Source organism: Ureibacillus sp. FSL E2-3493, assembly GCF_038077515.1.
Lineage (GTDB): Bacteria > Bacillota > Bacilli > Bacillales_A > Planococcaceae > Ureibacillus > Ureibacillus halotolerans.
The window spans coordinates 1642843-2104215 of the sequence record NZ_JBBOPK010000001.1 but is presented as its reverse complement, the minus strand read 5'-3'; the positions used below and the strand labels follow the sequence as shown (position 1 = coordinate 2104215).

The following is a 461373-nucleotide window of genomic DNA, read 5'->3' as shown; positions in this document are numbered from 1 at the left end:
CGTATTTTCTCTTTATTTTACATTATTTTTTGTATAAATCATTACGACAAAAATATCGATTTAAAAAATGGATTATTTATGATGCTTTTTATTAGCAAAAATACCACAAATTTTAGGTAAATATCTAGGCTACATAATTGCCTAGAAAAATTCGCATTGCAATAATAAGAACAAATGTTCTATAATTGATTGAAACAAACGTTCTATAAAAGGAGTGGTATCAATGAAAAATCAGTTATTAAAAGCAATTCAACGTAATCAGTTGATTGATATGATGTACATCGCAAAAAGCGGAGAAATCACAAAGCGACGTATTAAAGTAACCAAAGTATTAGATGATAAGTTTAATGCTTATTGCTTTTTAAAACATGCTAATCGAGTGTTTTGTATTGATAATGTTCTTGCGTTGGTACCAGTTATCCGAAAAGAGCGTGAAGTGATTTGATTGATTTTAATGCTGCTGAATTAATACATAAACATATTATCCTTGATTTAACAAAACGAACTTTAGAACGTGATCTAAACCATTTAAATGATATTAAAATAAATCGTCCATTAGCTTTGTGGATGGAACAACAAATAATTGTAGTTCAAAATGAATTAAGAGAAGTAAAATCCCAATTAGGGAAGAATGGTATTAAAGTTCAAGCAGAGATTCGTATCGATAAAGATATTACTGAATACATAATCTTATTTAAGGGGACTGAACATAATCGGAGATATTTTAATGTTGCACTTAAAAATAAAGTTGATGATGAAATTAAGCGATTATTGAATGTGCAATAAAAAAGCCACTCGAATGAGTGACTAAAAATGTTCGACTATCTTCCTTAAGACTTCTCAATTTTCTCTTTTTAATTTGAAGAATTGTTTAGTCGATATCTCATTTTTGGAAAAGTGTTTGAGATGTAAATCAAGTGTTTACTAATTCATCATTGTTTATACATAACAAGTGATTAGTATTCAAAATAATGATATTGATCTGCAGTAGTTTCAAGGTTGTCAATATCAAAAAAATCAAAATCAAACTTATATAGAGTATTGTTCGAGACGTCTAAAGTAAATGGATTATATTCATCCTTTTCACCGTAATCATTTCTTCTTTCGGTCGCTATTCTTATTTCCACATCATATTTAGAATTATTTTTTTGTAAATATTCTAGAATTTTCACTGCAGATGTTTTGGCCAATTCTTCTGTTAGATCATAATAAAATAAATGAATGTTTAATTCATTTTCAAATATATATAACTCTTTAAAATTATCACCAAAATCATTTTTCAAATCTGTTGTATATAAATCAGTATATTTACGTCTATCCTCAAAATCCCTCATTTCTTGTTCTTCTTGTGCGGCTTCTTTCTCTATTTTTTCTTCTCTATACCCCTGATTTAAATACCCAAAAAGAAATAATACACCCACTGTTAAGAGGGTAAGTAATAATAATCGTTTCAAGAATATCCCCCTAAATAATTTATTTATGGATAATTATAGCAAAGTATATAAAAAGAAAACAGACAACCGAGAATAGTTGTCTGTCTGTTTTAACTGTTTCCACCAATATGCCACCGTTATTAAATATTTTGATTAAATATATTCAGATATAAAAAAGTATAATTTGATATAAAAGTTCTCGTAAAGATAGACTGTTGAAAGATTTGAAAGTTATAAAAAGATATAACAGAATAAACCTTAATACTCTCTCTCTACAAGAAGCGTTTATGGCTGTATTGAAAATGGATGACAATAATAAAAAATAATCATCTAACGTTTCAAAAGGTTGTGTTTTAACGTTATTGAAATATGAGCGGTGGGGATTACTACTGTTTATAATTACAACAGCATCTGCTTTTGCCATCAATGAATGAAAGGACATAGCGGTCTTCTATTATTGAAGATTTGCTATGTCTTTTATTTGATGTTACTTGTTAAAGTGTAAAGGATATTTGATTATTTACCCGTTTTATTATGAATGATCCATTCGGTTAGTTGATATGCGTGGATTAAAGAAAAGGCTATGATTTTAGAGTCCTCCCTCGAAAGTTCTAAACCATTCATAACATAATTATTACCATTGAAATAGACAGCAATCATCTTTTCTAATCTTTCAGCAACATCAATAACTTTCAATCTTTAATCTCTCCTTGTCGATAGTTTTCAGCTTCGGGTCAATTGAATTGAAAGATCTATTAATACGATGTATTGCTAAACATTATAATTTAAAGGATTTAGTAGATGAATACTCTCTCTTAATCTACTTTTTCTGAAAAAAATTAGTTCGGTATAATTTAAAGCATTTCGTAGGATGAAATGTCATTATTTAGACCAATTTACGCTATTAAATATATTATTTGGAAAAACAGTAATTGAACTAGTGCAATAGTCGATAATAAAATTGGAAGGTAAGAAAAAATATTGGATACAAAATAGATAGAATTGTATACAGAAAAGTCTTACTAATATAGGTTTTTAGCAGGTTAAGCTTTCTTTTTGGAAGTTGACCTGTTTTTTATTGCAACATATAAAGAATAACGTGAAATGGACTGAAAAAAATCGTTTCATTTTTGCTCTTTATGAAATAAATTCGCTATAGTACAATTTGTCTATAAAAACCAAGCTTAGAACTAAACTTTGCTAAAAGTTGATATTTACATGATTTGATTTTCTTCATTTGATAAAACAGCGAAGGAGATGTAGTAAAGATGAGTAATATGGGGCAAGTAGAAATTCCAGAATGGTTTGAATTAGATGGCTTAGAAGTGTTGAACACAATTATAAATGATCAGCAGCTAAATGGTATTTTATTAGCCGGTGATAATTTGGAGCAAGCCCGTCCGTACAATCCTGTCGTCAGAATATACTTAATTAACTTACAACAAGAAAAATATGAGATTGTAAGGGAAGTCGGTGCAGTTACTTTTAAGTCTAAAGAAGAGGTAACTGACTTCGCATCAAATATAACATCTTATTCATTAATCGATTTATTTTATAATCTACATAATAAACAAATTGAAGTTACAATATAATTTTCATGGACCTGTTTTTACGGGTCCTTTTTTTATTAAATTAAAATGTTTTTGAACTGTAAAATTGAAATTTTATATTGAAAGGGTACAATAGAGAGAAATGGATATTTTTCATTAGAAAGAAGGGATTTTAATGGCGCGAGGTGTCTACATACATATTCCTTTCTGTCATCAAATTTGTAATTACTGTGATTTCAACAAAGTATTTTTTAAAAATCAACCAGTTGATGAATATATAGAAGCTGTTGGAAAAGAAATTGAAATGGCTGTCCGCAAATCACCGGAACAATTTCAAGAAATTGAAACGGTCTACCTTGGCGGTGGAACGCCTACCGCATTATCAGCAAAACAAATTACTAGGCTATTACATCATATCAATTCTATACTCCCGACGAATCAACTAATCGAATTTAGTTCCGAAGCAAATCCTGATGAATTAACAGAGGATAAGCTGGAAGCATTAATAAACGGTGGAGTAAATCGATTAAGTATGGGCGTACAATCCTTTGATCAACAACTATTGAAAAAATTAGGACGTACCCATACGAATGAGCATGTATATGAAACGATTGAACTGGCAAAGAAGATTGGTTTCGATAATATGAGTATTGATTTAATGTATGGTTTACCAGGTCAGACGATGGAACAATGGGAAGATACTTTAATGAAGGCATTGGAATTGGATCTTCCTCACTATTCAGCCTATTCTTTAATTGTTGAACCAAAAACGATTTTTTATATCCAGTATGCAAAAGGGAAATTAAGCTTACCTACTGAAGATTCGGAAGCAGATATGTATGAATTATTAATGAAGAAGATGGCTGAAAAACAAAAGGAACAATATGAAATAAGCAATTTTGCTATGGATGGCCATATTTCAACACATAATAAAATTTATTGGGATAATGATGAGTATGCTGGTTTCGGAGCTGGAGCCCATGGTTATTTGCGAGGAATCCGTTATTCGAATTATGCCCCAATAAAGAAATATATTGAAACAATCCAAAATAATGAACAACCGCTCCTCCGGGAACATAAAGTATCTTTTGAAGAAAAATGTGAAGAGCAAATGTTTTTAGGATTACGAAAAAATGAGGGTGTTTCCTTTGAACAATTTGAGAAAAAATTCGGTGTATCGATGAAGAAACTTTATGGGAACACAATTGAACAACTAAAAATCGAAGACTTATTGCTCGAAGATGAAAAAGGTGTGAAGTTAAGCCATAAAGGTCGTTTTGTCGGCAATGAAGTTTTTCAACGTTTTTTATTGGAAGATTAAAGCGATTCCGTTGACATCATTTGAGAGATTTGATAATTTAAATATAGTATTAGCACTCTAAGTTAATGAGTGCTAACAGAGGTGATGACTATGTTAACAAATCGACAATTACAAATTTTGCAAGTAATCGTTGATGATTTTGTTAATTCAGCTCAACCAGTAGGGTCACGCCAAATTTCGAAGAAAGAATGGATCACTTATAGCCCTGCAACTATCCGAAATGAGATGGCTGATTTAGAGGAATTAGGGTTTTTAGAAAAAACACATACTTCTTCTGGACGTGTACCTTCTGAAAAAGGGTATCGATATTATGTGGACCATTTGTTACAGCCTATTTCAATGTCTGAAAGAGAAATTGGGTTAGTTCAATCTATTTTTAAAAATCAAATTGTAGAGATGGAACAAGTAATTCGTGAATCTGCCAATATATTGTCTGATTTAACATCCTATACAACGATTTTACTTGGACCAAATGTAAGCAAACATCGTGTGAAACGATTCCAAATTGTTCCTTTGACTGAGCAAACAGCTGTTGCGATTATTGTGACAGATAATGGACACGTGGAAAATCGCACCATTACTCTCCCTCAAGGATTTATTCCTGTAGATATAGAAAAAACAGTTAACATTTTAAACGAACGTTTAGTGGGTGTTTCATTGCTCGAACTGCAAAGTCGACTTGAATTAGAAACCTTTGAAGTACTAAGGCAGCATGTAAAAACAGCAGATTCTATTATCCAATCTTTAAAAAATGTTGCTTTCGCGCAAAATGAAGGGAAAATTTATTTTGGCGGAAAAACAAATATGTTAAATCAACCCGAGTTTCACGATTTAAATAAAGTTCGCGCCTTAATGGAGATGATGGAAAAAGAGAGTCAAGTGATCTCCCTATTCCATCCTGGTGACAGAGGAATCCATATTCGAATTGGTTCTGAAAATAATCATTTGGCGATGGATGATCTAAGTGTTATTACAGCCACATATTCCGTTGGCAAAGAGCAAGAAGGTTCCATTGCGATTATTGGACCAACACGTATGGATTATCAACGTGCTGTTTCTTTATTAGATGTGATGCGAAGTGGACTTTCTCGTGTGCTCTCAAATAAATCGACTAATGGGTTATAAGGAGGATTCATTGTGTCTGAAACGACAGAAAACAAACAACAAGAAGTAACAGAAGAAGTAACAGAACAAACAAATGAAGAAGTAACGAATAACACGGAAAATGAGCAAAACGAGGAACAAACGGAACTAACCGTTGAAGAGCAATTAAATTTAAAAATTGCGGAATTGGAAACGAAACTTCAAGAAGAAGAAAATCGTTTCTTACGTTTACGTGCGGATTTTGATAATATGCGTCGCCGTAATCAACTTGATAGAGAAGCTTCTGAAAAATATCGAGCTCAAAAATTACTGACTGACTTATTACCGGTTCTAGATAATCTTGAACGGGCGTTACAAGTGGAAGTGAGCTCCGATGATGCAGTTTCTTTATATAAAGGCATTGAAATGGTCTATAAAACATTTATCGAAGCTGCAAAACAGGAAGGATTAGAAGTCATCCCTGCTGAAGGGGAAGCTTTCGATCCAACTGTACATCAAGCAGTCATGCAAGAAAATGTTTCTGAAAAAGAATCTGGCATTGTTATACGCGAACTTCAAAAAGGATATAAATTAAAAGATCGTGTATTAAGACCATCAATGGTTTCAGTAAATGAATAATAAACGTATTTAATTTAGAAAGAGCACAAATGGTGTTTTAAATAATAGGAGGCAAAATTTAATATGAGCAAAATTATTGGTATTGACTTAGGGACAACAAACTCTTGTGTAGCAGTATTAGAAGGTGGGGAACCAAAGGTAATTCCAAATCCAGAAGGTAACCGTACAACTCCTTCTGCTGTTTCATTTAAAAATGGTGAACGTCAAGTTGGGGAAGTGGCAAAACGCCAATCAATTACAAACCCTAACACAATTTTGTCTATTAAATCAAAAATGGGTACTTCTGAAAAAGTAACAATTGAAGATAAAGAATATACTCCTCAAGAAGTATCAGCAATGATTTTACAATACTTAAAAGGATATGCTGAAGAATACTTAGGTGAAAAAGTAACGAAAGCTGTAATTACTGTTCCAGCTTACTTCAACGACGCTCAACGTCAAGCAACAAAAGATGCTGGTAAAATTGCTGGTCTTGAAGTAGAACGTATTATTAACGAACCAACAGCAGCAGCCCTAGCATACGGTTTAGATAAACAAGATCAAGATCAAAAAATTCTAGTATTTGACCTTGGTGGTGGTACATTCGACGTATCAATCCTTGAATTAGGGGATGGCGTATTCGAAGTACTTGCTACTGCTGGGGATAACAAACTTGGTGGAGATGACTTCGACCAAAAAGTAATTGATTACTTAGTTGACGAATTTAAAAAAGAAAATGGTATTGATTTATCGAAAGATAAAATGGCTATGCAACGTTTAAAAGATGCGGCTGAAAAAGCGAAAAAAGATTTATCTGGTGTTACATCTACTCAAATTTCATTACCATTCATTACAGCAGGAGCTGAAGGTCCACTTCACTTAGAAGTAAACTTAACTCGTGCAAAATTCGATGAAATTACGCGTGATTTAGTAGAACGTACAATTATCCCAACTCGTCAAGCTCTTAAAGATGCTGGCTTAAGCGCATCAGATTTAGATAAAGTAATTTTAGTTGGTGGTTCTACTCGTATTCCAGCAGTTCAAGAGGCAGTTAAACGTGAAACTGGTCAAGAGCCACATAAAGGTGTAAACCCAGACGAAGTTGTCGCAATGGGTGCTGCAGTTCAAGGTGGCGTATTAACGGGTGATGTAAAAGATATCGTTTTACTTGACGTAACTCCGCTTTCTCTTGGTATTGAAACAATGGGTGGCGTATTTACAAAATTAATCGAACGCAACACAACAATCCCAACTTCAAAATCACAAGTTTTCTCAACAGCTGCTGATAACCAACCAGCTGTAGATATCCATGTGTTACAAGGTGAACGTCCAATGGCTGCTGATAACAAAACTTTAGGACGTTTCCAATTAGCTGATATCCCACCAGCACCACGTGGTGTACCTCAAATCGAAGTAACATTTGATATTGATAAAAACGGTATCGTTTCAGTTAAAGCAAAAGATTTAGGTACTCAAAAAGAGCAAACAATTGTAATTCAATCCGATTCAGGTTTATCTGATGAAGAAATCGAACGTATGGTAAAAGATGCTGAAGCAAATGCTGAAGCTGATGCAAAACGTAAAGAAGAAGCAGAACTTCGCAATGAAGCAGACCAATTAGTGTTCCAAGTGGATAAAACTATTTCGGATCTTGGGGAACAAATTACAGAAGACGAGAAAAAATCAGTTGAAGATGCAAAAGAGGAATTGAAAAAAGCATTAGAAGCTGGTGAAATCGAAGGAATTAAATCGTCGAAAGAAAAATTAGAAGGCGTTTTACAACCTTTAGTAATGAAAGTCTATGAACAAGCAGCAGCAGCGGCTCAAGCGGCACAAGGTGAAGCAGGAGCAGATGCTGGTAAAAAAGACGACGGCGTTGTAGATGCTGACTTTGAAGAAGTAAAAGACGATAAATAATTTTCAGATGATAAGATAGATGGGAACAAGAAAAAGTCAAAGCCTGAAAATGGACTTTGACTTTTTCATTGCAAATAGATGTCAATTTTGAAAATTTGAGATAATAAAAACAAACTTCATATACAGTATATTTTGAACATGTTACAATATACGTTATGTAAAAGAGCGGAGTGTGACCGATGAGTAAACGCGATTATTATGAAGTGCTTGGTGTAAGTAAAAGCGCTAGTAAAGATGAAATCAAGAAAGCGTATCGCAAACTTTCTAAACAGTATCACCCTGATTTAAATAAAGAAGCAGGTGCTGATGAAAAATTTAAAGAAATAGCTGAAGCGTATGAAGTGTTAAGTGATGATTCGAAACGCGCCCAATATGACCAATTTGGTCATGACGGTCCAAGTCAAGGAGGATTTGGCGGATTCGGTGGTTCCGGATTCGGTGGCTTTGAAGATATTTTCAGTTCATTTTTCGGTGGAGGAAGCCGTCGGTCTGATCCGAATGCACCAAGAAAAGGGGATGATCTACAATACCGTATGAACATTTCCTTTGAAGATGCTGTATTCGGTAAGCAAACAGAAATTGAAATTCCAAAAGAAGAAACTTGTGATACATGTCATGGATCTGGGGCAAAACCAGGTACAAGTCCAAAAACATGTTCAACATGTAATGGTTCCGGTGAAGTAAATCAAGCAGTTGATACGCCATTTGGACGTATGGTTAACCGTCGTACATGTAGCACATGTCGTGGAACAGGTAAAATTATTACAGATAAATGTTCATCTTGTCATGGAGCTGGAACAGTTCAAAAACGTAAAAAAATCAAAGTTACAATCCCTGCCGGAGTTGATGATGGTCAACAATTACGCGTATCAGGTCAAGGAGAACCAGGTATAAATGGTGGACCAGCAGGGGATTTATATATTGTATTTAATGTGAAAAACCATCCATATTTTGAACGGGATGGCGATGATATTTACTACGAATTAAAATTAACTTTCCCTCAAGCGGCTTTAGGAGATGAAATCGAAGTTCCTACAATTCATGGGAAAGTAAAATTAAAAATTCCAGCTGGAACTCAATCGGGAGCTCAATTCCGAATTAAAGATAAAGGTGTTAAAAACGTCCATGGTTATGGAACTGGTCACCAATATGTCATCGTGAAAGTCATGACACCAACAAAATTAACGGAAAAACAAAAGCAATTGTTGCGTGATTTTGCTGAAATTAGTGGCGATATACCAGAAGAACAAGGTAGTTCTTTATTCGATAAAATAAAAAAAACATTTAAAGGCGAATAAAATCAATGCGTCCATTACGTTGGACGCTTGACTTTATTAAGAAAAGCCCAACTTACTAAAATTTATAGGAGGAGCTGATTGCAAGTGAAATGGACAGAATTGTCGGTTTTAACAACAAACGAAGCGGTTGAAGCGATTTCAAATATTTTTCATGAAGCAGGCGCGAGTGGTGTTGTCATAGAAGATTCAACAGAAGTGAAAAAAGAAAGGGTAGATCAATTTGGAGAAATTTATGATTTAAATCCAAAAGATTTTCCAGTAAGTGGAGTAGTAGTCAAAGCTTATTTACCAGCCTCTAGTTTTTTGGCGGAAACTGTTGAAGAAATAAAGCTTGCAATCTCGAATCTTATTAATTTTGATATTAACCTTGGGGAAAATATTTTCACGATTTCTGAAGTGAATGAAGAAGATTGGGCAACAGCTTGGAAACAATATTACCACCCAGTAAAAATTTCTGAGCGCTTTACTATTGTTCCTACATGGGAAGATTATACACCGGTTAGTACGGATGAACTCATCATAGAACTTGATCCAGGTATGGCCTTCGGTACAGGGACTCACCCTACTACTGTTATGTGTCTACAGGCTTTAGAAAAAGTGGTTAATAAAGGGGATACAGTCATTGATGTTGGAACAGGATCGGGTGTTCTTTCCATTGCTGCTGCATTGCTCGGTGCTAAAAACGTCCATGCCCTTGATTTAGACGAGATAGCGGTAAAATCAGCACGGGAAAATATCAAACTGAATAATGTACAACATGTTGCAAAGGTGTTTCATGGTAATTTGCTAGATACTGTAACAGAACAAGCGGATGTTGTGGTGGCAAATATCCTTGCTGAAATTATTATGACATTTACTGACGATGCTTTCTCTATTGTTAAACCAGGGGGATTATACGTTACATCGGGGATTATCAGTGCGAAAAAAGATAGCGTAAAATCAGCTCTAGAAAAATCAGGTTTTATCATCGAAGAAGTATTAATGATGGAAGACTGGGTTGCAATTATTGCAAGAAGACCATAATAAGGAGGAGTTGTCCCATAAAGGGTCAACTCCTTATCATTTTACAAGAAGTTTTCCATTTATCTAGGAGGTGTGATGAAATGCAACGTTATTTTTTAGATGAACCTTTTAACCAAGAAAAAGAGATAACGATTACTGGTGAAAATGCCCGTCATATTTCTAAAGTGATGCGTATGACTACTGGAGATCGAATTGTTGTTGTTTCGAATAACATAGCATATATTTGTGAAATTTTATCTGTTGGGCAAGAAATTGTTGTAAAACAAACCGGTGAAACAATCCCCTCTTCTGAAATGCCTATTCAAGTACATATCGCGTGTGGATTACCGAAAGGGGATAAGTTAGAGTTTATAGCTCAAAAGGGAACGGAATTAGGAATGTATGCTTTAATTCCCTTTAGTGCGGAACGTTCCATTGTAAAGTGGGATGAAAAGAAGGGTGAGAAGAAAACCGAAAGACTTCAAAAAATTGCTCAGGAAGCTGCGGAACAATCCCATCGAAATCATGTTCCGACTATATCCAACCCGATTTCCTTTAAACAATTAATTCGTACACTTTCGAACTATGATGTCGTATTTATAGCGGATGAAGAAGATGCTAAAAAGGAAGTGCGTACGAGATTTGCGGATAAGCTGAAAAAAGTGTATGATAATGAATTGAAGTCTATTTTATTAATTTTCGGTCCTGAAGGTGGCATTTCAAGAAATGAGGCACAAAGTTTATTAGATGCTGGAGCTGAGACAATGTCTCTTGGACCTAGAATATTGCGTGCAGAAACCGCACCATTATATGCGCTATCTGCCATTTCCTATGAATTTGAATGAAAGAGGTGTACTAGCCTTGTCAACGGTGGCTTTTCATACATTAGGCTGTAAAGTAAACCATTACGAAACAGAAGCAATCTGGCAGCTTTTTAAAGAACAAGGATATGAACGTACTGAATTTGAACATCAAGCAGACGTTTATGTCATCAATACATGTACAGTAACAAATACAGGAGATAAAAAATCTCGCCAAGTGATTCGTCGTGCTGTCCGTCAAAATCCTGATGCAGTAATTTGTGTAACGGGTTGCTATGCTCAAACATCACCTGCAGAAATTATGGCAATCCCAGGTGTAGATATTGTTGTCGGAACACAAGATCGTCAAAAGATGCTTGGTTATATCGAACAATACAAACAAGAACGTAAACCAATTAATGCGGTTGGAAATATAATGAAAAACCGTGTTTATGAGGAGTTAGACGTTCCTTATTTTACAGACCGTACCCGTGCTTCCCTTAAAATTCAAGAAGGATGTAACAATTTCTGTACGTTCTGTATTATTCCATGGGCTCGTGGTTTAATGCGTTCCCGGGATCCTCAAGAAGTAATTCGCCAAGCACAACAGCTAGTAGATGCTGGTTATCTTGAAATTGTTCTTACTGGTATTCATACTGGTGGATATGGACAAGACTTTAAAGATTATAACTTAGCACAATTACTTCGTGACCTTGAAGCAAATGTAAAAGGATTAAAACGTTTACGAATTTCTTCCATTGAAGCTTCTCAATTAACGGATGAAGTGATTGAAGTATTGAAAAATTCAAATATCGTTGTTCGACATTTGCACATTCCAATTCAATCGGGTTCAGATACCGTTTTAAAACGAATGCGTCGGAAATATACAATGGATTTCTTTGCAGAACGGCTTGAACGTTTAAATGATGCGTTACCGGATTTAGCGATCACTTCTGACGTTATCGTTGGTTTCCCAGGAGAAACTGAGGAAGAATTTATGGAGACGTATAACTTTATTGCTAAACATAAATTTGCCGAGCTTCACGTCTTCCCGTTCTCTAAACGTACAGGTACACCTGCTGCAAGAATGGAAGATCAAATCGATGAAGAAGTGAAAAATGAACGAGTACACCGTTTACTTACATTAAACGATCAATTAGCAAAAGAGTATGCTTCTCGCTTTGAAGGAGAAGTATTAGAAATTATCCCTGAAGAACAATATAAAGAATCAAACGAAGAAAACTTATTTGTAGGGTATACAGACAATTATTTACGTGTTGTCTTTGAAGGTAATGAATCGATGATCGGAAAACTTGTAAAAGTGAAGATTACGAAAGCTGGCTACCCAAATTGTGAAGGTCAATTTGTACGTGTATTAGAAGAACAAGTACAATAAAGGAAAACGGTAAAACTTGTAATGAGTTTTGCCGTTTTTTATGTAAAAAGAAATGTGTTGTTTTGGGGATACTAATTTGAAGTAAACATCTAAATTATTTTTGAAAATATCTGACATTTCACAAGTTATTGCCGTTAATGGTATGATGGGAGAGGTACGGACAACTTAAGGAAAAGGAGTAATTTTTATGACACAAAATTACGCTTCAATGATTGATCATACATTGTTAAAAGCTGAAACTACAAAAAATCAAATCGAAAAATTATGTGAAGAAGCAAAAAAATATGAATTTGCCTCTGTTTGCGTAAATCCGACGTGGGTTCATTACAGCGCACAACTTTTATCAGGTACAAATGTAAAAGTTTGTACTGTTATCGGTTTTCCATTAGGAGCAACAACTTCAGAAGTGAAAGCTTTTGAAACAAAAAATGCAATTGAAAATGGTGCCCAAGAAATTGATATGGTTATTAATATTGGCGCATTAAAAGACGGCAATTACAATTTAGTTCGAGACGACATTAAAGCTGTCGTAGACGCAGCAAATGGTACTTTAGTAAAAGTAATTATTGAATCATGTTTGTTAACTGATGAAGAGAAAATGAAAGCATGTGAACTTTCTGTAGAAGCAGGCGCAGATTTCGTAAAAACATCTACAGGTTTTTCAACGGGAGGAGCAACTGTTGAAGATGTAGCATTAATGAGAAAAACTGTTGGACCAGAAATCGGTGTAAAAGCTTCAGGTGGGGTAAGAAGTCTTGAAGATATGCAAAAAATGATTGAAGCTGGAGCAACAAGAATTGGTGCAAGTTCAGGTGTTGCGATAATGAATGGATTAATTTCCGATTCTAACTATTAATTCGAATACTTACTATTGACTGTCGCTAGACAATACGATATAATTTTTTAGTACACAAGTTGCTATAGTAGTTTGTGTATTGACGTGTGTTCGGAGGGAGGGAAAGAGAGATGTCAAAAACTGTCGTTAGAAAAAACGAATCGCTTGAAGATGCTCTTCGCCGCTTCAAACGTACTGTATCTAAAAGTGGTACTATTCAAGAAGTAAGAAAACGCGAATTTTATGAAAAACCGAGCGTAAAACGTAAAAAGAAATCAGAAGCTGCACGTAAACGTAAGTGGTAATTTCCTAGACAATCCCTACGTTCATAACACGCAATTTATGATTCACTAAGGAAAAAAATGATATACCCTAGTATTTGAACTTTCAAATACTAGGGTATTTTACATTTTCTTGCCCTTTTTAGTAAAACTAGATGTACATTTTTTTATAGAATAACAATAGAATAATTAAGAATTGGATAGTCGATTCGTGTACAATGAAAATAAATGAGAAAAACCATTCGATTTTTGAAACTTTTTGACGATATAACCGTAGAATTAACTATCAGGAACAGCCCATCTAAGTAAGGAGGGTAGATATGGGGAAAATAATAAAAGGCAGTTGTTTCATGGCATTATTGTTAATATCATTAACGTTTCTTTCCTTCAACTTGTCAGTTAGTGCCAATGGAGAAGAAATAGTTTCATTGAACAGTGGTGTTGTAACTAGCGATACAAAGGAAAGTGCTTTAATAACTGAAACAGCCAATGATTTTTCAGAATTTGTCCAAACCGAAAATGAAGGGGAAGTAGGACAGACAACGTTTTCTGACAAGCTTTTAAATTTTTTGACTAATCCTATTGTTGTGACCTTTTTATTATCGATTGGTGCCCTAGGGTTAGCGATGGAATTATTTTCTCCTGGATTTGGTGTGCCGGGGCTCATCGGCCTATCTTCTTTTGGATTATTTTACTTTGGACATATCGCCTCAGGGTTCGCAACCTATGAATCGATCATAATTTTTGTCATCGGCTTTGCTTTATTAGCAGCGGAATTGTTTATTCCAGGGGGAATAGTCGGACTTATTGGTGGCGCACTGATGATTATCAGTTTATTATTTGCAGGTGAAAGTGTGGTCCATATGGCGTATTCCATTTTAATCGCTATGTTTATCGCTATAATAGGAATGGTGGTATTAATGAAATTCTTTGGGAAAAATTTACACGTCTTTAATAAATTAATATTAAGAGACGCAACGACGACAGAGGAAGGCTATGTATCCAATATCAACCGTGTTGACCTGTTAGGAAGATCCGGATATACGTTGACACCTCTTCGACCTGCAGGAACAATAATAATTGATAACGAACGAATCGATGTCGTTTCAGAAGGAAATTATGTTGATTCAAAAAAGAAAGTGGAAGTTGTGCGTGTAGAAGGTTCACGAGTTGTCGTGAGAGAAATAGAAAAGGGAGTGGAAGAAAATGGTTATTGATGCAGCAGCTATTAGTTTAATTATTACCGCTGTAGTAGTTATTATTGTATTATCAGTCATATTAACTTTTGTTCCAGTAGCACTATGGATTAGTGCCATTGCAGCAGGAGTAAGAGTAAGTATCTTTACATTAATTGGGATGAGATTACGTCGAGTAATTCCAGCTCGTATTGTAAATCCATTAATTAAGGCTCATAAAGCAGGTTTAGACGTATCCATTAACCAATTGGAGTCCCACTATTTAGCTGGTGGTAATGTTGACCGTGTTGTAAATGCTTTAATCGCAGCTCAACGGGCAAATATAGAGTTATCCTTCGAACGTTGTGCCGCTATCGATCTAGCTGGACGTGACGTATTAGAAGCTGTACAAATGTCTGTAAATCCGAAAGTAATTGAAACACCATTTATTGCCGGTGTTGCAATTAACGGGATTGAAGTAAAAGCAAAAGCGAGAATAACAGTAAGAGCAAACTTGGACCGTTTAGTTGGTGGTGCAGGGGAAGATACAATTATTGCCCGTGTCGGTGAAGGGATCGTTTCGACAATCGGTAGTTCTGAAAGCCACTCAAAAGTATTAGAAAATCCTGATTTGATTTCTCAAACGGTACTTTCAAAAGGGTTAGATTCAGGAACAGCCTTTGAAATTTTATCCATTGATATTGCAGACGTAGATGTTGGTAAAAATATTGGGGCAGAACTTCAAATTGAACAGGCACAAGCGGATAAAAATATTGCCCAAGCAAAAGCGGAAGAACGTCGTGCTATGGCAGTAGCAAAAGAACAAGAAATGGTAGCGAAAGTTCAAGAAATGAAAGCAAAAGTAGTAGAAGCAGAAGCAGAAGTCCCAATGGCAATGGCAGAAGCTCTACGTTCTGGAAACTTTGGAATTATGGATTATATGAATTATAAAAATATCCAAGCAGATACTTCCATGAGAGATTCTATTGCGAAAGTAACAAATGATAAACAAGATTCTACGGAAGATTAAAGATATAACACACCTAAAAGAGAGGAGTGTTTAGTTAATGGAAGGCATTATTCTCATGGTGGTCATTTTTATTGTTAGTTCTTTATTTGGTGGTAAAGAAAAGAAAGAACAAAAACCAATGCCACCTTTTAATAATAAACAAACGACTCAAAAATCCCAAACTTCTAATAAAGTAGAACGTAGGGAAACGAGAAAATCGTTGGAAGATTTTGCGAGTGAAGTGTTTCAACAATTAAATGATAAAACTGCTACAAGAACACCCCAGCGTTCCATGGAGAAATCTGCTCAAGAAGTAGCCAGAAGAGCAACAAAAATAGAAAAGGATTTATCGAAACCTGTAACAAAAAATGCAAGACCATCCCTTGATGCAAATCGTTCCAATCGGTCATCAAGTATAACGAGGGTGAAAAATACTAAAGGGAAAATGAAACAAAGGGAAATTGGAAACTTTGTCCCTACGAATAGAGAAGCGTTAGTTCAGGCGATTATTACATCAGAAATTTTAGGACCGCCAAAGGCAAAGCAACATTCCTAATTGTTTGAAGTTTTGCAGTAATTTGTAAGAAACAAAAGGAATCTATACATGCCCCCCTTTTTCAAAGCATATACTTTTGCGAAAGGGGGGCATTTTTAATTGAAAAAATTATTCCAAAAAGATCCATTAATTGAAATCGTAAATAACAGCCAATTAAGGTTGATTGGAACATATAAATTTATTGAAGCGTCTGAACAGCATTGTTCCTTTTTATATGAAGATTTTTCAATTTTAATAAAAGCAAATCGCGTACATATAGATGTATTAAAAGAGGAAGAATTTATTATACATGTTGAAAATTTATTATCAATTGAAATGAAAAGACAGGTGAACGATTATGAAAAAGTTTGATAATCGTCCTGTTGAAATTCGTATAACACGTAACAATGCGGCCCATGCCTTCATTCAAAATTTACATTCGAAAGGTGTAAAAATAAAGAATGTAACCCATTTAGACAATGAAATTCGTTTTGAAATTACAAGGAAAGATATCAATATAGTACGTACGATTAGGAAAAAGTACCGTGTTAAAGTGAAAATCCAATATTTACAAATTTCTAGAATTTTTCAAAAAAATAGTTGGACAGCTATTGGTTTACTGCTACTAATTTGTATCCCAATTGTTGCCTCCCAGTTTGTTTGGAAGGTGGAGGTGCAATCCGATATACCTGAAGTCCGAGTTGCCGTAGAAAAAATCGTAAATGAAAAATTATCCCTCGCCAAGCCTACATTAAGGGGAAAAGTGGAATCGGATTTCGAAATTAGACAAACTATAATGGAAGAGTTAAGAGATTTATCTTGGGTGCATATATTAAAAACAGGTAGTAGTATGACGATTGTTCCACAACTTGCACCGATTACCGATAATAGAGACAATATAAATGAAGGGAAAAATCATTTAATTGCAGCAAAAAGTGGTGTAATTACTCATTTTGAAATTTCTAGTGGAGAACGTCGTGTATTACCGAATACAACTGTATATAAAGGGGATACACTTGTATCAGGGGTTATATCAGTTGGAGATAAATCGGTTGTAGTAGGAGCTTCTGGGGAAGTGTATGCAGACTACTGGTTAGAAACGGAATTTTCGATTCCAAAGGAATTACAACTCATCTCAGCTAGTAGTCGAGAGTGGACGATTGATTTCAAAATGAATAATGATAAAAAGGAGCAGGGAAAATCATTTCAAAAGATCGATTTACCGGAGTGGCTTTCAAAATTTATCGAAATCAAAAGGACTCAAAAGTACATCACTGTAACGGAAGAGATTACAGAAGAACGAATCGAATCGTTTATTTTGCCACTACTGCACGAAAAAATCTTAAAATCTTTACCTCCAAAAACAATTATCAAAAAGGAAAACATTTTGCACGTTACATTCGATGATGATAAAGTGAAAGGGAAAGTCCTATTTTTGGTAAATGAAAACATTGCGGAAAACTACCCAATTGACCAAGGAGATTGATTTATGTCAGAACAATTATCAGAATTGCAAGTAGAAAATCCAAATGAAGCAGTAATGTTACTAGGAATGTCCGATGCAAATATTAAGCTCATTGAAGAAACATTTCAAGTACGCATTATTACTCGTGGTGAAGTAATTCAAATTGCCGGGGAAGAACTTCCGAAACAGCAAGTAAAGGATTTATTAATTGCCCTATTAAGAGTAATTCGAAAAGGGGTTAATATTGATTTGCGGGATGTGGCTACTGCAATCGAAATGGTGAATAAAGGGACAATTGAATATTTTGCTGAATTATATGAAGAGGAAATAGCGAGAAACTTTAAAGGGAAACCTATCCGAGCAAAAACAATCGGTCAACGCGAGTACATAAAAGCGATTCGTCATCATGACCTCGTGTTTGGTATTGGTCCTGCTGGTACTGGGAAAACCTATTTAGCCGTTGTTATGGCAACGCAAAGCTTAAAAAACGGTCATGTTAAACGCATTATTTTAACAAGACCTGCAGTAGAAGCCGGAGAATCATTAGGGTTTTTACCAGGGGATTTAAAGGAAAAGGTTGATCCTTATCTTCGACCATTGTATGATGCACTACATGACATATATGGTCAAGAACAAACCCAACGTTTAATTGAACGGGGAACAATTGAAATTGCACCTTTAGCTTATATGCGTGGTCGTACTTTAGATGACGCCTTTGTTATATTAGATGAGGCGCAAAATACAACCCATATGCAAATGAAAATGTTTTTAACAAGACTTGGATTTGGTTCTAAAATGGTTATTACCGGAGATAAAACACAAATTGATTTACCAAAAAATACGGAGTCAGGTTTAATCATTGCAGAACGTTCATTAAAATTTTTAAAGGATATACAGTTTAAAACGTTAGAGGCTGGAGACGTAGTCCGTCATCCGCTTGTGGCGAAAATTATCCAAGCTTACACAGATCAGGAGTTATAATAAAGATAAGTTTAATACCGGATTATTGTATAGCTCTAAAAATGTGTACGATAAATCGTGCACATTTTTTATTTCTAGTAACTTTTCATGAAATTATATTCATAAATTGGTAAACTATACATAGAGAAAGACCTTTGGAGGTGCGCAGGTGGAAAAGCACTTTAATAAATTGCTGAATATAATAAGTTTTCGGACTTTATTAATCGTTGTTTTAATTGTCACTGGTATTCTACAATTCTTTTTAATGCTCGGTAATATTCGAGGTACTACATATGATATCCAAGCTTTTCAACTTGCACCAGAGACAATACGTGCAGTCAAAACGGTAGAAGATACAGTAAAAACGGAGCAGGAAAGAGATAATGCCGAAAACGCTGTAGAACCTGTTTACGTATTTAATGATGAAACGGCACATAATCGTTCTTCTTTAGTCACTTCTATTTTTGACATTCTTTTGGATGTACGAAAAGACATAAGTGCTAGTAAAGAAGAAGTGCCGATAGAAAATCAAGTTCAACAACTTCAAGATAAATTAAAGGATATTACAGATAGTCAATCCCAACTTAATTTTACCGACAGTCAATTACAATCGCTTTTAACAGCAAATGATGCGAGTATTGCAACTGCGAAAACATTTCTTGTTAATTTAGTTGAAACAACATTGAAAGAGCCGATTCGTACAGATGATGTAGCTCAAGTACGGAATGAAATTGAATCAAGAATTCGTCAAAATGATACATTGGATGAAAATTTATTCAGCGTACTTGCGGTAATTGGACGAGCGGCAATTGTCGAAACAGAAGTATTGGATGAGGAGCGAACAGAAGAGCTAATTTTACAAGCCCGTGAAGAAGTTGAGCCAACAAGAATTTTACAAGGACAAATCATTGTTCAAGAAGGGGAATTGATTGATCGGGAAGTTTATCGTCAATTGGAACTTTTAGGTTTATTGAATAGCCATACATCAACAAAACCGGTTCTAGGCCTTTTCATCTTTATTGTTTTGCAAATGGCTTTTATGTATATCCTTTTTGACCGTTCGAAAACGGATTTAGAAAAAAGAAGGAAAGCTTTATTTGTAACGGCTATTGTTTATTCGATTTCAATTATATTAATGAAGTTGCTTAGTTTGTTATCAGACCAATTTGATATGACGATTGCCTTTTTATATCCAACAGCCCTTGCTACAATGCTTGTAAGGTTGTTAGCAAATGAAAGGGCGGCGATATTAGTAACCGTATTAACAGCAGCTTCTGCCGGAATATTGTTCCACGAAGGGTACGCAGCAGTTTTACAAATGGATATAGCACTGTATATTATTTTTGGTGGATTATCAAGTGTATTCTTTATGAGGAGCATGGAGAAGAGATCCCATTTATTAAAAGCTTGCGGAATCGTTTTGGTTATTAACTTTTTATTTATTGCCTTTTATTTGTTAATGTCCCAATCAGATTATGAGCTGGTAGAATTATTATTTTATGCAATAGCAGGTATTACATCTGCGGTTTTATCTGGTGCGTTGACGATGGGATTATTGCCTTTCTTTGAATCAGCTTTAGGTTTATTGTCGACAATGAGATTAATCGAATTATCAAATCCAAATCATCCGTTGTTGAAAAAATTGTTAACAGAAACGCCAGGAACATACCATCATAGTGTAATGGTTGCCAATCTTGCAGAGGCTGCCTGTGAAGCAATCGGAGCCGACGGATTATTAGCTCGTGTTGCATGTTACTATCATGATATTGGGAAGACGAGAAGACCGGCATTTTTCATTGAAAATCAAATGTCTGGCATTAATCCCCATGATTCATTGCCACCCGAAAGAAGTGCGGAAATTATCATTTCCCATACGACGGATGGAGCCGCTTTATTGAAAAAGCATAAAATGCCGAAAGAAATTGTAGATATTGCTCTACAGCACCATGGGACAAGTACCTTGAAATTCTTCTTACATAAAGCGAAGGATGAAGGGAAAGAAGTGGATGAAGAAGCATTTAGTTATCCTGGTCCAAAACCGCAAACAAAAGAAGCAGCAGTTATTAATATTGCAGATAGCGTAGAGGCTGCGGTCCGTTCGATGAAACAGCCTAGCTTGGAAAAAGTACAGCAACTTGTCCATTCCATTATTCAAAGTCGTGTACAAGAACATCAATTTGATGAATGTGATGTCTCTCTTAAAGAATTAAAGAAAATTGAAGAAGTATTATGTGAAACGTTAAATGGGATATTCCATTCTCGGATTGAATACCCAAAAGAAGGATAATTTTAGGAGGATTCCATGCTTAATATTGATTTTTTAGATGAAACAAATGAAGTGCAGGAGGAGCATATTGAACTAGTTGAAAAATTACTTCAACATGCTGCAAATACTTTAAATATTGAAGATGGCAGTGAAGTTTCTGTTACCTTTGTTACAAATGAAGCGATTCATGAAATTAACCGGGAATACCGTGATAAAGATCAACCTACTGACGTTATTTCCTTTGCCCTCGAAGAGTTAGGTGAAGGCGAGGTAGCGATTCAAGGAGAAGGGATCCCTCGTATTTTAGGGGACATCATTATTTCGACAGATAGAACGAAAGAACAAGCTGAGGAATACGGTCACTCCTTTGAACGGGAACTTGGATTTTTAGCAGTTCATGGATTTTTACACCTTTTAGGCTACGATCATATGACAGAAGAGGATGAGAAAGTAATGTTTGGGAAACAAGATGACATTTTATCTTCTTTTGGCTTAGGCCGTGATTTTAATGGACGTTCTTAAGCTCATTAAATCCTTTGGATATGCTTTAGTTGGCATATGCACATCGTTAAAAGAACAAAATATGCGTATTCATTTATTTAGTGCAGTAATAGTCGTTATAGCTGGAGTGTTAACGGGGATATCGATAACAGAGTGGCTTGTTTTAATTATTACGATAGCACTGGTCATCGGTTCAGAAATGATAAATACAGCAATTGAGGCCGTCGTGAATTTAGCTTCTCCCGAATATCATCCTTTAGCAAAACAGGCGAAGGATGTAGCCGCAGGGGCAGTACTTGTTTTTGCGGTGGCAAGTGTTATAATCGGATTACTCATTTTTCTACCAAAATGGTTTTAAGAAAGAAATATTAAGGAGTTGGGGAATATGACAGTGAATATGAATCAATTAATAGAGCAATCAAAATTAGCAAGAGAGAAAGCGTATGTACCTTATTCAAAATTTCAAGTAGGTGCTGCCCTATTAGCGGAAGATGGAACAGTATATCAAGGCTGTAACATTGAAAATTCGAGTTATGGTTTAGCGAACTGTGCTGAACGTACAGCGATTTTCAAAGCGGTTTCTGAAGGTGTGAAAAATTTTAAAGCGCTTGCCGTTGTAGGCGATACAGAGGGACCATGTTCCCCATGTGGAGCGTGTAGACAAGTCATTTCTGAGTTTTGTGCACCAGATATGCCTGTTTATTTAACGAATTTAAAAGGGGATATACAACAAACGACAGTGGGCGAGCTTTTACCAGGCGCCTTTACACCGGAGGATTTAGAACATGCAGGAAAACAACAATAGTTACAAATCAGGATTTATTTCGATCATCGGTCGACCTAATGTAGGGAAATCCACTTTTTTAAATCGCGTAATTGGCCAAAAAATCGCCATTATGTCAGATAAGCCTCAAACAACTAGAAATAAAATTCAAGGTGTACTAACCCGAGACCAGTCTCAAATGATATTTATCGATACACCAGGTATCCATAAGCCGAAACATAAATTAGGGGAATTCATGATCAAGGTATCAAAAAATACTTTGCGTGAAGTAGATCTCATTATGTTTATGGTGAATGCTGAACAAGGTTTAGGAAAAGGCGATGAATTTATTCTTGAGTTACTAGAGGGAACAAAAACCCCTGTATTTTTAGTCGTTAATAAAATAGACCAAATTCATCCTGATGAATTGGTGAATATTATTGAAACGTATAAAGGGAAATTTCCATTCGCTGAAATCATACCAATCTCGGCATTACAAGGTAATAATGTAGATAATTTATTAGTAACGATTGAGAACTATTTACCGGATGGTCCTCAGTACTATCCTGCAGATCAAGTGACAGATCATCCAGAACGATTTATTATTTCCGAGCTCATACGGGAAAAAGTTCTTCATTTAACAAGGGAAGAAATTCCCCATTCTATCGCTGTTGTGATCGACAAAATTAAGCGGGATGAAGAAAACGAACATATGATTCGCGTTCAAGCGACGATTATGGTTGAACGGGATTCGCAAAAAGGAATTGTTATCGGTAAACGGGGCGCCTTATTAAAAGAGGTTGGAACCCTTGCCCGTAAAGATATTGAAATGCTTTTAGGCTCAAAAGTATATTTAGAGCTCTGGGTAAAAGTACAAAAGGATTGGCGAAATAAATCAACCCACTTACGTGATTTTGGTTATCGCGAAGATGAATATTAATTACCGAAAAGAATGCTTACAATTATGTAGGCGTTCTTTTTATGTATAATAGAAATAGAAAAACGTAGAAGGAAGTGCCGCAATGCTAAATAAATGGGAAGGCATTGTTTTAAAATCGAGATCCTATGGAGAATCCAATAAAATCGTAACAATTATGACGAGGGAAGTAGGTAAAGTGACGGTGATGGCTAGAGGAGCAAAAAAACCAACGAGTCGTTTAGCTGGGATTACTCAAACTTTTATGCATGGGGTATATGTTGTACAAAGAGGTTCGGGAATGGGAACGTTACAACAAGGGGAACATTTAGCCTCCATGCGCCATATCCAAACGGATATTGTTGCAACAGCCTATGCTAGCTATATTGTTGAGCTTCTCGATCGAATTGTCGAAGAGGGAAGTCCGGAACCTTTTGCCTTTGAAGTGTTACAACAAGCTCTTCATGCCATAGAGGAGGAGTATGATCCTGAGGCTATCGCTTTATTTGTTGATTGGAAGCTTCTACCTTATACAGGTGTTCAACCGATGTTACATGCCTGTGCATCGTGTGGAGCAATTGAAGGGGAATTTGCCTTTTCCTTTGCCCAAGGAGGCTATTTATGTCATCGTTGCTTCCATCTCGACCCTTACATCATTCGATTAACGCCAACCCAGTTAAAATTAATCCGAATGTTTTATTCGGTACCTATTGATCAAATTGGCAAACTAGATTTAAAAAAGGGGACAAAACAGTTTATTAAAAAAATTGTTTCAACTATATACGAGGAACAAACGGGAATTCGGTTAAAATCCAGGTCGTTTATTGAGCAATTAGAAAGAACCTCATTACTGAGTAGAAATAAACATAATGAGGAAACGACAGAATAATCGTTATAAAATATTTCGAACGACTTCTAATGTATCTTCCTTAATAGCTTTCCAAAATGATGGATTGGCTTCGCTCAAAAATGTTCCATCTCGTAGATGTAAATAATTTTCGTATAAATAGTTAATTTTATCGTAATAAAAGAGTAAACGATGATTCATATGGGTCATATCAATATGAAGTTCTGTATAACAGTCCACTAAACTTTGCAAATCACTGATTTGTTTTCGTATTTGATCATACATTTCCATATGATATTGTCCAACTTTATGTTCCAATTGACATCGGCTTCGATGTTGATTTAAGACATTCTTTAACGTATCTAGCTTTACGTTTGCTGTAAATAAAATATGGTGATGTGATTGATGCTCAGGCAATTCTTTATTTAATAATTCGTTAACAATGACTAATAGTTTTTCGCTGGCATTTTTTTCAATATTGATTGGTTTTTGTTTTTTAAATAAAGTTTGAAATAACATCAATCCCACCTCTTTTCCTATCATTATAATCGAAATATTCTTACAAATGAAAGATTGAAAAAATAAAATGAACAAAAGTAAAAACACATATCCATTATTGGGTGGAATATGTGTTTTTATACATTTATTGGGTTATATAGAAAAAATTATAGTATATAGAAAAAAAAGAGCTTATCTCGCTAAATTAGCGAAATAAGCTCATCGTTTTTAAAATTCTAAATGTTTTTCGATATATGCTTTAACTTCTGCTATTGGCATTCGGATTTGTTCCATGCTATCACGATGGCGAACCGTTACTTGGCCGTCTTCTTTTGAATCGAAGTCATAAGTAATACAGAATGGTGTTCCGATTTCATCTTGTCGGCGGTAACGTTTACCGATTGATTGGGATTCATCATAATCAACAGGGAATGCTTTACGTAACTCGGACCAAACTTCTCCAGCTTCGTCTGCTAATTTTTTTGATAAAGGTAATACTGCTGCTTTAAATGGTGCTAAAGCTGGGTGGAAGCGTAATACTGTACGAGAATCGCCACCTTCTAATTCTTCTTCATCATAAGCATCACATAAGAAGGCTAATGTTACACGGTCAGCACCTAAAGATGGTTCGATACAATATGGAACGTAACGTTCATTTGTAATTGGATCAATGTAAGTAAAGTCTTCACCGGAATGTTCCATATGCTGTTTTAAATCATAATCTGTACGGTCGGCAATACCCCATAGTTCACCCCAGCCGAATGGGAAGCGGAATTCGATATCCGTTGTTGCATTGGAATAGTGGGATAACTCATCTTCTTCATGGTCGCGAAGACGTATGCTTTCTTCCTTCATACTTAAATTTAATAACCAATTTTTACAGAACTCTTTCCAATATTGTTGCCACTCTAAATCCTCACCGGGCTTACAGAAGAATTCAAGTTCCATTTGTTCAAATTCACGTGTACGGAAAGTAAAGTTACCAGGTGTAATTTCATTACGGAAAGATTTACCGATTTGCGCAATACCGAACGGAGTACGTTTACGCATTGAACGTTGTACGTTTTTGAAGTTGACGAAAATCCCTTGTGCTGTTTCAGGGCGTAGGAAAATTTCATTCGTAGAACTTTCTGTAACACCTTGGAATGTTTTAAACATTAAATTGAATTGGCGAATTTCAGTAAAATCATTTGCACCACATTCAGGGCAAGTAACAGCAAGTTCATCCATTTTTGCTTTCATTTGATCAAAGCTCATACCGTCCACAATAATCTCTTTGCCAGTTTTTTCAAGAGACGCTTCTTCGATTAATTTGTCTGCGCGGTGGCGAGCTTTACATGATTTGCAATCAATCATTGGGTCATTGAAGTTGCCAACGTGGCCAGAAGCAACCCAAGTACGAGGATTCATTAAAATTGCAGCGTCAAGACCTACATTATATTCTGATTCCTGCACGAATTTTTGCCACCAAGCTTTTTTTACGTTGTTTTTCAATTCAACACCGAGTGGACCGTAATCCCAAGTGTTTGCAAGACCACCGTAAATTTCTGATCCTGGGAAAACGAAACCACGATGTTTTGCTAAGTTTACGATTGTTTCCATAGATTTTTGAGCCATGAGTAATTCCTCCTAATTGATGAAAATATAAAAGCACCCGTCTCCGGGCTTTTTGCCCGGGGACGAGTGCATATGTATAGTACACCCGCGGTTCCACCCCGCTTGATTGTCCGGTTGAAGTAAAGCGCTCGCATACGTCGTCATTCGTCACCAATGCAATCCTCATGAACCATTTTGTTCACTGCGGTTGATTGGCTCCTCATTCCTAGTCTGACAAACGCTTTCTTTTCAACCTCAATGGTTGGAGTAAAGCGCTCGCATACGTCGTCATTCGTCACCAATGCAATCCTCATGAACCATTTTGTTCACTGCGGTTGATTGGCTCCTCATTCCTAGTCTGACAAACGCTTTCTTTTCAACCTCAATGGTTGGAGTAAAGCGCTCGTAAACGTCGTCATTCGCTTTTACAAAATTGAACAATCCTCTTTTAACTAGTTTGGCTCAAGGGTGCCGTTTCTCTTTTCGCGCAGGCTTTCACCAAACTCCTACTCGCTTTTTTTGAAAAGATACTTATTGTCCTGTCATTGCCTAATATAAAGTTCTATATGATATTCTATGCTACGAACTAGAACTGTGTCAATATTGTAGCATCTTGTATTTTTCTTAACAAATATTCGTCATTATAGTATATAATATTTAAGTAAAAGTATAACACTATTTGAAGCGGGTGAGTCCAATCGAACTCAATAAACGTCAAGACACGATTCTGCAAATCGTTAAAGAGAATGGCCCAATCACAGGTGAGCAAATTGCAGAACGTTTAAATTTGACCCGGGCTACTCTACGACCAGATTTAGCGATTTTAACTATGGCTGGATTTTTAGATGCTAGACCACGTGTTGGTTATTTTTATTCAGGTAAGAAGACGATTACAACAGCATCAGAATCGATGATGAATTTAAAGGTAAAAGACTTTCAATCTTTACCCGTTGTTGTATCGGAAAACATGACTGTATATGATGCGATTGTTCAATTGTTTTTAGAGGATGTTGGTACACTTTTTGTTGTAGATGAACATTCATTTTTACAAGGTGTATTATCAAGAAAAGATTTGTTAAGAACTAGTCTTGGTACTCAAGAGTTAACAAAAATTCCAGTTCATATTATTATGACTAGGATGCCGAATATTGCTTATTGTAAAAAATCAGATTCATTAATCGTGGCTGCAAAAAAGTTAATTGAAAGACAAGTTGACTCACTTCCTGTTGTGAACGAAACGGATAAAGGTTTAGAAATTGTCGGAAGACTAACGAAGACAAATATTACAAAAGCCTTCATCTCTTTAGCAGAAACCCATGATTTATAAGGAGTGCTATTTTGAAACTATTAAAAGTATTCGTTGTTTCTGATTCCGTTGGTGAAACTGGGGAACAAGTTGTAAAGGCGGCCATTACTCAATTCCGTCCAAACTTTGACAATACTCTCATTCGAAAGTTTCCCCATATAGAAGATAACGATCATATTGAAAAAATTGTTGAAATTGCCAAAGAACAAAATGCAATTATTGTATTTACACTTGTAGAAGAAAAGATGAGACAGTTTATGATAAATCTTTGTCATCATGAACAAGTGGAATGTATTGATTTAATTGGTCCTATGATTCATTTATTTGAACAACAAATCGGGGAACAGCCCCTTGAGGAACCTGGATTAGTTCATAAATTAGATGATGATTACTTCAAAAAAATTGAAGCGGTTGAGTTTGCAGTTAAATACGATGATGGCCGCGATCCCCGAGGATTGTTGCTTGCAGATGTTGTTTTAGTCGGTGTTTCTAGAACATCAAAAACACCACTTTCTCAATATTTAGCCCATAAACGATATAAAGTGGCGAATGTTCCCCTTGTACCGGAAGTGAATCCACCTGAAGAATTATTTTTAGTGGATCCGAAAAAATGTTTCGGGTTAGTTATCTCTCCGGAAAAGTTAAATGTCATACGAAAAGAGCGTTTAATTGCTTTAGGACTGAATGATGATGCCATTTATGCAAAACAATCACGCATCGAGCAAGAAATTGAACATTTTTATAATGTTGTAGAACGTATTGGATGTTCAGTAATTGATGTAACGAATAAAGCTGTTGAAGAAACAGCAAATGATATTATCGACAGAATCGAACAAAATAAATAATTATACAAATTTTTAGCCACCTCTTCTATTTTGGAGGAGGTTTTTTTGCGCGATTGTAGTATACATATTAGTTAAAGTATTATCTTTCTGATTTGTCTGCAATCGAAGGATGAATATTTTCGTTTTTTTATAAAAAAAGTGGAAATTTTCATCTATTTGTTTTATAATGAAAAAATTGTGGTAAAAATATTTTTAAACCGAGATTTATTTTGAAAATAAACTATTTTTGTCGTAAAATAGAGGATTTTTTAAATTTATCTCGAATTGTGTTACTTAGCATCTGAAGTTGGTGATAAAATGACCGGGAAAATTCCTGAAGAGATGATCGAACAAATTCGTTCCCAGTCCGATATAGTTGACGTTATAAGTGAGTACATGCAGTTAACGAAAAGAGGACGTAACTGGTTCGGATTATGCCCATTTCATGGTGAAAATACACCTTCGTTTTCAGTGTCTCAAGATAAACAAATATTTCATTGTTTTGGATGTGGTGCTGGCGGTAATGCAATTACTTTTGTTATGGATATTGAAAATATTTCCTTCCCAGATGCCCTCGTTAAGTTAGGAAATCGACTTGGTATTCAATTAGATATCCAAAGCAATAGTATGTCAAAAGAAAGCCAATCTTATTCAAAAAAAGAAGAAAAAATGATTGAGGCCCATGAATTTGCTGCCGATTTTTATCATCATTTGTTGATGAATACGGAAGAAGGGGAGCAAGCGTTAAATTATCTTTTGAAAAGAGGATTTACAAAGGAGCTTATCGAAACGAATGGTATAGGTTGGTCTTTACCAACATGGGATACTCTTTCAGTTTTGTTAAAAAGAAAAGGCTTTTCTTTAGAAGAAATGGCCGAGTGTGGACTCATCATCCAGAAGGAAAGTGACCATACTTACTTTGACCGCTTTAGAGGACGAATCATGTTTCCAATACGTGATGAAAATGGAAAGGTAATCGCATTTTCAGGTCGTATTATCGATTCAGTGGATGAGGCGAAATATTTAAACAGTCCTGAATCACCAATTTTCCATAAAAGTCAAGTGCTTTTTAATTTGGACAAGGCAAGAACAACTATCCGAAAAAAACGTCAAGTTATTTTAATGGAAGGTTTTATGGATGTCCTTGCTGCCAATCAAGCTGGAGTATACAATGCAGTCGCTACAATGGGAACTTCCTTAACCACACAGCACATCACAAAGTTGAAACGCTTAAGTGAGCAAATAATAATTTGTTATGACGGTGATAATGCAGGTTGGGAAGCAGCCAAACGTGCTTCTGAAATGTTACATTCCGAACGATTGAAAGTAGAAATTGCAGTACTACCAGATAAATTAGATCCAGACGAATATATTCGAAAATATGGACCTGAAAATTTTGTACAGCAAATTTTAGATAAACCTCATGCATACATTGCTTTTATGATGATGCATGCGAGAAGAAATAAAAACTTTCAATTTGAAAATGATGTGTTGCAATACATCCAGGAAGTGCTTGAGCAACTCGTCGGGCGCTCTTCTCCTATTGAAAGAGACCTTTATATAAAACAGATTGCAAGTGAAACAAATATTTCTGAGGAAGCTATTTATGCTCAATTTAGAAAATTAGAAGCGAATAATGCAAAAACTTTTAAACGGGCAGAACAAGGAAATATTCAAACGAAACAAATCGAACTTCAACAAAAAAAATCTTTATCTGCAACAGAACGGGCAGAACGATTATTATTGTCGCATATGCTTATGAATATTGATGTGATAGATAAAGTTTTAAAAAGTGATGATCCTCAACCTTTTGCCCGGGATGAATACGCAGCGGTGTTCGTCCGTTTAATTGGTTTTTATGAGGAACATGGATCAGCTGATTATCAAAGATTTTTAGAAATTCTCGATGACTCTGAGTTGAGAAAAATTGTGATGGAAGCTGCACTTGTAGAACATGATCCAGAACAGTCGGAAGCAGAAATTAATGACTGTTTGAAGCAGTTAAAAAAACATCGAATTGAAGTTGAAATAAAAAAATTAATTCATGATTCTCTGGAAGCGGAAAAGATGCACGAACATAAACGTGCACTTGAACTAGCCCAGACAATCATACAATTGAAGAAATCATTATCGGCGATTTAACCCGATTCGGTTGTTAGAAGGAGGAAGGTTTATGGCGGACAAGTCAGAACAATCAAAAGAGGTAATTAATGAGCAATCTGTTGAAGAGGTAAAAGCATTACTTCAGCAAATAGCGAAAAAAGATAACGAAATTTCCATGAAAGAAATTTCGAATAAGCTTGCCCCATTTGATTTGGAAAACGAAGAAATTTTCCATTTTGCAGAAGATATCGAGAAAAGTCATGGTATTCAAGTTGAAGGTAAAGAAGAATTTGAAGATGAAGTTTTAGCGAAACAAGAAGAGAGCGAAGAAGCATTTGATTTAAATGACTTAAGTGTTCCTCCTGGTGTGAAAATTAACGATCCAGTTCGTATGTATTTGAAAGAAATCGGTCGAGTTGATTTACTGACAGCTGAAGAAGAAATAGAACTTGCAGAGCGTATTGAACAAGGAGATGAGGATGCTCGTAAACGTCTTGCTGAAGCAAACCTTCGTCTAGTTGTTTCCATTGCTAAACGTTATGTTGGTCGAGGAATGTTATTCCTTGATTTAATCCAAGAAGGAAATATGGGGCTAATCAAGGCAGTCGAAAAATTCGACTACCGTAAAGGGTTCAAATTTTCTACGTATGCAACTTGGTGGATTCGACAAGCAATTACTCGTGCAATTGCGGACCAAGCGCGAACAATTCGTATTCCAGTTCATATGGTTGAAACGATTAATAAATTAATCCGAGTTCAAAGACAATTATTACAAGACTTAGGTCGTGAACCATCACCGGAAGAAATTGGTGAAGAAATGGATTTAACCCCTGAGAAAGTTCGTGAAATTTTAAAAATTGCTCAAGAACCGGTTTCTTTAGAAACACCAATCGGGGAAGAAGACGATTCCCATTTAGGTGATTTCATCGAGGACCATGAAGCGCAATCACCATCTGATCACGCAGCTTACGAGTTGTTAAAAGAGCAACTAGAAGATGTTTTAGATACATTAACTGATCGTGAAGAAAATGTTTTACGTCTTCGTTTCGGTTTAGATGATGGACGTACACGTACCCTTGAAGAAGTAGGGAAAGTATTTGGTGTAACACGAGAAAGAATTCGTCAAATCGAAGCAAAGGCGTTAAGAAAATTACGCCATCCATCTAGAAGTAAACGATTAAAAGATTTCCTAGAATAGTTTTAATTAGGCATCCTTTCGAAATTGCCACGAATAGTTACATTTCGTATCTATTCGTTGGCATTTAAGAAAAGGGTGTCTTTTTTTGTTTATAGGAAAAGATATTTTTATTAATGCTAACGACTTGAAAATGAGATAAACTATAGTCATACATAAAAAGAAAAAAATGGAGAAAAAGCATATGCCAAATCCAAAAAAGAAAATTGTTTTAAATGAAATACTATATTGGAAACAAAATCGATTACTACCGGACCACTACTGTGATTTTTTAATGACCCTTTATTCGGAAGGGAATGGAGACGAACTTATTGAAGAAATCAGTCATAAAAAGTCTATCATAGCGACTGAAAACAAACGTAAATGGATTTTTTCTATAAGTATCATCCTAATTAGTTTAGCCTTATTTGTAGCGTTATTTACTGTTACTAAGTGGGTTGGGCTCGTTTCAATATTCGTTGCAATCATTGCGATTATCCTTTTAATAAGTGCTTTCCTATTCTCTAAAAAGGAAGTAACGTTCGCACCATTATTACCGATTGGGGCAGCTTTACTAATATTTGGCTTATCTGTCAAAGTATCAATTGAATATTTCCCCGATCGTTCATTTGTTTTATATGGTTTACTTATCGCCAATTGTCTTATTTGGTTATTTACTGGATTGAAATTAAAATTACTTTATTTTACTTTGTCTGGCGGAATTGGACTTGTGATTGTTTTAGGATATCAATTCTTTATTTAAAAAGATTTTGTGGCGGTATAACCGTAGAAGGGTTTAAATAGCTTAAAAAGATGGGTAATATGATGATGATATTAAGAATATCGGAAATATGATGTTCATTTCAAAAATAGTTTCAAACAACTCAATCTAAATTCATGTTTGGATATGGGTATATGAAAGACAATGAAGTGGAAAGATATTTAAAGGATACTTTTAGAAAGTAGGATTGCCCTTTTAAAATGCAAAATAAGTTATTACAAATTAATTTTTCCAACATTAACTTATTATTGTCGATTTTGTGTCAATCCTTGTAAAAGTTGGTGTTTAGGTCTTTTCGTTTTTCAAATAATGAAGTACAATAATTAATGTTGACTAGATTCTATATTAATAGATGTAGAAAAATGAATTAAAAAAGGAGGGTAACCTATGAAAAACAATCCAATTATTCCTTATATTCTTATTATGGCATTCGGTATCGGACTTATCTTCTTCATGTCATTAGAAGGTGCTGGAAATAAAGAAGAGATTGCTGAAGGTCACGAAGAAGAAGCTACTACTGAAGAAGGTGGAGCTGCTGAAGAGGGCGGAGCAACTGCAGAAGGAGCAAACGGTGAAGAACTAGTTTCTACATGTATCGGTTGTCACGGTGGTGACTTAACTGGTGGTATGGGACCTAAAATTGCTGGTTTAGATGCTGAACATATTAAAGATGTATTAGCTAACGGTATTGAAGGTACACCAATGACTCCAGGTTTAAAAACTGGTGCTGAAGCGGAAGCAATCGCTGAGTACATTTCTTCATTAGAATAATAATTAAACGACGAGAGGCTGTCTTATTAAGTATTTACTTATAAGACAGCCCTTTTAACTTCATAGGTTATTGATTTTCCTCGCATTACATAACTGAATTTCTATTCCAGCATCATTTTAGGACAAATATTTTATTTTTTTTATATAATATGACATAGAAATTAGAAAAAGGCGGTTACTATATGAACGCACAAAAATTATCAAAACGATTAGAGGCAGTTGCTTCCTTTGTACCAACGGGAGCGATTGTTGCAGACATAGGCAGTGATCATGCTTATTTACCATGTTATTTAATCCATAAAGGTATTGTGAATAAAGCCATTGCAGGAGAAGTGGTGAAAGGACCCTTTGAATCTGCCGTAAAACAGGTGAAATTGGAAGGACTTGAAGAGTCTATTACGGTTCGCCTTGCTGATGGGCTAGAAGCGATAAAAGAAACTGATGGGGTAAATACGGTTACAATCGCTGGTATGGGAGGGCCTCTTATCGTTTCCATTCTAGAAAAAAAACCAGAACTTTTACAAACTGTAACAAGACTTATTTTACAACCGAACATTCATGCAAAAGTAATTAGAGAGTGGGCTTTAGCAAATGGTTGGGCGATTTTAGATGAAGTTATATTAAAAGAAGACGAAAAAATTTATGAAATTCTTGTTCTTCAACGGGGCGATATGGAGTTATCAGAACAGGAAATATTGTTAGGAAAACATCTAATGGCCAATAAATCGGACGTGTTTGTAGAAAAATGGACGAAGGAAATTCAAAATTGGAGACGTGTTTTATCTTCTATTGAACAAGCAGAAGAGACGTCAGATATTGTTGCAAAACGTAAAGAACTTTTACATTTAATCGAACTAGTGAAGGGGGCTTTACCAAATGAAAATCGCTAATGGTCATGAAATTATCCAACTTTTTGAAAGCTGGTCGCCAAAAAAATTAGCCTGTATGGAAAACGACCCAATTGGACTTGCTATCGGAACTTTGAATAAAGAAGTGACAAAAGTATTAGTAACGTTAGATGTGAATGATGAAGTTGCAGATGAAGCGATTCAAAAAGGATGCCAATTAATCATTGCCCATCATCCTCCCATCTTCCGTAAGTTAGCCAATTTAAGAACAGATACTCCAGCTGGTAAACTGTATGAAAAACTGATTAAAAATGATATTGCTGTTTATGCAGCCCATACGAATTTAGATGTGGCAACGGGTGGAGTAAATGATTTATTAGCAGATGCATTACAACTAGAGAATAAACAAATTTTAGAAAAGACTTATCATGAGAATTTAATGAAGCTAGCTGTATTTGTTCCAGATGAGTACGCTGAAAAAGTACGTTTCGCTTTAGCTAAAGCTGGTGCAGGCCATATTGGGAACTATGACTCTTGTAGTTTCTCAACGAACGGTCAAGGCCGTTTTAGAGCGTTAGAAGGGGCAGATCCATTTATCGGAGAAATTGGTGAGATGGAAACGACTGATGAAGAAAAAATTGAAGTAGTTTTCCCCCAATCTATAAAAAACAAAGTTTTAAAAGCGTTACTTAACGCCCATCCCTATGAGGAACCTGCTTATGACGTATATACATTGGCGGTGGAAACGAAGGAAATGGGGATTGGCCGGGTTGGAACTTTAAAAGAACCGATGACTTTGAAACAGTTCGCTCAATTTGTTAAAACCCAATTAGATGTTCCAATGGTAAGACTAGTTGGTCAAACGGAGACATTGGTTTCAAAGGTAGCGGTTCTAGGTGGTGACGGTAATACGTATATTCATGCAGCTAAACGGTCCGGTGCCGATGTATTTGTAACTGGTGATGTGAAATTCCATATTGCCCAAGACGCTCAAAATCTAGGGTTAAACATTATTGACCCAGGACATCACGTTGAAAAGGTTATGATGAAAGGAGTGGCCGATAAAATGGTTCAATTATGTTCGAGCTCCAAATTATCGGTGGAATTTATCCAATCTGAAATCGATACCGAACCTTTTATTTTTATTTAAACAAGGAAGTGTAATGAGTGGTGGGGAATAACGGAAAAGTTTGGTTAATGATCGGAGGACTAATGGTTGTTATCGGAGTTGCTTTTTCCATCTTTTTTTCCTTCGTTTCAGAGAAACAAATAAATCAACTTGTGAAAAGCTGTGAAAACGATGGTGGAGAAGCGATTGTTACAAAACATGGGTTTCTCGTAACAACTTCCTATGAATTCGAATGTAAAAAATAAAGAACGTAACTTCTCAGTTGAGAAGTTACGTTCTTTTATTAAGCATGTACTTTTGATTGAGTGATTTGAGCATTTACTTTTTCATCAAACTCTTTTTCCGATTTTGACACAACAACTGTTGCGACACCGTTACCAATTAAGTTTGTTACGGCACGAGCTTCTGACATAAAGCGGTCTACACCGATTAATAGGGCAATCCCTTCGACCGGAATCATTGGGAATGCTGCTAATGTTGCTGCTAATGTAATGAATCCAGATCCAGTTACTCCTGCAGCTCCCTTAGATGTAATCATCAAAATACCAAGAAGAGTTAATACTTGAATCCATGTTAATTCAACATTATAAGCTTGGGCGATGAATAGGGCAGCCATTGATAAGTAGATCGCTGTACCATCTAGATTAAATGAATAACCAGTAGGAACTACTAAACCAACAACTTGTTTTGAACAACCAAAGTTTTCTAATTTACGCATCATAGAAGGTAAAGCGGATTCTGATGATGACGTACCAACAACTAAGAAAATTTCATCTTTAATATAAGCAATGAATTTAAAAATATTAAACCCATAAAATTTTGCAATGGAACCTAGAATGACGATTAGGAACAGCGCCATTGTAATATAAACAGCAGCCATCAATAAACCTAAGTTACCTAAAGATTCTAAACCGAAGTTCCCAATTGTGTATGCCATCGCACCGAAAGCACCAATAGGAGAGAACTTCATTACCATACCAACAATTTTAAAGAAGATTTCAGACACTTGCTCGAAAATTTGAATAACCGGTCTTGATTTTTCACCTAATGCCGCAGCAGCCATACCGAATAATACAGCGGCAAACAGTGTTGGTAATAATTCACCGTTCGCAAGGGCTCCTACAAAGTTTTCTGGAATAATACTAGAAATGAAGGCACCAATTCCATGTTCTGTTTCTTCAGCAGCAGTCGTATATTTTGAAATATCTGCACTATTTGCTTCAGACGTATCTAGTCCATCCCCAGCGTTTACTAATAATGCAACCCCAATACCAATTGCTAGGGCGATTGTTGAAACGATTTCGAAGTAAATTAATGCTTTACCTCCGATTTTACCAACCTTTTTCATATCTCCCATGCCACCGATACCGATGACAACTGTTAAGAAAATAATTGGAGCTATTAACATTTTAATTAATTTAATAAATAAATCCGCTAATATTTTTAAACCAGCACCAAACTCTGGCCAAATTGCTCCAACAATAATACCTAAAATAATCGCAACGATTACTTGAAACGTTAAGTTTTTAAGTAATTTCATTTCTTTTCTTTCCTCCTTGTAAACTTACTGTAAATAAAATGTTATCGCTTTCATTGAAACTATCATAACTGATAGTTTTCTGAAAAAGCGGTTTAGTTTTTAATGGTTATATCGTTCATTTCGTTCAATTTATTGTGAATTCTATCACAAAACCTCTATAAATCAACGAATTTACTGTTATAATACTGATTGAAGAGGCTTCTTTTTTGTTATAGTACAAAGGTGGAGTATATAAAAAAAAACTACCTTTTTGTAAAAGGTAGTGACATTTTGTTCATTTTGTTCAATGGAATGATGGTATGGAACGATTCATTTCATCTAATAAATCATCTAAGTAGTGATCATTAATTGTATTTTCATAATGTTTATATATCGGTTGGAGTTGTTCTTTCCATTGATTTTTGTTTGTTTCATCCAATTCGTATATGATAACGTTTGGATCAGATTGAAGATCTTGTAAATTTTGCTCATTAAATTTTTGTGCTTGTTCAAACTGCCAATCTTGCATTTCCTCGAGGGAGTCTAAAATAATTTGTTGATATTCCTCATCTAATCCATTCCAAAATTGTTCATTCATTAGGACGGCATAAGCTAAAATACCATGATTGGAAAGGGTAATATGATTCTCCATTGTATGAAATTGTTTTGAGTAAATATTGGAAATCGTATTTTCTTGAGCATCAACTACATGATTTTGCAAGTCACGATAAACATTGCCAAAAGAAGTAGCAACCGGTTCTGCTTCAAGAAGAGTAAATTGCTTTCTTAAAATGTTACTAGGCATCATACGAATCTTTTTTCCTTCAAACTGTCCTACTTCTACTATCGGTGTTGTCGAAGCGATTTGTTTAAAACCATTGCTCCAAAATGTTAATCCTTTAATATGAACTGTATCAAGCTCTTTTAGAAGGGATTGACTGACGTTACCGTTTAAAACCTCCTTTAATTGCTCATTATTCTCAATAAGGAAGGGTAAATCAAGAACTTGCCAGTTTGGTAACATATCCGTCATTTTCGAAATAGTTGGAGCAATCATTTGAACTTCATTATCCAGCAGGGCCTTTAGTTCATTATCATCACTGTACAACATGCTGTTCGGATAGACTTGTACAACGAGACGACCATCACTTTTTTCCTCAACAAGTTGGGCAAATTTTTCTGCTGCTATTCCCTTTGGCGTATTTTCCGCCACAACATGGCTAAAATGAATCGTTATTTGATCCTTTAAACCTTCTTGTTCATCATCATAAGGTAATGCTGTTGGAGAAAAAATATTTTGACGATACCCAAATAGTACGATTAATATAATGATGGTAATTAAAGATCCAGTTAGAAAGTATTTCATTATCTTCACCACGATTATTGTAGAATAAATATAAATCATTATAAACATAAAGAATGCCAATAGGACAGTGAAAATTAAAGGGGGGTATTTGATGAGAAAACGTAAATTATCAATGAATAAAAAAATTATGTTTTTAACGTTTTTCATTATAGCCTTTTCCTTTTTAATAGCAGGGACTTTCGTTATCGGAAGCTTATTTCAAGAAAAAGAAGAAGACATTGGTCAAGAAGCTATGCTTGTTAGTAGAACGGTAGCGAATTTACCAGAGATTAAAACATTATTACAAAGGGAAAATTTTCAAGATTCATCAAAAAAAATCAATGAAATTATCGGTGAAATACGTTATATCAACAAAGCAGATTACATCGTCGTTATGGATATGAATCGAGTAAAGTATTCCCATCCATCAAAAAATGAAATAGGACAAGTTAGTGAATCGACCGATATGGATGCAGCCTTTGCTGAGCATTACTATTTATCAAAGGCGAAGGGGGAGGAAGGTACGATGATTCGTGCCTTTGTCCCAATTATGAATGAACTAAATATTCAAATTGGAGTCGTATTAGTCGGTTACTTACTACCATCCTATCTTCAAATAGTTGCTGATTATCAGTCAGAATTTATTGTAACGTTATCATTATCAATCTTGTTTAGTGTATGGGGGGCCCATACTCTTGGTCGCCATATTAAGAAGCAAATGTTCGGATTAGAGCCCCATGAAATTTCTAAAATGTATGTGGAAAGAACGGAAACATTCAATGCCATGCACGAAGGAATTATCGCTGTGGATAAAGAGTTAAATATTACGATCTTTAATAAGAAGGCTTGTGAAATATTAGGGGTTGGTGGAGATCCATTCCAATATTTAGGACGCAATATATATGACGTTTTACCTGACACGAGATTGCCTGAAATCGTTTTTACAGGAAAACCGGTTTATGACCAGGAAATCTATGTGAATGAACATAGTATTATTAGTAATCGAATCCCTATTCTCGTTAATGAAGAAACGGTTGGAGCTGTCGCAGTGTTTAAAGATTTAACAGCTTTTAAACAGCTTGCGGAAGAACTAACAGGTGTTAAAGCCTTTGTACAAGCATTACGTGTCCAAACCCATGAGTATAAAAACAAATTACATACAATTGCTGGACTTCTACATCTAGGGCACTCTCAACAAGCGTTAGCTTATTTGTCCCAAGTGAAGGATGAACACGACAATGTTACGAAATTTTTAAACGAACGAATCTACAATGAAAATATTTCTGGTTTATTATTAAGTAAAATAAGTCGTGGTAGAGAACTTGGTATCACGGTTAATATTGATAAGGAAAGTAAGTTTACCCAATTTCCAGAGAAACTAGATCATCATGATTTTGTCGTATTATTTGGGAATTTAATTGAAAATGCCTTTGATTCATTAGTAGCTATTGATAAAAAAGAGAAAGAGATTCATATTTCTATTGATGACAATGATGGCATACTTGCGATCTTAGTAAGCGATAATGGTATTGGTATGACAGAAGAAGTAAAGGCTCGCATATTTGAAAGTGGATTTTCAACAAAGGATAGGGAAAATAGAGGAATTGGTTTATTTTTAGTGAAGGAAATTGTCGATAAAGGAAATGGTACAATTGATGTTACGAGTGAACCAAAAAAAGGAACAACTTTCGTTATTACATTTGAAATATAAATGTGAAGACGTAGCAGCTTAATCCTTAAGTTTCAATTCAAACTTGAAATGGGGAGCACCTAGTAGACGTAAAAAAAATGAAAATGGGCACTAATTTAGGAGGGACCATGTTTGAACTTGATAAAAGTTTTGCTCGTAGAAGATGACCCAATGGTAAGAGAAGTAAATCGACAATTTATTGAGCGAGTAGATGGTTTTAAAGTGGTTGCAATGGGCAACAATGGAATTGAAGGATATAAAAAAATAGAAGAATTAAGACCCGATTTAGTAATTATGGATATTTTTATGCCTGAACAAGATGGGCTTATCACTTTGCGCAAAATTCGGAGCGCTAACATACCTGTTGATGTAATAACAGTAACAGCAGCCAATGATATGCAAACGATTCAACAAATTTTACATTTAGGCGTCTATGATTATATTATGAAGCCTTTTACATTTGAACGAATGCAACAAACGCTACTAAATTACTTTAAATTTAAGGTGAAAGCGGAAGAAGTACACGATTTAACCCAAAAAGAACTGGATGAAATGATTCATCCTTATCGTGAAATCGAGGAGTCCGTTGAAAATGAAATTTCTATTTTAACTGAGCTTCCGAAGGGGTTTAACCGTTCTACCCTTGATAAAGTATTAAAATATGTGAAGGATTCCAAAGAAGGGGTATCAGCGGATGAGGTAGCTTCGGGCATTGGGGTAGCCCGTGTAACTGCTAGAAGATATTTAGATTTTCTGGAAAAACAAAACTTTATTAAAGTGGATGTTCATTACGGTGGAGTAGGAAGACCGATTAATCATTATTTTATTTAATATTATGTTTTGAAGTGTATTTTGCATTTATTGCGAATACACTTTTCTTTTTGATAAATCTATTGAAATTGTACATTTAAAAGCCTATTTGCATATGATACCTTTAGAACAACTTTCGTTAAAAGATGCCGGAAAGGAGATTACTATGCGTCCTCAAAGTTTCTATCAACAAGTGCCACAAGATCGTCCCTTTAATCATTTCCCTGGACCTATGCCTGGTCCTGGACGTGGGCCAATGCCAAACTTTGGTCAGCAAATGCCCCGTGGATTCCAACCGGGAATGATGCCACCACCTGGACCTATGCCTGGCCCCGGACTTGGCTCTGGAACTATTCCAGGTTTTGCACCAAAAACGTCAACACCGAAATTAGAGTCGTTTATGGATACAGCAAATAAATTCTTAGCTACTGCCCAATCTTTCCAACCATTAATCCAACAAGCTACACCGATGATTAGAAATTTACCTGCCCTATGGAAATTATATAAAGGTTTCCAAAGTATGCCTAGTTCAAATGAGACAGAGCCAAAGCAAGAAAGAAAAGGTAGTAAAAGAGATTCCTTTGATTCTATTTCAACGTCAAGCCGATCCAAAAAAGTAAGTCCAGAAAAACTTGCAACCCGTCCATCGAAACCTCTTATTTATCAACCGCCATATGATTTTTAATACTTAAAAATAGAAAAGATTAGTTGGAAGTTTTGTATTAAACGTGTTGCTCCGGTATAATAAAACTATGTACCAACAAAAGGAGTGACATAATGCAAGTCATTAAAATAAATCCAAGAGGTTACTGTTACGGGGTTGTAGATGCGATGGTTATTGCCCGTAATGCCTCATTAGATAAAACATTACCTAGACCAATTTATATATTAGGAATGATCGTACACAATAAACATGTGACAGATGCATTTAAAGAAGAAGGTATTATTACATTAGATGGGGAAAATCGAAAAGAAATTATCGAAAAAGTTGAAACGGGTACCGTCATCTTTACGGCCCATGGTGTTTCTCCAGAAATTCGTGAGATTGCTAGAAGAAAAGGATTAGTTTCCATTGATGCGACTTGTCCGGACGTAACAGTGACCCACGATTTAATTCGTGAAAAATCAGCAGAAGGTTATGATATTATTTACATTGGTAAAAAAGGGCATCCCGAACCAGAAGGGGCAATTGGAGTTGCTCCAGACCATGTACATTTAGTGCAAACGATGGAAGATATAGATAATTTACAATTAGATAACGATAAATTGCTTGTAACGAACCAAACGACAATGAGTCAATGGGACGTGAAAGCGGCTATGGATTATTTAAAACAAAAATATCCCCACATACAAGTACATGAAGAAATTTGTCTTGCTACACAAGTTCGTCAAGAAGCGGTAGCAGAGCAAGCAGGTGCTGCAGATTTATTAATCGTAGTAGGGGATCCGAAATCCAATAACTCGAACCGTTTAACGCAAGTTTCTGAAGAAATTGCCAATACACCTTCCTATCGAATTGCTGATTTATCAGAATTGAAGTTAGAGTGGTTAGAGGGGATTGAAACAGTGGCAGTTACTGCTGGTGCATCAACACCAACACCGATTGTAAAAGAAGTGATCACCTTCTTGGAGAAATATAATCCAGAAGATCCTTCAACCCATGAAATTAAAAGAACCGTTACGTTAAATAAAATTTTACCAAAAATCAAAGAACCAAAACCAGTTGATAAAATAATGCCTTATTAATAATGAACTTTAAAAAATCAGGATGAATATCCTGATTTTTTTATTTTCCTGCCCTATGAATATATTAAATATTCAAAAAGCCTTGATATTATTGGGATGAACAGTTGTTTTGTTGTGCTTTGCATTTCCAAAATGGTACAATATGAAACATGTTAGGAGGTACGAAAAATGTCGAAGTACTCAGATTATGATTTTAAGCCATTTTTAAGAGAAGCAATTGCAAAACTTGGCTTTGAAGAACCAACTCCTATTCAAAAAGAGATGATACCTCTTATTTTGAAAGGGAAAAGTGCAATTGGACAAGCCCATACGGGAACAGGTAAAACCCACAGTTTTCTATTACCGATTGTCCAACGCATTAATGAAGAAAAACAAGAGGTGCAAGCGGTTATCACTTCTCCAACGAGGGAGCTTGCCCAACAAATTTTTGATGCATTGAATCAGTTAATTGAAGAAACGGATATTCAAGCAAAACTAATTATTGGTGGTACAGATAAACAACGGACAATTGATAAGTTAAAAACACAGCCTCATATTGTTGTCGGTACACCAGGTCGAATTCGTGATTTAGTGAAGGAAGGTGCACTACTAGTTCATACTGCTCCAATATTAGTAGTGGATGAAGCTGACCTTGCCTTTGATATGGGATTCATTGAAGATATTGATGGATTTGCAACCCATATGCCGGAAGATCTAGAAATGTTTGTATTTTCTGCGACAATTCCCGCAAAATTACAACCTTTCTTGAAGAAATATATGGAGTCGCCAGTCCATATCCAAATGAATGATAAAAAACCGGCAGCAGAAGGAATTGATTTTATCCTCGTTCCCGTTCGCTCGAAATCGAAAAATCGCCGATTGATGGAAGTAATTGAAGCAATTAATCCGTTTTTAGCTGTGATTTTTTGTAATACGAGAAAAAATGCAGAATCTGTTGCTAGCTATTTAGCAGAACAAGGGATCCGTGCTGGTCAAATTCATGGAGATTTAAGTCCACGGGACCGTAAAAAAATGATGAAACAAATTCGTGATTTAGAATTTCAATATATAGTTGCGACTGATTTAGCAGCGCGGGGTATTGATATCCAAGGAATCTCCCATGTCATCAACTACGAAATTCCTGAAGATCTTGAATTCTTTATTCATCGAGTTGGTCGAACAGCGCGTGCAGGAAATAAAGGAACTGCTATTACGTTATTTGAACCAGAAGATGAAGATGCATTAGTACGAGTTGAAAAAATGGGTATCCCATTCGTTCAAAAAGATGTGAAAAATGGGGAATGGATCGAACTAAAAGAACGCCATGCTCGAAAAAATCGTGTGAAGCATGAAAATGAAATAGACGTTATAGCAAAAGCTCGTGTTCGTAAACCGAAAAAAGTAAAACCAGGATATAAACGAAATATGCGTTGGGAAATGGAAAAAATTAAAAAGAAAGAGCGTAAAAAGCGCAATCGTATGAAGTAATAGGAGGAATTTGAGAATGTTGATAGGTTCACACGTTTCAATGAGTGGAAAAGAGATGCTTCTTGCATCAAGTAAAGAAGCTGCCTCTTATGGTGCATCAACCTTTATGATTTATACTGGTGCACCTCAAAACACTCGCCGTAAACCGATTGAAGAATTAAATATAGAAGCAGGACTAGCACATATGAAGGAACATGGTCTTTCCAATATTGTTGTTCATGCACCATATATTATCAATATTGCGAATACGACAAAACCTGAAACTTTTGCATTAGGCGTAGAGTTTTTGCAAAAGGAAATTGAACGTACTGCTGCGATCGGTGCAACACAAATTGTGTTACATCCAGGTGCCCATGTCGGTGCAGGAGCGGAAGCTGGTATTGCGAAAATTATTGAAGGATTAAATGAAGTATTGGCAACGGATCATCCTGTACAAATCGCACTGGAAACGATGGCTGGAAAAGGTTCTGAAATTGGTAGAACCTTTGAAGAATTAGCTCAAATATTTGACGGAGTAAAAAATAATGATCGTCTATCCGTTTGTTTTGATACTTGTCATACCCATGATGCAGGCTATGATATTATTAATGACTTTGACGGTGTACTAGAGCAATTTGATCGATTAATTGGTATTGATCGTATTAAAGTTGTTCATATAAACGATAGTAAAAATGTATGTGGAGCGGCAAAAGATCGCCATGAAAATATCGGTTTTGGCCATATTGGATTTGAGGCCCTCCATCGCATTGTTCACCATGAAAAATTTAAAGATGTTCCAAAAATTTTAGAAACACCTTGGGTAGGAACGGATTCAAAAAATAAAAAAGCCCCTTATTTATTTGAAATTGAAATGTTAAGATCAGGTAATTATAAACCTGAAGAAATTGAAGCATTAAAAGGTTAGTTATAAAGTAGATGACTTTTCATATAAAGTTATCTACTTTTTTTATTCTTTAGCTTAGAAGTAGGTCCAATTGAATAAACTAGTAAAAGTAAAAATTCTATTGCAATTACCCATGGGAGGAATGGATGAAAAAGAAATTACTGATTTCAATTGTTGCGTTGTTCTTATTTTTAAATCATGTTCCTTTAGTAAAAGCCTCTAGTTTAGACAATACAGTTTTGAACCAATTAGGTAATGAAAATATAAGTGTTTCATTGAGGGCTTTAAACAATGGAGAATTGCTATATGACAACAATGGTGATGTAGCTATGAAACCTGCCTCCACATTAAAATTGTTAACAGCAGCTGCAGCCCTCGATATGCTCGGTTCTGATTATCGGTTTCGTACAGAGTTTTCGATTCATGGGAAGCAAAAAGGAAATGTGTTCAATGGAGATGTTTATATTAAAGGGGAAGGGGATCCTACACTTCAAAAGAAAGATTTTATAACCTTTGCTAGTATATTAAAGCATCACGGAATTGAACAAATTAATGGAAATCTTTATGGAGATGATTCGTTATTTGTTGGCGAACAGTTAACGCCGGGTATTTCGAAGGAAGATGAAAGCTACTATTTTGCTGCAAGAACTACAGCCCTTACACTATCACCGGATAATGATTACGATGCAGGAACGATGATTATTCATGTCACTCCAACTAAAGTCGGTGGGCCCCCTAACATTGTGGCTGATCCAAAGGTTAGTGGAATGGACATTCAAAATGAGGCTGTAACGGTTCAACAAAATCAAAGGAACACGATTGAAATTGAACGGCAATATGGAACAAATAAAATTATCATTACTGGCAATATTCCGGTTAATACTACTTTTAAAGATTGGGTAACCTTTTATGATCCGACCATCAATACATTACAAGTTTTAAAAACAACATTAGAGGAATTTGGTATCACCCTTTCAAACAATACAGAAATTAAGCGTAATAAAGTTCCAAAGGATGCTCAATCGATATTTGTTAAACATTCGTTATCATTAAAATCTTTAATGATTCCCTTTTTAAAATTAAGTAATAATAGTATTGCTGATATTTTAGTGAAAACAATAGGTAGGGAAGTGAATGGGAAGGGGCATCTTAAAGAGGGAATAAAAGCACTACAAGAATACGGTGCGCTACTAGGACTCGATATGGAACAATGGACGTTAGAAGACGGTTCGGGCATGTCCCATAATAATCGCGTATCAGCTAACGAATTAACCCATTTGTTAACGAATATTCAAATGGAGCCCCAGTTTAACATTTTATATAAAAGTTTACCAATTGGGGGACAATCCGATCGATTAATTGGGGGATCTTTAAAAAATCGATTTAACGAAGGGATATACGAAAATCGTGTCATTGCCAAAACGGGACACATTACAGGTGTCTATACGTTAGCTGGATATGTCAAAGCAAATAGTGGGAAAACATATGCCTTTGCAATTATGACCCAACATCAAACAGCCGTTATGCTTTCTGCTATTGATGAAGTCGTGAAACAAATCATTAAGGATTATTAAGAGAGGTTCCCATTTGGAAACCTCTCTTTTTCAATAGTTCTCTAAATATTTTAGAAGTTTTTTTAATTTTTTCTTTCCAATAATACTTTCGACTTCCTTTAAAAAAGAGTTGGGGATACCTGTAATAAGCCATGTAATAGAAGCTTTTTGGGAAAGCGGTCTTAAACGTTGCACTTCCTCCAAGGTTAAATCAATATCGTATTGTCTTGCGAATTTCACAATCTCTTTATCCGATTTTGTTAAAAACTGTTCAATAAATTCAACTTGTTTCAAAGATGACATTCCTTTCTAATAATGGATGTATTCGTTAAAGGGATCTTTGTATTTCTTTTTAAGATTGTTCCCTTTACATTTAGCAATGAATAGACTATACTAACAAATTGTAAATCGTAATGATTATGAATTAGAAAGAAGAGGAAAAATGAGTCAAACATTGATTGAAATGAAAAACGTGTCTTTTCAATATGAATATACACAAGTATTAAAAAACATATCGTTTAAAGTGGATGAAGGGGCATTTCTGGCGATACTTGGTCCGAATGGTTCAGGTAAATCCACTCTATTAAAATTATTGCTAGGATTATTGAAACCGATGACAGGAGAAATTCAATTGTTCGGGCAACCCATTGATGCCTTTCGTCAAAGGGAATGGATTGGCTATGTTTCTCAAAAATCCAATGCATTTAATTCAGGCTTCCCAGCAACAGTAGAAGAAGTCGTAAAAAGTGGATTAACAAAAAAAGTTGGGTTATTTAAACGAATGCCAAAAGATGTTGACTTAAAAGTAGAGGAAGCATTGAAATCCGTTGGAATGGAAGCGTTCCGCTCCCGTAATATCGGCCAACTTTCAGGTGGTCAACAACAACGGGTGTTTATTGCTAGAGCATTGATTTCTAACCCGAAAATTTTAATTTTAGATGAACCGACTGTCGGAATCGATCATGAAAATGTCCAATCATTTTATGATATGTTAGCAACTTTAAACGAGGAACAAAATAAAACAATTATTTTAGTTACCCATGATGTCGATACCGTTTCCAACCGTATTAGCCATGTAGCTTGTTTAAACCAAACGATCCATTTCCATGGATATAAAGAGGATTTTGATACGATTTCACAAAATCAATTGGATAATTGGTATGGCCATGCGGTTCGAAAGATTCATTAAAGAGGAGAAGGCAAATGATTGAAGCAATTTTAAACTATGAATTTTTACAAAATGCCTTTTTCTCAGGGCTAATTATTGGAGTGATTGCACCGGTATTAGGTGTATTTATTGTTGTAAGAAGAATGTCCCTTATTGCGGATGCATTGTCCCATGTGACATTAGCGGGAATTGCAGGAAGTTTATATTTAAGTCAAACTTTCACTGCCTTTGCATTATTAAATCCAATTTATTTAGGAATTATTGCATCGGTTAGTGGATCCATTTTAATTGAACGATTACGTAGACTTTATAAACATTATGAAGAGCTTGCCATACCGATTATTATGTCGGGGGGAATTGGTCTTAGCGCCATTTTTATTTCATTAGCTAGTGGCTTTAATACAGATTTAATGAGCTATTTATTTGGCTCTGTTTCGGCTGTTTCTAGACAAGATTTATGGGTTGTCATCGGTATTGCGATCGTTGTCTTTTTATTTTTATTTGCTTTTTTCAAAGAAATGTTCGTTTTATCCTTTGATGAGGAATATGCCAATGCGAGTGGCCTACCCGCAAAATGGATTCACTTTTTATTTATGATTGTTGTGGCGTTAGTCATCGCAGCAAGTATGCGAATTGTCGGTATACTATTAGTTTCTTCTTTAATTACTCTTCCAGTTGCGGCAAGTATGCGAATAGCACGGGGCTTTAAACAAACAATCATTTATTCCATTTTGTTTGGGGAAGCTGCTGTGATTATCGGATTGGTCAGTGCCTTTTATTTAAACCTAGCACCCGGTGGAACGATTGTTGTTACTTCTATACTTATCCTATTAATTGTTATAATAACAAAAAAGATCATTCTACATTTAAAGCAAGGAAGGGGAGCAGTTAAATGAATATTACGAGAGCATGGGAAATTTTAAAAGATAACGGTTATAAAAAAACAGATAAACGTGAGCTAATTTTGAATATGTTTGAAGATACGGATAAGTATTTAACTGCTCGAGATCTCCTTTCTGTATTGAAAAAGGATTTCCCGGGAATGAGTTTTGATACAATTTACCGAAATTTAGCTACTTTTGTTAATCTTGGCATATTAGAAGAAACCGAGCTAAATGGCGAAAGAAATTTCCGAATGCATTGTGAATCAGAACACCATCATCATCATTTTATATGTATGGAGTGTGGAAAAGTGAAGGAAATTTCTGTTTGTCCAATGGAAATGATACAAGAGAAATTGCCAGATTGTGCGATCGAATCCCATAAATTTGAGATTTACGGGAAATGCCAAAATTGTGTACATGAAACCGTTTAACTTCCTTTAAAAATTACTGTTCATTTATTTGGGAAAATATGATACATTGCAATTAAGTGAATACGTTTGCAGGAAAAAGATGCGATGATACGCTTAATAGGGAATTCGGTGAGATGCCGAAGCTGTGTCCGCAACTGTATGTGTTTGTTTCAAGAAAATGCCACTGTCTAAAGGGATGGGAAGGCTCTTGAAACGATAAACACGAGCCAGGAGACCTATCTTTTTCTGATCGTAACAAACCTCTTCGGAACTAAAGAGAATGTGCGGCATTATTTTATAATTTTTTTGTTCTATATTGTAATTTATGCCATCCGTTCTCGGTTGGCTTTTTTATTGCCATGCTTTCCTATCCGAAGGGATGTTATCACTAAGAAAGGGGTGTTCCTATTCGAAAAGATAGCCGTTACAGCTGTTATCCATTTATGAGGGAGAAAAGTTGTCTAGTTGACTTCGAGATTCGAACTGATTCTCTTACAACAAAAATAGGGGTAGTATTGCCTTTGTTGCAAGAAGAGGAGAATTGCCGAGTTGTTTTAGATGATTTGCACAAACTCCATCCGATGGCCTATCACGTAAATGGATCAGTTCGTGGGAAGTTATCGGTAACAGAAGAAGATTTAAGTTGGTTAAGCAGTCGATATGATTTTTATGTTGAACAAGTGGGGGAAGAGATAAAGCAATTTTTACTGCCTCAGGGGTGTCTAGCTGCAACATTTTTACATATTTGTCGTAGCGAAGCGAAAAAATCTTACCGGGCTCTTCATAAAGTAAGTGAGGAGAGGGAAGTACCGGAAATACTATTTAATTATTTAGGGCTACTAGCCAATGTATTTTTTGTCATGGCTGTTTATACAAATAAAATGCATGGTATTGAAGAAGTCCCATTTATAAGTAAATCCTATCCTAATAAAAAAAGAAAAAAAGAGGAAGTGTGACGATGAAATTTTTCAACAAGAAGTGGATGGCACCACTTGCCATCTCATTGCTATTAGTTGGTTGTTCTGATGGGGAACAAAAAGCAACGAATGATACAGATTCAAAAACAAACAGTACGGAAGAAAGTGGTCCCTATACAGTAGTAGATGACCGTGGACAAGAAGTAACTTTTGAAGAAGTCCCTGAAAAAATCGTTTCTCTACAACCAAGTAATACAGAAATTTTATTCGAGCTAGGTGTAGGGGATCAAATTATTGGAGCATCGGAATATGATACATATCCGGAGGAAGCTTTAAAAATCGAACGTGTAACAGATTCCATGACAGTAAATACGGAACGTATTATTGAATTAAATCCAGATGTCGTATTTGCTTATACAACTGGAGAAGAAGCTCAAATTGACCAATTGGAAAGCGCAGGACTTAAAGTATTCGTTATTCAATCAGCAACTTCTATTAACGATGTTTATGGTGATATCGAACAAATGGCTGAAGTAATGGGAGTGGAAGAAGAAGGAAAACAAGTTGTAGAAGATATTCAATCTCAAATTGCAGCTGTTCAAGAAAAAACAAAGTCGATTGAACAAAAGAAAAAAGTTTATTTTGAAATTTCACCAGCTCCAGACATTTGGTCTATCGGTTCTGGTACATTCCAACAAGAAATGATTGAGGCAGCAGGTGTGGAAAATATTTATGCTGATCAACAAGGATGGTTTGCAGTAACAGAAGAAGATCTAATTACAAGAAATCCTGAAGCGATTGTTTCGACGGTAAATTATATAGAAGATCCAAAGGGTGAAATATTAGCTAGAGAAGGATGGTCTACAATTTCAGCAGTTCAAAATAAAGAAGTGTATCTATTAAATGCGGATATTATGGATCGTCCAGGACCACGTATCGGTGAAGCAGTTGAAATGATTGCCCAAACGATTTACCCAGAATTATTTAATGAATAATTAAGTAAATAAATCTGCTTGATGACTACGATGCTTAGCCGTAGAAAGATAGCAGATTTTTTTTATTTTATTTGATATGGTTAATAAGGGAAAGAACGTATTTATTTTGTGAATTTTTTCGAGGAGCTATTTATGGGGAAAATCATTTTTATTACTGGCGGTGTTCGTAGTGGGAAAAGTGCCTTCGCAGAACGTTATGCGAAGCAACTTTTTCAAATCTATGACCGAAAGCGTCTACTTTATATTGCATCTGGGGTAGCAATTGATGAGGAGATGGCAGAACGAATTAAACGTCATCAACAAGATCGATTCAACTCTTCCGTTCAATGGGAAACAATTGAAATTGTAGATGACTTAGTATTTAATGACGAGTTGTTTGCAGAACATCCTATCGTTGTGTGGGATTGTCTTACTACTTGGTTAAATAATGTGCTCTATAAAACGGAGTTATTAAATGGAGAGGCAAGGACACATGAAATAAACCGATATATACAAGCGTTAAAGGAACAAGTACTAAAATGGAAAGAAGTAAATGATTGTATTTTATTGCTTGTATCAAATGAATTATTGGATGAAGCTCAATCTAAGTTTTCAGAAGTGAATCGATATTGCTCCCTATTAGGGAAAATGCATCAATGGATTGTTGAAAAGTGTGACGAAGCATACGAAATGGACTATAGTTTAAGGAAACGTTGGAAGTAGGGAGGAGAACTATGAAACATCATTTGATTGGACTTCTATTATCATTTCAATTTTTTTCTTCTTTCCCTATTCGTAAACAGTTGACTATGAATGAAAAAACTATATCTGCCATGTTTTACTTTTTGCCGTTATTAGGTGTTTTAATGGGAACTTCCCTTAGCATTATAATAATACTGAACGATGCATTTTTTCAGTTTTCCCCCTTGTTATTGGCTATTATTCTAGTAGTAGCAGGAATTATTATGACTGGCGGTCTCCATTTAGATGGTTGGATTGATATGAGCGATGCTTATTTTTCCTACCAAGATCAAAAAAGAAGACTTGCTATTTTGGACGATTCTCGTGTAGGAGCCTTTGGTGCCATCAGTTTATTTGTTTTAATCCTTTTAAAAGTCGGTTTTATATATGAAATTATTTATCAAGGAAATAGCATTTTTATGTTGTTTTTATTCGTCATTCCTTTTTTAAGTAGAATAGCTCTATTACTATTTTTCTTAACAAGCCCTAATGGGAAAGAAGAAGGATTGGCCGTTTATTTTAAATCCAAAGTGAATGTGAAAAAGATTTGGATTGCCCTTATCTTCTATACAGTCCTATTTTGCACATTGACTTTCTATCTTTTTAACAATGTAGCATTTCTAATATTTATCTCTATGGTACTGTTTGTTTTCATTTACCGAAAATGGACGATGAAAAATTTCGGAGGCATGACGGGGGATTTATTAGGTGCCTTATGCGAAGGGATGGAGGTATTCCTATGGGGAATGGTGTTATTGTTCATTTAATCCGTCATGAAAAAACAGACGGAAATGTAAAAAGAAAATATGTTGGTTGGACGGATGAATCGATTATCACAAAAAGACAACATTTTGATGTTCCGATTCAAACAAGTGAAGTGTTTGGAAGTGATTTAAAACGGTGTATGGAGACGGCTCAACTTTATTTTCCTAAAGCAAAATACCGTTCCGATAAAAATTTAAGGGAAATTTATTTTGGCGACTTTGAAATGAAAACATATGAGCAATTAAAAGAAAATTCGACCTACCGAACGTGGATAGAAGAGCCAACGGTCATTACGCCTCCAAATGGTGAAAACTTTTTGGCTTTTAAAAAAAGAGTTCTTAAAAGTTTTCAACAAATTGTTTGTCAAAATGGACAATTTACTTTCATTGTTCACGGTGGGGTTATTCGGACTATCTTATCCTTATTTTCTCCAAAGGTTGAAAGCTTTCAACAGCTTGTTGTTACCCATAGAACAATTTATACATTAAGTTGGGCTCAAATAGAAGATGTGAAGGAGGGGAGAAGATGCGAATCATTATTGGTGGTGCCTATAATGGAAAAAGAAAATTTGTCATCGACAAACTAAAAAATAGTCCCCTTCAAAACTATTATTTCTTTGAAGGAAATATTCCATCGGAGCGTAGCTATACGAAAGATGAAGCTATTGTCATTGGAAGTTTTGAAAAAATTATTTTTCAGCACATGGATTTAGACGAAGAACAAATTGCTGCTCGCATTTACGATGAACTATTGAAGTTAGATAAAGAAACAAATGTTATTTGTATTTGTACAGATATAGGAAGGGGCATTGTTCCACTTCAAAGAGAAGAGAGAAAATTGCGAGATACATGTGGAAGATTGTATCAGAAATTATTTGCAGAAGGTGAAAGTGTCATTCGAATTTGGTATGGCATCCCACAGTTGTTGAAAGGTGAAGATTGGACATGGAGAAAAAGCATCATTTAACCCTTGTTGTTCTAACGGCATTAATTGCTGCATTATGTGGGATTGGCAGTTTAATAAAAGTACCTGGTATCATTACGTCCGCTGCTTTAGATTCTGCACCAGCCTTTATTAGCGTTGTGTTTCTACCACCATTATATTCGGGTTTTGCTGGTGCTATTGGTCATCTCGCGACAGCAATCACTTCAGGATTCCCTTCTGGCCCTTTTCATGGGCTAATAGCAGTAGAAATGTTTGTGATTGTCTATTTATTTAATCTTTTACATAAAAATGGATTTAAAGTTTTGAAGTGGATGTTTTTAATTATTGCCAATGGCATTCTCTCTGCTTTTCCTTTCTATTTCCTTATCTCACCATCTTTCTTTATCGGTATTTTACCTAGCTTAATCATTGCAACTATAGTAAATGTAATCATTGCGATAGTTACAATGCCTATTTTAACTAAAGTTATAAAAGGAAGAAGGATACATAAATGAGAAATGCAAGTAAAGTAGACGAAAATACAGTAGTGACGATGGACAATTCAGGCTGTATTGGGGAAAAACAATTGGATGTAGTCTATGCGACAAATGAGGTGACGGCTTATTACACAACTCGTGTTGCATTAATAGAGCAATGGTGTGCAGGGGCTCATCCTTCCAATATATTCATGGCCAATTTCACAAGTGATGCAGCTTGGGATGATTACATAAAAGGGATTAAAAGGGCATTTGATGAAATAGAGGATACGATGCCGCCTATAAAAGGCTCTACAGAATCGAATTTTCAATCGTTGCAATCTGGGTTAAGTTTAATGATGATTGGAAAGATTCAATTTGATCTGGACACTAAAAATTGTGACTGGTATGTAATAGGAAAGCCTTTAGTTGGACCAGAAGTCATTGATGAAGAGAAACATGTTGCTAAACTAAAGGAATTGTATCAATTATTAAAAAGGGGAATTATAAAGCAAGTATGGCCAGTTGGATCGAAGGGAATCCAGGCAGAACTAGAGAGAATTTTTCCGGGAAAAGAGGTAACATGCTCCCTTCCATTACATAAAACAAGTGGTCCATCAACGTCCGTTATTGTTGCCGTGAAGAAAAATGAAGAGAACCATTTAAATGAACGATTAACGACACCATATGAAAAACTAATCATTACGTAATAACAATAAAAAAACGTCCCCTCAAGCAATGTTGAAGGGAAGTCTTCTACGATTCACCTAATTCTTTCATTTTCGGATTATTATAAACGTCCTTATTGATTTCACCTGTTATTCTTGAAGTTGTTATCCCAGCAACCATTGAACCACTGACATTTAAAGCAGTACGCCCCATATCAATTAATGGTTCAACGGAAATTAAAACACCGGCTAGAGCAACGGGTAAATCAAGGGCAGAAAGGACGATAATCGCGGCAAAGGTTGCTCCTCCACCGACACCGGCGACTCCGAAGGAACTTATCGCTACTACAACGATAACTGTAATAATAAATCGTATATCTAATGGGTCAATTCCGACAGTAGGGGCAATCATAATGGCAAGCATTGCAGGGTATACACCTGCACAACCGTTTTGTCCAATTGATAATCCAAAGGAGCTGGCGAAGTTTGCAATTCCTTCAGGTACCCCAAAACGTTCCACTTGGGTTTTCAAGTTCAATGGTAACGTACCTGCACTAGAGCGAGAAGTAAAGGCGAACAATAATGTTTCCATCGCTTTTTTAATGTAAATAATAGGACTTAAACCGGAAAGTAAAATAATGATTAAATGAATAATAAATACAGTGATTAAGGCAATGTAAGAGGCGATAACAAATTTACCTAAATTATAAATGGCACCGAAGTCGCTTGTTGCAACGGTTCTAGCCATGATAGCCATTATTCCGTATGGCGTTAATCGTAAAACAATTGTAACAACGCCCATTATTAATGAATAAATCCCATCAATTGCTTTTTTAATCGTTTTGGATGTTTCCCGTTCTTTGCGTACAATTCTTAAATAAGAAAATCCTAAAAATGCAGCAAAAATTACGACAGCGATAGTGGAAGTGGAGCGGGCGCCCGTTAAGTCTAGAAATGGATTTGCAGGTATTAACTCTACGATTTGTTCAGGTAAAGTTGAAACTTCTGTTACTTTTTCTTCTAAAGTCGCGCCTCGTTCCCTTTCTTCTTCACCGTGCACTAATTGGGATGCGTCTAAATCAAATAAAGTGGCTGAAATGATTCCAACTGTTGCAGCAATTGCAGTCGTTCCAATTAATAATAATAAAATCAGACCTGCGATTTTTCCGAGATTACTTCCTAATTTTAATTTAGAAAAGGCAGATAAAATGGAAATGAAAACAAGTGGCATTGCAACCATTTGAAGTAGCTTTACATAACCGGTACCAACAATATTAAACCACGCAACTGATCCAGCAATTATGTCCGATGTCGCACCAAATATAACTTGTAAAACAAGCCCAAAAAGAATGCCTAAACCTAATCCGGCAAATACCCGATTGGAAAATTTAACATGCTTTTTATTTAAAATATATAAGAATGCTAATAGCACGATAAAAATAGCAACATTAGTAAAGATGATAAATGTCAACTGTACCTCCTCCTAAATAACCAATTACATGTATGCTTATATTGGGGAACTTCGAGATTTTTATGCACGATGAATCATTCCGAACATTTGCTTTAAAATGAAACATTTTTATTCAATATTTGATACAATGTTGAATAGACGTTTGTTTGGAGAAAGGATTGAAAATATGAATTCACCATATACTTTTAAACATATACCACCTATGATGAATAACGGTGACAGCCGTCAACCTGCCATCTTTTTATTTCACGGATTAGGAAGCAATGAGGATGATTTAATACAATTAGTTGGTGAAATAAAAGACCACTGTCATATCTTTAGTTTAAGAGGGCCAATTACCCATTCACCTGGATATGCCTTTTATACATTTGAAGAAGAGGAGAAACCAACTCGAGAAGTTTTTGATAAAATGATGGGGTACACTCAAAATTTTATATTAGAGGCAATCGAACATTATGAGCTTAATGTGGACAAAATCTATTTAATTGGATTTAACCAAGGAGCTGTTGTAGTGGAAACCCTTACCCTTTTACTAGGTAAAATGATCCGAGGAACGGTCGCATTAAGCGGGTTTTTACCTGACTTTGTCATCACTGAATATAATAAAGCTCCGCTTGCTGGTACAAAAATCTTTATATCCCACGGGGAATATGATTACGTATACCCAATTCAGTGGGGAGAAAGCAGCAAAAATTATTTCCAAAGTCAAGGTGCGGAAGTTATCTATAAAACATATCCAGATGGTCACGGTGTAACAGAAGACAATCTACGTGATTTAGTGGAATTTATTGCTCAAGACTTAAACAATCCGGTAAATTAAAAAATTTATAGATGAAAAAATCTGCTCTTTTCTTCTGGTTTAGATGACGCTAATCCATAGAAATGTAGCAGATTTTTTATTACAAAAATTTTAATATAGCAGTTTTTCTGCCTCTTCAAGGGGCATTGGCTTGTGGAAATAAAAGCCTTGTCCTGTAGAACAACCCATTTTTTGTAAAATGGCATACTGTTCCGACGTTTCGATTCCTTCTGCTACAACATGCATTCTCAAATTGGAAGCAAGTTGAACGATTGTTTTTACAACTGCATGCATATCGGCATCGTTAATATCATTAATAAAACTTCGGTCGATTTTAATTTCAGAAAAAGGAAGCTGTTGTAAATAACTTAATGAAGAAAATCCTACACCAAAATCATCAATCGCGCTTTCGTAACCTAATTTTTTTAATTCTAACAGAATTTCCTTTGCCTTTTTATAATCAAATAGTTCGACACTTTCTGTTACTTCAACCTGAATTAGATCTGGGCTTATGTTATATTTATTCACTAATGAAATAAAATCATTTACAAATGTATCACTATAAAAATGAACGGGCGATATGTTTACGGCGATAGGTACAATTTTTTGTCCCTTTTGTAGTCGTTCATTTTGGAATTGTAATACTTTTTTCAAAATTATATTATCGACTTCATTAATCTTACCATTTTGCTCTGCAATCCGTATAAATTCCACGGGAGAAACTTGTCCTAATACTGGGGAATTCCATCTTGCCAAAGCTTCAAAACCTTCTAACTCAGAAGTAGCTAAATTAATTTTTGGTTGCAAATAGACTGTAAATTCTTCATTTTTTAATCCGTATCGTAGTTGATTTAAAATATCGAGTTCCCTTTGAATTTTTTCATCCGTCTCTGCTTCAAAATAGGACACGACGACATTATGATTTTTTGCATTTGTTAAGGCGATATCTGCGCGGCGAATACTTTCATCGACCGATAAAGATTTATCGAAATAAGAAACACCAATTCTTAGGGTTATAAAAATTTCTCTTCCTGCAATCGTAAAAGGAACAGATGTCACTTGTAGTAAATCTGATATTAATTCATTTAAATGTTGATTCGTTTGTTTTATGCCTAAAATGAAGGAGGAGCTAGAGAATCGTCCAAAAATAATTTCATTGTTAATACCGTCCATTGACTTTAGTCGGCTGGTTATTTGACGAATTAATTCATCCCCAAATTTTCTTCCATAGGAATCGACAATGCTAGAGTATTCATTAGGTTGAATTAACAAAATAGAGCCTACAATGGATTCCTGTTGCCAATTTACTAAATTAGTATAAAAATAATTAAAATTAGGAATGCCGGTACTAATATCAAAATAGGCAAGCCGTTTTAAATCTTGCTTTTGTTCTACATATTTCATAGAAAGGGCAATAATAGGTGTAAGTTTATTTAAAAAATCCATGTCTGTTTCTCTTAATATAGAATTGTTTTTTATGTATATTGAAAAATAGCCAAGTAACTTTTTTTCGTGATTAAAAATTGGTTTTGACCAACAAGTTGAAATATTGTATTGGCTTAATAAATTTTTTGTCTCTGCATCTTGAACGGTTAAACGATCTTTTATAATTGAATTTTGGTCAGAATGCAACCGTTCACTTATTTTTTTATGATGGATAGATTGAATAATTGATAATGGGAGAGTCCCGCTAGCAATAGCATCCAATTGATAATCTTGTTGAAGTACGTGAATCGCGCAATAGATATCTTGAATATAAAATCGTTCTACTTTTTCTGTAATGAGTTGAAGGATATCTTTAAGCTCACCATTTTCTTCTAATTCGATATAAACTTCATGTTCTAGTTTAGATAGCATTCTACTTAACATTTGTTCCGTTATATCTTTACAATGAATCATGGCATAAGTAATAGTGCCCTTCGAATCTTTAATGGGTTGATAAGAAAGGTTATTCCAGAATGCTGTGCCGTCTTTATGATAATGGATGATGTTTTGATCAAATGGAACTTTTTTTGAAAACTGATTATAAAGATTCTTTTCTAGTACAGAATTCGTTTTAATTCCATTAAGTGAGCGAATGTTTTTACCGATTAATTCTTCGTTATGATAACCAGTCAATGTTGAAAAAGCACTATTAACATAGACAAAGGGAAAATCATTCTTTTCTAAATCGATGATTGCTATACCTGTATGATACTGCTCACTAATACTGCAAAGAAAGGGTAATAATTCATCCTTTGAAAGAGGCATTATCGTATTGTACATGAGCTTTCCCCCGATGTGAAAAATGTATAAAAAAAGTATATCAAATTTATTAGAACTAGGGCAGAATTATTTTTTAATAGTTTGAAAAATTATATTTATTGAATTAAATACACTACTTTATTCGCATTTTTCCTATTATTTGTAAATATCTTTACAAAATTATGTAAATGATTGTAGTATCTTATAATAATTTCCAAATATTATAAATTTGTATATTTATAATTTTATCATATTCTTTCTGTATATCGAATAAAATGGATTCAAATCAATCGTTTTAGTATGAAATAGTCGCGCTAAATGGAATAGTAATTTGTTACTTGTAACATGAACATTGATCCAATTTTAAATTAAAATTATTCTTTACCAGTTTATATATTTTATTTTTTATATTTCAATCGTCCAAATTTCGTTCTAATTTTTATTTTAATGAAAGCTTTGTTTGTTTTGTAAGTGGTAGACAGGCTGTGTTATGAATATTTGCTAGAAGGGAAGGTAGAATGAAAATTGACGATGATATACTGGAGAGATTAGGCATTTATTTTGTTTATCATGATATTTATAATCGTTTTGGCATTTCGTTTGAAACCTTCGTTGACCGGTGGGAGAGGGGAATACTTGAAGTATAGATGACATGTAATCTTCTTCAAGAAAAGACTTATACAAAATAAATGTCCCAAAAGAGTCGTTATCGAAACTTTTGGGACAACTTATTTTAAAAGTGTTTTTGAATCCAATGATTGGCTTCTTTCCAATTAGAAATTCTAATCACATTTGTTGGAATAGGCTTTCGATTATAAGGTGTATCGAATAATAATACCGGTATATTGAGTTCCTCTGCAAGCATCACGGCATTATCATGCTTATCCTCAAAAAATACATCCACATTATGCTTTTTTGCTACCATAAGTTTGTCATGACTACCTATTAATTCAATATGATGAAAGGGTACTTTGTTGTCAATAAACCATTTATGGGTAACATCATATACGTCTGAATGGCGAGCTGAGATGTAATAAAGTTCATATTGTTTCTGCCAATTCGTTAAAATAGCTTGAGCATCCTTTGCGATAGCACTAACGGAATACATATATGCTTCATTTTCCTTAAACCATTTAGAAAATTCGTTACGGTCTACGGGGTAAGGAAATGCACTTAAAAAGTCATATTCAATCACGTCATCTAACACGATATTCGTTTTATATTGTTCATTAATATGAGGTATCAATGTGTCTGGCGTTGTAACAGTACCATCAATATCAATCCCGAAACGGGGTTTTTGCTTGAACGTCATAGAAACCTCCTAGCTTAATGATTCGGCTTCTTTTTTTGCTCGTTCTTCAGCCATTTCAGCTGCTAATTTATCAATTTCTTTTTTCAGTTCTTCTACCATTGTTTCTTCAGGTACTTTACGAACCGTTTTTCCTTTCATAAATAGCAAGCCTTCTCCACGGGCACCAGCAATTCCGATGTCAGCTTCACGGGCTTCACCAGGACCGTTTACAGCACAACCAAGTACGGCAACTTTTAAAGGGACATTTAGTTTAGAAATATATTCTTCTACTTCGTTGGCAATGGAAATAAGGTCGATTTCAATACGTCCGCAAGTTGGACAAGAAATTAACGTTGCCATATTCGAAGCAAGTCCGAATGATTTTAATAATTCGCGGGCAACTTTTACTTCCTCAACTGGATCAGCAGATAAAGAGATACGTAAAGTATTACCAATCCCTTTTGATAAAATAGCACCAAGTCCAGCGGCAGATTTAACGGTACCAGCGAATAGTGTTCCTGATTCTGTAATACCTAAATGTAATGGATAATCGAAAGCTTGAGCTGCTTTTTCGTAAGCTTCAATTGCTAAGTTTACATCGGAAGCTTTCATCGACACGATAATATCATGGAAATCTAAGTCTTCTAAAATTTTAATATGATGTAATGCAGATTCAACCATTCCATCCGCAGTAGGGTACCCATACTTTTCAAGAATATGGCGCTCTAGGGAACCAGCGTTAACACCAATTCGAATTGGAATTCCTTTTGCTTTTGCAGCATTTACTACGGCTTCTACTTTTTCACGGCGACCGATGTTACCTGGATTGATACGTACTTTATCAATCCCATTTTCAATGGCCATTAAAGCCAACTTATAATTAAAATGAATATCCGCTACTAACGGAATATGAATACGTTTTTTAATATCAGCAATCGCATTGGCAGCACGCTCATCAGGTACTGCGACACGAACGATCTGACAACCCGCTTCTTCTAAACGTAAAATTTCTGCTACAGTTGCTTCTACGTCATGTGTTTTTGTTGTACACATACTTTGGATGAATAGTTCATTACTACCACCAATCGTTAAATTACCTACACGTACTGGACGCGTTTTTGAACGGTGAATAATTTCACTCATGAAGATTCTCTCCTTTTAGAGGTACGTATCTTAATGCACTCGTACCACACATACATTATTTTAGCAGTGTAGTGAAGGTACGACAAGGAAGAAACGTTACTTTTTTATTTTCTACAGTCATTCTCTATTTTATCATAGATTGGTATTTTAATAAGTTCTCCAGGAACCATAGCTTGTTTTTGTAAATGGGGATTTAGTTCATAAAATTGTGCCATTTTCTCAGGAAGTGAGATTTCAACTTCCGAAGGGTATGATGCTAATAAACTTTGAACAGTATCTCCTTCGATTGTTACGACGGAAATACTTTTAATTTGAATTTGTTCATTACATGCCTGTTCTTTTTTTTTATCGAATGCTGCTAATGGGACAGTGCCTTCTGTTAAATCTATTTTAATAACAGTTACAACTAGAAAAAAGACAACCGTAAAGATTAGAAATCTCAAAAAAATCCCTCCTTTCTCTCACTATATGAAGAGAAGAGGGATTCATGCCTATTATTTTTTAGGTATTTTAGGATATTTTATTGATGATAAAGCTAATATAAAAATAGTAATGATTGCTTCTATTAAAGTAGATAGTGAATTGGATAATTGAATGATCGAAAATAGAATTGTCAATAGAGTCCCCCATGTGATGGCTAGTGCAGCAGTTCGCCACATATGACGATATTCTCCTCGACGACTCATAAGTTTTAGTAACACAACGCCAATAAAGGCATAAATGCTAATTTTTACAAATAATAGAATCGTTGTCATAATCGTCTGTAATATAAAGGCAAAAGGATATAGTAACCATTGAATATCTTCGACATATTCCGTTAATCCTTCTATATTATAGATACTTTCAGAAACGCCTGATAAAAATTGAGAAAACGAAAAGATTGAAATGACAGCTATTAATAGAAAAACATATTGAATAGTTTTACCAATTGTTAATAATCTATAAGCTGCTAATTTTTTTGGATGTATTAGACTATCAATGAATAATTGTGAGTGTTTAACCATAATTTCTCCTCCATATGAGAGTTTACCATGAATTGAAACATTCTTTAAAGTAACCGTTAAGAAATTTATTGAAAAGTTCTGTTCCTTATAACGTGAAACTTTTTCTTTTTTTCAACGTATATGTGGATAAGTAATTGGATAGGAGATGTTATTTTTGGATATTGTTGCATGGATATTAATTATTGCTAGTTTCATTATTGCTTTTGTCGGTTTAGTTTACCCGATTATTCCATCTGTCCTATTTATACTATTAGGATTTATAGTATATGGATTATTTTACTCCTTTGCCGATTTCGGTTGGTTATTTTGGACAATAGAAATTTTATTTGTTGTTCTATTATTTGCTGCCGATTCCATTTCGAATTTAATAGGCGTCAAAAAATTCGGTGGTACAAAAGCAGGGATGTGGGGAAGTACAATTGGATTACTAGTAGGTCCTTTCATTATTCCAGTTGTCGGAATTTTAGTTGGACCTTTTTTAGGGGCAGTGATTGGTGAGTTAGTTGTAACAAAAACGGATTTAAAACAAGCAATGAGAGCTGGAGTAGGGTCCCTTGTCGGATTTTTAACATCAGTGGTGACAAAAGGTATCATTCAAATTATTATGATTGTTATTTTTATCATCGCTATTTTATAGCAAAATAGAAGTTAAAAGAATCCATTATTTCCGTCTAAAGGCTGAAATGTGTAATTCTTCAGTGTTAAATGATTGAATGGTTTACACAATTTTGATAACCTAAGAAATGTAATCAACATTACTTATTTTGAGGGAGGAAATTCACAATGGCTTATGAATTACCAAAATTATCTTACGCATACGATGCATTAGAACCACATATCGATGCAAAAACGATGGAAATTCACCATACTAAACACCATAACACATACGTAACAAACTTAAACGCAGCAGTTGAAGGTACTGAATTTGCTGGTAAAGATCTTTTAGACCTTATCTCAAATATCGCTGCACTACCTGCTGACAAACAAACAGCCGTACGTAATAATGGTGGTGGACATGCAAACCACTCATTATTCTGGGAAATCCTAACTCCTGGTGGATCTTCAACACCAACTGGCGAATTAGCTTCTGCAATTGACGCTAAATTCGGTAGCTTAGATGCTTTCAAAGATGAATTCGCAAAAGCTGCAGCTGGCCGTTTTGGTTCAGGTTGGGCATGGTTAGTAGTTGATGGTGGAGAATTAGCAATCACTTCAACTCCAAACCAAGACTCTCCAGTTATGGAAGGTAAAACACCAATCCTAGGCTTAGACGTTTGGGAACATGCATACTACCTAAACTACCAAAACCGTCGTCCTGACTACATTTCAGCATTCTGGAATGTTGTAAACTGGGATGTAGTAGCTGAAAAATTCGCAGCTGCAAAATAAGATTAGACATTATAATATTTTAATGGATATGTAAGATGACCGCTAATTTCGTCTCGAAATTAGCGGTTTTTATATGTATTTTTCATTTTTAATAGGAATACATTAAGTTGAATTCATTTACATGCGACAGTTTATAGGAGTATGAATGGAGTGAATAGTTGATTGCCTTTGTTAGTTTGATAAGCATCGTTTTGTTTACTTTATTATTAGGCTCGCTATTTCGAGGACAACATAAAGAAAATCATTTAACAAGTTGTTTATCGATGTTTGTTGCAATGACAAAAAGTACATTAATCGGCATTCTCGTCGCCCTTTGGATACCGGATATCGTATTTTCAACAATTATTGCGATATTACTAAGCTTTTTATTCATTAGTATCATGACGTATCAACTGGCAACAAAAATAGTTTTAGAATGCCTAAGTGCCCTTTTTATGGGATCGATGATGGGTACAATGTTAAGTTTAATGACAACTGAAAATGAAATCATTAGTCTATTATTTTTTACTTCTTTATATTTGATAAGTTGCATTATATCAGCAGGGTTATGGAATAAAGATCATGTTCAAAATTTCTTTAAAGGCATACCTACTAAGGTGACAATTACTTCCTTATTGATTGTTATTCTACTTGCCTTTACAACAGTCGTTGATTTGCTATCTCTTACAACAAGTGAAGTAGAAAGAGAACATCATGAGCATCATGAATAATAAAAAAGTATGAAGTTTTATACCTCATGCTTTTTTGTCTCTAAAAGCATAATTAAGCCGTAACAAGTACAAATTATGCTTGATGGAGGTGAAGAAATTGTCCAAAAAGAAAAAGAATACGTTGGATCGTGAAGAGTACGGACATGGTTTTGATTTAAGTCCTGATGATTTTGATGTCATAGGAGAAAATGACCATGCAAAAAAACAACAACAAAAACAAAAGAATAATGAACGTGATAATAAACAAAACCCATCCAGATTAAATAAGTAACGGTGAAAAAGTATTTGGTTTTTAAAAGGTAGTGCCTTTTATACCAAATGCTTTTTTATATAGAAGGAAAAGCTATAGTAGGTTCTAAATCTCTCTTTTCATTCTTATAATGTATAAAGAATGAATAAAGGGGGAGAGTTATGCTTATTGATGGAGTATTCTCAGGTGGTGGGATTAAAGGATTTGCGTATGTCGGAGCATTACAAGTGTTAGAAGAACAAAATTATCGCTTCAAACGAGTTGCTGGAACGAGTGCTGGAGCGATTATGGCTTGTTTTATTGCTGCGGGATACCAAGCAAACGAAATTGAAGAAATATTAGACGATCTTGATTTAAAAGGTCTTCTCGATCCTCCCAAACTTTCTCGTACTCTTCCTTTTTTAAAATGGCTAAACCTTTACTTTCGAATGGGATTGTATAAAGGAAAAGCACTCGAAAAGTGGTTTTACAAAAAGTTGGTCGCAAAGGGCATTATTACTTTTAATGATCTGCCAAAGGGTTCATTAAAATTAGTAACATCTGATTTAACAAACGGTCGCATGATTGTGATACCCGATGACTTAGCTTCTTACGGCATTAACTGGAAAACGTTCCCTGTTTCAAAAGCGTTAAGAATGAGCTGTGGTATTCCTTTTTTCTTCGAACCAATCAAATTAAAGGACAACAAAGGAGAATGTATATTTGTCGACGGGGGTGTTTTAAGCAATTTCCCCCTATGGATTTTTGATAATGGCAATAAAGAAAGACCTTTAATCGGATTGAAGCTTAGTAATCCTAGTGAAAAGATGGAACCTCATGAAATCGAAAATGGTTTTCATTTGTTTGAAGCTCTTTTTATAACGATGAAAAATGCCCATGACGAACGTTATATTTCAAGAAAAGATGAAAAAAATATTATTTTTATTCCAGTGGAAAATTATAGTGCTACACAGTTTGATATTGATCAAGAAACGAAAGAAGCATTAATTGATATAGGCCGGAAAAGAACTTCTAAATTTTTAGAAACATGGCAAGTAGAAGAATTGAAAGAATCAAGGATATTGAAAGTGTAAGAAGCCATACTAAAAACAAGTATGGAAAAAGGAGATAACAATATGGCAAAGACTCCAGAAGAAATGGCAACTAAAATATTGGATGATAATATGGTTGGTACGATGGCTACGATTGAAGGAGATAAACCCCATTCCCGATATATGACGTTTTTTAATGATTCTTTTACTTTATATACGGTGACTAGTAAAGATACCCATAAAGTAGACGAATTATCGAAAAACCCTTTTACACATATTTTAATTGGATATGATGGGAAAGGGCTAGGGGATGAATATTTAGAAATTGAAGGAAAAGTAGAGATTTCAACGGATGAATCGATGCGAGAAAAGATTTGGAACCGGGTATTAAAGTCGTGGTTTAGCGGTCGGGATGATCCGAGGATGACCATTTTAAAAATCACACCAACTCAAATTAAATTAATGAATACGAAAGGGGAAGACCCTGTAATTGTATCAATTTAATTTGAGTATGAACTCATTTCTACGAATAAAGCGGTTGCTATCCTAATATAGGGTACAACCGCTTTAATTTAGTAGTCTAATTATTTTTCAACGAGCATTTCTTGAATAATTTGTCGATTTTTTTCTTGGAATTTTTCATTATGGGAAGAAACCATTTCAAATTTATTAGCTAACGGATCAATATAAACTTTTGCACTATTTACAGCATTTACAGCATCCTGGAACGTACCGACTAATAAATTTACTTTTCCTTCGTAGGATAAAATGTCACCAGCGGCAAAAATTCCTTCCTTCGATGTTTTGCCTGTAGCAGTGCCCTCATAATAATAATCATCTTTTAACTTTAAAGAAGTTTCATCGGAGAATTGTAAAGAAGCATCCCGGTTGTATCCATGACTTACAATAATGTGATCAATCGGTTGATATAATTCTTCTACCGTATCGTGCTTTTTCAAGACCACTTCACTTACTTTTGTTTTTTCTTTATTGGCAATTAACTTTTCAATCGTTGTATTTAGTAAAATTGTAACTTTTGGATTCGATTGTAATAGGGCAACTTGTGCTTCATGGGCAGTTAATTGATCCTTTCGATAAACAACGATGATTTCATCCGCAATATCTAACATTTCTACCGCCCAATCGATTGCACCATTCCCACCACCGGAAATTAATACCCGTTTATGTTGAAATAATTTGAAGGAAGGGACGGTGTAATGGAGATTAGTCATTTCAAATTTCTCCGCACCTTCGATGTCTAACTTTTGAGGATTGTAAATTCCACCACCGTTGGCCATAATAATTGATTTGGAATAATGTTTTTGGCCATCATTGGTTGAAATGATAAAAAGATTATTGTCGTTTTTATCAATAAAGTCAACCTTAGTATTTGTTAATATAGTTGGTTGAAAGGTTTTCGCTTGTTCAATCAATTGAATGACAAATTGTGCTCCCATTATCGGAGGTTGTCCTCCAACATCCCATATCATTTTTTCTGGATATAGTAACACTTTACCACCTAATTGGGCTTGAGATTCGATTAATTTTGTTTTCATATTTCTCAATCCGCTATAAAAAGTTGAATATAATCCAGCAGGGCCACCACCGATGATCGTCACATCGAAAATTTCACTCATACTTCTCGCTCCATTCGAAGGGTATATAAAAAATAAAAATTTTGTTTGACAATTAATAGTTCTGTAAATATGATTATATCGTAGTTGAAAATGATTATCAATATCATGATTTAGAGGAGTGAAGAAAAGTGCGCTTGCAAGTGGAGGATATTCGTGTAGGTTATGATGAACAAACGATTGTCCATGATATAAGTATGGCGATTCCTGATGGGAAAATTACGACGATAATAGGTGCGAACGGTTGTGGTAAGTCAACTTTACTAAAGGCGATTACACGAATTATCAATCATGAAAGCGGCCAAGTTGTTCTGGACGGAAAAAACATTCGCAAAATGAAAACGAAGGAATTAGCAACACAACTCGCTATTTTACCTCAAAGTCCCGAAAGTGCGCAAGGCTTACTTGTGGAAGAATTAGTGTCCTATGGTAGATTCCCTTATCAAAAAGGATTTGGCAATTTATCGGCAAAGGATAAAGAAATGATCGATTGGGCACTAGAAGTGACGGGGACAAAGGATTTTCGACATAAAGCAGTAGATGCCCTATCTGGTGGACAACGCCAAAGGGTATGGATTGCGATGGCGTTAGCTCAAGAAACCGATATTATCTTTTTAGATGAACCAACAACTTATTTAGATATGGCTCATCAATTGGAAGTACTCGAACTGTTACATATGTTGAATGTTAAAGAAGGTAGAACAATTGTTATGGTGCTTCACGACTTGAATCAAGCCGCAAGATTTTCTGATTATATATTAGCCCTATCCCAAGGGCATCTTATTCGCGCAGGTGCACCGGAAGAAGTAATGACTACTGAAGTTTTAAAAGAAGTGTTTAACATTGACGCTGTCATAGGTAAAGATCCTCGTACAAACAAACCAATATGTTTAACTTACGATTTAATTAAAGGAGAATAGAAAATGAAAAAATGGTTGTTAGCTTTAGTTGCTGTTTTAGTACTCGCTCTAGCTGCTTGCAGCGGTAGTGATGGGGAAAAGAATTCCGGAAATTCATCAGAAGACAAAAAACAAACAGAAACATCTTCAGATACAATTATATATGAATCAAGTAAAGGTCCAATAGAAGTACCGGCCAATCCAGAACGGGTTGTTGTACTTTCGTCATATGCAGGGGATCTGATTCAACTAGGAGTAAATATTTTAGGTGTTGACTCTTGGTCTGCGAATAATCCTAATTTTGAAGAACAGTTAAAAGATGTACCAGTCGTTTCAAACGAAGATTTAGAAAAAATAATTGAATTAGAACCAGATTTAATTATTGGCTTAGATAATATTAATAATGCTGATAAATTAAAAGAAATTGCACCAACGGTTTTATTTACTTATGGAGAGTATGACTACTTGCAGCAACATATTGAAGTTGGTAAAGCGGTAAATAAAGAAGCAGAAGCTACAGCTTGGGTTGAAGATTTTAAAAAACGTGCAGCTGATTTAGGTGAAAAAATAAAAGTTAAAATTGGTGAAGACGCTACCGTTACCGTTGTGGAAAACTATGAAAAACAATTTTATTTATTCGGTGATAATTGGGGCCGTGGTACAGAAATACTTTATCAAGCAATGGGCTTAAAAATGCCACAAAAGGTGCAAGATGTCGCTTTAGAACCAGGATATTTTGCCATCTCCCAAGAAGTATTAGGGGATTATGCTGGGGATTATATTGTGATGAGCTTAGTATCTGAAGGACAAGATACGAGCTTTGTAGATGCAGATTGGTATAACGAAATTGACGCAGTGAAAAATGGTCACACTTTTGTAGCAGATGGTCAAAGATTTTACTTTAATGATGCCCTTTCATTGGACTACCAGTTATCATTCTTTGAAGAATCTTTTTTAGGAAATAATTAATTAGAGAGAGAAGTAATGTGATGAAATCATCTCATAAAATTTCTTTTTTCGTAAAACTATTTTTAGCGGTTTGTATCTTGTTTGTCATTGCATTTTTAGCTATAACGAACGGTGCTGCTCATACAACTTTAAGTGATGTATGGGATGCGATGGTTGCGAAAGAAGAAGGACAATATTATTCAGAACTTAGAGAAATAAGATTTCCTCGAACAATTGCTGCCTTTTTTGTAGGTAGCGCCCTTGCCGTTGCGGGTGCTATTATGCAAGGAATGACGCGAAACCCGATTGCCGATCCTGGACTGTTCGGTTTAACTTCAGGTGCAAATATGATGCTGGCAATTACCCTTGCCTTTATACCATCTGCTTCCAATTTGATGATCATGTTTGCCTGTTTCATGGGAGCGGCCATTGGGATGATCATCGTATACGGTATTGGTATGACAACAAAAGGCGGATTATCTCCTATGAAGCTTGTTTTAGCAGGAGCAGCTGTTACCGCCTTTTTACAAGCCATTGCTGATGGAGTAGGAATACTATTTGAAATTTCCAAAGATGTATCGATGTGGACTGCTGGGGGATTAGTTGGAACAACATGGACGTCATTACTCATTGTTCCATTTATTGCTTTAGGTCTTATCGTAGGCATTTTCATTAGTAGACAATTAACGATTTTAAGTTTAAATGAAGAGGTTGCTGTTGGATTAGGACAAAACACAGTCTTTATCAAAACGGTGATGATGGTTGTCGTCGTTATTTTAGCAGGAGGGGCCGTTTCATTAATAGGTAACTTAGCCTTTATTGGTTTAATTATTCCTCATATTGTTCGAGCAATTGTAGGTCATGATTACCGATTGATTATCCCGATGAGTATTATCGTTGGTGGTGCTTTTATGACATTAACTGATTTCATTAGTCGAGTTATAAACGCCCCATTTGAAACACCAGCCGTATCCTTAATCGCTTTAATCGGTTTACCGTTCTTCTTAGTTTTAGTGCGAAAAGGGGGACGTGAAATTGGCTAATATTCATAGAAAGAAATTTCGGATTTGGTTTATTTTCTTCTGCCTTTTATTTGTTGCGGCTATCCTTTGTGGTATTTCTATGGGAGCTTCTTCCGTATCTATTACGAGAATTATTCCTACTTTTTTAGGACAGGGAACTTTTAAAGAAGAATTCGTTTTATTTTCAGTTAGATTACCCCGTGTCATTATATTAGCATTAGGAGGCCTCGCATTAGCAGCCGCTGGTACGATATTCCAAAGTGTTACCCGGAATGATCTAGCTGACCCTGGCGTAATAGGTGTAAACGCTGGGGCTGGAGTCGGCGTGACCGTATTTTATTTATTCGCGAGTACAAACCTTCAACAATATGTATTTATGTTGCCGATAGCTGCTTTTTTTGGAGCGCTTTTGACAGTAGGATGCATCTATTTATTTAGCTTTGAAAAGGGGCAAGGAATTCAACCTTTCAAACTTGTTCTAGTTGGTGTTGGATTTGCTACTGCCCTTTCAGGTTTAATGGTGTTACTCATGTCCACAGCCGAAAGAGCGGATGTTCAATTTATTTCAAAATGGCTCGTAGGAAACATTTGGGGTATTGATTGGCCTTACCTTTGGGCATTGTTACCATGGTTCATTCTTTGTTTACCGATTCTATTTTATAAAGTGAATGTTTTAAATGTTTTATCGATGAAGGAATCGACAGCTATTGGCTTAGGTGTGAATTTAAACAAGGAACGAGTGCTATTATTATTCCTAGCTGTTGCCCTTGCTGGTTCAGCTGTTGCAGTTACAGGTGCGATCAGCTTTATCGGATTAATGGCTCCCCATATTGCCAAAAAATTGATTGGGCCAAAACATCAATATTTTTTACCAGTTGCTCTTTTAATTGGTGCTACATTATTAGTTATAGCAGATACGATAGGGAGAATACTTTTATCATCCGCTACGATCCCTGCTGGACTAGTTGTGGCGTTTATTGGGGCCCCGTATTTTATTTTTTTACTAATTCGAAATAAATAATTGATGAGAAGTTGTTCTAAAATGGACAACTTCTTTTTTATACTATAGTGAACTTCTATTTTAGGAGGAAAAATCGTTGTATAAATGGAAAAGTTTTAAATAATTAGTTCTATCTTGTCCAATTTTTCTTACACTAAAGTAAGAAGATGAATTGAGGTGAAAAAGATTGGCAAAAAAATGGGGAATTGCAGCAATTATTTTGTATGCAGTTTACGCTTTGGCTATGTATTTTTACATATTTCATATTAGTTCAGGCGGTATACCTGATGCGATTAAAGGAACCGTTGCGGATCCGCAAACATTTATGACCGAACGTGAACTATACTTAAGTGATGAATATTCGAAAATCCGAAACTTCCTCTTTTTTGTAGTGACTCCCTTTGAATGGCTAATGTATATTTTGATTTTATTTATGGGACTTTCAAAGGTGTTTGAAAAATGGGCAGATGTTGGTAAGTGGAAAGTTATTCAAAATGGTGCTTATTTGTTTCTATTATATTTATTTACGACGGTAGTCTTTTACCCAATCGATCTATATCGATATTGGTTAAGTAAAGATTACGGCATCGGTACCCAAACATTCGCATCTTGGATGAGGGATTACGTGTTGGATTTTTGGATAAATTTTGGGACAACTTTAATCGTTGTTTTAGTTTTATATTGGTTAATACGAAGAAGTGCTAAGAGATGGTGGTTATATGCATGGCTTTTAACCATTCCGTTTGCGATTTTTATGATGTATATTCAACCGGTTGTGATTGATCCACTTTATAATGATTTCTACCCGCTCCAAGATAAAGAGTTGGAAGAAAAAATATTAGCCCTTGCTGATAAAGCAGATATTCCGTCAGAACATGTCTTTGAAGTGAATATGTCAGAAAAAATGAATTCATTGAACGCTTATGTGACGGGGATAGGGGATAATTCAAGAATTGTTTTATGGGATACAACGTTAAAAAGTTTAACAGATGAAGAAATATTATTTATTATGGCGCATGAAATGGGTCATTACGTTGAAAAGCATATTTATGTCGGTATGGCTTCCTATATCTTTTCGATTTTAATTGGCTTATGGTTAATCTCTAAAATTATGCCATGGTTAATACGAAAATTTGGAACGATATTAAAAATAGACAATATGAAAGACATCCATTCATTGCCGCTCATGCTATTGTTAATATCCTTTTTACTATTTTTATCTAATCCGATTTCCAATTATATTTCCCGTTATCAAGAAACGAGGGCAGATGAATATGCGATGGAGTTAACAGATGATCCTGAGGCTGCCGTTAGTACATTCCAAAACCTAGCAAAGGCAGGATTGAGTGAAGTGAATCCTCCATTATTAGTGAAATTGTTCCGTTATACGCATCCACCAATGTTGGAGCGAATTAATACCGTTGCTAAATTTGCGTCAAAGGAATCGACGGAATAAGGAATATAAAAAAAGCTAGCATTGGAGTCAATGCTAGCTTTTTAGCTTTTAAATAACATTTGCTTCAAGCAAGCGTCCCGCTATTTTAATATAAAAAGTTGATATTGATAAAAGCCAACAATAGTTCACCTTTTAGAAATAAAAAAGGTATTTTTGTGATGAAATGAGCAATTTTTGTCATAAATGAATGATTTTATTTTCGGAATTGTGCGTCATTTCAGGGAAGTTCTATGTTATAGTATTAACATTACTATAAAAACGATTGACTTACTTCGATTTAATATGTAGTAAGTCTTACTTTTTATAAAAGGAGTAGATAATATGGTAGTAACAAAAATTCAAGCACCCTTTCGACATGATCATGTAGGTAGTTTTTTAAGACCTCAAGCTTTAAAGGAAGCTCGCTCAAAATTTCAAAATAAGGAAATTACATATAGTGAATTAAAATTAGTAGAAGATGAAGAAATTATTCGTCTTATTAATAAACAGAAAGAAGTAGGCGTGTTAGCTATTTCGGATGGTGAGTTCCGTCGTAGTTGGTGGCACTTTGATTTTTTAGGTAGTCTAGAAGGTATGGAGTATTATGAAAAAGAACATGGATTAAATTTTCATAACTTAGAAACTCGTAAAGAAGGGGTTCGTGTTATTGGAAAAATTGATTTTGGCGAACATCCATTTTTAGATCACTTTAAATTTATACGTGACCATGCTGGAGATTCTGTTGTAAAGTTCACGATTCCAAGTCCTAACATGTTACATGCACGCGCGGATAAAAATGTTGACATTTATGCAGATGAAAAGGATCTTATTGAAGATACAATTAAAGCATATCAAAAAGCGATTCAAGCCTTTTATAATGCAGGGTGCCGCTACTTGCAGTTAGATGATACTTCATGGGCTAGTCTTTTCTCAGAAGAAAAACGAGCTGACTTAGTAGCTGAAGGGAAGGACCCACAACAGTTTATGAACACATTGCAATTTGTCATTAATGAGACGGTTAAAAATAAGCCAGCTGATATGACAATTACGATGCACATTTGCCGTGGGAACTATAAATCCACATTCTTTTCTAGCGGTGGCTATGATTATGCTGCAGAAGTCATTTTTGGTGGCTTAAATGTGGATGGATTATTTTTAGAATTTGATGACGACCGTTCTGGTAGTTTTGAACCTTTAAAATATGTAAATCGCAAAGATTTAAAAATTGTTTTAGGTTTAGTGACATCTAAATTTGGGGAATTAGAAGATAAAGAGTTCATAAAGGCACGTATTCAAGAAGCAGCAAACTATGTTTCATTAGATCAACTTTGTTTAAGTCCTCAATGTGGATTTTCTTCAACAGAAGACGGCAATATTTTAGAAGAGGAAAACCAGTGGCAAAAATTGAAGTTAATTAAAGAAATCGCTGAAGAAGTTTGGGGATAATCGATGTAAACTTGAATCTACTTATGTAGGTTCAAGTTTTTTATTAATTCTTTTAAAACCACGTGCTCTGCACGTGTGAAAATATACTTTTAGAGTGGTAATGGAGATGGAATTAAAAACTCCTCTCGATATAATGAAAATGGCCGTCAAACCAAATTCAAATCGAGAGGAGTTTTGCTCAATGTCGAGCGACAATAGTTTATCACACACAAGATGGAATTGTAAGTATCACATAGTTTTTATACCAAAATACAGAAGGAAAGTAATCTACGGTGAATTAAGAAAAGACATCGGAGCGATTTTAAGACGTCTATGTGAAATGAAAGACGTAGAACTCATAGAAGGACATGCAATGCCAGATCATATACATATGCTGGTTAAAATTCCTCCAAAATTATCCGTATCACAATTCGTAGGCTATTTAAAAGGAAAGAGTTCTTTAATGATTCACGATAGACATGCAAATTTAAAATATAAACACGGAAATCGAACGTTTTGGGCAAAAGGATATTATGTCACTACAGTAGGTCTTAACGAAAAAGCGGTAGCAAAATACATTAGGGAACAAGAAGCTGAAGATCGATTACGTGATCAAATGACGAGTAGAGAATATATAGACCCATTTAAACGAGATTAAAGAACAAATACGGTTGACGGTCAATTAAAAAAGCCCCTTTAGGGGCAGTTAGTAAGGAGCCCTTATAGGGCGTTACTAAAACCGCCTGTTTTACAGGCGGATATTTATTTTCCGAGGGAAGTTAAAAGTTGCTAATTTTGTAAATTTTATTACAAACAAGTACTTTTATACTAGTGGTAAGTAAATGGGATTGGTGTTAGCAAAAAAATCAGGACAACATCTTATGCTGTTTAATAGGGGGAGGCTTGTTCTCCTCCTTTTTTATTTTCACATATAAAATATTGTAAGCCCACTATATAATGGAAAGAGATGATAGGAAACTTCTTAGAAAAAAGGTGAATGATGATGAAAGTATTGATATTTCGCATTTGCTGTCTCTCAGTGACAATTGGGACAATGCTTGTCCATATAATCCAAAAAACGAATAGCTCGATTACTACAACCTTATTTATAATGAGCGGCATTCTTTGTTTTTATTTTCTTTTACCCCTTACGAAAAAACCGTTTTACAGTTATCTCGCTATTCTTTTATTAATAACCTTGTATTCATTTGCTTCAATTCAACTAGTATATGTATTACCTCTATTTGCTTTTATAATGGTAGAAGCCACGTTGCAGCTAAAAGATCGAACTTTCTATTTATTGTTTAGTTTATCGATTGGTGTTATCGCAACATTCACTTTATTACACTACATACCCTTTTATGACATGCTGTTAATGATAAGTATCATTTTATGTTGTTTTATGCTCAACCATTATGTAAAGGAAGTCGGTCGTAAGGAAAAGGTTTTTGAACAGCTCCTTACCCAATATCGCCAGTTAAAAAGAATGTCGGTCGAGCAAGAACAGTTCGTCCGGGCGGAAGAGCGTACGAAAATTGCAAGGGACATTCATGATTTAGTCGGTCATAAGTTGACATCTTTATTAATGCAACTTGAAATGATGTCGATACAAAATAGTACGGATAGCATTCAAGAGGCGAAACAACTTGCGAGGGATAGTTTGGAAGAAACCCGTTTTGCAGTAAGGCAATTAAAATCCTTTGAAACTTCCGGTATTCAATCGGTAATTCAATTAATTCGGAAGCTCGAGATGGAAAGTCGAATTTATATTCGTTTCACCCTCGAAAAAGGTGTTTTATCTTTACCGATATCGAACCAACAAAGTGTTGTCCTGTATCGAGTTTTACAAGAATGTTTAACGAATGCGATGAAACATAGTAGCTCCAAGGAAGTCGAAGTTATATTAAAGGTCAATTCTTTACAACATATTCAATTTGAAGTGAAAAATAAATTTATTTCTAGTCTGCCATTTATGAAAGGGTTTGGGTTAATTAATATGGAAGAAAGATTAAAGGAAATTGGGGGAGAATTACGTATGGTCCGAACGGATGAACATTTTATCGTAAGTGGATCCTTTCCATTCAATCTTTCCAAAGAAGAAGTGAAGTTAGAAGAAAAAGGAGTTTAGTAGTTTGACGATTAAAATTTTAGTAGTTGAAGATCAAACCATAGTGCGAAACGGATTGAAAATGATCATTGAACAGGATAATAGATACGAAATTGTTGGGGTGGCGAGTAATGGCCTTGAAGCCCTACAAATCGTTAGGAATTTACATGTAGATCTCGTATTGATGGACATTCGGATGCCGGAAATGAATGGCATCGAAGCAACGAAAAAAATAAAAGCTCAATTTCCCGATATGAAGATTATTATATTAACAACTTTTGATGATGATGCCTATGCCTATGAAACATTGAAGGATGGGGCGAACGGCTTTTTACTAAAATCTTCCGAACCGACAAAATTACTTTCTTCCATTCAAAGTGTGATGGATGGTGGATTAGTATTACAAGAAGATGTGGCAGCAAAGTTAATGTCCAAATTGCTTAAACAAACGGTTTCTTCCAACACTCCAACTCAGAATATTCCTTTAACAGAACGGGAACTAAAAATAGTAAAACTAATCGGAGAAGGCAAGACAAATAAAGAAATAGCAAATTGTTTATTCTTATCTGTAGGTACGGTGAAAAATCACATTACCCATATATTACAAGAACTCGATTTACGTGATCGAACTCAACTAGCTATCTATGCAGTGAAGAAAGGAATAGTTTAAAGCGGCGAATAATTTCGACCGCTTTTTCTTTTGAAAAGTGACTGAAGTCATATCGAGTGATGACGACCGCTACTTATAACAATGGATGAAAATTGGTATTGTATGGATAGAAAGGATGGGGAAATGATGATTGAAGTTGTGAATTTGACGAAAAAATTTAAAAAAGTGAATGCTGTCGATCAAGTGAATTTATATATAGAGCCTGGTGAAATCGTAGGTCTATTAGGTCCGAATGGCGCGGGGAAATCTACGACCATTGCAATGCTCTCTACTTTAATTCCACCAACTGCGGGAGATGTTTTTCTAAATCAACAGAGTATTATAAAAAATCCGGTAGCACTACGAAAAATTCTAGGTGTTGTTCCTCAAGAAATTGCACTATACGGCGAGTTAACGGCACAAGAAAACTTAAAATTTTTTGGTAGTATTCATAGAATGCCAAAGAAAAAATTAGAGGAACGAATGGAAGTCGTTTTAGAACAAATCGGTCTTCAAAATGAATCGAAGAAAAAAGTGAAACATTATTCAGGTGGGATGAAACGCCGTTTAAATATTGGTGTTGCCCTACTCCATGAACCGAAATATTTAATTATGGATGAACCGACGGTCGGAATTGATCCCCAGTCGAGAAACCATATTTTAGAAACGGTTAAACGATTGAATGAAGAATTTCATACGGCGATTATCTACACAAGTCATTATATGGAAGAAGTCGAATACATTGCTAAACGAATTTACATTATGGATAAAGGGAAAATTATCGCTTCCGGAACGAAGGATGAAATTAAATCCATTTTATCCTCCGAAAATACAATTCTCATTAAACTAGAGCGACAGTCAAAGGAATTCGTTAATGTCTTATTACAAGAACCAACGTTATCAAATATCAATGTGAACGAAACAGAAATATCCTTTACCGTTTCAAAAGATATGAATTTTTTGCCAACATTACTTACCCTTAGTAACAATAGTGGGGTTCGATTAAAAAGCTTCCAAGTAGAAGAACCGAGCTTAGAGGATGTTTTTTTACATTTAACTGGTCGGGCATTAAGGAACTAGGAGGATAGCCCATGTTTTTATCACTCATTCGAAAACAAATTACGATTTTATTTCGAAGTCCAACTGAACTGTTAATCCTTCTATTCATGCCGATCGTTCTCATAACGATTTTAAGTTTTGCACTAGGGGCATTATGGGAAGGGGAAAATGAAGTTTCAAAAGTTGAGTTAGCCATCGTGCAACAAGATGATGAAATGCAACAAGTCGATCAATTTCTACTTGAAGCAAAGGATTTTATCAATAGAACAAGCGACATGGAGAAGTATCTGCAGCACATGTTACCTATTTCTATCCTAGTTGAACAAATGGAAACGAACGAAGAGATGAAACAATTTATCCATGTAACTAAGTTGGATCCTGAAAAAGTAGAGGATGCAAAGGAAAGTGGAGAATATGCTGCTATCCTTGAAGTTCCTAAAAATTTCACTTACGATTTTTTATCGTCGATTTATTTACAAGGTGAAAAACCGACTTTTAATGTGTATTTAAATGAGAGTGAGAAAATTACTTCGACGATTGTTCAATCCATTTTAGATTATTATCAACAACAATATTCATTAGCTTCATCATTGGCGCAAAGTGGTGTCCCTACAAATATTGACTCATTGCCTAAAATGGAGATTACTTCTGATATTCGGACGATAGATTCGCAACAGGAGATTACTTCAAGTACGTATTATACGTTTAGTATGACGGTGATGTTCATTTTATATATTGCAAGTACCCTGGCAAGCCAAGCATTTGTAGAAAAGTATTTTCATATTTTCGATCGTGTTTTATTAGCTCGTATTCATCCCCTTACTTATTTGTTTAGTATTATGACGGCAACAATCATTATTGCGATGGTGCAAGTCGGTATATTATTTACCTTTGCCTATTTTATTTTTAATATTTCCTTTGCCCAATGGGAGTCGTTTCTTATTATTACACTACTTCTTTCAATTGTAGTAGGAGGACTGGCAGCATTATTATCTTCCGTAAACTATCGAACAAATTCCGGGGAAGCGTCAAATGTATTTTCCAATGCCTTTGTCTCTGTATTTGCCCTTGTAGGGGGGAGTTACTTTAATATTAGTAGTTTATCTCCATGGCTAGCGGAACTAGGGATGTGGACGCCGAATGGTGCAGCGTTAAATGGCTATTTAAAAATTTATCAAAACGCCTCGATGGTGGAAATAATGCCGAATATTATTCATTTATCGATATTAGCTATTTTATTTATAGTGCTTGCTGTAGTTCTGTTCCCGAAAAGAGGTGGGATTGTATGATCGACATTTTAAAAACAAAATTTTTATTGTTACTTCGGAAACCTGCAGGGTTCATTATTATCACAATCATTATTTGTACTTTTGCCTATATTTTAGGTCTCGGCCAACAATCGAAAATGCCGATTGCTGTTTATTCAGATTTGGATCAGGAACAAACCGAAGCATTTCTATTGGAGCTGAAAGAAATTCCAGAAATCGATTTTACTCTCTATGATGAAGAAGAAGCAATAGAAATGGTTAAGGATGGAAATACGGACGTAGCTGTGCATTTAATGGAAAAGAAATTTGAATTAATCATTTCTCCAAGCTATTTAGATGCGGCCTTATTAAAAAATCAATTAAATCGGATTTATGGTGAATTTACGCAACAACAGGCCATAATAGAAGCATACGATGATAATCCATCCATTAATGTAGAAGAAATTATCGAGAGTGCCGATGCACAACCGAGTTTTCAAATTCAATATTTAAACTTTTCCAATGATGGGGATTTTGTTTGGAATCCAAAACTGCATAGTTTATTCGGATTTACTTTATTTATGGTTATTTATACAGTAGCAAATGGCGTTGCTCATATCGTAATGGAAAGAAGAACGTTCATTTGGGATCGATTAACGATTTCAGCGATAGGAAAAACGGAAGTTTATTTAGCAAATGTTATTTATTGTTTTCTAATAGGGTATTTGCAAGTCGTTCTCGTTTTATCCATTTTTTATGTTGGCGGTGTTGACTTCTACGGAGGATTCGGTAAAACATTGCTTGTTGTCATTCCCTATTTATTATGTATCGTCGCCTTAGCCTTTTTCATTGCATCGGTAGCAGGAACGAGCGGACGATTTAATGCGTACATTTCAGTTTTAGCTGTTCCATTAGCGATGCTTGGTGGGGCTTATTGGCCATTAGAAATTGTTTCTTCCAAAGCAATTTTAGCTTTATCTTATGTTTCGCCAATTACCTATGGTCTAGATTTATTGAATGGTGTAACGATTCATAGTAGTTCAATGAATGAATTAGTTCAACCGCTTGGCGTTCTATTATTCATGACAATCATTTTCATGGGGATTGGAATCAATGTTATGGAGAAAAAAGAACAATTATAAACGACAAGGATAGGTATGTCATATACCTGTCCTTTTTTATCGAATCGATAATTGAAAGAAGGACATTGAGGAACAATAGAATTATGAAGTATAAACGGTAAAGACATACTGAAATTTTTTCCTAACATTTGAATAAATCTTACTTTATAAATGGAACCATTTTCATTTTTTTCCGTCACAAAACTTGGAGAATCTTCATTTCATAGCTTTTTAATGAAAGGTTCGAATGATATACTAGAGAGTATGGACTAATCATCATTTAGTAATTAAGAGAGGGGGATTGCATTGCGAAGAAAACTAAAAACGCAACGGGGATCTAGTGTGAAGGCAAAACATCGTGCTAGTTTGTCCTTTCGTATGAATGTCCTTTTCTTTTCTATTTTCATATTATTTTCCACGTTAATATTCCGACTTGGCTATTTACAAATTGTCAAAGGGGAAGAGTATGTGACAGCACTCGAAAGAACGGAAGAAGTGGCAGTCAATACAAGTGTACCTCGTGGTAGAATATATGACCGTTACGGAAGGGTTTTAGTCGATAACGAACCGGAAAATGCCATTACATATACGAAAATGCAATCGACAAAAACGGAAGAGATGTTAGCCATTGCCGAACAACTTGCAATGTTAATAGAACAGCCAACAGATCGGGTTACTTTACGGGATAAGCAGGATTTTTGGATTATGAAAAATAAAGATGCTGCTTATGCAAAAGTAACAAAAGAAGAAGAGGATAAAATTAATGCTAATGAAGACTTAGGGAAGTCGGAGAAACAATCTGAACTGGATCGTTTAGTTCGTGAACGGATTACAGAAGAAGAATTAGCCCAATTAACCCAATTCGATCTAGAAGTTTTGGCGATCTACCGTGAAATGGCATCTGGATATAATTTATCACCACAAATCATTAAAAGTGAAAATGTAACAGATGAAGAATTTGCCCGTGTATCAGAACGTTTATCTGATTTACCGGGAGTTAATACGACTACCGATTGGAAACGGGTGAAATTATCATCCCTTGCTATTTTAGGTAGAACGACGGTACCAAGTAAAGGGATACCGAAATCGAAGCTTGATTACTATTTAGCAAGAGACTATTCCCGTAACGACCGGGTAGGGGAAAGTTATTTTGAAGCGTACTATGAAGAATTACTTCAAGGTCAAAAATCCGTTGTGAAAAATATTACGAATAAGCAAGGGGAAGTTGTCGACACGGTGACGACGTACGAAGGGGAACCGGGGAACGACCTTGTTACGACGATCGATATTGAACTTCAAGCAGAAGCAGAACGAATTGTGGAAGAAAAGCTGCTTGAATTGAAAGCAAAAAGTCATTCAGAACTTTTAGACCGTGCTTTCTTTGTTATGATGAATCCGAATACCGGCGAATTATTATCTGTTGTCGGAAAGAAAATCGAAAAAGATAGTAAAACCGGAAAAGAGTATATTGTTGATTACTCCTACGGTACTTTTACAACGGCTTATGAGGTCGGTTCCACAGTAAAAGCCGCAACCCTATTAATGGGTTACTCGGAAGGTGTAATCGAACCTGGAACTAAACTTATCGACCAACCAATTAAAATTGCAGGAACAGAACCGAAAAGTTCCATTTTCAACCGACATGGAAAGATTCCCCTAGATGATATTACAGCACTAGAGCGATCTTCCAACTCCTACATGTTCCAAGTAGCGATGATGATTGCTGGTACAAGATACCGATACAATATGGGCTTTAGAATTCAAGATGATACGTTACAAACAATGCGTAATGGATATGCCCAATTTGGTTTAGGTGTCAATACAGGTATTGATTTACCAAATGAGTTTGCAGGTTTCCAAGGGGAACTGGATAACACAGGTAAAATTTTAAACTTAGCGATTGGACAATTTGATACGTATACACCAATGCAAATGGTGCAATATATTTCAACAGTTGCCAACGGTGGCTACCGCATCCAGCCGCGTATGTTAAAAGAAGTTCGCCAACCGTCTGAAGATGGGGAAGTGTTAGGACCAGTTGTTGAGGAAGTTTCACCGAAAATTTTAAATCGAATTTCCAATACACCGGAAGAAATCAATCAGGTGAGAAAAGGTCTCCGCCAAGTTTATGTAGGAGATCAAGGTTCTGCCCGATCTTACTTCTCTAATACACCGTATACAGCTGCTGGGAAAACAGGGACTGCAGAGGTAGTATACTATGGACCGCTACGAGAAAAATACGGTACAGATGCGATTACCCTTGCCCATGTTGGGTTTGCTCCATACGAAAATCCAGAAGTGGCTTACGCAGTGTTAATTCCTTGGGCAACAACGAACTATAATATTTCGTTGCCAACGGGTAACCAAATTGCTAGAGAAGTTTTAGACGTTTATTTTGAATTGAAAGATAAATATGCAAAAGAAGGTTTATCTTCAAGCTCAGTGAAACAACAAATTTTACCACCAACGTCTAATGAAAAAATTGATGAAAATACAAAAGAACAAACTGTAAATGAATAATCGAACAACCTCGTAGAATCCATTTTCTACGGGGTTTTTTATTTTGGTTATGAAAAATAGAATAGGTTTTATTAAAGGGGTTTTAAGAAATAGAAAACAATAATCGCATTTACAATTTATCATAACGATTTACAATCTCTTTACAATTCATTTATATGACATCAACAAACTAGTATTATAGTTTTACTTGTAAGACAAACTTACTATGAAATTGATGGAGGAAATAAGAGATGAAAAAGTGGAAGTACTTAACGATGACAGCCGCACTTGGCTCAGCATTACTTTTAGGAGCTTGTGGTTCGGAAACAGATGAAGATGCAACAAATGCAAACGACGCAACTGAAACAGCAGAATCAGGCGATGCTCAATTAACAGGTACTGTTGCAGGTGATGGTTCATCAACAGTTTCACCAATTACAGAAGCACTTGTGGAAGAGTATGCTGGAGTTCAACCGGATGTACAAGTATCTGTAGGTGTATCTGGTACTGGCGGTGGTTTAGAGAAATTTATCGCTGGAGAAACTGACTTCTCTAACGCATCACGTCCAATTAAAGATGAAGAAAAAGCTGAATTAGAAAAAGCTGGAATTGACTATACAGAATTTCAAGTTGCCTTTGACGGTTTAACAGTTGTCGTTAACCCAGAAAACGATTGGGCTACTGAATTAACAGTAGATCAGTTAAAAAAACTTTGGGTTGAAGATGGAACAACAAAAAAATGGTCTGATATTGATCCATCTTGGCCAGACGAAGAAATCGTATATTACTCGCCAGGTACTGACTCAGGTACGTACGATTATTTCGATGAAGTAATTTTAGAAGGTGCAGACTTAGAAAATGCAGCTACATTATCGGAAGATGATAACGTACTCGTTCAAGGTGTTGCTTCTGACAAAAATGCGATTGGATTCTTCGGTTATGCTTACTACTTAGAAAACCAAGATAAATTAACTGCTGTAACAGTTGACGGTGTTGCACCAACAAATGAAACAATCGAATCTGGGGAATATACTCCACTTTCACGTCCATTATTCGTCTATGCAAAAAATAGTGCATTAAAAGAAAACGAAGCTTTCTATGATTTCATGAAATATACTTTAGAAAATGCTGGTGAAATGGCAGAAGCTGTTGGCTATGTAAAATTACCAGATGAAAAGTATGAAGAAGGTTTAAAGACTTTAGAAGGTTTAAAATAATAAAATGAATGAAAAAAGTGTGGGGGCCATACCACTGTGTAAGCTTGGCATCTCACACTTTTCTCTTTCCATGTTTAGATTATGAAGTAAACCCTTCGATGTAGCTTCGGTTTATCCATTTAAAAATTTGTTTTCAGATTGAATTAAAAACTTGTAGAGTACGACCAATAAATCTTTTTACGTATATTGAAGGGAGTTTGCATTATGGCTTCTCAAGGATTAGAGAAAAAGCATTCAGTCCAAGATATGATTGCCCAATCTCGAAACAAAAAAGGGAAAAAATTTATAGAAAAATGTATGCCGATTATATTAGTCATTACTGCATTAATTTCAGTTTTAACTACCATTGGAATCGTCATGACACTTATTTTTGAAACGTTTGAATTTTTTCAGAGAGTATCAATTACCGACTACTTATTCGGTACTGAATGGCTACCGTTCTCAGGTAGTGAACCATTATATGGGGTATTACCTTTAATATTAGGAACTTTAAAAGTTTCAGTCATCGCAGCATGTGTCGCAGTTCCATTAGGTATTGCAGTTGCCATTTATTTAAGTGAATACGCTTCGGATAAGACCCGTCGAATCATTAAACCAATTTTAGAAGTATTAGCTGGTGTACCTACAATTGTCTATGGATTTTTCGCATTAACATTTGTAACACCTTTACTTCAAGAATTGATACCGTCGCTGAAAATATTCAATGCGCTTAGCCCAGGGATTGTGGTAGGTATTATGATCTTACCAATGATTGCATCATTATCAGAGGATGCAATGAGCTCCGTTCCTAATTCAATTCGAGAAGGTGCATTAGCATTAGGTGCTACGAAATTAGAAGTATCTTTAAAAGTTGTATTACCTGCTGCGTTATCAGGGATTATTGCTTCGGTCGTATTAGCTGTTTCCCGTGCTATAGGTGAAACAATGATCGTTTCCCTTGCTGGTGGTGCGACACCAACATTTGATTTCAATGTAACGGGATCGATTCAAACGATGACAGCTTACATCGTTCAAGTATCATCTGGTGATGCTGGTTATGGTACAACAATTTATTACTCGATTTACGCTGTTGGATTTACATTATTCGTCTTTACATTACTTATGAATTTACTAGCGCAATTTATTTCGAAACGCTTCAGGGAGGAGTATTAAAATGAAATACATCGATAATACTGACGTAATGAAGCGGATGAAATCACGTTTAAAATTAAACAAGGTTTGGAAAACGGTTTTCCTTGCCGCTACAGGATTAGCATTGCTTACATTAGTCATTTTACTTGTACGTATCGTTTCTCAAGGTGCTGGCTATTTAAACTGGGATTTCTTTAATAACTTCGGTTCTCGTTTCCCAGATAAAGCAGGAATTAAAGCAGCTTTAATTGGTTCCATCTATTTAATGCTTGTTATCGCACCTGTATCCATCATTTTAGGTGTTGGAACAGCGATTTATTTAGAAGAATATGCAAAGAAAAATAAATTTACAAGATTTATTCAAATGAATATTTCGAACTTAGCCGGTGTTCCATCGATCGTATTTGGTTTACTTGGTTTAACGATTTTTGTTCGAATGTTCCTATTAGGAAAAAGTATTTTAGCTGCAGGTTTTACAATGAGTTTGTTAATATTACCTGTCATCATTGTGGCAGCACAGGAAGCGATTCGTGCTGTACCGAAAGAGCAAAGGGAAGCCTCTTATGGAATGGGTGCAACAAAATGGCAAACAATTACGCGGGTCCTATTGCCAGCAGCTATTCCAGGGATTTTAACAGGTAGTATTTTAGCCTTATCCCGAGCTGTCGGAGAAACGGCACCCCTTGTTGTCCTAGGTATTCCGGTTATTTTACAATTCTTACCTGATGGTTTGTTAAGTCAATTTACAACATTACCGTTGCAAATTTATGACTGGGCAAAACGTCCGCAAGAAGAATTCCAGTTTGTTGCGGCTGCAGGGATTATTGTGTTAATGATTTTCTTGATTTTAATGAACTCGATCGCAATTATGATTCGAAATAAATTCCAAAAACGATATTAAGGATGTGTAAAATTGGTAGAGCTTATGATTAAAAACGAAAAAGCGAAAGCTACTATTAAAACTCCGTCGCCGATTATTAGTGATAGTATTCAAACAGTAGAAAAAAATACTGTTGTTCAAACGAAAGGTTTCAATCTTTGGTATGGAGATCACCATGCATTAAAGGATATTAATCTAGTTATTAAAGAAAATGAAGTGACTGCCATCATTGGTCCTTCTGGTTGTGGTAAATCCACATATATTAAAGCACTAAACCGTATGGTAGAGCTTGTTCCAACGGTTAAAACAAACGGTGAAATTAATTACCGTGGTCGCAATATTTTAGATCCTTCGTATGAAGTAGAAGAACTACGTACGAAAGTAGGGATGGTATTCCAAAAACCAAATCCATTCCCAAAATCGATTTACGATAATATTGCTTACGGTCCACGTATTCACGGTATTAAAAATAAAAAAATTCTTGATGAAATTGTTGAGAAATCTTTACGTGGTGCTGCAATTTGGGATGAAGTAAAAGATCGTTTAAACCAAAATGCATACGGATTATCCGGTGGTCAGCAACAACGTATTTGTATTGCACGCTGTTTAGCAATTGAGCCAGATGTGATTTTAATGGATGAACCAACATCAGCTCTTGACCCAATTTCAACTTTGAAAGTAGAAGAACTTGTTCAAGAATTAAAAGATAATTATTCAATTATTATCGTAACGCATAACATGCAACAAGCAGCTCGTATTTCCGATAAAACTGCCTTCTTCTTAAACGGAGAAGTTGTAGAGTTTGATCAAACAGATAAAATCTTTTCTACTCCTCGAGATAAACGTACAGAAGATTACATTTCAGGTCGTTTTGGATAAGAAGGGATTGATTGTGTATGTCAGCTAGAGAACGTTTTGATCATGAAATTCAAGCGTTGCAAAATGATTTTATTGAGCTAAGTAACCGCAGTATCGAAACGTTGGAAAATTCCTTTGAAGCACTATTTCAAAAAGATCTTGAGCTTGCCCATCAAGTCATTATTCAAGATGTTGAAATTAATCGTATGGAAGAAGCGATTAATGATCGCGTGATTAAATTAATGACTCGACAACAACCGGTTGCGACTGATTTGCGACGTTTAATCGTATTGTTAAAAGCAGCTTCTGATATGGAACGGGTTGGAGATCATGCCGTAAACATCGCAAAAGAAGCAATTCGCATAGGAAATGAACGGTTTATTACTTCTGTAGAATTGCTCGAAGATATGTGTTACAAATCAACAGAAATGCTTCGACAAGTTGTGGAAGCTTTCAAGGAAGAAAACATGTCTAAGGCAAAAGTCATTGCTGAGTACGATGACGAAATTGATGAAATGTATGGAAATATGATTAAACATCTGATGCAGCTAAGCTCTGTTGTCCCTGAAAATATTTCTCAAATTACGTATTTGTCATTTATTTGTCGCTTTGTAGAACGATGTGCAGACCATGCAACGAATATTGCTGAGTATTTACTGTATTTGAAAAAAGGTCAACGTTTCGATTTAAATCATTAAATTTTGTTGGGGCTCCAAATTCAATGGAGCTCCAATTTTTTTTGAAAATTGTTTGAATAGATGAAAAATTTATAATAAAATAGTTTTAAGTAAATAATGAAGCGATGATGAAAAATAGTAGTATTATGGAGTGGCAAAGAGAACTGGCGGTTGGTGGAAGCTAGTGCATAACATAATATGAATGGGCTTTCTAGCTTCTAGTACTGAAATGTTGAGTAGGTACTAGCGTGATGTGACGTTAAAAACAGTTAAGTGGACTAATGAATGGTTTTTAAACATTGTTAGTCAATGAAGGTGGCACCACGGCTCTTCCGTCCTTTAGTGATGGAAGGGCCTTTTATATTGTATAGCTGTCTAAATGACAGTTATACGTATGTGCATAGATGAGATGAGATTAGTAGAGAGAAGGAGAGAGTTGAGATGACTGTAGAGGTAAAAAACTTCATCATGGAAGAATTGCAAGGGGATATGATGACGCCCATTTCGATTTTTGAAAGTTTATCAGGTACCAGCAAAGTACTATTTGAATCATCTGCTAAACATGAAGAAAGCGGGCGTTATTCCTTTATCGCAGTGAACCCTATTGCCCAACTAAAAGGAAATCAGGAAGGCTTTGTATGTGAAATGAAAGGGAGTGAAATACAAGTCGGAAAAGGTTCGGTGTTAGATAAATTAAGAGAAATGATGCCGCTCCAAAATCGACAATATCCATTCTCCTTTTTTGGTGGAGCCATTGGGTATTTCGGGTATGACACTGCCTTTTATTATGAAAACATTGGGGAAGTGTTGGAAGATGAATTAAATATGCCTGACGTTCATGTATATTTTTACGATACTTTTATCGTGTTTGATCATTTATTACAAAAAGTGTTTATTGCAGCCATCGATTTGTTTCATACAGGTCGTTCGGAAGAGGAAATGAAAAAGGCAATCCAACAACTTGAACAACAAATTAAACAAAGTATACCCTTTAATGAAGAAGCTTCCTACTCGATTCAATTTAAACCGACAATGGAGAAGGAACATTTTGTTCATATGGTTCAAAAAGCGAAGGAGCATATAGAACGGGGGGATATTTTCCAAGTAGTATTATCCCAACGATTTACTTCTGGCTTTAAAGGGAACCCTTTTTCGTTATATCGAAAATTACGTACATCCAATCCGTCACCATATATGTTTTATATGGAGTTCGATGAATATACAATTCTTGGTACGTCACCGGAAAGCTTAGTAAAGGTACGTGACGGAAAAGTTACGACAAACCCAATCGCTGGTACAAAACCGAGGGGAAAAACAAAGGAAGAGGACAGTAAAATCGAACAGCTGCTTTTAAATGATGAAAAGGAAGTAGCAGAGCATCGAATGCTTGTAGATTTAGGGCGTAATGATATAGGGCGAGTAAGTAAGGTCGGGACCGTTGAAGTGGTCAAATACATGACGATTGAACGGTATAAACATGTCATTCATATTGTTTCAGAAGTAACAGGTGAATTATGTGATAATATGCATGTGCTCGACGTATTAATCTCCTGTTTACCTGCAGGAACAGTTTCCGGTGCACCGAAAATTCGCGCAATGCAAATTATTAATGATTTGGAACCATTAAAGCGTGGGGTTTATGCTGGAGCAATTGGCTACATTTCAGTAAATGGCAATATGGATCTAGCATTAGCGATTCGTACAATGGTCGTAAAAGACAATAAGGCAATGGTTCAAGCGGGTGCAGGAATTGTTTATGATTCGATACCCGAATTGGAATATGAAGAAACGTTAAATAAGGCGAAGGCACTCTTGGAGGTATCCATATGATTTTACTAATCGATAATTACGACTCATTTACTTATAATCTATATCAACAAATCGCTAGCCTCGGAAAAAACGTTGAAGTCATTCGTAATGATGCGATTTCCATTGAATCCATTCGTCAATTAAAGCCAGAAGCGATTGTTCTATCACCAGGTCCTGGAACGCCAAAGGAAGCAGGGATTACAGTTTCCGTCGTTAAAGAATTATATAAAGAGTTTCCAATACTAGGCATATGTCTAGGTCATCAATCAATTGGAGAAGCCTTTGGAAGTACAGTTTTACGGGCAAACAATATTATGCATGGAAAACTTTCTACTTTAAATTATGAGCAAAAGGGAATGTTTGAAAAAATGGACGGGGAAATTTCAGTAATGCGCTACCACTCTCTCATAATTGATCGAACAACATTGCATCAAGATTTAGAAATTGTTGCAACTTCGAAGGATGATGGGGAAGTGATGGCGATTCAACATAAACAATTTCCGGTCTTCGGTTTACAATTCCATCCAGAATCGATAGGAACGGAAAAAGGTACCCACTTAATAGAGTCGTTTTTACATCATATTCAACGAATAAACAACTAACTGCTTAAAAAGGGATGGGTATACTTGGAAGCGAGTGTAGAACAATTGTTAACATTATCTGAGGAAGAGAAAAGAAGTAATTTACCTTTCGTTTTAGAATGGTTAAAAGTAGGGGAAATAGAGAGAAACGAAGGATTAGCTGAACTATTACTTCAATATCCAGCGGAGATTACGCCGTTCATTTTTGAATTATTAGAAGGCGAAGCAATGGATTACGATTTAAAGAAATGGATGATGGAAAATGTAATTTGTAAGCTGCCTTTTTTTGTAAAGATTGCTTTAGAAGAGCAATTACAAAGAATAGCCCAGCTCCCAACAGATGAAGAGAGAAAAAGGAAATTGCATGAAGTTGCCCAAACTGTTTTAGATAGTTTTATATAAATCCTTCTCGCACGCAAAAATTTTTTGTGTGCTTTTTTCGTCCAAAAGTTCATTTTTCTCGTCTATATAGTTGAAAGGGAGGGAAGTCAGTGCATGATCATTTAGAAGAAATAATTGAACTTTACGGTGATTACTTATTAAGAATCGCCTATACATATGTTAAAGACCAGCGGATAGCGGAAGAAATGATTCAAGATGTTTTTCTTACTTATTATAAAAAACAAGAACAGTTTCGTGGTGAAGCGTCGCTAAAAACGTATTTAACAAAAATAACGGTTCATCGATGTACCGATTATTTAAGAAGTTGGAAAAATAAAAAGGAATTACTCATTGGAAAATTCCATATTCGAGGGCAAACAAAAAATATAGAAAGAAAATACATTGAAAAAGAAGAAAAGATGGAAGTTACCGAAGCGGTATTTTCATTAAATGTTAAATTACGAGAAGTTCTCTTATTTTATTATTATGCAGACCATACAACGAAAGAGATTGCAGAAATTTTAAGTATTCCTGAATCAACAGTTAAATCAAGATTGCAAAAAGCTAGAACTGTTTTAAAAGAGAAACTAAAAGGCGTAGATTTGGAGGTGTTACTCAATGGAAATGAATGATTTACAACAGTTGTGGAAAAAAGAATTGGATGGGAATATCCATTTAAGTACCGAAACAAAGGAAGAAATAGTTCGAAAAATTATCAATGAAAATATAGAACAAACTTCTAAAAGAAATTGGGGTTACCCAATTGTTTTAACAACCTTTTTTGCTGGGTTAGCTTTTTTCTTTATCCTTTTCAAAGAGAACCGTGTCAATTTCACTAATGCGACTGTCCAAAGTGAAAATTACTTATCAAATATTTTTCTACATTTAGATGCTACATTTTATTGGTTTATAGGATTAATCATTCTTGAATGTTTAGCTTTATTATTAACGATTACAGTATTACTAAAAACGGAAAGATGGCGGGAGAAAAAAGGGATTCATTATATTAGGGGATTTTCAAAGAAGTTGATCATACGATGGTTTGTGGGTGGATCTTTATTACTAGGGATAGGCAGTTTTACAATTGTCAGTCAATCCCTTGAGGCAATAAAATTTCTTATCGTTTTGTTTGTTCTTTTAAATAATTGTTTATTACTATTATGGTCAATCCGCCATAAACATTTACCAAATTGCCCTCATTGCGGTCATCAAATTTCAAAAAAAGGACGATTCAAAAACTCTTTAGGCAGTTTTCGAACCCAATGTTATCATTGCGGCGAGCAGATTTTTCAAAGTAAAAAATCGAGAAATATACTACCATTCTTCGTTCCATTTCTTAGTTTTTATAGTTTAGGTATGTTAGGAATTCCTTTTCAACTAATCGGTTTTCCCTTTACACTCGTTGCAATCTTCCATATTTTTTATATTTCCAATTTTACAATTAGCTTTACGAAAGAAGATGAACCATTGTGGTAGTGAAAAAGGACACGGGCTTTTCAAGCAACGTGTCCTTCCTCATTTTATAGTAATTTAGCAATTTCTTTTTCAAATTTGGACGGTTTATCCGTTGGAGCGAATCGTTCCACAACATTTCCGTCTCGGTCTACTAAAAATTTCGTAAAGTTCCATTTAACGTTTTTTCCTAAAAAACCTTTTGTTTTTTCCGTTAAATATTGGAAAAGTGGATGGGCTTCTTCGCCGTTTACTTTAATAATGTCGTGCATCGGGAAAGTTACCCCATATGTAAGACGACAAGCTTCCGCTGCTTCATTTCCTGTAGTTAATTCTTGTTTGAATTGATCTGAAGGAAAACCAAGAATTTCAAGACCTTGGGAATGATATTTTTGATAAAGTTCTTCCAATTCACTAAATTGGCCAGCTAATCCACATTTTGTTGCAGTGTTCACAATGAGCAATACTTTCCCTTTGTATCGTTCCAAAGAATATTTCTCACCATTTTCTGCAGTTACATCAAAGTCATAAATGTTCATCATCATTCACTCTCTTTCTTAATATTGGAGATGGTCTTCCAACATTTTTTCTTTCCGATTTAACACTATTAGTGTAACAGCTAGCGTGAAAGAAGTAATTAAAAAAGAACTGATAAATCCAATAACACCATTCCAGCCCCAGCTTGACCAGAAAAGACCACCTGTCGTACCGCCTACACTTGAGCCGAAATAATAGGCAAATAAATAAAGGGAGGATGCTTGAGCTTTATCTTTTTTCGCGCGGGAACTTACCCAGCCACTAGCAATGGAATGGGCGCCAAAAAAGCCGAACGTATAAATGACAATTCCTAAAATTTTTATAAATAAATGTACAGGTAAAGTTAATAACGCTCCCGTAAACATAATTGTAATGCCAGTTAACAATACTTTTTGTTTTCCAAATTTATCTGACAAGCTACCGAACCAAGTTGAACTAAAGGTACCAACTAAGTAAACGAGAAAAATCCAACCTACAACGCCTGCGCTTAAATGATAGGGGGCTCCCATTAATTTATAACTGATATAGTTATACAGTGTGACAAAGCTTCCCATCAATGTAAAAGCAATACCGAACAAACAAATTAATCCAGGGTCCTTTAAATGGGAAAATAACGATTTAGCTAAAGGTTTCAGCTTCAGTTGCCGTGGGGTAAAATGTTTTGATGCTGGTAAAGCCCAAACAAAATAAAGACTAACAAGGAAACTGATGACGCCTAAAACAACCATGCCGATTTGCCAGCTGAAAAAGTCAGACATCGTTCCCATAATAATGCGACCAGCTAATCCACCGACGGAATTGCCACTTATATATAATCCCATAGCAACGCCAAGACTACTTGGATGAACTTCTTCACCTAAGTAAGCCATGGCGATAGCAGGAACACCTGCAAAGACAAAGCCTTGGATAATGCGTAATAGTAATAGAGTTTCAAAGGTAGGTGAAACAGCAAGAACAATGGTTAGTAAAGATGAAAGAAAGATGGAAATCGTCATTAAGCGTTTACGACCCCAAGCTTCTGATAACGAACCACATAAAATTAAACTAACGGATAAAACACCAGGTAGATAGGGAGAGGGAGAGGCTTGCGACGGCAGGTGATACGCCATATTGTTCAGTAAATTGGGGGAATAATGGCTGTGTGACATATAAATTGGCAAAGGTAATAAAGCCAGCTGCAAAAAGTGCTAAATTGGCTAAATGAAATTCCTTTGTCCCTCTTTGTAAATAACTCATGTTGGTTCGCCTCTTTTGAAAAAATTAACATTTTGTACTTTCGTATTACATTTATTATAATAAGTGAAATCATATAATGATAATTCATAATTTTTATTTGTCTTATAAATAAAAGTAATAAGGAGACGGAAAATGGATTTTAATTCCCTTCAATATTTTATATTGGTGGCTAAATATGAAAATATGTCCCAGGCTGCTCAACATTTACATATTACCCAGCCTGCCTTAAGTAAATCCATTTCCTTATTAGAAGAATCTTTAGGTGTGGCATTGTTTGATCGAAACGGTCGTTCGATTCAATTAAATCGGTATGGAAAGTTCTTTTTAGAGCGAGCAGAATATATTGTAAAGGAATATGAAAGGGCAAAAGAAGATTTAGCAAATTTAGTTTCACCTGGTCAAGGGGAAGTATCGATTGGATTTATGCATACTCTTGGTTTAGAAATTATTCCTTCCCTCATGACGGATGTGAAAAAAGTTTATCCTCAAATGAAATTTCTACTAACCCAAAGTAACTCCAGCTCTATTTTAAAAAAGCTCGAAGCAGGAGAGTTGGATGTATGTTTAATTTCTTCGGTAGATTCAAATGAGGAGATTGTTTGGGAAAAGTTGTGGGAAGAAGAAATTTTTTTCATTGTACCTGAAAGTCATAGATTAGCTAATAAACAGATGGTAAAAATAAAGGATTTTGCCCATGATCCCTTTATTTGTATAAAGAAAGGGAACTCATTAAGAAAATCAGTGGATGATTTATTTAAAAGGGAAGGTTTCCAATTAAACGTTGCTTTCGAAGGGGAGGAAGTACATACGGTTGCTGGGTTAGTGGAAAGTGGTTTAGGCGTTTCATTGATCCCTTATATTAAAGGATTAGAACAATATAAACTAAAAATTATTCGAGTTGATGCCCGAAATTGTAAACGAGAAATTGGATTGGCCTTTATGAAAAGCCGTTTTAAAAGCTCCGCCACAATAATGTTTGTTGAATATATAAGAAGTTATTTCAAGAAAAAGGGGAAGGCTTAAATAGCCTTCCCCTTTATGTTAAGCTGGTTGTTTTCCAGTAATAATATTAGCGATTTCTTCAATAGACATAGATGAATTTAATTCAAATTGTCCCTTTTGTATTGATTTTGCGTATTCAGGTTGAGCTAAAAATAGTTCTAATTCAACACTGTTATGTATAATGCCCATATCTTTTAGTTTTTGAGCAATTTCTGCTACTGTTAAACCAGAGTAAATATATAAAGTGCCACTCACTACTTCTTCATCTGTTACTTCGTCTTTTGTCGTCGTATTTTCGTTCGTTGTTTCTAGTTTTTGTGAAGTAGTTTGTTCCTTTTGTTCTAATACGGCGATTTGTTCTTTTGCTTCTTCTAGCTGATGTTCCAATTGGGTAATTTGTTCTTTATATTGTTCTTCGTTGGAGACATCGTCTGATGAAAGGAATGGAATATGGAACTTATTTGACATCGTCATGACCATTCCAATGATAAAACAAGCAATACCGAAGCTACGCAAAGATGATCTTTTCATCGTCTATCTCCCATCTCGTAATATCGATAAAATTTGTTGTGTAGATAAAGTAGACATTTTGCTAATTTCCTCAATCGGATAGCCTTGTTTATTAAGTTGGATCACTTGAGATACTAATATTTCATTGACTTGCTTCTGTTGAACAGTTGTTGGTTGTTTTTTTTGTACCGATGTTTCTTTTATTTTCGGTGTAGGTGCCGATTTAATGGAAAAGTTTGGTTCAAGAAGCAACTCCTCTTCTACTATTTTCAACCGCTTTTTTAATGAATTTGTTTCTTGGTAAATACTAATTGATAAGTCTTCTAAGTCTTTTTCAATTCGTTTAGATGTATCTTTTAGGAAAAATGATACAACAATACAAACAATGCCGATGATCATTAAAATCATTGATAAATCCACTGTTGTTCCTCCGTCTTTTTTACTATTTTAAGTTATTTTAGCATAAGAAAAGTTAATAATAAATGATGCTAGATTTTTTTTCTATTTATGTTATAATGATTTAGTCGTATAAATCATGCTCAAATGAAATTAAAGTCTTTATATAGAGTGGGAGGGTTAATAATGCGCGTAAACATTACATTAGCTTGCACAGATTGTGGTGAACGTAACTACATTTCTAAAAAGAACAAACGTAATAATCCAGAACGTCTTGAACTTAAAAAATATTGCTCTCGCGAGAAGAAATACACTCTTCACCGTGAAACTAAGTAAGCATTATTGCCAAAACCACTTGTGGTTTTGGCTTTTTAATTATAAATGGATAAAAGGATTTAGGGGATGGTAAATTTGGATAAAAAACAATTGAGAAACCAAATAAGAAAAGCGTTAAATGATCTGTCCGATGATCGATTCAGACAATCCTCTATGTACATGAAAGAACAGTTATTAAAAGAGCCTTCTATTATCGAAGGGAATACGATTGCTATCACGATTTCCCGTAAAAGGGAAGTTCATACGAAAGAAATAATAGAATCTTTATGGAACATGAATAAAAAAGTCGTTGTTCCAAAATGTCATCCAGTAAATCTTACGATGGACTTTTATACAATTGAGAATTTTCAACAGCTTGAAATTGTATATATGGATTTATTAGAACCGATTCTCCAATGTACGGAACTTGTTACTGCTGAAGAAATTGATTGTATAATCGTGCCAGGAATCGTCTTTGATTATAATGGTTACCGGATTGGTTACGGTGGCGGTTATTATGATCGCTATTTAACAAAATTTAAAGGTCAGTTAATTTCCCTTGCTTTTAATATCCAAATTGTAGATGAAGTACCAGTTGAAACCTTTGATATACCAGTGGATCTTATCATTACTGAGACATCGCGAATTGATTGTGTCGCAAATCGAAAGGGGACGTCAAAATGAAAACAATGAAAGATATATATGATTTACTAAAACAATATGGAACATTTATTTATACAAGAGATCGAATTGGAGATTTATTATTAATGGAAGATGAAATTCGGGAGCTATATAAAGCAAAGGTTCTTGAACCAAAAGACTTTCAGTCAGCAATGCTCCTAATCAAACAAGAGTTATCACGGCTAGAACAGGAAGAGAAAAAAATGCAATAATCGTCATGAATTTAAAAATTATTAAATAATTTCAAAAAAATTACCATATATTATGTTTTAAGTGGTATTATATTGTTAATAATTGTTAATTATATACATTAAATTGACAGTGGATTTATTTGCCACTGTTTTCATTTGGGAACTTTTTTGTAAATAAAACGTAAATAATAATATAGTTCTTTAATATTTGTAATGTTCCGTACTTTTTTGAAAGATAATTAATACTTCTTGCTAAATTAGAGAAAAGTATGTACAAAAAAATTAAAAAACGTTCCAAATCTAAGCGGTATAAAGGTTTGTTTGTTGTCATTAATATAATGTTATCTTAAATGTTATCAATTTCATGATGTATACCCACTATTGTTTTTGAAATTTTTGTATACATATTATATTGATAATTAAAGGAATGAAGATTAAGATAAAATTTGTTTTCAAACTTAGCAATTTATTTTTTTGTGTAAATTTCAATAGAAATTTATGTTTATATCTATGTATCAATTATGTGGAAAGGATGTTTTGGAATGAATTTTTCTAAATGGCCTAAACATTCGATTTTAGCTATAGCTATACTGACGACTTGGATCAAAACTGTGATTGTCTACCATACAAGTTTTGAAATGGACATTGAAAACGCAATGCAAGAGCTTATTTTAATAATAAACCCATTAAGTTTCTTATTATTTGCTTATGGGATTTCATTATTTTTTAAAACGGCAAAAGTACGCCATCGTTACTTAATAACAGTAAGTGTTCTTCTGGCGATTGTATTATTTGCTAATGTTGCGTTTTATCGATTCTATAATGATTTCATTACATTAGCAGTTTTATTCCAAACTAGCAATTTCGGAGATTTAGGCACTTCAGTAACGGAAATTATTAACTGGTACGATATTTTTTACTTCACAGATGTTGTTGTTTTAATTTTAGCTATTAAATTTTTACCAAAATTACAAGAAACAACACCAATTCGTAAAGAAATTCGTCGTGCTTATTTTGTATTAGCTGTTGCAATGGTGTTCTTAAATTTAGGATTAGCGGAAACGGAACGCCCACAATTATTAACCCGTGCATTTGATCGTGAATTATTAGTAAAAAATATTGGGACATATAACTATCATCTGTATGATATTTATGTTCAATCGAAATCAAGTGCGCAAAGAGCATTAGCGGATGGCAGTGAACTTGTGGAAGTAGATAACTATGTGCAAGCAAACCAATCTGCCATTAATGAAGAAATGTTTGGTAAGTATAAAGGACGTAATGTCATTTTTGTACAATTAGAATCACTCCAAAATTTTGTGATAAATAATACAATGAATGGGGAAGTAGTAACACCTTTCTTAAATTCTCTTACACAAGATAAAGATACGTATTATTTCAGTGACTTCTATCACCAAACTGGATTAGGGAAAACAAGCGATTCTGAATTTATAGTAGAAAATTCATTGTTTGGCTTAGGCAGTGGTGCAGTGTTCTTTACTCATGGTGGGAATACGTATAATTCGATGTCTGAAAAATTAAATGAAAATGGTTATTTTACAAGTGTCATGCATTCCAACAATGCATCTTTTTGGAATCGGGATGTCATTTATCAATCGTTAGATATTCAGAAATTTTACGATGTCGATTCCTATGATGTAACAGATGAAAACTCTGTGAACTGGGGATTAAAAGATATTCCATTTTTCGAACAGTCCGTTGATATGATGACTGAGATGGAGCAACCTTTTGCTACGCGTATGATCACATTAACAAACCATTATCCATTTACTTTAACGGAAGAGGATATTATGATTCCAGAATATAATTCAAATTCTGGAACACTGAATCGTTATTTCCAAACGGTTCGTTATTTAGATGAATCCATTAAAATATTCTTTGAAGAGTTAAAAGAAGCAGGTCTTTACGATAACTCCATTATTGTCATGTACGGTGACCATTATGGTATTTCGGAAAACCATAATAAAGCAATGGCGCAATATTTAGGTAAGGAAGAGATTACTGCCTATGATAGTGCATTATTGCAATCGGTACCGTTATTTATCCATATTCCAGGATCGAACGATGGTCAAGTAATTGATAAAACTTCAGGTCAAATTGATATTCGTCCGACGATTTTACACCTTTTAGGAATTGATACTTCAAATGACATGCAACTAGGTGACGATATGTTCTCAGAAGAACATGAAGATTTCGTTATATTCCGGGATGGTCGTTTTGTGACAGATCAATTAGTTTACGCGGGTGAAGTATGTTACGATCGGGGAACAGGCGAAGAAATAGAAATTGACGCGTGTCAACCATACATTGACCGTGCTTTAATCGAACTTGAATATTCTGATCAAATTATTAATGGCGATTTATTACGTTTTTATGATGAAGATACAGGGAATTTAAAACAAAATGTAATAAAAGAAGAGAAAGAATAACGAAAAGGGTCATTTCACAAATGAAATGGCCCTTTTGTTTTTAACTTATTCAATGACGCTGGATAACCTAAATGTTCTTTAACAATACTGTTAAAGAAACGAAAAAGACGAAGTATCTTTTGATACCTCGTCTTTTACAATGAATTAGTGCAATTTTGGTGGGTAACCTTGGTTTAAAACTGTCATGACTACAAACCAACCGAAAATTGCAGCTGTAGCAATACTGAAAACTAAAGCAAGAATATTTTTTTCTTTAATTGCTTGGAATAAATTTACTACAGCAAAGATTGCTACTAAAGCGAAAATAACCATTAATAAGTTCATTAAGATGACACTCCTTTAGACATTAGAAGTTGAATGTCGTAGACAATATTCCTTCTTTATTGTAAAGCACTTACATCTTTTTGTCGAGAACAAAAAACACAGTTTATTTGAACGTTCAATGTAATTTTTTTCTTATCCATGTATAATAATCAAGAGGTGATGATTGATGTTAAATGTAAAAGTTTTTAGTTTAGGTCCTGTTCAAACAAACTGTTATATTGTTAGTAATAAGCAAAAGGACTGCATTCTATTCGACCCAGGTGAAGAAGCTTCAAAAATAATTAATGTGATACGTTCCAATCAATTAAAACCAAAGGCAATCTTTTTGACCCATACCCATTTTGACCATATTGGAGCAGTGGATGAATTAAGGGAACTGTTTGATTTACCATTATATGTACATGAACGGGAAGTGAGCTGGCTTGGAGATCCAATGAAAAACGGCTCTGGTAAATATGCAGAACTTCCAAATTATATTGTAAATAAACCAGAAGAAGCTCATATAATTCGCAAAGAGCAAACGTTTAACATCGATGGTTTTACATTCAAAGCTGTATTCACTCCTGGTCATTCTCCTGGAAGTATTTCGTATATTTTTGAAGAGGATGGCTTTGCCATCGTAGGGGATACACTTTTTGAAAGAAGTATTGGTAGAACAGATTTACTTGAAGGGTCTTTAAAAGTACTTCTTCAATCTATCCATGAAAAATTATTAGTATTACCAGAGGATACAATTATTTACCCTGGACATGGCTCCTATACAACGCCACAAGCTGAAATGGATATGAATCCATTTTTAAATGGTTACGAAGGGTAAAAAGAAAAAACATCGACTGAACAAACAGTCGATGTCTTTTTTTAATGGCCAGCACCAGGTACATGGATAAATGTAGTATAATACGTAAATCCAGCGAAGAATATAGTTAAATAAGCTCCGAAAATGTACATGTACATGCGTTCTGTTAGGTTTAAGAAGCCTAATAATATAAATAAAATTGTATTACCAACGAATAATAGCGAAACCTCGTACATATCACCAAGGTAGAACATAACGGCAAAAATACCAGTCCAGAATGCCATAACTTTATACATGTTGCTCATGAAGAATCCCTCCTTTTGCCATGTGACTCAATAATCTCAACTTTTATTATAAATGATTGGTAAGGATAATGTAAACTGCTACTTCCATTTTGTTTGTGACAAACAAATTAAAATTTAGAGAACGTTTTATCTTTTTTTCTCCTATTTAAAATGGAAATAAACGTTAACTTTTGGTAAGGTTTTCAATGGAATAGAAAAAGCAGTTTAATTTCATTATTTGTTAATTACGATTTTTTAAACGGTCATACGTAATGAAAATAATATTTTCCTTCTATTTTATATTTTAACCTTCATTATTAAAGAAAACGTTAAACAATACTAAAAGGTTTTTTTGGATAAACAATAATATCTTGATCAAATTTATCATTTCTTTAGAAAATTAAGTTGAAATATTAAAGTTAGAAAAAGGGGTTTTCCAATTTCCATTACCATTATATACTGTTTTTAATTCAGTTGCGGTCAATTAAAATACTATAATGATGAGGTGTTGCCTATGGACATTGAATCTGTAGTAGAAAATAAAAGTATGCAGTTATTATTGAAGGCACTCCATTTCGGAGCATCGGATATTCATATTGTTCCTCAAAATCATCAATATTCCATACATTTTCGTAAATATGGAAAACTATTTCCAACGACCAATATACCTTTTGAATTAGGAGACCGGATCATCTCTTATTTCAAATTTTTATCATCCCTTGATATAAGCGAAAAACGCAAACCTCAAAGCGGTTCTTTTCAAAAGGAATTCTCAAATCAGTTATATGCCTTTCGGGTATCTACTCTACCTTCTGTTTTTAAAAGAGAAAGTGTCGTTATCCGATTAATGCTTCAAAATTCCAGTCTCCCCCTTACTTCACTTTCCCTCAATCCAAAATCGGCAGAAAAACTAGTTCAACTCATATCCAACCAACAAGGTCTTTTGTTATTTTGTGGGCCAACTGGTTCAGGAAAAACGACTACTTTATATTCATTAGTGAATTACACGAGCGAAACTCTTGCCCGTCACGTCATTTCTTTAGAAGATCCAGTTGAGAATAGTCAATCGAATTTATTGCAAATTCAAGTAAATGAAAGGGCAGGGGTAACCTATGCAGCCGGTTTAAAAGCAATATTACGTCACTCACCGGACGTCATCATGATTGGAGAAATTCGTGATCAGGAAACCGCAAAGATTGCAATTGAAGCTTCGTTAACGGGCCATTTAGTATTAAGTACCATTCATGCGAAGGATACAGTTAATTGCATATATCGATTGTTAGATTTAAATATATCGATTGAAGAAATTAGACAAGCTCTTATTGGAATTGTTGCTCAATGTTTGGTGGAAATAGGAACAGAGGAAAGGAAAGCGTTATATGAAATTTTAAGTGATTGTCATTTAGTTGAGGCGATAGCAGCGGTTATGCGGGGTGACAAGTATCAATTACCTAAACATGAGAAGTTATCCCACCAATTAGCTTCCTATGAGGTGAAGGATAGGCATGCAACCGTTACTACTTAAATTAAAGGAGTATCCTTATCTTCCCTCAAAAAAGAAGAAAGTCAAACAACTACCTGCATTTTTAAATCGGTTAAGTACGTTGCTGAATGAAGGTTACACATTTGCCGACTCCATTGATATGTTACTTCCTTACCATGTAGAAAATTTAGTTTATTGGAGGGCAATAATCTATGAAAAACTAAAAAATGGTGGGAAAGTTATCGACATATTAAAAAGTTTTCCCATACCGAATCATTACTTGATTACCCTTCAAATTGCTGAAGAAAGTGGAAACATTGCTGAAGTATTAAAAACAGTTTCGAAGCAGTTAGAATTTACATATCAAATGAGGAAAAAAGTAGTGAAACTGTTAAGCTATCCAATATTTTTATCCGTTGTTCTCATGATGATCTTTATCGCTTTCCGTACGTATTTTTTACCAAGTATTACGGAAATCATTCGTTCTCGATCAAAGGAAGTAAGCGGAATGGTTAGTATTTCAAATCTTTTTCTCCATCTCCCAGATATACTCTTTATTATTTCCTCCAGTTGTTTCATCCTTTTTCTAATATTCTTCGTTCATTTAAAAAGGAAAGCAATATCCGAACGAATCAATATTTTATTAAAACTTCCAGTTGTAAATTACTTTTTCAAGTTGCAATTAACGATACGAATATCGAAAACCCTAGGAGAACTACTTGTTAGTGGTATTTCACTACAACAAGCATTAGACATTTTACAAAATCAACAATTAAATCAAACGATTGCTTATGTAGCGAGGGAGCTAGAAAGACAAGTCATCTATGGTGAATTACTATCAAATGCAGTCTCTATATTAGCTTGGTTCTCACCGAAGTTTGAAGAATTTATAAAACACGGAGAAAAAAGCGGTTATTTAGGTCGAGAATTGCTCATTTACTGTGATTTATTGGAAGAAAAACTGCAAACGAACATTCAATTCATTATTGCTATTGTACAACCATGTTTTTTCATCCTTATTGCAGTATGTATTATCGCTGCCTATTTAAGTATTTTATTACCAATGTATGAATTAATTGAATTGATTTAAAAGGAGTGATGGTTTTGATTTTAAAAAGACAAGACGGGTTTACTCTTATAGAGATGCTTATAGTTTTGTTAATTATTTCCATTTTAATATTGATTACAATTCCAAATGTAACAAAACATTTTTCTTCAATAGATCAAAAGGGGTGCGATGCCTTTGTCAAAATGGTTCAAGGACAAGTTGAAGCATACAAAATTGATTACCATGACATTCCTACTTTAAGTGAATTAGTCGAGAAGGATTATATAAATGAAGGTGAAACTTCCTGTCCGAATGGAGCAGAAATCCAAATACAAAGCGATGGGAAAGTTGTAGTGAAAGGAGAATAGCGAATTGAATAAATGCTCTTGATGAAACATATGAAAAACGATCAAGGATTTAGTTTAATTGAAATGTTATTGGTCCTATTCATTGTAATTGTTGTAAGTTCTATTGTTTATAAAGTAACGTATACCATCTCAGAAAAACAGGCTGTTGAGCAATTTTTTAACCAAGTTCAGTTGGATATTCAACGGATGCAAGCCCTTGCGATAGAGGAAAAGAAAACAATCAATGTATTGTTTAGTGATAATAATACGTATAAAGCCTACTACAGCCTTGATGGTAAAAAAATTTTTGAGAGGTCCTTTCCATCAATTGTTCAATTAAACATATATAGTAATCTTAAAAATATAGTGATTTATCCTAATGGTGAAGTAGTGAATTTTGGCAAAATTATTTTTTATACCCCCTTTGGAGAAAGACAATTAATAGTAAATATACAAAAAGGACGGATGAGGATAGTTGATGCTAAATAATAAAGGAATATCCTTCGCTGAAACTTTACTAACTGCCGTCATTCTATTCATCCTTGCCGGTACTCTTATTCCTTTTACTTACCATTTAAAAGAAACTTTATATAACCAAAAATTAGAATTACACGCTTCTGAAACGGCATTGGAAGTGGCGAAAAGACTTCAAACGGAATCATTAAAAAGTGGCAAGAAAACAATTGAACAAATCGATTACCATTGGACATACGACGGTCAAAAAATTTGTGTAACATATCGTAATGGGGATGATGAAAAGATAAAATGTATCGGGCGAAAAGAAGAAATTTATTAAATAATAAAGGGTTTACTTTACTAGAAGCATTATTTCAATTTGTCGTGTTCATTTTATTAGCAGCTATCCTTATGATGGTTGTTTCATGGTTAAATCAAATGAATCAATCGTTATTAACCGATGATGATGTAACGTGGGAATTATTTGTCCAAGATGTTCAACAGTTATTTTCAAATGTAGATGAGATAACCGTTAAAGAGAAATCAGAGCAAATTGAAATTGCTTATGTAGATTCAGTAGATCGAAAGCAAATCGACCGATACGGTGATGTAATAAGACTAAAAACAAATGATAAAGGTTATGTACCGTTATTAATCGGTATTCAAAAGGTTCAGTTTAGACTTCAAGGAGATTTTTTGACAATATATGTTGAATTTCAGGATAGTGTAGTAAAGGAGAGAACCTTCTTTGTTCAAAAAAATTACCAATGACAGAGGTGGTACTTTCGCGTTAGCTATCATGTTACTTTTTGTCACTACTTCCTTTATAACTTATTATTGTATTTCATATGAATCACAAATAAAAACATATAATTCGTTGGAATTAGCCAATGTTCATGCTACGATAAACTTACTAGAGAAAATTGGTAGTAAGTAGTAGACAGATTTTTGGTTGTAAAGAAGGTGATAGCATGCGAAAAATATACTTAGTAGGCTTCATGGGATGTGGGAAAAGCGCTATCGGTCGAAGATTAAGCTATTTTTTAAGAATGCCGTATTATGACATGGATCATGAAATAGTTCGACAACAGGGGATGTCGATTCCAGAAATATTTGAAAAATATGGTGAGGTGCATTTTCGAGCGTTGGAAACCGAGTTCCTTCGTAATTTTCGAGATGAAGCATGTATTATATCGACAGGTGGAGGAGTTGCCATAAACGAGGAAAATCGGAAAATCATGCGCCATACAGGGCTCGTCTTTTTTTTAGATGCCACGTTTGAAGATATTTATATTCGAATTAAAAATGATAAAAATCGTCCAATTGTACAACGTTCCACAAAACAAGAGCTGGAACAGTTGTATCAGACGAGAAGAAAGTTTTATCGGGCGGCAGGTCATATTCGAGTCTTGACGGAAGGTCGTACCCTACGTCAAATTGTAGAGTATATTGCTTTTCAAGTGAATCGATTAAAAGGTGAACAATAAATTAGAATGTTTGTTGAATGTTCGTTTTTACATTAAATTTAAAAAAAGATTGCCATTCTATAGCGTTCAATGTTAGGATATAGCCAAGAGTTGTCATATTTGTACATTGAATAATGAAATATGGGCGGATGATTGTACGGGGAGAGAACGTGAATAGCGTCGCCGAAGGAGCAAGTAGTCACGGACTATGAATCTCTCAGGCAAAAAGACTCGTACAGGACGCATCTCTGGAGAGCGCTGTATATGTTCATTTTTGTTACAGCCACCAAAGGGGAAAGCCAAAGGAGAGTAGACTTGTCTATTACTGAATTTGGTGTAACTTTCAGGTGCAAGGACAGGGGATTCCTCAAATTGATGAGGGATTCGTCTGTCCTTTTTATGTTCAAAAACGTTGAAACTCTAAGGAGGATATGCAATGGGGAATGAATTAAAACGAACACCGTTATTCCATGAATATGCCAAATACGGTGGGAAAACAATTGATTTTGGCGGTTGGGAATTACCTGTACAATTTAATTCTATAAAGGAAGAGCATGATGCAGTCAGAAATCGCGCGGGCCTTTTCGATGTATCCCATATGGGTGAGATTTTAGTAGAAGGAAAAGATGCGCTCAAGTTTTTACAAAATCTATTAACAAATGATATTTCAAAAATTGCCATTGGTGGCGCCCAGTACAATGCGATGTGTTATGAAACTGGTGGAGTCGTTGACGATCTGCTTGTTTATCGATTGGAAGAAAACCGTTATTTATTATGTGTCAATGCAGCCAATATTGAAAAAGATTTTGAATGGATGCAACAACATGTCCATGGGGATGTAACGGTCATCAATCAATCTGATGACTACGCTCAAATTGCATTACAAGGTCCACTTGCCGAAGAAGTTCTTCAAACATTAACAGAAGTAGACTTAAAAGAGATTAAATATTTCAAATTCCAACAAGATGTCAATATTTCTGGAAATTTAGTATTAGTTTCTCGTACTGGTTACACAGGAGAGGACGGCTTTGAGATTTACGGTGAACCAACGGCGGTTATTAACCTTTGGAATGCAATTTTAGAAGCTGGAAAAGAAAAGGGTGTTGTTCCCGCTGGTTTAGGTGCCCGAGATACGTTACGTTTTGAGGCGTGCCTACCTTTATATGGTCAAGAACTTTCGAAAGACATTTCTCCTTTAGAAGCGGGAATTGGATTTGCAGTGAAACTTCAAAAGGAATCGGACTTTATCGGCAAAGAAGCGTTAGTTGCTCAAAAAGAAAACGGCTTATCACGAAAAATCATTGGCATTGAAATGATTGACAAAGGAATTCCTCGCCACGGTTATAAAGTGTTTAAAGATGGTGAAGAAATTGGCGAAGTCACAACAGGAACCCAGTCTCCTTTAACGAAACGAAATATCGGTTTAGTATTAATTGACTCAAAATTTGCTCAATTAGATACGGAATTGGAAATTGAAATTCGTAATAAACGATTACAAGCAAAAACGGTAGCAACACCTTTTTATAAACGTTCAAAATAAATCGAAAAGAGGGTTACTAATGAAACATCGTTATCTTCCTATGACGGAACAAGACAAAAAAGAAATGCTGGAGACGATTGGTGTCGAGAGTGTTGATGAATTATTTTCAGATATCCCTGAAAGCGTTCGTTTTAAAGGGTACTACAATATTAAAGAAGCGAAATCAGAATCTTCCTTATTAAAAGAATTAAAACAACTTGCTGCGAAAAATGAAGATACAGAGTCTAATGTCTCCTTTTTAGGGGCAGGGATTTACAATCACTACAAACCGGTGATTGTTGACCATGTTATTTCTCGTTCAGAGTTTTATACAGCTTATACACCTTATCAACCAGAAATTTCCCAAGGGGAGCTTCAAGCAATCTTTGAATTTCAAACGATGATTGCGGAGTTAACGGGAATGGATTTAGCCAATTCATCGATGTATGACGGGGGAACGTCTTTAGCGGAAGCAGGAATGCTGGCAGCTGGTCATACTCGACGAAAAAAATTACTTGTTTCCGATGCGATTCATCCTGAATACCGAGATGTTGTAGCAACTTATGCCTACGGTCAATCGATTGAAATTGTGACAGTTCCTACAAAAGACGGTGTGATGGATATGGATGCTTTAAAAACATTAATTGACGAAAATACTGCTGCTGTGATGGTTCAATATCCAAATTTCTTTGGTCAAATTGAAGACTTAAAAACAATCGGTGAACTAGCCCATGAAGCAAAAGGATTATTTATTGTTTCCAGTAACCCGCTTGCTTTAGGCGTTTTAACTCCTCCAGGTAAACTTGGTGCAGATATTACTGTAGGAGATGCACAAGTATTCGGTATTCCTGAAAGTTTTGGCGGTCCGTATTGTGGTTACTTTGCAACGACAACGAAGCTGATGCGTAAAGTTCCAGGTCGTCTAGTAGGAGAAACGGTGGATCAGGACGGACGCCGTGGTTATGTATTAACATTACAAGCCCGTGAACAACATATTCGTCGCGAAAAAGCAACGTCTAATATTTGTTCTAACCAAGCGTTACTTGCCCTTGCAGCTTCTGTAGCGATGACTGCCCTTGGTAAAAAGGGTGTGAAAGAAATGGCAAAACAAAATATTGTCAAAACTCGCTATGCGAAAAATGCCTTTGAAGCAGCTGGATTTACGATTCCATTCCAAGGTGCTCATTTTAACGAAATCGTAGTGAAAACAAAGAAACCGGTTTCGGAAATCAATCAATACCTTTTAGAAAAAGGGATTATTGGTGGTTTTGATTTAGGTCGTGTTTATCCAGAGTTGGAAAACCATGTTTTACTTGCTGTCACAGAATTACGTACAAAAGAAGAAATTGACGCATTAGTTGCAGAAATGGGGGCTTACAATGCATAACGAAAATCAATCACTCATTTTTGAATTATCGAAGGAAGGCCGAGTTGGCTATAGTTTACCAGAGTTAGATGTTCCTGAAGTGGATTTAGAAGAATTATTACCAGAAGGCTATGTTCGTGATGAAGCTCCTGAATTACCAGAAGTTTCAGAGCTTGATATAATGCGTCACTATACAGCATTATCTCGCCGTAACCACGGGGTTGATTCCGGATTTTATCCATTAGGTTCTTGTACGATGAAATATAATCCGAAAATAAACGAAAATGTTGCGAGACTTTCAGGTTTTGCGAACATTCACCCACTACAAGACGAATCAACAGTTCAAGGGGCAATGGAATTACTTTATGATCTTCAAACTTCATTAGTAGAAATTACAGGTATGGACGAAGTTACGTTACAACCTGCTGCCGGTGCCCATGGTGAATGGACGGCGCTTATGATGATTCGTGCTTTCCATGAAGCAAACGGAGAAGGGCATCGTAATAAAGTCATTGTTCCTGACTCTGCCCACGGTACGAACCCTGCATCTGCAACAGTAGCTGGATTCGAAACGATTACGGTTAAGTCCAATGAAGATGGTTTAGTAGATTTAGAGGATTTACGTCGTGTCGTTGGGGAAGATACAGCAGCTTTAATGTTAACAAACCCAAATACATTAGGGTTGTTTGAAGAAAACATTATTGAAATGGCGGAAATTATCCATGGTGTTGGTGGGAAAGTGTACTATGATGGTGCTAACTTAAACGCTGTTATGAGTAAAGCTCGCCCAGGGGATATGGGCTTTGACTGTGTCCATTTAAACCTTCATAAAACATTTACAGGTCCCCATGGCGGCGGTGGACCAGGATCTGGTCCTGTCGGCGTAAAAGCGGACTTAATTCCGTTCTTACCAAAACCTGTGCTAGTGAAAAAAGAAGATGGAACATTCCATTTCGATTATAATCGACCACAATCTATTGGTCGTGTGAAACCGTATTACGGTAACTTTGGTATAAATGTTCGTGCTTATACGTATATTCGTACAATGGGTCCAGACGGCTTAAAGGCTGTGACTGAATATGCCGTATTAAATGCGAATTATATGATGCGTCGTTTAGAACCATATTTCGATCTACCTTACAACCGTCATTGTAAACATGAATTCGTCTTATCTGGACGTCGCCAAAAGAAACTAGGTGTTCGCACATTAGATATAGCGAAACGTCTCCTTGACTTTGGATACCATCCACCAACAATCTACTTCCCATTAAATGTGGAAGAGGGAATGATGATTGAACCGACGGAAACAGAATCGAAGGAAACGTTAGATGCATTTTGCGATGCGATGATTCAAATTGCGAAGGAAACGGAAGAAAATCCTTCCTTAGTACAAGAAGCACCTCATACAACGGTAATTAGCCGTTTAGATGAAACGCGTGCGGCACGTACTCCAATTCTTCGTTATACAAAAGTAGAAGCTTAAAATCTAATTAGTGTAGATCGAGTCATTTTAATGGCTCTCTACACTTTTTGTCGTGGTGTGCAAGTGACATTCTATAACGTTTGAAAGGGGACAGCTCAATGGCTTGAGCATGTCCCCTTTCATTATTGGTTAAGCTTTTGTTTTAATTTTACCAGTCCAAGTTTTGAAACCGCCTTGAAGCTGATAAAGTTGGTTATATCCTTTTTTCTTTAAAAATAAAGCAGCACGGGCGCTACGTCCGGAGTTTTGGCAGTATAAATATACTGGTAAATCAGGTCGGATTTCTTTATAACGTTGACGTAATTGTGTTGATGGAATATTACGAGCACCTAAAATATGACCTGCTTCAAATTCTTTTGCTTCCCGTACATCGATTAGTTGAGCTTTTCGATAGCCTTGGATAAATTGATCTTGATTTAAGTTTGACACTGCTTTCTTTAAACGCAGTGTATTGACTAGAACATATACGATGATAAGGCCTAGTATGATAGCAATTGTATAAAGTACAGTCACTGCTTTCTTTCTCCTTTCTTTCTACATATTCCATTATAAAAGAGAAAGTAGCGATAGTCCAATGAGTTTGTTAAAATGATAGTTATGTGTGAGGAGATGATAGGTTTGAAATCAAAATGGTATTTTATTAATTCAGGTCCATGCAGTCCTTCTTATAATATGGCATTGGATGAAGCTTTACTAGATTTCCATAGTGAAGGAGAAATTCCTCCTGTCATTAGATTTTATGAGTGGAATCCAGCAACTCTATCAATCGGTTATTTCCAAAGTGCGAAGAAGGATGTTGATTTTGATGCTGTAAAGGCGCAAAATCTTGGCTTTGTTCGACGTCCTACTGGTGGACGAGCCGTTTTACATGAAAGTGAACTGACTTATAGTATTATCGTTACTGAACAATACCCCGAAATGCCTGCAGGGGTAACAGAAGCTTACCGGGTACTTAGTGAAGGCTTATTACTAGGCTTCCAAAACTTAGGGTTAGATGCTTACTTTAGTGTTCCTGATACAGAAGAAAAACTGGCTGATTTAAAAAAACCAAAAAGTGCTGTATGCTTTGATGCACCAAGCTGGTATGAACTTGTCGTAGAAGGGAAAAAGGTAGCAGGTAGTGCCCAAACACGTCAAAAAGGTGTCATTTTACAACACGGGGCTATATTATTAGATCTTGATGAAGAAAAATTGTTATCCCTCTTTAAATTTTCTTCACCAGAAATGAAAGAAAAAATGCGTGAAAAACTCCCTCAAAAGGCCGTAGCCATTAATCAATTAACAGATAAACAAATTACGATTCCACAATGTGTAGAAGCGTTTAAAAAAGGTTTTGAGCAAGCACTAGACATTGAATTAGTACCTTACGAATTATCGGACAAACAAAAGCAATATGTGAAAGAACTTGAACAAAAAAAATATTTAAATGATGAGTGGAACTTCAAAAAATAAAAGAGGAACGTATGTTTCTCTTTTCGGAAAAATTTTTTTATAGAGTTTAAACTATTGAATTTAAAGGGTTCAGGCAACTTTTAAAAAAATCAACCCCTTGCAACAATATTTGTTATGAGGTAATCTTTTCTAGTAAATAAATATTAACTACATCTAGTGTTGTTTATATTATTCGCATACAATATGTTGTATGTCTCTATCAATGTAAACAACACTAGATTTTATTAAGGGAGGCTGGCAGATGGTAATGTTAAGTGAAACGCATGCAACCATCCTCGTAGAACAACTAAATGAAGACATCAAGAATTTCCCACAAGTACATCCAATCACACCGGACATGCATATTACGCATAAGGGAGTATCAAGATTGGTTATGATTGACCGTTATTCCTTTAAGGATACGGAAAAGAAAACGTTAAAGCCTGGAGATTTTGTTGTATTAACTATTAAAGAAGATCCAAAGTTTCCTGCGCGCGGATTAGGGTTCATTCGTTCAATCGATGTGGAAGCAAAAAAAGCTGAAATATTAATTGAAGAAGAATACCGCCATGTATTAGACAATCCAATTGAACAAGAAACAGGCATCATTGTGCGTTCCTTAGACGTAATTGAAAAGCCTCTTGAAATTTATTACGAACAAATTGCAAAACGCAATGCGACTGGATTAGCTGCTGTTGAAGAAACAGAAGAAAATAAACAAAAATGGTTTGAAAAGTTTTATGAACAGCTTGCTTCATTAAAATTTATTCCTGCTGGTCGTGTATTGTATGGAGCAGGTTCTCAAACAGATGTTACATTCTTTAACTGTTACGTAATGCCTTTCGTACCAGATAGTCGTGAAGGTATTAGTGATCATCGAAAACAAGTAATGGAAATTATGAGCCGTGGTGGTGGCGTTGGTACAAATGGTTCAACATTACGTCCACGTAACACATTAGCCCGAGGTGTAAACGGTAAATCAAGCGGATCCGTATCGTGGCTTGATGATATTGCTAAGCTTACGCATCTTGTAGAGCAAGGTGGTAGCCGTCGTGGGGCGCAAATGATTATGTTAGCCGATTGGCATCCAGATATTGTGGAATTCATTATTTCAAAAATGCAAAACCCACGTATTCTTCGTTACTTAATTGAAAATACAGAAGATGAGTTAATTGCTTCATTAGCAAAGGAAAAGTTAAAATTCAAACCTTTAACACAACAAGAGGAAGCGATGTACCAAGGTATTGTAAACTATAAAGCAATTCCTGGTCTTGGCGGTTTCAACGAAGCGATTATAAAAGAAGCAGAAAGTAAATTACGTGATGGTGGAACTTATAGCGTTCATAATCCGGAATTTTTAACAGGTGCTAATATTTCGGTTACTTTAACAAAAGAATTCATGGAAGCAGTTGAACATGACGCTGATTATGAATTACGATTCCCAGATGTTGCGAACTACACTCCAGAAGAAATGGCTATTTACAACGAAAAATGGCATGAAGTAGGGGACGTACGTGAATGGGAAGCAATGGGTTACGGAGTTCGTACTTATCGAACAATTAAAGCTCGAGAACTGTGGAACTTAATTAATATTTGTGCTACATATGCTGCGGAACCGGGTATTTTCTTTATCGATAATGCGAACGACATGACGAACGCTCGTGCCTATGGTCAAAAAGTGGTTGCAACAAACCCATGTGGAGAACAACCCCTTGCACCATACTCAGTATGTAATTTAGCTGCTGTCAATTTAGCTCAATTTGCCAATATAGAAACAAAAACAGTTAATTACGATGCACTACGGGAAACCGTTCGTATCGGAGTACGTATGCAAGATAACGTCATTAATGCGACACCTTACTTCTTAGAACCAAACCGTAAACAAGCGTTAGGTGAACGTCGAGTAGGTCTTGGAGTAATGGGTCTTGCCGATTTATTAATTTATTGTGAAAAAGAGTATGGCTCTCCTGAAGGCAATGAATTAGTAGATAAAATCTTTGAAACGATTGCTGTAACAGCTTATGAAACATCTATCGAACTTGGTAAAGAACGTGGTAGCTTCCCATTCTTACAAGGTGAAACAGAAGAAGAAACGAAACGTTTAAGAGAAGCCTTCATTAACACTGGTTATATGAAGAAAATGCCTGAACATGTTCGACAAGGAGTGCTTGAAAATGGTATTCGTAATTCCCACTTATTAACGGTTGCTCCAACAGGATCTACTGGTACGATGGTTGGGGTTGCAACGGGATTAGAACCATACTTCTCCTTCACTTACTACCGTTCTGGTCGTCTTGGTAAGTTCATTGAAGTAAAAGCTGAAATTGTGCAAGATTATTTAAATAATCATCCAGAAGCAGATGAAAACAATTTACCACATTGGTTTATTTCATCGATGGAGTTAACGCCTGAAGCCCATGCGGATGTACAATGTGTTATCCAACGTTGGGTAGATTCATCGATTTCTAAAACAGTAAACGCACCAAAAGGCTACACAGTAGAGCAAGTACAAAAAGTGTACGAACGTCTATACAAAGGTGGAGCAAAAGGTGGAACGGTTTACGTAGATGGTAGCCGTGATTCACAAGTACTTACATTAAAAGCAGAATCATCCCATGATGAGCAATTAGCCTTTGATGAAGTATTGGAAGAGAAAGTCGTTGAAAAACAACCCGTTGTATTAGTGGATACAATTGCCCCTCTTACTACTACAAACGTTACAATCGGTTCCGAAGTAGGGAATACTTGTCCTGTTTGTCGTCAAGGAACAGTAGAAGAATTAGGTGGTTGTAACACATGTACAAGCTGTGGTGCCCAGTTGAAATGTGGACTATAAAAAATAGCGTAAAATAAAATAACCGGAAGCAAAACGTCAAGAGTTTTGTTTCCGGTTTTTTATATCAACAATTATGCTTGAAAATAATCATAAATATTTTTCATTATTAAAACAATCGTCATGACAATGAATAACATTCGAACAAAACTTGTCCCTTTCTTTAAAGCGAATTTCGTTCCGAAGAAGGCGCCGACGATCATCGATAACCCCATGATGATTCCATACGTAAAAACAACCTCTCCTAAAATTAAAAACATAATGAGTGCGGCTATATTACTCATAAAATTTAATACTTTTGCATTTCCAGCCGCTTCTAAAAAATCAAACCCCATAATCAAAAAGACAAAAATAATGAAAGAACCTGTCCCAGGGCCAAAAAATCCATCATAAAATGCTAATAGTACAAGGCTAGAAAAAAAGAGAATACCCCGTTTCCACTTTAACGGTTTTCTTTCTGCTAATTGTCCCCAATTTTTCTTTGCTAACGTGTAAATTAATACGACAATGAGCATAACGATAATTAAAGGTCTTAATAGTTCGGAATCCATTAAATGGACAGTCCAAGCTCCAATCATAGAAAAAATGAAGATGAGGGGTAAAATGGGGCCGATTAGCTTCATATCAATTTTACCAGCTTTAAAAAATGTTAAAGAGCTAGTTAAATTGCCCATCGAGGCAGCTAATTTGTTCGTTGCAATCGCAGCGGATGGGGGAAGACCAACAGATAGAAGGGCAGGTAAAGTAATTAAACCACCACCGCTTACAGTGGCATTAATAAATGCGCCGACAAAACCAAAGAAGGAGAGAACGAATACTTTCACGATATCTAATTCCATTTTACAAAACTCCTCATTATGTATTATGAAAATGGTATCGGATTTGTCGAAAAATGTAAATAGGTCCTCGATTGTTTCACGTTAACTTCTTTCATCATAAAAACCTTGCAAAAGATAACTTTTGCAAGGTTAATTAACAGAAGTCTATATTCGATTAATCGTGATGCAATTCCATAGCCAATTCCGGGTTTTTCTCGACTTCATGTAATTTTTTAAATGAAGCAATAGCAACCTCGACCATTTCATCCTTTGGCTCCTTCGTCGTTAATAATTGAAGCCATAATCCAGGGTAACCGAGGTATTTTAATACTGGAATACCTCTTACTGCATTCGTTGCTTGAAGCACTTCAAAGGATATCCCGAGTACAACTGGAATTAATAAAATACGAACTACGACCCGTAACCATAATGGATCGGTAGGGAAGAAAAAGTACACGAACATTCCGATAATGACGGTAAATAAAATAAAACTTGATCCGCACCGGTAATGGAGTCGTGATTGCTTTTGAACATTTTCTACTGTCAACTCTAAACCTGATTCATAACAGTTGATCACTTTATGTTCCGCACCGTGATATTGAAAAACCCGCTTAATGATCGGAGTCATCGATACTATGTATAAATAGCCTAAAAGTAAAATTAGTTTAAAAAGGGTTTCCAAAAAAATTTGAGGAAACTTACCCGATATCCAAGGTGAAAATAATTCTGCAATAAAGACTGGAACTAATGTAAAAACAAATTTACCAAATAAAAAGGAAATGACACCAACAACAGCAACACCTAATATCATTTGCAATTTCGATGTTTCTGGTTCGTTTTCTTCTTCTTCTCCCGGATTAATGTCATATCGATCACTTGAAAATTGTAGATGCTTTGCACCTAAACCGGATGATTCAATAAGAGCAATTACACCTCGAACAAAGGGGATTTTTTTTAACTTTTGGAACAAAGGTTTCTTTGGTTTTTTAGCATAATAATATTCAATACTATCGTCATTACGACGGATTGCTGTTACAGTATGTTCTTTCCCGCCAAACATGACGCCTTCTAAAAGGGCTTGCCCACCATAAACCGGTGCTTCATTACTCAAACTTCTACACCACTCTCTCAATTTTTAAAACTAGTATCATTTATTGTACTAAATTTTTCCCAAAAGCACTATGTTTTACGCATACGAATTTTGTGAATGGGGGAAACTAAGGAGAAAAAAAGAGGTGTTCATATGGTTTATTTGGCAATTTTCACAAGTCTATTTGCTTCATTATTACTTGCTCTAACATTGAAATTATTATCCCTTTTTCATTTCATCAAATGGAGTCCAGTTGGCTATACAACAAGGTTAGATATATTAACGGAAAGTCATTGGACCGTTCAATGGCTTATTTTAATCATTGTCATCTTTTGTATTATTTTAATTTTTTATTTCATCATGCAATTCGTTCAAATGGTTCCACCTTTTTTCTCTTCTTTGATCATTGGTGCAATTTTTGCCCTTATTTGTGAGTGGATTATTTTTGATTTACCTGCAGAACTTTCATCCTTTAAAAAATTATCAATTCCATTTATGGTGACACTTATCATTACGGCCCGATTTGTTTTTGAAACGGCTATGTTTCATTATAAAGCTGAAAATGAACGAAATAAGTTGCCGTATAAAGACACTATGATAAAATAAAAGTGGTAATTTCCGTTAAAAGAGGAGAATGTCGATGAAGGTATTAATCTTAAATGGACCGAATTTAAATCGATTAGGGAAGCGTGAACCGGAGATTTATGGCAGTGAAACATTGGATGATGTTAAGCTGAAATGTCAAAATCTTGCGACGCAATTCAATGCTACAATTGATTTTCGGCAATCGAACCATGAAGGGGAATTAATTGATTGGATTCATGAAGCGGAGGACGGAAATGTGGATGGCATTGTGTTTAATCCGGGAGCTTATACCCATACAAGTATCGCTCTTCGAGATGCAATTGCAGCCGTAAATGTGCCTGTCATTGAAGTGCACATTTCGAATATACATAAACGGGAATCGTTTCGTCATGAGTCAAAACTTGCTGCAGAATGTGTTGGTCAAATTTGTGGTCTAGGAACTTTTGGTTATCAATTAGCACTTAGAAAGTTTCTAGAACAATAAAGGGAGGAAAATGGGATGATAAAATTAGAGAAATTACGTAAAGCATTAGTAGAAAATAATGTGGATGGTTTATTAATTACAAACGACTACAATCGTCGTTATATGACAGGTTTTACCGGCACTTCTGGAGTAGCCATTGTGACAAAAGATGATGCAGTTTTTATAACAGACTTCCGTTATACAGAACAAGCAAAAAATCAAGTCCAGCATTTCCGAATCGTACAACATGAAAGTGTTCTTTATAAAGAAGTAGCTACACAAGTAGAAAAAATGGGTATTAAAACGTTAGGTTTTGAGAAAGATACGATGACTTACGGGATGTTTGAAACTTATAAATCCCTAATAAACGCTGAATTAATACCGCTTTCTGGGTTAATTGAAAAAATTCGCTTGATTAAGACTGAACAAGAGATTAATATTATTAAGGTTGCATGTGAAATTGCTGACAATGCTTTTTCCCATATATTAGAATTCATTAAGCCAGGTGTAACTGAGCTTGAAGTATCGAATGAATTAGAATTTTTCATGCGAAAACAAGGCGCAACTGCATCATCTTTTGACACAATTGTTGCTAGTGGTGTGCGCAGCGCATTACCCCATGGTGTAGCAACAGAGAAGGTCATTGAAAAGGGTGATTTCGTCACACTTGATTTCGGTGCGATTTACAATGGATACGTTTCAGATATCACGCGGACAATTTCAGTTGGTCAACCGTCAGATAAACTAAAGGAAATGTATCAAACGGTTTTAGAATCACAGCTTCTAGCATTAGAAAAAGTTGGACCAGGTATGACTGGTATTCAAGCTGACGCAGTTGCTCGTGACTATTTAACTTCAAAAGGTTATGGCGAGGCGTTTGGTCATTCTACTGGCCACGGAATCGGACTTGAAGTACATGAAGGCCCAGGCCTTTCATCTCGTTCCGAAAACGTTCTAGAGCCAAATATGGTGGTGACAATTGAACCAGGTATTTATTTACCGGGAATTGGCGGCGTTCGTATTGAAGACGATATTTTAATCACAGAAACAGGTAATGAAAAATTAACCCATTCAACCAAAGATTTAATTATTTTATAATGGAGGAATACAACTCATGATTTCAGTTAACGATTTCCGTACTGGTCTTACAATTATGATTGATGGCCAATTATACCGTGTAATGGATTTCCAACACGTTAAACCAGGGAAAGGTGCTGCTTTCGTACGTTCGAAATTACGTAACCTACGTAACGGTAACGTAACAGAAAAAACTTTCCGCGCAGGTGAGAAAGTTGAAAAGGCACAAATCGATAACCGTAAAATGCAATATTTATATGCACAAGGTGATTCCCACGTATTCATGGATATGGAATCATATGAACAAACAGAATTAGCAAGTGTACAAATCGAAGAAGAATTAAAATATCTTCTTGAAAATATGGAAGTTTACATCCAATCATACCAAGGTGAAATGCTAGGTGTTGAATTACCAAACACAGTTGTATTAGAAGTGAAAGAAACTGAACCAGGTATTAAAGGAGACACTGCTTCTGGTGGTTCAAAACCTGCTACCCTTGAAACTGGTTTAGTTGTTCAAGTTCCATTCTTCGTAAATGAAGGGGACAAATTAGTGATTAATACTACTGACGGATCTTACGTATCTCGTGCATAGTAGAAAAGAATAGAAATGAAAGTTAAAAGCCATTCCTTTATGGAAGGCTTTTTCTTTCATTATTGAACATTTTTTAAGTCATCTCTTTCGAAGAGATGACTTTTTTTCATGATAAAAAGGTCTATTTTTTTGAACAAGCTCATATATTGCCTTACACAAGGAGGCGTCGTGATGGAATTACAGGACGTTTTGCGGGTAGCTGGGGTAGGGCTCATTATTGCTTTACTTCATGTTTTCTTTGAGCAAATCGGCAAAAAGGAATTTTCATTCTTTATATTTTTTATCGCATATTTGTATATTACGGCAGAACTAATTCGATTTTTACGGCTTTTCTTTGACGACATACTTACATTCTTCCAATGGCTAAATTTAAATTAGGGTAACATATGAAATTTTTAATTTATGCTGTCATTTTAATTTTACTTTTAATACTAATTAAAGAAACGTTCGAAAAACTACACGCGATAACCGTCATTGTTTTCTTTTTCATCTTACTTTATTTCTTACTGTCGATGCTCGCTATTCCTTTTACAGAGCAGCTCCTTACTTATGTGCAATCAGTGCCATATGTACCTCAGCTTGTGTACTCTGCACTTTTTTACCAGATAGGTTTGTTCTTTCAATCTTTATTTGATGAAAAGGAATATGAAACATTTGGAGAACTTGTCATGTTTTCCATTCGCATCGTATTACTATTTTATTGGACTAGCGAATTTGCAAAAGTATTGTCAGATTTCTCGTCAATTTTAGAAAAGCTTCAGTAAGGGGCTTTAATAATGAATGAAATACTAAATGTTTTTACAGATCCATTGAAACTCGCTGGACAATCCATCATCTTAGTTTTAATTTATACCGTGTTATTTCTTTTGATAGAGGCCTTTGTGCCGAAATTTAAAAAATGGGGCGATACGTTATTCATCATTGTACTCGTATTAACCCTTGGACAAACTGTAATGGATGCTTTTTCTACGATGGGGCAAATCGTCAACGTAGCCTCGGATTTCTTTTTAGCCATTACACCGATATTAACTTCCATTTTAGTTGTATTAAATGCGGTATTTTCATTTATCGCCTGGAGCCCAGTCGTTCTCTTTATTTTTGAAATGCTTATGCTACTTTGTAAAAAAATTTTAATTCCTGCCATAACGGTAGCGCTAATTCTTGATTTTTGTTCTAGATTTATTCAAGATATTTCATTTTCAAAGGCATCAGATTTAATTCGTGGAACCGTCATGACACTCATTACAGCATCGCTTTTAGGAATGGTAACGGTACTTTCCTTTACTGGTGTAGCCTTCTTTACAATTGACCAAGCTATAGCAAGTCCAGTAAAAAAAGTAATCGAACAAACGATACCCATCGTCGGCTCTCTCATTGTAGAAGGGTTTTCGATATTCCATAAATATCAATCAACTGCTACTACAGTGGTAGGATTAGGAGCGATGACGGCTTTTTGGATTGCTGCTTTTTATCCAGCTGGTAAACTACTAATCCATGCTATGACCTTTAAGTTATTAGCTGCTGTTATAGAACCCTTTACCGGAAGTACGATTAGCGGACTGTTAGATGACGTTGGGAAATCTTTATTATTACTTTGTGCTGTAGCAATATTACTTGGAATTGCCTTTGTATTTATTTGGCTCATCTTAATAGTGATTATGCAGCTAGGGGTGGGGAAAAGCTTTTGATCAAACTCATCATCATTATTTTAATAGGGAAATGTTTATTACTTTTAGCTGATGAGAAAGACGTCATTGTCTATGTAAAACTAGCAACATTATTAATTTTTTTAACAACAGTGTTAGATTTTCTTAAACTATAAAGCATACAGTTAGGACTAGCTTCATACAATGTGATGAAACGTTAAACTTTGTTCAGTAAAGTGCCTTCATCTAGAGTAAAGGGAATATGAAGATTATGAATTCATTTTGAACGATGCTGAACAAAGGGAAAGCCTCCGGCAATACGCCGAGGCGTATTTGATAGAAAGGAGGCGCTAAAGAACGTGAGGTGGAAAAGAAATGGTCAAAACAAAAATTAATCTTTATTCCGATTGCAGTTCTAGTGTTCATTGCGTACATTTCTGTAACGTTGAATGATCCAAAGGAGGAGCAATATAACTCATCTGAAGAGGAAAGTAAACTTGAGCAAACCCTAAGTCAGATTAAAGGTGTTGGACAAGTAAAGGTCTACTTTCATTACGATGTCCCTTCATCAAAGGATTCAAACGCTGACAGTCTATTAAATGGGTATCTCAGTTCAAGTGAAAATCAACAGCATGTATCAGGATTGCTCGTTGTATCGGAAGGGGCGTCTAACCCAGCTATTCAAAAGCAACTTTTGGAAACTATTAGTCGAGTAATGCAAATGCCTACTCACAGAATTATGATTGTACCGATGGAGAGTAAAGGAGATGAACAATGAAAGTAAAAAGAAGAACAGTATGGTTATTAACGCTACTAAGTTTAGCGGCCGTCATTTCAGTTTACTATGTATTTGAACCAAATCGTGATGTGGATCTGGCGACAATTTTTTCAGATGACGCATTACAAGAAACTACTCTAACAGGTGTAGATGAAGAAGAAATGACTACAACAACATCTGAAAGTTACTTATTTGAAGAAATGAGAATGGAAAAAAGTAATGAACGAGATCAATTAAGAGAGCAACTAACACAAAAAATTGCATCTGATGAGTATTCAGCAGAAGAGAAAAATGAAGCCTTTAACCAAATGAATGCCCTTATTGAACAAGAGTCATCAGAATCTATGCTAGAGATGTTAATTGAATCCCTTGGTTATTCAGATGCTCTAGTACGAGTAGAAGATGAGAAAGTGGCAGTAACAGTATTATCAGATGAAATTTCGAAACAACAAGCTAACGAAATTATTTTTACAGTTCGATCAGAACTTGAAGATGTAAGCGATGTACAAGTAAACGTTGAATCGAATTACTATTAATTCGAAATTATTATTACAAGAATAATATTTTAGCTAACAGAAATTACGCAGTGCGTTCGTTTTCAAGACGAAAGCACTGTTTTTTACGTTATTTCTTTAAAATTGTATTTATGTATTTCAAATTTAGGAAAAAAACTATAAAATAGTAAAGAAGTGAATAAAACATAAGGGGTGTCTTTACGTGTTTAAAGTACAAGAATTGAGAGAAATTATTAAATTAGTTGACGGATCATCCATAGACGAATTCGTTTATGAACATGATGGGGCTAAACTAAAATTGAAAAAAAATAACGGAGTTGTAACAGAAGTTGTCGCTCCTAAAGTTGAAACTGCTCCAGTAGTACAACAACCAGCGCCAGCTCCAGTAGCTGTAGAACCTGTTGTTGAAACGACTAAGGAAGAAGTAAAAGTGGAGGAAAAAACAGCACCTGTTACTGTTGATCAATCTTCATTACATAAAATTACTTCGCCAATGGTAGGGACATTCTATCAAGCACCTTCACCTGACCAACCACCATACGTAAAAGTAGGAGATAAAGTTGGAGAAGAAACAATTGTATGTATCGTTGAAGCAATGAAATTATTCAACGAAATTGAAGCTGAAATTAAAGGTGAAATTGTTGAAGTACTTGTGAAAGACGGGCAATTAGTAGAATATGGACAACCACTATTCCTAGTGAAACCTGAGTAAGGGGTGCTTCTATAATGAAAAAAGTTTTAATTGCAAACCGTGGTGAAATTGCAGTACGAATTATTCGTGCTTGTAAAGAACTCGGTATTGAAACCGTTGCGGTATATTCAGAAGCTGATGCAAATGCCCTTCATGTGAAATTAGCAGATGAAGCATATTGTATCGGACCAAAACTATCAAAAGACTCTTATTTAAGCTTCCCGGCAGTTTTAGGTGTAGCCCAAAAAACAGGGGTCGATGGCATTCATCCCGGTTACGGTTTTTTAGCTGAAAATGCTGATTTTGCTGAAGCTTGTGAAAATGCAGGTATTAAATTTATCGGTCCTTCTTCTGATTCTATTAAAATCATGGGTATAAAAGACGTTGCCCGTAGTACGATGGAAGAAGCAGGGGTACCGCTTGTACCTGGTACTGGGATCGTTCCAGATATTGAAACAGGTAAAAAATGGGCGAAAGAGATTGGCTACCCGGTTATTATTAAAGCGACTGCTGGCGGCGGCGGTAAAGGGATTCGTGTTGCTCGTACGGAAGAAGACCTTGTAAAAGGGATCGATATTACGCAAAAAGAAGCAGCAGCAGCTTTTGGTAATCCAGGTGTCTATCTTGAAAAATTCATCGAATACTTCCGCCATTGTGAAATTCAAGTGTTAGCAGACTCTTTTGGAAATGTTGTCCATTTAGGTGAACGGGACTGTACAGTTCAACGCCGTATGCAAAAGCTTGTAGAGGAAGCACCTTCACCTGCATTATCAGAAGAACGTCGAGCTGAAATGGGTACTGCAGCTGTTAAAGCTGCACAAGCTTGTAATTATGAAGGTGCGGGTACAATCGAATTTATTTACGATTATCAAGAAGATAAGTTTTACTTCATGGAAATGAATACGCGTATCCAAGTAGAACATCCGGTAACGGAAATGATCACAGGTGTTGATTTAGTACAACAACAATTAAAAATCGCAGCTGGAGAGCCACTTCCATTTACACAAGAAGATATTAAAATGAATGGTTGGGCAATTGAGTGCCGCATTAATGCGGAAAATGCATATAAAAACTTCATGCCTTCAGCAGGTACGGTTGAAACTTATATTACACCAGGTGGTTATGGGGTTCGTATTGATTCTGCAGTATATGCAGGGTACACAATTCCCCCATATTACGATTCAATGGTTGCCAAATTAATTGTTCATGCGGATTCTCGAGAAGAAGCGATTGCTAAAATGAATCGTGCTTTAAGTGAATTTGAAGTGGCGGGACCTGGAATTCATACAACGATTCCATTCCATCAAGCTTTAATGAACAATGAAGTATTCCAATCAGGAAAATTCAATACGAAATTCCTTGAGGAAAACGATTTATTAAATACAGCAAAAAAAGAAGAAGTACCGAATCAATAAATGATTCCATAAAATGACTATCTCAATTTGAGATAGTCATTTTTTTGTCCCGAGACGAAATAAATGAATACTTCTCCAGTTCGTTTTATACTATCAATATGGAAGGGGGAGTTACAGTTGTTACCAAAATTATCTGTACTCGATTTAGCACCCGTTTTAGAGGGGCAAACGCCAGCTAATTCATTTCAAAATAGTAGAGAATTAATCCTGACTGCTGAGAAGTCTGGTTACAATCGATATTGGGTGGCAGAACATCATAATATGCAAGGGATTGCCAGCTCTGCAACACCCGTTTTAATAGGGTATTTAGCTGCTGTAACAAGTAAGATTCGAGTTGGTTCAGGGGGGATTATGTTACCGAACCATTCACCACTCGTTGTTGCAGAGCAATTCGGAACATTAGAATCCATGTATCCAGGTCGAATCGATTTAGGGTTAGGAAGAGCACCTGGTTCAGATATGCTCACAGCCCGTGCGTTACGACGTGATGATAGAGGAGCTTATGAGTTTGATCGTTTAGTAGATGAATTAAGAGGGTACTTTGAAGATGTTGAACGGCCTGTTATTGCCGTACCTGGAAAAGGAATGTCTATTCCTGTTTGGTTATTAGGCTCCAGTCTTTATAGTGCCCAATTGGCAGGTCGACTTGGTTTACCATATTCCTTTGCAAGTCATTTTGCACCTGATTTGTTAGATGATGCCCTTAATACGTATAGAAGAAACTTTATACCTTCAAACGTATTGGATAAACCTTATTCTATGGTTGCTGTGAATGCTATGGTGGCAAATACCGATGAAGAAGGGGAATATTTAGCTAGTACATTATTCCAACAGTTTTTAGGCATCATTAAAGGGAAAAGGGGTAAAACCCAACCGCCAAGGGAAATGGCAAGCCTTTGGACAGAGGATGAAAAGAAAGTCGTATTCCAACAACTGAAATATACGTTCTACGGCTCTAAACAAACTGTATATGATCAATTATTAGAATTTTTACGCCATCGTGAAGTAGATGAATTGATGATTAATAGTCCAATTTATGATATTGAAAAGCGTAAAACTTCTTATGAATATTTGGCAAACATTTGGAAAGAACATGAGTAAAATATTATTTAGAAAAAATGTATTCGATAAAGCGCTAAGGAAAAAAATAAGGTATAATATATTCTAAATAGAAATCTTTGTGAATTTTGTCATTATTAATATAAGAAGACAATTTGCGAAGTAAGAGAGGATGAAGAAGATGGCTGAGAAAGTAGCAAAAGCTTTCATACAACCAACTCCTTCTGGTAAAGAAGAACTTGGTCAAATCGAAGTAGCTCCTGAAGTAATTGAGGTAATCGCAGGAATTGCCACAACAGAAATTGACGGTGTTGCTGCTACAAGAGGAAACTTTGCATCAGGTGTTGCAGAACGTTTAGGAAAAAAAGTCCATTCTAAAGGTGTTAAGGCAACGATTTCGGAAGATGGACAAATTGTGATGGATGTATTTTGTTCAGTAAAATATGGCTACTCTATTCCAAAAGTAGCGAAGGAAATCCAAACATCCATTCGTCAAGCAATCTTTAATATGACATCGATTGATACGAGTGAAGTAAATGTTCATATTACGGCCATTCAATTCGAAAACTCAAAAGATGACGAGTAATTAACAAATAGTAGATCTCTTTCTTAAGTTAGAAAGAGATCTTTTTTTATTCGATTAACAATGCAATTACTGTATAAACATAGGAAATGGAACCAAACTAATCCCGTAAAAATAAAAATAGGAGGTATTTTCAAATGATGAATAATCGTAAACCGAATCCAGATGACCGCTCAGATAATGTAGAGAAATTACAAAAGATGGTTCACAACACGATTGAAAATATTGAAGCAGCAGAAGAAACGATGGGATTTTCAAGTCCTGAAGAGAAAGCGAAGATTCAAGCTAAAAACGAGCGCCGCAAACAAGCTTTAGATGGTTTTAGAGAAGAAATTAAAGACGAAGCAGCTGATCGTCAACAAGGGGAATAATTTTGTCGCTCAATTGCTCTGATGGAAAAAATATTTAAAAGAAAGATGTAATTTTTGAATAGATTTAAAGAAGAGTATGTCTTTTTGGGCATACTCTTTTTTAGAATAAAAAGTACTCGAGTTAAAAGTATACGTCGTAACAGTGGTATTATAGTTATGAATAAAAACATACATAATGTTTTGTAGTTCTTTTGGAGGGAAGACATTGGAAAAATATATTTTATCATTAGATCAAGGAACAACTAGTTCCCGAGCTATTTTATTTAATAAGGAGGGGAAGGTAGAACATATTTCCCAGCGAGAATTCAAACAACATTTTCCACAAAATGGCTGGGTTGAGCATAATGCAAATGAAATATGGAGTTCCATCTTATCTGTCATTGCAACGGTGCTTTCAGAAAAAAATATTCGTCCTGAACAAATTCAAGGCATAGGGATCACAAACCAACGGGAAACAACGGTCGTATGGGATAAAACAACGGGAGAGCCGATTTATCATGCAATCGTTTGGCAATCCCGTCAAACTGCTCCAATTTGCAACGAATTATTAGAGCAAGGTTATGGAGAGTTATTCCAACAAAAAACAGGTCTTATTATTGACCCTTATTTTTCTGGTACGAAAGTGAAATGGATATTGGATCATGTAGAAGGTGCCAGAGAAAAAGCGGAAAAGGGTGAACTGCTTTTTGGAACGATTGATAGTTGGATTATATGGAAACTTACGGAAGGAGAAGTCCATGTAACAGACTATTCGAACGCTTCTAGAACGTTAATGTATAATATTTTTGATCTAAAATGGGATGAACAATTGTTAGAAATACTTAATATTCCTTCCACGATGTTACCGGAAGTACGCCCATCATCTGAAATATACGGGCATGTTTCCAAAAGTCATTTCTTCGGCGTGGAAGTCCCCATTGCAGGGATAGCTGGAGATCAGCAGGCAGCCCTTTTTGGACAAGCTTGTTTTGAGTCGGGAATGGTTAAAAATACATATGGCACTGGGTGTTTTATGTTAATGAATACTGGGGAGAAAGCGGTCTGTTCCAATCACGGATTATTAACAACCATCGCATGGGGAATAGATGGGAAAGTGGAATATGCTTTGGAAGGGAGTATTTTTGTTGCTGGTTCAGCGATTCAATGGTTACGTGACGGATTAAGAATGTTTCGTGATTCCAGTGAAAGTGAACGGTATGCAGAGAAAGTTTCCAGTACAGAGGGCGTTTACGTCGTCCCAGCTTTTGTTGGACTAGGAACCCCTTATTGGGATAGTGATGTGAGGGGAGCAGTTTTTGGCCTTACCCGTGGAACGACGAAAGAGCATTTCATTCGTGCAACATTAGAATCCCTTGCTTATCAAACAAAAGATGTATTAGGGGCAATGGAAGCAGACTCGGAAATTTCCCTTAAATCTTTACGGGTTGATGGCGGCGTTGTGAAAAATGATCTTTTAATGCAATTCCAGTCGGATATTTTATCCGTTCCTGTTGAACGACCGGCTATTAATGAAACGACAGCATTAGGTGCAGCTTATTTGGCAGGGCTGGCAGTTGGATTTTGGAAAAGTAAAGAGGAGATTTCAAAGTACTGGAATATCGGCAAAAAATTTGTTCCTGAAATGGAAGCGGAGAAAAAAGAAGCATTGTATGAAGGATGGAAAAAAGCGGTCAAGGCGGCACAAGTCTTTAAATGATGTTAAAAGGAAACACAGCATAATACTCTTCTCTCGAACATTCAAAAATGAAAGAAAATGCTATCCAGTTAAATAAAAATCATGTTACTGTTCGTATTTTTTAAAAGTTCGTTTGAAGCTGTGTTAGAATAGCTAAAATATGTTATTATAGGACTTAATGTTACTAATGAAGGAGATTTATACATGAAACGACATGATGCGCGCGAAAAAGCTGTGCAAGTACTGTTTCAGTTAGACAACACAGATCTAACATTACAGGAAGCGATTGGACACGTACTAAATGACGAAGAATCCGATGCATTTTTCGAACAATTAGTACAAGGTGTTACAGAAAATCAAAAAGAAATCGACGAAAAACTTAGTCGAAATTTAGAAAACTGGTCACTCGGCCGTTTACCTAAAATCGAAAGAACGGTATTGAGATTGGCAGTTTATGAATTACTCTTTATGCAAGATACACCGAGCCGTGTTGTTTTAAACGAAGCGATTGAGCTTTGTAAAACATTTGGCGATGAAAAGTCTAGCAAATTTGTCAATGGTGTTCTATCAAAATTCACACAACAATAGTCCTTTGAAAGGAAGTATCAGAAGATGTCTAGTGCAATCATTAACGGAAAAGAAATTGGCCAAGAAATTCGAAAATCAATTGCCGAGCGAGTTCAATTGTTAAAAGAACAAGGAGTGACACCTGGTTTAGCTGTCATTTTAGTCGGTAATAATCCAGCATCACAAACTTACGTTCGAAATAAACAAAAATCTTGTGAAGCAATTGGAATTTTCTCTGAACTGATCCAACTACCGGAAGATGTGACAGAGGAAGAATTGCTTGTACAAATTCGTTCATTAAATCATCGCAACGATATTCATGGAATTTTAGTACAATTACCATTACCAAAACATATCGACGAAGACAAAGTCATCGCAACGATTTCCCCTGATAAAGATGTGGACGGTTTTTCTCCAGTAAGTGTAGGGAAAATGATGTTAGGCCAAGAGACATATTTACCATGTACGCCATTTGGTGTGATGAAATTACTTGAATATTCAGGGATAGACATCGCTGGTAAACACGCAGTTGTAGTTGGTCGAAGCCATATTGTTGGAAAACCAATGGGACAACTGTTACTTCAAAAAGATGCTACTGTTACATATACTCATTCCAAAACACCGGATTTACCTTCCATTACAAAGCAAGCGGATATTTTAATCGCAGCTGTTGGAAGAGCTAACTTTATTACAAAAGAGCATGTGAAACCTGGTGCTGTTGTCATTGATGTAGGTATTAACCGAGACGATCATAATAAATTAACTGGAGATGTAGATTTCAAAGCAGTTGATGGAATCGCATCCCATATTACACCTGTTCCTGGCGGTGTAGGTCCAATGACGATTACAATGTTACTTTATAACACTGTACAATCAGCAGAGAACACCTTAGTACAGGACAAATAAGGTGAAAACATGTAAACTATAGAAACAGAAGCTGTTTTTCTGCGCGGATATGAACCTATAAGTTTTCCGCATAAGAAAATACATCAATTTGCCCTTTTAAGCGACAAATTGTGTTTTTCTAAAAGAGAAACAGCTTTTCTTTTGGAATGAAATGATTTTGATAGTTTCATACAAATACTAATTTTAAGTTGGAGGAGCCGTACATATGACAACGTCTTCTTATTTAACTGTGAAAGCCCTAACAAAATATATAAAACGTAAATTCGATGCAGATCCTCATTTACGTGAAGTGTATGTAAAAGGTGAGCTCTCCAATGTAAAAATACATAGTTCTGGCCATATATACTTTACTTTAAAAGATGATGCAGCAAGAATTACAGCTGCTATGTTTCGTACACAAGCAAGTAAATTGAAATTTAAGCCTGAAGAGGGGATGCAGGTTTATATTCGAGGGGAAGTCAATGTGTACGAATCATCGGGAATTTACCAATTGTATGTGCAAACGATGGAACCCGATGGTGTAGGTGGCTTATTTGTTGCTTTTAATCAATTAAAAGAAAGATTGCAAAAGGAAGGATTTTTTAATCCGAATTTTAAACAACCGATTCCTAAATTTCCGAATACCGTTGGCGTGTTAACTGCAACAACGGGAGCAGCCATTAGAGATATATGTACAACGATTAACAGACGCTATCCTTTAGCGGAAATCGTTATTTATCCAACCGTTGTTCAAGGTGAAAATGCTGCGCCCAATATTGTGAAAAATATTCAGTTGGCGAACAATCAACAGTTATGTGACGTCTTAATCGTAGGTCGAGGTGGCGGTTCTATAGAGGATTTATGGGCATTCAATGAAGAAATCGTTGCCCAAGCTATTTTTGAAAGTAGAATTCCCATTATTAGTGCGGTAGGACATGAAACGGATACGACAATTGCAGATTTTGTTGCGGACCTTCGTGCACCGACACCAACTGCAGCAGCAGAGTTAGCTGTTCCTAACCAACATGAGTTAATTCAACGAATATTATCTAATCAATCCAGATTGCAACAAATGACATCAGCATTAGTCCAGTTTGAGCGGAGCCGCTTAAAGAAACTGCAAAATGCTTATCCATTGGCAACACCAGAAAGGCTGTATCGTCCCTTTATAGAAAAAATTGTACAGTTGGATATGCAACTAGGTAGAGCCTCTCAAATGTATTTGATGAAAAAGTATAATGCATTACAAAAACTTGATTCGACGATAAAATCCCATTCGCCTAAAAATGAAATCCAGTATAATTATAAACAAATTAATCATATGACCGATTTATTAACCCGCTCCGTTTTGTCTCTGTTACAAAAAAAGAAAGATCAATATGGTGCAAATGTAAGAACTTTAGAGGCGTTAAACCCATTATCAATTATGACAAGAGGGTATAGTGTTACTTATAAAGAGCAACAAGTCGTTAAATCTGTCACGCAATTATCAAAAGATGAAGAAATTGACATTCATTTCCATGATGGAAAAGTTCAAGCAAAAATTATTGAAATTCATGAAGGAGGGGAAAAATAATGAAAAAAGAACAGTCCTTTGCACAAGCTATGTCCGAATTAGAAGAAATTGTACGTAAGCTGGAACAAGGTGACGTCCCTTTAGAAGAAGCGATTGATTTATATAAAAATGGAATGGAATTATCCCATTTTTGTCATGAAAAGTTACAAAATGCGGAAAAACAATTAATATCGATAGTAAACGACCAAGGTGAGAAACAACCTTTTGAACCAACAAACGGAGAGGAATAGCTATGACAAATCGTATAAAGGAATTTATTGCTGATAATTTACCTAAAATTGAGAATGAGTTATACTCATTAGTTCAATGTATTAAAGCGCCAGAACAATTAAAAGAATCTATGCTCTATTCGTTAAAAGCTGGCGGGAAAAGAATTCGCCCCCTTTTTGTTTTAGCAGTATGTGATTTGTTTCAAAATAAACAACATGAAGCATTCACTGTCGGTGCAGCTGTGGAAATGATTCATACATATTCACTTATCCACGATGATTTACCAAGTATGGATAATGATGATATGCGAAGAGGTAAACCGACAAATCATATTGTTTTCGGTGAAGCATTAGCAACATTAGCTGGCGATGCGCTAAACACATTAAGCTTTGGTATTTTAGCGAGAATGGAAAACGTTCCATCCAATCAACGGGTTGAGCTAATTAATTTATTAAGTATCGCTTCAGGTGCTGAAGGTATGGTTGGTGGACAAGTATTAGACATCGATGGGGAATCTCGTCAATTAAATTTACCTGAGCTTGAACATGTCCATATAAATAAAACAGGAGCAATTTTACGTTTTAGTATAGAGTCAGGTGCTGTTTTATCAAATGCAAGTGAAGAAGAACGGGCGGCATTAGTAGAATATGCCCACCATATCGGCTTAGCATTCCAAATCCAAGATGACATTTTAGATATTGTTGCCACTTCCGAAGAACTTGGAAAAACTGCTGGGAAAGATGAAAAAAGTAATAAAAGCACGTATCCAGCATTACTTACTCTCGAAGGAGCAAAGCAAAAGTTAGAAGAACACTATCATTTTGCCATAGAAGCGCTAGAAAGAGTGGAGAAGGACACTTCTTTATTAAAGGAGTTTGCCCAATATATTGTTCATCGAAATAATTAAAAAATAGCAAATTCTTTTGATTAAAAGTTTTCACTGGTATAATAGTAAAAACGTTTTCTTTGATTAATAATTATGAAAAGGTGTGTGTGAGATGGATTTAACCAAAATTACTAGTCCATCCTTTTTGAAAAATATGAATAAAAAAGAGTTAGAGTCACTAGCAAGTGATATTCGCTCTTTTCTTATTGAAAAATGTTCGATTACAGGGGGACATATTGGCCCAAACCTAGGTGTTGTTGAGTTAACGATCGCATTGCATAAGGCTTTTAATAGTCCGAAGGATAAATTTTTATGGGATGTAGGGCACCAAGCTTATGTTCATAAAATATTAACAGGTCGCGCAGATCAATTTGATACTTTACGACAATTTAAAGGTCTAAGCGGCTTTCCAAAGCGCAGTGAAAGTGAACACGACGAATGGGAAACTGGCCATAGTTCCACGTCTCTTTCTGCTGCGATGGGTATGGCTATTGCTCGTGATATTAAAAAAGAAAAAAATTATGTTATTCCAATTATTGGAGACGGTGCATTAACAGGTGGAATGGCTTTAGAAGCTCTAAACCATATTGGCCATGAAAAAAAGAACATGATTGTCATTTTAAATGATAATGAAATGTCTATCGCTCCAAACGTTGGTGCATTACACAATATTTTAGGTCGACTGCGTACAGCAAAAGAGTATTCAAAGGCAAAAGAGGAATTGGAAGTACTATTGAAAAAAATTCCTGTGTTAGGTGGAAAAGTTGCGAGTACTGCTGAACGAGTAAAGGACAGTTTAAAATATTTAGTTGTTTCAGGTGTATTCTTTGAAGAAATGGGCTTTAAATATTTAGGTCCAATTGACGGACACGATTTTGAAGCTTTAGAAAAATCGCTTGAGTATGCGAAAAAAGTAAAAGGTCCTGTCATTGTTCACGTCATTACGAAAAAAGGAAAAGGGTATAAACCAGCTGAAGAAGATACTGTAGGGACATGGCATGGTACAGGTCCTTATAAAATGGAAACTGGTGACTTTGTTAAATCTTCTGCAAAAGGTCCAAGTTGGAGCAGCTTAGTTTCGGAATCAGTTCGTAAGCTAATGGAAGATGATGAACGGATTGTGGCTATTACACCCGCGATGCCGGTTGGTTCAAAAATGGAAGGAATTCAACGTTCATTCCCTGATCGTTTCTTTGATGTTGGGATTGCTGAACAACATGCAACAACGATGGCAGCAGGTATTGCTACTCAAGCAATGAAACCGTATTTAGCTATTTATTCTACTTTCCTACAACGGGCGTATGATCAAGTATTACATGATATTGCAAGACCAAACTTAAACGTATTCATTGGAATTGATCGTGCTGGTTTAGTTGGTGCGGATGGCGAAACCCACCAAGGTGTATTCGATATCGCGTTCTTAAGACATTTACCGAATATGGTTCTTATGATGCCAAAGGATGAAAATGAAGGTCAACATATGGTAAAAACGGCGATTGAATATAATGATGGACCGATTGCGCTACGTTATCCTCGTGGTAACGGTTATGGTGTACCGATGGATAAAGAAATGAAAACAATCCCTATCGGTAGCTGGGAAATACTAAAAGAAGGTAAGGATGTTGCGATTTTAACCTTTGGTACGACAATTCCAATGGCGATGGATGCTGCTAAAGAATTAGAACAAGCAGGAATTGATGTAAAAGTTGTGAATGCTCGTTTCATTAAACCTTTAGATGTTGATATGCTACATGAATTATTAGCGAAAAAGGTTCCAATCTTAACGATTGAAGAAGCTGTTCTTCAAGGTGGATTTGGTAGTGCGGTTCTTGAGTTTGCTAGTGAAAATAAATACTTAGATGTGGAAATCGACCGAATGGGTATTCCAGATCAATTTATTGAACAAGGTAGCGTTGATTTGTTATTGGAAGAAATTCATCTTACAAAAGAAGAAGCCGTTGAACGCCTTCGAAAATTGGCGAATAGTAACAAAAAAGTAGGAACGAAATTAGTATGACGAAACAAATCAAAGAGCGGGTGGACATATTACTTGTTGAAAGAGGATTATGTGAAACTCGTGAAAAAGCAAAACGCTCTATTATGGCGGGATTAGTTTATTCCAATGAAACCCGTATCGATAAAGCTGGTGAAAAGATTTCTATCGATGCACCTCTCCAAGTAAAAGGGTCTCAACTGAAATATGTCAGTCGTGGAGGTCTAAAACTGGAAAAGGCATTAGAAGTGTTTGATATGTCCGTTGAAGGAAAATTGATGTTGGACATTGGTTCATCAACAGGTGGTTTTACGGACTGTGCTTTACAAAATGGGGCGAAACATTGTTATGCCCTCGATGTCGGATCGAATCAGCTTGCTTGGAAAATTCGTTCCGATGAACGGGTTACGGTAATGGAGAAAACAAATTTTCGATATTCTAAACCGGAAGACTTCACAGAAGGGTTGCCGGAATTTGCAACGATTGATGTTTCTTTTATTTCCCTTTCTTTAATATTACCGGTTTTAAAAACAATTTTATTGCCAGGTGGAGATGTGATGGCGCTAGTAAAGCCACAATTTGAAGCTGGGCGTGAAAATGTAGGGAAAAAAGGCATAGTCCGTGATCCGAAAATTCATTTACAAGTATTAGAAGATACGGCTAAAATGGCAACGGATATCGGATTTGTTGTAAAAAATGCTTCTTATTCACCGATAACAGGCGGTGAAGGGAATATTGAATTTTTATTCCATTTAGTAAATCCAAAAGCGAATGAAGAAGTAGAACCTTTTACTAACTTCAAAGAGATTGTAGAAGCAGCACATAGTGAATTAAAATAACTATTGGATAATTGGTATACATGAAAATTTATGATACCCAAAATAAGTGGGTGACTCTTCATATAAGGGTCATCCACTTTTTCTTGAGGTTTTATAGGTGGAATGTTAGTATAAATATACATATATATTCATAAGAGGTGAACAGGATGAATAAAGGCCAACGTCATATGCGAATCCGTGAAATTGTAACAAATAATGAAATTGAAACGCAAGATGAATTAGTAGATCGTTTAAAACAAAATGGATATAACGTTACACAAGCAACTGTTTCGAGGGATATAAAAGAACTACATTTAGTAAAAGTTCCCCTCCAAGATGGCCGTTATAAATACAGTCTTCCTGCCGATCAACGATTTAATCCATTGCAAAAACTACAAAGAGCTTTAGCAGATTCCTTCGTAAGCATTGATGGTGTATCCCATTTTTTAATGTTAAAATCTTTACCAGGGAATGGGAATGCGATTGCGGTTTTAATCGACCATTTAGAATGGAAAGAGATTTTAGGAACCCTTTCAGGAGATGATACGATTCTTATTATTTGTCGTAGAGAAGAAGATCGTGAAATTGTAAAAGAACGTATTTTAGATTTACTTTAATTTAAATGAATCTCATAAATTTTACTAATTTAGTAAAAGGGTATTTTAAGAGGTGAAGGATTTTTGTTAAAAGAGCTTAGTATACGTAACTTTGCTATTATAGATGACTTAACAGTTGATTTTTCTGATGGTCTAACCGTTTTAACTGGTGAAACAGGTGCGGGAAAATCGATTATTATTGATGCCGTTCATCTCCTTGCTGGTGGACGAGCTTCTTCAGAATTTATTCGACATGGTGCTACAAAAGCAGAACTAACAGGACTGTTCATGATGACAAATGAACATCATCCAATTTACGAAAAACTTGAAGAAGTTGGACTTGAAAGTGAAGAAGGAACGATTATACTTCGCCGGGATATTAATGAAAATGGTAAAAGTGTATGCCGGGTCAATGGTAAACTCGTTCCGTTATCCGTTTTACGAGATATTGGCTCAACATTAATTGACATTCATGGTCAACATGAAAGTCAAGAGCTGATGGATGAAAAGCAGCATATTCATTTACTGGATCATTTTGCCCATCAAGAAATAGCAGAATTGAAAGAACGGTACACTCAAAAGTATCAAGCGTATCGTGACTTCAAACGAGAAATAGCAGCTATTAATATTGATGAACAAAGAACAGCCCAACGAATAGATTTATATCAATTTCAAATGAATGAACTGGAAGAAGCTAATCTGAAATTAGGGGAAGAAGAGGAACTATTAGAAGAACGGAAACGGTTATCTAATTTCCATAAAATTTTTGAACGGGCTAATATTGCCTATGAGGCCATTTCTGGGGAATTAAAAGGATTAGATAATATTGGTGATGCGATGAATGCGTTGGATGATATCGTAGAGTTGGATGAGCAATTTAAAGATTCATCTGAGGCTGTTACAACTTCCTTTTATGCATTACAAGATGCGGCACATCAAATTAAAAATATTATAGATGAATTGGAATTCGATCCAAATCGATTGAACGAAGTAGAACATCGATTAGCTCAATATCAAACGATGAAAAGAAAATATGGGACAACCGTTGAAGAAATATTAAATTATTATGAAAAAATTACCGATGAGTTAGTTCAATTACAAAATCGAGATGAAACGATTAAAAATAACGAAATAAAATTAGCTAAAATGGAAGAGGAATTGGAGCAATTAGCAAAGCAACTTACGAGCAAAAGAAAGCATTGTGCTTCAAAACTTAGTGAAGCCATCATGGATCAATTGCGAGATTTACATATGGAAAAAGCTAAGTTTATTGTTAATTTTGATTCCTTACATAGTTTTGATGTGAATGGGAAAGACTATGTATCATTCTACATATCAACAAATGTAGGGGAACCGCCAAAATCATTACCAAAAATTGCATCTGGCGGTGAATTATCTCGAATTATGCTCGCTTTAAAAACGATTTTTTCTTCTTCAAATGGTATTACTTCAATTATTTTTGATGAAGTTGATACAGGAGTAAGTGGAAGAGTAGCTCAAGCAATTGCAGAGAAAATTGCTGCCATTTCCATCTCTTCACAAGTGCTTTGTATTTCCCATTTACCACAAGTAGCTGCTATGGCCGACCAACATTATTTAATCCGCAAACAAGTGGAGAAAAATAGAACTTATACGACGGTTTCCAATATCGATATGCAAAATCGTATAGAAGAAATAAGTCGTATGATGGGCGGATCTGAAATTACAGATTTAACTTTACAACATGCTTCCGAGCTTCTGCAGTTAGCAAAAGTGCGCAAAAAAGAGATGCAACATTTGTTTTCGTAGTAAATTTAGTTTTCCATCGTTTGAAAAAAATATTTGTCCAATTTAAAAAAGTAAAAGGAGTAGCTAAATGGCTACTCCTTTATCCACATTTTTTAATTGTTTAGACGACAAATATTTACCTCTCATTAATGATGTACAAGTGACACATAGTAAATGTACAAATCTTAAAGGAGGTGGACTATGAAATGCCATTTGCGTAATCTGTTGTCTTTGGTCCTATTCATGGTATTTATTTTTTCGCCAAATGCAGAAGCCTTTGCGAAGAAATTAATACCAATGGGTGAATCAATTGGGATACAGTTACAATTGCCATTTGTATACGTTGCCCACGATGTTTTATTACCAAATGGACATTGGTTAAAGAAGGGTGACGTCATTACAGAAGTAAACGGTTCATCTGTAACATCTGTCGAAAAAATAAAAGATCAAATTTCCTCGAATGAACTTACATTATCCGTAAAACAGAAAGCCCAAGAAAAACGAGAGCTTTCATTAACAAGTGAACAAGCAAATAATATTTTACCGTTTTTGAAAGATGAAACAGATGGCATAGGTACATTAACCTTTATAGATCCAGAGTCGAAACAATATGGTGCTTTGGGTCACCAAATAATCGATGGTGTTTTAAATGAACCCCCAGACTTTACGGACGGTTCCATCTTTTTAGCCTCCATAGAACAGATCAAGAAAAGCAGTCCGGGAAATCCTGGTTACAAAATTTCCGTTATTGATCATAACAACATTCGTTTAGGAAATGTTAAATCCAACGACTTATATGGCATTTTCGGTAGCTGGGAAAGCGACTTAAAAGAAAGTTTACGCAAACCAATTGATATTATGAACGAAGAAGAAATTGAGCTCGGTAAGGCAGAACTTTATACGGCTATTGAAGGGTCGGAAGTGGAAGCCTTTGAAATAGACATAACCAAAATCGAAGATAATTTTTTACAGTTTGTCGTAACCGATAAAGAATTATTAGAAAAAACAGGTGGTATCCTTCAAGGGATGAGTGGCAGCCCGATTATACAAAAAGGACAATTTGTAGGTGCGGTAACGCATATGTTTGTCGAACAACCATCTAAAGGGGCAGCAATTACGGTTACAGAAATGTTAAAGAAAAAACCGAAATAAGCAAAAAGACTACACTTTTCATGGAAAGTGTAGTCTTTTTTTGTTATTTATAACAAAATCATGACGTGAAATGTTTTTTGTTATAGTTTAATTAAGAGGAATTCAAAAATAATGTCGAGAAAACATGAAACCTTCGGACTAGTTTATCATTTTTTTATAAATTAAAGGAATTTTCTAACTGATGTCGAAATTACAATTGTCAAGTATAGTAAAACTGTGGCATAAAATGAGACGGAATACTAATTAAGTAGAATACTTGTATTAATGAATCTAAGGAGGAATTTTTTTGGCGAAAGTAAAAGTGGCAATTGCCGACGATAACCGAGATTTAGTCAGAACGATGGAACAATTTTTTGAAAATCATCCTGATATTGAAGTAGTAGCGACTGCAGCAAACGGTAAACTTTGTATTAAAATGTTAGAAGAATTTCAACCAGATGTATTACTGCTTGATATAATCATGCCACATTTAGATGGACTTGGCGTACTTGAGGTAATGTATAGTGACGATCGTCTTGCGAAAACTCAAGTAATCATGTTAACAGCCTTTGGACAAGAAGATGTTATGAAGCAAGCAGTTACATATGGTGCTTCCTACTTCATGTTAAAACCATTTGAATTTGATCAGCTTGTACAAAAAATATTACACTGTGCTGGACAAAAAACAGAGAGTGTAAAAAGACAAAGCATTCTTCAACCGGATGGACAAGCTAAAGTAAATCAACGGCAACTTGACACAACGATTACTGCAATTATAAAGGAAATTGGTGTTCCTGCTCATATTAAAGGCTATTCATATTTAAGGGAAGCAATCCAAATGGTTTATTATGACATTGAATTGTTAGGTTCTGTGACAAAAATTTTATATCCAGAGATAGCAAAAAAATTCGGTACAACTCCTTCTCGTGTAGAAAGAGCAATTCGTCATGCCATTGAAGTGGCGTGGAACCGTGGAAATTACGAATCGATTTCCCAAATGTTTGGTTATACAGTCCACCATTTAAAATCAAAACCAACTAACTCAGAATTCATTGCCATGATTGCCGATAAAATTCGTATTGAATTAGTGGCGAGCTAAGGTTGGTGTGATGGTATTTGTAGTAGTTTAAAGGTGTCATTACACTAAATTAATTAAGAAATAAACTACTAAACAAAGCAATAAATAACTAAATGAATATCAATTAATTCTTAAGCACGTCTATTTATTGGGTTTATATCAACTAATAAATGGAGGTGCTTTTTTATGTTAAAAAAAGACAGAACAATTATCGAAATAGATTTACAGTTAGACAATTTTATGTTGTATTGTGATGCCAAAAATTTGTCAAAAAAGACATTAAAGTCTTATGAGCAGACATTAATATTATTTAGAAATTATTTAGTACAGGAATTGGGAATTCACGATGCTTCAGAGGTTAAAACGAGTCATATAAGACACTATATAAAATATTTAAGGGAACGTGGGAAATACACTGTAACAGGTTCAGACAAGACTTTAAATATAAACTACCCAAATAGACGGGAAGACTATAAAAAGCCGATAAGTGACACTACAATAGCCAATTATACTCGAAATATTAGAGTGTTCTTTAATTTCCTAAAAAGTGAACGTGAAATAGATAACAACCCTATGGAAAAAATCGATAAAATAAAGCCTAAACGAAAAAAGAAAGAATTATTATCTCCAGAAGATATTAAGTTAATGTTAGGTGCTTATGATTTGTCTAAATTTCATGAATATAGAACATTTATTCAACTTAAATTAATTCTGGATACGGGATTACGTGCTAGTGAATGTTGTGAATTAATGCCAGAAGATATTGATTTTAAAACTAAATCGATTCTTGTAAGAAAAACTAAAAATGGTCATGAGAGGTATGTGTATTTTGGTTATAAAATGTCTATGGATTTAAAAAGATGGATTAAACATAGGGATAAATACTCAGAAATAGTGACTATTTATTTCCAACAAGCAGAGGTACGAAATTAAATGTTACTAATTTCGAAGCTACAGTTAGGAGGAAGGGGAAAGAAATCGGATTAGAAGTTCATCCACATTTGCTTAGAAATAATTTTGCGAAGTATTATCTTTTACAGAATGGTGATTTTGCTACGTTATCAAAACTGTTAGGGCATTCAGATATTTCAACAACGATGAAAGCATATTTAGATTTCTCTGACGTTGAAATTGGTAGAAAATATCAAAAACATAGTCCTTTAAATAATCTTGACATATAGACGGTGGATTATTAATGGACAATCCGAACGCCATCGCATCATGTGGCTGCGGTACTTCTTTAGAACAGCTAAAGTTAAAGGTATACCGGAAGTTTGTGACTAAATTACGAATATTATAGAAGTTAATTAGGGATTGTGAATTACAGGGAGAAATAGTCTTGTACACAATCCTCTAAATGAATAATAACAACCCTAAAGTAGCAAAAAAAGGTTGTGCATAACAAGTCTCTTTGATATGTGATGTTGCTAATAATAATCCACTAAATACACTAGATGTATAATGTGGACAAAAAGGGAGCGGTCATTGTGGCTGCTCTTTTTTAGGAGAATTCTACATTTTACAGCAGCTATTATATTAGAAGCTATTAAAATAAATAGTTACTACTTTATGCACTTTCAACTATTGTATAAAATAAGAATATGTATTAAATCAAGTTGGAAAGCTAGGTGATATTATTAATTCAAGTGTTGTACTTACAGCTTATACAGATTTAAAAGCGATTCAAAGGCTTATTTTGAATATGCGTGGAAATAAGGAATTTACATGTACACATGTGTATTCGTTACTGAGAGATATATGCTTAATCATTGATGAATTTTCAAATGCTTTTTTTACAGATTTTATTGGAATTGATGAACGAGTGAATACAATTCGAAACCATATTCATCTCTACATAAAAAAAAGAGGTCATAATCAAAAAATGTATCGGAAAGTTCTGGATTATCATATTAATGCTTATGGTGAAGATGTGAACAACATAGGATTTTATTTGAATGATGATGATGAAGTTGTTGGCAGCACACTTTATATAGCATACATTCTTATTGATACAGGTAATCTCCCTTTTCCTAGTTTGGAAGAGAAAGCACAAATTAGAGAGCGTACACTCTCTTTTGCTGAATATATAGGTGAAATAAGCGTACTATTATCACAATCATTAGAAAAGACTTTTGGCATAAGCTTACCTACCAATACTGATTTTATTGAAAGAATAGATGCAGAAAATTCGTATGAATGTAGAGATATAAATCATAAAGCTTTATTTTCTTCTGATGATGATTTAATGAATACCTTTAAACTTAGGTTGATTTTTAGTTTACAAGAAATAAACGATGTAATTTGGCTTAGGGACAGATATATGACCAAATTAAAAAATCCTTTGTTTTTAGATTCTTATATACTATTAAGATTAACAACCTTAAAGACTGATGAAATTATGGACAACTTATTGAATATAAGAAACCACTCCAAAAAACAATTTAATGAATGGAATAATGAAAGTGATGGGAGAGTAAAACGACTTATAGAGAAATATGAAATAGAAATTAAAGAAGAATGTAGTGAAATGAGGAACATGATTCATTATGACATCGATTCTGAGAATAATGAAAGTAACTTTTTTGGGTATTTAACCAACAAGATAAATCAAGAATCCAATTATCCGACAAATATAATAAATACTATTATTGATTTATATCTTAAGCCATTAAAATATGAAATTCTTGATTTTCTTGAAATTGAAAAAATTGAACCTTTTTCTGATTGGAAAATGATTGTGAACCGTCTTTCCAAATTAATCAAAGGTTCTTTGCTAAATTAAAAAGTGTAATTCTTCTAATGAACTTCGATTAGCTATGATTTAAATGCTTACAATTATTATCGAGCCTTAATAACAGGTACTCCTTCTTCTTAATGTTTTTCTAAGGTAACGATTGAGTTATTCAATTAAGTTCCTATAAGTACGAATATTATACTTATGGGAACTATAATAACCTAAAATTGTTGTAGGGGTTCTTTATTAAATCCTTTCAAAAAATACCCTGAATCGGTTACACTAAGTTGGACAGATACTATAAGGGCTAGTAGACTTAACATACTAACCTAAAGGGAGCCTGCTATTATGCCACGTCAACGTCGAACTTTTACAACAAAATTCAAATTACAACTAGTAAAGCTTTATGAAAATGGAAAGTCTCGTGCAGATATCTGTCGAGAATATGAAATAACGCCTTCTGCGTTAGATCGCTGGATTAAAAACCATCAAGAGACTGGCTCATTTACTGCAGAAGACAATCGTACTGAAGAAGAAAAGGAATTAATTAGATTACGAAAAGAAAACCAACGTTTAATGATGGAGAATGACATTTTAAAGCAAGCAGCGCTGATCATGGGACGAAAATAGATGTGATTCGAAACAACGCTCACAAATATTCAGTATCAGCAATGTGTAACGTCCTCAACATCGCCAAAAGCACCTATTACTATCACGCCAATCTGCGTGAAAAAGAAGCACATGACAAAGAAGAAGTTGAGCTTTCCAACGATATTCAACGCCTTTTTAAGGAAAGTCGTAGTAACTATGGTACTCGTAAACTTAAAGTAGAATTAGAGAAACAAGGTAAGATTGTTTCCCGTCGTCGAATCGGTCGAATCATGAAACAATTAGGACTGGTATCAAATTATACTGTGGCCCAATACAAGCTGCATAAGCAAACCTGTAATGAAGCACCAATCAAAAATGAGTTAGATCGGCAGTTTAAAACAGAAGAACAATTCGCAGTAGTTGTCAGTGATTTAACATACGTCCGTGTTGAGAAAAAATGGCACTATGTATGCTTATTTGTCGACCTTTTCAATCGAGAAATTATTGGTCACAGTGCCGGTCCAAATAAGACAGCAGACCTTGTATATCAAGCATTAGCTAGCATAAAAGGGAATTTACATAACATCAAGATGTTCCACACAGACCGTGGGAAAGAGTTTGATAACAAACTCATTTCAGGGGTCTTAGAGACATTTGGGATTCAGAAGTATGAAGGCTGCCCTTATGATAATGAAATGGCCGAAGCGATGTTCAAAGTATTTAAAACCGAATTCGCAAATGGCGCACACTTCGCTTCTCTTGAACAGCTATCTCTTGAACTTAATGATTATGTTCATTGGTTCAATAACATTCGAATTCACGGAACACTAGGCTATTTAACGCCTGTGGAATTCAAGAATAGGTCCTTATAAAGGTTGTCCAGTTTTGTGTTGACATTCCACCCTAACAACAAGTAAAGGTTATTATAGTTCCCATATGCATAGTAATGGGAAAATTGAAATTGACCTTAATTTTAAAGCGGATAAAATTGAAGAAAATGTTATTCATAAAAAGGCATATGATATAATTAAAGAGTCGAGTTTGTTAAGTTTAGATAATATGAGACAAATAGTTGTTGAGGATAACTACATAAAAGAATGTATTAAAGTAGTGGATAAAGTCTTAAGAGAAATTTACTATAAGATTTATGAGTAAGGTTGTGGTAGTAATTATACAATTGTATAGTCTGATTACAAGCTGTATTTGAGTTAATTATTATAAATCATTGTATGTCGACAGTTGCAAATTGACTAACGTTAGGATACAGTTGAATCAACGATATATACAATCATAAAGACATGGGATTTACAATCTACTTTTATGATTCTTAATCCCTTAATAATTCAATTAACGTTTATAAGGTTGGACTTAACAGGATACAGTTTATGGCTTCAGCATCAACAACTCTAATGTTGTTGTACTATGTAGATTAGTTCTAATAATTAAAAGGCAAAATGCCTTCTTTTTATTTGCAATTATTAACATACACTCTATAATTGAATTAAGTATCTAAATTAATTAAGCAATGAATACTTAAGATATAAACCTATAAATAACGTAGAATTTAGTTATTTCATTGTTTTTAAAACCTTGATATATCAACGGTTATACTGTCCACCATTTAAAATCAAAACCAACTAACTCAGAATTCATTGCCATGATTGCCGATAAAATTCGTATTGAATTAGTGGCTAGCTAAACATTCGTGGCTTATTGTTACTTTTATGAAGAGAAGAGAAAACACTTCTAATTTCAAGGAAATCCCTTGGGTTAGGAGTGTTTTTTTATTATGCCATCTTAGGCTTCCAACTTAGCTTATTGGAAGGAACTAGAATAGGATATGTACAAACAATAGTAAAACTTCCCTTTGACAGGAGAATCTGTATATAGATGATATAGATTTACTTTCTATTATGTTGTCAATCACGAAACTAATAGAAATATTGACTAACAACTATACAGTAAATGTTGTTCCGAGCACATATAGCAATATAAAGAGTACGAATGATTCGTATAAGGAGGAAGCGAAATGAGTGGTGATAAATCAAAAAATTTAAAGTTACATCTTTTCAATCAAAACAGCGGAGTGACTATGAATGAGCTTAACGAAAACTTTGAAGTTTTAGATCAACGGGAGGCAGTGATTAATTTAGGCTTAGGAGTTATTCCCGAGAATTTTCCTAAGCTGCCGGGAGAAGTAGGTGATGAAGGGTTTTTACAACGAGCGATTGACTATGCGGAAGCAAATGAACAAAACGTAACTTTATCTCCTCGAAAATATATTCTACACGATACACTCTATTATAATTGGGCTCGTATTAATGGGAATGGTGCTACGTTAAGCTTAACGACAGCTGATAAACCGATTCTCATGCATCGTGTGTTACGAGATAAAACGTCTGGAATTACTGCTAGAGGACTTTTAGAAAATCTTATTTTTGAAGGTAATGTAGAAAATCCGAACAATCACGGATTATATTGCATCTCATATTGGTCAATCTATCAAAATTTAGAATTTATAAACATCGGTGGACGTGCGATCTATATGTCCCATAAACATGAAGATGGGACGATATTAGCTACTGGTACGCTAATCGAAAACAAATTTCTAAATATCATCGTTCGAAGCTCCGGCGATACGGCGATTTTCTTAGGAGAAGCCGATAATAACAAAATTACCGATGGGGTATTAAATAACATTATTGTAGCTACAGATGCTTGGGCAGCAATCGACATTGGAAGTGCTGCTGGTTGGCATATTAATGGGGTTCATACTTATGGTATTCAAACATGGTCCCTTAATATAGAAAATGGCTTTAATACAACGATTGATAATATTTACATTGAACAATTTAGAGAGGTCGGTATTAACTTAGGTCGTCTACAACGTAATGTCATACTAAGTAATGTTAACATTGATGGCACCTATTCGAATGATGGCTCATCGTTCATTCGTATCGATAAAAGTTCATGGGTTGATGTAGGGGATACTTCTTTAAGTATTACAAATTTAAATATGTTTCATGAAGGACAAAACAAAAACGCTTATGCTTTTGGAATGATCAATCCGGTCAACATTTCCGCTACAAATGTTCAGACGAGTGGTTTAAATAAAGGAAACATTATTTTACCTGAACTAGACGATGACAATATTCAAATCTCCTCGAGCTTTTCGATGAAGGGAGACTTATCAGAAGAAGGCGATTTGTTATTGTACAATGACCGACAATTGAAAATTTGCGATTATCAAAATTTTGGCCATCAAGAAAAACATTCATTGACCTTTAAACTTCCTCCTACTTGGGATTATGGGAAAATTATCGCTCGTATTGTGATTGACTCCAGTTGGTACGATAACGGCTATAAAGTAGCCAGTTGGGAAGGAACGGTCTATATTAGTCGAAAAAGTGCTCGAGATACTATTGCGGTTTACGTGCGGAATATTTATGCTCCAGAAGGATTTAAAGTTAATCCCGTTGTTACCGTAACGAAAATAGATCAGTCGAATGCGACAATGAACGTTGCTTTTACTCAAAGAGATAAAGCCGGTACAGGTGTTGTGGCCGTTGATTATATCGTTTGTAAAGTGTAATCGTTTGGCATATGGAAGGACTATAGGGACGCATGTAATTGCGTCTCTTTTTGACCTGAAAAGAAAGAGCCTACTTCAATATAAAACAAATCAAATCCATTTAACTTAAACGAATATTCCATTTTAATTATAAAGGAGGCTGAACATGAAAGAATTTTCCTTTAATTCTATTGTTTCTCTGTTTGGGACGTTTGTTACCTACTGGTTAGGCGGTTGGGATCAGGCATTAAAATTTCTAGTAGCCTTTATGGTCATTGATTATGTCACAGGGGTATTAGTAGGGATTAAAAAGAAAAAATTAAATAGTGAGATTATGTTTTGGGGAGGCATACGTAAAGCGGTTATTCTCATTGTAATTGCTATCGCCGTTATGTTAGATACGCTAGTAGGCAATGAACAACCATTAATAAGAACCTTAGCCATTATGTACTATGTCGGTCGTGAAGGATTATCAACGATCGAAAACATCGGTGCATTAGGCGTTAAAATTCCAAGCTTTGTATCAGAACCTGTTTCCAAGTTGTCTAAGATTGACGAAGACGAAAAGGAAATCGAAAAGAAGGAGAAAAGTAAAAAAAATTAGTGCTTTCTAAATAGATGGATGTAATGTGAAAATTATCCTATAACCCTCTAAACAAAACGGAATTTTTTGTTTATACTGGAAAAAGGGGTGATTTTCAGGTGATAATTTATACGAATGATTTTTTAGAATTAACGGAACAAAACGGAAATGTCCTTTTACAAACAATTAAAAGGGGATTTCCGTTAAAAGAAATCGATATGATTTTACGGCAATATCCTCGTATTCGTTTAACCAATTTTGCTGTATTGAAAAGTACTTTAGCTACAGAGACAGAGCAGCCTGTAGAAATTGGGAAATGGTTACCGAATATTGAGATTGAAATATCAAAAGATCACATGTCCGCATCAATCTATGTCAATGAAACAGTCGAGGAATTAAAAAATAATAAAGAAAAAATTGCATCAGATATTCGTTCTTTGTTAAATGAACATAATATATGCCACGGCATTATTGAATTAGAAATCGATCAATTAAAACCAGGTAAATTATATGTTATAGCAGAGGGTACACCGCCTACAAAAGGGGAAGATGCCATCGTTACGTATATCGAAATCCCTGAAAGAAAGCCAATCATACGAGAAGATGGTAAAGCAGATTATTTTGAAATGAATTTTGTTTTAGAAATCCAACAGGGGGATTGGGTAGGGGAGAAAATTCCAGCCCGGCCAGGAATCGATGGTGTAACGATATTTGGTGAAACGATTCCAGCACCTTCTGGTCATGATGTTCCTTTAAAATATGATCCAAAATCAGTTTATGAACTAGAAAAAGACGGGAAAATTACTTTATATGCGAATAAAACGGGTGTAATTGAAATCCAACAAGGTGTTATAGCTGTTAATGATCATCTGCCGATAGATGGTGATGTCGGGATCGAAACGGGAAATATTACCTTTGATGGTTCAGTTACAATTAAAGGAACTGTCGGATCAGGTTATTCGATAATAGCAACCGGTGATATTTCGATTGAAGGACGAGAAGGGATTACCGGTGCAAAATTAATTAAATCCGAAAATGGGGACGTCTATATAAAGGGCGGTATTTTTGGACTTGATGAAACGGTAATCGAAGCAGGAGGTAATATTTTTGTCAAGCATGTAAATAATGCGAAATTACTTGCGAAAAAGGAAATTGTAATCGGTTACTATTCGATTGGTTCGAATTTAGCCGCCAATTCGATTTTATTAGATGAAAATAAAGGCAAGATTATTGGAGGGGAAGCTGTTGCTAAAAATAAGATTGTGACAGCGATATCTGGAAATAGATTGGAACGACGTACAGAATTAATTATAAAAAATTTAAATAGACAAACGCTTTTGGAAATTATTCAAGAAAAAGCCTCTCTGTTAAAAAAGACACAAGAAGAAATTATTGATTTTACAGCTAAAATTGACAGAATTATTGCAAATAAAGATAAATTGAATGTTCAGCAACTCCAAAGTTTAGAAGATTTAAAGGGCGAATTAGAAAAGAAAAAGCAGTTGTCAATTGAAATTGATCAAGAAATCAAGCGATTAATGAATGAGGCAAAGGATGCGGGGAAAGAAGAAATCGTTGTAACAAAATCTGCCTATCCGGGAACCGTTATACAAATCGGTAAAAAATCTTCCTTACTAAATCATATAACACAAGGGAAATTCCGTATAGAGTCTGGAGAGCTGAATGTTTAATGACAAATTCTATTCCGATTTTTGCTCATCGCGGGGCATCTGGCTATGCATTGGAAAATACGTTTAAAGCCTTCGAAAAGGCGAGAAAACTTGGGGCAGACGGGGTTGAAATTGATATCCAATTAACAAAAGATGATGAACTAATCGTCTATCATGATTTGGATTTATTTCGTCTAACCGGGAAACGGAAAAAAATTAATGACTGTTCCTATAAAGAACTTTTGAATTACCCAATAGGTAAACATTTTTTTCGAAAATATTCAAAGGAACGAATTCCAACCTTTCAACAAGTAGTAGAATGGGCGGATTTATACAAACTCCCTTTAAATGTAGAGTTAAAGGAATCCTTTTTACAAAATAGCGAACCGCTTATTAAAGCTTTACAACGAGTTGTTTTGCCCAAGGGAAGTCACTTCTCTTCCTTTCACGATGAATTATTGCGCATTGTTAAAATGCAAAGACCTGATTTTCAAACAGCGTTAATCGTGACAAAAAAATTTGATTGGAATACATTGGAGTCGTTATCACATATCGATGTGATTCATGCTAATAAAAAATATTATAAGCCGAGTACTTTTGTAGCGATTGAAAGGGCGAAAAAGGGAATCCGTTTTTATTCAGTGAATGGTAAAGAGCCGTTTCTTAGAAATCCACATCCCTCTATCATTGGTTGGATTACGGATTATCCAGATCGGGTAGCAAAAGCCGAAAAAAATAAAAGAAAACAGACGTTCAATTGAAGGGGACAATGTCCTTAATTTGAACGTCTGCTTTTTATTTTGGTCCTTTTTGATATTTCGGTGCAATTCTTCCATTTTTACGGTCTTTATTTAATAAATAGCCTGCAAAGAAACCAAGACCGAGGATTAAGAATACGATTCCGACAACGAACTGTAACCAAAACCATGGAAATGGTGAAATTAACTTACCAAACAATGTATCCCTCAAAAATTTGATTCCTGCTCCAGCCATTAAGGCAGGTATTAATAATACGATAAACGCTAGTAATCTTGCCATTCGTTTTACACCTCACACTTACTTTTATTTTACAATGGTCCCATTGAAAGTCAAGAAAGCATAGAAAATATATGAAGTAGAATAATAATTCAAATAATTAGAAAATTCTTAATTAATCCGTTTTTAACATTTATTGTTGCGAATTCCCATAATAAAAAGTATGTTTAAATTAGGTTGAAGAATCATTATGAATATAATGATTTTTTTAGCTGAATCATTATCTATTCAAGAAAGAAAACGCTTACTTTTTGGAGGGGTTATTGTGGAGATTTTTAAATATCTAGAAAAATACGATTATGAACAAGTAGTTTTTTGCCAAGACAAAACATCAGGTTTAAAAGCAATTATTGCTATCCATGATACAACTCTTGGACCTGCATTAGGCGGTGCAAGAATGTGGTCATACGCAACGGAAGAACAAGCAATTGAAGATGCACTTCGCCTTGCCCGTGGCATGACTTATAAAAATGCTGCTGCAGGACTTAATCTTGGTGGGGGAAAAACAGTTATTATCGGTGATCCTTTTAAAGATAAAAATGAAGAGATGTTCCGTGCTTTAGGACGTTTTATTCAAGGACTTAACGGTCGTTATATTACTGCTGAAGATGTTGGTACTAGTGTGACAGATATGGACTTGATTCACGAAGAAACAGATTATGTTACTGGTATATCCCCATCCTTTGGTTCTTCAGGAAATCCTTCTCCTGTAACAGCTTATGGTGTTTATTTAGGAATGAAGGCAGCTGCAAAAGAAGCTTTCGGCTCTGATAGCCTTCAAGATCGAACAATTGCTGTTCAAGGTCTTGGTAACGTGGCGTATACGTTATGTGAGTATTTATATAACGAAGGGGCAAAGTTAGTCGTTACGGATATTAATAAAAACGCAGTTGATCGCGTTGTAAATGATTTCAATGCAGTAGCGGTAGATCCAGGAGATATTTATAGTCAAGATGTAGATATTTTTGCTCCATGTGCCCTAGGTGCTATTATTAATGATGAAACAATTCCACAATTAAAAGCAAAAGTTATTGCTGGATCAGCTAACAATCAATTAAAAGATTCTTCCCATGGTGATATGATTCATGAAATGGGGATTGTTTATGCGCCTGATTATGTAATCAATGCAGGTGGCGTGATCAATGTAGCTGACGAATTATATGGATATAATAGAGAGCGTGCAATGAAGCGTGTGGAAGCAATTTATGATAGTATTACTAAGATATTTGAAATATCAAAACGTGATAATATTCCAACTTATTTAGCTGCAAATCGTTTAGCAGAAGAACGAATTGAACGCATTTCAAAATCTCGTTCTCAATTTCTTAAAAACGGGAAAAATATATTAAACGGTAGATAAAGCTTCTTAAGTGGAAAGGGGAGTAAAGACTTTCTTTGCTTCCCCAATTGTTAGGAGGAAAACTACATGGCTCGTGAATATGATTTAGTAATTCTAGGTGGAGGTACCGGTGGTTATGTTGCTGCTATTAGAGCATCACAACTAGGTTTAAAGACGGCTATCGTCGAAAAAGAAAAACTTGGTGGTACTTGTTTGCATAAGGGGTGTATTCCAAGTAAAGCTTTTCTTCGAAGCGCGGAAGTATATAGACAGTCTGTTAATGCAGAACAATACGGTATTGAAATTCAAGAAGTGAAAATTAATTTTGATGGCGTACAAAAACGAAAACAATCGATTATCGATCAACTTCATAATGGTGTGAAGAGTTTAATGAAAAAAGGGAAAATTGATGTTTATTATGGAACGGGAAGAATTTTAGGTCCTTCAATTTTTTCTCCGATGCCAGGCACTATTTCGGTCGAAATGGCTAATTCAGAAAATGAAATGTTGCTTCCCAAAAACATCATTATTGCAACTGGTTCAAAACCACGTAATTTAGATGGGATAAATGTTGACGGTCAAGTGATTTTATCATCAGACCATGCGTTAGAATTACAATCTCTCCCAAAATCAATGATGATTGTTGGGGCTGGGGTGATTGGAATCGAATGGGCTTCCATGTTAGCAGACTTTGGAGTCGACGTAACTGTTTTGGAATATGGGGATCGAATTCTTCCAACTGAAGATGTCGATATCTCCAAGGAAATGGAGAAACAGTTAGCCAAAAGGGGAATTAAGTTTTATAAAAATACAGAAATTATTGCAGACTCCATTGAACAAACAAATGGGGTTACATTATCGGCTAATGTGAACGGTAACGCCCAATCCTTTTCAGCCGAGAAAATGTTGCTCGCAGTAGGGCGTGTTGGAAATGTGAACGGCATTGGCTTAGAAAATACGGAAATTGAGTATGACTCGAATTTTATTAAAGTCAACGATGTGTATCAAACGAAAGAGAAACATATTTACGCCATTGGGGATGTAATTGGTGGAATGCAATTAGCTCATGTCGCTTCCCACGAAGGGATAGCCGCAGTGGAGCATATTGTAAATGGCACATCTCATCCACTAAATTATACGAACATCGCTCGTTGTATATATAGTTATCCTGAAGCAGCAAGTGTTGGTTTAACAGAGCAACAAGCAATAGAAAAAGGGTATGATGTGAAAGTTGGACAATTTCCATTTAAAGCAATTGGTAAAGCTTTAGTTTATGGACAATCAGAAGGTTTTGTTAAAATGATAGCGGATAAGGCGACAAATGACCTATTAGGCGTTCATATGATTGGTCCACATGTTACAGACCTTATTTCTGAAGCTGCACTCGGTATGTTATTAGATGCAACGCCATGGGAAATAGGAGAAACAATTCACCCGCACCCATCATTAAGTGAAGCTATGGGGGAAGTAGCATTAGCTGTAGATGGCAAAGCCATACATTTTTAAAGTTTAGTTTAATAGATTTGAAAAATTGTTTAAAGTATACTAAAGTAGGTTTTTGCGGGAAAAAAATCCAAATTATATTAGTAGGTTTCGCTTTTTAGAGTATTTCCACTTTATATTTTGAAAGGGGATGTTTGGATGGTCGAAGAAAAAATCAATCATAAACAATTAGGACTTTCCGATGAAGATGTATTAAAAATGTATGAAACGATGTTAATGGCAAGAAGGCTGGATGAAAGAATGTGGTTATTAAATCGTTCTGGTAAAATTCCATTCGTAATTTCTTGCCAAGGTCAAGAAGCTGCACAAGTCGGTGCCGCTTTTGCCCTTGATCATACAAAGGATTATATCGCTCCATATTATCGTGATATGGGTATAGTCCTTCACTTTGGAATGACGCCAAAGGAATTAATGTTATCTGCTTTTGCAAAAGCGGAGGACCCAAATTCAGGTGGACGTCAAATGCCTGGACATTTCGGACAAAAGAAAAATCGTATTTTAACTGGGTCTTCACCTGTAGCGACTCAAGTTCCTCATGCAGTTGGTGTAGCACTTGCTGGTAAAATTAGACAAGAGGATTTTATTTCCTTCGTTACCCTCGGAGAAGGTTCTACAAACCAAGGAGATTTCCACGAAGGTGCTAACTTTGCAGGAGTTCATAAATTACCAGTTATTATTATGGTTGAAAATAATAAATATGCCATTTCTGTACCAGTTGAACGACAATTAGGTTGTGCTCAAGTATCTGATCGCGCGATTGGCTATGGTATGCCAGGATATACAGTAGATGGTCAAAATCCTTTAGAAGTTTACCGTGTTGTAAAAGAGGCGGCAGACAGAGCGAGAAGAGGGGAAGGACCAACGCTTATTGAGACGGTGACTTATCGTTTAACTGCTCACTCTTCGGATGATGATGACCGACAATATCGTACGGCTGAAGATTTAGCAGAAGGTCGAGCAAATGACCCGATTTTACTTTTTGAAAATTATTTAAAAGAAGCAGCTGTCATTACGGAAGAAGGACTACAAGAAATGAATAAAAAGGTTATGGCTATCGTAAATGAAGCAACCGATTATGCTGAAAATGCACCGTATGCAACTCCAGAGCATGCATTGAAATTTGTGTATGAGGAAGGGGATGGCGAATAATGGCTGTTATGTCATATATTGAGGCTATTCATTTGGCCATGAAAGAAGAACTAGAACGGGATGAAAATGTCTTCATTTTAGGTGAAGATGTAGGGCGTAAAGGAGGCGTTTTTAAAGCAACTGCTGACCTTTACAATCAATTTGGTGAATATCGAGTACTTGATACACCGCTTGCTGAAAGTGCAATAGCGGGAGTGGCGATTGGAGCGGCAATGGTTGGTATGAGACCTATTGCGGAAATGCAATTCGCTGATTTTATCATGCCTGCGGTCAATCAAATTGTCTCTGAAGCAGCCAAAATTCGTTATCGTTCGAATAACGATTGGGACTGTCCATTAGTTATTCGTGCTCCTTTTGGAGGAGGTATTCACGGTGCCCTTTATCATTCCCAATCTGTTGAAGCTCTATTTGCTAACACACCAGGATTGAAAATTGTCATTCCATCTACACCATATGATGCAAAAGGATTGTTAAAAGCAGCAGTTCGAGACAATGATCCAGTTTTATTTTTTGAGCATAAGCGAGCTTACCGACTATTAAAAGGGGAAGTACCTACGGATGACTACGTACTTCCAATTGGTAAAGCGGATGTAAAACGTCAAGGGGATGACATTACGGTTATTACGTACGGCTTAGCTGTAAACTTTGCCCTTCAAGCAGCAGAAAGACTTGCGGATGATGGTATCGAAGCCCATGTATTAGATTTAAGAACGATTTACCCTCTAGATAAAGAAGCTATTATTGAAGCTGCAAGTAAAACCGGGAAAGTGTTATTAATCACTGAAGATAATAAAGAAGGTAGCGTCATGAGTGAAGTGGCAGCAATTATCGCGGAAAATTGTTTATTCGATTTAGACGCTCCAATACAAAGACTAGCTGGCCCAGACGTACCTGCAATGCCATATGCACCACCGATGGAAAAATACTTTATGATTAATCCGGATAAAATAGAAAAAGCAATGCGTGAATTAGCTGCTTTCTAAAGGGAGGATGTTCGTTATGTCGATTCAACAGATTTTAATGCCGCAACTTGGAGAAAGTGTTACGGAAGGGACTATTGAAAAATGGCTCGTCCAACCAGGGGATCAAGTAAACAAATATGATCCTTTAGCAGAAGTTGTGACAGATAAAGTAAACGCTGAAATACCTTCATCCTTTACAGGAACGATTAAAGAGCTAATAGCAAAAGAAGGGGAAACATTACCAGTAGGTGCCCTTGTCTGTACGATTGAAATAGAGGCTGTGGAAAATGGATCAACACCTGTTGAACAGTCAAAGGGTGCGGAGAACAACAGTGAAAAACCAAAAACTGAAGAATCAAAAATTGTTACAGAAACGAATTCAAAAGATTCTTCTCAAAAAGGTCGTTATTCTCCAGCTGTTTTGAGACTTGCCAATGAACATGATATCGATTTACAGCATGTAGAAGGTACAGGACTTGGCGGACGTATTACAAGAAAAGATATTTTAAAAATTATTGAAACGGGTAATATCCCGCAGAAAACAGACACTGTAGCACAAGAACCAGTACTACAAAGGGAAAACGAACAAGCTCCGAAAAAGGAAAATACGATTGCTAGCGCAGTTGGTGACATTGAAATTCCGGTTACACCTGTTCGTCGTGCAATTGCTAATAATATGGTAAGAAGCAAACAAGAAGTGCCTCATGCATGGATGATGATGGAAGTTGATGTAACAAATCTTGTTAACTATCGAAATAAAATAAAAAATGATTTTAAAGCAAAAGAAGGATTTAACATTACGTACTTTGCCTTCTTTGTAAAGGCAGTTGCCAAAGCTTTAAAAGAGTTCCCGATGATGAATTCTGTTTGGGCTGGAGATAAAATTATTCAGAAGAAGGATATTAATATTTCCATAGCGGTTGCTACTGAAGATGCTTTATTCGTACCGGTAATTAAAAATGCCGATGATAAATCCATTAAAGGGATTGCGAAAGATATTCATGAATTATCAACTCTCGTACGGTCAGGGAAATTACGACAAGAGCATATGCAAGGTGGAACATTTACGGTCAATAATACCGGTTCATTTGGCTCAGTCCAATCGATGGGGATTATCAATTACCCTCAGGCAGCTATTTTACAAGTAGAATCAATCGTAAAAAGACCTGTTATTATGAACGATAATATGTTTGCTGCTCGGGACATGGTTAATTTATGCTTATCCCTTGATCACCGAGTATTAGATGGTCTAATTTGCGGTAAGTTTTTAAATCGTGTGAAATCAATTCTTGAAAATGTAAATGAAGAAACGATGTCTATTTATTAATATTTTATTAAAATAAAATTTTTAAAAAAATAACAATCTGCTCGCTTTTTAAAGGGAGGGATAAAGACTCATTAATAATATGGGTTTCTATCCGCCACTATTCCTTTTTAAGTGTTGCAGATTTTTTTATTTCAACAAATTCCATATAGTACCACGACTACATTTCATATCTATACTTTATTGGAAACTTATTCTAATGTAAAATAGTAATTAGATAAAGTTAAAGGGGGAAGCTGTTTAGCGAGAATATGTCAATTCAAATGAAAAACATTGATTTTCCGACTGTTCGTTATGAGGAATGGAAAGAACAAGCCGTGAAAGCATTAAAGGGGAAACCGTTTGAAACTTTATTCACCAAAACAATAGAGGGTGTCACTCTACAACCACTCTATACACAGGAAATGCTATTAGACCAGTTAAGTGACCAATTGGATAAACAAATTTCTACTATCCGTTCTTTAAAGTCAGCAACCGGTTTAAAAGTAGCGCAACAAATTTATGGAGAAACACCAGCAGAATTTTTTGTTCGTTTACAAGATAGTATCGATAAAGGAAATGAAGTACTAACGATTGATAGTCGAGTAGCATTTGAATGGAATGAAGAACATATAACGACTTTATCTAGTTTTTTAACTGAAAATTCATTCAAATTAATCGTTCAAAATGAAAAAGATCCAATTTTAAATGTTTTTAATCATATAAAAAATTTTGATATAGAAGGTTTTATTCTTTCAAATCAACCAATATTTTTGGAAAATTTTAAACAAGTGAGAACAATTTCGGCCAATACCGCTACATATCATCACGAAGGGGCCCATGCAATACAAGAATTAGCTCTTTCCCTTGCCCTTGCAGCAAAGTTCGCGGAGCAAGAAAAAGATTTTGATAAATTTTTAAACAAGTTTTTTGTCAATTTTGCTGTCGACACATCCTTTTTCGGTGAGATTGCAAAATTACGTGCTTTTAAAGTATTGTGGAAAGCGTTTACATCCGCTTATGGAATTACAGAAGCGAGGCCGATTCCAATTGTTGCCGAAACTTCATTACGAAGTTTTTCTACATTGGATGTGTATGTCAATTTATTACGTGCAGGTAATGAAGCATTTGCAGCGTTAATCGGAGGAGCAGACCTATTTACGGTTCATCCCCACGATTGTTTAACAAAACCTACCGAAAAATCCATTCGTATTGCACGAAATGTTTTATTAGTTTTAAAAGAAGAATCCTTTGTAGAAAAGGTTTTAGATCCTTCGGGTGGTTCCTACTTTATCGAATCACTAACAGCCGAGTATATTGAAAAGGCATGGGATTTGTTTTTAGAAATTGAAGAAGCTGGCGGTATTGATATCTATATAGAGTCAGGGAGATTACAAAATGAGTTAGATGCCGTATATGAAAGTCGTCGTAAGGCTGTTGAAACTAGAAAACAATCGTTAATCGGTACTAACATTTATGCCAATCCAAGTGATGAAGTGGCGATGGAAATAAATCCGCTATTTAAACAAGTAAAACGATTAGCAATACCATTTGAACAATTACGTGTAAACTATCAAAAGGTACAACCGAAAATTGGTATTTTAACTTTTGGCAACTTAAAGGACTTTAAACCTCGAGCTGACTATGTATCAGGCTTTTTTGCAACGGCAGGCATTACACCTGAACAATCTGGAGAAATTCAAAACGTTGAAACAGCACAAGCATGGTTACAAAATAATGAATTTGATTATGTGATTTTTGTTGCCAAAGATGATGAAACAAGAAATATTGTCCCAACACTTCTTCCTGCAAAACCAGAGCAGTTACTATTCGATGTAGCTGGGAAGTTTGATGAAGAGCAGAAGGACTGGTTAGCAAAAGGGGTAAATGGCTTTATATATGCAGGTCAAAATATTGTGGAAAAGCTGACAGAGGTACTTGAAAGTTTGCAGGAGGTGCAACGATGAGTAAACCGAATTTTAAATCCGTCCATTTAAAAGAAGTATTTTTGGATGAAAAATTAAATCCTACCCATTCATTTATGACAAATGAAGAAATAAAAGTGAACGAATTTTATAATAGAGAAGATATTCAACAGGTGAGCCATTTAAATGACTTCTCTGGTATTGCGCCAAATACTCGAGGACCTTATCCGACCATGTACGTAGCCCGTCCGTGGACTGTTCGACAATACGCTGGATTTTCAACTGCAGAAGAATCGAATGCCTTTTACCGTAGAAATTTAGCGATGGGTCAAAAGGGGTTATCGGTAGCCTTTGACTTAGCAACCCACCGAGGCTATGATTCGGATCATCCTCGAGTAAAAGGGGATGTCGGGAAAGCAGGGGTAGCCATCGACTCGATTGAAGATATGAAAATATTATTTGATGGAATTCCATTAGATCAAATGTCTGTTTCGATGACGATGAATGGTGCCGTATTACCGATTATGGCCTTCTATATTGTTGCAGCGGAAGAACAAGGAGTTTCTACCGAACAATTAGCAGGTACGATTCAAAATGATATATTAAAAGAATATATGGTACGTAATACGTATATTTATCCACCAGAAATGTCCATGAAAATTATTGCCGATATTTTTGAATTTACGAGTAAATTTATGCCGAAATTCAACTCAATTTCCATTTCTGGTTATCATATTCAAGAAGCCGGCGCAACAAATGATATCGAATTAGCTTATACGTTAGCGGACGGTCTTGAATATGTGCGAACAGGTTTAAAAGCTGGAATCGATATTGATTCATTCGCACCAAGGCTTTCCTTCTTTTGGGCAATTGGAATGAATTATTATATGGAAGTAGCAAAAATGCGGGCTGCACGCCGTATTTGGGCTCAAATGATGAGTACATTTAGTCCGAAAAATCCAAAATCATTGGCATTGCGTACCCATTCCCAAACATCGGGATGGTCTTTAACAGAGCAGGATCCATTCAATAATGTAACAAGAACATTATTGGAAGCAAATGCAGCGGCAATGGGGCATACCCAATCCCTTCATACAAATGCCCTTGATGAAGCGATTGCATTACCAACGGATTTCTCAGCTCGTATTGCGCGGAATACGCAACTATTCTTGCAAGAAGAAACCGGTATGACAAAAGTGATTGATCCTTGGGGTGGATCTTACTATGTAGAAAAATTAACGGATGAGCTTACCCGAAAAGCTTGGGCGTTAATTGAAGAAATTGAACAACTAGGTGGAATGGCAAAAGCAATTGAAACAGGGTTACCAAAAATGAAAGTAGAAGAATCGGCAGCAAAACGTCAAGCTAAAATCGACTCTAAAACGGAAACGATTGTCGGCGTGAATAAATATTTATTAGATGTGGAAGAACCAATCGATATTTTAGATATTGATAATACAATTGTTCGACAAAAACAAATCGAGCGTTTAGAAAAATTAAAGTTGAATCGTAATGAAGAAGAGGTTCAAAAACATTTATCTCGACTTACTCGTGCTGCTGAAACAGGTGAAGAGAATTTATTAGCTGTAGCAGTTGATGCTGCTCGTGCTCGTGCTTCCCTCGGTGAAATTTCTGATGCCATTGAGAAGGTTTCCGGTAGACATAAAGCTGTCATTCGATCCATTTCAGGTGTTTATTCTTCCAATTTCTCAGATGATGAGTTAATCAAAGAAGTTAAACAAATGACGGAGGAGTTTTTAGAAAACGAAGGGCGTCGTCCACGTATTCTCGTGGCTAAAATGGGGCAAGATGGTCACGACCGAGGAGCGAAAGTTGTAGCAACAGGTTATGCGGATTTAGGCTTTGATGTGGATATTTCTCCACTATTTTTAACACCTGAAGAAGCTGCACAAATGGCAGTAGAAAATGACGTTCACTGTGTTGGTGTTTCCTCTCTTGCAGCTGGACATAAAACATTAGTTCCTGAACTGATAGCAGAACTTAAGAAACTTGGTCGGGAAGATATTATCGTAATCGTAGGCGGGGTTATTCCAGCCCAAGACTATCAATTTATATATGATGCTGGAGCTGTAGCGATATTTGGCCCAGGAACGGTTATCCCTGTATCTGCCATTAAAATTATTGAAGAAATATACAAACGATTAGGTTACGAGGAAGTGTCTTTGTAATGGAAGAACAAACAGACAAAGGTGCATTACATGTAATGGCCGGTGTAGAAGGAAACCATGATGGAAGATCGATTTCTCCAAAAAAATTTCGAAAAAAGAAGCAGCAAACGATAGATATTCCAAAGCTAGCAGAGGAAGTGCGTAGCGGTTTACGCACTTCCCTTTCAAAAGCGATTACGCTCATAGAAAGTTCTCATCGCGAACATAAGGAGCAAGCCCAAAAATTGTTACAGGAACTATTACCTTACACAGGGAACAGTATTCGAATTGGAATAACAGGTGTACCAGGTGCTGGAAAAAGTTCCTTCATCGAAGCCTTTGGAACAATGCTTTGTAATATGGGGAAAAAGGTTGCAGTTCTTGCCATTGATCCGAGTTCATCCCTTTCTGGTGGAAGTATACTAGGAGATAAAACTCGTATGGAAGAATTAAGTCGTCATAAAAGTGCTTTCGTACGACCATCACCGAGTGCAGGTACCCTTGGTGGTGTTCATAAAAAAACAAGGGAAACAATGTTGCTTTGTGAAGCAGCTGGTTACGATGTCATATTAATCGAAACAGTTGGAGTCGGACAAAGTGAGACATATGTTCGCGGAATGGTTGACTTCTTCCTTCTCTTAGTATTAACTGGTGCAGGTGATGAATTGCAAGGTATGAAAAAAGGGATTATGGAGTTAGCAGACGGGATTATTGTCCATAAAAGTGACGGAGATAATATGCCGAAAGCAAAAAAAACTGTTCGTGAGTATTTGCAAATTCTTCACTTTCTTCAACCTGCTACACCTGGATGGATTAGTAAAGCATTACCTGTATCCTCGATTAAGAAAATAGGATTAACCGATGTTTGGGACATGATTTGTCAATTCGAAAAAACAATTAAAGACTCTAACTATTGGGAAACAAGACGACTAGAACAGACAAGAGAATGGTTCCAATCAATGATTACGGACACTTTGATTGACTCATTTTTTAATAATTCCGATAAAAAGGGGCAAATGAAGTCAATTGAAAAGGAAATATTACAAGGGGAAATAACGGTTACTCAAGGTGTAACAAAATTATTTGCTAAAGATCATTGATCAGTATTTTAAAACATTCAAATAGACGTCTTTGTGATAATATATATAGTTGAAAGGAGCGATAAATCATGAATATGGATTACGATTTATTTATGGAGGAAATTAAAAGAACTGCGCGTGCTGAAATAGAGGGAGCAGGTTACGAACAACTGCGTACACCAGAAGAGGTAGAGGAAGCATTTGCTCGTCCTGGTACTACACTTGTGATGGTAAACTCTGTTTGTGGTTGTGCAGGAGGGATTGCCCGTCCAGCTGCAGCAAACGCGATTCATTACGATAAACGTCCAGATCATTTAGTAACTGTATTTGCTGGTCAAGATAAAGAAGCAACAGCTGCAGCCCGTCATTTCTTTGGTGAAAACCACATTCCTTCTTCACCAGCCTTTGTATTATTAAAAGATGGTAAAGTAGTTGCAGATATCGGCCGTCATGAAATCGAAGGTCATGATCCGATGTCGGTTATTACAAATTTACAAGCAAACTTTGAAGAATATTGTGACGAAGTTTAATGTAAAAAGATGAAAGAACTTGTCCTTAAATTTTTTAAGGACATGTTCTTTTCTTTCAAATTGTCACAATAATCCGATTTTACTTTTATAAACGCTTCAAAGCTTGAAGGAGGAAGTCGATATCAAAAAATTTAAAATCGGCTATCGCACAGTTAAAACTGCAGTAGGTGCTGCCATTGCCATTGCCATTGCCCACTACTTTGACTTACAATACTTTTCATCGGCAGCCATCTTAACAATACTTTGTATACAAACGACTAAAAAGAAATCTGTACATGCCGTTTATACGAGATTGATTGCAAGTTTCATTGGAATGGCTTTTGCCTATCTCGCTTTAGAAACGTTCGGCTACAATCCACTCGTATTAGGTTGTATGATACTAATTTTTATCCCTACGATTGTCTCTTTAAATGTTGCAGCTGGCTTTGTTTCAAGTTCCGTTATTATTATGCATATTTATGGAGAAGCAAATTTTACATTGGACTTATTTTTAAATGAAATGGCCTTAATGGCGATCGGATTTGGAACAGCACTTGCCGTCAATATGTATATGGGGGATTTCCAAAAAGAACTGGATCGATATCTTTGTGAAATTGAAGATTTATATAGTTCGATTTTTAGTGAAATTGTAAAGTATTTGCGCAATGGGGATACTTCGTGGGATGGTAAAGAAATTATAGAAGCGGCCAATATTTTAAATAAAGCGAAATCCCTTGCTTTTAAAGATGTCGAAAATCATCTAACCCGTAAACAAAATGAATACTATTTATATTTTGATATGCGCGAAAAGCAATTGGAGATTATCGAACGAGTACTACCTAAAATTACAACATTGCCTGTTATGGTACAGCAAACAAACTTAGTTGCCGATTTTATGGAGGAACTAGCTGAAAATGTGCATCCGGGTAATACTGCGAAACGCTTTCGCAATAAATTAGAAATTGTGAAAGAGGAATTTGCCAAAATGCCATTACCTGAAAATCATGAAAAATTTCTAGCAATGGCCTCCCTTTATCAATTTATCGAAGAAATGGATCAATATTTAATGATTAAACAATCCTACAAAGGAATAAAGAAAAAAAGCAGGAAAAAAGCGATTACACAATCGTAATCGCGGTGGAAGCCGTTTAGAAGAACGATAAACCAAATGCTAGAGTTGAAATGACCATAATGGCTATCATACTATATACGACTATTTTCTGGAATTTTTTATTACTCATATTTTCGTTCTCTCCTTCTATTATTAAATTTAGTTTATCAAATTTGAAAAATATCTCAAGTACGTAGCGAATTGTTTTCCATTTCGGTACAATAGAAATGTACTATAACAGAAGGGGTGTTGTCATGAAGGGTGTAGATCATATTGGGATTGCAGTTAAAAACCTGGATGAACGTATTACATATTATACTGAAACTCTAGGCTTAACATTACTAAAAATAGAAGAGGTTCCATCTCAACATGTTCGCGTAGCGTTCATTGATGCAGGTAATGTGAAGTTTGAGCTTTTAGAACCTACTAGTGAAGAAAGTGCGATATATAAACATATCGAAAAACGTGGAGAAGGTATTCAACATGTTGCATTTGGGGTAATAGGAATTCGTGAAAGAATGAAAGAATTACGGGAAAAGGGTGTGCGTATTCTTTCAGATGAGCCGAATCCAGGTGCCGGGGGAGCAGAAGTTGCCTTTTTACACCCTAAGGACTCTTACGGTGTTTTATATGAACTTTGCGATAAAAGTAAAAAAGGGGATATATAGAGCTATGGACATGTTCGACAAAATTAATGAGATGTATGATCGTAAACGTGAAATTGAGCTTGGCGGTGGGGACAAGCGTATTGAAAAGCAACATGAAAAGGGTAAGCTTACAGCTCGTGAGCGGATTGATTTATTATTAGATAAAGGAACATTTGTAGAAATTAATCCATTCATTACACATAGAACAACTGATTTTGGTATGGATGAACAAAAGGGTCCTGGTGATGGGGTAGTAACTGGATTTGGTAAAATTAATGGGCGTAATGTTTATTTATTTGCCCAAGATTTTACGGTTTTTGGTGGTGCATTAGGTGAGATGCATGCTAAAAAAATAGCTGCTGTAATGGACTTAGCTGCTAAAAACGGTACTCCTTTTATTGGCATTAATGATTCTGGTGGTGCCCGAATTCAAGAAGGCGTATTATCTTTAGATGGATATGGGAGCATTTTTTACCGAAATGCGATCTATTCCGGAGTCATTCCACAAATTTCGGTTATTATGGGACCTTGTGCAGGTGGAGCAGTTTACTCCCCGGCTATTACGGACTTTATTTTAATGGTAGATAAAACGTCCCAAATGTTTATAACGGGACCAAAAGTAATCGAAACCGTTACCGGAGAGAAAATTTCATCGGAAGATTTAGGTGGTTCGAAAGTTCATAATACGATTAGTGGGAATGCCCATTTCCGTGCTCCATCTGAAGAGGAGTCTATCGAACAAATTCGCAATCTTCTAAGTTATCTGCCACAAAATAATAAAGAAAAAGCACCAAGATTCCCTCGTCCTGAAGGGGATGACTATCGTCCGGATATTATTGATTTTGTACCGATTGAACCGACGAAACCTTATGATGTTCGGAAAGTAGTTGAACAGGTAGTAGATGAAGGATCCTTTATGGAAGTTCAGGCTGAATTTGCCAAAAATATTGTTGTTGGTTTTGCGCGAATAGCAGGGGAGTCCGTTGGATTAGTTTGTAACCAACCGAAAGCGTTAGCGGGTGGATTAGATATTGATTCATCCGATAAAGCTTCACGATTTATTCGAACTTGTGATGCTTTTAATATTCCGATTATTACTTTTGAAGATGTTTCCGGATTTTTCCCTGGAGTGAAGCAGGAGCACGGTGGGATTATTCGTCATGGTGCAAAAATTTTATATGCATACTCGGAGGCGACAGTACCGAAAATAACGGTCATTTTACGTAAGGCTTACGGGGGAGCATATGTGGCACTCAATTCTAAATCAATTGGAGCAGATTTAGTTTTTGCGTGGCCGAATGCAGAAATCGCAGTAATGGGTGCTGCAGGGGCAGCGAACATTATTTTTGCCAATGAAATAGCTAATTCGGAAGATCCTGAAAGTACCCGTGAAGCGAAAATCGAAGAATATAAAGAAAAATTTGCAAATCCTTATGTTGCAGCATCTCGTGGTATGGTTGATGATGTCATTGATCCAAGAGAGACACGCATTAAATTAATTCAGTCTTTAGATATGCTATCAAATAAAGAGGAATCCCGACCAGCGAAAAAGCATGGAAATATTCCTCTATAATAAAAATAGTAGTTTAATAGAACACAAAAGAGGCTGGGACATAACTAGCTTCAAATAGTGAGAAAGGTGAATTTGAGGAAACTCAAATTCACCTTTCTCTATTTTGGTGTGTAAATTCTTTTTTTCTTTAGTTAATGGCCGTGAATTTTCTTAAATTCACAGCCATTAACGCGAGGCCCATTTCGTTTTCTACCTTCGATTTTCCTCGTACAGAAAATCGAGTGAAACGCAAATTAGCCTTCAAGAATCCAAAAACTGGTTCCACATCGATTTTGCGTCTTCGATAAATGGCACTTGTTTTCTCTTCTGAAAGCTTCGCTCTTACATATTCTTTTTGCTGTTCCCATTTTTCATTTACCATTAATTTTCGATTGTTGCCTTCTTTAGCTTTGGTACACGATGAACGGAATGGGCATCCCGAACAGTCTTCACACTCGTAAATTTTGAGCTTCCGTTGGAAGCCTGTGTGGTCATTACGGACAGAATAATATTGAAATTCAAGACGTTTTTGATTAGGACATGTATATGTATCGGTTTCTTCATCATACGTCCAGTTATCGGGATTAAATATGTTTTGTTTATACTTTTTCTTTTGTTCTTTCAAATACATACTATACGTAATAAGTGCTTCTCGTTTTCTATTCGAAAGGATATCATGAAAGTTTTGTTCACTACCGTAACCTGCATCTGCAACAATGTGTTTTGGTAACTCAAAATAATGTTGCTCAATCTCATCTAGAAATGGAATTAACGTACGTGTATCTGTTGGATTTGTATATATACTATAGGCAAGCGTATATTGACCTTCCGTTGCGATTTGTACATTATATCCAGCTTTTAATTGTCCGTTTTGCATATAATCATCTTTCATTCGCATAAACGTCGCATCTGAATCTGTCTTAGAATAGCTATTGCGTGTACCAAAGATTTCAAAGTCTCTTTCGTATTTTTGTTTACGTAGGACAAAATCAATCAACTGCTTGCGTAATTGTTTCGGGTATTTACGTTTATTTCTTAAGGCTTTTCGTTCTAGAACATCTGATGATGTTTCAATTTGTTTATCATATTCAGTTACGACATCGTCCACTTTTTGAACTAATTGAGCGAGTTCTTCCAATGATAACTGTTTATCGCTTTCACGTTGAATTTCAGGTATGATTTCACTCTCTAGTAGCTCATTGTATAGCTGGTTTGACTTTTCAATTAAATTTTGGTGATATTTTTCAATGGTTTTCTTCCAAACAAACGTAAATTTATTCGCATTTGCTTCAATTTTTGTACCATCGATAAAAATCGCTTCTTGATCAATAAGCTTTTCTTCAATCAATTGGCAACGGAATTGAACGAAACATTGACGAATTAAATCTTTCACTTCTGGTTGAATACGGAATCGGTTGATTGTACGGTAGCTTGGTTCATATCCTTGGGCTAGCCACATCATTCGGATACTGTCTTTTAATAGGGCTTCAATTTTCCGTCCTGAGAAGATAGATTGTGTATAGGCACATAAGATAATTTTAAGCATCATACGTGGATGATAGGCAGGACACCCCTCATTTCGTAGAAATGGTTCGAACGCTTCATGAGGGATACTTTCAACTAGATGATGGATATGGAAAGCAATATCATTATTTTGTAATTTTACTTCTAAATCTAAAGGCAAAATGAGTTGATTCATGTTATAATCTTTAAACATAAGGATCCTTCTTTCGATATGGTTTTGTGTGGTAACTTAATTTTATCAGAAGAGGTCCTTATTTTATTGTAAAAAATTCAAAGCCGGTGAAATTTTACTTTTCGTAAAATTTCACCGGCTTTTTTTATTTAGAGGAGGGTTTTGTCCCAGCCTCTTCAAATTTTATAGCTTTTGATCTTTTTTCTCGTCCTCTTCATCGCTCATAATATCTTTTGTAGAATCTTTAAAGTTTTTCATAGACTCGCCAATAGATCGACCTAACTTTGGAAGTTTGGACGGACCGAACATGATTAATATAATTACTAAAATAATGATTAATCCGGGAATACCGATTGAGTTCAACATAAAATATTTTCCTCCAATAGTTTACTGCAAAAGTAAGTGTCACTTGTCATCCCCTCTAAAAAATCGATTTACTGTATCAGAGGGGACGGAAGTTGAATGGAACTTTATTTTTTTGCAGATTCTTCTTTTTTATTTTCAGTTGAAGTAAATTCTTCTTTCACTTCTTTAAATTCTCCCGATACGTCGTCCACAACCTCCTTCGTTGAAGCTTTAAATTCTTTTAAAGTTTGTCCAACTGCACGACCTAATTGAGGTAATTTTGATGGTCCGAAAAGAATTAATGCGATGACTAGAATAATAATTAATCCTGGAACTCCAATTGATTGAATCATTTTATTCATCCTCTCCTAAGAAATGTGTTATTCAGACACTTCTATATTTTGTAATTGTTTTTTATATGTTTTTTCTGAAACAATAATACTAATCTCAAACAAAAGTAATAGTGGAATAATAATTAAAAAATCAGATACAAAATCTGGTGGGGAAATCATTACACCGATTACGATCAGGATGAAATAAGAGACTTTTCTCATCTTTCTTAATCGATTGGGGGTAACAATACCCAACTTAGTTAAAAATAATATGACAACAGGTAATTCAAATACGATGCCCACTGGAATTAACAAATTGAACATAAGTGTAAAATATTGTTTCATTCCATAAGTTTCTGTTGCACCAATGGAATGATTAATATTATCCAAAAAGTTTAACATTAATGGGAAAAGAATAAAGTAACTAAAGGATACTCCGATAATAAATAAGAGGAATGCTAGTGGTACAAATTTTGCAGCGCTAGAAGCTTCCTTTTTTGTTAAACCAGGCTTAGTAAACAACCAAAGTTGATGCATTGCAACGGGCAATGTTAAACAAATAGATACTAATAATGCACATTTTACATAAATTGAAATACCATCTGTATATCCAAAAACGTTCCAATCAACGTTTTGAGCAACTTTTTGAGACTTAATAAATTGTAAAATATCAGGTGCAAAAATGAATCCAATGAGTAGTGTCACAATGAAAACGGAAGAAATAATAATAAGTCTTTTTCGAAGTTCCGTTAAATGCTCAACTACTGTATATTCTTGTTCTTCCATTTTCCAACCCCTTTTCAAAACTTATAATTATAACAAAATCATAAAATTTTATCTACAATAATAAAAATATATATTGATAAAGTCTATAAATTTAATAAAATGTACACAAAGTTGTTGAATTGTATACATAACTATTGTAGACTGTAATAGTTTTACAAGGAATATTATATGATTATACACTCTTTAAATAAAAAGTAAATAATTTAATAGAGTGAGATAGGGGGGATTATATGACGGAGTATAACCGTGACGAACTTTTAACAATTATACAAATGTTAGCAGGAATTACATTAACTGTTGGTTACGCATTTTCCATTGCACATTTCCATAGTACTGTTCCCGCATTTGCGTTAATTGGTTCAGCGGTCGGCCTTGCCATAATTGTAGGATGTTGGCTAGGGTTAAAACATTTAACCTTCATGCTTACTATCATTTTAACGTCAATTATTTATGCAATTTATTTTAACTTTGGAGCAATGTTTAGTTAATTTTAGGAGGAGTCAATTATGGCGGAAAAAGAAAATTTCACAGAAAAACGTTCGACAAGACGTAATTTTTTGAAAAACTCGGGTTTAACCATTGGTGGATTAGTACTAGGTGGAGCAGTAACAAGTCTAGTAACTAAAAATAGTGATGAAACAATTACAACAACTGCAGATCCTTCACATTCCCACAGCGCAGAAAGTTCAAATTATAATAAAGCGTTAATGTTCTTCACACCTGAACAATACTCAACAATTGAAGCTGCAACTGAACAAATTTTCCCCGAAACAGAAATTGGTCCAGGAGCAAAGTCCTTATTAGTAGCTTATTTCATCGATCATCAATTAGCTGGCGCATGGGGCTTAAATTCAAAAGAATATACTCAAGGACCATTTAATCCAGATGCGTCCCCGTTATTTGGATATCAAACCCACTTGAATCGTCAACAAGTTTTTACATTAGGTATTAAATTATTAAACGATGAAGCGAAAAAACGTTTTGATAGTAACTTTTATTCAATAACTGCAGAGCAACAAGTAGAAATTCTTAAAGCGGTTGAAGCAGATGAAGTTAAATTGAATGCTGCAGTTAAACCGTCATTTTTCTTTAAATTATTACGCACTGCAACTTTAGAAGGAGCTTATGCGGATCCGTTGTATGGTGGAAATAAAGATATGGCAGGGTGGAAAATGCGTAAATTCCCTGGTCACCAAATGAGCTACAAAGAAATCATTGAAAAAGATGAATTTGTAACTTATGAACCACAAGGATTAAATGCTCAACATAATCACTAATTAGAATGGAGAATTGAAGATGGCAACGAAATTACCAAAAACAGATATAGTTACGGTAGGTGTTGGTTGGACTGGTGGGATTATTGCATCAGAACTAACTAAAAAAGGATATAAAGTAGTGGGACTTGAACGAGGAAAATCCCGTTCTGTCGCAGATTATTTAATGGTACACGATGAACTTCGTTATTCTCAACGTTTAGAAATGATGCAAGATTTATCAAAAGAAACATGGACAGTACGTCACGACCCTTCACAACGTGCATTGCCTGTACGTCAACACGGTTCATTCTTAATTGGTGATGGTTTAGGTGGATCTGGTGAACACTGGAATGGATTAACTTACCGTTTCTTCCCATACGATTTTGAAATTTATACAAAAACAGTTGAACGTTATGGAAAAGATAAAATCCCTGCAGATATGCCTTTACAAGATTGGGGTATTACATATGATGAGTTAGTACCTTACTTTGAAAAATTTGAACAATTGATTGGTGTTTCTGGAGAAAAGAATCCACTACCAGATTCACCACAAGTGGATCACCCAACAGGCCCGTTATTAAATACTCCTGCAATGAAAATGTTTAAAGAAGCTGCTACTTCATTGGGGTATCATCCTTATACTGCTCCTGCTGCTACTTTATCCGAAGATTATACAAACCCAGATGGTATTACTCGTGGGGCTTGTCAATACTGCGGATTCTGTGAACGATTTGGTTGTGAATATGGTGCAAAAGCTTCTCCAGTCGTAACTGTAATTCCAGTAGCAGAAAAAACAGGTAACTTTGAAATTCGTACTTACGCTAATGTTCGTCGAATTTTACACGAAAATGGGAAAGCGACTGGCGTTTTATACGTGGATAGCACTACTGGTGAAGAATTTATTCAAGAAGCAGATGTTGTTGTTGTTTCTGCATATGCACTGAACAATGTTCGTTTATTATTAAATTCTAAACTTGGTACGCCATACAATCCAGAAACTGGTAAAGGTGTAGTTGGTAAAAATTATGCTTACCAAATGACTTCAGCTGGAACTACAGGATTCTTTGAAGATAAAGAATTTAACTTATATGCTGGTACTGGTGCATTAGCGATGGTTTTAGATGACTTTAATGGTGACTTTTTTGACCATTCGGATTTAAATTTCCTTCATGGTGGTAATATTGCTTTAGGACATTATGGTAAACGTCCGATTGCTAATAACTCTACTCCTTCAGGTACACCTTCTTGGGGAGCGGAATTCAAAGATGCGTCAGTTAAATATACAAATCGTACTTTAAGTATTGGAAGCCAAGGATCGGTAATGCCGCACAAAAACAATTATTTAGACCTTGACCCTACTTACAAAGATCAATACGGTGATCCGTTATTACGTATGACATTTAACTACCGTGAAAATGAACGTAACCAACAAAAATACATCCGTGAAATTACGAAAAAAATTATGGAAGAAATGGGCGCAGATATCATTAACGAAACTGGCGACCAAGGCGATTGGGATACAACAAAATACCAAACAACCCACAATACAGGTGGTGCAATAATGGGTGCCGATCCAGAAACATCTGTATTAAATAATTATTTACAAATGTGGGATTGTGAAAATGTCTTTATCCCAGGTGCAAATGCTTTCCCACACAACTCTGGTATGAACCCAACTGGTACAGTAGGGGCACTTGCATACCGTGCTGCTGAAGGAATTGAAAAATATCTTAAAAACGGTGGCGGATCTTTAGTATAATTTTGTTTTAATTTATTTATCTATACTAATAGAACGATAAGAAATAAAAATAGTTTCTAGTCAACAACCTAAAAGGATGGTGGGATGTATTCCTACCATCTTTTTTGTTTGTTTAACTACAACATTATTTAATTATAAAAGGGTTTTATCATTAATGGTCTTTATTGTTTTTGTTCCTTTTTCTCGTCCTCTTCATCAATTATTACGTCTTTTGTTGAATCTTTAAAGTTTTTTAATGATTCACCAATTGAACGTCCTAACTTAGGTAGTTTGGAAGGTCCGAAGATGATTAAAATAATAACTAAAATAATGATTAAACCGGGAATGCCAATTGAGTTCAACATAAAATATTTACCTCCATAGAACATTGCAAAAGAACAAGTGAACAACTACCACTTTTTAATCCCCTCTAGATAGTAGTATCTGATAGGTTCGCTAGTATGTAGAGGGGACAAAATGCTTGTTCAATGTAACTTATTTTTTTGCAGTTTCTTCATTTTTGTTCTCTGCTACAGTGAATTCTTCTTTCACTTCTTTAAATTCTCCCGATACATCGTCCATTACATCCTTCGTTGAAGCTTTAAACTCTTTTAAAGTTTGTCCAACGGCACGTCCTAATTGAGGTAATTTAGATGGTCCAAAAAGAATTAATGCGATGACTAGAATAATGATTAATCCTGGAACTCCGATAGATTGAAACATAAAGAAATCCTCCTCTAAAACATATAATTATTTACTTCCTTCTTGTTGTGCTAATTTTAATTGTTTTTTATAAGTTTTTTCTGAAACAATAATACTTATTTCAAATAAAAGTAATAGTGGAATAATAATTAAAAAATCGGATACAAAATCTGGTGGGGAAATCATTACACCAATTACGATTAGAATGAAATAAGAGACTTTTCTCATTTTTCTTAATCGGTTTGGAGTAACAATCCCTAACTTCGTTAGAAATAATATAATTACCGGTAATTCAAAAACGAGACCTACAGGAATAAGTAAGTTAAACATTAATGTGAAATACTGTTTCATCCCATACGTTTCCGTGGCACCAATTGATTCATTAATATTAGACATAAAAGTTAGCATAAGTGGGAATAAAATAAAGTAACTAAATGAAATCCCAATAATAAATAAAAGAAATGCAATAGGAATAAAGGTTGCTGCACTACTAGACTCTTTGTCCGTAAGACCTGGTTTTGTAAATAGCCAAAGTTGATGCATTGCAATAGGTAATGTAATACAAATGGATACAATTAAGGCACATTTCACGTAAATTGAAATGCCGTCTGTATAGCCAAAAACGTTCCAATCAACATGTTTAGCAACGTCTTGAGATTTTAAAAATTGCAATATGTCAGGTGCGAAAATGAAACCAATCAAAAGTGTCACGATGAAAACTACGCTAATAATAATAAGTCGCTTGCGTAGTTCTTCTAAATGCTCAACTAATGTATATTCTTTTTCTTCCATTTTTTCACCAACCTTTCAAACAAACTACTATAGAAAAGAGTAGCAGATAAATTTCAATTCAACATATGCTCTTTACATTGTATACAATACTGTTATAAAATGTAATAGTTTTGTAGGAGCACAGAAATAAATTATACACTCTTTATTCAAAAAGTAAATTATTAAATTGGTTAATTTGAGTGGGTAGTAAGGGAGGGAATTATCATGACAGAGTATAACCGTGATGAGCTTGTCACAATCTTACAAGTGTTAGCTGGCATAACATTAACTGTAGGTTATGCATTCACAATAAATGTATACAACAGTTCTGTACCAGCATTCGCTCTTATTGGATCAGCAGTCGGTTTAGCGATTATTATCGGCTGCTGGATAGGTTTAAAACATTTAGGCTTCATGCTTACGATGATTTTTACATCTATCGTATTTGCAATTTATTTTAATTTTGGAGCTATGTTTAGTTAATTTAAGGAGGAGTCATCATGGCAGAGAAAGAAAACTTCACAGAAAAACGTTCGACGCGACGTAATTTCTTAAAGAATTCAGGTTTAACCCTTGGAGGATTAGTACTTGGTGGAGCTGTAACAAGCTTAGTAGTGAAAAATAATGATGGTACTACGACAACAGAACATGAAGCATCCCATAGTGGCGGGACAACAACGAACTATAATCACGCATTAATGTTCTTTACTCCTGCAGAATACCAAACGGCAGCTGCAGCAGTTGAACGCATCTATCCAGAAGATGAGAACGGTCCTGGAGCAAAAGAATTAGGTGCAGCAGTTTACATTGACCATCAACTTGCAGGTCAATGGGGAAACAATGTAAAAGATTATCGTTTAGGTGCGTTTTATAAACCGGCAGAAAACCAAGGTCCACAAACGAAATTATTACGTAAAGATTTATTCCGTGCTGGTTTAGCAGCCCTTGATGCTTATTCAAAAGAAAATTACGGTGCCGTATTTACAGGATTAGAACCTGAGCAACAAGATGAAGTTTTAACAGCTTTCAGTGAAGGGAAAGTGACATTATACGGTAATACAGGTTCAGGTGAATTCTTCAGTTTATTACGTACGATGACAATTGAAGGGGTTTACGCAGATCCAATGTATGGCGGTAATAATGAAATGAAAGGCTGGGCTATGCGTAAATATCCAGGTTCTCGAATGCAATACGTAAATGAAATTCAAAGTGATGAATTTATCGAATTAAAACCAGAGGGCTTAAGCAGCCACATGAGTTAACATTTGGATTGTAGAAAGGATTGACACTTACATGGTAACAAAATTAGATAAAACCCAAGTAGTAGTAGTTGGTATGGGTTGGGCAGGCGGTATTGTTTCCGCTGAACTGACAAAAGCAGGCATTAACGTTGTAGGATTGGAACGCGGTAAAGACCGTACAACAGCAGACTATACAATGGCACATGATGAGTTGCGTTATCAACATCGTACAGAGTTAATGCAAGATTTATCAAAAGAAACAATTACTTATCGTAGTTCTTTAAAACAAAAAGCACTTCCAATGCGTCATTACGGTACATTTATCGTTGGTGATGGAGTAGGTGGAGCAGGCTCTCACTGGAATGGACAAACATACCGTTTCTTACCGTATGATTTTGAAATTCGTTCTAAAACGGTTGATCGTTATGGGGAAGGGAAAATTCCAGATTGGATGACACTTCAAGACTGGGGTATTACTTATGACGAACTTGAGCCTTACTATGAAAAATTCGAATATATGGCTGGAATTTCAGGGGAAGAAGTTCCTGAATTATGGGGTAAACGTGCGAAACCATATCCAACTGGCCCATTAGTAAAAACGCCAATCATGAAAACTTTTGAAGAAGCTGCAACAAGCCTAGGATATAAACCGTTCGTAATTCCAGCAGCCAACCTTTCTGAATCTTATACAAATCCAGATGGTATTCAACGTGGTGCGTGTCAATACTGTGCATACTGTGAAAACTTCGGATGTGAATACGGAGCAAAAGGTGATCCTGCTGTAACAGTGATTCCTGTAGCAAAGCAAACGGGTAAACTGGACCTACGTACACACGCGAACGTATTAGAAATTACTTCTGCTAATGGTAAAGCAACGGGCGTACTTTACGTAGATATGTTAACGGGTGAAAAATTCGAACAACCTGCTGATGTCGTTGTTATCACTTCTTATGTATTTAATAACGCACGTTTATTATTAAACTCGAACTTAGGTACACCTTATGACCCGAAAACAGGTAAAGGTACGATTGGGAAAAACTATTGTTACCAAGTAACTGGTGGTACAACGCAATTATTCTTTGAAGATAAAGAGTTTAACTTATACGGCGGTGCTGGTGCATTAGGGATTGAAATTGCCGAATATATGGGTGATAATTTTGACCATTCCGATGTAAACTTTATTCATGGAGCTGGTATTCGCTCTACTCAATACGGTGATCGTCCGATTGCAACGAACCGTGTGCCAAAAGGTACACCTAACTGGGGTGCAGAATTTAAAAAGCAATCCATTAAATATGCGAACTCAAACTTCCCAGTAAAAACACAAGGTGCAAGTATGCCACACCGCGAAAACTACTTAGACCTTGATCCTGAATATAAAGATGCTTGGGGTTATCCTTTACTTCGTATGACATATGAATATACAGATAATGACCGTGAATTAGTGAAATTCATGGCAACAAAAACGCGTGAAATCGGCGAAAAAATTGGTGCCGATATTATCGAAACTTCAGAAGAACAAGGAAACTTCAGTGTGAATAAAGATACAAATACCCATAACACGGGCGGGGTAATTATGGGATCAGATCCAGAAACATCTGCCCTAAATAAATATCAACAAATGTGGGAAGTAGAAAACGTATTTGTAGTAGGTGCATCTTCGTTCCCACATAACTCTTGCTTCAATCCAACTGGTACAGTTGGTGCATTATCATACTTAGCTGCTGAAGGAATTCAAAATTACATTAAAAATGGCGGCGGATTATTAGTTTAATGTTATCGTAAGTTTTTCTACATCAAATATTAAGTTTTTAGTCAACGATGAATGGGCGATTCTTTATGGGTCGCCTATTTTTTTACTAAAAAAGTGTTACCATTTTTTCTAAAAATTATAAGGAAATATGAAATTTTTAGACTAAAAAGAAACCTTTAGTTTGTGCTCCTTCCTAGAGAGGCGTAAAATAAAGTGGAGATTATGAAAAGAAAAGGGAGTTTTTTCATGAACAGTCGTTTAGTAAATGAATTTTTAGAACTAGTTCAAATTGATTCGGAAACAAAACATGAAGAGGTCATTGCCCCTATTGTAGTAAAAAAGTTAGAAGATATGGGATTTGAAGTATATCAAGATGATGCCCATACTCGTAATGGTCATGGTGCTGGTAATATTATTGCAACATTACAAGGTACTGTTGAAGCCGATCCAATTTATTTTACTGTGCATATGGATACAGTAGTTCCAGGTACTGGCATTAAACCGGTAATCAAAGAAGATGGGTATATATACTCTGATGGAACAACGATTTTAGGTGCTGACGATAAAGCCGGTATGGCAGCGCTTTTCGAAATGGCAAAACGTTTAAAAGAGCAAAAAATTGACCATGGAACAATTCAATTGATTATTACCGCGGGAGAAGAAAGTGGTTTGGCAGGTGCAAAAGAATTGGACCCATCATTCATTCAAGCTAAATACGGATTTGCTGTAGATAGCGATGGGAAAGTAGGTGGAATTGTAACAGCAGCTCCATATCAAGCGAAAATTGAAACAAAGATTTATGGTAAAACTGCCCATGCAGGTGTGGCACCTGAAAAAGGAATTTCAGCGATTACGTTAGCTTCCAAAGCGATTGCAAAAATGAATCTCGGTCGAATCGATGAAGAAACAACGGCAAATATTGGGCGATTCGAAGGTGGGAAAGCTACAAACATCGTTTGTGATGAAGTGTATATTTTAGCTGAAGCTCGTTCGATTAATAAAGATAAATTAGATGCTCAAACGAAACATATGAAAGAAACTTTCGAGAATGTTTCCCAAAGTTTAGGGGGACGTGCTGAAGTTGAAGTTAAATTAATGTATCCAGGCTTTTCTGTTACAGAATCTGATCGTGTTGTACAAATTGCGATGGAAGCTGTCACAAAAGTTGGACGCAAACCATTATTAGGTACTTCAGGTGGGGGTAGCGATGCCAATGTTATCGCTGGTTTTGGTATTCCAACTGTAAATCTCTCTGTCGGCTATGAAGAAATTCATACGACAAAAGAGCGTATGCCTATTGAAGAATTGGAGAAATTAGCCGATTTATTAGTGGAGATTGTAAAATGCTCTGCAAAGTAGAGTAACGAGGTGATAGCAATGACATTTAATCAAGCACTTATTTTTGGTTGTGGTAATGAAGAATATGCTGTACCAGTTGAACAAGTAGTATCAATTGAAAAATTAAATAATATTACACCGATTCCACACCTACCGATTTATTTACTTGGTTTTACGAAAATTCGAGGAGAAATAATTCCAATTATTGATCTCAATCGTATTTTATATAATAGAGAAAGTTACGGGGAGTTATGTCGCATTATCGTAGTCAATACCGATATTGTTCATTTTGGTTTAGTTGTTAGTGAAGCAAAGGAAATAGTAGATTTTTCTGGAACGGATATTCATCAAGTAGGACTAGTAAATTATACAAAAACCCAATATTTCACGGCTGTAGCCAATTTGGAAGATCGGATGATAACGTGTGTTGATCCGAAAATATTAGTTAATTCTTTGGAAGGTATTCGAGAAATAATCGATTATTTAGAAAAAATGCGACAGGATGAAAGTGCGTTAAACACGTAAAAATTAAAATGCTAATAGGCGATGAAATTATTTAACCGTCATGTTTCAAAAAGAAACGTAAATGACAAGTTATAAAATCAGCCTATTAGCTATTTTTTTAGTTTTTATACTTCGGTATTTTCTGCAATGGTCGTATGTTTTTTCCGAAAGTGTGATATGAAACCAAATATACCCGGAATAAACATGATTACAGTAATAAGCATTAATGTGACAAATAAATTTTTTTCTACCCAAGGAATATTTCCTAGTGCAAAACCTGTACCAAGCCAAACTGTCGTCCAAATGAAAGCGCCGATGATATTGTAACGTACAAAATGATAGTACGGATGTCCAGTATATGCAGCGATAAATGGTGTCATCGTTCTCATCAAGGGAATAAACCTTGAAAATGTAATGGCAATTTTTCCATATTCATCTAGAAACTCTCTCGCTCGATCAATCGTAGATAGTGGAATAAACTTTATTTTTTCGGTTGGTATTTTAGCAAAATTTCGTCCGATAAAAAAATTGTTACTATCAGCTAAAGAGGTTGCGATAAAAAATAAAAGAAATAAAATCACTATATTTAATTCCCCTACTGCAGCAATTGTCCCACTAGCAAATACAAGGGAATCACCTGGTAAAAAAGTTAAAATAACAAAACCTGTCTTGCTAAATACGATTAGAAATAGGATAAAGTAAATGTATATCCCAAATTTATCTATATAATAGTAAAGTTCAGAATCAAGTTTATTTAGTAATTCAAAGATTTCAGACATACTCATGTAGTTAACTCCAATCGTTAAGTCTAATTTCTACCTTATTAAATTATATTCATAAATTAAAATAATTAACCTAATATTCAACTATGGTCAGTGAAACTTTTTTGTTATTGCCCCGTATAGAAAGAGGAAACAATCGATCTTGATAAAAAATCGTCATTTAAATAAGAGATTCTTACTTTTAAAAGGTTTGAAATAAGGACTCGGAACAGTGTATACTACTAAATAGGTAAATCTGGATAGATGGGGAAAATTAGGAAATAGGATGGTACTTCTTGTTAAAAACTCTATGTTAATAGAGTATTTCATTTTCATTGAAGTTCTAAAATACTATTTTTAACATTAAATTGTTTCATTTGGAGAGGTATTATTGAAAAATTTGTTTCAAGTCTTCTTAGGCGGTATGATTGGCTCTCTTTTACGTTTTATCGTCCAATCACTTACGAGTGTTTCGATTATGTTGTGGATTGTGAATGTATTGGGCAGTTTTGCTCTAGGGAGCTTAAACGGTTATTTTGAAAGGAAAGAAAATAAATTAAAACTTCTTTTCACAACTGGTATGCTAGGTGCTTTTACAACATTTTCAACCTTTTCTGAATATTGGTTCCATCAATTACAAGAAAATAGAATGGTTGGAATTCTTTATGGAATAGTAATGACAATTTGTTGTTTTGTAGCTGCTTTTATAGGGTATTTTTTGAATCGAGGGATGAATAAATGGAATGGATCTTAGTTGCCCTTGGTGGAGGAATAGGGGCTACGTTAAGATATAGCACCCAATTACTCATTCAACAAAAGAAATTTCCAACCTTTTGGGCTACAGCTATCGTCAATATAATAGGATCGTTTTTACTAGGTAAAACGGGCTCCTGGACATTGTTCGAAAGTACATTGTTATCGTTTCTTACGATTGGTGTATTAGGAGGATTTACAACCTTTTCGACCTTCGCATTTGATTTAGTTAAAATGATTGATTCAAAAAAGTGGGGAAAGGCCCTTTTCTTTACGGGAATTAATTTATTAGGAGGGATTTTATTCTTTTGGATAGGATGGAATCTTTAGTTATATAATAGTTAGTTTATACATACATTAAAGGCGGTAATGAACATGAAAGCTTACTTGGCAAATGGTTTATTTTCCATTGGAGACCGATTAGTAAATGAATTATTAGCAAAAGAAATACGAAAAGCAATTCCTGGTATTAATTTATATGTACCGCAAGAAAATGATGCAATTAACGATAAACAAAGCTTTGCAGATAGTCTAGCTATTGCTCGTGCGGATTTAGAAAAGTTACAAGAAAGTGATATTTTAATCGCTGTCTTAGATGGAATTGAAGTCGATTCCGGTGTTGCTGCTGAAATTGGTGTATTTTCCACATACAATCGACCAATCATCGCTCTTTTCTCCGATGTACGTCAACTTGGTCGGGATAATCAACAAAAAATTGATGCCCTCATCCAAGATGGGACTGAAAATCAATTCATCTATCGCAATTTATTTGTAATCGGAATTATTAAGCAACATGGTGTCATTGTGAGTACTGTGGAAGATGTTATTAAAAATATAGAAAAATTTAGTAAGGGAGAATGAAAATGAAAAGAACTGGTGAAAGAATATTAAGTATTGTGTCTGCTGTTTTAAATGTAATAGGTGTAGGGTTTTTAATTTTCATGTTATTTATAAGTAAAATGATTGTTGAGGATCCAGCTTTCCAAACTGAGTTTGAGAATTCGATTTATGAAGATGCAAGTATAAACGGATACGACCCAGTATATGGTATGGAAATTATGGATGATGTTATGGCTATTATGAATACGATTGGTTGGTTAGTAGTCGTAGTTATAATTATCGCAATTGTATTGGCAATTATTGGGGCTGTTAAAGTAAATCAAAATGCAAGACTGGCAGGAATTTTATTTATCATTGCAGCCGTTTTATCAGGTGTCGTTTCGATTTCAGGAATTTTATTAATTATTGCAGCGATTATGTGCTTTGTACGTAAGCCAAAAACATTTGATTATAATGAACAAAGAGATGAAAATGGATATATCATCGATTAGTCAAAAGCAGTGCAAGTTTGCACTGCTTTTTCTTTTTACAGAACGAAACTATGGCTTATAAGTGATTCCTTCAAGATTTAATAGTTTTTCTTTTATATCTAGCCCACCACTAAATCCGGTTAAAGTACCGTTTTTACCTAATACTCGGTGGCAGGGGATTACGATAGCTACAGGGTTTGATCCGATAGCAGTACCAACTGCTCGAACTGCCTTCGGATTACCAATTTTAAAGGCAATATCTGAATAACATCTGGATTGGCCAAAAGGGATTTCCTGTAATGCCTTCCAAACTGCCATTTGAAAAGTAGTACCTCTAATATCGAAGGGAAAGGAAAAGGAAGTTCTTTTGCCTTCGAAGTATTCAATCAGCTCATTTTTATATGGAGTTAACTTTTCTTCATTTTCAATAATGTCGCAATTCGGAAACTGTTTTCTACAACAAGAAACTAATTCGTTCATTGAAGAATGCTCAGTTCCTACGTAACAAAGCCCCTTAACGGTACAAGCTATGTACACTTTCCAGTCATGATGTTCTAGAAAATGATAATATATTTGTTTTACGTCCTGCATATATATACCTCCATTTTCTATATTCTATCATGAATTGCATAAGTTTTTACCGTCTTTTCTAATTGTATACAAATTGAAAGGTGAAGGAATTCATTGTGATATAATAAATAGTGTATCAATCGTTCCTCTATCAAAGTAGGAGCGATTTTTCTATTCATAATCGTCATCAGGTATTTAACCTGCTGATTATCTATTTATGGATTCGGGAAATATAATTTGTATGCTATTTTTAATGTAAGGAGAGAATTGTCATGGGGAACACGATCAATGGTCCTTCGATTTTTAAACAAGCTTTAACCGTTAATAAAAAACCGTTCCCATGGTTAAAGGCGTTTTTGGCGGGTTTGGCTGCAGGGTTGCCAATTGCAGTTGGGTTGTTATTTGGAAGTTTAGAGTATGGTTTACTCGCAGGGTTAGGTGGTTTCACTTATTTATATGTTTTTCCAATACCTTATGTCCAATTAGCAAAAAAACTAGCATGGTGTATTTTAGCGATTACGTTATGTGTATTTTTAGGGACGATTTTAGCTCCTTATCCAATTATTTCAGCTATTGTAATGGGGCTTATTGGGGCAACCGGATTATTTATATTTGGAGCATTTCGATTAATTGGTCCTTCAGCGATATTTTTTGTGCTCATATTTGCGATGACAACAGGGATGCCAATAGCACCTGATGAAGCATTTACGAGAGCTGGTTTATCCTTTTTAGGTGGCCTATTTTCATGGATCATTGCAATGAGCGGATGGTTTTTCAATCCCCACGGTCCAGAAAGAAGAATTGTGAAAAGATCCTATATTCAATTAGCTAACTTTTTAGATGCCATTGGTACACAAAAGGAAAATGATGCGCAACATACGGTTATGGCTACGTTAAAGGAAGCTAGTCAGACGCTGGCTTCGGGTTATATTCCTTGTGAAAGAACGAATGTTTTCAATCACCTTTTTGTTTTAAATAATTATGCAAATAAAATCTTTTTATTTGCAGTAGAACATTTTACTGATAAGGATGGAAAATTACCAACCGAATTTGGACAATCTTTACGTAACATTGCGAATATCGTAGATTCCAACAAATTTGAAGAAATAGAAACGATGATGTTACCTCATCCAGATCACATGACAGAGCATATGGCTCAATTATTTTTAGAAATTAATGAGGCTAAGAATAGTTTAACAATATCTAAAACAAAACTATTAGAACAAACGGAAATTTCAAAGCCATCAGCCAAAAGGGTATTATTAGGTGCTTTTGATAAAAATTCGATTATTTTCATTAATTCATTACGATTTGGCTTTTTTACGATGCTTGCCGCAATTATTGCCTATGAGTTTGATTTAAATCGCTCCTTTTGGGTCCCCCTTTCTTGTGTTGCCGTTATGAGCGGTGCCACAGTTGTCGCGACTCTTCATAGAGGGATACAAAGAAGTTTTGGAACGATTTTTGGTATCATCATTGCAAGTTTCATCCTCGCATTTCATCCAACCGGATATGTTATTGCCTTTCTCGTTTTTCTTTTAACATTTATTACTGAATTATTTATCGTCAAAAATTACGGTTTAGCTGCTTTATTTTTTACGCCAAATGCTTTAATTATGGCAGAAGCAGGTTCGAATGGGCATTATGCGTTTACATATTTTGCAACGGCTCGATTAATTGATGTAGTCATTGGGATTGCAATCGGTTTAATTGGCGTATGGTTAATAGGTAGAAAATCTGCATCAAGTAGACTCCCTCATTTAATTGCCAAAACGATTCGAAGTCAAGGACAAGTATTTTATGCATTATTTTCAGGTAAAGAGATTTATCAAATATATGGGAAAAATATAGAGTTTAATAAAATGGAAACGAATATTGGAAATTTGATTACCGTTTATGATACAGCAGCCGGGGAGATTCCGAAAGATAAGAGGGCGATTGAATATTATTGGCCGATTGTTTATTCGTTAGAGGAATTAGGATTTTTGTTAGATAAATATTCAAAATTAAATTCGCGACCTACATTAGATGATCAGACAATGGCTCGTTATTTATTAATATTTGAGAGTTTAGCAAATGCATCTGAACGAAAAGAGCACGTTATCGGAAAGGATATTCCTGAAATAAAAGGATATCAAAGTTTACTAGATACAATGGAAAACTTACAAAACAGCTTAATAAGTAAACTTTAAAACGATTAATTATTTGCTGAAACAAGTTATTACCTTCCATAGAAAAAATTAGTTATAATGCATAATAATAAGAATTTTATTTCAATTCAAAAAGTGATTACATTTCATTATTTTGGAGAAAATAACAGGGGAATTTTCTATCAAAGGATTTATTGTAGTTCATATGCAAAGTTATATTTGCTTACCGAATTGAGAAAAATCTTATTTAATTTAAATGAAAATGGAGGTAATGAAATGTTGAACATCGGTATTATTTTAGGAAGTACACGGGAAGGCCGAGTGAGTCCGCAAGTTGGTGAGTGGGTTAAGAAAATAGGTGATTCACGTGGTGATGCAACGTATGAAATTATCGATATTGCTGAATATAAATTACCGTTTTTAGGTGAACCAGGCGGTGATGCATCAGGTGCTGCCCAATGGTCTGCTAAAATTAGTGGTTGTGATGGCTTTGTATTTATCGTACAGGAGTATAATCATTCGATAACAGGTGCTTTAAAAAATGCCCTCGATTTTCTTCGAGATGAATGGAATAATAAGGCTGCAGGAATCGTAAGTTATGGTTCAGTAGGTGGAGCAAGAGCGGCAGAACATTTACGTGGCATTTGCGGTGAATTGTTAATTGCTGATGTTCGTGTTCATCCAGCATTATCTCTATTTACTGATTTTGAAAATGGATCGGTCTTTAAACCGAAAGAAGTACAAGTTCAATCTGTAAATGACATGTTAGATCAAGTCGTTGCGTGGAGTACTGCTCTTCAAACAGTTCGAAATAAATAATCTAACAATCCCTATTTACATGACGTAAATAGGGATTTAACAATTTCTTTTACATAATGGTTCATTATATTAGCATGAAAATAAATAAACTGTAGAAAATAATTTAGAACGTTACAATGGAGGGAAAAAGAATGAAAGTAGCAGCAATCGTTGGTAGTATTCGAAAAGATTCTTATAATAAAAAACTGGCACAATTTGTTCAAAAACGGTATGCAGAAAAGTTTGATTTGGAAATTTTAACATTAAATGATATTCCAATGTACAATCAAGATATTGAAGAAAATCCTCCACAAGAAGTCGTAGCATTTAAACAGAAAGTGAAGGATGCCGATGCTGTATTATGGATAACTCCAGAATATAATTCATCCATTCCTGGCGTTTTAGGAAATGCAATTGATTGGCTTTCGAGGGTAGATAAAGTGATGATCGGTAAACCTTCTTGGATCATGGGTGCGTCAATGGGGAATTTAGGTACTGCAAAAGCTCAAATGCACTTACGAGATATATTATTTGCCATCGGGCTTTCATCTCCAGTTTTAATTGGAAATGATGTATATATCGGGGCTGTTCATACGAAAATGGATGATGAAGGAAATATAACAGATGAAGGTACTGTACAATTTCTTGATTCAGTAGTTGAGAATTTTATGAAATGGATGCAATTGAATAAGTAATGAATAAAAATGGAGGGGAATGTAAGTATCTCCTTCATTTTTTATTTTTTTATGTTATTCAATGTTCGGAAGTATTAAAATAAATAGTTAGAAAATATGGATGCAACAAGTTTGAATACATATTTGTTTGGCTATTTTTTGAAAAGATGTACAACAAGAATTACTTTCATATACCAACGGTCAAAGAGCACCGATAATAAATTCAATGTACAACTTTAGTGATTAGGAGGATTTCATGATTCATTTAAAAGATGTCACTGTAATTAAAAATAAAAAGGTGATTTTGAAGGATGTATCTTGGGAAGTTCAAAAGGGGGAACATTGGTCTATTTTAGGTCTAAATGGTTCTGGAAAAACGACCTTACTAAATGTATTAAATGGTTACTTACATCCAACGACTGGGCAAGTTGAAGTGTTCGGTCAACTTTTTGGTAAAACGTATTTACCCGATTTACGGAAAGATATCGGACTTGTTAGTGCTTCATTACAACAACAAATTCAACCTTTTGAAAGTGTTTTAAGTGTTGTGTTAAGTGGCAAATTTGCATCTATAGGTTTATGGGAAGCGGTTGAAAAAAAGGATATTCAACTTGCGGAACATTATATGGAACTATTGCAATGCAATCATTTGCAAGAGGATGAATATGGAACATTATCACAAGGAGAACGTCAAAAAGTTTTAATCGCAAGAGCATTAATGGCTCAACCAAAACTTCTTATTTTCGATGAACCTTGTAATGGTTTGGATATTATAATGAGAGAACAACTTCTTCAATTAATTGAACATCTATCTACTCAAGAAGATTGTCCAACACTCATCTATGTGACACATCATGTAGAAGAAGTGTTACCATGCTTCTCCCATACATTGTTATTAAAACATGGAGAAGTGTTTGAGCAAGGTTTATCAGAAAATTTGTTAACGGAGGAGAATTTGTCAACATTTTATGATCGACCTGTGTCAATACAAAAAGAACAAAATCGTACATGGCTAGCATTAAAAGAAATCGTCCAACATACTTAAAACAAGTAAAAGCCATTTATCCTTTGAATGAGCAGATATTAGTAAGCATACATGTAAATAAATAAAGGGATTAGGTTCCGGGTGAACATATTTTAATATCCCATTTCAAAAATTAGATAGACTTTATTTAAGGAGGGGATATTGGGAATGAAGAAAGAAGAAAAGAATAAAAATGAGTTTATGTCTTGGCTAGTCGCAATATTATTCGGTATCGTTATTTCTTTTATTTGTAGAGAATTTCTTTTCTCCCCAATTGTTGTAAAAGGGGCATCTATGGTACCGACTTATGAAAATAAAGATGTTATTATTGTAAGTAAAATTAGCGAAATTAATCGATTCGATCACATCGTATTTAAATCTCCAGTAGAAGATGAATACTATATTAAACGAGTAATAGGTTTACCTGGGGATACGGTAGAAATGAAAGAAGATATTTTAATCGTAAACGGTGTTGAGTATGAAGAACCCTATGTGAATCGCGAAACTGATAATCCCTTTCAAAGAAGAGTAACTGAAAATTTTACTTTAGAAGATTATACCGGTGAAAAAACTGTACCAGAAGGGTATTTATTCGTTCTAGGTGACAATCGCTTAACAAGCTTTGATAGTAGACATTATGGATTAATATCCATTGATGCTGTATTGGGAGAGTCTAAAATGCGAATTTATCCTTTTAATCATTTCACTTTTTATTGGGGTGAGGAAGAAGTGGAAGTTAAATCTTAATCTCCCTTAAAGAATTTACTTGTAATTTCAATGATATAAAGAGTTAATAAATGGCTTTGAAATGTAAGTAGCCATTTTTTACTTTTATCCTAAAATTCAACTATTACCTAATAAGGAGGAGAATTTTTTGATAGCATCATTATATAAAAGTGAAAACGGTACGATAGCAGAATATGATAGAATCTTTTCATCATCACAAGAAGAGGTTTGGGATGTATTAACAAACAATGAAAAATTGAAATTATGGATGCATCATCTAGAAATAACGAACTTAGGTAAAGGTGGCCATATTAAATTTCATTTTCACGATGGGTCCGGAAATGTTGAAGATATTACGATTACCGATTTTGAAGAGGGCAGGGTTTTAGCCTTTGAATGGGGGGACGATATCGTACGCTTTGCAATACAACCGAAGAACAAAGGGACACAATTAATAATGAAACAAATCATTTCAGAGATCACGAATCATACGCCTAAGGATTTAGCAGGATGGCATGTTTGTTTACTACACTTTAGTGATGTCGTTAATAAGCAATTCATTCATTATCCAGAAAATGAGTGGGAAAAATGGTATGAAAAATATAAAGAACAAGTTGAAAAAATAATGAGTTAAAATGAAACTCGAAGAAATGATGTATTTCTTCGAGTTTTTTATTTACTATCTATTAATATACTTTATCTCCATTAAAGATGGAATTTTTCACGACTACATAATCAACTGTACGAATAGCATCAAGTTTGTTTCCACCAGCATAAGAAATCGATGATTGTAAATCCTGTTCCATTTCAACTAAAGTATCCATTAAAGAACCTTTATGTTCCACGTACATTTTTTTTCCTTCAACGTTTTTCTTTTCGCCTTTTTGGAACTCAGATGCTGAACCGAAATATTCTTTATACATTTTTCCGTCTTTTACGACTGTTTGACCAGGAGACTCTTCGTGACCTGCAAATAGGGAACCAATCATGACCATGGAAGCGCCAAAACGAACAGATTTCGCAATATCACCATGTGTTCGAATTCCGCCATCAGCAATAATTGGTTTTGTTGCAGCTTTTGCACACCAACGTAAAGCAGCTAATTGCCAACCACCTGTACCGAATCCAGTTTTAATTTTTGTAATACATACTTTACCTGGCCCGATACCGACTTTAGTAGCATCTGCACCAGCATTTTCAAGTTCACGGACTGCTTCAGGTGTTCCAACATTACCAGCAATAACAAAGCTTTGAGGTAAATGAGTTTTAATATGTTTAATCATTTCAATAACTGCGTTTGAATGTCCGTGGGCAATATCAATTGTAATAAATTCTGGAATTAAATCTTCTACCGCTAATTGTTCAATAAATGCATATTCTTCTGCTTTTACACCAACTGAAATAGATGCGATTAATTTACGAGAATGCATGTTTCGAATAAATTCGGCACGAGTTTCAGGATTAAAACGGTGCATAATATAAAAGTAGCCATTTTCTGCTAATTTAATTGCAATAGATTCATCGATGATCGTTTGCATATTTGCAGGAACTACAGGTAATTTAAATTTATATCCGCCAAACATAACAGAAGTATCACATTCTGAACGGCTGCTTACTATACATTTATTTGGTATTAGTTGAATATCTTCATAATCAAATACGTTATCCATTTTACACACACCCCTAAATCACGAATATTTTTTATTAATATAGGCAATAATGTTCGCCCTTTGGTAATTTACCTCATTTTTAGTAACATGTCAAAGCATTTATTAAAATATTTTTATTTTTTCCTTTTTATATTGGAAATATGATGAATGAATGTTGACATTTTTGTGTATCAATTGTTAGAAAAATAGAGAAAATCTTTGTTTTCTCGTATAAAACATCTCCTTTCTATTCATATTAAAGGAAACATCAAAGGAGATGACTAGAATGCCAAGAAATGATAATCAACATGTTGAATCAACGCCCCACTTTGATGGTGCAAAAGAAAGCATCATTAATGACCCTACTGCATCTGCGAGTGAAAAAATAAGTGTTTATACTCAAGCAAAACCAATTGAAGAGTTTGCTATAGAGAAAAATCCTTATAAATTTACTCCAAAAGTCGACCCGATGATGGAACGTTTCGAAAAATTAATGCGCGGAACGAAAAAGAAATAAATGATAATATCTCGTTCATTTAGAACGGGATTATTTTTTTAATAAGAACAATCGCACAAGGATGGGCTTCCCTTTTTTCATAATTTAGAAGAAGGAGGGGGCTAATCGATGCTTGATAAAATCAAACTATTAATTGGTCAGCCGATTGGCGTAGCATTTAAAAATGGGTTAAGTATTTCTGGAGTTTTATGTGGTGCCGATGAAAATGAAATTTGTCTGATGGAATATATGTACCAGGCAAAATTTGTTCAAAGATATTATAATTACGAATCTATTCAAGGTATTTATATTTTCCCTATTAGTGATACAGATTTACTAAATTAAGTAGTTTAAAATAAAGAGGCTGGGACAAAACCCACCTCTGAAATGAAAAGCCGGTGAAATTTTACGATAAGTAAAATTTCACCGGCTTTGATTATTTTAAATAAAAAATAAGGACCACTTCTGATAAAATTAAGTCACCACAACAAAATTATACAGAAAGAAGGATCCTTATGTTTAAAGATTATAACATGAATCAACTCGTTTTGCCTTTAGATTTAGAAGTAAAATTACAAAATAATGATATTGCTTTCCATATCCATCATCTAGTTGAAAGTATCCCTCATGAAGCGTTCGAACCATTTCTACGAAATGAGGGGTGTCCTGCCTATCATCCACGTATGATGCTTAAAATTATCTTATGTGCCTATACACAATCTATCTTCTCAGGACGGAAAATTGAAGCCCTATTAAAAGACAGTATCCGAATGATGTGGCTAGCCCAAGGATATGAACCAAGCTACCGTACAATCAACCGATTCCGTATTCAACCAGAAGTGAAAGATTTAATTCGTCAATGTTTCGTTCAATTCCGTTGCCAATTGATTGAAGAAAAGCTTATTGATCAAGAAGCGATTTTTATCGATGGTACAAAAATTGAAGCAAATGCGAATAAATTTACGTTTGTTTGGAAGAAAACCATTGAAAAATATCACCAAAATTTAATTGAAAAGTCAAACCAGCTATACAATGAGCTACTAGAGAGTGAAATCATACCTGAAATTCAACGTGAAAGCGATAAACAGTTATCATTGGAAGAACTCGCTCAATTAGTTCAAAAAGTGGACGATGTCGTAACTGAATATGATAAACAAATTGAAACATCATCAGATGTTCTAGAACGAAAAGCCTTAAGAAATAAACGTAAATACCCGAAACAATTACGCAAGCAGTTGATTGATTTTGTCCTACGTAAACAAAAATACGAAAGAGACTTTGAAATCTTTGGTACACGCAATAGCTATTCTAAGACAGATTCAGATGCGACGTTTATGCGAATGAAAGATGATTATATGCAAAACGGACAATTAAAAGCTGGATATAATGTACAAATCGCAACGGAAGGTCAATATACGCTTGCCTATAGTATATATACAAATCCAACAGATACACGTACGTTAATTCCATTTCTAGATGAGATTGAGCAGCATTATTTTGAGTTACCAAAACACATTGTTGCAGATGCAGGTTACGGTAGTGAACAAAACTTTCATGATATCCTTTCGAATAGAAAACGAGAAGCACTTATTACGTATAGTATGTATTTGAAAGAACAAAAGAAAAAGTATAAACAAAACATATTTAATCCCGATAACTGGACGTATGATGAAGAAACCGATACATATACATGTCCTAATCAAAAACGTCTTGAATTTCAATATTATTCTGTCCGTAATGACCACACAGGCTTCCAACGGAAGCTCAAAATTTACGAGTGTGAAGACTGTTCGGGATGCCCATTCCGTTCATCGTGTACCAAAGCTAAAGAAGGCAACAATCGAAAATTAATGGTAAATGAAAAATGGGAACAGCAAAAAGAATATGTAAGAGCAAAGCTTTCAGAAGAGAAAACAAGTGCCATTTATCGAAGACGCAAAATCGATGTGGAACCAGTTTTTGGATTCTTGAAGGCTAATTTGCGTTTCACTCGATTTTCTGTACGAGGAAAATCGAAGGTAGAAAACGAAATGGGCCTCGCGTTAATGGCTGTGAATTTAAGAAAATTCACGGCCATTAACTAAAGAAAAAAAGAATTTACACACCAAAATAGAGAAAGGTGAATTTGAGTTTCCTCAAATTCACCTTTCTCACTATTTGAAGCTAGTTATGTCCCAGCCTCTTTATCATACTTAAGTGTATTTTTGTCTTCTTTCAAGCAGACGGGGTAGACCTTTTAGTAAAGTTCTTAGAAAGCTTTAATTCCCCTCATTTTTTAACTTTCTCCATAAAGTTGCTCGATTAATTCCGAGGCGTTCTGCCGTCTTAGATTGATTAAAATTTTCTTCCTTTAACACAAGTTCGATAATTTCTCTTTCAATTTCTTTTAAAGTGCCTTTTAAAGAAATAGGTTTTAAACAATGACTTTGTTGTTTTAATATTCTTTCAACAGTTTCATGTTGTATTATATAGTCTTTTTCGTTTAGTACAATTTGTTTCATGATAGAGTGCAGATCATCTATATTAAATGGATAGTTCGTTTCTTCCAGTAAAGTAAGGGATTTGTTTTTAATTTTAACGGGAGTTGTCCCGTATTCTTCATGAAATTTGGATAAAAAATAGTGGATTAAAGGTACGATATCTTCTTTTCGCTCTTGAAGAGTAGGTAGTTGAATTTTATTACACTTTAACCATTCAAAGGATTCGAATTGATAATTATGTTCACATAATACAAACATATGAATATGTTTTTCTAGACAATTTTGAATGAATGCAGATAAAACTTCAACTTCTTCGATTAATTCACAATGTTTTAATTTAATCGTTCTTACATATTGTATTGGAAGTGTATTTAATTGATTGATATCAAAATATTTAAAATCGATCGTTAATAATAATCCATCTTCATGTTTTTCATGAATATAAGTTGAAATAAAGTCTTTTCCTGTACCTTGCTCTCCGACAAGTAAAATTGGTTCTTTATGTTTGAAAAGTAATTCTACCTGTTTGTACACATGTTGTATTGAACTCGATTCTTTAATGACAGGCTTATGAAGTGAATGGGTTTGAACAGTTAAACCGTGTTGATTGATAAGGTGATTATATTTTTTCAATACAAACAGTTTATATCCAAATTCTGAGACGTAATATCCTTTTATTTCAATTACATCATTATCTACTACTAGTAATTTTGAAGCCCTCGGTTTTGTATCATTCATGTCTGTATTCAATATGTATAAATGATCCTTTAAATCACGAGTAAAATTTAACGTAGAAAAATGTTCATAAATGATATGGTTTTCCTTACTAAGAACAACAATATTTTTATATTTACTTTGAACGATTTGCTCAAATATTTTACTTGGTACATCTGCATAATTTTTGTATTCATTGATCTGTTTGGCCCGTTCGAGTGCTTGTAAAATCGTTTCTTTACTTGATTGGATTAAAAATCCTTTCAGTCCATAGGTTTCGCTAATATGGGTTACAAGCCTATCGCCAATAATTTGTTTAAACCCTTTATTTTTTAATTCTAAAATTAAAGGGGGAATCTCTTCTAAATGTTCCACAGTGTAAATTGAAATAGGGATATCCATTAAACCGATAATCGCCTTTGCGACATGGGTAATGGATTGCATGCCAATAAGGGCAGATTTAGTCGTTAAATTCGATGCTAATGAAAGGGAACGAATTAAATCATATCCTGATATGTGCATATCAATTACTGGTTTTTTTACAGCATTTTTAATTAACTTTGCAGTTGTACCTCTACTTATAAAAATATCGGTCGTACACTCTTCTTTAATAGCGATATTTACCCCATCTTCTAAGCTGCCGACGGATGTGCGAATAATTAATTCTGGAAAGAGGGCGCAACATTCGCTAACGACAGGTACCATTGTGGCATAAGGGGCTATAACATGTACTCGACTCCTCATTTTCTTTACACCACTTTTCTTCAAGTTATAAAAATTGTGTTTTACTTATTTACCAATGTATTCATAAGAAGAAATATGGGTTTTTGTTAAATCGATAATATCGTTGATAAAATCTTCTTCAGATCGACTAAAACTACTTGTAATCCAATCCATTAGTAATCCATAAAAACCATAAGAAGTATATAATTTAAAGTAATCCATATTAACAGGTGTATTATTAATCGTTTTAAAGATAAATTGCTCTTTATATATTTTAGTAATCGTCAACGGAAACTGGGTATGTAGACCAGGTAACGTATTTTCATATTTGACAAGCTCAAAAAAGTTTCGATTTTCATAAATGAAATGGACGATATGAAAAGCCGGTTTCGTTAACTGGGATGTATTTACTCTTTGCCCATAAATATATGGTTGTCCGACAGCTTCTTCTAAACCTTTTAACATTGATTCTAATAATTCTTTTGCTAAATGTTCCTTGTCTTGAAAGTGAACATAAAAAGTACTTCGATTATAGTTCGCGTATTCGACGATATCTTTCACGGTAATCGAATGGTAGCCAATTTCTTTAGTCAAATCGATAAGTGCTTGTTTAAAATGGGTTTTTGTCCTATTTTGGCGTCTAGTTGTTTGGAGATCGTCTTTTGCCATTAGAATCCTCCTTATTTCAACACAAAGCATAAAAGTGTCTATGTAATCAACACATTGAATTATATTAATGATTGTACCATGAAGTGAGAAGAGTACAATGAAATTGTAAACAATATAGAACACTTTACATAGGGATAATTTACCATTAGTCAATGGGTTTTAGGTTCTATTTTGTAAAACTATTTGGGAGGTATATACATGGCTAAATTACAAAATAAAGTAGCGGTTATTACTGGTGGAGCTTCTGGTATTGGAGCGGCTACTGCTCGTCTTTTTGTAAAAGAAGGAGCGAAAGTAGTACTTGTTGATTTAAATGAAGAAAAAGGAAATGCTTTTGAGGCAGAATTAAAAGAACAAAACGCCGAAGCTTTATTTATAAAAGCAAATATTACAAGTGAAGAAGAAGTGGCAAACGTTTTTAAACAAACAATTGAAACTTTCGGAAAAGTAGATGTTGTTTTTAACAACGCAGGTATTGGTCGTGTTCATTCATCCCACGACTTAGAATATTCTGAGTGGAGAAATACAGTAAATGTAGATTTAGACGGGGTGTTCTTAGTTGCCCGTGAAGCAATTCGTGAATTTTTGAAAGCTGATGGTGGGGTAATTGTCAACACTGCTTCTATGTATGGTTGGGTAGGATCTCCAGGTTCAGCGGCATACAATGCAGCAAAAGGTGGAGTGATTAATTTAACTCGTTCATTAGCTTTAGAATATGCTGAACAAAATATTCGTATTAATGCATTATGTCCTGGTTTTATTGATACACCAATTATTCCTGAAGAAAGTAAAGAAGCATTACGCTCTATGACACCGATGAAACGTCTAGGTAAGGATGAAGAAATGGCTAAAGCTGTTTTATTTATGTCTTGTGATGATTCTTCATTTATGACTGGAAATACATTAACAGTTGACGGTGGATATACAGCTCAATAATTTTTTTATACAGAATTTCGTTCACACATTAAGAGACTGGTTTCGTAGTTGATTGCTATGAAATCAGTCTTTTTTTATTGCATAAACGAAGATTATGCAATTATTTCAAATGTTACAAATATTTCATTTTATTTCTATTTTTATATCAATATGTATAATCCTGTAAAACCCTGGAGAGTACTTAGTCCATAAATTTCATTACAAATTTCGAAAAAAATGTAAGGAGGACTAAGTATGAAGTCTAAAATCGCTTTACTAACTTTATTTCTAGTATTTTCGTTTACTACAAATTCTTTTGCTATGGACATAGATAAATCCGCAATGCACACGAATGGTGTCATTGAACAACTCATTATTACAGATGCGTTGGAAAATGTACTGTTTGATGATGTTTTAGAGAAAGACAAAGTGTTTTATAAGGCGGCACAACCAGAAACGTACAAAGTAAAGGAAGGGGACAACCTATTCCGGATTGCTTTGAATCATCAAATTGAATTAGAGGATTTAATGGAATGGAATAATTTAAAAGACTACACAATCCATCCTGGTGATGAACTGATTTTGTATAAGGATAATAGCAAAGAAGGTAAGAAAACAACTGTTGCAGATGCTTCTTCAACAACGACAAAAGTAAAACAAGAAAAAACAACAAAGGAAAAGAAGGCTCAAACAAATACAAAAACATCTAAAAGCACAAAGGTAAGTTCAAGTCCAGAACCATCAACAGGAAAAGAAATGACTGTGACAGCAACAGCTTATACAGCTTATTGTGAAGGATGTTCAGGAACAACCGCAATAGGAATTGATTTAAGAGCAAACCCAAACCAAAAAGTAATCGCAGTGGATCCTAATATTATTCCCCTCGGATCGAGAGTTTGGGTGGAAGGATATGGGGAAGCTATTGCAGGGGATACTGGTGGTGCCATTAAAGGAAATAAAATAGACGTCTTCATTCCTTCCCAAAATCAAGCTTTGGAATGGGGAAGAAAAAAAGTAAAAGTGAAAATTTTGAATTAATCATATGTTACAAATGTGAAGCAACCCTTAAAGATCATTCTTTAAGGGTTTTTTGTCGATTTATAACGGAAAAGTTTCAAAAGTGTCATTAATTAATAAATGAAAAAGGATAGCGTGATAGATAGTCATGATTTATTGATGTAAAGAAACGTTACATATAAGTATTATTTCATTACAAAGTATGATGTAGTTTGCTGTGGAACATTTTTCCTACTATCAACTAAAAAATATGTATTTAATATGAGTGAAAGGTTGTGTTTTTATGAAATCGCATACATAAATGATGATAGATCAATAACGATGAATTTCATTTTTCCTAGTTGTCTATTGTTTTTACTTAAATGTCACATTTTCTAACATCTATGAAAATAATTAATGAAAATTGTATTGACATTAATAAAATATAGGATAAAATAAACGTAATAAAACATGTTACATTTCCTAACATCATAGAATAACTTAAAGTAACGTAGAGTTTTGAAAGAAGGGAGAATGAGTTTATGGAAGCTGTTCAAGTATTAATGGATAACCTGTGGGTAGGGATTGGTGCCATTTTAGTTTTCTTCATGTTAGGTGGATTTATTTTACTCGAAGCAGGCTCGACTAGAATGAAAAATGCAGGTCATATTGCTGGGAAAACAATCTTTACAGCTGGGATTGGAACTTTAGTGTTCTGGGCAGTTGGTTATGGTTTTATTTATGGAGATGGGAATCCCTTTATCGGGTTATCAAATTTCTTCTATGGCGACGCATCTGCTCCAGAAGGTGGTTTAACGACTGCTGTAGATTTTTCTTTCCAAGTCATGTTCGCATTAGTTTCGTTAACAATCGCCTTTGGTGGCTTTGCTGAACGAGCAAAATTATCGGTATATGTTATTTTTGCCATCCTATTTAGTGCTTTCATTTATCCAGTTGTTGCCCATTGGATTTGGGGCGGTGGTTGGTTAGCAGAGCACGGGAAGCAAGATTTTGCTGGCTCAACGGTCGTCCATTTAACGGGGGCAATGGCTGCACTAGCTGCTACGATGATCTTGAAACCACGTATCGGTAAATACAATAAAGATGGTTCGTCGAATGTTCTTGCAGGACATAACCAGGTTTATACTACATTAGGTGTCCTTATTCTTTGGGTTGGTTGGTTTGGTTTCAACGGTGCTAGTACGTTTGGTGTTGCTGATGGTTTCTTTGGCTATGTTATTCTAAATACTCAATTAGCTGCTGGTGCGGGTGCTGTGGCAGCAATGTTTACAGCTTGGGCTAAAACAGGTAAAGCAGATGTTCCAACAACATTAAATGGTGCTCTTGCAGGTTTAGTAGCCATTACGGCTTCTTGTGGATTTGTAGCTCCCTGGGCTGCGGTTGTAATCGGATTGATCGGCGGTATTATGGTCGTATTCAGTATGCAATTATTTGAAAAACTTAAAATCGATGACCCAATTGCTGCGTTATCTGTGCACGGTACTGTGGGGGTTTGGGGCACACTTTCAAATGGTCTATTTGCATTACCAGCACTATCTACTGACATTGATTGGGGTCAAGCAGGATTATTCTACGGTGGTGGCTGGGAACAATTAGGCGTTCAAGCTTTAGGTGTTGTAGCATCTGGTGCTTATGCATTTGTTATCTCATTCATTATTCTTAAAATTATGGATAAAGTGATGGGTGGTCTTCGCGTTTCAGAAGAAGAGGAAATCATGGGCTTAGATATGTCTGAACACGGAAGCTACGGTTATCCTGAACAAATGGCGTTAGAAGAAGCGAAATTAACAACAGCTGCAACGAAGGAAAAATTTTCATGAATAAATAAGTGATATACTTTATACTTAATCAAAAAAGCCTCTGATTTTCAGAGGCTTTTTGTATAAAAGGGAAGTGTAGGAATGGAAACGTATGAGTCAATTAAAAAGTGGAAAGATGCGCATATTTCTTCCTACTTATTAAATAACGTTTCTCTCAACGAATTTCATGATCAAGTGATGTTGAAAGTGTTACATGTTGCGATGGGCAAAATTGAATGGTCAAAACCTCCATGTGAATTTATTTGGTTTATTACTGGTAGTGGGGGCCGTTTTGAACAAGGGTTGATTAGTGACCAAGATCATGGCATCGTATATGAAATTTCAAATGAAGAAAATGATCAGTATTTCAAAGTATTAGGGGAAGAGCTGTCTTATGGGATGGATTGTGTAGGTTATCCTTATTGTAATGGGAATATTATGAGTTCTAATCCAATTTGGTGTAAGTCACTAGAGCAATGGCGCACTCAAATTATCCATTGGATGGAAAACGAAAGTTGGGAATCTATTCGTTATTTACAAATTTTTTATGATGCTAGAGTTCTATATGGGAATACAAATTATATCCAACAATTAAAGTCCATTATATTAGAATATCAACTTGAACACCCTTCTCTATTAAGTAGATTTGTAGCAAACGTTAAACATATAAAGTCTGTAATTGGTCCGATGGGGCAAATTTTAGTTGAACAACATGGTGTTTATCAAGGTTGTATTAATTTAAAATACGCTGCCTTTTTACCATACGTAAATTCCATCAGACTTTTATCTATAAAAGAAGGGGTTTATAAAACTTCGACGTTAGAACGGATTGAACAACTTAAGAAAAAAGTGAGATATAAAGACTTGCTCCAATATAGCTTTGAAAACTTTTCAACGCTGATCACTTATCGAATGTCTTTATTTCATTCGAAAAATTATGATGATACCCATTACTTAAATATAAAAAAATTAAGTAAAGAACAACGGAAACAGTTGAAACGAATTTTAAAAGATGGCAAAAAGCTACATGATTCGGTAGTAGAGTTAACGTTTTTAAAAAGTTAAAAGCTTAAATTTTGTAATAGAGGGTGTTCCAAATGGCATTTGAACCATTTATGCAATTATTAAGAGGTATTCAAGGAAGACGCGCCCACGGTGGAATTGGTGGCATCCAAAATTCACAACAAATGGCTTATTTAAGACATTTACAAAAAGAGATGAATAAAGAAAATGCGATGAATGTGCCTTTGAACCAATTACCAGTCGTCGTTTTTGATATGGAGACTACCGGTTTTTCACCGGAAAAAGGTGATAGTATTTTATCGATTGGTGCAATTAAAATGCAGGGTTCGCGCATATTAGAAGGTCAAGAGTTTTATTCGCTTATCCACTTCGATCAAAAGATTCCAGAGGAAATTGTTCAATTAACGGGGATTACTAATGATGATGTAATATCGGCACCGCCATTAGCCGATGTATTCATTCGATTTTTTCAGTTCATAGAAGGTTCAACCCTTGTTGCCCATCATGCGAATCATGAAAGGAGTTTTATGCAATATACTAGTTCCAAATTGTTTAAAACCCCTTTTAAACACCGTATAGTGGATACATCCTTTCTTTATAAAATAATAGAACCAAATTTTCATCACGTATCACTAGAACAACTATGTGTTCATCATCAAATTCCTGTTATAAATCGACATAACGCTTTAGGAGATGCGAAAATGACAGCCAAACTGTGGAGTCTCTATGTTGAAAAGGTATTGGAAATTGGATGTGAAACATTAAATGACGTATATAATCATTTTGCCAAAATGTCATAAAATGAAAGCTCTAAATATTCATTTAGGGGCTTTTTTTATTTCTATAATTATAGTATCTTTCATTGAATTTAGTTTTTAAACAAAGATCTAGTCATAAGAATTTTTACATTCTTTTACTGGATCTTTGTGTGCATGCACCTTTTTTGATTTCATTTATTACATAAGCTATAGTTAAGTTGTGATTGATAGAAAGCTGATTAAACTACTAGGAATTTTAATTGACTTCTTTTACTTATTATTATAAACTAAGTTACGAAAAGTAACTTAACTTTGTATGCAGTCAAGATTAACTATAGATAGGTGAGATGAATGATGAAAAATCTTTCAAATACAAAAGAAATACTTATAAATAAAATGAATTTAGTACCATTTAATGATAAAGAGAATTTATGTATTGTAGGTCCAGTGCAATTGCCAATTAAACAGGGTGATTTTGAGACTACGTTTCAATGGTATACATGGTTAACTGTTAATAAAGAATTCGAAACGAAAGAAAAGGTATTGGAATATATTGTGGATGCAGATTTGGCATCAAAACAACAATCCTCCGTTTTAGTTTACGGAGACTTCTTCAATGGAGATGATGCGATTATTCGAATGCACAGTATTTGCCATACAGGTGATATTTTTGGAAGCCAACGTTGTGATTGTGGATACCAGCTCCATGAATCGATGAAAATGGTTGAAGAACATGGATGTGGAGCAATCTTCTATTTAGCAAACCATGAAGGACGTGGAATCGGTTTATTTTCTAAATCATTAGCCTATATATTACAAGAGGAAGGCTACGATACTGTAGAAGCGAATCATGCGTTAGGTTTTGAAGATGACTCCCGTAGTTATGAGGAAGCGATTCGAGTATTGGAAAGTTTAAGAGAAAAACCAGTAACGTTAATTACAAACAATCCAAAAAAACTTGCAGCTTTGCAATCCCATGGCCTCCTTGCCCATAAACATATTCCGTTATGGGGTGGATTAACTGAAACGAATCGTCATTATTTGGAAACAAAAATTAAAAAATCAGGTCATATTGCAGAAAAGCAATTAACGGTTTAAGGAGTATTTCCAATATGAAAACAGATTATGAGTATATGCAATTAGCTTTAGATTTAGCTGCTTCAGCAAAAGGGAACACAAATCCAAACCCAGTTGTAGGAGCAGTTCTCGTAAAAGATGGAGTAATTGTAGGGACAGGTCTTCACCGTAAAGCAGGAGAGCCCCATGCAGAAGTGCATGCCTTTCGGATGGCTGGTGAACATGCAAAGGACGCTACATTATATGTAACGTTAGAACCTTGTTCCCATTACGGAAAAACGCCACCTTGTGCAAAGTTAGTAAAAGAGTCGGAAGTAAGCCGTGTTGTTGTTGCGACAACGGATCCGAATCCAGCTGTTGCTGGACGTGGTATTAACATGTTAAGAGAAGCAGGCATTGAAGTAGAAGTAGGTTTACTGGAAAAAGAGGCAAGAAAGTTAAACGAACGTTTCATTCATAATATGTTAACAAGTAAACCTTTTGTTATTTCCAAATTTGCGATGACTTTAGATGGAAAGATTGCCACACGTAATGGCCAATCGAAATGGATTACAAGTGAGGAAGCGCGACTTCAAGTTCACGAATTGCGTCATGAGGTTGATGCGATTTTAGTTGGGATTGGCACAGTATTAGCAGATAATCCATCATTAACAACTAGACTTCCCCATCGCAACGGGAAAAATCCGATTCGAATTATTTTAGATAGTGAACTGAAAACGCCTCTAAATGCAAACGTAACGGATACAAGTGAAGCACCTACCATTATTGTTTGTAGTACGAATGTAGATGAGGCGAAAAAAAGTCAGTTCCTAGAAAAAGGTGTAAAAATTCTTTCTATCGAAAAGAATACTGATGGACTAAAGCTAGATGACATGCTGGATGAACTATACAAACTTGGGATTACTGATGTTCTAGTAGAAGGTGGGGCTGAAGTAAATGCCTCATTCCTAAGAGCAGGTTTCATTAACAAGTTTCTCGTTTACATTGCTCCGAAAATACTTGGTGGAAGAAATTCTAAAACACCATTTACTGGTTTAGATGTGGATACGATGGACGCGGCTTTACAGCTTGAATTCGATTCATTTGAAATGGTTGGACCGGATATATGTATTACAGCATATCCTAAGCTCGGTGAAACGAAATGAAATTGAAAAGGGATGTATGTATTGTTGGCGCTGGACCTGGTGGAGCTTTACTTGCATATTTATTGGCCAAACAAAATATATCTGTCATTCTTTTAGAACGTTTTAAAGAAATAGCAAAGGAATTTCGCGGGGAACATTTAAATGAAGAAGGCGAAGAAATACTAAAAAAGTACGGTTTATTTGAGAAAGTGGAAGAACTTGGGATGCTCCGAATGGAAAGATTGGAATATTGGGAAGATGGCAAACTGTTTAAAACGGTATTGCCTGATCCGGCTATTGGACATTTAGGTATCCATGTTCCACAATCTAACCTTCTAACGGTGCTTATCAATGAAGCGAAAACATTTGAGCAATTTTCATTAATGACTAGTACAACAGTAATCGATTTAATAAAAGATGAAGCAGGCGCCATTAAAGGAGTAAAAGCAAATCAGAATGGCAAAGAGATTTTAATCGAAAGTAACCTCGTAATTGGGGCAGATGGACGTTATTCAATCGTTCGCAAAAAGGCGGGCATTGATGTTACAGTTCGAAAGCATGGTTATGATTTATTATGGGCAAAAATTCCAGCACCTACCAATTGGGAGCCTACTATTAAAATGGCTTTAATCGATGGAATGCAGCTTTCTCTTTTTACCCAGACAAATGGTTTTATCCAAATCGGCTGGAACATCCAACAAGGTTCGTTTCCAATGCTAAGAAAACAACCCTTTACTCCATTTATCGAAAAATTAATCAAAGCATTCCCCCAATTAGAAAGAACTGTTCGGAGTCATATTCAATCGTGGAGCGATTTTGTATTACTTGATGTGTATAGTAATTATGCAGAACAGTGGGGAAAAAAGGGTGTTGCGTTAATTGGAGATGCGGTCCATACGATGACACCAACAGGGGCCTTTGGATTAAATAGTGCTATGAAAGATGCGGATACGTTAGCATCGATACTAACCGAGGAAACGATGTCTGAATTAGAATTAATCCAATGTTCAAAACAACGAAAAAAAGAAGTAGCGAGACTTCAAGAAATTCAAATTGAAAAAGAACAAACATTTGCGACGCAATTTGTTATTTATTCATAAGGAAAGTAGGAGCTTTTGTGAGATTTGGTTTTGATATAGATGATACACTGATTAATTTAAGGGAACATGCCTTTCATATTTATAATAGAAAATTAAATGTAAATGTTGGATTGGAAGTGTTCCGTGAATTAAAAACTGTAGAAATACACGAAGCCTTTGGTTTAGATAAAGAAACAGGCAGCCAAATGTGGGGGAGTCTTTTAGAAGAAATCTATTTTACCGATTGCCCTGCTTTTGAAGGTGCCATTGAATTATTAAATCAACTTGAACAAGAAGGGCATGAAATATTTTATATTACTTCTCGTCCGAAAGAATTTTGTTCCAGAACAAGACAGTGGGTCAAAGCAAAGGGATTCCCTGTACATGATGAAAATTTCTTCTGCGGCATGCAAGATCAAGAGAAAATTGACATTATAAAAGAATTGAACCTGGATTATTATTTTGATGATAAGCCAGCTGTACTTGACACGTTAAAGGATATTTCCACTAAAGTATTTGTAAAGGATCAATCTTACAATCAACATGTTAATATTCCAAGAGTTACAACATGGAAGGGATTTTCTTATTAAGCAAATAAAAAGTCGAGCTATTCGTCTATATGCGAATAGCTCGTTTTAAATAAAAAGAAGCGATTTTATAAAATGTTATGTAAGCTGTGGTAGAAGATGGGCACTTTCTAAACGTTTACGAACTAGTACCCCAAGCCAAGCTGCCATCAATGCTTTTATAATCCCTACAATGATAAATGGAGCTGCTCCTCCCATAAATGCTGCAGTCCAAGATAAATCACCGACAAATTTTAACCAAGAAGTACCGAAAGCTAACGTTATAACCATCCCAATAATATTCGAAATAATTGCATGAAGATAGGATGTTCCAAATTTGTCCATATATATTCCCATGATATAGGCTTGAACTAAGAAACCAATAATATAGCCTCCTGTAGGACCTACTAAAACGCCAAATCCACCGGAAAAACCTGAAAAAACAGGTAAACCGATTGCACCAAGTAAAATATATAACAATACGGATAGAGTGCCATATTTAGTACCTAGTATGGTCACAATCAGACCGACGGCTAGAGTTTGTCCTGTAATTGGAATAAGAGGCAGTGGAATTGTGATTTGAGCTAATACGGCAATAATTGCTGCACCAAATGCGGTGATAACGTAAGAATAGGTTTTTGATTTCAAATGGATACCCCCCTTTTTTGTGTTAACTTATTTTTAATTTTAGTTTACACAAAGAGATTAGTATACTATGCGATAAATGTCAACATAGTTCGTTTAAAAAAACTGAAAATAATAAACCTTAAGTTTGTGTAGACTTTCGTATGAGTTGAGAATATCACAATTCAGACTTATGTATGAGGAAATAACCATTACTTTTATGGTATATTATAAATTATGTGATTAATTATCATTTTTTACTTTATAAAAATCTTCTTTAGCGTTTTTGTTTGTTATAATCCGCCTAAAGGATGCAAGTTTAAAATGTTAACTGATTACTTAAACGAAAAAGATATACTATCAATATATCTTGCAAATATACATGATAGGTGGAAAAAAAGATGGATTACAGAGTATTACTTTATTATTATTACACAACGATTGAAGATCCAGCAGCATTTGCCGCTGAGCATTTAGCCGCTTGTAAAGAATTAAATTTAAAAGGTCGTATTTTAGTAGCAAATGAAGGAATTAACGGTACTGTTTCAGGTACTGTTGAAGATACGAATGCGTATATGGAAATGATGCAAAATTCTCCTTTATTTAAAGATATCGTCTTTAAAATTGATGAAGCAGAAGGTCATGTATTCAAAAAAATGCATGTACGCCCTCGTCCAGAGCTTGTAAATTTAAGCTTAGAAGACGATATAAACCCAAAAGAAATTACTGGTCGCTATCTTTCACCTGCTGAATTTATGGAAGAAATGCAACGGGAAGATACGGTTGTGTTAGATGTGCGTAACACTTATGAATACGATGTCGGTCATTTCCGTGGGGCGATTCGTCCTGAAGTCGAAACATTCCGGGACACTCCAGCATGGGTACGGGCAAATAAAGAATTATTCGAAGGAAAACGGGTATTAACTTATTGTACAGGCGGTATCCGTTGTGAAAAATTCTCCGGCTGGTTAAAACGAGAAGGAATCGGGGAAGATGTTGGTCAATTACATGGTGGTGTTGCAACATATAGTAAAGACCCTGTTGCAAAAGGCCAACTTTGGGACGGACAAATGTACGTTTTCGATGAACGTTTAACAGTTCCAATTAACCAAGTTGAACACAACATCGTTGGTAAAGACCATTTTGACGGAACACCATGTGAACGTTACATTAACTGTTCAAATCCAGAATGTAATAAACAAATTTTATGTTCAGAAGAAAATGAATTAAAACATTTAGGTGGTTGTACACTAGAATGTTCGAAACATGAACGTAATCGTTTTATTGAAAAACATGGATTGTCTGAAGAATTCGTTCAACAACAATTAAAATGGCTTGAAGAAATGTATGCATAATAATGAATTGGGAGAAGGAATAAATCATCCTTCTCCTTTTTTATTGCACTAAATAGGATAGAACAGTAAGAATATGATAATATTTTAATGAATTGATTTTATTGATGGAGGTGAGAGTATGACGAAGGGTAGAATTATTTTACATGTTGATATGAATAGTTTTTATGCATCGGTAGAACAGTCCGATCGACCAGAATTGAAGGGGAAAGCGATAGCTATTGCAGGAAATCCAAAAGAACGTCGTGGAATAATTGTCACAAGCTCTTATGAAGCGCGGGCAAAGGGTATTTATACAACGATGAATGTTGAGGAAGCTATGAGAAAATGTCCTGAGTTGATACTCTTACCGCCTGATTTTCCAAAATATCGAAATGCATCGAAGGCAATGTTTACCATTTTACGAAGTTATACATCACTAGTAGAACCAGTATCGATTGATGAAGGATATATAGATATAACTGAAATTTCTTCTGAACGGCATCCTTTGGAAATCGCTCAAGAAATACAAATGAGAATTTATAATGAACTGGATTTACCTTGTTCCATTGGTGTTGCCCCGAATAAATTTTTAGCAAAGACGGCATCGGATATGAAAAAACCGATGGGAATCACGATACTTAGAAAAAGAGATGTCCCTTCCAAACTATGGCCTCTGCCAGTCATTGAAATGCATGGTGTGGGGGAAAGTACGGCGAAAAAACTGGAATCGTTGAAAATATATACGATTGGTGACTTAGCCCATGTTGAAGAATATATGATTCGACAAGCTCTTGGTAAAAATGGAGTACGTTTAAGGGCACGTGCGAATGGGGAAGATGGTCGAAAGGTAGACCCAAATTCAATATATGAGACGAAGAGTGTAGGGAATTCCACAACTTTACCGATAGATGAAACGGATATTCAAGCTTTGGAAAAAACCTTTGAGATTATATGTGGAAAAGTGGCGGAACGTTTGGATGCGAAAAAATTATGTGGATCTACTTTAAGTATACAAATACGGGATGCAGATTGGCATAATCATTCAAAAAGTAAAACCTTCCAAAATCCAATCTATAATAAAAACGTGATTTATGAAGAAGCAATCAAATTATTTCATCAATTATGGGATGGTACACCAATTCGACTTCTTGGAGTGACCGTTTCCAATGTGTTTGATCGAAAACAATCGGTGGAACAGCTATCTATTTTTAATTTTGAACAATACGCAAAACAAGAACCGATTTATGAATTAATTGATAATATTGAACGGAAATTCGGTAAAGGAGCCATTCAAAAAGGGATGGAAGTGGGTAAACAAACCTACGCCTCCAAAACGAGTTTTAGTAAAGATTTTTTGGAAGATTTAAAGGATATCGACTCCATCGAGTAAAATGTCCCTGTAAATAAATAGGAAAAATGGAGGCTAGAAATGGAACTGCAATTTTTAGGAACTGGGGCAGGAATGCCTTCTAAGGAAAGAAATACAAGTTCCCTGGCATTAAAACTTTTAGAGGAGCGTGGAACAATCTGGCTTTTTGATTGCGGTGAGGCGACACAGCATCAAATTTTACATACAACAATTCGCCCTAGAAAAGTCGAAAAAATTTTTATTACCCATTTACACGGTGACCATATATTTGGGTTACCTGGGTTTTTAAGTTCGCGATCCTTTTTAGGTGGTGAAGATACATTAACGATTTACGGTCCTAAAGGTTTAAAGGAATGGATTAATAGTAGCTTTGAAGTTTCAAAAACCCACTTAACCTATCCGATTGAATTTGTTGAGGTAGAAGAAGGAGTCATATTTGAGGACGATCAATTCATAGTAACTGCAAAATTGTTGGAGCATGTTATACCTTGCTATGGTTTTCGTATTGAGCAAAAACCGTTGTTAGGAGAATTGTTAATGGAAAAAGCAAACCGATTAGGAGTTCCAAAAGGTCCTTTGTTAGGGAAACTAAAAAATGGTGAAGATGTAACATTAAATGATGGAACAACAGTTTTCAGTAAAGATGTAACGGCGCCTCCGAAAAAAGGTTTTATTGTTACCATTTTAGGCGATACAAAGTATTGTGAAAACGCAAAAATACTTAGTCAAGAGGCGGATATTATTGTGCATGAAGCAACCTTTGATCATACAACGGGACATTTAGCAGCAAGTTATGGCCACTCGACTAATGTGGAAGCTGCAAAAATTGCCCGAGAATCAAAGGGGAAAAATTTAATTTTGAATCATATAAGTGCTCGATTTTTACCCTATGATTTACAAAAAATATTAAGTGAAGCAAAAGAGATCTTTCCTAATGTATCTATAGCAAACGATTTTACCTTATACCAATGGAGAAACAATCAATTAACGTTGGAGTAAATCAGGAGACTAATTCTACTAAAATAAGAAAAAAGTAGAATAATCGAGATGATTTATGTATCATAGAGCGAGGAGGGGATGTTATGAATCAAACTAAAATTAATCCTGCTGTATTACGTTTACTTGTCATATTTCCAAACGTATTAAGCTACATGTTACTTTTAGGGGTCATTATTTACATCATTACAAATTTCGCAGCATTAAAAGCAGCAAATGGGTTAACATTTTGGGTCATTCTCGTTATAATCCTTGGCCCTATGGCGATTTATACAACGTATTCCATTGTTAAAAGAATAAAAGCAGGAGTTTTATAAAAAACGCGTACGCAAATTTCAACAATTGCGAACGCGTTTTTTCTCGAAATACATAAAGAATTGTAATAATATGATGAAGGAAATAGGAAAAATGGCACCTTTCGACAAATAGGAAATAGTAAAAAACAACATTTCCTAGGAAATATTACGATTAAAACAGGAATTTTTTAATAAATATTTACTATATACATTGGTAAAACTACTAAACGTTGATCTATTCAAAATGGAAAAAGGTAGAATTAAGATTATGTTATATTTCAAATGAGGTAATGAAGCTTTTCAAGAATTGGTGTGTTACATATTTTCAATAACGATCAAATAGAAGAATTAATCGCCTTTTGCTAATTCTCTAGAGCGGGCTTCTGCGCTTTTTATGCAGGCAAAAATTGCGTCATGAAAGTGAAAATTTTCGAGGGCGCGAATGCCTGCTTCCGTAGTCCCTCCTGGACTAGTAACTTTTTTCCGAAGTGTGTTTGGTTCTTCTTTTACAGATTGTAGCATTGCAGCTGAACCAGCAATAGTTTGTACCATGAGTTTACGAACTACTTCCTTTGATAATCCAAACTCAGTCCCCACATTTTCCCATGCCTCTAATAAATAATAAAGGTAGGCTGGACCGCTGCCGGAAAGCGCTGTAACTGCATGTAATTTATCTTCTTCTACTTCAATCACAATACCAACGGCTTCTAACAATTGTAAGTATATCGTTTTTTGCACTTCGGACACTTCCTTATTAAAGGCAATGCCACTGGCAGACATTCCGATTGTAGCAGAAGTATTTGGCATAACCCGAGCAATAGGACGACTTCCCAAGCCATCTTCGATTGTTTGAATAGATATGCCAGCTAATACTGAAAGAATGGCAGTAGTTGGAGCAATGAATGGTTGGAATTGTTCAATAACCGAATAGACATCCTTTGGTTTAGTGGCAAGTATAATTAAATCCATTTCTTTAATTTTCTCAGTATTTGTCAAAATTTGAACGCCATATTTTTTTTCTAATTCTTCCAAACGTTCATAATTTGAACGATTGGTGATATACAAAGAATCATTTGTTACAACGTTTTGCGTTATCCAACCGTGAATAAGGGCTTCTGACATCGAACCTGCACCGATAAATAGTATTTTTTGCATAAGTATCCCTCCATTTAATGATATTTATGTGAAAATAATGCTATTATTCAAAATACGAGTTGAAAACCATTAATTTGTTCTTCTAGTGAACCGTGAAGCTCATCGAAAATAAAAAAACGTTTTCGCCCTTATGAAGGACGAAAACGCTTGAATGCTTTTCCGCGGTACCACCTTAGTTTGTCTATAGACTAGACACAGCTTGAATCCCCATTATCGCAGAGGCTACGGTCATGTTTGCATGACTGCTCCGAAGTAGGTTCGATGAACATAGTGGGTTATGCTACTTGCACCGAATGTAGCACTCTCTTAAACCATAAATTCATCTACTTGTCTTCATCATCACATTTGATAATTTTAAATTATGAAAATTATAGGCACACTTTTAAAATATGTCAACTTACTTACGTGACGAAAAAGAAAAAAAGAGATAAAATGGGTGAATAGTGATTCATTATAGGGAGAAAATAATTTTGCTTGTAATGAGGTTAGAGGGGGATTTCCATGAACATACATAAGATTGTTATTCCAACACCATATCCAGAAGGCGATGTGAATGCTTTTTTAGTGAAGGGCGATGCATTAACCCTTTTTGATGCCGGACCAAAGACGAAAGAAGCATATGAAGCATTAAAATCGGGAATCCATGAAGCAGGGTATGAAATGAATGAAGTAGAACAAGTCGTGTTAACCCATCATCATCCTGATCATTGCGGGTGGGTTGATGCATTCCCAGAAGCAGAAATTATAGCTCATGAATATGTAGACCATTGGTTGAGAAAAACGGATGAATTTTTATCCTATCGCAGTGATTTCTATAGAGAGCAATTACAATTGCAAGGGGTTCCTGAAAGTTATATTGATAACATAGTTCGTAATAAAGGGGAGATGGAGTTATTCGGTTCAAGGCCGTTAACCCAATTGATTAATGATGGTGATGAGGTGCCAGGTCATCCGAATTTAAAAGCTTACTATACCCCGGGCCATGCTCAAAGTCATTTAATTTTTGTTGAGGAAAAAACAAAAGAAGTAATAGGCGGAGATTTATTATTAGAAAAAATCACTCCAAATCCATTAGTGGAACCTCCAATTGATTTATCCAATATTCGACCAAAATCATTAATTCAACAGCAACAATCATTAAAATTATTACGTGAATTAAATGTAGAGAAAGTATTTTCTGGTCATGGCCATGATATTGTAAAGGTAAACGAGTTAATTGATATTCGTTTAGAAAAAGATCAAATGCGTATGGAACAGCTATTACAATTAATGGATGGCCAACAAGCCGTAATTGAACTAACGATGCGCTTATATCCAACGGTTTATCAAAAACAAATGGGATTAACGTTATCAAAAACATTAGGCTATTTAGATTGTTTAGTTCGCGATGGATTAGTTCAAGTGGAATTAGTAAATGGTGTGCATTTTTATTCCCTTAAAACAAAGTAAATAAATCCCCCAAACAAAGGAAATCTTTCTCCTAATTTGGGGGATTTTTTTAATTTGCGTTTGCTAACGCTTCCAAAGACATAGCAGGACCAAAGAATTCAAAATGAATTTGTTCCCCAGGAACTCCTAAGTCTCGAGCAATGGAAATAACTGTTTCCATAAACGGTGCAGGACCACAAATATAAATTTCTGTATCTTTATTAATAAACGGTGCTAAATCTTCTTTTTTAACGTATCCAGTTTCTTCTGAATATAGGACACGATAAGAACCATTTAATTCTTCAACTTTTTTCTCAATTTTTTCTTTAAATGCAACCGATTGTTCGTTACGGGCACATTGTACAAAGGATACTTGTCGTCCGAGTTCCATCGTTTGTAGCATTGTATTTAATGGTGTTACACCAATACCACCACTCACAAATAACACTGGGTTGCCGCTTTCTTCTAAAGTAAATAAGCCAGCAGGAGCACTTACTTCAATTGTATCGCCTACGTTCACTTGCTTATGCAGATAATTCGAAACAACACCTTTTGGATCACATTCATCTTCTACTTTTACAGAAATACGGAATTCATTATTGTTAGAAGGCTGTGAAAGGGTATAATGACGATTTGATGTATATTCATCACCAGGAACTTTTACACGAACTGTAATATATTGACCTGGTTGAAACTCAGGCAGTTGTTCACCATCAACAGGTTCTAGATAAAATGAAGTAACAATGTCGTTTTCTGGCACTTTTTTTGCTACTATGAAGGTTTTAAATAAACGCCAACCTCCATCTTTTTCAGCTGCTTTATATAAATCTTCTTCTACGGAAATAAATACATCTGCAATTACACCATAGGCTTCTGCCCATGCATTAATAATGGCATCAGTTGCTGCATCACCTAATACTTCTTTAATAGCGGCCAATAAGTTTTCACCAACGATAGGGTAATGTTCAGGTAGAATTCCTAATCCACGGTGTTTGTGGGCAATTTGCATAACGGCAGGGACAATGGCTTGTAAATTATCAATATGGGCAGCCGCTGCATAAACAGTGTTTGCCAATGCTGTTTGTTGTCGTCCTCTTACTTGGTTTGCATGGTTAAAATAATTTAATAATTCAGGATGTTTTTCAAAAAGGTTTTTGTAAAAAGTTTTTGTAATGGTCACGCCATGTTGTTCTAATACTGGAACGGTTGATTTAATAATGTCAATTGTTTGTTGTGATAACATATTCTTCACGTCCTTTCAACGTCATCATACGCCTCGCCATATTTAAAAGCAATATATCAAATGTATGTTTAACAAATTAGACACATATGATGTATATAGAATACATCTTTAATTTAGGCAAAATTTTCATTGTATATAAATTTATAATGGTATAATACAGAAAGAGAAAGAGTGGTGTATAAACAGTGCGCTTAACTTTATATACAGATTATTCTTTAAGAGTTTTATTATATCTAGGTATAAAAGGGAAGGATCGTTTATCAACAATACAAGAAATAGCGGACAATTATCATATTTCGAAGAATCATTTAATGAAAGTAACTTATGATTTAGGACAATTAGGATTGATCGAAACGATACGCGGCCGTGGAGGCGGTATTCGATTACATATTGATCCAAAGGACATTAATATTGGACAAGTAGTACGTCATACAGAAGAAGACTTCCATCTCGTTGAATGTTTTGATGAGGAGAATAATATGTGTAAAATTTCACCAGCATGTCAATTGAAATTCGCTTTAAGAGAAGCTCTTAATGCTTACCTGGAAGTATTAGATAAATATACGTTAGCGGATTTTCTCCTATCGAAAGACGAAATGTATAGACTACTTGGAATCGATCAGTCTTAAAAGGGTATAGATGATGCATCTATACTCTTTTTAAATTTTCCTTCAATATACATTAAAGATAGTATGAGTTGATAGAAAGGAATTATACAAATTAATGAATAATAAAACGGTTTTTATTACTGGGGCAACAAGTGGAATTGGCCGACTTATTACAGAAAAATGTATAAAAAATGGATTTACAGTTTATGCAACCGGTCGGAATGAATCTTCCTTACAAACATTATTGGAACTTGGTGCAACTGTATTTCAAGCAGATATGACGAATCGACAAGATATTGAAAAAGTATGTAGTCAATTACCTTCTATCGATATTGCGATTATAAATGCGGGGGTAGGTATATTTGACAACGTGTTTGATTTATCTGATGAACAGATCGATGACATGATTGATGTAAATGTAAAAGCTCCGATATATTTGACGAAAAGGCTTGCAAAACAAATGGTTCATCGTAAATCTGGGCACTTTATTTTTATTGGATCACAGGCAGGAAAAGTGGCGACTAAAAAAGCGAGTGTTTATGCTGCATCTAAACATGCTATTACAGGGCTTGCTAATGGCATACGACTGGAACTTTCCCCATTTAATATACAAGTAACAGCTATTTTTCCTGGACCAATTGATACTCCCTTTTTACAAAAAGCTGATTCCACTAATAGTTATCGAAACTCTATTGAAAAGTATTTACTTAAGCCGGAGAAAGTAGCGATAGAAGTAATGAAAACGATAAATCGACCGGTTCGGGAAGTGAATTTGCCGCGTATTATGGCGTTAACGAGTAAACTTTATGCATTAGCTCCCACAATAGTGGAAAGATTGGGTAGTGGTTTTTTTAATAAAAAATAAGCTTAAATATAGAAAATGAGACGCCGAATGACTAGGCGTCTTTTTATTTCTATAAAAATATAAAAATTTATAAAAATACACTTGTATTTATTTTTATTCCGTGGTACCATTCGTGTATAAACTTTTATCTCAATGTATAAAAATACACAAATGAACTATCGGAGGCGCTAATTTATGGCAAATAAAAAAGTGGTTTTAGCTTATTCAGGTGGACTTGACACTTCTGTGGCAATTCCTTGGTTAAAGGAACAAGGTTGGGATGTCATCGCCGTTTGCTTAGATGTTGGGGAAGGAAAGGACCTTGAATTTATAAAAAACAAAGCACTTCAAGTAGGTGCTATTGAATCATATATGGTCGATGCTAAGGATGAATTCGCAGAAGAATACGCCCTTATTTCATTACAAGCCCATACATGGTATGAACAAAAATATCCATTATTATCTGCGCTATCCCGTCCGCTTATTTCAAAAAAATTGGTTGAGATTGCTAATAGTACAGGAGCAGATGCTGTTGCTCATGGATGTACAGGGAAAGGAAATGACCAAGTACGATTTGAAGTTTCAATTAAAGCGTTAAATCCTAATCTTGAAGTTTTAGCTCCTGTCCGTGAATGGGGATGGAGCCGTGACGAGGAGATTGAATATGCACAAAAGCATGGGGTACCTGTACCAGCAACTATTGATTCACCATTTTCAATAGATCAAAACCTGTGGGGACGTGCTAATGAAGCTGGAGTTATGGAAGACCCTTGGGTAGCTCCACCGGAAGAAGCATATGGTTTAACGGTTTCAATTGAAAACGCACCGGATACACCAGAATACGTTGAAATTGAATTCGTAGAAGGAAAACCGGTTGCATTAAATGGTAAGGAAATGAAGTTAGCTGATTTAATACAGACGTTAAATAAAATTGCTGGAGCCCACGGTGTTGGTCGAATTGACCATGTGGAAAATCGACTTGTCGGCATAAAATCCCGTGAAGTTTATGAAATTCCAGGTGCGAAAGTGTTGCTAACTGCCCATAAGGAATTAGAAGATATAACCCTTGTAAAAGAAATGGCCCATTTTAAACCGGTCATCGAGAAAAAACTATCAGAAATCATTTATGACGGTTTATGGTTTAACCCAGTCCGTCCTGCTTTAGAAGCATTTTTAAAAGAAACTCAAAAATTTGTAAACGGTACTGTCCGTGTAAAATTATTTAAAGGTCACGCTATTGTAGAAGGACGTAAATCTCCAAATTCACTTTATAGTGAAAAACTTGCGACATACTCAAAAGCAGATCAGTTTAATCATGCTTCTGCTGTTGGATTCATTGAACTTTGGGGACTTCCCACAGTAGTAGCTGCTGAAGTAAATAAAGAAAAAGAAGCTGTATTGAAACAGTAATTTTGTAAATTCGTAAGCGTTCGTCAAACGGCTCTTACAAAGTAGGTGAAATGATGACGAAATTATGGGGTGGACGTTTCCAAAAGTCCGCAGAAAGTTGGGTTGACGAATTTGGAGCTTCCATAGGCTTTGACCAACAGTTAGTTATGGAGGATATCGAAGGTAGTATTGCGCACGTAACAATGTTAGGTGATCAGGGAATTTTAGACTCTAAAGATGTAGAGCAAATTCTAGGTGGCTTAGCAGAGTTAAAATCAAAGGCAGAGGCTGGAGAACTCGAGTTTACGGTTGCAAACGAAGATATTCATTTAAATTTAGAGAAAATGTTAACGGACTTAATTGGGCCTGTTGGAGGTAAACTGCATACAGGGCGCAGTCGAAATGATCAAGTTGCGACAGATGTCCACTTGTTTTTGAAAAAAAGAGTAATAGAAGTTGTGGAGCTTATTGAAATTTTCCAAAAAACAATCGTCGAAAAAGCTGAAGAACATGTGGAAACAATAGCTCCGGGTTATACTCATTTACAACGGGCTCAACCTATAAGCTTTGCCCATCACTTAATGGCATATTTTTGGATGCTTGAGCGGGACAAAGAACGATTTACTGAATCGATGAAACGAATCGACATACTACCTTTAGGGGCAGGGGCGATGGCAGGAACTACTTTCCCAATTGACCGTGAAAAATCCGCTCAATTATTAGGCTTTAGTAATGTCTATGCCAATTCTATGGATGCGGTTAGCGATCGAGATTTTATAGTAGAGTTTTTAGCAAATGCCTCCTTATTAATGACCCACTTATCTCGTTTTGCTGAGGAGATTATTATATGGTCAACTGATGAATTTAAATTTATTGAATTAGATGATGCCTTTTCAACAGGTTCATCCATCATGCCTCAGAAGAAAAATCCTGATATGGCAGAACTTATACGAGGCAAGACAGGTCGTGTATATGGTAACCTAATCGGACTATTAACGGTGTTGAAGGGCACACCATTAACTTATAACAAAGATATGCAAGAAGATAAGGAAGGAATGTTTGACACAGTTCATACAATCCTTGGTGCATTGAAAATTTTCGAAGGTATGGTTCGCACAATGACTGTAAATACAGAAAGGCTTAATGCGGCAGTGCATAGTGATTTCTCCAATGCAACTGAATTGGCAGACTACTTGGCTACGAAGGGCATGCCATTCCGTGAAGCTCATGAAGTTACAGGAAAACTTGTCTTTACATGTATTCAAAAGGGAATATTTTTATTAGATTTACCTTTGGAAGAGATGAAATTAGAAAGCGATTTAATTGAAGAAGATGTTTATATCGTACTGAAGCCACACGCGGCAGTAAGTCGTCGTAACTCCCTTGGAGGTACTGGCTTTGACCAAGTTCGATTGCAACTTGAAAAGGCAAAAGCATGTTTAAATCATTTTTTCATGCAATCCTAATTTAAGGATTTAGCATATAGGTCTATTTATTAATGTTGTACAGAGATGCACAATAAATAGCCGACTTTTATCAAAGAAGCCAGAGGGCAACTTGATAGAAGGAAACTTTATAAGGAACGACTACTTTTATAAAGTAGGAGTGAACATATAAAGTTACATAAACCGTCTCGGAGTCGCGAGACGGTTTTTTTGATCTTTTATAAGGACTTATTTCATAATTTGTAATTTTGTATTCGGTATTATTAAAGATTATGTTGAAAGTACAGGTATATAGCGCTGTTTTTATAAAAGAGGAAGGTCTATCTCTATCTTTTACAGAATACTATTTTCATTTTACCTTAATGAAAATAAGAGGAGGGGATAGAAATTGCGCTTTTTCACTAGTAAAATTTTAAAAAGCGTGATCGGTTTTATTTCAATGGTAGCATTAATAGTGGGTTCTTTTGTTATTTTTCAATCGAACAATGAGCGAATTAGAGCTGCATCTAATTCAGAAGAACTTCAACAAGCTTTTAAAAAAGCTGCAGAAGAATTTGATGTTCCATTAGAAATTTTAATGGCAGTATCCTATCATCAATCCCGTTGGAATGAACATGATGGTCATAGTGAAGTCGGCGGCTACGGTGTTATGAATTTAATCGATTTGGATTTGAACAATGATGCAAAAGGAAAAAATGAGGCAAATTTACAATCTACAGCCGATCTCTCAAAGAACTCTTTAGGTATGGCAGCACAGTTGCTTGGTATTGATGAAAAAAAATTAAAAACGAATACCGAACAAAATATAAGGGGCGGAGCTGCTCTTTTGGCACAATATGCAACAGAAACAGTAGGGAAAATACCAGTTGAGATTGGTGATTGGTATGGTGCCGTTATGTTATTTAGTGGATCAAATATTAAAAGTATAGCAGAAGAATTTGCTGAAGGCGTTTTTACTACGATAGAAACGGGAGTCGAAAGAACAACTGTGAACGGACAAAAGGTAACTTTAAAAGGAATGGAAATTGAACCGAATAAACATACAGCTAAAAACATTAACTTAAGAAATCCAGAATCTTCAGGGGCAGATTGTCCCAATGGATTGGAATGTACGTTTATTCCTGCTACTTATGAACAATATTCAAGTAGTTCAAGGGATTACGGGAATTATGATTTGGCCGAAAGACCTGACGATGGGTTAGATATTCGTTACATTATTATTCATGATATCGAAGGTAGCAGTGAATCGGCAATTAATCATTTCCAAGCCCAATCATATGTAAGTGCCCACTACGTACTTGATTCGGATGATGGAACGATTACCCAAATGGTTCGACCGAAAGATGTTGCTTGGCATGCAGGAAACTGGTATTTTAATGCCCATTCCATTGGGTTTGAGCATGAAGGTTTTGCTGTTGAAGGCGCGGATTGGTATAGTGAACAAATGTACCGATCATCTGCTAAATTAGTAAAATATTTAGCAGAGACATATAATATCCCCCTTGATAGACAACATATTATTGGTCATGATGAAGTGCCAGGATTGACACCGGCAAGACAAGCGGCGATGCACTGGGATCCAGGAGCTTATTGGGATTGGTCCCATTTCTTTAATCTGTTAGGAGAACCAATTAATCCTTCAGATGGTGATCACAACAGCAATATGATAACGATTCGACCTAATTATCATACGAATAAGCCTATTTTTACTTACGGTTCTACTATTCTTGAACCGAAATCTTCTAGTTTGATCCCCCTTTATACGCAGCCTAGTTTTGAATCCCCCCTTGTAAAAGATCCTCTTTTAAGTAATGGGGGAACGAATCGGATTAATGATTGGGGAAATAAAGCGGCAATTGGTCAAACTTATTATAAGTTAGCTCAACAAAATGATTGGACTGCGATTTACTATGGAGGACAAGTCGCATGGTTTTATAATCCCCATGAAAAAAATTCGATACCGGGTAATGGAATTTTAATAACGCCTAAAGAAGGTAAAGAAAGTATCCCAGTATATGGAGCAGCATATCCAGAAGCTGCAGCATACGAAGGGACAGGGATTGGAGAAGGTTCAAGAGGAGTTACAACACCACTTTATCAATTACCAGCAGGAGATATGTACGTTGCAAGTGGTCCAATTGCATCTTCCTATTACTATGCGAAAGATTATAATGATCCAACATCTTATAAAGTAGTGATTGGAGAGGATAAATACTATCAAATTTACTTTAATCACCGTTTAGGTTTCGTAAAAAAAGAAGACGTTCAAATAGTTAATCTTCAGTAAATAGGAACAGCCACTAAAGAATGGATAGCCATTCTAATAGTGGCTTTTTTTACTTAAAACGGATATTCCCTTGGTTTTGTTTGTACGGAGATCCATTTTGTTACAGTGAATTCATCGACAATCCACGGATTACCAAAGCGTCCTACACCACTGTCACGCATACCTCCAAAGGGTGCTCTCGGTTCATCGTTTACCGTTTGGTCATTTAAATGGGTCATCCCAAACTCGATATCAAGGGCATATTCTCGTGCCCGATCCAAATCTCCTGCAAAAATGGCAGAACTTAACCCATAAATGGTATGGTTCGCAAATTCAATTGCCTCATCATCGGAAGAAGCTTTAATAATGGGAACGATGGGACCAAATAATTCTGTTTGAGCAAGTTCACTATCATTTCGTACGTTTCCAAAAATAGTAGGTGTTAACACATTACCGATTAACTGGCCGTCTAAAAGAACTTCTGTACCTTGTGCCTTTGCTTTTTCGATATTTTGTAAAGAAAAATCGATTTGTTTTTTATTTATGATAGGTCCGATAATGACTTCATGGTCTCTTGGGTCCCCGTATTTTAAACTTTTTACCCGTTCTACAAATTTTTGTACAAATGCGTCATATAGTTTTTCGTGAACAATGATACGATTTGTAATCATACAAATTTGTCCTTGGTGAAGGAACTTTCCGAAAACTGCTGCCTTAACTGCCTGTTCTAAATCAGCATCTGATAAGACGACAAAGGGAGCATTACCGCCAAGTTCTAATGCTACCCGTTTAAATAAGCCACCTGCTACTGTACCTATATGCCTTCCTACTTCTGTAGACCCAGTAAAACTTACTAAACGAGCGACAGGGTGTTCCACCATTAAATCTCCAATGATTGAAGTTTTAGTAAGTACACTTTGAAAGACTCCTGGAGGAATACCACCTTCCTCAAACGCTTTTGCTATTAATGAGCCGGAAGACAAACTCACTTGTAAATCCGCTTTGTGTACGACTGCATTCCCTAATGCAAGGGCAGGAGCAATTGTACGCATAGATAAATAAAGGGGGAAATTGAAGGGAGCGATGGATGATACGACACCTAAAGGTAATCGGTGGATTTCATTTATTTTATTTGGTACTACAGATTGCTCTGTACGCACTTCATAAACTTTATCAATTGTTGTTAATGCTTCTTTCATTACTGAAACGGTACTCCCATATTCGACCGTTGCTTTAATAAAGCTACTGCCTGATTCTATGATTAGTAAATCAATAATGGCCTCTTTATTTTTTTCAAAAAACGAAATGGCTTTTTCAATTACTTTTCGCCGTAGTTCACGGTTTTTTCCCCATTTTCTTTGAGCTTTATGGGCATCATAAAAGGCAAGGTCGACTTGCTCCTTTGAAGCCATTTGGACAGTAGCTAACACTTCATCATCAAAGGGATTCGTAATATCAAAACTGCTTCCTGAATCCCCATCTACCCATTTGCTGTTTAAATAACTTTGATTTAATGTTGTAAATTGGTTCAATGAATATTCCTCCGTAATTTTGAACGTCTGGATCGTTCAAATTAATTTTTCCTGTTTATTTTGCACCAAAAATTAAAATGATATTATTGTGCACATTGCTAATTAATACATACAAATTATAGGAATATGTTCATTCGATTAGAAAAGACTAACGAAAAGGAGGCGAGGAGCAGTTGAAAACAAAAATTGCGATTTCGGTATTCGTAATACTAAGTACGATTGCAATCGGAAAGATTTTGACAGTACCTCCAAATGACAATATGACGAGCGCAGAAGAAATAGTTCCTTCTTATGCCAAATGGGGAAGAATAGCGATGCAAAAAGTAATGGAGAAATATCCTTCTGCGGATGTAATTGACTATTTGCATATAGGTAAAGAAGTCGGAACGGTTCATTCTGTAGAGAAATTTAAACTTTGGTTAAGGGCGGTAGATAATCGTGAATTTGGAGTATTTGTTGACATATCGATAAATAATGAAACAGAAGAAATAGTTGACATTCAATTTACAGAAACGGATCGATAAAAAACGCAAGGCTTTTATGCCTTGCGTTTTATTTTACCTCCATTTTAAAAATGTATGAGCTATCACCACTTGAGTTTCTATTATCTTTTTCCCAAACACCATAGTAAGTTACGACATATGTACCTCGTACAATTGGGGCTGAAAAGGTGTCTTTATCCAGTTTCAACTGTTCCGTTTGTCCCGAGCTATCTGTTACGGTAACGTTTTGGGAACTAGGTTTACGTTCGATGTGTAACGTTATTTTTTCATTTCGTGAAACTTTTATACCCTTTATACCATCCATCATTTCAGTAGATGTGACCATATCTACACATTCGGATACTTTGTCTGTATTCCAACAGTAGGAGCCTTGGAAAGTTGGATAAATTTCATTATCGATTTCAATTTCAACTTTTGGAGGAGTAGTTAGTTTTGAACTGGATGTTGGCATCTCCAATTCGTATTCCGAATTCGAACAACCAATTAGAAAAAAGGGAAAAAGAAATATTAAAAAGGTAATATACTTTAAATTATTCAAAGCATTCCTCCATTACAAAGAAGTATATGTCTTACTATGTATATGGCAATTTTATGTTAATTATCATTTTTTTGTAGCCTACTGAGTCGTTTCACTATCATAATCGTCTATATAGGTGGAGGTGAGATTTTGACTTTCAATTTCGAAAAGGAATATGAGGTACATAGTGACCGTATTTATCAATACATATATTTTTTAGTCGGACATACCGAAACGGCTGAAGATTTAACGCAAGAAACCTTTATAAAAGCAATGCAATATTCTACTTCGTTTCGTCAAGAGGCTAGTACTTTCACTTGGTTAATGAAAATTGCGCGGAATTTAACTTATGACTATTTTCGTCGAAAACGTCTCATTCAGTTTTTACCTTTCCGAAAGGAGTATGACAATAGAGAAACTGTATTTACACCAGAAAAGTGGCTAGAAAATCATGAAGAATCCAAACGATTATACGAGGCATTACATCAATTGAAATTGGACTATCGAGAAGCCATTGTACTAAGAAAAATAGAAGGCTTTTCAATAAAGGAATCAGCAGAAATCCTTGGATGGAAAGAAGCGAAAGTTAAAAATTGTACAGAGCGAGGAATGAAGGCATTAAAACAAATTCTATTGAAAGGGGGAGAGGAGCATGAATCTTGATGATCAATTAAGGGAAATGGTTCGACCATATCGAGATGGGACAACGAAAGATAATTCAAAACAAGCTATTATGAAAAAAGTGAAAAAGGAAAGCATTCGAAATCGTTGGATATATCGATTGGTACTTGTCAGTACATGTGGGATTGCTATTTTATTATTTGCGTCATTCTTTGCTTCTACTTCGATTCAGCAAGATGTAACGGCGCCCCCTTTTGGAAACGTTAATGAACATACAAAAATAGAAAAAGTGATTATTTTAGAAAATGAAAATCCACAGCGTCAGTTAAACTTAAAGTCCATTTTCTATCCTTTCAAGGAATCTATCACAACAAGTGAAGTTTTTGATGACATTATTCCTATTTTATTGTCAGCGAGGGAACGGGCAATACCATGGGATGGAACTTTTGAAGAAGAAGTCATTGAAGATATTCATTTTACTTTTTCGAATGGGGAAGAACTTTATTTAAAGCAGTCTTTTGAAGGGGAAGTTTCTGAACATGTTAATTTTTTGTACGATCCAAATGCGAACATGAAATATGCCTTATCCAATGAAGAGTGGAGAACAATTACTGCACTAACCGATGAAATTCATAGTCAACATCAATTCACAAGATGGACATTTATCTGGAAATTTTTATTGGTGATTATCATTATAGGAATATCCATTGTCATTAATAAAAAGGAACAAAAGAAATTTAAGATTGAGCCTAAAAAGAAACAATCTTCTATCGTAAATATTCTACTTACATTAGTAAGTGTTTATATAATTAATAAAATAATTAATTATTTTGGAACGATTCATTTCGGAGTGGGTATTTTAATACTAATTTCTGTTTTTATCATTGAGGAACTAATAAGTTATAGTAGAACAAAACAACCGATTCATTGGAAATTTTTAAGTTTAAATTTGTTCATTGCTTTGATATTTTTAATATTATTAACTTATTTTTAAATGAGAAGGTACTTTAAACCGTAGTAGTTTAAAGTACCTTTATGTTTATTCCCTTACTTGACCATTTCCATAAACAAAGTATTTAGCTGAAGTAAGGGCAGGTAAACCCATTGGTCCTCTGGCATGAAGTTTTTGAGTACTAATGCCGATTTCAGCGCCATAGCCAAATTCAAATCCATCTGTAAAACGGGTAGAAGCATTATGATAAACAGCAGCTGAGTCAACACTAGTTAAAAAGGTTTGTGCTGCTATTGGATCTTCCGTAATAATGGATTCGGAATGATTTGTGCTGTACGTATTGACATGATTAATGGCTTCATACAAATTTTCAACTACTTTGACACTTATAGTTAAGCTTAAATACTCCGTTGCGTAATCCTCTTCTGATGCAACGGTTGCATGTGGGAATACTTCGCACACCTTTGAATCACCAATAATACGAATATTTGCTTCATGTAGATGTTGTAATAACTGTTTACCGTTTCGTTCAAACCAATCCTGTTGAATGAGCAAACTTTCTGCGGCATTACAAACAGAAGGGCGTTGGATTTTGGCATTTAGAATGATCTTTAATGCCATCGTATAATTAGCCGTCGTATCAACATACACATGACAATTACCAGCTCCTGTTTCTAAAACGGGAACAGTTGCTTCTTTCACAACTAAATCAATTAAATTTTTACCTCCACGCGGAATCAACACATCTAAATATTCCTTTAAATGGAATAGTTCCTTTGCAGTTTCGTGACGCGTATCTTCGATTAATTGTACAGCATCTAATGGAAGGGTGGTGTTATGTAATGCGCGGTGAATTGTATCCACAAGTACTTTATTTGAATGTTTAGCAGAAGAGCTTCCTCGTAATATAACGGCATTACCTGTTTTCAAACTAAGAGTGGCTGCATCAATTGTTACATTCGGACGAGCTTCATAAATCATGCCGATTACACCAAGGGGAACACGACGCTTTTCTATTAATAAACCATTTTCTTTCGTTGTTGATTCAAGAAGTTCACCAACTGGGTCATGTAATTGAACAAGGTCATGAATCGCTTTAGCTATTAGTTCGATACGACTTTCATTTAACATAATTCGATCTAATGTTGAGTCGGGAATATTATTTTGCTTTCCTACCACTAAATCTTGTTCATTTGCTGATAGGATGACATCTTTATCAATTATTAGCTGTTCGGCGATTTTTAATAATGCTTCATTTTTTTCAGCAGTTGTTTTAACATTCATTATATAACTTGCCTTTTTAGCTAATTTCCCTTTTGCTTGAACTTCACTGTCAATTATCGCTTTTGTCATGAATACTCCTCCTTACAAATAATTTAGCTATGTCGATTATGCTTTGATCCATTTATCCCGGTGAATGACCTCAGTGGAAGTTACATCAATTTCATTCGTTCTTTTTCCAAGTGCTTGTAACAATTCTTCACTAGAATAAAGGACTTCACCTCGACCTAACAAATTCGATTCACCATATACTTCGACAACATCCCCTTTACAAAATTCGCCTTCAATTTTATATACACCTGCGGGTAAAAGACTTTTGCCGTTCATTAGAATAGCTTTTTCTGCCCCTTTATCAATAAACAACTTTCCAGATACCTCTGTAATGGATAACCATTGCTTTTGATTAGCTAGGACAGTCAAATCCTTTCCAATATAAGTACCATCACCATACCCATTTAAAATTTCGAGTAACTTTGTTGGACCTTTTCCAGTTCCAATAAAAACTTGAACACCTGCTTGTAAGGCAGTACGAGCTGCCATTAGTTTCGATTGCATCCCGCCAGTACCAACCTTCGAACCACTATCCGTTGCTAAAGTTAGCATGTCATCTGTAATTTCATTTAAGTGATGAATACGATTAGCATTTGGATTTTTAAAAGGATTGTCATCATAAAAACCGTTGATGTCCGTTAAGATAATAAGGTGATCCGCATGGACAAGCCCACTTACTAGAGCAGATAACATATCATTATCTCCAAAAGTTAGTTCTGTTATGGATACTGTATCATTTTCATTAATAATGGGAAGGACGCCTCGTTGAAGTAACTCCGTAAAGGTGGCATAGGCGTTTTTATATCGTTCTTTCTTTGAGAAATCTGTTCGTGTTAATAAAATTTGCGCTGCTGTTATTTGATGATCGTGGAATGATTCTGAGTAGTATTGGATAAGTAAACTTTGACCAACAGCAGCCGCTGCTTGTTTTCCTTTTAAAGTAACTGGTCGAGAAGGGTAGCCCAACTTACGAAATCCAGCAGCAACTGCACCTGAGGAAACGAGTAATACATCATGACCTTCCTGTTTTAAAATTGCTAGTGCTCCGATATGATCTTGTAGTTTTTCGTGGTCAATTTCTCCTTTCGCATTTGTAAGGGAGCTACTTCCAATTTTCACAACAATTCTTTTTTTCTTCATCGATATACCTCCTTATCCTTTTGTATCTTTCAATAATAAAAAGCCTTTTTCACCCTGAAAATTAGGGCGAAAAAGGCTACTTTTCCGTGGTACCACCTAGCTTGGATTGCCATTGCAAATCCCACTTTGTGCTCATAACGCTAGAGTCTGCGTCTAGTTTTCTAGAAGCTGGCGAAGTAGGTTCCGTGATCCTTTTTGTACGATGTTTTGCAGCCGGTGAACATCGCTCTCTTTCCAATAGGGTTTCACATACTAGTCTTCGTTACGCTGATTTTTCTTTTTGAATAAATATGCAACAATTTAAAATATTTGTCAATAACATTGTATTTTTGAATTGATGAAATGGATAATGTTTCGCTTAAGGATTTCGACTCGTGGTGTTATTTATGCAACTAAAGTTAAATTCGTATATGAAAGGATAGCTGGTGATTTCATTTTTCCAAGTACTTGAACGGCTTCTTCCTTTGTTTCAAATTCAAAGATTCGGTAAGTGTTTTGTTCAAAAATTGTTAGAACCCACATTTTAGGGTCGCCTCCTAGAATTTTAATTTTTTATCCAAAATCAGGAACTTTATTTTCACAAAATTGATCGAGTTACTTTGTAAAGGAAAGAATGGCGGATTGTTGTTCCTTTAGTACAAGTTTTGCTTATACGAATTGTTTTCGAAGACTGTTAACACCCACATTCGAGGATCTCCTCCATTATGAAATTTTCTTGTTATAACACAATCCATTGACTTCTTGAATTATTGTTATACCAATTTGAGACCATTGTACATGGAAAATTAGTAAAAGAAAATGGATAGTGAACTATTTCACATATTGTTCATTTTGATTCCGGTTTCATAAAATTTTACAAAAATGTCATGCATATTTTAGTGACAATATATAAACTGAATGAAAGTTTTATATAATAAAAGAAATAGATTTTGTAATTTTCAATAATTATATTATGTAAACTAAATGTTATAAAGGGAAATTTGGAGGAGTAAAAATGGAAATTAAAAAGGCATACGGATATGTAATAAGAATGAAAGAAGGTGCCCCTCAAGTACTAGTATTTCAGCACATCAATTTGGAAGCGGGTATACAAATACCAAAAGGAACAGTTAATGCAAATGAAACACCCCTTGAAGGTGTAATTCGAGAAATGAAAGAAGAAACGGGTCTAACCGAATTTGTTGTTGATCGTATGGTAGCTGAAGATTTTTGGGAAAACGATGATGGGGTCATTCATCACCTACTTTTATAAAATTTTAGTAGAAGATGCTCCTGATGAGTGGGACTATCAGCCAACTGGTGGGGGAACAGAAGAGGGACTCACTTTTCATTTTTTCTGGATAAATGATCAACAGGAAGTTGAGTTAGTTAGGGGCCACGGAGACTATTTAGATTATATTTTTTAATATCGAAATAAAACCATAATTTGAGAGTTCAGACATAAATAAAGCGTGACGGCTCTACGTAGTATGCTTAAAGCAACATACTAGTTAACTGTCACGCAAGTACTAGTTTTCAAATATAAATTTTAACTTCTATTTTCCCATTCTTCTCGAAGCATCCCCATTCGAATGGAGTCATAATATACTCCATTATATAAACGAACTTTACGAATACGGGCTTCTAATTGCATACCAAGTTTTTCACCAACTCGAATCATTCTTTCATTTCCAGACCATGTTGTAAAGCCAACTCTTACGATGGGCAATGTTTGAAAGAGATGATGGATCCATAGTTTCATTGCTCGAGTACCAAGTCCTTTCCCCCAAGTTCCTGCTTCATGAAAAACAATCCCCATTTCAAGCCATTTAGAAGGCTCATGTTCCCAATAGTAACTAATGATCCCCTTTACTTCACAGTTCACTTCGATTACCCAAAAATCATGTCGATCAATCCATGACTTTCCTTTAGGTAAAAATTCTTCATAGCTCATTGAATGATGGGGGAAGTAAGGAGCATCCCATTTTTTCCATTCAGGTTGGTCCTCTTTGTAAATCAATTCCCATAATTTCGTTAAATCTTGTTCTTTAATAGGTCTTATTGTTAATTCATTATCGGTATACATATTTGTCCTCATTTCAAAGTTAATTTAGATTTTATTGATTGAAAAGAGACATAATTACACGCTACTTTTCAATCCCTCTATTTGTGTTTTTCATTTCAATCATTCCTTTCGATAGTGATAGTTTCATTATACATTTTATTCTGAATTTATCGTCATTTCATTTTGCTTGCATTCTGCAATTTTTCATCATATATTATGGAGGGCTCAATAATTGACAGCTCAAATATTGATGGGTCAAAGAAAATGGATGTTTATTTGTCATGAGCGTGACAATCAGGGAGGTGTACGAATGGGATATTCGGTTTCTGAACAAGAACAGTTGTTATTTTTATTCAAAACCGTTAGTAATCAACTAGGCCCAAAATTTGAAAAAAATACGCAGTTTAGTTTATCTCGTTTTGAACTTTTATATCAACTTGTTCAATTTGAAGAAATCTCCCAATCGGCTTTACAAAAAGTCGTGAATATTGACCATGCAGCAATTACACGTCATTTAAAGCAATTGGAGCTAGATGGTTATGTTGCGAGGAGAAAAAATCCAAATGATAACCGGGAAACCATTGTCCATTTAACGGAAGAAGGGCGAGAACAAATTTTCAATTGTCAAAAAGATAAACAAAGTTTTACAAATCAAATGTTTCATCATTTTAACGATAAGGAACTAAAATCGTTAATCGATATGTTGCAACGTATTCAAGAAAATATTAAAGATATATAAGGAGTTATATTAATATGAAAGATTATTTAGTAAGAGCTATTGCTTATAATGGTCAAGTACGTGCTTTTGCAGCACGTACAACAGATACTGTGGGAGAAGCACAACGACGCCACCATACATGGCCAGTAGTTTCCGCTGCCTTAGGCCGTACGATGACAGCGAGTGTTATAATGGGGGCTATGTTAAAAGGGGACGATAAAATTTCTGTTAAAGTGCAAGGGAATGGTCCTATTGGTGCAATCGTTGTAGATACAGACGCAAAGGGGAATGTACGTGGATTTGTATCAAATGGGCAAGTGCATTTTGATTTAAACGAACAAGGAAAATTAGATGTGCGTGCTGGAGTTGGTGAAGAGGGTACGTTAACCGTTGTAAAAGATTTAGGTATGAAAGAAATGTTCTCCAGTCAAGTACCAATCGTTTCAGGCGAAATTGCGGAAGATTTTACTTATTATTATGCAACAAGTGAGCAAGTACCTTCATCCGTAGGTTTAGGAGTTCTCGTAAATCCAGATAATACGATTTTAGCTGCTGGCGGATTTATTATTCAATTAATGCCTGGTTGTGAAGAGTCAACAATTGCTGCGTTAGAACAGCGTTTAACAACAATTGAACCGGTCTCTAAAATGATTGAAAAAGGGTTAACACCAGAAGAAATTTTAGAAGCAGTTTTAGGAAAAGAAAGTGATGTTCAAATTTTAAGCACAATGCCAGTTCAATTTCAATGTGACTGTTCAAAGGAACGCTATAGTCGTGCATTAGTAGGATTAGGAGCTAAAGAATTAGAAGAAATGATCGAAGAAGAAGGCCAAATTGAAACCCAATGTCATTTCTGCTTAGAAACATATGATTTTACACAAGAAGAATTACAAAGTTTAGTTGATGAAATTAAATCTTTTGTTCATTAATCACAAGCCTGTTTTGAACCAATATGTTCAAAGCAGGCTTTTTTCTTTTTTAATAAAGTTCAGTAAAAATTAATGGTAAAATATCACTAAAGTGATATCCTTTTTCTTTTCATTTCGTTGTATTATTAGATTTATTTTTTTACATAAGCAATTTCTTATACAAAGTGATTTCAGAGGTGAAATGATGGGTATTCCATTTTTAGAAAAGCAACTAAAAGCATTGGCCGATAAAAATCGGCTTGCCATTTTAAGTTGCTTAAAATCAGGCGAAGTATGTGTTTGTGATTTAGTGGAAGTATTAGGACTTTCCCAACCTGCCGTCAGTCAGCAGCTAAAAAAACTGGAGCAAGCAGATATCGTTACGTCACGAAAGGTTGGCACTTGGAAACATTATCGAATTGTAGATGAACCATCAGCTGTTTTGCTAGCGACATTATCCCAATTGGAAAGTAGATCGGTTTGTCACCGTCAAACTTGTCCTTAAAACATTATCATAATTTAACATTTTCTATTATTAAAATCCATTTTTTTGTTAAAACTTATAGTAGATTTGGAAATTTATTCATAATAGGAGTGTAACTGATTGAAAAAAATTATAACTGTTTATGTCATGATGATGATGGTTCTTGTTGGTTGCTCAATATTTAATGAATCGGAAATGAAGGAAAAACAAGATAATACCGTTCTTGAAGTTACGAACGTCTTGAATGACAATGCGACTGTCATAGCAGATCAATTAAATATTTCTTGGTCCATTGATAAGATAAACGATACTTTTTATTTGTCTGAACGAACGGGCAGTATAGTAAAAATTGAAAATGGGGAAGTTGAAAGGCAAAAGGTAGAATTAAAGAAGGACTTAGCTACAGCATCGGAAGCAGGCTTATTAGGTTTTGTTCTTGCACCCGATTTTCAACAATCTAACTTAGCATATGTTTACTATACGTATGAAGATCAATCGGGGCAATTTAATCGAATTGTTACGGTGCGTCAACAAGGAGATACTTGGCAGGAAGAACGTTTACTCTTAGACAAAATACCAAGCGGAGCTTATCATCATGGTGGTAGATTGGAGATTGGTCCTGATGGGAAACTTTTTGCAACAGCAGGGGATGCTGCTCAATCATCCATTGCCCAAGATGTAAACTCATTAGGTGGGAAAATTTTAAGGATGAATTTAGATGGTTCGATACCTGCTGACAACCCGTTTCCGAATTCTTATGTTTATAGTTATGGTCATCGAAACCCACAAGGTATTACTTGGTCGGCTGATGGAGAAATGTATGCAAGTGAACACGGGAACAATGCAAATGATGAAATTAATTTAATTGAGGCAGGACAAAATTATGGATGGCCAACAATCGAAGGAACACAGCAGCAACAGGGGTTAATAACTCCACTATTTACGTCTGGATCCGATACAACTTGGGCTCCATCTGGAATGGATTATATAGACGGGAAATTATATGTTGCGGCATTAAGGGGGCAAGCTGTTATTGAATTTAACTTATCAACAGGTTCCCATAGAAATGTTGTAACAGATATAGGAAGAATACGAGATGTTTTCATTGATGGCGATCAATTGTACTTTATTAGTAATAATACGGACGGTCGAGGAGATGCCCTTGAAAACGACGATAAACTATATCAATTAAATCTTTCCCAACTCCAATAAACCGCTTATTTACTTACGATAGAAAATGTCGTAAGTTTTTTTAATTTTTAAATCACCTATATGAAGGAAATGAACTACCTATCGTGGAAATAATGATTAGGAGGTGGATGGAAATGGACGCCGTTTTTAAAACTGAAAATATAATCTTTAATTATCGTGTAGCTGGAGTTTGGCTATACAAAAAACATGTCTTATTACATAGAGAGGCAAAAGATTTTCATTGGTCGTTACCTGGAGGAAGAGTGAAAGTTGGAGAAGATTCCCAAACTGCTATTCAAAGAGAGTTTGAAGAAGAATTAGGGTTAAAGGGAAATGTAGGGAAACTAATTTGGTCTGTTGAAAATTTTTTCGAATACAATAGGAATAAGTATCATGAAATTGGATTTTACTATTACATATTAAATGTTCCAGAAGTTTTTAACAGTACTGGTTTTTATGGAAAGGAAGGAGAGCGGCTAATTTATCAATGGACACCTATTGAAGAACTTCCTTCAATGGAACTTTATCCTGAAATTTTAAAAACGGAAATTAAAATCTTACCAAATGAAAGTAACCATTTCATTGTAAAGGACGTTTAAATCAATTTTAATTGCCCCCACCATCTACATAATGTGTTCCTATACGAACTACCCTCAAAAAAGTTTCACAATGAAATAATATAATTTTTGGATTATGAAATGTTTATGACATGGTATCTGATTAATAGAATATTCATTAAGAAGAGTGTATAATATAAACCATAACGTGATGGTTGGAGGGGAATAAATTGGGAACGAGAAATTAAAAATCGGAGAGTTAGCTAAAAAGACTGGGATTACAAAACGTACGATTGATTACTATACAAATCTTGGTTTGTTAAAAGCAGAACGTTCTACTTCGAATTATCGTTTCTATACTTCTGAAGCAATCGAACGAATTCATGAAATAGAAGCTATGAAAGCACAAGGAATGTGCTTACAAGATATTAAAAAATCATTGGACGATGAATGTAATCCTAAAGAAAACATACAAGAAATTTGTTTGCATATGCAAACATTACAATCTGAAGTGTCAACATTGATTGAAAGTATGAATCATCAAGAACAATCGACAAAAGAAACAATAAAAAATAAAGTGTTACCAGAAAGTGTTACATTAATTCAATCTTTATTAAGACTAATAACCTAGGAGGTGAAGTCTTACTTTTTTAAGTAAGACGATTTTTGACCGCATTAAATTTAACCATTTTTGCTATATTAATAGCTTTAACCGCATTTTTCGTGGCAACGGAATTTGCCATTGTAAAGGTGAGGCAATCGAGAATTGACCAATTGGTTGCTGAAGGAAAAAAAGGTGCTCTATCTGCCAAGCATGTAACGACCCACTTAGACGAATATTTATCCGCCTGTCAATTAGGTATTACCGTTACAGCCCTTGGTATTGGTATGGTTGGGGAATCAACCTTTGAATTTATTTTACATCCGATGTTCGAGTCAATCGGAATTGGTGAACAATATATTCATTTCTTCACTATCGGGGCAGCTTTTATTATTGCAACATTCTTACACGTTGTAGTAGGGGAATTGGCACCAAAAACAGCAGCGATTCAAAAGGCAGAAAATATTACCCTTTTATTTGCAAGACCAATTATGATTTTCTATAAAATTTTATATCCATTCATTTGGTTCTTAAATGGTTCAGCGCGTATTTTAGTCGGCATTTTCGGTATGAAACCTGCTTCTGAGCATGAACTTTCCCATACAGAAGAAGAGTTACGATTATTAATGACCGAGAGTTATAAAAACGGGGAAATTAATCAAACTGAATTAAAATACGTGAATAATGTATTTGAGTTTGATGATCGCATTGCCCGTGAAATTATGGTTCCTCGAACAGATATTATCGCCTTTGAGAAAAATACTACCTTTGAAGAAGTATTAAAAACGATTCAAGAGGAGCGCTATACACGATATCCAGTTTACGAAGAGGACCGGGATAACATCATTGGTTTTATTAATATAAAGGATTTCTTAACTCAAGGAATGAGCAATCGAATTACGGCTGAAAATTTCGCTTTAGAGCAATTTATTAACCCAGTTATTAATACAATTGACACGATACCGATTCAAGAATTATTAACGAAGATGCAAAAGCAACGGACACATATCGCCATTCTTTTAGATGAATATGGTGGTACGTCAGGTCTAGTTACGGTTGAAGACATTTTAGAAGAATTAGTTGGTGAAATTCGAGATGAGTTTGACGACGATGAAATTCCTGAAATCCGAAAGCTAAAAGAAGGTCACTACATTGTCTACTCTAAAATGTTATTAGAAGATGTAGCAAAACTTTTACAAATTGAAATGGATAATCCAGATGTCGATACCCTTGGTGGTTGGTACTATTCACAAGATATGGATTTAAAACGTGATCACAGTATAGAGCATGAAGGCTATACTTTCTCTATTCATGAAATTGATGGAGTTCAATTACGCTACATTGAAATTAAACAAACTTCAAACATAACTGTTTGATGATTCTAAACACTTCACCTTGTAATAGGTGGGGTGTTTTTTATTTGAGGAATTATAATCGGAATATAGGAAAATGGTGTGGTGATGGAGAAATAGTATTGGAAAACTTATTTTGGAGGGGAATAATATGGAGAAATTTAGTTTATTCGTTAAGTTTACAGTTCAAGAGGGAAAATTTAGTAGAAATATTGTTAGAGGCGGCAAAGTCAATGGTGCAATTAGAAGATTGTGAGATATATCTTGTGAATATTGTAGAAAAAGAACTGAACGCTGTTTATGTTTATGAAGTGTGGTGCAATGAACAAGCCCATCAAAATTCCCTTGTATTAGAAACAACACAAACTTTAATAAACAGGGCAAAAGCAATTATTACAGGAGCGGAGAAAATGGGGACGTTTATAACAAAAGGTGGCAAGGGGATTTCTTAGGAAATTTAAAATACAATTCAAATCTATTTAGTTAGGAGGGTAAATGACTATGTGGGAAAAGCATGTAATTGAAACAAGTAGAGGTCAATTTGAGTTGTTTAAAAAAGGGGAAGGGGAACCTCTTTGTGTTACCCATTTGTATAGTGAATTTAACCAAAATGGAAATTTATTTGCGAATAGTTTTAGTCATAAATATTCGGTTTATTTAATTAATCTAACTGGTTGTGGAAACTCAACAGAAGGTAAAGGAAACGATAAATATAGTATGGATGCTTCCGTAAAGGATTTGGAGGCGATTAGGGAATCATTAGGTTTTCAAGTTTGGAGTTTTGCTGGTCATTCAACAGGAGGAATGTTAGGTTTAAAATATGCCATACAATCACAGGCAAGTTTAAAAAGAATCGTTGTCGGTGGGTTATGTGCTTCAGCTGATTATATGAGGCATCCGGGAAGTATTTATTGTGTAGAAAATCCGAACAATAAGAGATTACGTGAAATATTTGCAGTTCTTAAAGATCCAAAGGCAACTATTGATGAACGTAAAACCGTTAGTAAAGAATGGACAATGATGTCTTTATATAATAAGGCAGCTTATGATGAAATGATTACCCGTCCAAATAGCGGAAAGACTGTATCGAAACGTTTAGATTATTATTCAAATAAAGAACTCCCCAATTATGATTTAAAGCCTTTATTAAGCTTTATAAAAGTACCAACATACATTTATGCAGGTTTTTATGATGTCCAATGTCCTTATGAATTCGGTGTTGAAGCAGCTGAATTAGTTAAGACATCGACATTTAAAGTTTTTCATCAAAGTAATCATTATCCGTTTATAGAAGAAGAAGAAGGATTTAAACATTTTGTTGATTCAATTGTTTAACAAAGTAAAAATGAGGTGTATTAAATGACAGTAAAAGGATTAAATCATTTATTATTTTCTGTTTCTAATTTAAAAAAATCCATCACATTTTATAAAAATGTCTTCGATGCAAAGTTGTTAGTAGAAGGAAAAACGACCGCCTACTTTGATTTAAATGGTATTTGGCTTGCCTTAAATGAGGAAAAGGAAATCCCTCGTACGGAAATTCATAAATCATATACCCATATCGCTTTTACAATCGAAGAAGCTGAATACGATCAAATGTACCGTAAACTTAAAAACTTAAATGTCAACATCTTAACAGGTCGTCCAAGGGATGAACAGGATAAAAAGTCGATTTATTTCACGGATCCGGATGGTCATAAATTTGAGTTTCATACAGGTACTTTACAAGATCGATTGGATTATTATAAAAAAGACAAAACACATATGCAGTTTTATATTTAAAAAAATTATCTACATATCTAATAAGAGCGCAATTCCATTCAATAATGAATGTGCGCCTAAGTACACTATTTTATTAGTTTTTTCATATCGAGGATCGTTTGTAAGTGTAAGCCTTCATGAAAAATTGTACGAATTAAAACTTGTTCGATTGTATTCATTCCCATTTCAGTAGGTGGAAATTCTTCTTCCAATCGTTCTCCATATCGTTCTTTAATAAGCTTTGGTTGGTTTTTTAATAATTCTTTTAGTTTTTCAAAGTTAGGAGTTTCATCGGTAAAATCCGATGGAGAAGTGCCAAATCCAAACCAATCATGAAATGTTTTTGGTACATTTTCTTTTTCTTTCGTCAAAGCTTCAATCCATAAATATTGATCTAAATAAATATGCCCCATATTCCATCGAATATTATTACGAAATCCTGTTGGAATCATTTCTGCTTTTTCTTCTGTAACATCCTTTAATACTTCCAATAACTCACTTCTATAACTTTCTAATTGGTTAAATAAAATTTCATGACGATATTTCATTCAAAATTCTCCTTTCTTTCAAATTTATGTATTTGACAAAGAAGACAATTTCTCCTTTTGATAAAATAGAAATATGGATTAAATTAGAATTTTTATTAAAAAAAGGTTTACAACAAAACTTGTTCCTTTATAGTAGAACTTAATCAATTTTTATGTGGAGGGGAGTATATGTTTAAGTACAAGTTAAATCATGAGTTGGAATTACGGTTGTTAGAAATTCAACATGCTGAAGAACTTTTTCATTTAACAAATCAATCGAGAACCTATCTTCGTGAATGGTTACCATGGGTTGATTTTACGAAAGACGTAGATGATTCAAAAGCTTTTATTGAAAGTACATTAAAGCAATTTGGCAATAATGATGGTTTCCAAGCGGGTATTTGGTATAAAGGGAACTTAGCAGGTGTAATAGGATTGCATCATATAAACTGGGCTAATCGCTCAACATCAATTGGCTACTGGTTAGGGGAAGGATTCCAAGGAAATGGCATTATGACAAATGCTTGTCAAGCTGTAATCGACTATTGTTTTAACGAATTGAATTTAAAGCGAATTGAAATCCGCGTTGCTACTGAAAATCATAAAAGTTTAGCGATACCAGAAAGACTAGGGTTTGAAAAAGAAGGGTGTCTTCGGAGCGTAGAATGGTTATACGATCATTTCGTTGATCATGTAGTATTCGGTCTAATTAATAATAACTGACTATTTTAAATAATGATTATAAATATGAAAAAATGAAAATGGGGGACAGTTTCATGAAATCCATTACAGTTCATCATTATGATGTATTTAGTAATCAACCGAACAAAGGAAATCCTGCTGGTGTTGTTTTAAACGGAAATGATCTAACCGATGAAGAAATGCAACAAATCGCCTATAAAGTAGGATTTAATGAAACTTCCTTTCCAATTAAGTCCAATATAGCAGATATAAAAATCCGCTTTTTTACGCCTGGTCATGAAATGAATTTATGTGGACACGCTACGATGGCAACGATTTATGCTTTAAAAACAAAAGGACTATTGGGAGACAAAAGTCAATTATCGATTGAAACGAAGGCAGGTGTTTTACCTGTATCGATTGAAACATCTGATGAAAATGAATTATTAATTACGATGAAACAGGCTACGCCAACATTTGAACCGTTTAACGGCTCAAGAGCACAATTAGCCCAATCAATTGGACTGGAAGAATCGGATCTCCATGAAACTTTACCGATTTTATATGGAAGTACGGGAATATGGACATTATTAATCCCGATAAAGAAGTTAAAAGCCTTTAAAAAAATGAAACCGAACACTAAAGAGTTTCCTGCTATATTAAAGGAAATGCCAAAAGCATCTATACATCCATTTTGTATGGAAACTTTTGATCCGAAAGCAACGATGCATGCCCGCCATTTCTCTTCTCCATTTTCTGGTACTATTGAAGATGCTGTAACAGGGACTGCTTCAGGAGTAATGGGAGCATATTATGGGAAGCATATAATGAAGAATGAGTGTGATTCGTTTCATCTCGTAGTTGAACAAGGGCAAGAGTTAGGAAAAGATGGTCGTGTTTTTGTGAAGGTTTCGAAACATAATGAAACCTGGGATGTGGAGATTACAGGAAATGCAGTACATGTTCAAGCTTTCCAAGTGTTGTTAGAAAAAGAAGAAGGTTTTCTAAAGGAATAGATTACATAGTTTGAATAGGAAAAAGGTGCTGTTCTATACGTTAATTAGTCTAGAATAGCACCTTTCGCTGTTTTAATGGAACATTTTGTCTACACGTTCACACACTTCATCAGCAGATAAGCCTCGAGCATCAATAACCGATCCTTTTGTTACGGTATCGCTGATTCCCATAACGTTTTCATCTTGGCCTGTGATCACACAACAATCACAATTTTTTGCATCTTCTTCACTGCGAAGTTGAATAACTTCATAACCCTTTGCTTTTAATGCAGCTTCAACATTCGATAAGGATTGTTCAACACCAATTATGTTAGGCATTTTCCTTCCACCTCCTATAAGTAATGTGTCATTTATGTCTGCTAATTATTCATAGTGGAAGTATTTTTGTAATGAATATATCCTTTAATGAAAGTTGAAGAAAAATTGGCCTTTGAAATTTTATGGTTAAGTAACTAATAAATTTGAAAATGTATATCACTGTCATTCGTGGAATGAATTTGTTATGATATGTAAACATTTTAATAACATTCAAACTTGGAGTGATAACAAATGAATTTATCAGGAAATACCATTTTAATAACTGGTGGAGCTTCTGGTATTGGGCTTGCCTTTGCAGAAAACTTTATGAAAGCAGGAAATAAAGTAATCATCGTAGGGCGAAGAGAAAATAAACTGACAGAAGCAAAGGAAAAGTTCCCTGAATTACATACGAGAGTTTGTGATGTATCGGTTGAAGAGGAACGAATTCAATTAATTGATTGGGTAACAGAAACATTCCCTGATCTTAATATGATAGTCAATAATGCGGGCATCCAGCAGAGAGTTAATTTGCTCAATGAAAAAAAAGAATGGAGCTATTATCAAAATGAAATTACGATTAATGTTGAAGCCCCAATTCATCTTTCTATGCTTTTAATTCCTCATTTCTTAAAGCAAAAACAGGCAACAATCCTTAACGTAACATCTGGACTCGCGATTCAACCAGGAGTTTGGGTACCGATTTATAGTGCCACAAAGGCAGCAATGCACTCATTTACAGTAACATTACGCCAACAATTAGAAAATACGAATGTAGAAGTAATAGAAGTATTACCTCCTGCCGTTAATACCGATTTAGGGGGTGCGGGTCTTCATACGTTTGGTGCTCCATTAAATGATTTTATAAATGCGATCTTTGAAGGTTTAAAAAACCAACAATTAGAAATTGGTTATGGCGGCACTGAAAAGCGGCTATTTGCTTCGAAAGAGGAGCTTGAACAAGGAATGAAAAATGCTTGGGAAAACTTCTTAAAAAGAAATCCTGATTTTCAAAATTAATTATAAAAACAAAAAGTCCGTCTCCAAATGGCGGACTTTTAATATATTTATTGTGCTGTATAGCCGCCATCAATAACAACGGCTTGTCCTGTTATACTTTTCCCTTTATCACTGGCAAGGAATAAGGCGTAATCGGCAATTTCACTTACGTCTAATAATTTCTTTTGAGGTACTTGAGCAAGGATAATGTCTTCAAGCGCCCGCTCTTCAGGGATATGACGCGTTTTTGCTAAGTCCGCAATTTGACCACGTACAAGGGGAGTATCAACGTATCCTGGACATAAAGCATTAACGGTAATACCGTCTAGAGCTCCTTCCAATGCGGCTACTTTTGTTAGTCCGATAACACCATGTTTTGCACTATTATAGGCAGCCTTACCAGCAAATCCGATTAACCCATTAATAGATGCGATATTAATTATGCGTCCCCATTTTTGCTTTTTCATAATAGGGAATACTTCTCTTGTAAGGATGAAAGGCGCAATCAACATTATTCTATTCATTAACTCAAACTTAGCAGTTGAAAATTCTTCAATTGGTGCGACATGTTGCATACCCGCATTATTAATGACGATGTCAATGGAACCAAATGTCTTCTGAGTTTCCGTAACTAAATTTTTCAAATCTTCTTCATTCGTAACGTCTGCTTTTACTCCAATTGCCTCATATCCAGCACCATTAAGGGATTGAACAGATTCTTGTAATAAATCGACATTAACATCAGATAAAACAACCTTTGCCCCTTCTTTTGCAAAGTGTTCTCCAATCTTAAATCCAATTCCTCGGGCAGAACCAGTCACAATCACCACTTTATCCTTTACCATACATAACGCCTCCATATTATAAAATTTTCCTCTTATTTTATTCTATTCTCTATCCGCTATAAAACATGTCTCATTTATTGTTCTAATCAGTTTAAAAGGTAAGTAGTTTCTAATATTGGAAAACGCTAAGGAGGAAAATAATTAGTTTTAAGGAATTAATGGTATAAGTAGACAAAGGAGGATAATAGATGAAAATAAATATTGTATCAACCAAAGGAGAAGATTTTAATGCGGTGAATGTGATTGTGAAAGAAGGACAAGATCAACATGCAGAAGCGCTTCCTAAAATTTTTAAAAAAGTGGAACAAGTGATGCTAGAAAGTTATTTTCAACAGTTGTTAGCAGAGTCGAATTGTGACATTTTAATTGCGAAAGAAAATCAAACTGTTATTGGTTTTGCTGTGGTGGAAATAAAAAAATCCCCTGCCTTCGAATCAATGGTCGAGAGAAAATATGCTTATATAAACGATTTTGGTGTGAAATCTAATTATAAAAGGGGAGGGGTTGGAACGGCATTATTTAATGCATGTGTAGAGTGGTCGAAAGAAAAAGGGGCACAATCATTGGAATTAAACGTTTGGGAATTCAACGAACAAGCCATTTCCTTTTATGAGCGTTTTGGAATGAAAACGATGAGCAGAAAAATGACCTTAAATTTATAAATTATAATGAGCCGTTATGTAGACATATGATTTTTCTAAAGAGCTAAGGAGATGTAGGATGATTTAAACGGGAGGGGTCCTTATGGGAATTGATTTTCACGAGAAGAAAAACCGTAATTCGTATACAACTCGAAAGGCTAACCAATCTTGGATTCAAATGGTGAAAGAACTCGTACCGATTAACAATACGACGCACGCGGTAGATATTGGATGCGGAGGAGGAATTTATTGTAAAGCACTAGCGGATATGGGAGTGGCAACTGTAACAGGTGTTGATTTTTCAGAAGTGATGATTGAGGGGGCAATTATTAATTGTGAGAACTATCCAAACATTTCTTTTCAAAAAGGAAATGCTTTTGAAACGGGTTTAAAGGGAAATTACTATGATTTATTGCTTGAAAGGGCATTAATCCATCATATCGAGGATTTAGAAAGCTGTTTTAAAGAAGCATATCGAGTGCTCAAAAAAGGCGGTTATTTAATTATTCAAGATCGTACGCCTGCTGATTGTCTTTTACCTGGTGATGAACAACATATTCGAGGATACTTTTTCGAACTTTTCCCAAAGTTAGGGGAAAAGGAAATTCAACGAAGACATTCAAGTAATTTGGTTATGGAAACTTTGACAAAGGCTGGATTTAAAGAAATAGAAGAAGTGAAATTGTGGGAAATTCGAAACATCTATAATAATAAAGTTCAGTTACTAGATGATTTGAAGGAAAGAACGGGTAGAAGTATTTTACATGAACTTGACGATAAAGAGTTAAACTTATTAATTCAATCTATCGATGATGCCGTATCAAAAAGGACAAACATCATAGAAAAAGATAGATGGACAATTTGGAAAGCGGTGAAACGATAGATGAATAAATTTAGTCGCTTTTTTGCTTATCCAGCGGTTGTCTTTTCACCCCCTTCTATATATTGTTTCCAAAAATTTTAAAAGGTCCTGTATAATATAGAGAAATAATTTGTTGGAGGCTTTATATGGAGTACATTACAAATAAAATCGTTGTGGTGGCAATATTTATATTAATCGTAACGATGATTGAGACGTTGGCTTATTCAACGAGAATATCTGGAGCAAGGGTGAAATTAATAGCTACTGCCTTATCTTTGTTTAGCACGTTAGTCATCGTTTCAAGATTTTCCACAATGATTCAACAGCCTCTTACTGCAAAACTGATTGCCGAAGCACCAGATAGTAATAAACTAAATTTTATAGAGGATCAATATCGAATATTAATTGGGGTTACTTCTGTTGGCGTATTACTTGGAATAATGCTTTTTCCAACTTTCATCAACATTTTTTCAAGAGCCATCATCCAATTATCAAATGAAAGAGGTTCGATTATCTCCACAATAGGAAAACAATTGAATCCAACAGGAATGAAGAAAATAATTTCTTGTTTTCGTGTCCCGAAGTTGAAATTTTTACAGGGGATTACATTCAAAACAATCCCTAAACGATTATTTGTAGTAAATGTGATTGTTTCTGCTGTATTTACCATCGGTGTATTATCCTCTTTATATGCTTCTATGTTAGTTCCAGAAGATTATGCTCAAGCGGCATTAATGTCATCGGGAGTCATTAATGGAATTGCGACGATTTTATTAACACTGTTTATCGATCCGAAAGCTTCCGTTTTAGCCGATCGAGTGGTGAAAAATCAATGTGATTACGTTTATTTAAAAAGTTACTCATTGACGATGATTAGCTCGAAATTTGTAGGTACTATAGTAGCACAACTATTGTTTATACCAGCTGCCTATTATGTTGCATGGTTTGCAGAATGGATTTAATTTAGAAAAAGCTTAGGGAATCTCCTTAAGCTTTTTTGCCGTTACTAAATTTCTGCTCGAAACGTTTTTCCAAGATGTTCCCCTAAACTAAAATAATGGCGGAAATTATAGATAAGCGGACTCCATTGGGTAGGATCGATATGGTTTTCGCCAATCAAAATGTCTTTATGGGCGTGTACTTGAATCGATTGGGTTTCTACAATGGCAAATTGGGGTGAATAATCTGGTATTCGAATATGTTTCACCTTCGCTTCAATTTGTATAGGACATTCCGAAATTCTTGTAGGTTTTACGAATGTTGATGCAATGGGCGTTAACCCACTCGCATGATATTTGTCTTTTTCATAACGAAATCCACTATTTATTTTATAATCCGGAACTGGATGTTTCCCTGTAAAATGAGCTAATCGTTCAACGTTTTCCCATAATGAAGGATCTGGGACGTTTATAACACATTCTGCATGTCTAGTTAAATTTTCTAATGCTTTGCCGTCAACTCCAAGGCCGAGGATGATACAATCTCCTAAAGCCCATGATGATGAGATGGGGCTTATATTCACCGTTTCATCTTCATTCAGTGTATTTAATAAAATAACTGGTGTTCCGTAGTATAAAATTTTTGGTTGAATTATTGCTGTATTTGTAGTTTCCGCAATCTTTTTCATATTATTTCCTCCTTGAGTCGTTTTCATCTCCCATTGTAGAACATAATTATTTCCACTATAATCGAAATATGGAATACATAGGAGATGATCGTAAAAATGAATGCAAATGCGAATCCGAACGTAGCAATCATCGCTTCCCTTGTTAGTGAACCTTCCCGCGCGGCAATTTTAACCGTTTTACTCGATGGTAGATTTCATACGGCAGGAGAATTAGCGTATGCGGCAGGAATTAAACCACAAACGGCAAGTTTTCATTTAGCCAAAATGGTAGATGCGAACGTTGTCTGTGTTAATAAACAAGGAAGACACCGATACTTTGGAATTCAGGATCAAGAAGTAGCACACACAATGGAAACGCTACTCTCGTTAGCACCACCTTTGAAAGTGAAATCGTTTAAACAATCTACAGAAGATAAGGCTTTACGGTTTGCAAGAACATGTTATGATCATATTGCGGGGAATTTAGGTGTTCAATTAGCAGATTCCTTAAAAAATTTGGGTATTCTGTCAGAAGAATTTATCGTTACGGAAGAAGGAGAGCATTTCTTTCAATTATTTGAAATAGATCTTAATCAAATTAAGAGAAAACGTCGATCATTTTGTCATAAATGTTTAGACTGGAGTGAAAGGCGTCATCACATTGGTGGCGCATTAGGGAATGCGTTGTTAGAAAGACTTTTAGAGTTAAATTGGATTGAACGGATTCCGAAAACTCGTGCGATTAAAATAACGCCAAAAGGAAAGCAAGGTTTTAAAGAAACGTTTTTAATTGATATTTAATATAGATTAATTTAAAGCCGTAATGATGAAACGGCTTTTTTTAATGGGAAATAATCGAAAAGATAACAAATGGACGAGGGGGAAGGTAATTGAGAGTTATCACTTTATAGAATGGAAAAAAGTGGAAGTATACTGTTTAAGTTGTGCTATTACAAGCGGGCTTATGGCGCCTGACGGAAGGATAGTATTTGAATCAGAACATTTCCATGTCCATCAAGATGTTGCTTACCCAATTAAAGGATTAATGATTGTAGTTTCTAAACGTCATGTGAAATGTTTAGATGAATTAACTGAAAGTGAAAAGTTCGATTATATAAATGTTATAACTAAAATAAGACAGGCTCAAAGAAAAGTTTTAGGAATAAAATATGTTTACTACTTCTACAATGAAGATGCAATCCATCATTTTCATACATGGATGGTACCAAGATATGACTGGATGTATGAAATTGGCCGTTCGGTAGAATCTGTTCGACCAATTTTACTCCATGCAAGACATCATATAAATACTAAAGAAAATATGCTAGAAGTGATAGCAGCAATCGACTCTCTAAAAAAAGAACTAAGCCGTTAAAATCCGTTGAAGGGAGATGAGAAAATGAAGTTTTCCCGTTTTAGCCCTTTGAAAAATATTTCCCTTTGGTTTTATTTATGTTCGTTGGTTCTTTATTTTATAAGTTTTATCGGTGCTTTTACAGTTGGATTATATATTATTTTTGGCGCAATCGTATCTTTATTATTTGGATTATCCGTTTCATTAAAAATTTTGACGAAGGAAAGAAATCCTTCTATGATCCTTACAATTTCCATTTTCATCGTTGCGATTTCTTTTATCCTTTGGTATTTGTTAGTCCATTATATAGATGATGTTTATATTTTCTATCCCTTTTCTTTGTTTAATGGGGTAAATTAACAAAGAAAGATTTCCTTGTTAAAATTATGATAAGAAGGATTACACGTGATGGGGGTAGAAAATTGGAACAGACATATCATAATCAGTTTGAATTTCTTGAATTTATTTCGATTGGAGAAGAAGCATTAACTCAATTTTATCCTTTGGCTGGTTCATATGCTGTAGTTAAGTGTGATAACAAACTTTTATTATGTTACAACATTTGGAGAAAACAATGGGAAATACCTGCAGGAAAAAGGGAAGCCAATGAAACTGCTAAGGAATGTGCAATAAGAGAACTTTTTGAAGAAACTGGTCAACTGGTTTATGATATGGAATTTAAAGGTTTATTAAAGGTGAAAAATAAAATGAATGATCATTTGAAGTATAATCCCGTATACATGGTAACAGTACAAACATTGCAACCATTTATTCCGAATAATGAAACCTCAGCTATTTTGTTATGGGATGTATCCAAAAAAATTGGTTCGGTTGACGAAGTGGATTTAAATGTAGTTAATTTTTTGATATGAAGTCTTTTTTATCTTGTGCATTTTTATAGATAGAATTCAAAATTTCTCGAAATAAAAACCCCTTCAAAATCAAATGGAATATCTATCTCTACATCGGAAAAACTGATAAAGACTAAAAAAGAGAGGAGTGTTCCATATGGGTAATGAAAAGGCGCCCCACGAACAGTTGACAACGAAAGATAACGGGCTAACATCGACTCAAGAAGTCCTATATCGAAAAGAATTTAAGCGGGCAGATAAAGCAAATGAAAAAAATAATAATAATCAATCGAAAAAGTTAAATTAATTTTAATTTTCCCCTGAGAGGTAACTTCTTTACTTCTTAGGGGATTATCATTGAAAGAGAAAATACAATCAATTCCTTCTTTACAAGTAATAAATAGTTGACATTTTTCTTTGTAGGTACTTACTTGTGCAATCGAAAAAAGTAATATAATATATCATTAAAGCTGCGTTGTACGTAAAATATTAAGTTTTAACCTTTGAACTGTAAAAGGGAGTTTTATATCGAAGATGGAATGGCGAGCATCACACTTTTAGTGAATGATGATATACAGGATATCTTTTGCGAACACCCACTTTGAGGAGTGGTGGTTTAAAACTTTCTAATCATTACGGCAAGGTGGCTTTGCATACATAAGTTGTATAGCAAGGCTCAAGAACACTCTTACATTTATTGTAAGAGTGTTTTTAAATTTTCATTTTCATTCATTTTACTTTTCCAAAAAATATTATCCAGTCAACTTATATGGATGCCTATGGGATGCATGCAGTCCCATGATGTGCTGTAAAGCCCAACACTGTCTTGAAACCTTATTATAGTGCTTCCATTTACTTTTAGCTATGAACTTTCTCGACTACAAAGATCCCCAATTACTTTAATTCCTTCTATAATTTGTTGTTCAGTTAGATTCCCAAATCCAAGCATAATGTAGGGGACAGTCTCATTGTTAAACCAATGTTGAAGCGGAGAATAGATACGAATTCCTTCTTTGGAAGCTTGTTGAATTACTTCCTCTGGAGTACTCCCTTTTAGGTGAAGCAAAATATGTAACCCAGCTTTTTGGCCAATTATTTCCACATTTTCTCCAATATAGTTGTTAACTGCTTCAATTAAAGCTTTATGTTTAGCTTGATATGCGACTTTCATTCGACGAACATGCTTTTCAAAAAATCCCTCTCTCATAAAGATAGCTAGAGCCCTTTGAATAATGGGAGAACAACTTTGACTCGACTGTTCTATCGTATTTTCCCCTTTTGAAACTAAATTTTCCGGGAGAATGATGTAGCTGCACCGAGCTGCCGGAAGAAAATTTTTAGAAAATGTACCGCAGTAAATGACTCTGTCAAATTCGTCTAAAGACTTTAATGATGGTATTAGTTGACCAATATAGCGGAATTCGCTGTCATAATCATCTTCCACGATAAAACTGGAATGTTCTTTCGCCCATGTTAAAAGTTTTAATCTTTTATTGATTGGGAGTACCATACCTAATGGAAATTGATGTGAAGGAGTCACATAAACTGCTTTTGCTTTACTTTTTTGCAATTCCTCAATTGATATTCCATCTTCCTCAAGGGAAATGGGAGTCAGTTGACAATTGTATTTTTCTAAAACCGAGCGAACTTCCGAATAACCAGGATTTTCTATCGCAACTTGTTGGTCATGTAGCTCTAGTATTTGGGAAATTAAATTGATTGACTGCTGCGTACCGCTACATATGAAAATTTGTTCAGTAGAACATTGAATTCCTCGAGCTTTTGAAACATATTTTCTAATTTCTTCACGTAATATGATATCGCCTTGACGATCTCCATAAAAATAAACCTCATTCAAAGAACTTTCCAATGCATCACTTATACACCGTTTCCATGTTTTCAGTGGAAATTTAGTTTTATCGATTGCTCCGTAATAAAAATCGACCAAGAATTTTGATTTGAAATCGGTTGTTATTCTAGATGAATGTGGGGCTGTTATGGTTTGAGAAATCTCTTCCATCGGTAAAAGGAAAAGTCCACTTCTTGGACGGCTCTCCACATAGCCTTCTGCTAATAACTGTTGATAGGCAGAGTCAATTGTTTGTTTACTAACCTTTAATTCAAATGCGAGGGAACGAATGGAAGGAAGCTTTTCTCCTACTTTTAACCGACCGGATTTAATTTCTAACTTTAAATACTCGTAAAGTTGGATGTAAAGCGCTTTTGATTCATCATTTTTAAAAAAGAATGCCAATGGAGATCCCTCTCTTCTGACCATGTATATTTTTTATAATCTGTCACTTATTGTTAGGACAGATTTTGTTTACGATCATTTTCACATGGTTTAGGAGGAATTAAGATGAGAATGAAACAAATGATTTGTCAAGACGAGGAAAAAATAAATACATTTCTATCTGAAGTAGAGACCGGTTATTTAGGATTATCGATACAAGACAATCCCTATATTGTCCCTTTAAATTATGTTTGGCATGAAGGTTGTATTTACTTCCACGGTGCAAGTGAAGGGAAAAAGATTGATATGATAAAGGAAAATTCGAACGCTACTTTTGTTGTGAGCGAAAATCATGGAACGATTGCCAACCCTATTCCTGCAAAAACAGATACAGCCTATTTAAGTGTTATGTTGTTTGGACATGTGGAGCTTGTCGATGACTTAACAGAAGCTACAACAGCAATGCAATATCTTTTAAATAAGTATGTACCAGGGTATTATCCGACAGCATTATCTCAAAACCATGTGGATCGATATCGATCTTCCATGGGAAGTAAAACGACTGTATTTAAATTAGTGGTAAAAACGATTACTGCGAAGGAAAATGTCATGGTAGAAGAGAAAAAGTATTATAAGGGAAGGGAAATGGCTATGGATATAAAAAAATGATGAAGTAATATGAAAATCTTTGAAACTTACTTGCTCGTTATCCCGTATATGAAGAATATGGAAGGATGTGTCAGTGTCATATGAATAAATATTCGATTGCTGAATTTATAAAGAATACAGAGCAGGAAGATAAAGGGGAAGGTTTTTTTGAATTAGAAACACCCCGTTTGCTCGAAGTAAATCTAGATGGTCTTGTTTGGGCAAAAGCTGGCTCAATGGTTGCTTATCATGGAAAGATTAAATTTGAGCGGGAAGGTATTTTAGAACATGGTATTGGAACGATGTTCAAAAAAGCCTTTACAGGTGAAGGGGCTTCCCTTATGAAAGCAAATGGACAAGGAAAGTTGTATTTAGCTGACAGTGGGAAGAAGATTATTATACTACACTTACAAAACGAAGCGATTTATGTAAATGGCAATGACCTCCTTGCCTTCGAACCTTCGATTAAGCATCAAATAAAATTAATGAGGAAAGTGGCAGGAATGATGGCAGGTGGATTGTTTAATATTCGATGCGAAGGAACAGGTATGATCGCCATCACCTCCCATTATGAACCGTTGACATTACGTGTAACACCAGGCAATCCTGTAGTAACGGATCCAAATGCAACAGTCGCCTGGTCAGGTAATCTTCAACCAGAGTTTCAAACAGATGTTACGCTAAAGACCTTCTTCGGAAGAGGGAGTGGTGAATCGATTCAAATGAGATTCGAAGGTGACGGTTTCGTTATCGTGCAGCCTTATGAAGAAATATATATGCAAGCGCAAAGTTAATAGCGGAAACCAATTGAAGGAGGCAACTCGAAAAGTAGCATTTTATGATTGGTTAAAAGAACGTGAATGGGAAATCCCAGAGGTGAATTGTAGGGAAGAATATACACCGAAACAAGCAGCAGATATTTTGGAGAGCGGGACGGAAACATTGAAAAAGTACGCCCTTTTACTGGAACATAACGGTCATCCCGTTCACCGTAACGCTCGAAATCATCGTGTTTATAACGGTATAGATATAGCCTTGATTAAAGCCATGATTAAGTTAAATCGCGAAAAATCAATGCCTTTAGAGGATGCAGCAAGTAAAGTGACCAGTTCCGATGTAGACTGAAAGTTATTTTAGGTAACGAGATACATAACGGTGATACCGTTACAGATACCGTTATGTATAACAATGTACGGACCGTTACAACGTTACAGGATAACGCTTGGATTGAATTTTATAACGGCTTCATAACGGAACTGAAAGGGCTGAAAGAAGAAAATCACGCCTTACAACCCATTGCTGAACTTCACAAGCGGTTAGATGAACTACCAGCAAAAAGCCGTCTTTATGGGCGAGACTATTTGGTAAATAAGACAGTTAGAGTTATTGTATTAGAACGATAATTTTATCGTTAAATTAAATTCAGAGAAATGATTATTTTCCATCGCCCTAAAACAAAGTTTTTGGGTGAAGGCAGAAGTTGATCATCGGCTGCTTTGCAGGCGGGGACAAGTAGTGCAGGATAAAGAGTGGATTCTATCCACTCAAAAAGCCCGCTGTTGGCGGGCTTATAGGTATTCCGATACTATTTTATTTGGATTCTATATTGAGAAAAAGCAATAATCACAGTATTTGAGAGGTATTCCGCCCTGAATAAACAATATGATTAAAATAATGATGAACGTGACAAAGTGCTTCATGCTTTAACAAGGTATTTTTTAGCTCCTGTTTAAAGAATTAAAAGCGCTTAAACCGAATGAGAACGATCTTAAATAAAGCTTAAAACTTAGTTTTCCCTGTTCCAAAATGAATGTATAGCTAAACCTAAAGTTATAACGGGTAATATGTACTATAAAGTATATTTCTCAAAAAATATATTTAAATTCAGGTATAAACACTAAATATTTATAAATAAACATAAACATAAACATAAAAAATGAACTAACCAATAAAATAGATTCGGAAACATTAATAATTTTTTTATTTTTCATTTGAATACCTAACCTCTCTTATAAATTTGGACAAAACCATTCATAGTATAATTCCTTTTCATTTTTTCTGATTATATAACATTATGAAAAAAACAACATAATTTCCAATTAATAGTTTATCTTATATTAATATTTGGTAAACGATTGTTAAATACAAAAAGGAGTGAAGCGAATGAAATTGAAAAGAATATTATTTTCACTGTTAACTGCTCTATTGTAATCAAAAAAAGAATAAATGCTTTTTTTATGGAAATTATAAAGTAAGTTCATATTCACAACATCTATGATGATTATAAGATTATAAAGTAAGGGAGATTCGTATTTTACAGAGAAAAATTATTACAGCATCGATTTCAGGATCTTTATTTGCAATTTTATTCGGTTTAACATTCCCTTATTTTTGTTGAAGACATCAATTCGGTAGTTGATTATATTTTCAGCTTTCATTTCCAATATGCCTCTTTATTTAATGTATAGTTTTCCAGTCATTTTAATCTATGGTGTCGTAACATCCATTTTAAGTGATAAAATCGGGGAATTATTATCTAAAAAAGAGAAATATCCAAAAGTTGAATGGATTGTATCGGGAATTTTCCATATCATGTTTGGCTTCATATTACTTTATATTAGTTTACTTGCCGCTATTCTCTTTTTTATAGTTGATAGAATACTAAAAAAATATAATAAAAGGTTTCATTGGAAACAAGCTGTTAAAAGTCTGGCTATTCCAGTTGGCCTTTGGATTATTTTTATGGGGAAATATTGGCTATAATTCGTTTTCAACTGATTCAAAATGATTGGAGTGATGGACAAGTGGCAGAAGAACGAAACATACATATGCAAAATATGGAACATTTGATAGCACTGGAAAATCGCAACGGTGTTGTCCATATTTGTACTTCAGAAGAGGTAGCTGGTGCTTTAAGATTTGCTCTTCAAAGTCCTAAGATTGTTATAGGATTTCCAGATTCTTTTTCGGTAGGACCGTTGTGGTCATTGAACGATAAAATCGGTCAAAATTTCCGAAAACAATGGCTATTCGATTGTTTTATTAATGAGGAAAAAGAGATTGACTATGAAAAAAATTTCACCAATACATTGTGTCAGATTAATTCCATACCAAAGCATGTTCCAATTTATATTTGGTACAGTAACAACGCTTGCGAACAAACGGGACTTCGTTATTATCTTTATTTAATGAGAGAAAAGCAAAATAAAGTCTTCCTGTTGAACTGTAGCGAACTAAATGATAATCCGAAACAAACTTTTCACTATACCGATAGACTAGATTCAATTGTATTGAAGGATATTTTTGAAAAGAGCAAAGAAATTGAAGCTTTATGTGACGAACAACACTATCAATTACAAAGAGAGTGGGAAAAGCTCTCCGAAACAAAAGAAGTTTTACGTATTTGGATAAATAATGGTATACAAAGTGTTCCAGAAAATTATTATGATTTACTAATCATTGAAACAATTGAAAAGCTCCATCAACAACAAAGGGTGAAAGATTATATTTTGTGTGGAATATTAGTCGGAGAAATATTATCAAAAATGGTCGAAACGGCGGATGGCACGATGGACGATCGTTTTTTAGAATATCGGATTCGACAACTAATAAACAATGGGGTATTTGAATCAAATGGAGATCCTAAATCAATGAGACATTACAGTGTTAAAATACGGTAATGTCTCTATGAGAAAGATAGTGTAACAAAGTGAAAAAATAATTTCACTCTGTTACATTTGTTTTGTAATTTCTAAGATATTAAACCAACGGCAATATAAATCGCGGTTCCCCAAATGAAGAGGGCAGAGCATTTGTTAAATAAATTCATTAGTCTCCCAGAATCGTCTAGCTTTTTTAATACTGAGCCTGCGAATGTTAAGCCAATGAACCATATCCAAGATACCGCAATACATGCTGCAGTAAATAAAATTTGATCTTTTCCGATATACGTTAAAGCACTTGTCCCAATCACCCCTACAATATCTAAAATAGCATGGGGATTTAAAAAGGAAACGGATAAAGCAAAAACAATTTGTTTATGTATTGGTAAAGCTTGCTTCCCTTCTGTTGGTGAAGATGGTTCAGTACGCCAAATGGAATAACCCATGTATAATAGAAAGACAACGCCAACAATAATTAGACTAAACCGCAACCATTCAAATTGTAAAACAATCACTGATAAACCGAAGATTGCTAATAAAATTAACAAAGTATCACAAACTGCAGCTGTAATAGTAGCTGGCAGTGCTCGAAGTAGATTTGGTTGAGTGGCCCCTTGGGAAAAGACAAATACGTTTTGTACGCCTAATGGTAAAATAAGACCAAATGCTAAAACAACTCCATGAAGAATGACTTCCATATAATCAACTCCTTTCCAACTCTATGATACTATGGTACAACTAAAAGAAAACAACCAATTGGATGGATTATTATCCACCCAATTTAAAAGGTGATGCAATGAAGTGGAAACCAAACCGTCATTCCCATTTAACGATTCATGAACAAATTGTTGATTGGATGAAAAGTCGTATAGAAAATGGAGATTGGTCTATCGGCACAAAAATACCAACCCAGCGGGAACTTGCGACCCAATTTCAAGTAAATCGAAGCACGATCCAACTGGCATTGGATGAATTGAAGGCTGATGGATTAATCGAATCAAGGGTCGGTTCAGGTATCTATGTGGCTAACAATTCTTGGAATGTATTACTAAACAATTCCCAACCCAATTGGCAACAACATATTGACGGTAGTATTCATAAACCAAACTACCATACGATTCAACTCATTAATGAATATGAGCAATTACATCATATCATCCGTCTTGGTACAGGGGAAATAGCCCCTGAATTACTTCCAACAAAACAGCTCGAACATTCATTAAAGGAACTGGCATTAGATGCAAGATCAATTGGTTATTCATCTCCCTTAGGAAATGAAACATTACGGGCTAATTTATGTGAATATTTAAAAAAACATGGAATTCAAACAAGTTCCGAAAATATTTTAATCGTATCAGGAGCACTTCAAGCGCTACAGCTTATTGCGGTAGGGTTATTGGAAGCAGGTTCAGTTGTTTTCCATGAACAACCGTCCTATTTAAATTCAGTACATCCTTTTCAATCAGCTGGAATGCGTATGATTGCTGTTTCGAAAAATAATCATCTGATACAACAATTAAAAGCATACAAGAGAAACAGACAATCCTTATTTTACACCGTTCCAACATTACATAATCCGACTGGATATAGTTTGTCTTTAAAAGAAAAAGAAGATTTATTTCATGTTTGTAAAGAACTTCAAATACCGATTATTGAAGATGATGTTTACCACGAATTATTATTTGAAACGACTTCACCTGCTATGAAATCCTTTGATAAAACGGGACAAGTATTGTATATCGGGAGTGTATCTAAAACATTAAGTCCTGGACTACGCATTGGATGGGTTGTAGGACCTTCAAAGGTTATTGAACGATTAGCTGATATAAAAATGCAGACGGATTATGGTTCAAGTGCCATTTCTCAATTAATCGTCTCCCATTGGATTGCTACTGGATTATATGAAAAACATTTAGTGGAACTTCGTCAACAATTAAAGTGGAGAGCAACATTTGTCGAACATATACTAAATCAACAATTTAAAGACATCGCGACATGGACAAAGCCAGAAGGTGGTTTTTATATATGGCTTAAATTCCATAAACCGATTGTCAATAAAGCATTGTTTCTAAGGTTATTGAAAGAAAATGTACTTATAAATCCAGGGTATATATATGATTCCAGTGATTTACATCATATTAGGCTTTCTTATGCCTATGCATCCTTTGAACAATTAAAAGTTGGATTAAATACACTATTTGAAATGATTCAACACAACAAGTAAAGAAAATGGGAAGGAGAATAATAATTGGTTTGGAATATAATATTTTTATTCCTTATGATTGCCCTAATCCTATCATCTGTTGTATTAATTAAAAAAAGGAAAAAGGGTAGGATTACTGGGGTTAAAAGTACATTACCTTCAATCTGTTTTATATTGATTGCCATATTAAACATAGTCGCCATTTGGTTTGATTGGTTAGGTTTAATAAGCTGGATGATTACTGTTATTTTGTTAATAGTTGGTGCATATTTCACGAAATATTTGACAATTAATAAAAAATTTATTTAGTTATGAGGACGTTAATCCATCATCGTTATGGATTAACGTTTTTTTAGGTAATGTATAAATTTTAGTTTCTAAAACAATATAAGATGTACAATTTCACTTTCCTTTTCGTCGTTTGTTGAGCTATGAAAGTAATGAAAATCTGACATCATTTAAACAGGAAGGTTTTGATCATGGATATTTTCTTAGCAGTTTTACCGGCCGTATTTTGGGGAAGTATCGTACTATTTAACGTAAAACTTGGGGGAGGACCTTATAGTCAAACCCTTGGTACAACGTTAGGTGCTTTAATTTTTTCCATTGGGGTTTTTATTTTTACACAACCTAGCATTACACCTTTTGTTTTTATCATTGGTGTTGTTTCGGGATTATTTTGGGCACTTGGTCAAGCAAATCAGCTAAAAAGTATTGATTTAATTGGCGTTTCGAAAACAATGCCTATCTCAACGGGGCTTCAATTAGTTTCCACTACTTTGTTTGGGGTAATTGTTTTTAAAGAATGGTCTACAACGACATCCATTATCCTAGGTGTTCTAGCTATTATTTTCATCATTATCGGGATTATTTTAACATCCCTTCAAAGTAAAGAAGAACAAGCCGCTGAAGAAACGAAAGGAAATTTTAAAAAAGGGATTGTCATTTTATTAATTTCTACTTTTGGTTACTTAGTTTATGTAGTCGTTATTCGTCTATTTAATGTGGACGGATGGACAGCTTTACTTCCTCAAGCGATTGGTATGGTCATCGGGGGGATATTGCTAACTTTTAAACATAAACCATTCAACAAATATGCAATCCGCAACATTATCCCAGGTCTTATTTGGGCTGCAGGGAATATGTTTTTATTCATTTCACAACCTCGAGTAGGTGTTGCGACAAGTTTTTCCCTTTCTCAAATGGGGATCGTCATTTCAACTTTAGGCGGTATTATCATTTTAGGTGAACGAAAAACGAAGCGTCAGCTAATAGGAATTGTTATTGGAATTATACTAATTATCATAGCTGGAGTTATGTTAGGTCTCGCAAAAGTTTAACTAGGAGGGTATTTCAAAATGTACAAAGATTTAGAAGGAAAAGTAGTTGTTATAACAGGTTCTTCTACAGGTTTAGGAAAAGCGATGGCAATTCGTTTTGCAATGGAAAAAGCAAAGGTAGTTGTCAATTATCGCTCTAAAGAAGATGAAGCTAACAGTGTTTTGGAAGAAATTAAAAACATCGGTGGAGAAGCAATTGCTGTAAAAGCTGATGTTACTGTAGAGTCTGAGGTAATCGATTTAGTTCAATCTGCTATACAACATTTTGGAAAACTTGATGTAATGATTAATAATGCGGGATTAGAAAATCCAGTTCCGTCCCATGAGATGACTTTAAGTGATTGGAATCGCGTAATTGATACGAACTTAACAGGAGCATTTATCGGAAGCCGGGAAGCGATTAAATATTTTGTTGAAAACAATGTAAAAGGAAACGTTATTAATATGTCGAGCGTTCATGAGAAAATTCCATGGCCTTTATTTGTTCACTATGCAGCAAGTAAAGGTGGGATCAAGTTAATGACTCAAACATTGGCTATGGAATATGCACCAAAAGGAATTCGAGTAAATAACATTGGACCAGGTGCGATTAATACGCCGATTAATGCAGAAAAATTTGCTGACCCAGTACAACGAGCTGATGTAGAAAGTATGATTCCAATGGGATACATCGGAAAGCCGGAGGAAATAGCAGCTGTCGCAGCATGGCTTGCTTCTTCTGAATCAAGCTATGTAACCGGAATAACGCTCTTTGCTGATGGTGGTATGACATTGTATCCATCATTCCAAGCGGGACGTGGATAATATAATTTAATGATAAAGATAAAACTAGTGGAGAAAAGAAATACTTTTTCTCCACTTTTTTTGTTTAAAGAAAAAAGGATAAGTACCATAAATTATCGAAATATATTCTTACATACGATACATATAAAATTTTACTCAAATGAAGGAGTATCATAAAATGGCCATTGAAATAAGAACAGTGATGCCTATAGATTATGAACAATTAGTCGAATTAATGGGGGATCTAGGTTATCCAACAACTTTTGAAAAACTAATGAAGCGATTTGAAGTTATAGAAAAACACGAAGATTATAAAGCGCTTGTTGCTGTTGAAGGAAATAACGTTGTAGGTTTTGCGGGGATGTGTAAAGCCCTTGCCTTTGAGTTTGATGGTATATATGTACGGTTGCTTGCCTTTGTTGTGAAGTCTAATCAACGGGAAAAAGGAGTAGGCAAAATGCTTCTAAACGCTTGTGAACAATGGGCAATTGAAATAGGTGCAAAAACAATCACTTTAAATAGCGGTAATCGGGAAGAACGGGAAGTAGCCCATTTATTTTATAAAAGAAATGGATTTGAAGGGAAAAGTACAGGTTTCATTAAAAAATTAAATTAGATGTATTTTCTGAATGGAGGAAACAATATTGACAATAGGAAACGAATATTTGAAAAGTGTCATTGGAAAATTTAACAGTGTAAAAAAATTAGGAGACGATACAATCCGACAACTGACTGAAGAAGACTTGCATTGGGCTTATAATACAGAATCTAATAGCATTGCTATCATTGTAAAACATATGAGCGGAAACATGGTATCTAGATGGACAGACTTTTTAACAACAGATGGAGAAAAGGATTATCGAAATCGTGATGACGAATTTACCGACGATATTTCTTCATTAGCTGAACTAAAATCAATTTGGGAAAAAGGGTGGAATACGTTACTCGATACATTAACAAGTTTAACTGAACAAGATCTATTGAGAACAATTTATATTCGTGGTGAAGGGCACACAGTGATTGATGCGATTGAAAGACAATTATCCCATTACTCTTATCACATCGGCCAAATTGTCTTTATTGGAAAACTGGTCAGAGGGGAGCAATGGAATAGTCTAAGCATACCTAAGGGAAAATCTAAGGAGTACTTAATGGAAATGCTTGAGAAACATCAAGGAAAGTAACAGTTTCATACGAAGCGGAGCGTTAATCTATAAAGATTAACGTTTTTTTATTGAAAAAATTAAGGTTGTCCCTTTTTCTATTCCATTTTATTGAAAGGGCAATAATAAAACTTATTGCATCATATGTTAAATTACACCTTAGAATGTGAAATTTACCATTATTTGATGTGGAGAGTGCTAGTAAAGAAAATTGAATGTATTCTGTTAAATAAAGTGCCCTATTAGTCAAATAAATGAGTTTTTAAAGGTAAAAAGGAGGAAATCCATTGAAACATCTTTTGAAACTTTTTTCTTTCATTTTGTTAGTGATGATTATAGTTGCCTGTTCCGATGATAGTCGTTATTTAATTCGGGCTGACGTACAAATTGTAAATGAAGATGAAAGCCTTGAAGAAGAGGAAATGATATTGGATATCATTACGTTAGATTCCATTAAAAGTATCATGCATGAGGTAGATTGGGAACAGGAATCCGATGAAGAGATGGTTCGAAAGGAAGATGTTTTAATTACCCTTTTTTATAAAGAAGATGAAGATTCTCCGGAACAACTTTTTCTTTACCGCATTTGGTTTCATGAAGATCAATCCGTTACAATTATTAGCAATAATGAAGAAGAGGGTTATGGAACATTAGATGAAGAATACGGTATTAAATTAAAAAATATATTAACGAACGGATAAAATAATTAAGAAAGTTAAGAAGAATAGTGTTGATTCTACTAAAACAATCATATATTGGTGAAACAAGAAACGGGTATAAAACATATCCGTTTTTTAATTTTTTCTATTAATGGTTATAACTAGTAATACCTTACAAAACTATTTACATTAAAGTTCGACATAGGGGTAGGTGTTCATAGTGAAAAAATTAATCCTTGATGAAGGACTATTGTTGACGGATATGGAATTAACCTATAAAGGAAAATCAATTCATCTTCAAAGAGTATTAGTTGATACTGGTTCTGCTACTACAATTATTTGTTCTGATTTTGCTGAAGAGATTGGAATTGTTGCGGAGGAAAATGATATGATTTATCGGATTTGCGGTGTAGGCGGTTCAGAACTAGTTTTCTCCAAAACAATCGATGGCATTAAAATAGGGAATATGATTGCGAAGTCTTTTCCTATAGAAATCGGCGCAATGAACTATGATTTTCAATTGGATGGCATTATTGGCTTAAATTTATTAAAAGAATTAAAGGCGATGATTAATATGGGAAATTTGTCATTGCAATTAGAAAACTCGGCGATTCTCGATTAGAAATAAAAGAGGAGGAGGTTATTTACTTGTGGGTTCGACAATTTATAGAAACAACTCGTGGAACTTTTGAGATTTTCGTAAAAGGTGAGGGAGAACCACTTGCTGTGACCCATTTGTATTCGGAGTATGATGAGAGAGGAACGATCGCTGCCAATCCTTATACAGATTATTATAAAGTATATTTAATTAATCTTCGTGGAGCAGGAAATTCAGTAAAAGCTTCCAATATACATCAATATAGTATGGAGGAGTCGGTTCTTGATTTAGAGTCAATAAGGGAGACTTTAAAATTACAAAGATGGGGATTTGCTGGCCATTCAACAGGAGGAATGCTCGCTTTAAAGTATGGTATTAACTTCCCGTCATCTTTAACAAAACTTATTGTTGGGGGAGCTGCTGCTAGTTATGAATACGCCCAGCATCCGAAGTGTATTTATTGTACCGAAAATGCGAATTATAAAAGAATAATAGAAATTATGGATCGATTAAATAGTAAGGAAACAACGATTGAGGAAAGAAAAAGTTTAAGCTATGAGTGGTCATTAATGTCATTTTATAAAGAAGAAAAATTAAAACAATTGTTGACCCAACCAAATAGCGGAAAAACAATTGGAGAAAGATTGCAATATTTTAGAAAATAGAATACCCTACATACGATGTTAGAGATGCATTAAAACTTGTGAATATACCTAGTTATATATATGTTGGATAATATGATAGCCAATGTCCTTTAAAATTTAGTGAAGAAATTGCAGCTCTAATTCCTCAAGCAAATTTAACGATATTCGAAGAAAGTAACCATTATCCATATTTTGAAGAAGCAGAGGAGTTTGAAGAATTTGTTATTAGCACTTTAAGTGAAATAAAAACGACATCTTCATAACAGAAATAAACACGATCATTCATTTACTATGAAAAGGAGAAGGAACATGGAATATATTCGAATCACAAACTTACATGACCCATTATTTAAAAAAATGCATACACTTTTAGGAGAAGTTTTCCCTCCCGAAGAAGTATTGGAGTTTAATCTTTGGAAAGAGCCATTGGAGGATCCAAGTATTCATGTATACGTTGCAGACCATGACGGGGAAGTAGTAGGCGCAACAGAATACCGTTATTATCCCCAATGGAATGTCGCAATGACAGATTTTACAATTATTGGACAACCTGGACTAGCTATTGGACGTTTCCTTGCTGAAAAACGACAAGAGGATTTACATAGGTTAGCCGAGGAAAATGGAAAAGTATTATATGGAGGATTTGCTGAAATTTATAATCCATATTTAAGGAAAGATGTTGAATTTGGTGGAGTCATCCCTATGAATCCTTATGTTCGAAGAGAAGTTTTATCACATCTTGGGTATAAGCGGCTCGATTTCCCTTATGTTCATCCTTCTTGGAAAAATGATGGAGAACCTGTACTTGGTCTAGATTTTTGCTTTATGCCAACGGACGATCATATTACAGAAATTTCTACGGATTTAGTTGTTGATTTTTTAATGGATTATTATTCCGTATTATCAAATAAGCCTAAAATGTGGTATGAGATGTTGGATTTTTTAAAAGCACAAAAAAAGGTAAAATTGCTTCCGTTGTAGAAGAAACGATTTACTTTTACTAGAATAATTAATTTTTTAAAAATTGTTGAGGAATAAATGAAAAAGTTTTACTAGATTGTTTATCAAAAAAGTGTAATATTAATATCTATAGAAGTTTTATAGTGTAAAATTTCGGAACATTCAATTTTCAATGGAGGCAATGACAATGTTAGACATCAAAATAGAATTAACAACAAAACCAAAGGAAAAACCGGCTCCAGACGAATTAGGATTCGGTCATTATTTTACGGACCATATGTTCGTCTTAGATTATACAGAAGGTATTGGATGGCACGATGGTCGCATTGTACCTTATCAACCCCTTTCTTTAGATCCATCTGCAATGATTTTCCATTATGGTCAATCAGTCTTTGAAGGATTAAAAGCATATGTAACGGTAAATAATGAGGCGCTTTTATTCCGTGCGGATCGTAATTTTAAACGTTTAAATAATTCAAATGCTCGTTTATGTATTCCTGAAATTGATGAACAGTATGCATTAGAGGCGTTAAAACAATTAGTATCTATTGATCGTGAATGGATTCCGAGCGCACCCGGAACGTCCCTTTATATTCGACCATTTATTATTGCAACGGAACCGAATTTAGGAGTTCACCCTTCGAAAAACTATCAATTTATTATCATCATGTCTCCATCGGGTTCGTACTATAAGGAAGGAATCAATCCAGTAAAAATTATGGTTGAAGAACAATTTGTTCGTGCTGTCAAAGGGGGTACTGGTGAAGCAAAAACCGGTGGTAACTATGCAAGTGCCTTAAAAGGACAACAAATTGCAGATAAAGAAGGATATTCCCAAACGCTTTGGTTAGATGGGAAGGAAAATAAATATGTAGAAGAAGTAGGAAGTATGAATATCTTCTTTAAAATTAATGGGACTGTCATTACTCCTGCCTTAAACGGTAGTATTTTACCTGGTATTACTCGAGACTCCATGATTCAAGTATTAAAATCGAAACAAATTCCGGTTGAAGAACGTCGCATATCTATTGATGAAGTAGTGGAAGCTGCCCATCAAGGAACGCTAGAAGAAGTATTTGGAACTGGTACTGCTGCCGTTATTTCTCCTGTAGGTGAGTTAAAGTATTTAGATGAAAAAATTGTTATCAATCATGGTGAAATCGGAGAAGTGTCCCAAATGCTTTATGATACATTAACTGGTATTCAAAACGGTTCAATTGAAGATGACTTTGGTTGGACAATTCGTTTATAAATTTCATAGATATTCCTGGATTTTATGGAAGGCTAGTTATTAGACACCCTAACAAATATTTGTTAGGGTTGTTTTATTGGATAGTCAATAAGTCATATCACTATCCAAAGTAAATTATGATTGTAAGAAATCTGTATATACTATGTATAATTTTATTTTTCACATTTGAATTACAGTATTTCATACGGTCTATTGGAGGAATTTTCTATGAGTAAAGTTGCGATTATTACTGGTGGAGGTAGCGGTTTAGGACAAGCTACTGCTGTTCGTTTAGCCCAAGAGGGTATTAATATTGTTGTAGTAGATGTAAGTGAAAAAGGTGGAAACGAAACGGTAGTAATGGTAAAAGAAATTGGCGTCGATTCAATTTTCGTTAAAGCAGATGTGTCAAAACCTGAAGACGTAAAAAATTATGTCGATCAAACAGTAAGCCATTTTGGTACAATTGATTACTTCTTTAATAACGCAGGAATTTCTGGTAGTGGTAAATTCTTTTTAGATACAACATTAGAGGAAATTAATCAAATTGTTGGCATTAATTTACTTGGTGCTCTTTACGGTGTTCGTTATGTTGCCGAAGTCATGTTAAAGAATGGTGGAGGTTCCATTGTTAACACGGCTTCAAGTGCAGGTGTCATTGGACAAGATTCTGTTGTAACGTATTCCGCTACAAAACATGGGATTGTGGGACTAACAAAAAGTATGGTGGCAGAATATGCGAAAGATGGCTTACGAGTAAACGCAATTGCTCCTGGACCAACTGAAACACCAATGGTAAAAACTTTTTATGAAGCAAATCCTGAAATGAAAAAAAATGCAACAGGTGGTATTCCTCAAAAACGTTTAGGTACTCCGGAAGAAGTAGCTGAACTTGTTACTTTCTTATTAACTTCAAAAGCTGAATATATTAATGGTGAAGTTATTCGAATTGATGGGGGCTTTACAAATACAAAATAAAGATATCTTTTTTAATATGGCAATTAGCTAAGTTTTGCATCTAGACAATTTTGTCTAGATGCTTTTTCCTTTTTATTGTTAAATTTTGTTATAATAAGAGAAACAAATGAACTAAAAAGGAATGATATAGTGATTGAATTAAAAAACTTTTCAATCGGTTTACCGAAACAGATGAAGTACGGAGATGACTTAGAAGTATCAACGGCCATTTGTAAAGAACAAGTTGAAGAAGCTTATTTAACTAAAAATGGTTTTAATGGAGATGGAGTTGCGGATTTAAAACATCATGGTGGACCTGATCGAGCAGTTTGTGTTTACCCTTTTGAACATTATAAACTTTGGGAAGAAGAGTTTGGTCACGTCCTTTCAGCTTCTACATTCGGAGAAAATATTACGGTAACAAATATGTTAGAAGCAGATGTTCATATTGGGGATATTTATCAACTTGGAGATGCGGTCATTCAAATAACTCAAGGTAGAGTTCCATGTAGTACGATTACAAAAAGAACAAATAATCCTCTTATTATGAAAAGGATGGTTGAAACGGGTTTCACAGGATACTTATGCCGAGTTTTAGAAGAAGGAAATGTATGCCAAAATTCCAAAATTCGGTTAATTGAAAAACACCCAAAACGAGTTTCCGTTTTATATGGTAACGATTTATATTTTCATCGTCCTAAGGACATAGAAGGGATAAAAAAGATGTTGGAAGTCAAGGAGCTTGCTGAGGAATGGAAAGCTTATTTAACTAAACGATTAAATAAATTAGTAAATTCAAATTAATCCTTTCATTTTCTAACTAAAAATGTTCATGCAGATTATTCATTTTGCCTAACCTGTAAAAAAATTTGGAAAATTTCTTTATAATATGTAACCTTTTTCTCCCTTTGACGGTCTAACATTTAGGAGATGTTTCTTACTATATTGATTTAATAAAAAGAAAAAAGGTAAAATTAACAACTTTTGGGGTGGTATCGATGGATCGTGACTTTATTATTCAAATTGCTTCTGAGAATTTGAAAACAATAAGGACAGAGCACAATTACACTCAAGATAAAATGGCAGAAATACTAGGAATATCCAAAAAAACATTAGTTCAAATTGAAAAAGAACGGACCCTTGCTGATTGGACGACAGCAATTGCCATATGTGCTCTGTTTCGGGAAAGCTGCATTTTACAAAAACAAATGGGTGGGGATCCGTTAGAAGTGATTGAATTAACAGTCCATGACGTAATTATTCGTCCTCAAGAAAAAACAATGGGCGGACATATTATGTGGAAGAATATTACAGAATATAAAGGCTTTAAACTTCAACGAAATTTATTAAGTAAACATTTTCGTATTTTAGATGATGAAAATTATCGATTAATTAGTACTTTTGATGAGCAAGTAGCAAAGGAAAAATGGAAAGATATTCAAAGAACAATATAAGTCTAAGTAAACTAGCCCTTACCGAAGAAACTACATAATAAATGTTTTAACATATAAAATAATGGGCTATAAATTGAATTCCATTTTATAAAAGTAAAAATCAATCACCTAATAAGAGGTGATTGATGTCTTTACCATTCCTATTCCAAACTACCCTTACATACTTTTCCCCTTATTTCTTCTGCATGTTTTTATTCCAATTTTCTAATAATAAATGATATGTATAAGTTATTTCCATTTTTATTTTTATCCAAATTTGAATTGATTCGGTATGGAGGGGTTTTATATGAGAATAGAAGTTGGAGAAGGGCTAGATATCGTAGGGGATATTCATGCTTGTTATGATGAATTCCTTATACTTCTTGAAAAACTAGGTTACAAACAAAAAGATAAAGGGTTTTTCTATCACCCAAATGGTAGGAAATTAGTTTCTTTAGGTGACGTTATGAGCAGAGGGCCAAAGTCCATTGTATTTGATAAGCTAAAACTGAGCCACCATCGCAGTTGAAAAGTGAGCCACTTTTATATGAAAATAATCCTAACTTCATAGAGTTAGGAGCGTATAGAGGTGATTTCTTTGGAGAAGAAACAAAAAGTTTTATTAGCCTTTCATAAAGAAAATAAGAGTCAACGTCAAATTGCGAAGGAGCTTGGGATTTCTCGGAATACTGTAAAAAAGTATATCGAAGAGGATCTTGAAAAAAGAAAGCAAGATATTCGAGAACTACCTATTACAGATAACTATGTAACGCCTCCGTCGTATAAAAAGCGAAAAGGCAATAAACGTGCATTAACACCTACGGTGATGAAACGTATTCGAAAAATGTTAAAAGATAATGAATTTAAACGGCAACATCAGATGCACAAGCAACAACTAAAAATGATTGATATTCATGAAAAGTTATTAGATGAAGGTTTTGAAATTAGTTATACCACTGTTAGAAATTTTGTAAATAGTGAGGAGAAACGTCAAAAAGAAGTGTTTATTCGTCAAAAGGCAACTGCTGGTCATGAGATTGAATTTGACTGGGGTGAAGTAAAATTAATCATTGATCAAACGTTACGTTCTCTTTCGATGGCGGTCTTTACCCTACCATATAGTAATGATCGATTTGCCTATTTGTATGAATCAGAAACAATGGTTTGTGTACAAGATGCACATGTAAAGTGTATTAACTATTTAGGCTTTGTACCAGAGGTATTTACATACGATAATATGCGAACTGTTGTAAAAAACTTTATTGGAACTGAGCGTGAGATTACCGATGGTATGAAAAATCTATCGATGCATTATCATTTTAAAATACGACTATGTGAACCGAGAAAAGGAAATCAGAAGGGGCATGTGGAGCGGAGTGTAGAATACATCCGTCGGAAAGCATTTGCCCATCGAGATACGTTTACAAGTTTAGAAGAAGCTCAGGCCTATCTAACAGAAATCATCATGAGATTAAACTCTCGTAAACATTATAAGAAAAATCAAACCCACCATGAATTAATGCTAGAAGAACGTGCAGCTCGGCAAGTAAGTGCAGATATTATTCCATTTGATGCCTCTGAGTTGTTTGAATTTAGAGTGGACAAATATAGCACGATTACTTATAGACAAAATCGTTATTCTGTTCCAGAAGGACATGTAGGAGAATGGGTGAAAGTAAAAGCGAGTGCGGAAAAAATTCTTATTTTTAGTGATAATGCCTGTATCGCAACACATAAGCGAAGTTGGCAGATCCATCAGTGGATTATGGATATCTATCATTACTTACGTACATTTGAAAAGAAAAAAGGTGCATTGGCTCAAAGTGAATGTTTGAGTCAAGCACCAACAAAAATAAAAAAATTATACAAAGATTATTATATTGGAAATGAGCGAGATTTTCTAGAGTTACTTATCTATCTAAAAGAACATAACAATCTAGAAAAAATCATAGTGGCAGTTGAACAACTTGAGAAGAACCCTATGGTTCAAATATCAACAGATAAGATTATTTTCTTAGCTAATCAATGCGAACACATTCATAAAACTGTACATTCCAAAAATGAGGTCACCACCCAATCTCTCGAAAATCTTTCAGCCATTACGGCATTATTCGAAACTAAAAAGACAGGGGTGCTTCATTAATGGATAAGCGACAAGAAATGATTGAAATGTGTAAAGAACTTCGACTACCAAGCATTCGAGGATTTATACAAGATGATGATATGTGGAAACAATATCAGACAGCAGAAGATTTCTTATATCACGCACTGGTCCAAGAGATGCAAGATCGAGAAGTGCGAGCAAAAGCGAATCGGATTCGTTCAGCGAATTTTCCAGAAAAGAAACTATTAACTGAATTAGAGACTGAGAGATTACCGCAAAATGCGGCCTCTCGTCTCTCTCATTTAAAGAAATTAGATTTTATTCAAGAAAAACAAAACGTTTTATTAATCGGATCACCAGGTACAGGTAAAACACATATAGCAATTGGTTTAGGAATTGAAGCTTGTTTAGCAGGTTATAAGGTGTATTTTACAACGGTGTCATCCCTTGTAAATCAGTTAAAAGAAAGCCGTTCTGAAAGAACGTTACGTTCATTTGAATTGAGGTTTGAAAAGTATGATTTAGTGATTATCGATGAGCTAGGTTACATTTCTTTTGATAAAGAAGGCGCAGAATTATTATTTACTCATCTTTCCCTACGGGCAGGACGAGCGTCAACGATAGTTACAAGTAATTTATCATTTGATCGCTGGGAAGAAGTTTTTCATGATCCAGTTTTAACAGCTGCTTTAACAGACCGATTAACACATAGAGCCTATATGATAGACATGGTTGGACCATCTTATCGAATATTAGATACAAAAGAATGGCTAGAAAATAGTTCGGTTTAAGTGGATCAGTTTTTAATTAATAAATGGCTCAATTTTTACTTGCGAAATACAGTCCATTTTAACGATGGTTTTTTTCTTGAAGCATGTTGAAGCAGGGCTAGCCTATATGATTGATAGTAATCATGGTTGGAAAATTGCGCGGTGGTTAGATGGGCGGAATGTTCAACTACGACATGGTGATGAAAAAGTTGCAGAGGAGTTTAGATTGTATGAAAAGGAATATGGATTGCAAAAGACGCAGGATTTAAAGGCCAAACTTAAGACATTGCTTTTGGAAGCCCCTTCCCATTATATTGTTACTGAAAATGGTAAGGAAAAACTTGTTTGTACCCATGCAGGAATTAAAGATGAATATATCGGAAAAGAAAATAATAAAATTAAAAATTTTTGTCGCTATGGGGATGTAGCAGGAATGGATGATAAAGGTAAACCGATTAGACGCGATTGGTTTGAAAAGCACGAAGGGGAATTAAAGATTGTATGGGGACATGACCCAAAACCAGAACCGTTTATGAAAAATAATACGATTAACATTGATCAAGGTGTTGTCTTTGGAGGAAAACTGACATGTTATCGTTATCCAGAAGAACAGTTTGTTTTTGTAGAAGCTTTGAAAAATCATTCAGGAAAAAATGATTTAGATAATCCTTTATATAGGTGTAAAGCAGATTAATAATATATATGAAAGGTTATTACAATTACGTAATACCTTTTTATTTTTTATACTTTTGTATATTTTTTAACAAATTAAGGAAAAGCAAATCAGTGATTAGTAAAATAATGGGAATTATGTTATATATATTGATAGTGAGAAAAGAGAGAGAAAAGGGGGAACATTGAGTGAGTTTAAATTTTTCAAAAGAACAGTATCAATTATTTTATGAGATTCAGAACTTTTTCTTTAATGAAATGACGGTAAATCTTTCGGATCAAGAAATAGAAAAGCTCCTATTGTTTATTCAAGAAACTGTATCACCCTACCTATATAACTCCATTTTATACGATGTGTACCGTATCATTGAAAAACAATGCGAGAACATTGAAGAAGAGGTGCTAAATTTAGAAAAATCAAAAAAAAATGTAAAATCCCTTTATAATTAATTTCGCTTTCTAAGAGGTGTTACATATTACTTTGTGAGTTTGCAATAAAGTTGACATCACTTTATTGCAAACTCTTTTAGTTTTACCTTTTAACTTCATCATACCCAATGTATTTTTCCTCACATATCTATTCCACAAATACACCAAATATAATGAGGTGGAGTTGAGAAAGGAAATATACTAGTAAAATTTTAAAAAAATCAAATTTTTTGTTTAACAGACGTTTCTTCGGGTAATTCAATAATAGTGAATAGTAAGTAATAAAATTAAGTAATCCTACAATAATAATGATAGTTTGTCAGTGAAAAATGGATGGATCAAACAGAAGAATATGTAACATGAGTAGCGAAATTAGAATGTGATATTCCAATCGTTGTTCATACATAATTATTTATGCAGCTACATATAATGTTGAAGATTGTAAGTAAGTGAAGGGTAATATACTTACACTTAAATGTAACGGCTAATTTCTCATAATTTGAAATTGAAAATCCCAGTTAAGCAGATTGACTCTAGCCTAACTGGGATAATATACAAATAAAAATTGTAATGTGATAATAAAAATTCCTCCTTTATGCAGCTTTATGTAAATAGATATTAAGTAAAGCATCTAATTCTTGGCTACATGTTACAGTTTCGGGGTGAGTAAAGCCTAAATTGTTTGCTTTTTTATACATATCCTTTCTTTTCATTTCAATAAGTAGTTTTAAAATTTGTCTATAAAATTTACTTCGCATTTAAATAATCCTCCAAGATTTAGTATTATATTAAAATTTAATAGATTTGTAATTTACTTTAGTAATTGTATATTACTTATCTTAAAAATTATGTCGGTTCATGGTTGAAAAAACGGAATTCACAAATATGTCACAATTAATCTTTTAAATAGACACATATTTTCATTTTAATCTTTGTAATAAATTTTTTTTTTGCGTAACGCTAGTAATCCCTAACAACCTCCGTATTTTAAAATAATCAAGACTTGTTTTAAAAAAATTAGTCCAATTAAGGTGAATTTGTCAAAATGCAAATTGTCGAAGTCGACACATACTCGAATAATGACGATTTTTTAAGAATACTTGTTGAAAAGAAAGAAAATAAATGAGTGATTAAATAGTTAGAAAATTTGAAATTTTTAATTGAAAAATATTATATTACAAAACTATTATTGGATCACTTTCAAAGTGAAAAATTTCACATTTTCTAATTTCTCCATGGAGCTTTTGTACTACTAATTTTCAAATTGTATAAAATAGTATACATGTATAAAATAGTTTACAAAAGATATTTTATATAATTACTAACAAATTTACAATATTTTTCTTTTTACAATATGCTGAACTTTATGTTACAAAATGATGTGGATTTGGATATATTTGTAACAAAATATAGGGGAGCTAAAATTTAAATTAGCTGCTTTTGAAAGAGAAATTAACGTAGGTCTTTTAAATTAATTTCCATTTTTTGAGTTTCTGCTATCCGTATAAAGTTACAAGTTATTGGTAAATTATAGTTGGAAAAGATAGTATAAGAGTAAGACATACTTTGGGGGGGAAAAGTGAAATCCTGGTCAAAAGAAATCGTAATTCATGCATCAATAGAAAAAATATGGAAGTTATTCGATGGTAATGTAGAAGAAATGCAAAAAATAATGCCTCAAGTTGTATCCCATGAACCGCTTAAGCTCACTTCCAATAAAGTTGGAAGTGTATATCTTCAAAAATATCGAGAAGGTAAACGAATCCAAGAGTATGAAGTAAAAACGTTAGAGTATGAGAATGAGTGCGATTATAAAAAACTAACGATAGGATTTAATCTTGCACAATGGTTTAATATATCAGCCCAATATGAATTGGAAAAAATAGATGATCAAAAAACGCTTTTTAAATACAAGACGACGAATCAACCTTTGAAATGGTTTTTAAAACCATTAGTAAAGTTTGCATCTGATAAACCTGTTATTCAATTTATGGGAAGGGTAAAAAAAGTAGCAGAAGCTGACTTAAAGGACAGATAAGTTTCTGTTCTTTTTTTGTTCCTTTACGTATATCATCCAAAGGTATAAATGGGTCTTCCAAATAAAATGAAACAAATCCCACTTATTTCTAAAAACATCCATAAATTTATTATTTTCACTAAAATGCTTGTTTTACTCCAATGTTCATTTATATTTTTTTATTTTTTGGACATTATAAAAGTTATAACAAGCGAGGTGTCTTCAAATGATTATTGAACGATCGACTAACTGGAGAGAGGACTTTTTTGAACGCTTTGAACAAGATGGTCCATGGGATAGTTGGACCCTTTATAAAATGAGTTATGAAATTGAGAAAATGAACTTAATACCTGAGTTTTCCGGATTGCAAGCTCCGAAATTTTTAACAAACTTACAATTATTACCTCATCAAGTAGAAGCAGCCCAAACCGTTATCGAAAAGATGAATGGAAAAGCGATTTTAGCAGATGAGGTAGGTCTAGGGAAAACCATAGAAGCCGGTTTGATTATGAAAGAATATATGATTCGTGGTTTAGTGAAGAAAGCCCTTATTTTAGTTCCCGCATCGTTGCAAAACCAATGGGTGACAGAGTTGAATGTACGTTTTTTCATACCAGCTATCTCCTATCGGAAAAATACACCTATTGATCATTATGATGTGGTAGTTATGAGTATGGATACTGCCAAAAAAAGTCCCCATCGAGAAAAAATTTATGAACAAGATTACGATATGATCATTATAGATGAAGCACATAAATTAAAAAATCATAAAACGCAAATCTATGAATTCGTACAAAGTTTAAAGAAAAAGTTTTGCCTGTTATTAACAGCAACACCGATTCAAAATGATGTATTTGAGATCTTTTACTTAGTTTCTTTATTAAAACCTGGTCATTTAGGTAACTATGAGGCATTTCAAAGTTCCTTTTCAGCTACAAAAAATAGTCTAGATGGAGAGAAATATTTAAGAGAGCTTGTGAATCAAGTAATGGTAAGGAACAGAAGACATGATACGGGAGTTGAGTGGACAAGAAGGAAAGTTCAAACGATAACAGTACAGTTCACTGAACAAGAAAAAGAAGTTTACGACATGATTAGTGAATTGAAATCAATATCCTCAATCTTTTCAAGCTCCTTTACAATGGTGACTTTACTGAAGGAAATGTGTAGCAGTAAAGAAGCGACCTTTTTAACGTTAAATAAAATGCTCCAAAAATGTGCTCAATCAGAAGAGAAGGAATATATAGAAGCAATAATGGAGAAGTTAATGAATCTAGAAATTAATGCAAAAGCGGAAAAGGTAATTGAAATTATAGAAAAAGCACAAGATAAAGTCATTATTTTTACTGAATATCGAGCAACACAAGCTTATTTACAATGGTATTTATACACAAAAGGAATTACTAGTGTATTATTTAACGGGAAATTTAGTAAAAGTAAACGGGATTGGATGAAACAATTATTCCGAGAACGTGCTCAAGTGCTTATAGCAACAGAGTCTGGAGGAGAGGGGATTAACCTTCAATTCTGTCATCATGTTATTAACTATGATTTACCGTGGAATCCGATGAAGTTGGAACAAAGAATAGGGCGTGTTCACCGTTTAGGACAAGAAGAAGATGTCCATATTTATAATTTAGCGATTGAACAGACGATTGAGCAGAAAATTTTAGATTTATTAAGTAGTAAAATTGATGTTTTTGAAAAAGTAGTAGGAGATTTAGACGACATTTTAACTCGAAAGGCGTAATTGTTGGATGATTAACTATAAAAAAATAGACCTTGGATGAAAAAGGGGTACTAATTTTATGTATGCTGAGGAAATTCATAATTATTTAAAAAGCTTTTTTAATGAAACAGGTTGCGAAGTTCTATCTGATGAAGGGCATTTATTAATGGTTCAATTAACAGTTGATATTGATAAAAAAATAATGAATCGCCCCTTCTACTGGCAATATATCGAGGCAACAAATAGTACGCCAAATCCAGCCAGACTTACATTAATTACGAATCGAACAAAAATAGATAATCCATTAATGGGTGAAATTATTCATTTCGGTTCTGGAAGATTAAATCAAATATTTAAAGCAACAAAGGACCTTGGTTCATTCGTAAAGATGTATCAACAATTTAGTAATGAGGAAGGGAAACAACAAACGTTAACACCATATTTTTGTGTTAATTATAAAGTTTCCTATTATTGTGATTACACAAAGGAAAAGCTTTATTCTTTAGGAATTAATTTAATAAATGGCGAGATTGAAGACCATTTTCATGAATTTGTTAGTCAATTAGATTTGGAACCTCTACCACCTAAAGATACTTTTTGTTTGCAATATATTATAAAGCCAACAAGAGCTTTGGAACGGTTAGATTTAATGATTCAAAATATTATCCAAAAGGATGATCATTCTTGGGCAGAAGAAGCAAAAAAACGATGGGTTAAAGAACAGGAAGTGTTAGATTACTTTTATGTTGGCGTAAAAGAAAAACCGGAAAGTTATGAAATTGAGAAAAGGGGATTGGAAGACCGGTTTAACCCTCGAATTAAAGTCGAAATCATCAACGGAGGTTTATTTTATATTAAATAATTTTTCCTTATAAAAATAAAAATTTTCTTATGTTGAATAGAAAGAATAGATTATTGGCTACCTTGATAAAAAGTATATGAAAAAGGAGAAAACACAAATGAAAAAAAGCTACATCTATGCTTTTTTATTAATTGCCATTGTTGTAGTCGCAGTAAGCTATATAGTAAATCCTCCAATTGAACAAGCCCCAGTTGAAAATAAACAACAATTAACAGCGAACAATGGGGCTTCTCCTAATGGGGAAACGAACAATTCAAATGAAATGTTGAATGTTAATTCCAATTATGAAGCTTGTGGCAAAGGTACATTACAATCGCCTATTAACATAGAAGTAAATGAAACGATTGACGAAGAGCAGGCAAAAAAATTAGCAGAACAAGTGTCATTAAATTACGATCAAGCGATATTTGCGGTGGAAAATATTGGACATACAATAGAAGCTAACTCAACTACATTAGATAATTCTCTTTTAATGAACGACAAGGAATTTAAATTAACAGGAATTCATTTCCATTCTCCGAGTGAGCACCAATTAAATGGCCAATACTTCGATATGGAAGCGCAACTTTTCCATGAATCAGAAGAGGGTGAGCTAGCCATTATCGGTTTATTCATTGAAAGTGGAAAAGAAAATGCCGTTTTAGCAGAAATGTGGGATGAAATACCAACTGATGGTGATGCGGCAGTGAAATTGTTAAAAAACCCTGTTGATTTACAACAGCTTTTACCTGAAAATAAAGAAGTATATCAATATGTGGGATCTTTAACAGCTCCTCCATGTACAGAAGGTGTTAACTGGTTAATCTTAGAGGAGCCAATTGAAATGTCGAATGAACAAATTAATCGTTTTAGCTCCATTTTTTTACAGAATAATCGGCCAATACAACAATTAAATGATCGAGATGTATATAAATTTAATTTAAATTAAAAGGAAATGCGATTGAGAAGTTTTTCTCAATCGCATTTGTTCATTTGAATTGATCTTGATTAAATATTTCTACATCGATTAGCCTTGCTCCTACTTTGTGAAGAAGTTCTTCTACTTCTTTAATGGTTTGGTTGTTTGCTCCTTTACCTAAAGTCACAATAATTCTTCTTAAATACCAATTGTCATCATCGATTGAAAATACACCCTTTATAGTAGATTTTTTCTTAATGAGAGTTAAAATTTTAGCTAAAATTCCTTCCGTATCAGGAAGGGCAATTGTTAATGCACAACTGCCTGTTTTATATCCCCAAGCTTCTTCCAACAATTCAAATACTTTCGAATGGGTAATAATGCCTACAAATTGTTGATGTTCATCAACTACAGCTAAATAGGGTAGTCGTTTTATTGAAAAGAACACTTTAAAAAAAGAGCTTTCTTCATAAATGCGTCCATCTACATCTTGAACAAGTTGTGATATCGGAATATCCATATTGGGTTGTTCCAATAAATGTTCCAAAATCGCTACTTTATATGCATTTCCAATAAATTTTTGCCCATGGTCATCAAGAATCGGAATGCAGCGGAAGCCAGATTCTTTCAGTTTTGCTAAAACAGAAGTACAACTTTCTGATTCTGTACACCATACAACATCACTTTTTTTCACATATCTTTGTTTTACGATCAATTTTTTTCTTCCCTTCTCGTTGAGCGATTCCAAATTTTCTTAATAAAAACTGGAAATTTGGGCAAATGATTTTCATCATATTTTAGAATATGACCGCATAATTCGTTATATTCAACGAATAACAGTATAAATTTATGCGGATTGCAAAAAATAAAGATGCACAATAAAAATTGATTGTAGGAGGTTCACATGGGTATTATATATCGAATTTCACTTGTTCTTGTCATTATTGGGGCAATTAACTGGGGATTAATCGGTTTATTTAATTTTGATTTAGTTGCAACACTGTTTGGAGGTCAAGAATCAGCATTATCAAGAATTGTGTATAGCCTAGTCGGATTAGCTGGTTTATTATGTATACCACTGTTGTTTAGAGAATTAAAAGATGACGAAGTGGTGCTTGAAGATAATCGTCATTCCAATGCATATACAAATATGAATTACCAAACAGAATTCGGTGATGAACCTGATTTTTCGAAGGAAGAAAGAGAACGGGCATTAAATCTTTACGAAAATGACGGAAAAGGCGACAAAGAAGATAAAAATAAAAATGATCTTGTTTAATAATGAAAAGCGTGTGATGAATTCACACGCTTTTTAATGTTTACTTTGTTAAGTAATCAAATTTCTTTGGAAATGTCACATCGATTTTTTTAAATTCTGCCTTTGCTTCCTCTACACGACTTTTTACTTTTTCTTTTGTTTTTTCGTCTAATTTTTCATAACTTTCATGCATTGGATGTTTAGGCATTTCAACTCCAAGAGCAGCTAATTTTTGATCTGCTTCTTTTTTTGTAATTGTCCCATCTTTCTTTTGCTTAAAGATTTCTTTTACTTTTGTTTTCGTTGTTTCATCTAAATTCTCAAATGCTAGACAATGCTTATGTTTTTCTGGGGGATTTACTCCAAGAGCTTTAAACTGCTGATTGGCCTCTTCTTTTGTAATTTCACCTGATTTTAATTGTTTGAAAATTTCCTTTATCTTTTTTTTCGTTTCATCGTCTAATTTATCAAATTGTTCGTATTTTTCTTTATGATCCGGTATTTCCAAACCAAGTTCCTTTAAGTCTGTTTTTAAAAAACTTAAAATATTGTCTACTTTTTCTTTTGTTTTAGGATCAAGTTGTTCATATTCATCGTGAAACTTATGATGGTTATTATGAGCGGAAACCGATGCTACAGAGCTAAAGGAAATTCCTACTGCTAGGAAAGTTGTTAAGACATAAATCCAATATTTATTTAATTGTTTCAATGTAGTCCCTCCTATTATTTTTTGATTTTCTCATTTATATTTTGCGTAAAAAGAAATGAATAATGTAACCATTTGTAGATTTTAAATTTGTACTTAAAAGTTACAAAAGGTTGTGGATTATTAAAGAAACGTTAATTTTCCATATATTGAATAACATCACCTAATTTATGGAATAATTGGTATATAATTATTCAAAAAGTAGGTGTTGAAGATGAATTATGTTTTCGTTTTAATTCTTTCTTTTGTTATGATGATTACAATTACCGCTACGAATGTGTATTTAGGTAAAAAAATATCTTACAATTACATACTTTATAATGCATCGATTACCTTTGGCAGTGGCGTAATTTTTTTTCTAGTAAAAATGATCGTAACGATAGATGTTGCTGGGAAAATAGAGCAACTTGCTGACATCGTCATAACGATGTTATTGATTTTAGTTTTCTTTATGTCATTAGTTGAAACGCTTGTGATTGAAGTAATGGAAAATGGAAAAGAGATAAAAGGGAATCTCCAAACATTTACAAATAAAGTAAAAGCAATAGACAGGGGAACGATTAAACAAATCCCTGGAATGTTCCATACGATTAAAAACAAAATGATCACGAAATCGAAATCCCTTTTCCCCGTATTTATTAGTTATATTAAAAAGGTAAAGTTAATTGATCATTTAATAAAAAATAAAGTTATAAATAAAAAGGTGTGAAGGAATGAATAGTGCTGTGTTTTTAGATCGGGATGGCGTTATTAATGAGGTTTTAACTAATCGAGTGAAGTTTGTAAATCAACCAAAGGATTTTTATTTTTTACCGGGTGTTCCAGAAGCCATTAAACAATTAAATCGCTATTTTGATTTTATTTTTGTAGTGACAAATCAAGGGGGAGTAGGACTTGGTTTTATGAAGGAGTCTCAACTTATTCAAATTCACGAACATATGGTGAAGGAATTAGCTAAATTTGGTGCAATCATACATGATGTGGCCTTTTGTCCTCATAAACCGAAAGCAGGATGTGAGTGCCGAAAACCAGGCAGTAAAATGCTAATCGATTTAAGTAGAAAATATCATGTGAATTTAGAGAACAGCTATATGGTAGGAGATACAGATACGGATATACAAGCGGGTAAAAAAGCAGGGACGAAAACGGTCTTCCTTGGTGAAAATGATCCATTAGCCGATGCTGTTTTTCCTGATTTACTTTCAGCATCTCAATGGATTATACAAGACGTACAAGCTCATTTAAAATGAAAAAACCACTTTGAAATGCTGTAGGAGCAAAAAAGTGGTACTGATAATCATAACAACTTTTATCTTCTTTTCTTCTTATCTACGTTATTGACTAAAGATTGTTTCTTTACTGTTTCTAATTCAAGCTGTACATGATATTTGTTAGGCTCAATTTCGGTTACACTTATTACTTTTCCTTTACGACCTTTCAGTTTAATTTCAGCACCTTCAGTTGGAATATGATTAAGTAATTGACTAATAAAAAGGTTATTTTTTTCATAAAAATGAACAGCAAACATGAGTCCATCTCCTTTTAAGAAATTTACTTCCATTCTATGAAGGGAATCAAAATATAGAAGGACTTATAAAGAAGAAGAGGAAATATTTTTAAGTTTTAATTAAAGAATGGCTAATTCATTTTGATGAATTAGCCATTTATAATGAGACAAAGGTTAATTGGACCTAGTGACGCTTTCCTTAAAATATTTATTTAAAGTCATTAAAGCACTCCCGATTCGTTCATCTTGAGGAATGAGCATTCTTTTAACTCCTTGTTCCTTTAAGGCATTACCTGTCACTTTTCCTATTGGAAGCGCTAAAACGTTTTCTTCCAATGCACTTAAAAGTTCAAAATGAAGATTGCGTTGTTTCGCATATTTAAAAACGTAATGTACTTGTTGAACGCTAGTAAAACTGACAGCATCCAATTGATTTGTTAGAATTTCATTCAATAGTTGTTCCAATATCTCCTTTTGAGGTGGGATATGTTGATATGGAATAATTTCCTGAAAGTTTGCTTGTTGCTCCTTTAACCAATTTATCAATTCAATTGAAGGGGATCCGTATAATTGAACGGCAACGGATTGATTCTTAAGATTATGGGAAGCAAATGCACGAATTAGTCCTGCAATACTTCCATCATCATCTCTAACAATCGGAAATAATCCTCTTTTCTTTAAGGAATTCGCACCTTTATACCCGCGAACGGCAATTTTCATAGTGGAAAGGGCTTGTTGAAGATTTTCTTCATAATCCATCTCCTTTGCAACCTCAAATAATTTATCAATTCCAATACCTGTTGTGAAAATAATCCATTGAAATTTACCGTTAATAATTTCTTTAATTTCACTACCTATAAAACTGGAGTCAAAAAATACAGTTCCTTGCGCTGGTCGGTGAACAGCAGAACCTCCAAGTTGCTTAATAATATTCATTTGTTCGTCTACTTTACGTGTGCCTAATAAGGCAATACATTTATCGTCTAATCCACCCATTGTTTCGCCCTCCTAAACTATTCTTTATTTCATATTAACAGAAAACCGATGATAAAATTCTAAATGTTAAAAAAACTTACATAAATTTTATGAAAACGTTTAAAAATCCGTCGAATTTGACTTCTTACTATAAAAATCAAGCAAAAAGAAAACGTTTTCTATGAAAAATTGGAAAAAAGATGCTTTACAAATACTTCTTATGTGATATTATCTGACATAGATATAGTTTAGAATTTTCTGTTAATTCAAAACGATAAGAGGAGGATTATAAATGGAAAAAAGACGATTAGTCCTTGTTGGAAATGGGATGGCGGGTGTAAAAACAATTGAAGAAATTTTAGCAATTTCAAAAGATCAATTTGAAATAACGATAATTGGTGAAGAACCTCATCCAAATTATAATCGAATTTTATTGTCTAAAGTATTACAAGGTGATACGACGTTAGATGATATCACATTAAATGATTGGGATTGGTATGAGGAGAACAATATTCAATTGTTAACGAATGAAAAGGTAATTTATATTGATAGAGAAGAAAAGATGATTACAACAAATGTGGGAACAACTTTAACCTATGATGAGCTTATATTAGCTACTGGATCAAAACCATTTATTTTACCGATACCTGGAACGGACTTAGAGGGAGTAACGACTTTCAGAGACATGAAAGATACCGATGAAATGCTTGCAGCCTCAAAAAAATATCGAAAAGCAGCTGTAATTGGAGGGGGACTTTTAGGATTAGAAGCGGCTAGAGGTTTATTAAATTTAGGAATGGATGTAACGGTTGTACACCTTGGAGAAAATTTAATGGATCGACAATTGGATGAAGCTGCAGCTACTTTATTAAAAAAAGAGTTGGAAAAACAAGGGATGCGTTTTTTACTACAAAAAAATACAACAGAAATAGTTGGTCAAAAAAGAGTGGAATTTTTAAAGTTTTCAGATGGAGAAACATTGATGTGCGACCTAGTTGTGATGGCAGTTGGGATTAAACCAAATATCGATTTAGCAAAAAGTGCGGGGCTTAAAACGAACCGTGGCATTATAGTCAATGACTTCTTGGAAACGAGTTTTCCTAACATATATGCTGTTGGAGAATGTGCAGAACATAATGGAATCGCATATGGATTAGTTGCTCCTCTTTTTGAACAAGGGAAAGTATTAGCTAAAAAGATTAGTGGATATGAAACAACTCCTTATAAAGGTTCAGTTGTATCTACCCAATTAAAAGTTTCTGGAGTGGAAGTTTTTTCTGCTGGAGATTTCATCGAAGGCGGAGAAAGAAAAGCTTTAAAGGTGTTTGACGAACAAGATGGTATTTATAAAAAAATGGTATTTGTCGGAAAGAAGTTAGTCGGTGCGGTACTGTTCGGTGATAGTAAAGAAGGAAATCGACTTTTTTCCATGATTAAAAAACAGGCTGATATTTCAGATACAGTAAAGGTAAGTTTATTGCAGCCGATTGGAGGTGATTCGGGCGAAAGTGTTGTTGCGTCAATGGCTTCCGATGAAATCATTTGTGGTTGTAATGGTGTATCTAAAGGAACAATCGTACAAGCGATTCATGAACAGGAGTGTACATCTGTTGATGGAATAAAAGCATGTACGAGTGCTTCAAGATCGTGCGGCGGCTGTAAATCAATGATCTCTGAATTACTTGAAATCACTTTAGGTGATCAATTTGTTGCAACAGCTTCGAAAGAAACTTTGTGTAGTTGTACGGATTTATCCCGTGACGAAGTTTTAGATGCAATTCGTAACAAAAAATTAATGCATACTCGGGAAGTGATGAATGTTTTAGGTTGGTCGACTAGTGAAGGCTGTTCAAAATGCCGTCCAGCTCTAAATTATTATTTAGGCATGATTTATCCACTTGACTATGAAGATGAAAATGAATCCCGTTATGTAAATGAACGCTTACATGCCAATATTCAAAAGGATGGTTCCTTTGGTGTTGTACCCCGTATGTATGGGGGTGTGACAAATTCAGATCAATTACGGAAAATCGCCGATGTGGCTGATAAATATAACGCAAAGTTATTGAAAATTACTGGTGGCCAACGAATTGATATTTTCGGTATCGAAAAAGAAGATTTACCTAAGGTTTGGGAAGAACTTGATATGCCTTCAGGTTATGCATATGGTAAAACTTTACGAACAGTGAAAACATGTGTTGGAGAAACGTTCTGTCGTTTTGGCACACAGGATTCTATGAGTTTAGGAATTGCTTTAGAGAAACGTTTAGAACGAGTAGGCAGTCCCCATAAATTTAAAATGGCCGTATCCGCTTGCCCGAGAAATTGTGCCGAATCAGGTATTAAAGATTTTGGTGTAGTTGGAGTAGAAGGTGGATTTGAAATGTATGTAGGGGGGAATGGAGGTACCCATCTACGAGCAGCTGACCTACTAGGAAAAGTAAAAACAGCGGACGAAGTAATTGAATACGCATCAGCTTACTTCCAATATTATCGCGAAACGGGAATTTATTTAGAACGGACATCTAAATGGTTAGAGCGAATGGGCTTAGACAATATTAAAGCCGTTATTGAAAATCCAAAACAACGAAAAGAATTAAATGAACGATTAGAAGTTGCTTTATCTGTTCAACAAGATCCTTGGAAGAAGATTATTCATAGTGAGAAGTTAAAAAGTGAGTTGTTTGAAAAAGTAAAAGTCTAATTATTCCAAACGGGAGGGAACAGGATGAAACAAGTAGTGGAACGTATAAAGGTATTAAAAATTGATGAAGTAGCAAAGGACTTCGGAAAAACGATTCGTGTAGGAGAAACAGAAATAGCTTTATTTCATTTGAAAAGTGGGGAATTTTATGCGATTGAAAATCGGTGTCCCCACAAAGGCGGTGTATTAGTAGAAGGTTTAATTAGTGGACAGCATGTTTTTTGCCCAATGCACGATTGGAAAATTGACGTTACGACAGGTAAAGTTCAAGAACCGGATCATGGATGTGTCAAAACTTATCAAGTAGAAGTCAAAGGGGACGATGTTTATATTCTTCTTTCTTAATCATTTAAGGAAGTATCCACTATTAAATAAAAAGGAGAATGCCTATGTCATATGTAAAACCGAAGCAAGTGATTGAAAATATGATTGAAGCAGGGACAGACAAAGCAAAACTATCGATTCATAATATGGTCTTACGGGGTATATTATCAGGTGCTTTATTAGGGTTTGGAACAACATTGGCTTTCTCAGCTGAAATGCAAACAAAATTAGGCATTGTAGGTGCGATTCTGTTTCCTGCTGCTTTTGTTATCATTATTTTACTTGGATTGGAATTGGTCACTGGGAATTTTGCTTTAATTCCATTGGCAGTACTCGAGAAAAAAGCAACAATCAAAGAAATGTTTTCGAATTGGTTTTGGGTTATTGTAGGGCATTTAATTGGCGGCTTTATTTATGCGGTATTATTCGTTGTTACAGTAACAAATTTTGGAACGACATCGGAGAATATGATAGCTGAAAAAATTATTCAAGTTGCTGAAGCAAAAACAATTGGCTATCAGGCCATTGGCGCAACAGGCATTATTGTAATTATAGTCAAAGCAGTTCTTTGTAATTGGATGGTCTCTCTAGGGGCTGTAATGGCAATGACTACTCAGTCTACTATTGGAAAAATTGTTGCGATGTGGCTACCTATTTTAATCTTCTTTGCTCAAGGATTCGAACATGCCGTAGTTAACATGTTTGTCATTCCAGCAGGTATGTTATTGGGTGCTGATGTTGGTTTTGGTGACTGGTGGGTTTGGAACCAAATTCCTGTGTTATTTGGGAATATAATAGGTGGTTTTATTTTTACAGGATTAGTCCTTTATGCAACTTACCATGGATTTTCAAAAAATGGAGTCAGCTTGTACAAAATAAAACAATCAAGTTCCATTAAAGAAGTAGAGGATTTATAAATGGGAACTGTATATATCGTAGGTGCTGGTCCAGGTGATGAAGAGTTGATTACAGTAAAAGGATTAAATTGTATAAAAAAAGCTGATGTTATTCTCTATGATCGATTGATTAATCCAAATTTATTGAAATATGCTAAAAAGGGAGCTGAAATCATTTCCTGTGGTAAGCTACCGAATTGTCATACGATGCAACAAAATACGATTAATCTTGAATTAGTAAAATACGCAAAGCAAGGAAAAATTGTTACTCGTTTAAAAGGTGGCGACCCATTTATATTTGGTCGAGGTGGTGAAGAAGCTGAAGCTTGTATTAATGCAGGAGTTCCTTTTGAAATTGTTCCTGGAATAACATCGAGTATTGCAACCGCTGCTTATGCAGGCATACCAGTAACTCACCGAAACTATAGTTCTTCTTTTGCGCTAATAACTGGCCATCGTAAACAAGGGGAAACGGATAATATGAATTGGTCCGCTTTAGCTTCAAGTATTGATACGTTAGCCATTTATATGGGAATGAGAAATTTAAAGCATATTACCGAACAACTAATTGCCAATGGTAAAAGTAAAGAAACACCCGTTGCCCTTATTCATAAAGGAACTACTGCTTTTCAGCGTACATTAGTAGGCACTTTAGATAATATTGAAGAAATGGCAAAGCAGGAGCAAATCACCAACCCTAGCATGATTATTGTTGGTGAAGTAGTTCGATTAAGAGAAAAATTAAACTGGTTTGAATCCAGTGTTCAACTTCTGGTTGTAAATGATATTCCTTAATTCTTAAAAAGGATAGCTTATCAATCTCCAATACCTAATTTCGTGAAACTTTTTATTTACGGAAGTCTCTTTTCCTCCTATCGGATAGTATTTAATAGAATAGAGAATTCTTTTTCAAATTTGAGGCAACTGTTCTAACCTCTATTTATTCTATGCATATACTATTTCCGAGGGTGATGAAAAATGATAAAAATAGGATATGGTGCCGGTCATGGATATCATACACCAGGAAAACGGTCACCAGACGGAGAAAGAGAGTGGTCTTTTAACAATAAAGTTGCCCGTGCTTTTGCGAATGAATTAGCCTTGTATAAAGGGGTTATTACGAAAAGATTTGATGATCCAACTGGAGAAACAGATGTTCCATTAATTGTACGGACAAACGGCGCAAATAGTTGGGGTGCAGATTATTATATTTCATTTCATCACAACGCCCTATCTGGTCGATGGGGGACTCATACAGGTGTAGAAACATACACTTTCACATACCCATCTCCTCAAAGTGTTGCATTAGCAAACGCCATTCATCCAGCAGTTGTTAAAGCTTATGGCTTAACAAATAGAGGAATAAAACGAGCGAACCTACACATTGTTCGTGAAACAGAAATGCCTTCTATTTTAATTGAAGGCGGTTTTATGGATAGTACGATTGATATCGTAAAATTACGTAATGATGAAATTCTAGCGAATGTTGGAAAATCTGTTGCCCAAAGTCTTGCTCGTTTTTTAGGGCTCAGTAAAGTAGCTGAATCTGAACAAGAAACACCGGTTTCAACACCTAGCCGACCTCCAGTAAATTCACTAACTCCAACACCAGTTCCAACACCAAGTGAAAAACCATCCCAGTCATCAACAAAACTTGCGGTAGATGGTTATTGGGGACCAGCAACAACAAGAGCATTGCAACGTCATTATGGTACAACAGTCGATGGCATTATTAGCGGCCAACCGAGAAATCCGTCGACTGTAAATATTCCATCAGCTCGCTTTGGTAGTGGCGGAAGCCAATTAATTCGTGCAATGCAGAAAGATTTAGGAACAACGGTTGATGGATTTATAAGTTATCCCTCACTCATGATTAGAGCATTACAAAGAAGATTCGGTACGACACAAGATGGTTTTATTAGTAAGCCATCCCAACTTGTAAAAGCAATGCAAAGAGCGTTAAATAATGGAACATTTTAACTTAAAAAACTGTACTCCCTAGTTGCTAGAAATAATCTAACATTACGGAGTATAGTTTTTTCTTTTTTTAAGCATGTTGAATGAACCTTTAAACCATAATAATAGAAATTCATTAAAAAGGTGTTTAATATGCTGCGTAAAATTTTATTTACAGTTGTTGGTATCATTGTCATTTTAGGAATATTTGTTTTATCGTTATCCATGTCAAAAACTAAGGATATAGATGATATTGAGATTCAAACGAATAAGAAACCCGTTATTTTTATTACAGTCGATTCTCTTATGACCGAATCGCTTCAAAAAGCAATTGATCAAGGAAAGGCACCAGCACTAGAATTTTTAATTAAAAATGGAACGTTTTATTCAGATTTTGTTAGTTCCTATCCAACGATGTCCGTAACGATTGATAGTACGATTTTAACAGGTACTTACGCTAACGAGCATCGTATTCCGGGTTTAATTTGGTTTAATCAAAAGGAAAATCGAATGATTAGTTATGGAAGTGGTTTAGCTGAAATCTGGAACAATGGTATTCGAAATGTCACGAAAGATAGTATTATTCATTTAAATAATGACCATTTAAATAAAGAGGTTTTAACGATTCATGAGGAGTTGGACAATAGAAATTTACAAAGTGCTTCTATTAACGGGCTTCTTTTTCGAGGAAACGAACGTCACCTATTAAATGTTCCGAAGATGGTTACGTGGCTTAATTTATTGCCAAAAAATGTTGAGGTAGTTGGTCCTACACTTTTGTCTTTAGGCGCTTTATCTCAATTGAATCCCCAAAATGATCGTCAAAAGTTTCTTTGGGATCGAATGGGTGTTAATAATGAATTTACGGTTAATGAATTGAACTATTTAATTGAACAACATAAATTACCTTCCTTTACCCTTGCTTATCTTCCTGATGCCGACGCGACTTTACATCGAAACGGTCCAGATGATTTATCGGCTATTGAAAAGGCAGATGAATCCCTTCAAAAACTGTTAAATAACTTCTCTTCATGGGATAAAGCAATTCAAGAAGTTACTTGGATTATAATGGGCGATAGTGCTCAATCTTTAGTGGAAAAGGATAAGAAAAAAGGTTTGATTGATTTAAATAAACTGTTAAATGGCTATAGCTTTTGGGATGGTGATAAACGGAATGGTCAAATTGCTATTGCCATTAATGAACGAATGGCTTACATCTATTTAAATGATGATAAATTATCGATAGATGAAATCGTTGGAAAGTTAAAGAAAGATGAACGGATTGGCTTTATAGCTTGGAAGGAAGCAGATCGTAATTATGTAATAAATCCTAATCAAAATGATTTACTCTCCTTTTATCCGGATGGATCATTTAAAGATAGTTATGGACAAAGTTGGCAGTTGGAAGGGGGTTTAACTGTATTAGATTTAAATTTTGATCATGAAGGAACTATTCAATTTAATGCGTATCCAGATGCTCTAGCTCGACTTCATGGTGCTCTACATTCAAATCCAGGTCGTTTTATTATTGTAGATGCCAAACCGTATTATGAATTTATCGAGGAACATAGTCATGATCATGCAGGAGGGGGAGCTCACGGTTCCCTTCATAAAATTGATTCACTCGTTCCGATGATAATTGTTGGAACAAATTCAAAGCCAGAAAGTCATCGCTTTGTAGAATTAAAAGAATGGTTAGTAGAAATAGTTGAAGAAGCAAATAATTCGTAATTGAAAATTGTAAGGTATATAATCGTAACACAATTATGGTAGAACATAATTGTGTTAAAAAGTAAAAAGTTATGGAGGTAATACACAATGAATAAGGAACCAATTACAGTTCATGCAATAATTAATGGGGAAAAAATTAAAACGGAAAAGACAATTCCGAGGGAAAACCCAACTCATCCAGATGAAATTGTAGGTTATGCTCCAAATAATACAAAAGAAGAAACGATTCAAGCAATCGATGCAGCATATAACGCCTTTAAAAATTGGGCTTGGACTGATGTAGATGATCGAATAGAACGAATGAAACGTGCTATTCAAAAATTAAAGGATTCGACAGATGAAATAGCCGAATTATTATCCCGTGAACATGGTAAAGCTCTTTATGATGCAAAAGGAGAAATTGCTATATCCATCATGTGGATGGAATTTGCTTGTGACCATGTGAAAAAGGTAGTAACGCCAGAAGTTAAGGAACATGAAAATGGTAGAACGATTATTACCTTTGATCCAATCGGTGTTGTATCTGCCATTACACCATGGAACTATCCAATTTCCTTATCAACGATTAAAATTGCACCAGCACTTTTAACAGGGAATACAATGGTTTTAAAACCAAGTCCTTTTGCTCCGTTAGCAGTTAGTCGTGTAACAGAAATAATTGCCAATGAATTCCCACCAGGTGTGTTAAATTTAGTTAACGGGGATGCGGAAGTAGGAATTGAGTTAACATCAAATCCGAAAGTAGCGAAAATCGCCTTTACAGGTGGGACAAACACTGCTAAGCACATAATGAAATCCGCTTCAGAAACAATCAAAAAAATGACATTAGAACTCGGTGGAAATGATGCTGCGATCGTGTTGGACGACTTTGATGTTAACGACGAACGTGCATTACGTCGAATGGTTATTTCGAATTTCTTAACTGCAGGACAAATTTGTATGATTGCAAAAAGAGTCTATGTGCACCGCTCCATTTATGATGCTTTTGTTGAAAAATATATTGAGGCGGCAAATAAATGGATTCGAGTAGGAGATCCTTTCCATCCAGACGTTACAGTAGGTCCGGTTAATAATAAAAATCAAGTGAAATACGTAAAAAGTTTAATTGAAGATGCAAAAAATAAAGGGGCTAAAATAATTCCGTTAGGGGAAGTATTAAATCCTGAATTAATGGATAATGGTTATTTCCTACAACCGACCCTTGTATTAGGTGCAGATTACCATGATCCGATTGTTGTAGAAGAACAATTTGGCCCAACTGTACCAATTCTTCCTTTCGATGATGAAGAACAAGTTATCGAGTTACACAATGAAAGTATTTATGGTTTAACAAGTTCGGTTTGGGGTGAGGAAGAACATGCTATTAAAGTAGCACGTCGCATTGAAGCTGGTACAACAATGATTAATACAGCTGCTGTTCAAGGGTTAGATGTTCGGTTCCCATTCGGAGGCGTAAAACAATCCGGAGTAGGAAGGGAATATGGGGAAGAAGGATTAAAATCTTATACTGAAACCCATGTCATTAATATTCCAAAAAATTTAGAATTACCATATATTCCTGAATAAAATAAAAACAGTTGGAGACCTGTTCTCCAACTGTTTTTTGTTAATAAACTTAATGCTGTAGCTTCTTGGGGGAATTGTTAATTCGATCTCTGCTTGTAAAATTCTTAAATTATGCATGTACTTTTTCAAGAGTTGCAAAATAAGGCTCCATTCCAGCGCGGAAGTAAGCGAGTAAATATCCTTCTTTCACTACAATTTGTCCATTTTTGAAAGCTTCATAATCTAGTGCAAAAGGAATCAATAAAGAATGTTTAAAGAATGCCTTTTCACTAAGGTCAAATTGGGTAAATTCTTCACCGGCAAGGGTTGGATTTTCCTTTAATATATTGTATATTTCTTTTTGTTCTTCCCGTGAAACCCGTTCATCCCACCATAATTTTCGCGGTTGGAATTGTTGTTTTGATAAATAATCAAGCTGCATTAAACTGCGAACGATATCAAGATTTACATTAGGTTGAGTAGCTAAAAACGCTTCTAACCTTTTAAACAAATCTTCGAGCTGGTGCCCAATTCGGGACCACCCTTTTTCTTCCCAATAAGTACCGAAGTTTTGGAAGAAATCAAAGGGAGTTTCAAAACTTTCCGTTACGAGGTATTCAATTGTATTATCCATTCGATGATCATTCCAATATTTCTCAAGTACATCTTCTGCCTGTTTAATTCGAACAATATCATCAAAAGTTAACACGTTATTAGAGAAAATTTCATAAGGTGCCACATCGACATACGTATAACCATATTTTTGTGCCTCTACACGCAGACCTGTCCCACGTAAAAGTTTTAAAAATCCAAGCTGTAACTCTTCAGGTCGCATCGCAAATACATCGTTAAAGGTTTGTCGGAAGCTATTATAGTCTTCTTCTGGGAGACCGGCGATTAAATCTAAATGTTGATCGATTTTGCCACCTTCTTTAACCATGGTTACTGTACGTTTCAGTTTTTCAAAGTTTTGACGACGTTTAACAAGTTCATTAGTTAAATCGTTTGTTGATTGAACACCAATTTCAAAGCGGAATAAACCTCTTGGTGCATTGTCATTTAAAAATTGAATTACTTCTGGACGCATAATGTCTGCTGTTATTTCAAATTGGAAAACGACACCAGGCACATGTTCATCGATTAAAAATTGGAACATTTCCATTGCATAACTACGACTAATGTTAAAGGTACGATCGACAAATTTAATCGTTTTTGCACCATGGGCCATTAAGTACCTTATATCCTCTTTAATTTTTTCCCGATTAAAGTAACGGACGCCTACTTCAATAGAAGATAAACAAAATTGACAAGAGAACGGACAGCCACGACTTGTTTCGATATATTGAATTCGCTTACCAAGATGGGGAAGATCTTCTTCGAAAAGGAATGGACTAGGAAGTTCACGTAGATCAACTTTTTTCGGTTGGGCATGGATTTTCATTTTGCCCTCTTGTAAATAACAAATTCCCGGTACATCTTCGATGGCGATTTCACCATTGAAATATTTTAATAATTGTTTAAAAGATACTTCACCTTCACCCAATACGATAAAGTCTACTTCTGGTAGTCGACGTATCCAATCATGGACATCATAGGAAACTTCAGGCCCACCTAAAACAATTTTTGTTTGTGGCGATACGGTTTTAAGCATTCGAATGACGCGAATTGTTTCTTCGATATTCCAAATATAACAGCTAAATCCAACAACATCCGGCTTGTATTGATAAAGATCGGACACGATGTTAAATGCAGGGTCTTTTATCGTATATTCAACAATTGTCGGATCAAATTCTGGTCTAGCTGATCCTTTCAAATATCGTAACGCCAAGTTGGTATGGATATATTTGGCGTTTAAAGTTGTTAATACTATATTCATCAATGAATACTCCTTTATATATACAGTTACTATATCTAACTATATGATTTTAGCAGTAATAATGGATTTATGCTACAAAGGTATTATAGAAATCAATAGAATAGGCTACACTTTGATTTGAGTCTAGAAATAATTACCAATCTTAAAGCGGTAATTCATTTCTACATTTTTACCATCTTATTTTAAATTGTTTACACACCTTTTGTTCCTATTATTTCCAACTTATGAAGGTTTTAAATCTTTAATTAACTATTTTTATATAATCGTCGCAGATTTAATCGTAAATGTACGATAGAATATGGTACTGTTGAAATAAATAAAATTTGTAAGTTATTTAAAGGTACACTTGGATTATAGTGAAATTAAGAAGTATGAAAAGACCTTAAACAATAGTCTAGTTGATTACAAAAGGAATCTATTAAAGGAGGAAATACAACGATGGATTTTGAAACCGTTATGATGGAACTAGAATCCCTAGGTAAAGAACGAACGAAGAAAATGTACATATCTAACGGTGCCCGTGAGCCTCTTTTTGGCGTCGCAACCGGTGCTATGAAACCTATTGCAAAGAAAATAAAAATAAATCAACCTTTAGCAGAACAACTATATGCAACGGGAAACTATGATGCAATGTATTTTGCCGGTATTATTGCAGACCCAAATGGTATGACGGAATTGGATTATGATCGTTGGATGGACGATGCCTATTTTTATATGTTGTCCGATTATGTAGTGGCAGTTACTTTATCAGAATCAGCCATTGCTCAAGACGTTGCTGATAAATGGATTACCAGTGGTGATGAGTTGAGAATGTCGGCAGGTTGGAGCTGTTACTGTTGGCTTTTAGGAAGTCTTAAAGACAATGAATTTTCCGAAAGTAAAATTTCTCGTATGCTTGATTTGGTAAAAAATACTATCCATCATTCACCAGAAAGAACGAAATCGGCAATGAATAATTTTTTATACACTGTAGGAACTTCCTATTTACCATTACATGAAAAAGCTCTTTTAATTGCTGAGGAAGTAGGAATTGTAGAAGTAAAAAGGGATAGCAAAAAATCTAGTTACTTAAATGCTTATGAAAATATTCAAAAACAAAAAGAAAAGGATAGACTTGGATTCAAACGGAAGTATGTTAGATGTTGATATTTTAATAAAGGACGCATTTCTAAAATAGAAATAGCGTTCTTTTTTATTTCCAGTCTTTATAAAGCCATCTTCATTTTCATGTGAAATGTAAATATGAGAATTGAAATTAGTAATAAACCTTAGATGTACTCTAGTTCGAATAAAAGAGGACATTTGAGTTACTTTGTAGAATAAGATGACATTGTATAGATATGTATGATACTAATTTAAAAGTAAGGGAGTGTTGGATATAGTTCATGCAAAAGATATTTTAACGGATCAATTATTAGCAAATGCAAATGACCCCAGTTGGTATGAACCTTTTTCAGTTGCTGTAGAAAATTTGTCTGAGGAGCAAGCCTTTTGGAAGCCAAACGAAGATAGTAATAGTATTGCTGAAATCGTGCAACATTTACTTTATTGGAATCAAACATGGCAAACAAGGTACGAAGCATCGCATGTTGATGCTGTTCCTTCAATAGGAAATAATGATAATAGTTTTATAATTCCTGAAAATTTTATTTTTAACGATTTAAAAAAACAACTATTAGAAGTACTTATACGGTGGGAAAAGTTATTAACTGATGAAAAGATTGAATCTGATGTGAAAGGTTTCCCAGAAGTTGTAAAGTGGTGGCAAGTGCTTGGGAATGTTTCAACTCATAATGCCTATCACATCGGTCAAATTATATATATTCGAAAGATGCTTAAAAACTGGAAATAGAGGAAATATAAGAGTGAAAAATTCTTTAAAGTTATTAATCGGGCGCTATTCGGTAGTGACCCCTTAAAGTTAGAGTTATTATTATGCAGCTAATTGGCTGGCATGTTTTCGGTAATTTACTGGACTCATGCCGGCCAATTTTTGTTTTATACGAACATTATTATAATAATTGATATATTCTTTTATTTTCTTTTGTAATGTTTCGTAAGAGATTAATTGTTCTCCATAATACATTTCCTGTTTTAATAAGCTAAAGAAGTTCTCCATGGCCGCGTTGTCTGCGCATGTTGCTTTACGAGACATGCTTTGAAAAATCCTGTTCTGCCTTAATGTTCTCACCCATGTATTATGTTGATAGTGCCATCCTTGATCTGAGTGAATAGTTGTCCGATATTCAGCACACTTTTGAATGATTGGAAGTACTTGTTTAAGTGAGTCTAAAACAAAATCTAGGCTTGGCCGTTTTGATATACTAAACCCAATAATTTCACCATTATATAAGTCCATGATTGGACTTAAATATAATTTTTCATCATCCGTACATTTAAATTCAGTTACATCAGTCACCAATTTTTGAAGGGCATATGGCGTTCTGAATCTACGATTCAAAAGGTTTTTAGCGACTTTTCCAACTGTTCCTTTGTAGGATTTATAGCGTGATTTACGTATGAATTTTACACATTTCAATCCTAGGTTTTTCATAATTCGTTGTACCTTTTTATGATTAATTATGTGTCCTTGCGCTCTTAATTCCCCATGAATTCGGCGGTAGCCATATCGCCCTTTATGTTGTTCGAAAGTCTCTAAAATCAAGGCTTTCCACTCTAAATCTGGATCTTCTTGCCTCATCAGTTTGATATGATAATGATACGTTGCTTCTGGAATATCCACTTGTTTTAAAATATCTTTTAATCGAAATCCTTCTTGTTTAAGTTCGAAGGCGATGGCGGCTTGTGCTTTTCGAGGAAGGCATCTGGATTCTCTCGAAAAGCCTTCAACTTTTTTAAATAAGCTACCTCTAAACGAAGCAGTTCATTTTCGCGTTCTAGTTGCTCCTCACGTGACATTGTTTTTTCTTGGCTATTCACTGTTGATTTTTGTTTCTTAGACATGGATGGGCGCCCCTTTGGTTTTCTTTGCAGGCCCTCTATCCCTTCTTTTAAAAACCGATGATACCAACTAGCAACTAAAGTGGGATCATTCAATTTAAAGTGAATTGCAGTATCTTGATGAGAAGCACCTGTTCGTTTCATATAGCTTAATACATCTAATTTAAATTGAACAGAATAAAACTGCTTCGTTTTCTTAACGGATAGCCCACTACATCCAAACTCTTGATAAGCACGTACCCATTTCCTTAACGGTGTAGCACCGACACCATATTTTTTCGCTATCGCTCTATATCCTAGTGAGCCACTTAAATATTCTTGAACCACCATCAATTTAAATTCTTCATTATATTTAGTCATAAAAAATCATCCCAAAAGTTAGTTTTTTTACTCTAACTTTTGGGGTGCAGTACCTTCTTTTATAAGAAGCGCCTTTTTCAATTTATTTCAGAATGACAGGAGCATTAAATTTTAATATGTGAGGATCATTGTGTTAAATTATATAAGGGCTATTGAGGTGTAACAGAGTGCGTGGGCAAGAGTTGAAAATCAGGAGATTTTTTTGATTATAAAAACCGATGAACTAATTATTTTCTTTGTTATGGTAAAAATAATATTTATGGTTGAGTTAAATTACGACAATTTATTTTTTTATGAAGTACTTGTAAAACTTGTTATTTTTTGTATACTTTTTTATTCCATACAAGTATAATCAACTCGGAGTATGGAAGAAAAGCACTACAATTATGCTTTATTTGACAGAAAACATCTACACTTTAGTTATTATGGGATGTATTAGCTATTTAGTAAAGATGGCGGAACTTTATGAAACACATAAGAAATAAAGGATTTGAAAGGTGTTTTACATATGATACAAGTAAAAAAGAAAATATATAGGCTTTAACCCTACACCAATAGCATTACTTTTAAGAACATGATTTTCATAACAATTAAAGGGGGTAAAAATGATGAACATAGACATGTCCGCAAACAATGGTTCGACCATTGCAAAAAATAATATTAGAACAGTACCTATTATCGTTTCGTTCCTAATCGCGGGCTTTATTGGACTTTTCAGTGAAACGGCATTGAATATGGCATTAAATAGTCTTATTACTGATTTTGGAATTAATGAAACTACTGTCCAGTGGTTAACAACTGGTTATTTATTAACGTTGGGGATATTAGTTCCCGTTTCAGGTCTAATTTTACAATGGTTTTCGACTAGACAATTATTTATCACTTCTCTTATTTTTTCGATTATTGGTACTTTTATTGCTGCTCTTGCACCAAGCTTTACGGTTTTAATGATCGCTCGTGTCATTCAGGCAGTAGGGACAGCACTATTATTACCTCTTATGTTTAATACCATCCTTGTCCTAATTCCACCGCAAAATCGTGGTAAAATTATGGGTTTAATGGGATTGGTGATTAGCTTTGCACCAGCTGTGGGGCCAACAATTTCAGGCTTAATTTTAAAATGGTTAACTTGGCATTGGATTTTCTGGATTTCATTACCGTTATTAATTGTAGCAATTGTATTTGGAAGTTTCTTTATGCAAAATGTTACAACACCAACTAAACCAAAAATTGATATTTTATCTATCCTATTATCCACAATTGCTTTTGGAGGAATTGTTTATGGATTTAGTAGTGCAGGAGAAGGTGGAGGTTGGGGCAGTTTAGAAGTAATCATTGCCTTAGTATCAGGTGTCCTAGGTTTATTATTATTTGCTATTCGTCAGTTAACAATGAAGCAGCCAATTATGAATTTAAGTGTATTTAAATATCCTATGTTTGTAATTGGTTTAATTCTTATAGTTATCGTTATGATGGTGATGCTTTCTTCTATGATCCTATTACCACTGTATTTACAGACTGTACTTGCACTTAGCACATTTACAGCAGGATTACTTTTACTGCCAGGTGGATTAATGAATGGATTGCTATCCCCATTAATGGGTGGACTTTTTGATCGATTTGGACCTAAGTGGCTAGTAATTCCCGGTTTCGTATTAGTAATGGCAACATTATTTGGTTTTTCTACAATTGACCTAGATACTTCCAAAGGTTTCATTATAGGTTTACTGATTGTTTTAATGATTGGTGTATCAATGATTATGATGCCAGCGCAAACGAATGGATTAAATCAATTGCCACCAGAGTTATATCCACATGGAACAGCTGTTATGAATACTTTGCAACAAGTAGCTGGAGCAATCGGTACAGCAATTGCAATTTCATTATTATCGTCAGGAACTAATGATTATTTAAGTAATCCTGTAGATGCAACGAATCCACTAAATCCTTTATTAGCATTTACAGAAGGTTTACACAGATCATTTACTTTTGCTATTATTGTGGCTGTAATTGGTTTAGTTATTTCTTTCTTTATTAAACGAGTGAAAGTAGAGCATAGTTAATTAATGGTCAGCCATGAAAAAAATGCTCCCTTGTTTAGCAATAATAATGTTTGATATGAGTTCAGTTTTATATTAACTCATGTCTTTTAATATAAAAGCCGGGATTATATATCCCGGCTTTTTCCTTTCCAAAAGAAATCTAGTACTATTCTTTCTTTAGATTATATCATTTTAAATTAATGATCCCATGTCAACTCACCTAATGTTAATAGGGATTCTATTAATAACAATAGATAGGAAGCTGTATGAAAGTCTTTTAAATTTTTACCTGTTAATTCTTCTATTTTTCTAATTCGATATTGGATTCCACCCATTGATAAGGATAAGTCTTTCATCGTTTTTTCAAGATGTCTTCCATTCACTAAATAAATATAAAGGGAATAAAGTAAATCTTTATTTTTATTATCTTCGCATATTAATTTCCCTAATTCATTTTGTGCAGTCTGTCGAATGCTTTCTATATTCGAATTGGATAGAAAATTACCAAGTAAACCAAGTTCCTCAAATTGAATAATATTTTGCGAACGGGGTAACAAAGCTGCTCGTTTTGATTGATGTAAATGATCGATAAAGTTTGTTAAATTGAAAATTGCCTACTTATACCTATTTTATATGGTACGTCGGGATTGTGGAAATAATTACCCGTGATCTATTGGCAATTGGAACCCATGTCACATCTTTATACGAAGATGCGATAGATGCTTATGGTAAGCATTTATTTGATTATCCTTCGCCAGTATTAGGGTAAGAATAACGAAAATAAAAAGTGAATCGTATTTTTAAGAAGGGTATCATACTTTTTCGATAGTAAGAATATTAAATATAAGATAGCAAAACTTTTTATTTAAAAGAAGGTCTTCATTTGTAATTAAACAAAGGTTTAACTAAAAGAGTGTTTCATGATAAGGAAGTTGTAAACATCTCGTTGTTTAGGGATATTTACAACTTCTTCTCATTGAACAAAAAGGATGTGTACCATGCCTGGTCACTATAAGTTTACTTTATATTTATTAATGTTTTGTATGTTTATTACGATGGGCGGATTAGGAATCATTGTCCCTGTAATGCCGGCATATTTAGAAATGTTTGATGCAGGGGGAAGGATATATGGTTTATTAATTGCCACCTTTTCTTTCGCACAGTTTGTTTTATCTCCTTTCATAGGTGAACTATCAGATAAATATGGTCGGAAAAATTTTATTATTATAGGTTTGATATTTTTCGGTAGTGCCCTCATATTGTTTGGACTTGCAAATTCTTTATGGTTACTTTTTGTTTCACGATTAATTTCAGGCATTGGCGCTGCGTTTGTGATGCCAACAATATTGGCCTATGTTGGTGATGTTACGCCGTTGGGAGAACGGGGAAAAGGTATGAGTTTAATCGGCGCAGCAATTAGTTTAGGGTTTACAGTAGGGCCTAGCATAGGGGGCGGTTTATCAGGAATTACTTTAGAATTCCCATTTTATTTTGCTGGTTCAATCGCATTAGTTGCGGCAGTTGTTTCTTATTTTGTTTTACCGAATGTTGAACAAAAATTGAATGTGCCAGCAGGTAGACCGAAGCAAAATACTTTTCATCAACTAATCTCTTCTTTTAAAGTTCCATATTTTGTTTTTTTAATCGTTGTATTTACATTCAGTTTTGGGATTGCCAATTATCAAGCTACTATGTCACTATATTTAGATGATAAATTTCAATATACACCTTTTTTAATTTCAGTCATTTTTACTGTTGGTGGATTTGCAGGTGTAATACTTCAATTGTTTTGGATGGATAAATTATTCCTTCGCTTTGGCGAAATGAAAATTATTTTATTTCATTTAGTGGTAGCCTCGATTACCCTTGTACTATTAATTTATGTAAATGGATTTTTCATAATATTAACTGTTGCCTCTTTAAACATGATTGCTGCTACTTTCATTCGTCCGGCAGTTAATACAGCAATTAGTAAAATGGCGGGGGATGAACAAGGATTTGCTGCTGGAATGAATAATGCATATATGAGTTTAGGGAACATGGTCGGTCCGATATGCGCGGGAATGTTATATGATTGGAAAATCGATTCACCCTATTTATTTGGAGCCTTTGTATTATTCAGTTGTTTCATTCTGACTTATTTTTGGTCGATGAAAAAATCTGCCCAACAAAAATTACAATCATCGAATCCATAATGGAGATAATAGGAATAAACTGATTTCTGTATGAAAGGGATCAGTTTTTATGTGGAATTTATTTAATTAGGAAAACAATAAATTTGTAGTTTTTTTCATATGATTGTATTTTTATTAGAAAGCTACACACTATTGGGTTATATAATCAAATTAAAATCTTTTCTCTAAAAATAATATCCTTCGAGAAAGGAGTCTATAGATGGGGATTGAAATAAAAGAGATTTTATCAAAGAAAATATTGACGGAAGCAAAAGGTTATCTAGATGTTGGATTTACCCATTCTCTTAATCCGTACAGTGGTTGCGCCTTTTCATGTAAATACTGTTATGTAAGGGAAATGCCCATTCAAAAATTCAACGAAATTCCATGGGGTGAATGGTTAAATATTAAATTAAATGCAGCGGAAAATTATCGTAAGGAAGTCATCAAAATTCGGAAGAAACAAGATCCTTTGAATATTTTTATGTCATCAGCAACAGATCCGTATCAGCCGATAGAACGCAAGGCACACATAACAAGAAGCATTTTAGAAGCAATGATTGAATTTCCACCCGATTTTCTTCAAATTCAAACTCGTAGCCCTTTAGTTACAAGGGATATGGACTTGTTACTAAAATTAAAAGAAAAATGTAAAGTTGTCGTATCTATGACAATTGAAACAGACCGAGATGACATTCGGAAATTATTTGCGCCATTTTCTCCTAGTATAAATTTACGTTTACGTGCTTTAGAAGAACTGCGTAAAGAGGGTATATCCACACAAGCTTCCATTTCACCTGTATTACCATTTACACTTGACTTCCCAAAGGTTCTAGAAATAAGACCGGATACTATTTGGATTGACACATTAAATATTGGGGATGGGGCGATGGGAAAACGTTCAGAAAGATTAGGGATGCCACAACTATTTGAAGAGTATGGTCTATCCAAGTGGTATCGAAAAGACATACACGAAATGGTTGCAAAATATTTTAAAAAATTCCTTCCAAAAGACATTATTCGAGTATCAAAAAATGATGCCTTCCCACGATGAAAAGCTTGTTTGTTCAAGCTTTTTTATTTTTCACTATAATTTAATGAAGGAGAAATCTTTTTGAATCTCTCTCTTTATATGTACCAATTGTTTATAGATTATAAATAGCAATCAATTGATAGAATATTTATATTCTTATAGAATTAACAATAAATGATTAAAAGAGGATGCGTTATATGAGGAGAGTATCAATCCAAACAAAGATTTTAGGATTAACATTATCATTAAGTTTTTTAATTATTCTCCTATTAACTTCTTATTTTACCTATATGCACGGTAAACAAATAGCAGAAGATCGAGGTCGCTTAGCATTAGAACTATCCAAATCCGTTTCAATGATGCCAACAATTATCGAGGCGTTTGAAAGTGAAAATCCATCGGAAATGATTCAACCCGTAGTAGAAAAAATTCGTCAAAAAACTGGAGCAGAGTTTATTGTAGTCGGTAATAAGGAAGGGATTCGTTACTCCCACCCACAAGAATCAGAAATTGGGAAGAAAATGGTAGGTGGGGACAGTAAACGGGCAATTGAAAAGGGTGAATATTATATTTCGGAAGCTCGTGGTTCCCTTGGTCTTTCAATGCGAGGTAAATCGCCTATTTTTAATCAAAATGGTGACATCATCGGAGTCGTATCAGTTGGATTTTTAGTAGAAGATATAGAAAAACAAATATTTAAAAATATATCAAAAGAATTGGTCATTTCGTTATCCGCTCTAATTGCATCTATTATAGGAAGTTTTTTACTTGCGAAAAGTATTCGAAAAGATACTTTAGGATTAGAGCCTTACGAAATTGTTAATTTATATAAAGTGAAAAACGCTGTATTACATTCCGTACAAGAAGGAATTTTGTCAATTGACAAAAATGGAATCATTACTTCCATGAATCAGCGAGCTAAAAGTTTACTTGGTATAAAAGGTTCTGTCCGTCACTTAAAAGTCGATGGTTTATTTCCATCAAATTATTTATATGATGTGTTAAATTCAGGAGAGCCCCAATTCGATAAAGAGTTAACATGGAAAAATAAAACGATAATCGTCAGTTGTACACCGATAAAAGATGAAAAAAGTGTGAATGGTGTCGTTGCTGTATTTCGTGAAAAAACAGAAATCGAGCAAATGATAAATACACTTTCTGAAATGAAAACCTACTCGGAAGAGTTAAGGGCGCAAACCCATGAATTTACGAATAAATTATATGTGCTATCAGGGCTTTTACAATTAGGTGAGTATGATGAAGCAATCGAAATGATTCAAGGGGAAACAACGGAGTTAGAGTTTCAGAACCAAATCGTGTTTGAACAAATTAGGGATACGAAAGTTCAAGTCATTTTATTAGGGAAAATAGGGAAGGCATCGGAGAAAAAAATACTATTTGAAATAGCTCCAGAAACTTATATCGACAAACTTCCTGATCATATTAGACTTTCTCAGTTGACCCTTATACTTGGAAATATAATAGATAATGCATTTGAAGCTGTTTCTGATGTAGAAAAACCAGTTATTAAATTTTTCGCGACAGATATTGGTGAGGATATTATTTTTGAAATAAGTGACAATGGAAAAGGAATAGCAGATGAAGATATGCCATCCCTTTTCGAAAGGGGCTTTAGTTCAAAAGAAGGGGAAGACCTAAGGGGATATGGATTGTCAAACGCTGACAAATCGGTAAAAGAACTAGGCGGTATTATTGAAGTCCAAAATGGCAAAGAGAACACGGTATTTACAGTGTATCTTCCGAAACAGCTGCAAGGAGGGGAAAAACAGTGAAATTAAAAGCAGTTATCGCAGAAGATGACTTTCGTGTAGCAGCTATTCATGAAAAGTTTTTAGGAAATTTTGAAGGAATTGAAGTTGTAGGGAAAGCACTTAATGGAAAAGAGACAATTGAAATATTAAAAAAAGAGAAGCCAGATTTACTTTTACTTGATGTATATATGCCCGACCAACTGGGAACGGATTTGCTACCTAACATTCGTAAACAATTTTCGAATTTAGATATTATTATGATTACAGCAGCAACCGATAAAGAGCTATTTACAAAGGCACTGCATTACGGAGTAGAATATTTTTTAATTAAACCGGTTAAGATGGAACGGTTTAATGAAACAATTGAAGAGTATTTGAATAAACATCAGCTTTTGCAATCAAAACAGGAAATAGATCAAGATTTTGTTGATCTCATATTAAAAAAATCTGCTCCCTCTACTACGACAAAGGAAACTGCATTACCGAAAGGGATTGATGAAATTACACTCGTAAAAGTGAGAAATGTTCTGGAGAATAGTAAAACGAGTTTATCGGCTGAGCAAGTAAGCGAACAAATTGGCGCTTCTCGAATTACTGCAAGACGTTATTTAGAATATTTAATCACTGTAAAGGAATGTAAAGCAGAAGTCGTCTATGGTGTAGTTGGAAGACCTGAACGAAGATATTGTAAAATTTAAAGATATTGTATTTTCTTCAATGGTGAAAGGGAGGATGAAAATGTTAGAAAATGGAGATTTACTTATTTGGGAACCATTTCAAGTGAATCCCTTTGATCGATTTCATGCACCAATGAATCTAGTATCTATGCATTTTGAAGGTGATTTTGTACTGAAATTTAATACGTTTAACAGTTCAATGGAGTATGTATTTACTTACAAACAAAGTCAATCCAATTATTACGCTATTCGTCATTTTCGTATTCTCGAAGAGTTTATAAGGCATGATGTTGAAATATTAATTGATCAATTTCGTTTAAAAAGGGAATCGCTAGGTCTACCTAAATTAACATATGACTCTACTTTTTTTAAAATAGAAAATTCTAGCTTTTTATCTTGGTATCGAAGCATAGATCCATCCTTCCCATTACAAGAAGATTGCTGTGTGGAACATCATTTATATATTACAACGGATTATTTTATTGATGTATTAAGTGAACAGCAACCTAATATTACGATATCTACTAAAAATGAAAGCGGTAATATATTAGAATAATATTCCCTTTTACATATTAGTGGGCACTTTTAATGGTGCCCACTTTTTATATTGTAATAAAGTTTCTGTATTTTCATGTTCGGACATAATATTCCGTTATTCCGTGAACACAATGAACAAAAGTTTCGTAATGTTCTTAAAAAACATTATTTTGCAATCGCTTACAAACTAACTTTTCTCCTCTACAATTTATTTAAAGGGAAAATAGTAGATTGTTATTTTACTTCATAAGGGGGAGAAGAAAAAATATGCTAGCTATATTAGGATTTTTAATGATTATTGTATTTATGGTTCTAATTATGACCGGACGACTTTCAGCAATGATTGCATTGATTATGATCCCAATCGTCTTTGCGTTAATTGGTGGGTTCGGTAGTGAAATGGGACCGATGATGTTAGACGGAATTAAAAGTGTAGCACCAACAGGGATCATGATTTTATTTGCCATTCTTTATTTTGGTACATTAATTGATGCCGGGGTTTTTGACCCGATCATTAATACGATTCTTAAAATTGTAAAAGGTGATCCTGTTAAAATTGCCATCGGTACAGCGATATTAGCCTTACTTATTTCATTAGATGGCGATGGCACTACTACATATATGATTACTATTTCAGCAATGCTTCCATTATATAAGAGAATTGGAATGAGACCGATACTATTAGCGGGTATTGCAGTTTCTGCTTCTGGGGTTATGAATTTATTACCTTGGGGTGGACCAACAGCACGTGTTATGTCCGCTTTAAATTTAGAAATGTCTGAAGTATTTACACCAGTTATTCCTGCAATGGTCGGCGGGGCTCTTTTTGTACTGTTTATGGCGTTTATTTTAGGTCGAAAGGAAAGAAAGAGAATTGGAGTGATTGAATTTGATTACCAAACAATCGCTCAACTAACGGCTACTGTAGATGAGAACAATTTAAAACGTCCAAAATTGATAATTTTTAATTATGCATTAACGATTGCTTTATTAGTTGCACTAATTATGGAGTTGTTACCACCAGTTGCATTGTTCATGCTTGGATTTGCAATTGCAATAACAGTTAACTATCCAAAAATGAAGGATCAAAAAGAACGTATAGCAAATTATGCGGATAATGCATTGTCTGTCGTATCGATGGTTTTTGCAGCAGGTATTTTTACAGGTATTCTTTCAGGTACAACAATGGTGGACGCCATGGCTAATTCGGTTATCCAATACATACCAGAATCTATGGGGTCCCATTTTGCTATCATCACAGCTATCCTTAGTGCTCCTTTTACTTTCTTTATGTCAAACGATGCTTTTTACTACGGTGTCCTACCGCTACTTGCTAAAGCAGGAGCTGTATATGGCATTGATCCGGCATTAATTGGTAGAGCTTCACTATTAGGTTTACCAGTACATTTATTAAGTCCATTAGTTCCGTCTACTTATTTATTAGTAGGGATGGTTGGAGAAGATTTCGGGAAATTCCAACGCATCTTCTTAAAATGGGCTTTCGGATCGACAATTGTTATGGTGATCGTTTGTCTTGTATTAGGTATCATTCCTTTTTAAAGTAAATTTTTTAAATAAAGTTCGTAAGATAACGGTAGTGAATACTATCGTTATCTTTTTTTTTTTATAGATTATCAATTGAATTTAATTACGAACACAACTTCTTGACTCAAAAACAATATAACACTACAATGTGTAATGTGAGGTGGTAAATCGTGTTGATTCGAAAATTTAAAATGAAGGAAAGTGGCTTAAACCGCTTTTTTGGACCGCTTGAAGCAAAAATTATGGACATATTATGGAATGTAGAAAAAGAAATGACCATTAAAGATGTTCAATTTGAGTTGGAAAAAGAGAAGTCTACTAATTTTAATACGGTAATGACCGTCATGAATCGTCTAGTTGAAAAGGGGATTCTTCGAAAAAAAACGGTAGGTCGTTCTTCTGTTTATGCCCCTGTTCAAACGAGAGAATCTTTTTTGAATGAACAATCGAAGGAAATGACTCATGAATTAATGGATGAATTCGGGACTGTTGTTGTCAGTCATATGTTAGATGCGCTTGAAGATGTTGATGAAGACCTTGTATCAAAACTTGAACAAAAAATTAAAGAATTAAAAAAGGAAAAATAACTATGTCAAAACGTCGCGCAACCATTACATATATAGTTCCATTAGCCATATCAAGTATTATTTTTGTTCAAATGGGATTATACATCCTTTCGATAATGGGTATTTGGAATTCAAAGTACAATTTAGTCGTTGCTTGTCATAGCCTTTTAAAAGCCATTGGTCTTTCGTCACTTCGATATGCATTAGATTTACTCGTTTTTTATACGGTACTTTATTTAATGTGGAAAATCGGCTCCCAACTGATCAATAGTTGGAATTTGAAGCGGAAATTTAAACAATATCAAGATATTACCCTCACAAATGACTTTAATTTAATGTATCAAAAGGAAAGGGACGATATTGTTGTTATATCGCACCCAGTTCCACTTGCTATTACAATGGGGTTTATTAAACCTAAAATTGTGATTTCAACAGGGGTAATTAATTTGTTAACGGAAGAAGAATTACGCTCGGTTATATCCCATGAATTTTATCATTATAGAAATCGTGACCCACTAAAAGTATTTTTAATCTCTTTATGTGCTTCTACAATGTGGTATATTCCGATTTTACAATGGTTTACCCAACAATACCGAATTATTCAAGAAATATTAGCAGATGATTACGCCATTAAAAGGCAAAATACACCGGTTTATTTAAGTAGTGCATTGTTGAAAATGATTAAAGTAGGTAAGCAACATAAAATGCCTTTTGCATACGTATCCTTTGCAGATACATCTGTAAATTATCGAATTGAGTATATTTTGAATCCATTAAAAAATATAGAATGGAAGATTCCTAAGAAAGAGTCCTATATTTCACTCTTTATCTTCCTATTAATTTGCATATTTTTTATTTACGCTTTAGCGTAAATTTTTTACCCCATTACACTACGTTATGTAGTTTGAATTAGGAGTGTTTCAAATGTCTAAAAAAATATTTTGGATTATCGGCATCATTGCTGTTTGTTTAATTGGTATTATCGTGTTAACAAATGTTCAAACCGAATCGGCTAAAATTGATTACGAAGGGCAGCCTTATTTAGGAGAAGAATCTGCACCAGTCGAAATTGTTGAATTTGGAGATTATAAATGTCCCCACTGTGGAGAATTTAACAGTTCATTTGTTCCGTTTATAAAAGAGGAATTTGTTGAAACGGGAAAAGCCAAATTTTACTTTATGAACTATTCATTTATTGCTTTTGATTCAACGATTTCTGCCCAATTTGCTGAAACAGTATATAAAGAACTTGGTAATGAAACATTTTGGGAATTCCATGATTTATTATTTGCAAACCAAACAAATGCGTCAGGAAAAGAGAATGTATTAACCGAAGAGTTTTTAAAAGCTATATTATTAGAAGTTGCTTCACTAGAAGAAACGGAGAAAGTAATAGAAGCGTTCAAAAATGATGGGGGAACAAAGGCACTAGATCATGACATGGGAATTGCAAAAGGCTTAGGTATTAACTCCACACCGACTATCTATATCGGGGGAGAAAAATTCACAGGACAAACTTTAGACGATTTTAGAGAAATGGTAGAGGAAGCGGCTAAAAATGATCAATAAGTCAATATTATTTGCATGGATTACCTCTATTATTGCGATGGGGGGAAGTTTATTTTTTAGTGAACAAATGGGTTTTATACCATGTACCCTCTGTTGGTATCAACGGATCTTAATGTATCCCCTTGTTATTCTATTAGGAATTGCGTTCTATAAGAGCGATAAGGAAATTTACAAATATATTTTACCTTTATCAATTATCGGAATGGCAATGTCAAGTTATCATTATACGATACAAAAAATTCCAGCCATGCAAGAATTTCATACATGTACAAGCGGTGTTCCATGTTCTGGCCAATATATTAATTGGTTTGGATTCGTTACCATACCGTTTTTAGCACTGATTGCATTTACAATCATTACGATTTCAATGATTGTCCTTTGGAAAAGAAAATAACGTATACTGAAAGGAAATTATGAACATGGATAAAAAGAAAAAACGTCGTTATTTACGAGCTGTTATTCTTGTCATTTTGTTTGGCGCCATTGTATTTACAATCTACTCAACTTTTACAAAAGAAAAAGTTGAAGTATTGCAAGAAGGGGATATGGCTCCTGATTTTGAATTAGTGGATATGAATGGTCATACCCATCGACTATCAGATTATAAAGGGCAAGGTGTTTTTCTCAACTTTTGGGGGACATGGTGTAAACCGTGTGAAAGAGAATTTCCAGTCATTGATCATTATTATAAAACATATCAAAACGATGGTATTCAAGTATTAGCTATTAATATTGCTGAAACTGATTTCACAGTCCAAAAGTATGTAGAAAATAAAGGGTTAACATTCCCAGTACTTATTGATAAATCGAAAAGTGTGATGTCAACGTATAATATCAATCCGTTACCACCCCTTTTTTAATAAACCCTGAAGGAGAGATTGAAAAAATTATTACTGGGGAAATGACGGATGAAATGATCTTAAACAACATGAAGCAAATTATGCCAAAGGATATTTAAAGGAAAAACTTTGAGAGGGAGACTTCTCGAAGTTTTTTCTTTTTCCTTGAAGATTGTTTGATTGTTTACAAAAAGAGATGTGTAGATATTAAAGACTTACTTACAAACAGGTATCATTATTATTTTATACGAATTTGTTCTGTAACCAAACCAACACTTTTTTAGCAATAATTACTATTGAAAATAGGGAACATTTGTTCTATCATTTAAATTAAACAAGAACGAGCTTCATGAAAAAGGAGTTGTATCAATGAAAGAACAGTTACTGAAGGCAATGAAACGTAATCAACTAGTTGAGATGATGTACATTTCCAAAGCAGGGGAAATTACAAAACGCCGTATTAAAGTTCTCAAAGTATCGAATGATACATTTGAATCGTACTGTTTTCTTAAGCAAAGTAAAAGAACGTTTATCATTCAGAATGTTCTTGCATTGATACCAATTATACGAAAAGAACGAGATGTTATCTGACTAAAAAATGATGAATTTTAAAGCTTTTAATTAATGTTTATTGTTACTTACTATGATTGTTTTTACACTTCTAATAATCAAGGAAGATGAAAAAACTATATTTTTCAATTCATTGGGCATATTACAATTTAGAGGTGATAAATAGTGAATAAGAAACAAGAACAAAACAAACAAAGGATGAACGTAGAATTAGGTGGAATGGATCTGTTTGGAACAACTTCCAATGCAGAAGTCGGTGGCTATAAAGCTTCTGGAGATATTGAAAATGCGGGAAGATTAGATAAAGGTTTTCAAAAAGTGGAAGATGATGATCTTACTCCAAACGCTTCTATTAAAGAAGGGAAACAAAAAGAGTATTAACTTTATTTCCCGTTGTAAAAATAGCTATTTCATTAGGCGGATTTTCCTAATGGGGTAGCTTTTTTTATTTAGATGTATGAATAAATAAAGTATAAGTACTAACCCTTATTATTAGTTTTTTATCTCTTATGTCTATATCATGAAAACAAATGAAGCTCGTTCATTAAGAAAGGGAGAGACAACACATGAATGTATTAGTCATAGGCGCAAATGGTCAAATTGGGCAACATGTAATCAGTAAGCTAAAAATATCAGAAAAACATAATCCAATTGCAATGGTACGTAAAAAGGACCAGCAACTAAAATTTGAAAAAGAAGGTGTTCAAACAGTTTTAGTAGATTTAGAAGGAAGTATTGATCATATTGTTGAAGCAGCAAAGGAAACAGATGCAATTGTATTTACTGCGGGATCAGGAGGACATACAGGTGCCGATAAAACAATGATGATTGACTTGGACGGAGCAATCAAATCCATGAAGGCTGCGAAACGTGCAGGCGTAAAACGTTTTATCATTGTTAGTGCAATCGGTATCCATAAATGGCACGAAAACAATCATCCTGGATGGATGGATCGTACACCTTATTACAGTGCGGCAAAATATTATGCAGATCTCTGGTTAGAGAATAGCGGACTCGATTATACAATCATTCGCCCTGGGGGATTAGTTAATGAGCAGGGAACTGGTAAAATACAATTGGGTAATGATCTTGAGATGGCTTCAATTCCTCGTGAAGATGTAGCAACTACAATCGTTGCAGCATTAGAACATGATAATACAATTGGTAAAGCATTTGATTTAACCAGTGGTCAAACTCAAATCGAAGAGGGAATTAAAAGCTTATAGTTTATGTAATAATCTGTTAAATCCATTGTTGTACTTACAATGGATTTTTTAAATATTTCTGAAAAAACACTTTCTAAAACTAATGGTATTAGTTATAATAAAACTAATACCATTAGTTTTTGGAGGTTAATGATGAAATTAACGAAAGCGAATCATATTTATCAACTTACGTTTTTCCCTAGTTTTTTCCCAGTTAACTGTTATTTTGTAGAAGAGGAAGAGTATTTTACTTTAATTGATGCAGGCCTACCTTTTAGTAAGAAAGATATATTGAAAACCGCTTCTCATTTAGGAAAGTCGATACGTAAAATTGTTTTAACCCATGTTCATAGTGATCATATTGGAGCCCTTGATGGGTTGAAAGAGGAACTTCCGGATGTGGAAGTTTTCATCCCGAAAAGGGAGTTAAAGATTTTAAACGGAGATCTGTCGTTAGAAAATGGGGAAGGGGAAATGCCCATTAAAGGAAGTATTCCAAAGAATATTAAAACAGTACCAGATCAATTAATAGAAGATGGAGATCAAATAGGTTCCATCAAAGCTATTCACTCACCCGGTCATACTCCGGGAATGATGTCGTTTTTAGATATTCGAGATAATACGTTAATTGTAGGAGATGCATTCCAATCAAGGGGAGGAATTGCTGTAGCAGGAGATATTCGTTGGAGTTTTCCATTCCCGAGCTTTGGGACATGGAACAAAAAAATCGCAATTGAATCTGCTGAAAAATTATTAACATATAATCCATCTGTACTTGCGGTAGGGCATGGAAATTTAATCTTTGACGCTGAAGAGAAAATGAAACAGGCAATTGAAAAGGCAAAAAAATCAATAAAGTAGGGAAAAACGATGTCACCACGTTCTGGAATAAATCAAGAAGTAATCATAAATAAAGCTGTAGAAATCGCTGAAAAAGAAGGGATGGAGGCAGTCACGATGGCAACATTGGCAAGGGAGTTGTCCATTAAATCACCATCCCTTTATAATCATTTCAAAGGTTTAAACGAAATAAAACTAGCTCTAGCTATGAAGTCATTAAACCTTTTTTATCAATATTTAAAAAATGCTACTTTAAATCAAAAGAATGGACCTGAAGCGATACGCGCAATTGGAAAAGCATATATAGAGTTTGCGTATCAGCATCCCGGATTATATGAAGCGCTAATATCATCACCAGATCCAACATGTAAAAACATCCAAATGGCTGAAGAAGCTATAGTAAATTTAATAAAGAAACCTATCGCTGTTTTTCCATTGGATGAAAAAGAACAAATTCATGCTGTTAGGGGATTAAGAAGTTTACTCCATGGATTAGTAGATTTAAAACGAAAAGGTGGGTTTAATCTGCCACTAGACTTCGAGGAATCTTTAGAAGTGAATCTCGAAATATTTATTAAAGGACTTAAGATTGATTAATAATGTGAGATGACATAACTTATAAGAAAGAATACCGATATTTCATTGAAAGTTGAAATATCGGCATCTAAATTAATCTGATTTTAGTTTAGAAAAGATGGTTAAATCGATCAATTGATCTTTTGACTTCTCTGCTTGTCTAAGTGTACCTTCCATTGTAAAGTTTAACTTTTGTAGCACTTTAATTGAATTAACGTTTTCTGGCTCAACCTTTGCTTCAACTCTATTGAAATGAAGAATGTGAAATGCATGTTCAACAAGGGCAGAGATTGCTTCTGGAGCGTAGCCTTTACCCCAATGTTCTTTAGCTATTTCGTAACCAATTTCCGTCTTTTCATTTTCAAAGTCGAATGAATTATAACCACAAGAACCAATGATTTCATTTGAATTTAATTCGATGATAGAAAAACGAATAGCTTGTTTCTTGTTTGCTAGTTTATCAAGATGATAGATCATTTCCATAGCTTGGCTTTTTTCTGTAAAACCGTCGATGTTCATAAATTTAGTTACTTCCGGATCAGACCAAATTTTAAATAAACTAGATGAATCGGAAGTCCTAACTTTTCTTAAAAGCAACTTATTTGTGTACAATTTAGTAATCAATACTCTTACCTCCATATAATATTTGACGAGTAAAAAATATTGATCTCTATCTGTGCATAGTTCAGTCCCTTCTATTCAATATGATTCTATTATAGAGGTAGAAATAGAATATGAACACATAAATGAATGTTCAAAACTATATATCAACAAATTTAATAGGAGAGTCCTCATGAAAGGAAATGTTTTTATGTCTATGAATTTTTTCATTATATTTGGTATTGGTATTGGTATTGGTATTTATTTAATGGTTTATAGCTTTATGGAAAATATAGAAGTAAGCACTGGAATTCCAGTTATATTAGGTACTTTAATAGGTTATTCTATCTATTCAACATATGAACCTACAAAAATGAGAAGGATTTTACTCGAACTTGTTTTCTAATAGAAGAATAGTTATTAAATTTTAATAGGAGATGTATAAATGACTATTAAGTGGTATAGTGAGAATTTAATATTTGATAGTTTACACGAAGCCGATGTATGGGCAGATTCAATAGCCAATGAAATTTGTGCAAGATTATATGATGGTTATATTACACCCGATTATAAAATAGCGTATGCTTTAGCTTTTCGATTAGCTGAATTCCAAGAATTAAGAGTAATCACTAAAGCTATGAAGGATGGGTATAAAGTTTGGGTAATTCCTTCTTAACACAAATATTCTACTTAATAATTAAGGATGGAAAGTATTTATAGTAAGAATTCAAATAGTTCATATTTTGGGGAGATTTAAGATGTATAAAAAGTTAAGTACGATTGATTTTCACTATTTTATTGGTCAAAAGATTACGGAAGTGAATACAGAAAAGAATGTGCCCTTTGGGATGGAATTTGAATCTGGGAGCTTAATTATTGAATGCCCTTGGAGGATACTAACTTCTAATGAAGTTGTAATTGGATACTCGGACTGTTTACAATCGCCTGATCAATACTCCTATAAAGAAGTAGAAAAAATACTGACAGGAAAAAGAATAGTAAATATTTTTCATTTTGAACATATATCTGATTTAGTGTTAGAGGCAGAAGGGAATATATATGTTGAGTTATTCCACGATAGTAATTATTTTGAAGGTTGGCAGTTACGAGGAGACAACGAATTTTATTTAGTATCCTTACCTGGAGGTTCTTATGCGGAATTTTAAACCGTTAAATTGACTGTCGTTAATAAACTTATTAACCGATATGTATCAATCTATATTATGGAATAAAACTATAAAAGTGTAAATTTATGTTAAAATTAAAACGATAATAATTTTATTCTTTAATATAGGGGTACAAACATGGGGTATGTAAAAATAGGAGTATTAGTCTTAATGGGAACATTATTTTTAACAGCTTGTACTGAAGAAAAACTTGTTCAAAAAAATGAAGATGAATTGTCTGTTAAAGAAGCAGCAATTAATGATATACCCATAGATGATGAGTTTACCCTATTTGAGTTGACGACTGAAGAAAGAGAGATCTACACTAATTTTCAAAAAGATTTAAATATTGAACATCTAAGTGGATTGGATTCTGTAAGTGTTGCCAAGTTATATGTTCAAGCTGTGGTAGATAAAAATTATGATGTTAAATACGCCTTATACACAGACAGGGAAGAATATATTCTATGATCAAAAGAGGAAGATCAAAATATTCCTGAATCTGATAGAGGTTCAAAAGAACAGCTTATAAAGCAGTTTAGTAATATTGACAATGGAACATTCTTCAAACTAGTGATTATGAAGGATATATTGAATATGACACAGGTGAAGGGATGAAGGGCTTCAAAAATGGTTAAAAATGTAGATGGAACTTGGCAAGTGTCATTTTTGCCTATTCAATAGCTAGAATAATTGTGGCCCATTAATAAAATTTTGAATAGTGTTAATGTTTGGAAGTTTCATACATAAAATTACTAAGGAATAGTAATAATAAATATTTTTGAAAAGGGGTATGAAACATTCGAAACTATTTAAAGCATTTTATCAATGGGGAATGGGTGGAATCTACTGGTTCAAAAACAGTTGATGTAATAAATCCAGCTACGGAAGAAGTCTTTGGTCGAATTAGTGATGGAACAATTGAAGATTTGAATAAAGCGGTTGCAGCAGCCAAAGCAGCATTTCCTTCATTTTCTCAAACATCGAAAGAAGAACGAATGGAATTGTTAAATCGAATTGCAGATGAATATGAGAAACGTAAAGACGATATCGTTGAAGTGATTACACAAGAATTAGGGGCACCCGTTACAATTAGTGAACATACACATTACAACATGGGCTTAGGTCATTTTCGTCAAGCAGCAAAAGAATTGGAAAGCTTCGAATTTACTGAAAGGCGAGGGGGTGCGTTAGTTCGTAAAGAACCAATCGGTGTTTGCGGACTTATTACACCTTGGAACTTCCCGACAAATCAGACATCTACAAAGCTTGCTAGTGCATTCGCTGCTGGTTGTACCGTAGTGTTAAAGCCTTCTGAACTAACACCATTTGCAGCGATTATTTTAGCTGAAATTTTCCAAGCTGCTGGCTTACCAAAAGGCGTCTTTAATTTAGTAAATGGTACGGGAGAAATTGTTGGTAACGGCATTAGTTCGCATCCAGATATTGATTTTGTATCCTTTACCGGTTCCGGAGCAGTTGGTCAAAAGATTTCAGAAAATGCTGCAAAAACTATTAAGAAAGTGGCTTTAGAACTTGGCGGTAAATCTCCCCTTGTTATTCTCGATGACTATGATATGAAGGAAGCTGCGCAAATTGCCATTTCGAATGTCGTTTTTAATACAGGTCAAGTTTGTGTTGCAGCTACACGTACCCTCGTTCCAAAATTAAAACATGATGAATTTGTTGAGGCAGTGAAGGAAATCTTGCCAACTATACCTTATGGTGATCCTCAAGATAAGAATAATATTTTCGGACCTCTTGTTTCTGAGAAACAGTTTAATCGTGTCCAAGGATATATAAAAAAAGGATTAGAAGAAGGGGCGACCCTTGTCACTGGAGGTCCAGGTAAACCAGGAGGATTAGAAAAAGGATATTTCGTAAAACCGACTGTGTTTACGAATGTAAAAAATGACATGGTGATTGCTCAAGAGGAAATTTTTGGGCCAGTGATGTCGATTATTACTTACGAAGACATTGATGAAGCAATTGAGATCGCCAATGATACGGTTTACGGATTAGCAGGTTATGTAGTGGGAGAGGACAAAGAAAAAGTAGAGAAAGTGGCATCTTCCATTCGAGCAGGCCATATTACCATTAATAATGCACCTATGGAACTGTCTGCTCCATTTGGAGGTTATAAACAATCCGGAGTCGGCCGTGAATGGGGCAGCTACGGTATTGAAGAATACTTGGAAGTAAAATCGATTCTCGGTATGCCGTCCTAATTATTATTGGAATTTAGTTATAGAACTGTATAAAATTCTTTTCAAAAACTGGCGCATTTCTTTTAGATGGAATGCGTCACTTTCTTTAAATCAGCCACCTATGCTTAACAACATCTATAGAGTTTACCGTTACCAGTTAAATGAAATGTGATAGATAAAAAATAGAAGGGTGTAATAAATATGTCTAAAATTGATAATATACTTGCAATTCTATGGATGTTTAGTTCGGGAAAAAAAAAACTGCAAAAGAAATTTCAGAAAAGTTAGAGATGAATTTAAGAACGGTGTATCTTATATAGATACACTTTCAATAAGTGGTGTACCTATCATTTCTGAACCTGGTTATAACGGTAATGACACTTTATCTCAATTATCTATAAAAAATAACTAAGCAAATATTCTCAACTTTAATTGATATTGCTTAATTGGGCGTAATAACAAAAAATTAGAATGTGGTTATTTTAAGGGGCAAATTGTAAAAAAATTTGGAGAAGGAAAGATGGATATTATAATAAAAAAATATGAAGCAAAAGAAGAAAAACAGTTAAAAAGTTTAGTCCAAGTATGTTTTGAAGACGAAGTATTACTGGAAATTATAAAATCTACTCAATTAATTTCTGCATACTCTGCTATTTTTGAAGATAAATTAGTTGGCATTATTTGTGCGTGGAAGAGTAAATTTCATCCTTTTTGCACTTATTTTCGAATTTTAATTAATCCCATCTATAATTCATTAAATATTGAAAAACATTTACTTTCAAAATTAGAGAATTTAAAAATTAAGAATTTACCTTTACAAACTTCAGTTTGGGAAACTTCGAATAAATTAGTAAAGTTTTATATAAATAATGGTTTTAGACAAATAAGAAGGACCTATTCGCCAATTTTAAAAGTTTCTGATGTTGCGGATTATCTTCCAAACATTCAAGGAAATTATCAAATCCTGACTTTGACAGAAGTCTTACCAAACATTATTTTAACGAATCAACTTATTCAACTTGTGAGAAGGATCTATATTAAAACACATGTAGCTAATCCAGTGGCAAATTTTGATGAGGAAAAATGGAGGAAAATGATTTTCGCAGACGATACAGTATATAATGGAAGTTATATTTACTTAGATACGAACGAGAATAGTATAGTTGCGTATGCATTCCTACACGAATCAGATAAAATAGATTCTTTAGAATTGGGTTGGTGTGGTGCTATTGATACCAAATATATACAATTGATTTCAGATTTGATTCACAATCAAGTAAATTATGCACTTAATCATAATATCCAATTTATAATAGGGGAATTCGATACGACTGATGATTATGCAATGGAGGTCTTAACCAATTTTCCTTTTGCTCCTAGTCCTACTTGGATTACTTTACAAAAAGATGTAACGTAAAAACTAATTTATTTAAAGTTATCCTATACCTCTTATCGATATAAAGAAGGGATTTAGAGTTATATATCCACATCAGCAATTTGATGCATTTCGATAATAAGAAATGTATCTTTTTTTATTTAGAATCGTCATTTTTAACAACAAATAAATAATTTGGATATTTGTGTTAAAATAGAACGAAAAGGGACGAAATGAATGGGGAGTTGCAAATGAAAAAAATAGTTTTCATCATTTTAGGTGTATTCATTTTAACTGGCTGTAATGGATTTCCGAACGATACAATCAGTCAACCAGAAGGTAAAGTTATTGTAGATGGAGAACGTTTTATAATGATTCCAGGTGATTACGAGTGGAAAGAAGATAACGTTGAAATTAGTTCAAAAACTAATCCCAATATCAACGAATTAGTCGAACCTTTCGAAACATTAGATGTCGCTAAAGGCGAAATTTTAAATTTTGAAATAGATGAAAACCCTTCTTCCGTCACGGTTTATAAAGTAGATGAAGAGGGGAAAAGTGAAATTGTTGATGTAGAAGATAACGAAATCACCATGCCATCTGAAAGTGGGTATTATATTTTTCAACTTGAAACGATATGGCCAAAAGGAAATCAAGAATTTGTGTTTGATGTAAATGTAAAATAAAAGCGTATGAACTACTAATAAAAATTTTATTTCCTTCATTTCTAACTAATTGGTTGCAATTTAATTGTTAAATCAAGAGTTGATTGTACAAAAAAGATTTCAATTAGTGACATGGGACTGAGAGGATAGGTGGCTAAATTTGAAAAAAGTCTTTAATACCTGCTAAATATGTTTTTATTTTATTGGCTCTTTTCCAAATTTATAACATATTTAAAAGTTGGGGACATGACAATTTGAAAGTTATCGTATCGGCTATCATTTTTATTGGATGTACATTTTTATTATTAGTAGAATGTTTTTTTTATGGAGATGAAAGAAAGACTTAAGTTCTCATTAAAATAAAAGTGCGATTTGTATATTTCTATGTTGAGTAGTACTGAATGAGAAAGGATCTCTGGTTTTATACTTCAAAAATTGATTAAAAATTAATAGCTGAAAGTGAATTGTCAAACAGAATATAATTTAAATACAAAACCGGTTCACTTCCTAACTGGTCTTTTTGATTTATTCGTTCTTCAGTTCTCTTCTCAATTAACAATTTCAACTCTTTTAATTCTTCTAATGCAACATATTATAAGTTTTAAAGGGAAATTTTGATTCAAAATTCGTCCAAAATCTTTAAGATAAATTGTACTATTTTATCAAATGGTCCAAATTGTTTACAGATGCTAATTAAGTGAATGGATATTTGTATTAAAATAAATTGAGATTTATACGGGAAATGATCTCTTGATTTTCTAGTGCTAACAATTCTTCGAAAAAATAATCCCAAACATGCTTCCGAAGTATTTCAAAAGCAAATTATCTTCGATTTAAAAATCGGACTTAGAGCGCGATCTAAATCATTTAAGTGATTTAAAGCTTAATCTACAATTAACTATGTGGATGAAACATGAAATAATTGTAGTTCAAATTGAATTAAGAGAAGTAAAATCAGAATAGGGGGAAGTGTGGAATTAAAGTACAAGCAGAAAATCGAATTTATAAGGGTATGACAGAATTTATTATTGAACTTAAAAATAAGGTTGATGATGAAAAAAGCGAATATGGAATGTGCATTAAAAAAGCCACTCAAAGAGTGACTTAAATGTTTATTCGATTTCTTTTAGTGCATCGTTCATTTGCTCTTCATTAGCTTTTACTGCTTCGCTTTCTGGAGAATCAACACCACGATAAGCATATTTTAAATTTTGATAATAATCAAAAGCGAAATCTTTAAGTGCACCTTCACTATTTTTTTCAACAAAATAAGATTTGAAGATGTTAGTTAACATTCGTTTGTGATTATCTAATTCACTAAGGTATGTTCCGGATTTATAATCCTCAACGATGTCAGATTTAAATTGTGCTATTTCTTCAGCTGAGGCTTGGTACTCCAATAAAAATGTTTCTAATTCATAAAATTTGTCTGAAGCTACACCAGCATTTGAAGCGATTGATTTAATTTTTTCTTCCCAATTAATAGCATCTGTTAAATTTTCTGTTCCGACTTCAGTTGTTTCTTCAACGTCAGAATTAATCTCTTCCGAATGATTAGTTTCAGTTTGTTCAACATCAGATGCTTTTTCTTCATTTTCTTTAACAACTTCAGCACTATCATCGTTTCCACAAGCGGCTAGTCCTAAAGTTAAAATAAGTGCTGCACTAAATACTAGTTTCTTCATATGTATGACCCCTTTCTATATTAATTTAGCAAATTGAGTATTAATTGTCATTAATTAGAATCTAATGAGAAGACTTTTAAATTCTAAAAAAAGGTATTTCATAAAAATTCGTCATACACTCGTAAAGTAAATAATAGAAAATCGATATTTTTATTTTTCATTTTTTACTTAAATAAAAATGCCAAAACACCCTAAAACCGGAAATTTATTAAATATTAAAGCCTACAGTGAATATGACGGTACAACAGAAATTGTCTTTCAAGGTGAGTTTGAAGATTTTCTTATAGCTTTCTTTAAAGAATATGAACGCTACTTTAAAGGAATTCTTCAAAAGGATTCAAATACCATTCAACACAAATCTGTTGAAATGATGGAGCGACAATTAAAAGTCTATAAGGCACTTGGTACTGACCATCATTTTTGAGACAATAAGAAAACACCCTACTTTACAGTTAGTTGACGGTATTTAACCGGCGATTGGCTGTTTAGTTTCGTTTGAATACGGATATTGTTATAATATTTTATATAGTTTTCGACGATTTGGATCACATGCGCATTCGTTGTGCGATTGATTCCGTCGAGATAGAACGTTTCAGACTTTAGCGAGGAGTGAAACGTTTCAATTGGAGAATTATCAGCGGGCGTGCCTTTACGAGACATGCTCATGGTAATTCTTTTTTCTTTTACTGCCTTTTGATAGTCATAGGACGTATATACAGAACCTTGATCGCTATGCAGGATACAGCCTTCAGGTAATTCTGGTAGCTGATTTAATGTATCTAAAACAAACTCTGTATCTTGAGTAAATCCGATTGTACGCGCTACAATCTCGCCATTAAAGACATCTAGAATACTTGAAAGATACATCATTGATTGACCAAAAGGCAAGTAGGTAATATCTGTTACTAACTTTTCAAATGGTGCTTCCGCTGTAAATTCACGATTTAATAAATTCGGTGCGACGTATGCTGGTTGTCCAGTGCGTTTACGTTTCTTCACTTTTACTCGACACTGCCAACCATATTTTTGCATTACTTTTTGTACTGTATTTTCACTTATCGGTTCTCCATAAATGCTTGTGATTTTTCGGTATCCGTATCGATATTTATGAAGTTTACACAACTCACCCATTCTCTTATCCCGAATGTCTTTCTTTGTTTCAACGTTATTATTCTTTTTCCAACGATAATAAGATGATCTACCTACCCCCAAGTGGTCACAGATTTCGCCAATTGTCATGACTTCTTTTAGTTCTTCTACCAATTGCACAACTATTCTTGGTACCACTTCCTTTCCCATTCTGCGTACTTTTTTAAAACTTGTATTTTGCAATAGAAAAGTGCAGAAAAATGCAATTAAAAATGCAGAAGTTTGCCACCCAATTAGTTTCTTTTTGACAGTGCGTGGGACAGTCTATAACTCTCACCATGAAATGAAATAATATGAGCGTGATGAATTAGTCTGTCCACTAACGCTGCTGTTAATCGAGAGTCTGTAAATATTTTGTTCCATTGACTAAATTCCAAGTTGGATGTAATAATCACGCTTTTTTGCTCGTAAAACTCCGAAATGATTTGAAATAATAATTCAGCTCCTTCTTTACTAAATGGTAAATAACCCATTTCATCTAAAATAACTAAATCTACCTTCTCCATGCGCTTTCTAAATACTGATAAACGGTGATTATGCAATGCTTGTTCTAATTCCTCAACCAAGTGTGCAATTCGATAAAAGCGGACCTCGTACCCTCGTTCACAAGCTTTTCTACCTAATCCTGTAGCTAAATGAGTCTTACCTGTTCCTGGTGAACCAACTAAAACTATATTTTGTCGGTTTTCAATAAATTTTAAACTACACAATTCCTCTTTAGTTAAATGGGGAGGGAACCGAATCTGTTCGGTCCACTCGTAAGTATGTAGGCTTTTTTTATCTAAGAATTTAGCTTTTTTCATTAACCGATTAATTTTGGCATTTTCTCTTAATTTTAATTCTTCATCAAGTACCCCATACAGGAATTGCTCTGGATTTTCAAAACTAATTTTTTCATATACATCCGCAACATAAGCTAGTCTTAAAGTTTTGCAGATTTCTCTAATATTTTGTTTCATTGGCGACCTCCTCTATAGGGGCTAATGAATCATATTTAATCCAATCTACCTCATATGGATCATTTTCACCAGGCAACTTTTCCTCCGCAATTAATTCATAAAAATTTTCATTAATACCCTTCATATCATGAGTAACTAATAAATTTGCTAAGCCATTTAATCTTTTTCGACGAATAATCAAGTTATCAACTAACAAAAACTCCTTAACTCTTCCTGGTAGATACTTAGTGTAGCGGGAATATTCCACTACTCGCGGTTTTTGAATCCATGTCTTAATGATGGATAGCCATGGTAAAGCTTTACGTTTTTTCATATATGGGCGATAGTCATCCAATAATATTTCACCGTTAGGTGAAACAATTTTTAATTGATCCCATGTGAGTATCATTTGTAACTGATTATAATTGGCACCCTTTGGTACATGAATTAACGACTGATCAACTTTTATTTCATTGTATTTATTAACTTTAACAAATTCCTCTTTAAACACAGGGTATGGCTTTTCAGGCAATGCGAGTAGATATTTCTTTTCTTCTTGCCATAAATCTTCTATCCGTACGTTTTTAGAGTAATGGATTCTATTACGATCAGCTTCCAATCTATGAAATAATTGATCTGTCAAACTTTCATAACTTTCCATGATTGGTGCCGAAGTAAAGAAATTATAACGTACATACCCTACCTTATTCTCTACATTTCCCTTCTCATGCCCACTGCGAGGATTACATACCTGAACGTCGAAGCCGTAATAGTTTTGAAATTGTATAAATTCATCGGTTAGTTGGGCTTCTTCAATTTTTGTTCTAGTTTTTTTGACTGCTGGAGTTAAGTTATCTATCCTTATCCTTTTTGGTACTCCTCCAACTTGTTTAAATAGAATGTTAAGGCCGTATAGAAAGCATTCTTGATTTTCAGAAGGTAAAGGCACTGAATAACCTGCATTACTATTCGGAAATGACATCACTAAAGCATGAATATCGACAATTTCTCCATCTTGAACTGCCTCCATAACTCCGAAATCCACTTGTGCTTCACCCGGAGGGTGTTCTAATCTTTCATAACCGTTGTCCTTTTCCTCTTGATGTGTATTTTTCCATTCAGAGATAAAGTAACAAACCGTTCGATAAGATCCCTGAAACCCTAAATCCTTTAATTCCTCAAACATTTGCTTCTTTGTCCTTCTGGACTTTTTCTTTAATTTTGAATCCTCAAATAGCCAATCTGATACAATCTCTCCCCATTTCTCTTCATACATCATTCCTTTCTTTTTAAATAATTTTTCCTGCGGTATTTGATCTTCATCCGCATACTTCTTAGCGGTTCTCCAATTTATTTTCATAGTTCTTTGAATCTCAGAGATTGAAAGACCTTTTTCATTTCTTAACTTTTTGATACAATTAATATCAGACATTGCTAGCATCCTTTCTTAACCTCCACTACAAAATTGCTTCGACACAATTAATGTAGCGGGGACTTGGGGTGACTGGCAAGTCTATTTTTTTTGCACAAAATTAGTGAAGGACTCTGCATTTTTCCTTTGCAAAGCTCTGCATTTTTATTTTGCCATACACAAAACTTCAATTTGTTGCTTTAAATAACGGTTCTCAGCCTTTAATTTAGCTGTTTCATTTTCATATTCTGGTCCTTTACCATAGGTATATTGCTTTCCAACTGGCTGTTCAAGGCGATGAAGTTCTCCATTTCGATACCACTTCATCCACGTTTTTAGTTGTGTATAATTTCGAATATTCAATTCTTCTAAAACTTGATTAACAGGTATTCCTGCTAATCTCATTTCGATTGCTTTCATTTTAATTTCTACTGGATAACTAACTCTTGTTCCCATAGAAAAAACACCTCCACGTTGGATTTATAGGTTTAATACCCGTTTTTCAACGAAAGGTGTTTTTATTTGTCTCATTTTTTTAGGTCAGTGCGCTTGAAAAAGAAAGTGCTTTTTTGTTTATCATTTTCCCCGATGCTTCATTGTTACCGACCAAGTTAGTAAACTATTCAGTGGCTTCAGTAAAATAACATTATAAATAAATAAAGGGGAAATGAAACTTTCTAATCGTTCAGTCGTTTATTATTAATGACTATTGTAGTATTTTGTAGAATTTAATCGAAATTTAGTGGTTTTCAAAGTATAATAACTTGGTCAAATTAGTTTATACAAAGGAGGTTTGAACAATGGAATGGACTTTAACTGGACTATTTATCGTGGCAATACTACTACTCATCTATTCTATGTACAAAAATAAGCAAGCTACAAAGATAGAACAACGCGAAATTGACACGGTGTATATGACGATAATGGAGGAGATTACTAAGCTTCAAAACGAAGTTCAAATTTTGAATTTAGAAAATGAAATCCTTTCACAAAAAGCTGGGCTTAGTAATGAGGAAAGAGAATTACAGCGAAAATTACTAGATTTATATAAGAGAAATTTTAAAGTGGAGGTTATGGCCGCTAAATTAAAGCTTGAACCATCAGAGGTGGAAAAGCTTCTAGCTCCATATGTGTCATTAAAAAAGGAAGGGAGAAAGGTAGCAAATGAAAGCTAATCTGATAAATAGCTTTGCTGCAGGTCTTCTCATCAGTGCAAGTGTTTGTGGAATTGTCTATTTTTCACAGTCTACACCGAAAGGACAAACGAATCAGGTGACAGCGAAGTCCCCAACGGAAGAGGAAATGAAAACGAGTCTCTCGAATGCTGGGTATGTTATTTTAACTAAAACAGAATGGGACGAACAACTAGCTGCTGCAGAAGAAGAGGCAAAAGGTCAACAAACTCAAAAAGAACAAACGGACCAATCGGAAAAGCAAGATAATGAGAAAGTCATTTATCGTACGGTTATCAATGTGGCATCAGGAATGACGAGTATCGAAGTTGGAGATGCATTAGTGCAGGGGGAAATCATTGATAATGCGATGACCTTTTTCAATGAAGTGGAAAAGAGAGGACTGGCAAATGATTTAAAGCCTGGTACCTACAAATTGGATAGTAATATGTCGTTAGATGAAGTCATCAATACGATTTTTCAGTAAGAATTACTCTTAATTAATTCTTTAGAAATATGCTGCGCTAGTACTTCTGAATTCTTCTAGTATTGTCTCCTCCTCCCAATGTTCACCAAAACAAACTCTTTTAAGAGATCAAGGTTATAAAGCATTGTAGTAGCTACCATTTATTCAATAACAACTTTTCATAAATTGGGAATGCTTCAAGTAAAAGACAAATCGGAGGAAACAATATCCTAGCGAAAAAAATTTTAATGAGTACAAGTAGTGCCTCCAATCAGCTTTACGCATTTAAAATTTCGATAAATTCAAATACATTAGAGAACAAAGACAAAGGTCGACAAACATTAATATCCCAGTGTTTGTCGACCTTTTAATTGAATAGTCTCGACAGGGTTCGAACCTGCGACCCCCACCTTGTCGAGGTGGTGCTCTCCCAGCTGAGCTACAAGACCTTGATTATTCTATTTACATATTACCATATGTAATAAAAAAATCTATTAAAATTTATAATGAAAACTAAAAAATGCTTTTCCCTCGTGAATAGATTTTAGTTTTTATGTTAAACGATAAATGACAAATCTTTCGTATGGATTTTTTTCATATAAAATAGGAAGCGTGATTTCCTTTATAAATTGAAAGGATAATTGGGTTTCTAAAAAATATTGATAATCATCTGAAGGGTAATAAAAAATTAAATCCATTTCTCGTTTAGTCTTCTCATAGGACAACATTATATTATCGAATACTTTCATAAAAACTTGTATGGAAAACGGATTAAAGAAATAAAATTTATTTTCATCAGGTTGAATTTCATATTTTTCTGCTAAACAACAGTGAAAATGAATGGATCCTTTATTTTTTCCCACATTTCTAAAATAACTTTTTTCATTTTTCATTGCTTCATCTAAAAAATGTTGATTCATATCGATTCCTACACAATTGGCATGAAACATATAATGAATGAAGAAATTTAACCTTCCTTTACCACAACCAAAATCGACTATTGTATCCTGGTCATTGACTTCATAATGTTTAAACAACTCTTCTAAAGCTGTATAGGGGGTTGGTTCATAAGGGTGATAATGGATGGAGTTATTAACTTCCATTTGTTTTGAACGTGTATTTATATGGAGCATTTTATCGTATTGATATTCTTTCAACATGTTGCCTCATTTCATTTTTCAATAACTACATAATCATAGCATTTCTTACACCAATTTTATAAAGTTTTTAATTTGTTTAAGTGACTAATGTTGGCGCCTTTCGTAAAAGATGTTACTACTAATGATTTGTAAGAAGGGTAGGAGCATTTTGATAAAAAGTAAATATAAAAGTTATAAAAGGGACTATCCGTCTTTACCATGGATAATGAAGCAAACATGGATTGATAATTTGTTTATCCATTATCCAGTTAAAAAGGAAGTTCTTCAAAAACTTGTACCGACTTCGTTAAAAGTGGATACATATGATGGATTTGGGTGGGTATCCGTTGTTCCTTATATCTTTACTGACATGCGCGGTAGAGGTCTTCCACCGTTACCAGGTATAAAAGAATATCCAGGATTTAATATCCGTACATATGTAATGGTGAATGATAAACCAGGTGTCTTTTTCTTTTATCTGGCAGCAGCCAACTGGTTTGCGGCTAAATGTGCGAAAACCTTTTTCGGACTGCCTTACTTTTTTGAGCCACTTAAGATGGAGCGGCACGATGAATCTGTATTTTTTGAAGGAAAAATGAGTAAAGGACAATTTAATTGTCAATATCACCCGATTTCTACTCCATATATGACATCAGCAGGTTCTTTAGATGAATGGTTATTGGAACGTTATTGTCTTTATACAATAAATAAGCAAGGTAAACCACTACAATGTAATATTTTACATCCATCTTGGATCGTATTTGATGGAGAGGCCAAGATACAGGAAAATATATTAAGACGGAATTTTAATATAGTTCCTGAAAGCGAAAAACCTATTTTACATGTTGCGAAAAGGGCAGATGTACGGATTTGGCCATTAGTAAAAGGGGAATAAAAATCAAGTCATATCTATTATTTCTTCCGAAAAAAAATAAAAATTTGAACAAATAGTGAAAAATATATGGCTATTTTGTGAACGATTGTTGTATACTATGTATATAGTAATACAACACAAGGGGGAGTGACGATAATGTTCAAATTATTTACAAATGTTTGTGCGCTACTTATCGTTTCTGGAATTATACTATTTGTCGCAAGCTTCTATACAAATATATCCATTTGGTACGGAATTGAAATAGCAAAATGTGGAGGATTTTTATTTATTATTGCCATATTTATGCAACTACTTTTTGAAAAAGAAACCGAAAAGAATCATTCAAAACAGCAGCTAGTTAAATAATGCAATAAAAATAAATGCGCATAATTGGAAAATCCCCAGTAAGTAGATTTAAAACGCTACTTACTGGGGATTTTATTTGTATTAAGATCTTCTATAAGTTGACATACTTTCGTTTGATGTTTAAGAAAGTACTTCTTGAGCAATCAATTTATATGAATTCGCCCGTTCTTCTGGAGAGTGGGTAATTGTTAGTATCATAAATTCGTCTACTTTATACTTAGCTTGTAATTGATGTAAAGCCTCTTGAACTTCTTTCGGGTTACCAATAATCATTTTCTTTTTTAAATGAGAAAGTTGCTCATTTTCTTTTTCACTTAATTTATATTTTTTAGCGACTTCGATGGATGGGATTGTTTGTGCTTTTCCTTTATCAATGAATAATTGCCAGATTAGCGTACTCAAAGCAATTTCTTCTGCTTTTTCTTTTGTTTCCGCACAAATGACAGGAACAGTTACTAATACTTGTGGCGGTTGATTTTGTATTTTCGGTTGAAAAGATTTACGATAAGACTCGATTATAGACGTACCATCTTGTTCACTCATAAATTGACCAAAAGCATAAGCTAATCCATTTTGTGCAGCAAGAATGGCACTTTTCTCACTAGTTCCTAACATCCATGGTTGAGGAGTCGTTTCAGGTATAGGAGAGGCGGATATTTTCGAGAATTGGTGATCCGACGGAAAATCTTGATGAAAAAAATGGAGTAATTCTTCTACTAATTCCGGCATTTGATAAACCTTTTGTAAAAAATTATCGTTCAAAGCATTCGTTGCTTCAGCAGATCCACCAGGAGAACGACCAATCCCGATATCAATTCGATTTGGAAATAATGTTTCGAGCATATTGTAAACCTCAGCTACTTTATATGGCTTATAATGTGGTAGCAAAACAGCTCCAGCACCAATTCGTATTCGATTCGTTTGTGCACCAATATATCCAAGCATTACTTCCGGCGCGGAACATGCAAGTCCAGGTAAATCATGATGTTCGGCAATCCAATAACGCGTATAGCCTAGTACATCTCCTAATTGAGCAAGTTTCATCGATTCAATTAAAGCATGTTGTGCTTTTTGATTGGATGAAATGGGGGATTGATCTAATATACTTAACTTCATCTTTTTCCTCTTTTCTAATTTCTTACTTCCACTAAAGTCAATTTATAAATACCCACTTCGCCTTCTTTGTATAAATTCGTAATGGATGTTGAATATTGTTCAATTGTCCCTCTAAAAGCTAAATTTTGTTCTGGAACTTTTACATCAAATGTTCCTTCATAAAGTAGTACGGCAATATCATGGTATTCTTCGCTCGTCACTTTGAACTCAATAAAAATTTTATGTAAACCTGAATTTATTTCTTCCTTGTAATTGTCTATATGAATAACTCGTTCATTTAACATAATTTTGTTTACCAAAAAAAATCATCTCCAATCTAAGTTTGTATGCAAATGATAGCACTGACAGGTGGGGGGAGTAAAATAAATTGTTTTAAAGAGGAATTGGATAATTGAATTGAAAAACTCAAAGATAAAAAAGAGCCCGACTATTATAAAATGTACCCTATAAGAAAGACACTTGAAAAAAGGTCTCTCTTATAGGGTACTTTTATTTATAATGAAATAAAATAAATGGTTGATGGAGCGGAAGAACATGTCGAAAAAGTTATTTACAGATCAAGAACAGAAATTACTCAAGAAACATCCTTATGTAAAAGCAGTGAGTGAAAAAGCAATAACATATACAGATGAATTTAAAGCAAGAGCCATTAAAGAATATGAGGAAGGGAAATTTCCACTTCAAATTTTTGAAGATGCAGGATTTGATATTGATATCGTAGGTAAAAAACGTGCAAAGTCTGCTTTAGAGCGATGGCGTGCTGCTTATCAAAAGAATGGTGTAGCTGGGCTTGTGGATACACGTAAACACTCTTCAGGACGTCCACTTGAGCGAGAATTAAGTATAGAAGAAAAGTACGCAAGGTTAGAGGCGCAAAATGCATTATTACGTGCAGAAAATGAACTACTAAAAAAGATCGATTTAGCAGAAAGGTTGTTGATAAAGAAAAAGAGAAATTAACAGCGGAACAAAAATTTCAGTTGATCCAGTATGTGATAGAAAAACACCGCTTAAAAAGAATGGTAAGCTACCTTTGTAAATTAGTTGGAGTCTCTCGATCGGGCTACTATCGTTATTTTTCAGAAGAAGCACAACTTAGTAGACAAGCTAGTGATCAGGCAGATGAGACAGTCAAAGAAATCATTTTAAAAGCGTTCAATTTCCGTGGTCGTAAGAAAGGTGCACGTCAAATTAAAATGACGTTAGAAAATCAGTATCAAATTACATATAACCTAAAGCGAATTCGTCGTATCATGAAAAAGTTTCAAATCATCTGCCCCATTCGAAAAGCAAATCCATATCGAAGAATGGCCAAAGCAACGAAAGAACATAGAACTTTACCAAATCTATTAAACCGTAAATTTAAGCAAGGAATCGCTAGAAAAGTATTATTAACAGACATTACATATTTGAGTTATGGAAAAGGAAAACGTGCCTACTTATCCGCTATAAAAGATGCCGAAACCAATGAAATTTTAGCATATGAGACATCGGATAAAATTACACTAGATATTGCATTAAATACATTAAAGATGTTGAAAAAGAATGGGATAAAATTGGCCGATGGCGCATTCATTCACTCTGATCAAGGGTTCCACTATACCAGCCCCCAATTTCAAAAGATGGTAAAGAAAATGGGACTAGAGCAATCTATGTCACGTCGTGGAAACTGTTGGGATAATGCCCCACAAGAATCGTTTTTTGGTCATTTTAAAGATGAAACAGACTTTAAATCGTGTGAAACATTAGAAGAAGTAAAAAGAGAGATTAAGAGTTATATGACTTATTACAATCATTACCGAGGTCAATGGAACTTAAAAAAGATGACGCCTGCACAATACAGTCACCATCTTCTTCAAGTTGCTTAAAAGCCTTTTTTAAAAATGTCCTTTACAAAGGGTACACTTTATTATAGTCGAGCTCCCATTTTTTACATATCCCATATTAAAATTAATAACGAACCAAATACGGTAATAACTGCAATAATGACACCATAAAGGATGTTCGTATAAATTGACTTACCATCTTCAGATTCACCAGCATGCATAAATACAACGAGTTGTAAAAAGGCTTGAATAAATGCTGTTACTAAAAGAATGGTCATACCTATATGAAATGACATATCTGTAAAGTAAACTAGCAAAGCCACAGCTGTTAGGATCAACGAAAAGACAAAGCCCATCACTTGTTTTACAGGAAATAATTCTTTCATATTACATCATTCCTTTCAAATAGATGAAGCTGAAAATGAAGATCCAAACAACATCTAAGAAATGCCAGTAAAGAGAGAAGATAAATGATTTATTAGCTGTTTCTGGAGTTAATCCACGTTTTTTCACTTGAATCATAATGAATAATCCCCAGAATAAACCTAACGTTACGTGTCCTCCATGGGTACCTAGTGTTGTTAATAACGCGGCTGTAAAGGCACTTGTTTGATAAGTAGCACCAACATGGTAGTAATGCGTAAACTCAAATATTTCTACTCCTAAGAAAACTAAACCAAGTAGTAGGGTAATGCCAAAGAATGTGAGCATCGCATTTTTACGACCGAGTCTCAATGCATGAACACCAAGTCCGATAGTAAAACTACTTGTTAATAAAACAATTGTTTCAATCAATACTGGAGTAATTTCAAAAATCTCACCAGGCGTTGGTCCAGAACCCGTACGACCTTGTAATGTGAAATAAGCTGTAAATAGGGTAGCAAAGAGCATAATTTCTGCTCCAAGGAAAATCCAAAACCCTAAAATGTTTAGCTTATTTTGATCTGTACTATATTCAAGAGGTTGCGAGTGATCAATTTTCATTATTTAGCACCTCCAATTTTAGCTTCAGTCTCTTTAATTTCTTCAACCGAAATATGACGTCCATGATCTTGTTCAAAGGAACGAAGAGCAAGACAAACAAAAATACCAATTAAAGCAATCACGGCTGGAACCCATAATGCAAAGACAAATGAGAATCCGGCGATGAAGAAAATAACACTCATAATGAATGGTACACCACTATTATTTGGCATATGGATTTCTTTCAATTCACCTTTAAATAATTGATGTCCATTTTTCTTTGAATCCCAGAAAGTTTCACTTGAACTAATTTGAGGAATTCTAGCAAAATTGTATTCTGGTACTGGTGTATGTGTAGCCCATTCTAATGAACGTGCATCCCATGGATCACTACCAATATTTCTTGGTGAATTTTTATAACTGTAGTATACATTGTATACGATTGTAATGAATCCAATCGCCATTAAAGCAGCACCGACAAATGACACCATATTTAATGGTCCGAAGCCAGTTGCTTCTGAATAAGTGTACATACGACGCGCTTGACCGTCTAAACCAGTGATATACATTGGGAAGAAGGCAAGAACGAAACCTACTGTTAATAACCAGAAAGTAGATTTACCGATTTTTTCATTTAACATGAAGCCAAAGAATTTTGGCCAGTAATAAGTTAACCCAGCTAGCATCGCGAAAACGACACCAGGAATAATCGTGTTATGGAAGTGGGCAACTAAGAACATTGTATTATGGTATTGGTAGTCTGCTGCAGACATTGCAAGCATAACCCCTGTAACACCACCGATAGTGAATAGTGGAATGAATGCTACTGAATAGAGCATTGGGACAGTAAAACGAATTTTCCCTTTCCACATTGTAAACAGCCAGTTAAAGATTTTAACCCCAGTAGGTACTGCAATTGCCATCGTCGTAATCGAGAAGATACTGTTTGTAAGTGCTCCTTGACCCATTGTAAAGAAGTGGTGAGTCCATACTAAGAATGATAGTAGGGAAATTAATACCATCGACGCTACCATGGATTTATAACCATATAAATTACGGCGAGAGAATGTTGAAATAATTTCACTGTAAATACCAAAGGCAGGTAAAATTAAGATATATACTTCAGGGTGTCCCCAAATCCAGAAGAAGTTCGCCCAAAGCATATCCATACCGCCATTAGTTGTAGCAAAGAAATGCGTACCAAATAATCGGTCAGTTGTTCCCATTAATAATGCAATTGTTAAAACAGGGAATGCGAAAACTATAATGATATTCGCAATGAAAGCAGACCATGTAAACATTGGCATTTTCATTAACGTCATGCCAGGTGCTCTCATTTTTAAAATTGTTGTACACATGTTAATCCCCGTCATTAAGGAACCGATACCTGAAATTTGAAGGGCTAACATATAATAGTTTGTTCCAACTGATTCACTGAAATCATTCCCAGCAAGAGGGAAGTAAGAAGTCCAACCAGCATCTGGTGAACCACCGATTACGAATGAAATATTAAATAACATTGCCCCTACAAAGAATAACCAGAAGCTAAGTGCATTCAAACGTGGGAACGCTACGTCACGCGCACCAATTTGTAAAGGCACAATTAAGTTCATAAACGCGAAGATAAATGGCATTGCCATAAACATGATCATGACAACCCCGTGTGTTGTGAAAATTTCATTATAGTGTTGTGCATCTAATAATTTTGCATCAGGTGTTGCAAGCTGAGCACGCATCATAATAGCGTCAGCGCCACCTCGGAATAACATTAGTAGGGCAGAAATTAAGTACATAATTCCGATTTTTTTATGGTCGACTGTAGTTAGCCATTCGCGCCATAAATAGCCCCATTTTTTGAAATATGTTAAGCCAACAACAATACCAATACTTACTACAGCAATGGCTACCATTGAGGCATAAATAGCTGGACTTGGATGAGGTATGGCAAATCGTTCAAAGAATTCCATCCTTTTTTCTCCTTTCAAGAGTAGAAACTAGTAAAAAACTAGTTTTTATTCATTTCAATATTAGTGACCACTATGGTCTGTGTGCTCCGATTCATCTGTATTCCCATGCATATGATGAGATGAATGATCTTCTGATTCTGTATCTGTATCAGATTCTGAATTTGTTCCATGGTTGTGTTCTGGAGCAGGACTAAATTCTAAATGAGTACCAGTAAAGGTCATTTGTCCTAGATGACCTGGTTCTAATAATTTTTGGAATTCACTTTCAGTTAGTGGCTCAGCAGTATCGTGTACTTCATCAACCCACTCATCAAATTCTTTTTGAGACATAGCTGTTACATTAAATGTATTTTCTGCGAAACCTTTACCACTGAAGTTTGCATTTCGTCCCATAAATTCTCCTGGACTATCTGCAGCTAAATGTAATGTTGTGACCATATCGGACATCGCATATTTTTGACCACCAAGTTGTGGAATCCAGAAACTTGTAATAGGTCCATATGAATAAAGTTTAAATTCAATTGGACGATCCGTCGGAATATAAAGGTAGTTAACTGTTTCTACCCCTTGTTCAGGATAACTAAAATGCCATTTCCAGTTAGAAGAAGAAGCGTAAATCACTAAAGGTTCTTGTTCTTCGTAACCTTCCGGTGCAGATTCTACTATATAGTTACTTTGTACGGAAACAAATGATAAGTAAGCAACAATCAATACAGGTATACCTACACAAATTGCTTCTACCCATTTATTCCCTTCAAGATGAGGTGGTTCATAATCCTCACTTTGTTTTGAAGCTCGGTACTTAATTAATATATAGCCTAACATCACCATGACAACAATGACGATAACTGCCATAATGCCAATTGACAACATAATGTCACTTGCTTGTCTCTCAGCCTGTGGTCCTTTAGGGTCTAAAACTAAAAGAGGTTCACAACCTGTAAGAATGAGAAGAAGTGCCATTACGGACGTTAGAAATGTCCATTTTTTTATCATTTCAATATTCACCTTCCCTTTATTGTTGTTAGAACAACACTGGTGTTACTTCCATCAACTCTATTACTATTCTAATAAAATTGATTAAAAAAGGAATCACTAAAACCCGTATTTCACGTAACGTTCATATTCCATTCAAAAGTTATTCACGAAAAGTTCACCAGTAGTACACCAGTTAGACACGGAAAGTTCACTATTTATCAAGTTCCCATCAAAAAAGGGGATATATGGTTAATTAGGATAAATAAAGGTTGTAAAACAGGAGAAAAGAGGGGAATAATTAAAAAAGATCTCTTTTATAGAGATCTTTAACGGTAAAAAACTTTTATTAGTATAATAATTTAGTCGTTTAAAATAACTTTTTAAACGACTAAAAACAAAATGTGCTACATTTTAATATGATTTAGCTGCTATAGTTTAATTTGTTATCATTTAATAAAAATAAGGATATTTTTCTATAATAAAGGTATTAAGAACTAGTCATTCGTTTTATTATTTTGAAATTCGATTTTCTTTAAAGCTCTTTCAAAATTTTGTTCTTGTGAAATTTCCTCGCGACTATTATGTTTCTTCGGTTTTTTTTCTTTTCGGAATGTTGTTTTTTCCTTCTTCGCCATCTATATCACCCCTTGTACTTATTTTGGTTCATTTCGAAATCGGAATACTAAGCAATAAATGGTTCTTATAAATCAAAATCATCTTTTTTAATTTATATGCCCTTGCAAGTCGTTCAGGTACGACATCTACTAGTATGGAAGGAGGGTGATAAAATGGGACCAGAGCGTAAAGCTAATTATGAAGGAAATGAAGAAGAACTATCTAATCGCATCGAAAGTGAAGTTATATTGGATCGGAATTCCCTTATTATAAGTCAAAATTTTTGTGTGGATGCAACTGTAGGAGCGGAAGAAAAGTTAATCATTGAGAAAGTTGTAATTACTGAAGAAGATGGTGAACCGATTGAATTAAACGAGTCCTCTTATTTCGAAGAAGAAGTGAAAGAAGAAATAAAAATTCGACAAGATTATACACTCATTTACGCAGCTCCTGCGACTCCCATGCGTTCACCATTATTAATGACCGTTATTGCTAAAAATTTATCTGACAACGATGTTTTAGTTTGTATGGAAGATGAAGCAGACATTTTAGTAGAAGAAATTGTTCCAGCTAAATCTGAATTAGCTTTGACGGCACAAAGTGCGTTATTTTTAAGAGCTTTGGCCCTTAGTCCAAGTCGTGTACAATTTTTTATAAGCGTATTCCACCCAACAACATTGTTTTAGCATGATGAGAAGCTATAGGGAACTAAGCACTTTTTTAGGTGCTTCCTTTATCTTTTTCTTTTTATAAAAATCAATTCAAAATAAATAAAGATTAACTAATTTGCTCATAATTTAGTTTAATACATAAGTTAGTTTTCAATCTTGAATACACACTTTATACCTATTACCTTTTACCCTTTATTCTCAAAGATGGATATCTTTACAAGGGCTATAAAGTAACTTAACAATGGAAAGTTACGATTTAGTTGCAAGAAAACAAATAGGTATAAGGAGTGTATAGAAATGATTAACTATTTATCTACTAAAGCAAAAAGAAAGGTAATGGCTGTTCTAGCAGCATCTGCCATTTTACTTCCCGCTTCTCTATCAACGAATGAGACATCAGTAGAAGCGGCGAAAGTAAACAACAGTACTTATGAAGTGACGGACATTGCCTTTTCTGTTGGAGCAGATGAATCACAACGTACATTCAATTGGTATACAGATTCGACATCAAAACCAGGTGTTATACAATTAGCAAAAGCGAATAACGGGAATGGACAACAGTTTCCAAAAGGGAAAACGATGACGATAGAAGCAACTTTAGAGGAAGCAACGAGTGGTGAATCGAGTCATGAAGTGACGATTACAGGATTAAAAGAAAATACAACTTACAACTATCGATTTGGTGACGGAAAAGGAAATTGGAGTGAAACTTATGCGTTTACTGTCGGAGGAGACAAAGATTTTAACTTCCTATTCTTCGGAGATCCCCAAATCGGATCTAGTGGCAACATTGAAGCAGATGGACAAGCTTGGCAAAAAACTTTAGATATCGCTTTGGACCAATTCCCTGCAACCGATTTTTTAGTATCAGCTGGTGACCAAGTAAATAAATCAAATAGTGAAGAAGAATATGAAGCCTATTTTTCACCAGATGAAATAAAACAATATGCAATTCAAACAACTGTTGGTAATCATGATAACTCAGCAACATATGCTAGTCACTTTAATGTTCCAAATGAATCTACTTTAGGAGCAACGAGTGCAGGTGGAGACTATTCTTATGTATATAATGATGCATTATTTATCGTATTAAATAGCAACAACCGAAATAATGAAGAGCATGCCCAATTTATTGAAGAAACGGTTGCTGAAAATTCTGATGTGAATTGGAAATTTGTTGTAATGCACCATTCGATTTATAGCGAAAATAGTCATAAATATGATCGTGACGTATTAGAACGTCGTGAAGAATTAGTACCTGTTTTTGATGAAAATGACATTGATGTCGTATTAATGGGACATGATCACGGATATGTTCGTACTTATCAAATGGAAGGCAACCAACCATTATTTGAACAAAACTTTGTAGCTGAAAACACAGTAAAAGATCCAACTGGTGTCCTTTATTTAACAAGTAATTCCTCTTCCGGAAGTAAATATTATCACTGGAGAGATGACGCTGCATTTTACACAGCTTTAAGAAGCCAAAATTATAATCCATCCTATTCAAATGTAGAAGTTACGGACAACACATTTACTTTTACAACTTATGATGTTGTAACAGGACAAGTTATTGATGAATATAAAATCATAAAGTAGAAATTAAAAATGAATGACAGTAGGTAAAACCTTTAAAACAGAGGTTTTACCTATTTTTTTATAAACATGACATCAAAACGTTTTGTAAAATTCCAACGAAATTTCTTACCTGACATTTTGAAAACGCTTTAATTTTTTTGCATATGTAAGGTGCTATACACATACCGTTAGATAACTGAGTATTCTAAATAATTGTGAACAATGATTGACAATTTTTAGACCAATTACTCAATTAAACAATAAGGAGTTGTCATGGATGGATTTTACTTTAACAGATGAACAAAAAATGATTCAAAAAACAGTGAGAGATTTTGTAAACAAGGAATTAAAACCGTTAGAACAAGAAGTTTTAAAAAACGAAAGGGAAGGCAAACCAGGAATTTCACGGGAGAAAGTACAAGAATTACGTGAAAAAGCTAAAGAGATTGGTTTCTGGGGCATTAATACACCTGAAGAATATGGTGGGGCGAATTTAGGACCAATTATGTCTGTGTTAATTGCGATGGAACTAGGAAGAACTTTTGTACCATTTAATTTCGGGGGTTCAGCAGACAACATTTTATATTTATGTAATGAAGAACAGAAACAAAAATATTTAATACCAACCATTAATGGTGAGAGACGTTCATGTTTTGCATTAACTGAGCCAGGAGCAGGATCAGATGCGAGAAGTATTCAGATGCAAGCTGTAAAGGACGGCGACCACTGGGTTTTAAATGGTGAAAAAGTATTTATTACAAATGGGAACGAAGCAGACTTTGCAATGGTATTTGCTGTAACAGATAAGGAAAAAGGAGCCAATGGAGGCGTAACTTGTTTCCTTGTGGACAGAGAAATGGGTTGGGAGTCTGAGCCAATTCATACAATGGGTGAATGGGGTCCAGCAACCCTAATATTTGATAATGTTAGAGTTCCAGAAGAAAACATTTTAGGCGAATTAGGTCAAGGATTCAACCTTGGTATGCAATGGATTGGTCAAGGACGTTATATGATTCCTGCAGGAGCAATCGGTGCAGCTGAACGATTACTTCAAATGGCCATTGATTATTCAAAAACGCGTGTTACATTCGGTAAACCAATTGCTGAACGACAAGCAATTCAATGGATGATTGCAGATTCAGCTGTTGAAATTGAAGCGGCGAAATGGATTGTATTTAGAGCTGCTTGGATGGCTGAAAATGGAATGGATGCTCGTCATCAATCTTCCATGGCAAAATTAAATGGAGCGGTTATGGCGAACCAAGTTGTAGATCGAGTATTACAAATTCATGGTGGTATGGGTTATACGAAGGAATTACCTATTGAACGTTGGTACCGTGAGCTAAGACTTCATCGCATCTTCGAAGGTACAGATGAAATTCAACGCCGTACAATTGCACGCAACTTATTAAAAGGTCATGTAAAAGTTGGGGAATTACTATAATTGTAGCGTTTTTCAAATGATTATCAGTAAAACATACTATCCAGTCAGTTTTTTAAAAGCCCCATCATACTAATCAGTCAGTTCTTATTTCACCATAAAATACTGGCCGGTTAGTTAATAGACTTTTAAATTGCTAGAATATTAGGCTCATTACAACCCTATCGAAAGGGGGAAATGTCTTTGAAATCAGAAAGAGTTGCGGCAATCGTTGGGGTTGCTGAATCCGATCTTGGAAAGACGCCAGGTAAAAATGTATTGCAATTACAAGCACAAGCTGCCAAGTTAGCGTTAGAAGATGCTGGATTAACAAAGCATGATGTGGATGCAATTTTTACTGCGGGCAATTGGGCATGGGCTCCTAATTTAATGTTAGCAGAATATTTGGGTATTCAACCAAAGTATACCGATTCAACTAATATAGGTGGTTCTTCTTTTGAAGCCCATGTTGGGCATGCGGCAGCTGGGATTAAAGCAGGTTTATTCGATGTTGCCCTTATCACGTACGGTAGCACCAATCGAACAAAACCAACAAACTCAAGTTTTCAATCTCCATTGACTGCCCAATATGAAATTCCATTTGGTCTTCCTACTCCAGTAGGGGCATATGCATTAGCGGCCACAAGACATATGCATCAATATGGAACAACATCTGAACAGCTTGCAGAAATTGCTGTTGCAACTAGAAAATGGGCCACATTAAATGAAAAGGCTTACATGAGAGAGCCAATTGAAATAGCAGATGTTCTTAATTCCCGTTTTATTGCAGAACCCCTTCATTTATTGGATTGTTGTTTAGTTTCTGACGGTGGAGGTGCCGTCATCGTTGCTTCTAACAAAGTAGCTTCAAAGTTAAAGAAGAAGCCTGTTTGGATATTAGGTCATGGGGAGTCCCACTCCCATAATACCATTACAAACATGCCCGATTTAACGATGACTAGTGCTCGTGAATCTGGTAAAGCGGCTTTTGAAATGGCGGGCATTTCCCACCACGAAATTGATGTTGCTGAAATTTACGATTCGTTCACGATTACAGTTTTATTAACTTTAGAAGCTTTAGGATTTTGTCAACCAGGAGAAGGTGGTGCCTTCGTAAGTGGACAACGGACTGCTCCGGGGGGAGATTTTCCGATGAATACAAATGGTGGCGGTTTGTCCTATTGTCATCCGGGGATGTATGGAATCTTTTTATTAATTGAGGCTGTTAGACAACTCCGAGGAGAATGTGATGTTCGTCAAGTAAGTGATGCAAATCTTGCATTAGTTCATGGAACAGGAGGAGTGCTTTCATCTACTTCTACAGTCATTTTAGGGAGGGATTAAATTGATAAAAGATTTAATAAAATCCGGGATCGACGAAGAATCTAAACCTTATTGGGACGGATTAAAAGATCACAAGCTATTGATACAACAATGTGAAGACTGTCAACAGTCTATTTTCTATCCACGTTCCATTTGCCCACATTGTTTTTCAGGTCAGCTATCTTGGTTTCAAGCAAATGGAACTGGAAGCATATACAGTTTTACTATTGTCCATCAAGGATACGGACCGTTCAAAGGCGAACCCCCTTATGTAGTAGGGATTGTTGAACTGGATGAAGGGGTTCGAATGATGACAAGAATCATAGGGGACAAAGACGAAATTTCAATAGGTAAAAGGGTGTCGGTCGTATATAAAGAAGTAGAAGAAGACTTCGTTCTACCTTATTTTCAACTAATTGCATAATGAATCCAGCCAAAACAATATAGGTTTAAATCAAATGTTATGAGAGTTTAAACGGAAGAATCCCTCCTTCCGTTTCCTTTTTATTAATTAGAAAGAAGATGAAAATTATGATGGATAGGAAGGCGTTCTTTTTACTAGGATTCATTATGTTTTTGACGATGACAGGTTATGGAATAGTACTTCCTACATTACCATTTTTAGCAGATGATCTACATCTCTCATCCGTTCAAATGTCATCCTTAATTATTATTTGGGCCATTTCCCAATTGATTACTGCTCCTTTATGGGGGCGTTTAGCGGATAAAATAGGGAGAAAACCTGTATTAATATTCGGTGTATTTGGATTTGGAATTGCTTTTTTACTATTAATCTTTGCTCAAAATTATTGGCAATTAGTATTCGTAAGATTGATTGGAGCCGCATTGTCATCGGGTGCCCAACCTGCAGCCTATTCCATGGTGGCTGATCAAACAGACAAAATGTATCGAAGTAAAGCAATCGCTAAAATGGGGGCCGTAAACGGTCTTGGATTTCTTTGTGGTCCTGCTATTGGAGGCGTATTTTCCCCTTTAGGAGTAATGGTACCATTTATCATTGCAGGCTCATTGGCACTTATTACTCTACCTTTTGCATGGTGGTTTATTAAAGAATCTGGTGTTGTAAACGAAGAAGAAGACAAATTGAAAGAGGAAAGAGAATCGCTGTCCCTGTGGAAATCGATAGGAATGATAACTAAAACAGGTTATTGGAATCATTATACGATTATTCTTGGATTATCCATTGCGGCATCGAGTTTTTTCGGACTGCTGGGCTATTTTATGATTGCGAAGTTTGATGCTACCTCACTATTTGTCAGTTTAGCTTTTAGTGCTCAAGCAGGTATGTCCGTAATCGTACAATTTTTTTTCCTAAATAAAATTTACGAGTACTTGGATGAAGAGAAAATTTGTAAAATTGGCCTCGTCATTGTTGTTGTTGGTTACAGTATTATCAGTTTTTCACCATACGTTTGGACTGTTATATTCGGTTGTACGTTAACCGGTTTAGGGCAGGCGTTAGTTCGCCCAACTACGACAGCTATGTTATCCAAACAAAATGAAATGGGGCAAGGGATCACCATGGGGTTACAGCATTCAATGGATAGTTTAGGAAGAATACTTGGTCCACTTTGGGGTGGATGGATATTTACTTTCTTTATATCGGGTCCTTTTGTTACTTCGGCGATTATTACTGCCTTACTTTTAGGGATAACATACATCAGTGCTCATCAACAATATCTTCAAACAAAAAAAGCATAACAATCAGGAATTTATGGCCCCATTCATCAATTGTTATGTTGTTTCGTTAAATAAAAATGAAAACGTTTTCTAGTTATGTTTAACTATGAAAAAAGTAAATCATCATTAGGAGGATAACATGCTACTAACTGAATTGTTGAAAGAAAATATTAATAAGTTTGGTGAGTATGATCTTCTATACTATCATGACAAAATTTATACAAATATTGATACAGAAATGATTTCATCAAAAGTTTCTAGTTTAATTCGTTCTCTTGGTATTGAAAAAGGTGATCGTGTTCTCATCTGTATTCCAAATTGCCCAGAAGTCATTTTTTCTTATCAAGGTGTACTAGGAGCAGGTGCAATTATCGTACCAGTCATGTATTTATTACATGAAAATGAAATCAATTTTATTTTAAAAAATTCAGAAGCAAAGGCTGTTATTACTTCATCTACCCTTTTACCGAAAATTATCAATGCATCAACTGATTTAGCTAATAAACCAAAAATTATTTGTATTGATCAGCCAAACACTAGTGAATTAGAACAAGTTGATATTGAAATTATTGAATGGGAAAAAGCGCTGGCAAATATTACAGCCATTGAAAAACACCCTTTAGATATGGAAGAAACGGACATTGCCGTCATTTTATATACTTCAGGTACTACAGGTGTGCCAAAAGGAGTTATGTTAACCCATAAAAATTTATATGCAAATTCAATGTCTGGCGTATCTCTTAGAGATGATGAGACAAGGGGCACGACAATTGGTGTACTTCCGTTAGCCCATATTTATGGATTTGGCATTATGAATAGTATGTTATTACTCGGCAGTTCAGTTGTCATTTTCTCGAAATTCGATGCGGAAGAAGTATTTAAAGTAATTGAAAAATATAAAGTAAAATCCTTTGCAGCAGTTCCAGCAATGGTGCACGCAATGGTATATCATCCAAATGCAGATCAATATGATTTATCAAGTTTGGAGACAGTTGGTTCAGGGTCCGCAGCTCTTGCCGTTAGCTTACGCCATAAATTTAAAGAGAAATTTGGAGCTGAAGTACGAGATGCCTACGGGTTATCAGAAGCTTCACCTGGTGTAGCATCACAACGAAATGATATGCCGATTAAAGAAGGGTCAGTTGGAATTCCGATGCCGGGTGTCAAAATAAAAATTGTCGATGAAGATGGAAAAGAATTACCTGCTGGGGAAGTTGGGGAATTGTTAGTACAGGGGGACAATGTAACACCGGGTTATTTCCGAAATGAAGAAGCTACTAAAAAAGCATTGCAAAATGGTTGGCTTCATACTGGAGATATGGCAAAAGTGGATGAAGAAGGCTATTTGTATATCGTCGACCGTAAAAAAGATTTAATTATTCGTGGAGGCTTCAATATTTACCCACGGGATTTAGAGGAACTACTTGTCAAACATGAAGCCGTTTTAGAAGCAGCCGTTATCGGTATCCCTTCTGAAAGAATGGGTGAAGAAATTCTTGCTTGTATCGTAAAAAAAGAAGGGGTATCGGTTGGAGAATCGGAGTTAATTGATTACTGTCAAAAAAATTTAGCAAAATATAAAACTCCTCGTCATGTAGTTTTTATTGATGAACTCCCACGTAATGGAGTCGGAAAAATATTAAAAACAAAGTTACGAGAACAATTTGCTGATTTTAATATAGAACAATAGTTATTTTTTAATATTAATGAAAGGAGGAAGAATGCCATTGGTCAATAACTCTCCATCTTTATTAAAAGTGGAAGAAATGAAAACGGTCTTTAAAACACGCGCAGGAAATTTGGAAGCCGTAGATGGAGTTTCCTTTAGTATTTCTAAAGGGGAAACCGTTGCTATCGTTGGAGAATCAGGTTCGGGAAAAAGCGTTTCCGCCTTATCCATTTTAAGATTGTTAGATAGTAACGGCGAAGTTACTTCTGGAAAGATATTATTTAACGATTTAAATTTAAAAGATTTAAGCAACGATGAAATCCGAAAGATTAGAGGAAATGAAATCGCCATGATTTTTCAAGATCCAATGACGTGCTTAGATCCGGTATATACGATTGGCGATCAAATAATCGAAACAATAAAAATTCATGAAGACTTAAGTAAAAAAGAATATAAAGATCGCGCCCTCGAACTATTAAAACTAGTTGGACTTCCTGATCCTGAAAGCCGAATTGATGCGTATCCCCATCAATTATCGGGGGGACAAAGACAGCGAGTCATGATTGCCATTGCCCTTGCTTGCCGTCCAAACTTAATCATCGCAGACGAACCGACAACAGCATTGGATGTTACGGTGCAAGCTCAAATCATGCAATTATTAAAAGATTTACAATCCCAATTTGGAACAGCAATTATTCTTGTAACCCATGATTTAGGTGTAGTAGCGGAAATGGCAGACAAAGTTGTCGTCGTTTATGCAGGTCAAGTAGTGGAACAATCGAAAGTGAAGGATTTATTTAATCATCCCGAACACCCTTATACTCAAGCTTTGTTACAAAGTATTCCGAAAATCGATACAGACCGAAACCGCCGATTACAAACGATAAAAGGAAATGTTCCGAGTTTAAGAGATATTCCATCTGGATGTCGATTCCATCCCCGTTGTCCTTTAGCAACGGATAAGTGTAAAAGTGAAGAACCACCTCTTTTTGAAATGAAGGAAGATCGGGTGAGTAAATGTTGGAAGGCAGATCCAACATCAGAAGGTAAGTGGGAGTTTCCAACAGTCGAAGAGAACGAAGCTATTTTTGAAGAAAATGAACATTTGAATAATAAACAAATTTTATTGCAAGTAAACAATTTAAAAAAACATTTTCCTATAACAAAAGGGATTTTATCTAGAACGGTCGGTCACGTGAAAGCGGTCGATGGTGTTTCAATCGAAATCTTCAAAGGAGAAGTTCTTGGACTTGTTGGAGAGTCAGGATGTGGAAAATCTACAGTTGGTCGTTTAATTACAGGGTTAATCGATTCAACAGAAGGTGAAGTAACATTTGATCAGAAAAAGTTAGCAACGGCTCATCGTAAGGAACGGAAAGGATTAAGAAAAAGAATCCAATTTGTCTTTCAAGACCCTTATAGTTCGTTAAATCCGAGGATGACAATATTAGATATTATAGGAGAGCCTTTGGAAGTTCATAACATAGCAAAAGGACATAAAAAACAGGAACGGGTAGCGGAGTTACTAGAAATTGTTGGGTTATCAAGGGAAGATATGCATAAATTTCCCCATCAATTTTCGGGAGGACAACGACAAAGAATTGGAATTGCTCGCGCTTTAGCGACAGAACCAGAGTTATTAATATGTGATGAAGCTGTTTCAGCACTAGATGTATCCGTTCAAGCTCAAATTTTAAATTTATTGAAAGATTTACAGCTGAAACTCGGATTATCCTACTTATTTATCTCCCACGATTTAAATGTGGTGAAATATATATCGGATCGGATAGCTGTTATGTATTTAGGTGAAATCGTTGAAGTAACGGATTCGGGTACACTATTTAAAGAACCATTGCATCCGTATGCAAAAGCACTTATTTCAGCAGTACCAATTCCAAATCCAAACATCGAACCTGAACGAATGATATTAAGTGGTGAAGTACCGAGCCCATCCAATCCACCAACTGGTTGTAAATTCCATACGAGATGTCCCGCTGCAATGGAAATTTGCAAACAGAAGAAGCCAGAATTGAAAACAATAGTAAAAGGACATACCGTTTCATGTCATCTTTACGGAAAGGAGCTAGAAAATGGTTGAGTATATCATTAGGAGGCTCGTTTTCGGAATATTCGTTCTATTTATTATGACGGCGTTCATCTTTATCGTAATGAGAGCTGTTCCAGGTGATGTCGTTACACTTCAGTTAGCGAATTCTGGTGCAACCCCTGAACAAATGGAAGCGATGAAAGCGGAGATGGGGTTAGATAAAAGTATACTAGGGCAGCTTACCGATTGGGTTACAAATGCTGTGCAAGGAGATTTAGGAAATTCCTTATGGTCCGGTCAGGAAGTTTCTCAAATTATAGTAGATCGTTTACCAGTTACGATTCAATTGGCGATTATGTCCATTATCCTTGCCATCTTAATTGGGATTCCAATTGGTGTCATTTCAGCGGTAAAACAAAATACATGGATGGATCATTTTTTAAAAATCTTTTCAGTAAGTGGTTTATCTATTCCAAACTTTTGGTTAGGACTCGTTCTACTTACTGTCCTTTCTTTAGCTTTAAATTGGATACCACCTTTAGGGTTTCAATCATTTGCAGAAAATCCATTAGTTAACTTTCAGCAAATGATTTTGCCGGCTATATGTTTAGCCATTACTTTAAGCGCTAGTATCGTTCGAATGACAAGGTCTGCCGTTTTAGAAGTGCTACATTCTGAGTTCATACGTACAGTTCGAGCAAAAGGTGCTAAAGAAAGAATCGTTATTTTTAAACATGCCCTTAGAAATTCTTTAGTTTCTGTCATTACATTAATTGGTTTACAAGTCGGTTACTTACTTGGAGGGACGGTTGTACTTGAATCAATTTTTGCACTTCCTGGATTAGGTAGTTTGATTTTTGAATCCGTGCTAGCAAGGGATTATCCGATTGTACAGTCAGCCGTATTGGTCTTTGGTGCGATGTTTTTACTAGTCAACTTAATTGTGGATGTTATGTATGGTTGGGTAGATCCACGTATTAGAACGAAATAACAATGGAAATTATTATTGTCTTTAGGAAAAGGAAGTGATTCGCATGTCCCAAGTTCAATTAGACTCTGAGTTGCTTAAAGGCAAGTTAAAAGCGGGTAGAAGTTTGAGTATTAAAAAATTTAAAGAGGACTGCAAACGCTTTATTTTTACACAAAAAATTGGATTTATCTCCCTTTTATTCATACTACTCGTCATCATAATTGCTCTTATTGCTCCAATAATTGCTCCCTTTGATCCAATTGCCCAAGATCGGGCCGCTTTTTTAGCCGCCCCCGATTCAGAGCATGTGATGGGAACAGATGATTTAGGTCGTGATGTTTTAAGTAGACTCGTATATGGCTCACGGATCTCGTTAATCGTTGGATTTTCAACCGTTATTATATCCATTATTTTAGGCACATTAATTGGAATGATATCGGGTTATTTTGGTGGAATTGTCGATATGATTATTCAACGGATAATGGATGCCATTATGTCCATTCCTGCTTTAATTTTAGCTTTGTTTATCGCTGCATTATTAGGACCTGCTATTCAAAATGTCATAATATCCCTTGTCATTATTGAAGTGCCTCGTTTTGCCCGAATTGTTCGAGGAGAGATGATGAGAATTCGTGAATCAAATTATGTGGAAGCATCTCGCTCAGTAGGAGCTAGCTCATTTCGAATTATACTGAAGCACGGATTACCTAATATGATGGCTCCGATAATTGTAATGGCAAGTTTGGCATTCGGTCAGACAATTATCGCTGAAGCTTCCTTAAGCTTTTTAGGAATTGGAACGCCTCCTCCTAATCCATCTTGGGGATTAATGTTAAGTGATGCAAGCAGATATATGGAAAGCGCACCATGGCTTGTTCTTTTCCCAGGTTTAGCTTTAAGTATTTTAGTTTTATCATTTAACTTATTTGGGGATGCTCTCCGTGATTTCCTCGATCCAAAAATGTCTTAACTATTGGAAGAATATATTTTCATAGGAGGAAACGGTTATGGATAAAAAGTGGAAATCAATATGTCACATATTGATTTTAGGAATAGTAGTACTAGTTATTGGTGCGTGTTCTTCGGAAACAAAAAATAATGAGTCGGGACAAAAAAATACAACGGAAGGCTCTTCGGAACCAAAAAGTGGAGGAACTTATACGATCCTTTCACCCGCGGATCCTGACATGCTAGATCCCCATCGTCAGTCATCGATTTATACCCATCAATTGGCTGGATTAGTTTACAACAAATTAGTTTCCTATGAAACAGGTCCTAACGTTGACTATACCGATTATAATGTTGTACCGGATTTAGCCGAGCGATGGGAAGTTTCCGAAGATGGAAAAGTTTATACCTTTTATTTAAGAGAAGCCTATTGGCATGATAAAGAACCGGTCAACGGTAGACAGGTCACAGCTGATGATGTCATCGCCACTATGGAAAGAATTATCAACTTACCAGGACATCAAGCTTCCCTTTTATCGGAAGTTGAAAGTATTACGGCAAAAGATCCTCAAACCGTTGTATTTACATTAAAACAACCTTTTGCCCCTTTTCTCAATTTCATGGCTAACCACTTCATGTGGATATTACCGAAAGAAGGGATGGAGGGCAAATATGACTTAGCAACAGATGCAATTGGTACGGGGCCTTTTGTATTGGAAAAATGGGAAGATAATGTGCAAGCGACTTTCAAAAAAAATCCAACTTATTATGAAGAAGGAAAACCATATTTAGATGAAGTGATTTTTAAAGTAGTACCTGATCAAGGTTCTCGTATTGCTGCATTTAGAACTGGCCAGGCAGATACAATCGGAAGTTTATCACCCGAAGAGCTGGATCAACTGATTAAAACAAATCCAGATATAACGGTCTTTGAAGCCTTATTCGCTACACAGGAACAACTGTATTTAAATATGGAAAAGGAACCATTTAATGATTTAAAAGTCCGTAAAGCAATTAGTATGGCCATTGACCGTCAATCGATGGTAAAGGCAATTTATGGTGGGGGAGAAACGAGCGGACCTGTTAATCCTTCTTTAGGTGATTGGTCTTTACCATTAGAAGAAAGGGAAAAACTACAACCTTACAATCCGGAAGAAGCAAAAAAACTATTAGAAGAAGCAGGTTATCCTGATGGCTTTGATACGACGTTAATGGTAACTAATGGTTACGGTGAACAATTAGTCCGTGTTGCCCAATGGATTTCAGAAGATTTAAGAAATATTGGCATTAATGCAGAAATTGAAGTGGTTGAATATGCTACTTACTTCTCTGAAAGATGGCCGAATGTTGATTATGATATGGGGGTTGGATATCAAACTTACTTCCAAGAACCAGATGAATGGTTAAGAACACAGTTACACACTAATGGAGCGCGAAATTGGTATAACATTAGTGACCCGGAACTAGATAAAATGCTCGATGAACAAAGACTTATTCTTGATGTAGATCAAAGAAGGGAATATGTACACGACATTCAACGATATGTTTTAGAAAATTTAGTGAACCCTATCGCTATTTCGACTTATTACACGAAAACACCGCGACAACCGTATATAAGAGATTCTTATCCACATGCTTCCTATGGATATGGATATTTAAAAGACGTTTGGTTAGATAAATAATTTGATGCTACAAGAAAGGAAAATTATTAGTATATAAATTCTATTAATTTTCCTTTTACGAATAAAGCGTTTCATGAAAGGTATGTGAGAACAGATTCTAATAAAAGGATTGAGTACTTTGCAAAAAATCGAAAAGATAGAACTATCAACGAACTTTCCTATAGGTCCAGTGAATGTTTATGTTCTATTTGGTGAAAAATTGACCCTTATAGATACAGGACTAAATCGTGAACTGGCATGGAAAGAGTTGAATAACGGTTTGCTGAAGCTAGGATTGAATTTAAATGATATTGAGCAAATCGTTTTAACGCATCATCATAATGATCATACAGCTATGATTGATTGGATTCTTGAGGAAAACCCATCGATACAAGTTTTTGCTCATCAAGATACGGAAATGATTTTAAAGGACGAAGACTATTTAGAATGGAGTTCCCAGTTTTTTGAGAAGTTATTTCTTGAGTTCGGATTGACAAAAGAAATGGCTTATAAATGGGCATATCGAAAAGGAGATCGTGATCGATATGATTATTTAAATGTCAATAGGACGTTATCAGATGGAGATTTTGTCCCAGGCTTACCTAATTGGCAAGTAATTGAAACGTTAGGTCATTCCCAAGATCACATTTCCCTTTATAACGAAAAGGAACAATTGTTTATATGTGGAGATAATATCATTCAAGGTATTCATGCAGGCATTTTTTTAGATGCGCCGAAAAGGGGAAAAGAACGGTCGAAGCCATTACTACAATACTTAGATAACTTAGAGAAATGTCGAAAGTTAAACGTTCAATTGACCTTCTCAGGTCATGGTCCTAATATTGAAAATTTAAACGAAGCAATTGATAGTCAATTAGGAAATATAGAAAATCGAGCACAACGGGTAATTCGTACATTAGAGAAAGCAAATGGTGTTGCTAGCGGGTTTGAAATTATTCAAGAGATGTATCGTGGTCGCTATGAGAATGCGGTTATTACCTTTGTGTTTGAAATTGTCGCGGTACTCGATCTATTACAAAAACGAAATGTTGTAGTCGCAGAGAAAGCAAATGGTGTTTATCAATATCGATTAGTTAATTATAAAACTACTTCAAATAAGATTGTTTAAAAAGTGAAAACGAATGACATCTATCATTGAATATTTATATAAATCAATTAATAGAAATATTATATTAAGTTATTTTTAACTACTAATTTATTTGGAGGGATTTCATTTGACTGGAAGATTCGATAATAGAGTTGCATTTATTACTGGTGGAAGCCGAGGCATTGGAAAAGGAATTGCTGAAACATTTGCGGAGGAAGGGGCAAAAATTGCAATTATTGATATTAATGAAGAAGCATTGAACGAAGTAGAAGCTGAATTCAAAGAAAAGGGCTATACAATTTTAACTATGCAAGCAAATGTCGTCAATGCGGAAGAAGTTGAAGCGGCAATGGAACAAGTCGTTTCTCAATTTGGTTCCTTAGATATTTTAGTGAATAATGCGGGAATAATTCGCGACAATTTGCTATTTAAAATGACGGATAGTGATTGGAATCAAGTTATTGATGTTCATTTAAAAGGAACATTTAATGCATCCCGTGCAGCCCAAAAATATATGGTGAAACAAAACTATGGAAGAATTATAAACATTTCTTCTACTTCAGCCCTTGGAAATCCTGGTCAGGCTAATTACGCAACTGTAAAGGCGGGAATTCAAGGATTTACAAAAACCCTAGCCAAAGAAATTGGTAAATTTGGCATTACAACAAATGCAGTAGCACCTGGTTTTATTGAAACGGATATGACGAAGGCAACAGCAGAAAGGGTTGGTATTCCGTTCGATGAATTCGTCAAAGGTGCAGCTAGTCGTATTCCGGTACGAAGATCTGGTCAACCTTCTGATATTGCCAATGCCGTTGCTTTTTTTGCAGATGAAAAATCTTCTTTCGTAAACGGTCAAGTTTTATATGTTGCAGGTGGACCTACTAACTAATAAAGGAGGGAGATAATAGAGATGATTACAGAATTCATAGGTGTTACGTCGGAAAAAGTGAAAAATGTGGTTGAAAAAGAACTAGTAAGGCGTTTTGCAGATTCAATTGGAGATTTGCATCCAATTTATATAGATGAAGAAACCGGAAAAAATTCTAGATATGGGAAAAATATTGCACCGGTTACGTTTCCTCGTGTTTTTCGATCAGGGGAAGTCGATGGATTAAATTTACCTAATAAAGGATTGATTCACGGTGAACAAATTTACCATTATAATCGACCACTCTTCGTAGGAGAAGAAGTGTATTGCTATTCCAAAATAGAAGATTACTTTGAAAAAGAAGGAAGTACTGGGAAAATGGGCTTCTTAAAAATGAAACGATATGGTGAAGACACTGAAGGCAATATCATTTTTACAGAAGAATCGATCATTATTATTACTGAGACAGTAAGGAGGTCGATGAACGTATGACGCATCTCAAAGAATTAGTTCAAGGGGAAACAATTAAAATGACCCTTGAACCTGTAACTAGAATGGATTTAATTAAATATTCCGGAGCATCTGGTGATTTTAATCCTATTCATACGATAGATGAGGAAGCAAAAAAGGCGGGTCTACCAGGCATTATTGCTCACGGAATGTGGACGATGGGGAATCTATCAAAATTATTTACCCCTTATTATGAAGAAGGCTACATTCAAGATTATTCAATCCGATTTGCAGGTATGGTATTTTTAAACGATGTATTAACATTAAATGCCCAATTAGTCGAACAAACAGATGAAGCATTACATTTTAAAGTGAATGTCACGAATCAACACGATAAAGAGGTTGTCAAGGGAAAAGTAAAATTTGCCCTATATTAAAGTGAAAGGATTTGTCTCGAATTTTAATAAAGAATGAGAGGCAAATCCTTCTTACTTAAAAAGATTGGAAAATGGGAGGGATATCGGAATGCACGTGAAAGAGCTATTTGATATTTCCGGAAAAACGGCCATTGTAACCGGAGGAGGACGAGGGCTGGGAGAGCAAATTGCCCAAGGGTTTGCCGAAGCTGGAGCCAATGTTGTCATTTGTTCGAGAAAGTTGAACAATTGTGAGGAAGTAGCTGAAAGATTAAAGGAATATGGAGTAAAAACTCTTGCCTTAAAATGTGATTTAACGAACAAAGACGAAATTGAAAATTTAGTTGAACGAACGTTAGAAGAATTTCCTTCGATTGATATTCTTGTTAATAATAGTGGTGCAACTTGGGGAGCTCCAATGGAAGAGATGCCTCTAGAAGCATTTTATAAAGTGATGAATGTAAATGTTACCGGAACTTTTTTAATGTCTCAAGCTGTTGGAAAAGTAATGTTGAAACAAGGTTATGGAAAAATTATTAATATTGCATCTGTTGCAGGTCTTAAAGGTTCCAACCCTGAAATAATGGATGCTATAGGGTATAACACGAGTAAAGGGGCAGTCATTACTTTTACAAAGGATTTAGCTGTGAAATGGGGACCGAGGGGAATTTATGTGAACGCTATTGCACCTGGTTTCTTCCCAACGAAAATGACGAAAGCATTGTTTGATCGTGGCGGTGATTCGGTGCAAAGCAAAAATCCATTACGCAAATTTGGTTCGGATACGGATTTAAAGGGAGTTGCTTTATTTTTAGCATCGAAAGCTTCAGATTTTATAACAGGCGAAACGATTGTAGTTGATGGTGGTACAAATGCAATGTAAAAAATCACGCATGGGGGCATGTTTAAATGAAAAGAGATGCAGTTATTGTATCTGCAGTTAGAACAGCAATTGGTAAACAAGGTGGAGCATTAGCAAGTATTCCAGCCCATCTTTATGGCGCTGAAGTAATAAAAGAAGCGATAAACCGAGTAAATATTTCAGCTGAACTGATCGATGATGTAATTATCGGTAATGTTTTAAGTGGTGGGGGAAATATAGCCAGATTATCTGCATTACAAACAGGGCTTTCAATACAAATACCTGGGTTAACCGTCGATCGCCAATGTGGTTCTGGCATAAACGCCGTTGCATTAGCAGCACAAGCAATTCAGTCAGGTGCCGGTGATATATATGTGGCTGGCGGTATCGAAAGTATGAGTCGGGCACCTTATCAATATGAACGACCTGAAAAAGCGTATAGTTCCATCCCACCGAAATATCGCACTACTTTACTTGCACCTGAAGAAATCGGCAATCCACCTATGGGGATTACTGCTGAGAATTTAGCAAAAAAATATAATATCTCGAGGGAAGAACAAGATGAGTTTTCCTATAAAAGTCAACAAAAGATGGCCATTGCAATGGAAGAAGGACGATTCGATGAGCAAATTGTTCCGATAAAAATTCCTGTTCGAAAAGGAGAACCAATTGTTTTTGATAAAGACGAACATCCACGTCCTAGTACAACTCTTTCAGCACTGGCTAAATTATATCCTGCCTTCGTAAAAGATGGTACTGTAACCGCTGGAAGTAGTTCAGGTTTAAATGATGCAGCATCAGCACTAGTCGTTATGTCTAGAGAAAAGGCTGAAGAATTAGGCATCCAACCGTTAGCAACGATAAAAGGTTCCGTAGTGGCTGGAGTTGATCCTAATATTATGGGAATTGGCCCTGTACCTGCAACGAAAAAGTTAATGGAGAAATTAGGACTTTCTTTAAACGATATGGATCTTGTTGAATTAAACGAAGCGTTTGCTGCCCAAGTAATTGCGTGTAACAGAGAATTAGACATCGATCCAGAAAAATTAAATGTTAATGGTGGTGCCATTGCCCACGGACATCCACTAGGAGCTACAGGAGCCATTTTAATTACAAAAGCAGTATATGAATTAAAAAGAACAAACAAAAACAAAGCCCTTATTACAGCATGTATCGGTGGTGGTCAAGGCATTTCCATGGTCATTGAAAGAGAAGTATATTAATTGTTATGATGTTTTGAAACTATCACTGATTGAAGGGAAATAACTTTGAGAAGAACAATCATAAAAGAAAGTATCGATTTGTTTGATAAAAAAGGATATAGTAAAACTTCAATTCAGGATATCGTCAATAGCATAGGTGCTACTAAGGGAACATTTTATTACTATTTTAATAGCAAACAAGAGCTGTTAAGGGATATTCATTTAAGCTATATCCAAGAACTTTTACAAGAACAAGAAGTCATTTTACACGATCAAAATTTAACTTCAAAAGATAAAATTAGAAAATTAATTTTATTAATTATTCGTAAGATTCGAACCCATGGTAAAAGTGCAAGAGTATTTACGAGGGAGATACGTCATCTTGAAGAGGAACATATCCAAAATGTCAATTCCATTAAGCGTGAATTTCGGTTAAACTTTCAAAAAGTTTTGGAAGATGGAATCGATAAAGGGGAATTTCGAAAAGATTTAAGGAGTGATATTGTCATTTTTGGAATACTTGGCATGGTGAATCGCTCGTATAATTGGTATAACCCTGATGGAGAGGTTTCAGAGGAAGAGCTTGTTGATATATATATGGATATTATTATTAACGGTTTGAAAAATAAATCAGAAATATAAAAGATAGATGATAAAAAGAATGTTGGCGTGCATATTTTTATGTATACGCTTACAAGAAGAAAATGATAAATCTAACGATATAAAATAGTACTTGTAGGTAAGACATTTACATATAGAGTGTTTTTCCTACAGGTATTTCTAGAATATCCCTAGACATAGGAAATCGATATTGACAACAAATTAAATTATTGTATAATTCCGAATAGGAGAAATATGGAAGGTGGAATTAGATTTGCCAACATACATGTAATGGTTAAGTAATTAAATAGTTCACTTCTTTTTGAACATGATTGTTCAACGACGGGAGGAGTGTGCCTATTTTTAGCCATTACAGGGAACGCAGGATAAACTGTTGAGTTAATTCCAAGCGGGATACCTATAAGGTATTCCGCTTTTTTGATGGGAAATCATTCTCCATTCAGCTATTATTTGGTGTTCCTCTGGATAAATTGGAGGAGAAGGTAATGAGTTTTAATAATATAATTACTTTTAAGGTTATTGCTCAGGAAAAACCTAACGTAATACGAAATTGTAGACACTGTAAAAGGAGTACCGAATACTTTGTAGTGATAAATTTAGAGTAAATGCAAATCAGAAGATGATTGATATTTGGCTTATTTATAAATGTTTACATTGTGAAAGTACATGGAATTATCCTATATTATCGAGAGTACATGTGAATCGAATTGATCCAATACTCCATCAAAAATTTATGAATAATGATCAAGAGACAATATGGTATTATGCTTTTCAAATTAACAAATTAAGAAAACTATGTGATGCTGTGAAAAAAGACATTCAATATGAGTTAATAAAAGAGAAGTCAAATCTAATATCTAGTGAAATGACAGTAAGAATTTGCTGTAAATATGATTTTGGTCTCAGAATCGATAAACTACTAGCTGAAATATTGAATATTTCAAGGTCCAAAGTAAATACAATGGCAAAGGAAAAAATGTTTTTACTAAACCCAAATGTTCCGATAAGCGACAAAGTTATAGATAATTTACAAGTAACAGTAAAAGGGAATTGGCATGAGTATGTTTCCCCATCTTTATTTTAAGGGCATAATGGAAATACCTATTTGTAAAAAGAAGGTGGAATGATTTTAAAAAACTAATTTCCAATTGAATTGAATGCTTATATTAAAGTAAATATCAAAATGCTTACCCCCGTCCTAAATTTAGAACGGGGGTATTTTCAATAAATGGTGACAAGCTTATTAGATTTATTTTATTTCTACTTTCATCCAATTTCGAACACTATTAATGAACCAGATTTGCGAACATGCATTAAGATGATCCAGTGTGAGAACTTTTTCATGAATTTTTCCTTCATTTAATAATTTTTCCCGGAAAGTACCAGCTAATAAACCGCATTCAATAGGGGGAGTCCAAAGTACCCCGTCTATTTCTAGAACAACATTCCCATTTGTGAATTCGGTTAGTTCTTTCTTTTCATTCCAAAGAAGGACATCAAAAACATCTTGGTGTTGCTGTTGAAAATATTCATAATGGTCTCGATTGGTCGTTTTATAATAATAGAAAACATTCTTCTTATCGATTGGTGTTTTTGCTAATGAAACAACTTGTAGAGGTTTTACAGGTTGTAATGTTTGAGTGTTAATCGAAACTTTTCCATTTTGTTCAAGTAAGAGACGTAATTTGTATTGTCCCGTTTTGTTTTCCTTTGCAACTTTGAATACACTGTCTTTTACTTCTTCCATATTGAAAGAATAGCCAAAATATTTCGCTGCACGTTGAAGTCGAGTTAAGTGCTCATCAAGCAAAACAAGTTCTCCATTTTGTAACAAGATACTTTCCAATAGTTCAAATTTAGGTCTTTGAACTTCTAAAAAGCATGCTTTTGCTAAAATTTCTTCATACTCTTCATCTGTTTTAGAGTCCCACGTAATACCACCACCAACTCCATAAGTGGCTTGCCCCGTTTTATTGTTAATAACGACTGTCCTTATTGGAACATTGAAGATAGCTTCTTTGTCCGGTGTAATGTAACCAATTGCCCCACAATACACGTCCCTCGGCGTTGATTCTAATGAAGCAATCATGTCCATCGTACTTATTTTCGGCGCTCCGGTTATGGAACCGCAAGGGAAGAGAGCTTTAAACAATTCAAAAAAGGTTGTATTCGGCTTTATCGTTGCTGTTACAGTAGAAGTCATTTGATGAACTGTTGGATATTGTTCAATTTGAAAAAGTTTTGGAACTTGTACTGTCATCGGTTCGGCTATCATACTTAAATCGTTCCGAAGTAAATCCACAATCATTACATTTTCTGCTCGATTTTTTTCTGAGTTATACAACCACTGCCGATTAGCGGCATCCTCTTCCACTGTTTTACCACGGGCGACCGTACCTTTCATCGGCCTTGTCGTAATTTGATTATCCTTTAAATGAAAAAATAGTTCTGGTGAGGCAGATAAAATACTGAAATCACCTGTATAAATATAACTACAATAATTGGACGATTGGGCGTTTTTAAGACGATTAAAATAGGCAATATCATCTCCTTGAAACTGGGATTGAAGACGAATTGTATAGTTTGTTTGATACGTATCACCATTTTTAATGGCATTTTGAATAGATGCAATAGACGACTGGTATTGATTCATCGTCTCTTTTGGCATCCATTTTGTATGTACATAAGACCCATCGCTATCTAAAGATTCATGAAGAGGTTCTTTAAAAATACCAAACCATAGTAAAGGCATTGTCGGATTGTTATGGACTTTCATCGCTTGATCAAAAGCTGGTGCACTTTCATAAGATACGTAGCCAGCTGCATATAATCCTTTTTCAATGGCTTCTTGAATTAATTGAAAGCATGGTAAAACTTCCTCAATTGTATAAGCTACAATTACTTTTAATGGATTTTTAAACGTTAATGGAGTTACATCTCCATTGGAAGATGCAAAATCAAAAGTTAAAATTGGTTGTCTTTTGTGATTAGTTTCCATGATGATAAAGTCCTTTTCATTTTATAAAGAAGTTCTGAACCATTTTTAAGCCCATGTTCGTTAAAATGGCTTCAGGATGAAATTGAACACCTTCTACTTTGTAAGTCTTATGACGTATGGCCATTATTTCTCCTTCGGTTGTTTTGGCAGTAATGTCAAAACAGTCCGGCAATGTAGCGTCATCAACAATAAGAGAATGATAGCGTGCTACTTCCGTTGGACAAGGGAGATTGTAAAAAATAGATTGTCCGTCATGTTCAATCTTAGAAGTTTTTCCGTGCATAGGTACTTTCGCTTTTTTTACAGTTCCACCTAATGCTTGCGCAATAATTTGATGACCAAGGCATACTCCTAAAATGGGAATATCCCGATAAAACTTTTTAACAAGTTCTAAGCAAATACCCGCTGTATTAGGATTCCCGGGACCAGGTGATAGAACGATATAGTCAGGAGCGAACTGTTTTATTTGTTCTATTGAAAATTGATCGTTTCGCCGGACGACTATTTCGTGTCCAACCGTTTGAATATATTGCACTAAATTATATGTAAAAGAATCGTAGTTATCGATAACTAATATCAAATTAAACTTCTCCATTTCTCGTTAGTGATCTGACATTTATTATAGAAGAAGTGGAACATCAATGGGAAGAATTTTATAAATGAAGTTTAAGGAGTATGTATAGTATCTTTTTAAATGAAAATACCTCGAAGGCTCTTTCGAGGTATTGTTCGAATTATTGTTTGTTGTTATCGAATAATTGCTCAACTTTTTTCATAATCGGGTTATTTTTAATTTTTTTCAGTAATGGATTTTTTTCTGCTCCGAATTCTTCCCGTTGTTTATTTGCGCTATTTGCACTAGGTTGAGAACTTTTCGCAGTTGCACTACTTTCATTTAATAAACCACGATCATCATAGTTTGAATAATCATCAAATTCTTTTTTATTAGTCATTATCTCAACTCCTTTCAGTTTTATTATGGGAATTTTCTTTTCGTTTATGTAATGAAAGCAGTAATGGTTGCTCATTTTCAGAAAATAATAGATAATAATAAAATTATGAAAGGCTAGGAGTGTAAGCAATGCAAGGAGTGCAGGGGAACAGAAATGAAATAAGTCAAAATCTAGAGAATAAAGCGCGGTTATTAGTAAAGTGTCCAGATAAACCTGGAATCGTATCAGTGTTGTCTACTTTTTTATTTAAGTACGAAGCAAATATTATTGAATCAAGCCAATATTCAAGTGATCCAGAAGAAGGAACGTTTTTTATACGCATTGAATTTCACTGTGAAAATTTACAACAAAAATCACCTATGATGGAACAGGAATTTACCCAAATCGCCAATGAGTACGAGATGAACTATCAGTTTTATTATTTAAATCGCCGACAACGTTCTGCCATTTTTGTTTCAAAGGAATTACATTGTTTATTGGAATTACTTTGGGAATGGCAAAATGGTGATTTGGAAACAGATATTGTTGCAGTTATTAGTAATCATGAAGATGCCCGGTCTATAGTCGAGTCTTATGGCATCCCATTCCATTACTTACCTGCAAACAAAGATATCCGTCAAGAAGTGGAAGCAAAACAAATCACATTAATGGAACAATATCATGTGGATTTATTAATTTTGGCCCGTTATATGCAAATATTAACACCTGATTTTGTCGATTATTTTGAAAACCGTATTATTAATATTCATCATTCATTTTTACCAGCATTTATCGGGGCAAATCCATATGACCGTGCTTATAAAAGAGGAGTTAAATTAATTGGAGCAACTTCTCATTATGTAACAAATGATTTAGATGAAGGACCGATTATTGAACAAGATGTAGAACGAGTAGATCATCGGGATGATGTTGCCACATTAAAAAAAATCGGACGAAAAATTGAACGTCGGGTTTTAACAAAAGCAGTGAAATGGCATTTGCAAAATCGAATTATTGTTGAGAATAACAAAACCATTGTATTCCACTAAATAGCTAAGAGATTAAATAAAGGATGTCCTATTTTGAAAAATGGGACATCCTTTTTAACTGATGGATATTATTCCATTGAACTACTTTCGATCTGATCAAGTTCATATAATCGTTCATTTATTCTTCTTTTTCGATAGAGCATCATGCCCGTCTCCGAAACATCCTCTATCATCCCTTTATTGACAAAAGCACCAAAAATCATTCCTGCAACGGGGACCATTTGTAGCAGCTTTTTCCATCCGAACTGATCGCGATAGGTGAAAAATACTTCTTGCCAACCTTTTAATTGGCTAATCATACTCTCTGGCCCTTGATTTTTAGAATGATGCATATTTGCCAATTCCTTTAAAATCGCTTCTTTTCCAACAATGTCCGCTGAGGCAAATTGTAAGCATTTTACGATAAAGACCCGCTCTTGTTTCTCATTCGGATCATACCCATGAATAATCGCGATTTCTTGTAGCGTTTTTAATGCCATTCCTAAAATTAATGGAATATCGATTACTAAAGTGAAAATTCCGCCAAATCCAGTAGATGCACCTTGTACAGTCGCTAATTTGCTTCGTTCACTTTGTAATTGGTGACTAATTTGAGTCATGTCCTGAATTGGCATTTTGGCTATATCATCAATTGTTTCAATTGGATGAGTAGTAGATTTTTTTATCTTTTTAATCATTCCATTTTCACTAATTAAATATTTACCACCTGTTTGAATATAACTTCCTAGTTCATTTACTAAAATGCCGATTTTCTCTTGTAAAAATTTAGGTGTTAGCTTATCAATTAATTTAAAAGGTAAACGACCAAGTTTTTCCCAAAAGAATAATCCTTTTTGATCTTCTTCCCATTTTTCAATTTCTGTTAAATAGGTTTGCAATTGTTCCTTCGATTCCAATGTGATTTCCCCAATCTATTGTCTTTTATTGTTTTACGTAATTTTAACTAAAATGTTTCATTCAAAGTATGTACAATAAATGAATATTCATTTTTTATAAAAATCTGACAATTAAGCGGTGAATTTTGGTAAACTAAGGCTAGAGAGAAGTAAGGGGGAAGTGGATGGCTGAACAAACAGTAAGTGGTGTGTATCTTCAGGAACATTTTCGAGATTCTTTAATCATTGACCGCTATGATCCACAATTGGAACTTTTACGAAAAAGAAAACAGGAACAATTAAGAAGTCAACATATTGAAGATGCAGTAGTATGGAATGTATTTCGGACGTTTAATCAAATCGATCGAGCCCTTTGGATAAAACCATTATTTCAAACTTCTTTTCATTTGAACTTCCCTTATTCAATGGACTCGATAAAAATCCAACTATGGAAAAGAATTAGACCACCAAAAAGTTACCCATTACCAGAAGGGCTGTCGGAAATTGATATTATTATTGAATCCGATGAATTCGTTTGGTTTTTAGAAGCAAAATATAAATCTGACATTAGTTTCAGTACTACGCATCATTCAAAAAGAGACCAAATACTACGAAATATTGATGTCGGAACAAATTATGCAAGGAAGAAAGATTTTTATTTTTCTTTAATCATAATGGATAAATATTATAGTCCATATGGTTATCGTATGACAACAGAGTACCGTGATTCTATAGAAGGAATAGTAGGTTTACTACCACATAGAAAAACCCTCTCTAATTTAAAAGGAATTGAAGTTTTCACTTGGAAAGATGTTCAATCCCTCTTTAAAACGGTTTACTTATATAGTAAAAATAAATACGAAAAATATATAGCTGACCAAGCCAACTATTGGTTGTTGAAAAAATTGAATGACGAAAACTAATTACTTTTAGGATATTCTTTTTGAAAAAGGAAGAAATAAATGTCCATTAATTATTCGACTACTATAGTAAAAGAAGTAATAAGTTGACCATAATAATAGGTAACTGGAACAAAATTAGGAGGACTTCGATGAAAATTACAATCGAATGGACATATAAAACAAATAATGGAGTAGAAACCGTTTTTCGATCCGATGAATTGCCGGTAGCCCATGCTTTAACTATAGGTGAGGATTTAGAGAAAACAGGTAGAGCGAAATCCATCACGTATATCGACCAACATGATAGTACATGGATGGTTAAAGAATTAAAAAAATATATACAAGAAATGGATACAGAACCCCACAACGTTCGTGTTTACTTTGATGGTGGATATGATATTCAAACAAGTCAAGCTGGTTTAGGTATCGTTATTTATTATGAACAAAATGGAAAGAACTATCGATTACGTCGTAATGCTCCAGCTGTGGGATTAAATTCGAATAATGAAGCTGAATATGCAGCATTGCACTTAGCAATTGTTGAACTTGATTTATTAGATGTTCATCATCAAACAGTACAATTTATTGGGGATTCACAAGTAGTCATTAATCAAATGAGTGGGGAATGGCCAGCCTATGAGAAAGAATTAGTTAGCTGGGCAGATCGAATTGACATTAAATTAAATGAGCTAGGTATTACGCCAGAATTTGAACTCGTTCCTCGAAAATTAAATACCGAAGCCGACCGACTTGCCACACAAGCTTTACAAGGTACAGATATAACCGGCCAGATTGAATTGCAATAAAGTGTAAAAAGACTTGTTAAATAAAACAAGTCTTTTTTAATACATAATATTATTATGTAAACTAATGATGTTATTCTTTTTCTAGTATTTTTCTACAATTTTGTTCTATTTTATTTGTTCTTAGCATAAATAAAATAGGTGAGAAGTTCTATTATTTTTATACCAAATAGATTAGGAGGAAACGAATTTGGAACAAGTAGTTGAAAAACGAATTGGTATTAGTAGTTTATTAAACAAAGTAATTTCAGCAGAAGAGGCAGCATCGTTTATCCAAGATGGCAATATAGTCGGGATGAGTGGTTTTACCCGGGCGGGAGATGCAAAAGTAGTGCCTTTAGCTTTAGCTGAACGGGCAAAAAATGAAAACTTGAAACTAGATGTTTATACAGGGGCATCCCTTGGTCCAGAAGTAGATAAAATTTTAGCTGAAGCAGGTGGAATACGTAAACGTGGACCATATCAAGGCGACGCAGCTATTCGAAATTTAATTAATACAGGGGAAGTGTTATATGTAGATGCACATCTTTCCCATAATGCTGAACTCGTTCGTCAAGGAATTATTGGACCAATTGACTATGCCATCATCGAAGCAACCGCTATAACAAAGGACGGCTATCTCGTTCCAACAACATCCGTAGGGAACTCTCCAATTTTCGCCCAATATGCAAATAATATTATTGTTGAGTTAAACTTAGCCCATTCCGAATCATTAATTGGTGTTCATGATATTTATATTCCAGAAGTACAAGGTAAACGACAACCCATTCCACTTTTAAGTGCTACAGATCGTATAGGTGAAATTGGCATTAAAATTAATCCGGAAAAAATAAAAGCTATTGTCATTTCCAACGAACAAGACGCTCCATCTTTAATTGTTGATCCGGATGATGAAACACAGGAAATGGCTAATCATTTAATAAACTTCCTTCGCAGTGAAATTGAAGCAGGGCGTTTAACAAATAAATTAGCTCCTTTGCAATCGGGGGTTGGTTCTGTTGCCAATGCGGTTTTAGAAGGATTTAAAGTTTCGGAGTTCGAAGATTTGATTATTTTCTCCGAAGTGTTACAAGATGCCGTATTTAATTTAATCGATGCTGGAAAAGTTTCCTTCGCATCTTGCACTTCTATTACGATATCCGAAGAATTACAGAAAAAGGTTTATGGAAATATTGAGAAGTATGCTGACAAAATTATCATTCGACCACAGGAAATATCAAATCACCCTGAAGTCATTCGTCGCTTAGGATTAATCGCCATTAATGCAGCCCTTGAAGTCGATATTTATGGTAACGTTAACTCAACTCATGTTGGCGGCACGAAAATGATGAATGGAATAGGCGGTTCAGGTGATTTTACTCGCAATTCTCGTTTAAGTATTTTTGTAACAAAGTCTTATGCGAAAGGTGGTAAACTTTCTTCAATCGTTCCAATGGTAGCCCATCATGATCATACAGAACATGATGTTCATGTCATTGTAACGGAACAGGGTGTTGCAGACTTAAGAGGATTAGCACCAAAAGAAAGGGTACCATTAATTATTGAAAACTGTGTACATCCTGACTTTAAACAACAGTTGTGGGATTATTATAACGAAGCTGTTGAATTAACTGGAAATGCCCAAACACCACACAATTTGGAAAAAGCGCTTTCTTGGCATGTGAATGCTGCAAAAACTGGTTCAATGAAACTTTCATAATAAATAAGTGCGTGTTCCCACTTTGAACACGCATTTTTTCATTCAGACGACTTTTCTAATTGCCATTTTATCATGTGATTCTGCAAACCAACTTTTTCCATATTTAACTTTTCTAATACTCGAATGGAAGAATCATTATCCTCTATACACTCTGCGACAATCTTTGTCACATTTGAATTGAAAAATGCCCAATTTAGTAGTTCTCTCACTGCTTCTGTTGCATAACCTTTATTTTGAAATGAAGGCAATATTCCATAACCTACTTCGACCGTATTTTCTAAATTTGGTTTACCTTTAAACCCAATATCCCCAACTATTTGATTTGTTTCTTTCTCTATTACAAACCAAACACCCCATCCTAATAGTGAGGGGTCCTTATTCAGTTCGTCCAGATAGTTTTTTATATGTTGACCTAATGGATAATTTGTTGAAACAGACGAAAGAAATTGTTTTGTACAAGGCAGGATTTTTAAATTTTTTGTATGTAATTCCAATATAATTCCTCCTTTTTATTTCAATTAAACAGCGTATTTTAATTATACAACTATTTATTGGAAATAAATGAGAATAAAATTGAAGTTCTTCGTAAATTTATCCAACTTTCCCCTTAAAACAGAGGAATTTAATAAAAGGCTGACAATTTGCTACAATAAAATTAATGAAACAACGAGAAATGAGGATTTTTATGTATAAAACAATTGGAGTACTGGCCCATGTAGATGCTGGAAAGACAACCTTTTCAGAGCAGCTCCTTTACCATACGTTAAGTATTAAAGAAAGAGGTAGAGTGGATCATCAAGATGCTTTTTTAGATAATCATTCCATTGAACGTAAAAGAGGCATCACCATCTTTGCTGAACAAGGACGGATTCATTATAACAATGATACCTATACATTAATTGATACACCCGGACATGTCGATTTTTCCCCTGAAATGGAGAGAGCCATCCGGGTAATGGATTATGCCATCCTTATTATAAGTGCGGTGGATGGCATTGAAGGTCATACAGAAACCGTTTGGCAATTATTAAAAAAATATGAAATCCCAACCTTTCTTTTTATTAATAAAATGGATAGGGAAGGGGCAGATTTACAGGCGATCATGGCTTCGATTCAAAAAGAATTGACTGACGATGTCTTATTGATAACAGAAAAAGTAACATCAGATTACATTTCTCAAGATGTAATAGAATGGCTCGCAGAAAGAGACGAAACTCTTTTGGAACAATATATGGAAGGAGTAATAGAATTTGAAAATTGCTTCCGCATTTTTTGTTCTATGATTCAGCATAGACAAGCCTTTGTTTGTATGGCTGGTTCAGCCCTGAAAGATATTGGAATTAAAGAATTTTTTGAGCAATTTGCATTATTAACAAAAACTTCATATCATACGGATGATCCTTTTAAAGGATTAGTATATAAAATTCGTCACGATGAAAAAAATCAACGGTTAACATTCTTGAAAGCATTACAAGGAACTTTACAGGTTCGCGATGAATTTTCCTTTGACGATGTTACTGAAAAAATAACAGAAATCCGTCTCTACAACGGACATCGCTTTGAAACAGTTCAAAGGGTAGAAGCTGGTGAAATCTTTGCAATTAAAGGCATTTCAAGAGCTCAAATAGGACAAGTAATTGGCAATAGTGTAGTGAATCAGGACGAATATGAACTTATACCAACCCTTCAGGCCAAAGTTGTGTATGAAGGTAGTGAGCATATAAAAGAAATATTAAGTTACTTCCGAATTCTTGAAGCTGAAGAACCAACGTTGAAAGTTGTTTGGAATGAAAAATTTCAAGATATAAACGTCCATGTGATGGGTGTTATCCAACTGGAAGTATTATTAGAAGTAATAGAATCCCGATTTGGTATTCAAGTTCAATTTGAAGAACCAAAAATTTTATATATGGAAACGATTCAACAACCAGTCATTGGCTATGGACATTTTGAACCATTGAAACATTATGCAGAAGTCCACTTAAAAATGGAACCCGCTCCACGAGGTTCAGGTATTCAATTTAAAAATGAGTGTCACGCAGACGATTTGTCCGTTGGTCATCAACGATTAATCGAAAAACATTTATTTGAACGGGAACATCACGGTTTACTAACGGGATATCCCATTACAGATATTTGTTTTACACTTTTAACGGGAAGAGCTCATCAAAAACATACAGATGGTGGAGATTTTCGAGAAGCAACTTTCCGTGCCCTTCGCCAAGGATTGGAGAAAGCTGACAACCTTTTATTAGAGCCTTACTACCGTTTTAAAATGAAAGCCTCCATTGATTTAATGGGGCGAATGATGACAGATATTCAACAAGGAAGTGGTACATTCGATCCCCCAATAATTAATGAAGATCAAGTTACCATTATTGGAAAAGTACCTGTATCCACTTTCATGAATTACAGTACAACTTTTGCGACCTATACAAATGGGAAAGGTTCACTATCCTTGCAATTTGCTGGTTATGATCTTTGCCATAATACAGATGAGGTTATCGAGCAAATAGGTTACGATAAAAACGCGGATCCAGAGTATTCCTCATCCAGTATTTTTTGTGCTAAAGGAAAAGGTTATTCGGTCCCTTGGTATGAAGCGGAAAAAGCGATGCATTGCTTAAAAAAAGGATAACATCACCATTTGATTATTCGTTTCATCGATTTAATTTGAGTATAAATGAATGAAAGAATACCAAACTAAATTGAAAATGAAATAACAAATGGAGGTTTTTTGGATGAAACAAAATCCACAACAAGTTCCTGGTAGACCGAAAAAATTTGTAAGTAAAGAGGAAATGATTCGTAATACGGAAGAAAATATACGCGAAGCTGAAATTAGTATGGAATTTGCTGGTGAAGAAGAGCTTGAACACCTTCAAGAAAAAAATGAACGTCGTAAACACGCAATAGAACGAATGAAAGATGAACCATTAAGTTAAAATAAGGGCAATTGCATTATATGCAATTGCTCTTTGTTACTTTTTTCACGTCCGGACCATATCTACGATAGTTGTTGCAATAAAATATGTAATGATAGAAATTAATGCCCCTTTCCAACCAAACAATATAAGAGCAAAAAGAAAGATAAAAAAATTGATAATAAGAATAGATTCACCAACAGAATAGGATGTTTTACTGGAAATAAGTAAAGCAAGTACGTCTGTCCCATCTAATGCTCCGCCATTACGTAAAACAATCCCAATACCTAATCCAAGTAAAATACCTCCAATAAAAATTAATAAAATGGGATTACCATTAAGGAAAGGTGGAAATATTTCCAGTAAACCCGTAGAAACGGTTAATGAAATGATGCCTAATGAAGTAGAAAAGGCAAAGCGTTTCCCTAAATAGTTATAGCCTAATAAAACAAAGGGGATATTTAATAAAAACAGTAAAAAGCTTAATGAAAATCCCATCATTTCAGATAGCATCATGGATATACCGGTAATACCTCCATCAATTAATCCATTAGGAATAAGAATTACCTCCAGGCTAATGGCTGCCATGAGTGCCCCTATAATAATCCAAGGTATTTTAAAGAGGAGATCTAATACATAAAATTTAAACGAATTTGTAGATTTCAAGTAAGTTCTCCTTATGTATTAAGAATAATATTAATAAAAATTAGTGAGCAAATGTAAGTGATACCCCTATCAAACTATGAATTTTTATATAAGATGATACACAGTTTTAATTTTTTATTTTTATATTTACAAATCTCAAATGGAGGAGTAGAATAATCCCGTATTTCAAAGTTTCATATTATCGGCCTAATCTCATATAGAGAACGGAGGACCCATTATTTTGGGGTTAATTCTGCCATTGCAGAAGGGATGAGATCACTCTTTCGCCATCCTACCCGTCAGCTAACTTCGTCGGCTAAAGCGAAGGAGGTCATAGGAACAGACCGCCTTATTCAAGTATTTTTTGTTTTTATACAAAGGAGCTTGTTTAAATCGGTCTTTTTTTGATGTCAAAAACGAGAACATTTAGATTAAAAGGATTATTTCCCTCAGGCAAAAGAGATAATTATTTAAGGTAAGAAACATTCAAAGTGAGGAAACGAAAATGAAAAACTTTAAAGACAATCTAAACCCTTCAAAGGTTCTAGTACTAGGTTTCGTTATTTTAATTTTATTCGGTGCTTTATTATTAAATCTTCCAATCGCAACGGAAACAGGAGAGAGTTTACCTTTTTTAGATGCCCTTTTTACCGCTACGTCTGCTGCCTGTGTGACGGGACTTGTTGTAGTAGATACGGGAGATACATTTTCCGTTTTTGGTGAACTTGTCATTCTATTTCTTATACAAATTGGCGGTTTAGGATTTATGACTTTTGCCACATTTTTATTTACTTTACTTGGGAAAAAAATTTCTTTAAAAGAAAGATTGTTATTAAAAGAAGCATTTAATGCTACATCAACAGCAGGAATGGTGAAATTAGTCAAAAGAATATTGATTTTTACGTTGGTAACAGAATTTATTGGAGCAGTTATATTGGCCATTCGCTTCTCCCTTGATATGCCAATTTCAAAAGCGATTTATTTCGGCTTCTTTCATTCTATTTCCATTTTTAACAATGCAGGTTTCGATTTAATGGGGCAATTTAAAAGTTTAACTGACTATGTAGATGATCCCTTTGTCGTCATTACAATCTGTAGCCTTATCATAATAGGTGGACTAGGGTTTATTGTTATTAATGAATTATATGAATATCGCGAAACGAAAACATTATCTGTTCATACAAAGGTTGTTTTAACGACAACATTTACTTTAATCGTAGGGGCAGCGATTTTAATTTTCCTTTTCGAATTTAGTAATGAAAAAACATTAGGTCCTTTATCAACAACTGGAAAAACGTTAGGTGCTTTGTTCCATAGTGTGACTCCAAGAACGGCTGGTGCGAATACATTGTCTATGGGAGATTTAACTCATGCTACTTTGTTTTTAACGATTATTCTTATGTTCATCGGAGGAGGTTCTGGTTCTACGGCTGGAGGAATTAAAGTTTCAACTTTTACCGTTTTAATTGCAACTGCCATTTCACAATTAAAGGGTAAAGAAGATGTTACTTTATTTAAACGTCGCATTGTGATTGAAAACATATTAAAAGCTTTTACAGTTGCCATGTGTGGCATGATCATTGTTGTGCTCGTCACTTTTTTATTAAGCATTACAGACAAAGGTCATGTGTTTATTATGTATTTATTTGAAGCAACTTCCGCCTTTGGAACAGTAGGCCTTTCTATGGGGTTAACGCCGGAACTTTCATCAGTTGGCCGTATTTTAATTATTTTAACAATGTTTGCAGGAAGATTAGGACCATTAACGATCGGTTTTGCTTTAACAAAAAAACGTAAACAAGAGGCTTATCATCATCCAAAAGGAAATATTATGATTGGGTAACAAAGGAGAGTAAAAAAATGAGTAGAAAACAATATGCCGTAATTGGATTAGGCCGTTTTGGTACGAGTATTGCTAGAAAATTGCATGAAGCAGGTCAAGAAGTACTAGGTATTGATTTAGATGAAGTAAGAGTAGAAGATGCAGAACCTTATATTACCCACGGATTAATCGCCGATTCTACAGATGAAAAAGCACTAACATCTATTGGAATTACAAACTTTGACTGTGTTATTGTCGCAATTGGGGACGATATTCAAGCAAGCATTCTAACCGTCATGCTTTTGAAGAACCTTGGTATGAAAAAGATTATTGCAAAAGCGGTAGGTAAACGTCACGGTCAAGTTTTAGAGGCAATTGGTACGAGTTGGATTATTTATCCTGAAAGGGATATGGGAGAAAGAGTGGCAAATCAACTTCTTTCACCAAACATGTTAAACTATATTGAACTTTCTAAGGATTATAATATAGAAGAAATTATGATTCCTTCTAGAATGGCTGGGAAAAATTTAAGAGAATTGGATATTCGGGCAAAATATAATGTGAGTGTTATTGCTATTTTAAGAGACGGTGAGATTATTGTTTCACCTTCTCCTGATGAATTACTTCAAATAGAAGATATTTTAGTAACGATCGGAAATCGAAAGGATTTAGCGAAATTCTCCAACTTAGAATAAAAAAATTCCTAATTTTCTCCCCATACAAGTTAGAAAAAAATCTAAATTGTATGGGCTTTTTTATGTTATTTTTAAATATAATTTACATTAAAAGCCAAATTGTTAGAAGGAAAAGAATCTATTATTTGGATAAAAAAATGAAGTATATTTTGAAAAGAAAAGTTTGATACTAAATATAGTAATTCACTAAAACAAAAAACTTGATTAATAGATTATTTATATTATAATTGACTAGTCAATGATTGATTAATCAATTGATAAGGAGGAATGAAATGGATCAATCTTGCGAAGATGTAAAAAATATGATGTTTATGTTCAAAAATATTGATAGACAAGTTACACAAAACTTTGAAAAGTGTACAGGGATTAGTCTAACTCGATATGAAATATTGTATACCTTATTGAATAGTGGACAACTTTCACAAATCGAATTACAGAAGAAGTTGAAGATAGATCAAGCTGCAATTACAAGACATTTAAAAATTCTTGAAGAGAAAAATTTGGTCTATCGAAATCGAAACAAACAAAATAATCGAGAAGTGATAGTAGAAATAACAAATAATGGCATGGCTATTTTGGAAAACTGTGATTCAAATAAAACACAATTTTTCGATGAATTATTTCACGACTTTACAACGAAGGAAAAACAACAGCTACAAATGATGTTAAAAAAACTAATGGTTAATTCCGGAAAACAAACTGGTTAGATTTTTAATAGTCATGATAAATGATACAGCTAATCCCATTGAACAAACAATTCCTATTAAAAATGATATTGACATATTGAAAGGGGTATAAAAATGCCAAACACAATTCAACAAATCATGCATGAAAGAAAATCCGTTCGTAAATATAAAGAGGATGTCGTGATCCCACGCGAAAAATTACAAGCTTTATTAGAAAATGCCATTTCAGCTCCATCTTCAAGTAATATGCAACCATGGCGTTTCATTGTAATTGATGATCAACAAGTGAAAAAAGAGTTGCGCCCAATTGCAAATGACCAAGAACAAGTTGAAACATCTTCAGCGATTATTGCCGTTCTTGGTGATTTGGAAATGTACAAAAACTCAGAACAAATTTATAATACCAATTATGAAAAAGGTTATATGCCAAGAGAATTAGCGGATTTAATGATAAAAAATTCCCTTTCGATGTATGGTAGTTTACCAGAAGATATTATTAAAAATATTGTTCATTTCGATGCTGGTTTAGTTTCAATGCAAATTATGCTGTTAGCTAAAGAAATGGGGTATGATACGGTACCGATGGGTGGTTTTGATAAAGCGAAATTTGCGGAAAAATTCAACTTACCAAAAAATGAAGTACCTATTATCCTAATTGCTATTGGTGAAGCAGCTGCTCCTGCTTATGGTTCATCCCGTCTGCCACTTGAACAAATTACAAAATTTATTTAATAAAATATTGGATAGACTTAGTTTATAAAATACAACTAAAAGTTTGTTTAGCGTTGATCGAAAAGGTCAACGCTATTTTTATGTTGAAATAAGGAAATGAAAGAATTTGAAAAGCAAACATAATAAATATTAATTTGTAAAGGATCGAAGAGTAGTGAATGTATTTGATTGTGTAGTTGTAGGGGCAGGTCCAGCGGGATTAAGTGCGAGCTTGACTTTAGGTAGGGCTAGAAGAAAAATTGCTCTTTTTGATGATGGAACAAATCGGAATCGAGTAGCAAATCAATCCAACGGTTTTCTTACCCGTGATGGCATCAAACCAGCGGAATTTAAAGAAATCGGAATGAGGGAGATAACCCGCTATCCATCCGTTCATTATTTCAAAACGACTGTTCAAGAACTTTCGAAGAATCAAAATGGTCAATTTATTGCCAAAACAAAAGATGGGCAGGAGTTTATTTCCGACAAACTTTTACTTGCAACCGGAATCCAAGAACATTTTTCTATACCGAGTATTAGGGATTATTATGGTAAAAGTTTATTTAATTGTCCCTATTGTGATGGTTGGGAATTAAGGGATAAGCAGCTCATTATTATTGCAGAAATGGAAGAACATGCCCTCCATATGGCGAAATTACTCTATAATTGGTCCAAGGATTTCGTTGTATTATCCAACGGTGGAGAATTTTCAAAAAGAGGAATTCGTGAACTAGAAAAAAGAAACATACTAGTAAAAATGGAACCTATTAGAAATTTAATCGGAGATCGTGGCTATATTGAACAAGTCGAATTAGCATCTGGAGAAAAAGTCAACTGTTCAGGTGGTTTTGTTGTACCAACCTTTTATCGTCCGAATCCTTTTCTAGTACAATTCAATTGTGACATAAACGAACACGGCGAGGTTATAACGGATGGACTTGGTCGTACGTCTTGTCAAAATGTTTATATTGCAGGTGAATTAAAGAGAATAAGCCCATCTTCACTAATTAATTCTGCTGCAGACGGTTATAAAGTGGCACTGTCTATTAATCAAGATTTGTCCGAAGAAAGATTTTAATGAATGGGATTCAATTCTTAATATCATTTTAAACAAGGAAAATATTCCCTTTTTGTCGAATGTAGAAGATAGGGGTGATACCAATGAATAATATTCGTTTTAAGAAATTTGAAAACGAACTAGATGATTTAGTTTCTTTTATGACAAAAAATACATGGGAATTCCATTCAATTCCCAATCCATCAAAAGAACAAATCATTGAAAATTATCATAATGGCTGTTATTTTCATAATCGAGAAACATTTTGGATTTTAAAGGGAGATAAAAAAATTGGTCTCATTGTAATCGATGATATAAATGATACGATACCATTGTTTGATATTCGGTTAGATAAAACGGTAAGGGGAAAAGGGTATGGGACACAAGCTGTCGATTGGATTGTTCAATATCTTTTTTCTTTACCGGATAAAAAAATTCGAATTGAGGCTCATACACGATGGGATAATTTGGCGATGAGAAAAACTCTCTATAATTGTCGGTTTGTGAAAGAAGGTTATTTCAGAAATGCATGGGAAAATGATAATGGTACGATTTACGACTCGTTATGCTATGCTTTCATCCGTGAAGATTGGGAAAAGGATCAAATAACTCCTATAAAACTTAACGAAATACCTTTTTAATCTAAAATTTTTTATAGGACTTAGTTCATTATTTAATTCTTGTTCCTAATTTAACTTGTAGAAAACTAGTTTTATGTTAATATGAAATCAATCAAATACTCTTGCAGGGGGACGCAATTTGCGTTGAGAAGGTTAAAACCTGACCCTTTGAACCTGACAGTTAAGACTGACGTAGGGAGCAAAGATTTTTTCGAGAATACATAATGATATCTTGGAATTTAAACGCTCTTTTGTCTTTGAACAAAAGGGCGTTTTTATTAATTCTTTTAAAACCACGTGCTCTGCACGTGTGAAAATATACTTTTAGGGTGGTAATGGAGATGGAATTAAAAACTCCTCTCGATATAATGAAAATGGCCGTCAAACCAAATTCAAATCGAGAGGAGTTTTGCTCAATGTCGAGCGACAATAGTTTATCACACACAAGATGGAATTGTAAGTATCACATAGTTTTTATACCAAAATACAGAAGGAAAGTAATCTACGGTGAATTAAGAAAAGACATCGGAGCGATTTTAAGACGTCTATGTGAAATGAAAGACGTAGAACTCATAGAAGGACATGCAATGCCAGATCATATACATATGCTGGTTAAAATTCCTCCAAAATTATCCGTATCACAATTCGTAGGCTATTTAAAAGGAAAGAGTTCTTTAATGATTCACGATAGACATGCAAATTTAAAATATAAACACGGAAATCGAACGTTTTGGGCAAAAGGATATTATGTCACTACAGTAGGTCTTAACGAAAAAGCGGTAGCAAAATACATTAGGGAACAAGAAGCTGAAGATCGATTACGTGATCAAATGACGAGTAGAGAATATATAGACCCATTTAAACGAGATTAAAGAACAAATACGGTTGACGGTCAATTAAAAAAGCCCCTTTAGGGGCAGTTAGTAAGGAGCCCTTATAGGGCGTTACTAAAACCGCCTGTTTTACAGGCGGATATTTATTTATAAAAATTAGCTATACAAAGGAATCGAAAAAAATACCGAGGTGAAAGTAATATGACGTTGTCGAGTATTCGAAAAAAAAATCCATTAGTTCATTGTATTACAAACTATGTTGTAGCTAATTTTACAGCAAACGGATTATTAGCTACAGGCGCATCACCAGTAATGGCAGATGAAATGGAAGAAGTAGAAGAAATGGTTTCTATAGCAAATGGCTTATTAATTAATTTAGGAACCGTAAATGTTCGAACGTTAGAATCTATGATGATTGCTGGAAAAAAAGCAAACGAGTTAAACATCCCAGTTGTACTAGATCCCGTCGGTGTTGGAGCTACAAAATATCGACAACGAGCGATTAAAGATATTCTAGAAAAAGTAAACGTTCAACTAATACGCTGTAATATGGGCGAATTAGCAACCATCGCAGAGGTAGAATGGCAAGGTAGAGGGGTGGATAGTGGTAACGGGGACATGGATCTACCAACTGTAGCAAAACAAGTTGCAATAAAATATAACTGTCTTGTTGCTGTTACAGGATCAAAGGATTTTCTAACAGATGGCTATCTAGAATATTGGACAGTTGGTGGACATGAATTAATGACCCAAGTTACTGGTACTGGATGTCTACTAAGTGCGTTAAGCGCTGCAGCTTTAACCCTTGAAGGGAACCCATTATCCAATTTATGTGAGTTATTCATGGATTATAAACGTGTAGCGGAGTTGGCGAGTGACCACCTTCTACTCGGTACATTTCAAGAAGAAATCATAAACAGTATTCATTTATTATCTAGAGGTGGTAAACAATGGACGTTGTCATGACAATTGCAGGTGCAGATAGTGGTGGTGGAGCAGGTATACAAGCAGATTTAAAAACCTTTCAAGAACTAAAAGTATTTGGTACAACCGTTATTACGGCCCTTACTGCTCAAAATACATTAGGTGTACAAGGGATTTTTCCTACTTCACCTGATTTCGTACTTCAACAATTAACTTCCGTTTTTTCTGACTTTCATGTAAAAGCGGTCAAAACAGGGATGCTTTTTTCAGCTGAAATTATTGAAGTCATCGCCAATTACTTACAACAGAAAGACGTTCAACTTGTAATTGATCCTGTGATGATTGCCAAAGGTGGAGAAAGTCTACTACAAAAAGAAGCGGTAGATGCATTAAAGAATACTTTGTTGCCCATCGCTACTGTGTTAACACCCAATATTCCTGAAGCAGAAGTAATAAGCGGCATTAAAATAGAAAACGAGGATCATATGACAAAGGCAGCCCATACAATGCTGCAATATGGAGTGCAGTGTGTTGTAATGAAAGGCGGTCATTCGAAGGAGCTAAATACAGCAACAGATAAAGTTTATTTAGCCGACGGAACATCTTTTTCCATGATAAGTAAAAGAATTCATACAAAACATACCCATGGAACAGGATGTACTTTTTCGGCAGCCATTACTTCCTTTTTAGGGAGAGGATTATCCCTTAAGGAAGCAATGATTGAAGCGAAAAAATTTGTTCAATTAGCGATTGAAAATCCGTTAAATATCGGACACGGGCATGGACCTACCAACCATTTTGCTTATCAACAAAGGAAAGGCCAATATGAGGTGATTGTAGATGAATCGTAGTGATTTAGCAGTTTATTTTATAATGGGAACGGAAAACTGTAAAGAGGAGCCTTTAAACGTATTAGAAGATGCTTTGCAGGCAGGAATTACAATGTTTCAATTTAGGGAAAAAGGTCCTCGTGCATTAAAAGGGGAGGAATATGTAGAGTTTGCTAGAGCATGTCAACGTTTATGCAACTATTATCATGTGCCATTTATAGTGAACGATGATGTGGAGCTAGCCTTGAAATTACAGGCAGACGGTATCCATGTGGGACAAAAAGATATGGCGTTAGTAAACATTCGTGAACAATTTAAAGGAAAAATAATTGGTGTTTCCGTCCATAATGAAGAGGAAATGTCAAAAGCCGTATTAAATGGAGCGGATTATGTTGGAATTGGACCTATTTTCAAGACAACTTCAAAACCAGATGCAGAACCTCCTACTGGTGTAAGTTTTATAAAGGAAATACGTAACAAGTATCCGAATTATCCAATAGTCGCGATAGGTGGCATCACAACGGAAAATTCTAACGAAGTTCTTCAAGCTGGTGCAGACGGAGTAGCAGTTATCTCCGCTATTTGTCAAAGTTCAAACCGAAGAGAGACTGTTAATAGATTTAAAACTAAAAATTACTAAAATCAATAGAAATCCTCCGTTGATTAGTAATGGAGGAGAAAGGATGTTGAGAAAATATAGCATATTAAGAGGTATAGACATATAAAGTCTATCAAATACCAATGACTACGATTTTCCGAGTATGGAAAAAATCTAGTAATGTTCTAGTATAATTAAAGAACATTTCACAAAATAGTAGTAGAATACAATATAATAGCATAAATAAAAAGTGTACCATCATTTTCCTATGATGCGTGCACTTCTTTTATTAGTAATAATGATAGATTTACTATAGGGGTGATACTTATTGATAGCATATCAATCAAACAATGTAACTGTTTTTCAAAGTTTAATTTACAAAACGACATCCCTTGTTATCCGAACCAATGATTGTATCATTATTGTGGATCCAAATTTGCTCCCTATCGAAGTAAATGAAATAAAAGAATATGTAGAAGAGATTAGAGGAAATCGCCCTATCTATTTAATTTTTACCCATTCCGATTGGGATCATATTGTTGGTTACGGTGCTTTTCAAGACGGAATTGTTATTGCAAGTGAGCGTTTCGAAAATCGACAGGATAAAGAAGCGATACTTCATCAAATTAGACAGTTTGATGATCAATATTATTTAGATCGAGATTATCCTATTCTTTATCCTCCTGTTAATATCCCAGTAACCTTTGATGGACAAGTATTAGAAGTAGGTGAAACGAAATTTACCTTTTATATGGCAGAAGGTCATACAAATGATGGGATTTTTATTGTAGTAGAACCTTTAGGTGTATGGATTGCTGGGGACTATTTGTCAAATGTTGAATTTCCCTTCATTTATTTTAATAGTGAAAAGTATGAAGAAACATTACGAAAAACCAATAAAATTTTAGACAATCATTCTTTTCACCTTCTAGTACCGGGACATGGTGATCCAACAAATATTAAAGAGGAAGTCATTTTCCGAAAAATAACTTCTTATCGTTATATCCAGGAATTACGAAATGCCATTAAAGAAAACAGAGATCATCGTTTTTTAATACAAGGTTATAAATATAAAGAAGAACAAATTAAAAGCCATGAAGAAAACTATCAATTAATTAAAAAAGAATTGCAAGTTGAAGCAACCTAGCATAGTAATGAAGTGAACAATCCATCATTGAACCCTCTAGACAATTGCCGCATAAACTAGGTGAGGCGAGCAAAAGGGGGTGTCCTCAAATGGGATTGTATATTAATAATAAAGAACACCCAAAAGTGTTTAGTCAGTCGAATCATTTAGTAGAGCCGAATCAAGTGGAATTTAAGCGAGATTACTTATCCGAGTTAATTGAACAACAAGTGAATGCAACTCGAAACTTACAATTTTCCTTAAATCAAATACACTATTCTCAAAATGATTGGAATGAGCATCAAACAAATCAATTGAGAAAATTAAATGGACGATTAGATGAACTAAGGGAATTCCAGCATCATCAAAAAACATTGGATCAACAAGTCGACATTCGATTGGAAAATATTGAAAATCAACATCGTACATTAAACGAATCAATCCTTCAGGAACAACATATCCATCAGGATCTATTTGATCAAGTAAATGCGATCAATTATTCTCAAAAAGAAATTGTAAGTCGAATTGATGTTTTAAATGATGAATATAAAGAGATTGTTACGATTTTAAAAGATTACTCAGCTATAAACGAAGCGTTAATTACCCGTTTAGAAACAGTTGCCATGACAAAAGAAAAGTTGGAAGAACGAATTCAAGCCCATAGTGAACATAATCAACAGTTAGTTCATCAAATGACCTTTATCGAAGAAGCTCAAAAAGATGTTTTAGATCGGGTTGATAATAATGAAGGATTAATCGAAAAAGTTATGCGACAAATTGATCATCTGCGGTCTATTTTATTTGAACGTACAAACGATTTAGAAGAAAAAATTGAGAAAGTATTACAAAATTCAGTAACATTTTTCAAAAAATAACTTTTCTCTTTTTTCATTATTCATTTTTTTAGAAAATATTACACTTAGATTGAATTAATTTCTTTTATTTGATACAGTATAAGAAATATGGAATCAATGAAGTGACCAAGTAAATAAGAATTGTGAAACAGAAAATATAGCATTTGCTGAGAGCTATATCACCGCTTCTTATTGAAACCTATCACGGAGATGCGAGTTAAAGCTTGCCGAGTCGTTATCGTTACAAACGCGTAGAGGGTAGAAGGGAGAATTTTTTCTTTTTACCGAACTAAGGTGGTACCACGTCTATTCAGCACAAAGACGTCCTTTTGATTAGGACTCTTTGTGCTTTTTATTGTTCAAAAAATACGAACGAGTCGGAACCATAAATTGTAGCGCTAGATAGGGAAAATGAAAATTGTAAAAAGTTTTAGGAGGAAATAACAATGTCACAACAAACGAATGATTTTTCTAAATGGTATATTGACACAATTCAAAAAGCAGATTTAATGGACTATACACCCGTTCGTGGCTGTATTGCATTTAAACCAGACGGTTATGAACTATGGGAACATATTCAATCGGAAATGGACCGTCGTTTTAAAGAAACAGGTCACCGTAATGCCTATTTCCCAATGTTAATTCCAGAATCTTTCTTCCAAAAAGAGAAGGATCACATTGAAGGATTTTCGCCAGAACTTCCATGGGTAACAGAAGCAGCAGGAGAAAAATTAGAAGAACGATTAGCTCTTCGTCCGACTTCTGAAACAATGATTGGCCACCTTTATTCTGATTGGATTAAAAGTTACCGTGATTTACCAGTTTTAATTAACCAATGGGCGAACGTCTTCCGTTGGGAAAAGAAAACTCTTCCTTTCATCCGTACTTCTGAGTTTTTATGGCAAGAAGGGCACACAGCTCACGTGGATGAAGAAGACGCTCGTAAAGAAACGATGCAAATGTTAAACATTTATAAAGAAGTTGTTGAAAACTTTTTAGCGATTCCTGTATATGATGGACAAAAAACGCCATCTGAACGTTTCGCGGGGGCTGTTGATACGTATTCGATCGAAGCAATGATGAAAGATGGTAAAGCAGTACAAGCTGGTACTTCACACTATTTAGGGACAAAATTTGCTGAAGCCTTTGATATTAAATATTTAAATAAAGAAAATAAACATGTTCATGTGCATACGACATCATGGGGTACGTCTACTCGTTTAATTGGTTCAGTCATTATGGTACACGGTGACGAGCAAGGTTTAGTCCTACCGCCAACAATTGCTCCAACACAAGTTGTATTAATTCCAGTAGGTCCATGGAAGAAGAACCCAGCTATTATCGAGAAATTAGATGAAATCTTCGCAGCACTTAAAGCAAAGGGTATTCGTGTCCGTCTTGATGATTCTGATCAATCACCAGGATATAAATTTAATGAATGGGAATTAAAAGGGGTACCAGCACGTATTGAACTAGGTCCTCGTGATTTAGAAAATAATCAAGTATTATTAAAAATGCGTGATGAATCCGATAAACAAACTGTAGATTTAAACTCTGTTGTCGAAGCAATTGAAAAAGAGTTGAAAGTGATGCAAACAAGACTTTATGACAAAGCAAAAGCATTCCGCGATGCGAATTCTCATACTCACATTGATTCTTTAGAGCAATTACAGCAACATTTATCTGATTCTGAGAAAAACGGAACGATTCCAGGTTGGATTTTAGCAGGATGGTGTGGTGACGATGCTTGTGAATCTAATGTAAAAGAACAAACGAAATTTACAACTCGTAACATACCGTTTAATCCACCAACTGAAAAACATACATGTATTAACTGTGGTAAAGAAGCGAAACATACAGTTTGGTTTGGCCGAGCTTATTAATTAAATGACAATCCACCTAAAAATCCTCCATGAAGAGAATTTTTAGGTGGATTTTATTATTTAGATGATTCGAACACTATTTCATACGATTTAGCACAGACTATAAAGTAGAGAAAGTAAGAAAGATTCTAACTTAGTATGTGACATTAAATCAGCTCCCTTGTTAGGAAAAAATGAAAAATAGTATCAATGATTAATTGTTCGAATCATTATTCAGTTTGGTTCTTTTAATAAATATCATACTTGTTTGCTAGTTTTTGCACTCAGTAGTTTTAAAATAAAAAAGACCCAATTATTAAAATTGGGCCATTTCATTTATTGATGTTTTTTCTGGAATTCAATCATAAAATTAGTAAGGGCTTGACATGCTTCAACCGGAACAGCATTGTAAGTTGATGCACGGCATCCTCCCACTGAACGGTGACCGTTCAAACCTACAAAGCCAGCTTCTTTTGCCTCAACAAGGAATTGTTTTTCTAGCTCTTCATCAGCAACACGGAATGTTATATTCATTAATGAACGTGATGATAACTCCGCATGTCCTTTATAAAAGCCATTACTTTGATCGATTACATCATAGATTAATTTTGCTTTGGCTTCATTGTTTTTCTCAATACCTTCGAGCCCACCTTGCGCTTCAACCCATTTAAGAACTTCCCCTAACATGTAAATACCAAAGGTTGGTGGAGTGTTATATAAAGAATTTGAATCTGCGTGTGTTGTGTATTTTAACATAGTAGGAATGTTCTTGTTCGCTTTTTCAAGTAGATCTTTTCGAATAATGACAACGGTAACACCTGATGGACCAAGGTTCTTTTGGGCACCAGCATAAATAAGACCGAATTTACTAATATCAACAGGCTTAGAAAGGATATCACTAGACATATCTGCTACTAAAGGTACTTCGCCGGTATGAGGGAATTCCTTCCATTGTGTGCCATAAATTGTGTTGTTAGAAGTAATGTGCACATACGCATCTGTTTGATCAAATTGAATTTCGTTTAAAGTGGGGATATTTCGATATTTATTTTCTTTTGAACTAGCAGCTTCTGCTGTTTTTCCAAAAAGTAATGCTTCTTTTAATGCTTTTTCAGACCATGAACCTGTCAATACATAACTCGCCCTTTGACCTTCTTTTAAAAAATTCATCGGTACCATCGTAAATTGAAGACTAGCACCACCTTGTAAAAAAAGAACTTCATAGTTATCAGGAATAGCATATAACGCTTTTAATCGAGCGATTGCTTCGTTATGTACTGCATCATAATCTTTACTACGATGACTCATTTCCATTATGGACATTCCAGCGTTGTTGTAATTGATCAGTTCTTGTTGAGCTTTTTCAAGTACTTCTAGTGGTAGAGCTGATGGACCTGCATTGAAATTAAAAGCACGTGTAATGGTTGAATTCAAATGAACCACTCCTTGAAGAAATTTAATTGATATAGTTGATTATATACTGAATTTTACGTAAGTGGTTTTGAATATTAGATAAAAGTAATAAAAATTTTGATTTTTCGAATTTTATCGTAAATAAATAATACATATTTATACTAAATTTTTTTACTCAAAATATTTTATATATAAGATTCTTTTGAAGTGATGATAGTTTTTCGATAAAAGATGTACAAAAACCTTTCGAAAAATAACGGATTCGAAATACAGTCTATTTCAGAAAAATATTTGATTCTTAAACGTATGTCTTGCTACTAGTTTTTTTCAAAGCATTTATTAATCTGAGGTTAAAAAAATCTACAGTTTTATAGCTTTTTATGAAAAAGAATCTATTTTTTCTTAAGAAGCTCCACACTTGTCCATAACCTTACATTCTTAAAGTCATAAAGTAGAAATAGAACTGAGGAAAGGAGGATATGGCATGGGTTACTCTAATGACGTAGGTGGTGTAGGCGACTACTGTAATAATGTAGGAGGAGTAGAAGACAATCATTGTAATGGTGGTTCCGGCGGATTCGGCGGCGGCTTTGCATTACTTGTAGTTCTATTCATTCTTCTTATTATCATCGGTACGCAATTCAATAAAAGATACTATTAGTATTTTTTATTGATCAAAAGAATGGGAGCGCTATCCCATTCTTTACTACATAAATTGTAAAATCCTTTTAAAACTAAACATTTGTCCCTAGTAATGCCGGGTATTAGTCATAAATTGTTAGTATCTTAGATAAAGGGGGAGAAATGTTATGCATTATAATTCATATGGTGATGGTGGTTACTCTAAAAATGGAAATGAATTTGTTCTACTCGTCGTTCTGTTTATTCTTTTAATTATCGTTGGAGCATTCTACTTCAACCACTAAAATATCATCGAACACCTTACGGGATTTTAAAGCTAGTTGGCTTTAAAATCCTTTTTATTTGTCTGTAATTAGAAAGGATTTCCAATTATAATTATAGAAAAGAGGAATACAGAGCTAAGACAGGAGTATATTTATAACATGCGTTTTCAGGATTTGGTTGGCCGTGTGAAAAGAAACATACATAAACGATTGAAATGATTAAGTAATAAATCAGTTTTGGAGGAACAAAAATGCAAAATGACACTGAAAAACGTATTGATTATCTTGAAAAAGAAGTACGTGAGTTGCGATTAGAACTAAATCAGTTAAAATCAGCTACAACGGGTTTTGAACAGCCATTACCAATTAAAGTAAAAAAGACAGTTGAAAAAGTACCGATGGAATTACAGAAAGCAAAAGTTAATCCAGTCAATTCAACTGAAAAAACTCGACCAAAGATTCAAACAGTCCCCCCTTCCAAGAAGCAAGCTTTACCACCAAAAAAACAAAAAAGCTTTGAAGAAATCATCGTTTGGTCTTTACCAAAAATATTTATGATTATTCTCGTTTTAGGTGTTTTATGGGGATTAAAACTAATTAGTGACTTTGGATTGCTTTCAACGGAAGTTAAACTCGTCTTAGCTTATGGATTATCAATCGCGTTATTTGTAATTGCGTACAGAATGGACAAAATGAAAAGGGATACTTCACAAGTTTTAACCGTTGTTTTATATGGTGGAACATTTTGTATCGGGATCTTAACAACAGCAGCTGGAGCAATAATTTATGAAGTTTTAGGACTTTATTTTGCTTTATTGATTGCCTTCGTTTACATTGCATATGGAGTAGCTATTTGCTATGTGAAGAAGAATGAAGTTCTTTCAATATTCGTCATGTTCACTTCGTTGCTTTTACCGTACTTGTTAGAATATATGGATTTTAACGGACCGTGGATATTACTGTACGTTTTGATTATTTTTATTGCCATGCAGTTTATATTGATTAAACATGTTCAAAAAATTGCCCTTTATATTACATACGGTTTTTCCATACTAGCAGTAATAATTATTTGGCTACTCAATCAAGAACATCACTGGTTTTATTTATCTAGTGTCATTATTTTAAATGGTTTATTGCTTTATGTTTGGTGGCATCAAAATAAAGTAAGAGGGAAATATATTGCGTTCCACGAAGGTTTATTGTTTAGCTTAAGCGGATTAACCGTTGCAATCGTAAATTTCATTACAAATGAACCGGAACTAGCTTTGTTCTTCTTAACGATTATTTATATACAATTTGCTTACCAAGCTTATCGAAATAAAATAAAACAACTCGTAGATGTTATTGGAACGTTATTAATACTTACCGTATTTAACATGTTACTTGCTTTGGATTTATCCAATACAATAGACATCGTATTATTTCCTTTCAGTGCTTTTTTATCAATCATGTTGGCTATTCGAATTGGCGCTACGATTATGAAAATAACGTATAGTATTTTAATGACGATTACCGTTTTCAATCATTTATTACTAAGTGATGTTAAACCTTTTTGGACGATTGAACACGCAAACTATTTATTCATTTTAGTTTATTTAATTGTTATTTTCTTATATGTACAAAAACAAAGAGCCGTTAAAGTTAATGATAATTCAAAAGCAACCATTTCTTTCTCAGGAGATCTATTGCCCATTATCATTACAAGCTTTTTCTTCTTTTATGTTAATCAATTTGACTATAGTTACATTTCAAACGATTACCCATATGCAACCTTTATATTAATAGCTGTTGCAACGTTTGGAAGTATCTTTATGCCAAAACGATTAACTGGGCGGGCATTAAAATATGTACTAATCTTCGCCTTTACTATTTCAACAATCAACTTACTACCGAGTCATTACGTATTTGGATTAGATATTTGGCTAAATATTTTTGCGCGGTTCATTTATATATGTTTCATCATATGGTTTATGGTGGATATTTTAATGAAAGGTACTCTCTATGAAACTTGGATTCGAAAAGTAAAAATCGATTTAGATGGACTTCATACGGTATGTATTTTGGCTGGGATGATGTTGTTGTATGGGCTACTCAATCAATTACAATTTGATCAATTGTTAAATCCGATATTTGTGATTGCTAGTAAAACAATACTTTTATTTATCGTTTCTAGCATTTCTTTATGGATCAGTACCACTTATCATTACAAGAAAGTAAAAGTAATGGGGTATGCCCTCATTGTTATCGCCATCTTTAAACTTGTATTTTTCGATTTAAGTTCTTTAAATCTATTTATTCGTGCCATTTTATTTATATCCATTGGAGGTCTTGGTTTATTTCTATCAAACAAATTATTATCAAAGAATGGTAAAGTGGAAGAAAAATAGAAAAATTCCCACAATTGAAATATTTTTTTATATAATTTAATTATCTTTCAAGAACAAAGGAGTTATCGAATATGGATTTAGGATTAAAAGATAAAGTAGCGATTATTACAGGAGCTAGTAAAGGAATTGGTTTATATACCGCTTTACAACTTGTCAAAGAAGGGGTGAAAGTAGTCATTGCTGCCCGTACGGCATCAACTTTAAATGAAGCAAAAGCATTTATCCAACAACATACTGGGCAGGAAATTTTAACGATCTCTTGTGATGTTTCAAAAGAAGAAGATTGTAAACGTCTAATTGAAGAAACAGTACAACATTATGGGAAATTAAATATTTTAATTAACAATGCCGGAACATCATCTGCCAACTCATTTGAAGATGTCGATACAGAACGATGGCATGCAGACTTAAATTTAAAATTATTCGGAGCAATCCATTGTTCGAAATATGCACTCCCATATTTAAAGGAACAAAAGGGTGGAGCGATTTTAAATTTAACAGCCGTACTGGCAAAAACGCCACCAGCTTCCAGCTTACCTTCTACAGTGAGTCGATCAGCTGGTCTTGCGTTAACGAAGGCAATGAGTAAAGATCTAGGAAAATATAATATCCGGGTAAATTCTGTTTGTATTGGCTTAATTCGCAGTCGCCAAATCGAAGAAATATGGCAAAAGGAAATGCCAGATCATACTTGGGAAGAATATTCAACAGAAGTAGGGAAATCTATTCCACTAGGACGTATTGGAGATACGGAAGAAGCTGCAAATGTCATAACATTTTTAGTTTCCGATGCGGCATCCTATGTAACGGGTACTGCCGTAAACATTGATGGTGGTTCTGGTGCAGCGTTATAATCCTGTTCAATCCTGGTTGTTTCGGCAATCAGGATTTTTTCTATTATGTTAGTTAAATTTTAAAGATATTATGAATATACATTGAGCCTATTTATGACTATTGTTTCTGTAGTTTTCAATCGAAAATGAAACTTTTTTGCCATGTAAATCGTATGTTTTATATAAACGAATATGGTAAATGATTAGAGAAGAGTATACTTACTATTTTAGATTCAATAGATACCATTTGTTAGAACGGAGGATAAAAGATGTCTGAAACAAAAAATCCATTATTCGAAGATTTAGATACGATGGCAAAAGGTTCTACTGCTGAAGTTAAGGAAACGCCACAAACACAGCTTGTGTCTGAGCAAGAAATGTCCCAAATAAAAAAACGACAACTCGCTCTAAAACAAGAACCTCAAGTTCAGTCCCTAGCTGAAAAAATCGATGTAAAAAATCAAATTGCCGTCTTAGAATTTGGGAAAGAGACTGCTACAGCGATTTCGAATTTTTCAGATAAGATGCTTGCTACGATTAAAACGAGTAAGTTAGAAAAATCGAGTGAGTTAATACAAAACTTAAATAAAATTATGGATCGGTTTGATCCGCAAGATTTTAAAGAAGAGAAAAAAGGGAACTTTATAAAACGTCTTCTCAATAAAGGGAAAGAACAATTTGAGAGATTATTATCCAAATACGATACGATGAATAAAGAAATCGATGTCATTTACAATCAAATCCAAAAATATGAAATCGAAATGAAACGAAATACAATGGAATTGGAACAGATGTATGATCAAAACTTACATTACTTTCAAAGTTTAAGTGAACATATCGCTGCCATCGAAGTAAAACTAGAACAACTACAACCCCAAATTCCTATACTTGAAGCACGTGCCAACGAAGGGGATCAAGAAGCGATAATGGAGTTAGATTCGTTAAATCGTTCCATAGAGCTCTTAGAACAGCGCAGATACGATTTGGAAATGGCACAGCAAGTTTCTTTTCAAGCTGCACCTCAAATTCGTATGATCCAGCAAGGGAATAATCATTTAATCGGAAAAATTAACTCTGCTTTCGTAACAACAATACCTATTTTTAAACAAGGATTAATCCACGCCGTTTCTATTCAACGACAAAAATTAGTAGCAGACTCGATGAATGAATTAGACAAACGGACAAATGAAATGTTAATCCGTAATGCGGAAAATATACGGTCAAATAGTGTCAACATTGCTCGCACAGCGGGTCAGCCAAGCATTAAAATTGAAACAATTGAAACAACATGGCAGACCATTATGGCGGGTATCGAAGAGACAAAACAAATTCAAGCTGAAACGGTGCGTAATCGAGAAGAAGGTAGAAAACGGATTGAACAATTACAACTTGAATATGAAAAATTAAAAAGAATGTAAAATGAAAAAGATTACCTTCCACTAAAGAAAGGTAATCTTTTTTATTCATTTAGAAACCAAATCTTCTTCTTCTGTTCATTCCGCCAATACCGCCTACTCCGCCTGTTCCACAAAATCCGGCATTTCCACCGAATCCGCCAGGTCCCATTGGGAATCTATCTGCCCCTCGAACGAATTGATTAACAACAGATTCTGTTCTTGGGAAGAAGTGTTCATTATGAATTACATGTCTATTTACTGTAGTAGTGTGAATAGGATGAACATGTGGAACAACAGTGTTGATAATATTTGTTTTTACAACCTCTTGAGTTGGTGATACTCGTGTAGGCGCAACTCGTGTTGGTAAAACGTTTGGTGGACAGCAAATTGGATTATTGCAACGACCACGATGATGTTTTCTATGCATAAATTTTCCCCTCCTCTTTTTAATATTTACTGCAATAATAATGTATTCAATTGTAAGTAAATGAACTAGATTTTTACCTATTATATTGAAAGTACTAGCATAACAATTTTCTAATTTTATTTTTTTGTGATAAATTACCTTATTTTTATGAAAAGAGCCGAAGTTAATGTTAAAGGAATCAAAAAGCTTAAACTGGCCGATTTTACGCATGATATTTAGGGAAAACAAAAGCTAAAGACAGATAAGAATTCTATTAAATTTTGATAAATCATAGCTTTTTGAAAAGAAAATTCACCCATTTTACTCTTAAAATTCATGGTCAGATTTAAAAGTAAAATAATTTATTGGTATTTCATATCAAAAAATTCTCACTTAAAAGGGAAATTTCTTTATAATTGGAAAAAAGTAAGCGGATTTTATAATTCATGGAACTTTTTTAATTGTTATCCGTATAACAAAAGACAGCTATTAGTACAATACTCTTAGCAATCTAAAGTTCAGGAAGGAGCTATACAATGACTTTAGCCTTAAAACATGTAGTGAAAAAATATAAAGATTTCACTGCGGTTAACGATTTAAATTTCACAATAGGAAAAGGTGAAATTTTTGGTTTAATCGGTCAAAACGGTGCTGGAAAAACGACTACTTTCCGTATGATTCTTGATTTGCAAGAACAAACAGCAGGTAGTATAACATGGGATGGTTCACCGATTAATAAAATTAACCGTGATTGGTTAGGATATTTACCAGAAGAACGGGGTATTTTCCCACAAATGAAAGTTGAAGACCAATTGATTTTCTTCGGTAAATTACGAGGCATGAACCGCGATAAATTGAAAAAAGAAATTGATTTTTGGATTCAACGATTTGAATTAGAAGAGAAAAGAAATGAAAAAGCAGAAACATTGTCTAAAGGAAACCAGCAAAAAGTACAATTAATAGCTAGTTTCATTCACAAACCGAAATTTCTAATTTTAGACGAACCTTTTAGTGGCCTTGATCCAGTAAACCGCGATCTTTTAAAAAATGCCATATTACTTTTAAAAGAAAGAGGTGTTACGATTCTTTTCTCTAGTCACCAAATGGACAATGTAGAAGAGTTGTGTGACCATCTTTGTATATTAAAACGAGGTGTTTCATTGTTCTCTGGTAGTTTATTAGATTTGAAAAAACAATACGGGAAAACAAAGTTAACCATCCGTACAACTGTACCGAAGGAAGAAATAGAAAAAATGGCAGGGGTTAAAGACGTAAAAGTAGTGCGGGATGAGTATGTCCTAACGTTAATGGATGAATCCTTTGCAAAACCTATTTTTGAGTTGATTTCAAACGGTCAATATATTGAAAAGTTTAGTCTTGATTATTTATCCCTTGATGAAATCTTCAAAGATAAGGTAGGTGGCAATAATGAGTAAATTATCCATACTCGTTAAGCAACTTTATAAAGAAAAGGTAAGAGGGAAATCCTTTATTTTAATGACCCTTTTATACTTAGCTATTATTACAGTAGTAATGTATTGGTCCGATATTAAAGCACTGTTTGTTAACGATGAAGCTCTTCAAATCGCTTTAGTAAATGAAACACCAGTGGAATTAGAACCAATTTTCGCCTCCAATGATGACATTACGTTTAGTTATCCGACCGAGTCAAAAGAAAATCTATATAAACAATTAGAAGATGAAAAATTAGATGCGGTTGTAATTGTTTCAGATGAAAATGAATCAATAAAAGCGGAAATTGCTACATACACTCCTTTAAAGTTAAATGATCAATCTACCATTTCATCTTTAATCCAATATGCAGGTAGTATTTATGGTATTCAACAACTAAATTTAACAGCTGAGGAAGCAGAGAAAATATTAAACTCTGAACCGATTATTACAACAACAAATATTAATGAAGAAAGTGGAAATGCAAAAAGTGAAGATCAAAAACAATCTGGATTATGGGTATCATATGGTGTCGGTATTGTTATTTATTTCTTTGTTATGAGCTTCTTATCTATCATAACAACAGATGTCGCTTCCGAAAAAGGATCCCGTGCTTTAGAAATGTTATTAGTTAGTGTGAAACCAGGAACACATTTCCAATCGAAAATATTAGGTACAATGTTAGTCGCATTAACTCAGTTTGGTGTTATTTTCGGATTCCTATTTGTGCTCCTACGATTTACGGATGGCGGTTCAAAATGGGAAATCGTTCAGTCTATATTAAGTGATATTTCCTATTCATACGTATTTTACGTTCTTGCATTCCTATTGTTAACGGTTGTTCTTTATTTAATTATCGGAGCTTTATTCGGTTCCCTTGTTTCGAAAGTAGAAGAAGCTTCCCAAGTAATGATGCCTGCCATGATGATTACCTTAATCGGTTTTTATGTAATGATTTCAGGTATAGGTAACCCTGATACGATATTAATCAAAATATTCTCCTATATCCCATTGACTTCAGGAATGGTTATGCCAATGCGGATTGGAGCAACTGACATTTCCATTATTGAGCCTATTATTTCTTTAGTTATTCTTATTGTGACAGTTGTTGCCGCTTATATTTTAAGTCTTTCATTCTATAAGCGAAGTGTATTAACTTATAGTACAGGTGGCGTTATTGAAAAAATTAAAACTGTATTAAAAGTGACAACTTAATTTGTTTCGTCTCTATAAATAAAAGATATATGTTCGTTTCTTCGAACATATATCTTTTTTATTGCTTATACAACTTTCGACCGAAATGTTTCGAATATTGAATTATTTTTAGAAATCATCTTCACGCATTATACATTATTTGCTAAAATAAGTTGGTCTCATTCAAAGAACTGAAAATTCTAGAAATTAAAAATTTAAACTGAGGTAAGAAGAAGGTGAATCGATGAAAGTCTTTTTGAAATTAGGTTGGTTTTTTAAAGAAAGGAAAAAAGAGTATCTTATTGGGCTAACGATGCTTGCTTTAGTAGCGGTATTAAATTTAATTCCGCCAAAGGTTATAGGTTATGTCATCGATGAAATCGGTAGTCGTAAACTTACACCTGGTTCCCTTGGGAAATGGGTTGGTCTTATTGTAATTGTAGCCATTTTAGCATATATGCTTCGCTACTATTGGCGACTAATGATCTTTGGTTCATCCAATTATCTTGCGAAAAATTTAAGGGAAAAACTTTTCCGTCATTTTAGTAAAATGAGTCCGTCCTTCTATCAACAACGTCGAGTTGGTGACTTAATGGCCCATGCAACAAACGACATATCTGCGGTACAACAAACTGCAGGAGGCGGAGTATTAACTTTATTTGACTCTGTGACGACTGGTGGATTTGTGATTATTGCGATGGCTTTTACGATCGACTGGCGATTAACTTTAATTGCTTTAATTCCAATGCCACTTATGGCCATATCTACTAGTTACTATGGTAAATTACTACATTTAAAGTTTCGTGATGCACAAGCTGCCTTTTCTGATCTAAACGATAAAACACAGGAAAGTATTTCAGGTATCAAGGTCATTAAAACTTTTGGTCAACAAAAGGAGGATACTGATGACTTTACCCGACTTTCCAATGATGTAGTAGAAAAAAATATGAAAGTAGCTAAAATTGATTCTTTATTCGATCCGACCATTAGTTTAATTATTGGATTTAGTTTCATGTTAAGTCTCGGTTTTGGAGCAAAATTTATTCATGAAGGTACAATGTCAATCGGAGACTTAGTTGCTTTTAACACATACTTAGGTTTACTTGTTTGGCCAATGCTTGCCTTTGGTATGTTGTTTAACATTATGGAACGGGGATCTGCTTCCTATGATCGAATTGAACAACTTTTATCTGTTCCAGTTCAAATCGATGATAAAGAACAGGCAATTGATACAAAACCGAACGGTGATATTTTATTTTCAGTCAATGATTTTAAATTTCCTGGTGATGAAGCTAGCGCATTATATAACGTACACTTTGAATTAAAACAAGGCCAAACATTAGGAATTGTCGGTAAAACTGGTTCTGGAAAGACGTCAATTTTAAAACTGTTACTCCGTGAATTTGAAGGTTTTGACGGTGTAATAAAATTTGGGGATCACTCTATCGATGAATATAAAAAAATTAAATTGAGAGAAGCCATTGGTTACGTTCCTCAAGACCATTTTCTATTTTCAGCATCCGTTTATGAAAATATCGCATTTATTAACCCTAAAGCGGACAAAGAAACAGTGGAACGAGTTGCAAAGCTTGCCCATATACATGTTGACATTTTACGTTTTACTGAAGGATACGACACAATTGTTGGTGAACGAGGAGTTTCGCTATCTGGTGGTCAAAAGCAGCGGATATCGATTGCTCGTGCTTTAATGATGCAACCTGAACTATTAATTTTAGATGATTCTTTATCTGCAGTAGATGCTAAAACGGAAGAATCCATTTTAAAATCTTTGAAAGAAGCAAGAGAAGATTCTACAACGATTATTACATCCCATCGTTTAAGTGCCATTGAACATGCTCATCTCATTATTGTGATGCATGAAGGAACAATTGTAGAAAAGGGTACCCACGAGGAATTAATGGAACTCCAAGGACGTTATTATGAAATGTATCAACTTCAACAATTGGAACAATTAGTAGAAAAGGGAGGGGAAGTCAAATGAATAAACAACCAGCCTTTTCTAGTAAAGAACAAAGACAAATTGTTATTAGACTTTTTAGTTACTTGAAACCTCATAAAAAAGCAGTTTCTTTCGCCCTATTTTTATTATTGTTGACGGTTATTGGCGACGTTTTAGGACCTTATATAATAAAAGTATTCCTAGATGATCACTTAGCAGTTGGGAATTTTGATTTCCAACCAATAATTCTTCTAGCCGTATCTTATTTTATCATCCAAGTGTTAAATGTCGTTATTTCCTATTTGCAGTTAGTAAAATTCCAAGAGATTGCTTTAAAGATTATACAGCAACTAAGAATCGATGTATTTAAGAAAATTCATCAACTAGGTATGCGCTATTTCGATGATACGCCGGCAGGGACGATTGTATCCCGGGCGACAAATGATACAGAGGCAATTAAAGATTTATTTGTTTCCGTTTTAAGTACTTTCGTCCAAGCTGCTTTCCTAATTGTAGGGATATATGTTGCGATGTTTTTATTAAATCCATTGTTAGCATTATTTACACTCATTTTACTCCCGCTTATTTTCTTAGTAGTTTATTTATATCGAAAATATAGTTCCGTTGTCTATATGACGATGAGGGAAAAGTTAAGTCAATTGAACGCTAAATTAGCGGAGAGTTTATCTGGCATGGGCATTATCCAAGCTTTTAGGCAGGAAAAACGATTTAATGACGAATTTGACGAAATTAATCATGAGCATTACATAGCGATGATGAATAATACAAAGTTGAATAGTATTTTACTTCGTCCCGTTATTGATCTAATCTATTTTACTGCCATTGTCATTTTATTAACCTATTTCGGAATTACGTCCTTTGAAACGGCCATTGAAGTCGGAACGGTATATGCGTTTATCACATATATCAATCGATTTTTTGAACCTGTTAATAATGTAATGGAACGATTAGCGATTTATCAACAAGCCATCGTTGCTGGATCCCGAGTGTTCACTTTACTTGATGAAGAAGAAATCGAACCAAAACAAGGGGAAAGCAATGAACTTATCACTGAAGGTTTGATTGAATTTAAAAATGTTACTTTTAGTTATGATGGCAAAACAAATGTATTAAAAAATATTTCCTTTACAGTGAAACCTGGTGAAACGATTGCTCTTGTTGGACATACTGGAAGCGGGAAAAGTTCGATTATTAATTTATTAATGCGCTTTTACGAATTTGAACAAGGTGATATTTTCATAGATGGAGTTTCGATTAAATCCTATAGTAAAAATGAGTTAAGAAGAAAAATTGGTTTAGTACTTCAAGATCCGTTTCTATTTTATGGAACGATAGAAAGTAACATTAAACTATTTAATGATGAATTGACCGAAGAAGATGTAGTCGATGCAGCGAAGTTTGTTCAAGCCGACATGTTTATCGAACAATTACCAAACGGATATAAGCAACGGGTAACGGAAAGAGGTTCGACATTCTCAAGTGGTCAGCGCCAACTTGTAGCCTTTGCCCGAACGATTGCAACCAATCCAAAAATATTAGTTTTAGATGAAGCAACAGCATCGATTGATACAGAAACGGAAGTAGCTATTCAATCTTCCTTAGAGAAGATGAGAAAAGGGAGAACAACCATTGCAATCGCCCATCGTCTCTCAACTATTCAAGATGCTGAACAAATTTTAGTTTTACATCAAGGGGAAATTATTGAAAAGGGTACCCATCAAGAATTGTTAGCACAACAAGGGCTTTACCATAAAATGTATTTATTACAAAACGGAATCGTACAATAAAGGGGAGTAGGGGATGTTTCAAATTGAAACATCCCTTTCTTTCCTATCAATATTGCGCATTTTTTCTATTCTAAAGGTTTTAAAGGAATGAATGAGGCATAGTCATTTACTTCATTATTTTCGAGGACTATAATTGGTGTATTCTACAGATATAAATTGAAGAAGGTGTCAAAATGAATGAAAATCAAAAAGGTATTTTTTATGCATTCGCAGCATATGGAATATGGGGGATCTTTCCCCTTTACTGGAAGCTACTAAATCATGTTGATAGTTTAGAAGTATTAGTTTCCAGAGTAATTTGGTCCTTTGTTTTTACGTTTATTTTTATTTTAATCATTAAACAAAGACATTTACTTATGGAAGATTTAAAATCTTTATGGAAAAATAAAAAACTATTTCTATCTCTTCTAGCAGCTTCCTTCGTCATTTCTTGCAACTGGTTTTTATATATTTATGCAGTTAATAATGACCATGTAGTAGATGCAAGTTTAGGTTATTATATTAACCCATTAATTACGGTTGTGTTTGGAATGATTTTCTTTAACGAAAAGTTATCGAAGCTTCAATTATGTTCAGTACTTGTCGCATTCATTGGTGTGCTATTTTTAACTTTCGGCTATGGAAAAATACCATGGATAGCCCTTTTAATTGCCTTTAGTTTTGCAATTTATAGTGCATTAAAGAAAAAAATTACCCTGAATGCTACGCGTGGATTAGTAATCGAAACGTTATTTATGCTACCTTTCGCTTTAGCTTACTATATTTATATTATGTCTACTAATAAGATGTCCTTTTTACATTTTAATTGGCAAACGGATCTTTATTTAATTTTAGGTGGGGTAGTAACTGCATACCCTCTTATATTATTTGCAAAAGGGGCGAAATTGCTACCGCAATACGTAATCGGTTTTATCCAATATATGACTCCTACCATTGTACTTATTTTAGGAATCGTTTTATATCACGAGCCCTTTACATCAACGGAATTAGTATCCTTTAGTTTCATTTGGTTAGCAATCCTGCTCTTTACGATATCAACGATTATAGAGTCGAGAAAGAAACATATTTTAAACCAACAAACCGTAAATAGTAAAGTGTAGTTATTTATTTTAATAATTTGATTTTTTTAGAACTTATAAGGGGAAGTATAAAGATACTTAACATATCATTATTAAGTGAACATCGTATTGTCTTCATAATGAATTGGACATGAAATTTTCACATTCCTTTAAAGGCATTTTGATGAAAAGTTTGGTACGATGAAGACATTAATTGTAAGGAGAGAACTACATGAACACAGATGTTAATGTCTTTTTAGCATTCGGTGCAGGGTTTTTAAGTTTTATTTCGCCCTGTACTTTGCCCCTTTATCCAGCTTTTTTATCCTACATAACGGGGATGAGTTATGATGAGCTGAAAAATGAAAAAGGGATGTTACAAAAGAGAGCCATTTTACATACGTTATTCTTTTTAATTGGTTTTTCCATCATTTTTATTGCCATCGGTTTTGGAACTTCGTTGGCAAGAGATTTTTTCATCTCGTATCAAGATTTATTAAGACAAATTGGTGCAATTCTAATTGTCATTTTCGGGTTAATGATTGTAGGGTTATTACAAATTGATTTTTTAATGAAAGATCATAAATTTCAATTTAAAAATAGACCGTCTGGATACTTAGGTTCATTATTAATTGGCCTTGCATTTGCTGCAGGTTGGACCCCTTGTACAGGTCCGATTTTAATGTCTATTATTACTTTAGCAGGAGCTAATCCACAATCTGGACTATGGTATATGTTAGCTTACTACTTTGGCTTTGCAATACCGTTCTTTATATTATCATTCTTCATTTCTAAACTTGGCTGGATTCGTAAACATAGCCAAAAAATCGTTAAAGTCGGTGGGGTTATTATGATTGCTGTCGGAGTTTTACTATTTTTCGACGGTTTAGATTATATTATTCGCCTGCTTTCTCCTTTCTTTGGAGGATTTACCGGTTTTTAATAAACTAAAAGAAAATTGCCTGTAATATAGAAAAAAGGGGAATATATTATGCCAACAGTATTAATAGTAGACGATACACTTTTTATGCGAGTAAAAGTTGGCAATATGTTGAAGGAATGGGGTTTCGAAATTGTTGGGGAAGCTTCAAACGGTAAAGAAGCTGTAGAATTGTATAAACAATTACAGCCTGATCTCGTCATAATGGATGTTACAATGCCGATTATGTCTGGATTAGATGCTGTAAAAGAAATACTGCCCCAATATCCTAATGCAAATATAATAATGCTATCAGCTCTCGATCAACAAAAAATAATAGTTGAAGCAATTGAAGCGGGTGCAAAGGATTTTATTACAAAACCTTTTGAACAAAACCATTTGAAAATGATCGTTGATAATATTTTTGATTAATAATGAACTATAAAGAATCCTGCTAATCTTTTAGCAGGATTTTAATTGAGCATATTGTGGAATTTATTTAGAAAATAAGGTATTATCAATACGTTATTTTATATAGAGATTGCAAGAGGAGGGAAGAGTTATGTTCGTTAATATACCTTCTCAATATTTAATAATCGGTTCAACAGTAATGGCAATATTTATGGGATTATTTGTAATGTTTGTTCGTATTCGATCTCAAAAAAAACCAGTTACTGCTAAGAAAATCTTAATTCCTCCCATCGCTATGTCATCAGGTGCTCTGATGTTTATTTTTGAGGAATTCCGTGTTACACCGTTACAAATATTAGAAGCTGTCGTAGTTGGAATTATCTTTTCAACCGTATTAATTGCCACATCTAAATTTGAAGTAAGGCAAGATGAAATTTACATGAAACGTTCAAAAGCTTTTTTCTTTATTTTAGGAGGATTACTCATTATTCGAGTGTTTATGAAAGTAATTCTTTCTAATTCCTTTAATATAGGTGAACTTGGCGGAATGTTTTGGATTTTAGCATTCTCTATGCTATGGCCTTGGCGAATCGCCATGTTTATACAATATAAAAAAATTGAAAAAAGTTTAATTACAGCTTAAACAAAAGGGATTGTCGATGGACAATCCCTTTTGTTCATATGTAAAAAGATCACTTATTCAAAATATTGTTCATAAGGCGATACATCAATTTTCATTTCATCTAATTTTTTTCTTAAAAACTTATGATCCCGTTTTGGTGTTGCTTGAATATAACCTTTAATAATCAAATCATGGGTTATAGATTTCGCTTTTTCTTTTAAAGCAATTTCTCCAATTTTCCCCGCGATTTTTTCCTTTGCTACTTGTCGAAACAACTCAGGAACAGGACTTACTAATTCATTTAATAATTCCTTGGACTCATCATTCCAAAGATGGATTGTTTTATCTAAATAATAATTTTGCCAATCCAAATCTGACTTTCCATCCTGTTTTGGCAATGCCTTCAAAAATTTTCGGAACATGAAAAATCCACCAATACCCATTAACGTAATGAGGACGAATACCCAAAATAATATAAACCATAAAAACCAACCTTCTAAATTCAAACCGTTCACCTCTTTAATTTCAATAATATCTATTATAAAAGGAACTTCAAAAGTTTTCACTAAATTTAATGTCTCTTTTTCCATCATTAGAAGGTATTTATATTAATGAAAGGGGGAATGAAAGATGGCAGCATATAATTTTGAAAATGCCACATTAAAATTATCATTTGAAACAGGGGTTGATGAGCAAGGCAAGCCAATTATAACTTCTAAGACGTACAGAAATGTCCGTGCTAATGTGGAAGCTTCACAAATTGCTGCAGTAGTTCAAGTGTTAGCAAGTCTTTCAAACTACACATTACAAAAAGCACAAAAAATCGAAACTGAATCTGTCGAACTATAATGCAATGAAAAAAGAAGGGAGTTTTTTAAATGGCACAAGTATTAGAGTTGAAATTTGATACAGCCAATGGCAAAACAATGACACTATCTGTAAATGAACCGAAACCAAACTTAACACCTACGGAAATCACAGCGGCGATGCAAACAATTATGACAGCTGATGTTTTTCATAATGAAGGACATAAATTAGTAGCGATAAATCAAGCCCGTATTATTGAACGCAATATTTCGGAATTTAATTTAACACAAAATAGTTAAAGAACATCAGATTAGAAGTCGGCAAAATCATCCATCAGATTTTGTCGGCTTTTTTATTCAAGTTATATCGAATGGAGGAAAAATTGATGCAAGAATGGGTCTCTTTAGTTCAAGAAATCGGTTTTCCAATACTCGTATCATTTTATTTGTTATACCGTATTGAAACGAAACTTGATGCAATTCACACTGCCATTATATCCATGCATCAAAATTAATTGTTAAAATAAAGTGGTAAAATTCACAAATTTGTTCGAGAACTATTAACTCGAATGGTTGTACTAAGTTTAGTATTTCGATAATATGAGAGAAGGACTAGAGGGAGTGAATACATTGAAAAAGAAATTAGTCGGACTTATCGGAATACTAACACTTATAACTATTTTAAGTGCATGTAGCAATTATAAATTTAAACCGGATATTGAATATGAAGTGGAAGATTTTACAGCTATGAATCATCGCGGTGAAGAAGTTTCGCTCGAGCAATTAAAAGGGAAACCTTGGTTAGCTATGTTTATATTTACAAATTGTACAACGATTTGTCAGCCAATGACTTTTAATATGACAACAATTCAAGAAGAATTAGAAAAACGTGGAGTGGAAGATTACAACATTGTCGGTTTCTCCGTAGACCCAGCCAATGATACACCGGAAGTACTTTCTGAGTATTTAAGTCATTACACATTAGCAGATGAATCGAAATGGAATTTACTAACGAATTATGATCAAAAATGGATTGAACAGTTCGCATTAAATTCATTTAAATCATTAGTGAAAATGCCGAAAGAAGGGGATCAAGTTATTCATGGTTCAACTTTTTACCTTGTAGATGAAAAAGGAACGGCAGTTAAAAGTTATACTGGTTATTCTGACAGTGCAGATGGTGTTCCATATGAGACGATTGCAATCGATATGGAAACTTTAATTAAAGAAAGATTAGATAAATAAAATTTTAAAAAGTCAGGTATAGTTGCCTGGCTTTTTTTATGTTTTTTCTTTCCATTCATCCTTTTAGGAATAATTTTATTGAAATAACAGAAAATAAAAGTGTAAATTTGAATGGAGGTAAGAAAATGAAAACTGTTTCTGAAATCATGACGAAAGATATTAAAGTATGTACCCCCCACGATTCTGTAACAGCTGCTGCCAAAATAATGCGCGATATTGAGTGTGGTTCCGTACCTGTTTGTGAAGGAAAGGAAGTAGTAGGGATTATTACTGACCGTGATATCGTAATCACTTGTGTAGCAGAAGGAAAAGATAGTAATTCTGTTCACTGTCATGACTGTATGTCAACTGATGTTGTTACGTGTACAGCGGATACTGATATTCATGAATGTGCACGAATGATGGCACAGCACCAAATCCGTCGTATTCCAGTTGTAGAAAATGGAGAAATTGTAGGTATAATTGCAATTGGTGACTTAGCAAGAGAGAATATTTATGTGAATGAAGCAGGGGATGCTTTAAGTGATATTTCTGAGCACTCTCGTTACGATCATTAAAATGAATTAACGGTTAAAAGACGAAATATAAAAATCTGCTATTTTCTATGAAGTGTGTCAAATGGTCAATACAGAAGTCATAGCATTTTTTATGCTATGACTATTTTGGTTGACGTCATTGTCTACGAACATTTCATTAAAAACGAGCAGATTTTTCTTATGTTATGTTTTAAAACTCTTGTCTTAATTGATCAAATACTTGTTTTAAATCAGCAATAATATCCTCAGCTTCTTCTACTCCAACAGAGAAACGTAACAAACGATCATCCACACCACGTGCAACTCGCTCTTCATATGGAATATCCGCATGGGTTTGGGTAGCTGGGTAAGTAATAAAACTTTCAACTCCTCCAAGACTCTCCGCAAAGGTAATTAATTGAATTTTTTGAAGGAAAGGATCTACCATTTCTGCTTTTTGAACTCTAAAGGATAACATACCACCTTTACCGGTATACAAAACATCGCTTACTAAAGGTTCAGATTCTAGATAAGCGGCTACTTTTTTACCGTTTTGATCATGTTGTTTTAAACGAAGGTGCATCGTTTTTAATCCTCTAATGACAAGCCAACTATCCATAGGGGAAAGTACTAATCCCATTCCATTATGGGCAAAGGCTAATTTTTCACATAAACTTTCTCCTTTAGCAACGACTAATCCTGCTAATACATCATTATGTCCTGCAATATATTTCGTTGCACTATGTAATACAATATCTGCACCATGTTCGATTGGACGCTGGAAGTATGGTGTATAGAAAGTATTGTCAACGATAAATAATAAATGATGCTTTTTACAAATTGCTGCAAATTGATCAAGATCAAATTCAATCATAAGTGGGTTTGTCGGTGTTTCAAGGAAAATTGCTTTCGTATTTTCGTTAACAAGACCTTCTATCTCTTCAATAGAAGAAAAATAGACAGGGTTTATATTATATGTTTCACTAAACGTTTTTAATAAGCGGTATGTACCACCGTAAATATCATCAGGTACGATAATTTCATCTCCTGGTTTAAACAAGGAAAGAACGAGCTGAACTGCTGCCATACCTGAACTACAAGCAAAACCAGCATCACCATTTTCTAAGTCAGCAATACCTTTTTCTAAAATTTCACGTGTTGGATTTTTCGTTCGAGTGTAATCATATCCAGTCGACTGTCCAATTCCATTATGTTTATAAGCCGTTGACATATAAATGGGAGGATTGACAGCACCCGTTTTAATATCACTTAAATTTCCTAATTGAACAAGCTTCGTTTCAATTGAACGCTTTGTCATATAAATCACTTCTTTCTCTTTCAAAGTTGTCACATTTTACGAAACATTAGCAATGAACCGATTATTAATATAATTTATCACGTTAAAGTAGTGAAAACAACACTCTCGTAATGAAAGATAATATTTACATGGAAAAAGAATGAAAAAAGGTATAAATAAAAAGTATTTAACCAATAATAGCTAAATACTTTTTGAATTAAGATTGTTTATTTTTTAATAAATCACGAATTTCCATCAGTAGCTCTTCTTTTACATCAACTTCAGGAGCTGAAGGCTCTTCTGCTGTTTCTTCTTTCTTTTTACGATTTAATTTCGTTAATAGTCGTAATACCATAAAGATAGAAAAGGCAATAATAATGAAGTCAATGATAGATTGGATAAATACACCGAGTTTAATTTCTGCTTCGCCAATACCGAAAATAAGGCTATTTGTTAAATTTATACCACCTGTAATCATACCGATAAGTGGGGTAATAATATTTTCTACTAATGATGAAACAATTTTACCGAAAGCAGCACCAATAACAACACCGATTGCTAGATCGATAACATTACCTCTCATAGCAAATTCTTTAAACTCTTTCCACATTTTATATCACTCCTTGTTGTATAATACATAAATAGTATAGAAAGCTATTTTACATAAAGCTACCTTTTATTACAATATTTAAAATAAATTTTATTTAATTAATAGTTTTGAATCATAAATATCTCTTTAAGGATGTGGCTAAAGTGGCAAATAAAACTTTTAAAAAAAAGCCAAAAAAACCATTGATTAGCCCTGCTAAAAAATTATTTCTTATCGTTTTATTAATTCCTGTTTCCGTAACAGTTTATTTTTGTGTTTTTTTAGTTTGGGATAATATAAAAAATTTCTCCTCGCTTCATCATGAGGAGAAAATTAACATTCAAGAACATTTTGATATTGAAATTCCAGAGGAGTATATCCCTATATATATTTCAGCAGGAGAAGCATATGGAGTACCATGGACATTATTAGCAGCACATCATCGTGTAGAAACAAAATTTTCAACTATGAAGGAATTAATATCTCCCGCTGGAGCTGAAGGACATATGCAATTTATGCCGTGTACCTTTGTCGGTTGGAATCATCCAACATGCAGTGGGTTAGGAGAAGGGGAAATTCCTGCAGTTGAAAAAACAAATCCTGAAATGATCGAAAAATACGGTGGATTTGGGGTTGATGCAAATGGCGATGGTATAGCCGACCCTTACGATATTGAAGATGCCATTTATAGTGCAGCAAATTACTTATCAAAATCAGGAGCTTCTGACGGAGAGTTGAGAAAGGCCATTTTTAATTATAACCATAGCGAAGAATATGTAGAAGATATATTGTATTATTATCATCTATATGAAGAAGTCGGCGAGGAACTTGTACAATTGAGTCGAAAAAATTAAATATCATTTATAAAAAACTGCCTTTTTTCTACGGCAAAAAAAGACGAAAGACTCATCATTCATCGATTTGGATACATCATATAGTTTGAATGAGTGGAGACTTTCGTCTTTATCCGTAGTTAAAAACAAATTTTATTCTTTTTAGACAAGAACATTGAATTAAGTCGCTTTTCTCATTGATCTCATAATGAGACTTACAATAAAGATTAAAACGATTGCACCAATTAGAGCAGGGAAAACGTAAAAATCAGAAACTTGCCATCCCCAATTTCCTAACACAGCACTGCCGATCCAGGAACCAACGATACCGGCTACAATGTTTCCGATAATTCCTCCAGGCACATCTCTACCGATAATGACTCCAGCAAGCCACCCAAGTACTCCGCCAATAACTAAATACCAAATGAAGCTCATCATTATTTAGTCAACTCCTTTTATTTATTAAAAGCGTGTACTTACCTATAGCCTAAAATTTGATCATTAAACTTGAATTAAAGTCTTACATCCTAGGTAATACAGCTCTTTAGTAAGTAATATGCACAATTATTAAAGAACAAATGCATCAATACATTCGAATTTAATTGGATCCGTAAATCATCCAACGGTTTTCATTGAAAATTTTTAAAAAACGTTCACAAAATATTCAAAAACTTTTGCTTTTTTAAAAAAGAGGGAGTATAATTTCAAAAAAGAAATAAAAAATAAAAAAATGAGGTGTTTAGTATGGATATGAAAATGATGAAAAAGTTAAATCGACGTGGAATACTTTTGGCCTTTTTGCACAGTGTCATACTATTGAACCTCTCATGGGATTTATTTCTAATAAAATAACAATGCATCAGCAAAAGCCTAGTAAATACTAGGCTTTTTATTTTTTCAAAAAAAGATTTTTAACATCCATATGATAAGAGCTCCTTCAAAGAAAATGAATCTGATTATCAAAATTAATTATTGGATTTTATTTAATAAATCATAAAATTTTGAAAAAATTTCAAAATTAATTAAAAAAACATAATGCTTGTTATAACGTGATTGTAAACGATTACAAATTATTAGAGTTTTTCAAATTGTGAAAATAATTAAAAAATCATATTGACCTAACAACGGTTTTTGTACTATGATAACAACAATTTAAAACGTTCGCTCTAGTAAAGCGAACACAATCATGTAACTTAAATCCAACATGATTGAACAATTTTTAAACTATTATTCTATTTAAAATTTCATAACAGAGTAGAAAACATGAGGGGCGTTTCAATAATGAGAAGTGACATGATTAAAGTAGGAGTTGATCGTGCTCCTCACCGTAGTCTTCTTTATGCTACTGGTAAAGTAAAAGCGAAAGATTTAGGGAAACCATTTATCGGTATATGTAATTCTTATATCGATATTATTCCCGGACACGTCCACTTACGTCAATTTGCGGACGTTGTAAAGGAAGCAATCATTGAAGCAGGTGGTATTCCATTCGAATTTAATACAATTGGTGTTGACGATGGAATTGCAATGGGGCACATTGGAATGCGTTATTCGTTACCAAGCCGTGAATTAATAGCTGACTCAGCAGAAACAGTTATTAATGCCCACTGGTTTGATGGTGTATTTTACATTCCTAACTGTGACAAAATTACACCAGGAATGTTAATGGCAGCTGTACGGACGAATGTACCTTCTATATTTGTCTCAGGTGGCCCAATGGAAGCTGGTAAATCATCTTCAGGAAAACAATTATCATTAACATCTGTCTTTGAAGGTGTTGGAGCACATAAATCAGGGAATATGTCCGCTGAACAACTATTAGATATCGAAAATAATGCTTGTCCAACATGCGGTTCATGTTCAGGAATGTTCACAGCAAATTCGATGAACTGTTTAATGGAAATGTTAGGTGTAGCCCTTCCTGGAAACGGTACGATTGTTGCGACGAGTGAACAACGACACGAACTTATAAAAGAAGCAGCTAAACATTTAATTCGAATGATTAAAGAGGATATTAAACCTCGGGATATTATTACTAAAGAAGCAATTGATGATGCATTTGCCCTTGATATGGCAATGGGTGGTTCAACGAATACAGTTCTTCATACCCTAGCTATTGCAAATGAAGCTGAAATTGACTATGACTTACAGGATATTAATAAAGTTGCAGCCCGCGTTCCATACTTAGCCAAAATAATGCCAGCATCTGATATTTCCATGGATGATATTAATAAAGCTGGTGGCGTAAGTGCCATTATTAATGAGTTAACAAAAATTCCAGGAGCTATTCATCCTAATCGCTTAACCGTTGCAGGTAAAACGATGGAGGAACTAGTGAAGGATTATCAAATTACCAATGATCAAGTCATTCGTACAAAAGATAATCCATATAGCCCTGTTGGCGGATTATCTATTTTATATGGTAACATTGCACCTGAAGGTTCTGTTATTAAAGTTGGTGCGGTGGACCCATCCATTCAAACCTTCGTCGGTGAAGCTATTGTTTTTGATTCCCAGGACGAAGCACAAGCAGCCATTGATAACGGAACTGTAAAAGAGGGACATGTTGTCGTTATTCGTTACGAAGGGCCAAAAGGTGGTCCGGGTATGCCAGAAATGCTTGCTCCTACATCAGCCATTATGGGGAGGGGGCTAGGAACAAAAGTAGCTTTAATTACAGATGGACGTTTTAGCGGTGCTTCAAGGGGAATATCGATTGGACATATTTCACCGGAAGCTGCTGAAGGAGGTCCAATCGCTTTAATTGAAAATGGTGATACCATTGTCATTGACTTACCAAACAGAACAATTCACCTTGAAGTTTCAGACGAAGTGTTAAATGAACGTCGTCAAAATTTAAAACCATTCGAACCTAAAATTAAAAAAGGATGGTTAGCAAGATATTCAAAACTTGTAACAAATGCTTCTAAAGGCGGCATTATGAAAATATAATTCATCAGACTGGTTTATTAAAGTGATAATGGAAAAGTAAATATGTAAATTCGATGATGAGGTTAAAGGTTATAGAGTCTTGTATTTACCAGAGAGTCGGTATTGCTGGAAGCCGATGATACAACTATAACTGACATCCCCTCGGAGTGAGCTATTAAACGCGATTAGCCATTAGATAGCTCCGGGCATATTTCGAAGTGCTCGTTATAAACGAATAGTGTTCCTGTCTAGTTGCACATAAAAAATTCTAAATATTTAGAATTTTATGTAGATAGGTTGTTAAAACTATTCACGAGGTAGCAATTTGCTACGAATAAGGGTGGTACCATGAAAGTCTTTTTCATCCCTACGCGAAAGGTTTCTTTTGCGTTGGAGAAAAAGGCTTTTTTATTTTTATTTTTTAAGTTAAAAGGAGGCGTCAACTAATGACTGCTAATGTATCAACAAGCGAAAAATTAGATGCAACTGCAAAAAGTCAATCACAACCTGAAGAAAAGTATAAACCAAGAAATGGTGCAGACTTACTAATTCAAGCACTCCATGATCAAGATGTTGAAATTGTTTTTGGTTACCCTGGTGGTGCTGTATTACATTTATATGATGCTATGTATAAAAATCCAATCCGACATATTTTAACAAGACATGAACAAGGTGCTATCCATGCAGCGGAAGGATATGCACGAGTTTTAAATAAACCAGGTGTTGTTATTGCAACAAGTGGTCCTGGTGCAACGAATTTAGTAACCGGAATTACAGATGCCATGATTGACTCCATCCCGTTAGTCATTTTCACAGGGCAAGTTGCCACTTCTGTCATTGGATCCGATGCTTTTCAAGAAGCTGATGTAATCGGCATTACTACACCTATTACAAAACATAACTATCAAGTACAAGATGTAAACGATATTCCGAGAATTGTAAAAGAAGCTTTCCATATTGCGAATACTGGTCGGAAAGGTCCTGTGTTAATTGACTTCCCTAAAAATATTTCTGCAGATGTTTTTGATGAAGCTTTAGCGGAGGCAAGTAGAGAAAAGGAAATATATTTACCAGGATATCAACCAAACTCAAAACCGAACTATTTACAAATTCAAAAGGCGATCCAAGCAATTAGTGAATCGAAAAAGCCATTAGTTTTGGCTGGGGCAGGTGTATTATTTGCCGATGCGCGGGAAGAACTGACGGCATTCGTAGAAAAATACAAAATTCCTGTAGTCAATACTTTATTAGGTTTAGGAAGTATTCACGGTAATCATGAATTGAATTATGGAATGGCTGGCATGCATGGGGCTGTCGTAGCCAACGATGCAATTCAAAACACTGATTTACTTATTAATATTGGCGCTCGCTTTGATGACCGTTTAACAGGAGACACAAAACGGTTTGCACCTAACGCAACGATTATCCATATCGATATCGACCCAGCTGAAATTGGTAAAAATATTCCAACGGATGTACCTATCGTCGCGGATGCAAAGGAAGCTTTAAAAGCGATCTTGAAACAGGATTTCCAAGCTCCAGATACAAATGGATGGATCGATTATTTAAATGAAAAGCAATTAAATTTCCCATATTGGTATGTTGAAGATGAGAAAGAAATATTACCTCAACAAGCTATTCAATTGATCCATTCTATTACAAATGGTGATGCGATTATTACGACTGATGTTGGTCAACATCAAATGTGGGTTGCCCAATATTATCGCCAAAATTATGGTCATCAATGGGTTACTTCGGGTGGCCTTGGCACAATGGGATTCGGATTCCCAGCTGCCATCGGTGCCCAATTTGCCAAACCGGATAAAAAGGTCATTGCAATTTGCGGTGATGCTGGCTTTCAAATGACCGCACAGGAACTTTCCTTATTAAAGGAATTCCATTTACCTGTAAAAATTGTTATTTTAAATAATTTTGCATTAGGTATGGTTCGACAATGGCAACAAACCTTCTATGAGGGGCGCTACTCCCAAAGTTTAATGCCCGTACAACCCAACTTTGTAAAACTAGCTGATGCGTATGGCATTAAAGGTTATCAAATCGACACATTAGATGAAGCCAGTGCAATTTTTGAAGAAGCATTAAATTCTGACGAACCCGTTTTAATCGATTGTCGGGTAAAGCAAGTAGAAAACGTATATCCAATGGTTGCACCAGGTAAAGCATTACATGAAATGATCGGGGTGAAGAAATTTTGAAACGCGTCATTACAGTATCCGTTATAAACCAAAGTGGTGTATTGAACCGTATTACCGGACTCATGATGAAAAGGCAATTTAATATTGAGTCCATAACGGTTGGTCATACAGAACAATTAAACATTTCAAAAATGACTTTTGTCGTCAATGTAGAAGATGAAGTAAAGTTAGAACAACTTATTAAACAATTGTCCAAACAGATTGATGTGTTGAAGGTAAACGATATTACAGAAAAATCGATTGTACTAAGGGAACTTGCCCTTATTAAAGTCGTATCTCCTGGAAATGTCCGGTTGGAAATGAATGCAATTGTTGAACCGTTCAGACCACAAATTATCGATACATCTAAAAATGTTGTGACATATCAAGTCGTTGGTCATCCAGACAAAATTGATGCCTTTATAGAGCTTATACGTCCCTATGGTATTAAAGAATTAACAAGAACTGGGGTTACAGCATCTGTCAGAGAAACACAACCGTCAGATCATACACCACAACTTTCCATATTGAAGTAATTATTTAAAGGTTAATCGTTTAAACGCCAATCATTACTTATGGTTGAGCTACTAAATTCAAATAAAATTGACTATTAGGAGGAAATGAAAATGACAAAAATGTATTACCAAAACGAAATTAACGAGGCTGTATTAAAAGAAAAGAAAATCGCCATTATCGGTTATGGTTCACAAGGTCATGCACATGCTCAAAATTTAAAAGACTCTGGTTTTAATGTAGTAGTTGGTGTACGTCCAGGTAAATCATTCGATCAAGCAAAGGAAGATGGGTTAGAAGTAAAAACAGTAGCAGAAGCTGCACGAGAAGCTGATATTATTCAAATCTTATTACCAGATGAAAGACAAAAACAAGTCTATGAAGAAGAAATTGCTCCGAATCTTGAGCCAGGAAATGCATTAATGTTCGCCCATGGATTTAACATCAATTTCGGTCAAATTGTACCTCCAGCAGATGTCGACGTATTTTTAGTAGCACCAAAAGGACCTGGTCACTTAGTTCGTCGTACTTATGTCCAAGGTGCTGGTGTTCCTGCATTGTTTGCTATTTATCAAGATGCAACAGGAGAAGCACGAAGCTTAGCATTAGCTTACGGCAAAGGAATCGGTGCTGCGCGTGCAGGAATGTTAGAAACAACATTTAAAGAAGAAACGGAAACAGATTTATTCGGAGAACAGGCTGTACTTTGTGGAGGTACTACTCAATTAGTGAAATACGGCTTTGAAACGTTAGTAGAAGCAGGATATCAACCAGAACTTGCTTACTTTGAAACTCTGCATGAACTAAAATTAATCGTTGATTTAATGTACGAAGGTGGTATGGAAACAATGCGATATTCCGTTTCAGATACTGCTGAATGGGGTGATTACGTTTCCGGACCACATATTATCGATGAATCCGTAAAAGCTCGAATGAAAGAAGTTTTAGCGGACATCCAAGATGGCACATTTGCGAAGGATTGGATTAAAGAAAATGAAACAAATCGTCCACGCTACAACGAATATAAAAAAGCTGGCGCACAACATCAAATTGAACAAGTAGGATCCAAATTACGTGAGATGATGCCTTTCATTAATGAAGGAAAGAAAAAAGTGGTGGTGAAGTAATGCGTAAAATCGATATTTTTGATACAACTCTTCGAGACGGTGAACAGTCCGCTGGGATTAATCTGAATACAGCAGAAAAAATTGAAATTGCAAAACAGTTAGAGCGTCTAGGCACAACAATCATTGAAGCAGGTTTTCCTGCTTCAAGTCCTGGAGATTTCGAAGCAGTAAATCGCATAGCTAGCACCGTTAAAAATTCTATTGTAACAGGCCTTGCCCGTTGTATCCAAAGTGATATTGATGCCACTTGGGAAGCGATTAAAGTAGCTGAGCAACCGCATATTCATGTATTTTTAGCAACAAGTCCAATTCATATGGAATATAAATTAAAGAAATCCGAAGAACAAGTCATTGAGCAAGCTGTTGAAGCAGTCAAATATGCAAAAAAATATTTCTCCCTCGTACAATGGTCTGCTGAAGATGGATTCCGCTCTGATCGCGATTTCCTTGTGCGTATTATTGAAAAAGTTATTGAGGTTGGAGCAACTACAATTAACGTTCCAGATACAGTTGGATACGCGTCTCCTCAAGAATATGGTGAGCTTTTCAAATTTTTACGTGAAAATGTGCGCGGAGCAGATAAAGTAAAATTCTCTGCCCATTGTCATGATGATTTAGGTATGGCGGTCGCTAACTCTATTGCTGCCATTCAAAATGGCGCAGATCAAGTAGAATGTACAATTAATGGGATCGGTGAGCGTGCCGGTAATGCTTCATTAGAAGAAATTGGTGTTGCAATGCATATCCGTAAAGATCTTTATCAAGTTGAAACAGGTTTAAACTTAAAAGAGATAAAAAGAACATCCCAGTTAGTTAGCCGCTTAACAGGCGTTGTTATTCAACCCAATAAAGCAGTAGTAGGGAAAAATGCCTTTGCCCACGAATCTGGGATTCATCAAGATGGCGTACTGAAACATAAAGAAACGTACGAAATTATTTCACCAGCTCTTATCGGTGAAGGTGAAGTTCCTTTAGTATTAGGAAAACATTCTGGTCGTGCGGCATTCCGCGATCGAGCTGTAAAAATGGGCTTTGACTTATCCGATGAAAAATTAAATAAAGCATTCCAAGAGTTCAAAAAATTAGCTGATCGGAAAAAAGAAATTACGGAAGAAGATTTAATAACACTTCTAACAGAACAACAAGTTTCAATGGAAGATGTACCATTATTTGAATTAAAATCCGTTCAAGTATCTTATGGAACAGAGAATATTCCAACAGCGACTGCTTCTGTCCTTACTCCTAGCGGGGAGTTAAAAACATTAGCTGCTACGGGAGCAGGATCAGTAGAAGCCATTTTCAATACATTAGAACAATTAGTTGAAGCAACGATAAACATACTAGATTTCCGAGTGAAATCCGTAGGCAAAGGACGCGATGCATTAGGAGAAGCTGTTGTTAATTTACGATACAACGGATTTACAACAACCGGTCGCGACGCTTCACAAGATGTTCTTGAAGCAGCTGCAAAAGCTTATTTAAACGCTATTAACCGTCATTTAATTCAAGCAAATGTGTTTTCAAAGCAAACTGCCGAAGTATAAATTTGTTTTGATATTATCATCGGGAGAAACGCCATCAAATGTTATACGTTTGATGGCATTTCTTTAAACTCTTTCTACCTAAAGGGAATAAACAAAAGAGAGGTGTGTTCAAATGGAAAAGAAAATTACAGTACTTCCTGGGGATGGCATTGGTCCCGAAGTGATTGCTGCTGCTGTACGTGTACTAAAAGTAATTGGGAAACGGTACAATCATGACTTTCAATTAGGGTATGCAGCAATAGGTGGTGCAGCCATTGATCAGTTTCATAATCCTCTACCAGAAAAAACGATTGAAATGTGTAAAGAAAGTGATGCGATTCTTTTAGGAGCTGTTGGTGGTCCGAAGTGGGATAACAACCCTGCTGAATTGAGACCGGAAAAAGGATTACTTACTATCCGAAAAACGTTCGACTTATTTGCCAATTTACGTCCTGTAAAAGCATTTCCGAGTTTGTTAAATGCTTCCCCTTTAAAAAGGGAAGTGGCAGAAAATGTAGATTTAATGATTGTTCGTGAATTAACTGGCGGTATTTATTTTGGTGAGAAACATCGAACGGAAGAAGAAGCAACGGATTTAAACATCTATTCTCGCCATGAAATTGAACGGATTGTTGATAAGGCATTCGAACTGGCAAAACTTCGAAAAGGAAGATTATGTTCTGTAGATAAAGCAAATGTACTTGAAACATCAAGATTATGGCGTCAAATCGTTGAAGAGAAAAAGGAACAATACCCAGATGTCACGGTAGAACATAACTTAGTCGACTCAGTAGCCATGAAGCTTATTACAAATCCTGGTCACTATGATGTAGTCGTAACAGACAATATGTTTGGCGATATTTTAAGCGATGAATCTTCAGTAATTACGGGATCCCTTGGTGTACTACCTTCTGCATCTATTCGTAGCGATCATTTCGGTCTGTATGAACCTGTCCATGGATCTGCTCCAGAAATTGCTGGTGAAGGAATTGCTAATCCAGCAGCAGCCATTCTTTCTGTCGCTATGATGCTTCGCTATTCATTCGGTATGACAGTAGAAGCAGAAGAAATTGAAAAAGCAGTTAATGACGTATTTAATGATGGTTATTATACTGCCGATTTAGTAAAAAATAATGAACACTTCTTAACAACAGATGAATGGACAGATAAAGTAATCGCCAAAATTGATTCGAATTTCGTTATCGACTGTATTATGGAATCTTATATTTAAAGGATTGGTGAAGATAATGGCAAAAAATATTATTGAAAAAATATGGGAATCCCATGTAGTTTATAAAGAATCCGGTAAACCAGATTTACTATACATCGATCTTCATTTAATTCATGAAGTGACTTCTCCTCAAGCCTTTGAAGGATTACGTTTAGCAGGAAGAAAAGTTCGACGTCCTGATCTTTGTTTTGCCACTATGGACCATAATGTTCCGACGAAGAACTTACCGATTATTAACGATCCTATTGCAAAAAAACAAATTACTACTTTAGCAGAAAATGCAAAGGAATTCGGCATTCAACTTGCTAATATTGGACATCCTGACCAAGGAATCGTCCATGTGATTGGACCAGAACTTGGATTAACTCAACCGGGAAAAACAATTGTATGTGGGGATTCCCATACATCTACTCATGGTGCGTTTGGTGCATTAGCCTTCGGGATTGGAACTTCTGAAGTGGAACACGTTCTATCTACCCAAACATTATGGCAATCTAAACCGCCAACTATGGAAATTCGTGTGAACGGAAAACTTGGAATTGGGGTAGCCGCAAAAGATATAATATTAGCCATTATTGCCAAATGGGGAATTGGTGTCGGAACTGGCCATATCGTAGAATATACAGGTGAAGCTATCCGTAGTCTATCAATGGAAGAACGAATGACGATTTGTAATATGTCAATTGAAGCTGGAGCGAAAGCGGGTCTTATTTCACCAGACGAAAAAACAGTGGAATATTTGCGTGGACGCCGTTTTGCTCCAAAGGGTGAGCAGTTCGAAAAAGCTGCCGAATATTGGTTAAGTTTAGCTTCAGATTCCGATTGTTCCTATGATGTTGTATTGGAAATCGATGCCGATGAAATCGAACCAATCGTTACTTGGGGAACTAATCCGTCTATGGGAACTGGCATTACAAAAAACGTTCCAACTATCGAAGATTTCGAAACAGAATCGGATAAAGCTGCTCTACAAAAAGCACTAGCTTATATGGGATTAGAAGAAGGTCAACCAATTTCTTCTATTGAAATACAACACGTATTTATCGGTTCATGTACAAACTCCCGTCTATCAGACTTACGAACGGCAGCTAGTATTGTAGAAGGAAAAACAATTCACCCAGGTGTTCGAGGAATTGTCGTTCCAGGATCCCATTCAACAAAATTATTAGCAGAGGCTGAAGGGTTAGATAAAATTTTCATCGAAGCTGGTTTCGAATGGCGTGAATCTGGTTGTTCCGCTTGTCTTGGTATGAATGAAGACATCATCCCTTCAGGAGAACGTTGTGCATCCACTTCAAACCGAAACTTTGAAGGACGTCAAGGGGCAGGTGCACGAACACATTTAGTTAGTCCGGCTATGGCTGCTGCAGCTGCTATCGAAGGTCACTTCGTAGATGTTCGTAAATATGTAAAGCAAGAAGTTTAACCCGAGGAGTGAAGAGCAATGGAACCTATTAATCAAGTAAAAAGTGTTATAACACCATTGGATCGCAAAAACGTCGATACTGACCAAATTATTTCAAAAGAGTTTTTAAAACGTATCGAACGAACTGGTTTCGGTCGCTATTTGTTCTATCATTGGCGATTTGATGAACAAGGTAACGAAATATCAGATTTTGTTTTAAATAAACCTGAATATAAAGGTTCGCAAATTTTAGTTGCACAAGATAATTTCGGTTGCGGATCTTCCCGGGAACATGCACCATGGGCCATTTTAGATTACGGTTTCCGGGTAGTCATTGCCCCAAGTTTTGCTGATATATTCCACAACAACTGTTTTAAAAATGGGATATTACCAATAAAATTAACGGAAGCAGCGTGCGATGAAATTTTAGCAAAAGGCATGCAAAGTCCGTATAATGTGGAAGTAAATTTAGAAGAACAAACTGTTAAAGGGGAAGATGGATCCATTTATTCCTTTTCAATTGATCCATACTATAAACAAATGCTACTAAATGGTTGGGATGAAATTTCTTTAACTTTCCAATACGAAGAGCATATTAAGGCTTACGAAGAAAAAAGAATCGTATTTTAACTGAAGAAATCGATAAAATCAGTCATTCCTGATTTTATCGATTTTTATTTTACGTATTTTTAAATAGTGGCTGTTCTAGCTCGCTTGTATTCTTTTTTAAATTTGGATATATGCTCATGATTAAAGACCTTGGAATAGCAACAAGTGTGATAATAATTAATGATGCACTACAAAATAGTAAAATAATTTGAGCGGGAAGTACATCATAGAGAATACCAAAAATTAATGAACCAATTGGCATTAATCCCATCGCCATCATTTCAAGTATTCCAAAGATTCTCCCTCTATAACTTTCATCTACATCCTTTTGCATCATGACCATAATTGGTGTATTCGTTAATACGGTTAAACAACCAAAGGAGAACATGACAGCTAAAAAATAAATAAATATTGCACTTGATGAAAAATGGAAAATTAATGGAATAGTCATTACACCTACTAATATCCCTAGCATAAAGAGGGCACGTTTTGAAAACTGAAGAGGGTATTTTACATTTGTCCTTGCTGCAAAATAAAGAGAAATAAACAACATCCCAATGGCTGCAGCAGCTTCAATGAATCCAATAAGTGAATATTCCACCTTTAAGATTTCAACTAAAATAAAGTTAATTCCAACACTTACAGAGGACAAAAACAAATTTAACCAAAGACTTACAATAAGAATTCTTAAAATAACTGGTTTTGTTTTTAAGTAGGTAAATCCTTCTTTAAAACTTTGCAACATTGATTCTTCAATGGAGGTTGGTTCTTCTAGCTGATTTGTATAAAGTTTAAAATTCATTGTTGCTTCTAATGAAAAGGCTATAATATATGAAAGGATATTAATGAATAAAAACCATTCCATTGAAACAAATCCGAACAGCATCCCACCGACAATTGGTCCACCGATTCCCGAAACGGAAATCGATAATTGATTGAAGGACATCGCTTTTTGGATTCTCTCTTCATCGACTAAGTTGGCGATTGATGCGGAAAAGGCAATACCTGAGAATGTGCTACAAATTGTATAAAAAAACGTTGTAATATAAATGGCCACTATGGAAATATCAAACAGTAAACTATATAGAAGTAAGCCACTAATTGTTAATACGGTACCACCTTGACCTACAAGAACCATTACTTTTTTCGGAATTCGATCAGCTAGAATTCCCGCAATCGGTGACAAAATAACTCGAGGAATAATGGAAAAAATTAAATTCGCAGCAAAACTTAATGCAGAACCGGTAATCGATAAAATGTACATACTAATTCCAAAGGAATAAACATTAGCTCCAAGAGCAGAAATCATTTTACTAAACAAAAACGTGTATAAATGATATGTTGCACGCCTCTTTTTTACAATTTCAACCATAATAACAACCCCTCAACTTAAAAGTTCAATTTAATTAAACTAATGATAAGCGAAATATTGGGAATTCGCAATAATTAAGTTTAATTTAATTTAACTTTCATTACATATAATACGAGTGACGTTTAAAATTTGTTTAATAAAACTAAAATATTTCCGATTGAATTGTTAATTGATACAATAGATGGAAATGGGGTGGTTGGAATTAATTCTTTAGGTGAACGTATTAAAAAATTTAGAAAAGAAAAGAAAATGACTTTAGCAGAAGTAGCTGGAGAACGATTAACAAAAGGTATGTTGAGTTTAATCGAAAATGGGAAAGCACAGCCTTCAATGGAAAGTTTACGATATATTGCTGAAAGAATCGGAGTAGAAGTTTCATCTCTACTCGACGAAGATCATCTAGAAGAACTTCGCACTTTACTATTTGAAATTGAGAAGGAGTATAACAATATCTTTTCTCCATTTGAATTGAGAGAAAAAGACGTTATGAATTCTTTACTTCAAAGGATTCTTTCGGTAAGAGAGAAATTACACGGGAAAAACTATGAAGAAATAAGATTATTGGATCTATACATTCGATTAAATACTGTTTTGAACTATCAAAAAGAGACGATCTCAATGTCTCACATCATTTCTTTTTACGAAAAAATTCATGCATATAGTCAAGTCATTAGTTGTTATTCTTTTTTATCAGGATTTTATTTCAATAAAAATGACTATGAACATGCTTTAAAGTGGATACAAGAAGCTGAAAAAAGAACAAAACCATACGAACATTTAATTGATAAATTATCTATTTTAGATATGCATTATATATTAACAGTCCTTTATGGTGCCATTGACGATCCTGAAAACTCTCAAAAGCATCTGAATATCGCTTTAAATATCGCCCACGAAAATCGAATCTATTATCGATTAGATGATTTTTATCGTTATTCATTCGTCTTAGCCATTCAACAAGGGGATGAGGAAAAAAGCGCCTATTATTTAACAAAGCTTAAACAACATGCTGATTTTACAGAGAATGAGTTCGCACATAATACACTCGTATTTTGCCAAGCCCACTATATGAATATGATTGATAAGGATTACGAAAAGGTTCCTAGTTTAAATGAGCATTTGAAAAAAAGCTCGTATGGTACAAAAGTGGACGAGCATATTTTTACGTTTTACCGAATGGAACAAGCCTATGCCTATTGGGCGCAAGGACTTTATAATGAAGCGCTTCAAACAAGTGAAGATTTATCAATACCATCTTTTACTCATCATCCAATTGATTTAGCGATAATGTATAGAAGCTTTGCAGTAAGGGCCCTTTGTTTTTTAGAATTAGGGGAGAAGGAATCGGCAAAACGGGAAATTTTATACGCTTATCATGGGGTCATGAATTTTACTAGTTCGATTTATAAAACATTCATCGTAGAAGCATATAAAAAAATTCAACATTAAAAAAGGTTAAGTAGGGAAGTGGAGTCCACAACTTTACTTAACCTTTTTCATTATTTTACTGAACCACTAATAAATTCAGCATCTTTATAATACATATTTTTAACTAATACGTTTGGTCCTAGGCATTTGACAGCAGGGCAGTGACAATTTAATGATTGGGCTAAATCGGTTGCTAACCATTTGTCAAAAACATTTGGTAAAGAATCCTTTTGAATATTACCAAGGGCTGGTGTATCCCCAAAATCGGTTACAATTACATCGCCTGTAAAAATATTAACGTTTAAACGGGATCGACCATCTGGATCATTACGTAACGTTACATTTTTTGCCTCACGTAATCGTTGAAGTAATTTTTGATCTTCTTCATTTTGACTACACGGATAAAAGGGAAGAGTTCCAAATAACATCCACGTATTTTCATCACGAATATCTAATATTTTATGAATAGCTTCCCGAGTTTCATCTAAAGTAAGGGAAGTTAAACTTGATGCAAAATCTGAAGGGTACATTGGATGCACTTCATGACGAGCACATTTCATTTCATGAACAATTTGATGATGAATATGTTCGATATAAGGAATCGTTTTTTTATTTAACATTGTTTCGGCCGATACCATTACTCCTTGTTCTGCAAGCATACGAGAGTTTTCAATCATTCTTTCGAAAAGACCGGCCCGCTGTTCAAAAGTCGGTTTTCTTTCCATCATGGCAAAACCAGTCTCCGCAAACTCTTCAATCGTTCCCCAGTTATGGGAAATATGCAATACATCTAAGTAAGGAGCAATCTCTAAATATCTTTCACCATCAATCGTTAAGTTAGAGTTCATTTGAGTACGAATACCACGTTCGTGGGCATATTGTAAAATCGGCTTAACATAATTTTTAACCGATTTTCTACTTAACATTGGTTCTCCACCTGTAATACTTAACGTTCTTAAATGGGGAATTTCATCTAAACGTTTCATTATTAAATCTATCGGAAGGGCTTCCGGGTCTTTCGTTTGAAGTGTATAGCCAACTGCGCAATGAGCGCATCTCATATTACATAAAGTTGTCGTTGTAAATTCTATGTTAGAGAGTGTTAATTTCCCGTATTGTTCCACATCTAAATAAGCTTCCCAAGGATCGAACTTTGGGGTAATTTTTTCTAATGTTCTCATAGTTTTCGATCTTCCTTTCCAAAAAACTATTTTCTCACACAAAATCCTTTTCGAAAACTAAAATTGCTTCATTTAGAACATTTAACCTATATCGGGATAATTCTCTCTATTTTCTAGCTTCAAAATCAAAAGTCTAATTGCTTAATAAAACTATTATTTTCACTATAATAAACATCGCCATAGCTATTTTCAACGACGGTTTTGATTAATTCAATTTTTGAAAAATTAACCGCTTGCACATTAAAGCGGGATTTATTATTCCGGATTATGCTATCGGAAACATACACAGAAGATTGATTTTGAGCAAAAATATCAGAATGAGCACCGTCCGTAATTTGTACACTTTTTAGTTCCACAGTCGATTCAAAATCAATCCACAATTGATGTTGCACGTGTTTTGAAATAAAACAATCTTGAATATAGACTTCGCTATGATTTTGAATAATTAACGCATTACGATTCCCATCAAACATTTCACTATTTTTCATAATTACCGAACTATCATTGACAACAATTTGTGCCAATTCATGATGGAAAATTTGGCTATCTAATAAATAAAGACTAGAATTTCTTAACACTTTCAATCCGTAAGATTTACCATTATAAATTTGACATTGCTCGAAGCGTCCCGTAGATAGATCACAAATTTCTATTTGTACATTATGACTATCATAAAATTGACATTGAGTAGCAGTTAATTCACATTCATTCACAATAAATAAACTTTTCCCATTATAAAGCTGACTTTGAAGTAACTCGATTTTCACATGGGATTTACAAGCGATATGGGGCATTTCATTGTCAAAAAACTTGCATAAATCTACTTCTACTTTAGAATGGGACATTGCTAATATGCCATTTCCAATGTTATCGGATAAGATCGATTTAATAATCGTTAACTCCGATTTGAAAATCGTAATTGCCGAGTTGGCATTATGGGTAATTTCACTATCAACAATTGTACAATTCCCTTTATCTTCAATACAAATTCCAACATGATATCCTTCTTTTACAACACATTGTTTCATCGAACAAATCGATTTATTGGAAATAGAAATTTGTGCAGAACGATGTCCATTTAGTTTCGATTCAAATAGGTTAACAATCGATTCATCAAGTATTTGCAAACCCGAACTTTCTCCACTATGGATATGGCAACATTCGATATTCATCTTTGAATTTTTCGAAACGATAACATTTGCCTTTTTGTTTTGAGCAATGACACAATGATAAGTTTGTACTTCACCGTGTTGAGCAACCGCTATTCCTGCTAAATCTCCTTGTAATACCGAGCAATGTCTTGCAGTTAAATAACCCTTTTGAACAGAAATTTGAGTTTTGCCATTGTATTGAAAAACCGTCGTTTGAAGGGACGCATCCCCCTCATGTAATAGTTGTAATCCTATACCATCACCAGATTCGATTAAACTTTCATGATCGATATATTTTGCATCTTCTACGATAATTTGTGTGTTTGTATGATGATGTAAATGGACATTTCTCGTTTGAATAAGGGAGCCATTTTTTATCCATATGCCATGTTTCCCATGGGAGAATTCACATTTTTCAATACAAGCTTGTGAGGATTCAGCTAATATGTGAACTTTCTCATTTTGAACAAACGTACAATTCTCAAATATCGCTTTACTGCCATTTAGTATTGAAACTGCCATCTCCTTCGCTTGTTCGAAATGGCAGTTATAAGCGTTTATTTTTCCGCCATCAATTGTTACATGTACATTGCTTTTCCCACCGACAAATCGACAATTTTGAAGTACAACTTCACCTTCTACATACATTTGTGCGGTAGGGGATACCGTTAGATTTTGCAAAGTTACTGAAATATTTTTCGGTACAATAATAAATCCTTCAATCATCGTTTCCTCATACATATCTCCTGCTAAAACCATGTTTTTATTAAAATGAATGGATTCTCTATACAGTTTCGGTTTTAGTTGTACAAAATTACCGGCTTTCGAATGTTGGATTGTATGTTGTATCGTTTTTACTTTTGATAATAAAGAAAATAATCGCTTAAAAACCATCAGGGTATTTCCTCCTCATAAACAATCAATACTCCTATTTTCACTAAAAATTCCTAATCTTAATCGTTTTCTTACAACAATTTGAAAAATTTGGGATAAACATCTCAATATTCGAAACCATACATTTAATCATCTAATGAAGACTATTTATCATTTTTGCCAAATAGCTTTTAGAAGTTTACAATAAATACAATTGTGCTCATCTGGCTAAGGAGGATATTCATTTTGAAAGAAACGTTGATTAAAATACTCGATATGAACCATACCGAAAGACAGCAGTATATGAATGAACAGGGCGATATACTCATCGAAAATATGTTAAATAACATCGGTTACCCTGAAGATGAATTAAGGGATAAATTAAATTATCGATTATTTATAGAATTACTTGCAGACAACTTATTAACTACTACACAAATGAAGCATTTGACTGAGACACTTAAAGGAGCTGATTTTTTATATGCTTCTATAGGAGAACGGGATAGCGACCTAGTATTCACCAGATCCTTTTCTGCTTTATGGTTATGTGGATTATTAAATGTTGATTCCCAAATTCGCTTTTTATCCGATGAGGAGGCCAAAGGAATTTTAGAGGAAGCCGTCCACTATTTATCGAAAGAAAACGATGTACGGGGATTCGTTCACGAAAAAGGTTGGGCTCATGCTATTGCCCATGGAGCTGATCTAGCTACTTCCATTGTTGCCCACCCATTATTTGAAATGCGTTTTGCGCCAATTCTTTTACAAGGAATTAAAAACAGCTTATGGAAAGATTCAGTCTATGTTGATGATGAGGATGAACGCCTCGTCACGATCATTGAAAAACTAATGGCAAAAGGGTATCCAGAAGAAATTTTAATCGAATGGGTAGAACAAGTATTTGATAAACTACAATTTTATTTAATGGAAGTAGGCTATACGCCACAATATTTCGCTGCACGTACAAATACATTACATTTTATGAAAACTTTATACTTCACATTAAAATTTTCTCAAAAATTGCCTTAGCTAAAAGGGGTAGTATCATTATTTATTGGAAAATGGATGAAACAATAACGATTTTCAAAAGATAATCGAGGTGAAAAGAATGCGAAATCGATTAACAAGAATTCTATTATTTGCTGGGTTAGTCATTGTACTTGCCTTTATTTTCAACATTTCTTTAACCGCGTTCACTGGGGATGGAAAAGATACCCCAGAGGAAGCTCTTCCTACCGATGCTAACTATGAATGGATTGAAGGACCAAAAAGTGACAAGGAACAACGCTATTTCTTCTTATCAAATGGGCAATATTTTGGAACTGGTTATGTGGAAAAAAACTTAAAAGGATGGAGCGCAGGAGAAGGGACCTATTCAAAACTACCGAATGCATTGACGGAAAATACAATTACGTCAGCCCATTCCGATAGTAAAATTTTATTTGGTTTAATAAAACCAAAAGGGAATATCCAAATTTCAGTAAATAATAAGCATGCTAAACTTATTCAATTAGATTTTTTATCTGATGACATACTATCCACCTATAATGTAGAAGGATACGCTATTTGGTACATAGATTTAGAGGAAATTGATAACGCTAAAAGTTTTACAATAAAAGTATTAGGGGAAAATGACTCCGTATTAAATGCGTTGTCTATATAATTTTATTTCTATTAAAATGGCATCGATACGATGCTCTTTTCTATTTTGACAAAGTAAGTTATAATGATTTTCGCAAAGTAAATTACTAGGTCATAAAAATAACTTATCACAAAAGATAAAATTAATGTAATTTACTTATGTATAAGAATCGTTTATGATAATTACTGGAGAAAAGCTTTGCAAGCCTTTTCAATATTAATTAGGGGGAGTAAAAAATGGCAAGCAATTTACACAACAGCCGTTCTTCATTCGAAGTAAATGGTAAAAAGTATAACTTCTACCGTTTAGCTGCAATCGAAGAAGCTGGTATCGCAAAAGTATCACGCCTTCCATACTCAATTAAAGTATTATTAGAATCTGTATTACGCCAATATGATGGCTACGTAATTAAAGAAGAACATGTAGACGAATTAGCTAAATGGGCTGAGGGTGCTAATCCGGAAGCGGAAGTACCATTCAAACCATCACGTGTAGTATTACAAGACTTCACAGGTGTTCCAGTAGTAGTTGACTTAGCCTCTTTACGTTCAGCTATGAAAGAATTAGGTGGAGATCCAAATAAAATTAACCCAGCTATTCCTGTTGACCTTGTAATTGACCACTCAGTACAAGTTGACAAATACGGTAATGCTTCAGCATTACAAGCGAACATGGATCTTGAGTTCGAACGTAACGCAGAACGTTACAACTTCTTAAAATGGGCTCAAACTGCATACGATAACTTCCGTGCTGTACCACCAGCAACTGGTATCGTGCACCAAGTAAACTTAGAATATTTAGCTCCAGTCGTTCACGTTAAAGAGAACGAAGATGGAACTTTTGAAACTTTCCCAGATTCAGTAGTAGGTACTGACTCTCATACAACAATGATCAACGGTATCGGTGTTCTTGGATGGGGTGTAGGTGGTATTGAAGCTGAAGCAGGTATGCTTGGACAACCTTCTTACTTCCCAATTCCAGAAGTTATCGGTGTAAAATTAACTGGTGAACTTCCAAACGGTGCTACTGCGACTGACTTAGCATTAAAAGTAACTCAAGTTTTACGTCAACGCGGCGTAGTTAACAAATTTGTAGAATTCTTCGGTCCTGGTGTATCTAAATTACCATTAGCTGACCGTGCTACAATTTCGAACATGGCTCCTGAATACGGTGCAACATGTGGTTACTTCGCAATTGACGAAGAATCATTAAACTATATGCGTTTAACTGGTCGTGACGAAGAGCATATCCAAGTTGTAGAAAGCTACTTAAAAGCGAACAACATGTTCTTTGATCCATCATTAGAACCAGTTTACACTGATGTATTAGAAATTAAATTAGACGAAATTGAACCAAACCTTTCTGGTCCAAAACGTCCACAAGATTTAATTCCTCTTTCAGAAATGAAAGCTCGTTACCATGAAGCAGTTACTGCTCCAATGGGCGTACAAGGTTTCGGTTTAACTGAAGATGAATTCTCTAAAACATCAACAATTAAATTTGCTGATGGCGATGTAGAAATGCCAACTGGTGCTGTAGCAATCGCTGCAATCACTTCTTGTACAAATACATCTAACCCATACGTTCTTTTAGCTGCTGGTTTAGTTGCGAAAAAAGCAGTTGAAAAAGGTATTCAACCACCAAAATGGGTTAAAACTTCTTTAGCACCAGGTTCTAAAGTTGTAACTGGCTATTTAGAAGAATCAGGTTTACAAAGCTACTTAGACCAAATCGGATTCAACACAGTTGGTTATGGTTGTACAACATGTATCGGTAACTCAGGTCCGTTATTACCTGAAATCGAAGAAGCAATTAAAGACAAAGATCTATTCGTAACTTCAGTACTTTCTGGTAACCGTAACTTCGAAGGTCGTGTACACCCATTAGTAAAAGCTAACTATTTAGCTTCACCACCACTTGTTGTTGCTTATGCTTTAGCAGGTACTGTAGATATCGATTTACAAAAAGATTCTTTAGGTAAAGACAAAGATGGTAACGATGTATTCTTCGCTGACATCTGGCCTTCAACTGAAGAAGTAAATGAAGTTTTAAACAAAGTTGTTACTCGTGAATTATTCCAAAAAGAATATGCAAAAGTATTCGATAGCAACGAAAAATGGAATGCAATTGAAACATCAACTGAGTCTTTATACACATTTGATGAAAAATCAACTTACATTCAAAACCCACCATTCTTCCAAGGATTATCTAAAACTCCAGAGCCAATCAAAGGCCTTGATGGTTTACGTGTAATCGCTAAGTTTGGTGACTCTATTACAACTGACCACATTTCACCAGCTGGTGCAATTGGTAAAGATACGCCTGCAGGTAAATACCTACAAGAAAATGGCGTAGCAATCCGCGACTTCAACTCTTATGGTTCTCGTCGTGGTAACCATGAAGTAATGATGCGTGGTACATTCGCAAACATCCGTATCCGTAACCAAATCGCTCCTGGTACAGAAGGTGGATTCACTACTTACTGGCCAACTGGAGAAGTTGAGTACATTTATGATGCAGCAATGAAATACCAAGAACAAGGTACTGGTTTAGTTGTTTTAGCTGGTAACGATTATGGTATGGGTTCTTCTCGTGACTGGGCAGCAAAAGGTACATTCTTACTAGGTATTAAAACAGTTATCGCACAAAGCTACGAACGTATTCACCGTTCAAACCTTGTAATGATGGGTGTTTTACCACTTCAATTCTTACCTGGCGAAAGCGCAGAAACTTTAGGCTTAACTGGTAAAGAAGAAATTTCTGTTAATATTACAGATGATGTTAAACCACGTGATATTTTAACAGTAACTGCAAAAGCTGAAGATGGAACGGTTAAAGAATTTAAAGCTCTAGCTCGTTTCGACTCAGAAGTAGAAGTAGACTACTACCGTCATGGTGGTATCTTACAAATGGTACTTCGTAATAAAGCAGCTCAATAATTGACTTTAAATAGAAACCGATAAGTTCCATTTGAACTTATCGGTTTTTTTATTATAATTAAAACTCTTTTATATAATAGGGAATGAAAAATTCAATTTACATACGATAGAAATTTTTATTGAAAAGGATACTTACTGTTAATAAAATAAAAGAAATAAAATATATTATTTTATAACGAAAAATAAGAGGGAGGAATTATGAATAATAGATATAGCATTCTTGCGAAGTTTCGAGATGGGCGTTATTTTTATTTAAACTTTAACAATCCGAACATATTGGATTGTTTAGAACAAATTCCTCCACCTCAAGGATTGCTAGCATTAGCAAAGTGGCCCGTATATAAACATGCAGAAATCGAATTTTTCGTAGAATTAATCAATGGGAATATTAAATATTATCATTTAAAAGATCGCAATACGAACGTTAGAAAAACCGTTACATTAGATAAAACCGAATTAGATTATTAAAAAAGAGGTGTCTACTAGGACACCTCTAATTTTTTACCATTCAATATGCGCAATGATTCCTTCTTCATCATGAAGATCTAACATAATTCGAGCGGCAATCGAATCACGGTGTAATTGTTCATCAAGATAAAGTCGAATAGCCGTAATAAAATTCACAGTATTATAGAAATCCATTTGCCCATTCACATAAGCTTCAGCAGTAAAACCAGCCGCATCATCATACATTAATTCAACTTCTACATCTGTCGGTTGAACATGCTTAAATTTTGCGTGGAAATAGCAAAGAGCGTTGATTACTTCTTGTTCAGATAATGTTATCTTTTCCAACTGTCCGTTACCTCTTTATCTTTTTTACGTTTCATCATTTGATATATTTTCATACAAATGAAAACAATCAAAAGAATGGCCGCTGCATTGATCGCAAATCCTAAAATGTTCCCGATCAATCCCATATCAGAGAAAAGGCTACCAAACAATAATCCAGCTAACCCACCAACGAATAATCCTTTCATAAGACCACCGCTAGTAAAGCCACCTTTCGTAGTAGTACTAGTTGATTTGTTTGTAGTAGAAGTTGATTTATTTACAGTAGAGTTTGTCCCTGTATTATTATCTTGGAAATTATTCGTTGTACCAGTATTATTATTGTAGCTTTTTTTACCAGACTTGTACGATTTTGCTTCAACTGTTTGAACATCATCAACAAGCATAACAGTTCCTACACTTGAGAAAGCTAAAGCAAAGGCCATTAAAATTGCAGAAAGTTTTTTCATAACGTAAATCCTCCATCCTAATTAACACACAATAACGTGTGAATACTCTATTATTATAACAAAATATGTTTGCGTAAAAAAACAATTTCCCTCTAGTAAAACGTTTTATTTCTCTTTCCTTCATATTTTGAATAATTAGATGATGAACTATACAAGAAAAATGGCTCATTAAAATCTTCCATTTCCATAAATGACAAAGTATGATAGAAAAGTATCCAAGTTTTTTTGATGAAAGGATGAATGATGTTGCAAGATAAGCGTTTTCAAATTGCAAATCGCGAGGCGTTAATTGGCGTAGCGCTTGTAATAATTAACTTTGCTATTTGGTTTGGATGTGCATATGGATTAGGTTCCGGTGATCCAACAGAATATCAATATATTTTAGGTTTTCCCACTTGGTTTTTCTTTAGCTGTATAGCTGGATCTATTTTTATGATTATTCTCATTTGGTTTACAATGAAAGTATTTTTCAAAGATGTACCCTTTGAAGATGGGGAGGGAGATCAATGATTCATTGGCAAGTAATTATTCCGCTCCTGCTCTTTTTAGCAATAATTTTTATTATCGGTTTTTGGGCCAATAAACAAGTTCGTACTTCTAATTCTTTCTTACAGGAATATTTCTTAGGTGGTCGTGAGATGGGAGGATTCCTACTTGCGATGACGATGATGGCTACTTACGGTAGTGCATCAAGTTTTATCGGTGGACCAGGGGTTTCATATAATTTAGGACTCGGTTGGGTTCTTCTTTCGATGGCTCAACTTCCAGCAGGCTATTTTGTTTTGATGATTTTAGGTAAGAAATTTGCCATTATTTCTAGACGTTATGAAGCCATTACATTAATTGACTTCTTAAAAAAACGATATGAAAGTAATATTGTTATTTTTATTTCAGCTATTAGCATCATTGTTTTCCTCTTTGCATCCATGACTGCCCAATGGGTAGGGGGAGCACGATTAATTGAATCATTAACGGGACTTAATTATACCGCCGCTTTACTCATATTTGCTGTGACAGTACTTGTCTATGTTATTATTGGTGGATTTCGTGCTGTTGCCTTAACAGATGCAATGCAAGGAACGGTAATGATTATTGGAACGGTTATTTTATTAATTGGGACGATCATGGCAGGTGGGGGATTGGATAATATTATGAACTCCCTTGTAACAGAGGATCCTGAAATGTTATCACCCTTTGGTTCTGATGGTTCTCTAACTCCTTTATATGTTTCAACCTTTTGGATTTTAATCGGATTAGGAGTAATTGGCCTACCTCAAATCGCTGTTCGTGCAATGAGCTATAAAGATTCCAAAAGCTTGCATCTAGCCATTTTAATCGGAACAATTGGTATTGGAACAATTATGTTCGGTATGCATTTAATCGGCGTACTTGCTCGACCTGTCGTACCAGGAATTGAAGTGGCAGACACAGTCATGCCAATATTGACACTAGAAGTACTTCATCCCGTTTTAGCTGGTATTGTGTTAGCAGCACCGATGGCAGCAATAATGTCGACGGTAAATGCTTTGTTGATTCTTGTAAGCTCAACGGTGGTGAAGGATATTTACCTTAATTTCATTAATCCGAAGGCATCAGATAAACAAATTAAAAATAGAAGCTTTCTCGTCACAACCGTAATTGGACTAGCAGTCGTTTTCTTTGCATTAAAGCCACCTGAATTTTTAATCACGTTGAATCTTTTTGCCTTTGGCGGTTTAGAATCTGCCTTTTTATGGTCTGTCGTGTTCGGACTATATTGGAAAAAAGCGAATAAATATGGGGTTATTTCTTCAATGATTACAGGTCTTTTTCTTTATATTTATATTACGCGTGAATTTCCGAACATTTTTGGGATGCACAGTGTAACAATTCCTGTGCTAGCATCCTTCATTGTATTTATCGTCGTAAGTTTATTAACCCAGCATAAGACAAAATTAACCTCAACGGATATTTAGAAAAGCTTTTAAATGACGTTGTCTATCTTTCTATGGTAATGTCATACATGATGATATAAGGGACTTTCTTTACGAAATGACCAAAACAAAAACGAAAGGGGTCATTTCATATGACAAATAAGGTAACAACACAATATAACGGTATGATTTTACTAACAGGTTATTTACAGCGATTATTCGTTGCTGAAACCATTTATCGAAGAGTAGGGGAAACATATGAGCAAGAGCGGTATGATAAAGTAAAGGCACTTTTAGATGAAGCCTATACGATTTTACCAGTATTTGAAGAAACCCATACTTTAACAGCTGCACAAAAAATCCAACTTCAGTTAATCGCACACCAAACAGAAGAATTAATGAAGACTTATTTTAAACAAATGCCGTTATCCTTTAATCAAAAGCTTGCTATTGTAGGTTCATCATTATACGCTGAACAACATGTAAACGCAGGAATTATTCGTTTAGGAAAAATGTTTAATGTGGAAATAAATAAAGATTTCCACCAACGTACTAAATTTTATGAAGAACGCACAAAAATGATTGATTACTTAGTTTTTGTTCTCCATCATGAAGAACAACCAGAGGAACAATTTAAAAAACCAATTGATCCATGGTTTAACGATGTAATAAAAAATAAAGATTTCGTATTAGAAGATTTTAAACAAATTGCTGAAATGCTAGAATTCAACTAAAAAGAAGCTGATTGGTGAGTTTCCCAATCAGCTTCTTTTATTAATAAAATACTTTCTCTACGTTATATTTTGCACGTAAAGTATTTATCGCATATGTTTCATAAATTTCCCGTTCCATTGGATCTTCGATTTCATATACTTCAATTTTATAAATTTCATCCCGATGATTTTTCATCGGAGAAACGTTATCTTCAAAATGTTTCTTAATGCGTTGACGAATTTTACGTGCTTTTCCTACAAATAATAACTCGTTTTCTTTATTGTAAAAGAAGAAAATTCCGCCTTTATCACGGGTAATTTTGTGAAAATCAATAAAGCCATGGTAAGGTGTAATCGGCACGTCCCCTTCCTTTAATTGTTGTTGTCGTTGATAAATGACAACATTCGGTTTTGGTAATTCAATTTTAATCAAAGTCATTTCACGTCCTTCATTTGTATAGAGTTTTATGCTACCATAAATGCCAAGCAATTGCTATAAAGGAAAATGTTCTTTCACTATATTTCAACATTATTATCACCCAATGTGTCAACTGTTATTATTGTTAAAAATAGAAGGAAATACGTTATAATAAATTTGAGGTGAAAGAAATGTTTGTAAGTGAAAAACAAATTGAAATACGGTATGCAGAAACAGATCAGATGGGTGTTGTATACCATGCAAATTATTTAGTTTGGATGGAAATCGGACGTACCCAATTAGTAAATGATATTGGCTTTAATTATGCCGGACTTGAAGAACAAGGATACATATCTCCTGTATTAGATTTATCCATTCAATATAAAAAAGCAATGCGTTATGGACAAGTTGCAACGGTTCGTACATGGGTTGAGTCCCATTCAAAATTAAAAACGATTTATGGCTATGAAATTTTGCATGAAGACGGTTCTGTTGCTGCAACGGCTACTTCACTTCATACATTAGTGAAAAAAGATAGTTTTAGACCTTATCCATTAAGTAAAGTAGACCCAGAGTGGGATACCAAATATTTAGAAATTGCCAAAGTAAATAATTAAATGGAAAAGATCAGGCTAGCCAAAAGCTAGTCTGTTTTATTTTTACCAAATTTCAAATTATTTTTGTCCGTCTACCACGATTCCTTGAATGTTGATATAATAATCTTTATGAGCAAAAAAAGAAAGACTGAAAGGAGGTGTGTTCATGGTACAACAAATGGGAGCAATGGAGACAATTAAATGTTTTATTTTGTTAACGAATACTGCCAGAGAAGCTTTGAAACAACATTTCCAGGATGAACACGCCTTCTTTAAATTGCAGCATGGCTTCGACGTATATATTGAAAAACAATCAGTGGAACAGACGACATTAAATTTAACTTTCTTTTTTGATAATAAACGGAACGAAAAATTAACAAAAAAATTTGGTGATCGTGTAGTTATCATCGACTGTGCCTTTGACTTAAAAAATGGGCTCGTTGCAAAAAGTTTTAGAACACGGGGAAGAAATACACCGGTTATAACGAATCGAAGACAAAAAATGCGCATTCATTTTGTGCCATCCCGTATTAGCGGTCATACATACTCCGATAAATTTATTTCGACAATTGCAGAACTTCCCGTTGCTCAAGAACGGTTTGATTATGTAAATAAACGAATTTCCAGTTGGGAAGGGTACTTAAAGGTTTTATATAAAAATGCTTCTATTGATGATATTGACGCTACCTTTCATTCCCTTCAATATAGTCAAGACTTTTCGAAAGTAACGATACGATGTAACGGCATTGACGATAAACAATGGAAACAACTAAAAGGCTTAAGTGCATATGTCAAAGGTTATCCTAGAGAAATTGGAGAAGTTATAAAAGTTCACCAACAATCGAGGACGATTGATATTGAATTAAACGCAAAAGTTGCTAAACTTGCCCGCACTAATGACTTTGACTTTACAAGTGAATACATTACATTTAGTAATGCTTCAACGAAATCCCAATTGAACCGACTTTTAAAAGGATTTGAACATTTAAAGGAAGGATTAGCCGCCAATCCAAATCTCGAAAATATTTTATTTGAAGATACTCCGAAAATCGCGGAACGTAAAAAAGATATTTCATTAGAATTCCATAATCCTTTAAATGAATATCAACGAGAAGCCGTTAGTGGAGCAATGTCAGCCGAAGACTTATATGTTATTCAAGGTCCTCCAGGAACAGGGAAGACGACGGTTATTTCAGAAATTTGCTATCAAAACGCAAAGGCTGGTTTAAAAACGTTAATTGCATCTCAGTCGAATCTAGCTGTTGATAATGCCCTTAGTCGATTATTAAACAATAAGGATATCCGTATTTTACGCTATGGCCGTACTGAAAGTATTGAAGAAGACGGTAAAAAATTTATAGAAGAAAATGTTGCTGATTATTGGAAAAAGCAAACTTACGAAGCTATTACGAAGGAAATTGAAGATCACCAACTAAAAGAAAAGCAATTGAAGAATGATATTACCCAATACGAGAAGGAAATTGAATCTTTAAAGCAAAAAGAGAGTCAATTACAAGAGGATATCGCAAAAAAGGAAGCTGCTGAAAAAGAGCTTAAAATTGTAACAGAAGAAATCGGTCAGCTGAAGAAACAAATTATCCCTCTGAAAAAAGAACGAGAAAAGACTGAACAAGCATTGGAAAAGCTTAGCGCTTCCAATGAACGCATTTCAGAAAAGATCAATGAACTAAATCATTCATTAGTTACCATTGGAACAAACGAATCGATTGATGAACAACTGTTTGAAGCGCAAGAAAAATTGAAAAAAAGTAAGCAACTTCTAGAATATATTCAAGTAACCCAACAACTCATGGAAATAGAGTTGCAGCTTGCAAATGTTCAGAAGGAATTGGAAGGTATTGAAAGCAGTTCCGATACGATTAATTCCATTATCGAATCCGTTGAATCGATGAAAAAAATACATGAAATTGAATCTTTCATTGAAGATCAAAACATTCACCGTGGATATGTATTAAATCAACTGTTTCATGACCTGGATAAAATTCATGAACAACTTTTACCTTTTAAATCTTTAAAGGAAATTACAATCCGTTTAGATAAGGCAATTGAATATAGTAAAACATCCCTCGGTATTGAAGGACAGATGAATCCTTTACCAAATAATCATCATTACTCCTTACAAGAAATCGAGGAGTTTTTAACGAAATTGAGCTATGCTTTTGCCCAAAAGAAAATAACGAGAGAAAATGGAGCCCGATCAATCCAAGGCCTCTATTTAAGAAAGCAATATTTAAATCAGTTAGTTCTTCGTTATAGAGCACTTGTAGATGAGTCCCTTCTAGTTTTTAGTAAAATAAAAGAAGAAGTATGTGATCAGCTTAAGCAAAGGGAAGGAGCAGATCAATCTTCTTTAAACCTTTTAAAAGCAAAAGAACAAAACTTATTACAATCTCAAGAGAAGTATAAAGAACAACTAAACACTTTCGAGTCTATCATTCAAGAGGATGACATTATCCCTTCTATCGAGGAAATTCATACGATTTGTGAAGCATTGGAAAATGAAATGCAAATATTATTGGAAAACAAAGAAAAAACATCCATTCTTGAAGAACAGTTATCAAAAAAACAACAGGAATTAGAAAGTGTTCAAAAGGAAATGACAAGTGGCCAAACATTATTAAAACAATTTATTTCCCAGTTAAAAGAACTAAACTCGAAGGGATTACAGCTTGAAAAGAAATATGAACAACTTGAACAATTGACAAAACAACATCCGGAACTTGAACTGGAAAAAACAAAATCCAAAATGGAGTCAATTACGGTAGAAATTGATAAAGTCCATAAGAAAATTGAGATGCTTCCGATTGCTCAAAAAATGCAGCTTCAATGGAAAACATTATTAGAGCAAGCTACGGAACATGACTTAGATGAAATACGAAAACTTTATGTTAAACATGCAAATGTCATTGGTACAACATGTGTTGCTTCTGCCAACAAAGAGTTTATGGACAATTATCCGATTTTCGATGTTGTGATTATCGATGAAGTATCAAAAGCAACTCCGCCAGAATTATTGTTACCGATGTTAAAAGGGAAAAAGGTGATTCTAGTAGGCGATCATCACCAGTTACCACCACTAATTGGGGATGATACATTTGAAGAGACATTAGAAACGGTTTTAAAAGAAAGCGACACCTTTGAGGAAAAACGAGAATTAGAAAAATTACTAGAGGAGTCTTTATTCGAACGTCTATATAAAAACTTGCCTGCAACGAATAAAAAAATGTTAGCCATTCAATACCGGATGCATGAAAATATTATGCAAACAATCGCTCCATTTTATAAAAATGGCAATGATTCATTGAAATGCGGGCTATCTGATTCAGATGTATTACGGGATCATAAATTGGAAGGTCCATCTATAAAACGAACGGATCATTTACTATGGATTGATATTCCGAATAGACATCCGTATTTTGAAGAACGGATGAAGGAAGGTTCAAGTCTATATAATGAAGCTGAATTAGAAGTTGTTCGTACTATGTTGCTTGAACTAAATGAAGCGACTGCAAAAGCTAAATCGGAAGAATTAATAGCCCAAGATGAATTAAAATCTGTAGGGGTAATTAGTTTTTATGCTGAACAAGTAAAGCGGATTAACCGACTCATTGAACATGAGTTGAACATTCCTCATTTACATATTCGTACAGGTTCAGTCGATAAATTCCAAGGTATGGAAATGGACGTCATTTTAGTAAGCATGGTTCGTAACAACGATCATAAACACGGCGATATTGGATTTGCGAAGGACTACCGGCGACTGAACGTAGCCCTTTCCCGAGCTCGTGAGTTACTCGTATTAATCGGTAGTATAGAGATGTTTACGAATCGTCCTAAAAAGGAAGAAACGAGAAGCATGTACCGAAACTTGCATCAAATTGTCCAATCACAAAATGGTTACCGAAATCATAACGAATTACTAATTACAACGTAGTAAGGTGGATTTATGGAATTACTTTCATTACAACAATCATTATCTACTCAACTTTTAAAGAAATCGAATATCTCCATTTTGAAGACGGATACTTGGAGTGTACCTGTTCACAGTGTAAATATTACATATAAACCGATATCCCGTACAAAAATGGATATTTTAATGAAAATGATTCTTCAATCCGTTGCGAACAACGCCTTTGAAAATGCAGAACAGCTAAGTGAAATTCTTCTTGTAGAACAACTCTTCATACAAGATTTGTTATCTAAAATGCAAAAAACTGGATTAATTACGAAGGTGGATTCCCATTATCAACAAACGGAAAAGGGACAAAAACAATTACAAAGCGGTGTTTTTGAAGAAGAACAGGATATAAAAACGATAGAATTGCTTTATAGCCCATCCCACCATTTATTTTTAAATGGAGATATTGAAGAAGTACTAGAATATGAAGATTTTCCAGAGCAACTGTATCGATATCATAAACAAGAAGAGGAATTATCGATACAAAACGAACAGGTGATAAAGGAAATTCAAGCATTTGAACAACCCGATTTAGACGATAATGGGGAAAATTTGTCCGTAACCCCATCGATTGATTCTATCGAAGATATCCAAATTAATGATATTCCCTGTATTGAGTTTATTTTATACGACGAAGAACAGGATCATTTCACCGTACGCGTTTGGAATACATTAATTGATAATTGGGATGAAAAGCTCGAACAGGTAATATTCCAAAAAGAACAATCAACTTGGCGGGAAAATTATTTACAGAAAAATAATTAATGAATATTGCAAATATTAGCTTTACGTGATAGTATTATTTTAATTTCATCAATCTTATCAAGAGAAGCAGAGGGACATGGCCCAATGAAGCTTCAGCAACCTCTAACAACGGGTTAGAAAGGTGCTAATTCCAGCAAGACAATTTGTCTTGGGAGATAAGAGTGCGCGTATATAAAATTGTACCCTCTCATTCTCACGCTGGAATGAGGGGGTTTTTATTTATCTTCTCTTTTTAAGATGAAATGAAAGTTAAGAAATGGGGGAACAAAAAATGCCTATTAATATACCAAAGAGTTTGCCTGCTGGAGAAATATTGCGCAAAGAGAAAATTTTCGTTATGGAAGAAGACCGCGCACAAACACAACAAATTCGACCTTTGAACATTTTAGTTTGTAACTTGATGCCAGAAAAAGAGAAAACGGAGTTACAACTATTACGTTTACTCGGAAATACACCTTTACAAACAAATGTTACTTTTCTCAATACCGCTACATACTTATCTAAAAATGTTTCAAAATCTCATTTAGATACTTTCTACAAAACATTCAACGAGATTAAACATCGTCGTTTTGACGGGATGATTATTACGGGAGCACCCGTCGAACGAATGGAATTTGAAGATGTACACTATTGGAATGAAATAACAGAAATAATGGATTGGGCAAAAATCAATGTAACGTCTTGTATGTATATTTGTTGGGGAGCCCAAGCAGCACTTTATCACCATTTTGGTATCGGAAAATTCGAACTTCCTAAAAAATGTTCAGGAATTTATTCCCATGTCATTACCGATTTAACAGTAGATTTAGTGCGAGGGTTTAGTGACGAATATGTAGCGCCCCATTCCCGACACACTTCCGTATCCATCGAGGATGTACGCAACTGTCCTGAACTTCGGTTATTAAGCTTTTCGGAGGAAGCAGGTCCATTTATTATCCAATCTAAGGATACAAAACACATCATGATTACTGGCCACTTAGAATATGATGCTACTACTTTAGCAGATGAATATAAGCGAGATGTGGAGAAAGGTGAACCGGTAGAATTACCGGTCAATTACTTCCCAAATAACGATCCAAATAAAACACCAAAAAATACTTGGCGTGCCCATTCCCATTTACTTTTCTATAACTGGTTAAACTATTACGTTTACCAAGAAACTCCATATGATTGGCATTTTGTTGATGATATGATTGAATTTCACATTTAATAAGATAATGAAAACGGATGTTATGAAACCGATAAAAGGTTTACATCCGTTTTTTTATTTTGACTTAAAATTCAACAATTGAAAAATTTTCAATCATTTTAGTGAACGATTTCTCGTTTCAAAATGTCTAATAAGTATAGGGGGGAAATGAATGGAACAAATCGAATTGGCGAAAAAAGCAATCGCTGGAGATGAAACGGCCTTACTTCAAATTTTAAAACAAGAAGAAAGCACCCATTACCGAATCGCTTTTAGTTATTTAAAAAATGAACATGACTCCCTTGAAGCCATCCAAGAATTTACATTTTGCTGTTTTCGTAAAATACATACAGTAAAGCAAGCAGAATTTCTAAACACATGGCTCATTCGAGTGTTATTAAATGTATGTTCAGATATTCAAAAGAAAAAAAGGCGCTATGAATTAAGAAACGATGTAGCGGAAGGGACTTTCCAAAATGATGATAATCATCTTGAACTTTCTGAAGCTATTTCAAAACTAACTCCAAAACAGCAACAACTCATTTATTTAAAATATTATTGTGATTTAAAAAATAAAGAGATTGCAAAGGAAATGCACATTTCTGAAGGAACTGTAAAATCGAGGCTACATACTGCATTAAAAAAACTACGATTTTTATTTAGTGAGGGGGGACAGTCATGAACGAAAAGGATTTCGACAAGTTAAAGGAAGAGTTAACGAATATTGTAGTACCTACAGAAAAATTAGCTTCTATGCGACATAACGGATATGCAAAATATAAAAAAAGACAAAAACGAAATCGTCTCTTCTTCAAACAAGTTGCTTTAATAGCCGTTGTAGTCATTATATTTGTTAGTTCCATACGTGTCTCACCAGCTTTTGCAAATGCTGTTGCTAAAATTCCTGGCTTTGCACCCCTTGTTGAAATGCTAACAAAAGATAAAGGTTTAAAAGATATTGTGGATAACGAATACTTTGAAGAACTAAATATTGTACAAACGAAAAACAACATTACACTCACGATTCTCGGTACAATTGCTGATGAAACAGGTATTGTTATTTTTTACGAATTGGAAGCACCTTTTAATATTTCAAATTTAGAGACAAAAGAATTTCAATTAAGTCAAAATGGGGAAGTAATCAATAGTTCCTCGACTTCTGGCTGGCCTTATACAGAACCTACTAAAACCATTCAAGGAAAACTTGAAGTTATTGCAACATCGAAAATCGATTATTCCAAGCCGGATTTTGAAATTTATTTGAAATTTGATGATACAAAGGAAACTTCTTTCACGATCCCATTCACGTTAACAAAACCAATTCAACCGTCTAAAGTTTACGATGTGAACAAACCGTTAAAGATCGACGGTCAAACCATCTATGTACAATCATTAACGATTTCCCCATTAAGAGCAGAATTGAAATTAAAGGTGAACAGCCAAAATACAATGCAAATTTTACAAATCGATCATTTGAAAGTATTAGATGAAAAGGGCGAAGAGTGGGGTAAAGTTCAAGATGGACTTGTCGGACTTGGAAGTTTTCGAGAAGAAACCAATAGTATCTTTATTCAAAGTAACTACTTTAGAAAACCAAACAAAATAACCCTAGTATTAGATCAAATTGAAGCTTTACCAAAGGGAGAAGACTATGTTGAAATTGATTTCCTTCGTCAAAAAATAGTAAAAGTCCCGCCAATTGATGATTTCGATTTAAAGATTCTTGATTCAAACTCCATTGAAGTCACTTATAAATCAAAAGAAGACCATCATGTTCAACTGTTTAGTGACGTGATAGATGCTGAAGGTAATCAATTTTATCATAACAGTTTTAGCGTTTATGAAAATCATAATCGTTTTACAGAAAGTTCCTATCATTTCGATTTAAAAGGTGCTGTTAATCCTGTACAAATTTATTTCTTTAGTTATCCTCACTATTTGGAAGGTTCAACCAAAGTAGAAATTCCATTAACAGAATAATTTTAAAACCCACCGAGCAGTGGGTTTTTCTTTTACATAAATGAATAGGTTAGAATTTTTAAGAAAAAATAGTAGAGAAGGAAGGTGGAACTTTGAGTGAACAAATGAATTATGGAGAAGATTATAAATTCATCCCTGTAACTTCTGTAATGAGTGGATTGGGACAAGAAGTAACTCCAGATATCTACTCTTTAACAATCCAAGTCGTTAATCTTTGTATGGTCGGTAACACAAACCATTCCCAAGCATGGACGTTAATCGATGCGGGAATGCCTAAGTCAGCTGAAAAGATTATTCATGAAGCAGAAAATCGATTTGGTGCTGATGCCCGTCCAAATGCTATTGTTTTAACTCATGGTCATTTTGATCACGTCGGGGCCATTATTGAATTGATTGAACATTGGGATGTACCCGTATATGCCCATGAACTGGAAATTCCCTATTTAACAGGGGTTAAAAGCTACCCTGAACCTGATTCAACGGTAGAGGGTGGATTGGTTGCAAAAATGTCTCCTTATTTCCCTAATGAACCGATTAATTTAGGAAGCCATGTTAAGCCCTTGCCTTCAGATGGTACCGTTCCATCCATGTTAGAATGGCAATGGATTCATACACCTGGCCATTCACCAGGGCATGTATCGTTTTATCGACAATCTGATGGTGCATTAATTGCTGGTGATGCATTTGTCACAGTGAAACAGGAATCCTTATTTAAAACCCTCGTTCAAGATCAAGAAATAAGCGGACCTCCCCGATATTTTACGACCGATTGGCAACAAGCTTGGGATTCTGTGAAAACATTAAGTGATTTAAAACCTCAAATTGCCATTACCGGTCATGGCATGCCTATGAAAGGTCAAGAATTAACAGAAAATTTAACGAAGTTAGCTATCGATTTCGATGTCATCGCTATCCCCAAACATGGCCGTTATGTGGACGGCTCCCAAAATTAACTAATTTTAATTCAGGATGTTTGTTTTCATAACAAACATCCTTTTATTCTTTTCATGAATGAATATAACAACTGCTCGTCTAATATTATGAGTTAAATAATAAAAGGGAGGTTCCATTCGTATATCCATTCTCTTACTGAACTTTAATTGTGAATGATCAATGAAAGGATTAAGTTCTCACATTAAAATTTTAAGCGCTTTCAAAATTATTACCTAGTTGAAGGAAAGGAGTTGGATTTAATTAACTTAACGTTATCGAATTGAAGACAAGTGTATTGAGAAAGATGAGGTGAATAGTTATGTGGAGTTTAATTATTATTATCCTTTCGTTAATTTTATTAGTCGTTCTGGCAATGCGCGGATTTACTATTATTATCATTGCACCTGTTGTTAGTTTATTTGTCATGATTATGAATAATATGCCGATATTAGAAACTTTCCAAAACGCCTACATGAGCGGCTTTACAAATTATGTGAAAAATTACTTCCTAATTTTCTTATTTGCTGCGATGTTCGGTAAGTTTATGGAAGAGTCGGGTGCAGCTCGAACAATTGCTGAATATTTACTTAAACTGTCAGGGCGAAAAAGTAAGTTACGAGTTTTAGTGACAATTATGTTCATTTGCTCTCTTTTAACTTACGGTGGGGTTAGCTTATTCGTAGTTATCTTTGCAATTTTACCAATTGCTAAACCTATTTTTAAAGAAATGGATATTCCATGGCACTTATTTATTGCTGCCTTCTTCCCAGGAATAGCAACTTTCACAATGACGATGCTACCTGGAACGCCCGCTATTCAAAATATTATTCCAATCTCTTATTTAAATACTACCGTTACTTCCGGTGCTTTAATCGGGATTGTTACAACTATTGTCATTATCCCAATCCTTATCTGGTACTTAAATTTCGCATTAAAACGGGCCGAAAAACGCGGTGAAACTTATTTAAATATGAAAAACCTTGAAGAAGCTGAAAATGAACTGGCAAAAGATAAGTATGCCAATAAAAAACTACCAAATATCGTGTTAAGTTTAATTCCACCAGCTTTATTACTTATCCTTTTAAATTTATTTAAACTTGAAGTGCTTTACACATTAATGATTACGGTTGTTGCAAGCGCCATCATCTTTTGGAAGTATATTGACAAGAAAAAACAGGTGGTTAACATTGGCGCAACAAATGCTGTCTTACCTATTATTAACACATCTGCTGATGTAGGGTATGGGGCAGTAATTGCAGCTACTTCCGGTTTTGTTGTTTTTCAAGATATTGTGACAAATATTCCTGGTAATCCTTTAATCTCTTTATTTATTTCCACTAACTTATTAGCTGGTATTACTGGTTCTAGCTCAGGCGGTTTAGCGATTGCGATGGAAACTTTAACGGATCTTTATTTAAAATTAGGGGTTAATCCTGATGCCTTCCATCGAATTAGCGCAATTGCTTCTGGTGGATTAGATGCACTTCCGCATAACGGAGTTGTTATTACCACTTTAATTGTAGCTGGTTTAACCCATAAAGATGCTTATAAACATATTTTTGCAACTTCTGTCGTTATACCTTTAATTGCTGCAATCCCTGGTCTACTTGTCGCTATTATGTTCTATTAAGATCGTTGGAGGTTTGTAGAATGAAGAATATCGGTGTAATTGGTGCAGGTACGATGGGTTTTGGAATATCCTTTTATTTCGCTATTCATGGTATTCCTACACACGTTGTTGATATATCAAATATAGAATTAGAAAATGCAAAAGAAAAATTGAAAACCTATTATCGACTTTTTAAAGAAAATGGATTTCCTCTTCCATTTAGCGAAAAGGAAACGACATCTTTCTTATCCTTTTCTACTGAACTAAATCATCTAAAAGATGCGGATGTAATTATTGAAAGTGCATCAGAAAATCTATCATTAAAACAAGAATTATTTAAACAATTAGATAGTATCGCAAAAGAAGAAGCTATATTAGCTTCAAATACTTCCAGTTTGAAATTATCCGATATCGCCATATACGTAGAAAAACATCGTAACCGATTATTGTTAACCCATTTCTTTAACCCAGCACAGATTGTCCCATTAGTAGAACTACTCCCATTAGAAGAAACGTCCACACAGGTCGTAAATGACATGAAAACATTTTTTGAATCCATCAATAAAACACCTATTATCATCAAGTGCGAAGTACCTGGTCTAGCTGCCAATCGAATGCAAGTCGCTCTAGCTCGTGAAGCGTTATCCCTGTTAGAAGATGGTGTCCTGTCAAAGGAAGATTTAGAGAAAACTTTATATGATGGTCCAGGTTTTCGGTTTGCTGCAAGTGGACTACTAAAAATTATCGATTTTGGTGGATTAGACGTTTGGTCATCAGTGTTACAAAACCTGCAAAAAGAAATCGAATCTAAAGTAAGGGAATTTACCATTATAAAAGATTTAGTGGAAAATAACGCGCTAGGTGTTAAAAGGGGAAAAGGATTTTTTGAATATCCGAACAAAGGATTTGACGAATTTGTCCTTCAACGTGACTCAGAATTATTAAAACATTTGATCAATACTCATTATAACCGATGAAATAGGGAATGTGACCCGTTATAAATTAATAGGACAAGCCCATCTATTAAGAAAAGCAATTTTCCTTAATTTTATTAACCGATTAGCCGATTGTCTCAGTCGGCTCTTTTCATATGTTAATTATTATTTTACGAGTGGAAGAGGGGAAACGATGAAACAAAAAAGTTTTAGTAGATCCACGTCATTTAATCTCGCTATTTAAAGACGGTCAAAAAATTTTAGCAGGCGGATTTGGTATTTCCGGCACTCCTTTAACGATTATCGATATGATTGCAGAATCAAAGGTAAAAGGATTACATGTTGTCAGCAATAATTTAGGGGACTATGGAATGGGGCTTCACCAACTATTTATTCGAGGCCAAATTGAAAAGGCAATTGGATCCTTTTTTACGATCAATCGTGAGGCAGTAGTTGCTTGGTCAAAAGGGGAATTAGCTATCGACTTGTTACCTCAAGGAACTTTAGCAGAAGCCATTCGTTGTGGTGGGGCAGGGATTGGTGGATTTTATACGAAAACAGGGGTTGGAACAGAATTAGCAAAGGGAAAAGAAGAGCGAGTTATTGATGGGGAACGTTATATTTTTGAAAAAGCAATAAAGGGTGATATCGCGATTATCCGTGCCAAAAAAGCAGACAAATTAGGCAACCTCGTTTATCATATGACAGCCCGAAACTTTAACCCTATGATGGCTACTGCAGCAAATATTGTCATAGCAGAAGTCGATGAAATTGTAGAAATAGGTGAAATTGATCCGGAACAGATTGTTACACCCCATGTATACGTTGATTATATTATCCAAACCGCTTACAAGAAGGAAGGAAATCAATATGTCAAACAATGATGTACGTTACAAAATCGCAAAACGTATTGCACAAGAATTAGAAGATGGGCAAGTTGTCAACTTAGGAGTTGGTATTCCAACATTAGTCAACGCTTTTATCGAAAAGAAAGAAGTCTATTTACAAGCTGAAAATGGTCTATTAGGAATTGGGCCACCACCAACTATTGATCAATTAGACATCGATTTAATTAATGCGAGCAAAGAACCTGTAACGATTGCAAAAGGTGCTTCTTTTTTTAACAGTGCTGATTCCTTCGCTATGATTCGTGGCGGACATGTGGACGTTGCGGTTTTAGGAATTTTACAAGTTGACACTACTGGTCAAATTGCGAATTGGGCAGTACCGAACCAGCCCATCCTTGGTGTAGGAGGCGCTATGGATTTAGTAATTGGCGCTAAAAAAGTAATTGGAGCAGCAACGTTGTTTACGAAAGATGGTAATTCCAAGCTTGTTAATACATTAACTTATCCGATTAGCGGAATACGAACCATTGATCTGCTTGTTACTGATTACGCTGTTTTTTCCTTTGAAAATGGTGAAGTCTTCGTCAATGAAATATTTATTGATATGCCCATTGAAAAATTAAGTGAAAAGATTGGCATCACATTAAAATGGAGGGAACTAATTGACAAATGATGCTATTATTAAATCCATTACACGGAAGCGCAACATAAGAATTTTACCTTTTATATTACTCTTATATATCGTCGCTTATTTGGATCGTGTCAATATGGGATTTGCCGCATTGGAAATGAATGCGGAATTAGCATTAACAGCTGAAGTGTTTGGCCTTCTTTCAGGTATTTTCTTTATCGGTTACTTTTTCTTTGAAGTGCCAAGTAATATGATTATGCATAAAGTTGGTGCCCGTGTTTGGATTGCTCGTATTATGATTTCTTGGGGCATCATCGTCATTTTAACTGGATTTATTCAAAATGCTACCCATCTTTATATTCTTCGCTTTTTACTAGGCGTTGCAGAAGCAGGTTTCTTTCCAGGAATCATTCTATACCTTACTTACTGGTTTTTAGAAAGGGAACGTTCCAAGGCAACGGCAGTATTAATTTTAACGCTTCCTATTGGGGGGCTAATCGGTGCCCCTGTTTCAACTTGGATTATCGACCATATAACATGGGCAAATTTATCAGGCTGGCGTTGGATGTTTATTTTAGAAGGAATCCCCGCATTAATACTTGGGGTGATAGTGTTATTTTATTTAACAAACCGTCCTCGTGAAGCTAAGTGGTTAACAGAAGAAGAAAAAAATTGGATTGAACAACAATTAGAGATCGAAAGAATCGCTAGTAGTAAAATGAATAAACCGACGAAATGGACAATGCTAAAAGATTTAACTGTTTGGAAACTATCTGCCTTTTACTTTGCAGCCTATACAGCCATTTATGGCTTATCTTTTTGGATTCCTACTATCATTAAATCATTATCAGAAGTGCATACTACTAATTTAGAAATCGGTTGGTTATCCATGTTACCTTCATTAGTCGCAATTCCTTCTGCATTATTTGTTGGTTGGAATGCAGATCGAACAGGAAATTTAAAAAAGCATTTAATTATCTGTTTAATCATTGCTATGGTTGGATTTATCGGCTGTGCCATCGTCACATCCGTGACACCTATGGTTATTTTATTATCCCTTACATCCATCGGTTTATATGGATTTACAGGATGTTTCTTTGCCTACTTAACCTTTTTCTTTACGGAATCAACTGCCCCTGTCGGAATCGCTTTAGTGAATTCATTCGCTGCTCTAGGAGGTTTTGTCGGTCCGACGATTCTAGGTATGTTTACTTTAACTTCTGGCATGTTCCTTTTAGCGGGTATATTATTAGTAGGCATTTTCATTTTACTTACAATGAAACGAACTCGTGAAATTAGTACGTAATTAAAAAGGGAAAACAATTTAAAGGTGGGCTTTTATAAAAGAGGCCCACCTTTTTATTTAAATTAAAAACATCGCTACAATTGTTGTTACTACTAATCCGACAATAACAGGAATAAGATTTCTTCGGGCAAGTTCAAAGGGACTTACATTACATATTGCAGCAGCTGGAATTAAAGCCCAAGGTACAAGGGTACCACCGCCTACAAAAATAGCAGCTATTTGACCTAAAGCAGTTAATGTAGCAGTGCCATCACCAATGGCAGTGCCAAATAAACTACCGATTGAACCTGCCAACGTTATTCCTGAAAAACCAGAACCGTCTAATCCGGTAATCGCACCTACTGCTGTTAGTGTTACGGCTGCTATTTCTCCTGTTAACGGGACAACTGAAGCTAGGGCAATACCTAAATCATTTACAATCCCTTGGGAATCATTTGGTAAATACTCGCCAATAATCGTTAAAAACCCGGAGTCTCCTAAATAGAAGAAAGCCGCAATTGGGATGACCGGACCAAATACTTTAAAACCAAATTGAAAACCTTCTATTAAGTAGCTCGTTGTTTTCTCCAACCCTTCATTTTTATGGGCAAAGAGAGCTAATAATATAAGAATAAAGACTGTCGTACCACCAATAAGTGCTGTTGCATCCCCGCCAGAAAGATTAAAAAGGGACATTGCCACGACATCTAATATGAAAGCAAGTGGGATTAATAAAGCAAAAAATTTTCGTTGTCCAATCGTTAATAAATTTTCATTCACTTTTTCATCCTGTTTTTCCTTATCAAATGTACCAACCATTTCAATTTTTCCGCGCTTCATATCCCGACGCAACATTATAAAGGCAACAACGGTCGTTACTAACCCCATGACGATCACTAACGGAATACTTGCTGACACGACGTCGGATACAGGTATTCCTGCTGCATCAGCGGTTAATTTCGGAGCACCTTGGATAATAAAGTCACTGGAAAGGGCAATTCCATGACCAAATAAATTCATTGCCACCGCTATTCCTAATGCTGGTAACCCAGCGCGTATAGCAACAGGAAGTAAGACTGCTCCAAGAAGTGCAACAGCTGGGGATGGCCAGAAGAACCATGAAATGATCATCATTAATATCCCAATCGTCCAAAAACCGACGGTCGGATTTTTAATGACTTTTGTAAACGGGGCAACCATCACTTCGTTAATGCCGGTTTTCATTAATACCCTGCTCATTGCGACGATAATCGAGATAATCAAAATCGTCGATAACAGTTCTTGTATTGCAAAAATAAAGCTGTTAAAAACACCACTAATGGATGCCGTAAAATCTCCAGTCGCAACAATCGCAAGAATAAAAATGCCTATAATACATATTAGCGTTGTATCGCGACGTTTTACCATAAATCCGATAATCAATACGATAAATACAACATAAATCCAATGAAGTGCGGACAATTCTACATTCATTCGCATATCCCCTCAATTCGTTTAACTTAGAATATGAGGTAAACGTCTAATGGGTGAGCGTACAACTTCATTGGAAGGGAAAATAAATTAAACAACCAACTCTGAACAAAGAATCAAAATTCATGAGCACCCTTCAAATATTTGTAAAAAAATAAAAATGATAATATTTGGTTATTCTATAGTTAAAGTTTCGTATTCTATTTAAATGGGAGGTATCATCTATTTTTAAAAGATATTTTTTATTTATATTCATATTACTTTTAGTTTCTTGTGCCGAAAACAACATATCGAAACAACCTATAGAAAAACAAGAACAAGTTACACCTCCAATTCAAAAAGAACCTGAAATTTATACTGCTACTATTAACGCAATAGGAGATATTTTAATACATGAGCCAATTTACCAAGAAGCCTACATTGGTAATAATCAATACAATTTTTCTGACATGTTTGCACAAGTAAAACCATATTTAGAGAAAGCAGATATTACGATAGCAAATAGTGAAAGTATTATTGGTGGCCAAGAAATTGGGCTTTCAAGCTACCCACAATTTAATAGTCCATACGAAATAGGGGATGTTTTAAAGGAGGTAGGTGTTGATGTAGTCAACATGGCTAACAATCATACATTAGATCGTGGGGAAGAAGCTATTCAAAACGCTACAAATTATTGGAACAAACTTGGAATTACTTATATTGGAGCTTCGACAAGTTATGATGAAGCGGAGCAAATCAAAACATTAACGGTTAATCAAATTACATTTTCCTTTTTAGGTTACACTTATGGTACTAATGGACTCCAAGTACCTGAAGGAAAAGACTATTTAGTCAATTATATTGATGAAGAAAAAATGAAAAAGGATATAGAAAAAGCAAAGGAAATTTCGGATATTATCGTCCTAAATTTACATATGGGAGATGAATATAGCCGAAATCAAAATGAAGATCAAGAAAAAATAGCCCAGTTAGCAGCTGATTTAGGTGTCCATATTATTTTGTTCCATCATTCCCATGTACTACAACCGGTGAAATGGTACATAGGAAATACCGGAAATCAAACGTTTGCCATTCATTCTCTAGGCAACTTTTTATCTTCTCAAGACGAACTTTATCGACAAATTGGTGCTTTACTCGAATTAGATGTGAAGAAAACAATTACTTATGATAAAGAGGGAAAACCAAATACAACTGTTGAAATCAATCATCCTAAATTGCTGCCTACTTATGTTAAGTTTCAAAACTGGAGGAATTATGAGATTATACCATTATATTTAGTAACAGAAGAGCAATTGCCGAATGCGAAAATGATTTATGATGAAATAAAAACCCATATGTCTCAATACGTAACTAATCTCCAATTTATTGAATATGCATCGAAATAAACAAATACAACCAAGTCCAAAAGAAGTGATTCTTTTGAACTTGGTTTTTCTATGTGTAGAGATCTCATCATTGGATAACATAATGAATAAGAAATGATGAAGGTGGTTAAGATGAAGGAATTTAAAGTGACATATTTTTTTGATGAACAACATTATATTAGAAGATTTATACATGTGGAATCCCAAGAAATGGCCGAACAACTCATCCAAAGTGAACGGGATCAATATATTTCCTTTACTGATAGTAGAGGCATTTATCATGAATTAAATACAAAAAATGTCCGTGTCATACAAATTTCTGAATACCATCGTAAGAAGTAATTTAAACTTATCTGGTTATAAAAATACATAGGAAAAAGCTGAAGGGAGTTAAATTATGCCGTTACATCATTATATTGAACAATATTTCCAGCAACATCCAGAAGCAAGACAAAAGGGTATTCAAATTAAGTCTAACGAAAGAAAACCAAGCGTATTGAAAGTGGAAGAATCTTTTATTCAAGCGATGGCCAATCACATTCCAATTCGAATATATACGCCAGATGAAGAAGATGATTATTATCCACTTTTCTTATTTTTTCCGGGAGGTGGATTTATTAATGGTGATATAAATAGCTATGATACGTCTTGTCGATTGTTATCATCCCTTTCCGGATACAAAGTCATCGTTATTGATTATCGTTTTTCTCCAGAATACCCCGCACCTGCTGCTTTTCAAGATTGTTATGTTGCAACGAAATGGGTTGTAAACCATGCAGAAGATTTTGCAGGACGGTCCAACGATATTGTGGTTGGAGGTCCTAGTGCGGGAGCTAACCTTGCTACGATGGTCGCTTTAAAATCGATCATTACAGGAGAATTTCAACTTGCGAAACAAGTACTGCAATATCCAATTACCGATCTTGACATTCAAATAAAAGGAAGCGAATATCAATCAAGGGAACTGTATAATGGAAAATACGGAGTGGATATTACGAAAAGCAATGCCCATTTCATACAACATCAACAATCCGATATTCCTTGGGATTCGCCTATTTTTGTAGAAAAAAAATATTTAGCTCAAATGCCGAAAACGTTAATCTTTACTGCAGAATATGACCCCCTTTGTGATGAAGGGGAATTATATGCAGATAAGCTCAAAGAAGCGGGCGTTCAAGTAAGACTCGTTCGATTTGACGGAAATATACACGGATTTATGCAAAGCTTCCCAGGTTCACCTGACTATATGCGCGGTTATGATATTACTGCTGAATTTTTAAATAGTGATTAATTGGAGTAGTACGAAACCTGGAATGAGGATTCGTGCTACTTTTTTAGTTATATGAATAACCTACGGATGCCTTCATGAATACACTAGGGAGATATTTCGGTGTAATGAAGGGGATGGGTGTGAAAAGATTATTTATAATGGTTATTATATGTTCCCTTGCTTTAGTTGGATGTAGTGAAACTTTTACGAGTAAGGAACAGTTAAAAGAACGAATCGTTGAACTAGAACAAGAAATAGAAGAGTTGGAAAGGGAAAAGGAACAGGGAGATGCTGCTGAAGAGATAATAGAAAAAGGAACTTCTACAATTCAGTTAGTCGACCCATCATCAAAGGAAATCATTTATTCTTTTACACCTAAAGAACTCGGATATAATACAAATAAAAATTCCGAAAGATATAAAAAGGAAATTGAACAGTTAGCAAAGGAATTAGCTCGTGGTACCGACAATAAACGAGGATATGACCAAAGAATGGTACTGGATAAATTGAATGAAAATGGGGAACTCGTGAAAGGAAAACCACAAGTCATTTTAAAGGAAAAGGAACTTGTGGAAAAAATATTAGCTGCATCTAATACAGGTGGGAATGTTGAACTTCCAATTTATATTACCGAATCAGGTTATAGTCAAACCGAAATCGCGGATTTAGATAACGTTGTGATTGCTTCTTATACGACTTATTTTAATTCATCTGATGTAGGACGATCATCTAACATCAAACTTTCAGCGAATGCGATATCTCATGTAATTGTCGGAGTAGAAGATATTTTTTCCTTCAACATAACCGTTGGCCCTAGAACAAAGGAAACAGGCTATCAACCAGCATTAGAAATTGTTAACGGTGAGTTTGAGATGGGGATTGGGGGAGGTATTTGCCAAACCTCTTCAACACTTTTTAATGCGGTGGATCAATTGGGGGTACATTACGTTGAACGACATCATCATTCAATTGATATTGGGTATGTTCCTAAAGGAAGGGATGCGACCGTGTCGTACGATTCATTAGATTTTCGCTTCCAAAATACAACGGGAGTTCCCTTTATGATTCAAGCTACTACTACTAAAGATTCTATTACGATAAAGCTTACCACTTCAGAAAAGTATGCTGATCTTTTAAAAAACTAAAAAATGAAATCGATAGACACTACTATAATTTAGTGTCTATTTTTATTGGGTTAGAACTATAGTCCTTCATTTTCCATTCATTTTAATTTTCGATTTAGTATGAATGCTCTAATAATATCTTTAATTCCTACTATTTTCATTATATAATGTATTTGGATAATTAGTAGGAGAAAGGATGGGTTTCCAAATATTTTTTCCTATTCATACAGGTTATCTAATAAATCATGATGATCACAAAGGGGGAAAAGCTTTGAAAAAAAAGAAAAAACTAAGAAAAGGTACAGCGAGTATACGTATTAAATTTATTAGTGCATTTTTACTGATATCGATTGTTCCTTTATTAGCAGTTGCTTTCTTTATACAAAGCAACAATAGTTCAATTCTCATCGATGAAGAAAAAGATGCTATGCACAATCTTGTATTAAATAAAGCTCAATTCATTGATGATTGGTTTAAGTCCCAAATGTCAGAAATGGAGATTGCAGCTTCTACTGATGTTATGAAGTCAATGGATCCGGAACGACTCATTCCCTATATTACGTTTTTAGAAGATCGTTCTGATATTTTTGAAACGATGTATGTCATAAATCGAGATGGTACTGTGATTGCCCATACAATGAAAGATAGTATCGGTCAAGATTATAGCGATCGTAGCTATGTACCTACTGCATTTGGTGGAAAATCGGTTTATTCAGAAGTATTGACATCAAAAGTGACAGGGAATCGAATTGTAGTTTCTGCAACTCCGATTAAAGATGATCGAGGAGTCATTGTTGGTATATTAGCCGGTTCAGCAAACTTTGACTTATTAGTAGATACATACTTAAACAATGAAGAAACATCCAATATGATTACCTTAGTAGATCAACAAGGATTTATACAAGTTTCTCCAGAAAAGGATTTTGTCGGTAAGAATATAAAAGAACTAAAAGTGGATGGCTTTAATAATATTTTAGAAAACAGTAGGTCGGATACAGGGATATCGAGTTTTTCCTATGACGGTGAACAATTTATTGGTACATATGCACCAATCAAGACTACTGGCTATGGATTAACAATTTATACACCAGAAAATAAAGTTTTAGCCGTTTCTAATTCTGTAAAAAACGTTAGCTTATTGATGATTGGAGCAGCTGCCATAATCATTATTCTCATTTCCATTCTGATTGTAAGAAGCATTACGAAGCCTATCCTGACAATTGCTTCTCGAATGGATAAGGTTGCTTCTGGAGATTTAACTGTCCAAGAGGTGGATTTAAAAAGGCGTGATGAATTTGGTCAACTTGCCAATAACTTTAACGTAATGATTCAAAATATTAAACATTTAGTTTCTGAAATAAATATTGCTTCCAATAAAGTTCTTTCATCATCCGAGGAATTATCTGCTAGTTCGGAGGAAACCGTTCGAGCAACTGAACAAATTGCAGCTTCTATTCAAACGATTGCATCGACTACCGAAACACAAGCTAATTTCACTGAAGATGCAAAATCCGTTGTGACGAATATTTCAAACGGTATTTTAACGATTACCGATAATATTCAACGAACAAATGCACTTTCAAATGAAGCAGTTTCTGCTGCAAATTCGGGTACAAATGTAATTGCGAATACGGTTAGCCATATGACAACAATTGAAAATAAAACAAATACAGCTTCAACAACAATCAATGGTTTAGGAAAAAAATCATCCGAAATCAACGATATTATTTCAGTTATAACTGGTATAGCAGATCAAACGAATTTACTTGCTTTAAATGCAGCTATTGAGGCTGCAAGGGCAGGGGAATATGGAAAAGGTTTTTCTGTTGTGGCAGACGAGGTTCGAAAATTGGCGGAACAATCTAGTCAAGCATCCGGACAAATTAGCCAATTGATTAAAGAAATTCAACAAGAAATCGCACTTTCGATTTCAGCTATGAATGAAGGGAATATCGCTGTAAAAGATGGTAAGAAGCAAGTTGAACGAGCTGGAATTGAATTTGAACATATTGCTCAATCGGTTCATAAAGTATCCGACCATATGAAAGAAATATTGGAAGAAAGCGAACAAATTAAAAGCGTCTCAGAAAAAATGGTCAAAGATATAAAACATATTTCTGAAATTTCAATGGAGGCATCAAGTAATACACAGGAAATCGCCTCTGCATCGGAACAACAAAACAGTTCTATGGAGGAAATTGCTGCATCTGCTGAAAGCTTAGCCTCTATGGCAGAAGAATTAAAAAACATAGTAAAAACATTTAAAATTTAATAAAAAAAACGAAGCAACCTTTTCGTACAAAACACGAAAAGGTTGTTTTTTAATTACGGTGGAATAAAGGAAAAATAGTATATTTTAACACTTTAAGGACAATTCTATTTATAAGATAGAAATTGGAGAGAATGTTATGTTTAAAAAGATACAGCAAAAAATCCTACCAAATGAAGAAAAACCTGAATATAATCCACCAAAGATTCCTGTTCCACCGTTAAAAAATGATTTTATCAATGAATTAAAAAAAATTATTCATTCACCTGCTGATTTAGTTATTCGGTTTGTCACAAACAATATTACCATTGCATTTATCGATGGGTTAATTGAAACTCAATCATTAGATGACAATATTCTAGCGCGATTTGAAGATACAACGGATGAAACACCCAGTACCCTTCGAGAAAGAATTTCGATTCCAGAGGTAAACGTATTTGACGAAATGATCCAATGTATCGATGAAATGTTAATCGGTGGTGTTTTAATTCATATAAATGGACATCCGCAAGTTGTCCTTGCCAAAATTCCTTCTTACGAAAAGCGTGGTTTAGAAGCCCCAGAAAATGAATCACAAGTAATTGGGACACAAGTCGGTTTTAATGAGAGTCTTAATACAAATATAACGCTAATTCGAAGATTTATTACAAATCCAAATTTATGTAATGAGCACTTTACCCTTGGAAAAGAAACAAGAACTTCTGTTTCTGTTCTATACATTCATGGCATTGTAGATGAAAAACATGTCAATACGGTTCGTCAAAGAATTAAAGATCTTGATATTGTGGATTTAATTGATAGTGCGATATTAGCGGAATTAATCGATGACAGTTCCAGCTCTATCTTTCCACAAACCCTTTTAACTGAACGCCCTGACCGTTTTTGTGATGGCTTATTAACAGGGAAAGTTGGAATTATTGTAAACGGGAGTTCCATGGGAATTATTTGTCCATTTAGCTTTTTAGAATTTTTCCAAAGTAGGGAAGACCAAAACTTACGTTGGCCAATCGCTTCCTTTATACGATTACTCAGATTTGCCGCTATCATCGTTTCGATTTTTTTCACACCCATTTATGTGGCTTCTTTAACATTTCATTATGAAGTTATACCACAACCAATGTTAGTTCCTTTAAGTGAATCGAGGGCAATTGTTCCGTTTCCGCCCATTATAGAAGCACTATTTTTAGAATTAGTTATAGAACTATTAAGGGAAGCTGGAGCTCGACTTCCAACTAAAGTCGGACAAACAATCGGTATCGTAGGCGGTATTGTTATTGGAACAGCAGCAGTTCAAGCCGGTATTACAAGTAATATTTTAATTATTTTTGTAGCACTAGGAGCTTTAGCTTCCTTTACAACGCCAAACTATATGATGGGTAACGTAATTCGAATTATACGATTCCCAATCATTGTGTTGGCAGGTTTTTGGGGATATTACGGAATTATGCTTGCGTTCTGTTTTTTACTCATCCATTTATTAAAACAATCAAGCCTAGGAGCACCTTACTTAGCACCATTTTATCCGCCTAGATTAAAGGATTGGCCGGATAGTATTGTTCGATTGCCTTTGCCCTTTATCAGTCGTCACTCGGTGAATTCTAGAAGTCGGAAAGAGATTGAAAAAAACAAAAAAAAGAAGAATACAAAAAAACAAAGTCAAAATTCAAATTTAACCCCTGAAAACAAAGAGAAGGTGATAGAGTGAAAAAAACTCTTTCGATAAGTGAAAGTGAATTAATTAATGCACCCCTTCTCTTTTTTATTATCAATGCCTGTCAAATTGGGGTTGGAATTCACGGATTTCAAAGACTGATTTACCAAGATGCAAAGCAGGATGCTTGGATATCCGTCATCATTAGTTTTATTTTTGCCCATTTTATAGTATTCATCATGATTAAAACTCTTGAAATGTTTCCGTCGAATGACTTATACGGGATCCATCAGGAAGTCTTTGGAAAATTTATAGGGAATTTTTTTAATCTTATTTATATTTTCTACTCCAGTTTCGCCTTTTTAGTTGTTTTGAAAAATTACATTGAAGTGATTAATGTTTGGATATTTCCCAACTTATCAGCGACTTTTTTAGGTGCTTCACTACTTATGATTGTTATTTATGCTTTTAACGGTGGTTTTCGAGTGTTAGTAGGAATCTGTTTTTTTAGTTTCATCTGTACGTTATGGGTACCTTCCATCCTATTTATCCCGATGGAGTATTCTGAAATTAGTCAACTTCTTCCATTATTTGATAATCATCTAAAGGACATTATTAAAGGGGCGTACGCGATGACCTTTACGATTATTGGATTTGAAATTATTAATATTGTTTATCCCTATGTGAAAGAAAAAAACAAAGTCCAAAGGTATGTTCATCTTGGTTTATTTGCGACATTACTTCTTTATCTTTCCATTATGTTAATCTCCCTTACTTATTTTAGTGGCCCCCAATTGGAAAAAACAATTTGGGCTACATTAAATTTATTTAGTATTATAAAATTCCCCTTTATCGAAAGGGTCGAGATTATCACGATTTGTTTATGGATGATTATCATATTGCCTAATTTATGTCTATTTGCATGGTCTGCACACCGTGGCGTTATTCGTATGGTGAACATTAGTTCGAAAAAATTCATATGGATTTTTTCAATCATTATTTTAATTCTCACTGTATTTATTAAGTCCCGTAATCAAATAAATGAGATCAACAATATTTTTTCGAAATTTGGGTTTATTATTGTATTTGTTTACCCTTTGTTCATTTATTTGATGGCATTAATACGAAATAGTTTCTTAAAAAGGAAGCGACCGAATTGAAAAAGAAGAAATGGTTTTTACTGTTCGTCATTGCATGCTTAATTCTTACTGCTTGTACTGAGTACCGAGTTCTTGAAAGAATTAGTTTAGTAACACTTATTGGTTATGACGTCGAAGATGGTGATGTGACGGCAACCTCAGTTGTTCGTCAAATTAATCCAGAATTTGAAAGTAGTATCGAAATACATTCGGAAACAGCCGAAACGAGTAAAGGAACAAGGGTTATGACTGATTTACAATCAGCAAAAAAGCTAATGGCAGGACAACTGCGGGTTACTTTGTTTGGTGATGATTTAGCAAAGGAAGGCATTGAGGAAGCGATTCATACCTTTGCCATGAATTCCGAAATCACTACAAGTATTTATTTAGCGGTTGTAGATGGTAAATCAAAAACTTTATTGGAAGGACAATATCCAAACATTGCAGATGTAGGGCAACATATATTTAATTTAATTGATCATAATATTAATCAACAACAAATGATTTCTTCCACTTTACACGAAGTAGTACGAGATATATATGCTTCATTTCGTGACTTTGCCTTACCAAAAGTAAAAAAATCTGGTGAATATATTGATATTAGTGGAATTGCTTTATTTAAAGATGGGAAGATGGTAGGTTCACTCCCAGCTTCCGATTCCTTTTATGTATTATTAATTCGAGAAAATATTAATGACGGGACCCTTCAACTCGTTTTACCTGGAGAATTAGCAGAAAGTTCTAAAAACCCACCAAATTATCAACCGGAAGAACTCCCAATAGCTATCGATGCAATTAAAACAAAAAGAGACTTAAAAATAATTAATGAAAATGAAATCGATTTAAGCATTTCGTTAGATTGCCGACTATTGGAAATTCACTCCAGTTTGGCGATCAGTGATAAAAAAATTACAGAAAAAATTGAAAAGGAAATTAATAAAAAAATCGAATCAGAAATAGAAAGAATTATTAAATATAGCCAAGAAGTAAATTCAGACATTTTTGGTTTTGGTGAACATTTCTATGCCTTTACAAGAAACTCCAAACTTACAGAAGAAAAATGGAGGGAAATATATCCGAATTTAAAAGTAAATGTAAAAATAGATACAGAAATTATCCGAAGCGGTGTATTTGAGTAATAAAACATCTGATAAATGGCATTATCCATTTATCGGGTGTTTTTTCATTTCATATTCAAAGTTATTTTGGGAACGATAAATAAAGATACATATTTTAAATAATGGTGAGGTTGGGTTTTATCATATGAAAAAACAAAACGTTTGTTTAATCATTCTATTTACACTTTTGTTTTGCTTTAGTGACATGAAAGTATTAAAGGCAAATGAATTCGATTTATTTCAAGATGAATTAACAGATGGAAAGACAATAACGGTTATTGATCCAGATACGAAAATCGAAGTAAAAAAATTTACACCAGATATTTATCAAATCGTAACCAATTTAGAATCCTACCGTAAAGAAATTGAAAGGTGGGTTCATGAATTTGCCCATGGAACTCAAAGTCAAATCGGTTATAATAAGCCGATGATATTAGATCGAATCGATGAAAAAGGGAACATTATAAAAGGCAGACCGCTAACAACCGTTAATGAAAAGGAACTTATTGAAAAAATTTTACACCTTTCATTTTCTGGAGGTATTGTAGAAGTCCCTATCATTTATACAGAGAGTGATTATAGTGAATCGGACGTTCCCCATTTAAATGAGGTAGTACTCGCTTCTTATACGACCTATTTTAAAGCTTATAATTCCGGTCGAAGTAAAAATATCGAGCTCTCTTCAATGGCAATTAATAATGTTATTTTAGGACACGGTGATATTTTTTCTTTTAACTCTGTCGTCGGTCCAAGAGATGTCGCATCAGGCTATCAAATGGCACCAGAAATTATAAGAGGGAAAATGGTCATGGGAATTGGTGGAGGGATATGTCAAACATCTTCTACTTTATTTAATGCCATCGACCAATTGGAAATGAAAATCCTTGAACGCCACCACCATTCTAGAGATGTTGGTTATGTACCGAAGGGAAGGGACGCTACCGTCTCTTTTGGGGGACTGGATTTTCAATTTCAAAATACTACAGGGATTCCACTTATCATTAAAAGTTATTATCAAAAAGGAGCAATTACCGTTCAAATTAAAACTTCAAAGGAATATGAACAAATTTTAAAAAACGAATTTAGCTAAATGAATTTTTATTAATACCATTTATAACTGTGGGCTTCCATCGATGTCATGGAAGAACCCACAGTTTTTTAATTATTCATTATTATTTTTATATTAAAACGAAAATCCTATTGTAAAATAGTAGTTTTTCGTAATAGAATGAATTCAAATAAATAGAGAGAAGGATTAACATGTGGATTGTTGCAGCATTTATTACGATGATCTGTTTTGGTACGAATAACATGATTTTTAAATGGAGTACGACGAACGGCTTATCTAAAGTACATATTCAATTTATTTTTTATTTAATAGCTTTTATCATAACCGCTTCCTATGCGTTCATTACCGGAATCCATCAAATGAATATAATTACAGTTGTATTAGGAGTAATCATTGGAATTTTAAATGCAAATGGTAATATTCAAATGTCGAAAGCATTCGAAAAGGGACCTGCAAGTCTTACTTCTCCTTTAGTTAGTGTTAATACGATTATCCCAATATTAAGCGCGGCCATCATTTTTAACGAACATATTACGATTTTACAATGGGTTGGCATTATCATCATGCTTGGATCCGCAGTATTAATCCAATATTCGCCCCAATCGAATGGAAACAATAGTATACAGTACATGCCGTGGTTATCTCGAATTTTATTAGCCATTTTCTCATTTGGAATTTTAGGAATTTTAATGAGAACCTCTTCTTATTTACATATCGATTCATTAAATACGTTAATTTGCATGTATGGCGGAGGCGCCCTCTATTTGTGCATCAATAGCTTATTCGCGAAGGAAAATTGGCAAAAAGCAGAATTTAAATTCGGAACAATAGTCGGCTTACTTAGTATATTCGGTTATAGTTGTTATTTTTTTGCATTAAATACTGGAACGGCAAGTATTGTTTTTCCGATTGTTAGTTTAAGTTGTTTAGTCGTAGTATTAGGAGATTGTTGGCTCTTTAAGGAACGATTGCGCTCCTACCAAGTAATCGGCGTATTATCAGCTGTGTTAGGTATCATTTTGACAAAAATTTAAATAATCCCTCTCATAAGTAACATCTTCATATTTTTGAAGGTGTTTTTTTATTGAAATCAAACAGAATAAAATCGAAATTAACTTGAGCATTCCCACATTCAATTGCATAATAAAATTAGAAAGAAAAGGAAAAAACAATAAATGGTTAGAATAGGAGGTCGTGATAAAAATGAAAAAGCTTTGGTATGGTGGTACTATCTATACGATGGAAAGAGAAGGGGAAACCGTTGAAGCAGTACTTGTAGAAGATGACAAAATCGTTGCCGTTGGAACAATGGATGAACTAAAAAATCAGGCAGACGAACAGATTGATTTGCAAGGTGCTGCTATGTATCCGGGATTTGTCGATAGTCACTTACATATTTTATTTCAAGGAGAAAAGCTCCTTCGTTTAGATTTGTCAAAGGCAACATCTGCAGAGGAAATGCTGGAATTAGTGAAAGCGGCTGCACAAACTACCCCTCCTGACAAATGGTTATTTGGGGAAGGTTGGAATGAAAATAATTTCGTAGATAAGCGAATTCCTACGATAGAAGAATTAGATGAAATTCGAAAAGAACCGATTCTTTTAACCCGTGTATGCCACCATGTAGCATTAGGAAATACTGCCGCACTTAGAGCTGGAGGAATCGATCAAACAACACCTTCCCCATCTGGTGGTGAAATTGGTCGAGATGAAAATGGCAATTTGAACGGCCTCCTTTATGATCAAGCAACGAACCTTGTTTCAAATGCTATTCCAAAAGAAGGAGATAGCTATATTCAATATTTAGTCGATGCGTTAAATTTATCCATTGATGATATGTTATCGAAAGGGTTAACGGGTGGTCATAGTGAAGATATGAGCTACTTTGGAAAATTTACGAACCCTTTAACTGCTTATGAAAAAGTAGTGGGTGAGAAACATCATTTTCGTGTAAACCTATTACGACATCATGCGGTTTTTGAAGAAATGATGGAGTCAAATGTACAATTTGATGATCCATTTATTGAACCCGGGGCAATGAAAATTTTTGTAGACGGAGCGTTAGGTGGTTCAACAGCTGCATTAATCGAACCTTATGCAGATAATCCGAATAATAAAGGACTATTTATTCATACCGATGACCAATTAGAAAGTTTAGTGAAACTTGCACGAAAATATAATGAAGCCATTGCGGTTCATATTATAGGAGATGCTGCTGCTCAACAGGTATTGAATGTAATCGAAAAATACCCTGCTCCAAAAGGAAAACGGGACCGATTAATTCATTGTTGTATTTTAAACGAACAATTAATTCATCGTATGACCAAATTGCCTGTAATTTTAGATTTACAGCCCGCATTTGTACCTTCTGATTTCCCATGGGCAATCGACCGACTCGGTGGAGAAAGATTAAAATATGCTTACGCATGGAAGACATTAATGAACCGAGGTTTAATGTGTGCAGCAGGGACAGATGCACCGGTTGAAGATATCGATCCAATCGCTACAATTTATGCTGCGGTCGAACGAAAAAAACCAACTGATGACCATGATGGATACCTTCCTCATGAAAAATTAACACGATTTGAAGCAATACGGGCTTATACAGTTGGCAGCGCACAAGCAATCGGTAAAGAAGAAGTGCGCGGGTTAATTAAAGCAGGATTTGATGCAGACTTTTCTATATTTGACCGGGATTTATTGAAAGGAACTTCGGAAGAGATGTTAAAAGCAAAAGCAGTCCAAACGGTTGTTGCTGGTCGAATTGTATTTAAACTTCCTCTATAACAGGTAAAATCTCCTCTGTGTTTCGCGGCAGAGGAGATTTTTTATGTTTAAAATAAATATTTCACTCCTGTTAAACTTTCAGAAAGTAACCATAAATTTGATGATACATTTTCATCAAATAACTCATCTAATATATTTAGTTCCGTCGGATAACCTTTTATTCCTTTTTTACCATCTGGTCCAATATATTCTCCGCCCCTTACAGAAGGTTCAGTAGCTGCATATAAAATAGGGTAAGCCCCAGCTTCCGCGCTCTGTCCAATTAATTTCAAAGAAGCTCGTGTTAATCTTCTCGTTAATTTACGTGATCCTTTACCAAATAAATACGTTTGGGCAATACCTGGATGACAAGCTATACTTTTTGAGTCTATATTTCGGGATCGGAAACGATATTGAAGTTCTTTTGCAAAAAACATACAAGCAAGTTTACTTTGTCCATAACTTTTAAATTTTTTATATTTCGTTTTCGTTCCGGTAAACTCTTTAAACTCTGGTTTTTGTTTATGGGCTGCTAAACTACCTAATGAAATGACCCTCGAATCCGGAGTAGCGATGATTCGATCTAATAGCAACCCTGTTAAGGCAAAATGACCGAGGTAATTTACCCCAAATTGGGATTCGAATCCATCCTTCGTCACACGATAAGGAGGAACCATAATTCCTGCATTATTAATTAACATAGATAAAGAACGAAATTTTTGTTTAAATTGTTGTGAAAATTCTCGTATACTAGCTAAATCATTTAAATCGAGTTGTAAAACATGTACATCAGCATTAGGGAATTCTCTTTTAATTTTATCGACCGCCTCAAAGCCTTTGTTTACGTTACGAACAGCGAGAACTACCGTGGCATAATTTTCAGCCAAAGCTAAACACGTTTCATAACCAATCCCACTGTTAGCTCCAGTGACAATTGCTACTTTTCCTGATAAGTCACGAATATTTGATTTTGTCCATTCCCTAGTCATTTATCACACACTCCTTACCTGTTTCATATAATTAGATGGAGATAAAATTACTGGTCAAATGTCTAGTAAATTATGTTCTATTATATGTTCTAAATAAAAAAACAGAAGAAATCTCGGCATTGTTTTGTAGGGAAGGTAAGTTTTATGGAAAATTATTAGAAAAGAGGTACGCAAATGGTTAATTATCATTGGGGTGTAGACTCTTCTCAACCAGTTACGAATGAGTTATATAATTCCGTTCTATCAACATTTGGAAAACCGGAATTCTGGGGAAGATACTTAACGAGGGTAGAGGGTTCAGTAGAAGGTTTAACTGAGGAAGAAATTGAACTCCTTCACAATAATGGTACAAAATTGCTTCCGATATATAACGATTTCCGTCAGGCAGTTGGGGAAAGTCATGCGAAAGTTGTAGGGATGAACGTTGCATACCAAGCGAAACGGTTAGGACTTAAAAAAGGAACGATGATATTTGCTAGTATGGAAAATGTTGAAGTAGATAGTCGTTGGATTAAAGGATATATCGACTATTTATATAATACGGATTATAAACCAGGTTTTTATTACAACCCTACAGAAGGAAAATTTGAAGAGGCATATTGTGAAGCTGTTGATCAAGACCCTCGCGTTGCTAATCAAGCAGTATTATGGAGTTCAGAGCCACATATTGGTGTAACAAATGAAAAAGATGCTCCGAAATTTGAGCCAACAACACCAAATTGTGATGCTAATGTTTGGGCTTGGCAATATGGTAGGGATACAGAAGAATTAGCAATAAATACGAATTTAATAGATAGCAGATTATTACCGATGCTTTACTAAAATAAGGGCGACACTCATTCTACATGTGTCGCCCTTACTATTTAACTTTCTAGAAAACCAGGTTGCAAGTAACTTGGATCAGGATATGAGTAAAAACCTTGTTTTGTTTCAGCTCCGAGTTTTCCTTTTTCGATATACTCAGATTTCAAATAATTTGCCAGCTTTTTAAATTCTTCATTTCCAGCCTCACCTTTAGCATTAGCAATATTATATGCTGTATTAATGCCTACTATATCTAAAATAGCAAAGGGACCTTTAGGGGCGCCCGTAGCAATCATCCAAGTTTTATCTATCGTTTCAACATCAGCAATTTTCTTTACTAATAACATTTGGGCTGCCTCTAAAAAAGGTACTAATAATGAATTCAAAATATAACCTGGCTGCTCTCGTTGTAATGGGAGTGCCACCATGCCAATTGCCTTTGCGAAGTCAATAACAAGTTCAAACACCGATTTTTCCGTATTCGGATGTTTCATTATTTCTGCAGTGTTGTTTAACCAAATTTCATTTGCAAAGTGAAGGGCTAAAAATTTGTGAGGTCTGCCCGTAGCTTCTGCGAATTGACTTGGCAACATGGTCGATGAATTGGTTGCGAAAATAGTTTTGTCCGGTGCTACTTGACTCAATTGTTCATAAAATTTCATTTTCACATCGACAATTTCAGGTACAGCTTCAATGACAAGATCAGCATCCTTTACTGCTTCTGCTAAATCCGTATGGAAGGACATACGGTTGTAAGCCAAGTTTACTTCTTCTTCTGTTGCCTTTAAATCTTCTTGATAGCGCACTTTTAAGTTCATCATACGATTTTTCGCCCGATCAATCGCTTCTTCATTTATATCGTATACGGCAACTTGAAATCCTTTAAAAGCTGTCTGAAAGGCAATTTGACTTCCTAAAACGCCACTTCCTGCTACAGTTATATGTTCAAAATTCATACCTTGACCCCCAACTTAATTATTTTTCGAAAACTTTAGTTCATTTTCATGATTGACATGTTACTATTTTTTAAACAGAATTCGAATTGTCTTTTCAAACTATTCCGTTCTATAAAGATTCGAAATTTGAAGTTCTTTCGTTCAGTTTATGGGAATATGATTCTACTAAAGGAGAGAGTGAATGTATGTCTATTGCGGTTATATACGGAAGTACTAGGGAAAAGGGAAATACAGAATGGTTAACGGAGTATGTGATCAGTGGCCTTCCTGTTGAGAAAATTTATTTGAGGGATTATAACATCCTACCAATTAAAGATGAACGACATACAGAAGCGGGATTTCAACCAGTGTTGGATGATTATCAAGTCGTCATTGAACAGGTTTTAAAGCATGAAATTCTTATATTCGCTACCCCAATTTATTGGTACAGTATGAGTGGAACGATGAAGTTATTTATTGATCGTTGGTCTCAATCATTACGGGATAAACATTTACCCGATTTTAGAGAAGGCTTATCGAAAAAGAAAGCGTATGTTATTGCAGTTGGAGGAGATAATCCTTCCATTAAAGCACTTCCTTTACTTCAACAATTTCAATACATTTTTGACTTCTTTGGCACGGCCTTCGAAGGTTATGTAATTGGTAAAGCAAGTAAACCAGGGGATATTCAAAAAGATAATAAAGCAATTGCCAATGCCATCCTTATGCAAAAGGTATTAGCAGAACAATTAAAGTCTTTAGAAAAAGAAAAGAGTTGAGCATTGATTCAACTCTTTTTAATATCACTTTTATCAATGTCTCCATACAACATCAGTTTCCTATTTATCTAATTCGAAAAAATTTTAAGTGTTAATTAAGTTCCTTCAACACTTCACTTTAAGCCATTTGCTTTGAACGATTTCCTAAATTCATTTATCCACTTCTAATTCCATCTCCAAATCTGTTTTTCCTTTGTTTAATGAAAATGAGAAAGCCAAAACTAGCTACTCTTGATAATTAGCTGGCCATGTAACAGATCATTTTTCAGCTCACTTATTAGTATTCAAATCCAATTTTTTCAGCCATGCTTTGCTTTTATATTTTATGGGTAAAGTAATAGTAAAACTTATAAAGAGGTGATCCGATGCCAACAAATAAGAAAGCAAATCGATTAATTCATGAAAAATCACCTTATTTGCTTCAACATGCATATAACCCTGTAGACTGGTTTCCATGGGGTGAGGAAGCATTTGAAAAAGCAAAACGTGAGGATAAACCTATCTTTTTAAGTATTGGCTATAGTACTTGTCATTGGTGTCACGTTATGGAGAAAGAAAGTTTTGAAGACATGGAAGTGGCAGAGTTAATCAACGAACGCTTTATTGCGATTAAAGTTGATCGTGAAGAGCGACCGGATATTGATTCTGTTTATATGACGGTTTGTCAGTTAATGAACGGTCATGGAGGTTGGCCACTAAATTTATTTTTAACTCCTGACAAAGTTCCATTTTATGCAGGTACTTATTTCCCAAAAAAAAGTAGACCGAGAATGCCTGGTATTAAGGAGATAATAACCAAGTTATATACTATTTATAAAAAGGATAAGAAACAAATTCAAGATGTCACCAAACAGGTGCAAACAGCTCTTCAACAGACCATTCAACTAAATACCGATGAAACAGTTTCCGAAATAGCAGTGGAGAATGGTTTTCGTTCATTTTTAAGTACTTTTGATGAAACGTTCGGAGGCTTCGGAACTGCTCCGAAGTTTCCAACACCCCATCAACATATGTTTTTACTTCGTTATTATTACTATACAAAAGATGAAAGAGCATTGAACATGGTTGTGAAAACATTAGATGGGTTAGAACGAGGGGGTATCTATGACCATATCGGTTTTGGTTTCGCAAGATATTCTACCGACGAAGAATTTTTAGTCCCCCATTTTGAGAAAATGTTATATGATAATGCCCTGCTAACAATCGCTTATACTGAATGTTATCAAGTGACTAAATCGGAGGACGCTAAAAAAGTTGCGAAAGATACGATTCGATATGTGCTAAGGGATTTAACCTCTCCAGAAGGTGGCTTTTATTCTGCTGAAGATGCAGATTCAGAAGGAGAAGAAGGTAAATATTATGTGTGGAGTTATGAAGAAATCTTAACTCTATTAGGGGGTCAGCTTGGTACATTATATTGTGCAGCCTATGGTATTACCGAAGATGGCAACTTTGAAGGTAAAAACATTCCAAATTTAATTGAAGTGTCTTTACCCCAGTTAGCTGAACAAAATGGTATGAATATAGAAGAATTGTTAGCACGTTTAGAAAAAGCGCGGACAATCCTATTTGAACATCGAAAAAAACGAATTCCTCCACATAAGGATGATAAAATCATTACTTCTTGGAACGGGCTAATGATCGCTGCATTAGCGAAGGCTTCTCGTGTTTTTCAAGAAAAGGAATATTTAACGAAAGCTATAAAAGCTATTGATTTTATTGAATCAAATTTATTCCTTTCTGGCCGATTAATGATTCGGTACCGGGATGGAGAAGTGAAAGAACTTGGTGTTATTGATGACTATGCTTATTTATTGTGGGCTTATATTGAACTTTACGAGGCAACATTCGATGTAAATTATTTATTGAAAGCTCAAAGGGTAACTAATCAAATGATTGAACTATTTTGGGATGATGAAAAGGGCGGCTTTTTCTTTTATGGAAAGGATGCAGAAGATTTATTAATTCGTCAAAAAGAAGTATATGACTCGGCATTACCTTCCGGAAACAGTGTAGCTGCTTTGCAAATGTTAAAACTTGCGCGGTTTACAGGAAATGCCCATTTGGAAGACAGAGTAAATAAAATATTTTCTGCCTTTTCTTATTCGATTCAGAATTATCCGATGGGTCATACCTATATGTTAATGGCTTTTTTAACAACGCTAATGAAAAGGAAGGAAATCGTTATTTTAGGGGAGATATCCGATGATCAACTACTATTTGTCGACGAATTATTGCAGGAGTTTTATCCGGAAATTACTTATTTAGTAAATAAGAAAACCGATGAATTGGCGTCGATTGCTCCCTTTATTAACAATTATAAAAGGGGAGAGGACAAGGCTTGGATCTATATTTGTGAAAACTATTCTTGTCATAAACCCGTTAAAGACATACAAGAAGCAAGAAACATGTTGCATGAATAATATTTTTTAACCCTTACGAACAATCCGTAAGGGTTTATTTTTTTGAGGACTCTAACGTATCTTTTAGAAAAGATGATAAAATGGAAGGGAAATAGTCAGTAAAATCTTAAAACTAAATTACTTTTTCCGTGAACAAATCGATTTAGAAAGTTTCGAAGGAAGGTGGGCTTATGGAAATCAAATTTCGTATGATTTTTTTGTCGTTTTTTGTTTGATTTCTATTAATTAGCTGTGACAATTCCCGTAGTCCGGAATCGGGGATTAATAGTGAAGAGATTGTACTAAATAGTACTAGTGAAGAAGGAATCATTCTATTTGAAAAAAATTCAGGAAAAAACTTATTAATTCAAGATTCAAATTTTCAATACGAAGATAAAGAATTATCTTTAAATGAATTATTAAATAAATATGATGAAGTATTATTTTTAAGTTTTAAAAATAAATCGATTGTTAAACAGGTTCAGTCCAGCCAAAAAGTAAAAATTTGGTATAGTGAAATTTTAGAATCGAACCCTCCTATCTACAAAGTAGAACAACTAGAAGTTTCTGAAGGGCAATAAAAGACCATGAGTGATTTTTTACCCATGGTCCAAAATTTGTGTACTTATAATCGAATGGCAATTTTCACTTCAAATAACTATATTGTAATTCTTCCAATTCTTTATTGACTTCAACAAATAGGTCATGTTCATTAAAGAACCATAGATCATCCTTTTCGATATAGAAATGAATGCCTTGTACAATCACTTCTGCTCCAATATCATGAGGCTCCTCACGATTCATTCCAATGGAAAAACCTTCGTGGAATGGGGAAGAACCTCCATATCTTGAATAAAAACGAATATAGTCCCCCTCTTTTGCTTCCATTTCTTCTTGAAACCACTGTAATGCATCTTCAGAAATTTTAATATTCATCTTCTTTATCCTTTCAGATAAGGTAAAAAGCTAATTAAATCCATTTTACTTTTGGCTCAGTACCTTCTTTAATCCGTTTAATATTGGCACGATGACGGTAGAAAATAAATGCTGTTAAAATGATGACTAAAATCAGTAAGGATACATCTCCTGTAACAATCACATAAATAATGCTATAAATAAGCGCAATGATTGATACGAGCATTGAAGAGAGGCTAACAATCTTTGTAATTTTTAATGCAATTAAAAAACCTAACACTAAAATGATAAACAACGGCCAAGCATAGCCTAATAAAACACCACCAGATGTTGCAACCGCTTTTCCTCCACGGAATCCTGCAAAGAGTGGGAACATATGTCCTACAACTGCAATAGCTCCTAAAATTAAAGGATGAATCGTCGAATCATTAAAGTAAGGGATAAGTGGAAGTAATGTTGCCGCAGTACCTTTTAATATATCAAGGATTGTTACAACGGTTCCTGCTTTCTTACCTAATACTCGAAAAGAGTTGGTTGCTCCTAAATTTCCACTACCATGTTCTCTTATATCTGTTTTATAAAAAATTTTGCCAATCCATAGGCCAGAAGGAATTGACCCGATTACATAAGCACAAATTAAAATAATTGCATTAATCATAGCTTGTTCCTTTCAAAATTAATAGTTGGTACTAATAGTTGTAATCATAATATTACACCTTTTTTATTATATGCGGAAGATATATTTCCAAGTTATATAAAAGGGATTATACTTAATCATAACAAAATATTTTGAAAGAAAATGGATTTATAAGAAGGAAAAAGAAAATTTATCATGAATAGTTTTACTCTATAGATTTTTCTTTACTCATTTGTCAAAATATCGTTAAAATAATTTCAATTGAAGTTTGTTTGTATAGATTGATAGTAGTTTGATACAATAAATAAGCTTATGACATTTGACATAATTTGCTTTTGTCAGTACGATTGAAAAAAGATAGAGAACGGATGTTTGTATTTTGGAGGGGATTTGATTTGGCAATAAATCAGCCAGGGATCGCATATGATGACGATGCCATTCAAGTATTAGAAGGATTAGAAGCGGTTCGTAAAAGACCAGGGATGTATATTGGATCCACAGATGGTCGAGGCCTTCATCACTTAGTATATGAAATAGTCGATAACGCAGTGGATGAAGCACTCGCTGGATTTGGATCACATATCATCGTAAAAATCCATGAAGATGGATCTATAAGTGTTCGAGATTTCGGTCGAGGAATGCCTACAGGTATGCACAAGATGGGCAAACCTACGCCTGAAGTTATTTTTACGATACTACACGCTGGAGGTAAGTTTGGACAAGGTGGTTACAAAACAAGTGGTGGTTTACACGGAGTAGGTTCTTCCGTTGTAAATGCTCTATCTGCCTATTTAGAAGTAACAATCTACCGTGATGGTCAAATTTATCGTCAACGATTCGAAAATGGAGGGAAACCGGTTACAACCCTTGAAGTAATTGGGAAGACAAAAGAAACAGGAACGAATGTTCATTTCTTACCGGATAAAGAGATTTTCTCTGTTACGAAATATAATTACGATACGTTAGCAGAACGTCTACGTGAGTCAGCCTTTTTATTAAAAGGATTAAAAATTGAATTGATTGACGAACGTGGTGAAGGGAAATCGGACGTTTATTTTTACGAAAACGGGATTGAAGCCTTTGTTTCTTATTTAAATGAAGAAAAGGATGTGTTACATCCTGTTAAATACGTAGAAGGTACACAGGATGATATAGAAGTCGAATTTGCGTTTCAGTTCAATGATGGCTATACAGAAACGATTTTATCCTTTGTAAACAACGTGCGAACTCGTGATGGCGGTACCCATGAAACAGGGGCAAAATCTGCAATGACACGTGTATTTAATGAATACGCACGAAAAGTAGGATTACTAAAGGAAAAGGAAAAAAATCTTGAAGGTACGGATATCCGAGAAGGTCTTTCTGCGGTTGTTTCAGTTCGTATCCCAGAGCATCTATTACAATTTGAAGGTCAAACGAAAAGTAAACTCGGTACGATGGAAGCACGTTCCGCTGTTGAAAGTGTTGTATCTGAAAAAATGCTCTACGTGTTAGAAGAAAATGCAGAATTATCCGCTTCCCTTGTTCGTAAAGCTATCCGCGCTCAACAAGCACGTGAAGCTGCTCGTAAAGCTAGAGAAGATGCACGTACAGGTAAAAAGAAAAAGTCCAGTACAATCTTATCTGGAAAGTTAACACCTGCCCAATCACGTAATGCTAAAAGAAATGAATTATACCTTGTGGAAGGTGACTCTGCAGGAGGTTCTGCGAAACAAGGACGTGACCGCTCATTTCAAGCGATATTACCTTTACGAGGAAAAGTTATTAACACTGAAAAAGCAAAACTATCCGATATTATGAAAAACGAAGAAATTTCAACAATAATCCATACAATAGGCGCTGGTGTTGGGGCAGATTTTAATGTAGAAGATGCTGCTTACGACAAAATTATTATTATGACCGATGCCGATACGGATGGAGCACATATCCAAGTACTGCTTTTAACTTTCTTTTATAAATATATGAGACCGTTAATCGATGCTGGAAAAGTGTATATTGCTTTACCACCACTTTATAAAGTATCAAAAGGAACTGGCAAAAAAGAAGTCATTGAATATGCATGGACAGAAAAAGAGTTACAATCTGCCATTGATAAAGTAGGAAAAGGGTACATGCTACAACGATATAAAGGACTAGGGGAAATGAATGCAGACCAATTATGGGATACAACAATGAACCCTGAAACAAGAACATTAATCCGAGTAACAATTGACGATGCAGCAAGGGCTGAACGTCGTGTGACTACATTAATGGGAGATAAAGTTGAACCACGTCGTAAGTGGATTGAAACAAATGTAGATTTTGGTATGGAGGATGATTTGAATATTTTAGATAGTGAATTCATCCAACATGAGGAGGAACTAGAAGTATGACGGCAACCGAACGATTTCAAGAATTACCGCTAGAGGAAGTGATGGGCGATCGGTTCGGTCGTTATAGTAAATATATTATCCAAGACCGCGCATTACCTGATGCTCGGGACGGACTGAAACCGGTACAGCGCCGTATTTTATTTGCGATGTTTAATGAAGGAAATACGAATGATAAACCGTTTAGAAAATCAGCAAAAACGGTCGGTCATGTTATTGGTAATTTCCATCCCCACGGTGATTCTTCCGTATATGATGCCATGGTGCGTTTAAGTCAAGATTGGAAAATGCGCCATATGTTAATTGAAATGCATGGGAATAACGGTTCCGTTGATGGTGACCCACCTGCTGCCATGCGTTATACTGAAGCTCGTTTATCAGCAATAGCTGCAGAAATGCTTCGAGATATTAATAAACAAACGGTTGAATTTATTCCAAATTTTGATGATCAAGATATGGAACCGACCGTTTTACCTGCAAGATTTCCAAACCTTCTTGTAAACGGCTCAACTGGGATTTCCGCCGGTTATGCAACGGATATCCCGCCCCATAACTTAACAGAATCCTTAGATGCTGTTTTGATGCGACTTGATAAGCCTAACTGTACTGTAGATGATCTAATGACTGTTATTAAAGGTCCTGATTTCCCTACAGGAGGTATCATCCAAGGGGTTGAAGGTATTAAAAAGGCCTATGAAACAGGAAAGGGCAAAATTATTGTTCGTGCTAAAGCAACTGTTGAGCCTATTAAAGGC

The 461373-nt window shown here is 34.7% G+C and carries 475 protein-coding genes, 1 tRNA gene, 1 other RNA gene, 10 pseudogenes, 5 riboswitches and 3 other annotated features (1 of these 495 only partly in view); of the genes and pseudogenes, 388 read left to right on the top strand and 99 right to left on the bottom strand.

Annotation, left to right across the window (positions count from 1 at the left end; translation table 11 throughout):
- The first annotated feature begins 223 nt into the window (after positions 1–223).
- A complete protein-coding gene (locus MHH69_RS10785; RefSeq protein ID WP_341362300.1) occupies positions 224–445 on the top strand; it encodes a transcriptional regulator in 222 nt (73 codons plus the stop codon).
- On the top strand, positions 442–786 hold the full coding sequence (locus MHH69_RS10780) for a hypothetical protein (RefSeq protein ID WP_341362299.1): 345 nt from the start codon (positions 442–444) through the stop codon (positions 784–786). Before MHH69_RS10785 ends, MHH69_RS10780 begins: the two co-directional genes overlap by 4 nt.
- A 170-nt stretch (positions 787–956) precedes the next feature.
- On the opposite strand, the gene MHH69_RS10775 is transcribed toward MHH69_RS10780, so the two are convergent.
- Together MHH69_RS10775 and MHH69_RS10770 are read right to left on the bottom strand one after the other, a co-directional pair.
- Positions 957–1454, bottom strand: a complete 498-nt coding sequence (locus tag MHH69_RS10775; RefSeq protein ID WP_191708547.1) for a hypothetical protein — start codon at positions 1452–1454, stop codon at positions 957–959.
- 495 nt (positions 1455–1949) lie between these two features.
- Positions 1950–2129, bottom strand: a complete 180-nt coding sequence (locus MHH69_RS10770) for a hypothetical protein (protein WP_341362298.1) — start codon at positions 2127–2129, stop codon at positions 1950–1952.
- A 572-nt stretch (positions 2130–2701) separates the two neighbouring features.
- On the opposite strand from MHH69_RS10770, the gene MHH69_RS10765 reads away from it, so the two are divergent.
- From MHH69_RS10765 to recO, 23 genes are all read left to right on the top strand, one after another.
- Positions 2702–3025, top strand: coding sequence for a hypothetical protein (locus tag MHH69_RS10765; RefSeq protein WP_122971359.1), 324 nt, complete (start codon positions 2702–2704; stop codon positions 3023–3025).
- Positions 3026–3158: 133 nt separating this feature from the next.
- Complete coding sequence (hemW, locus tag MHH69_RS10760) at positions 3159–4304, top strand: radical SAM family heme chaperone HemW (protein WP_341362297.1); 1146 nt, start codon at positions 3159–3161, stop codon at positions 4302–4304.
- Positions 4305–4394: 90 nt separating this feature from the next.
- A complete protein-coding gene (gene hrcA / locus MHH69_RS10755; protein WP_341362296.1) occupies positions 4395–5429 on the top strand; it encodes a heat-inducible transcriptional repressor HrcA in 1035 nt (344 codons plus the stop codon).
- Positions 5430–5441: 12 nt separating this feature from the next.
- Positions 5442–6026, top strand: coding sequence for a nucleotide exchange factor GrpE (gene grpE, locus MHH69_RS10750; RefSeq protein ID WP_341362295.1), 585 nt, complete (start codon positions 5442–5444; stop codon positions 6024–6026).
- A gap of 63 nt (positions 6027–6089) precedes the next feature.
- Positions 6090–7922 carry a molecular chaperone DnaK gene (gene dnaK / locus MHH69_RS10745; protein ID WP_122971355.1) on the top strand — a complete coding sequence of 611 codons (1833 nt, stop codon included), beginning with the start codon at positions 6090–6092 and terminating at the stop codon, positions 7920–7922.
- A 179-nt stretch (positions 7923–8101) separates the two neighbouring features.
- Positions 8102–9220 carry a molecular chaperone DnaJ gene (dnaJ, locus tag MHH69_RS10740; protein ID WP_122971354.1) on the top strand — a complete coding sequence of 373 codons (1119 nt, stop codon included), beginning with the start codon at positions 8102–8104 and terminating at the stop codon, positions 9218–9220.
- A gap of 84 nt (positions 9221–9304) precedes the next feature.
- Entirely contained in the window at positions 9305–10243 is a 939-nt protein-coding gene (prmA, locus tag MHH69_RS10735) for a 50S ribosomal protein L11 methyltransferase (RefSeq protein ID WP_341362970.1), read from the top strand.
- 80 nt (positions 10244–10323) lie between these two features.
- On the top strand, positions 10324–11067 hold the full coding sequence (locus tag MHH69_RS10730; RefSeq protein WP_122971353.1) for a 16S rRNA (uracil(1498)-N(3))-methyltransferase: 744 nt from the start codon (positions 10324–10326) through the stop codon (positions 11065–11067).
- A gap of 16 nt (positions 11068–11083) precedes the next feature.
- Complete coding sequence (gene mtaB / locus MHH69_RS10725; RefSeq protein WP_341362294.1) at positions 11084–12418, top strand: tRNA (N(6)-L-threonylcarbamoyladenosine(37)-C(2))-methylthiotransferase MtaB; 1335 nt, start codon at positions 11084–11086, stop codon at positions 12416–12418.
- Positions 12419–12605: 187 nt separating this feature from the next.
- Positions 12606–13274: a deoxyribose-phosphate aldolase gene (deoC, locus tag MHH69_RS10720; RefSeq protein WP_122971351.1), complete on the top strand. Its 669-nt coding sequence runs from the start codon at positions 12606–12608 to the stop codon at positions 13272–13274.
- 110 nt (positions 13275–13384) lie between these two features.
- Complete coding sequence (gene rpsU, locus MHH69_RS10715) at positions 13385–13558, top strand: 30S ribosomal protein S21 (RefSeq protein WP_004227078.1); 174 nt, start codon at positions 13385–13387, stop codon at positions 13556–13558.
- Between the two features lie 296 nt (positions 13559–13854).
- Positions 13855–14751, top strand: coding sequence for an NfeD family protein (locus MHH69_RS10710; protein ID WP_122971350.1), 897 nt, complete (start codon positions 13855–13857; stop codon positions 14749–14751).
- Positions 14741–15739 (top strand): flotillin-like protein FloA, encoded by a 999-nt coding sequence (gene floA / locus MHH69_RS10705; RefSeq protein WP_122971349.1) that lies wholly within the window; start codon positions 14741–14743, stop codon positions 15737–15739. The genes MHH69_RS10710 and floA overlap by 11 nt, the downstream gene beginning before the upstream one ends.
- Before the next feature lie 37 nt (positions 15740–15776).
- Complete coding sequence (locus tag MHH69_RS10700; protein WP_122971348.1) at positions 15777–16274, top strand: hypothetical protein; 498 nt, start codon at positions 15777–15779, stop codon at positions 16272–16274.
- A 99-nt stretch (positions 16275–16373) separates the two neighbouring features.
- A complete protein-coding gene (locus MHH69_RS10695; RefSeq protein WP_122971347.1) occupies positions 16374–16625 on the top strand; it encodes a hypothetical protein in 252 nt (83 codons plus the stop codon).
- Positions 16612–17739, top strand: coding sequence for a sporulation protein YqfD (locus MHH69_RS10690; RefSeq protein ID WP_341362293.1), 1128 nt, complete (start codon positions 16612–16614; stop codon positions 17737–17739). Before MHH69_RS10695 ends, MHH69_RS10690 begins: the two co-directional genes overlap by 14 nt.
- A gap of 3 nt (positions 17740–17742) precedes the next feature.
- Complete coding sequence (locus MHH69_RS10685) at positions 17743–18699, top strand: PhoH family protein (protein WP_122971345.1); 957 nt, start codon at positions 17743–17745, stop codon at positions 18697–18699.
- Positions 18700–18847: 148 nt separating this feature from the next.
- A complete protein-coding gene (locus MHH69_RS10680) occupies positions 18848–20965 on the top strand; it encodes an HD family phosphohydrolase (RefSeq protein WP_341362292.1) in 2118 nt (705 codons plus the stop codon).
- A gap of 15 nt (positions 20966–20980) precedes the next feature.
- The gene (gene ybeY, locus MHH69_RS10675; RefSeq protein ID WP_341362291.1) at positions 20981–21466 is read left to right on the top strand and encodes an rRNA maturation RNase YbeY; all 486 of its coding nucleotides are present in this window, start codon (positions 20981–20983) and stop codon (positions 21464–21466) included.
- A complete protein-coding gene (locus MHH69_RS10670) occupies positions 21453–21803 on the top strand; it encodes a diacylglycerol kinase family protein (RefSeq protein ID WP_122971342.1) in 351 nt (116 codons plus the stop codon). The genes ybeY and MHH69_RS10670 overlap by 14 nt, the downstream gene beginning before the upstream one ends.
- A gap of 27 nt (positions 21804–21830) precedes the next feature.
- Entirely contained in the window at positions 21831–22250 is a 420-nt protein-coding gene (locus MHH69_RS10665; RefSeq protein ID WP_174232655.1) for a cytidine deaminase, read from the top strand.
- Positions 22231–23148, top strand: coding sequence for a GTPase Era (gene era, locus MHH69_RS10660; protein WP_122971341.1), 918 nt, complete (start codon positions 22231–22233; stop codon positions 23146–23148). Before MHH69_RS10665 ends, era begins: the two co-directional genes overlap by 20 nt.
- Before the next feature lie 82 nt (positions 23149–23230).
- Positions 23231–24013 (top strand): DNA repair protein RecO, encoded by a 783-nt coding sequence (recO, locus tag MHH69_RS10655; protein ID WP_341362290.1) that lies wholly within the window; start codon positions 23231–23233, stop codon positions 24011–24013.
- A gap of 3 nt (positions 24014–24016) precedes the next feature.
- Here recO and MHH69_RS10650 read toward each other — a convergent pair whose 3' ends face one another.
- Together MHH69_RS10650 and MHH69_RS10645 are read right to left on the bottom strand one after the other, a co-directional pair.
- The gene (locus MHH69_RS10650) at positions 24017–24490 is read right to left on the bottom strand and encodes a hypothetical protein (protein WP_122971339.1); all 474 of its coding nucleotides are present in this window, start codon (positions 24488–24490) and stop codon (positions 24017–24019) included.
- A 207-nt stretch (positions 24491–24697) separates the two neighbouring features.
- Complete coding sequence (locus tag MHH69_RS10645) at positions 24698–26086, bottom strand: glycine--tRNA ligase (protein WP_122971338.1); 1389 nt, start codon at positions 26084–26086, stop codon at positions 24698–24700.
- Between the two features lie 667 nt (positions 26087–26753).
- Here MHH69_RS10645 and MHH69_RS10640 point away from each other — a divergent pair.
- The 9 genes from MHH69_RS10640 (at position 26754) to MHH69_RS10600 (ending at position 35246) form a co-directional block, all read left to right on the top strand.
- On the top strand, positions 26754–27392 hold the full coding sequence (locus MHH69_RS10640) for a helix-turn-helix transcriptional regulator (protein ID WP_122971414.1): 639 nt from the start codon (positions 26754–26756) through the stop codon (positions 27390–27392).
- An 11-nt stretch (positions 27393–27403) separates the two neighbouring features.
- Complete coding sequence (locus MHH69_RS10635) at positions 27404–28216, top strand: pyruvate, water dikinase regulatory protein (protein ID WP_122971337.1); 813 nt, start codon at positions 27404–27406, stop codon at positions 28214–28216.
- Between the two features lie 297 nt (positions 28217–28513).
- The gene (gene dnaG, locus MHH69_RS10630; RefSeq protein WP_341362289.1) at positions 28514–30337 is read left to right on the top strand and encodes a DNA primase; all 1824 of its coding nucleotides are present in this window, start codon (positions 28514–28516) and stop codon (positions 30335–30337) included.
- Positions 30338–30368: 31 nt separating this feature from the next.
- Positions 30369–31496, top strand: a complete 1128-nt coding sequence (rpoD, locus tag MHH69_RS10625; protein WP_122971335.1) for an RNA polymerase sigma factor RpoD — start codon at positions 30369–30371, stop codon at positions 31494–31496.
- 181 nt (positions 31497–31677) lie between these two features.
- Entirely contained in the window at positions 31678–32235 is a 558-nt protein-coding gene (locus MHH69_RS10620) for a hypothetical protein (protein WP_341362288.1), read from the top strand.
- A gap of 405 nt (positions 32236–32640) precedes the next feature.
- Positions 32641–33024: a c-type cytochrome gene (locus MHH69_RS10615; protein ID WP_122972558.1), complete on the top strand. Its 384-nt coding sequence runs from the start codon at positions 32641–32643 to the stop codon at positions 33022–33024.
- Between the two features lie 182 nt (positions 33025–33206).
- The gene (locus MHH69_RS10610) at positions 33207–33914 is read left to right on the top strand and encodes a tRNA (adenine(22)-N(1))-methyltransferase (protein ID WP_122972557.1); all 708 of its coding nucleotides are present in this window, start codon (positions 33207–33209) and stop codon (positions 33912–33914) included.
- Positions 33901–35022 (top strand): Nif3-like dinuclear metal center hexameric protein, encoded by a 1122-nt coding sequence (locus tag MHH69_RS10605; RefSeq protein WP_341362287.1) that lies wholly within the window; start codon positions 33901–33903, stop codon positions 35020–35022. The genes MHH69_RS10610 and MHH69_RS10605 overlap by 14 nt, the downstream gene beginning before the upstream one ends.
- 17 nt (positions 35023–35039) lie before the next feature.
- Positions 35040–35246, top strand: a complete 207-nt coding sequence (locus tag MHH69_RS10600) for a hypothetical protein (protein WP_341362286.1) — start codon at positions 35040–35042, stop codon at positions 35244–35246.
- 38 nt (positions 35247–35284) lie between these two features.
- On the opposite strand, the gene MHH69_RS10595 is transcribed toward MHH69_RS10600, so the two are convergent.
- Together MHH69_RS10595 and MHH69_RS10590 are read right to left on the bottom strand one after the other, a co-directional pair.
- Positions 35285–36541: a dicarboxylate/amino acid:cation symporter gene (locus MHH69_RS10595; protein ID WP_122972554.1), complete on the bottom strand. Its 1257-nt coding sequence runs from the start codon at positions 36539–36541 to the stop codon at positions 35285–35287.
- Positions 36542–36824: 283 nt separating this feature from the next.
- Positions 36825–37886, bottom strand: a complete 1062-nt coding sequence (locus MHH69_RS10590; RefSeq protein ID WP_341362285.1) for a DctP family TRAP transporter solute-binding subunit — start codon at positions 37884–37886, stop codon at positions 36825–36827.
- Positions 37887–37977: 91 nt separating this feature from the next.
- Here MHH69_RS10590 and MHH69_RS10585 point away from each other — a divergent pair, with 91 nt between their 5' ends.
- The 7 genes from MHH69_RS10585 to dacB all read left to right on the top strand — a co-directional run bounded on the left by MHH69_RS10585 (position 37978) and on the right by dacB (position 46035).
- Entirely contained in the window at positions 37978–39576 is a 1599-nt protein-coding gene (locus tag MHH69_RS10585; RefSeq protein WP_122972553.1) for an ATP-binding protein, read from the top strand.
- 111 nt (positions 39577–39687) lie between these two features.
- The gene (locus tag MHH69_RS10580; protein WP_122972552.1) at positions 39688–40386 is read left to right on the top strand and encodes a response regulator; all 699 of its coding nucleotides are present in this window, start codon (positions 39688–39690) and stop codon (positions 40384–40386) included.
- Positions 40387–40531: 145 nt separating this feature from the next.
- On the top strand, positions 40532–41050 hold the full coding sequence (gene vrrA / locus MHH69_RS10575) for a VrrA/YqfQ family protein (protein WP_341362284.1): 519 nt from the start codon (positions 40532–40534) through the stop codon (positions 41048–41050).
- Between the two features lie 92 nt (positions 41051–41142).
- Positions 41143–42111 carry a 4-hydroxy-3-methylbut-2-enyl diphosphate reductase gene (locus MHH69_RS10570; protein ID WP_122972550.1) on the top strand — a complete coding sequence of 323 codons (969 nt, stop codon included), beginning with the start codon at positions 41143–41145 and terminating at the stop codon, positions 42109–42111.
- Positions 42112–42279: 168 nt separating this feature from the next.
- Positions 42280–43578 (top strand): DEAD/DEAH box helicase, encoded by a 1299-nt coding sequence (locus tag MHH69_RS10565; protein WP_122972549.1) that lies wholly within the window; start codon positions 42280–42282, stop codon positions 43576–43578.
- 16 nt (positions 43579–43594) lie between these two features.
- Positions 43595–44482 carry a deoxyribonuclease IV gene (locus tag MHH69_RS10560; RefSeq protein ID WP_122972548.1) on the top strand — a complete coding sequence of 296 codons (888 nt, stop codon included), beginning with the start codon at positions 43595–43597 and terminating at the stop codon, positions 44480–44482.
- A 125-nt stretch (positions 44483–44607) separates the two neighbouring features.
- On the top strand, positions 44608–46035 hold the full coding sequence (dacB, locus tag MHH69_RS10555; RefSeq protein ID WP_341362283.1) for a D-alanyl-D-alanine carboxypeptidase/D-alanyl-D-alanine endopeptidase: 1428 nt from the start codon (positions 44608–44610) through the stop codon (positions 46033–46035).
- Between the two features lie 30 nt (positions 46036–46065).
- Here dacB and MHH69_RS10550 read toward each other — a convergent pair whose 3' ends face one another.
- The gene (locus MHH69_RS10550; RefSeq protein WP_122972546.1) at positions 46066–46308 is read right to left on the bottom strand and encodes an endonuclease IV; all 243 of its coding nucleotides are present in this window, start codon (positions 46306–46308) and stop codon (positions 46066–46068) included.
- Between the two features lie 148 nt (positions 46309–46456).
- Between MHH69_RS10550 and MHH69_RS10545 the strand changes: the two genes are divergently transcribed.
- From MHH69_RS10545 to MHH69_RS10495, 11 genes are all read left to right on the top strand, one after another.
- A complete protein-coding gene (locus MHH69_RS10545; RefSeq protein ID WP_122972545.1) occupies positions 46457–47203 on the top strand; it encodes a metal ABC transporter ATP-binding protein in 747 nt (248 codons plus the stop codon).
- Positions 47204–47217: 14 nt separating this feature from the next.
- The gene (locus MHH69_RS10540) at positions 47218–48078 is read left to right on the top strand and encodes a metal ABC transporter permease (protein WP_122972544.1); all 861 of its coding nucleotides are present in this window, start codon (positions 47218–47220) and stop codon (positions 48076–48078) included.
- Entirely contained in the window at positions 48075–48497 is a 423-nt protein-coding gene (locus tag MHH69_RS10535; RefSeq protein ID WP_122972543.1) for a Fur family transcriptional regulator, read from the top strand. Before MHH69_RS10540 ends, MHH69_RS10535 begins: the two co-directional genes overlap by 4 nt.
- Before the next feature lie 60 nt (positions 48498–48557).
- A riboswitch (cobalamin riboswitch) is annotated at positions 48558–48734 on the top strand.
- A gap of 149 nt (positions 48735–48883) precedes the next feature.
- Positions 48884–49432 (top strand): hypothetical protein, encoded by a 549-nt coding sequence (locus tag MHH69_RS10530; RefSeq protein WP_122972542.1) that lies wholly within the window; start codon positions 48884–48886, stop codon positions 49430–49432.
- Positions 49433–49434: 2 nt separating this feature from the next.
- Positions 49435–50388 (top strand): ABC transporter substrate-binding protein, encoded by a 954-nt coding sequence (locus tag MHH69_RS10525; protein WP_122972541.1) that lies wholly within the window; start codon positions 49435–49437, stop codon positions 50386–50388.
- 132 nt (positions 50389–50520) lie between these two features.
- Positions 50521–51090, top strand: a complete 570-nt coding sequence (locus tag MHH69_RS10520) for a bifunctional adenosylcobinamide kinase/adenosylcobinamide-phosphate guanylyltransferase (RefSeq protein WP_122972540.1) — start codon at positions 50521–50523, stop codon at positions 51088–51090.
- Between the two features lie 11 nt (positions 51091–51101).
- The gene (gene cobS, locus MHH69_RS10515; protein ID WP_341362282.1) at positions 51102–51875 is read left to right on the top strand and encodes an adenosylcobinamide-GDP ribazoletransferase; all 774 of its coding nucleotides are present in this window, start codon (positions 51102–51104) and stop codon (positions 51873–51875) included.
- A complete protein-coding gene (locus MHH69_RS10510) occupies positions 51848–52459 on the top strand; it encodes a histidine phosphatase family protein (protein WP_122972538.1) in 612 nt (203 codons plus the stop codon). The genes cobS and MHH69_RS10510 overlap by 28 nt, the downstream gene beginning before the upstream one ends.
- Positions 52399–52839 carry a bifunctional adenosylcobinamide kinase/adenosylcobinamide-phosphate guanylyltransferase gene (locus MHH69_RS10505; protein WP_122972537.1) on the top strand — a complete coding sequence of 147 codons (441 nt, stop codon included), beginning with the start codon at positions 52399–52401 and terminating at the stop codon, positions 52837–52839. Before MHH69_RS10510 ends, MHH69_RS10505 begins: the two co-directional genes overlap by 61 nt.
- Complete coding sequence (locus MHH69_RS10500) at positions 52818–53312, top strand: ECF transporter S component (RefSeq protein WP_122972536.1); 495 nt, start codon at positions 52818–52820, stop codon at positions 53310–53312. Before MHH69_RS10505 ends, MHH69_RS10500 begins: the two co-directional genes overlap by 22 nt.
- Positions 53309–53983 carry a hypothetical protein gene (locus tag MHH69_RS10495; protein WP_122972535.1) on the top strand — a complete coding sequence of 225 codons (675 nt, stop codon included), beginning with the start codon at positions 53309–53311 and terminating at the stop codon, positions 53981–53983. Before MHH69_RS10500 ends, MHH69_RS10495 begins: the two co-directional genes overlap by 4 nt.
- A 46-nt stretch (positions 53984–54029) precedes the next feature.
- Here the strand turns inward: MHH69_RS10495 and MHH69_RS10490 are convergent, their stop codons facing one another.
- On the bottom strand, positions 54030–55412 hold the full coding sequence (locus MHH69_RS10490) for an L-cystine transporter (protein ID WP_341362281.1): 1383 nt from the start codon (positions 55410–55412) through the stop codon (positions 54030–54032).
- Positions 55413–55578: 166 nt separating this feature from the next.
- Between MHH69_RS10490 and MHH69_RS10485 the strand changes: the two genes are divergently transcribed.
- On the top strand, positions 55579–56232 hold the full coding sequence (locus MHH69_RS10485) for an alpha/beta hydrolase (RefSeq protein ID WP_341362280.1): 654 nt from the start codon (positions 55579–55581) through the stop codon (positions 56230–56232).
- Positions 56233–56322: 90 nt separating this feature from the next.
- Here MHH69_RS10485 and MHH69_RS10480 read toward each other — a convergent pair whose 3' ends face one another.
- From MHH69_RS10480 to MHH69_RS10460, 5 genes are all read right to left on the bottom strand, one after another.
- Positions 56323–58476 (bottom strand): sensor domain-containing phosphodiesterase, encoded by a 2154-nt coding sequence (locus MHH69_RS10480; protein WP_122972533.1) that lies wholly within the window; start codon positions 58474–58476, stop codon positions 56323–56325.
- Between the two features lie 712 nt (positions 58477–59188).
- A complete protein-coding gene (locus MHH69_RS10475; RefSeq protein ID WP_122972532.1) occupies positions 59189–59767 on the bottom strand; it encodes a hypothetical protein in 579 nt (192 codons plus the stop codon).
- A gap of 9 nt (positions 59768–59776) precedes the next feature.
- Positions 59777–60889, bottom strand: a complete 1113-nt coding sequence (gene ispG, locus MHH69_RS10470) for a flavodoxin-dependent (E)-4-hydroxy-3-methylbut-2-enyl-diphosphate synthase (RefSeq protein WP_122972531.1) — start codon at positions 60887–60889, stop codon at positions 59777–59779.
- A 104-nt stretch (positions 60890–60993) separates the two neighbouring features.
- Positions 60994–61332: a hypothetical protein gene (locus tag MHH69_RS10465; RefSeq protein ID WP_341362279.1), complete on the bottom strand. Its 339-nt coding sequence runs from the start codon at positions 61330–61332 to the stop codon at positions 60994–60996.
- A gap of 51 nt (positions 61333–61383) precedes the next feature.
- Positions 61384–61893 carry a DUF1189 family protein gene (locus tag MHH69_RS10460; protein ID WP_122972529.1) on the bottom strand — a complete coding sequence of 170 codons (510 nt, stop codon included), beginning with the start codon at positions 61891–61893 and terminating at the stop codon, positions 61384–61386.
- A gap of 154 nt (positions 61894–62047) precedes the next feature.
- Between MHH69_RS10460 and MHH69_RS10455 the strand changes: the two genes are divergently transcribed.
- The 6 genes from MHH69_RS10455 (at position 62048) to MHH69_RS10430 (ending at position 65777) form a co-directional block, all read left to right on the top strand.
- Complete coding sequence (locus MHH69_RS10455; RefSeq protein WP_122972528.1) at positions 62048–62530, top strand: DUF456 domain-containing protein; 483 nt, start codon at positions 62048–62050, stop codon at positions 62528–62530.
- A 146-nt stretch (positions 62531–62676) separates the two neighbouring features.
- Positions 62677–63282: a superoxide dismutase gene (locus tag MHH69_RS10450; RefSeq protein WP_341362278.1), complete on the top strand. Its 606-nt coding sequence runs from the start codon at positions 62677–62679 to the stop codon at positions 63280–63282.
- Between the two features lie 158 nt (positions 63283–63440).
- Positions 63441–63992 carry a hypothetical protein gene (locus MHH69_RS10445; protein WP_341362277.1) on the top strand — a complete coding sequence of 184 codons (552 nt, stop codon included), beginning with the start codon at positions 63441–63443 and terminating at the stop codon, positions 63990–63992.
- Between the two features lie 88 nt (positions 63993–64080).
- Positions 64081–64263, top strand: coding sequence for a hypothetical protein (locus tag MHH69_RS10440; protein WP_241559332.1), 183 nt, complete (start codon positions 64081–64083; stop codon positions 64261–64263).
- Positions 64264–64403: 140 nt separating this feature from the next.
- Positions 64404–65315, top strand: coding sequence for a patatin-like phospholipase family protein (locus MHH69_RS10435; RefSeq protein ID WP_341362276.1), 912 nt, complete (start codon positions 64404–64406; stop codon positions 65313–65315).
- Between the two features lie 42 nt (positions 65316–65357).
- The gene (locus tag MHH69_RS10430; protein ID WP_341362275.1) at positions 65358–65777 is read left to right on the top strand and encodes a pyridoxamine 5'-phosphate oxidase family protein; all 420 of its coding nucleotides are present in this window, start codon (positions 65358–65360) and stop codon (positions 65775–65777) included.
- A gap of 80 nt (positions 65778–65857) precedes the next feature.
- Here MHH69_RS10430 and MHH69_RS10425 read toward each other — a convergent pair whose 3' ends face one another.
- On the bottom strand, positions 65858–66910 hold the full coding sequence (locus MHH69_RS10425) for an NAD(P)/FAD-dependent oxidoreductase (protein ID WP_122972523.1): 1053 nt from the start codon (positions 66908–66910) through the stop codon (positions 65858–65860).
- 128 nt (positions 66911–67038) lie between these two features.
- On the opposite strand from MHH69_RS10425, the gene MHH69_RS10420 reads away from it, so the two are divergent.
- The 23 genes from MHH69_RS10420 to MHH69_RS10310 all read left to right on the top strand — a co-directional run bounded on the left by MHH69_RS10420 (position 67039) and on the right by MHH69_RS10310 (position 91328).
- Positions 67039–67827 (top strand): ABC transporter ATP-binding protein, encoded by a 789-nt coding sequence (locus MHH69_RS10420; RefSeq protein ID WP_122972522.1) that lies wholly within the window; start codon positions 67039–67041, stop codon positions 67825–67827.
- A 3-nt stretch (positions 67828–67830) separates the two neighbouring features.
- A complete protein-coding gene (locus MHH69_RS10415; RefSeq protein WP_341362274.1) occupies positions 67831–68775 on the top strand; it encodes an iron-hydroxamate ABC transporter substrate-binding protein in 945 nt (314 codons plus the stop codon).
- Positions 68776–68795: 20 nt separating this feature from the next.
- Positions 68796–69797 carry a FecCD family ABC transporter permease gene (locus tag MHH69_RS10410; RefSeq protein WP_341362273.1) on the top strand — a complete coding sequence of 334 codons (1002 nt, stop codon included), beginning with the start codon at positions 68796–68798 and terminating at the stop codon, positions 69795–69797.
- Positions 69790–70797: a FecCD family ABC transporter permease gene (locus tag MHH69_RS10405; RefSeq protein WP_341362272.1), complete on the top strand. Its 1008-nt coding sequence runs from the start codon at positions 69790–69792 to the stop codon at positions 70795–70797. Before MHH69_RS10410 ends, MHH69_RS10405 begins: the two co-directional genes overlap by 8 nt.
- A 166-nt stretch (positions 70798–70963) precedes the next feature.
- Positions 70964–72232 (top strand): M48 family metallopeptidase, encoded by a 1269-nt coding sequence (locus tag MHH69_RS10400; protein ID WP_341362271.1) that lies wholly within the window; start codon positions 70964–70966, stop codon positions 72230–72232.
- 321 nt (positions 72233–72553) lie between these two features.
- A complete protein-coding gene (locus tag MHH69_RS10395; protein ID WP_341362270.1) occupies positions 72554–73657 on the top strand; it encodes a 5-methyltetrahydropteroyltriglutamate--homocysteine S-methyltransferase in 1104 nt (367 codons plus the stop codon).
- A 181-nt stretch (positions 73658–73838) separates the two neighbouring features.
- Positions 73839–74294, top strand: coding sequence for an IS200/IS605 family transposase (gene tnpA, locus MHH69_RS10390; protein ID WP_341362949.1), 456 nt, complete (start codon positions 73839–73841; stop codon positions 74292–74294).
- Between the two features lie 612 nt (positions 74295–74906).
- The gene (locus MHH69_RS10385) at positions 74907–75764 is read left to right on the top strand and encodes a sensor histidine kinase (protein WP_341362269.1); all 858 of its coding nucleotides are present in this window, start codon (positions 74907–74909) and stop codon (positions 75762–75764) included.
- A 4-nt stretch (positions 75765–75768) separates the two neighbouring features.
- Entirely contained in the window at positions 75769–76413 is a 645-nt protein-coding gene (locus MHH69_RS10380; RefSeq protein ID WP_341362268.1) for a response regulator transcription factor, read from the top strand.
- A 126-nt stretch (positions 76414–76539) separates the two neighbouring features.
- Positions 76540–77472, top strand: a complete 933-nt coding sequence (locus MHH69_RS10375; protein WP_341362267.1) for an ABC transporter ATP-binding protein — start codon at positions 76540–76542, stop codon at positions 77470–77472.
- 11 nt (positions 77473–77483) lie between these two features.
- Positions 77484–78740: an ABC transporter permease gene (locus MHH69_RS10370; protein WP_122971900.1), complete on the top strand. Its 1257-nt coding sequence runs from the start codon at positions 77484–77486 to the stop codon at positions 78738–78740.
- Positions 78737–79840 carry an ABC transporter permease gene (locus MHH69_RS10365; protein WP_341362266.1) on the top strand — a complete coding sequence of 368 codons (1104 nt, stop codon included), beginning with the start codon at positions 78737–78739 and terminating at the stop codon, positions 79838–79840. Before MHH69_RS10370 ends, MHH69_RS10365 begins: the two co-directional genes overlap by 4 nt.
- Before the next feature lie 285 nt (positions 79841–80125).
- Entirely contained in the window at positions 80126–82339 is a 2214-nt protein-coding gene (locus MHH69_RS10360) for a penicillin-binding transpeptidase domain-containing protein (protein WP_445954570.1), read from the top strand.
- 230 nt (positions 82340–82569) lie between these two features.
- On the top strand, positions 82570–83535 hold the full coding sequence (locus tag MHH69_RS10355) for a PstS family phosphate ABC transporter substrate-binding protein (protein ID WP_341362265.1): 966 nt from the start codon (positions 82570–82572) through the stop codon (positions 83533–83535).
- Between the two features lie 204 nt (positions 83536–83739).
- A complete protein-coding gene (gene pstC, locus MHH69_RS10350; RefSeq protein ID WP_341362264.1) occupies positions 83740–84687 on the top strand; it encodes a phosphate ABC transporter permease subunit PstC in 948 nt (315 codons plus the stop codon).
- 1 nt (position 84688) lies between these two features.
- Positions 84689–85567, top strand: coding sequence for a phosphate ABC transporter permease PstA (gene pstA, locus MHH69_RS10345; protein ID WP_341362263.1), 879 nt, complete (start codon positions 84689–84691; stop codon positions 85565–85567).
- A gap of 24 nt (positions 85568–85591) precedes the next feature.
- The gene (gene pstB / locus MHH69_RS10340) at positions 85592–86425 is read left to right on the top strand and encodes a phosphate ABC transporter ATP-binding protein PstB (RefSeq protein ID WP_341362968.1); all 834 of its coding nucleotides are present in this window, start codon (positions 85592–85594) and stop codon (positions 86423–86425) included.
- Positions 86426–86442: 17 nt separating this feature from the next.
- A complete protein-coding gene (phoU, locus tag MHH69_RS10335; protein ID WP_122971895.1) occupies positions 86443–87102 on the top strand; it encodes a phosphate signaling complex protein PhoU in 660 nt (219 codons plus the stop codon).
- 95 nt (positions 87103–87197) lie between these two features.
- Positions 87198–87424: a binding site (T-box leader), on the top strand.
- Between the two features lie 98 nt (positions 87425–87522).
- Entirely contained in the window at positions 87523–88911 is a 1389-nt protein-coding gene (trpE, locus tag MHH69_RS10330) for an anthranilate synthase component I (RefSeq protein ID WP_122971894.1), read from the top strand.
- Complete coding sequence (locus MHH69_RS10325; RefSeq protein WP_122971893.1) at positions 88908–89492, top strand: anthranilate synthase component II; 585 nt, start codon at positions 88908–88910, stop codon at positions 89490–89492. Before trpE ends, MHH69_RS10325 begins: the two co-directional genes overlap by 4 nt.
- Before the next feature lie 24 nt (positions 89493–89516).
- Positions 89517–89873 carry a DUF5071 domain-containing protein gene (locus MHH69_RS10320; RefSeq protein ID WP_158599692.1) on the top strand — a complete coding sequence of 119 codons (357 nt, stop codon included), beginning with the start codon at positions 89517–89519 and terminating at the stop codon, positions 89871–89873.
- Positions 89874–89962: 89 nt separating this feature from the next.
- Positions 89963–90484 (top strand): sigma-70 family RNA polymerase sigma factor, encoded by a 522-nt coding sequence (locus MHH69_RS10315; RefSeq protein ID WP_122971891.1) that lies wholly within the window; start codon positions 89963–89965, stop codon positions 90482–90484.
- Positions 90471–91328, top strand: a complete 858-nt coding sequence (locus MHH69_RS10310) for a hypothetical protein (protein WP_122971890.1) — start codon at positions 90471–90473, stop codon at positions 91326–91328. The genes MHH69_RS10315 and MHH69_RS10310 overlap by 14 nt, the downstream gene beginning before the upstream one ends.
- A 44-nt stretch (positions 91329–91372) precedes the next feature.
- Here MHH69_RS10310 and MHH69_RS10305 read toward each other — a convergent pair whose 3' ends face one another.
- Together MHH69_RS10305 and MHH69_RS10300 are read right to left on the bottom strand one after the other, a co-directional pair.
- Positions 91373–91843: a glutathione peroxidase gene (locus MHH69_RS10305; RefSeq protein WP_122971904.1), complete on the bottom strand. Its 471-nt coding sequence runs from the start codon at positions 91841–91843 to the stop codon at positions 91373–91375.
- A gap of 18 nt (positions 91844–91861) precedes the next feature.
- Positions 91862–93077: pseudogene (locus tag MHH69_RS10300) on the bottom strand (MFS transporter).
- Between the two features lie 132 nt (positions 93078–93209).
- Here MHH69_RS10300 and MHH69_RS10295 point away from each other — a divergent pair.
- On the top strand, positions 93210–94100 hold the full coding sequence (locus MHH69_RS10295) for a LysR family transcriptional regulator (RefSeq protein WP_341362262.1): 891 nt from the start codon (positions 93210–93212) through the stop codon (positions 94098–94100).
- Positions 94101–94118: 18 nt separating this feature from the next.
- On the opposite strand, the gene MHH69_RS10290 is transcribed toward MHH69_RS10295, so the two are convergent.
- Positions 94119–94610, bottom strand: a complete 492-nt coding sequence (locus MHH69_RS10290) for an endolytic transglycosylase MltG (RefSeq protein WP_122971887.1) — start codon at positions 94608–94610, stop codon at positions 94119–94121.
- Positions 94611–94613: 3 nt separating this feature from the next.
- A complete protein-coding gene (locus tag MHH69_RS10285) occupies positions 94614–95009 on the bottom strand; it encodes a hypothetical protein (RefSeq protein WP_341362261.1) in 396 nt (131 codons plus the stop codon).
- 162 nt (positions 95010–95171) lie between these two features.
- On the opposite strand from MHH69_RS10285, the gene rpmG reads away from it, so the two are divergent.
- The 4 genes from rpmG to MHH69_RS10265 all read left to right on the top strand — a co-directional run bounded on the left by rpmG (position 95172) and on the right by MHH69_RS10265 (position 98622).
- Positions 95172–95321: a 50S ribosomal protein L33 gene (gene rpmG / locus MHH69_RS10280; RefSeq protein ID WP_008408521.1), complete on the top strand. Its 150-nt coding sequence runs from the start codon at positions 95172–95174 to the stop codon at positions 95319–95321.
- A 75-nt stretch (positions 95322–95396) separates the two neighbouring features.
- Positions 95397–95984 carry a 5-formyltetrahydrofolate cyclo-ligase gene (locus tag MHH69_RS10275; RefSeq protein ID WP_341362260.1) on the top strand — a complete coding sequence of 196 codons (588 nt, stop codon included), beginning with the start codon at positions 95397–95399 and terminating at the stop codon, positions 95982–95984.
- Positions 95981–96193 carry a YqgQ family protein gene (locus tag MHH69_RS10270; RefSeq protein WP_122971884.1) on the top strand — a complete coding sequence of 71 codons (213 nt, stop codon included), beginning with the start codon at positions 95981–95983 and terminating at the stop codon, positions 96191–96193. The genes MHH69_RS10275 and MHH69_RS10270 overlap by 4 nt, the downstream gene beginning before the upstream one ends.
- A gap of 521 nt (positions 96194–96714) precedes the next feature.
- Positions 96715–98622, top strand: a complete 1908-nt coding sequence (locus MHH69_RS10265) for an LTA synthase family protein (RefSeq protein WP_341362259.1) — start codon at positions 96715–96717, stop codon at positions 98620–98622.
- A 144-nt stretch (positions 98623–98766) separates the two neighbouring features.
- Here the strand turns inward: MHH69_RS10265 and MHH69_RS10260 are convergent, their stop codons facing one another.
- Positions 98767–98946: a DUF2759 domain-containing protein gene (locus MHH69_RS10260; RefSeq protein ID WP_122971882.1), complete on the bottom strand. Its 180-nt coding sequence runs from the start codon at positions 98944–98946 to the stop codon at positions 98767–98769.
- 166 nt (positions 98947–99112) lie between these two features.
- Between MHH69_RS10260 and MHH69_RS10255 the strand changes: the two genes are divergently transcribed.
- On the top strand, positions 99113–99763 hold the full coding sequence (locus MHH69_RS10255) for an MBL fold metallo-hydrolase (protein WP_341362258.1): 651 nt from the start codon (positions 99113–99115) through the stop codon (positions 99761–99763).
- A gap of 41 nt (positions 99764–99804) precedes the next feature.
- Here the strand turns inward: MHH69_RS10255 and MHH69_RS10250 are convergent, their stop codons facing one another.
- Positions 99805–100047 (bottom strand): DUF2626 domain-containing protein, encoded by a 243-nt coding sequence (locus MHH69_RS10250; protein ID WP_143963686.1) that lies wholly within the window; start codon positions 100045–100047, stop codon positions 99805–99807.
- Between the two features lie 493 nt (positions 100048–100540).
- Between MHH69_RS10250 and comGA the strand changes: the two genes are divergently transcribed.
- From comGA to gcvPB, 10 genes are all read left to right on the top strand, one after another.
- Positions 100541–101551 carry a competence type IV pilus ATPase ComGA gene (gene comGA / locus MHH69_RS10245; protein WP_341362257.1) on the top strand — a complete coding sequence of 337 codons (1011 nt, stop codon included), beginning with the start codon at positions 100541–100543 and terminating at the stop codon, positions 101549–101551.
- Positions 101532–102599 (top strand): competence type IV pilus assembly protein ComGB, encoded by a 1068-nt coding sequence (gene comGB, locus MHH69_RS10240; RefSeq protein WP_122971878.1) that lies wholly within the window; start codon positions 101532–101534, stop codon positions 102597–102599. Before comGA ends, comGB begins: the two co-directional genes overlap by 20 nt.
- A gap of 17 nt (positions 102600–102616) precedes the next feature.
- On the top strand, positions 102617–102925 hold the full coding sequence (gene comGC / locus MHH69_RS10235; RefSeq protein WP_406927656.1) for a competence type IV pilus major pilin ComGC: 309 nt from the start codon (positions 102617–102619) through the stop codon (positions 102923–102925).
- Between the two features lie 30 nt (positions 102926–102955).
- Positions 102956–103393, top strand: coding sequence for a prepilin-type N-terminal cleavage/methylation domain-containing protein (locus MHH69_RS10230; protein ID WP_158599691.1), 438 nt, complete (start codon positions 102956–102958; stop codon positions 103391–103393).
- A complete protein-coding gene (locus MHH69_RS10225; protein WP_122971875.1) occupies positions 103383–103700 on the top strand; it encodes a hypothetical protein in 318 nt (105 codons plus the stop codon). The genes MHH69_RS10230 and MHH69_RS10225 overlap by 11 nt, the downstream gene beginning before the upstream one ends.
- A complete protein-coding gene (comGF, locus tag MHH69_RS10220; protein WP_341362256.1) occupies positions 103670–104131 on the top strand; it encodes a competence type IV pilus minor pilin ComGF in 462 nt (153 codons plus the stop codon). The genes MHH69_RS10225 and comGF overlap by 31 nt, the downstream gene beginning before the upstream one ends.
- Before the next feature lie 200 nt (positions 104132–104331).
- Complete coding sequence (locus MHH69_RS10215) at positions 104332–104847, top strand: shikimate kinase (RefSeq protein ID WP_341362255.1); 516 nt, start codon at positions 104332–104334, stop codon at positions 104845–104847.
- Positions 104848–104975: 128 nt separating this feature from the next.
- Positions 104976–105069, top strand: a riboswitch (glycine riboswitch).
- A 193-nt stretch (positions 105070–105262) separates the two neighbouring features.
- Positions 105263–106366, top strand: a complete 1104-nt coding sequence (gene gcvT, locus MHH69_RS10210) for a glycine cleavage system aminomethyltransferase GcvT (protein WP_341362254.1) — start codon at positions 105263–105265, stop codon at positions 106364–106366.
- Between the two features lie 19 nt (positions 106367–106385).
- Positions 106386–107732 (top strand): aminomethyl-transferring glycine dehydrogenase subunit GcvPA, encoded by a 1347-nt coding sequence (gene gcvPA, locus MHH69_RS10205; RefSeq protein ID WP_341362253.1) that lies wholly within the window; start codon positions 106386–106388, stop codon positions 107730–107732.
- Positions 107725–109194, top strand: a complete 1470-nt coding sequence (gcvPB, locus tag MHH69_RS10200; protein ID WP_122971868.1) for an aminomethyl-transferring glycine dehydrogenase subunit GcvPB — start codon at positions 107725–107727, stop codon at positions 109192–109194. The genes gcvPA and gcvPB overlap by 8 nt, the downstream gene beginning before the upstream one ends.
- Before the next feature lie 129 nt (positions 109195–109323).
- Here gcvPB and MHH69_RS10195 read toward each other — a convergent pair whose 3' ends face one another.
- Complete coding sequence (locus MHH69_RS10195) at positions 109324–109707, bottom strand: rhodanese-like domain-containing protein (protein WP_122971867.1); 384 nt, start codon at positions 109705–109707, stop codon at positions 109324–109326.
- A 159-nt stretch (positions 109708–109866) separates the two neighbouring features.
- Between MHH69_RS10195 and MHH69_RS10190 the strand changes: the two genes are divergently transcribed.
- Complete coding sequence (locus MHH69_RS10190) at positions 109867–110646, top strand: lipoate--protein ligase family protein (protein WP_174232672.1); 780 nt, start codon at positions 109867–109869, stop codon at positions 110644–110646.
- Between the two features lie 241 nt (positions 110647–110887).
- Positions 110888–113461: a vitamin B12-dependent ribonucleotide reductase gene (locus MHH69_RS10185; protein WP_122971865.1), complete on the top strand. Its 2574-nt coding sequence runs from the start codon at positions 110888–110890 to the stop codon at positions 113459–113461.
- 71 nt (positions 113462–113532) lie between these two features.
- Here the strand turns inward: MHH69_RS10185 and MHH69_RS10180 are convergent, their stop codons facing one another.
- A complete protein-coding gene (locus MHH69_RS10180) occupies positions 113533–114297 on the bottom strand; it encodes a TSUP family transporter (RefSeq protein WP_341362252.1) in 765 nt (254 codons plus the stop codon).
- A 154-nt stretch (positions 114298–114451) separates the two neighbouring features.
- Entirely contained in the window at positions 114452–115387 is a 936-nt protein-coding gene (locus tag MHH69_RS10175) for a DUF1385 domain-containing protein (RefSeq protein WP_122971863.1), read from the bottom strand.
- Positions 115388–115519: 132 nt separating this feature from the next.
- Between MHH69_RS10175 and MHH69_RS10170 the strand changes: the two genes are divergently transcribed.
- The 36 genes and pseudogenes from MHH69_RS10170 (at position 115520) to MHH69_RS09990 (ending at position 148236) form a co-directional block, all read left to right on the top strand.
- Complete coding sequence (locus tag MHH69_RS10170) at positions 115520–115972, top strand: hypothetical protein (protein WP_122971862.1); 453 nt, start codon at positions 115520–115522, stop codon at positions 115970–115972.
- Positions 115973–116006: 34 nt separating this feature from the next.
- Entirely contained in the window at positions 116007–116435 is a 429-nt protein-coding gene (gene aroQ, locus MHH69_RS10165; protein WP_122971861.1) for a type II 3-dehydroquinate dehydratase, read from the top strand.
- Positions 116436–116450: 15 nt separating this feature from the next.
- Positions 116451–117512, top strand: coding sequence for a M24 family metallopeptidase (locus tag MHH69_RS10160; protein WP_341362251.1), 1062 nt, complete (start codon positions 116451–116453; stop codon positions 117510–117512).
- 16 nt (positions 117513–117528) lie between these two features.
- Positions 117529–118086 carry an elongation factor P gene (gene efp / locus MHH69_RS10155; RefSeq protein WP_122971859.1) on the top strand — a complete coding sequence of 186 codons (558 nt, stop codon included), beginning with the start codon at positions 117529–117531 and terminating at the stop codon, positions 118084–118086.
- A 171-nt stretch (positions 118087–118257) separates the two neighbouring features.
- Positions 118258–118464, top strand: coding sequence for a stage III sporulation protein AC (locus MHH69_RS10150; RefSeq protein WP_122971858.1), 207 nt, complete (start codon positions 118258–118260; stop codon positions 118462–118464).
- Between the two features lie 8 nt (positions 118465–118472).
- Positions 118473–118850, top strand: coding sequence for a hypothetical protein (locus MHH69_RS10145; protein WP_122971857.1), 378 nt, complete (start codon positions 118473–118475; stop codon positions 118848–118850).
- Between the two features lie 12 nt (positions 118851–118862).
- Positions 118863–119774 carry a stage III sporulation protein AE gene (locus MHH69_RS10140; RefSeq protein ID WP_122971856.1) on the top strand — a complete coding sequence of 304 codons (912 nt, stop codon included), beginning with the start codon at positions 118863–118865 and terminating at the stop codon, positions 119772–119774.
- Positions 119771–119908 carry a hypothetical protein gene (locus MHH69_RS10135; RefSeq protein ID WP_158599690.1) on the top strand — a complete coding sequence of 46 codons (138 nt, stop codon included), beginning with the start codon at positions 119771–119773 and terminating at the stop codon, positions 119906–119908. Before MHH69_RS10140 ends, MHH69_RS10135 begins: the two co-directional genes overlap by 4 nt.
- Positions 119909–120096: 188 nt before the next feature.
- The gene (locus MHH69_RS10130; protein ID WP_122971855.1) at positions 120097–120510 is read left to right on the top strand and encodes a hypothetical protein; all 414 of its coding nucleotides are present in this window, start codon (positions 120097–120099) and stop codon (positions 120508–120510) included.
- Positions 120507–121046: a SpoIIIAH-like family protein gene (locus tag MHH69_RS10125; protein ID WP_122971854.1), complete on the top strand. Its 540-nt coding sequence runs from the start codon at positions 120507–120509 to the stop codon at positions 121044–121046. Before MHH69_RS10130 ends, MHH69_RS10125 begins: the two co-directional genes overlap by 4 nt.
- A gap of 181 nt (positions 121047–121227) precedes the next feature.
- Complete coding sequence (accB, locus tag MHH69_RS10120) at positions 121228–121737, top strand: acetyl-CoA carboxylase biotin carboxyl carrier protein (RefSeq protein ID WP_122971853.1); 510 nt, start codon at positions 121228–121230, stop codon at positions 121735–121737.
- 14 nt (positions 121738–121751) lie between these two features.
- On the top strand, positions 121752–123131 hold the full coding sequence (gene accC, locus MHH69_RS10115) for an acetyl-CoA carboxylase biotin carboxylase subunit (protein WP_341362250.1): 1380 nt from the start codon (positions 121752–121754) through the stop codon (positions 123129–123131).
- 117 nt (positions 123132–123248) lie between these two features.
- Positions 123249–124232, top strand: a complete 984-nt coding sequence (locus MHH69_RS10110) for an LLM class flavin-dependent oxidoreductase (RefSeq protein WP_341362249.1) — start codon at positions 123249–123251, stop codon at positions 124230–124232.
- 139 nt (positions 124233–124371) lie between these two features.
- Positions 124372–124776 carry an Asp23/Gls24 family envelope stress response protein gene (locus tag MHH69_RS10105; protein ID WP_122971850.1) on the top strand — a complete coding sequence of 135 codons (405 nt, stop codon included), beginning with the start codon at positions 124372–124374 and terminating at the stop codon, positions 124774–124776.
- A 137-nt stretch (positions 124777–124913) separates the two neighbouring features.
- Positions 124914–125144, top strand: a complete 231-nt coding sequence (gene tlp / locus MHH69_RS10100; protein WP_122971903.1) for a small acid-soluble spore protein Tlp — start codon at positions 124914–124916, stop codon at positions 125142–125144.
- A 205-nt stretch (positions 125145–125349) separates the two neighbouring features.
- A complete protein-coding gene (gene glpK, locus MHH69_RS10095; RefSeq protein WP_341362248.1) occupies positions 125350–126840 on the top strand; it encodes a glycerol kinase GlpK in 1491 nt (496 codons plus the stop codon).
- A gap of 183 nt (positions 126841–127023) precedes the next feature.
- Positions 127024–127407, top strand: a complete 384-nt coding sequence (gene nusB / locus MHH69_RS10090; protein WP_122971848.1) for a transcription antitermination factor NusB — start codon at positions 127024–127026, stop codon at positions 127405–127407.
- A gap of 24 nt (positions 127408–127431) precedes the next feature.
- On the top strand, positions 127432–128292 hold the full coding sequence (gene folD, locus MHH69_RS10085) for a bifunctional methylenetetrahydrofolate dehydrogenase/methenyltetrahydrofolate cyclohydrolase FolD (RefSeq protein ID WP_122971847.1): 861 nt from the start codon (positions 127432–127434) through the stop codon (positions 128290–128292).
- Positions 128293–128497: 205 nt separating this feature from the next.
- Entirely contained in the window at positions 128498–129847 is a 1350-nt protein-coding gene (xseA, locus tag MHH69_RS10080) for an exodeoxyribonuclease VII large subunit (RefSeq protein ID WP_341362247.1), read from the top strand.
- A complete protein-coding gene (gene xseB / locus MHH69_RS10075) occupies positions 129844–130077 on the top strand; it encodes an exodeoxyribonuclease VII small subunit (protein WP_277749716.1) in 234 nt (77 codons plus the stop codon). Before xseA ends, xseB begins: the two co-directional genes overlap by 4 nt.
- Before the next feature lie 2 nt (positions 130078–130079).
- Positions 130080–130964 carry a polyprenyl synthetase family protein gene (locus MHH69_RS10070; protein WP_341362246.1) on the top strand — a complete coding sequence of 295 codons (885 nt, stop codon included), beginning with the start codon at positions 130080–130082 and terminating at the stop codon, positions 130962–130964.
- Between the two features lie 91 nt (positions 130965–131055).
- Complete coding sequence (gene dxs / locus MHH69_RS10065) at positions 131056–132960, top strand: 1-deoxy-D-xylulose-5-phosphate synthase (RefSeq protein ID WP_122971843.1); 1905 nt, start codon at positions 131056–131058, stop codon at positions 132958–132960.
- Complete coding sequence (locus MHH69_RS10060) at positions 132957–133775, top strand: TlyA family RNA methyltransferase (protein WP_122971842.1); 819 nt, start codon at positions 132957–132959, stop codon at positions 133773–133775. The genes dxs and MHH69_RS10060 overlap by 4 nt, the downstream gene beginning before the upstream one ends.
- A 146-nt stretch (positions 133776–133921) precedes the next feature.
- Complete coding sequence (gene ahrC, locus MHH69_RS10055) at positions 133922–134371, top strand: transcriptional regulator AhrC/ArgR (protein ID WP_122971841.1); 450 nt, start codon at positions 133922–133924, stop codon at positions 134369–134371.
- Positions 134372–134434: 63 nt separating this feature from the next.
- A complete protein-coding gene (gene recN / locus MHH69_RS10050; RefSeq protein WP_341362245.1) occupies positions 134435–136138 on the top strand; it encodes a DNA repair protein RecN in 1704 nt (567 codons plus the stop codon).
- Positions 136139–136318: 180 nt separating this feature from the next.
- Positions 136319–137269 (top strand): SpoIVB peptidase S55 domain-containing protein, encoded by a 951-nt coding sequence (locus MHH69_RS10045; RefSeq protein ID WP_122971839.1) that lies wholly within the window; start codon positions 136319–136321, stop codon positions 137267–137269.
- Positions 137270–137555: 286 nt separating this feature from the next.
- Positions 137556–138347, top strand: coding sequence for a sporulation transcription factor Spo0A (gene spo0A, locus MHH69_RS10040; RefSeq protein WP_341362244.1), 792 nt, complete (start codon positions 137556–137558; stop codon positions 138345–138347).
- Between the two features lie 186 nt (positions 138348–138533).
- Positions 138534–139507 (top strand): annotated as a pseudogene (locus MHH69_RS10035) (tyrosine-type recombinase/integrase).
- Positions 139508–139509: 2 nt separating this feature from the next.
- Positions 139510–139610: pseudogene (locus tag MHH69_RS10025) on the top strand (iron-sulfur cluster assembly accessory protein); the annotation flags it as partial.
- A gap of 412 nt (positions 139611–140022) precedes the next feature.
- The gene (locus tag MHH69_RS10020) at positions 140023–141108 is read left to right on the top strand and encodes a hypothetical protein (RefSeq protein ID WP_341362242.1); all 1086 of its coding nucleotides are present in this window, start codon (positions 140023–140025) and stop codon (positions 141106–141108) included.
- A 300-nt stretch (positions 141109–141408) separates the two neighbouring features.
- A protein-coding gene (locus MHH69_RS10015) for an IS3 family transposase (protein ID WP_445954569.1) occupies positions 141409–142523 on the top strand; the annotation gives its coding sequence in 2 pieces (ribosomal slippage) (positions 141409–141655 and positions 141655–142523; 1116 coding nt in all).
- Between the two features lie 731 nt (positions 142524–143254).
- Positions 143255–143350 (top strand): annotated as a pseudogene (locus tag MHH69_RS10010) (sporulation initiation factor Spo0A C-terminal domain-containing protein); the annotation flags it as partial.
- A gap of 330 nt (positions 143351–143680) precedes the next feature.
- Positions 143681–145243 carry a hypothetical protein gene (locus MHH69_RS10005; protein ID WP_122973293.1) on the top strand — a complete coding sequence of 521 codons (1563 nt, stop codon included), beginning with the start codon at positions 143681–143683 and terminating at the stop codon, positions 145241–145243.
- Positions 145244–145388: 145 nt separating this feature from the next.
- Positions 145389–145826: a phage holin family protein gene (locus MHH69_RS10000; RefSeq protein WP_122973294.1), complete on the top strand. Its 438-nt coding sequence runs from the start codon at positions 145389–145391 to the stop codon at positions 145824–145826.
- A 98-nt stretch (positions 145827–145924) separates the two neighbouring features.
- Positions 145925–147496: a DUF342 domain-containing protein gene (locus tag MHH69_RS09995; RefSeq protein WP_122973295.1), complete on the top strand. Its 1572-nt coding sequence runs from the start codon at positions 145925–145927 to the stop codon at positions 147494–147496.
- Positions 147496–148236: a glycerophosphodiester phosphodiesterase gene (locus tag MHH69_RS09990; RefSeq protein ID WP_122973296.1), complete on the top strand. Its 741-nt coding sequence runs from the start codon at positions 147496–147498 to the stop codon at positions 148234–148236. Before MHH69_RS09995 ends, MHH69_RS09990 begins: the two co-directional genes overlap by 1 nt.
- A 34-nt stretch (positions 148237–148270) precedes the next feature.
- On the opposite strand, the gene MHH69_RS09985 is transcribed toward MHH69_RS09990, so the two are convergent.
- Positions 148271–148513: a DUF2627 domain-containing protein gene (locus MHH69_RS09985; RefSeq protein ID WP_122973297.1), complete on the bottom strand. Its 243-nt coding sequence runs from the start codon at positions 148511–148513 to the stop codon at positions 148271–148273.
- Positions 148514–148775: 262 nt separating this feature from the next.
- On the opposite strand from MHH69_RS09985, the gene MHH69_RS09980 reads away from it, so the two are divergent.
- The 10 genes from MHH69_RS09980 to MHH69_RS09935 all read left to right on the top strand — a co-directional run bounded on the left by MHH69_RS09980 (position 148776) and on the right by MHH69_RS09935 (position 161579).
- Complete coding sequence (locus tag MHH69_RS09980) at positions 148776–149870, top strand: Leu/Phe/Val dehydrogenase (RefSeq protein WP_122973308.1); 1095 nt, start codon at positions 148776–148778, stop codon at positions 149868–149870.
- Between the two features lie 66 nt (positions 149871–149936).
- Positions 149937–151355, top strand: a complete 1419-nt coding sequence (gene lpdA, locus MHH69_RS09975; protein WP_122973298.1) for a dihydrolipoyl dehydrogenase — start codon at positions 149937–149939, stop codon at positions 151353–151355.
- A 135-nt stretch (positions 151356–151490) separates the two neighbouring features.
- Complete coding sequence (locus MHH69_RS09970; RefSeq protein WP_122973299.1) at positions 151491–152501, top strand: thiamine pyrophosphate-dependent dehydrogenase E1 component subunit alpha; 1011 nt, start codon at positions 151491–151493, stop codon at positions 152499–152501.
- Complete coding sequence (locus MHH69_RS09965; RefSeq protein WP_122973300.1) at positions 152501–153484, top strand: alpha-ketoacid dehydrogenase subunit beta; 984 nt, start codon at positions 152501–152503, stop codon at positions 153482–153484. Before MHH69_RS09970 ends, MHH69_RS09965 begins: the two co-directional genes overlap by 1 nt.
- A 16-nt stretch (positions 153485–153500) precedes the next feature.
- Positions 153501–154790 (top strand): dihydrolipoamide acetyltransferase family protein, encoded by a 1290-nt coding sequence (locus tag MHH69_RS09960; RefSeq protein ID WP_122973301.1) that lies wholly within the window; start codon positions 153501–153503, stop codon positions 154788–154790.
- Between the two features lie 260 nt (positions 154791–155050).
- Entirely contained in the window at positions 155051–156733 is a 1683-nt protein-coding gene (locus MHH69_RS09955; RefSeq protein WP_341362240.1) for a methylmalonyl-CoA mutase family protein, read from the top strand.
- Complete coding sequence (scpA, locus tag MHH69_RS09950; RefSeq protein WP_122973303.1) at positions 156730–158880, top strand: methylmalonyl-CoA mutase; 2151 nt, start codon at positions 156730–156732, stop codon at positions 158878–158880. Before MHH69_RS09955 ends, scpA begins: the two co-directional genes overlap by 4 nt.
- Positions 158880–159959 carry a methylmalonyl Co-A mutase-associated GTPase MeaB gene (gene meaB, locus MHH69_RS09945; protein ID WP_122973304.1) on the top strand — a complete coding sequence of 360 codons (1080 nt, stop codon included), beginning with the start codon at positions 158880–158882 and terminating at the stop codon, positions 159957–159959. Before scpA ends, meaB begins: the two co-directional genes overlap by 1 nt.
- Positions 159960–160027: 68 nt before the next feature.
- Complete coding sequence (locus MHH69_RS09940) at positions 160028–160468, top strand: BrxA/BrxB family bacilliredoxin (RefSeq protein WP_122973305.1); 441 nt, start codon at positions 160028–160030, stop codon at positions 160466–160468.
- A gap of 103 nt (positions 160469–160571) precedes the next feature.
- Entirely contained in the window at positions 160572–161579 is a 1008-nt protein-coding gene (locus MHH69_RS09935) for an aromatic acid exporter family protein (protein WP_341362239.1), read from the top strand.
- Positions 161580–161595: 16 nt separating this feature from the next.
- Here the strand turns inward: MHH69_RS09935 and prli42 are convergent, their stop codons facing one another.
- Positions 161596–161688: a stressosome-associated protein Prli42 gene (prli42, locus tag MHH69_RS09930; RefSeq protein ID WP_156967325.1), complete on the bottom strand. Its 93-nt coding sequence runs from the start codon at positions 161686–161688 to the stop codon at positions 161596–161598.
- A 124-nt stretch (positions 161689–161812) separates the two neighbouring features.
- On the opposite strand from prli42, the gene mce reads away from it, so the two are divergent.
- Entirely contained in the window at positions 161813–162226 is a 414-nt protein-coding gene (gene mce / locus MHH69_RS09925) for a methylmalonyl-CoA epimerase (protein ID WP_341362238.1), read from the top strand.
- Positions 162227–162230: 4 nt separating this feature from the next.
- Positions 162231–163778: an acyl-CoA carboxylase subunit beta gene (locus MHH69_RS09920; protein WP_122973307.1), complete on the top strand. Its 1548-nt coding sequence runs from the start codon at positions 162231–162233 to the stop codon at positions 163776–163778.
- 127 nt (positions 163779–163905) lie between these two features.
- Here MHH69_RS09920 and MHH69_RS09915 read toward each other — a convergent pair whose 3' ends face one another.
- The 4 genes from MHH69_RS09915 to tatC (MHH69_RS09900) form a co-directional block, all read right to left on the bottom strand.
- Complete coding sequence (locus MHH69_RS09915; protein ID WP_341361490.1) at positions 163906–165474, bottom strand: IS1182 family transposase; 1569 nt, start codon at positions 165472–165474, stop codon at positions 163906–163908.
- A gap of 162 nt (positions 165475–165636) precedes the next feature.
- Positions 165637–165819 (bottom strand): twin-arginine translocase TatA/TatE family subunit, encoded by a 183-nt coding sequence (tatA, locus tag MHH69_RS09910; protein ID WP_122973334.1) that lies wholly within the window; start codon positions 165817–165819, stop codon positions 165637–165639.
- Positions 165820–165923: 104 nt separating this feature from the next.
- On the bottom strand, positions 165924–166151 hold the full coding sequence (tatA, locus tag MHH69_RS09905; RefSeq protein WP_341362237.1) for a twin-arginine translocase TatA/TatE family subunit: 228 nt from the start codon (positions 166149–166151) through the stop codon (positions 165924–165926).
- A 27-nt stretch (positions 166152–166178) separates the two neighbouring features.
- Complete coding sequence (tatC, locus tag MHH69_RS09900; RefSeq protein ID WP_122973332.1) at positions 166179–166916, bottom strand: twin-arginine translocase subunit TatC; 738 nt, start codon at positions 166914–166916, stop codon at positions 166179–166181.
- A 230-nt stretch (positions 166917–167146) separates the two neighbouring features.
- Here tatC (MHH69_RS09900) and MHH69_RS09895 point away from each other — a divergent pair, with 230 nt between their 5' ends.
- Genes MHH69_RS09895 through MHH69_RS09885 form a run of 3 tightly spaced genes read left to right on the top strand, consistent with a single transcriptional unit; the run spans position 167147 to position 169931 of the window.
- The gene (locus MHH69_RS09895) at positions 167147–167404 is read left to right on the top strand and encodes a hypothetical protein (RefSeq protein WP_122973331.1); all 258 of its coding nucleotides are present in this window, start codon (positions 167147–167149) and stop codon (positions 167402–167404) included.
- Positions 167405–167422: 18 nt separating this feature from the next.
- Complete coding sequence (locus tag MHH69_RS09890; RefSeq protein ID WP_122973330.1) at positions 167423–168193, top strand: gluconate 2-dehydrogenase subunit 3 family protein; 771 nt, start codon at positions 167423–167425, stop codon at positions 168191–168193.
- Positions 168194–168212: 19 nt separating this feature from the next.
- Entirely contained in the window at positions 168213–169931 is a 1719-nt protein-coding gene (locus MHH69_RS09885) for a GMC family oxidoreductase (RefSeq protein WP_122973329.1), read from the top strand.
- A 161-nt stretch (positions 169932–170092) separates the two neighbouring features.
- Here the strand turns inward: MHH69_RS09885 and tatA (MHH69_RS09880) are convergent, their stop codons facing one another.
- From tatA (MHH69_RS09880) to tatC (MHH69_RS09870), 3 genes are all read right to left on the bottom strand, one after another.
- Positions 170093–170275 (bottom strand): twin-arginine translocase TatA/TatE family subunit, encoded by a 183-nt coding sequence (gene tatA, locus MHH69_RS09880; RefSeq protein WP_122973328.1) that lies wholly within the window; start codon positions 170273–170275, stop codon positions 170093–170095.
- A gap of 130 nt (positions 170276–170405) precedes the next feature.
- The gene (gene tatA, locus MHH69_RS09875) at positions 170406–170633 is read right to left on the bottom strand and encodes a twin-arginine translocase TatA/TatE family subunit (protein ID WP_122973327.1); all 228 of its coding nucleotides are present in this window, start codon (positions 170631–170633) and stop codon (positions 170406–170408) included.
- Positions 170634–170660: 27 nt separating this feature from the next.
- A complete protein-coding gene (gene tatC, locus MHH69_RS09870) occupies positions 170661–171404 on the bottom strand; it encodes a twin-arginine translocase subunit TatC (protein WP_122973326.1) in 744 nt (247 codons plus the stop codon).
- Positions 171405–171608: 204 nt separating this feature from the next.
- Between tatC (MHH69_RS09870) and MHH69_RS09865 the strand changes: the two genes are divergently transcribed.
- The 5 genes from MHH69_RS09865 (at position 171609) to MHH69_RS09845 (ending at position 176240) form a co-directional block, all read left to right on the top strand.
- Positions 171609–171866 carry a hypothetical protein gene (locus MHH69_RS09865; RefSeq protein WP_122973325.1) on the top strand — a complete coding sequence of 86 codons (258 nt, stop codon included), beginning with the start codon at positions 171609–171611 and terminating at the stop codon, positions 171864–171866.
- A 17-nt stretch (positions 171867–171883) separates the two neighbouring features.
- A complete protein-coding gene (locus tag MHH69_RS09860) occupies positions 171884–172645 on the top strand; it encodes a gluconate 2-dehydrogenase subunit 3 family protein (RefSeq protein WP_341362236.1) in 762 nt (253 codons plus the stop codon).
- Positions 172646–172676: 31 nt separating this feature from the next.
- Positions 172677–174398 (top strand): GMC family oxidoreductase, encoded by a 1722-nt coding sequence (locus MHH69_RS09855; RefSeq protein WP_341362235.1) that lies wholly within the window; start codon positions 172677–172679, stop codon positions 174396–174398.
- A gap of 225 nt (positions 174399–174623) precedes the next feature.
- Positions 174624–175736, top strand: a complete 1113-nt coding sequence (locus MHH69_RS09850) for a M20/M25/M40 family metallo-hydrolase (RefSeq protein ID WP_341362234.1) — start codon at positions 174624–174626, stop codon at positions 175734–175736.
- 18 nt (positions 175737–175754) lie between these two features.
- The gene (locus tag MHH69_RS09845) at positions 175755–176240 is read left to right on the top strand and encodes a chemotaxis protein CheW (RefSeq protein ID WP_122973321.1); all 486 of its coding nucleotides are present in this window, start codon (positions 175755–175757) and stop codon (positions 176238–176240) included.
- A gap of 104 nt (positions 176241–176344) precedes the next feature.
- Here the strand turns inward: MHH69_RS09845 and MHH69_RS09840 are convergent, their stop codons facing one another.
- Positions 176345–177004, bottom strand: coding sequence for a DedA family protein (locus MHH69_RS09840; protein ID WP_241559375.1), 660 nt, complete (start codon positions 177002–177004; stop codon positions 176345–176347).
- 367 nt (positions 177005–177371) lie between these two features.
- Between MHH69_RS09840 and MHH69_RS09835 the strand changes: the two genes are divergently transcribed.
- From MHH69_RS09835 to MHH69_RS09820, 4 genes are read left to right on the top strand one after another with little or no spacing between them, the layout of a single operon-like run.
- Entirely contained in the window at positions 177372–177734 is a 363-nt protein-coding gene (locus MHH69_RS09835; RefSeq protein WP_341362233.1) for a fluoride efflux transporter FluC, read from the top strand.
- The gene (locus tag MHH69_RS09830; RefSeq protein WP_341362232.1) at positions 177719–178063 is read left to right on the top strand and encodes a fluoride efflux transporter FluC; all 345 of its coding nucleotides are present in this window, start codon (positions 177719–177721) and stop codon (positions 178061–178063) included. The genes MHH69_RS09835 and MHH69_RS09830 overlap by 16 nt, the downstream gene beginning before the upstream one ends.
- A 45-nt stretch (positions 178064–178108) precedes the next feature.
- The gene (locus tag MHH69_RS09825; RefSeq protein ID WP_122973318.1) at positions 178109–178594 is read left to right on the top strand and encodes a nucleoside 2-deoxyribosyltransferase; all 486 of its coding nucleotides are present in this window, start codon (positions 178109–178111) and stop codon (positions 178592–178594) included.
- 2 nt (positions 178595–178596) lie between these two features.
- Complete coding sequence (locus MHH69_RS09820) at positions 178597–179064, top strand: DUF4064 domain-containing protein (RefSeq protein ID WP_341362231.1); 468 nt, start codon at positions 178597–178599, stop codon at positions 179062–179064.
- A 48-nt stretch (positions 179065–179112) separates the two neighbouring features.
- On the opposite strand, the gene MHH69_RS09815 is transcribed toward MHH69_RS09820, so the two are convergent.
- Positions 179113–179634, bottom strand: a complete 522-nt coding sequence (locus MHH69_RS09815; protein WP_341362230.1) for a methylated-DNA--[protein]-cysteine S-methyltransferase — start codon at positions 179632–179634, stop codon at positions 179113–179115.
- Between the two features lie 251 nt (positions 179635–179885).
- Here MHH69_RS09815 and MHH69_RS09810 point away from each other — a divergent pair, with 251 nt between their 5' ends.
- The 6 genes from MHH69_RS09810 to MHH69_RS09785 all read left to right on the top strand — a co-directional run bounded on the left by MHH69_RS09810 (position 179886) and on the right by MHH69_RS09785 (position 185619).
- Positions 179886–181805, top strand: coding sequence for an FUSC family protein (locus MHH69_RS09810; RefSeq protein ID WP_341362229.1), 1920 nt, complete (start codon positions 179886–179888; stop codon positions 181803–181805).
- Positions 181806–182039: 234 nt separating this feature from the next.
- Positions 182040–182582 carry an NADPH-dependent FMN reductase gene (locus MHH69_RS09805; protein ID WP_122973314.1) on the top strand — a complete coding sequence of 181 codons (543 nt, stop codon included), beginning with the start codon at positions 182040–182042 and terminating at the stop codon, positions 182580–182582.
- Positions 182583–182713: 131 nt separating this feature from the next.
- Positions 182714–183256, top strand: coding sequence for an NADPH-dependent FMN reductase (locus tag MHH69_RS09800; protein WP_122973313.1), 543 nt, complete (start codon positions 182714–182716; stop codon positions 183254–183256).
- 235 nt (positions 183257–183491) lie between these two features.
- Entirely contained in the window at positions 183492–184280 is a 789-nt protein-coding gene (locus MHH69_RS09795; protein WP_122973312.1) for an ABC transporter ATP-binding protein, read from the top strand.
- Positions 184281–184427: 147 nt separating this feature from the next.
- Positions 184428–185006, top strand: coding sequence for a signal peptidase I (gene lepB / locus MHH69_RS09790; protein ID WP_122973311.1), 579 nt, complete (start codon positions 184428–184430; stop codon positions 185004–185006).
- A 127-nt stretch (positions 185007–185133) separates the two neighbouring features.
- Entirely contained in the window at positions 185134–185619 is a 486-nt protein-coding gene (locus MHH69_RS09785; RefSeq protein WP_341362228.1) for an SRPBCC family protein, read from the top strand.
- Positions 185620–185671: 52 nt separating this feature from the next.
- Here the strand turns inward: MHH69_RS09785 and guaC are convergent, their stop codons facing one another.
- A complete protein-coding gene (gene guaC, locus MHH69_RS09780) occupies positions 185672–186655 on the bottom strand; it encodes a GMP reductase (RefSeq protein ID WP_341362227.1) in 984 nt (327 codons plus the stop codon).
- 265 nt (positions 186656–186920) lie between these two features.
- Between guaC and MHH69_RS09775 the strand changes: the two genes are divergently transcribed.
- The 3 genes from MHH69_RS09775 (at position 186921) to MHH69_RS09765 (ending at position 189214) form a co-directional block, all read left to right on the top strand.
- A complete protein-coding gene (locus MHH69_RS09775) occupies positions 186921–187151 on the top strand; it encodes a hypothetical protein (protein WP_341362226.1) in 231 nt (76 codons plus the stop codon).
- 108 nt (positions 187152–187259) lie between these two features.
- Positions 187260–187475, top strand: coding sequence for a hypothetical protein (locus MHH69_RS09770; RefSeq protein ID WP_122973753.1), 216 nt, complete (start codon positions 187260–187262; stop codon positions 187473–187475).
- 170 nt (positions 187476–187645) lie between these two features.
- On the top strand, positions 187646–189214 hold the full coding sequence (locus tag MHH69_RS09765) for an IS1182 family transposase (RefSeq protein WP_169187918.1): 1569 nt from the start codon (positions 187646–187648) through the stop codon (positions 189212–189214).
- Between the two features lie 174 nt (positions 189215–189388).
- On the opposite strand, the gene MHH69_RS09760 is transcribed toward MHH69_RS09765, so the two are convergent.
- Both MHH69_RS09760 and MHH69_RS09755 read right to left on the bottom strand, forming a co-directional pair.
- Positions 189389–191068 (bottom strand): PrpR N-terminal domain-containing protein, encoded by a 1680-nt coding sequence (locus MHH69_RS09760; RefSeq protein WP_341362225.1) that lies wholly within the window; start codon positions 191066–191068, stop codon positions 189389–189391.
- A 45-nt stretch (positions 191069–191113) separates the two neighbouring features.
- Positions 191114–191716: a TetR/AcrR family transcriptional regulator gene (locus MHH69_RS09755; RefSeq protein ID WP_122972717.1), complete on the bottom strand. Its 603-nt coding sequence runs from the start codon at positions 191714–191716 to the stop codon at positions 191114–191116.
- 198 nt (positions 191717–191914) lie between these two features.
- Between MHH69_RS09755 and MHH69_RS09750 the strand changes: the two genes are divergently transcribed.
- The 9 genes from MHH69_RS09750 to MHH69_RS09710 all read left to right on the top strand — a co-directional run bounded on the left by MHH69_RS09750 (position 191915) and on the right by MHH69_RS09710 (position 201098).
- Entirely contained in the window at positions 191915–192652 is a 738-nt protein-coding gene (locus MHH69_RS09750) for an SDR family NAD(P)-dependent oxidoreductase (protein ID WP_122972718.1), read from the top strand.
- Between the two features lie 234 nt (positions 192653–192886).
- Positions 192887–193669, top strand: coding sequence for a 3D domain-containing protein (locus tag MHH69_RS09745; protein ID WP_122972719.1), 783 nt, complete (start codon positions 192887–192889; stop codon positions 193667–193669).
- Positions 193670–194169: 500 nt separating this feature from the next.
- The gene (locus MHH69_RS09740; RefSeq protein WP_122972720.1) at positions 194170–195468 is read left to right on the top strand and encodes an ammonium transporter; all 1299 of its coding nucleotides are present in this window, start codon (positions 194170–194172) and stop codon (positions 195466–195468) included.
- An 81-nt stretch (positions 195469–195549) separates the two neighbouring features.
- The gene (locus tag MHH69_RS09735) at positions 195550–196512 is read left to right on the top strand and encodes a DUF294 nucleotidyltransferase-like domain-containing protein (RefSeq protein WP_341362224.1); all 963 of its coding nucleotides are present in this window, start codon (positions 195550–195552) and stop codon (positions 196510–196512) included.
- A gap of 32 nt (positions 196513–196544) precedes the next feature.
- Positions 196545–197270, top strand: coding sequence for an exonuclease domain-containing protein (locus MHH69_RS09730; RefSeq protein ID WP_122972722.1), 726 nt, complete (start codon positions 196545–196547; stop codon positions 197268–197270).
- Positions 197271–197582: 312 nt separating this feature from the next.
- Positions 197583–198326 (top strand): GTP cyclohydrolase II, encoded by a 744-nt coding sequence (locus tag MHH69_RS09725; RefSeq protein ID WP_122972723.1) that lies wholly within the window; start codon positions 197583–197585, stop codon positions 198324–198326.
- A 14-nt stretch (positions 198327–198340) separates the two neighbouring features.
- Positions 198341–199450, top strand: coding sequence for a bifunctional diaminohydroxyphosphoribosylaminopyrimidine deaminase/5-amino-6-(5-phosphoribosylamino)uracil reductase RibD (ribD, locus tag MHH69_RS09720; protein ID WP_341362223.1), 1110 nt, complete (start codon positions 198341–198343; stop codon positions 199448–199450).
- Positions 199447–200529 carry an FAD-dependent monooxygenase gene (locus MHH69_RS09715; protein ID WP_341362222.1) on the top strand — a complete coding sequence of 361 codons (1083 nt, stop codon included), beginning with the start codon at positions 199447–199449 and terminating at the stop codon, positions 200527–200529. The genes ribD and MHH69_RS09715 overlap by 4 nt, the downstream gene beginning before the upstream one ends.
- A 17-nt stretch (positions 200530–200546) precedes the next feature.
- Entirely contained in the window at positions 200547–201098 is a 552-nt protein-coding gene (locus tag MHH69_RS09710) for a 5' nucleotidase, NT5C type (RefSeq protein WP_122972726.1), read from the top strand.
- A 75-nt stretch (positions 201099–201173) separates the two neighbouring features.
- On the opposite strand, the gene MHH69_RS09705 is transcribed toward MHH69_RS09710, so the two are convergent.
- Positions 201174–201722 (bottom strand): biotin transporter BioY, encoded by a 549-nt coding sequence (locus tag MHH69_RS09705; protein ID WP_341362221.1) that lies wholly within the window; start codon positions 201720–201722, stop codon positions 201174–201176.
- A 377-nt stretch (positions 201723–202099) separates the two neighbouring features.
- Here MHH69_RS09705 and trhO point away from each other — a divergent pair, with 377 nt between their 5' ends.
- The 4 genes from trhO (at position 202100) to MHH69_RS09685 (ending at position 205714) form a co-directional block, all read left to right on the top strand.
- On the top strand, positions 202100–203053 hold the full coding sequence (gene trhO, locus MHH69_RS09700; RefSeq protein ID WP_341362220.1) for an oxygen-dependent tRNA uridine(34) hydroxylase TrhO: 954 nt from the start codon (positions 202100–202102) through the stop codon (positions 203051–203053).
- 118 nt (positions 203054–203171) lie between these two features.
- Positions 203172–204422 (top strand): DNA polymerase IV, encoded by a 1251-nt coding sequence (locus tag MHH69_RS09695; protein ID WP_341362219.1) that lies wholly within the window; start codon positions 203172–203174, stop codon positions 204420–204422.
- A 39-nt stretch (positions 204423–204461) separates the two neighbouring features.
- Positions 204462–205400, top strand: a complete 939-nt coding sequence (rnz, locus tag MHH69_RS09690) for a ribonuclease Z (protein ID WP_341362218.1) — start codon at positions 204462–204464, stop codon at positions 205398–205400.
- 83 nt (positions 205401–205483) lie between these two features.
- Entirely contained in the window at positions 205484–205714 is a 231-nt protein-coding gene (locus MHH69_RS09685; RefSeq protein ID WP_341362217.1) for an acyl-phosphate glycerol 3-phosphate acyltransferase, read from the top strand.
- 327 nt (positions 205715–206041) lie between these two features.
- Here the strand turns inward: MHH69_RS09685 and proC are convergent, their stop codons facing one another.
- A complete protein-coding gene (proC, locus tag MHH69_RS09680; protein WP_122972732.1) occupies positions 206042–206848 on the bottom strand; it encodes a pyrroline-5-carboxylate reductase in 807 nt (268 codons plus the stop codon).
- Positions 206849–206978: 130 nt separating this feature from the next.
- Positions 206979–207197, bottom strand: a binding site (T-box leader).
- Between the two features lie 152 nt (positions 207198–207349).
- On the opposite strand from proC, the gene MHH69_RS09675 reads away from it, so the two are divergent.
- Positions 207350–208297, top strand: coding sequence for an MBL fold metallo-hydrolase (locus tag MHH69_RS09675; RefSeq protein WP_341362216.1), 948 nt, complete (start codon positions 207350–207352; stop codon positions 208295–208297).
- A 49-nt stretch (positions 208298–208346) separates the two neighbouring features.
- On the opposite strand, the gene hmpA is transcribed toward MHH69_RS09675, so the two are convergent.
- Positions 208347–209519, bottom strand: coding sequence for an NO-inducible flavohemoprotein (hmpA, locus tag MHH69_RS09670; RefSeq protein WP_122972734.1), 1173 nt, complete (start codon positions 209517–209519; stop codon positions 208347–208349).
- Positions 209520–209704: 185 nt separating this feature from the next.
- On the opposite strand from hmpA, the gene MHH69_RS09665 reads away from it, so the two are divergent.
- The 5 genes from MHH69_RS09665 (at position 209705) to MHH69_RS09645 (ending at position 216092) form a co-directional block, all read left to right on the top strand.
- Complete coding sequence (locus MHH69_RS09665) at positions 209705–210148, top strand: RrF2 family transcriptional regulator (protein WP_122972735.1); 444 nt, start codon at positions 209705–209707, stop codon at positions 210146–210148.
- A gap of 94 nt (positions 210149–210242) precedes the next feature.
- Complete coding sequence (locus tag MHH69_RS09660) at positions 210243–210992, top strand: SDR family NAD(P)-dependent oxidoreductase (RefSeq protein WP_122972736.1); 750 nt, start codon at positions 210243–210245, stop codon at positions 210990–210992.
- A 174-nt stretch (positions 210993–211166) separates the two neighbouring features.
- Positions 211167–212381: an argininosuccinate synthase gene (locus MHH69_RS09655; protein WP_122972737.1), complete on the top strand. Its 1215-nt coding sequence runs from the start codon at positions 211167–211169 to the stop codon at positions 212379–212381.
- Positions 212382–212434: 53 nt separating this feature from the next.
- Positions 212435–213826 carry an argininosuccinate lyase gene (gene argH / locus MHH69_RS09650; RefSeq protein WP_341362215.1) on the top strand — a complete coding sequence of 464 codons (1392 nt, stop codon included), beginning with the start codon at positions 212435–212437 and terminating at the stop codon, positions 213824–213826.
- A gap of 367 nt (positions 213827–214193) precedes the next feature.
- Positions 214194–216092, top strand: a complete 1899-nt coding sequence (locus MHH69_RS09645) for an N-acetylmuramoyl-L-alanine amidase (RefSeq protein WP_341362214.1) — start codon at positions 214194–214196, stop codon at positions 216090–216092.
- A 53-nt stretch (positions 216093–216145) separates the two neighbouring features.
- Here the strand turns inward: MHH69_RS09645 and MHH69_RS09640 are convergent, their stop codons facing one another.
- Entirely contained in the window at positions 216146–217603 is a 1458-nt protein-coding gene (locus MHH69_RS09640) for an aldehyde dehydrogenase family protein (protein ID WP_341362213.1), read from the bottom strand.
- A 173-nt stretch (positions 217604–217776) separates the two neighbouring features.
- Here MHH69_RS09640 and MHH69_RS09635 point away from each other — a divergent pair, with 173 nt between their 5' ends.
- A complete protein-coding gene (locus tag MHH69_RS09635; protein WP_241559348.1) occupies positions 217777–218127 on the top strand; it encodes a DUF3889 domain-containing protein in 351 nt (116 codons plus the stop codon).
- A gap of 28 nt (positions 218128–218155) precedes the next feature.
- On the opposite strand, the gene MHH69_RS09630 is transcribed toward MHH69_RS09635, so the two are convergent.
- Positions 218156–218644, bottom strand: a complete 489-nt coding sequence (locus MHH69_RS09630) for a hypothetical protein (protein WP_341362212.1) — start codon at positions 218642–218644, stop codon at positions 218156–218158.
- Between the two features lie 129 nt (positions 218645–218773).
- Between MHH69_RS09630 and MHH69_RS09625 the strand changes: the two genes are divergently transcribed.
- Positions 218774–219286, top strand: coding sequence for an RNA polymerase sigma factor (locus tag MHH69_RS09625; RefSeq protein WP_341362211.1), 513 nt, complete (start codon positions 218774–218776; stop codon positions 219284–219286).
- Positions 219276–220238, top strand: a complete 963-nt coding sequence (locus MHH69_RS09620) for a hypothetical protein (RefSeq protein WP_341362210.1) — start codon at positions 219276–219278, stop codon at positions 220236–220238. Before MHH69_RS09625 ends, MHH69_RS09620 begins: the two co-directional genes overlap by 11 nt.
- Positions 220239–220283: 45 nt before the next feature.
- On the opposite strand, the gene MHH69_RS09615 is transcribed toward MHH69_RS09620, so the two are convergent.
- The 3 genes from MHH69_RS09615 to MHH69_RS09605 form a co-directional block, all read right to left on the bottom strand.
- Positions 220284–221549, bottom strand: coding sequence for a glutamate-5-semialdehyde dehydrogenase (locus tag MHH69_RS09615; RefSeq protein WP_341362209.1), 1266 nt, complete (start codon positions 221547–221549; stop codon positions 220284–220286).
- Positions 221550–221585: 36 nt separating this feature from the next.
- Positions 221586–222668 carry a glutamate 5-kinase gene (proB, locus tag MHH69_RS09610; protein ID WP_122972744.1) on the bottom strand — a complete coding sequence of 361 codons (1083 nt, stop codon included), beginning with the start codon at positions 222666–222668 and terminating at the stop codon, positions 221586–221588.
- A gap of 384 nt (positions 222669–223052) precedes the next feature.
- Complete coding sequence (locus MHH69_RS09605; protein WP_174232695.1) at positions 223053–223190, bottom strand: hypothetical protein; 138 nt, start codon at positions 223188–223190, stop codon at positions 223053–223055.
- A gap of 472 nt (positions 223191–223662) precedes the next feature.
- Here MHH69_RS09605 and MHH69_RS09600 point away from each other — a divergent pair, with 472 nt between their 5' ends.
- Both MHH69_RS09600 and MHH69_RS09595 read left to right on the top strand, forming a co-directional pair.
- Complete coding sequence (locus MHH69_RS09600; RefSeq protein ID WP_341362208.1) at positions 223663–223920, top strand: NUDIX domain-containing protein; 258 nt, start codon at positions 223663–223665, stop codon at positions 223918–223920.
- Positions 223892–224074 carry a hypothetical protein gene (locus tag MHH69_RS09595; RefSeq protein ID WP_341362207.1) on the top strand — a complete coding sequence of 61 codons (183 nt, stop codon included), beginning with the start codon at positions 223892–223894 and terminating at the stop codon, positions 224072–224074. Before MHH69_RS09600 ends, MHH69_RS09595 begins: the two co-directional genes overlap by 29 nt.
- A gap of 122 nt (positions 224075–224196) precedes the next feature.
- Here the strand turns inward: MHH69_RS09595 and MHH69_RS09590 are convergent, their stop codons facing one another.
- Complete coding sequence (locus MHH69_RS09590; RefSeq protein WP_341362206.1) at positions 224197–224733, bottom strand: GNAT family N-acetyltransferase; 537 nt, start codon at positions 224731–224733, stop codon at positions 224197–224199.
- Positions 224734–224944: 211 nt separating this feature from the next.
- Here MHH69_RS09590 and MHH69_RS09585 point away from each other — a divergent pair, with 211 nt between their 5' ends.
- The 10 genes from MHH69_RS09585 (at position 224945) to fosM (ending at position 232305) form a co-directional block, all read left to right on the top strand.
- Positions 224945–225451, top strand: a complete 507-nt coding sequence (locus MHH69_RS09585; RefSeq protein WP_421930391.1) for a MarR family winged helix-turn-helix transcriptional regulator — start codon at positions 224945–224947, stop codon at positions 225449–225451.
- Positions 225452–225465: 14 nt separating this feature from the next.
- Positions 225466–226359, top strand: coding sequence for an Hsp33 family molecular chaperone HslO (hslO, locus tag MHH69_RS09580; RefSeq protein WP_122972676.1), 894 nt, complete (start codon positions 225466–225468; stop codon positions 226357–226359).
- Positions 226360–226543: 184 nt separating this feature from the next.
- Positions 226544–226843: an ArsR/SmtB family transcription factor gene (locus MHH69_RS09575; RefSeq protein WP_122972675.1), complete on the top strand. Its 300-nt coding sequence runs from the start codon at positions 226544–226546 to the stop codon at positions 226841–226843.
- Between the two features lie 99 nt (positions 226844–226942).
- Positions 226943–228034, top strand: a complete 1092-nt coding sequence (locus MHH69_RS09570) for a PQQ-dependent sugar dehydrogenase (RefSeq protein ID WP_241559343.1) — start codon at positions 226943–226945, stop codon at positions 228032–228034.
- Between the two features lie 113 nt (positions 228035–228147).
- A complete protein-coding gene (locus MHH69_RS09565) occupies positions 228148–228612 on the top strand; it encodes an NUDIX hydrolase (RefSeq protein WP_341362205.1) in 465 nt (154 codons plus the stop codon).
- A 187-nt stretch (positions 228613–228799) separates the two neighbouring features.
- On the top strand, positions 228800–229201 hold the full coding sequence (locus MHH69_RS09560) for a MerR family transcriptional regulator (RefSeq protein ID WP_122972673.1): 402 nt from the start codon (positions 228800–228802) through the stop codon (positions 229199–229201).
- Between the two features lie 35 nt (positions 229202–229236).
- Positions 229237–230547, top strand: coding sequence for a hemolysin family protein (locus MHH69_RS09555; protein ID WP_122972672.1), 1311 nt, complete (start codon positions 229237–229239; stop codon positions 230545–230547).
- A gap of 209 nt (positions 230548–230756) precedes the next feature.
- On the top strand, positions 230757–230975 hold the full coding sequence (locus tag MHH69_RS09550) for a hypothetical protein (RefSeq protein ID WP_341362204.1): 219 nt from the start codon (positions 230757–230759) through the stop codon (positions 230973–230975).
- A gap of 49 nt (positions 230976–231024) precedes the next feature.
- Positions 231025–231858, top strand: a complete 834-nt coding sequence (locus MHH69_RS09545) for an alpha/beta fold hydrolase (RefSeq protein ID WP_122972671.1) — start codon at positions 231025–231027, stop codon at positions 231856–231858.
- A gap of 24 nt (positions 231859–231882) precedes the next feature.
- Complete coding sequence (gene fosM / locus MHH69_RS09540) at positions 231883–232305, top strand: FosM family fosfomycin resistance protein (RefSeq protein WP_122972670.1); 423 nt, start codon at positions 231883–231885, stop codon at positions 232303–232305.
- A gap of 65 nt (positions 232306–232370) precedes the next feature.
- Here fosM and MHH69_RS09535 read toward each other — a convergent pair whose 3' ends face one another.
- The gene (locus MHH69_RS09535) at positions 232371–232832 is read right to left on the bottom strand and encodes a DinB family protein (protein WP_122972669.1); all 462 of its coding nucleotides are present in this window, start codon (positions 232830–232832) and stop codon (positions 232371–232373) included.
- 168 nt (positions 232833–233000) lie between these two features.
- Between MHH69_RS09535 and MHH69_RS09530 the strand changes: the two genes are divergently transcribed.
- A complete protein-coding gene (locus MHH69_RS09530; protein WP_341362203.1) occupies positions 233001–233534 on the top strand; it encodes a GNAT family N-acetyltransferase in 534 nt (177 codons plus the stop codon).
- 53 nt (positions 233535–233587) lie between these two features.
- The gene (locus MHH69_RS09525; protein ID WP_341362202.1) at positions 233588–234508 is read left to right on the top strand and encodes a PhzF family phenazine biosynthesis isomerase; all 921 of its coding nucleotides are present in this window, start codon (positions 233588–233590) and stop codon (positions 234506–234508) included.
- A 72-nt stretch (positions 234509–234580) separates the two neighbouring features.
- On the opposite strand, the gene MHH69_RS09520 is transcribed toward MHH69_RS09525, so the two are convergent.
- Positions 234581–234826 carry a YkuS family protein gene (locus MHH69_RS09520; protein ID WP_122972666.1) on the bottom strand — a complete coding sequence of 82 codons (246 nt, stop codon included), beginning with the start codon at positions 234824–234826 and terminating at the stop codon, positions 234581–234583.
- Between the two features lie 231 nt (positions 234827–235057).
- Between MHH69_RS09520 and MHH69_RS09515 the strand changes: the two genes are divergently transcribed.
- Positions 235058–235825 (top strand): SDR family oxidoreductase, encoded by a 768-nt coding sequence (locus MHH69_RS09515; RefSeq protein ID WP_341362201.1) that lies wholly within the window; start codon positions 235058–235060, stop codon positions 235823–235825.
- Between the two features lie 47 nt (positions 235826–235872).
- Here MHH69_RS09515 and MHH69_RS09510 read toward each other — a convergent pair whose 3' ends face one another.
- The gene (locus MHH69_RS09510; RefSeq protein WP_341362200.1) at positions 235873–236649 is read right to left on the bottom strand and encodes a 3-hydroxybutyrate dehydrogenase; all 777 of its coding nucleotides are present in this window, start codon (positions 236647–236649) and stop codon (positions 235873–235875) included.
- 188 nt (positions 236650–236837) lie between these two features.
- On the opposite strand from MHH69_RS09510, the gene MHH69_RS09505 reads away from it, so the two are divergent.
- From MHH69_RS09505 to MHH69_RS09495, 3 genes are all read left to right on the top strand, one after another.
- Entirely contained in the window at positions 236838–237311 is a 474-nt protein-coding gene (locus MHH69_RS09505; RefSeq protein WP_341362199.1) for a GNAT family N-acetyltransferase, read from the top strand.
- A gap of 82 nt (positions 237312–237393) precedes the next feature.
- Positions 237394–238173: a class I SAM-dependent methyltransferase gene (locus MHH69_RS09500; RefSeq protein WP_341362198.1), complete on the top strand. Its 780-nt coding sequence runs from the start codon at positions 237394–237396 to the stop codon at positions 238171–238173.
- A 125-nt stretch (positions 238174–238298) separates the two neighbouring features.
- A complete protein-coding gene (locus MHH69_RS09495) occupies positions 238299–239114 on the top strand; it encodes a lipid II flippase Amj family protein (protein WP_341362197.1) in 816 nt (271 codons plus the stop codon).
- 44 nt (positions 239115–239158) lie between these two features.
- Here MHH69_RS09495 and MHH69_RS09490 read toward each other — a convergent pair whose 3' ends face one another.
- Positions 239159–239779, bottom strand: a complete 621-nt coding sequence (locus MHH69_RS09490) for a flavin reductase family protein (RefSeq protein WP_341362196.1) — start codon at positions 239777–239779, stop codon at positions 239159–239161.
- Between the two features lie 96 nt (positions 239780–239875).
- Between MHH69_RS09490 and MHH69_RS09485 the strand changes: the two genes are divergently transcribed.
- The 6 genes from MHH69_RS09485 to ssrS all read left to right on the top strand — a co-directional run bounded on the left by MHH69_RS09485 (position 239876) and on the right by ssrS (position 242617).
- Positions 239876–240559 carry an ArsR/SmtB family transcription factor gene (locus tag MHH69_RS09485; RefSeq protein ID WP_341362195.1) on the top strand — a complete coding sequence of 228 codons (684 nt, stop codon included), beginning with the start codon at positions 239876–239878 and terminating at the stop codon, positions 240557–240559.
- A gap of 163 nt (positions 240560–240722) precedes the next feature.
- Positions 240723–241133 carry an HIT family protein gene (locus tag MHH69_RS09480; RefSeq protein WP_338322900.1) on the top strand — a complete coding sequence of 137 codons (411 nt, stop codon included), beginning with the start codon at positions 240723–240725 and terminating at the stop codon, positions 241131–241133.
- A gap of 24 nt (positions 241134–241157) precedes the next feature.
- Entirely contained in the window at positions 241158–241472 is a 315-nt protein-coding gene (locus MHH69_RS09475) for a hypothetical protein (RefSeq protein WP_122972657.1), read from the top strand.
- A 62-nt stretch (positions 241473–241534) separates the two neighbouring features.
- A complete protein-coding gene (locus MHH69_RS09470; RefSeq protein ID WP_241559341.1) occupies positions 241535–241984 on the top strand; it encodes an NUDIX domain-containing protein in 450 nt (149 codons plus the stop codon).
- 136 nt (positions 241985–242120) lie between these two features.
- Positions 242121–242270 (top strand): YfhE family protein, encoded by a 150-nt coding sequence (locus MHH69_RS09465; RefSeq protein ID WP_122972655.1) that lies wholly within the window; start codon positions 242121–242123, stop codon positions 242268–242270.
- A 157-nt stretch (positions 242271–242427) separates the two neighbouring features.
- A non-coding RNA gene (ssrS, locus tag MHH69_RS09460) (6S RNA) lies at positions 242428–242617 on the top strand.
- Between the two features lie 208 nt (positions 242618–242825).
- Here the strand turns inward: ssrS and pdxR are convergent.
- Positions 242826–244217 carry a MocR-like pyridoxine biosynthesis transcription factor PdxR gene (gene pdxR, locus MHH69_RS09455; RefSeq protein WP_341362194.1) on the bottom strand — a complete coding sequence of 464 codons (1392 nt, stop codon included), beginning with the start codon at positions 244215–244217 and terminating at the stop codon, positions 242826–242828.
- 105 nt (positions 244218–244322) lie between these two features.
- Between pdxR and MHH69_RS09450 the strand changes: the two genes are divergently transcribed.
- The 6 genes from MHH69_RS09450 (at position 244323) to MHH69_RS09425 (ending at position 248524) form a co-directional block, all read left to right on the top strand.
- Positions 244323–244865 carry a pyridoxamine 5'-phosphate oxidase family protein gene (locus MHH69_RS09450; protein WP_122972653.1) on the top strand — a complete coding sequence of 181 codons (543 nt, stop codon included), beginning with the start codon at positions 244323–244325 and terminating at the stop codon, positions 244863–244865.
- Positions 244866–244945: 80 nt separating this feature from the next.
- Positions 244946–245638 (top strand): AIM24 family protein, encoded by a 693-nt coding sequence (locus MHH69_RS09445; RefSeq protein ID WP_122972652.1) that lies wholly within the window; start codon positions 244946–244948, stop codon positions 245636–245638.
- A 13-nt stretch (positions 245639–245651) separates the two neighbouring features.
- Positions 245652–245969 carry a MerR family transcriptional regulator gene (locus tag MHH69_RS09440; protein ID WP_241559339.1) on the top strand — a complete coding sequence of 106 codons (318 nt, stop codon included), beginning with the start codon at positions 245652–245654 and terminating at the stop codon, positions 245967–245969.
- A gap of 53 nt (positions 245970–246022) precedes the next feature.
- Complete coding sequence (locus tag MHH69_RS09435) at positions 246023–246247, top strand: hypothetical protein (protein WP_122972650.1); 225 nt, start codon at positions 246023–246025, stop codon at positions 246245–246247.
- A 1012-nt stretch (positions 246248–247259) separates the two neighbouring features.
- Complete coding sequence (locus MHH69_RS09430; RefSeq protein WP_122972649.1) at positions 247260–247607, top strand: hypothetical protein; 348 nt, start codon at positions 247260–247262, stop codon at positions 247605–247607.
- Positions 247598–248524, top strand: a complete 927-nt coding sequence (locus MHH69_RS09425; protein WP_341362193.1) for a DUF1835 domain-containing protein — start codon at positions 247598–247600, stop codon at positions 248522–248524. The genes MHH69_RS09430 and MHH69_RS09425 overlap by 10 nt, the downstream gene beginning before the upstream one ends.
- Positions 248525–248595: 71 nt before the next feature.
- Here the strand turns inward: MHH69_RS09425 and MHH69_RS09420 are convergent, their stop codons facing one another.
- The gene (locus tag MHH69_RS09420; RefSeq protein WP_122972647.1) at positions 248596–249204 is read right to left on the bottom strand and encodes a LysE/ArgO family amino acid transporter; all 609 of its coding nucleotides are present in this window, start codon (positions 249202–249204) and stop codon (positions 248596–248598) included.
- A gap of 98 nt (positions 249205–249302) precedes the next feature.
- Here MHH69_RS09420 and MHH69_RS09415 point away from each other — a divergent pair, with 98 nt between their 5' ends.
- The 18 genes and pseudogenes from MHH69_RS09415 (at position 249303) to MHH69_RS09330 (ending at position 264473) form a co-directional block, all read left to right on the top strand.
- Positions 249303–250730 (top strand): aminotransferase-like domain-containing protein, encoded by a 1428-nt coding sequence (locus tag MHH69_RS09415; protein WP_341362192.1) that lies wholly within the window; start codon positions 249303–249305, stop codon positions 250728–250730.
- Between the two features lie 458 nt (positions 250731–251188).
- Positions 251189–252049: a RhaT/GlcU family sugar-proton symporter gene (locus MHH69_RS09410; protein WP_122972645.1), complete on the top strand. Its 861-nt coding sequence runs from the start codon at positions 251189–251191 to the stop codon at positions 252047–252049.
- A gap of 18 nt (positions 252050–252067) precedes the next feature.
- Positions 252068–252853, top strand: a complete 786-nt coding sequence (locus tag MHH69_RS09405) for an SDR family oxidoreductase (RefSeq protein WP_122972644.1) — start codon at positions 252068–252070, stop codon at positions 252851–252853.
- A 157-nt stretch (positions 252854–253010) separates the two neighbouring features.
- Entirely contained in the window at positions 253011–253448 is a 438-nt protein-coding gene (locus tag MHH69_RS09400; RefSeq protein WP_241559338.1) for a GNAT family N-acetyltransferase, read from the top strand.
- 28 nt (positions 253449–253476) lie between these two features.
- Positions 253477–254016: a DUF1572 family protein gene (locus tag MHH69_RS09395; protein WP_122972643.1), complete on the top strand. Its 540-nt coding sequence runs from the start codon at positions 253477–253479 to the stop codon at positions 254014–254016.
- A 266-nt stretch (positions 254017–254282) separates the two neighbouring features.
- Positions 254283–254696, top strand: coding sequence for a hypothetical protein (locus tag MHH69_RS09390; protein ID WP_122972642.1), 414 nt, complete (start codon positions 254283–254285; stop codon positions 254694–254696).
- 178 nt (positions 254697–254874) lie between these two features.
- Positions 254875–255276, top strand: coding sequence for a retropepsin-like aspartic protease (locus tag MHH69_RS09385; RefSeq protein ID WP_122972641.1), 402 nt, complete (start codon positions 254875–254877; stop codon positions 255274–255276).
- Between the two features lie 26 nt (positions 255277–255302).
- Positions 255303–256159 (top strand): annotated as a pseudogene (locus MHH69_RS09380) (alpha/beta fold hydrolase).
- Between the two features lie 46 nt (positions 256160–256205).
- Complete coding sequence (locus tag MHH69_RS09375; RefSeq protein ID WP_341362191.1) at positions 256206–256877, top strand: GNAT family N-acetyltransferase; 672 nt, start codon at positions 256206–256208, stop codon at positions 256875–256877.
- 166 nt (positions 256878–257043) lie between these two features.
- On the top strand, positions 257044–258108 hold the full coding sequence (locus MHH69_RS09370) for a branched-chain amino acid aminotransferase (protein WP_341362190.1): 1065 nt from the start codon (positions 257044–257046) through the stop codon (positions 258106–258108).
- A gap of 207 nt (positions 258109–258315) precedes the next feature.
- Positions 258316–259065, top strand: a complete 750-nt coding sequence (locus MHH69_RS09365) for an SDR family NAD(P)-dependent oxidoreductase (RefSeq protein WP_122972638.1) — start codon at positions 258316–258318, stop codon at positions 259063–259065.
- A 171-nt stretch (positions 259066–259236) separates the two neighbouring features.
- Positions 259237–259848, top strand: coding sequence for an MOSC domain-containing protein (locus MHH69_RS09360; protein ID WP_406928244.1), 612 nt, complete (start codon positions 259237–259239; stop codon positions 259846–259848).
- Positions 259849–260042: 194 nt separating this feature from the next.
- Positions 260043–260498 carry a helix-turn-helix transcriptional regulator gene (locus tag MHH69_RS09355; RefSeq protein WP_122972637.1) on the top strand — a complete coding sequence of 152 codons (456 nt, stop codon included), beginning with the start codon at positions 260043–260045 and terminating at the stop codon, positions 260496–260498.
- Between the two features lie 286 nt (positions 260499–260784).
- The gene (locus MHH69_RS09350) at positions 260785–261006 is read left to right on the top strand and encodes a hypothetical protein (protein ID WP_341362189.1); all 222 of its coding nucleotides are present in this window, start codon (positions 260785–260787) and stop codon (positions 261004–261006) included.
- 69 nt (positions 261007–261075) lie between these two features.
- Positions 261076–262620 carry an IS21 family transposase gene (gene istA / locus MHH69_RS09345; RefSeq protein WP_341361467.1) on the top strand — a complete coding sequence of 515 codons (1545 nt, stop codon included), beginning with the start codon at positions 261076–261078 and terminating at the stop codon, positions 262618–262620.
- On the top strand, positions 262620–263372 hold the full coding sequence (gene istB, locus MHH69_RS09340; RefSeq protein ID WP_341361466.1) for an IS21-like element helper ATPase IstB: 753 nt from the start codon (positions 262620–262622) through the stop codon (positions 263370–263372). Before istA (MHH69_RS09345) ends, istB (MHH69_RS09340) begins: the two co-directional genes overlap by 1 nt.
- 76 nt (positions 263373–263448) lie before the next feature.
- Positions 263449–264045 (top strand): biotin transporter BioY, encoded by a 597-nt coding sequence (locus MHH69_RS09335; protein ID WP_341362188.1) that lies wholly within the window; start codon positions 263449–263451, stop codon positions 264043–264045.
- A gap of 167 nt (positions 264046–264212) precedes the next feature.
- Positions 264213–264473 carry a DUF2164 family protein gene (locus MHH69_RS09330; RefSeq protein ID WP_122972635.1) on the top strand — a complete coding sequence of 87 codons (261 nt, stop codon included), beginning with the start codon at positions 264213–264215 and terminating at the stop codon, positions 264471–264473.
- A 572-nt stretch (positions 264474–265045) separates the two neighbouring features.
- Here the strand turns inward: MHH69_RS09330 and MHH69_RS09325 are convergent.
- The gene (locus MHH69_RS09325; protein ID WP_122970513.1) at positions 265046–265210 is read right to left on the bottom strand and encodes an aspartyl-phosphate phosphatase Spo0E family protein; all 165 of its coding nucleotides are present in this window, start codon (positions 265208–265210) and stop codon (positions 265046–265048) included.
- 821 nt (positions 265211–266031) lie between these two features.
- Here MHH69_RS09325 and MHH69_RS09320 point away from each other — a divergent pair.
- The 4 genes from MHH69_RS09320 to MHH69_RS09305 all read left to right on the top strand — a co-directional run bounded on the left by MHH69_RS09320 (position 266032) and on the right by MHH69_RS09305 (position 269988).
- Entirely contained in the window at positions 266032–266490 is a 459-nt protein-coding gene (locus MHH69_RS09320) for an SRPBCC family protein (RefSeq protein WP_122970514.1), read from the top strand.
- 205 nt (positions 266491–266695) lie between these two features.
- Complete coding sequence (locus MHH69_RS09315; RefSeq protein ID WP_122970515.1) at positions 266696–268219, top strand: DEAD/DEAH box helicase; 1524 nt, start codon at positions 266696–266698, stop codon at positions 268217–268219.
- 58 nt (positions 268220–268277) lie between these two features.
- The gene (locus MHH69_RS09310) at positions 268278–269060 is read left to right on the top strand and encodes a YqhG family protein (RefSeq protein WP_341362187.1); all 783 of its coding nucleotides are present in this window, start codon (positions 268278–268280) and stop codon (positions 269058–269060) included.
- Between the two features lie 97 nt (positions 269061–269157).
- On the top strand, positions 269158–269988 hold the full coding sequence (locus tag MHH69_RS09305) for a carbonic anhydrase (protein WP_341362186.1): 831 nt from the start codon (positions 269158–269160) through the stop codon (positions 269986–269988).
- 40 nt (positions 269989–270028) lie between these two features.
- Here MHH69_RS09305 and cbpA read toward each other — a convergent pair whose 3' ends face one another.
- Positions 270029–270673: a cyclic di-AMP binding protein CbpA gene (gene cbpA / locus MHH69_RS09300; RefSeq protein ID WP_341362185.1), complete on the bottom strand. Its 645-nt coding sequence runs from the start codon at positions 270671–270673 to the stop codon at positions 270029–270031.
- Positions 270674–270862: 189 nt separating this feature from the next.
- On the opposite strand from cbpA, the gene MHH69_RS09295 reads away from it, so the two are divergent.
- Entirely contained in the window at positions 270863–271237 is a 375-nt protein-coding gene (locus MHH69_RS09295; protein WP_122970519.1) for a DUF378 domain-containing protein, read from the top strand.
- A 40-nt stretch (positions 271238–271277) separates the two neighbouring features.
- Here MHH69_RS09295 and MHH69_RS09290 read toward each other — a convergent pair whose 3' ends face one another.
- Positions 271278–271925, bottom strand: a complete 648-nt coding sequence (locus MHH69_RS09290; RefSeq protein ID WP_122970520.1) for a hypothetical protein — start codon at positions 271923–271925, stop codon at positions 271278–271280.
- A 211-nt stretch (positions 271926–272136) separates the two neighbouring features.
- Here MHH69_RS09290 and MHH69_RS09285 point away from each other — a divergent pair, with 211 nt between their 5' ends.
- Both MHH69_RS09285 and MHH69_RS09280 read left to right on the top strand, forming a co-directional pair.
- Positions 272137–272631, top strand: a complete 495-nt coding sequence (locus MHH69_RS09285; protein WP_122970521.1) for a hypothetical protein — start codon at positions 272137–272139, stop codon at positions 272629–272631.
- A gap of 4 nt (positions 272632–272635) precedes the next feature.
- Positions 272636–273172, top strand: a complete 537-nt coding sequence (locus tag MHH69_RS09280) for a D-glycero-alpha-D-manno-heptose-1,7-bisphosphate 7-phosphatase (protein ID WP_341362184.1) — start codon at positions 272636–272638, stop codon at positions 273170–273172.
- Positions 273173–273231: 59 nt separating this feature from the next.
- Here the strand turns inward: MHH69_RS09280 and MHH69_RS09275 are convergent, their stop codons facing one another.
- On the bottom strand, positions 273232–273450 hold the full coding sequence (locus MHH69_RS09275) for a hypothetical protein (RefSeq protein ID WP_122970523.1): 219 nt from the start codon (positions 273448–273450) through the stop codon (positions 273232–273234).
- Between the two features lie 153 nt (positions 273451–273603).
- Positions 273604–274425: a uroporphyrinogen-III synthase gene (locus MHH69_RS09270; protein ID WP_341362183.1), complete on the bottom strand. Its 822-nt coding sequence runs from the start codon at positions 274423–274425 to the stop codon at positions 273604–273606.
- Between the two features lie 271 nt (positions 274426–274696).
- Here MHH69_RS09270 and nirB point away from each other — a divergent pair, with 271 nt between their 5' ends.
- The 7 genes from nirB to MHH69_RS09235 all read left to right on the top strand — a co-directional run bounded on the left by nirB (position 274697) and on the right by MHH69_RS09235 (position 283581).
- Positions 274697–277108 (top strand): nitrite reductase large subunit NirB, encoded by a 2412-nt coding sequence (nirB, locus tag MHH69_RS09265; RefSeq protein ID WP_341362182.1) that lies wholly within the window; start codon positions 274697–274699, stop codon positions 277106–277108.
- A gap of 24 nt (positions 277109–277132) precedes the next feature.
- Positions 277133–277453: a nitrite reductase small subunit NirD gene (gene nirD, locus MHH69_RS09260; protein ID WP_122970526.1), complete on the top strand. Its 321-nt coding sequence runs from the start codon at positions 277133–277135 to the stop codon at positions 277451–277453.
- Between the two features lie 44 nt (positions 277454–277497).
- A complete protein-coding gene (locus tag MHH69_RS09255; protein ID WP_341362181.1) occupies positions 277498–278349 on the top strand; it encodes a formate/nitrite transporter family protein in 852 nt (283 codons plus the stop codon).
- Entirely contained in the window at positions 278350–279123 is a 774-nt protein-coding gene (cobA, locus tag MHH69_RS09250) for a uroporphyrinogen-III C-methyltransferase (RefSeq protein ID WP_122970528.1), read from the top strand.
- A gap of 183 nt (positions 279124–279306) precedes the next feature.
- Complete coding sequence (locus MHH69_RS09245; RefSeq protein ID WP_341362180.1) at positions 279307–280308, top strand: N-acetylmuramoyl-L-alanine amidase; 1002 nt, start codon at positions 279307–279309, stop codon at positions 280306–280308.
- 129 nt (positions 280309–280437) lie between these two features.
- Positions 280438–282015, top strand: a complete 1578-nt coding sequence (locus MHH69_RS09240; protein WP_341362179.1) for an alkaline phosphatase family protein — start codon at positions 280438–280440, stop codon at positions 282013–282015.
- Positions 282016–282102: 87 nt separating this feature from the next.
- Positions 282103–283581, top strand: coding sequence for an aldehyde dehydrogenase family protein (locus tag MHH69_RS09235; protein ID WP_341362178.1), 1479 nt, complete (start codon positions 282103–282105; stop codon positions 283579–283581).
- 109 nt (positions 283582–283690) lie between these two features.
- Here the strand turns inward: MHH69_RS09235 and MHH69_RS09230 are convergent, their stop codons facing one another.
- Positions 283691–285436, bottom strand: coding sequence for a B12-binding domain-containing radical SAM protein (locus tag MHH69_RS09230; protein ID WP_341362177.1), 1746 nt, complete (start codon positions 285434–285436; stop codon positions 283691–283693).
- 438 nt (positions 285437–285874) lie between these two features.
- Between MHH69_RS09230 and MHH69_RS09225 the strand changes: the two genes are divergently transcribed.
- Both MHH69_RS09225 and MHH69_RS09220 read left to right on the top strand, forming a co-directional pair.
- On the top strand, positions 285875–286582 hold the full coding sequence (locus tag MHH69_RS09225; RefSeq protein WP_341362176.1) for a DNA alkylation repair protein: 708 nt from the start codon (positions 285875–285877) through the stop codon (positions 286580–286582).
- Between the two features lie 232 nt (positions 286583–286814).
- Positions 286815–287288, top strand: coding sequence for a DinB family protein (locus tag MHH69_RS09220; RefSeq protein ID WP_341362967.1), 474 nt, complete (start codon positions 286815–286817; stop codon positions 287286–287288).
- Between the two features lie 81 nt (positions 287289–287369).
- Here the strand turns inward: MHH69_RS09220 and MHH69_RS09215 are convergent.
- Together MHH69_RS09215 and MHH69_RS09210 are read right to left on the bottom strand one after the other, a co-directional pair.
- Positions 287370–288236: pseudogene (locus tag MHH69_RS09215) on the bottom strand (IS3 family transposase); the annotation flags it as partial.
- Positions 288197–288757 (bottom strand): transposase, encoded by a 561-nt coding sequence (locus MHH69_RS09210; RefSeq protein WP_341361621.1) that lies wholly within the window; start codon positions 288755–288757, stop codon positions 288197–288199. The pseudogene MHH69_RS09215 and the gene MHH69_RS09210, both read right to left, overlap by 40 nt.
- 620 nt (positions 288758–289377) lie before the next feature.
- Between MHH69_RS09210 and MHH69_RS09205 the strand changes: the two genes are divergently transcribed.
- A complete protein-coding gene (locus MHH69_RS09205) occupies positions 289378–290820 on the top strand; it encodes a DHA2 family efflux MFS transporter permease subunit (protein WP_421930379.1) in 1443 nt (480 codons plus the stop codon).
- 176 nt (positions 290821–290996) lie between these two features.
- On the opposite strand, the gene MHH69_RS09200 is transcribed toward MHH69_RS09205, so the two are convergent.
- Positions 290997–291356, bottom strand: a complete 360-nt coding sequence (locus tag MHH69_RS09200; protein ID WP_341362175.1) for a helix-turn-helix domain-containing protein — start codon at positions 291354–291356, stop codon at positions 290997–290999.
- Between the two features lie 441 nt (positions 291357–291797).
- On the opposite strand from MHH69_RS09200, the gene MHH69_RS09195 reads away from it, so the two are divergent.
- The 16 genes and pseudogenes from MHH69_RS09195 to MHH69_RS09120 all read left to right on the top strand — a co-directional run bounded on the left by MHH69_RS09195 (position 291798) and on the right by MHH69_RS09120 (position 304723).
- Positions 291798–292994, top strand: coding sequence for an MFS transporter (locus MHH69_RS09195; protein WP_341362174.1), 1197 nt, complete (start codon positions 291798–291800; stop codon positions 292992–292994).
- A gap of 199 nt (positions 292995–293193) precedes the next feature.
- Complete coding sequence (locus MHH69_RS09190) at positions 293194–294027, top strand: SPL family radical SAM protein (protein WP_341362173.1); 834 nt, start codon at positions 293194–293196, stop codon at positions 294025–294027.
- Positions 294028–294203: 176 nt separating this feature from the next.
- On the top strand, positions 294204–295799 hold the full coding sequence (locus MHH69_RS09185; protein WP_341362172.1) for a sensor histidine kinase: 1596 nt from the start codon (positions 294204–294206) through the stop codon (positions 295797–295799).
- Positions 295796–296476 (top strand): response regulator, encoded by a 681-nt coding sequence (locus MHH69_RS09180; RefSeq protein ID WP_122970539.1) that lies wholly within the window; start codon positions 295796–295798, stop codon positions 296474–296476. Before MHH69_RS09185 ends, MHH69_RS09180 begins: the two co-directional genes overlap by 4 nt.
- A 40-nt stretch (positions 296477–296516) precedes the next feature.
- A complete protein-coding gene (locus tag MHH69_RS09175) occupies positions 296517–297011 on the top strand; it encodes a hypothetical protein (protein ID WP_341362171.1) in 495 nt (164 codons plus the stop codon).
- A gap of 248 nt (positions 297012–297259) precedes the next feature.
- Positions 297260–298552, top strand: a complete 1293-nt coding sequence (locus MHH69_RS09170) for a CitMHS family transporter (protein WP_122970541.1) — start codon at positions 297260–297262, stop codon at positions 298550–298552.
- A gap of 155 nt (positions 298553–298707) precedes the next feature.
- Entirely contained in the window at positions 298708–299124 is a 417-nt protein-coding gene (locus tag MHH69_RS09165; protein ID WP_341362170.1) for a BlaI/MecI/CopY family transcriptional regulator, read from the top strand.
- Positions 299125–299126: 2 nt separating this feature from the next.
- Positions 299127–299975, top strand: a complete 849-nt coding sequence (locus MHH69_RS09160) for a M56 family metallopeptidase (RefSeq protein ID WP_341362169.1) — start codon at positions 299127–299129, stop codon at positions 299973–299975.
- 52 nt (positions 299976–300027) lie between these two features.
- Entirely contained in the window at positions 300028–300672 is a 645-nt protein-coding gene (locus MHH69_RS09155; protein WP_122970544.1) for a DsbA family protein, read from the top strand.
- Positions 300665–301066 (top strand): disulfide oxidoreductase, encoded by a 402-nt coding sequence (locus MHH69_RS09150; protein ID WP_341362966.1) that lies wholly within the window; start codon positions 300665–300667, stop codon positions 301064–301066. The genes MHH69_RS09155 and MHH69_RS09150 overlap by 8 nt, the downstream gene beginning before the upstream one ends.
- Positions 301067–301091: 25 nt before the next feature.
- Positions 301092–301630: pseudogene (resA, locus tag MHH69_RS09145) on the top strand (thiol-disulfide oxidoreductase ResA).
- Positions 301631–301880: 250 nt separating this feature from the next.
- Positions 301881–302102 carry a transcriptional regulator gene (locus MHH69_RS09140; RefSeq protein ID WP_122970546.1) on the top strand — a complete coding sequence of 74 codons (222 nt, stop codon included), beginning with the start codon at positions 301881–301883 and terminating at the stop codon, positions 302100–302102.
- A gap of 144 nt (positions 302103–302246) precedes the next feature.
- The gene (locus MHH69_RS09135) at positions 302247–302462 is read left to right on the top strand and encodes a hypothetical protein (RefSeq protein ID WP_122970547.1); all 216 of its coding nucleotides are present in this window, start codon (positions 302247–302249) and stop codon (positions 302460–302462) included.
- Positions 302463–302647: 185 nt separating this feature from the next.
- Positions 302648–303307 (top strand): SDR family oxidoreductase, encoded by a 660-nt coding sequence (locus MHH69_RS09130; protein WP_341362168.1) that lies wholly within the window; start codon positions 302648–302650, stop codon positions 303305–303307.
- A 132-nt stretch (positions 303308–303439) separates the two neighbouring features.
- Entirely contained in the window at positions 303440–304147 is a 708-nt protein-coding gene (locus tag MHH69_RS09125) for an MBL fold metallo-hydrolase (RefSeq protein WP_341362167.1), read from the top strand.
- A gap of 9 nt (positions 304148–304156) precedes the next feature.
- Positions 304157–304723, top strand: coding sequence for a TetR/AcrR family transcriptional regulator (locus MHH69_RS09120; RefSeq protein WP_341362166.1), 567 nt, complete (start codon positions 304157–304159; stop codon positions 304721–304723).
- Between the two features lie 72 nt (positions 304724–304795).
- On the opposite strand, the gene MHH69_RS09115 is transcribed toward MHH69_RS09120, so the two are convergent.
- On the bottom strand, positions 304796–305326 hold the full coding sequence (locus MHH69_RS09115) for a GNAT family N-acetyltransferase (RefSeq protein ID WP_341362165.1): 531 nt from the start codon (positions 305324–305326) through the stop codon (positions 304796–304798).
- A gap of 187 nt (positions 305327–305513) precedes the next feature.
- Between MHH69_RS09115 and MHH69_RS09110 the strand changes: the two genes are divergently transcribed.
- From MHH69_RS09110 to MHH69_RS09075, 8 genes and pseudogenes are all read left to right on the top strand, one after another.
- Positions 305514–305708, top strand: coding sequence for a hypothetical protein (locus MHH69_RS09110; protein WP_341362164.1), 195 nt, complete (start codon positions 305514–305516; stop codon positions 305706–305708).
- 39 nt (positions 305709–305747) lie between these two features.
- Positions 305748–305978: a hypothetical protein gene (locus MHH69_RS09105; protein ID WP_122970553.1), complete on the top strand. Its 231-nt coding sequence runs from the start codon at positions 305748–305750 to the stop codon at positions 305976–305978.
- Between the two features lie 82 nt (positions 305979–306060).
- Positions 306061–306468, top strand: coding sequence for a hypothetical protein (locus MHH69_RS09100; RefSeq protein ID WP_122970554.1), 408 nt, complete (start codon positions 306061–306063; stop codon positions 306466–306468).
- Positions 306469–306606: 138 nt separating this feature from the next.
- Positions 306607–306939: a hypothetical protein gene (locus tag MHH69_RS09095; protein WP_122970555.1), complete on the top strand. Its 333-nt coding sequence runs from the start codon at positions 306607–306609 to the stop codon at positions 306937–306939.
- Between the two features lie 329 nt (positions 306940–307268).
- Entirely contained in the window at positions 307269–308696 is a 1428-nt protein-coding gene (locus tag MHH69_RS09090) for an aldehyde dehydrogenase family protein (RefSeq protein ID WP_341362965.1), read from the top strand.
- A 180-nt stretch (positions 308697–308876) separates the two neighbouring features.
- Positions 308877–309060 (top strand): annotated as a pseudogene (locus MHH69_RS09085) (helix-turn-helix transcriptional regulator); the annotation flags it as partial.
- Positions 309061–309195: 135 nt separating this feature from the next.
- Positions 309196–310092 carry a hypothetical protein gene (locus tag MHH69_RS09080; RefSeq protein WP_341362163.1) on the top strand — a complete coding sequence of 299 codons (897 nt, stop codon included), beginning with the start codon at positions 309196–309198 and terminating at the stop codon, positions 310090–310092.
- Positions 310093–310301: 209 nt separating this feature from the next.
- Complete coding sequence (locus MHH69_RS09075; protein ID WP_341362162.1) at positions 310302–310736, top strand: membrane lipoprotein lipid attachment site-containing protein; 435 nt, start codon at positions 310302–310304, stop codon at positions 310734–310736.
- Positions 310737–311827: 1091 nt separating this feature from the next.
- Here MHH69_RS09075 and MHH69_RS09070 read toward each other — a convergent pair.
- A complete protein-coding gene (locus tag MHH69_RS09070) occupies positions 311828–312400 on the bottom strand; it encodes a hypothetical protein (protein WP_341362161.1) in 573 nt (190 codons plus the stop codon).
- A gap of 178 nt (positions 312401–312578) precedes the next feature.
- Between MHH69_RS09070 and MHH69_RS09065 the strand changes: the two genes are divergently transcribed.
- Entirely contained in the window at positions 312579–312824 is a 246-nt protein-coding gene (locus tag MHH69_RS09065) for a hypothetical protein (protein ID WP_341362160.1), read from the top strand.
- A gap of 17 nt (positions 312825–312841) precedes the next feature.
- On the opposite strand, the pseudogene MHH69_RS09060 reads toward MHH69_RS09065, so the two are convergent.
- From MHH69_RS09060 to MHH69_RS09045, 4 genes and pseudogenes are all read right to left on the bottom strand, one after another.
- A pseudogene (locus MHH69_RS09060) lies at positions 312842–313729 on the bottom strand (IS3 family transposase); the annotation flags it as partial.
- Positions 313730–313782: 53 nt separating this feature from the next.
- Positions 313783–314508 (bottom strand): IS21-like element helper ATPase IstB, encoded by a 726-nt coding sequence (gene istB, locus MHH69_RS09055; protein ID WP_122973751.1) that lies wholly within the window; start codon positions 314506–314508, stop codon positions 313783–313785.
- Positions 314492–315919 carry an IS21 family transposase gene (gene istA, locus MHH69_RS09050; protein ID WP_338322908.1) on the bottom strand — a complete coding sequence of 476 codons (1428 nt, stop codon included), beginning with the start codon at positions 315917–315919 and terminating at the stop codon, positions 314492–314494. Before istA (MHH69_RS09050) ends, istB (MHH69_RS09055) begins: the two co-directional genes overlap by 17 nt.
- A 159-nt stretch (positions 315920–316078) precedes the next feature.
- Positions 316079–316354, bottom strand: a pseudogene (locus tag MHH69_RS09045) (helix-turn-helix domain-containing protein); the annotation flags it as partial.
- Positions 316355–316698: 344 nt separating this feature from the next.
- Between MHH69_RS09045 and MHH69_RS09040 the strand changes: the two are divergent.
- Positions 316699–317073: a hypothetical protein gene (locus MHH69_RS09040; protein ID WP_341362159.1), complete on the top strand. Its 375-nt coding sequence runs from the start codon at positions 316699–316701 to the stop codon at positions 317071–317073.
- Positions 317063–317557, top strand: a complete 495-nt coding sequence (locus tag MHH69_RS09035; protein WP_122970561.1) for a hypothetical protein — start codon at positions 317063–317065, stop codon at positions 317555–317557. Before MHH69_RS09040 ends, MHH69_RS09035 begins: the two co-directional genes overlap by 11 nt.
- Before the next feature lie 355 nt (positions 317558–317912).
- On the opposite strand, the gene MHH69_RS09030 is transcribed toward MHH69_RS09035, so the two are convergent.
- A tRNA-Val gene (locus tag MHH69_RS09030) sits at positions 317913–317985 on the bottom strand.
- A gap of 102 nt (positions 317986–318087) precedes the next feature.
- Positions 318088–318693, bottom strand: a complete 606-nt coding sequence (locus MHH69_RS09025) for a class I SAM-dependent methyltransferase (RefSeq protein WP_341362158.1) — start codon at positions 318691–318693, stop codon at positions 318088–318090.
- Positions 318694–318844: 151 nt separating this feature from the next.
- On the opposite strand from MHH69_RS09025, the gene MHH69_RS09020 reads away from it, so the two are divergent.
- Entirely contained in the window at positions 318845–319570 is a 726-nt protein-coding gene (locus tag MHH69_RS09020; RefSeq protein ID WP_341362157.1) for a YqjF family protein, read from the top strand.
- A gap of 135 nt (positions 319571–319705) precedes the next feature.
- Positions 319706–319915, top strand: a complete 210-nt coding sequence (locus MHH69_RS09015; protein ID WP_122970564.1) for a hypothetical protein — start codon at positions 319706–319708, stop codon at positions 319913–319915.
- 120 nt (positions 319916–320035) lie between these two features.
- Here MHH69_RS09015 and MHH69_RS09010 read toward each other — a convergent pair whose 3' ends face one another.
- Both MHH69_RS09010 and MHH69_RS09005 read right to left on the bottom strand, forming a co-directional pair.
- The gene (locus MHH69_RS09010; RefSeq protein WP_341362156.1) at positions 320036–321031 is read right to left on the bottom strand and encodes an LLM class flavin-dependent oxidoreductase; all 996 of its coding nucleotides are present in this window, start codon (positions 321029–321031) and stop codon (positions 320036–320038) included.
- A 14-nt stretch (positions 321032–321045) separates the two neighbouring features.
- A complete protein-coding gene (locus MHH69_RS09005) occupies positions 321046–321330 on the bottom strand; it encodes a DUF3219 family protein (protein ID WP_341362155.1) in 285 nt (94 codons plus the stop codon).
- Between the two features lie 235 nt (positions 321331–321565).
- Here MHH69_RS09005 and MHH69_RS09000 point away from each other — a divergent pair.
- Positions 321566–322899, top strand: a protein-coding gene (locus MHH69_RS09000) for an IS3 family transposase (RefSeq protein ID WP_341361629.1) whose coding sequence is annotated in 2 segments (ribosomal slippage) — positions 321566–321953 and positions 321953–322899 — 1335 coding nt in all. Because the reading frame shifts where the segments join, the coding sequence is not laid out codon by codon here.
- A gap of 62 nt (positions 322900–322961) precedes the next feature.
- Here the strand turns inward: MHH69_RS09000 and qoxD are convergent.
- From qoxD to MHH69_RS08975, 5 genes are all read right to left on the bottom strand, one after another.
- A complete protein-coding gene (gene qoxD / locus MHH69_RS08995; RefSeq protein WP_122970567.1) occupies positions 322962–323243 on the bottom strand; it encodes a cytochrome aa3 quinol oxidase subunit IV in 282 nt (93 codons plus the stop codon).
- 1 nt (position 323244) lies between these two features.
- Positions 323245–323841, bottom strand: coding sequence for a cytochrome aa3 quinol oxidase subunit III (gene qoxC, locus MHH69_RS08990; RefSeq protein ID WP_341362154.1), 597 nt, complete (start codon positions 323839–323841; stop codon positions 323245–323247).
- Positions 323841–325787 carry a cytochrome aa3 quinol oxidase subunit I gene (qoxB, locus tag MHH69_RS08985; protein ID WP_122970569.1) on the bottom strand — a complete coding sequence of 649 codons (1947 nt, stop codon included), beginning with the start codon at positions 325785–325787 and terminating at the stop codon, positions 323841–323843. Before qoxB ends, qoxC begins: the two co-directional genes overlap by 1 nt.
- Positions 325788–325847: 60 nt before the next feature.
- Positions 325848–326783, bottom strand: coding sequence for a cytochrome aa3 quinol oxidase subunit II (qoxA, locus tag MHH69_RS08980; protein WP_122970570.1), 936 nt, complete (start codon positions 326781–326783; stop codon positions 325848–325850).
- A 476-nt stretch (positions 326784–327259) separates the two neighbouring features.
- The gene (locus MHH69_RS08975; protein WP_158599657.1) at positions 327260–327400 is read right to left on the bottom strand and encodes a hypothetical protein; all 141 of its coding nucleotides are present in this window, start codon (positions 327398–327400) and stop codon (positions 327260–327262) included.
- 153 nt (positions 327401–327553) lie between these two features.
- On the opposite strand from MHH69_RS08975, the gene MHH69_RS08970 reads away from it, so the two are divergent.
- The 19 genes from MHH69_RS08970 to MHH69_RS08880 all read left to right on the top strand — a co-directional run bounded on the left by MHH69_RS08970 (position 327554) and on the right by MHH69_RS08880 (position 347982).
- Positions 327554–328066 (top strand): hypothetical protein, encoded by a 513-nt coding sequence (locus MHH69_RS08970; RefSeq protein ID WP_341362153.1) that lies wholly within the window; start codon positions 327554–327556, stop codon positions 328064–328066.
- 282 nt (positions 328067–328348) lie between these two features.
- Positions 328349–329650 carry a purple acid phosphatase family protein gene (locus MHH69_RS08965; RefSeq protein WP_122970572.1) on the top strand — a complete coding sequence of 434 codons (1302 nt, stop codon included), beginning with the start codon at positions 328349–328351 and terminating at the stop codon, positions 329648–329650.
- 256 nt (positions 329651–329906) lie between these two features.
- Positions 329907–331073 (top strand): acyl-CoA dehydrogenase family protein, encoded by a 1167-nt coding sequence (locus MHH69_RS08960; RefSeq protein WP_122970573.1) that lies wholly within the window; start codon positions 329907–329909, stop codon positions 331071–331073.
- Positions 331074–331247: 174 nt separating this feature from the next.
- Complete coding sequence (locus MHH69_RS08955) at positions 331248–332393, top strand: acetyl-CoA acetyltransferase (protein ID WP_341362152.1); 1146 nt, start codon at positions 331248–331250, stop codon at positions 332391–332393.
- A gap of 1 nt (position 332394) precedes the next feature.
- Entirely contained in the window at positions 332395–332796 is a 402-nt protein-coding gene (locus tag MHH69_RS08950) for a Zn-ribbon domain-containing OB-fold protein (protein WP_341362151.1), read from the top strand.
- A gap of 107 nt (positions 332797–332903) precedes the next feature.
- Positions 332904–334094, top strand: a complete 1191-nt coding sequence (locus MHH69_RS08945; RefSeq protein WP_241559249.1) for an MFS transporter — start codon at positions 332904–332906, stop codon at positions 334092–334094.
- 118 nt (positions 334095–334212) lie between these two features.
- Positions 334213–335763: a class I adenylate-forming enzyme family protein gene (locus MHH69_RS08940; RefSeq protein ID WP_122970576.1), complete on the top strand. Its 1551-nt coding sequence runs from the start codon at positions 334213–334215 to the stop codon at positions 335761–335763.
- Between the two features lie 37 nt (positions 335764–335800).
- Entirely contained in the window at positions 335801–337840 is a 2040-nt protein-coding gene (locus tag MHH69_RS08935) for an ABC transporter ATP-binding protein (RefSeq protein ID WP_341362150.1), read from the top strand.
- Positions 337833–338780 carry a nickel ABC transporter permease gene (nikB, locus tag MHH69_RS08930; protein ID WP_122970578.1) on the top strand — a complete coding sequence of 316 codons (948 nt, stop codon included), beginning with the start codon at positions 337833–337835 and terminating at the stop codon, positions 338778–338780. The genes MHH69_RS08935 and nikB overlap by 8 nt, the downstream gene beginning before the upstream one ends.
- A 43-nt stretch (positions 338781–338823) precedes the next feature.
- The gene (locus MHH69_RS08925) at positions 338824–339729 is read left to right on the top strand and encodes an ABC transporter permease (protein WP_341362149.1); all 906 of its coding nucleotides are present in this window, start codon (positions 338824–338826) and stop codon (positions 339727–339729) included.
- Positions 339730–339766: 37 nt separating this feature from the next.
- Entirely contained in the window at positions 339767–341389 is a 1623-nt protein-coding gene (locus MHH69_RS08920) for an ABC transporter substrate-binding protein (protein ID WP_341362148.1), read from the top strand.
- A gap of 118 nt (positions 341390–341507) precedes the next feature.
- A complete protein-coding gene (locus MHH69_RS08915; protein WP_341362147.1) occupies positions 341508–342497 on the top strand; it encodes an MBL fold metallo-hydrolase in 990 nt (329 codons plus the stop codon).
- A gap of 106 nt (positions 342498–342603) precedes the next feature.
- Positions 342604–343368, top strand: a complete 765-nt coding sequence (gene fabG, locus MHH69_RS08910) for a 3-oxoacyl-ACP reductase FabG (RefSeq protein ID WP_122970582.1) — start codon at positions 342604–342606, stop codon at positions 343366–343368.
- Positions 343369–343389: 21 nt separating this feature from the next.
- Complete coding sequence (locus tag MHH69_RS08905) at positions 343390–343839, top strand: MaoC family dehydratase N-terminal domain-containing protein (RefSeq protein WP_122970583.1); 450 nt, start codon at positions 343390–343392, stop codon at positions 343837–343839.
- Positions 343836–344234: a MaoC/PaaZ C-terminal domain-containing protein gene (locus tag MHH69_RS08900; protein ID WP_341362146.1), complete on the top strand. Its 399-nt coding sequence runs from the start codon at positions 343836–343838 to the stop codon at positions 344232–344234. Before MHH69_RS08905 ends, MHH69_RS08900 begins: the two co-directional genes overlap by 4 nt.
- A gap of 88 nt (positions 344235–344322) precedes the next feature.
- Positions 344323–345096 (top strand): SDR family oxidoreductase, encoded by a 774-nt coding sequence (locus MHH69_RS08895; protein WP_341362145.1) that lies wholly within the window; start codon positions 344323–344325, stop codon positions 345094–345096.
- Positions 345097–345122: 26 nt separating this feature from the next.
- Positions 345123–346298: a thiolase family protein gene (locus MHH69_RS08890; RefSeq protein WP_341362144.1), complete on the top strand. Its 1176-nt coding sequence runs from the start codon at positions 345123–345125 to the stop codon at positions 346296–346298.
- A gap of 45 nt (positions 346299–346343) precedes the next feature.
- Positions 346344–346919, top strand: a complete 576-nt coding sequence (locus tag MHH69_RS08885; RefSeq protein ID WP_122970587.1) for a TetR/AcrR family transcriptional regulator — start codon at positions 346344–346346, stop codon at positions 346917–346919.
- A 598-nt stretch (positions 346920–347517) separates the two neighbouring features.
- Entirely contained in the window at positions 347518–347982 is a 465-nt protein-coding gene (locus MHH69_RS08880) for a DUF1062 domain-containing protein (protein ID WP_341362143.1), read from the top strand.
- A 165-nt stretch (positions 347983–348147) separates the two neighbouring features.
- On the opposite strand, the gene pabB is transcribed toward MHH69_RS08880, so the two are convergent.
- From pabB to MHH69_RS08865, 3 genes are all read right to left on the bottom strand, one after another.
- Positions 348148–349896: an aminodeoxychorismate synthase component I gene (pabB, locus tag MHH69_RS08875; RefSeq protein WP_341362142.1), complete on the bottom strand. Its 1749-nt coding sequence runs from the start codon at positions 349894–349896 to the stop codon at positions 348148–348150.
- A 16-nt stretch (positions 349897–349912) separates the two neighbouring features.
- On the bottom strand, positions 349913–350476 hold the full coding sequence (locus tag MHH69_RS08870) for an anthranilate synthase component II (protein WP_341362141.1): 564 nt from the start codon (positions 350474–350476) through the stop codon (positions 349913–349915).
- 154 nt (positions 350477–350630) lie between these two features.
- Positions 350631–350849, bottom strand: a complete 219-nt coding sequence (locus MHH69_RS08865) for a hypothetical protein (protein WP_122970591.1) — start codon at positions 350847–350849, stop codon at positions 350631–350633.
- Positions 350850–350977: 128 nt separating this feature from the next.
- Here MHH69_RS08865 and purU point away from each other — a divergent pair, with 128 nt between their 5' ends.
- Positions 350978–351877, top strand: coding sequence for a formyltetrahydrofolate deformylase (gene purU / locus MHH69_RS08860; RefSeq protein ID WP_122970592.1), 900 nt, complete (start codon positions 350978–350980; stop codon positions 351875–351877).
- Between the two features lie 68 nt (positions 351878–351945).
- Here the strand turns inward: purU and MHH69_RS08855 are convergent, their stop codons facing one another.
- Positions 351946–352773, bottom strand: coding sequence for an EcsC family protein (locus MHH69_RS08855; protein WP_122970593.1), 828 nt, complete (start codon positions 352771–352773; stop codon positions 351946–351948).
- A 164-nt stretch (positions 352774–352937) separates the two neighbouring features.
- Between MHH69_RS08855 and MHH69_RS08850 the strand changes: the two genes are divergently transcribed.
- From MHH69_RS08850 to MHH69_RS08840, 3 genes are all read left to right on the top strand, one after another.
- Positions 352938–353675 (top strand): hypothetical protein, encoded by a 738-nt coding sequence (locus tag MHH69_RS08850; protein WP_122970594.1) that lies wholly within the window; start codon positions 352938–352940, stop codon positions 353673–353675.
- A 128-nt stretch (positions 353676–353803) separates the two neighbouring features.
- Positions 353804–354460, top strand: coding sequence for a ribonuclease H family protein (locus MHH69_RS08845; protein WP_122970595.1), 657 nt, complete (start codon positions 353804–353806; stop codon positions 354458–354460).
- 187 nt (positions 354461–354647) lie between these two features.
- Positions 354648–356156: a succinate CoA transferase gene (locus tag MHH69_RS08840; protein ID WP_122970596.1), complete on the top strand. Its 1509-nt coding sequence runs from the start codon at positions 354648–354650 to the stop codon at positions 356154–356156.
- A 38-nt stretch (positions 356157–356194) separates the two neighbouring features.
- On the opposite strand, the gene MHH69_RS08835 is transcribed toward MHH69_RS08840, so the two are convergent.
- Positions 356195–356650, bottom strand: a complete 456-nt coding sequence (locus MHH69_RS08835) for a GNAT family N-acetyltransferase (protein ID WP_341362140.1) — start codon at positions 356648–356650, stop codon at positions 356195–356197.
- A gap of 191 nt (positions 356651–356841) precedes the next feature.
- On the opposite strand from MHH69_RS08835, the gene MHH69_RS08830 reads away from it, so the two are divergent.
- The gene (locus MHH69_RS08830) at positions 356842–358794 is read left to right on the top strand and encodes a translation factor GTPase family protein (RefSeq protein ID WP_341362139.1); all 1953 of its coding nucleotides are present in this window, start codon (positions 356842–356844) and stop codon (positions 358792–358794) included.
- Positions 358795–358897: 103 nt separating this feature from the next.
- Positions 358898–359101: a hypothetical protein gene (locus MHH69_RS08825; RefSeq protein WP_341362138.1), complete on the top strand. Its 204-nt coding sequence runs from the start codon at positions 358898–358900 to the stop codon at positions 359099–359101.
- A gap of 45 nt (positions 359102–359146) precedes the next feature.
- Here the strand turns inward: MHH69_RS08825 and MHH69_RS08820 are convergent, their stop codons facing one another.
- Complete coding sequence (locus tag MHH69_RS08820) at positions 359147–359746, bottom strand: YitT family protein (protein WP_341362137.1); 600 nt, start codon at positions 359744–359746, stop codon at positions 359147–359149.
- A gap of 173 nt (positions 359747–359919) precedes the next feature.
- Positions 359920–360058: riboswitch (cyclic di-AMP (ydaO/yuaA leader) on the top strand.
- 172 nt (positions 360059–360230) lie between these two features.
- Between MHH69_RS08820 and MHH69_RS08815 the strand changes: the two genes are divergently transcribed.
- The 13 genes from MHH69_RS08815 (at position 360231) to proS (ending at position 372364) form a co-directional block, all read left to right on the top strand.
- Positions 360231–361568 (top strand): TrkH family potassium uptake protein, encoded by a 1338-nt coding sequence (locus MHH69_RS08815; protein ID WP_122970601.1) that lies wholly within the window; start codon positions 360231–360233, stop codon positions 361566–361568.
- Between the two features lie 17 nt (positions 361569–361585).
- On the top strand, positions 361586–362242 hold the full coding sequence (locus MHH69_RS08810) for a potassium channel family protein (protein WP_122970602.1): 657 nt from the start codon (positions 361586–361588) through the stop codon (positions 362240–362242).
- A gap of 272 nt (positions 362243–362514) precedes the next feature.
- Positions 362515–362949 (top strand): MarR family transcriptional regulator, encoded by a 435-nt coding sequence (locus MHH69_RS08805; RefSeq protein ID WP_122970603.1) that lies wholly within the window; start codon positions 362515–362517, stop codon positions 362947–362949.
- A gap of 93 nt (positions 362950–363042) precedes the next feature.
- On the top strand, positions 363043–363660 hold the full coding sequence (locus MHH69_RS08800; protein ID WP_122970604.1) for a nitroreductase family protein: 618 nt from the start codon (positions 363043–363045) through the stop codon (positions 363658–363660).
- Between the two features lie 154 nt (positions 363661–363814).
- Positions 363815–364717, top strand: a complete 903-nt coding sequence (locus MHH69_RS08795) for an NAD(P)/FAD-dependent oxidoreductase (protein ID WP_341362136.1) — start codon at positions 363815–363817, stop codon at positions 364715–364717.
- Positions 364718–364800: 83 nt separating this feature from the next.
- Positions 364801–365337, top strand: a complete 537-nt coding sequence (locus MHH69_RS08790) for a GNAT family N-acetyltransferase (RefSeq protein ID WP_122970606.1) — start codon at positions 364801–364803, stop codon at positions 365335–365337.
- A gap of 95 nt (positions 365338–365432) precedes the next feature.
- Positions 365433–365532: riboswitch (TPP riboswitch) on the top strand.
- A 200-nt stretch (positions 365533–365732) separates the two neighbouring features.
- Positions 365733–366188, top strand: coding sequence for an IS200/IS605 family transposase (gene tnpA, locus MHH69_RS08785; RefSeq protein ID WP_341362949.1), 456 nt, complete (start codon positions 365733–365735; stop codon positions 366186–366188).
- Between the two features lie 162 nt (positions 366189–366350).
- Positions 366351–367115, top strand: coding sequence for a hydroxyethylthiazole kinase (gene thiM / locus MHH69_RS08780; RefSeq protein WP_122970607.1), 765 nt, complete (start codon positions 366351–366353; stop codon positions 367113–367115).
- Positions 367100–367924 carry a bifunctional hydroxymethylpyrimidine kinase/phosphomethylpyrimidine kinase gene (thiD, locus tag MHH69_RS08775; protein WP_341362135.1) on the top strand — a complete coding sequence of 275 codons (825 nt, stop codon included), beginning with the start codon at positions 367100–367102 and terminating at the stop codon, positions 367922–367924. The genes thiM and thiD overlap by 16 nt, the downstream gene beginning before the upstream one ends.
- Positions 367914–368543: a thiamine phosphate synthase gene (gene thiE, locus MHH69_RS08770; RefSeq protein ID WP_341362134.1), complete on the top strand. Its 630-nt coding sequence runs from the start codon at positions 367914–367916 to the stop codon at positions 368541–368543. The genes thiD and thiE overlap by 11 nt, the downstream gene beginning before the upstream one ends.
- 286 nt (positions 368544–368829) lie before the next feature.
- A complete protein-coding gene (locus MHH69_RS08765; RefSeq protein ID WP_122970610.1) occupies positions 368830–369648 on the top strand; it encodes an MBL fold metallo-hydrolase in 819 nt (272 codons plus the stop codon).
- 89 nt (positions 369649–369737) lie between these two features.
- Positions 369738–370502 (top strand): hypothetical protein, encoded by a 765-nt coding sequence (locus MHH69_RS08760; RefSeq protein ID WP_341362133.1) that lies wholly within the window; start codon positions 369738–369740, stop codon positions 370500–370502.
- Positions 370503–370589: 87 nt separating this feature from the next.
- Positions 370590–370813, top strand: a binding site (T-box leader).
- Between the two features lie 114 nt (positions 370814–370927).
- Positions 370928–372364, top strand: a complete 1437-nt coding sequence (proS, locus tag MHH69_RS08755; protein WP_122970612.1) for a proline--tRNA ligase — start codon at positions 370928–370930, stop codon at positions 372362–372364.
- A gap of 315 nt (positions 372365–372679) precedes the next feature.
- Here proS and serC read toward each other — a convergent pair whose 3' ends face one another.
- Complete coding sequence (gene serC / locus MHH69_RS08750; protein ID WP_341362132.1) at positions 372680–373777, bottom strand: 3-phosphoserine/phosphohydroxythreonine transaminase; 1098 nt, start codon at positions 373775–373777, stop codon at positions 372680–372682.
- Positions 373778–374240: 463 nt separating this feature from the next.
- On the opposite strand from serC, the gene MHH69_RS08745 reads away from it, so the two are divergent.
- The 5 genes from MHH69_RS08745 (at position 374241) to MHH69_RS08725 (ending at position 379299) form a co-directional block, all read left to right on the top strand.
- Entirely contained in the window at positions 374241–374417 is a 177-nt protein-coding gene (locus tag MHH69_RS08745; protein ID WP_122970614.1) for a YjcZ family sporulation protein, read from the top strand.
- Between the two features lie 148 nt (positions 374418–374565).
- The gene (locus MHH69_RS08740; RefSeq protein WP_122970615.1) at positions 374566–374682 is read left to right on the top strand and encodes a YjcZ family sporulation protein; all 117 of its coding nucleotides are present in this window, start codon (positions 374566–374568) and stop codon (positions 374680–374682) included.
- A gap of 230 nt (positions 374683–374912) precedes the next feature.
- Positions 374913–377048, top strand: coding sequence for a DUF2339 domain-containing protein (locus tag MHH69_RS08735; RefSeq protein WP_341362131.1), 2136 nt, complete (start codon positions 374913–374915; stop codon positions 377046–377048).
- Between the two features lie 71 nt (positions 377049–377119).
- Positions 377120–377902, top strand: coding sequence for an SDR family NAD(P)-dependent oxidoreductase (locus tag MHH69_RS08730; protein ID WP_341362130.1), 783 nt, complete (start codon positions 377120–377122; stop codon positions 377900–377902).
- Between the two features lie 248 nt (positions 377903–378150).
- Positions 378151–379299, top strand: a complete 1149-nt coding sequence (locus MHH69_RS08725; RefSeq protein WP_445954568.1) for a toxic anion resistance protein — start codon at positions 378151–378153, stop codon at positions 379297–379299.
- Between the two features lie 49 nt (positions 379300–379348).
- Here MHH69_RS08725 and MHH69_RS08720 read toward each other — a convergent pair whose 3' ends face one another.
- Positions 379349–379705, bottom strand: a complete 357-nt coding sequence (locus MHH69_RS08720; protein ID WP_341362129.1) for a CotD family spore coat protein — start codon at positions 379703–379705, stop codon at positions 379349–379351.
- A 515-nt stretch (positions 379706–380220) separates the two neighbouring features.
- On the opposite strand from MHH69_RS08720, the gene MHH69_RS08715 reads away from it, so the two are divergent.
- From MHH69_RS08715 to MHH69_RS08680, 8 genes are all read left to right on the top strand, one after another.
- A complete protein-coding gene (locus MHH69_RS08715) occupies positions 380221–381120 on the top strand; it encodes an ABC transporter ATP-binding protein (protein WP_122970620.1) in 900 nt (299 codons plus the stop codon).
- On the top strand, positions 381113–382351 hold the full coding sequence (locus MHH69_RS08710; RefSeq protein ID WP_341362128.1) for an ABC transporter permease: 1239 nt from the start codon (positions 381113–381115) through the stop codon (positions 382349–382351). Before MHH69_RS08715 ends, MHH69_RS08710 begins: the two co-directional genes overlap by 8 nt.
- 223 nt (positions 382352–382574) lie before the next feature.
- Complete coding sequence (locus MHH69_RS08705; protein ID WP_341362127.1) at positions 382575–384332, top strand: ABC transporter transmembrane domain-containing protein; 1758 nt, start codon at positions 382575–382577, stop codon at positions 384330–384332.
- Entirely contained in the window at positions 384329–386098 is a 1770-nt protein-coding gene (locus MHH69_RS08700) for an ABC transporter ATP-binding protein (RefSeq protein ID WP_341362126.1), read from the top strand. Before MHH69_RS08705 ends, MHH69_RS08700 begins: the two co-directional genes overlap by 4 nt.
- A 173-nt stretch (positions 386099–386271) precedes the next feature.
- Positions 386272–387198 (top strand): EamA family transporter RarD, encoded by a 927-nt coding sequence (gene rarD, locus MHH69_RS08695; RefSeq protein WP_341362125.1) that lies wholly within the window; start codon positions 386272–386274, stop codon positions 387196–387198.
- Positions 387199–387388: 190 nt separating this feature from the next.
- Complete coding sequence (locus tag MHH69_RS08690; protein ID WP_122970625.1) at positions 387389–388099, top strand: cytochrome c biogenesis CcdA family protein; 711 nt, start codon at positions 387389–387391, stop codon at positions 388097–388099.
- Between the two features lie 48 nt (positions 388100–388147).
- Positions 388148–388507, top strand: coding sequence for a response regulator (locus MHH69_RS08685; RefSeq protein ID WP_122970626.1), 360 nt, complete (start codon positions 388148–388150; stop codon positions 388505–388507).
- Positions 388508–388637: 130 nt separating this feature from the next.
- Positions 388638–389129 (top strand): CcdC family protein, encoded by a 492-nt coding sequence (locus MHH69_RS08680; RefSeq protein ID WP_122970627.1) that lies wholly within the window; start codon positions 388638–388640, stop codon positions 389127–389129.
- Positions 389130–389182: 53 nt separating this feature from the next.
- Here MHH69_RS08680 and MHH69_RS08675 read toward each other — a convergent pair whose 3' ends face one another.
- Positions 389183–389614, bottom strand: a complete 432-nt coding sequence (locus MHH69_RS08675; protein WP_277749706.1) for a DUF2621 domain-containing protein — start codon at positions 389612–389614, stop codon at positions 389183–389185.
- A 124-nt stretch (positions 389615–389738) separates the two neighbouring features.
- On the opposite strand from MHH69_RS08675, the gene MHH69_RS08670 reads away from it, so the two are divergent.
- The 5 genes from MHH69_RS08670 to MHH69_RS08650 all read left to right on the top strand — a co-directional run bounded on the left by MHH69_RS08670 (position 389739) and on the right by MHH69_RS08650 (position 391716).
- Positions 389739–389957: a DUF1659 domain-containing protein gene (locus MHH69_RS08670; RefSeq protein WP_341362124.1), complete on the top strand. Its 219-nt coding sequence runs from the start codon at positions 389739–389741 to the stop codon at positions 389955–389957.
- A gap of 29 nt (positions 389958–389986) precedes the next feature.
- Entirely contained in the window at positions 389987–390214 is a 228-nt protein-coding gene (locus tag MHH69_RS08665; protein ID WP_122970629.1) for a DUF2922 domain-containing protein, read from the top strand.
- Between the two features lie 86 nt (positions 390215–390300).
- A complete protein-coding gene (locus tag MHH69_RS08660; protein ID WP_122970630.1) occupies positions 390301–390429 on the top strand; it encodes a YvrJ family protein in 129 nt (42 codons plus the stop codon).
- Between the two features lie 115 nt (positions 390430–390544).
- Entirely contained in the window at positions 390545–391159 is a 615-nt protein-coding gene (locus tag MHH69_RS08655) for an SCO family protein (RefSeq protein ID WP_122970631.1), read from the top strand.
- A 125-nt stretch (positions 391160–391284) separates the two neighbouring features.
- A complete protein-coding gene (locus MHH69_RS08650; protein ID WP_122970632.1) occupies positions 391285–391716 on the top strand; it encodes a CBS domain-containing protein in 432 nt (143 codons plus the stop codon).
- Between the two features lie 169 nt (positions 391717–391885).
- Here the strand turns inward: MHH69_RS08650 and MHH69_RS08645 are convergent, their stop codons facing one another.
- Together MHH69_RS08645 and mscL are read right to left on the bottom strand one after the other, a co-directional pair.
- Complete coding sequence (locus tag MHH69_RS08645; RefSeq protein WP_122970633.1) at positions 391886–392992, bottom strand: methionine biosynthesis PLP-dependent protein; 1107 nt, start codon at positions 392990–392992, stop codon at positions 391886–391888.
- Between the two features lie 196 nt (positions 392993–393188).
- Positions 393189–393581 (bottom strand): large conductance mechanosensitive channel protein MscL, encoded by a 393-nt coding sequence (gene mscL / locus MHH69_RS08640; RefSeq protein WP_122970634.1) that lies wholly within the window; start codon positions 393579–393581, stop codon positions 393189–393191.
- Positions 393582–393724: 143 nt separating this feature from the next.
- Here mscL and MHH69_RS08635 point away from each other — a divergent pair, with 143 nt between their 5' ends.
- Complete coding sequence (locus MHH69_RS08635; protein ID WP_122970635.1) at positions 393725–394414, top strand: lytic transglycosylase domain-containing protein; 690 nt, start codon at positions 393725–393727, stop codon at positions 394412–394414.
- 159 nt (positions 394415–394573) lie between these two features.
- On the opposite strand, the gene MHH69_RS08630 is transcribed toward MHH69_RS08635, so the two are convergent.
- Positions 394574–394831 carry a GlsB/YeaQ/YmgE family stress response membrane protein gene (locus MHH69_RS08630; RefSeq protein WP_122970636.1) on the bottom strand — a complete coding sequence of 86 codons (258 nt, stop codon included), beginning with the start codon at positions 394829–394831 and terminating at the stop codon, positions 394574–394576.
- 843 nt (positions 394832–395674) lie between these two features.
- Between MHH69_RS08630 and ilvD the strand changes: the two genes are divergently transcribed.
- The 8 genes from ilvD to leuD all read left to right on the top strand — a co-directional run bounded on the left by ilvD (position 395675) and on the right by leuD (position 405948).
- Positions 395675–397345: a dihydroxy-acid dehydratase gene (gene ilvD, locus MHH69_RS08625; protein ID WP_341362123.1), complete on the top strand. Its 1671-nt coding sequence runs from the start codon at positions 395675–395677 to the stop codon at positions 397343–397345.
- A gap of 425 nt (positions 397346–397770) precedes the next feature.
- Positions 397771–399540 carry a biosynthetic-type acetolactate synthase large subunit gene (ilvB, locus tag MHH69_RS08620; protein ID WP_122970638.1) on the top strand — a complete coding sequence of 590 codons (1770 nt, stop codon included), beginning with the start codon at positions 397771–397773 and terminating at the stop codon, positions 399538–399540.
- Positions 399537–400055: an acetolactate synthase small subunit gene (gene ilvN, locus MHH69_RS08615; RefSeq protein WP_341362122.1), complete on the top strand. Its 519-nt coding sequence runs from the start codon at positions 399537–399539 to the stop codon at positions 400053–400055. Before ilvB ends, ilvN begins: the two co-directional genes overlap by 4 nt.
- 90 nt (positions 400056–400145) lie before the next feature.
- The gene (gene ilvC / locus MHH69_RS08610; protein WP_341362121.1) at positions 400146–401159 is read left to right on the top strand and encodes a ketol-acid reductoisomerase; all 1014 of its coding nucleotides are present in this window, start codon (positions 400146–400148) and stop codon (positions 401157–401159) included.
- Positions 401159–402703 (top strand): 2-isopropylmalate synthase, encoded by a 1545-nt coding sequence (locus MHH69_RS08605; RefSeq protein ID WP_122970641.1) that lies wholly within the window; start codon positions 401159–401161, stop codon positions 402701–402703. The genes ilvC and MHH69_RS08605 overlap by 1 nt, the downstream gene beginning before the upstream one ends.
- A gap of 112 nt (positions 402704–402815) precedes the next feature.
- Complete coding sequence (leuB, locus tag MHH69_RS08600; protein WP_341362120.1) at positions 402816–403913, top strand: 3-isopropylmalate dehydrogenase; 1098 nt, start codon at positions 402816–402818, stop codon at positions 403911–403913.
- A 16-nt stretch (positions 403914–403929) separates the two neighbouring features.
- On the top strand, positions 403930–405339 hold the full coding sequence (gene leuC, locus MHH69_RS08595; RefSeq protein ID WP_341362119.1) for a 3-isopropylmalate dehydratase large subunit: 1410 nt from the start codon (positions 403930–403932) through the stop codon (positions 405337–405339).
- Between the two features lie 18 nt (positions 405340–405357).
- Positions 405358–405948: a 3-isopropylmalate dehydratase small subunit gene (gene leuD / locus MHH69_RS08590; protein ID WP_122970644.1), complete on the top strand. Its 591-nt coding sequence runs from the start codon at positions 405358–405360 to the stop codon at positions 405946–405948.
- Positions 405949–405997: 49 nt separating this feature from the next.
- Here leuD and MHH69_RS08585 read toward each other — a convergent pair whose 3' ends face one another.
- A complete protein-coding gene (locus MHH69_RS08585) occupies positions 405998–407299 on the bottom strand; it encodes an MFS transporter (RefSeq protein ID WP_341362118.1) in 1302 nt (433 codons plus the stop codon).
- Between the two features lie 129 nt (positions 407300–407428).
- Here MHH69_RS08585 and MHH69_RS08580 point away from each other — a divergent pair, with 129 nt between their 5' ends.
- Positions 407429–408748: a helix-turn-helix domain-containing protein gene (locus tag MHH69_RS08580; RefSeq protein WP_341362117.1), complete on the top strand. Its 1320-nt coding sequence runs from the start codon at positions 407429–407431 to the stop codon at positions 408746–408748.
- Positions 408749–408798: 50 nt separating this feature from the next.
- Here MHH69_RS08580 and yfkAB read toward each other — a convergent pair whose 3' ends face one another.
- Positions 408799–409908 (bottom strand): radical SAM/CxCxxxxC motif protein YfkAB, encoded by a 1110-nt coding sequence (gene yfkAB / locus MHH69_RS08575; RefSeq protein WP_341362116.1) that lies wholly within the window; start codon positions 409906–409908, stop codon positions 408799–408801.
- 125 nt (positions 409909–410033) lie between these two features.
- On the bottom strand, positions 410034–411953 hold the full coding sequence (locus MHH69_RS08570; RefSeq protein ID WP_122970648.1) for a right-handed parallel beta-helix repeat-containing protein: 1920 nt from the start codon (positions 411951–411953) through the stop codon (positions 410034–410036).
- Between the two features lie 225 nt (positions 411954–412178).
- Here MHH69_RS08570 and MHH69_RS08565 point away from each other — a divergent pair, with 225 nt between their 5' ends.
- From MHH69_RS08565 to MHH69_RS08550, 4 genes are all read left to right on the top strand, one after another.
- Positions 412179–412961, top strand: a complete 783-nt coding sequence (locus MHH69_RS08565) for a DUF2785 domain-containing protein (RefSeq protein ID WP_341362115.1) — start codon at positions 412179–412181, stop codon at positions 412959–412961.
- 79 nt (positions 412962–413040) lie between these two features.
- Entirely contained in the window at positions 413041–413595 is a 555-nt protein-coding gene (locus MHH69_RS08560) for a hypothetical protein (protein WP_122970650.1), read from the top strand.
- Positions 413596–413810: 215 nt separating this feature from the next.
- Positions 413811–416513, top strand: coding sequence for an aconitate hydratase AcnA (gene acnA / locus MHH69_RS08555; RefSeq protein ID WP_122970651.1), 2703 nt, complete (start codon positions 413811–413813; stop codon positions 416511–416513).
- A gap of 198 nt (positions 416514–416711) precedes the next feature.
- Entirely contained in the window at positions 416712–416981 is a 270-nt protein-coding gene (locus tag MHH69_RS08550; RefSeq protein WP_122971158.1) for a hypothetical protein, read from the top strand.
- Between the two features lie 33 nt (positions 416982–417014).
- On the opposite strand, the gene MHH69_RS08545 is transcribed toward MHH69_RS08550, so the two are convergent.
- Positions 417015–417308: a YxcD family protein gene (locus tag MHH69_RS08545; RefSeq protein WP_122971159.1), complete on the bottom strand. Its 294-nt coding sequence runs from the start codon at positions 417306–417308 to the stop codon at positions 417015–417017.
- Complete coding sequence (locus MHH69_RS08540) at positions 417296–417754, bottom strand: hypothetical protein (protein WP_122971160.1); 459 nt, start codon at positions 417752–417754, stop codon at positions 417296–417298. The genes MHH69_RS08545 and MHH69_RS08540 overlap by 13 nt, the downstream gene beginning before the upstream one ends.
- Positions 417755–418000: 246 nt before the next feature.
- Between MHH69_RS08540 and MHH69_RS08535 the strand changes: the two genes are divergently transcribed.
- The 3 genes from MHH69_RS08535 to MHH69_RS08525 all read left to right on the top strand — a co-directional run bounded on the left by MHH69_RS08535 (position 418001) and on the right by MHH69_RS08525 (position 420401).
- The gene (locus MHH69_RS08535) at positions 418001–418264 is read left to right on the top strand and encodes a YhdT family protein (protein WP_122971161.1); all 264 of its coding nucleotides are present in this window, start codon (positions 418001–418003) and stop codon (positions 418262–418264) included.
- Positions 418264–419709: a sodium/pantothenate symporter gene (panF, locus tag MHH69_RS08530; RefSeq protein WP_341362962.1), complete on the top strand. Its 1446-nt coding sequence runs from the start codon at positions 418264–418266 to the stop codon at positions 419707–419709. Before MHH69_RS08535 ends, panF begins: the two co-directional genes overlap by 1 nt.
- 110 nt (positions 419710–419819) lie before the next feature.
- A complete protein-coding gene (locus tag MHH69_RS08525; protein ID WP_122971163.1) occupies positions 419820–420401 on the top strand; it encodes a transcriptional regulator in 582 nt (193 codons plus the stop codon).
- A gap of 40 nt (positions 420402–420441) precedes the next feature.
- Here MHH69_RS08525 and MHH69_RS08520 read toward each other — a convergent pair whose 3' ends face one another.
- Positions 420442–420813 carry a nucleotide excision repair endonuclease gene (locus MHH69_RS08520; RefSeq protein ID WP_122971230.1) on the bottom strand — a complete coding sequence of 124 codons (372 nt, stop codon included), beginning with the start codon at positions 420811–420813 and terminating at the stop codon, positions 420442–420444.
- A 176-nt stretch (positions 420814–420989) separates the two neighbouring features.
- On the opposite strand from MHH69_RS08520, the gene MHH69_RS08515 reads away from it, so the two are divergent.
- The 12 genes from MHH69_RS08515 to MHH69_RS08460 all read left to right on the top strand — a co-directional run bounded on the left by MHH69_RS08515 (position 420990) and on the right by MHH69_RS08460 (position 435569).
- On the top strand, positions 420990–421415 hold the full coding sequence (locus tag MHH69_RS08515; protein WP_122971164.1) for an acyl-CoA thioesterase: 426 nt from the start codon (positions 420990–420992) through the stop codon (positions 421413–421415).
- Between the two features lie 145 nt (positions 421416–421560).
- A complete protein-coding gene (locus MHH69_RS08510) occupies positions 421561–425349 on the top strand; it encodes a DEAD/DEAH box helicase (protein ID WP_341362114.1) in 3789 nt (1262 codons plus the stop codon).
- Positions 425350–425361: 12 nt separating this feature from the next.
- Entirely contained in the window at positions 425362–426138 is a 777-nt protein-coding gene (locus tag MHH69_RS08505; protein WP_122971166.1) for a hypothetical protein, read from the top strand.
- Positions 426139–426189: 51 nt separating this feature from the next.
- Positions 426190–426300: riboswitch (SAM riboswitch) on the top strand.
- A 109-nt stretch (positions 426301–426409) separates the two neighbouring features.
- Positions 426410–427348, top strand: a complete 939-nt coding sequence (gene metA / locus MHH69_RS08500) for a homoserine O-acetyltransferase MetA (RefSeq protein WP_122971167.1) — start codon at positions 426410–426412, stop codon at positions 427346–427348.
- Between the two features lie 151 nt (positions 427349–427499).
- Positions 427500–428009 (top strand): sigma-70 family RNA polymerase sigma factor, encoded by a 510-nt coding sequence (locus MHH69_RS08495; protein WP_122971168.1) that lies wholly within the window; start codon positions 427500–427502, stop codon positions 428007–428009.
- Positions 428006–429307: a DUF4179 domain-containing protein gene (locus MHH69_RS08490; RefSeq protein WP_122971169.1), complete on the top strand. Its 1302-nt coding sequence runs from the start codon at positions 428006–428008 to the stop codon at positions 429305–429307. The genes MHH69_RS08495 and MHH69_RS08490 overlap by 4 nt, the downstream gene beginning before the upstream one ends.
- A gap of 92 nt (positions 429308–429399) precedes the next feature.
- Positions 429400–430260 carry an MBL fold metallo-hydrolase gene (locus tag MHH69_RS08485; RefSeq protein WP_122971170.1) on the top strand — a complete coding sequence of 287 codons (861 nt, stop codon included), beginning with the start codon at positions 429400–429402 and terminating at the stop codon, positions 430258–430260.
- Between the two features lie 299 nt (positions 430261–430559).
- Positions 430560–431870 (top strand): GntP family permease, encoded by a 1311-nt coding sequence (locus tag MHH69_RS08480; RefSeq protein ID WP_122971171.1) that lies wholly within the window; start codon positions 430560–430562, stop codon positions 431868–431870.
- 20 nt (positions 431871–431890) lie between these two features.
- Positions 431891–432826, top strand: coding sequence for a 3-hydroxyacyl-CoA dehydrogenase family protein (locus MHH69_RS08475; RefSeq protein ID WP_341362113.1), 936 nt, complete (start codon positions 431891–431893; stop codon positions 432824–432826).
- A 188-nt stretch (positions 432827–433014) separates the two neighbouring features.
- Positions 433015–433668 carry a CoA transferase subunit A gene (locus tag MHH69_RS08470; protein WP_341362961.1) on the top strand — a complete coding sequence of 218 codons (654 nt, stop codon included), beginning with the start codon at positions 433015–433017 and terminating at the stop codon, positions 433666–433668.
- A complete protein-coding gene (locus MHH69_RS08465; RefSeq protein ID WP_122971174.1) occupies positions 433655–434305 on the top strand; it encodes a 3-oxoacid CoA-transferase subunit B in 651 nt (216 codons plus the stop codon). Before MHH69_RS08470 ends, MHH69_RS08465 begins: the two co-directional genes overlap by 14 nt.
- A complete protein-coding gene (locus MHH69_RS08460; RefSeq protein WP_341362112.1) occupies positions 434295–435569 on the top strand; it encodes an MFS transporter in 1275 nt (424 codons plus the stop codon). Before MHH69_RS08465 ends, MHH69_RS08460 begins: the two co-directional genes overlap by 11 nt.
- Positions 435570–435626: 57 nt before the next feature.
- On the opposite strand, the gene MHH69_RS08455 is transcribed toward MHH69_RS08460, so the two are convergent.
- The gene (locus MHH69_RS08455) at positions 435627–437021 is read right to left on the bottom strand and encodes a hypothetical protein (protein WP_341362111.1); all 1395 of its coding nucleotides are present in this window, start codon (positions 437019–437021) and stop codon (positions 435627–435629) included.
- 194 nt (positions 437022–437215) lie between these two features.
- Here MHH69_RS08455 and MHH69_RS08450 point away from each other — a divergent pair, with 194 nt between their 5' ends.
- The 11 genes from MHH69_RS08450 to MHH69_RS08400 all read left to right on the top strand — a co-directional run bounded on the left by MHH69_RS08450 (position 437216) and on the right by MHH69_RS08400 (position 450809).
- Positions 437216–438403 (top strand): CapA family protein, encoded by a 1188-nt coding sequence (locus MHH69_RS08450; protein WP_341362960.1) that lies wholly within the window; start codon positions 437216–437218, stop codon positions 438401–438403.
- Between the two features lie 111 nt (positions 438404–438514).
- Positions 438515–438724: a hypothetical protein gene (locus MHH69_RS08445; protein WP_122971177.1), complete on the top strand. Its 210-nt coding sequence runs from the start codon at positions 438515–438517 to the stop codon at positions 438722–438724.
- Between the two features lie 55 nt (positions 438725–438779).
- Positions 438780–439673, top strand: coding sequence for an alpha/beta hydrolase (locus MHH69_RS08440; protein WP_122971178.1), 894 nt, complete (start codon positions 438780–438782; stop codon positions 439671–439673).
- Between the two features lie 113 nt (positions 439674–439786).
- Positions 439787–440797, top strand: coding sequence for a VanW family protein (locus MHH69_RS08435; protein ID WP_122971232.1), 1011 nt, complete (start codon positions 439787–439789; stop codon positions 440795–440797).
- A 250-nt stretch (positions 440798–441047) separates the two neighbouring features.
- Positions 441048–443048 carry a methyl-accepting chemotaxis protein gene (locus MHH69_RS08430; RefSeq protein WP_341362110.1) on the top strand — a complete coding sequence of 667 codons (2001 nt, stop codon included), beginning with the start codon at positions 441048–441050 and terminating at the stop codon, positions 443046–443048.
- A 136-nt stretch (positions 443049–443184) separates the two neighbouring features.
- Positions 443185–444750, top strand: a complete 1566-nt coding sequence (locus MHH69_RS08425; protein ID WP_341362109.1) for a spore germination protein — start codon at positions 443185–443187, stop codon at positions 444748–444750.
- Positions 444747–445856: a GerAB/ArcD/ProY family transporter gene (locus tag MHH69_RS08420; RefSeq protein WP_341362108.1), complete on the top strand. Its 1110-nt coding sequence runs from the start codon at positions 444747–444749 to the stop codon at positions 445854–445856. The genes MHH69_RS08425 and MHH69_RS08420 overlap by 4 nt, the downstream gene beginning before the upstream one ends.
- A complete protein-coding gene (locus MHH69_RS08415; protein WP_341362107.1) occupies positions 445853–446974 on the top strand; it encodes a Ger(x)C family spore germination protein in 1122 nt (373 codons plus the stop codon). The genes MHH69_RS08420 and MHH69_RS08415 overlap by 4 nt, the downstream gene beginning before the upstream one ends.
- 124 nt (positions 446975–447098) lie before the next feature.
- Positions 447099–448043, top strand: coding sequence for a VanW family protein (locus MHH69_RS08410; RefSeq protein ID WP_241559276.1), 945 nt, complete (start codon positions 447099–447101; stop codon positions 448041–448043).
- Positions 448044–448213: 170 nt separating this feature from the next.
- Entirely contained in the window at positions 448214–449056 is an 843-nt protein-coding gene (locus MHH69_RS08405) for a DMT family transporter (RefSeq protein WP_341362106.1), read from the top strand.
- Positions 449057–449225: 169 nt separating this feature from the next.
- On the top strand, positions 449226–450809 hold the full coding sequence (locus tag MHH69_RS08400; protein WP_122971184.1) for an amidohydrolase: 1584 nt from the start codon (positions 449226–449228) through the stop codon (positions 450807–450809).
- 47 nt (positions 450810–450856) lie between these two features.
- Here MHH69_RS08400 and MHH69_RS08395 read toward each other — a convergent pair whose 3' ends face one another.
- Entirely contained in the window at positions 450857–451777 is a 921-nt protein-coding gene (locus MHH69_RS08395; RefSeq protein WP_122971185.1) for an oxidoreductase, read from the bottom strand.
- Between the two features lie 174 nt (positions 451778–451951).
- Between MHH69_RS08395 and MHH69_RS08390 the strand changes: the two genes are divergently transcribed.
- A complete protein-coding gene (locus MHH69_RS08390) occupies positions 451952–452599 on the top strand; it encodes a glycoside hydrolase domain-containing protein (RefSeq protein WP_122971186.1) in 648 nt (215 codons plus the stop codon).
- 41 nt (positions 452600–452640) lie between these two features.
- Here MHH69_RS08390 and MHH69_RS08385 read toward each other — a convergent pair whose 3' ends face one another.
- Positions 452641–453537 carry a 3-hydroxyacyl-CoA dehydrogenase gene (locus MHH69_RS08385; protein WP_122971187.1) on the bottom strand — a complete coding sequence of 299 codons (897 nt, stop codon included), beginning with the start codon at positions 453535–453537 and terminating at the stop codon, positions 452641–452643.
- Positions 453538–453722: 185 nt separating this feature from the next.
- Here MHH69_RS08385 and MHH69_RS08380 point away from each other — a divergent pair, with 185 nt between their 5' ends.
- From MHH69_RS08380 to MHH69_RS19325, 3 genes are all read left to right on the top strand, one after another.
- Positions 453723–454295 carry a flavodoxin family protein gene (locus MHH69_RS08380; protein ID WP_122971188.1) on the top strand — a complete coding sequence of 191 codons (573 nt, stop codon included), beginning with the start codon at positions 453723–453725 and terminating at the stop codon, positions 454293–454295.
- Positions 454296–454660: 365 nt separating this feature from the next.
- Positions 454661–456718 carry a thioredoxin domain-containing protein gene (locus tag MHH69_RS08375; RefSeq protein WP_122971189.1) on the top strand — a complete coding sequence of 686 codons (2058 nt, stop codon included), beginning with the start codon at positions 454661–454663 and terminating at the stop codon, positions 456716–456718.
- A 224-nt stretch (positions 456719–456942) separates the two neighbouring features.
- A complete protein-coding gene (locus MHH69_RS19325; RefSeq protein ID WP_406927466.1) occupies positions 456943–457278 on the top strand; it encodes a DUF3221 domain-containing protein in 336 nt (111 codons plus the stop codon).
- A gap of 64 nt (positions 457279–457342) precedes the next feature.
- On the opposite strand, the gene MHH69_RS08370 is transcribed toward MHH69_RS19325, so the two are convergent.
- Both MHH69_RS08370 and plsY read right to left on the bottom strand, forming a co-directional pair.
- Positions 457343–457633 carry a HesB/YadR/YfhF family protein gene (locus MHH69_RS08370; protein WP_341362105.1) on the bottom strand — a complete coding sequence of 97 codons (291 nt, stop codon included), beginning with the start codon at positions 457631–457633 and terminating at the stop codon, positions 457343–457345.
- 34 nt (positions 457634–457667) lie between these two features.
- On the bottom strand, positions 457668–458270 hold the full coding sequence (gene plsY, locus MHH69_RS08365; protein ID WP_122971191.1) for a glycerol-3-phosphate 1-O-acyltransferase PlsY: 603 nt from the start codon (positions 458268–458270) through the stop codon (positions 457668–457670).
- A gap of 374 nt (positions 458271–458644) precedes the next feature.
- Between plsY and parE the strand changes: the two genes are divergently transcribed.
- Both parE and parC read left to right on the top strand, forming a co-directional pair.
- Positions 458645–460621: a DNA topoisomerase IV subunit B gene (parE, locus tag MHH69_RS08360; RefSeq protein WP_122971192.1), complete on the top strand. Its 1977-nt coding sequence runs from the start codon at positions 458645–458647 to the stop codon at positions 460619–460621.
- Positions 460618–461373, top strand: the 5' portion of a protein-coding gene (parC, locus tag MHH69_RS08355; protein ID WP_122971193.1) for a DNA topoisomerase IV subunit A. Its footprint extends 1686 nt past the window's final position; the window shows 756 of its 2442 coding nt (coding positions 1–756); the start codon lies at positions 460618–460620; its stop codon lies off the right edge, out of view. The genes parE and parC overlap by 4 nt, the downstream gene beginning before the upstream one ends.

Excerpts from the sequence above, each read along its gene's own strand:
- MHH69_RS10785 (WP_341362300.1), top strand. The coding sequence starts at position 224 with ATGAAAAATCAGTTATTAAAAGCAATTCAACGTAATCAGTTGATTGAT.
- MHH69_RS10765 (WP_122971359.1), top strand. The coding sequence starts at position 2,702 with ATGAGTAATATGGGGCAAGTAGAAATTCCAGAATGGTTTGAATTAGAT.
- hemW (WP_341362297.1), top strand. The coding sequence starts at position 3,159 with ATGGCGCGAGGTGTCTACATACATATTCCTTTCTGTCATCAAATTTGT.
- hrcA (WP_341362296.1), top strand. The coding sequence starts at position 4,395 with ATGTTAACAAATCGACAATTACAAATTTTGCAAGTAATCGTTGATGAT.
- dnaK (WP_122971355.1), top strand. The coding sequence starts at position 6,090 with ATGAGCAAAATTATTGGTATTGACTTAGGGACAACAAACTCTTGTGTA.
- dnaJ (WP_122971354.1), top strand. The coding sequence starts at position 8,102 with ATGAGTAAACGCGATTATTATGAAGTGCTTGGTGTAAGTAAAAGCGCT.
- MHH69_RS10730 (WP_122971353.1), top strand. The coding sequence starts at position 10,324 with ATGCAACGTTATTTTTTAGATGAACCTTTTAACCAAGAAAAAGAGATA.
- deoC (WP_122971351.1), top strand. The coding sequence starts at position 12,606 with ATGACACAAAATTACGCTTCAATGATTGATCATACATTGTTAAAAGCT.
- rpsU (WP_004227078.1), top strand. The coding sequence starts at position 13,385 with ATGTCAAAAACTGTCGTTAGAAAAAACGAATCGCTTGAAGATGCTCTT.
- MHH69_RS10710 (WP_122971350.1), top strand. The coding sequence starts at position 13,855 with ATGGGGAAAATAATAAAAGGCAGTTGTTTCATGGCATTATTGTTAATA.
- floA (WP_122971349.1), top strand. The coding sequence starts at position 14,741 with ATGGTTATTGATGCAGCAGCTATTAGTTTAATTATTACCGCTGTAGTA.
- MHH69_RS10700 (WP_122971348.1), top strand. The coding sequence starts at position 15,777 with ATGGAAGGCATTATTCTCATGGTGGTCATTTTTATTGTTAGTTCTTTA.
- MHH69_RS10690 (WP_341362293.1), top strand. The coding sequence starts at position 16,612 with ATGAAAAAGTTTGATAATCGTCCTGTTGAAATTCGTATAACACGTAAC.
- MHH69_RS10685 (WP_122971345.1), top strand. The coding sequence starts at position 17,743 with ATGTCAGAACAATTATCAGAATTGCAAGTAGAAAATCCAAATGAAGCA.
- ybeY (WP_341362291.1), top strand. The coding sequence starts at position 20,981 with ATGCTTAATATTGATTTTTTAGATGAAACAAATGAAGTGCAGGAGGAG.
- MHH69_RS10670 (WP_122971342.1), top strand. The coding sequence starts at position 21,453 with ATGGACGTTCTTAAGCTCATTAAATCCTTTGGATATGCTTTAGTTGGC.
- MHH69_RS10665 (WP_174232655.1), top strand. The coding sequence starts at position 21,831 with ATGACAGTGAATATGAATCAATTAATAGAGCAATCAAAATTAGCAAGA.
- era (WP_122971341.1), top strand. The coding sequence starts at position 22,231 with ATGCAGGAAAACAACAATAGTTACAAATCAGGATTTATTTCGATCATC.
- recO (WP_341362290.1), top strand. The coding sequence starts at position 23,231 with ATGCTAAATAAATGGGAAGGCATTGTTTTAAAATCGAGATCCTATGGA.
- MHH69_RS10650 (WP_122971339.1), bottom strand. The coding sequence starts at position 24,490 with ATGTTATTTCAAACTTTATTTAAAAAACAAAAACCAATCAATATTGAA.
- MHH69_RS10645 (WP_122971338.1), bottom strand. The coding sequence starts at position 26,086 with ATGGCTCAAAAATCTATGGAAACAATCGTAAACTTAGCAAAACATCGT.
- dnaG (WP_341362289.1), top strand. The coding sequence starts at position 28,514 with ATGACCGGGAAAATTCCTGAAGAGATGATCGAACAAATTCGTTCCCAG.
- rpoD (WP_122971335.1), top strand. The coding sequence starts at position 30,369 with ATGGCGGACAAGTCAGAACAATCAAAAGAGGTAATTAATGAGCAATCT.
- MHH69_RS10620 (WP_341362288.1), top strand. The coding sequence starts at position 31,678 with ATGCCAAATCCAAAAAAGAAAATTGTTTTAAATGAAATACTATATTGG.
- MHH69_RS10615 (WP_122972558.1), top strand. The coding sequence starts at position 32,641 with ATGAAAAACAATCCAATTATTCCTTATATTCTTATTATGGCATTCGGT.
- MHH69_RS10610 (WP_122972557.1), top strand. The coding sequence starts at position 33,207 with ATGAACGCACAAAAATTATCAAAACGATTAGAGGCAGTTGCTTCCTTT.
- MHH69_RS10605 (WP_341362287.1), top strand. The coding sequence starts at position 33,901 with ATGAAAATCGCTAATGGTCATGAAATTATCCAACTTTTTGAAAGCTGG.
- MHH69_RS10595 (WP_122972554.1), bottom strand. The coding sequence starts at position 36,541 with ATGAAATTACTTAAAAACTTAACGTTTCAAGTAATCGTTGCGATTATT.
- MHH69_RS10590 (WP_341362285.1), bottom strand. The coding sequence starts at position 37,886 with ATGAAATACTTTCTAACTGGATCTTTAATTACCATCATTATATTAATC.
- MHH69_RS10585 (WP_122972553.1), top strand. The coding sequence starts at position 37,978 with ATGAGAAAACGTAAATTATCAATGAATAAAAAAATTATGTTTTTAACG.
- vrrA (WP_341362284.1), top strand. The coding sequence starts at position 40,532 with ATGCGTCCTCAAAGTTTCTATCAACAAGTGCCACAAGATCGTCCCTTT.
- MHH69_RS10570 (WP_122972550.1), top strand. The coding sequence starts at position 41,143 with ATGCAAGTCATTAAAATAAATCCAAGAGGTTACTGTTACGGGGTTGTA.
- MHH69_RS10565 (WP_122972549.1), top strand. The coding sequence starts at position 42,280 with ATGTCGAAGTACTCAGATTATGATTTTAAGCCATTTTTAAGAGAAGCA.
- MHH69_RS10560 (WP_122972548.1), top strand. The coding sequence starts at position 43,595 with ATGTTGATAGGTTCACACGTTTCAATGAGTGGAAAAGAGATGCTTCTT.
- dacB (WP_341362283.1), top strand. The coding sequence starts at position 44,608 with ATGAAAAAGAAATTACTGATTTCAATTGTTGCGTTGTTCTTATTTTTA.
- MHH69_RS10545 (WP_122972545.1), top strand. The coding sequence starts at position 46,457 with ATGAGTCAAACATTGATTGAAATGAAAAACGTGTCTTTTCAATATGAA.
- MHH69_RS10540 (WP_122972544.1), top strand. The coding sequence starts at position 47,218 with ATGATTGAAGCAATTTTAAACTATGAATTTTTACAAAATGCCTTTTTC.
- MHH69_RS10535 (WP_122972543.1), top strand. The coding sequence starts at position 48,075 with ATGAATATTACGAGAGCATGGGAAATTTTAAAAGATAACGGTTATAAA.
- MHH69_RS10525 (WP_122972541.1), top strand. The coding sequence starts at position 49,435 with ATGAAATTTTTCAACAAGAAGTGGATGGCACCACTTGCCATCTCATTG.
- MHH69_RS10520 (WP_122972540.1), top strand. The coding sequence starts at position 50,521 with ATGGGGAAAATCATTTTTATTACTGGCGGTGTTCGTAGTGGGAAAAGT.
- cobS (WP_341362282.1), top strand. The coding sequence starts at position 51,102 with ATGAAACATCATTTGATTGGACTTCTATTATCATTTCAATTTTTTTCT.
- MHH69_RS10510 (WP_122972538.1), top strand. The coding sequence starts at position 51,848 with ATGGGGAATGGTGTTATTGTTCATTTAATCCGTCATGAAAAAACAGAC.
- MHH69_RS10505 (WP_122972537.1), top strand. The coding sequence starts at position 52,399 with ATGCGAATCATTATTGGTGGTGCCTATAATGGAAAAAGAAAATTTGTC.
- MHH69_RS10500 (WP_122972536.1), top strand. The coding sequence starts at position 52,818 with ATGGAGAAAAAGCATCATTTAACCCTTGTTGTTCTAACGGCATTAATT.
- MHH69_RS10495 (WP_122972535.1), top strand. The coding sequence starts at position 53,309 with ATGAGAAATGCAAGTAAAGTAGACGAAAATACAGTAGTGACGATGGAC.
- MHH69_RS10485 (WP_341362280.1), top strand. The coding sequence starts at position 55,579 with ATGAATTCACCATATACTTTTAAACATATACCACCTATGATGAATAAC.
- MHH69_RS10480 (WP_122972533.1), bottom strand. The coding sequence starts at position 58,476 with ATGTACAATACGATAATGCCTCTTTCAAAGGATGAATTATTACCCTTT.
- MHH69_RS10475 (WP_122972532.1), bottom strand. The coding sequence starts at position 59,767 with ATGACGTTCAAGCAAAAACCCCGTTTCGGGATTGATATTGATGGTACT.
- ispG (WP_122972531.1), bottom strand. The coding sequence starts at position 60,889 with ATGAGTGAAATTATTCACCGTTCAAAAACGCGTCCAGTACGTGTAGGT.
- MHH69_RS10460 (WP_122972529.1), bottom strand. The coding sequence starts at position 61,893 with ATGGTTAAACACTCACAATTATTCATTGATAGTCTAATACATCCAAAA.
- MHH69_RS10450 (WP_341362278.1), top strand. The coding sequence starts at position 62,677 with ATGGCTTATGAATTACCAAAATTATCTTACGCATACGATGCATTAGAA.
- MHH69_RS10435 (WP_341362276.1), top strand. The coding sequence starts at position 64,404 with ATGCTTATTGATGGAGTATTCTCAGGTGGTGGGATTAAAGGATTTGCG.
- MHH69_RS10430 (WP_341362275.1), top strand. The coding sequence starts at position 65,358 with ATGGCAAAGACTCCAGAAGAAATGGCAACTAAAATATTGGATGATAAT.
- MHH69_RS10425 (WP_122972523.1), bottom strand. The coding sequence starts at position 66,910 with ATGAGTGAAATTTTCGATGTGACGATCATCGGTGGTGGCCCTGCTGGA.
- MHH69_RS10415 (WP_341362274.1), top strand. The coding sequence starts at position 67,831 with ATGAAAAAATGGTTGTTAGCTTTAGTTGCTGTTTTAGTACTCGCTCTA.
- MHH69_RS10410 (WP_341362273.1), top strand. The coding sequence starts at position 68,796 with ATGAAATCATCTCATAAAATTTCTTTTTTCGTAAAACTATTTTTAGCG.
- MHH69_RS10395 (WP_341362270.1), top strand. The coding sequence starts at position 72,554 with ATGGTAGTAACAAAAATTCAAGCACCCTTTCGACATGATCATGTAGGT.
- tnpA (WP_341362949.1), top strand. The coding sequence starts at position 73,839 with ATGTCGAGCGACAATAGTTTATCACACACAAGATGGAATTGTAAGTAT.
- MHH69_RS10375 (WP_341362267.1), top strand. The coding sequence starts at position 76,540 with ATGATTGAAGTTGTGAATTTGACGAAAAAATTTAAAAAAGTGAATGCT.
- MHH69_RS10370 (WP_122971900.1), top strand. The coding sequence starts at position 77,484 with ATGTTTTTATCACTCATTCGAAAACAAATTACGATTTTATTTCGAAGT.
- MHH69_RS10365 (WP_341362266.1), top strand. The coding sequence starts at position 78,737 with ATGATCGACATTTTAAAAACAAAATTTTTATTGTTACTTCGGAAACCT.
- MHH69_RS10355 (WP_341362265.1), top strand. The coding sequence starts at position 82,570 with ATGAAAAAGTGGAAGTACTTAACGATGACAGCCGCACTTGGCTCAGCA.
- pstC (WP_341362264.1), top strand. The coding sequence starts at position 83,740 with ATGGCTTCTCAAGGATTAGAGAAAAAGCATTCAGTCCAAGATATGATT.
- pstA (WP_341362263.1), top strand. The coding sequence starts at position 84,689 with ATGAAATACATCGATAATACTGACGTAATGAAGCGGATGAAATCACGT.
- pstB (WP_341362968.1), top strand. The coding sequence starts at position 85,592 with ATGATTAAAAACGAAAAAGCGAAAGCTACTATTAAAACTCCGTCGCCG.
- phoU (WP_122971895.1), top strand. The coding sequence starts at position 86,443 with ATGTCAGCTAGAGAACGTTTTGATCATGAAATTCAAGCGTTGCAAAAT.
- trpE (WP_122971894.1), top strand. The coding sequence starts at position 87,523 with ATGACTGTAGAGGTAAAAAACTTCATCATGGAAGAATTGCAAGGGGAT.
- MHH69_RS10325 (WP_122971893.1), top strand. The coding sequence starts at position 88,908 with ATGATTTTACTAATCGATAATTACGACTCATTTACTTATAATCTATAT.
- MHH69_RS10310 (WP_122971890.1), top strand. The coding sequence starts at position 90,471 with ATGGAAATGAATGATTTACAACAGTTGTGGAAAAAAGAATTGGATGGG.
- MHH69_RS10305 (WP_122971904.1), bottom strand. The coding sequence starts at position 91,843 with ATGAACATTTATGACTTTGATGTAACTGCAGAAAATGGTGAGAAATAT.
- MHH69_RS10295 (WP_341362262.1), top strand. The coding sequence starts at position 93,210 with ATGGATTTTAATTCCCTTCAATATTTTATATTGGTGGCTAAATATGAA.
- MHH69_RS10290 (WP_122971887.1), bottom strand. The coding sequence starts at position 94,610 with ATGAAAAGATCATCTTTGCGTAGCTTCGGTATTGCTTGTTTTATCATT.
- rpmG (WP_008408521.1), top strand. The coding sequence starts at position 95,172 with ATGCGCGTAAACATTACATTAGCTTGCACAGATTGTGGTGAACGTAAC.
- MHH69_RS10270 (WP_122971884.1), top strand. The coding sequence starts at position 95,981 with ATGAAAACAATGAAAGATATATATGATTTACTAAAACAATATGGAACA.
- MHH69_RS10265 (WP_341362259.1), top strand. The coding sequence starts at position 96,715 with ATGAATTTTTCTAAATGGCCTAAACATTCGATTTTAGCTATAGCTATA.
- MHH69_RS10260 (WP_122971882.1), bottom strand. The coding sequence starts at position 98,946 with ATGAACTTATTAATGGTTATTTTCGCTTTAGTAGCAATCTTTGCTGTA.
- MHH69_RS10255 (WP_341362258.1), top strand. The coding sequence starts at position 99,113 with ATGTTAAATGTAAAAGTTTTTAGTTTAGGTCCTGTTCAAACAAACTGT.
- MHH69_RS10250 (WP_143963686.1), bottom strand. The coding sequence starts at position 100,047 with ATGAGCAACATGTATAAAGTTATGGCATTCTGGACTGGTATTTTTGCC.
- comGA (WP_341362257.1), top strand. The coding sequence starts at position 100,541 with ATGGACATTGAATCTGTAGTAGAAAATAAAAGTATGCAGTTATTATTG.
- comGB (WP_122971878.1), top strand. The coding sequence starts at position 101,532 with ATGCAACCGTTACTACTTAAATTAAAGGAGTATCCTTATCTTCCCTCA.
- MHH69_RS10230 (WP_158599691.1), top strand. The coding sequence starts at position 102,956 with ATGAAAAACGATCAAGGATTTAGTTTAATTGAAATGTTATTGGTCCTA.
- MHH69_RS10225 (WP_122971875.1), top strand. The coding sequence starts at position 103,383 with ATGCTAAATAATAAAGGAATATCCTTCGCTGAAACTTTACTAACTGCC.
- comGF (WP_341362256.1), top strand. The coding sequence starts at position 103,670 with ATGTATCGGGCGAAAAGAAGAAATTTATTAAATAATAAAGGGTTTACT.
- MHH69_RS10215 (WP_341362255.1), top strand. The coding sequence starts at position 104,332 with ATGCGAAAAATATACTTAGTAGGCTTCATGGGATGTGGGAAAAGCGCT.
- gcvT (WP_341362254.1), top strand. The coding sequence starts at position 105,263 with ATGGGGAATGAATTAAAACGAACACCGTTATTCCATGAATATGCCAAA.
- gcvPA (WP_341362253.1), top strand. The coding sequence starts at position 106,386 with ATGAAACATCGTTATCTTCCTATGACGGAACAAGACAAAAAAGAAATG.
- gcvPB (WP_122971868.1), top strand. The coding sequence starts at position 107,725 with ATGCATAACGAAAATCAATCACTCATTTTTGAATTATCGAAGGAAGGC.
- MHH69_RS10190 (WP_174232672.1), top strand. The coding sequence starts at position 109,867 with ATGGCATTGGATGAAGCTTTACTAGATTTCCATAGTGAAGGAGAAATT.
- MHH69_RS10185 (WP_122971865.1), top strand. The coding sequence starts at position 110,888 with ATGGTAATGTTAAGTGAAACGCATGCAACCATCCTCGTAGAACAACTA.
- MHH69_RS10180 (WP_341362252.1), bottom strand. The coding sequence starts at position 114,297 with ATGGAATTAGATATCGTGAAAGTATTCGTTCTCTCCTTCTTTGGTTTT.
- MHH69_RS10170 (WP_122971862.1), top strand. The coding sequence starts at position 115,520 with ATGGTTTATTTGGCAATTTTCACAAGTCTATTTGCTTCATTATTACTT.
- aroQ (WP_122971861.1), top strand. The coding sequence starts at position 116,007 with ATGAAGGTATTAATCTTAAATGGACCGAATTTAAATCGATTAGGGAAG.
- MHH69_RS10160 (WP_341362251.1), top strand. The coding sequence starts at position 116,451 with ATGATAAAATTAGAGAAATTACGTAAAGCATTAGTAGAAAATAATGTG.
- efp (WP_122971859.1), top strand. The coding sequence starts at position 117,529 with ATGATTTCAGTTAACGATTTCCGTACTGGTCTTACAATTATGATTGAT.
- MHH69_RS10150 (WP_122971858.1), top strand. The coding sequence starts at position 118,258 with ATGGAATTACAGGACGTTTTGCGGGTAGCTGGGGTAGGGCTCATTATT.
- MHH69_RS10145 (WP_122971857.1), top strand. The coding sequence starts at position 118,473 with ATGAAATTTTTAATTTATGCTGTCATTTTAATTTTACTTTTAATACTA.
- MHH69_RS10140 (WP_122971856.1), top strand. The coding sequence starts at position 118,863 with ATGAATGAAATACTAAATGTTTTTACAGATCCATTGAAACTCGCTGGA.
- MHH69_RS10125 (WP_122971854.1), top strand. The coding sequence starts at position 120,507 with ATGAAAGTAAAAAGAAGAACAGTATGGTTATTAACGCTACTAAGTTTA.
- accC (WP_341362250.1), top strand. The coding sequence starts at position 121,752 with ATGAAAAAAGTTTTAATTGCAAACCGTGGTGAAATTGCAGTACGAATT.
- MHH69_RS10105 (WP_122971850.1), top strand. The coding sequence starts at position 124,372 with ATGGCTGAGAAAGTAGCAAAAGCTTTCATACAACCAACTCCTTCTGGT.
- tlp (WP_122971903.1), top strand. The coding sequence starts at position 124,914 with ATGAATAATCGTAAACCGAATCCAGATGACCGCTCAGATAATGTAGAG.
- nusB (WP_122971848.1), top strand. The coding sequence starts at position 127,024 with ATGAAACGACATGATGCGCGCGAAAAAGCTGTGCAAGTACTGTTTCAG.
- folD (WP_122971847.1), top strand. The coding sequence starts at position 127,432 with ATGTCTAGTGCAATCATTAACGGAAAAGAAATTGGCCAAGAAATTCGA.
- xseA (WP_341362247.1), top strand. The coding sequence starts at position 128,498 with ATGACAACGTCTTCTTATTTAACTGTGAAAGCCCTAACAAAATATATA.
- MHH69_RS10070 (WP_341362246.1), top strand. The coding sequence starts at position 130,080 with ATGACAAATCGTATAAAGGAATTTATTGCTGATAATTTACCTAAAATT.
- dxs (WP_122971843.1), top strand. The coding sequence starts at position 131,056 with ATGGATTTAACCAAAATTACTAGTCCATCCTTTTTGAAAAATATGAAT.
- MHH69_RS10060 (WP_122971842.1), top strand. The coding sequence starts at position 132,957 with ATGACGAAACAAATCAAAGAGCGGGTGGACATATTACTTGTTGAAAGA.
- ahrC (WP_122971841.1), top strand. The coding sequence starts at position 133,922 with ATGAATAAAGGCCAACGTCATATGCGAATCCGTGAAATTGTAACAAAT.
- MHH69_RS10045 (WP_122971839.1), top strand. The coding sequence starts at position 136,319 with ATGAAATGCCATTTGCGTAATCTGTTGTCTTTGGTCCTATTCATGGTA.
- MHH69_RS10005 (WP_122973293.1), top strand. The coding sequence starts at position 143,681 with ATGAGTGGTGATAAATCAAAAAATTTAAAGTTACATCTTTTCAATCAA.
- MHH69_RS10000 (WP_122973294.1), top strand. The coding sequence starts at position 145,389 with ATGAAAGAATTTTCCTTTAATTCTATTGTTTCTCTGTTTGGGACGTTT.
- MHH69_RS09990 (WP_122973296.1), top strand. The coding sequence starts at position 147,496 with ATGACAAATTCTATTCCGATTTTTGCTCATCGCGGGGCATCTGGCTAT.
- MHH69_RS09985 (WP_122973297.1), bottom strand. The coding sequence starts at position 148,513 with ATGGCAAGATTACTAGCGTTTATCGTATTATTAATACCTGCCTTAATG.
- lpdA (WP_122973298.1), top strand. The coding sequence starts at position 149,937 with ATGGCTCGTGAATATGATTTAGTAATTCTAGGTGGAGGTACCGGTGGT.
- MHH69_RS09970 (WP_122973299.1), top strand. The coding sequence starts at position 151,491 with ATGGTCGAAGAAAAAATCAATCATAAACAATTAGGACTTTCCGATGAA.
- MHH69_RS09965 (WP_122973300.1), top strand. The coding sequence starts at position 152,501 with ATGGCTGTTATGTCATATATTGAGGCTATTCATTTGGCCATGAAAGAA.
- MHH69_RS09960 (WP_122973301.1), top strand. The coding sequence starts at position 153,501 with ATGTCGATTCAACAGATTTTAATGCCGCAACTTGGAGAAAGTGTTACG.
- MHH69_RS09955 (WP_341362240.1), top strand. The coding sequence starts at position 155,051 with ATGAAAAACATTGATTTTCCGACTGTTCGTTATGAGGAATGGAAAGAA.
- scpA (WP_122973303.1), top strand. The coding sequence starts at position 156,730 with ATGAGTAAACCGAATTTTAAATCCGTCCATTTAAAAGAAGTATTTTTG.
- meaB (WP_122973304.1), top strand. The coding sequence starts at position 158,880 with ATGGAAGAACAAACAGACAAAGGTGCATTACATGTAATGGCCGGTGTA.
- MHH69_RS09940 (WP_122973305.1), top strand. The coding sequence starts at position 160,028 with ATGAATATGGATTACGATTTATTTATGGAGGAAATTAAAAGAACTGCG.
- prli42 (WP_156967325.1), bottom strand. The coding sequence starts at position 161,688 with ATGAGTAATAAAAAATTCCAGAAAATAGTCGTATATAGTATGATAGCC.
- mce (WP_341362238.1), top strand. The coding sequence starts at position 161,813 with ATGAAGGGTGTAGATCATATTGGGATTGCAGTTAAAAACCTGGATGAA.
- MHH69_RS09920 (WP_122973307.1), top strand. The coding sequence starts at position 162,231 with ATGGACATGTTCGACAAAATTAATGAGATGTATGATCGTAAACGTGAA.
- MHH69_RS09915 (WP_341361490.1), bottom strand. The coding sequence starts at position 165,474 with ATGTTTAAAGATTATAACATGAATCAACTCATTTTGCCTTTAGATTTA.
- tatA (WP_122973334.1), bottom strand. The coding sequence starts at position 165,819 with ATGTTGAACTCAATCGGTATTCCCGGATTAATCATTATTTTAGTAATT.
- tatA (WP_341362237.1), bottom strand. The coding sequence starts at position 166,151 with ATGATTCAATCAATTGGAGTTCCAGGATTAATTATTATTCTAGTCATC.
- tatC (WP_122973332.1), bottom strand. The coding sequence starts at position 166,916 with ATGGAAGAACAAGAATATACAGTAGTTGAGCATTTAACGGAACTTCGA.
- MHH69_RS09895 (WP_122973331.1), top strand. The coding sequence starts at position 167,147 with ATGACGGAGTATAACCGTGACGAACTTTTAACAATTATACAAATGTTA.
- MHH69_RS09890 (WP_122973330.1), top strand. The coding sequence starts at position 167,423 with ATGGCGGAAAAAGAAAATTTCACAGAAAAACGTTCGACAAGACGTAAT.
- MHH69_RS09885 (WP_122973329.1), top strand. The coding sequence starts at position 168,213 with ATGGCAACGAAATTACCAAAAACAGATATAGTTACGGTAGGTGTTGGT.
- tatA (WP_122973328.1), bottom strand. The coding sequence starts at position 170,275 with ATGTTGAACTCAATTGGCATTCCCGGTTTAATCATTATTTTAGTTATT.
- tatA (WP_122973327.1), bottom strand. The coding sequence starts at position 170,633 with ATGTTTCAATCTATCGGAGTTCCAGGATTAATCATTATTCTAGTCATC.
- tatC (WP_122973326.1), bottom strand. The coding sequence starts at position 171,404 with ATGGAAGAAAAAGAATATACATTAGTTGAGCATTTAGAAGAACTACGC.
- MHH69_RS09865 (WP_122973325.1), top strand. The coding sequence starts at position 171,609 with ATGACAGAGTATAACCGTGATGAGCTTGTCACAATCTTACAAGTGTTA.
- MHH69_RS09860 (WP_341362236.1), top strand. The coding sequence starts at position 171,884 with ATGGCAGAGAAAGAAAACTTCACAGAAAAACGTTCGACGCGACGTAAT.
- MHH69_RS09855 (WP_341362235.1), top strand. The coding sequence starts at position 172,677 with ATGGTAACAAAATTAGATAAAACCCAAGTAGTAGTAGTTGGTATGGGT.
- MHH69_RS09850 (WP_341362234.1), top strand. The coding sequence starts at position 174,624 with ATGAACAGTCGTTTAGTAAATGAATTTTTAGAACTAGTTCAAATTGAT.
- MHH69_RS09845 (WP_122973321.1), top strand. The coding sequence starts at position 175,755 with ATGACATTTAATCAAGCACTTATTTTTGGTTGTGGTAATGAAGAATAT.
- MHH69_RS09840 (WP_241559375.1), bottom strand. The coding sequence starts at position 177,004 with ATGAGTATGTCTGAAATCTTTGAATTACTAAATAAACTTGATTCTGAA.
- MHH69_RS09830 (WP_341362232.1), top strand. The coding sequence starts at position 177,719 with ATGGAATGGATCTTAGTTGCCCTTGGTGGAGGAATAGGGGCTACGTTA.
- MHH69_RS09825 (WP_122973318.1), top strand. The coding sequence starts at position 178,109 with ATGAAAGCTTACTTGGCAAATGGTTTATTTTCCATTGGAGACCGATTA.
- MHH69_RS09820 (WP_341362231.1), top strand. The coding sequence starts at position 178,597 with ATGAAAAGAACTGGTGAAAGAATATTAAGTATTGTGTCTGCTGTTTTA.
- MHH69_RS09815 (WP_341362230.1), bottom strand. The coding sequence starts at position 179,634 with ATGCAGGACGTAAAACAAATATATTATCATTTTCTAGAACATCATGAC.
- MHH69_RS09810 (WP_341362229.1), top strand. The coding sequence starts at position 179,886 with ATGGGGAACACGATCAATGGTCCTTCGATTTTTAAACAAGCTTTAACC.
- MHH69_RS09805 (WP_122973314.1), top strand. The coding sequence starts at position 182,040 with ATGTTGAACATCGGTATTATTTTAGGAAGTACACGGGAAGGCCGAGTG.
- MHH69_RS09800 (WP_122973313.1), top strand. The coding sequence starts at position 182,714 with ATGAAAGTAGCAGCAATCGTTGGTAGTATTCGAAAAGATTCTTATAAT.
- MHH69_RS09795 (WP_122973312.1), top strand. The coding sequence starts at position 183,492 with ATGATTCATTTAAAAGATGTCACTGTAATTAAAAATAAAAAGGTGATT.
- lepB (WP_122973311.1), top strand. The coding sequence starts at position 184,428 with ATGAAGAAAGAAGAAAAGAATAAAAATGAGTTTATGTCTTGGCTAGTC.
- guaC (WP_341362227.1), bottom strand. The coding sequence starts at position 186,655 with ATGGATAACGTATTTGATTATGAAGATATTCAACTAATACCAAATAAA.
- MHH69_RS09775 (WP_341362226.1), top strand. The coding sequence starts at position 186,921 with ATGCCAAGAAATGATAATCAACATGTTGAATCAACGCCCCACTTTGAT.
- MHH69_RS09770 (WP_122973753.1), top strand. The coding sequence starts at position 187,260 with ATGCTTGATAAAATCAAACTATTAATTGGTCAGCCGATTGGCGTAGCA.
- MHH69_RS09765 (WP_169187918.1), top strand. The coding sequence starts at position 187,646 with ATGTTTAAAGATTATAACATGAATCAACTCGTTTTGCCTTTAGATTTA.
- MHH69_RS09760 (WP_341362225.1), bottom strand. The coding sequence starts at position 191,068 with ATGAGGAGTCGAGTACATGTTATAGCCCCTTATGCCACAATGGTACCT.
- MHH69_RS09755 (WP_122972717.1), bottom strand. The coding sequence starts at position 191,716 with ATGGCAAAAGACGATCTCCAAACAACTAGACGCCAAAATAGGACAAAA.
- MHH69_RS09750 (WP_122972718.1), top strand. The coding sequence starts at position 191,915 with ATGGCTAAATTACAAAATAAAGTAGCGGTTATTACTGGTGGAGCTTCT.
- MHH69_RS09745 (WP_122972719.1), top strand. The coding sequence starts at position 192,887 with ATGAAGTCTAAAATCGCTTTACTAACTTTATTTCTAGTATTTTCGTTT.
- MHH69_RS09740 (WP_122972720.1), top strand. The coding sequence starts at position 194,170 with ATGGAAGCTGTTCAAGTATTAATGGATAACCTGTGGGTAGGGATTGGT.
- MHH69_RS09735 (WP_341362224.1), top strand. The coding sequence starts at position 195,550 with ATGGAAACGTATGAGTCAATTAAAAAGTGGAAAGATGCGCATATTTCT.
- MHH69_RS09730 (WP_122972722.1), top strand. The coding sequence starts at position 196,545 with ATGGCATTTGAACCATTTATGCAATTATTAAGAGGTATTCAAGGAAGA.
- MHH69_RS09725 (WP_122972723.1), top strand. The coding sequence starts at position 197,583 with ATGAAAAATCTTTCAAATACAAAAGAAATACTTATAAATAAAATGAAT.
- ribD (WP_341362223.1), top strand. The coding sequence starts at position 198,341 with ATGAAAACAGATTATGAGTATATGCAATTAGCTTTAGATTTAGCTGCT.
- MHH69_RS09715 (WP_341362222.1), top strand. The coding sequence starts at position 199,447 with ATGAAATTGAAAAGGGATGTATGTATTGTTGGCGCTGGACCTGGTGGA.
- trhO (WP_341362220.1), top strand. The coding sequence starts at position 202,100 with ATGGATTACAGAGTATTACTTTATTATTATTACACAACGATTGAAGAT.
- MHH69_RS09695 (WP_341362219.1), top strand. The coding sequence starts at position 203,172 with ATGACGAAGGGTAGAATTATTTTACATGTTGATATGAATAGTTTTTAT.
- rnz (WP_341362218.1), top strand. The coding sequence starts at position 204,462 with ATGGAACTGCAATTTTTAGGAACTGGGGCAGGAATGCCTTCTAAGGAA.
- MHH69_RS09685 (WP_341362217.1), top strand. The coding sequence starts at position 205,484 with ATGAATCAAACTAAAATTAATCCTGCTGTATTACGTTTACTTGTCATA.
- proC (WP_122972732.1), bottom strand. The coding sequence starts at position 206,848 with ATGCAAAAAATACTATTTATCGGTGCAGGTTCGATGTCAGAAGCCCTT.
- MHH69_RS09675 (WP_341362216.1), top strand. The coding sequence starts at position 207,350 with ATGAACATACATAAGATTGTTATTCCAACACCATATCCAGAAGGCGAT.
- hmpA (WP_122972734.1), bottom strand. The coding sequence starts at position 209,519 with ATGTTATCACAACAAACAATTGACATTATTAAATCAACCGTTCCAGTA.
- MHH69_RS09660 (WP_122972736.1), top strand. The coding sequence starts at position 210,243 with ATGAATAATAAAACGGTTTTTATTACTGGGGCAACAAGTGGAATTGGC.
- MHH69_RS09655 (WP_122972737.1), top strand. The coding sequence starts at position 211,167 with ATGGCAAATAAAAAAGTGGTTTTAGCTTATTCAGGTGGACTTGACACT.
- argH (WP_341362215.1), top strand. The coding sequence starts at position 212,435 with ATGACGAAATTATGGGGTGGACGTTTCCAAAAGTCCGCAGAAAGTTGG.
- MHH69_RS09620 (WP_341362210.1), top strand. The coding sequence starts at position 219,276 with ATGAATCTTGATGATCAATTAAGGGAAATGGTTCGACCATATCGAGAT.
- MHH69_RS09615 (WP_341362209.1), bottom strand. The coding sequence starts at position 221,549 with ATGACAAAAGCGATAATTGACAGTGAAGTTCAAGCAAAAGGGAAATTA.
- proB (WP_122972744.1), bottom strand. The coding sequence starts at position 222,668 with ATGAAGAAAAAAAGAATTGTTGTGAAAATTGGAAGTAGCTCCCTTACA.
- MHH69_RS09605 (WP_174232695.1), bottom strand. The coding sequence starts at position 223,190 with ATGTGGGTTCTAACAATTTTTGAACAAAACACTTACCGAATCTTTGAA.
- MHH69_RS09600 (WP_341362208.1), top strand. The coding sequence starts at position 223,663 with ATGGAAATTAAAAAGGCATACGGATATGTAATAAGAATGAAAGAAGGT.
- MHH69_RS09595 (WP_341362207.1), top strand. The coding sequence starts at position 223,892 with ATGGGGTCATTCATCACCTACTTTTATAAAATTTTAGTAGAAGATGCT.
- MHH69_RS09590 (WP_341362206.1), bottom strand. The coding sequence starts at position 224,733 with ATGTATACCGATAATGAATTAACAATAAGACCTATTAAAGAACAAGAT.
- hslO (WP_122972676.1), top strand. The coding sequence starts at position 225,466 with ATGAAAGATTATTTAGTAAGAGCTATTGCTTATAATGGTCAAGTACGT.
- MHH69_RS09575 (WP_122972675.1), top strand. The coding sequence starts at position 226,544 with ATGGGTATTCCATTTTTAGAAAAGCAACTAAAAGCATTGGCCGATAAA.
- MHH69_RS09565 (WP_341362205.1), top strand. The coding sequence starts at position 228,148 with ATGGACGCCGTTTTTAAAACTGAAAATATAATCTTTAATTATCGTGTA.
- MHH69_RS09550 (WP_341362204.1), top strand. The coding sequence starts at position 230,757 with ATGGTGCAATTAGAAGATTGTGAGATATATCTTGTGAATATTGTAGAA.
- MHH69_RS09545 (WP_122972671.1), top strand. The coding sequence starts at position 231,025 with ATGTGGGAAAAGCATGTAATTGAAACAAGTAGAGGTCAATTTGAGTTG.
- fosM (WP_122972670.1), top strand. The coding sequence starts at position 231,883 with ATGACAGTAAAAGGATTAAATCATTTATTATTTTCTGTTTCTAATTTA.
- MHH69_RS09535 (WP_122972669.1), bottom strand. The coding sequence starts at position 232,832 with ATGAAATATCGTCATGAAATTTTATTTAACCAATTAGAAAGTTATAGA.
- MHH69_RS09530 (WP_341362203.1), top strand. The coding sequence starts at position 233,001 with ATGTTTAAGTACAAGTTAAATCATGAGTTGGAATTACGGTTGTTAGAA.
- MHH69_RS09525 (WP_341362202.1), top strand. The coding sequence starts at position 233,588 with ATGAAATCCATTACAGTTCATCATTATGATGTATTTAGTAATCAACCG.
- MHH69_RS09520 (WP_122972666.1), bottom strand. The coding sequence starts at position 234,826 with ATGCCTAACATAATTGGTGTTGAACAATCCTTATCGAATGTTGAAGCT.
- MHH69_RS09515 (WP_341362201.1), top strand. The coding sequence starts at position 235,058 with ATGAATTTATCAGGAAATACCATTTTAATAACTGGTGGAGCTTCTGGT.
- MHH69_RS09510 (WP_341362200.1), bottom strand. The coding sequence starts at position 236,649 with ATGGTAAAGGATAAAGTGGTGATTGTGACTGGTTCTGCCCGAGGAATT.
- MHH69_RS09505 (WP_341362199.1), top strand. The coding sequence starts at position 236,838 with ATGAAAATAAATATTGTATCAACCAAAGGAGAAGATTTTAATGCGGTG.
- MHH69_RS09500 (WP_341362198.1), top strand. The coding sequence starts at position 237,394 with ATGGGAATTGATTTTCACGAGAAGAAAAACCGTAATTCGTATACAACT.
- MHH69_RS09495 (WP_341362197.1), top strand. The coding sequence starts at position 238,299 with ATGGAGTACATTACAAATAAAATCGTTGTGGTGGCAATATTTATATTA.
- MHH69_RS09490 (WP_341362196.1), bottom strand. The coding sequence starts at position 239,779 with ATGAAAAAGATTGCGGAAACTACAAATACAGCAATAATTCAACCAAAA.
- MHH69_RS09485 (WP_341362195.1), top strand. The coding sequence starts at position 239,876 with ATGAATGCAAATGCGAATCCGAACGTAGCAATCATCGCTTCCCTTGTT.
- MHH69_RS09480 (WP_338322900.1), top strand. The coding sequence starts at position 240,723 with ATGGCGCCTGACGGAAGGATAGTATTTGAATCAGAACATTTCCATGTC.
- MHH69_RS09475 (WP_122972657.1), top strand. The coding sequence starts at position 241,158 with ATGAAGTTTTCCCGTTTTAGCCCTTTGAAAAATATTTCCCTTTGGTTT.
- MHH69_RS09465 (WP_122972655.1), top strand. The coding sequence starts at position 242,121 with ATGGGTAATGAAAAGGCGCCCCACGAACAGTTGACAACGAAAGATAAC.
- MHH69_RS09450 (WP_122972653.1), top strand. The coding sequence starts at position 244,323 with ATGAGAATGAAACAAATGATTTGTCAAGACGAGGAAAAAATAAATACA.
- MHH69_RS09445 (WP_122972652.1), top strand. The coding sequence starts at position 244,946 with ATGAATAAATATTCGATTGCTGAATTTATAAAGAATACAGAGCAGGAA.
- MHH69_RS09435 (WP_122972650.1), top strand. The coding sequence starts at position 246,023 with ATGTATAACAATGTACGGACCGTTACAACGTTACAGGATAACGCTTGG.
- MHH69_RS09420 (WP_122972647.1), bottom strand. The coding sequence starts at position 249,204 with ATGGAAGTCATTCTTCATGGAGTTGTTTTAGCATTTGGTCTTATTTTA.
- MHH69_RS09415 (WP_341362192.1), top strand. The coding sequence starts at position 249,303 with ATGAAGTGGAAACCAAACCGTCATTCCCATTTAACGATTCATGAACAA.
- MHH69_RS09410 (WP_122972645.1), top strand. The coding sequence starts at position 251,189 with ATGGATATTTTCTTAGCAGTTTTACCGGCCGTATTTTGGGGAAGTATC.
- MHH69_RS09405 (WP_122972644.1), top strand. The coding sequence starts at position 252,068 with ATGTACAAAGATTTAGAAGGAAAAGTAGTTGTTATAACAGGTTCTTCT.
- MHH69_RS09400 (WP_241559338.1), top strand. The coding sequence starts at position 253,011 with ATGGCCATTGAAATAAGAACAGTGATGCCTATAGATTATGAACAATTA.
- MHH69_RS09375 (WP_341362191.1), top strand. The coding sequence starts at position 256,206 with ATGGAATATATTCGAATCACAAACTTACATGACCCATTATTTAAAAAA.
- MHH69_RS09370 (WP_341362190.1), top strand. The coding sequence starts at position 257,044 with ATGTTAGACATCAAAATAGAATTAACAACAAAACCAAAGGAAAAACCG.
- MHH69_RS09365 (WP_122972638.1), top strand. The coding sequence starts at position 258,316 with ATGAGTAAAGTTGCGATTATTACTGGTGGAGGTAGCGGTTTAGGACAA.
- MHH69_RS09360 (WP_406928244.1), top strand. The coding sequence starts at position 259,237 with ATGAAGTACGGAGATGACTTAGAAGTATCAACGGCCATTTGTAAAGAA.
- MHH69_RS09355 (WP_122972637.1), top strand. The coding sequence starts at position 260,043 with ATGGATCGTGACTTTATTATTCAAATTGCTTCTGAGAATTTGAAAACA.
- MHH69_RS09350 (WP_341362189.1), top strand. The coding sequence starts at position 260,785 with ATGAGAATAGAAGTTGGAGAAGGGCTAGATATCGTAGGGGATATTCAT.
- istB (WP_341361466.1), top strand. The coding sequence starts at position 262,620 with ATGGATAAGCGACAAGAAATGATTGAAATGTGTAAAGAACTTCGACTA.
- MHH69_RS09325 (WP_122970513.1), bottom strand. The coding sequence starts at position 265,210 with ATGCGAAGTAAATTTTATAGACAAATTTTAAAACTACTTATTGAAATG.
- MHH69_RS09315 (WP_122970515.1), top strand. The coding sequence starts at position 266,696 with ATGATTATTGAACGATCGACTAACTGGAGAGAGGACTTTTTTGAACGC.
- MHH69_RS09310 (WP_341362187.1), top strand. The coding sequence starts at position 268,278 with ATGTATGCTGAGGAAATTCATAATTATTTAAAAAGCTTTTTTAATGAA.
- MHH69_RS09305 (WP_341362186.1), top strand. The coding sequence starts at position 269,158 with ATGAAAAAAAGCTACATCTATGCTTTTTTATTAATTGCCATTGTTGTA.
- MHH69_RS09295 (WP_122970519.1), top strand. The coding sequence starts at position 270,863 with ATGGGTATTATATATCGAATTTCACTTGTTCTTGTCATTATTGGGGCA.
- MHH69_RS09285 (WP_122970521.1), top strand. The coding sequence starts at position 272,137 with ATGAATTATGTTTTCGTTTTAATTCTTTCTTTTGTTATGATGATTACA.
- MHH69_RS09280 (WP_341362184.1), top strand. The coding sequence starts at position 272,636 with ATGAATAGTGCTGTGTTTTTAGATCGGGATGGCGTTATTAATGAGGTT.
- MHH69_RS09275 (WP_122970523.1), bottom strand. The coding sequence starts at position 273,450 with ATGTTTGCTGTTCATTTTTATGAAAAAAATAACCTTTTTATTAGTCAA.
- MHH69_RS09270 (WP_341362183.1), bottom strand. The coding sequence starts at position 274,425 with ATGGGTGGATTAGACGATAAATGTATTGCCTTATTAGGCACACGTAAA.
- nirB (WP_341362182.1), top strand. The coding sequence starts at position 274,697 with ATGGAAAAAAGACGATTAGTCCTTGTTGGAAATGGGATGGCGGGTGTA.
- nirD (WP_122970526.1), top strand. The coding sequence starts at position 277,133 with ATGAAACAAGTAGTGGAACGTATAAAGGTATTAAAAATTGATGAAGTA.
- MHH69_RS09255 (WP_341362181.1), top strand. The coding sequence starts at position 277,498 with ATGTCATATGTAAAACCGAAGCAAGTGATTGAAAATATGATTGAAGCA.
- cobA (WP_122970528.1), top strand. The coding sequence starts at position 278,350 with ATGGGAACTGTATATATCGTAGGTGCTGGTCCAGGTGATGAAGAGTTG.
- MHH69_RS09245 (WP_341362180.1), top strand. The coding sequence starts at position 279,307 with ATGATAAAAATAGGATATGGTGCCGGTCATGGATATCATACACCAGGA.
- MHH69_RS09240 (WP_341362179.1), top strand. The coding sequence starts at position 280,438 with ATGCTGCGTAAAATTTTATTTACAGTTGTTGGTATCATTGTCATTTTA.
- MHH69_RS09235 (WP_341362178.1), top strand. The coding sequence starts at position 282,103 with ATGAATAAGGAACCAATTACAGTTCATGCAATAATTAATGGGGAAAAA.
- MHH69_RS09230 (WP_341362177.1), bottom strand. The coding sequence starts at position 285,436 with ATGAATATAGTATTAACAACTTTAAACGCCAAATATATCCATACCAAC.
- MHH69_RS09225 (WP_341362176.1), top strand. The coding sequence starts at position 285,875 with ATGGATTTTGAAACCGTTATGATGGAACTAGAATCCCTAGGTAAAGAA.
- MHH69_RS09210 (WP_341361621.1), bottom strand. The coding sequence starts at position 288,757 with ATGACTAAATATAATGAAGAATTTAAATTGATGGTGGTTCAAGAATAT.
- MHH69_RS09205 (WP_421930379.1), top strand. The coding sequence starts at position 289,378 with ATGTCCGCAAACAATGGTTCGACCATTGCAAAAAATAATATTAGAACA.
- MHH69_RS09195 (WP_341362174.1), top strand. The coding sequence starts at position 291,798 with ATGCCTGGTCACTATAAGTTTACTTTATATTTATTAATGTTTTGTATG.
- MHH69_RS09190 (WP_341362173.1), top strand. The coding sequence starts at position 293,194 with ATGGGGATTGAAATAAAAGAGATTTTATCAAAGAAAATATTGACGGAA.
- MHH69_RS09185 (WP_341362172.1), top strand. The coding sequence starts at position 294,204 with ATGAGGAGAGTATCAATCCAAACAAAGATTTTAGGATTAACATTATCA.
- MHH69_RS09175 (WP_341362171.1), top strand. The coding sequence starts at position 296,517 with ATGTTAGAAAATGGAGATTTACTTATTTGGGAACCATTTCAAGTGAAT.
- MHH69_RS09170 (WP_122970541.1), top strand. The coding sequence starts at position 297,260 with ATGCTAGCTATATTAGGATTTTTAATGATTATTGTATTTATGGTTCTA.
- MHH69_RS09160 (WP_341362169.1), top strand. The coding sequence starts at position 299,127 with ATGTCAAAACGTCGCGCAACCATTACATATATAGTTCCATTAGCCATA.
- MHH69_RS09155 (WP_122970544.1), top strand. The coding sequence starts at position 300,028 with ATGTCTAAAAAAATATTTTGGATTATCGGCATCATTGCTGTTTGTTTA.
- MHH69_RS09140 (WP_122970546.1), top strand. The coding sequence starts at position 301,881 with ATGAAAGAACAGTTACTGAAGGCAATGAAACGTAATCAACTAGTTGAG.
- MHH69_RS09130 (WP_341362168.1), top strand. The coding sequence starts at position 302,648 with ATGAATGTATTAGTCATAGGCGCAAATGGTCAAATTGGGCAACATGTA.
- MHH69_RS09125 (WP_341362167.1), top strand. The coding sequence starts at position 303,440 with ATGAAATTAACGAAAGCGAATCATATTTATCAACTTACGTTTTTCCCT.
- MHH69_RS09120 (WP_341362166.1), top strand. The coding sequence starts at position 304,157 with ATGTCACCACGTTCTGGAATAAATCAAGAAGTAATCATAAATAAAGCT.
- MHH69_RS09110 (WP_341362164.1), top strand. The coding sequence starts at position 305,514 with ATGTCTATGAATTTTTTCATTATATTTGGTATTGGTATTGGTATTGGT.
- MHH69_RS09105 (WP_122970553.1), top strand. The coding sequence starts at position 305,748 with ATGACTATTAAGTGGTATAGTGAGAATTTAATATTTGATAGTTTACAC.
- MHH69_RS09100 (WP_122970554.1), top strand. The coding sequence starts at position 306,061 with ATGTATAAAAAGTTAAGTACGATTGATTTTCACTATTTTATTGGTCAA.
- MHH69_RS09095 (WP_122970555.1), top strand. The coding sequence starts at position 306,607 with ATGGGGTATGTAAAAATAGGAGTATTAGTCTTAATGGGAACATTATTT.
- MHH69_RS09080 (WP_341362163.1), top strand. The coding sequence starts at position 309,196 with ATGGATATTATAATAAAAAAATATGAAGCAAAAGAAGAAAAACAGTTA.
- MHH69_RS09075 (WP_341362162.1), top strand. The coding sequence starts at position 310,302 with ATGAAAAAAATAGTTTTCATCATTTTAGGTGTATTCATTTTAACTGGC.
- MHH69_RS09070 (WP_341362161.1), bottom strand. The coding sequence starts at position 312,400 with ATGAAGAAACTAGTATTTAGTGCAGCACTTATTTTAACTTTAGGACTA.
- MHH69_RS09065 (WP_341362160.1), top strand. The coding sequence starts at position 312,579 with ATGCCAAAACACCCTAAAACCGGAAATTTATTAAATATTAAAGCCTAC.
- istB (WP_122973751.1), bottom strand. The coding sequence starts at position 314,508 with ATGAAACAAAATATTAGAGAAATCTGCAAAACTTTAAGACTAGCTTAT.
- istA (WP_338322908.1), bottom strand. The coding sequence starts at position 315,919 with ATGTCTGATATTAATTGTATCAAAAAGTTAAGAAATGAAAAAGGTCTT.
- MHH69_RS09040 (WP_341362159.1), top strand. The coding sequence starts at position 316,699 with ATGGAATGGACTTTAACTGGACTATTTATCGTGGCAATACTACTACTC.
- MHH69_RS09035 (WP_122970561.1), top strand. The coding sequence starts at position 317,063 with ATGAAAGCTAATCTGATAAATAGCTTTGCTGCAGGTCTTCTCATCAGT.
- MHH69_RS09015 (WP_122970564.1), top strand. The coding sequence starts at position 319,706 with ATGTTCAAATTATTTACAAATGTTTGTGCGCTACTTATCGTTTCTGGA.
- MHH69_RS09010 (WP_341362156.1), bottom strand. The coding sequence starts at position 321,031 with ATGAAGTTAAGTATATTAGATCAATCCCCCATTTCATCCAATCAAAAA.
- qoxD (WP_122970567.1), bottom strand. The coding sequence starts at position 323,243 with ATGAAAGAATTATTTCCTGTAAAACAAGTGATGGGCTTTGTCTTTTCG.
- qoxC (WP_341362154.1), bottom strand. The coding sequence starts at position 323,841 with ATGAAAATTGATCACTCGCAACCTCTTGAATATAGTACAGATCAAAAT.
- qoxB (WP_122970569.1), bottom strand. The coding sequence starts at position 325,787 with ATGGAATTCTTTGAACGATTTGCCATACCTCATCCAAGTCCAGCTATT.
- qoxA (WP_122970570.1), bottom strand. The coding sequence starts at position 326,783 with ATGATAAAAAAATGGACATTTCTAACGTCCGTAATGGCACTTCTTCTC.
- MHH69_RS08975 (WP_158599657.1), bottom strand. The coding sequence starts at position 327,400 with ATGGCGAAGAAGGAAAAAACAACATTCCGAAAAGAAAAAAAACCGAAG.
- MHH69_RS08970 (WP_341362153.1), top strand. The coding sequence starts at position 327,554 with ATGGGACCAGAGCGTAAAGCTAATTATGAAGGAAATGAAGAAGAACTA.
- MHH69_RS08965 (WP_122970572.1), top strand. The coding sequence starts at position 328,349 with ATGATTAACTATTTATCTACTAAAGCAAAAAGAAAGGTAATGGCTGTT.
- MHH69_RS08960 (WP_122970573.1), top strand. The coding sequence starts at position 329,907 with ATGGATTTTACTTTAACAGATGAACAAAAAATGATTCAAAAAACAGTG.
- MHH69_RS08955 (WP_341362152.1), top strand. The coding sequence starts at position 331,248 with ATGTCTTTGAAATCAGAAAGAGTTGCGGCAATCGTTGGGGTTGCTGAA.
- MHH69_RS08945 (WP_241559249.1), top strand. The coding sequence starts at position 332,904 with ATGATGGATAGGAAGGCGTTCTTTTTACTAGGATTCATTATGTTTTTG.
- MHH69_RS08940 (WP_122970576.1), top strand. The coding sequence starts at position 334,213 with ATGCTACTAACTGAATTGTTGAAAGAAAATATTAATAAGTTTGGTGAG.
- nikB (WP_122970578.1), top strand. The coding sequence starts at position 337,833 with ATGGTTGAGTATATCATTAGGAGGCTCGTTTTCGGAATATTCGTTCTA.
- MHH69_RS08925 (WP_341362149.1), top strand. The coding sequence starts at position 338,824 with ATGTCCCAAGTTCAATTAGACTCTGAGTTGCTTAAAGGCAAGTTAAAA.
- MHH69_RS08920 (WP_341362148.1), top strand. The coding sequence starts at position 339,767 with ATGGATAAAAAGTGGAAATCAATATGTCACATATTGATTTTAGGAATA.
- MHH69_RS08905 (WP_122970583.1), top strand. The coding sequence starts at position 343,390 with ATGATTACAGAATTCATAGGTGTTACGTCGGAAAAAGTGAAAAATGTG.
- MHH69_RS08900 (WP_341362146.1), top strand. The coding sequence starts at position 343,836 with ATGACGCATCTCAAAGAATTAGTTCAAGGGGAAACAATTAAAATGACC.
- MHH69_RS08895 (WP_341362145.1), top strand. The coding sequence starts at position 344,323 with ATGCACGTGAAAGAGCTATTTGATATTTCCGGAAAAACGGCCATTGTA.
- MHH69_RS08890 (WP_341362144.1), top strand. The coding sequence starts at position 345,123 with ATGAAAAGAGATGCAGTTATTGTATCTGCAGTTAGAACAGCAATTGGT.
- MHH69_RS08880 (WP_341362143.1), top strand. The coding sequence starts at position 347,518 with ATGATTGATATTTGGCTTATTTATAAATGTTTACATTGTGAAAGTACA.
- pabB (WP_341362142.1), bottom strand. The coding sequence starts at position 349,896 with ATGGAAACTAATCACAAAAGACAACCAATTTTAACTTTTGATTTTGCA.
- MHH69_RS08865 (WP_122970591.1), bottom strand. The coding sequence starts at position 350,849 with ATGACTAATAAAAAAGAATTTGATGATTATTCAAACTATGATGATCGT.
- purU (WP_122970592.1), top strand. The coding sequence starts at position 350,978 with ATGCAAGGAGTGCAGGGGAACAGAAATGAAATAAGTCAAAATCTAGAG.
- MHH69_RS08850 (WP_122970594.1), top strand. The coding sequence starts at position 352,938 with ATGGCTGAACAAACAGTAAGTGGTGTGTATCTTCAGGAACATTTTCGA.
- MHH69_RS08845 (WP_122970595.1), top strand. The coding sequence starts at position 353,804 with ATGAAAATTACAATCGAATGGACATATAAAACAAATAATGGAGTAGAA.
- MHH69_RS08830 (WP_341362139.1), top strand. The coding sequence starts at position 356,842 with ATGTATAAAACAATTGGAGTACTGGCCCATGTAGATGCTGGAAAGACA.
- MHH69_RS08825 (WP_341362138.1), top strand. The coding sequence starts at position 358,898 with ATGAAACAAAATCCACAACAAGTTCCTGGTAGACCGAAAAAATTTGTA.
- MHH69_RS08815 (WP_122970601.1), top strand. The coding sequence starts at position 360,231 with ATGAAAAACTTTAAAGACAATCTAAACCCTTCAAAGGTTCTAGTACTA.
- MHH69_RS08810 (WP_122970602.1), top strand. The coding sequence starts at position 361,586 with ATGAGTAGAAAACAATATGCCGTAATTGGATTAGGCCGTTTTGGTACG.
- MHH69_RS08805 (WP_122970603.1), top strand. The coding sequence starts at position 362,515 with ATGGATCAATCTTGCGAAGATGTAAAAAATATGATGTTTATGTTCAAA.
- MHH69_RS08800 (WP_122970604.1), top strand. The coding sequence starts at position 363,043 with ATGCCAAACACAATTCAACAAATCATGCATGAAAGAAAATCCGTTCGT.
- MHH69_RS08790 (WP_122970606.1), top strand. The coding sequence starts at position 364,801 with ATGAATAATATTCGTTTTAAGAAATTTGAAAACGAACTAGATGATTTA.
- tnpA (WP_341362949.1), top strand. The coding sequence starts at position 365,733 with ATGTCGAGCGACAATAGTTTATCACACACAAGATGGAATTGTAAGTAT.
- thiM (WP_122970607.1), top strand. The coding sequence starts at position 366,351 with ATGACGTTGTCGAGTATTCGAAAAAAAAATCCATTAGTTCATTGTATT.
- thiD (WP_341362135.1), top strand. The coding sequence starts at position 367,100 with ATGGACGTTGTCATGACAATTGCAGGTGCAGATAGTGGTGGTGGAGCA.
- thiE (WP_341362134.1), top strand. The coding sequence starts at position 367,914 with ATGAATCGTAGTGATTTAGCAGTTTATTTTATAATGGGAACGGAAAAC.
- MHH69_RS08760 (WP_341362133.1), top strand. The coding sequence starts at position 369,738 with ATGGGATTGTATATTAATAATAAAGAACACCCAAAAGTGTTTAGTCAG.
- proS (WP_122970612.1), top strand. The coding sequence starts at position 370,928 with ATGTCACAACAAACGAATGATTTTTCTAAATGGTATATTGACACAATT.
- MHH69_RS08745 (WP_122970614.1), top strand. The coding sequence starts at position 374,241 with ATGGGTTACTCTAATGACGTAGGTGGTGTAGGCGACTACTGTAATAAT.
- MHH69_RS08740 (WP_122970615.1), top strand. The coding sequence starts at position 374,566 with ATGCATTATAATTCATATGGTGATGGTGGTTACTCTAAAAATGGAAAT.
- MHH69_RS08735 (WP_341362131.1), top strand. The coding sequence starts at position 374,913 with ATGCAAAATGACACTGAAAAACGTATTGATTATCTTGAAAAAGAAGTA.
- MHH69_RS08730 (WP_341362130.1), top strand. The coding sequence starts at position 377,120 with ATGGATTTAGGATTAAAAGATAAAGTAGCGATTATTACAGGAGCTAGT.
- MHH69_RS08725 (WP_445954568.1), top strand. The coding sequence starts at position 378,151 with ATGTCTGAAACAAAAAATCCATTATTCGAAGATTTAGATACGATGGCA.
- MHH69_RS08720 (WP_341362129.1), bottom strand. The coding sequence starts at position 379,705 with ATGCATAGAAAACATCATCGTGGTCGTTGCAATAATCCAATTTGCTGT.
- MHH69_RS08715 (WP_122970620.1), top strand. The coding sequence starts at position 380,221 with ATGACTTTAGCCTTAAAACATGTAGTGAAAAAATATAAAGATTTCACT.
- MHH69_RS08710 (WP_341362128.1), top strand. The coding sequence starts at position 381,113 with ATGAGTAAATTATCCATACTCGTTAAGCAACTTTATAAAGAAAAGGTA.
- MHH69_RS08705 (WP_341362127.1), top strand. The coding sequence starts at position 382,575 with ATGAAAGTCTTTTTGAAATTAGGTTGGTTTTTTAAAGAAAGGAAAAAA.
- MHH69_RS08700 (WP_341362126.1), top strand. The coding sequence starts at position 384,329 with ATGAATAAACAACCAGCCTTTTCTAGTAAAGAACAAAGACAAATTGTT.
- rarD (WP_341362125.1), top strand. The coding sequence starts at position 386,272 with ATGAATGAAAATCAAAAAGGTATTTTTTATGCATTCGCAGCATATGGA.
- MHH69_RS08690 (WP_122970625.1), top strand. The coding sequence starts at position 387,389 with ATGAACACAGATGTTAATGTCTTTTTAGCATTCGGTGCAGGGTTTTTA.
- MHH69_RS08685 (WP_122970626.1), top strand. The coding sequence starts at position 388,148 with ATGCCAACAGTATTAATAGTAGACGATACACTTTTTATGCGAGTAAAA.
- MHH69_RS08680 (WP_122970627.1), top strand. The coding sequence starts at position 388,638 with ATGTTCGTTAATATACCTTCTCAATATTTAATAATCGGTTCAACAGTA.
- MHH69_RS08670 (WP_341362124.1), top strand. The coding sequence starts at position 389,739 with ATGGCAGCATATAATTTTGAAAATGCCACATTAAAATTATCATTTGAA.
- MHH69_RS08665 (WP_122970629.1), top strand. The coding sequence starts at position 389,987 with ATGGCACAAGTATTAGAGTTGAAATTTGATACAGCCAATGGCAAAACA.
- MHH69_RS08660 (WP_122970630.1), top strand. The coding sequence starts at position 390,301 with ATGCAAGAATGGGTCTCTTTAGTTCAAGAAATCGGTTTTCCAATACTC.
- MHH69_RS08650 (WP_122970632.1), top strand. The coding sequence starts at position 391,285 with ATGAAAACTGTTTCTGAAATCATGACGAAAGATATTAAAGTATGTACC.
- MHH69_RS08645 (WP_122970633.1), bottom strand. The coding sequence starts at position 392,992 with ATGACAAAGCGTTCAATTGAAACGAAGCTTGTTCAATTAGGAAATTTA.
- mscL (WP_122970634.1), bottom strand. The coding sequence starts at position 393,581 with ATGTGGAAAGAGTTTAAAGAATTTGCTATGAGAGGTAATGTTATCGAT.
- MHH69_RS08630 (WP_122970636.1), bottom strand. The coding sequence starts at position 394,831 with ATGATGAGCTTCATTTGGTATTTAGTTATTGGCGGAGTACTTGGGTGG.
- ilvD (WP_341362123.1), top strand. The coding sequence starts at position 395,675 with ATGAGAAGTGACATGATTAAAGTAGGAGTTGATCGTGCTCCTCACCGT.
- ilvB (WP_122970638.1), top strand. The coding sequence starts at position 397,771 with ATGACTGCTAATGTATCAACAAGCGAAAAATTAGATGCAACTGCAAAA.
- ilvC (WP_341362121.1), top strand. The coding sequence starts at position 400,146 with ATGACAAAAATGTATTACCAAAACGAAATTAACGAGGCTGTATTAAAA.
- MHH69_RS08605 (WP_122970641.1), top strand. The coding sequence starts at position 401,159 with ATGCGTAAAATCGATATTTTTGATACAACTCTTCGAGACGGTGAACAG.
- leuB (WP_341362120.1), top strand. The coding sequence starts at position 402,816 with ATGGAAAAGAAAATTACAGTACTTCCTGGGGATGGCATTGGTCCCGAA.
- leuC (WP_341362119.1), top strand. The coding sequence starts at position 403,930 with ATGGCAAAAAATATTATTGAAAAAATATGGGAATCCCATGTAGTTTAT.
- leuD (WP_122970644.1), top strand. The coding sequence starts at position 405,358 with ATGGAACCTATTAATCAAGTAAAAAGTGTTATAACACCATTGGATCGC.
- MHH69_RS08585 (WP_341362118.1), bottom strand. The coding sequence starts at position 407,299 with ATGGTTGAAATTGTAAAAAAGAGGCGTGCAACATATCATTTATACACG.
- yfkAB (WP_341362116.1), bottom strand. The coding sequence starts at position 409,908 with ATGAGAACATTAGAAAAAATTACCCCAAAGTTCGATCCTTGGGAAGCT.
- MHH69_RS08570 (WP_122970648.1), bottom strand. The coding sequence starts at position 411,953 with ATGGTTTTTAAGCGATTATTTTCTTTATTATCAAAAGTAAAAACGATA.
- MHH69_RS08560 (WP_122970650.1), top strand. The coding sequence starts at position 413,041 with ATGCGAAATCGATTAACAAGAATTCTATTATTTGCTGGGTTAGTCATT.
- acnA (WP_122970651.1), top strand. The coding sequence starts at position 413,811 with ATGGCAAGCAATTTACACAACAGCCGTTCTTCATTCGAAGTAAATGGT.
- MHH69_RS08550 (WP_122971158.1), top strand. The coding sequence starts at position 416,712 with ATGAATAATAGATATAGCATTCTTGCGAAGTTTCGAGATGGGCGTTAT.
- MHH69_RS08540 (WP_122971160.1), bottom strand. The coding sequence starts at position 417,754 with ATGAAAAAACTTTCTGCAATTTTAATGGCCTTTGCTTTAGCTTTCTCA.
- MHH69_RS08525 (WP_122971163.1), top strand. The coding sequence starts at position 419,820 with ATGACAAATAAGGTAACAACACAATATAACGGTATGATTTTACTAACA.
- MHH69_RS08515 (WP_122971164.1), top strand. The coding sequence starts at position 420,990 with ATGTTTGTAAGTGAAAAACAAATTGAAATACGGTATGCAGAAACAGAT.
- MHH69_RS08510 (WP_341362114.1), top strand. The coding sequence starts at position 421,561 with ATGGTACAACAAATGGGAGCAATGGAGACAATTAAATGTTTTATTTTG.
- MHH69_RS08505 (WP_122971166.1), top strand. The coding sequence starts at position 425,362 with ATGGAATTACTTTCATTACAACAATCATTATCTACTCAACTTTTAAAG.
- metA (WP_122971167.1), top strand. The coding sequence starts at position 426,410 with ATGCCTATTAATATACCAAAGAGTTTGCCTGCTGGAGAAATATTGCGC.
- MHH69_RS08495 (WP_122971168.1), top strand. The coding sequence starts at position 427,500 with ATGGAACAAATCGAATTGGCGAAAAAAGCAATCGCTGGAGATGAAACG.
- MHH69_RS08490 (WP_122971169.1), top strand. The coding sequence starts at position 428,006 with ATGAACGAAAAGGATTTCGACAAGTTAAAGGAAGAGTTAACGAATATT.
- MHH69_RS08480 (WP_122971171.1), top strand. The coding sequence starts at position 430,560 with ATGTGGAGTTTAATTATTATTATCCTTTCGTTAATTTTATTAGTCGTT.
- MHH69_RS08475 (WP_341362113.1), top strand. The coding sequence starts at position 431,891 with ATGAAGAATATCGGTGTAATTGGTGCAGGTACGATGGGTTTTGGAATA.
- MHH69_RS08465 (WP_122971174.1), top strand. The coding sequence starts at position 433,655 with ATGTCAAACAATGATGTACGTTACAAAATCGCAAAACGTATTGCACAA.
- MHH69_RS08455 (WP_341362111.1), bottom strand. The coding sequence starts at position 437,021 with ATGAATGTAGAATTGTCCGCACTTCATTGGATTTATGTTGTATTTATC.
- MHH69_RS08445 (WP_122971177.1), top strand. The coding sequence starts at position 438,515 with ATGAAGGAATTTAAAGTGACATATTTTTTTGATGAACAACATTATATT.
- MHH69_RS08440 (WP_122971178.1), top strand. The coding sequence starts at position 438,780 with ATGCCGTTACATCATTATATTGAACAATATTTCCAGCAACATCCAGAA.
- MHH69_RS08435 (WP_122971232.1), top strand. The coding sequence starts at position 439,787 with ATGGGTGTGAAAAGATTATTTATAATGGTTATTATATGTTCCCTTGCT.
- MHH69_RS08425 (WP_341362109.1), top strand. The coding sequence starts at position 443,185 with ATGTTTAAAAAGATACAGCAAAAAATCCTACCAAATGAAGAAAAACCT.
- MHH69_RS08410 (WP_241559276.1), top strand. The coding sequence starts at position 447,099 with ATGAAAAAACAAAACGTTTGTTTAATCATTCTATTTACACTTTTGTTT.
- MHH69_RS08405 (WP_341362106.1), top strand. The coding sequence starts at position 448,214 with ATGTGGATTGTTGCAGCATTTATTACGATGATCTGTTTTGGTACGAAT.
- MHH69_RS08400 (WP_122971184.1), top strand. The coding sequence starts at position 449,226 with ATGAAAAAGCTTTGGTATGGTGGTACTATCTATACGATGGAAAGAGAA.
- MHH69_RS08395 (WP_122971185.1), bottom strand. The coding sequence starts at position 451,777 with ATGACTAGGGAATGGACAAAATCAAATATTCGTGACTTATCAGGAAAA.
- MHH69_RS08390 (WP_122971186.1), top strand. The coding sequence starts at position 451,952 with ATGGTTAATTATCATTGGGGTGTAGACTCTTCTCAACCAGTTACGAAT.
- MHH69_RS08385 (WP_122971187.1), bottom strand. The coding sequence starts at position 453,537 with ATGAATTTTGAACATATAACTGTAGCAGGAAGTGGCGTTTTAGGAAGT.
- MHH69_RS08380 (WP_122971188.1), top strand. The coding sequence starts at position 453,723 with ATGTCTATTGCGGTTATATACGGAAGTACTAGGGAAAAGGGAAATACA.
- MHH69_RS08375 (WP_122971189.1), top strand. The coding sequence starts at position 454,661 with ATGCCAACAAATAAGAAAGCAAATCGATTAATTCATGAAAAATCACCT.
- MHH69_RS08370 (WP_341362105.1), bottom strand. The coding sequence starts at position 457,633 with ATGAATATTAAAATTTCTGAAGATGCATTACAGTGGTTTCAAGAAGAA.
- plsY (WP_122971191.1), bottom strand. The coding sequence starts at position 458,270 with ATGATTAATGCAATTATTTTAATTTGTGCTTATGTAATCGGGTCAATT.